This is a genomic window from Arenibacter antarcticus (assembly GCF_041320605.1).
Classification (GTDB): domain Bacteria; phylum Bacteroidota; class Bacteroidia; order Flavobacteriales; family Flavobacteriaceae; genus Arenibacter; species Arenibacter antarcticus.
Genome location: NZ_CP166679.1, coordinates 2,972,058 through 3,433,430, shown reverse-complemented (window position 1 = coordinate 3,433,430; position 461,373 = coordinate 2,972,058). Strand labels below are relative to the sequence as shown.

At 38.6% G+C, this 461,373-nt stretch carries 378 protein-coding genes, 4 tRNA genes, 1 other RNA gene, 2 pseudogenes and 1 CRISPR repeat array (2 of these 386 running past the window's edge); of the genes and pseudogenes, 187 read left to right on the top strand and 198 right to left on the bottom strand.

Features of this window, described 5'->3' with window-relative positions; genetic code table 11:
• A protein-coding gene (locus KCTC52924_RS14215) for a polysaccharide deacetylase family protein (RefSeq protein WP_251806729.1) crosses the window boundary here: on the bottom strand, positions 1-980 show its 5' portion. 40 nt of this gene lie to the left of the window's left edge; 980 of the gene's 1,020 nt are visible here — the first part of the coding sequence; the start codon lies at positions 978-980; its stop codon lies beyond the left edge, outside the window.
• Between the two features lie 141 nt (positions 981-1,121).
• Between KCTC52924_RS14215 and KCTC52924_RS14210 the strand changes: the two genes are divergently transcribed.
• The 3 genes from KCTC52924_RS14210 to KCTC52924_RS14200 all read left to right on the top strand — a co-directional run bounded on the left by KCTC52924_RS14210 (position 1,122) and on the right by KCTC52924_RS14200 (position 5,033).
• Positions 1,122-2,267: a glycosyltransferase family 4 protein gene (locus KCTC52924_RS14210; protein WP_251806728.1), complete on the top strand. Its 1,146-nt coding sequence runs from the start codon at positions 1,122-1,124 to the stop codon at positions 2,265-2,267.
• A gap of 728 nt (positions 2,268-2,995) precedes the next feature.
• Positions 2,996-3,628, top strand: coding sequence for a sugar transferase (locus tag KCTC52924_RS14205; RefSeq protein ID WP_251806727.1), 633 nt, complete (start codon positions 2,996-2,998; stop codon positions 3,626-3,628).
• 298 nt (positions 3,629-3,926) lie between these two features.
• Entirely contained in the window at positions 3,927-5,033 is a 1,107-nt protein-coding gene (locus KCTC52924_RS14200) for a DegT/DnrJ/EryC1/StrS aminotransferase family protein (protein WP_251806726.1), read from the top strand.
• Between the two features lie 291 nt (positions 5,034-5,324).
• On the opposite strand, the gene KCTC52924_RS14195 is transcribed toward KCTC52924_RS14200, so the two are convergent.
• From KCTC52924_RS14195 to KCTC52924_RS14185, 3 genes are read right to left on the bottom strand one after another with little or no spacing between them, the layout of a single operon-like run.
• A complete protein-coding gene (locus KCTC52924_RS14195) occupies positions 5,325-5,945 on the bottom strand; it encodes a sugar transferase (protein WP_251806725.1) in 621 nt (206 codons plus the stop codon).
• On the bottom strand, positions 5,926-7,149 hold the full coding sequence (locus KCTC52924_RS14190) for a DegT/DnrJ/EryC1/StrS aminotransferase family protein (RefSeq protein ID WP_251806724.1): 1,224 nt from the start codon (positions 7,147-7,149) through the stop codon (positions 5,926-5,928). Before KCTC52924_RS14190 ends, KCTC52924_RS14195 begins: the two co-directional genes overlap by 20 nt.
• Positions 7,146-8,234 carry a glycosyltransferase family 4 protein gene (locus KCTC52924_RS14185; protein WP_251806723.1) on the bottom strand — a complete coding sequence of 363 codons (1,089 nt, stop codon included), beginning with the start codon at positions 8,232-8,234 and terminating at the stop codon, positions 7,146-7,148. The genes KCTC52924_RS14190 and KCTC52924_RS14185 overlap by 4 nt, the downstream gene beginning before the upstream one ends.
• Positions 8,235-8,628: 394 nt before the next feature.
• On the opposite strand from KCTC52924_RS14185, the gene KCTC52924_RS14180 reads away from it, so the two are divergent.
• From KCTC52924_RS14180 to KCTC52924_RS14135, 10 genes are all read left to right on the top strand, one after another.
• A complete protein-coding gene (locus KCTC52924_RS14180) occupies positions 8,629-8,877 on the top strand; it encodes an acyl carrier protein (protein ID WP_251806722.1) in 249 nt (82 codons plus the stop codon).
• 27 nt (positions 8,878-8,904) lie between these two features.
• Positions 8,905-10,884: an asparagine synthase (glutamine-hydrolyzing) gene (gene asnB / locus KCTC52924_RS14175; RefSeq protein ID WP_251806721.1), complete on the top strand. Its 1,980-nt coding sequence runs from the start codon at positions 8,905-8,907 to the stop codon at positions 10,882-10,884.
• A 20-nt stretch (positions 10,885-10,904) separates the two neighbouring features.
• Positions 10,905-11,870, top strand: coding sequence for an NAD(+) synthase (gene nadE / locus KCTC52924_RS14170; RefSeq protein WP_251806720.1), 966 nt, complete (start codon positions 10,905-10,907; stop codon positions 11,868-11,870).
• A 17-nt stretch (positions 11,871-11,887) separates the two neighbouring features.
• Positions 11,888-13,348: a class I adenylate-forming enzyme family protein gene (locus KCTC52924_RS14165; RefSeq protein WP_251806719.1), complete on the top strand. Its 1,461-nt coding sequence runs from the start codon at positions 11,888-11,890 to the stop codon at positions 13,346-13,348.
• Between the two features lie 178 nt (positions 13,349-13,526).
• On the top strand, positions 13,527-14,579 hold the full coding sequence (locus tag KCTC52924_RS14160; protein WP_251806718.1) for a peptidoglycan bridge formation glycyltransferase FemA/FemB family protein: 1,053 nt from the start codon (positions 13,527-13,529) through the stop codon (positions 14,577-14,579).
• A gap of 13 nt (positions 14,580-14,592) precedes the next feature.
• Positions 14,593-15,843, top strand: coding sequence for a GNAT family N-acetyltransferase (locus KCTC52924_RS14155; protein ID WP_251806717.1), 1,251 nt, complete (start codon positions 14,593-14,595; stop codon positions 15,841-15,843).
• A 36-nt stretch (positions 15,844-15,879) separates the two neighbouring features.
• Complete coding sequence (locus KCTC52924_RS14150) at positions 15,880-16,671, top strand: formyl transferase (protein WP_251806716.1); 792 nt, start codon at positions 15,880-15,882, stop codon at positions 16,669-16,671.
• 240 nt (positions 16,672-16,911) lie between these two features.
• A complete protein-coding gene (locus KCTC52924_RS14145) occupies positions 16,912-20,292 on the top strand; it encodes a PQQ-dependent sugar dehydrogenase (protein ID WP_251806715.1) in 3,381 nt (1,126 codons plus the stop codon).
• A complete protein-coding gene (locus tag KCTC52924_RS14140) occupies positions 20,289-20,978 on the top strand; it encodes a hypothetical protein (RefSeq protein ID WP_251806714.1) in 690 nt (229 codons plus the stop codon). Before KCTC52924_RS14145 ends, KCTC52924_RS14140 begins: the two co-directional genes overlap by 4 nt.
• A 270-nt stretch (positions 20,979-21,248) precedes the next feature.
• A complete protein-coding gene (locus tag KCTC52924_RS14135) occupies positions 21,249-21,434 on the top strand; it encodes a hypothetical protein (RefSeq protein ID WP_251806713.1) in 186 nt (61 codons plus the stop codon).
• A gap of 361 nt (positions 21,435-21,795) precedes the next feature.
• On the opposite strand, the gene KCTC52924_RS14130 is transcribed toward KCTC52924_RS14135, so the two are convergent.
• The 9 genes from KCTC52924_RS14130 to KCTC52924_RS14090 all read right to left on the bottom strand — a co-directional run bounded on the left by KCTC52924_RS14130 (position 21,796) and on the right by KCTC52924_RS14090 (position 33,248).
• Positions 21,796-22,968: an OmpA family protein gene (locus KCTC52924_RS14130; protein ID WP_251806712.1), complete on the bottom strand. Its 1,173-nt coding sequence runs from the start codon at positions 22,966-22,968 to the stop codon at positions 21,796-21,798.
• A 294-nt stretch (positions 22,969-23,262) separates the two neighbouring features.
• Complete coding sequence (locus KCTC52924_RS14125) at positions 23,263-23,730, bottom strand: hypothetical protein (protein WP_251806711.1); 468 nt, start codon at positions 23,728-23,730, stop codon at positions 23,263-23,265.
• Complete coding sequence (bshA, locus tag KCTC52924_RS14120) at positions 23,730-24,878, bottom strand: N-acetyl-alpha-D-glucosaminyl L-malate synthase BshA (RefSeq protein ID WP_251806710.1); 1,149 nt, start codon at positions 24,876-24,878, stop codon at positions 23,730-23,732. The genes KCTC52924_RS14125 and bshA overlap by 1 nt, the downstream gene beginning before the upstream one ends.
• A 307-nt stretch (positions 24,879-25,185) precedes the next feature.
• Positions 25,186-28,098 carry a glycoside hydrolase family 3 N-terminal domain-containing protein gene (locus KCTC52924_RS14115; RefSeq protein ID WP_251806795.1) on the bottom strand — a complete coding sequence of 971 codons (2,913 nt, stop codon included), beginning with the start codon at positions 28,096-28,098 and terminating at the stop codon, positions 25,186-25,188.
• Positions 28,099-28,195: 97 nt separating this feature from the next.
• Positions 28,196-28,678 (bottom strand): ABC transporter ATPase, encoded by a 483-nt coding sequence (locus KCTC52924_RS14110; protein WP_251806709.1) that lies wholly within the window; start codon positions 28,676-28,678, stop codon positions 28,196-28,198.
• Between the two features lie 154 nt (positions 28,679-28,832).
• Entirely contained in the window at positions 28,833-29,624 is a 792-nt protein-coding gene (locus tag KCTC52924_RS14105; protein WP_251806708.1) for a (Fe-S)-binding protein, read from the bottom strand.
• A 16-nt stretch (positions 29,625-29,640) separates the two neighbouring features.
• Entirely contained in the window at positions 29,641-30,966 is a 1,326-nt protein-coding gene (locus tag KCTC52924_RS14100; protein WP_251806707.1) for a (Fe-S)-binding protein, read from the bottom strand.
• Positions 30,967-30,969: 3 nt separating this feature from the next.
• Positions 30,970-31,935, bottom strand: coding sequence for an MlaD family protein (locus KCTC52924_RS14095; RefSeq protein WP_251806706.1), 966 nt, complete (start codon positions 31,933-31,935; stop codon positions 30,970-30,972).
• Between the two features lie 56 nt (positions 31,936-31,991).
• Entirely contained in the window at positions 31,992-33,248 is a 1,257-nt protein-coding gene (locus KCTC52924_RS14090; RefSeq protein WP_370671474.1) for an N-acetylmuramoyl-L-alanine amidase, read from the bottom strand.
• Between the two features lie 129 nt (positions 33,249-33,377).
• Here KCTC52924_RS14090 and KCTC52924_RS14085 point away from each other — a divergent pair, with 129 nt between their 5' ends.
• Together KCTC52924_RS14085 and KCTC52924_RS14080 are read left to right on the top strand one after the other, a co-directional pair.
• Entirely contained in the window at positions 33,378-36,083 is a 2,706-nt protein-coding gene (locus KCTC52924_RS14085; RefSeq protein ID WP_251806705.1) for a putative LPS assembly protein LptD, read from the top strand.
• A gap of 119 nt (positions 36,084-36,202) precedes the next feature.
• Positions 36,203-36,583, top strand: a complete 381-nt coding sequence (locus KCTC52924_RS14080) for a RidA family protein (protein WP_251806704.1) — start codon at positions 36,203-36,205, stop codon at positions 36,581-36,583.
• On the opposite strand, the gene KCTC52924_RS14075 is transcribed toward KCTC52924_RS14080, so the two are convergent.
• From KCTC52924_RS14075 to KCTC52924_RS14060, 4 genes are all read right to left on the bottom strand, one after another.
• Positions 36,576-37,427, bottom strand: a complete 852-nt coding sequence (locus KCTC52924_RS14075) for an N-acetylglucosamine kinase (RefSeq protein WP_251806703.1) — start codon at positions 37,425-37,427, stop codon at positions 36,576-36,578. The two genes, KCTC52924_RS14080 and KCTC52924_RS14075, sit on opposite strands and share 8 nt — an antisense overlap.
• Before the next feature lie 85 nt (positions 37,428-37,512).
• Positions 37,513-38,514, bottom strand: a complete 1,002-nt coding sequence (gap, locus tag KCTC52924_RS14070) for a type I glyceraldehyde-3-phosphate dehydrogenase (protein ID WP_251806702.1) — start codon at positions 38,512-38,514, stop codon at positions 37,513-37,515.
• A 22-nt stretch (positions 38,515-38,536) separates the two neighbouring features.
• The gene (gene pfkA / locus KCTC52924_RS14065; protein WP_251806701.1) at positions 38,537-39,523 is read right to left on the bottom strand and encodes a 6-phosphofructokinase; all 987 of its coding nucleotides are present in this window, start codon (positions 39,521-39,523) and stop codon (positions 38,537-38,539) included.
• A 199-nt stretch (positions 39,524-39,722) separates the two neighbouring features.
• Positions 39,723-44,117, bottom strand: a complete 4,395-nt coding sequence (locus KCTC52924_RS14060) for a translocation/assembly module TamB domain-containing protein (protein ID WP_353057469.1) — start codon at positions 44,115-44,117, stop codon at positions 39,723-39,725.
• A gap of 28 nt (positions 44,118-44,145) precedes the next feature.
• Here KCTC52924_RS14060 and tsaD point away from each other — a divergent pair, with 28 nt between their 5' ends.
• The 5 genes from tsaD (at position 44,146) to KCTC52924_RS14035 (ending at position 49,060) form a co-directional block, all read left to right on the top strand.
• Positions 44,146-45,168: a tRNA (adenosine(37)-N6)-threonylcarbamoyltransferase complex transferase subunit TsaD gene (gene tsaD / locus KCTC52924_RS14055; protein WP_251806700.1), complete on the top strand. Its 1,023-nt coding sequence runs from the start codon at positions 44,146-44,148 to the stop codon at positions 45,166-45,168.
• 70 nt (positions 45,169-45,238) lie between these two features.
• On the top strand, positions 45,239-45,949 hold the full coding sequence (locus KCTC52924_RS14050; protein WP_251806699.1) for a 16S rRNA (uracil(1498)-N(3))-methyltransferase: 711 nt from the start codon (positions 45,239-45,241) through the stop codon (positions 45,947-45,949).
• A 170-nt stretch (positions 45,950-46,119) separates the two neighbouring features.
• On the top strand, positions 46,120-46,770 hold the full coding sequence (locus KCTC52924_RS14045) for a DUF4159 domain-containing protein (protein WP_251806698.1): 651 nt from the start codon (positions 46,120-46,122) through the stop codon (positions 46,768-46,770).
• Positions 46,771-46,773: 3 nt separating this feature from the next.
• Positions 46,774-47,874, top strand: a complete 1,101-nt coding sequence (locus KCTC52924_RS14040) for an AI-2E family transporter (protein WP_251806697.1) — start codon at positions 46,774-46,776, stop codon at positions 47,872-47,874.
• A 73-nt stretch (positions 47,875-47,947) separates the two neighbouring features.
• Positions 47,948-49,060, top strand: a complete 1,113-nt coding sequence (locus KCTC52924_RS14035) for a class I SAM-dependent methyltransferase (protein ID WP_353057467.1) — start codon at positions 47,948-47,950, stop codon at positions 49,058-49,060.
• Positions 49,061-49,194: 134 nt separating this feature from the next.
• Here KCTC52924_RS14035 and KCTC52924_RS14030 read toward each other — a convergent pair whose 3' ends face one another.
• The 11 genes from KCTC52924_RS14030 to KCTC52924_RS13980 all read right to left on the bottom strand — a co-directional run bounded on the left by KCTC52924_RS14030 (position 49,195) and on the right by KCTC52924_RS13980 (position 63,974).
• On the bottom strand, positions 49,195-49,947 hold the full coding sequence (locus KCTC52924_RS14030; RefSeq protein ID WP_251806695.1) for a M15 family metallopeptidase: 753 nt from the start codon (positions 49,945-49,947) through the stop codon (positions 49,195-49,197).
• Positions 49,948-50,075: 128 nt separating this feature from the next.
• Positions 50,076-50,498, bottom strand: coding sequence for a hypothetical protein (locus KCTC52924_RS14025; RefSeq protein ID WP_251806694.1), 423 nt, complete (start codon positions 50,496-50,498; stop codon positions 50,076-50,078).
• Between the two features lie 13 nt (positions 50,499-50,511).
• On the bottom strand, positions 50,512-50,823 hold the full coding sequence (locus tag KCTC52924_RS14020; protein ID WP_251806693.1) for a TFIIB-type zinc ribbon-containing protein: 312 nt from the start codon (positions 50,821-50,823) through the stop codon (positions 50,512-50,514).
• A 422-nt stretch (positions 50,824-51,245) separates the two neighbouring features.
• Positions 51,246-51,962 carry a gluconate 2-dehydrogenase subunit 3 family protein gene (locus tag KCTC52924_RS14015; RefSeq protein WP_251806692.1) on the bottom strand — a complete coding sequence of 239 codons (717 nt, stop codon included), beginning with the start codon at positions 51,960-51,962 and terminating at the stop codon, positions 51,246-51,248.
• 3 nt (positions 51,963-51,965) lie between these two features.
• Complete coding sequence (locus tag KCTC52924_RS14010; RefSeq protein WP_251806691.1) at positions 51,966-53,687, bottom strand: GMC family oxidoreductase; 1,722 nt, start codon at positions 53,685-53,687, stop codon at positions 51,966-51,968.
• 368 nt (positions 53,688-54,055) lie between these two features.
• Positions 54,056-55,633, bottom strand: coding sequence for a RagB/SusD family nutrient uptake outer membrane protein (locus KCTC52924_RS14005; RefSeq protein ID WP_251806690.1), 1,578 nt, complete (start codon positions 55,631-55,633; stop codon positions 54,056-54,058).
• Between the two features lie 24 nt (positions 55,634-55,657).
• The gene (locus KCTC52924_RS14000; protein ID WP_251806689.1) at positions 55,658-59,035 is read right to left on the bottom strand and encodes a SusC/RagA family TonB-linked outer membrane protein; all 3,378 of its coding nucleotides are present in this window, start codon (positions 59,033-59,035) and stop codon (positions 55,658-55,660) included.
• 133 nt (positions 59,036-59,168) lie between these two features.
• Complete coding sequence (locus KCTC52924_RS13995; RefSeq protein WP_251806688.1) at positions 59,169-60,326, bottom strand: FecR family protein; 1,158 nt, start codon at positions 60,324-60,326, stop codon at positions 59,169-59,171.
• 107 nt (positions 60,327-60,433) lie between these two features.
• Entirely contained in the window at positions 60,434-60,982 is a 549-nt protein-coding gene (locus tag KCTC52924_RS13990; protein ID WP_251806687.1) for an RNA polymerase sigma-70 factor, read from the bottom strand.
• Positions 60,983-61,044: 62 nt separating this feature from the next.
• Positions 61,045-63,138, bottom strand: coding sequence for a thioredoxin domain-containing protein (locus tag KCTC52924_RS13985; protein ID WP_251806686.1), 2,094 nt, complete (start codon positions 63,136-63,138; stop codon positions 61,045-61,047).
• Between the two features lie 116 nt (positions 63,139-63,254).
• Complete coding sequence (locus tag KCTC52924_RS13980) at positions 63,255-63,974, bottom strand: prolyl oligopeptidase family serine peptidase (RefSeq protein WP_251806685.1); 720 nt, start codon at positions 63,972-63,974, stop codon at positions 63,255-63,257.
• Between the two features lie 241 nt (positions 63,975-64,215).
• Between KCTC52924_RS13980 and KCTC52924_RS13975 the strand changes: the two genes are divergently transcribed.
• Both KCTC52924_RS13975 and KCTC52924_RS13970 read left to right on the top strand, forming a co-directional pair.
• Entirely contained in the window at positions 64,216-65,238 is a 1,023-nt protein-coding gene (locus KCTC52924_RS13975; protein WP_251806684.1) for a sugar kinase, read from the top strand.
• Between the two features lie 16 nt (positions 65,239-65,254).
• Positions 65,255-65,926, top strand: a complete 672-nt coding sequence (locus KCTC52924_RS13970) for a bifunctional 4-hydroxy-2-oxoglutarate aldolase/2-dehydro-3-deoxy-phosphogluconate aldolase (protein ID WP_251806683.1) — start codon at positions 65,255-65,257, stop codon at positions 65,924-65,926.
• A gap of 48 nt (positions 65,927-65,974) precedes the next feature.
• Here the strand turns inward: KCTC52924_RS13970 and uxuA are convergent, their stop codons facing one another.
• Entirely contained in the window at positions 65,975-67,156 is a 1,182-nt protein-coding gene (gene uxuA / locus KCTC52924_RS13965) for a mannonate dehydratase (protein WP_251806792.1), read from the bottom strand.
• 481 nt (positions 67,157-67,637) lie between these two features.
• Here uxuA and nagB point away from each other — a divergent pair, with 481 nt between their 5' ends.
• Positions 67,638-69,569: a glucosamine-6-phosphate deaminase gene (gene nagB, locus KCTC52924_RS13960; protein ID WP_353057472.1), complete on the top strand. Its 1,932-nt coding sequence runs from the start codon at positions 67,638-67,640 to the stop codon at positions 69,567-69,569.
• Between the two features lie 99 nt (positions 69,570-69,668).
• On the opposite strand, the gene KCTC52924_RS13955 is transcribed toward nagB, so the two are convergent.
• From KCTC52924_RS13955 to KCTC52924_RS13945, 3 genes are all read right to left on the bottom strand, one after another.
• Positions 69,669-70,526 carry a hypothetical protein gene (locus tag KCTC52924_RS13955; RefSeq protein ID WP_251806681.1) on the bottom strand — a complete coding sequence of 286 codons (858 nt, stop codon included), beginning with the start codon at positions 70,524-70,526 and terminating at the stop codon, positions 69,669-69,671.
• 28 nt (positions 70,527-70,554) lie between these two features.
• Positions 70,555-72,618, bottom strand: a complete 2,064-nt coding sequence (locus KCTC52924_RS13950; protein WP_251806680.1) for a TonB-dependent receptor — start codon at positions 72,616-72,618, stop codon at positions 70,555-70,557.
• 86 nt (positions 72,619-72,704) lie between these two features.
• Positions 72,705-73,079, bottom strand: a complete 375-nt coding sequence (locus tag KCTC52924_RS13945) for a hypothetical protein (RefSeq protein WP_251806679.1) — start codon at positions 73,077-73,079, stop codon at positions 72,705-72,707.
• A gap of 654 nt (positions 73,080-73,733) precedes the next feature.
• On the opposite strand from KCTC52924_RS13945, the gene KCTC52924_RS13940 reads away from it, so the two are divergent.
• From KCTC52924_RS13940 to KCTC52924_RS13865, 16 genes are all read left to right on the top strand, one after another.
• Entirely contained in the window at positions 73,734-74,168 is a 435-nt protein-coding gene (locus tag KCTC52924_RS13940) for an Rrf2 family transcriptional regulator (protein WP_251806678.1), read from the top strand.
• Positions 74,169-74,247: 79 nt separating this feature from the next.
• The gene (locus KCTC52924_RS13935) at positions 74,248-76,056 is read left to right on the top strand and encodes a cbb3-type cytochrome c oxidase subunit I (protein WP_251806677.1); all 1,809 of its coding nucleotides are present in this window, start codon (positions 74,248-74,250) and stop codon (positions 76,054-76,056) included.
• Between the two features lie 11 nt (positions 76,057-76,067).
• Positions 76,068-77,081, top strand: coding sequence for a cbb3-type cytochrome c oxidase subunit II (locus KCTC52924_RS13930; protein WP_251806676.1), 1,014 nt, complete (start codon positions 76,068-76,070; stop codon positions 77,079-77,081).
• 44 nt (positions 77,082-77,125) lie between these two features.
• Positions 77,126-77,353: a hexameric tyrosine-coordinated heme protein gene (locus KCTC52924_RS13925; protein WP_251806675.1), complete on the top strand. Its 228-nt coding sequence runs from the start codon at positions 77,126-77,128 to the stop codon at positions 77,351-77,353.
• Entirely contained in the window at positions 77,350-77,634 is a 285-nt protein-coding gene (locus KCTC52924_RS13920) for a hypothetical protein (protein ID WP_251806674.1), read from the top strand. The genes KCTC52924_RS13925 and KCTC52924_RS13920 overlap by 4 nt, the downstream gene beginning before the upstream one ends.
• A complete protein-coding gene (locus tag KCTC52924_RS13915; protein WP_251806673.1) occupies positions 77,621-78,043 on the top strand; it encodes a cytochrome C in 423 nt (140 codons plus the stop codon). The genes KCTC52924_RS13920 and KCTC52924_RS13915 overlap by 14 nt, the downstream gene beginning before the upstream one ends.
• Positions 78,043-78,432, top strand: coding sequence for a group III truncated hemoglobin (locus tag KCTC52924_RS13910; protein ID WP_251806672.1), 390 nt, complete (start codon positions 78,043-78,045; stop codon positions 78,430-78,432). Before KCTC52924_RS13915 ends, KCTC52924_RS13910 begins: the two co-directional genes overlap by 1 nt.
• Positions 78,429-78,866 carry a hypothetical protein gene (locus tag KCTC52924_RS13905; protein WP_251806671.1) on the top strand — a complete coding sequence of 146 codons (438 nt, stop codon included), beginning with the start codon at positions 78,429-78,431 and terminating at the stop codon, positions 78,864-78,866. Before KCTC52924_RS13910 ends, KCTC52924_RS13905 begins: the two co-directional genes overlap by 4 nt.
• A 3-nt stretch (positions 78,867-78,869) precedes the next feature.
• Positions 78,870-79,802: a tryptophan 2,3-dioxygenase family protein gene (locus tag KCTC52924_RS13900; RefSeq protein WP_251806670.1), complete on the top strand. Its 933-nt coding sequence runs from the start codon at positions 78,870-78,872 to the stop codon at positions 79,800-79,802.
• On the top strand, positions 79,786-80,082 hold the full coding sequence (locus KCTC52924_RS13895) for a cupin domain-containing protein (RefSeq protein ID WP_251806669.1): 297 nt from the start codon (positions 79,786-79,788) through the stop codon (positions 80,080-80,082). Before KCTC52924_RS13900 ends, KCTC52924_RS13895 begins: the two co-directional genes overlap by 17 nt.
• Positions 80,083-80,100: 18 nt before the next feature.
• Positions 80,101-80,826, top strand: a complete 726-nt coding sequence (gene ric, locus KCTC52924_RS13890; protein ID WP_251806668.1) for an iron-sulfur cluster repair di-iron protein — start codon at positions 80,101-80,103, stop codon at positions 80,824-80,826.
• Positions 80,827-81,198: 372 nt separating this feature from the next.
• Positions 81,199-81,552 carry a DUF488 domain-containing protein gene (locus tag KCTC52924_RS13885; RefSeq protein ID WP_251806667.1) on the top strand — a complete coding sequence of 118 codons (354 nt, stop codon included), beginning with the start codon at positions 81,199-81,201 and terminating at the stop codon, positions 81,550-81,552.
• Positions 81,553-81,629: 77 nt separating this feature from the next.
• The gene (locus tag KCTC52924_RS13880) at positions 81,630-82,094 is read left to right on the top strand and encodes a hemerythrin domain-containing protein (protein ID WP_251806666.1); all 465 of its coding nucleotides are present in this window, start codon (positions 81,630-81,632) and stop codon (positions 82,092-82,094) included.
• A 20-nt stretch (positions 82,095-82,114) separates the two neighbouring features.
• Positions 82,115-82,399, top strand: a complete 285-nt coding sequence (locus tag KCTC52924_RS13875; RefSeq protein WP_251806665.1) for a hypothetical protein — start codon at positions 82,115-82,117, stop codon at positions 82,397-82,399.
• Between the two features lie 57 nt (positions 82,400-82,456).
• Entirely contained in the window at positions 82,457-82,780 is a 324-nt protein-coding gene (locus KCTC52924_RS13870; protein WP_251806664.1) for a 2Fe-2S iron-sulfur cluster-binding protein, read from the top strand.
• Between the two features lie 185 nt (positions 82,781-82,965).
• Positions 82,966-83,361 carry a group III truncated hemoglobin gene (locus KCTC52924_RS13865; protein WP_251806663.1) on the top strand — a complete coding sequence of 132 codons (396 nt, stop codon included), beginning with the start codon at positions 82,966-82,968 and terminating at the stop codon, positions 83,359-83,361.
• 63 nt (positions 83,362-83,424) lie between these two features.
• Here the strand turns inward: KCTC52924_RS13865 and KCTC52924_RS13860 are convergent, their stop codons facing one another.
• The 9 genes from KCTC52924_RS13860 to KCTC52924_RS13820 all read right to left on the bottom strand — a co-directional run bounded on the left by KCTC52924_RS13860 (position 83,425) and on the right by KCTC52924_RS13820 (position 91,979).
• Positions 83,425-84,645: a hypothetical protein gene (locus KCTC52924_RS13860; RefSeq protein ID WP_251806662.1), complete on the bottom strand. Its 1,221-nt coding sequence runs from the start codon at positions 84,643-84,645 to the stop codon at positions 83,425-83,427.
• An 84-nt stretch (positions 84,646-84,729) separates the two neighbouring features.
• Entirely contained in the window at positions 84,730-85,512 is a 783-nt protein-coding gene (locus KCTC52924_RS13855; RefSeq protein ID WP_251806661.1) for an ABC transporter permease, read from the bottom strand.
• Positions 85,505-86,215, bottom strand: a complete 711-nt coding sequence (locus KCTC52924_RS13850; protein WP_251806660.1) for an ABC transporter ATP-binding protein — start codon at positions 86,213-86,215, stop codon at positions 85,505-85,507. The genes KCTC52924_RS13855 and KCTC52924_RS13850 overlap by 8 nt, the downstream gene beginning before the upstream one ends.
• On the bottom strand, positions 86,212-87,450 hold the full coding sequence (locus KCTC52924_RS13845) for a nitrous oxide reductase family maturation protein NosD (protein ID WP_251806659.1): 1,239 nt from the start codon (positions 87,448-87,450) through the stop codon (positions 86,212-86,214). The genes KCTC52924_RS13850 and KCTC52924_RS13845 overlap by 4 nt, the downstream gene beginning before the upstream one ends.
• 209 nt (positions 87,451-87,659) lie before the next feature.
• Positions 87,660-88,091, bottom strand: coding sequence for a nitrous oxide reductase accessory protein NosL (locus KCTC52924_RS13840; protein ID WP_251806658.1), 432 nt, complete (start codon positions 88,089-88,091; stop codon positions 87,660-87,662).
• 16 nt (positions 88,092-88,107) lie between these two features.
• Complete coding sequence (locus KCTC52924_RS13835; RefSeq protein WP_251806657.1) at positions 88,108-88,752, bottom strand: hypothetical protein; 645 nt, start codon at positions 88,750-88,752, stop codon at positions 88,108-88,110.
• Between the two features lie 129 nt (positions 88,753-88,881).
• Positions 88,882-90,843 carry a Sec-dependent nitrous-oxide reductase gene (gene nosZ, locus KCTC52924_RS13830; protein WP_251806656.1) on the bottom strand — a complete coding sequence of 654 codons (1,962 nt, stop codon included), beginning with the start codon at positions 90,841-90,843 and terminating at the stop codon, positions 88,882-88,884.
• A 34-nt stretch (positions 90,844-90,877) separates the two neighbouring features.
• Positions 90,878-91,459, bottom strand: coding sequence for a fasciclin domain-containing protein (locus KCTC52924_RS13825; protein WP_251806655.1), 582 nt, complete (start codon positions 91,457-91,459; stop codon positions 90,878-90,880).
• 16 nt (positions 91,460-91,475) lie between these two features.
• The gene (locus KCTC52924_RS13820) at positions 91,476-91,979 is read right to left on the bottom strand and encodes a cytochrome c (RefSeq protein WP_251806654.1); all 504 of its coding nucleotides are present in this window, start codon (positions 91,977-91,979) and stop codon (positions 91,476-91,478) included.
• Positions 91,980-92,366: 387 nt separating this feature from the next.
• On the opposite strand from KCTC52924_RS13820, the gene KCTC52924_RS13815 reads away from it, so the two are divergent.
• From KCTC52924_RS13815 to KCTC52924_RS13780, 8 genes are all read left to right on the top strand, one after another.
• Positions 92,367-92,846 (top strand): acetyl-CoA carboxylase biotin carboxyl carrier protein subunit, encoded by a 480-nt coding sequence (locus KCTC52924_RS13815; protein ID WP_251806653.1) that lies wholly within the window; start codon positions 92,367-92,369, stop codon positions 92,844-92,846.
• A gap of 18 nt (positions 92,847-92,864) precedes the next feature.
• On the top strand, positions 92,865-94,343 hold the full coding sequence (gene accC, locus KCTC52924_RS13810; protein ID WP_251806652.1) for an acetyl-CoA carboxylase biotin carboxylase subunit: 1,479 nt from the start codon (positions 92,865-92,867) through the stop codon (positions 94,341-94,343).
• A gap of 152 nt (positions 94,344-94,495) precedes the next feature.
• On the top strand, positions 94,496-96,037 hold the full coding sequence (locus KCTC52924_RS13805) for an acyl-CoA carboxylase subunit beta (protein WP_251806651.1): 1,542 nt from the start codon (positions 94,496-94,498) through the stop codon (positions 96,035-96,037).
• Between the two features lie 41 nt (positions 96,038-96,078).
• The gene (locus KCTC52924_RS13800; RefSeq protein WP_251806650.1) at positions 96,079-96,939 is read left to right on the top strand and encodes an acyl-CoA thioesterase II; all 861 of its coding nucleotides are present in this window, start codon (positions 96,079-96,081) and stop codon (positions 96,937-96,939) included.
• A gap of 360 nt (positions 96,940-97,299) precedes the next feature.
• The gene (locus KCTC52924_RS13795) at positions 97,300-97,407 is read left to right on the top strand and encodes a DUF6747 family protein (RefSeq protein ID WP_353057466.1); all 108 of its coding nucleotides are present in this window, start codon (positions 97,300-97,302) and stop codon (positions 97,405-97,407) included.
• Between the two features lie 399 nt (positions 97,408-97,806).
• The gene (gene dinB, locus KCTC52924_RS13790) at positions 97,807-99,021 is read left to right on the top strand and encodes a DNA polymerase IV (protein WP_251806649.1); all 1,215 of its coding nucleotides are present in this window, start codon (positions 97,807-97,809) and stop codon (positions 99,019-99,021) included.
• Positions 99,022-99,340: 319 nt separating this feature from the next.
• Entirely contained in the window at positions 99,341-99,931 is a 591-nt protein-coding gene (locus KCTC52924_RS13785; RefSeq protein WP_251806648.1) for a DUF4202 domain-containing protein, read from the top strand.
• 144 nt (positions 99,932-100,075) lie between these two features.
• The gene (locus tag KCTC52924_RS13780; RefSeq protein WP_251806647.1) at positions 100,076-101,038 is read left to right on the top strand and encodes a D-2-hydroxyacid dehydrogenase; all 963 of its coding nucleotides are present in this window, start codon (positions 100,076-100,078) and stop codon (positions 101,036-101,038) included.
• A 638-nt stretch (positions 101,039-101,676) separates the two neighbouring features.
• Here KCTC52924_RS13780 and KCTC52924_RS13775 read toward each other — a convergent pair.
• From KCTC52924_RS13775 to KCTC52924_RS13750, 6 genes are all read right to left on the bottom strand, one after another.
• Positions 101,677-102,570, bottom strand: coding sequence for a sugar phosphate isomerase/epimerase (locus tag KCTC52924_RS13775; RefSeq protein ID WP_251806646.1), 894 nt, complete (start codon positions 102,568-102,570; stop codon positions 101,677-101,679).
• Between the two features lie 256 nt (positions 102,571-102,826).
• Entirely contained in the window at positions 102,827-103,618 is a 792-nt protein-coding gene (locus KCTC52924_RS13770; RefSeq protein ID WP_251806645.1) for an SDR family NAD(P)-dependent oxidoreductase, read from the bottom strand.
• The gene (locus KCTC52924_RS13765; RefSeq protein ID WP_251806644.1) at positions 103,619-104,644 is read right to left on the bottom strand and encodes a zinc-binding dehydrogenase; all 1,026 of its coding nucleotides are present in this window, start codon (positions 104,642-104,644) and stop codon (positions 103,619-103,621) included. It lies immediately after the preceding gene.
• Positions 104,645-104,770: 126 nt separating this feature from the next.
• Positions 104,771-105,469, bottom strand: coding sequence for an orotidine 5'-phosphate decarboxylase / HUMPS family protein (locus KCTC52924_RS13760; protein ID WP_251806643.1), 699 nt, complete (start codon positions 105,467-105,469; stop codon positions 104,771-104,773).
• 282 nt (positions 105,470-105,751) lie between these two features.
• Positions 105,752-106,894 (bottom strand): saccharopine dehydrogenase family protein, encoded by a 1,143-nt coding sequence (locus tag KCTC52924_RS13755; RefSeq protein ID WP_251806642.1) that lies wholly within the window; start codon positions 106,892-106,894, stop codon positions 105,752-105,754.
• Between the two features lie 722 nt (positions 106,895-107,616).
• Complete coding sequence (locus KCTC52924_RS13750) at positions 107,617-109,500, bottom strand: TonB-dependent siderophore receptor (RefSeq protein WP_251806641.1); 1,884 nt, start codon at positions 109,498-109,500, stop codon at positions 107,617-107,619.
• A 156-nt stretch (positions 109,501-109,656) separates the two neighbouring features.
• Here KCTC52924_RS13750 and KCTC52924_RS13745 point away from each other — a divergent pair, with 156 nt between their 5' ends.
• The 12 genes from KCTC52924_RS13745 to KCTC52924_RS13690 all read left to right on the top strand — a co-directional run bounded on the left by KCTC52924_RS13745 (position 109,657) and on the right by KCTC52924_RS13690 (position 129,772).
• Positions 109,657-111,060 carry a PLP-dependent aminotransferase family protein gene (locus KCTC52924_RS13745; protein WP_370671473.1) on the top strand — a complete coding sequence of 468 codons (1,404 nt, stop codon included), beginning with the start codon at positions 109,657-109,659 and terminating at the stop codon, positions 111,058-111,060.
• 159 nt (positions 111,061-111,219) lie between these two features.
• The gene (locus KCTC52924_RS13740) at positions 111,220-111,480 is read left to right on the top strand and encodes a LytTR family DNA-binding domain-containing protein (protein WP_251806639.1); all 261 of its coding nucleotides are present in this window, start codon (positions 111,220-111,222) and stop codon (positions 111,478-111,480) included.
• Positions 111,481-111,981: 501 nt separating this feature from the next.
• Positions 111,982-112,989, top strand: a complete 1,008-nt coding sequence (locus KCTC52924_RS13735; RefSeq protein ID WP_251806638.1) for a zinc-binding alcohol dehydrogenase family protein — start codon at positions 111,982-111,984, stop codon at positions 112,987-112,989.
• Positions 112,990-113,000: 11 nt separating this feature from the next.
• Positions 113,001-114,653: a UxaA family hydrolase gene (locus KCTC52924_RS13730; RefSeq protein ID WP_251806637.1), complete on the top strand. Its 1,653-nt coding sequence runs from the start codon at positions 113,001-113,003 to the stop codon at positions 114,651-114,653.
• A 348-nt stretch (positions 114,654-115,001) separates the two neighbouring features.
• Positions 115,002-116,459 carry a tagaturonate reductase gene (locus KCTC52924_RS13725; protein ID WP_251806636.1) on the top strand — a complete coding sequence of 486 codons (1,458 nt, stop codon included), beginning with the start codon at positions 115,002-115,004 and terminating at the stop codon, positions 116,457-116,459.
• Positions 116,460-117,223: 764 nt separating this feature from the next.
• Positions 117,224-120,196, top strand: coding sequence for a DNA polymerase III subunit alpha (locus KCTC52924_RS13720; protein ID WP_251806635.1), 2,973 nt, complete (start codon positions 117,224-117,226; stop codon positions 120,194-120,196).
• Positions 120,197-120,362: 166 nt separating this feature from the next.
• Positions 120,363-121,211 (top strand): LytTR family DNA-binding domain-containing protein, encoded by an 849-nt coding sequence (locus KCTC52924_RS13715; RefSeq protein ID WP_251806634.1) that lies wholly within the window; start codon positions 120,363-120,365, stop codon positions 121,209-121,211.
• A 227-nt stretch (positions 121,212-121,438) separates the two neighbouring features.
• Complete coding sequence (locus tag KCTC52924_RS13710) at positions 121,439-122,635, top strand: cytochrome c peroxidase (protein WP_251806633.1); 1,197 nt, start codon at positions 121,439-121,441, stop codon at positions 122,633-122,635.
• Positions 122,636-122,649: 14 nt separating this feature from the next.
• Positions 122,650-124,158 (top strand): parallel beta-helix domain-containing protein, encoded by a 1,509-nt coding sequence (locus KCTC52924_RS13705; protein ID WP_251806632.1) that lies wholly within the window; start codon positions 122,650-122,652, stop codon positions 124,156-124,158.
• 76 nt (positions 124,159-124,234) lie between these two features.
• Positions 124,235-127,321, top strand: coding sequence for a SusC/RagA family TonB-linked outer membrane protein (locus KCTC52924_RS13700; RefSeq protein ID WP_251806631.1), 3,087 nt, complete (start codon positions 124,235-124,237; stop codon positions 127,319-127,321).
• Between the two features lie 11 nt (positions 127,322-127,332).
• Positions 127,333-128,805, top strand: coding sequence for a SusD/RagB family nutrient-binding outer membrane lipoprotein (locus KCTC52924_RS13695; protein ID WP_251806630.1), 1,473 nt, complete (start codon positions 127,333-127,335; stop codon positions 128,803-128,805).
• Positions 128,806-128,884: 79 nt separating this feature from the next.
• On the top strand, positions 128,885-129,772 hold the full coding sequence (locus KCTC52924_RS13690; RefSeq protein WP_251806629.1) for a PKD domain-containing protein: 888 nt from the start codon (positions 128,885-128,887) through the stop codon (positions 129,770-129,772).
• 240 nt (positions 129,773-130,012) lie between these two features.
• Here the strand turns inward: KCTC52924_RS13690 and KCTC52924_RS13685 are convergent, their stop codons facing one another.
• The 7 genes from KCTC52924_RS13685 to KCTC52924_RS13655 all read right to left on the bottom strand — a co-directional run bounded on the left by KCTC52924_RS13685 (position 130,013) and on the right by KCTC52924_RS13655 (position 139,318).
• Positions 130,013-130,228, bottom strand: coding sequence for a hypothetical protein (locus tag KCTC52924_RS13685; protein ID WP_251806628.1), 216 nt, complete (start codon positions 130,226-130,228; stop codon positions 130,013-130,015).
• A 303-nt stretch (positions 130,229-130,531) separates the two neighbouring features.
• Positions 130,532-133,702, bottom strand: coding sequence for a PVC-type heme-binding CxxCH protein (locus KCTC52924_RS13680; protein WP_251806627.1), 3,171 nt, complete (start codon positions 133,700-133,702; stop codon positions 130,532-130,534).
• A 28-nt stretch (positions 133,703-133,730) separates the two neighbouring features.
• Complete coding sequence (locus KCTC52924_RS13675) at positions 133,731-134,702, bottom strand: Gfo/Idh/MocA family protein (protein WP_251806626.1); 972 nt, start codon at positions 134,700-134,702, stop codon at positions 133,731-133,733.
• Entirely contained in the window at positions 134,699-135,718 is a 1,020-nt protein-coding gene (locus tag KCTC52924_RS13670) for an NAD(P)-dependent oxidoreductase (protein WP_251806625.1), read from the bottom strand. The genes KCTC52924_RS13675 and KCTC52924_RS13670 overlap by 4 nt, the downstream gene beginning before the upstream one ends.
• 16 nt (positions 135,719-135,734) lie before the next feature.
• Positions 135,735-136,847: a zinc-binding dehydrogenase gene (locus KCTC52924_RS13665; RefSeq protein WP_251806624.1), complete on the bottom strand. Its 1,113-nt coding sequence runs from the start codon at positions 136,845-136,847 to the stop codon at positions 135,735-135,737.
• Between the two features lie 193 nt (positions 136,848-137,040).
• Entirely contained in the window at positions 137,041-138,201 is a 1,161-nt protein-coding gene (locus KCTC52924_RS13660; protein WP_251806623.1) for a Gfo/Idh/MocA family protein, read from the bottom strand.
• A gap of 67 nt (positions 138,202-138,268) precedes the next feature.
• Positions 138,269-139,318, bottom strand: coding sequence for a sugar phosphate isomerase/epimerase (locus KCTC52924_RS13655; protein WP_251806622.1), 1,050 nt, complete (start codon positions 139,316-139,318; stop codon positions 138,269-138,271).
• Positions 139,319-139,594: 276 nt separating this feature from the next.
• Between KCTC52924_RS13655 and KCTC52924_RS13650 the strand changes: the two genes are divergently transcribed.
• The 11 genes from KCTC52924_RS13650 to KCTC52924_RS13600 all read left to right on the top strand — a co-directional run bounded on the left by KCTC52924_RS13650 (position 139,595) and on the right by KCTC52924_RS13600 (position 154,932).
• A complete protein-coding gene (locus KCTC52924_RS13650; protein ID WP_370671472.1) occupies positions 139,595-140,479 on the top strand; it encodes an AraC family transcriptional regulator in 885 nt (294 codons plus the stop codon).
• A 450-nt stretch (positions 140,480-140,929) separates the two neighbouring features.
• Complete coding sequence (locus KCTC52924_RS13645) at positions 140,930-142,228, top strand: sugar MFS transporter (protein WP_251806620.1); 1,299 nt, start codon at positions 140,930-140,932, stop codon at positions 142,226-142,228.
• 97 nt (positions 142,229-142,325) lie between these two features.
• Positions 142,326-143,165, top strand: a complete 840-nt coding sequence (locus KCTC52924_RS13640) for a sugar phosphate isomerase/epimerase (protein WP_251806619.1) — start codon at positions 142,326-142,328, stop codon at positions 143,163-143,165.
• A gap of 88 nt (positions 143,166-143,253) precedes the next feature.
• On the top strand, positions 143,254-144,366 hold the full coding sequence (locus KCTC52924_RS13635) for a ThuA domain-containing protein (RefSeq protein ID WP_251806618.1): 1,113 nt from the start codon (positions 143,254-143,256) through the stop codon (positions 144,364-144,366).
• A gap of 831 nt (positions 144,367-145,197) precedes the next feature.
• Positions 145,198-148,716 carry a PAS domain S-box protein gene (locus KCTC52924_RS13630; protein WP_251806617.1) on the top strand — a complete coding sequence of 1,173 codons (3,519 nt, stop codon included), beginning with the start codon at positions 145,198-145,200 and terminating at the stop codon, positions 148,714-148,716.
• Positions 148,717-148,777: 61 nt separating this feature from the next.
• On the top strand, positions 148,778-149,497 hold the full coding sequence (locus KCTC52924_RS13625; RefSeq protein WP_251806616.1) for an Hpt domain-containing protein: 720 nt from the start codon (positions 148,778-148,780) through the stop codon (positions 149,495-149,497).
• A 1-nt stretch (position 149,498) separates the two neighbouring features.
• On the top strand, positions 149,499-149,885 hold the full coding sequence (locus tag KCTC52924_RS13620; RefSeq protein ID WP_251806615.1) for a response regulator transcription factor: 387 nt from the start codon (positions 149,499-149,501) through the stop codon (positions 149,883-149,885).
• An 87-nt stretch (positions 149,886-149,972) separates the two neighbouring features.
• Entirely contained in the window at positions 149,973-150,974 is a 1,002-nt protein-coding gene (locus tag KCTC52924_RS13615) for a HEAT repeat domain-containing protein (RefSeq protein ID WP_251806614.1), read from the top strand.
• Between the two features lie 74 nt (positions 150,975-151,048).
• Positions 151,049-152,488 carry a glycosyltransferase gene (locus KCTC52924_RS13610; protein WP_251806613.1) on the top strand — a complete coding sequence of 480 codons (1,440 nt, stop codon included), beginning with the start codon at positions 151,049-151,051 and terminating at the stop codon, positions 152,486-152,488.
• A 23-nt stretch (positions 152,489-152,511) separates the two neighbouring features.
• Complete coding sequence (locus tag KCTC52924_RS13605; RefSeq protein WP_251806612.1) at positions 152,512-153,765, top strand: YaiO family outer membrane beta-barrel protein; 1,254 nt, start codon at positions 152,512-152,514, stop codon at positions 153,763-153,765.
• 3 nt (positions 153,766-153,768) lie between these two features.
• Positions 153,769-154,932 carry a hypothetical protein gene (locus tag KCTC52924_RS13600; protein WP_251806611.1) on the top strand — a complete coding sequence of 388 codons (1,164 nt, stop codon included), beginning with the start codon at positions 153,769-153,771 and terminating at the stop codon, positions 154,930-154,932.
• On the opposite strand, the gene KCTC52924_RS13595 is transcribed toward KCTC52924_RS13600, so the two are convergent.
• Both KCTC52924_RS13595 and KCTC52924_RS13590 read right to left on the bottom strand, forming a co-directional pair.
• A complete protein-coding gene (locus KCTC52924_RS13595) occupies positions 154,929-156,962 on the bottom strand; it encodes a sulfatase-like hydrolase/transferase (protein WP_370671471.1) in 2,034 nt (677 codons plus the stop codon). The two genes, KCTC52924_RS13600 and KCTC52924_RS13595, sit on opposite strands and share 4 nt — an antisense overlap.
• Positions 156,963-157,264: 302 nt before the next feature.
• Entirely contained in the window at positions 157,265-157,954 is a 690-nt protein-coding gene (locus KCTC52924_RS13590; RefSeq protein ID WP_251806609.1) for an RNA polymerase sigma factor, read from the bottom strand.
• A 200-nt stretch (positions 157,955-158,154) separates the two neighbouring features.
• Between KCTC52924_RS13590 and KCTC52924_RS13585 the strand changes: the two genes are divergently transcribed.
• From KCTC52924_RS13585 to KCTC52924_RS13560, 6 genes are all read left to right on the top strand, one after another.
• Complete coding sequence (locus tag KCTC52924_RS13585; RefSeq protein WP_251806608.1) at positions 158,155-158,820, top strand: flavodoxin reductase; 666 nt, start codon at positions 158,155-158,157, stop codon at positions 158,818-158,820.
• Between the two features lie 179 nt (positions 158,821-158,999).
• Complete coding sequence (folE, locus tag KCTC52924_RS13580) at positions 159,000-159,635, top strand: GTP cyclohydrolase I FolE (protein ID WP_251806607.1); 636 nt, start codon at positions 159,000-159,002, stop codon at positions 159,633-159,635.
• 64 nt (positions 159,636-159,699) lie between these two features.
• Positions 159,700-160,245 carry a DUF4142 domain-containing protein gene (locus KCTC52924_RS13575; protein WP_251806606.1) on the top strand — a complete coding sequence of 182 codons (546 nt, stop codon included), beginning with the start codon at positions 159,700-159,702 and terminating at the stop codon, positions 160,243-160,245.
• Positions 160,242-160,592, top strand: a complete 351-nt coding sequence (locus KCTC52924_RS13570; RefSeq protein WP_251806605.1) for a plastocyanin/azurin family copper-binding protein — start codon at positions 160,242-160,244, stop codon at positions 160,590-160,592. Before KCTC52924_RS13575 ends, KCTC52924_RS13570 begins: the two co-directional genes overlap by 4 nt.
• Before the next feature lie 210 nt (positions 160,593-160,802).
• Positions 160,803-162,167: a hypothetical protein gene (locus KCTC52924_RS13565; RefSeq protein ID WP_251806604.1), complete on the top strand. Its 1,365-nt coding sequence runs from the start codon at positions 160,803-160,805 to the stop codon at positions 162,165-162,167.
• 366 nt (positions 162,168-162,533) lie between these two features.
• The gene (locus tag KCTC52924_RS13560; RefSeq protein ID WP_251806603.1) at positions 162,534-163,337 is read left to right on the top strand and encodes an SDR family oxidoreductase; all 804 of its coding nucleotides are present in this window, start codon (positions 162,534-162,536) and stop codon (positions 163,335-163,337) included.
• A gap of 85 nt (positions 163,338-163,422) precedes the next feature.
• Here KCTC52924_RS13560 and KCTC52924_RS13555 read toward each other — a convergent pair whose 3' ends face one another.
• A complete protein-coding gene (locus KCTC52924_RS13555) occupies positions 163,423-164,793 on the bottom strand; it encodes an exonuclease domain-containing protein (RefSeq protein WP_251806602.1) in 1,371 nt (456 codons plus the stop codon).
• Between the two features lie 462 nt (positions 164,794-165,255).
• Between KCTC52924_RS13555 and KCTC52924_RS13550 the strand changes: the two genes are divergently transcribed.
• From KCTC52924_RS13550 to KCTC52924_RS13535, 4 genes are all read left to right on the top strand, one after another.
• The gene (locus KCTC52924_RS13550) at positions 165,256-172,788 is read left to right on the top strand and encodes a PKD domain-containing protein (protein WP_251806601.1); all 7,533 of its coding nucleotides are present in this window, start codon (positions 165,256-165,258) and stop codon (positions 172,786-172,788) included.
• A gap of 2 nt (positions 172,789-172,790) precedes the next feature.
• The gene (locus tag KCTC52924_RS13545; protein WP_251806600.1) at positions 172,791-173,789 is read left to right on the top strand and encodes a PorP/SprF family type IX secretion system membrane protein; all 999 of its coding nucleotides are present in this window, start codon (positions 172,791-172,793) and stop codon (positions 173,787-173,789) included.
• A gap of 221 nt (positions 173,790-174,010) precedes the next feature.
• Positions 174,011-174,529 carry a TlpA disulfide reductase family protein gene (locus KCTC52924_RS13540; protein ID WP_251806599.1) on the top strand — a complete coding sequence of 173 codons (519 nt, stop codon included), beginning with the start codon at positions 174,011-174,013 and terminating at the stop codon, positions 174,527-174,529.
• Positions 174,530-175,774: a hypothetical protein gene (locus tag KCTC52924_RS13535; RefSeq protein WP_251806598.1), complete on the top strand. Its 1,245-nt coding sequence runs from the start codon at positions 174,530-174,532 to the stop codon at positions 175,772-175,774.
• Positions 175,775-176,144: 370 nt separating this feature from the next.
• On the opposite strand, the gene KCTC52924_RS13530 is transcribed toward KCTC52924_RS13535, so the two are convergent.
• A complete protein-coding gene (locus KCTC52924_RS13530) occupies positions 176,145-176,402 on the bottom strand; it encodes a hypothetical protein (protein ID WP_251806597.1) in 258 nt (85 codons plus the stop codon).
• A 106-nt stretch (positions 176,403-176,508) separates the two neighbouring features.
• On the opposite strand from KCTC52924_RS13530, the gene KCTC52924_RS13525 reads away from it, so the two are divergent.
• Positions 176,509-177,252: an SOS response-associated peptidase gene (locus KCTC52924_RS13525; RefSeq protein WP_251806596.1), complete on the top strand. Its 744-nt coding sequence runs from the start codon at positions 176,509-176,511 to the stop codon at positions 177,250-177,252.
• A 46-nt stretch (positions 177,253-177,298) separates the two neighbouring features.
• On the opposite strand, the gene KCTC52924_RS13520 is transcribed toward KCTC52924_RS13525, so the two are convergent.
• Complete coding sequence (locus KCTC52924_RS13520; RefSeq protein WP_251806595.1) at positions 177,299-177,811, bottom strand: VOC family protein; 513 nt, start codon at positions 177,809-177,811, stop codon at positions 177,299-177,301.
• Positions 177,812-177,968: 157 nt separating this feature from the next.
• Between KCTC52924_RS13520 and KCTC52924_RS13515 the strand changes: the two genes are divergently transcribed.
• Positions 177,969-178,244 carry a helix-turn-helix domain-containing protein gene (locus KCTC52924_RS13515; RefSeq protein ID WP_251806594.1) on the top strand — a complete coding sequence of 92 codons (276 nt, stop codon included), beginning with the start codon at positions 177,969-177,971 and terminating at the stop codon, positions 178,242-178,244.
• Positions 178,245-178,390: 146 nt separating this feature from the next.
• On the opposite strand, the gene KCTC52924_RS13510 is transcribed toward KCTC52924_RS13515, so the two are convergent.
• From KCTC52924_RS13510 to KCTC52924_RS13470, 9 genes are all read right to left on the bottom strand, one after another.
• On the bottom strand, positions 178,391-179,059 hold the full coding sequence (locus KCTC52924_RS13510; RefSeq protein WP_251806593.1) for a hypothetical protein: 669 nt from the start codon (positions 179,057-179,059) through the stop codon (positions 178,391-178,393).
• A gap of 18 nt (positions 179,060-179,077) precedes the next feature.
• The gene (locus KCTC52924_RS13505) at positions 179,078-179,890 is read right to left on the bottom strand and encodes a DUF6503 family protein (protein ID WP_251806592.1); all 813 of its coding nucleotides are present in this window, start codon (positions 179,888-179,890) and stop codon (positions 179,078-179,080) included.
• 31 nt (positions 179,891-179,921) lie between these two features.
• Positions 179,922-180,611 carry a haloacid dehalogenase type II gene (locus KCTC52924_RS13500; protein ID WP_285903362.1) on the bottom strand — a complete coding sequence of 230 codons (690 nt, stop codon included), beginning with the start codon at positions 180,609-180,611 and terminating at the stop codon, positions 179,922-179,924.
• A gap of 168 nt (positions 180,612-180,779) precedes the next feature.
• Positions 180,780-182,021 (bottom strand): beta-ketoacyl-ACP synthase II, encoded by a 1,242-nt coding sequence (gene fabF / locus KCTC52924_RS13495; protein ID WP_251806590.1) that lies wholly within the window; start codon positions 182,019-182,021, stop codon positions 180,780-180,782.
• 184 nt (positions 182,022-182,205) lie between these two features.
• The gene (locus KCTC52924_RS13490) at positions 182,206-182,355 is read right to left on the bottom strand and encodes a hypothetical protein (RefSeq protein WP_251806589.1); all 150 of its coding nucleotides are present in this window, start codon (positions 182,353-182,355) and stop codon (positions 182,206-182,208) included.
• Positions 182,356-182,460: 105 nt separating this feature from the next.
• On the bottom strand, positions 182,461-183,024 hold the full coding sequence (locus tag KCTC52924_RS13485; protein WP_251806588.1) for a carboxymuconolactone decarboxylase family protein: 564 nt from the start codon (positions 183,022-183,024) through the stop codon (positions 182,461-182,463).
• A gap of 73 nt (positions 183,025-183,097) precedes the next feature.
• Complete coding sequence (locus tag KCTC52924_RS13480; RefSeq protein ID WP_251806587.1) at positions 183,098-183,661, bottom strand: TetR/AcrR family transcriptional regulator; 564 nt, start codon at positions 183,659-183,661, stop codon at positions 183,098-183,100.
• Between the two features lie 112 nt (positions 183,662-183,773).
• Positions 183,774-186,239, bottom strand: a complete 2,466-nt coding sequence (locus KCTC52924_RS13475; protein WP_251806586.1) for an alpha-glucuronidase family glycosyl hydrolase — start codon at positions 186,237-186,239, stop codon at positions 183,774-183,776.
• 57 nt (positions 186,240-186,296) lie between these two features.
• Positions 186,297-187,109, bottom strand: coding sequence for an HpcH/HpaI aldolase/citrate lyase family protein (locus KCTC52924_RS13470; RefSeq protein ID WP_251806585.1), 813 nt, complete (start codon positions 187,107-187,109; stop codon positions 186,297-186,299).
• Positions 187,110-187,991: 882 nt separating this feature from the next.
• Between KCTC52924_RS13470 and KCTC52924_RS13465 the strand changes: the two genes are divergently transcribed.
• From KCTC52924_RS13465 to KCTC52924_RS13445, 5 genes are all read left to right on the top strand, one after another.
• Positions 187,992-188,957, top strand: coding sequence for a nuclear transport factor 2 family protein (locus KCTC52924_RS13465; protein WP_251806584.1), 966 nt, complete (start codon positions 187,992-187,994; stop codon positions 188,955-188,957).
• A 179-nt stretch (positions 188,958-189,136) separates the two neighbouring features.
• Positions 189,137-190,174, top strand: coding sequence for an acetylserotonin O-methyltransferase (locus tag KCTC52924_RS13460; protein WP_251806583.1), 1,038 nt, complete (start codon positions 189,137-189,139; stop codon positions 190,172-190,174).
• 155 nt (positions 190,175-190,329) lie between these two features.
• Positions 190,330-190,599 (top strand): hypothetical protein, encoded by a 270-nt coding sequence (locus KCTC52924_RS13455; RefSeq protein WP_251806582.1) that lies wholly within the window; start codon positions 190,330-190,332, stop codon positions 190,597-190,599.
• A gap of 214 nt (positions 190,600-190,813) precedes the next feature.
• Positions 190,814-191,422 carry a c-type cytochrome gene (locus KCTC52924_RS13450; RefSeq protein WP_251806581.1) on the top strand — a complete coding sequence of 203 codons (609 nt, stop codon included), beginning with the start codon at positions 190,814-190,816 and terminating at the stop codon, positions 191,420-191,422.
• Positions 191,419-192,348, top strand: a complete 930-nt coding sequence (locus tag KCTC52924_RS13445; protein WP_251806580.1) for a sensor histidine kinase — start codon at positions 191,419-191,421, stop codon at positions 192,346-192,348. Before KCTC52924_RS13450 ends, KCTC52924_RS13445 begins: the two co-directional genes overlap by 4 nt.
• Here the strand turns inward: KCTC52924_RS13445 and KCTC52924_RS13440 are convergent.
• The 6 genes from KCTC52924_RS13440 to KCTC52924_RS13415 all read right to left on the bottom strand — a co-directional run bounded on the left by KCTC52924_RS13440 (position 192,280) and on the right by KCTC52924_RS13415 (position 199,691).
• Positions 192,280-192,594, bottom strand: a complete 315-nt coding sequence (locus tag KCTC52924_RS13440; protein ID WP_370671547.1) for a two-component regulator propeller domain-containing protein — start codon at positions 192,592-192,594, stop codon at positions 192,280-192,282. The two genes, KCTC52924_RS13445 and KCTC52924_RS13440, sit on opposite strands and share 69 nt — an antisense overlap.
• A 250-nt stretch (positions 192,595-192,844) precedes the next feature.
• Positions 192,845-193,354 (bottom strand): hypothetical protein, encoded by a 510-nt coding sequence (locus KCTC52924_RS13435; RefSeq protein WP_251806578.1) that lies wholly within the window; start codon positions 193,352-193,354, stop codon positions 192,845-192,847.
• Positions 193,354-194,985 carry a class I SAM-dependent DNA methyltransferase gene (locus KCTC52924_RS13430; RefSeq protein WP_251806577.1) on the bottom strand — a complete coding sequence of 544 codons (1,632 nt, stop codon included), beginning with the start codon at positions 194,983-194,985 and terminating at the stop codon, positions 193,354-193,356. The genes KCTC52924_RS13435 and KCTC52924_RS13430 overlap by 1 nt, the downstream gene beginning before the upstream one ends.
• 21 nt (positions 194,986-195,006) lie before the next feature.
• Entirely contained in the window at positions 195,007-195,984 is a 978-nt protein-coding gene (gene rhuM, locus KCTC52924_RS13425) for a virulence protein RhuM/Fic/DOC family protein (protein ID WP_251806576.1), read from the bottom strand.
• Between the two features lie 55 nt (positions 195,985-196,039).
• Positions 196,040-199,111 (bottom strand): type I restriction endonuclease subunit R, encoded by a 3,072-nt coding sequence (locus tag KCTC52924_RS13420; RefSeq protein ID WP_251806575.1) that lies wholly within the window; start codon positions 199,109-199,111, stop codon positions 196,040-196,042.
• Between the two features lie 286 nt (positions 199,112-199,397).
• Positions 199,398-199,691 carry an AlpA family transcriptional regulator gene (locus KCTC52924_RS13415; protein WP_251806574.1) on the bottom strand — a complete coding sequence of 98 codons (294 nt, stop codon included), beginning with the start codon at positions 199,689-199,691 and terminating at the stop codon, positions 199,398-199,400.
• 961 nt (positions 199,692-200,652) lie between these two features.
• Between KCTC52924_RS13415 and KCTC52924_RS13410 the strand changes: the two genes are divergently transcribed.
• The 12 genes from KCTC52924_RS13410 to KCTC52924_RS13355 all read left to right on the top strand — a co-directional run bounded on the left by KCTC52924_RS13410 (position 200,653) and on the right by KCTC52924_RS13355 (position 211,577).
• Positions 200,653-201,090, top strand: a complete 438-nt coding sequence (locus KCTC52924_RS13410) for a hypothetical protein (protein ID WP_251806573.1) — start codon at positions 200,653-200,655, stop codon at positions 201,088-201,090.
• A gap of 96 nt (positions 201,091-201,186) precedes the next feature.
• Positions 201,187-202,371, top strand: coding sequence for a TolC family protein (locus KCTC52924_RS13405; protein WP_251806572.1), 1,185 nt, complete (start codon positions 201,187-201,189; stop codon positions 202,369-202,371).
• A gap of 19 nt (positions 202,372-202,390) precedes the next feature.
• The gene (locus tag KCTC52924_RS13400; protein ID WP_251806571.1) at positions 202,391-202,633 is read left to right on the top strand and encodes a hypothetical protein; all 243 of its coding nucleotides are present in this window, start codon (positions 202,391-202,393) and stop codon (positions 202,631-202,633) included.
• A 20-nt stretch (positions 202,634-202,653) separates the two neighbouring features.
• Complete coding sequence (locus KCTC52924_RS13395; RefSeq protein ID WP_251806570.1) at positions 202,654-204,156, top strand: efflux RND transporter periplasmic adaptor subunit; 1,503 nt, start codon at positions 202,654-202,656, stop codon at positions 204,154-204,156.
• Between the two features lie 14 nt (positions 204,157-204,170).
• Positions 204,171-207,281, top strand: a complete 3,111-nt coding sequence (locus KCTC52924_RS13390; RefSeq protein ID WP_251806569.1) for an efflux RND transporter permease subunit — start codon at positions 204,171-204,173, stop codon at positions 207,279-207,281.
• Between the two features lie 540 nt (positions 207,282-207,821).
• Positions 207,822-208,193 carry a metalloregulator ArsR/SmtB family transcription factor gene (locus KCTC52924_RS13385; protein ID WP_251806568.1) on the top strand — a complete coding sequence of 124 codons (372 nt, stop codon included), beginning with the start codon at positions 207,822-207,824 and terminating at the stop codon, positions 208,191-208,193.
• 1 nt (position 208,194) lies between these two features.
• Entirely contained in the window at positions 208,195-208,803 is a 609-nt protein-coding gene (merTP, locus tag KCTC52924_RS13380) for a mercuric transport protein MerTP (RefSeq protein ID WP_251806567.1), read from the top strand.
• Positions 208,803-209,012: a GDCCVxC domain-containing (seleno)protein gene (locus KCTC52924_RS13375; RefSeq protein WP_251806566.1), complete on the top strand. Its 210-nt coding sequence runs from the start codon at positions 208,803-208,805 to the stop codon at positions 209,010-209,012. The genes merTP and KCTC52924_RS13375 overlap by 1 nt, the downstream gene beginning before the upstream one ends.
• A gap of 374 nt (positions 209,013-209,386) precedes the next feature.
• Entirely contained in the window at positions 209,387-209,677 is a 291-nt protein-coding gene (locus KCTC52924_RS13370; protein WP_251806565.1) for an AlpA family transcriptional regulator, read from the top strand.
• 10 nt (positions 209,678-209,687) lie between these two features.
• On the top strand, positions 209,688-210,146 hold the full coding sequence (locus KCTC52924_RS13365) for a helix-turn-helix domain-containing protein (RefSeq protein WP_251806564.1): 459 nt from the start codon (positions 209,688-209,690) through the stop codon (positions 210,144-210,146).
• A 5-nt stretch (positions 210,147-210,151) separates the two neighbouring features.
• Complete coding sequence (locus tag KCTC52924_RS13360; protein WP_251806563.1) at positions 210,152-210,814, top strand: hypothetical protein; 663 nt, start codon at positions 210,152-210,154, stop codon at positions 210,812-210,814.
• 247 nt (positions 210,815-211,061) lie between these two features.
• Positions 211,062-211,577 carry a BfmA/BtgA family mobilization protein gene (locus tag KCTC52924_RS13355; protein WP_251806562.1) on the top strand — a complete coding sequence of 172 codons (516 nt, stop codon included), beginning with the start codon at positions 211,062-211,064 and terminating at the stop codon, positions 211,575-211,577.
• A gap of 360 nt (positions 211,578-211,937) precedes the next feature.
• Here the strand turns inward: KCTC52924_RS13355 and KCTC52924_RS13350 are convergent, their stop codons facing one another.
• The 4 genes from KCTC52924_RS13350 to KCTC52924_RS13335 form a co-directional block, all read right to left on the bottom strand.
• Positions 211,938-213,245 carry a site-specific integrase gene (locus KCTC52924_RS13350; RefSeq protein ID WP_251806561.1) on the bottom strand — a complete coding sequence of 436 codons (1,308 nt, stop codon included), beginning with the start codon at positions 213,243-213,245 and terminating at the stop codon, positions 211,938-211,940.
• A gap of 144 nt (positions 213,246-213,389) precedes the next feature.
• Positions 213,390-213,463: transfer RNA gene (locus tag KCTC52924_RS13345), tRNA-Pro, on the bottom strand.
• A gap of 1,021 nt (positions 213,464-214,484) precedes the next feature.
• On the bottom strand, positions 214,485-214,700 hold the full coding sequence (locus KCTC52924_RS13340; RefSeq protein WP_251806560.1) for a hypothetical protein: 216 nt from the start codon (positions 214,698-214,700) through the stop codon (positions 214,485-214,487).
• A 339-nt stretch (positions 214,701-215,039) separates the two neighbouring features.
• Entirely contained in the window at positions 215,040-216,461 is a 1,422-nt protein-coding gene (locus KCTC52924_RS13335; RefSeq protein ID WP_251806559.1) for an SDR family oxidoreductase, read from the bottom strand.
• Between the two features lie 529 nt (positions 216,462-216,990).
• Between KCTC52924_RS13335 and KCTC52924_RS13330 the strand changes: the two genes are divergently transcribed.
• The 5 genes from KCTC52924_RS13330 (at position 216,991) to KCTC52924_RS13310 (ending at position 219,453) form a co-directional block, all read left to right on the top strand.
• The gene (locus KCTC52924_RS13330) at positions 216,991-217,389 is read left to right on the top strand and encodes a hypothetical protein (RefSeq protein ID WP_251806558.1); all 399 of its coding nucleotides are present in this window, start codon (positions 216,991-216,993) and stop codon (positions 217,387-217,389) included.
• Positions 217,390-217,506: 117 nt separating this feature from the next.
• Complete coding sequence (locus KCTC52924_RS13325; protein ID WP_251806557.1) at positions 217,507-217,917, top strand: DoxX family membrane protein; 411 nt, start codon at positions 217,507-217,509, stop codon at positions 217,915-217,917.
• On the top strand, positions 217,914-218,330 hold the full coding sequence (locus tag KCTC52924_RS13320) for a sulfur reduction protein DsrE (RefSeq protein WP_251806556.1): 417 nt from the start codon (positions 217,914-217,916) through the stop codon (positions 218,328-218,330). The genes KCTC52924_RS13325 and KCTC52924_RS13320 overlap by 4 nt, the downstream gene beginning before the upstream one ends.
• A 65-nt stretch (positions 218,331-218,395) precedes the next feature.
• Positions 218,396-218,812, top strand: a complete 417-nt coding sequence (locus tag KCTC52924_RS13315) for a sulfur reduction protein DsrE (RefSeq protein WP_251806555.1) — start codon at positions 218,396-218,398, stop codon at positions 218,810-218,812.
• A 47-nt stretch (positions 218,813-218,859) separates the two neighbouring features.
• Positions 218,860-219,453 (top strand): TlpA disulfide reductase family protein, encoded by a 594-nt coding sequence (locus KCTC52924_RS13310; RefSeq protein ID WP_251806554.1) that lies wholly within the window; start codon positions 218,860-218,862, stop codon positions 219,451-219,453.
• 123 nt (positions 219,454-219,576) lie between these two features.
• Here the strand turns inward: KCTC52924_RS13310 and KCTC52924_RS13305 are convergent, their stop codons facing one another.
• The gene (locus KCTC52924_RS13305; protein ID WP_251806553.1) at positions 219,577-220,476 is read right to left on the bottom strand and encodes a DMT family transporter; all 900 of its coding nucleotides are present in this window, start codon (positions 220,474-220,476) and stop codon (positions 219,577-219,579) included.
• A gap of 328 nt (positions 220,477-220,804) precedes the next feature.
• Positions 220,805-221,791 carry a bile acid:sodium symporter family protein gene (locus KCTC52924_RS13300; protein ID WP_251806552.1) on the bottom strand — a complete coding sequence of 329 codons (987 nt, stop codon included), beginning with the start codon at positions 221,789-221,791 and terminating at the stop codon, positions 220,805-220,807.
• A 423-nt stretch (positions 221,792-222,214) separates the two neighbouring features.
• Between KCTC52924_RS13300 and KCTC52924_RS13295 the strand changes: the two genes are divergently transcribed.
• On the top strand, positions 222,215-222,979 hold the full coding sequence (locus KCTC52924_RS13295; RefSeq protein WP_251806551.1) for an exodeoxyribonuclease III: 765 nt from the start codon (positions 222,215-222,217) through the stop codon (positions 222,977-222,979).
• 75 nt (positions 222,980-223,054) lie between these two features.
• Here the strand turns inward: KCTC52924_RS13295 and KCTC52924_RS13290 are convergent, their stop codons facing one another.
• The gene (locus KCTC52924_RS13290) at positions 223,055-223,450 is read right to left on the bottom strand and encodes a hypothetical protein (protein WP_251806550.1); all 396 of its coding nucleotides are present in this window, start codon (positions 223,448-223,450) and stop codon (positions 223,055-223,057) included.
• Positions 223,451-223,569: 119 nt separating this feature from the next.
• Positions 223,570-224,658, bottom strand: coding sequence for a site-2 protease family protein (locus tag KCTC52924_RS13285; RefSeq protein WP_251806549.1), 1,089 nt, complete (start codon positions 224,656-224,658; stop codon positions 223,570-223,572).
• 289 nt (positions 224,659-224,947) lie between these two features.
• Between KCTC52924_RS13285 and KCTC52924_RS13280 the strand changes: the two genes are divergently transcribed.
• The 3 genes from KCTC52924_RS13280 (at position 224,948) to KCTC52924_RS13270 (ending at position 228,454) form a co-directional block, all read left to right on the top strand.
• Positions 224,948-226,468 carry a PAS domain-containing sensor histidine kinase gene (locus tag KCTC52924_RS13280; RefSeq protein WP_251806548.1) on the top strand — a complete coding sequence of 507 codons (1,521 nt, stop codon included), beginning with the start codon at positions 224,948-224,950 and terminating at the stop codon, positions 226,466-226,468.
• The gene (locus tag KCTC52924_RS13275) at positions 226,465-227,517 is read left to right on the top strand and encodes a response regulator (RefSeq protein ID WP_251806547.1); all 1,053 of its coding nucleotides are present in this window, start codon (positions 226,465-226,467) and stop codon (positions 227,515-227,517) included. Before KCTC52924_RS13280 ends, KCTC52924_RS13275 begins: the two co-directional genes overlap by 4 nt.
• A 94-nt stretch (positions 227,518-227,611) precedes the next feature.
• The gene (locus KCTC52924_RS13270; protein WP_251806546.1) at positions 227,612-228,454 is read left to right on the top strand and encodes a universal stress protein; all 843 of its coding nucleotides are present in this window, start codon (positions 227,612-227,614) and stop codon (positions 228,452-228,454) included.
• A gap of 225 nt (positions 228,455-228,679) precedes the next feature.
• On the opposite strand, the gene hxlA is transcribed toward KCTC52924_RS13270, so the two are convergent.
• On the bottom strand, positions 228,680-229,309 hold the full coding sequence (gene hxlA / locus KCTC52924_RS13265) for a 3-hexulose-6-phosphate synthase (RefSeq protein WP_251806545.1): 630 nt from the start codon (positions 229,307-229,309) through the stop codon (positions 228,680-228,682).
• 48 nt (positions 229,310-229,357) lie between these two features.
• Complete coding sequence (gene hxlB / locus KCTC52924_RS13260; protein WP_251806544.1) at positions 229,358-229,951, bottom strand: 6-phospho-3-hexuloisomerase; 594 nt, start codon at positions 229,949-229,951, stop codon at positions 229,358-229,360.
• Between the two features lie 229 nt (positions 229,952-230,180).
• Between hxlB and KCTC52924_RS13255 the strand changes: the two genes are divergently transcribed.
• The 4 genes from KCTC52924_RS13255 to KCTC52924_RS13240 all read left to right on the top strand — a co-directional run bounded on the left by KCTC52924_RS13255 (position 230,181) and on the right by KCTC52924_RS13240 (position 234,296).
• A complete protein-coding gene (locus tag KCTC52924_RS13255; RefSeq protein ID WP_251806543.1) occupies positions 230,181-231,023 on the top strand; it encodes an AraC family transcriptional regulator in 843 nt (280 codons plus the stop codon).
• Between the two features lie 472 nt (positions 231,024-231,495).
• Positions 231,496-232,596, top strand: coding sequence for a Re/Si-specific NAD(P)(+) transhydrogenase subunit alpha (locus KCTC52924_RS13250; protein WP_251806542.1), 1,101 nt, complete (start codon positions 231,496-231,498; stop codon positions 232,594-232,596).
• A 12-nt stretch (positions 232,597-232,608) separates the two neighbouring features.
• Positions 232,609-232,917 (top strand): NAD(P) transhydrogenase subunit alpha, encoded by a 309-nt coding sequence (locus KCTC52924_RS13245; protein WP_353057471.1) that lies wholly within the window; start codon positions 232,609-232,611, stop codon positions 232,915-232,917.
• On the top strand, positions 232,917-234,296 hold the full coding sequence (locus KCTC52924_RS13240) for an NAD(P)(+) transhydrogenase (Re/Si-specific) subunit beta (protein WP_251806540.1): 1,380 nt from the start codon (positions 232,917-232,919) through the stop codon (positions 234,294-234,296). The genes KCTC52924_RS13245 and KCTC52924_RS13240 overlap by 1 nt, the downstream gene beginning before the upstream one ends.
• Positions 234,297-234,454: 158 nt before the next feature.
• Here the strand turns inward: KCTC52924_RS13240 and KCTC52924_RS13235 are convergent, their stop codons facing one another.
• Positions 234,455-235,708 (bottom strand): sialidase family protein, encoded by a 1,254-nt coding sequence (locus tag KCTC52924_RS13235; RefSeq protein ID WP_251806539.1) that lies wholly within the window; start codon positions 235,706-235,708, stop codon positions 234,455-234,457.
• A gap of 306 nt (positions 235,709-236,014) precedes the next feature.
• Here KCTC52924_RS13235 and KCTC52924_RS13230 point away from each other — a divergent pair, with 306 nt between their 5' ends.
• On the top strand, positions 236,015-236,248 hold the full coding sequence (locus KCTC52924_RS13230; protein ID WP_376787800.1) for an NrtR DNA-binding winged helix domain-containing protein: 234 nt from the start codon (positions 236,015-236,017) through the stop codon (positions 236,246-236,248).
• 68 nt (positions 236,249-236,316) lie between these two features.
• Positions 236,317-237,234, top strand: a complete 918-nt coding sequence (locus tag KCTC52924_RS13225; protein WP_251806538.1) for a sugar phosphate isomerase/epimerase — start codon at positions 236,317-236,319, stop codon at positions 237,232-237,234.
• A 120-nt stretch (positions 237,235-237,354) separates the two neighbouring features.
• On the opposite strand, the gene KCTC52924_RS13220 is transcribed toward KCTC52924_RS13225, so the two are convergent.
• The 17 genes from KCTC52924_RS13220 to KCTC52924_RS13140 form a co-directional block, all read right to left on the bottom strand.
• Positions 237,355-238,974, bottom strand: a complete 1,620-nt coding sequence (locus KCTC52924_RS13220; RefSeq protein WP_251806537.1) for a sulfatase — start codon at positions 238,972-238,974, stop codon at positions 237,355-237,357.
• A gap of 437 nt (positions 238,975-239,411) precedes the next feature.
• On the bottom strand, positions 239,412-240,224 hold the full coding sequence (locus tag KCTC52924_RS13215; RefSeq protein WP_251806536.1) for a sialate O-acetylesterase: 813 nt from the start codon (positions 240,222-240,224) through the stop codon (positions 239,412-239,414).
• Positions 240,225-240,504: 280 nt separating this feature from the next.
• A complete protein-coding gene (locus KCTC52924_RS13210; protein WP_251806535.1) occupies positions 240,505-241,890 on the bottom strand; it encodes a hypothetical protein in 1,386 nt (461 codons plus the stop codon).
• Between the two features lie 11 nt (positions 241,891-241,901).
• Complete coding sequence (locus KCTC52924_RS13205) at positions 241,902-243,350, bottom strand: alkaline phosphatase (protein ID WP_251806534.1); 1,449 nt, start codon at positions 243,348-243,350, stop codon at positions 241,902-241,904.
• 136 nt (positions 243,351-243,486) lie between these two features.
• Positions 243,487-244,872 carry a DUF1080 domain-containing protein gene (locus KCTC52924_RS13200; RefSeq protein WP_251806533.1) on the bottom strand — a complete coding sequence of 462 codons (1,386 nt, stop codon included), beginning with the start codon at positions 244,870-244,872 and terminating at the stop codon, positions 243,487-243,489.
• A 32-nt stretch (positions 244,873-244,904) separates the two neighbouring features.
• Complete coding sequence (locus KCTC52924_RS13195) at positions 244,905-247,304, bottom strand: GH92 family glycosyl hydrolase (protein ID WP_251806532.1); 2,400 nt, start codon at positions 247,302-247,304, stop codon at positions 244,905-244,907.
• Positions 247,305-247,444: 140 nt separating this feature from the next.
• On the bottom strand, positions 247,445-249,034 hold the full coding sequence (locus tag KCTC52924_RS13190) for a sulfatase-like hydrolase/transferase (protein WP_251806531.1): 1,590 nt from the start codon (positions 249,032-249,034) through the stop codon (positions 247,445-247,447).
• 9 nt (positions 249,035-249,043) lie between these two features.
• Positions 249,044-250,420, bottom strand: coding sequence for a sulfatase (locus tag KCTC52924_RS13185; protein ID WP_251806530.1), 1,377 nt, complete (start codon positions 250,418-250,420; stop codon positions 249,044-249,046).
• 131 nt (positions 250,421-250,551) lie between these two features.
• Positions 250,552-252,138: an arylsulfatase gene (locus tag KCTC52924_RS13180; protein ID WP_251806529.1), complete on the bottom strand. Its 1,587-nt coding sequence runs from the start codon at positions 252,136-252,138 to the stop codon at positions 250,552-250,554.
• On the bottom strand, positions 252,135-252,773 hold the full coding sequence (locus KCTC52924_RS13175; RefSeq protein ID WP_370671470.1) for a DUF1080 domain-containing protein: 639 nt from the start codon (positions 252,771-252,773) through the stop codon (positions 252,135-252,137). Before KCTC52924_RS13175 ends, KCTC52924_RS13180 begins: the two co-directional genes overlap by 4 nt.
• A gap of 79 nt (positions 252,774-252,852) precedes the next feature.
• Positions 252,853-255,513 carry a c-type cytochrome gene (locus tag KCTC52924_RS13170; protein ID WP_251806527.1) on the bottom strand — a complete coding sequence of 887 codons (2,661 nt, stop codon included), beginning with the start codon at positions 255,511-255,513 and terminating at the stop codon, positions 252,853-252,855.
• Positions 255,514-255,568: 55 nt separating this feature from the next.
• Positions 255,569-257,098: an arylsulfatase gene (locus tag KCTC52924_RS13165; protein WP_251806526.1), complete on the bottom strand. Its 1,530-nt coding sequence runs from the start codon at positions 257,096-257,098 to the stop codon at positions 255,569-255,571.
• Between the two features lie 85 nt (positions 257,099-257,183).
• Positions 257,184-258,770 carry a glycoside hydrolase family 28 protein gene (locus tag KCTC52924_RS13160; protein ID WP_251806525.1) on the bottom strand — a complete coding sequence of 529 codons (1,587 nt, stop codon included), beginning with the start codon at positions 258,768-258,770 and terminating at the stop codon, positions 257,184-257,186.
• Positions 258,771-258,775: 5 nt separating this feature from the next.
• Positions 258,776-260,191: a Gfo/Idh/MocA family protein gene (locus KCTC52924_RS13155; RefSeq protein WP_251806524.1), complete on the bottom strand. Its 1,416-nt coding sequence runs from the start codon at positions 260,189-260,191 to the stop codon at positions 258,776-258,778.
• A gap of 281 nt (positions 260,192-260,472) precedes the next feature.
• Positions 260,473-262,305, bottom strand: a complete 1,833-nt coding sequence (locus KCTC52924_RS13150) for a RagB/SusD family nutrient uptake outer membrane protein (RefSeq protein WP_251806523.1) — start codon at positions 262,303-262,305, stop codon at positions 260,473-260,475.
• Between the two features lie 52 nt (positions 262,306-262,357).
• Positions 262,358-265,696 carry a TonB-dependent receptor gene (locus KCTC52924_RS13145; RefSeq protein WP_251806522.1) on the bottom strand — a complete coding sequence of 1,113 codons (3,339 nt, stop codon included), beginning with the start codon at positions 265,694-265,696 and terminating at the stop codon, positions 262,358-262,360.
• 107 nt (positions 265,697-265,803) lie between these two features.
• Positions 265,804-266,973: a FecR family protein gene (locus KCTC52924_RS13140; protein WP_370671469.1), complete on the bottom strand. Its 1,170-nt coding sequence runs from the start codon at positions 266,971-266,973 to the stop codon at positions 265,804-265,806.
• Positions 266,974-267,086: 113 nt separating this feature from the next.
• Between KCTC52924_RS13140 and KCTC52924_RS13135 the strand changes: the two genes are divergently transcribed.
• Positions 267,087-267,698 carry an RNA polymerase sigma factor gene (locus tag KCTC52924_RS13135; RefSeq protein WP_251806520.1) on the top strand — a complete coding sequence of 204 codons (612 nt, stop codon included), beginning with the start codon at positions 267,087-267,089 and terminating at the stop codon, positions 267,696-267,698.
• Positions 267,699-267,958: 260 nt separating this feature from the next.
• On the opposite strand, the gene KCTC52924_RS13130 is transcribed toward KCTC52924_RS13135, so the two are convergent.
• From KCTC52924_RS13130 to KCTC52924_RS13075, 12 genes are all read right to left on the bottom strand, one after another.
• Positions 267,959-268,093, bottom strand: a complete 135-nt coding sequence (locus KCTC52924_RS13130) for a DUF5712 family protein (RefSeq protein WP_353057470.1) — start codon at positions 268,091-268,093, stop codon at positions 267,959-267,961.
• A gap of 203 nt (positions 268,094-268,296) precedes the next feature.
• Complete coding sequence (locus KCTC52924_RS13125; RefSeq protein ID WP_251806519.1) at positions 268,297-269,046, bottom strand: endonuclease/exonuclease/phosphatase family protein; 750 nt, start codon at positions 269,044-269,046, stop codon at positions 268,297-268,299.
• 117 nt (positions 269,047-269,163) lie between these two features.
• Positions 269,164-270,249: a Gfo/Idh/MocA family protein gene (locus KCTC52924_RS13120; protein ID WP_251806518.1), complete on the bottom strand. Its 1,086-nt coding sequence runs from the start codon at positions 270,247-270,249 to the stop codon at positions 269,164-269,166.
• A 5-nt stretch (positions 270,250-270,254) separates the two neighbouring features.
• Positions 270,255-271,499, bottom strand: a complete 1,245-nt coding sequence (locus tag KCTC52924_RS13115; protein WP_353057463.1) for a nucleoside permease — start codon at positions 271,497-271,499, stop codon at positions 270,255-270,257.
• 31 nt (positions 271,500-271,530) lie between these two features.
• The gene (locus tag KCTC52924_RS13110) at positions 271,531-274,611 is read right to left on the bottom strand and encodes a PQQ-dependent sugar dehydrogenase (protein WP_251806517.1); all 3,081 of its coding nucleotides are present in this window, start codon (positions 274,609-274,611) and stop codon (positions 271,531-271,533) included.
• 16 nt (positions 274,612-274,627) lie between these two features.
• Positions 274,628-275,647 carry a Gfo/Idh/MocA family protein gene (locus KCTC52924_RS13105; protein ID WP_251806516.1) on the bottom strand — a complete coding sequence of 340 codons (1,020 nt, stop codon included), beginning with the start codon at positions 275,645-275,647 and terminating at the stop codon, positions 274,628-274,630.
• A 168-nt stretch (positions 275,648-275,815) separates the two neighbouring features.
• Positions 275,816-277,351: an ADP-ribosylglycohydrolase family protein gene (locus KCTC52924_RS13100; RefSeq protein WP_251806515.1), complete on the bottom strand. Its 1,536-nt coding sequence runs from the start codon at positions 277,349-277,351 to the stop codon at positions 275,816-275,818.
• 73 nt (positions 277,352-277,424) lie between these two features.
• Complete coding sequence (locus tag KCTC52924_RS13095) at positions 277,425-278,882, bottom strand: hypothetical protein (protein WP_251806514.1); 1,458 nt, start codon at positions 278,880-278,882, stop codon at positions 277,425-277,427.
• 141 nt (positions 278,883-279,023) lie between these two features.
• A complete protein-coding gene (locus KCTC52924_RS13090) occupies positions 279,024-280,430 on the bottom strand; it encodes a DUF5018 domain-containing protein (RefSeq protein ID WP_251806513.1) in 1,407 nt (468 codons plus the stop codon).
• Between the two features lie 12 nt (positions 280,431-280,442).
• A complete protein-coding gene (locus tag KCTC52924_RS13085; protein WP_251806512.1) occupies positions 280,443-282,029 on the bottom strand; it encodes a RagB/SusD family nutrient uptake outer membrane protein in 1,587 nt (528 codons plus the stop codon).
• Positions 282,030-282,047: 18 nt separating this feature from the next.
• Positions 282,048-285,497 carry a TonB-dependent receptor gene (locus KCTC52924_RS13080; RefSeq protein WP_251806511.1) on the bottom strand — a complete coding sequence of 1,150 codons (3,450 nt, stop codon included), beginning with the start codon at positions 285,495-285,497 and terminating at the stop codon, positions 282,048-282,050.
• Between the two features lie 166 nt (positions 285,498-285,663).
• Positions 285,664-286,824 carry a FecR family protein gene (locus KCTC52924_RS13075; protein ID WP_251806510.1) on the bottom strand — a complete coding sequence of 387 codons (1,161 nt, stop codon included), beginning with the start codon at positions 286,822-286,824 and terminating at the stop codon, positions 285,664-285,666.
• Positions 286,825-286,942: 118 nt separating this feature from the next.
• Here KCTC52924_RS13075 and KCTC52924_RS13070 point away from each other — a divergent pair, with 118 nt between their 5' ends.
• Complete coding sequence (locus KCTC52924_RS13070; RefSeq protein WP_251806509.1) at positions 286,943-287,539, top strand: RNA polymerase sigma factor; 597 nt, start codon at positions 286,943-286,945, stop codon at positions 287,537-287,539.
• A 94-nt stretch (positions 287,540-287,633) separates the two neighbouring features.
• Here the strand turns inward: KCTC52924_RS13070 and KCTC52924_RS13065 are convergent, their stop codons facing one another.
• From KCTC52924_RS13065 to KCTC52924_RS13045, 5 genes are all read right to left on the bottom strand, one after another.
• Positions 287,634-287,858, bottom strand: a complete 225-nt coding sequence (locus KCTC52924_RS13065) for a phospholipase D-like domain-containing protein (RefSeq protein WP_251806508.1) — start codon at positions 287,856-287,858, stop codon at positions 287,634-287,636.
• 208 nt (positions 287,859-288,066) lie between these two features.
• Positions 288,067-289,674: a sodium:solute symporter family protein gene (locus tag KCTC52924_RS13060; RefSeq protein ID WP_251806507.1), complete on the bottom strand. Its 1,608-nt coding sequence runs from the start codon at positions 289,672-289,674 to the stop codon at positions 288,067-288,069.
• 43 nt (positions 289,675-289,717) lie between these two features.
• Complete coding sequence (gene betA / locus KCTC52924_RS13055) at positions 289,718-291,337, bottom strand: choline dehydrogenase (RefSeq protein WP_251806506.1); 1,620 nt, start codon at positions 291,335-291,337, stop codon at positions 289,718-289,720.
• 206 nt (positions 291,338-291,543) lie between these two features.
• A complete protein-coding gene (betB, locus tag KCTC52924_RS13050; RefSeq protein WP_251806505.1) occupies positions 291,544-293,004 on the bottom strand; it encodes a betaine-aldehyde dehydrogenase in 1,461 nt (486 codons plus the stop codon).
• A 137-nt stretch (positions 293,005-293,141) separates the two neighbouring features.
• Entirely contained in the window at positions 293,142-293,765 is a 624-nt protein-coding gene (locus KCTC52924_RS13045; RefSeq protein WP_251806504.1) for a TetR family transcriptional regulator, read from the bottom strand.
• Positions 293,766-294,211: 446 nt separating this feature from the next.
• On the opposite strand from KCTC52924_RS13045, the gene KCTC52924_RS13040 reads away from it, so the two are divergent.
• Entirely contained in the window at positions 294,212-295,447 is a 1,236-nt protein-coding gene (locus KCTC52924_RS13040; protein ID WP_251806503.1) for an alkaline phosphatase family protein, read from the top strand.
• A gap of 348 nt (positions 295,448-295,795) precedes the next feature.
• On the opposite strand, the gene KCTC52924_RS13035 is transcribed toward KCTC52924_RS13040, so the two are convergent.
• The 8 genes and pseudogenes from KCTC52924_RS13035 to KCTC52924_RS13000 form a co-directional block, all read right to left on the bottom strand.
• A complete protein-coding gene (locus tag KCTC52924_RS13035) occupies positions 295,796-296,722 on the bottom strand; it encodes an endonuclease/exonuclease/phosphatase family protein (protein ID WP_251806502.1) in 927 nt (308 codons plus the stop codon).
• A gap of 37 nt (positions 296,723-296,759) precedes the next feature.
• On the bottom strand, positions 296,760-297,869 hold the full coding sequence (locus KCTC52924_RS13030; protein WP_251806501.1) for an endonuclease/exonuclease/phosphatase family protein: 1,110 nt from the start codon (positions 297,867-297,869) through the stop codon (positions 296,760-296,762).
• A gap of 87 nt (positions 297,870-297,956) precedes the next feature.
• Positions 297,957-298,802, bottom strand: a complete 846-nt coding sequence (locus KCTC52924_RS13025; protein WP_251806500.1) for a Calx-beta domain-containing protein — start codon at positions 298,800-298,802, stop codon at positions 297,957-297,959.
• A 105-nt stretch (positions 298,803-298,907) separates the two neighbouring features.
• The gene (locus KCTC52924_RS13020) at positions 298,908-300,368 is read right to left on the bottom strand and encodes a SusD/RagB family nutrient-binding outer membrane lipoprotein (RefSeq protein WP_251806499.1); all 1,461 of its coding nucleotides are present in this window, start codon (positions 300,366-300,368) and stop codon (positions 298,908-298,910) included.
• 38 nt (positions 300,369-300,406) lie between these two features.
• Positions 300,407-303,556 (bottom strand): SusC/RagA family TonB-linked outer membrane protein, encoded by a 3,150-nt coding sequence (locus KCTC52924_RS13015; protein ID WP_251806498.1) that lies wholly within the window; start codon positions 303,554-303,556, stop codon positions 300,407-300,409.
• 365 nt (positions 303,557-303,921) lie between these two features.
• Positions 303,922-304,083: an alpha-N-acetylglucosaminidase TIM-barrel domain-containing protein gene (locus tag KCTC52924_RS13010; RefSeq protein WP_285903364.1), complete on the bottom strand. Its 162-nt coding sequence runs from the start codon at positions 304,081-304,083 to the stop codon at positions 303,922-303,924.
• A gap of 6 nt (positions 304,084-304,089) precedes the next feature.
• Positions 304,090-304,176 (bottom strand): annotated as a pseudogene (locus KCTC52924_RS13005) (hypothetical protein); the annotation flags it as partial.
• 311 nt (positions 304,177-304,487) lie between these two features.
• Positions 304,488-304,808, bottom strand: coding sequence for a hypothetical protein (locus KCTC52924_RS13000; protein ID WP_251806496.1), 321 nt, complete (start codon positions 304,806-304,808; stop codon positions 304,488-304,490).
• Positions 304,809-304,862: 54 nt separating this feature from the next.
• Between KCTC52924_RS13000 and KCTC52924_RS12995 the strand changes: the two genes are divergently transcribed.
• The 3 genes from KCTC52924_RS12995 to KCTC52924_RS12985 all read left to right on the top strand — a co-directional run bounded on the left by KCTC52924_RS12995 (position 304,863) and on the right by KCTC52924_RS12985 (position 306,974).
• Entirely contained in the window at positions 304,863-306,077 is a 1,215-nt protein-coding gene (locus tag KCTC52924_RS12995; protein WP_251806495.1) for a site-specific integrase, read from the top strand.
• Between the two features lie 385 nt (positions 306,078-306,462).
• Positions 306,463-306,690 (top strand): hypothetical protein, encoded by a 228-nt coding sequence (locus tag KCTC52924_RS12990; RefSeq protein ID WP_251806494.1) that lies wholly within the window; start codon positions 306,463-306,465, stop codon positions 306,688-306,690.
• Positions 306,681-306,974 carry a type II toxin-antitoxin system RelE/ParE family toxin gene (locus KCTC52924_RS12985; RefSeq protein ID WP_251806493.1) on the top strand — a complete coding sequence of 98 codons (294 nt, stop codon included), beginning with the start codon at positions 306,681-306,683 and terminating at the stop codon, positions 306,972-306,974. Before KCTC52924_RS12990 ends, KCTC52924_RS12985 begins: the two co-directional genes overlap by 10 nt.
• Positions 306,975-307,085: 111 nt before the next feature.
• Here the strand turns inward: KCTC52924_RS12985 and KCTC52924_RS12980 are convergent, their stop codons facing one another.
• From KCTC52924_RS12980 to KCTC52924_RS12970, 3 genes are all read right to left on the bottom strand, one after another.
• The gene (locus tag KCTC52924_RS12980; RefSeq protein WP_251806492.1) at positions 307,086-309,371 is read right to left on the bottom strand and encodes a relaxase/mobilization nuclease domain-containing protein; all 2,286 of its coding nucleotides are present in this window, start codon (positions 309,369-309,371) and stop codon (positions 307,086-307,088) included.
• The gene (locus KCTC52924_RS12975) at positions 309,368-309,757 is read right to left on the bottom strand and encodes a hypothetical protein (protein ID WP_251806491.1); all 390 of its coding nucleotides are present in this window, start codon (positions 309,755-309,757) and stop codon (positions 309,368-309,370) included. The genes KCTC52924_RS12980 and KCTC52924_RS12975 overlap by 4 nt, the downstream gene beginning before the upstream one ends.
• 800 nt (positions 309,758-310,557) lie before the next feature.
• On the bottom strand, positions 310,558-311,457 hold the full coding sequence (locus KCTC52924_RS12970; RefSeq protein WP_026814830.1) for a DMT family transporter: 900 nt from the start codon (positions 311,455-311,457) through the stop codon (positions 310,558-310,560).
• A gap of 408 nt (positions 311,458-311,865) precedes the next feature.
• On the opposite strand from KCTC52924_RS12970, the gene KCTC52924_RS12965 reads away from it, so the two are divergent.
• The gene (locus KCTC52924_RS12965; RefSeq protein WP_034236094.1) at positions 311,866-312,141 is read left to right on the top strand and encodes a type II toxin-antitoxin system ParD family antitoxin; all 276 of its coding nucleotides are present in this window, start codon (positions 311,866-311,868) and stop codon (positions 312,139-312,141) included.
• Entirely contained in the window at positions 312,134-312,424 is a 291-nt protein-coding gene (locus KCTC52924_RS12960) for a type II toxin-antitoxin system RelE/ParE family toxin (protein WP_026814832.1), read from the top strand. The genes KCTC52924_RS12965 and KCTC52924_RS12960 overlap by 8 nt, the downstream gene beginning before the upstream one ends.
• Before the next feature lie 288 nt (positions 312,425-312,712).
• On the opposite strand, the gene KCTC52924_RS12955 is transcribed toward KCTC52924_RS12960, so the two are convergent.
• The 7 genes from KCTC52924_RS12955 to KCTC52924_RS12925 all read right to left on the bottom strand — a co-directional run bounded on the left by KCTC52924_RS12955 (position 312,713) and on the right by KCTC52924_RS12925 (position 322,117).
• A complete protein-coding gene (locus tag KCTC52924_RS12955) occupies positions 312,713-314,671 on the bottom strand; it encodes a heavy metal translocating P-type ATPase (protein WP_251806490.1) in 1,959 nt (652 codons plus the stop codon).
• A gap of 1 nt (position 314,672) precedes the next feature.
• Positions 314,673-315,029 (bottom strand): DUF3703 domain-containing protein, encoded by a 357-nt coding sequence (locus tag KCTC52924_RS12950; protein ID WP_251806489.1) that lies wholly within the window; start codon positions 315,027-315,029, stop codon positions 314,673-314,675.
• 52 nt (positions 315,030-315,081) lie between these two features.
• Positions 315,082-315,498 carry a Fur family transcriptional regulator gene (locus KCTC52924_RS12945; protein ID WP_251806488.1) on the bottom strand — a complete coding sequence of 139 codons (417 nt, stop codon included), beginning with the start codon at positions 315,496-315,498 and terminating at the stop codon, positions 315,082-315,084.
• A 4-nt stretch (positions 315,499-315,502) separates the two neighbouring features.
• The gene (locus KCTC52924_RS12940; RefSeq protein WP_251806487.1) at positions 315,503-315,841 is read right to left on the bottom strand and encodes a P-II family nitrogen regulator; all 339 of its coding nucleotides are present in this window, start codon (positions 315,839-315,841) and stop codon (positions 315,503-315,505) included.
• A gap of 115 nt (positions 315,842-315,956) precedes the next feature.
• On the bottom strand, positions 315,957-317,171 hold the full coding sequence (locus tag KCTC52924_RS12935; protein ID WP_251806486.1) for an efflux RND transporter periplasmic adaptor subunit: 1,215 nt from the start codon (positions 317,169-317,171) through the stop codon (positions 315,957-315,959).
• A gap of 18 nt (positions 317,172-317,189) precedes the next feature.
• Positions 317,190-321,605: a CusA/CzcA family heavy metal efflux RND transporter gene (locus KCTC52924_RS12930; protein WP_251806485.1), complete on the bottom strand. Its 4,416-nt coding sequence runs from the start codon at positions 321,603-321,605 to the stop codon at positions 317,190-317,192.
• A gap of 116 nt (positions 321,606-321,721) precedes the next feature.
• Positions 321,722-322,117 (bottom strand): hypothetical protein, encoded by a 396-nt coding sequence (locus KCTC52924_RS12925; RefSeq protein WP_251806484.1) that lies wholly within the window; start codon positions 322,115-322,117, stop codon positions 321,722-321,724.
• A gap of 308 nt (positions 322,118-322,425) precedes the next feature.
• Here KCTC52924_RS12925 and KCTC52924_RS12920 point away from each other — a divergent pair, with 308 nt between their 5' ends.
• Complete coding sequence (locus KCTC52924_RS12920; RefSeq protein ID WP_251806483.1) at positions 322,426-323,280, top strand: recombinase family protein; 855 nt, start codon at positions 322,426-322,428, stop codon at positions 323,278-323,280.
• 330 nt (positions 323,281-323,610) lie between these two features.
• Here KCTC52924_RS12920 and KCTC52924_RS12915 read toward each other — a convergent pair.
• Positions 323,611-323,687, bottom strand: a tRNA-Arg gene (locus KCTC52924_RS12915).
• Between the two features lie 339 nt (positions 323,688-324,026).
• Between KCTC52924_RS12915 and KCTC52924_RS12910 the strand changes: the two genes are divergently transcribed.
• The 14 genes from KCTC52924_RS12910 (at position 324,027) to KCTC52924_RS12845 (ending at position 339,150) form a co-directional block, all read left to right on the top strand.
• Positions 324,027-327,977: a hybrid sensor histidine kinase/response regulator transcription factor gene (locus KCTC52924_RS12910; RefSeq protein WP_251808535.1), complete on the top strand. Its 3,951-nt coding sequence runs from the start codon at positions 324,027-324,029 to the stop codon at positions 327,975-327,977.
• Positions 327,978-328,124: 147 nt separating this feature from the next.
• Complete coding sequence (locus tag KCTC52924_RS12905; protein ID WP_251808534.1) at positions 328,125-329,456, top strand: OmpA family protein; 1,332 nt, start codon at positions 328,125-328,127, stop codon at positions 329,454-329,456.
• Positions 329,457-329,459: 3 nt separating this feature from the next.
• Complete coding sequence (locus KCTC52924_RS12900) at positions 329,460-330,323, top strand: hypothetical protein (RefSeq protein WP_251808533.1); 864 nt, start codon at positions 329,460-329,462, stop codon at positions 330,321-330,323.
• A 13-nt stretch (positions 330,324-330,336) separates the two neighbouring features.
• The gene (locus KCTC52924_RS12895; RefSeq protein WP_251808532.1) at positions 330,337-332,403 is read left to right on the top strand and encodes a hypothetical protein; all 2,067 of its coding nucleotides are present in this window, start codon (positions 330,337-330,339) and stop codon (positions 332,401-332,403) included.
• Positions 332,404-332,667: 264 nt separating this feature from the next.
• A complete protein-coding gene (locus KCTC52924_RS12890; protein WP_251808531.1) occupies positions 332,668-333,066 on the top strand; it encodes a hypothetical protein in 399 nt (132 codons plus the stop codon).
• 12 nt (positions 333,067-333,078) lie between these two features.
• A complete protein-coding gene (locus tag KCTC52924_RS12885) occupies positions 333,079-333,684 on the top strand; it encodes a hypothetical protein (RefSeq protein WP_251808530.1) in 606 nt (201 codons plus the stop codon).
• A 25-nt stretch (positions 333,685-333,709) separates the two neighbouring features.
• On the top strand, positions 333,710-334,210 hold the full coding sequence (locus tag KCTC52924_RS12880) for a hypothetical protein (protein ID WP_251808529.1): 501 nt from the start codon (positions 333,710-333,712) through the stop codon (positions 334,208-334,210).
• A 5-nt stretch (positions 334,211-334,215) separates the two neighbouring features.
• The gene (locus KCTC52924_RS12875; protein WP_251808528.1) at positions 334,216-334,575 is read left to right on the top strand and encodes a twin-arginine translocation signal domain-containing protein; all 360 of its coding nucleotides are present in this window, start codon (positions 334,216-334,218) and stop codon (positions 334,573-334,575) included.
• 2 nt (positions 334,576-334,577) lie between these two features.
• Positions 334,578-335,267, top strand: a complete 690-nt coding sequence (locus tag KCTC52924_RS12870) for a YkgJ family cysteine cluster protein (protein WP_251808527.1) — start codon at positions 334,578-334,580, stop codon at positions 335,265-335,267.
• Between the two features lie 65 nt (positions 335,268-335,332).
• Positions 335,333-335,968, top strand: coding sequence for a hypothetical protein (locus KCTC52924_RS12865; protein WP_251808526.1), 636 nt, complete (start codon positions 335,333-335,335; stop codon positions 335,966-335,968).
• Between the two features lie 11 nt (positions 335,969-335,979).
• Positions 335,980-336,465: a DUF3592 domain-containing protein gene (locus KCTC52924_RS12860; RefSeq protein ID WP_251808525.1), complete on the top strand. Its 486-nt coding sequence runs from the start codon at positions 335,980-335,982 to the stop codon at positions 336,463-336,465.
• A 12-nt stretch (positions 336,466-336,477) separates the two neighbouring features.
• Positions 336,478-337,200, top strand: a complete 723-nt coding sequence (locus tag KCTC52924_RS12855; protein ID WP_251808524.1) for a hypothetical protein — start codon at positions 336,478-336,480, stop codon at positions 337,198-337,200.
• A 12-nt stretch (positions 337,201-337,212) separates the two neighbouring features.
• Positions 337,213-338,151 (top strand): hypothetical protein, encoded by a 939-nt coding sequence (locus tag KCTC52924_RS12850; RefSeq protein ID WP_251808523.1) that lies wholly within the window; start codon positions 337,213-337,215, stop codon positions 338,149-338,151.
• Between the two features lie 216 nt (positions 338,152-338,367).
• Complete coding sequence (locus tag KCTC52924_RS12845) at positions 338,368-339,150, top strand: hypothetical protein (RefSeq protein ID WP_251808522.1); 783 nt, start codon at positions 338,368-338,370, stop codon at positions 339,148-339,150.
• Positions 339,151-339,764: 614 nt separating this feature from the next.
• On the opposite strand, the gene KCTC52924_RS12840 is transcribed toward KCTC52924_RS12845, so the two are convergent.
• The 7 genes from KCTC52924_RS12840 to KCTC52924_RS12810 form a co-directional block, all read right to left on the bottom strand.
• A complete protein-coding gene (locus KCTC52924_RS12840; protein ID WP_251808521.1) occupies positions 339,765-340,115 on the bottom strand; it encodes a hypothetical protein in 351 nt (116 codons plus the stop codon).
• 332 nt (positions 340,116-340,447) lie between these two features.
• A complete protein-coding gene (locus tag KCTC52924_RS12835) occupies positions 340,448-341,806 on the bottom strand; it encodes an ATP-binding protein (protein ID WP_251808520.1) in 1,359 nt (452 codons plus the stop codon).
• A gap of 480 nt (positions 341,807-342,286) precedes the next feature.
• Positions 342,287-342,754 (bottom strand): DUF6730 family protein, encoded by a 468-nt coding sequence (locus tag KCTC52924_RS12830; protein WP_251808519.1) that lies wholly within the window; start codon positions 342,752-342,754, stop codon positions 342,287-342,289.
• Positions 342,755-342,758: 4 nt separating this feature from the next.
• The gene (locus KCTC52924_RS12825; RefSeq protein ID WP_251808518.1) at positions 342,759-343,628 is read right to left on the bottom strand and encodes a relaxase/mobilization nuclease domain-containing protein; all 870 of its coding nucleotides are present in this window, start codon (positions 343,626-343,628) and stop codon (positions 342,759-342,761) included.
• Positions 343,625-343,921 (bottom strand): mobilization protein MbpA, encoded by a 297-nt coding sequence (mbpA, locus tag KCTC52924_RS12820; RefSeq protein ID WP_251808517.1) that lies wholly within the window; start codon positions 343,919-343,921, stop codon positions 343,625-343,627. Before mbpA ends, KCTC52924_RS12825 begins: the two co-directional genes overlap by 4 nt.
• A 260-nt stretch (positions 343,922-344,181) precedes the next feature.
• Positions 344,182-344,472, bottom strand: coding sequence for an AlpA family transcriptional regulator (locus KCTC52924_RS12815; protein WP_251808516.1), 291 nt, complete (start codon positions 344,470-344,472; stop codon positions 344,182-344,184).
• Positions 344,473-344,593: 121 nt separating this feature from the next.
• Entirely contained in the window at positions 344,594-345,265 is a 672-nt protein-coding gene (locus KCTC52924_RS12810; RefSeq protein ID WP_251808515.1) for a hypothetical protein, read from the bottom strand.
• A 488-nt stretch (positions 345,266-345,753) separates the two neighbouring features.
• Here KCTC52924_RS12810 and KCTC52924_RS12805 point away from each other — a divergent pair, with 488 nt between their 5' ends.
• The 8 genes from KCTC52924_RS12805 (at position 345,754) to cas2 (ending at position 355,286) form a co-directional block, all read left to right on the top strand.
• The gene (locus KCTC52924_RS12805; RefSeq protein WP_370671468.1) at positions 345,754-346,581 is read left to right on the top strand and encodes a CRISPR-associated endoribonuclease Cas6; all 828 of its coding nucleotides are present in this window, start codon (positions 345,754-345,756) and stop codon (positions 346,579-346,581) included.
• Between the two features lie 212 nt (positions 346,582-346,793).
• Positions 346,794-348,746: a hypothetical protein gene (locus KCTC52924_RS12800; RefSeq protein WP_251808513.1), complete on the top strand. Its 1,953-nt coding sequence runs from the start codon at positions 346,794-346,796 to the stop codon at positions 348,744-348,746.
• 2 nt (positions 348,747-348,748) lie between these two features.
• Positions 348,749-349,660 (top strand): type I CRISPR-associated protein Cas7, encoded by a 912-nt coding sequence (locus KCTC52924_RS12795; protein WP_251808512.1) that lies wholly within the window; start codon positions 348,749-348,751, stop codon positions 349,658-349,660.
• Positions 349,661-349,668: 8 nt separating this feature from the next.
• Positions 349,669-350,442 carry a type I-B CRISPR-associated protein Cas5b gene (cas5b, locus tag KCTC52924_RS12790; protein ID WP_251808511.1) on the top strand — a complete coding sequence of 258 codons (774 nt, stop codon included), beginning with the start codon at positions 349,669-349,671 and terminating at the stop codon, positions 350,440-350,442.
• Positions 350,426-353,206, top strand: a complete 2,781-nt coding sequence (cas3, locus tag KCTC52924_RS12785) for a CRISPR-associated helicase Cas3' (RefSeq protein WP_251808510.1) — start codon at positions 350,426-350,428, stop codon at positions 353,204-353,206. The genes cas5b and cas3 overlap by 17 nt, the downstream gene beginning before the upstream one ends.
• 195 nt (positions 353,207-353,401) lie before the next feature.
• The gene (cas4, locus tag KCTC52924_RS12780) at positions 353,402-353,935 is read left to right on the top strand and encodes a CRISPR-associated protein Cas4 (RefSeq protein ID WP_251808509.1); all 534 of its coding nucleotides are present in this window, start codon (positions 353,402-353,404) and stop codon (positions 353,933-353,935) included.
• 81 nt (positions 353,936-354,016) lie between these two features.
• Positions 354,017-355,021, top strand: coding sequence for a type I-B CRISPR-associated endonuclease Cas1b (cas1b, locus tag KCTC52924_RS12775; RefSeq protein ID WP_251808508.1), 1,005 nt, complete (start codon positions 354,017-354,019; stop codon positions 355,019-355,021).
• Position 355,022: 1 nt separating this feature from the next.
• On the top strand, positions 355,023-355,286 hold the full coding sequence (gene cas2, locus KCTC52924_RS12770) for a CRISPR-associated endonuclease Cas2 (RefSeq protein WP_251808507.1): 264 nt from the start codon (positions 355,023-355,025) through the stop codon (positions 355,284-355,286).
• A 205-nt stretch (positions 355,287-355,491) separates the two neighbouring features.
• Positions 355,492-357,957: a CRISPR direct-repeat array (repeat unit 30 nt; unit sequence CTTTTAATCGACCCATTTAGGAATTGAAAC).
• Between the two features lie 92 nt (positions 357,958-358,049).
• Here the strand turns inward: cas2 and KCTC52924_RS12765 are convergent.
• From KCTC52924_RS12765 to KCTC52924_RS12750, 4 genes are all read right to left on the bottom strand, one after another.
• Entirely contained in the window at positions 358,050-359,306 is a 1,257-nt protein-coding gene (locus tag KCTC52924_RS12765; protein ID WP_251808506.1) for a site-specific integrase, read from the bottom strand.
• A 226-nt stretch (positions 359,307-359,532) separates the two neighbouring features.
• Positions 359,533-359,607: transfer RNA gene (locus tag KCTC52924_RS12760), tRNA-Pro, on the bottom strand.
• 34 nt (positions 359,608-359,641) lie between these two features.
• Positions 359,642-359,725 (bottom strand) — tRNA-Ser (locus KCTC52924_RS12755).
• A gap of 95 nt (positions 359,726-359,820) precedes the next feature.
• On the bottom strand, positions 359,821-361,869 hold the full coding sequence (locus KCTC52924_RS12750) for an HD family phosphohydrolase (protein WP_251808505.1): 2,049 nt from the start codon (positions 361,867-361,869) through the stop codon (positions 359,821-359,823).
• A gap of 237 nt (positions 361,870-362,106) precedes the next feature.
• On the opposite strand from KCTC52924_RS12750, the gene KCTC52924_RS12745 reads away from it, so the two are divergent.
• Together KCTC52924_RS12745 and KCTC52924_RS12740 are read left to right on the top strand one after the other, a co-directional pair.
• On the top strand, positions 362,107-363,282 hold the full coding sequence (locus KCTC52924_RS12745) for an acetyl-CoA C-acyltransferase (RefSeq protein WP_251808504.1): 1,176 nt from the start codon (positions 362,107-362,109) through the stop codon (positions 363,280-363,282).
• A gap of 22 nt (positions 363,283-363,304) precedes the next feature.
• Positions 363,305-364,057: a C40 family peptidase gene (locus KCTC52924_RS12740; protein WP_251808503.1), complete on the top strand. Its 753-nt coding sequence runs from the start codon at positions 363,305-363,307 to the stop codon at positions 364,055-364,057.
• A 57-nt stretch (positions 364,058-364,114) separates the two neighbouring features.
• On the opposite strand, the gene KCTC52924_RS12735 is transcribed toward KCTC52924_RS12740, so the two are convergent.
• Together KCTC52924_RS12735 and gyrA are read right to left on the bottom strand one after the other, a co-directional pair.
• Positions 364,115-365,377, bottom strand: coding sequence for a tetratricopeptide repeat protein (locus KCTC52924_RS12735; RefSeq protein WP_251808502.1), 1,263 nt, complete (start codon positions 365,375-365,377; stop codon positions 364,115-364,117).
• 32 nt (positions 365,378-365,409) lie between these two features.
• The gene (gene gyrA / locus KCTC52924_RS12730) at positions 365,410-367,941 is read right to left on the bottom strand and encodes a DNA gyrase subunit A (protein ID WP_251808501.1); all 2,532 of its coding nucleotides are present in this window, start codon (positions 367,939-367,941) and stop codon (positions 365,410-365,412) included.
• A gap of 256 nt (positions 367,942-368,197) precedes the next feature.
• Between gyrA and KCTC52924_RS12725 the strand changes: the two genes are divergently transcribed.
• On the top strand, positions 368,198-370,744 hold the full coding sequence (locus KCTC52924_RS12725) for an ATP-dependent Clp protease ATP-binding subunit (RefSeq protein ID WP_251808500.1): 2,547 nt from the start codon (positions 368,198-368,200) through the stop codon (positions 370,742-370,744).
• Positions 370,745-371,029: 285 nt separating this feature from the next.
• The gene (locus KCTC52924_RS12720) at positions 371,030-371,440 is read left to right on the top strand and encodes an STAS/SEC14 domain-containing protein (RefSeq protein ID WP_251808499.1); all 411 of its coding nucleotides are present in this window, start codon (positions 371,030-371,032) and stop codon (positions 371,438-371,440) included.
• Between the two features lie 32 nt (positions 371,441-371,472).
• On the opposite strand, the gene KCTC52924_RS12715 is transcribed toward KCTC52924_RS12720, so the two are convergent.
• On the bottom strand, positions 371,473-373,011 hold the full coding sequence (locus KCTC52924_RS12715; protein ID WP_251808498.1) for an NAD(P)H-hydrate dehydratase: 1,539 nt from the start codon (positions 373,009-373,011) through the stop codon (positions 371,473-371,475).
• A 93-nt stretch (positions 373,012-373,104) separates the two neighbouring features.
• Positions 373,105-373,230: a hypothetical protein gene (locus KCTC52924_RS12710; RefSeq protein ID WP_285903398.1), complete on the bottom strand. Its 126-nt coding sequence runs from the start codon at positions 373,228-373,230 to the stop codon at positions 373,105-373,107.
• A gap of 48 nt (positions 373,231-373,278) precedes the next feature.
• Here KCTC52924_RS12710 and thrA point away from each other — a divergent pair, with 48 nt between their 5' ends.
• From thrA to KCTC52924_RS12675, 7 genes are all read left to right on the top strand, one after another.
• Positions 373,279-375,723, top strand: a complete 2,445-nt coding sequence (thrA, locus tag KCTC52924_RS12705) for a bifunctional aspartate kinase/homoserine dehydrogenase I (RefSeq protein WP_251808497.1) — start codon at positions 373,279-373,281, stop codon at positions 375,721-375,723.
• A gap of 122 nt (positions 375,724-375,845) precedes the next feature.
• Positions 375,846-376,772: a homoserine kinase gene (locus KCTC52924_RS12700; RefSeq protein ID WP_251808496.1), complete on the top strand. Its 927-nt coding sequence runs from the start codon at positions 375,846-375,848 to the stop codon at positions 376,770-376,772.
• Positions 376,773-376,807: 35 nt separating this feature from the next.
• Entirely contained in the window at positions 376,808-378,103 is a 1,296-nt protein-coding gene (thrC, locus tag KCTC52924_RS12695; protein ID WP_251808495.1) for a threonine synthase, read from the top strand.
• 386 nt (positions 378,104-378,489) lie between these two features.
• Entirely contained in the window at positions 378,490-379,575 is a 1,086-nt protein-coding gene (gene gcvT, locus KCTC52924_RS12690; RefSeq protein WP_251808494.1) for a glycine cleavage system aminomethyltransferase GcvT, read from the top strand.
• A 39-nt stretch (positions 379,576-379,614) separates the two neighbouring features.
• A complete protein-coding gene (locus tag KCTC52924_RS12685; protein ID WP_251808545.1) occupies positions 379,615-380,430 on the top strand; it encodes a sugar nucleotide-binding protein in 816 nt (271 codons plus the stop codon).
• A 50-nt stretch (positions 380,431-380,480) separates the two neighbouring features.
• Positions 380,481-380,768, top strand: coding sequence for a 4a-hydroxytetrahydrobiopterin dehydratase (locus tag KCTC52924_RS12680; protein WP_251808493.1), 288 nt, complete (start codon positions 380,481-380,483; stop codon positions 380,766-380,768).
• Between the two features lie 66 nt (positions 380,769-380,834).
• The gene (locus KCTC52924_RS12675) at positions 380,835-381,545 is read left to right on the top strand and encodes a YebC/PmpR family DNA-binding transcriptional regulator (protein WP_251808492.1); all 711 of its coding nucleotides are present in this window, start codon (positions 380,835-380,837) and stop codon (positions 381,543-381,545) included.
• 2 nt (positions 381,546-381,547) lie between these two features.
• On the opposite strand, the gene KCTC52924_RS12670 is transcribed toward KCTC52924_RS12675, so the two are convergent.
• The 6 genes from KCTC52924_RS12670 to KCTC52924_RS12645 all read right to left on the bottom strand — a co-directional run bounded on the left by KCTC52924_RS12670 (position 381,548) and on the right by KCTC52924_RS12645 (position 387,152).
• Entirely contained in the window at positions 381,548-382,087 is a 540-nt protein-coding gene (locus tag KCTC52924_RS12670; RefSeq protein ID WP_251808491.1) for a 1-acyl-sn-glycerol-3-phosphate acyltransferase, read from the bottom strand.
• A gap of 101 nt (positions 382,088-382,188) precedes the next feature.
• Positions 382,189-383,265 carry an iron-containing alcohol dehydrogenase family protein gene (locus KCTC52924_RS12665; RefSeq protein ID WP_251808544.1) on the bottom strand — a complete coding sequence of 359 codons (1,077 nt, stop codon included), beginning with the start codon at positions 383,263-383,265 and terminating at the stop codon, positions 382,189-382,191.
• 46 nt (positions 383,266-383,311) lie between these two features.
• Positions 383,312-384,022 carry an HAD family hydrolase gene (locus KCTC52924_RS12660; protein ID WP_251808490.1) on the bottom strand — a complete coding sequence of 237 codons (711 nt, stop codon included), beginning with the start codon at positions 384,020-384,022 and terminating at the stop codon, positions 383,312-383,314.
• Positions 384,013-384,741 (bottom strand): 3-deoxy-manno-octulosonate cytidylyltransferase, encoded by a 729-nt coding sequence (gene kdsB, locus KCTC52924_RS12655; RefSeq protein WP_251808489.1) that lies wholly within the window; start codon positions 384,739-384,741, stop codon positions 384,013-384,015. The genes KCTC52924_RS12660 and kdsB overlap by 10 nt, the downstream gene beginning before the upstream one ends.
• A gap of 371 nt (positions 384,742-385,112) precedes the next feature.
• Complete coding sequence (locus tag KCTC52924_RS12650) at positions 385,113-385,685, bottom strand: DUF4126 domain-containing protein (RefSeq protein ID WP_251808488.1); 573 nt, start codon at positions 385,683-385,685, stop codon at positions 385,113-385,115.
• A gap of 27 nt (positions 385,686-385,712) precedes the next feature.
• Entirely contained in the window at positions 385,713-387,152 is a 1,440-nt protein-coding gene (locus tag KCTC52924_RS12645; protein WP_251808487.1) for an ATP-dependent RecD-like DNA helicase, read from the bottom strand.
• Between the two features lie 100 nt (positions 387,153-387,252).
• Here KCTC52924_RS12645 and KCTC52924_RS12640 point away from each other — a divergent pair, with 100 nt between their 5' ends.
• From KCTC52924_RS12640 to KCTC52924_RS12630, 3 genes are read left to right on the top strand one after another with little or no spacing between them, the layout of a single operon-like run.
• The gene (locus KCTC52924_RS12640) at positions 387,253-387,903 is read left to right on the top strand and encodes a hypothetical protein (RefSeq protein WP_251808486.1); all 651 of its coding nucleotides are present in this window, start codon (positions 387,253-387,255) and stop codon (positions 387,901-387,903) included.
• Positions 387,881-388,717, top strand: a complete 837-nt coding sequence (locus tag KCTC52924_RS12635) for a DUF3822 family protein (RefSeq protein WP_251808485.1) — start codon at positions 387,881-387,883, stop codon at positions 388,715-388,717. Before KCTC52924_RS12640 ends, KCTC52924_RS12635 begins: the two co-directional genes overlap by 23 nt.
• A 3-nt stretch (positions 388,718-388,720) precedes the next feature.
• Entirely contained in the window at positions 388,721-389,284 is a 564-nt protein-coding gene (locus KCTC52924_RS12630) for an RsmD family RNA methyltransferase (protein WP_251808484.1), read from the top strand.
• 302 nt (positions 389,285-389,586) lie between these two features.
• On the opposite strand, the gene rnpB is transcribed toward KCTC52924_RS12630, so the two are convergent.
• Positions 389,587-389,905: RNase P RNA component class A (gene rnpB / locus KCTC52924_RS12625), an RNA gene on the bottom strand.
• A 135-nt stretch (positions 389,906-390,040) separates the two neighbouring features.
• Here rnpB and KCTC52924_RS12620 point away from each other — a divergent pair.
• A complete protein-coding gene (locus KCTC52924_RS12620; protein ID WP_251808483.1) occupies positions 390,041-391,879 on the top strand; it encodes a DNA polymerase III subunit gamma/tau in 1,839 nt (612 codons plus the stop codon).
• Here the strand turns inward: KCTC52924_RS12620 and KCTC52924_RS12615 are convergent.
• Genes KCTC52924_RS12615 through KCTC52924_RS12590 form a run of 6 tightly spaced genes read right to left on the bottom strand, consistent with a single transcriptional unit; the run spans position 391,876 to position 397,813 of the window.
• Positions 391,876-392,229 carry a transmembrane 220 family protein gene (locus KCTC52924_RS12615; RefSeq protein ID WP_251808482.1) on the bottom strand — a complete coding sequence of 118 codons (354 nt, stop codon included), beginning with the start codon at positions 392,227-392,229 and terminating at the stop codon, positions 391,876-391,878. The genes KCTC52924_RS12620 and KCTC52924_RS12615 overlap by 4 nt on opposite strands.
• Position 392,230: 1 nt before the next feature.
• Positions 392,231-393,610 (bottom strand): alkaline phosphatase family protein, encoded by a 1,380-nt coding sequence (locus tag KCTC52924_RS12610; protein WP_251808481.1) that lies wholly within the window; start codon positions 393,608-393,610, stop codon positions 392,231-392,233.
• Positions 393,611-394,816, bottom strand: coding sequence for a metabolite traffic protein EboE (gene eboE, locus KCTC52924_RS12605; protein WP_251808480.1), 1,206 nt, complete (start codon positions 394,814-394,816; stop codon positions 393,611-393,613). It abuts the gene before it with no gap.
• 2 nt (positions 394,817-394,818) lie between these two features.
• On the bottom strand, positions 394,819-395,991 hold the full coding sequence (locus KCTC52924_RS12600; RefSeq protein ID WP_251808479.1) for a 3-dehydroquinate synthase: 1,173 nt from the start codon (positions 395,989-395,991) through the stop codon (positions 394,819-394,821).
• A gap of 11 nt (positions 395,992-396,002) precedes the next feature.
• Positions 396,003-396,905 carry a UbiA-like protein EboC gene (eboC, locus tag KCTC52924_RS12595; RefSeq protein WP_251808478.1) on the bottom strand — a complete coding sequence of 301 codons (903 nt, stop codon included), beginning with the start codon at positions 396,903-396,905 and terminating at the stop codon, positions 396,003-396,005.
• Positions 396,905-397,813, bottom strand: a complete 909-nt coding sequence (locus tag KCTC52924_RS12590) for a TatD family hydrolase (RefSeq protein ID WP_251808477.1) — start codon at positions 397,811-397,813, stop codon at positions 396,905-396,907. The genes eboC and KCTC52924_RS12590 overlap by 1 nt, the downstream gene beginning before the upstream one ends.
• Before the next feature lie 430 nt (positions 397,814-398,243).
• Here KCTC52924_RS12590 and KCTC52924_RS12585 point away from each other — a divergent pair.
• A pseudogene (locus KCTC52924_RS12585) lies at positions 398,244-399,068 on the top strand (DUF1080 domain-containing protein).
• Between the two features lie 23 nt (positions 399,069-399,091).
• Here the strand turns inward: KCTC52924_RS12585 and KCTC52924_RS12580 are convergent.
• Positions 399,092-399,949 carry an EboA domain-containing protein gene (locus tag KCTC52924_RS12580; protein WP_251808476.1) on the bottom strand — a complete coding sequence of 286 codons (858 nt, stop codon included), beginning with the start codon at positions 399,947-399,949 and terminating at the stop codon, positions 399,092-399,094.
• A 178-nt stretch (positions 399,950-400,127) separates the two neighbouring features.
• Here KCTC52924_RS12580 and KCTC52924_RS12575 point away from each other — a divergent pair, with 178 nt between their 5' ends.
• Positions 400,128-400,709 (top strand): tRNA-(ms[2]io[6]A)-hydroxylase, encoded by a 582-nt coding sequence (locus KCTC52924_RS12575; protein WP_251808475.1) that lies wholly within the window; start codon positions 400,128-400,130, stop codon positions 400,707-400,709.
• 56 nt (positions 400,710-400,765) lie between these two features.
• On the opposite strand, the gene KCTC52924_RS12570 is transcribed toward KCTC52924_RS12575, so the two are convergent.
• The 9 genes from KCTC52924_RS12570 to rpsA form a co-directional block, all read right to left on the bottom strand.
• Positions 400,766-401,653: a Ppx/GppA phosphatase family protein gene (locus KCTC52924_RS12570; RefSeq protein ID WP_251808474.1), complete on the bottom strand. Its 888-nt coding sequence runs from the start codon at positions 401,651-401,653 to the stop codon at positions 400,766-400,768.
• 12 nt (positions 401,654-401,665) lie between these two features.
• On the bottom strand, positions 401,666-403,744 hold the full coding sequence (ppk1, locus tag KCTC52924_RS12565; RefSeq protein WP_251808473.1) for a polyphosphate kinase 1: 2,079 nt from the start codon (positions 403,742-403,744) through the stop codon (positions 401,666-401,668).
• A complete protein-coding gene (locus tag KCTC52924_RS12560) occupies positions 403,741-404,229 on the bottom strand; it encodes a histidine phosphatase family protein (RefSeq protein WP_251808472.1) in 489 nt (162 codons plus the stop codon). The genes ppk1 and KCTC52924_RS12560 overlap by 4 nt, the downstream gene beginning before the upstream one ends.
• A gap of 63 nt (positions 404,230-404,292) precedes the next feature.
• Positions 404,293-404,940: a pyridoxamine 5'-phosphate oxidase gene (gene pdxH / locus KCTC52924_RS12555; protein ID WP_251808471.1), complete on the bottom strand. Its 648-nt coding sequence runs from the start codon at positions 404,938-404,940 to the stop codon at positions 404,293-404,295.
• Positions 404,941-405,189: 249 nt separating this feature from the next.
• The gene (locus KCTC52924_RS12550; RefSeq protein WP_251808470.1) at positions 405,190-406,095 is read right to left on the bottom strand and encodes a ribonuclease Z; all 906 of its coding nucleotides are present in this window, start codon (positions 406,093-406,095) and stop codon (positions 405,190-405,192) included.
• Positions 406,096-406,499: 404 nt separating this feature from the next.
• A complete protein-coding gene (locus KCTC52924_RS12545) occupies positions 406,500-406,832 on the bottom strand; it encodes a ribonuclease Z (RefSeq protein WP_251808469.1) in 333 nt (110 codons plus the stop codon).
• Between the two features lie 7 nt (positions 406,833-406,839).
• Entirely contained in the window at positions 406,840-407,766 is a 927-nt protein-coding gene (locus KCTC52924_RS12540) for an aspartate carbamoyltransferase catalytic subunit (protein ID WP_251808468.1), read from the bottom strand.
• A 4-nt stretch (positions 407,767-407,770) separates the two neighbouring features.
• Positions 407,771-408,310, bottom strand: coding sequence for a bifunctional pyr operon transcriptional regulator/uracil phosphoribosyltransferase PyrR (gene pyrR, locus KCTC52924_RS12535; RefSeq protein WP_251808467.1), 540 nt, complete (start codon positions 408,308-408,310; stop codon positions 407,771-407,773).
• Positions 408,311-408,495: 185 nt separating this feature from the next.
• The gene (gene rpsA, locus KCTC52924_RS12530) at positions 408,496-410,337 is read right to left on the bottom strand and encodes a 30S ribosomal protein S1 (protein WP_251808466.1); all 1,842 of its coding nucleotides are present in this window, start codon (positions 410,335-410,337) and stop codon (positions 408,496-408,498) included.
• 265 nt (positions 410,338-410,602) lie between these two features.
• Here rpsA and KCTC52924_RS12525 point away from each other — a divergent pair, with 265 nt between their 5' ends.
• Entirely contained in the window at positions 410,603-410,980 is a 378-nt protein-coding gene (locus KCTC52924_RS12525; RefSeq protein WP_251808465.1) for a LysM peptidoglycan-binding domain-containing protein, read from the top strand.
• An 83-nt stretch (positions 410,981-411,063) separates the two neighbouring features.
• Here KCTC52924_RS12525 and cmk read toward each other — a convergent pair whose 3' ends face one another.
• Together cmk and lon are read right to left on the bottom strand one after the other, a co-directional pair.
• On the bottom strand, positions 411,064-411,762 hold the full coding sequence (gene cmk / locus KCTC52924_RS12520; RefSeq protein ID WP_251808464.1) for a (d)CMP kinase: 699 nt from the start codon (positions 411,760-411,762) through the stop codon (positions 411,064-411,066).
• A gap of 186 nt (positions 411,763-411,948) precedes the next feature.
• Positions 411,949-414,399, bottom strand: a complete 2,451-nt coding sequence (gene lon / locus KCTC52924_RS12515; protein WP_251808463.1) for an endopeptidase La — start codon at positions 414,397-414,399, stop codon at positions 411,949-411,951.
• A gap of 220 nt (positions 414,400-414,619) precedes the next feature.
• Between lon and KCTC52924_RS12510 the strand changes: the two genes are divergently transcribed.
• Genes KCTC52924_RS12510 through KCTC52924_RS12500 form a run of 3 tightly spaced genes read left to right on the top strand, consistent with a single transcriptional unit; the run spans position 414,620 to position 416,806 of the window.
• Positions 414,620-415,174 carry an RNA polymerase sigma factor gene (locus KCTC52924_RS12510; protein ID WP_251808462.1) on the top strand — a complete coding sequence of 185 codons (555 nt, stop codon included), beginning with the start codon at positions 414,620-414,622 and terminating at the stop codon, positions 415,172-415,174.
• A complete protein-coding gene (locus KCTC52924_RS12505) occupies positions 415,174-415,734 on the top strand; it encodes a hypothetical protein (RefSeq protein ID WP_251808461.1) in 561 nt (186 codons plus the stop codon). The genes KCTC52924_RS12510 and KCTC52924_RS12505 overlap by 1 nt, the downstream gene beginning before the upstream one ends.
• Entirely contained in the window at positions 415,715-416,806 is a 1,092-nt protein-coding gene (locus KCTC52924_RS12500) for a hypothetical protein (RefSeq protein ID WP_251808460.1), read from the top strand. Before KCTC52924_RS12505 ends, KCTC52924_RS12500 begins: the two co-directional genes overlap by 20 nt.
• Here the strand turns inward: KCTC52924_RS12500 and KCTC52924_RS12495 are convergent, their stop codons facing one another.
• The 4 genes from KCTC52924_RS12495 to glgB all read right to left on the bottom strand — a co-directional run bounded on the left by KCTC52924_RS12495 (position 416,807) and on the right by glgB (position 423,451).
• Positions 416,807-418,135 (bottom strand): MFS transporter, encoded by a 1,329-nt coding sequence (locus tag KCTC52924_RS12495; RefSeq protein WP_251808459.1) that lies wholly within the window; start codon positions 418,133-418,135, stop codon positions 416,807-416,809. It abuts the gene before it with no gap.
• 76 nt (positions 418,136-418,211) lie between these two features.
• Positions 418,212-419,021, bottom strand: a complete 810-nt coding sequence (locus tag KCTC52924_RS12490) for a M48 family metallopeptidase (RefSeq protein ID WP_251808458.1) — start codon at positions 419,019-419,021, stop codon at positions 418,212-418,214.
• A gap of 39 nt (positions 419,022-419,060) precedes the next feature.
• Positions 419,061-421,457: a glycoside hydrolase family 31 protein gene (locus KCTC52924_RS12485; protein ID WP_251808457.1), complete on the bottom strand. Its 2,397-nt coding sequence runs from the start codon at positions 421,455-421,457 to the stop codon at positions 419,061-419,063.
• 95 nt (positions 421,458-421,552) lie between these two features.
• On the bottom strand, positions 421,553-423,451 hold the full coding sequence (glgB, locus tag KCTC52924_RS12480) for a 1,4-alpha-glucan branching protein GlgB (RefSeq protein ID WP_251808456.1): 1,899 nt from the start codon (positions 423,449-423,451) through the stop codon (positions 421,553-421,555).
• Positions 423,452-423,628: 177 nt separating this feature from the next.
• On the opposite strand from glgB, the gene KCTC52924_RS12475 reads away from it, so the two are divergent.
• The 4 genes from KCTC52924_RS12475 (at position 423,629) to KCTC52924_RS12460 (ending at position 426,811) form a co-directional block, all read left to right on the top strand.
• Positions 423,629-424,183 carry a collagen-like protein gene (locus KCTC52924_RS12475; protein ID WP_251808455.1) on the top strand — a complete coding sequence of 185 codons (555 nt, stop codon included), beginning with the start codon at positions 423,629-423,631 and terminating at the stop codon, positions 424,181-424,183.
• Between the two features lie 155 nt (positions 424,184-424,338).
• The gene (gene msrB / locus KCTC52924_RS12470; RefSeq protein ID WP_251808454.1) at positions 424,339-424,836 is read left to right on the top strand and encodes a peptide-methionine (R)-S-oxide reductase MsrB; all 498 of its coding nucleotides are present in this window, start codon (positions 424,339-424,341) and stop codon (positions 424,834-424,836) included.
• A gap of 171 nt (positions 424,837-425,007) precedes the next feature.
• A complete protein-coding gene (gene lpdA, locus KCTC52924_RS12465) occupies positions 425,008-426,399 on the top strand; it encodes a dihydrolipoyl dehydrogenase (RefSeq protein WP_251808453.1) in 1,392 nt (463 codons plus the stop codon).
• Positions 426,400-426,520: 121 nt separating this feature from the next.
• The gene (locus KCTC52924_RS12460; RefSeq protein ID WP_251808452.1) at positions 426,521-426,811 is read left to right on the top strand and encodes a DUF3817 domain-containing protein; all 291 of its coding nucleotides are present in this window, start codon (positions 426,521-426,523) and stop codon (positions 426,809-426,811) included.
• A 625-nt stretch (positions 426,812-427,436) separates the two neighbouring features.
• Here the strand turns inward: KCTC52924_RS12460 and aroQ are convergent.
• A complete protein-coding gene (gene aroQ / locus KCTC52924_RS12455) occupies positions 427,437-427,859 on the bottom strand; it encodes a type II 3-dehydroquinate dehydratase (protein ID WP_251808451.1) in 423 nt (140 codons plus the stop codon).
• Positions 427,860-427,943: 84 nt separating this feature from the next.
• A complete protein-coding gene (locus KCTC52924_RS12450) occupies positions 427,944-428,426 on the bottom strand; it encodes an outer membrane beta-barrel protein (protein ID WP_251808450.1) in 483 nt (160 codons plus the stop codon).
• Positions 428,427-428,584: 158 nt separating this feature from the next.
• On the opposite strand from KCTC52924_RS12450, the gene xerD reads away from it, so the two are divergent.
• Positions 428,585-429,508, top strand: coding sequence for a site-specific tyrosine recombinase XerD (gene xerD / locus KCTC52924_RS12445; RefSeq protein ID WP_251808449.1), 924 nt, complete (start codon positions 428,585-428,587; stop codon positions 429,506-429,508).
• Positions 429,509-429,523: 15 nt separating this feature from the next.
• Here xerD and KCTC52924_RS12440 read toward each other — a convergent pair whose 3' ends face one another.
• On the bottom strand, positions 429,524-430,816 hold the full coding sequence (locus KCTC52924_RS12440; protein WP_251808448.1) for an NAD(P)/FAD-dependent oxidoreductase: 1,293 nt from the start codon (positions 430,814-430,816) through the stop codon (positions 429,524-429,526).
• 106 nt (positions 430,817-430,922) lie between these two features.
• Between KCTC52924_RS12440 and KCTC52924_RS12435 the strand changes: the two genes are divergently transcribed.
• From KCTC52924_RS12435 to KCTC52924_RS12425, 3 genes are all read left to right on the top strand, one after another.
• On the top strand, positions 430,923-432,350 hold the full coding sequence (locus KCTC52924_RS12435) for an amidohydrolase (protein ID WP_251808447.1): 1,428 nt from the start codon (positions 430,923-430,925) through the stop codon (positions 432,348-432,350).
• 113 nt (positions 432,351-432,463) lie between these two features.
• Positions 432,464-432,958: a sigma-70 family RNA polymerase sigma factor gene (locus KCTC52924_RS12430; protein ID WP_251808446.1), complete on the top strand. Its 495-nt coding sequence runs from the start codon at positions 432,464-432,466 to the stop codon at positions 432,956-432,958.
• Between the two features lie 5 nt (positions 432,959-432,963).
• Positions 432,964-433,608, top strand: a complete 645-nt coding sequence (locus KCTC52924_RS12425) for a hypothetical protein (RefSeq protein ID WP_251808445.1) — start codon at positions 432,964-432,966, stop codon at positions 433,606-433,608.
• Here KCTC52924_RS12425 and KCTC52924_RS12420 read toward each other — a convergent pair.
• Together KCTC52924_RS12420 and KCTC52924_RS12415 are read right to left on the bottom strand one after the other, a co-directional pair.
• On the bottom strand, positions 433,605-434,408 hold the full coding sequence (locus KCTC52924_RS12420) for a 1-acyl-sn-glycerol-3-phosphate acyltransferase (RefSeq protein WP_251808444.1): 804 nt from the start codon (positions 434,406-434,408) through the stop codon (positions 433,605-433,607). The two genes, KCTC52924_RS12425 and KCTC52924_RS12420, sit on opposite strands and share 4 nt — an antisense overlap.
• A gap of 38 nt (positions 434,409-434,446) precedes the next feature.
• Entirely contained in the window at positions 434,447-435,088 is a 642-nt protein-coding gene (locus tag KCTC52924_RS12415; protein WP_251808543.1) for a CoA pyrophosphatase, read from the bottom strand.
• Between the two features lie 85 nt (positions 435,089-435,173).
• On the opposite strand from KCTC52924_RS12415, the gene KCTC52924_RS12410 reads away from it, so the two are divergent.
• The gene (locus KCTC52924_RS12410; RefSeq protein WP_251808443.1) at positions 435,174-435,893 is read left to right on the top strand and encodes a peptidylprolyl isomerase; all 720 of its coding nucleotides are present in this window, start codon (positions 435,174-435,176) and stop codon (positions 435,891-435,893) included.
• A 70-nt stretch (positions 435,894-435,963) separates the two neighbouring features.
• On the opposite strand, the gene KCTC52924_RS12405 is transcribed toward KCTC52924_RS12410, so the two are convergent.
• Positions 435,964-436,584, bottom strand: coding sequence for a trimeric intracellular cation channel family protein (locus KCTC52924_RS12405; RefSeq protein WP_251808442.1), 621 nt, complete (start codon positions 436,582-436,584; stop codon positions 435,964-435,966).
• Positions 436,585-436,586: 2 nt separating this feature from the next.
• A complete protein-coding gene (locus KCTC52924_RS12400; RefSeq protein WP_251808441.1) occupies positions 436,587-437,312 on the bottom strand; it encodes an RDD family protein in 726 nt (241 codons plus the stop codon).
• Positions 437,313-437,350: 38 nt separating this feature from the next.
• Here KCTC52924_RS12400 and KCTC52924_RS12395 point away from each other — a divergent pair, with 38 nt between their 5' ends.
• The 10 genes from KCTC52924_RS12395 to KCTC52924_RS12350 all read left to right on the top strand — a co-directional run bounded on the left by KCTC52924_RS12395 (position 437,351) and on the right by KCTC52924_RS12350 (position 447,865).
• A complete protein-coding gene (locus tag KCTC52924_RS12395) occupies positions 437,351-438,328 on the top strand; it encodes a stage II sporulation protein M (protein ID WP_251808440.1) in 978 nt (325 codons plus the stop codon).
• Positions 438,300-439,247, top strand: coding sequence for a hypothetical protein (locus tag KCTC52924_RS12390; protein ID WP_251808439.1), 948 nt, complete (start codon positions 438,300-438,302; stop codon positions 439,245-439,247). The genes KCTC52924_RS12395 and KCTC52924_RS12390 overlap by 29 nt, the downstream gene beginning before the upstream one ends.
• A complete protein-coding gene (locus KCTC52924_RS12385) occupies positions 439,244-439,972 on the top strand; it encodes a hypothetical protein (RefSeq protein WP_251808438.1) in 729 nt (242 codons plus the stop codon). The genes KCTC52924_RS12390 and KCTC52924_RS12385 overlap by 4 nt, the downstream gene beginning before the upstream one ends.
• Entirely contained in the window at positions 439,965-441,176 is a 1,212-nt protein-coding gene (locus KCTC52924_RS12380; protein ID WP_251808437.1) for a DUF4350 domain-containing protein, read from the top strand. Before KCTC52924_RS12385 ends, KCTC52924_RS12380 begins: the two co-directional genes overlap by 8 nt.
• Before the next feature lie 2 nt (positions 441,177-441,178).
• Entirely contained in the window at positions 441,179-442,183 is a 1,005-nt protein-coding gene (locus KCTC52924_RS12375; RefSeq protein WP_251808436.1) for a MoxR family ATPase, read from the top strand.
• Between the two features lie 40 nt (positions 442,184-442,223).
• Positions 442,224-443,558, top strand: coding sequence for a DUF58 domain-containing protein (locus KCTC52924_RS12370; RefSeq protein WP_251808435.1), 1,335 nt, complete (start codon positions 442,224-442,226; stop codon positions 443,556-443,558).
• A 655-nt stretch (positions 443,559-444,213) separates the two neighbouring features.
• Positions 444,214-445,959: a tetratricopeptide repeat protein gene (locus KCTC52924_RS12365; protein ID WP_251808434.1), complete on the top strand. Its 1,746-nt coding sequence runs from the start codon at positions 444,214-444,216 to the stop codon at positions 445,957-445,959.
• Positions 445,960-446,009: 50 nt separating this feature from the next.
• Positions 446,010-446,666, top strand: coding sequence for an SCO family protein (locus tag KCTC52924_RS12360; protein WP_251808433.1), 657 nt, complete (start codon positions 446,010-446,012; stop codon positions 446,664-446,666).
• 441 nt (positions 446,667-447,107) lie between these two features.
• Positions 447,108-447,347 carry a DUF2007 domain-containing protein gene (locus tag KCTC52924_RS12355; protein WP_251808432.1) on the top strand — a complete coding sequence of 80 codons (240 nt, stop codon included), beginning with the start codon at positions 447,108-447,110 and terminating at the stop codon, positions 447,345-447,347.
• Between the two features lie 2 nt (positions 447,348-447,349).
• Positions 447,350-447,865: a DinB family protein gene (locus KCTC52924_RS12350; protein ID WP_251808431.1), complete on the top strand. Its 516-nt coding sequence runs from the start codon at positions 447,350-447,352 to the stop codon at positions 447,863-447,865.
• A 26-nt stretch (positions 447,866-447,891) separates the two neighbouring features.
• Here KCTC52924_RS12350 and KCTC52924_RS12345 read toward each other — a convergent pair whose 3' ends face one another.
• The 5 genes from KCTC52924_RS12345 to KCTC52924_RS12325 form a co-directional block, all read right to left on the bottom strand.
• Positions 447,892-448,833: a nitronate monooxygenase family protein gene (locus tag KCTC52924_RS12345; RefSeq protein WP_251808430.1), complete on the bottom strand. Its 942-nt coding sequence runs from the start codon at positions 448,831-448,833 to the stop codon at positions 447,892-447,894.
• Between the two features lie 128 nt (positions 448,834-448,961).
• Positions 448,962-450,152: a tRNA 2-thiouridine(34) synthase MnmA gene (gene mnmA, locus KCTC52924_RS12340; RefSeq protein WP_251808429.1), complete on the bottom strand. Its 1,191-nt coding sequence runs from the start codon at positions 450,150-450,152 to the stop codon at positions 448,962-448,964.
• A 266-nt stretch (positions 450,153-450,418) separates the two neighbouring features.
• Complete coding sequence (yidC, locus tag KCTC52924_RS12335) at positions 450,419-452,275, bottom strand: membrane protein insertase YidC (protein ID WP_251808428.1); 1,857 nt, start codon at positions 452,273-452,275, stop codon at positions 450,419-450,421.
• 125 nt (positions 452,276-452,400) lie between these two features.
• A complete protein-coding gene (locus tag KCTC52924_RS12330) occupies positions 452,401-454,017 on the bottom strand; it encodes a CTP synthase (RefSeq protein WP_251808427.1) in 1,617 nt (538 codons plus the stop codon).
• 60 nt (positions 454,018-454,077) lie between these two features.
• The gene (locus tag KCTC52924_RS12325; protein WP_251808542.1) at positions 454,078-454,314 is read right to left on the bottom strand and encodes a DUF3820 family protein; all 237 of its coding nucleotides are present in this window, start codon (positions 454,312-454,314) and stop codon (positions 454,078-454,080) included.
• 403 nt (positions 454,315-454,717) lie between these two features.
• Here KCTC52924_RS12325 and KCTC52924_RS12320 point away from each other — a divergent pair, with 403 nt between their 5' ends.
• Positions 454,718-455,587, top strand: coding sequence for a hydroxypyruvate isomerase family protein (locus tag KCTC52924_RS12320; protein WP_251808426.1), 870 nt, complete (start codon positions 454,718-454,720; stop codon positions 455,585-455,587).
• Between the two features lie 66 nt (positions 455,588-455,653).
• Here KCTC52924_RS12320 and KCTC52924_RS12315 read toward each other — a convergent pair whose 3' ends face one another.
• The 4 genes from KCTC52924_RS12315 to guaA all read right to left on the bottom strand — a co-directional run bounded on the left by KCTC52924_RS12315 (position 455,654) and on the right by guaA (position 460,417).
• Positions 455,654-456,184: a DUF922 domain-containing protein gene (locus KCTC52924_RS12315; protein WP_251808425.1), complete on the bottom strand. Its 531-nt coding sequence runs from the start codon at positions 456,182-456,184 to the stop codon at positions 455,654-455,656.
• Positions 456,172-456,576, bottom strand: coding sequence for an OsmC family protein (locus tag KCTC52924_RS12310; RefSeq protein ID WP_251808424.1), 405 nt, complete (start codon positions 456,574-456,576; stop codon positions 456,172-456,174). Before KCTC52924_RS12310 ends, KCTC52924_RS12315 begins: the two co-directional genes overlap by 13 nt.
• Positions 456,577-456,581: 5 nt before the next feature.
• On the bottom strand, positions 456,582-458,756 hold the full coding sequence (locus KCTC52924_RS12305) for a LysM peptidoglycan-binding domain-containing protein (protein ID WP_251808423.1): 2,175 nt from the start codon (positions 458,754-458,756) through the stop codon (positions 456,582-456,584).
• Between the two features lie 128 nt (positions 458,757-458,884).
• Entirely contained in the window at positions 458,885-460,417 is a 1,533-nt protein-coding gene (gene guaA / locus KCTC52924_RS12300) for a glutamine-hydrolyzing GMP synthase (protein WP_251808422.1), read from the bottom strand.
• 469 nt (positions 460,418-460,886) lie between these two features.
• Here guaA and KCTC52924_RS12295 point away from each other — a divergent pair, with 469 nt between their 5' ends.
• Positions 460,887-461,373, top strand: the 5' portion of a protein-coding gene (locus KCTC52924_RS12295) for a pyridoxamine 5'-phosphate oxidase family protein (RefSeq protein ID WP_251808421.1). 59 nt of this gene lie beyond the right edge of the window; only the first 487 of its 546 coding nucleotides appear in the window; it begins with the start codon at positions 460,887-460,889; its stop codon lies off the right edge, out of view.

Sequence of the window (461,373 nt, the reverse complement as noted above, 5' to 3'; positions counted from 1 at the left end):
TCAATTAGAGTTGCACAATCCTTCATGCTTACACTCTTAAATCCATACTGCAGCTGCAATTTTTTATAATGCTCCAAAACAGATTTTAGGGTTTCCATGTTTTGCTCTGTATGTTGCCCAAAATTATGCGGATGCCACCATAGGTGATACATTGAATTATTTTTGGCGGCATGTGTCATACTTTCTTTTATCCTCTTTAGCTTTAGGTACTCCACCAGCCTGCCCCCTTTAGCCGCATATGGCCTAAAAAAACGACTTGAAGGAATGTTATAAGGCAGCTGAGACTTCAATTTACTTAACGTATAGCAGTTGTGTCCAGAAATATTTACATAACAATCCAAAGTCCTGTATATCTTTTTCTTTAAGGTGGTCCCTTCTTTGCTGTCTGGCGCATAGTACCATGCTTTCTCATTGCCCCTATAGGTCCAAATGCCCATTTCCCTGCATACTGCTAAATACTCAGGATTATATTGATTTCGTGGAAAAACCAAACTGTGCAACTCCATTCCCTTTGCTTTTGCTATTTCTATCGCAGCAGTCAAATCTGCCTTAAAATCTATTACGGTCTGCCCCACCTCCTGACAATAATAATGGGAAAAAGTATGGGTCCCAATTTCATGCTCAGGATAATTATCCCTGATCATTTCTATTAAAGGCAGTGCAAAATGATAAGGATCTTCATCGGCATTGCTTTTTACCAATTTAAAACCATCCGTGTAGGGCGACAAATTAGAATCCCTATATTGGGGTTTAACAGAAGGAGAAAACGATGTCATTTCCATTCTATCCTTTGCAAACAATAATCCAACCGTTGCAAATGTTGCTTTTATCTCATACTCCCTAAACAATTCTAATATATTGGGTACTATTTCATGCACCTTTTCCATTGCAGATCCATAATCCTCAATTCTTCGTTTATCGCGAACCCCCCAAAAGAGTTCAAAATCTAACGATATTACAAACTGACCTGCAGTGCCCATAAATTAAAAAATAAGAATGTTGTTTAGGTTAAAAGTAAATATATCTGTGTAATATTGATGATTAAAAAGTTATTCGGATAGTAATTAAGGATGAACCGCTAATTTTCATTATTAAATATACTTAACATACTGAATATTTAAATGACACGGAAAGCCCCTACTAGAATTTTGATATTGTGTTCCTTAGACAAATCCCTAATCAGTTTTAGAGGGGATATGATGAACACCCTTATTGAGAACGGATACCGGGTTTTTGCAGCAGCTCCCGATTTAGATCAATCCACTGCCCACGAATTAACCAATATGGGGGTAGTTCCCATAGCATATAAACTTCAAAGGACAGGTCTTAACCCTTGGAAAGATTTATTATCTATTCTTTCTATAAAAAATATAATCACAGAAAACAACATTGAGATTATTTTTCCATATACTATTAAACCAGTCATTTACGGATCTCTTGCTGCTCGCATCACCCAAACTCCGGTTATTTCACTTATCACCGGCCTTGGTTTCACTTTTAGCAAAGGCTCTAAGAATGCCCGAATCTTACAAAAGATAAGTGAATTCCTCTATAGGATAGCGCTTCGGAAAAACAGGACGGTGATTTTCCAAAATGAAGACGATTTGGCACTTTTTAGGGATAAAAAAATTATATCTCCATCCCAAAATACCACTATTGTGGATGGCTCGGGAATTCACCTAGAGCGATATCCTTTTAGACGGAACAACAACTCCTCCCAAAAGATTAAATTTATATTCGTTGCCCGTTTGATACGGGAAAAAGGTACCGAGTTATTCATGAATTCGGCAAAAATCCTTAAAGCAGAATTCCCACAAGCTGAATTTCATATCATTGGTAATCCTGATACTTCCCCTTCATCCATCAGTATAAAGGAGCTAGAACAACTGCACCATCAAAACATTATTCATTATCACGGATTTCAAAAAGATGTACTCTCTCTTTTAAGTGAGGCCGATGTTTTTGTACTGCCCACCTATTATCGGGAAGGCATCCCTAGATCTATTTTAGAAGCCCTGTCCATAGGACTACCTATAATCACAACTGATACTCCAGGCTGCAAAGAGACTGTTTACAGAGGGTTAAACGGAATATTAATAAAACCCCTCCACTTAGACTCCTTAACAACTGCAATGCGCTATTTCCTAGAAAATTCAGGTAAAATAGAAGACATGGGAATAGAAAGTCGGAAATTAGCAGAACGGAGATTTAATGTTGACCTAATCAACCATAATATTTTGAAAATAATAAATCAAGGTCTATCGTAGCCAAATCCTTATCTACCAGAATTTTATATTTTTTTGTAATTAATACCAGTAGAGTGGTTAAAAGTCGGACCTAAAACACCATGTACCATATAATAAACACTTCCAACAACTTAGTTTATAAATCCGTTAAAATTTGGTTGGTTGCCACTCCCTTATTAGAACTTATACAAACAAGCATATAAATCATAATAAATAATGCATATAACATTTCTCTTGATTCTCGATTGGAGGTTTAAATTCGGATGGGGAAATCATAATTAGGGACAACGAGAATACAAATACAATTAACATTATAGTATTATATTTATCCTTAAAAGGATAATTTGAATTAAAATGTACACAAATCATTAGTTGGTTATTTTTCAACTGTGATTAATGAATTTCATCTCCATCAACCATTTTCATATGTAGATATGTATGTATTGATTTTTGAAGGTCATATGCGAGCCTGCCTGACGGCAGTCAGGTTCACATATCTTCATTCGTATTTGCAACCAGATTTCGGTCATGCTCATTTCATAGGTAGATATATATTGGTTTTTAATTGTCATAGCACAAAGTTACTTACTCCGTAGGTAAGACTAAAAGATCTGAAACGAACTGCTGTTGGTCGAGGCATGCTAACTGATAAATTAACCCATAAAATCTTCTGGAATCATTTCTGTATATTTATAAGGTTAGAATATAAAATATCTATCTTAGAACTTAGCCTAAATTAATTCTTTAAGATGTATTCGAAAATTTTAAAACCTGTCCTAGATTTTTGTATTTCAATTATGATTTTAGTGGTATTAAGTCCCTTAATTATCGCGCTCATTCTAGTACTCGCCATAGTTAATAATGGAAAGCCCTTTTTCTTTCAAGAAAGACCGGGAAGGAATGGTGAGATATTTACTATTTTAAAATTTAAAACAATGAACGATCGGAAAGATCACTTAAATCGTTTGTTGCCAGATACAGAGCGTATCACCAAAATAGGTCAACTAATGCGGGATACCTCTTTGGATGAAATTCTTCAATTGATCAATGTACTTAAAGGGGAAATGTCTTTGGTAGGACCTAGACCTCTTCTAATCCAATACCTCGACCTATATAACAATAGACAGGCTAGGCGCCATGATGTTAGACCAGGGATTACTGGATGGGCACAAGTTAATGGTAGAAATGCCATTAGCTGGGAACAAAAATTTGAGTACGATGTATGGTATGTAGATAATATCAGCCTTGCAACAGACCTCATAATAGTGGCCAAAACGTTTAAAAAAATAGTAAATAAGGAAGGGGTTTCCGCAAGCAAAACTGAAACCATGGAGGCTTTTAAGGGCACCGAGAACAATGCCTCTAAAAAAAACCCCCTTTAACTATCGCATCCCCCTACCCCATATTACAAGGATTTTTGATCATTATTAGTCAATAGGTGTTTTCTACTAAGCTTCTGATTTCTAATGTTTGTAACAAAAGATAACCTAGAACAGCCTAAATTGTTTAACATAACGAATTAATAACGATTACATCGATTTTCGTGTAATCGTAAAAAAAATTAAATCAATTTAAACTATCTTTACCTAGCTTGACGCATGAAGTAATCACTTTTAAATTTAATCTTAAATTTAATCTATTTTGGTTCCCCCGAAAAAAATATACTTATCGCCACCGCATATGTGCGGATCAGAGCAAGATTATATTACACAAGCCTTCGATAAAAATTGGATAGCGCCAGTTGGAAATAATATTGATGTTTTTGAAAATTTACTTTGTAATTTTATCAAGGAAGATACCCATGTAGCTGCTTTAAATTCTGGGACTGCTGCAATACATTTAGGGTTATTATTACTTGGAGTATCTAAAGGGGATGAAGTAATATGCCAATCCTTGACCTTCGCAGCATCTGCCAACCCTATTTTATATCTTGGTGCCACGCCAATATTTGTGGATAGCGAAAGAGACACATGGAACCTTTCCCCTGACTTGCTAGAAATAGCAATTAAAGACAGAATAGCCAAGGGCAAAAAACCAAAGGCCATTATAGCAGTACACCTTTATGGTATGCCATATAAGGTTAATAAAATCAGAAATCTTGCGGATAAATATAACATTCCTATTTTGGAAGATAGTGCGGAGGCACTTGGCAGCAAATATAAAGGGGATAAATGTGGAAGCTTTGGTGATTTGGGTGTATTTTCCTTTAACGGCAATAAAATAATAACTACTTCTGCAGGTGGAGCCTTGGTTGCCAAAAATCTGGAAACAAAGAACAGGGCTATTTATTTGGCTACACAAGCTCGTGATATGGCTCCTTATTACCAACATTCAGAAGTTGGTTATAACTATAGGATGAGTAACATACTTGCCGGAATTGGAAGGGGGCAAATGGAAGTCCTAGAAAACCGAGTTCAGTCTAGGAGAGACATCTACGACTATTATAAAGACAGACTTCAAAATATTCCAGAAATCGAATTTCTAGATGAGCCAAAAGATTATTTTTCCAACAGGTGGCTATCTTGTATTTTAACCTCTTCCTTTGAGATCAGAGAACGAATACGCCTCGCTTTAGAAAAAGAGAATATTGATTCTAGAACTTTGTGGAAGCCGCTTCATCTTCAACCTATATTTCAAGAATCTCCATCCTTTTTAGACGGCACTTCGGAAGACATCTTTCAACGTGGACTTTGTTTGCCAAGCGGATCAAACCTTACCGAAGAAGAGCAGGAACGAGTTATTTCAATTATCTCTTACGTTACCGAAAAAGTGCTTAAATTGGCTTGAAAAAATAATTTTGTATCCCCCAGATATAGCCAAATAATTCTTCAAAAAAACTAATTGCCAGCCATCATTAATTTAATAATGTATTTTTCCTAAATCACAACAGCTCTTTTGGTGATTCAATTACTGTTATTTATAAAGTGCATCTGATAACAAGAGGTGGCGGTCAAAATAATAGGTTAGTCAATAGACCAAAAATATTCAAAAAAGGAAAATAACATCAATTTCTTATTAAATATAAAACTCCCCAATTTATCTTGTATTTCTATGGATTATACGTTAATATTGTTGGTATTACCTCTCTAAAACTTCGCTATCTTCATCTTTTTTAAATATAGATGTAATAGTTAAAAAAATAATTTTTATATCGGTCCATATCCCCATTTCCGCTATATATTTTTTATTTAATTCCAATTTTCTTGGTAAAACATCCTCTATATATTTCCTTTCGGGATCACTGGACGATTTTAAAATCTCATTTTCGTTCCTAAAATAAATGGAAGCATAATCTGTTATTCCAGGTTTAATGGAGAGAACAATTCTATCCTCTGCAGCATACAGGTCCACATACTTGGACACCTCGGGCCTGGGCCCTACCATGCTCATTTCCCCAATAAAAACATTAAATAATTGCGGTAATTCATCTAATTTAAATTTTCTTAGATAATACCCCGTAGGTGTCACCCGTGGGTCCCTATCACCAACAGTTAATAGGCCTTGTTTATCCGCTCCCGTATACATGGTCCTAAATTTCAGAATATTGAAAATCTTTCCATCTAGACCAACCCTGCTTTGCCTGTAAAATATCCCCCCTTTTGAAGAGGCTGCAATAGCAATGGATACCATGCCTAATATGGGGGATATAACTAGTAAACCCACTCCAGAACTTAAAATATCAAAGCTTCTCTTGAGCATATAGTACTTGTTCTACCGATTCACATACAGCCTTTACAATATAAGTAATTTCCTCATCTGTTAATTGCGGGTATATAGGAAGGGATATTTCATTGGAATATTGTTTATAGGAAATTGGAAAATCAGCAATTGAATACCCCATTTCCTTAAATAATGAAAGTAAGGGCAATGGTTTAAAATGCACGTTTACCGCCACATCATACGTTGAGATCAAAGTAATAATTTGATCTCGTTGCTCTTCGTTTATACCACTTACCCTTAAGGCGTAAATGTGACAAGAAGATTGTTTTTTATTTGACTTATATTTTGGTAAAATTGCCCATTCCCGTTGCGATAAATATTCGTTGTATGCTTCAAAAATACGTATTCGTTCGGGAAGTGTTTTGCAGATATATTCTTCCATCTGGCCTATTCCTATAGCTGCCAATACATCGGGCATATTAATTTTTAATCCAGGAAAAATAATATCGTAACTCCATGCTCCAGCCTTACTCTTTGTAAAAGCGTCCTTAGTTTGTCCGTTTAACGAATAGCACCGTAAGGTATTATATAGTTCCTCATTATCGAATGGAGCAGGCATATTTAAACATATTGCCCCCCCCTCAGCAGTAGTTACATTTTTTACAGCATGTAAAGAAAAAATGGTCACATCGGTCAAAACTCCCGTCTGCTTACCCTCATAGGCCGCGCCTATAGAGTGGGCGGCATCTGAAATAACCAGAATTCTTCCCAACATTTCCTGAATTTCATTGTCGGGTTTAAATAATCCTTTTTTATGTATAACCAATTGGTTTATCTCCGGATAGTCGCATGGCCATCCAGCGATATCTACAGGAATTATTGCTTTGGTTTTATTGGTAATTGCCTTTTCAATCGCCTTCAATGATATATTAAAATCTTCGTTCACATCTACCATAACAGGTTTTGCATGGGCATGAATCACTGCCAAGGCAGTAGCAGAATAGGTGTAAGCTGGTAAAATTACTTCGTCATCAGGCTGTACTCCAAACCACTTTAACATCAGTATTGCCCCCGAAGTCCACGAGTTAACACATAGCACTTGGGGAGCTTTGGTCAACGCAGCTATCTGACTTTCTAACTTTTTAACTTTGGGTCCAGTGGTAATCCATCCGGATTCCAATGAATCCATAACTTCATTCTTAACTGAATCGTTAATATAAGGTGGTGAAAACGGTATCTTCATATTGCTTTTTTATATAACTCTATATACTTGCCACTAATAACGTTCAAACTAAATTGTTTTACATGTAATTTAGCTTTATCTCCCATCTGTTTGGCCAGCGGTCTATCCATTGCCAAACGTATCATGGCATTCGCCAAGTCCTCGGAATTGTCCACTTCAACATGAAGACCTTCTTTTAAATGTCTTATTATTTCATTTGTCCCAGGAACATTTGTTGTAATACTAGGCAACCCTAAAGCGGAGGCTTCCAACAAAACCCTGGAAAATCCTTCTCTAAAGGTTGGTAGAACAAAGGCATCAGCGCTAAGCATTAACTCCTTTATATCTGCTCTAGGACCCAACCAATCTACAACCTTACTGTATTTCTCAAGAATTTCTAAATTTAATCGTTTAGAGGCCTCTTCCAACGGTCCAACTAATAAAAATTTGAATTCATAATTATTCTCTTTACAGATTTTTGCAGCTTCTAGATAATTAATTATCCCTTTTTCATATACCAATCTAGAGACACATATAAAAGTAAAAACGTCGTTTGTTTCTTTTGTCCTATTGGTTAAATTGGAGAGGTCTATCCCACTGCCAAAAATTAGTGAACTATTGGATAAATCTACCAACTTATTTTCTAAAAAGTATCCTCTGTCATCCTCGTTTTGGAAAGTAGTATGAGTAACTCTCCTTCTAATTGCGAAATGGGCTATAGTATGAAATATTCTATAGACCTTAAACTTAAGTTCATTAGACATAAAGATAGTACCCATACCTGTAATTGTCCTAATTATTTTCGTATTCAATCCAATAGCTGCAAATGGAAGAATAAAAGCTGGTTTGGTATCAAAGGTTTGAACGATATCGAAATTGTTTTTTTTTAGAATATTTCTATATTCCATTATCGTCTTTACATCGGATATAGGATTAAATTTTCTATTTAAACTATATCCGATATATTGTATATCCTCGGGGTAATCGTATTCCTTTGTACCCAATATGGTTACCTCAAAATTATCTCGCATAAGGCATTGTGCCAAACCAATTCTTTTATGGGCATCTTCGCTCCCTACCAGACATATGCTAATTTTTTTGTACATTTAGGTATAAATTTGCCTTGTATCTATAAATCAAAGAAACAGCTAAGTTTTTTTTATTTTATTAATCGTAGTTAAAACTACCATTTAAAACGATAAATAGTAAATTTTACATTTAATATAGGATGTAAAAGTCGATTATCTCGAAATTTGGATTTGAATTGCCTATTGACATGCTAGCTTCAATCTAGAATCCAATTTTTAAATTGACCTCATTCTAATTTAGTTGTGTAATATCTAAACTACTCCCCACCAGTATCCCCTTAAATTTACATTTGACCCGTTGTAATTTGCCTTCTAGCGAATTATAACCTTATTATTCTATCATTTTGAGAATAACAATTATGTTTACATAAAACGGTGCATGGAACCAAGAATAACTTTAATAAATTAAGCTATGATTACGCAAGTTGAAACCAAAAGCAGAGTGAAGGAGTACATTGTTAGCGCCACCCTATCCGACACTAAAGATGTGGCCGATGACACCTTAATTTTTGAAACTGGTCTCTTGGATTCGATGGGATTATTATTCCTTATTGAATTCTTGAAGGAGGAGTTTAATGTAGAGGTGACCGATGAGGAACTTTTACCAGAAAATTTTGAATCAGTAAACAACATTATTAAATTCATAGACAGCAAATTATAATTTTATACACAACTTTTATCACTAATTATGTGCGGGATAGCTGGTTTTAATAACTTCTCTACCGATAGGCTACAACAAACCACTGTTCTTCGTCGTATGCTTACGAGGATTAAACACAGGGGACCAGACCAGAGTGGGATTTACCTGAGTGACAACCTTGGCTTAGGGAGCGTAAGATTAAGTATAGTGGACCTTAGCTGCGGTACTATGCCCATCTCTAACGGGGATGACTCGCTGTGGATTGTTTTTAACGGTGAAGTTTACAATCATATTGAGTTACGAGAAGAGCTAGAAGCTAAAAACCACCTATTTAAGACCCATAGTGATACCGAAGTAATAGTCCATCTATATGAAGAATATGGACCAGAATTCGTTCACAAATTAAATGGTCAATTTGCAATTGCCATTTGGGATAAAAATAAACAAGAACTTTTTTTGGCTCGAGACCGTGTAGGCATTCGCCCACTTTACTATACAGAGATAGGAGAAACTTTTATTTTTGCATCGGAGATTAAGAGTTTGTTAGAATTTCCTAACTTTAAACCAAAAATTTCCCCAAAGGCTATTTCAGAATATTTTACGTTTTGGACCTCCTTATCGCCTGGGACCGCTTTTGAAGGGGTTTATGAAGTTCCTCCCGGAACCTATATAACGATCAACAAACATTCTAAAAACAGTGTTACCTATTGGGAATTGCCTTTATACAAACCCAATGAGTATAAGTACACCAACGTAGAAGAGGCTGCAAAGGATTTTGAAACCATTTTCTCCGATTCCGTCAAGCTAAGGCTTCGGGCAGACGTACAGGTTGCAGCATATCTTAGTGGTGGTATAGATTCTAGTGTAACCACATCGTTTATTAAAAGTATATCCCCAGACAATCTTAGGACATTTTCTATTGGGTTTACAGAAAAAGATTATGACGAATCTCACTACCAAAACATAGCATCCGATTATTTTAAAACAGAACATTCTAGTGTTATCTGCGGGCCAAATGAAATTGCAGAGAACTTTAAATCGGTAGTCTGGCATGCAGAGGCTCCCTTGTTGCGCACTGCCCCTACTCCAATGGGCTTGTTGGCCAAGAGTGTTAAAGACCAAAACATAAAAGTTGTGATTACCGGGGAGGGAGCAGATGAACTTTTGGGAGGTTACAATATTTTCAAGGAAACCAAAATTAGGCGATTTTGGGCGAAGGATCCAACATCCAAATTTAGACCCCTTCTGTTAAAAAAATTATACCCCTATTTACCTCAAATGACCAATGCCAATAATAATGTTCTGAAAATGTTTTTTGGCTATAAACTTAAAGAAACCGATTCCCCAGTCTATTCTCATCTCTTGAGGTGGAACAATACCTCCCGAATAAATAATTATTTAACTAAAGAATACCGAGATGCCATTGGTGACTACGACCCCATTACATGTATTGAACAAAAATTTGCAAAAAAACTCAATGGCTTAGATTCTTTGACCAAGGCACAGTGGATAGAATTAAACCTATTTATGTCTGGTTATCTTTTATCCTCACAAGGCGATAGGATGGGTATGGCACATTCCATAGAGGGAAGATATCCCTTTCTAGATCACAGGGTTATAGAATTTTGTATGAGCCTACACCCAGATTTAAAGCTTAACGGACTGAAAGAGAAGTATTTGTTGAAAAAATTAATGAAAGGAAGATTGCCTGATGTAATTTTAAATAGACCGAAGCAGGCCTATAGAGCCCCTATTCGAAGCACCTTTATATCCGATAGTTTACCTATATACCTTAAGAATATGCTTTCAGAAGAAGCAATTGTACAATCTGGTATTTTTAATCCAGATCATGTCAAAAGGTTACTTGACAAAATGAGAGGTGAAAATCAAGTTTCCGAAATAGATAACATGGCCTTAACAGCCATATTGTCTACTCAAATTTTAAATGATTTGTTTATCAATAGATCGTTTCCAGATCTTAAAGAAGATGAACTTATTCAACTTGATAAAACCATAATTGATTATTAATTCTAAACAAATACAATCCTATGAAACCATTTTCAAAAGATATCCTATTTCTTGAAAACATAGATGAAGTTTGCAATAACATCATCACCAAATTAAAAAATGATGTCTATCAAAAATTGCAACGCAGAGGTGCTGTTATAGGTATAAGCGGTGGTATTGATTCTTCCGTATGTATGGCCCTGTCCGCCAAGGCCTTTGGTCCCGAAAAAGTGACAGCAATTATGTTACCAGAACAAGACTCCAGTGACGACAGTAAAAATCTAGCTTTAAAACTTGCAAATAAATTTGATGTTAATACATTGGAAGAAAACATCACTCAAGCTTTAGATGGATTTGGATGCTATAATAGAAGAGATGAAGCCATTGGAAGGGTAATTACAGGTTTTGATCCTAAAGTGGATAAAGCAAAAATTGAGATTAAACAAAACATCAATAAAAACATACCTGCAATTTTCTCCATTACCGTTATAAAACCTAACGGAAAGGTTTATAGTAAATTACTGCCTGCCAAAGAATACCTACAAATAGTGGCCTCTACCAATTTTAAACAACGCAGTAGAATGTCCATGTTGTACTACCATGCCGAAAGACTACATTATGCGGTTATTGGAACCCCTAATAAGCATGAGGTGGAGCAAGGCTTTTTTGTGAAGCACGGTGATGGCGCCGCAGATGTAATGCCTATTGGACATTTGTATAAAACACAGGTTTACCAATTAGCAGCACATCTGGGAGTCCCTCAAGAAATAATTGACCGGACCCCAACAACCGACACCTATACCGCAGAACAAACTCAAGAAGACTTTTTCTATCAGATGCCCTTTAAGGAAATGGATTTAACTTGGTACGGTTGGGAGAATAATTATGAGGCCGAAGAGGTTGGGAAAGTAATGGGTAAAACAACCCAAGAAATTGAAAACATTTATAAGAGTTTTGAAAGAAAGAAAAAAACTACTGAATATTTGAGAATGAGACCCATATTCTAATCGATAATTTAAAAAAAATGAATGTTTTTGATTATTTATTCGACACAACACAAAGTCTTGAAAAAGATTTTGTATTAGGACCCAAAGAAACAATTTCATTTAAAAAACTACATGAAAATAGTTTAAAAGTTGCTTCTTATTTAAAGGTTCATGTGGGCGAAGATCAAAACATTGCATTAGTAAGTCCCAATTCTGTCTTTTTCATTACTGTGTATTTGGGCATACTTAAATCTGGGAATGTTTGTGTACCATTAAATTTTACTATTGAACAGGAGAATTTAGATTTTATACTTGAAACTACAGCTTGCCAAACTGTTTTTATGTCTAAAAACCAACAGTCCAAGCAACTAATTGGGAACGGGATACTGCATTTAGACGAAGTAATTCTTCAAGAAATCTTAGAACATCAGAAAATAGAGAAGCTCCCTACAGACTGTTCCGGAAACAAATTGGCAGAAATTATATTTACTTCCGGCTCTACCGGTTCCCCCAAAGGGGTGATGATAAGTCATCATAACATTATTGCCAATACCGGGTCCATAATCGAATATTTAAACTTGACCGGTTACGACATAATAGCTGTGGTATTGCCATTTTTTTACTGCTATGGGCTTTCTTTATTGCACACCCATTTAAGAGTAGGTGGATCCATGGTGCTAAATAATAGCTTTATTTTTCTAGGATCTGTAATTAATGATTTAAAAAAATATAAATGCACAGGATTTGCAGGTGTTCCTAGCCATTATCAAATTTTGCTTAAAAAATCTCAAAATTTTAAAACCACCCATTTTCCGGACCTAAGATATGTTACCCAGGCGGGTGGTAAGCTACACAATGTTTTTGTAGATGAATTTACACAGGCCTTTCCCGAGATAGATTTTTTTATTATGTATGGGCAAACAGAAGCCACTGCCCGTTTATCTTATCTACCTCCCAATATGGTGTCAAAAAAGGTAGGCTCAATAGGAAAGGGGATACCTGGTGTATCCTTGAAAATTGTAGATAATCAGGGAGATGAAGTAAAGGTTGGAGAAGAAGGCGAACTTGTAGCAAAGGGAGAGAATATAATGCTGGGATATTTTAAAGAACCTGTGGAAACAGAAAAAACCATCAAGAATGGCTGGTTATATACAGGTGACATTGCTGTTGCGGACAAGGAAAATTTTCTATATTTAAAGGCCCGAAAAAAAGAAATTATAAAGGTGGGGGGAAAACGGGTAAGTCCAAAAGAAATAGAAGAAGTTATCTTATCTGTACCCGAGGTTGTAGATTGTACTATTACAGGAGTGGAAGATGACATATTAGGGGAATCAATTTTAGCTACTATAGTCTTGAACAACCCTAAAAATCAAATACATATGAAGGAAGTAATTCTTTCTAAATGTGTTGAAAAACTCTCACTTTATAAAATACCACAACAAATGGTTTTCGAAAATAGTATTTCCATAAGCGCTACCGGAAAGAAAATTAAGAAATAGAGTTTATTCTCTTTTAATAATCTGTGGATAACCCTAGTACATTCCATTTAAAAAACTTAAAAATTTCTTTTGATCAGCTTTTTAAAAAAAGCTGAAGGTTGAAATTCTATTTCACTATTTACGATAATATGAAATATCCTTATCACCCATTTATTATACTACTTTTAGTTAATTGCTTATGACAAATATTGTAATACTGGATAAAAAGCGGGAATGGGACAATGTAATTGAGTCCTGTGATTATTCCGATTTTTACCATACTTATGAATACCATTGTATTGCAAGAAATGAAAGTGACCAGCCTATCCTTATAAAATACAGCGAAAATGATAAGGTAATAGCACTTCCACTATTGCTTCGTAAAATAAAAGGCACCAAATACCAAGATGCCACCTCTGTATATGGATATTCTGGTCCGGTAACCAAAAATATATATCCCAGTTTTAATAATAGTCAATATACAAAAGCCCTACAGGAGTTATTTCTAGAGTTAAACATCATTTCAGTCTTCTCAAGATTAAATCCTTTTATTCCAAATCAAAAAATTGTTTTAAATAGATTAGGTGAAGTTTCTTTTAGTGGAAATGTAGTCTACATTGACCTAAAGCAGGATTTAGAAACCCAAAAGAGGAACTATAACAGAAGACTTAAATCCTATATCAATAAATCTAGAAAGGAGTATACCGTTAAAGTTTGTACCAAAACCAGTGAATTGGAGGCATTTATTGAGCTATATTATGAAAATATGAAGCGTGTTAATGCGAGCAAAAGTTATTTTTTTAGCAAAGATTATTTTTTTAGTCTTTTTAATTCCCAAGATTTTAAAACGGAGGTTTTAATAGCTATACAGAATGCGTCTAAAAAAATAATTGCTGGTGCCATGTTCGTGAAAAAGAATACTATTATTCAATACCATCTCTCAGGCTCAAGTGAGGAATTCCTATACTTAAACCCAGTTAAAATGTTAATAGATGAGATGAGAATTAAGGGAACCAAGGAAAATTATCAATATTATAATTTAGGTGGAGGCCTGGGCGGCGTTGAAGATTCTTTATTTAGGTTTAAATCTGGATTTTCCAAAGATTTAAAGGAATTTGAATTATGGAAATATATAATAAATCAGGCTGCGTATGATCAATTATATGCTATAAACCAACAAAGGGAGGGGAACAATAATCTAGACAATTTAAATAGTTATTTTCCCGCATATCGATGGAAAAACAAGGATTAATGAAAATAAACAAATGAAAAACAATCCGTTTACATCCAATACTTTTACACGGATTTGGTTGAAGCATTTTGGTAAGGTAAAGGCTTTTTACTCTTTCAACTTTATCGGTGATCTGTCTTTTTATAAACCTGGTCGCCTTCCTATCTATTATAACCTCGGCAAGAATTTAACCAAAGGTATTTCCTATACGTTGTTGCCGATCCAGACTAAGGAGTTTAGGAAAAACGTTTTTATAATATACGATGTGCCCTCTTATTTTGATATAAAGTTGGAAAATTCCAGTGATCAATTAGGACTTATCAAAACTAAACAGTACCCCGGTTTTTTAGTAGATCTAAATAGTTATACGGATTTTAACCAATACTTCTCTTCCACTTTTAGCAAAAGCTCTAGATACAAACTAAATAAATACAAAAAACGATTGGAAAATTGTTTCGACATTTCATACCAAATGTATTATGGGGAAATGGACCGAGAAGTTTACGATTCCACCTTCAATCATTTTAAACAACTGTTAAGGAAGAGATTTGATGATAAGGGCATCACAAATAACAATCTAGACCCTAAAGAATGGAACTTTTATCATGAAGTGGCCTTCCCTATGATTTTAGAAAAAAAAGCTTCCTTATTCGTTATTTACAATGACCATACTCCCATCGGCGTAACCCTTAACTATTTTTCTGACCATAGTGTTTTCGACGCAATAACCGTTTTTGATATTAGTTATGAAAAGTTTCATTTAGGATCGGTTACAATTATGAAACTTATTGAATGGAGTATTGACCAAAGATACCAATATTTCGATTTTTCAAAGGGATATTTCGACTATAAAAAACGCTGGTCTACACGAATTTACAATTTTGAATATCACCTTTATTACGACAAGTCCTCACCTGTATCAACTTTCTTAGCCAAGGGGATTGCTATTTATTTCAACTTTAAGCAGTTGCTAAGAGAGAAGGATATAAATACCAAGTTCCATAGCCTAACCTATAAATTAAAAAATAGGAAACCCAAGAATGACGAGAAAATAGAATACCTTTTTACTCCCATAGAAGATGAAGCACTTCTGACTAATTATGAAGAAATAAATAGAGATAGTGAAGAATGGGTCGATTTAATGTCCGCAATTTTCGAATATTTATATTTAAACAATGAATCTTATAAACTATTAAAGATTAAAAAAAACAGTAATGAGGACCATAAATTTACCTTTGAAGGCCGTGACAAAAAAATGATGCTCACCATTTCAGTTGCCCATTAACGGATGTGGAAAATATTACTGTCTAAAAAATAATACATGGATATAAACAAATCTCCAAAAAAAATTGTCATGATCACCGGTGAGGGGGAATATCCAGTAATGGTATACAACTATTTAAATGAAAATAACATAGCTATAGGTCACTTAATTATTGAAGATCCCATTGAAACTCAAATCTTTCTAAAACGAAGAATCAAAAAGCTGGGAGTTATTAAGGTATTTGGACAAATCCTCCATCGTCTGGTCATTGTTCCAATTCTTAAAGTAACTTCGACTGAAAGAATCCAAAAAATTAAGGAGATAGGTCGGTTAAATTCCATTCTTCCCAATAATGTTATCATCTCAAAAGTTCCGTCGGTAAACTCAAAAAAATGCATTGATCTCCTCCAAGAATTAGATCCAATGCTAGTCGTAATCGTAAATACACGGATATTAAATAAAACAACACTATCTTCTATCTCTGGGAAATTCATCAATATCCACGCAGGAATTACGCCTTATTACAGAGGATGGCACGGCGGTTATTGGGCGCTTGTACGCAAGGATACCAAAAATTGTGGTGTCACCATCCATGTGGTAGACGATGGTATAGATACTGGAAAAATAGTGTATCAAGGAATAATTCAAATTTCAAAAAGGGATAATTATTATACCTATCCCTTCCTTCAACTTTTAATCGGTCTCCCTTTACTGAAAAGCGCGATAGAAGACCTAAGAGACCATAAAATAAACAATTACAAGACCGATGATGTAGAAATAGGTACTCTTTTTTATCATCCTACCATCTGGGAATACCTTTATAATAGAATCGTCAAAAAAGTTAAATAAGTGCACCCATCTCTCGTTATAATCTAGGTTCTATCTCTATCAATATTTCAGTATTATAAAGAACTTCTTAATTAATTCCGTTAATTTTCCCTCAATACCGAATGAGATAGCGCAATTAAGTTAATTATTTTACCTAAAGTGTTAAAAATCAACAAAATTACCCCTATCTTTATGTAATACATCCATCCCGATATAATACTCCCCTAAACTTAAATAATAATCATGATTTAGGAAATTACTATGAAACTTCGAAGCCAACCTTTCGCCTCCTTCATTGTCCTTTTCATAATATCGGCGCTATGTAGTGCCCAAATAAGTTACCAAGATGCCTTTCCCAATCTCAGTTTTGAATATCCGACCGAGATACAACCGGCTAATGATGGTTCAGACAGATTGTTCGTGCTGGAACAGCCTGGTAGGATAAAGGTCTTCCAGAATGACGAAAACACCCAGATAGCCGAGACCTTTTTGGACCTCACCACAACGGTAAGCTTTTCCTCGGGACAAGAAATAGGCCTCTTAGGACTGGCCTTCCACCCCAATTACCGCAATAATAGATATTTCTATGTTTACCATACACGCCAGAGTTCACTCTCGGGCGTCTATGTGGAAATAGTACTAGCAAGGTACACTGTGAGCGCCGATGACCCAAATAGAGCGGATCCGGACAGTGGCCTAGAGATCTTTAGTTTCGACAAGAACCAGGGCAATTCTAACCACAACGGAGGGAAGATTGCCTTTGGACCAGACGGGTACCTCTACATCTCCATTGGAGACGGTGGCGGGGGTAGTGATCCAAATAAGAATGCACAGAACCTGGACAATGTCTTTGGAAGTATTTTAAGGGTAGACGTGGACCTAGATGGCAACAATCCCCTTGAGAGCAATCCCGATCTACCCAACGGAAATTACGAGATCCCCTCAGACAATCCTAGGGTAGGTTTAAGCGGACTGGACGAACTATATGCCTGGGGATTGAGAAACACCTGGAAGTTCTCCTTTGACGGTCCAACCGGACTACTATGGGGAGCAGATGTGGGACAGGGCGACAGGGAAGAAATCAACATTATCCAAAGAGGTGGCAACTACGGATGGAACAGGTTTGAGGGGAATACCGTAGAGGACGCCTCCACCGTCTTGACCACCACCCCAGACATCAAGCCCATTTTTGAATATGGCCGAAGTAATGGAGATATCTCCGTAACCGGGGGATACCTGTACAGGGGTCCGGACAATGACCCCAAGATTAAAGACAAATACATCTATGGCGACTATAGTTCCGGAAGGGTTTGGGCACTGGATTACGATGCCACCAACGGGACAGCTAACTCAGAACTGCTATTCAGGACCGATGGACAGTACATATCCTCCTTTGGAATGGACAGTGCAGGTAGGCTCTATTTTAGCGATTATGGGACCCAGGCTAAAATATACAAGATTTCAGGAAGTAAGGGGGAGCCACAGACAGTCGCCGTAAACGGTGTGGGCCATTGGACTACCTTAGGAGCCGGCACCAACGGCGAAGTGGAGGCCATAGCCTCGGATGCAGACGGCAAGGTCTATATAGGAGGACAGTTCTCCATGGCAGGAGGCAAAGCCGCCAACAACTTGGCGCTGTACGATCCCAGTACTGGATGGAGCACTATAGGCGACGGACCCAATGGCAAGGTGATGTCCATTGCAATAGCAACCAACGGGAACCTATACGTTGGGGGCGATTTTTCCCAGATCGGGGGGATAGCGGCCAACAACATCGCTGTATGGAACGGTATCCAATGGGCCGCCATGGGAACAGGGACCAATGGGCCAGTAGCGGCCATAAACCTTACTGCCGATGGAAAGACTTATATAGGGGGTACCTTCGAGACAGCAGACAACAGCACTGTAAACAATATTGCGGTATGGACAAGCGGGGCATGGGTCCCATTACAGGACACAACAACTGGAATAGCTGGAACCAACAATGAAATACGCGCCATTTCTATAGATCAAAATGGCGATGTCTACATAGGAGGTAATTTTGATGCCGCAGGAGGTAATAATGCACCAAGGATAGCCGTATGGAACGGGACCCATTGGTCTAGCCTAGGAGCCGGCACAAGCGGCTTTGTACAGGCTATAAACATTACACCTACCCATATCTATGCCGGGGGGAACTTCGCCATAGCAGGAGGCGCCACCGTCAACAGAATTGCCCGATGGAACCGTAACTCCTTACAATGGGAGGCCATGGGAACAGGACTCAGCGGTAACGTCAACGCCATGCAGCATGACGACACCTACCTCTATGCAGCCGGGAATTTCCAGACCGCTTCAGACAACGGGAATATTGACAAAATAATGAACGGCATGGCAAGATGGAGTGTTGGCCAAGGCTGGGAGGCAATGGGAGAAGGGACTGCCGTGGGAGTGGACAACCAAGTAAACGCTCTGGCCTTCAACACGGAAAAATCCCAACTCTACACAGCAGGTAATTTCAATAGCGCAGGATCTATAGATACCAAGAACTTGGCACTTTGGGGAGTCGAAATAAATTGTATCATCAACAGTTTTGAGCCAGTATATACCGTTGATGGGATACTACAAACAGGGGAGCAGGAAATTACTGTTCAAGAAGGAGCGGAACTTATTTTAAGTGTTTCGCCAAATATAACTTTCTCCATTCAGCTAGTTGATAATACTGTAGTATCTGGTAACCACACTATTTCAAATATTGCTATTTCACAAGCAGGAATTTACACATTCACTTCTGAAGAAGGCTGTATAAAAACGTTACAAATTAATGTAGCTCCATTAATTGAGGATACAGATAACGATGGTGTTCCCGATGATATTGACGAATGCCCCAACACTCCACCCGCTACTGTTGTGGATGATAAGGGTTGTACAATTTCAACTATTCCGACTATTCCAATGGATAATTATATTATTTCCGCTACTGGGCTCAGCTGTATAAGCTCCGATAACGGATCAATATCCATTTTATCCAAGGACTCTGAAATAGCGACTACCGTCAACCTTATTGGTAATGACATCAATAACAACTATAACTTTAAGGAAAATCTAGAGATAGATAATCTAAAAGCAGGCGGATACAAAGTTTGCTTATCAGCAGAAGCTTACCCTGATTTTCAACTATGTTCCCAGATTACAATTACCAAACCCGAAAACCTGTTGGTAACCTCCACCCTAGATAAAAGAAATAACGTACTTACCTTAAAAATGAGTGGCGGCCAACAATACAATATTATCCATAATGGCCAAAAAGTCATTACAGAAGAAAACCTGTATCAATTGAGAATGACGGGAAGTTTAAATGTTGTCCAAGTATCTACCGATAATTACTGCCAGGGTACTTTTGAGAAAACTTTTTCAGCAAACAGTTCCTATGTATATCCAAATCCATTTAGGGATGATATAACAATAAACTCCATAGATGACACCTCCAATGTGGTGAAAACATCCATATATTCTTCCATGGGAGTATTAATCTTATCTGATACGTCCCACTATCTTAATGAAAAAGTACATATTCAAACTTCATATCTTCCTTCAGGAGTTTATTATTTATTTGTAGATAATGGAAAAACAATCGTTTCTCATAAAATAATAAAGCAATGAAATCACTAATAATTCCAATAGTATTTATTCTCTTGATTATTTCATGTGATAGCAACAACGATGAAATTACCAATATAGAACCTACACCGGGTAAAGCTCAACTGATTTTTCCAGAAAATGCTTCCGAATGTATAGAAGGGGAAATACTATCTGAAACGCAAAGTGAAGTCCTTTTTCAGTGGACCGAATCAGAAAACACAAACGGGTACCAAGTTAACCTTACCAATATAATTACAAAAAATACTAAAGAATATTCCACGGAAAACAATAAACTTTCTATCCAAATTGAAAGGGGTACCCCCTATTCATGGCAAGTGATTTCTAAAAGTAATTCCATGAGTACTAAAAGTGAAACTTGGTCTTTTTATAATGCGGGAAACAATATTAAATATTATATTCCCTTTCCAGCGGAGAATATCTCACCTATCAACGCTGCCAAATTACCCTCCAATCAAACAACTATTAATTTGGAATGGAATGCTAGTGATCTGGATTCTGACATTGTAGAATACGATATTAACTTTGGTGAAAGTAATTCTCCTGCTATTTATAAAGCTCAAATTAAGGAGACCACACTTAACAATGTACCTGTTTCCACAGGAAAAGCCTATTACTGGAGCATCACTACTAGGGATGCGGTAGGCAACGAATCGTTGTCTGGTACATTTATGTTTCAAGTAGAGTAAAATACCTAATTCTTTTGCCTGCATTTATAGCACCTATTTACAATTTAATTAAGTACACCTAACCATATTTATGTCGGGGGGAATATGCCATAACAGGAGGCGCCCCCGTCAACAGAATCGCCCGACGGAACTGTAACTCCTTGCTATAGGCCGCCATGGGAACAGGACTCAGCGGTAACGTCAACGCCATGCAACATAACGGTGCGCGGGGAATTTCGAGACCGCTTTAAACAACGGGAATATTGACAAAATAATGAACGGAATGGCACGATGAAGCGATGGCCAAGACTGGGAGTCATTGGGAGAAGGGACTGCCATGGGAGTGGACAACCAAGTAAACGCTCTGGCCTTCAATCCCAACTCTACACAGCAGCTAATTTCAATAGCGCAGGATCTATAAATACCAATAACGTAGGACTTTGGTCCGAAGCAATTATCATTTCCCCAAACACTTAAAAGATTCAATTTTATTCTATCCCAATCCATATGTAGATAGTGTAAATATCATCTTAGAAAATTACTCCGCTATTACTGGTCGAGCTTCATTGTATACCTATTCTGGGGTGTTGGTCAGTTCAGATGAATATCTGATACAGAACAATATTAGTACCTTGTACTAGCCTGAACTATTTAGTGGGAAATCCGCATTAAAATTATTATTGAACTTGCACTGGAAGATTTAAAGTCAACTTACCGTTTGTTGTACGAGAACTATAAAATCCCTTCAATAGAAATTTAAAACGATATAGAAAAAAAATCAAAAAAAAATGTCCTTGGCATACGCCAAGGACATTTTTTAAACTGTTAAGAATGGTTATTAGAAATTCTTAACATTAAACTCAGACCTTCTATTTACACTATGTTTGGATTCTGGACAATACTTAGTACCATCACAATCGTTTAGCAAATGTGCTTTTCCAAAGCCTTCTCCAGATAACCTGCTAGCATCAATCCCTTTCTTGCTAACTAAATAATCTATAGTATTTTTTACTCTTTTCTCGGTTAAGATCAAATTGTAAGCCTGCGATCCTCTTGCATCAGCATGTGAACCAACATTTAAGGTAACGTTAGGATTTGCTTCCATTATTACAGCAATCTTATCCAATCTATCTTTTTCTCCTGAGCTCAAGGCTGAAGTATTAAATCCAAACTGAACATGACCAACAGCTTTCACTTGATTCTCAATGTCTAATCTTCTTTGTTTTTCGGCATCGTTTCTAGCCTGCTCTTCAGCAGCCAAACGAGCTTGCTCTTTCTCTCTAGCCAATCTCTCTGCTAGAAGTCGAGCTTCTTCCTCCGCTCTTTTCGCAGCAACTATAGAATCTGTAATTCTTTCCTGTTCCTGAATCAACCCAAGTTTTATCATTCCCTTTTTAGAAAGTCCCTTTTCCATACCGAAACGGTAAACTACTCCGGCAGAATGTTGTAAATGGTTGTCAGCATCTCCTCCCATGCCCCATTTTCCTGAACTACTGAAATCCAAACCAACACGATCAGAAAACCAAGTTCTAAAACCAACAACAGCGTTATAGGTACCCATAGATTCACCTTGTGCTCTTGTATATCCAAGACCAGCCCCTACATAAGGATCAAAAAAACCAGTTTCCCCGATAATTTTGTTCAAATCATAACTCAATCTAGCATCTAATCCAAGGTATTTAGATTCTGAGGTGTTTACAGCACCATCAACAATTTTCCCTAACTTATATTTATTGTAGGTTCCAATACCTTCAATTCCAAGACCACTTTTAAAATACCTTCCAATACTTACTCTAGAAGGATAAGCCAATGAATTCCAATTGTTATCAATATCAAATTTACCTTTGAGACTAGTACCAGAACCGGAATCATCTACAAAATTATAACCTAATCCAACCATCCAAGAGCTTTTTACTATACTGTCCTTTTCGGTCAATTGCAAATCCTGTGCAAAAGAAAAATTAAAGGCACTAACAAGTAAAAAAACCAAAACAAATCTACATATTCTCATTTGTAAAATAAATTTAAATTTTTAAAATATTCAACGCCAAAAATAAGGCTTATTTTAATATTAAACTATTAAAAAATTACTAATGTCTGACAAATTGCAATATTATTCGACATACAACTGTTCTAGATTCTGTCACATGTCTTTTCTATTTTCCTAATTTATTTTACCCGAAAAATTAGCGCACACTTCTTCATTGTTGAAAATGCAACAATACGCTCACTAAATTAAAATAACCCCAATGTAGCCTACTGATTCTTAAAAATATATGAACAATAAAAAACGTCGTTACTAGGTTTAATCGTTGTCCCCTACCCAAACAATTTCTTTATTAGTCCGCAGTATGGAATACATACAAAATGGAGTAGTATTTGTAAGAAATGCTATTTTAGCAGATGTAGGTGAATTCTTCACATCAATCTTGATGCTATCATAAGATTCTTCCCATACAAATAGCTCAAAACTCCTAACCCCATCTGTTATTCCAGCAGCATAAAACAGTAAAGCCTCTTTGGTAAAATCTACCTTTGGGATCGAGATACCAGGTTTTCTGGTCCTATTAATCTGTAGGAAAACCTTTTTTAAAGCTTTTTCATCGGTAATCACCTTAAAAATTGGGGTTTCTACATTGCTATACAATTCCTGCATGACTAGGCGCAGCTTCGTGGAATCGGAAATGACGAAATCTCCTTTCTTCGAACTCGCCTTTTTTTGACCGGAGCACGATATTCCAATAATCAATATTAACCATAGAATTGATCGCATCAGTTTTGTTCCGAACTTTGATGTCGTGAAGAAAGCGCCTTTTCATATATAGCTTCATACAATGGCAATACTTTTAAAATATCAAAATCCAAAGCTGCATTGGCCGCATTGGTCTTAAATTTTTCCAAGGTTACATCATCACTTAATATTTTCAAGGCATTCTCTGCCATTTCATCCACATTACCAACATCGCTCAAATATCCGGTTACCCCGTGACGGTTTACTTCCGGTATCCCTCCAGTATTACTGGATATTACAGCTACATGGTTAATCATGGCCTCCAAAGCAGCTAACCCAAAGCTCTCCGTCTCGGATGGCAATAAGAATAGGTCTGAAAAACAAAGAATTCTATCGATCTCATTACTATTACCTAAAAAAATCACTTTATTGCTAATTCCAAGATCAATACACAATTGCTCTGCCTCTTCTTTCTCGGGCCCCTCTCCCACCATTACCAATTTGGCCGGAATTTTATTTTGCACCTTATGGAAGATATGTATAACGTCCATGATGCGCTTTACCTTCCTGAAATTACTAATATGCGTAATGATTCTTTCTTCATCAGTTGCCATTAACGAGCGTTGACAATCCGTGAACTGCATGCCGTATTTTCGCTTATCGATAAAATTAGGCACCACTTCAATTTCCTTTTTAATATCGAACAACTCTAAGGTACTCTGTTTTAAATTTTCTGATACCGAAGTAACCACATCAGATTTATTGATGCTAAATGTTACTGCCGGCTTGTAAAATGGATGTTTTCCCACCAAGGTGATATCGGTACCGTGCAAGGTGGTGACCATAGGAACATAAATTCCTTCCTCTTCCAACATCTTCTTTGCCATATACCCTGCATAGGCATGTGGAATGGCATAGTGTACATGTAATAATTCTATCCCATATAGTTTTATGGTATCCACTAATTTACTAGACAGCGCCAGTTCGTAGGGCTGATAATGAAATAGCGGATATTCTGGAACGTTTACCTCATGAAAGTGTATTTTATTGCTCAACTGTTCCAGACGGACAGGTTGCCTATAGGTGATAAAATGGATTTCATGTCCCCTATTGGCTAGTGCAATTCCCAATTCTGTGGCCACTACCCCACTTCCTCCAAATGTTGGATAACATACTATAGCTATTTTCACTCGTTCTTATTTTAACTAATTACATGACACTAAATCACTTAAAAAATTTAGAATCGATTTACACTCCCTATGTTACCAGAAGAATGCCCTAAAACCTTAAGTTCTATAAATGTATTTAAAAATTTAAAGTGTAGTGGCATGTTTTTAAATTAATGGACCGTTGCCCCACTTAAAAATAAGAAAGCAACGCTTCCACGCCCCTACGCAACCTCAAAAACAACATTAGTCGATTTAGAACAAAGGAAATTTCAGAAAATGTAAAAAATATGAATTATTTGGCGCACCAAACAAGTTAAGAAACTAAAAGTTAATTCAATATCGCTTCATAAATAACCTTTTGGATCCTTGTCCTAAGTCCAGATTTCACCAAAAGAGTATTGGTTGCCGTAGGAAAGGTCCTGTTAGACAGAAAAACATATACCAAATCCTCCTCTGGATCGGCCCAAGTATAGGTGCCGGTAAATCCACTATGACCAAAACTTTTTCTGGAGACAAGTTCACTGGCAGGACCTCCTCCATTTGGTTCGGGTTTATCAAAGCCCACACCCCTTCTAACATTTTTATCACAAAAGAAACAGGTATTGAATTTTTTCACCGTTCTACTCTCCAAAAATTGCTGTCCTCCATAATACCCATTTTGAAGATACATCTGCATGATTTTTGCAATATCATTGGCATTGCTAAAAAGTCCAGCGTGGCCACCTATACCTCCTTGCATTGCCGCCCCCATATCGTGTACATAACCCTGAACCCTTTGATACCTGTAGTAATTATCATCCTCCGATGGGGCAATATCTCCCTTTAAGAATTTACCTAGGGGATTGTATCCTGTATGTGTTGCTCCAATGGGTTTATATAAAAAATCATCCGCCAATTGATCTAACCCTTCCTTATAAGTATCCTCTATATATTTCTTCATCACATAATAGGCTACATCACTATAACGATACCTATTGGCCTTAAGGGTCTGCCTCCCTATCCTATTATATATAGAGTCTTTATATTGATCCGTAATATACAAATGGTCCGCAACCTTTACAGAAAAGCCATCGGTTAATTGATGGCGATAGAATTCTTTAGACGGTTTTCGCTTCTCATCCAATGTACTAAGGTAAAATGCGATCCAGGCGGGCAATCTTCCGTAATGCGACAAAGCTTTTAAAACAGTTACGTCCTTTAATTCTGAATCCGAAAAAGATGGAATAAGCTCCTGAAAAGTACTATTAAGAGCTACTTTCCCTTCTTCTTCCATCTTCATTATCATTGGTAAGGTGGCTAATATTTTGGTCAGCGAGGCAAGATCATAGATAGTATTTGGGGTGATTTTTACTTCTGAATCATAGGTAGGTTTTCCAAATCCCTTGTTGTACACAATTTTCCCTTTCCGTGCCACGAGCACTTGCGCACCAGGAAACATTAAGGAATCTAAGCCGTCCTGAACCAGCTTGTCTACTTGTGCCAGTTTACGGGAACTTAACCCTACACGCTCCGGAATACTATATCCTAATCGCATCAAGGATTCTAACGATATTGAGGTATTTACAGGAAACTCTGGATGTGAACTTACTGGCAACACGCCTTTTGCTGGTAAGGCCCCAAAGATGATTTGTGCCGTTTTCTCTTGTGCGATCTTGCTATTTTGATACCCTACTACTACTGCATCAATATTTTGGAAAGAAGGAACATCTAACAAAGCATACGGTTTAACAAAAAGAGCCAGTATTAAATTTGAGGTCCGTTCCCTTCCTATTTCTTCTAACCAATTTAATTCCGTCCTAGTAAATTTATAAGATTTCCATGGGTTTGCATTGCTTTTATGGAGTCCTATGACTATTAAATTATAATCTTTTAACTTGCTCTTTAAAGTAGCGATATCATTACCGTTAACTTGGGTGACCTCTGCATACTTATTGAGCTCCTCCAAAAAAGGATCACTGTTATCGTCCCCAAATTTCACATAGGCGATCTTTTTGTTCTCTAGTTTTTTTATGGCCAATAAGGAAACATTATTTTTCACTACCGTAATAGCGTTCTCTATGGCCTCTTCGTATAGCACATCATCTTCCAAGGAATTAAGATCCTGATATAAGTTTTCAACTTTAATAGGACTATACCTATTTAACCCTACCTTATACTTGGCCAACAATATTTTTTTAACGGAATAAGCCAACCTGTTTTCTGTAATTCGACCTTTATTATAGGATTCCAAAAGCTTCGCTTTAGCTTTTGGCACATCCAACGGCATTAGGAGAATATCATTACCAGCTATAAATGCAGATAGTTCCACCTCTCCTTCCTTCGCGAAATTGGAAACTCCTTGCATATTAAGAGCGTCGGTAAAGACCAATCCCTTAAAACCTAACTGCTCCTGCAGCACTTCCCCTATAATCTGTTCGGACAAGGATGAAGGGTGACCTTCCTTTATTTCTAGGGCGGGAACACTGAGGTGGGCCACCATTACACTACTTAACCCTTCTTTAATCAGCTTTCTGTAGGGATAAAGCTCTATACTGTCTAGCCGCTGTCTATTAAAATCGATAACTGGCAACGCCTTATGCGAATCCACCTCCGTATCCCCATGTCCCGGAAAATGCTTGCCACTAGACAATACACCCGCACTTTCCATCCCTTTCATAAAAGCGATTCCCTTTTGGGCTACATTTTCCCTATCCTCTCCAAAAGATCGGTTCCCTATTATAGGATTTTTAGGATTGATGTTTATATCTATGTCTGGGGCAAAATTTATGTGTACTCCCAGTCTTTTGGCATGCTTCCCAATTTGATGGCCCACTTTTTCTACCACGGAATTATCCGTAATGGCTCCCAAGGTCATATTCCAGGGAAAAGCATAAGTAGAATCTAACCGCATCGCCAATCCCCATTCCGCGTCCATCCCTATCATCAGTGGGATTTTTGAGTTTTTCTGATATTCATTGGTCAATTGAGCCTGTCTAACAGGTCCTCCTGTGGAAAAGATTAACCCTCCAAGATGCTGGTCTCTAATCAATTTCTTAGTCCTTTCAACGCTGGCCTTACTTTGGTCCGAGGTTACCATTACCATAAAAAGCTGCCCTAATCTTTCATCAAGGGACATTTTCTCATAGGTAGCATTAACCCAATCTCGCTGCTGTAAACTATCCTTTGTAATTAAAGGATTGCCCTGGCCATGGATATAAGAAATTGAGATAAAAAAGAAACATAAAAAATAATTGATGCGCATAAAGAAACTTATGAAATTGTAATAGGGCATTATTCCCCCAATACTAATTGTTGGGGTACAACCAAAAAACGAGCCAAAAGTGGTATCCTGAAAAATATTACATAAAACGGGAATGCCAACTTTCAGATGCGGGAACCTCCCAATGGTTTTCATATTCCATTTTGTTGTTCACCAAATTGTTGAAAACAATAGTATTTTTGGAAACCGCCTTTTGCTTCGCCATCTTTTTAAAGTCGACCAAGGTTTTGTAGGCTACAAAATCGCCTTGTTTATAGGAGACATTCATTTTGTCTAACAAACCGATATTGTATTTCTTTTCTAGTTGTAATATAAAGTTTACAGAGGCATCTATAGAGCAGCCCGATGCGGGATTGATGGACTGATCTAGGGCAAGTACAATAAATCTATTGTACCTAATCTCACAACCCGCGCGCAATTCGCTACCATGGGCCGTCCAGTCCTCAATAAATTCGTTTAATAGTAATTTTACCTCCCCAAGTTCCTCTTGCGAAAAACTTCTACTGGCTTGATAGATCCAAACCCTTGCTTCATCTGGTAATGTATTGAACTCTACTAGCATTTTTATAATTTTATTGTTTTCCCAAAAGATTTTTTGGGGTTTAAATTTTGAATATTCAAAGAACCTATCCCTTGCTACCAAGTGTTAGGTATGGCTGTCTAAAGCGACTGCAGTTTTAATAGTATTTCCCTTCTCCTGTTGGCCTGGAATTGAACTACAGATCCTCTGCCGTAGCGATCAATTCGGCTATATCCATTACGGCAATTGAAGTCTCTTTATCTTTGGTTTTAACTCCGTCCGTCATCATAGTGTTACAAAACGGACAACCTGCCGCAATAATATCGGGCTTCACCTCTATAGCTTGTTCCGTCCGTTCTACATTAATATCCTTATTCCCTTTTTCGGGTTCTTTCCACATTTGGGCTCCTCCTGCGCCACAGCATAATCCGCGCGACTTACAGCTTTTCATTTCTACCAGTTCAGCATCCAACTTTCTAATTAGATCTCGCGGGGCTTCATAAACATTATTGGCACGCCCTAAATAGCAGGGATCATGAAAAGTAATTCTTTTGCCCTTAAATTGTCCGCCTTCCATGGAAATCTTTCCAGATTCCAACAAATGCTTTAAAAATTGCGTATGGTGCACTACCTCGTAATTACCACCAAGCCCAGGGTATTCATTTTTTATGGTGTTGAAACAATGGGGGCATGCAGTAACTATTTTTTTTACCTCATAGGCATTCATCACTTCTATATTGGTAACGGCCTGCATCTGAAACAAAAATTCGTTCCCTGCTCTTTTAGCCGGATCGCCTGTACAGCTTTCCTCTGTTCCCAAGACTGCAAAATTAATCTTTGCCTTGTTTAATATTTTTATAAAGGCCTTTGTTATTTTTTTTGCTCTATCATCAAAACTTCCTGCACAGCCTACCCAGAACAACACTTCTGGCTGTTGACCTGCTGCAAAAAGTTCGGCCATGGTAGGCACTTTTAATTCATTTCCCATTTCAACCTATCTTACATTATGATTCCTTGGACCAATTAAGCCTATCCATCTGATTAAATGGCCATGGTGCCCCGTTGTTTTCAATATTACCCATCATATTATTCAGATCGGATGGGGCTGCGGACTGTTCCATTACCAAATATTGCCTCATATCCATTATAATGGATAAGGGATCTATACTCACCGGGCAAGCCTCTACACAGGCATTACAAGTGGTACATGCCCAAAGCTCCTCATGGCTGATATAATCTCCCAATAATTGTTTTCCATCAGGAACAAACACACCTTTATTGGCGTCCATGTTCTTCCCCACTTCTTCCAACCTATCCCTGGTATCCATCATGATCTTTCTTGGGGACAATTTCTTACCGGTCAGGTTTGCGGGACATTCGCTGGTACAGCGACCACATTCTGTACAGGTATACGCATTTAATAATTGTACCCATTCAAGGTCCATTACATCTGAAGCGCCAAATTTTTCAGGTGGAGCAGCATTTTCATCGGGTGCGGCAAAGGGATCCGCTGTGGGATCCATCATCAACTTTACTTCTTTGGTCACAGAATCCAAATTATTAAACTGACCTTTTGGTCTTACCTTCCCAAAATACGTATTGGGGAAAGCTAAGAGTATATGTAAATGTTTGGAATAGTACAGATAGTTAAGAAACATTAAGATTCCTGTTATATGCAACCACCACGCCGTTCGTTCCAGTACAATTATTGAGGATATTGACATTTCTTGGAACAAGGGAGCAATAAACTGACTCACAGGGAAGGCTCCTGCCTTGGTATAATGAGCCACATCCATTTGTTGCAACTGGTAATCTGCCGCATTCATGGTTAAAAAAAGAACCATCAATACAAATTCTATATACAAAATTAGATTCCCATCCTTTTTGGGCCAACCGGCCATTTCTGGATTTAAAAATCGTTTTAATTTAATAATGTTCCTACGCACCCAAAATAAGAATACCGCAACAATCACCAATAAGGCTAGAATTTCGAAAGAAGCGATCAAAAAACTATAAAATCCCCCTAAAAAAGAAAATATCCTATGGGTGCCCAACAAACCGTCCAAAACTATTTCTAGGACTTCAATATTAATAATAATAAATCCCACATACACAATAATATGTAGTATCCCCGGAATAGGCCTCACTACCATCTTAGTCTGTCCCAATGCAATTCTTGCCATATTTCTCCATCGCTGGGAAGTATGGTCACTAGTATCTACTGGTTTCCCCAATTTAATGTTGCGGATAAGTTTCTTTACATTTTTGGCGAAAAATGCAATTCCGGCAATAAGAAGGATTGCAAAAAGAATATTGGGAATATAGTCCATGGTCTAATCGGTTATTTCTTTGGCCGGATCATCGGAGGGAACGGCATAATCTATTTGTTTTTTCCCAAATACCGAAACATTGACATAGCGTTTCGGGTTTAAGCGGAAATCTTGAAGAAGCAAGTCCAATTGTTGGGAGGCGTCTGTTAGATTGTTGTACAAGGTTTGGTCGTTGACCAATTTCCCAAGGGTCCCATCACCATTTTCTATTTTGGCCAACACTACGTTTAGATCGCCAAGAGTGGTCTGTAGGCCTTTAATCGTTTCTCCCAGTCCAGCATTAGCCAAGGAGTCCGATAACTTGCTAAAGTTGTCCGTGATAGTACTTAAGTTGCTTATGGAATTATTTAAATTCTCCTTATTGCCGTTTAATATGGCGTTTAGTGCATCTGCACTCCCTTGAAAGCTTTTTACCATAGCACTAAGTCCGGCTATACTTTCCCTTAAATCCTTTTTTGCTTTTGGATCTAAGACTTCATTCACATTCATCAACAGGGTATCCGCATTGGATATTGCACCTTCTACCTTCAATTGCAAGGGAGCTAACCGTTGTTGTACCAAATCTGTTAATCCGGGTCTGGTCGCCGAAGACAAAGTATCTCCGGATATGGCCATTTCAGCCCCGTCAAATACTGGTTTTATTTGAATGCCCTTACCTCCTATGATACCTGTATCATAGAGTTCGGCCTTACTGTTCTTTGAAAAGGAAAAGTTATTGCTCACTGTAAAGGTGACCAAAAGGCTACCGGAAGCATCCTTAAACCTAATATCATTCACTTTTCCTACAGAAAATCCATTTATGGTCACCTGTGTCCCCGATTGTAATCCTCCCACATGTTGGTAGACTGCGTAGAATGTCTTGCTATTGTCGAAGAGCGGTGTGGACTTTAAATAACTAAACCCCAAAATGAACAACAGAATACCGCCAATAACAATAATTCCTGTTTTTACTTCCCTAGATATTTTCAAAAGATTTTATTTTCAGTTGCTAACAAAATTAGAAATAATTTTTAGAAGAGTGGCTATTATTCCGAAAGGTATTTAAGAGCCTTTGTTACGGAGATCCGTTCCCCATCCATATAGGCAACTATATAGGAGGTATCGTACCCCTTAGCATCGGCATTACTCTTTAGCAAAGTGGCCTGAAAATGGTCGTCCGTATTCCCATACATATACCTATACATATTGCTATATTTCTCCTTAGATAGGGTATTTAGTCCTTTAAAATTTTCAGAATGCAATGGGATATTCTTGGCACTTGCAAAAATTTGCACTTTAAAGATAATATTAGCGGATTTCTTGACAGGATTTGTAGCATCGTCATTAGCTTCGTTGACCACTATTTTAGGTGCTTTAGCCGACTCGTCCTTTATTACCAACTTGGGTCTATTCTCCGATTGCGTATCTTTAGAAGTAACCCCTCCCGTCTTTTTTATTGCCGACTGAGTTTTATTAGCATCTACCACTACCAGTGTGTTTTTGGAAACTACAGGCTCCTCAAATGCAATCATTCCCTTTTTATAAGTAAGGATAGCATCTGCGATGGCCCCAGCCATCTCATCGTGACCTTTTCTGGAATTTAAATAAGCCCCCTCGTTCTTGTTGGTCAAAAAACCAGTTTCAACCAATACACTGGGCATAAACGTTTGGTGTAGCACAATAAATCCCGCCTGTTTTACCTTACGATCATTTCTTTTTAGTTTTTTGGAGAAATTATCCTGCATCAATTTAGCCAGATTAATACTTTGGTCCAGAAATTCCTCCTGCATAATGGTAAGTCCAATAACGGACTCAGGAGAAGTAATGTCGTAAGCCGCATACCTACTCTCATAATTATCTTCCAAATAGATTACCGAGTTTTCCTTTTTGGCGATTTCAAAATTTTGCTTATTGGCATGCAAACCCAAGACAAAGGTTCCAGCGCCATGGGCATCCGAGGTGTGGGAATCACAATGCACAGAAACAAACAGGTCTGCATTGGCTTTATTGGCAATTTCCCCCCGCTTGTACAAGTCCACAAAAGAATCATCTTTTCTTGTGTAGATCACTTTAATATTGGGGTTTTTCTCCAAAATCTTTCCAACACCTAAAACTATTTTTAGCGCTATATTTTTTTCTAGATACCCATTCCCTAAATTCCCAGGATCATGGCCGCCATGGCCAGCATCAAGCACCACAATAAACTTTCCTTCAGTATCCGCCTTATTTATTTTTTCTCCAAAAGAAACCATAAAGAAAGCCAAAAGTATAAATGATATAAGGGAAATCCGTTTTTTATTCATATCGCGAGTTGTAATTTGATCATTATATTAGGTTAAATTTATTGCAATACCCTACATACACAACAAAAATTATATGTAAGTTTGGACCCGAATTGTTGCCAAACCGTTACAAAAATAGGATATCTAGCTTTGCAATCAAATAAACATCATGTACTTTTCCTATTGCTCCTTTTATTTGGCGCCTTTACAACTACGGCCCAAGAAGACCAAATTATACCATTGCCCATTGCTGCGCATAAGGACACCATAGTTGCACCCCTTTTTCCAGATCCAAAATTAGCGGTATTAGGCGACTCCACAAAAATTGATTCTATAGGTGGAAAGCAAGCCTTTCTTCTGGATAAAATCAAATACAAGGCCAAGGATTACGTAAAAATGAGCCAAAAAGATCAGAAAATTTATCTGTATAACGAGGCAGAACTATACTATCAGGATACGGAGTTAAAGGCCGGTATAATTATAATGGACTACACTAAAAATGAGGTCTCCGCCGGGCGTATTAAGGATTCGCTGGGAAATTATACCCAGTTACCCTATTTTAAACAGGGTACCAATATAGTGATCCCAGATTCCATTAGATTTAATTTCAACACTCAAAAGGCCATTATTTGGAACTCTAGAACAGAGCAACAGGCCGGGTTGGGACAGTTGGGAAGCGATGCCATGAAGGTTTATGCTGAAATCACTAAAAAAGAAAACGATTCCGTTTATTTCTTAAGTCAAGGCAAGCTTACCACCTCCAAGGATACGGTTAATCCCGATTATTACATCAAAATAAATAAGGCCAAATTTGTACCCAAGAAAAAAGTAATTGCCGGTTTTAGCAATTTATATATTGCCGATGTACCCACTCCTATAGCTCTTCCGTTTGCTTATTTCCCATTAACGGTAGGAAGGACTGCAGGCCTAATGATGCCCACCTTTGGAAGTGACCCCAATAGAGGCTACTTTTTGCAGAATGGAGGGTATTACCTGCCCATAAACGATTATGTGGACCTTACGCTTACCGGAGATCTCTATACCAACGGTAGTTATGGCCTTAGAACACAATCTATTTACACCAAGAGATATAAATATAGAGGAAATATAAATTTTAGATATGAAAACCTGATCACAAGCCAGAAAGGGTTTAGTGATTATAGCAGGACCACTATATACAATATACAGGTGTCACATTCCCAAGACCCCAAGAATAACCCAAATTCCAGATTCCAAGCTTCCGTAAACCTAGGGAGTAGTTCTTACTACCGGAATTCGCTTTTACAGCAAAACCTGCCCAACACCCAGGTAAACAACTTATCATCATCTATTTCCTATTCCAAAACCTTTCCGGCATATCCGTCGGTAAACACGAGCCTTACGGCCACACATAACCAAAACACCAATACCGGAACGGTAGATGTTACCTTGCCTACGTTGCAGACAAGTATGGAACGTATATACCCATTCGCCCCTAGAGAAGGCATAAAAAAGGGTATCATTCAAAATGTAAACTTCCAATACAACCTTAATGCTAGAAATAGCATCAGGACTACTGAGGAGGACTTTCTGACCAGTAGAATGTTTAAGGAATCAAAATTTGGAGCAAGACACTCCATACCCTTAAGCACGAACTTTAAGGTCGCCAAGCATTTTAGCGTTAGTGTAGGGGGTTCTTATGAAGATGTTTGGGCCATTGAAACCTATAAACGCGATTATGATCTGGATACTAAAAGAGAGGTGATTACCGACACCATTAGCGGATTTGACCGCTATAACAAATACAATTTTAGCTCCAGTATTGGAACTACAATGTATGGAACCTTCAACTTTGGCGAGGACAAGAAAATACAAGCCATAAGGCACGTCATGAGGCCCTCCTTAAGTTACGGCTACACCCCTTCTTTTGATCAATTTTACGACAGCTATATAGGAGCCAACAACGAAGAGGAACTGTACAGCAGGTTTGAAGGCACCTTAAACGGAGCACCAGGCTTAAATAAGTCGAGCTCCATGAGTTTCTCCTTGGGAAACCAACTGGAAGCCAAAGTACGAAGCAAGGATTCTACCGCCACGGAAGCCAAAAAGATTTCCCTCCTGAGCAATCTAAACTTATCGGCCGGCTATAATTTTGAGGCCGACTCTCTAAAACTGAGTCCGTTGAACATAAACGGAGGGACCAATATATTGAACAATAAAATGTCTATTAACTTTGGCGCCAGTTTAGACCCATATGCCATTGACAATAATGGAACCAGAATAAACACCTTTAACATAGACAATGGAGGAAGTCTTTTTAGACTTACTTCAGCAAGGGGAAACGTAAGTTATTCCATAAGCAGCGAAACCTTTGGAAAGAAAACTGATGACAAGAAAGACAGTAAGGACGAGTATGATTATGTTGCCTCTAGTGGCGGTAGGGACGATGATCTTTTTGGAAAAGCAGAGGATTTTAACCAAAACAGGCCTGGGGAAGATGGAGACAAGGGCTCCGAAGATGTAGAGAACCCCTTTTACGGCACAAAGTTGCCTTGGGACCTACGTATGTCCTACGCCGTTAATTACTCCAATTCCAATAGGCAAAACGCCGTTGGGAGTCACGCCTTAATGTTTTCCGGAAACATTCAATTGTCTCCTAGGTGGAAGGTAGGTGGATCCTCTGGATATGATTTTAAAAACAAGGGCTTTACCCTTACCCAATTGAGATTTGAAAGAGATCTAAAGAGTTTTAGAATGAATTTCAACTGGACCCCATTTGGAACCTATAAGCGGTGGTATTTCTTTATCGGGATCAAGAGTTCTATCTTGCAAGACCTTAAGTGGGAAAATCGCAGTCAGCCTAGCCGAAGAAGATAACCCCAACTTAAATAGACTGATTAAAAAAAAAGAAGTGGTTTGGGCCAATTTCCCGAACGATTATTGTGCATAACAAAGATCCACTCAGAAACACTATAACATAATAAATAACAGAGGATATGAAAACAATTATCAACACCACAAACGCTCCAGCGCCTATAGGCCCGTACAATCAGGCTGTATTGACAGGGAACACCTTGTACATTTCTGGACAGATACCCCTAGACCCAAAGACCGGGGAATTGGTTGCGGGCGACATAAAAAAGGAAACGCAACAATCCATGGAAAACTTAAAAGCCATTCTTACCGAGGCAAGAATGACTTTTGAAAATGTTGTTAAATCGTCGATATTCGTAAAAGACATGCATCAGTTCTCACTGATAAATGAGGTTTACGGAGCTTATTTTAATGCTGAAACAGCCCCAGCTAGGGAAACTGTAGAAGTAGCCAACCTCCCTAAATTTGTGAATGTTGAAATTTCTATGATCGCTATTAAATAGCAGCCCTATGAAATTCAACAAGTCCTTCTATAGGTCTTTGTCTAATAACCCCTAGTACCAGATCGTTTCTTTCGATTACCGCAGTCAACTCATCGCGTAGATAATGCGCAATACTGCCAACAAAACTAACTGGAACCTTGGTGGCCAATTCAAATTGCATGATGTAATTGTTTACAAATTGCTGAAAGCCTTTATCGATCACCCCTCTACTGTAGGGGTGGTTTTTATTTTCCACAATAAACCTTGCAAAGGTAGCTAGATAGGTATTTGGATTGGGCTGTTTGTACAGGTTTTCCTTAATAACATCTGCATCAAGATTGTACTCCTTTTCAAACTTGGTAGCCAAATCCTTTGGCATTTTATTAAAGTAATAATCACGGATCAATTTTCTACCGAAAAAGTTACCACTACCATCATCCATCGGAATATACCCTAAGGAAGCAACTTTTTGATGTAATATTTCACCATCATAATAGCTACAATTAGATCCTGTACCCAAAATACATACTATGCCGTGATGCCCCACTTTTGTGGTTGCATAAATAGCAGCATAAGTATCTTCTTTAACCTCCGCTTTCGCATTGGGAAAAAATTCTTTAAAGATTTCGCCCAAGAAATTTCTCATCCTATCGGTACCACAGCCTGCACCGTAAAAATACAAATGCGAAACTCTTTCCCTATTCTTGGAAAGTTCAAAATTATCGGCCAAACGATCTTCAATAACAGGTCTTGTCAATACCTCTGGGCTAAGTCCAAGGGTTTGTGTCATGAACAACTGGTCTCCTTTTTCATCCAAAGCAATCCAATCGGATTTTGTAGCGCCACTATCAACTATCAATATCATAAAACAATTTTATTAAGTAAAAATCCTGAAAACAAACACAAATATGTTCACTTTCAGGATTTCATTAATTAGTAATGCACTTAGATTATAGTGTATGAATGTACTGAGCCAAGTCTACCAATTTATGAGAGTATCCAGTCTCGTTATCATACCAAGATATCACTTTGAAAAACTTAGAATTCAACTCGATTCCAGCACCTGCATCAAAAATACTAGTTCTTGGATCTCCGATAAAATCTTGTGAAACTACTGCTTCCTCTGTATATCCTAAAATTCCTTTCAACTCACCTTCGGAAGCTTTCTTAAATGCTTTCTTAATTTCATCGTAAGAAGTTTCCTTTTCCAATCTAACCGTTAGATCCACTACAGAAACATCTGCAGTTGGAACCCTAAATGCCATCCCGGTAAGTTTTCCCTTTAACGAAGGAATAACCTTAGTTACCGCTTTTGCAGCTCCTGTAGATGCTGGAATAATATTTAGAAGCGCACTTCTTCCACCTCTCCAATCCTTTCTAGAAGGACCATCAACCGTCATTTGTGTAGCTGTGGTAGCATGAACCGTAGTCATCAAAGCTTCCTCTATCCCAAAACTATCATTCAATACCTTTGCCATAGGCGCAAGGCAATTTGTAGTACAAGATGCATTGGAAACAATAGTATCCGATCCTTTAGCATCCTTATGGTTAACTCCCATTACAAACATCGGCGCATTGCTCGATGGTGCAGAGATTACTACTTTTTTGGCACCTCCGTCAATATGGTACTGAGCTGTTTCCAAGGTAGTGAATATTCCGGTACATTCCGCAACAATCTCAGCCCCTACTTCATCCCACTTTAAATTTTTTGGGTCTTTTTCGGCAGTAATACGTACCGTTTTACCGTTTACAATCAGATTACCGTCCTTTACTTCAACGGTACCATCAAATTTTCCGTGTACAGAATCGTACTTCAACATATAAGCCATATGCTCTACATCCAACAAATCATTGATTGCAACTACATCTACATTATCTCTTTTTACGGTTGCCCTGAAGACTAATCTTCCAATTCTTCCAAAACCGTTAATCCCAATTTTTAAATTTGACATTTTATTGTGTTTTAATTTTTATTTATGTTGTCATGATTTCCGAAACCCTTAAGAGCTCTTTATCAATCTTAGTATGTCCTTTAATTGCCTTACTGATCGGTGTTAAGGTAATTGTATTGTCCTGAATACCTACCATAAGGTTGGTCTTTCCTTCCAATAAAGCTTCTACTGCCTTTACTCCCATTCTACTTGCCAAAACACGGTCGAAACAGGATGGTGACCCACCGCGTTGCATATGTCCCAGTACCGATACACGCACATCGTAGATAGGTAAATGTTCTTCCACGTATTCTTTAAGTTCAAATACGTTTTTCCCCGTCTTATCCCCTTCGGCCACCACCACGATGCTAGACGATTTTCCAGATAGTTTACTGCGTTTCAGCGATTCCAATAACCTTTCTAATCCAAGATTCTCTTCTGGGATCAAAATTTCCTCGGCTCCGGCTCCAACGCCAGCGTTTAATGCGATATGACCAACGTCCCTACCCATAACCTCTACAAAAAAGAGTCTGTTATGGGAACTTGCGGTATCCCTAATCTTATCTATACACTCCACAGCCGTATTTAAAGCAGTGTCAAAACCCAACGTATAGGTAGTACCAAAGATATCGTTGTCTATAGTTCCTGGTATACCGATAACAGGAAAGTTAAATTCCTTATTAAAGGTTAAGGCTCCTGTAAAACTACCATCACCACCAATTACCACAAAAGCATCTATCCCAGCTGCCGTTAGTTGATCATAGGCTAGTTGACGTCCTTCTTTTGTCCTAAATGGCAAGCAACGAGCCGATTTAAGTATAGTCCCTCCTTTATTGATTATATTATTTACACTACGCGCATCCATGACCTTAAAATCACCTTCCATCATGCCTTCGAATCCTCTATAGATTCCAACACATTCTATCTTTAAATACGCACATGTCCGAACTACTGCCCTTATAGCAGCGTTCATCCCCGGGGAATCCCCTCCTGATGTAAAAACACCTATTTTTTTTATTGTTGAACCCATTAAAATTTTAAAAAAGCAAAATTAGCAAACTTATTCCAATAATTACCCGACTTTGGCTTTAATTTGACAATAATGTAGCACTAAAACGTTTTCGTTAAGTAATTTCTTCCAATTTGTTAAATTCATAATCATTACTGTACAAAAAGTGATTATTTACAATTTATGTGAAATTCCTTTTCATGTGTTGAAAAAGCATTTTTTATTTCCCTAAAATCTTCAACAACAAGGCTTTAAAGCTTTCAAAATCTACCTGATAGGAAAGCCCAACTCCCTGAGTATATCCCTGACGATCCGCCAAAAATTGTTGGATTTCATTTTCCCTATTGAATATTTTGGCACTAAGAGTCCCCTCCTCATTCAAAAGAATCTGCACCTCAACATCCCCAGCAACCACTGTTTCGGACACTCCACCTACAGGAACCCCTACCCTACCGTTCAGCAAAATCCTATCGCTTATTTGAGTCGACAAGGTTACTCCAATCCTATTTTCGGTCTGAATATCAGTACTTCTATCCAATATTCCCTGTTCGTAGGATAGCCCAAGGTTTAGTTTGTCATTATCTCCCGCCAAAACGGAATTCAACAATCCCGAGGCCGACTGCAAGAGGTTACCGGTCACTGCTTGCTGATTAATTCCTGTCTGTTCATTTACAAACGAACCTTGCGCCAATAAAAATATTGCGTTTCGTTCGGCTATGGTGGGATCTTGCAATCTGTACTCCAATTCCGATTTTATTATGGAATTGGTTCCAGGAAAGTCTATTCTCCAATCTACGACGGGGCTTTCCAATTCCCCTGTCAGATGAACCACAACATCTGTAGGTATACGTCTGGTGTAGCCTGGGTTGTCTAACAAGGGAGCGGGATTGGCATTTAGGGAGTATATGGCCTCCATGTTTAATTGCGCTGCTAGAGGCTCTCTTTCCCAAGTAATATTTCCTCCAGGTTTCACCCTAAAAGATTTATCAATAATACCCCCAAATTTATAATGGAATTCACCTGTTACTACCACAAAATCCCCGTACATATTAAACTTGCCGTTGGTGTTAATTTCAATAAACAAAATCCCAACCCCAGTACCCTTTAGGGAGCTTCCGGTCTTAGTGTCTAACACTATCTCTACCTCCGCATCGGGCGTAACATCCAAGTTAAATGCCAACTCTAGACCCTCCACTTCTTTTAGCACACGTTGCGGAGTATCTACTCCTTCCTGTTTTTTACTTACAAAATTAATAAAGGAAAAATCGCCCACACTGGCTACATCGCTAATAGGGATTTTTAGGGTGGTACCCCTTGCAGTCTCCCCATCTACCTCAATGGTCAGCGCATTGGTTAGACCAAAAATTCTCCCCTTCCCATTTAAATAACCCGTTCCATAATAGAGCACTTCTTCCTTAAACGGGGTATTCAATATTAAAAATCGGTTATCGTTCGTATCTACATTCAGGTCCAGACTCCAGTCCCTAAAGAAATCATGGGTAATAGTACCGTCCAAGGTGGCATTGGTCTTCATGGCGATATCTGTTAATTTTACCTTTTGAAAGTTAAAGGTATGCTCGGACAACATGACTTTTGAATAGGGTGCGAAACTGTAATCGACGTTTAAATACGGCACTGCTAGTCCCGCCTTATCCAAACTCAACAAACCGCTCATGGTAGGGTTACTCAAAGGACCTTTTAATTGCGCGCTTCCCCTTATCAGCCCCCTGATGTTTGTAATAACCCCTTCTCCCAGCGGACTAAAAGGCTCCAGGTTAAAGTCGTTAAAATCTACTATTAGATTTGCTTGAGGCTCCTCATCTACCTTATCAATGATATTCCCCACCACACTTAACCTCTCTTTCCCATTTTCTATCAAAGTAGAGTTTACCACAAAGCTCGTTAAGTCCTTGTTACCGACTATTCCAATACTTAGATTTCCTAAAGGAATATTATTAATTCCTAATTTAGATATCATTAAATTGGAGGAGGGTAAATATATATTGTCTTTTTGAAGGAGGTTTAAAGTTCCATTGACCACTCCCTTTAATTTAAGACTATCTATCTCTGGGGTAATCTTTTCTAGGGATACCGCACTGAACTGGAGCTCAACGTCTTTAAAAGTAGAATCTGCAAGTTGCCCCCTAAGCCTTATCTGTTCATTGTCATTGTGATTCATCACTATCTCTTGAATGACGATACTATCCAATGTGTTATTGAGAATCACTTTATTTTTACTATTACCTTCTTTGTTTAATATCCATTTATTGCCCTTAAAATTAATATCAGAGGTTTTAAGTCCTATAACAGATTTCTTCTCCTTATTAAATGTATGGTAGAAGTTTAAATTATAACTGTCGTTAAAATTACTGCCTCCCCTAAATTCGGTTCTAAAGAATAAGGTATCCTTTAGAGTGGTATTTATTAAATTGAAATCTTTAACATCATAATAGGCCGTGGACATATCCCCTACGGAAATATAGGTATTAAACAAGGGGTTTTTATTATCAATTTTAACATCTATACTATCTAGTTCATTGCCATAGGCCATTATACTGGGAGACTTAAAGTTTAGTTTAAAATCGCCTTCATCAGCAACAATATTCCCCCTAATAAAGGTGTTTGGATCAAACTTTACCTGTGGAAAAAACACGTCCACTATTTTGTTATATATTTTAAAGTTAAAGGCCAGTCGTTGGTTTTTGGATATTTTATGCGGCTTATAGTTGGTATAGATACTCCCGAGAGAATTTTGAACCAACTGCCCCAACTCCTTTACTTTAAAATTCCCTTTGAGATACCCAGTAATAATATCGGGAGAATTTATATCTATAATTCTAGTGGTGTCATTTTCGAAAGTTGAGGATATTTTAAAATCATCAAAATAATAGGTGTCATTTATATTTTGGTAGTTTGTTTTACTAAAATTAAGGTCCCCCACAATATTATCCAAAGAGTTACCTGAAATATCCATTGTAATATCCCCCTTAAAAATAGCGACACTATCTTTTATGAAATTCAGTTTTTTAAGATCTGCATAATCTACAGAGGCAATAAAGTTGAAATTATTCCTGTTTTCCGCAAAGTCTGCCAATCCTTTAAAGGTGAATTTAACATTCTCATCGTTACTCAACAGAAAACCGTCAAAAAGCTGTTCCTTTAATATTCCCGATACCTTTAAATTCTGATAATTGTATCCATTAAAATACAGGGAATATACCTCTCCGATCACTTCGGTATTCAAATTTTCTCGAACAAACCCCTTGCCCTCTACATTAAAATCTAGATTGGTCACACCTACTTCATCACTTTCAATTAAATTCCCAAGATCAAAATCCATCAATGCAATAAAACCTTTGTAGGACGCATTATCTATTCGGTTAATATCTGTCAACTCTAGATCCACGTAGCTACTTCCAATCAGGGTGTTAATATTAGCCTTGGTCTTTATAGAAGATTGAGTGATAATTGCATCTCCACGAATGGTAAACTGCCCCAGTTTCTCTATAGACGAAGGCAGCACATCCCCTAGAATATTAGGCAACAATGCCCTAAGTTCGTAATAACTGGAGGTGACATTTTTCATATCCGCGGCAAGGGAGAAGTTGCCGTCTGGATTAAATAGATTTTTAAAATTAAAATCGCCCCGAATTCCGGTTTCCTCCATATTGAGGAACATATCCGTGGTATTTAAATCGTTTAGAACACCGCTCGCCTTGGTGGAAAAGAGCACGGTTTTATCACTTCCAAATTGATCATAGAGGAGGTTAATTTCATTTAAGGCAACGGTAGATTCCACAAATTCGGCCTCTATATTCACCTTGTTGATAAAATCGGCAAAATCTTCACGGCGGTAATTAAACACTACATTCCCTATTAATTGGGATTGAGGGGTTTTTATTCCAAGGGAATCAAACCGCATTTGCTCTTTGGTATATCTAAATTGGGTATTTAATTTTTCTACTATGATCCCCCTATCACTTTTAAAGGACATTGCATTGATACTGGAAACCACTTCTGGGCCTATAATGTTAAATTTAGCAGCAGAAATATTCAGCCCCCTAAAATTCAACATTTCGGTAGTCTCCCTATTCTCATCTATAAGTTTAAAATGGCTTTCGGTTATTTCCACATCGGAGGAGGAAAGGAAGAACGGTGGAGACCCCGGTTCCCTAGGTTTCTTATCATCCAACTTATCAATAAAGACTTCTAAATTGGTGATGCTGTCCCCCTTATATGTTTTAAGTTTAAAATTCAACCCCCTCATATCAATATCCCCGAACTCCAATTTTCCATTAACCAGATTGCCCATGTTTAGAATGGAGGTTCTTAAATGATCTACGTAGAACAAGGTATCCTTTTTATAATCCTCTATATAGATCCCATTGAGGGAAGTATTCCACGTAATTAGCGATACTCGTAAGCGATTTATGCTAATATTGGTCCCAAACTGGTTATTTATTGCCGCAGCAGCATACCTGGCAAAACCGGTCTGAACAATGGGCAAGGAGAGCATTAAACTACCCAAGACGCAAATAAGAAGGAGTACCAAAAATACTCTGACCAGAATTTTTCTTAATTTTTTGATAGGGCTTAATGTTTTACCTTTGTACATTCAATTTTTATTCCAAACTCCAAACCAAGTGGAAAATAAAACTATTTATATTCTTGCCATAGAATCTTCCTGTGATGACACCTCAGCTGCTGTGATGTGCAACAATAAAACTTTAAGCAATATTGTGGCCACGCAAAAAATCCATGAGGAGTACGGCGGGGTCGTTCCGGAACTTGCCTCAAGGGCGCACCAGCAAAATATTGTCCCCGTGGTACACCAAGCCTTAGCCAAGGCAAATATCGATAAAAAACAGTTATCCGCCATAGCTTTTACTCGTGGACCAGGACTTATGGGATCTTTATTGGTTGGCACCTCCTTTGCCAAGTCGTTGGCCCTTGGACTAAACATCCCCTTAATTGAGGTAAATCATATGCAAGCCCATATTTTATCGCACTTTATAGAGGAGGATAATTACAAAACACCTTCCTTTCCTTTTTTGGCATTGACCATTAGCGGAGGGCATACCCAAATTGTTTTAGTGAAAAATTATTTTGACATGGAGGTTTTAGGGGAATCTCTAGATGATGCTGTAGGCGAAGCTTACGATAAAAGTGCGAAAATATTGGGACTTCCTTATCCAGGTGGTCCTTTGGTGGACCAATATGCGCAATTGGGCAATGCTAAGGCATTTCCTTTTCCAAAACCTAAAGTAGATGGGCTGAATTTTAGTTTTAGTGGATTAAAGACCAGTATTCTATACTTTATTCAACGGGAAACTAAAAAGAACCCCAATTTTATCACAGAAAATCGAAACGATATTTGCGCCTCCATCCAATACACCATCGTCAATATTTTAATGGATAAATTAAAGAAAGCCGTGAAACAGACTGGCATTAAGCAAATTGCAATTGGGGGAGGGGTATCCGCAAATTCGGGTATTAGACTAGCATTAACGGAAGCGGAAAGCAACTGGGGGTGGACTACCTACATCCCGAAATTTGAATATTGCACGGATAATGCCGCTATGATCGGAATTGTAGGTTATTTAAAATACAAGGAACAAGATTTTTCGGATCAACATATCACGGCCAAGGCACGCTATGTTATTTAGACACTAAAACGAAAACACCAACAATCTACATCACTAAAGCCAACAACAACTAAAAATCCCATATTCCTATATGCAGCTGTTTTTCCATCCCGATTTAAATGATGCCACCAATGAATTTTCATTTCCTACCGATGAAAGCAAGCACATTGCCAAAGTATTGCGAAAAAAAACGGGCGATATCCTTTGGATCACCAATGGCAACGGCATTTTATTCGAAGCTGAGATCACCAACCCTAACCCTAAAAAATGCGAGGGAAAGGTGATTTCTAAAGTTACCAATCCCCCTAAGCCTTATAGATTGCATATGGTAGTGGCACCAACTAAACTGAACGATAGATTTGAGTGGTTTTTGGAAAAGGCCACTGAAATAGGTGTCCACGAGATTACTCCGGTCATATGTGATCATTCGGAACGCAAAATCATTAAAAAGGAACGCATGGAAAAGGTGCTACAAGCAGCAATGAAACAATCCCTGCAAACCTACCTTCCCAAATTAAATGATGCCATATCGCTTAGTGAGTTTTTAAAAACTCCTACTAGTGGCGAACTGTTTATTGCGCACTGTGAGGACCAAATAAAAAAGGAATTATTCCATAGTTTAACACCACATAAAAACACTACAATCTTAATTGGTCCGGAGGGGGACTTTTCCTCTGCAGAGATAAAATTGGCACTAGCTAATGCTTATAACCCAATAGCACTCGGAGAAACCAGATTGCGGACAGAAACTGCCGCAGTAGTTGCCTGCACCACAGTGGCCATGGTTAACTTAATACGCTAACAGCCAAACTCCGGTTTACAATTGTAGAGGTCAACAAATGCAATTTGGATCTTTTGCTTAACCGGTGGTTTATTAGCCTACTAGCGAATAACAATTTTAGTCATTATCCCTCTTCGGAAGCAGTTTGGATTAATAGTATTAAATTTGAAATTATAAAATCCTAGGGCCTAATGAAACAACGTATTGCAATTGTATTTCTAATTTATGTATTCACTTGCCCCTTAGTATTCGGTCAAGAAATTGCCATTTTAAAATACAGTGGCGGTGGCGATTGGTATGCCAATCCTACTTCACTCCCCAACTTGATCAGTTTTTGTAACCAAAACATAAACACCAAGATAAATCCCAAGCCAGCAACCGTAGAGACTGGCAGTTCAAATATTTTCCAATATCCATTTTTACATATGACCGGGCATGGCAATGTTTACTTTTCAGAAGAGGATGCTGAAAATCTCAGCACCTATCTTCTTGGAGGCGGATTTCTTCATATAGATGATAATTACGGTATGGAACCCTACCTAAAAAAAGAACTCACGAAAGTATTCCCTGACAAGGAACTGATTGAATTAGCTGCAGATCATCCAATTTTTAAACAACAGTATCATTTTCCAAAAGGACTGCCCAAAATACACGAACACGATGGGAAACGACCACAAGCCTTTGGCATCTTCCATGAAAATAGGCTAGTACTCCTGTTTACTTTTGAAAGTGATCTCGGGAATGGCTGGGAAGATTCAGAAGTTCATAACGACCCACTAGATATAAGGACCAAAGCCCTTGAAATGGGGGCAAACATAATCTCCTACGTTTTTAAAAACTAAACTATGAAATCAAAGACGATTGCCAATGGCATCCTCAGAGCAGTTGGCGTTATTACAGGAATAGTCCTCTTAGCATATTTTCTATATCAAATACAATCGGTAATTGCCTACACCATTATTGCGGCTGTAGTAGCCTTAATAGGCAGGCCAATTGTATTTTTCCTAAAAAGAAAACTGAAGTTCCCCAACATCATGGCCGTTATAGCCGCCTTGCTGTTTATCATTGGGATATTTGTAGCCGTAGTGGCACTTTTTGTACCCCTGATCACGGAACAAGGCAAAAATCTAGCCTTGTTGAATTTAGACCAACTACTAGAGAGTTTAAATTCCGTTTACAGCAAAATAATAAATTACTTGGTTGGCCAAAGCGGGGGAACCCAACAAATGATTAATAAAACCGATATCGAAAAAAATATTCAAGAAGAACTATCAACGGGTCTGATTCCAAATTTCCTAAATGCCTTAATGACGTTTTTAAGCGATATTGGAATAGGGATATTTTCGGTATTATTTATATCCTTCTTTTTCCTAAAAGACAGTAATCTTTTGCAAAACGGATTACTGATATTGGTCCCCAAAACCAAAGAAGAAAAAGTGATTAATTCCATGGAAAAAATTAAAAATCTTTTGTCTCGATATTTCGTCGGGCTACTCCTTCAGATCTTTATTCTCTTCTCAATTTACAGTATTCTACTCTTACTAGTTGGACTGGAAAATGCAATTGTAATTGCCTTTTTTTGTGCCCTTTTCAATATCATTCCTTACGTTGGTCCGATCATAGGCGGAGTACTTATGATTGCCCTCACGATGACTAGCAATATGGATGCCGATTTCATCAACGAAGTACTCCCTAAAACCGGCTATGTTTTAATAGGTTTGGCAATAGGTCAGTTGGTCGATAACTTCATTTCACAGCCGATAATTTTCTCCAACAGCGTGAAGTCGCATCCCTTGGAAATTTTCTTGGTAATCATTATTGCCGGCTTGTTGTTTGGAGTGATGGGAATGATCATAGCTGTACCGGGATACACCGCTATAAAGGTCATTTTAAAGGAGTTTTTATCCGATAATAAAATTGTAAAATACCTCACTGAAGACTTATAGCTATACTTTGAATAATAATATACTAAACACTGGTGTACAATCTTTTATAGATTCTAATTTGACAACTGACATCGTGTCAGTACTACTTAAAGAGCATCGATTTATAGGGGTAAGCTCCAAGGAGGTTGCACAACAGATCGAAGCTAAGAATAAATGTAAGGAAAAGCTCCCAACATGGTTTGAAACACCACTTATCTACTACCCTAGAAAACTAAATATAGAACAAACTTCCTCTGAAATTACAGCCAGATACAAGTCGGAAATTGCCGTTGGTAAATCACTCTTGGACCTTACTGGAGGACTGGGGGTGGACAGCTATTATTTCAGCAAGGAAATAGGCCGTATTCTACACTGTGAAATAGCCCCAGAAGTAGCCGAAATTGCAGCCTATAATTTTAAGATATTAGGCAGAAATAACATTGAGACTCTCGCTGTTGATGGCTTGGAATTTTTGAAAAAATCGGACTCCCAATTTGATTGGATCTATGTGGATCCCTCTAGACGAAACGACGCCAAAGGGAAAGTATTTTTGCTAGCGGATTGCCTACCCAATGTTCCTGGAAATTTGGATATTCTTTTTGGAAGTGCACAAAATATCATGATCAAAACCGCTCCCCTTTTGGATATTTCCGCCGGTATAAAAGAACTGCGTTATGTAAAGGAAATTCACATTATTGCCGTTAAAAATGAAGTCAAAGAATTGCTATGGATTTTAGAAAATGGACATAATGGCGAGGTAATAATCAAGACTGTCAACCTCATCGGTTCTACCAGAGAAGTATTCAACTTTGCCTTTTCTAGTGAACAGACAGCATCTCCCTCCTTCTCTAAGCCGCTTAACTATCTTTATGAACCAAATTCAGCTATTTTAAAATCAGGGGCATTTAAAACAGTGGCAGAAAGGTTTGACATAAACAAATTACATGAACATTCCCATTTATATACCCACGACCAACTGCTGGATTTCCCGGGGAGACGCTTTAAAATAGAAGGAATTCTTCCCTATAATAAAAAATCGGTGCAAGCCTTGGGGATAAACAAAGCTAATATCACCACTAGGAACTTTCCCGTCTCCGTGAGCGAAATACGAAAAAAATTCAAAATTAAGGATGGAGGAGATCTGTATTTATTCTTCACCACCAATGAAGAAGGGAATAAAATTATCTTAAGTTGCTCCAAGGCATAAGGGAAATTTACGGCGCTAGGTTTTAATGAAAGGAAAGAATTATATCCGTAAAGCTAGCGCTATCCATAAGACTGATTTTATAGCTTACCGCCCCTACTTCTACCGGTTCCTATATCGGTAATAGGGAAAACAATTTACGAAGGACAGTCCCACTTAAAATTGGCCACCTTATCATTGGTACCAGCTGAAAGGTTATAGTGCCACCATTCCGTCCTAATAGACCAAAATCCGTGTTTTTCCATGGTTTCTTTTAATAACAGTCGGTTCTCCAAAATTAATTGAGGTAAATCCACGTTATCATGATAGGCTCTCTTTCCAAAAAAATCGAAATCGGTGCCCATATCCAATTCCTCACCCGCTAAAGTAACCAATGTGATATCAACTGCTCCGCCTTTATTGTGAATGGAGCCTTTTACAGGATTGGCAACATATTGAGGATTGGGTACAATGGCCCACATTTTATACTGTACGGAATTGGGGCGGTAGCAGTCAAAGAATTTTATTTTATATCCCTTTTCAATAAACTCCTTATTTGCTTTCAACAGTGCCTTTGCCGTTTTAACCCGAGTGTAACACTCCGCACAATCATATACCTTGGCCTTTAAGAAATTATTTTCGGTGGCATACCTCATATCATAAACAAAGTCGTCGCTATAGTCGGCCAATCTAATAAAGGTAGTGTCCGAAAGACCTTCCAACGTTTTTAGAAGGATTTTCTCTACCTTGGCAGGCAACGTTTTGTCTGGCATAGTCATCGAATTCTGGGGCACCATCACTTGAGGGGCATCCTTTTTAATATCATCGGCTTTTCTCTGCTCCCCACAACCTATCATGACTAAAAATATCACGGTTCCCAAACACTTTAAAAAAATTCTAGCACTACTCATCCCTATTGTTTCATGTTACACTTCAACTGCTAAAATTAGGGGAATCTTCTAACAAGACCAACCCTAATAGACTATTGCTCATCAAGCAAGCTTAGTTCAACAAAACTAAATTCCTTTTTCCTTCCCAGTTAACGATAAATTACTTTGGATTCTTTTGTCTCCACAGTCATTTTTTCCACCAGATAAAAAAATGCGGCGCCCAAAAAGTACAGGACAACATCCATTAGGTCTGCCGTATATCGAACGTTGACCATAGGGAGATAAACTTCAAAGTAAAGAGAATAAAACAGGGTCAATGAAAGAATTGGCCGTAATGTCAGCTTTAGTCGTTTATTAGATTTAAGCCTTCGTACAGCTAACTGGCATATATATAAAACAATAGGCATACATAAAAAATCATTCACATAATAAATCACCCAAGATGGCAGTATTCCGCCACTCCCCCATCTTTGAATGGTATATATACCTACTCCAAGAATACTAAATAATGGAAAATACATCCGTTTAATCCAAAACAATCCTTCACCTAACTTGTTAAATTGAAATCTCATAGCAATACGGGATTTATGCGGCTATATAGCTAAACAGGAAAGCGATAAAAGCACCAATCGACATGACCACTACCCAAATGGAATAAAACACTTTAGCGGGAATTTTTATCAATAGATTGGGATGTTCTAACGCCTTTTTAAAGAATACGGTAACCGCATTTGGTTTTTTGGCCGATTTTTCCTCTTGCTTTTTAACTTCAAGTGCTTCTCTAGCCAATTTTCGCTTAAGATTAATATTGATCAACTCACCGCAGTTTTCACAATAATCGCTATCTAAATTAACAGTACCACAATTAGAACATTTTCTGTAGGCTACCTTCCCCATACGGTTATTTTTAAAAGATTTATTTACTCAAATGCCATGGAACCAGTTAAAAATTTACATTGTGGTTGGGTTAACAGGTCCAACCTACAAAGGTCGGCAGAAAACGGTACATTCAAAAACTTTTATCGGTGTATAAGGAGGAAGCTCCTAGATTTTGGTGAAAGTCAGCTTGAGGTTTTTAGGCTATCCTTATGATAAATTATGGCGCAAGTAAATTCATTATGTTGCGGGTGATATTGGTTCCTTAATGGTTAACAGAAAAGAGTTTGAAGTTCCAGGAACTAACCGAGTTAGAAATGACCCGTTTTAAAGGCCTATTGCTACTGCATTGTTTTTCTCCATACACAAATCTCACTAATGATTAAAAAAACAAAAACCCCGAGGCATAGCCGTCGGGGTTACTATATATTGAAATATTAACTTTAGGTCAACAAATTCCCATTGTCATCCCATTCGGCAATAACGCCACGCTTGCTTTGATCAACACATTTGGCAATCCATACTGGATCATAGGCCACTCCGTGCTGGGCCAGCACATCCTCTGGAACTCCGTCCCAGACATTGGGCATATTGCCCTTATATCCCAAATCGGCGATTCCTACCTTAGAGGTGTAATATCCGGTAAGGGTAAGTCCGCGGAACATATGAAAAAACTGAATCTCCAAGGGTTGTCTTTTTAAGGAAACCTCTGGATCATGATAGCATATAGTATCACAAATTTGTTTTTGCTGTTCTAGTGTGGCCGACTTAAATTCAACGCCAAACTCGGTATTACTTTTATGGTCCAGCCACATTAAGCCACCCAACAATGTCATTTGCATATTAGGCATATCCTTTCCTATAAACTCAATAAATTGAGGTACTTCGGCTTCTATAGGACCGCCATGTGGTTCTTTAGGAGGTAGAATTACGGTACTTAGTACGGCAATGGTCTCCATTTCGTGTTCATTAAAGAGCTCTTCGGCGTATAATTCAGCATCACGTTCCAATTCTTCGGGTGTTCTTCCGTAGAAATTTTCCGCTCCCTTAATTATTTCTTCCTCAGAAGATGCCTTTGTTTCTGGGGTACATCCGTGCAATGCCAAACCAGCAGCACCGGCGCCCAAAATCATTGTCTGTATACTTTTTCTCCTATCCATTTTCTAGATATTTTGCTGTTTCAATTGTTCGATAATATAATCCGATGCTCTCCATGACAACGCTAAGATTGTCCAAGTACAGTTTTTATCTGCTTGAGATACAAAAGGTCCTGCATCCACTATAAATACATTGTCTACATCGTGTAACTGGTTAAACTTGTTGGTCACTGAGGTCTTTGGATCGTTCCCCATTCTTGTAGTTCCTACTTCATGGATAATTCTCCCTGGTGCTTCCAGTCCGTAATCATTTTCTGCCCCAGGTTTATTACCCAACGGCTCACCACCCATATTATGGATCAGCTCCTCAAAGGTATCCTGCATATGTTTTGCCTGATTCACTTCAAAATTGGACCATTTATAATTAAACTTCAGCACTGGAATACCATATTTATCCACTGTAGTAGGGTCAATTTCACAGTAATTATCCTTCCTAGCAATACCTTCTCCTCTTCCTCCAAAACCTATGACGGATCCGTAGTACTTCTTAACATCGTCCCTGAGGACATCCCCATATCCACCTTGTTTTAATCCAAAAAACTTATTAAACTCATTTGGATTATATCCAAAACCATAGTTTGGCATTCCCATACCGCCCCATACTTCTATATGATATCCTCGGGGAAAATCGAGCTTAGTATTATCTCCCCACCATGGTGAATATACATGCATTCCCCCTACACCATCTTCATTATAGGAAGTTTTTCTGTTCATAAGTCCGGGGATAAATCCAGCTCTACTGGCTCCCGTTGAATCGTGGAGGTATTTCCCGATAAGATTACTACTGTTACCTAATCCGTTGGGATGTTGTTTACTCTTCGAGTTGAGAAGAATCCTTGCAGAGCTACAGGCAGAAGCAGCCATGATAACAATTTTACCCTTTAATTTGTACTCTTTACGGTCGTCCTTACTAATGTAGGATACTCCTGTAGCCTTTCCTTCTTCGTTAGTGGTTACTTCACGCACTACCGAATTTACATATATTCTAATTTTCCCCCCGCTCTTTTGAGCAGGAAAGATTAAACAGCTTCCCGAGGAGAAATCCGCATATACAGAACAAGATCTGGAACATTGTCCGCAATAAAAACAGACTCCCCTATCATTGTTTATTTTTTTGGTTAGCATGGACAGTCTTCCCGGAATAACGGGGATGCCCGATTTTTTTGCTCCATCAATATAAAAAAGTTCATGGAGCCTAGGTTTTGGAGGCGGAAGAAAAAATCCGTCCGGATCATTTTCCAAGCCTTCGTTGGTTCCAAAAACCCCAATAAGTTTATCAACCTTATCATAATAGGGTTTTACATCATCATAACCAATTGGCCAATCCTCACCATGACCATCCCTAGTTTTTCCTTTAAAATCTTTAGGTCCAAATCGAAGCGAAATACGCCCCCAGTGGTTGGTTCTCCCCCCAAGCATGTGAGATCTAAACCAATCGAATTTTGTTCCTGGTTCTCGCGTATAGGGTTCTCCTTCTATTTCCCATCCGCCATAGGCCATATCAAATTCTCCAAAGGCACGGGTAGACCCGGCACCTCTACGTGGCGAATCGTAAGGCCATTTTAACTGAGTCATTTGCTCCGGATTCTTGGGATCGAAAAAAGGTCCGGCCTCTACAACGGCTACATTAAGTCCGGCATCTGCCAGCTGCTTTGTAGCCATACCACCGCCAGCACCTGAACCGACTATAATCACGTCATATACTTCTGAGGATTCTTTGATTTGCATAATAAAAATTTAATTTTCGTTCAATATAGGTTTAAAATGATATTAAATTTAATATTTTTCTACGAATAACCTCGGATCCCACCATAATTGACACAAAACTATCAATAAATGATAAAATTTAATCACAAATAATTTATTGGAATAGTAGCTATACCTTATTATTTACGGCATTACCCAAAATTTAGATTTTATACTAGTCGCGAACTAGGGAGTGCTTTAAAACTTAAACCTAGTTATTTTACCAATAATTTAATAATTAAAATTCACTTATTAAAAACAGAGCTCCCAATACCTTTTAGTGGTAAAAGGAGCTTGTCCTAAAAGTTCGATCTCAATTCTGAATAGACAGAGGAAATCATTAAAAAATATTAATACCCGTTGTTTTCAGTTCCCAAACTTGGGTTTCGTTGGATTTCTGGCTCTGGAAGCGGTAACAACATATGCTTTTCCTCAATTTGTTTCCCTTGATCCGTAATGTGCCCAACGGCATTTACAAAATTAACCACCCCTGGGCTACTGGCCACTGGGAATTTTCTAGTACGAACAATATCGAACCAGTTTTGAAATTCAAAAACCAATTCCTTGTGTCGCTCCAGCCATACCTCTTCCACAAACCTATCAACACTTAAACCGGTCAAAGTCTGATTTATAGTCACAATATCTGTATCCCAGTAGGCTCTCCCGCGAACTTGAGCAAGATAATTCACCGCATCCGATGTTACTCCTGAAGACTTTGCTATGGCCTCTGCGGCAATTAACAAGACATCTGCATAACTCATCATAGCCTGATCTTTTCCAGAAAGGGCGGTATTGAACATCGCCTCGTCATCATGCCACATATATGGTGAAGTTGGAAAGGTCTTATTCGTTCCTTCCAAGGTGGTATGAAAGTATTGCTTTTCTTGGGCTCTTAAATCCTTAATGGGATCATATAAATCCAAAAAACTACCCGATGGCTGATACGCACCGTTGGCAATATCATATAATACATCTTGGGAAAATCCTGTAGGATAAGAGTATCTAGGGAAAGTAGAAGTGGCAATTGCCGCATCGAACTCCTTAATATAAATATGTTCCTCGGCAGATGCATCGGATTTTCTTATCTTATTATAGGCTGAATTCTCAAAATCCAATTCTCCAGTGTTCAATTCATCATGCTGAACCAAACTGTACGAACCATAGGCTCCGTTGATTATAGCTTGGGCCAAGCTAGCTGCATCTCCATAACGATCCGCATTTAGTGGAGCTCCACTCATAGTCAGATATACCTCGGACAACAATGTTGCCACTGTTCCAGCCGTGATTCGTTTTCCGTTGTTCACCATAGACATAGTGGATAACCCACCCTTATCAAGAGCATCCTTTAAATCTGCCTCGATTAAAACATAAACATCAGCTATTGAGCTTCGCTCTAAATACAGGTTCTCCAAGGAATCATAAGGCTCCGTAGTTAAGGGAACCGGACCAAAAAATCGTACTAAGTAATAATAGGAATAGGCTCTAAAAAATTTAGCCTCTGCAGTCAACTGATTGCGCTCTTCATCTGAAAGCCCTGGAGTTTCAGGAATATATTTTATGGCATTATTGGCCCTAGAGATCCCAAGGTACAACTCTCTCCATCTTCCCTGTAGATAATCACCTATATTATCTCCATTCAGCGTCAATTGCTGGGCATTACTAACATGTAATTCTTGCCCTGCATATTCGTTAGAAAAAAACCCGGACATATAAGCCCCCAACATTAAAGGCATTCCACTATAGACCCCTCCATCTGTCATGTTAGGCGCACCGGTTCTATAAAGTGCATTAACGGCACTATAAGCCTGATCTGGTTCTTTAAAAAATTGATCAGAAGCTAACTCGCTTAACGGCTCCTCCTCCAAAAAATCGGAACAAGCACTAAAACAAACTACTACAAGTAGTAATAAAATATATTTAATTTTCATGATATACACTCTTTATAATTAGATTTAAAACTTAAGGCTACATCCCAAGGTAAAGGTTCTTGGTTTAGGGTATTGGAAGAAAAAGATGTTTTGACCCCATTGGTTCCCTCCCCATGAAGTTGCTTCAGGATCGTATCCTTGAAAGTCATCCGAGTGGATTACAAAGGCGTTCTCCAAACTGGCATACACCCTTAATCTGTTTAGCCCTAATTTGTCCAACATAGTTTCGGTAAAGCTATATCCCAGAGAAAATAGATTCCCTCTGATATAGGAACCATTTACAACCCAGTGACTATCCACTTGACTATTTTGTCCGGCATATGACTGGTTCCTTATCTCTTGAACCATCGTATTTTGGTTTTGTTCGGTCCAACCTTTATACAATATTGAAGCAAGCCCGTTAGCAATCCCGGACCTGTCCTCCGTAGAATGGTAAAACTGCTGCATAATGTCCACACCACCTACAAATTGTATGTCTGCAGTAAAATCAAAATTCTTATAATTAAAGGTATTGGTAAAACTACCTGTAAAATCTGGCAATCCCTTACCCAATATCTTCTTATCTTCTGAACGCTTGGCTTCACCTGGTACAGCACCTACCAATGCAGCTTCAGCAACCTCATCAGTTCCCCAAGTGCCTAAACGCTCATATCCCCAAAAGGAACTTAAGGATTTTCCGACCCTTAAAATTGTCTGACTTCCCGAAACCCAGTTTGGACCAGGTAGGATATCCTCATCATTTTCTCCTAAACTTTGAATGGTATTTTTGTTGAAATTGATATTGAATGAGGTTTCCCAATTAAAATCTGGCCTAGTTATATTCTGCGTTACCAACATGGCTTCTATTCCTTCGTTAGAAACAGCTCCAATATTATCTCGTACAGAAACAAATCCTGAGGCGTATGGTACTGGCCTATCCAATAAAAGATCTGTGGTTTCTTTATAATAATAATCGAACTCAAATCGAATTCTATTATTATAAGCTCCAAAATCCAATCCTATATCAAACTGACTTGTTTTTTCCCATTCCAGATCTGGGTTGGACAATCTGTTTACTGAGCTGGAAGCAACCCTGGTTCCATTTAACAATATGGTTCCAGACGAAACGGTTGCCAAGGAACTATAGGCTGGAATTTCAGTGTTTCCTGTTATACCGTAACTCGCCCTTAGCTTAAGTCGATTAATTTTATCACTGTCTGCGAGAAAACTCTCTTCAGATAGCATCCACCCCAATCCTGCTGAAGGGAAAAAACCGTATTTATTGTTGGCGCCAAACCTAGAAGAACCATCTACCCTACCGGTAAGGGTTAGCATATACTTATCCTGAAGAGTGTATCCCGCCCTTAAGAAATAGGAATTCAATGCCCATTTATTATAATTGGATACTGGTGCGCTCGGGTTATTCGCAGATCCAATATTGTTGTATTTAAAGAAATCATCGCTAAACCCTCTCGCCTGAATATCTGAAGATTCAAACGTATTTTCCTGCCAGCTCAATCCCAACATTCCATTAAATCTATGATCGTCCACTTCCTTTTTATAGGTTAGGTAATTTTCTTGTTGCCAATAGGTGCTTTTAGAATTATAAATTCTAGCAAAACCATTTGGTGCAGAAATGTTTACTAAATCCCTAGGGGAGTATTCCTGCTTAACATTTATTCGCTTATCAAAACCAAATTGTGTCCTAAATTCCAATCCTGGAAGGATATTAAATTTGGCAAATACATTTCCAAAGATTTGATTGCGTTCCCACAGCCTCTCTTGAGTTTCCAAAACGTGTACTGGGTTAGCCATTGCCTCAATATTGTAAGCGTCTTCAATATCAAAACTATTACTATAAGTACCATCTGGAAACTTTACAGGGAATATTGATGGCATTTCTATCATGGTACGTCTTGGCACCTGACCGCCACCATCTTCTTCAAATTCCTTTTCCTTAACATTGTTTACCAAAAGATTAAGGCCAAAGGACAACCAATCTTTAGGGCTAACATCGTAGGCTATTTTACCGCTAATCCTATCCACATCATTGTTTAACATTATTCCTTCCATATGAGAGTAATTCAAGAAGGCACCTATTGAAGAATTCTCATTGCCACTCTGAATGCTCAACTGATGATTATTAGAATAAGCTGTTCTTGTAGCCTCATCTTGCCAGTCGGTATCGTACAAGGGTTTTCCGCTGGAGTCGAATAACCTTGGATCGTTGGTTGTGAAAGTAGGAGCTGGAGCCCCAGGTCTATACTTAGGTGTGTTTTCCATGCCAATCCTAACTACGTCTAACCACTCCTCCGAGTTTAAAAGATCCATTTTATTCTGCATCTGTCCAACACTTAGGAAACCGTCGTACCCAACAATCATTTTACCACCCTTAGCACCTCTTTTAGTTGTTATCAAAACAACTCCATTAGCTCCTCGGGCTCCGTAAATAGAGGCTGAAGAGGCATCTTTCAAAACCTCCATACGCTCTATATCATTGGGGTTTAAATATTGAATATCATCCATGGCAACCCCGTCTACCACATATAGCGGACTTGAGGACGAATTAATAGTTCCTACTCCCCTGATAACAATTTTAGGTGCCCCGGATGGAGATCCCGAATTTAGGAACACATTTACACCGGCCACCTTACCTTGCAACCCTTGAAGTGAGTTGTTTACTGGCGCCTTAAGAAGATCTTCACTGCTCAGAACCCCTACAGCCCCCGTTAAATCTGATTTCCTTTGTGTACCATACCCAACTATGACCACCTCTTCCAGTGAAGATGCCTCGGCCTGCATCACAATATCAATATTCTTTTTGTTCCCTACCGCAACTTCATAAGTAGCAAATCCAATTGAAGAAAACACCAAAATGTCACTAGAACTAGCCTCTATGGTAAACAATCCATCGAAATCGGTCGCAACACCCCTTACTGTACCTTGTATTACAACACTAACTCCAGGTATAGGAGTGCCCTCAGCATCGACCACGGTTCCTGAAATTTTATCTTGTATTTGTTTGGAATTTACTGGAGCAGCCTTCTCTAGTATCTTTTCTGACAATGGCATTAACAAAATCTGCCTATTGTCGTAAATATTATAGGTGGTCCTAGAATTTTTGAATAGTTCATTCAATACCTGTTCTATACTTTTCTTGGATACGTTTATGGATACCTTCCTTTCTAATTCTATATTTATGTCGCGGTATAAAAACCTAAATTCGGTATCCGCTTCAATTTTATCCAAAGCTTCCTTAAGGCTTACGTTTTCAAGGGTCAAGGAAATCGAAGAATTTAAATCGTAATTTTTTGCTTCAGCTTTTAAAAATGAAACCAACAGTAATAAGACCGTAAGTTTTATGCTTAAGTTAATTTTAAAAGGACAAGTTAATACTATCCAATTAGGATTATTTTTTTCCATATTGTTGATTAATTATATAGGTTTAAAAATTAATGTTCGATGATTTTTTGAACACGGGAATGGTCGTATATCTCCCGATTTTTTAAGCTAAATGATACATAACATTTACTTTTGGGTCATTTTATAAAGGTTTTTAAGGGTTGATAATTATTTTATTGTTGTTAATGGTATAGGTAAACGGGCGCTCCAATTTGATATAATCCAATAATTGTTCTATACTTTCTAGATCTACATGAAAGGACGCGGTGAATATTTCCTTGTTCAATTTCTCATCATTATTGATGATTTCCACATTATAACTCCTTTCTAATTTTTCCACAATTCTTTCAAAAGACATACTTTTAAATACTAATTCCCCTTCTATCCATCCAGTATAGAGACTAACATCTACTTCAGAGATAGAGATACTTTTACCCTCACGGTTCCAAGAAGCCATATGACCCGGCGTTAACAAAGATCCCTTCATAGGGTCCTTTACTTCGTATAACTGAACCGAACCTTCACTTAATACCGTTGAAATATCTAGGTCCTCAGGATAGGAAGAAATATTAAACTTGGTACCCAACACCTTAACTCCCAACTCCCCAGTAAAAACAGAGAAGGGGTTTAATGAATCTTTAGCCACACTAAAAAAGGCTTCTCCTTTTAAAAACACTTCACGGGGAGTACCCTGGATAAAGTTGACAGGATATTTCAAGGTGCTGCCAGAATTAAGGTTTACTAGCGTCCCATCAGAAAGGATCACAGAATATCTTTTTCCGTAGGGAACATAGAGTTCATTGTAGGACAATTCATTCAAATCCTTGTTTTGATCATATTTTAGAGCTCCCGGTCTTTGCTTTACGATAATATTCCCATAAGGGTCAATAACACCAGTACTTTCATCAGGGTCTATCTCCATAATGCTACCGTCCTCGAGCCGCAAGGAAATCACATCGCTCTTTAAGCTCTCCTTTTCATTGGGTATTGCTACCGATTTCACATAGAAAAAATAGGAAAGACCTAAAACCCCTATAAAAACAGCTGCTACTTTTTGAATAGCACCAAATCTTATTCTTCTTCTACGGGTGCCAGTCATTTTTCTATACTGTAACGCCTTGGCCCTATCGAGTTCCTTACGTAACTCCCTACGCCTTTCACCTATTTTTTTATCCGTAAGGTTTTTAATTATATAATCTTGGTCATTTTTGTTGAGTTCGGATTTTAAATCCATCAACGCCTCCTTATCGCCATTTATAATGGATAAAGCCAACTTCTTTGACAACTTAAAAATCCTTTCCAAACCTACCATCTAAAAAATTTATAAAACGAGAATTACTAAACCTCTCTCCCTAAGACGAGAAGAATAAGAAAGTGGGTGAAGAAATTGTAAAAAAATTGTAAAAAAAAACAACTATTTCACAAAATCAATAGCATTACAATCCGAAATACATCGTTTTTCAGCAACAAACGCAACTTACTATAGGCTAGTTTTTTTTGAGATTTAATGGTATTTACAGAGACTTGGAGATGCTCTGCAATTTGTTCGTTGGACAATCCGTCCATACCTAATCTAATTATCCTTTTATGTTTTTTTGGCAATGAGTTTAGCGCTTTATCAATAATTTCAGTTGTTTCTACTAGCAAAACCTCCCTAGCAAAAAAAGCATCCCCTTCTAGCTGCTTAATATCCAACCCTATACGCTGTTCTTTTTTTTGTGAGTAGCTACTCTTAAGAAAATCTAAGCATTTATTTCTAACAGCAGTGTACAAATATGATTTGGCTGCAGATTTGTCCTTGATTATTATTTTTTTCTGCCAAATTTTAAGAAATACATCCTGTACCACATCCTTGGAATCATCAATATCTTCCAAATACTTATGCGCAAATAAACACAAGGGAGAATATAGCGTATCAAATAAATGTTTGAATTCCTTGGGGGTTATAGATAGATCCTTACTAGACAATTTAAAGGGAATTTTTAATCATAAAAAAAACAAAAAGTTTTAAAGGCTGGATCAAGATAGTGTCAAAAATTATTCAACTGTTCCAAAGCCAACTGAACCGAAGTTACTGGCAGTTTGCACGTATGGTCTTGACACACATAGATATAAGTGCCCTCATTATCATAGCGCCCTTTAAACAATGGTTGCTCACTGTCCTTTACACTACCAATGATCAGTGTATTGGGGAGGTATTCCCTGTGCATTTCGACCATTATCGCATTTGCCTGATCTCCCACCACGGCAATCTCATAAAAGGGATAAACCGATTTCAGCAGTATCGAATTCCATTTGGCATAATTATAGGCGTTTTCCTCAATTACAGGAACCATAGAAGACAACATTGATTTGGCCTGGTTAGTGGCCTTTTTATCGTAATCTATATGCCCTAAAATCAATAAGTTTTCTGCCATTACGGAATTAGGGGAAGGCAACACCCCATCATCGGTCTTAATTATTTTCGAAATAAGTTCCTCGTCAGCATTATAACTGTACATTCCGGAAGCCTCATCATTAAATTTTGTCTGAGCAATTTGAGTCAGTTTTTTGGCGAAATCCAGATACTTGTCAGACATTGTGGCGCTGTAAAGCTTTAATGACGCATTAGCCAAAAACGCATAATCTTCCAAAAATCCATGGTCTGTCTTACTTCCTTTTTTATAGGAATGAACCAGGTGATCGCCCTTTAGACCATTTTGTTGAAGAAAATTGAACACCTCTTCCGCTTTTTCTAAATACGAAACTTCCCCAAAAGCATGGTAAGCATCTACCAATCCATTGATCAAAAGGGCATTCCATGAAATTATAATTTTATCGTCTATATGTGGCCGTACCCTTTGGCTTCTTGCTCTAAGTAACCTTTCTTTCCAAACCTTCCTATGGTTATCCAATTCTTTCTGGGTGATATCATTTTTTTCAATAAAATCACCATCGTGTAAGGTCCGAGAAAGTACGTAGGCATTCTTTTCCCAAATATTGGAACGTTTTACTCCGAAATATTCCGAAAACAAAGGGAATTCATCTCCTAAAACGGATTTCAATTCCTCCTCTGTCCACACATAGAATTTCCCTTCCTCCCCTTCACTATCCGCATCAATGGCCGCATAATATCCACCTTCGGGATTTTTCATTTCCCGATCTAAGAAGGCTATAGTTTCCTTAACGGTATTTTTAAATAAGGGGGATTTGAACACTTTATATCCTTTGGAATAAAGACTAAGCAATTGGGCATTATCGTATAACATTTTTTCGAAATGGGGTATTTCCCACTTAGAATCAGTGCTATACCTATAAAAACCTCCAGCTATATGGTCATAAACCCCGCCCAATGCAATTTTATTCATGGTAAGGCCTACAAATTCCTTGGCATTACTATCGGCTGTCAGAAAGGAATAGTCCAGTAGAAAATCAAGATTCACTGGAATCATAAATTTCTGAACTCCCTTATTACCGCCCCAGTGTAAGTCCCAATTGGGCTTCCAATTCTCCACACTTTTTTTAAGTACTTCTTGGGTCAGCACCCCTAGATCTGAGGTAGGTGAAATGAGGTTTACCTCCTGTATCCCTTTGGCCACCATATCAGCATACTCGTTCGCCTTTTCAGGGTTATCTTTATACAACTTACTGACCTGTGTGAGCACCTTACCCCATTGCTCCTTAGTATGGTAGGTTCCGCCATAAATTGGCTTGCCATTGGGAAGTGTAATTACATTTAAAGGCCATCCTCCGTTGCCTTTAATTAACTGCAAAGCGGTCATATACACATGATCTACATCTGGCCTCTCTTCCCTATCTACCTTTATATTTATAAAATTCTCATTCATTAATCTGGCCACTTCCTCGTCTTCAAAAGTTTCCTCCTCCATAACATGGCACCAATGGCATGAGGAATAACCAACACTCACCAATACCAATTTATTCTCCTTCTTGGCCTGTTCAAGCGCAGCGGGACTCCAGGGTTTCCAATTTACAGGATTGTGGGCATGCTGTAATAAATAGGGACTAGTTTCATGAATAAGGTCATTAGTGAACTTATGGTCGCTTTTCTGACCCTTAGTGTCGGAGCAAGAAAAAAATATAAAAACCATAAATACAATTAAATTATTTGTTGAAAATCTCATGTTTTACTTAAATATCATCTAAAATAAGGTTGTAGAATGTCGAAAAATACAATATTTGACAACACCATCTAAGGTTTTGTATAAACTTATTGGTGGGGAAGGCAATTTGATTTCTTTCAATTTAACTTTTCCTGTTCCATAAACCAATCGTATAAAGTTTCGTTCTCATAGGCCTTTTCCCATGCATTGTGTCCCACCCCTTTATATATGGTAAACTGTACACGGTACCCCATTTCCCTTAATTTGGCTACCATGTTTACAGATTCCGAAATAGGGATTGAGTTGTCCTGATCCCCATGAAAGACCCAAATAGGCAACTTTTTATTTATCCAAGAAGCATAAGGTAATGGCGCCATCCCGCATACTACGGCAAGAGCAGCAAATTTATCGGGATACTGTACTGCCATTTCCCATGCGGCACCTCCACCCCTACTTAAGCCGGTAAGGTATATTCTATTGGGATCTACTTTGTTCTCAGCAATAACAGTTTCTAACAACTGATTTACTGCCCTCGTATTCCACCACATCTTCTCGTTCGGGTTCTGGGGTGCCAAAATTAAAAAGGGAAATTTTTTCCCTCCGGTCAGTAATTTTGGCGGACCATTCCGTTTTACCGCATCCAAACTTCCTCCAGATTCGCCCCCACCGTGCAAAAAAAGCAAAAGGGGGAACTTTTCATCCCCACTACTCTTATAATTTTCAGGATAATAAAGATAGTATTTTAAAGTTTCGGTCGTGGTCACCTCCATTTTCGAATTTGTTAATTCCGGAGAGGATTGCGAGGCACAACCGGTTAAGACAAAGAGGCTAAAGAAAATAAATATATTCAATTTCATACATTCATTGGTTTAATGATCAACTTATACCGTAGACAACATACCATTTGGGAAATGGCTTCATTTAAAATATAAATTGACGAATTTTAAATGGAACATTTATTTTTTAATCACCTATTTAACATTTATGCAATTGCTTTAAACAAAATTAGAATACATCGTTATAAAAAAGAAAAACAAACTATTTTTCAATTTTAGGATTTACCTTAGTATTTTTATCCTTTACACTTATATTCCAACCATGAAGAAAGTAGTCACCTTTGGAGAAATACTCCTAAGATTATCCACGGAAAGACATTTACGATTTTCACAAGCGACCAATTTTAATGCTACCTATGGTGGAGGTGAATTCAATGTAGCCGTTTCCCTAGCTAATTTTGGGATCGACGCTGAATTTGTAACCCGACTGCCCAAGAATGATATTGGTGATTGCGCTCTAAAGGAAATCCTTAAATATAAGGTAGCAGCAGATCATGTTCAATTTGGGGGGGACCGTTTAGGAATTTATTTCTTGGAAACTGGAGCTGGGACGCGTGGTAGCAAAGTAATTTATGACAGGGAAAATAGCGCTATCGCCAATATAGAAATAGACACCATTGATTGGGAATCCGTTTTTGGGGATGCGCAGTGGTTCCATTGGAGTGGAGTTACTCCAGCGATATCCAGCAATGCCGCAGCCGTTTGTCTTGAGGCGGTTAAAATGGCTCATAAAATGGGCCTTACCATTTCCTCGGATTTAAATTACCGTTCCAAACTATGGAAATATGGGAAGGAACCAAAAGAGGTCATGCCAGAACTATTACAATATAGCCATGTAATCCTCGGGGATCTGGATACCGCATTTTTTATGACTGGGAAAGAAAAAAAAGAGCCCGACTACCAAAACACGGCTTCATTACCAACGTTATATGATGACCTTTTCGATAGCTGCCCCGATTTAAAGTTTGTGGCCACTACCCTTCGATATTCCGTAAATGCTTCTCATCAAAAAATTGGAGGTATCCTATATGATGGTAAAACCATTTATAATGCAGAGATCAGGGAGGTTACACCCGTAGTGGATCGTGTTGGGAGTGGTGATGCGTTTATGGGTGGATTAATATACAGTTTGTTGCAAGATTCACAGGACAAACAACAGGCAATTAATTTTGCCGCAGCCGCATGTTGCCTAAAACATACCATTTCAGGCGACTTTAATTTGGCAACCCTAGAGGAAATATCACAATTGGCCGCTGGCGATTCTTCCGGCAAAGTAAGTAGATAATTTAAAAAACATTAACATGTCACAATTTTCCAGAATAGAAATTGCTTCCTTAATGAAAGAAACAGGGCTTGTTCCCTTGTTTTATCATCCTGACACCAACTTAGGGAAGAACATATTAAAAGCCTGCTATGATGGCGGCGCAAGGTTGATCGAATTTACAGCACGTGGAGATTTTGCCCATGAAGTTTTTTCCGAACTCAATAAGTATATCATTCAGGAACTTCCAGGGATGGCGATGGGCGTAGGTTCTATAACGGATGCCGCTGCCGCTTCGCTCTACATGCAAATGGGAGCCAATTTTATTGTAACCCCTTCTTTAAGGGAGGATATTGCCATAGTTTGTAACCGAAGAAAGGTATTGTGGAGTCCCGGATGTGGTTCCGTAACGGAAATCAATAAAGCAGAAGAAATGGGCTGCGAAATCATAAAATTGTTCCCAGGAGCCAATTTTGGGCCCGATTTTATAAAGGCAATTAAAGGGCCTCAACCTTGGACCAGCGTAATGCCCACTGGTGGGGTTACCCTGGAAGAATCCAACCTAAAGGCATGGTTTGGTGCCGGGGCAACCTGCGTAGGCATGGGCTCCAATCTAATTAGTAAATCTGTCTTGGAAAATAAAGATTATAGCGGTTTGGAAGATACAGTAAGAAAAACTTTGGCGCTTATAAAAAAAGTACGGGGTTTTTAACGTGCTCTATAAATAACTAATCTTAGCACGCCAAGAGCCCCCTACTATTTAGGAGGGGAGCGACTTCCTTATCCCTAGTTCCAAGCCACGCAGTTCTGCCAACCCTCTTAACCGACCAATGGCCGAGTATCCGGGGTTGGTTTTTTTATTTAGGTCGTCTAGCATCTTATGACCGTGATCTGGGCGAAAAGGCATTCTTAAATCCTTCCTTCCTAAGCTATTTCGCTTTTGCTGCTCTTCTACCAATGCCTTCATCACGCCAAACATATCCACATCTCCGAGCAAATGATCTGCCTCGTGAAAATTCCCATTTTCATCGCGTTCCGTACTCCTTAAATGCATAAAATGTATCCGATGCCCCAACCGTTTTACCATACCTACTAGATCATTGTCCTTCCTTACCCCAAAAGAACCCGTACAAAAGGTGAGTCCATTACTCGGACTGTCCACGGCCTCGTAGAGATCCAAAATATCCTGTTCGGTACTTACTACTCTAGGCAATCCTAAAATAGGATACGGTGGATCGTCTGGATGAATACACATTTTTACTTCATTGGCCTCTGCAATGGGAATAATGTGTTTCAAAAATGAGAAAAGATGCTGCTTTAATTCCTTTGGGCCAATCTGATTGTAGGTAGCAAGGATTTCGTTGAATTCTTTTAAGGTATACCCCTCTTCCGCACCTGGGAGACCTGCAATAATATTTTGGATCAATTTCTTTTTGTCCTTTTCGGATATGCCCTCATAATACTCTTTAGCGGCATCCTGTTCTATCTGAGAATAATCGCTATCGGCACCAACGCGTTTTAGCAAAAACAGTTCAAAAGCAGCAAAGGCATTTTTTTCAAAACGCAATGCTGTAGATCCGTCCTTTAATTTATACTCTAGGTCGGTCCTTGTCCAATCCAAAACCGGCATAAAATTATAACAGATTGTATCTATCCCGGAAACAGCCAAATTAACGATGGTAGTCTTATAATTCTCTACATACTTCATGAAATCTCCCCGCTGCGTCTTAATGTCCTCGTGTATGGGAACACTTTCCACCACGGACCAACTTAGACCAACTGCCTCTATCATTTTTTTCCGAGCCTGTATTTCCGCTGCTGGCCAAACGGCCCCATTAGGGATATGGTGTAGTGCACTTACTACACCAGTAGCTCCTGCTTGTTTAATATCCAATAGGGATACGGGATCGTTTGGCCCATACCATCTCCAAGTTTTTTCCAAGGTTAATTTCATAATTAAATCGCAATATTATTACAAAGGCATCTTAAGTTTTTTTTACACTGGTGTTTCTAGTGCTATATTAAGCCAAAAGTATGCTATAATTCAATACGTCTTTTACTGCATATCGTCGATAAAAAATAAGCTCATCCCGCACGTTCGGGATGTTTTTATTTTTGGAATTAATCCGTCGTAAAATACACGATTGACTTATACCCCAATTTTGTTTTAACCTAACAATAGGTGCCTCTTTCTGGGCTACAAGATACAGTTTTAGTCGACTTTCACAAAGTTAGTTTAGGGAAATGATAACAGATGTTTTAATTACAAAAATTGCAATTTAAGCTATATCTATAACTAAAAAGTATCAAATCCTGATTTCTGCCTTGTTTTGGTCAAAAACAGGCGACAATTTTTATTCATTTCAATAGTTTGCAGTACTTTTATACATTAAACCAATAATGAACAAAATAAATCGAGCATTATAATGATTAAGAGTAAAATCGATAAGGCAACCAGTTTTGAAAAACGGTTTGAGAAAATAAATACGGTCATTTTTGAATCTTCCGAAGTTGCTTCCAAGGCAGCGGCCGCAGAAATTGCCACCTTGATTCGAAAGAAGCAGGATGCCAAAGAAATGTGTGTGCTTGGACTTGCTACAGGTTCTTCGCCGAAAAGATTATATGCAGAGCTGGTTCGCTTGCATAGGGAAGAGGGTCTAAGTTTTAAAAATGTAATTACGTTTAACTTAGACGAATACTATCCGATGGAACCGGATGCCATACAGAGTTATGTGCGTTTTATGAAGGAGCTCCTTTTCAATCATATAGACATCGACCCAAAAAATTACCATATTCCGGACGGAATGCTTTCCAAAGAAGATATCGCCGATTACTGTAAGAAATTTGAGGCCAAGATAGATGCATTGGGAGGAATAGACCTTCAGATTTTGGGTATTGGTGGCAATGGGCATATCGGGTTTAACGAATCCGGTTCCCTACCTAATTCCAAGACCAGATTGGTTACTTTGGATCATATTACTAGAGTTGCGGCAAGTAAAGATTTTCAGGGCTTGTACAGCACTCCAAAAACGGCGATCACCATTGGTATCAAACAGATCATGGAAGCCAAACAGGTTATCTTATTCGCTTGGGGTGAAGGAAAATCAAACATCATCAATCAAGCGGTGGAAGGACCTATTACCCAACAGGTACCTGCATCTTATCTTCAGGACCACCCTAATGCTGTCTTTGTAACGGATAAGGGCGCATCGTCCTTACTGACACGAGTAAATGCACCATGGGCGGTTGAGAAAGTGAGTTGGGATGCCCAATTGATCAAGAAAGCAGTAGTTGGTCTGGCCTCTAAACTGGAAAAACCAGTACTCATGTTAACTGAGGCAGATTATATTGAAAATGGTATGAGCGACCTATTGACAGAGGTAGGAGACGCATATGATATCAATATTCGTATATTTAATAAGTTGCAACACACTATTACTGGTTGGCCAGGTGGTAAGCCCAATGCAGATGATAGCAATAGGCCAGAGCGTGCCAATCCTGCCAAAAAGCGAGTACTTATATTTAGTCCACACCCCGATGATGATATCATTAGTATGGGAGGGACCTTTATGAGACTTCAAAACCAGGGGCATGAGGTGCATGTAGCATATCAAACCTCCGGAAATATCGCCGTAGCGGATGATGAGGCCTTAAGATTCTCTAATTTTGTGGTAGATTATAACCGTTCTTTTGGGTTGGACAATGAGAAGTCCCTCGATATCTATAAAAAAGCGAACAAGTTTATAAAAAACAAAAAGACCAGCGAGATCGATATTCCTGAGGTGAGGAACATTAAAGGAATGATCCGAAGAAGTGAAGCCAAGGCTACTAGTTATTATGTTGGTCTTACCGATGAGCAGATCCACTTTAACAATCTTCCGTTTTACGAAACTGGAACCATAGAAAAAAATCCATGGGGAGAAGAAGATATTAAAATAACTATGGATCTGATCAAAGAGATTAAACCTCATCAAATCTATGCAGCAGGTGATTTAGCCGATCCACACGGAACCCACAAGGTCTGTTTGGATATTATCTTTGAATCTTTAAAGCGATTAAAATCTGAACCCTATATGGACGACTGTTGGGTATGGTTGTACAGGGGAGCATGGCAAGAGTGGGAAATAGAGGATATTGAAATGGCCGTTCCCATGAGTCCAAGTCAGGTTTTGGCGAAGCGATATGGAATTTTCAAACACCAATCCCAAAAGGATGGCGTGGTATTCCAAGGGTCGGATTCCAGAGAATTCTGGCAACGTGCCGAGGACAGAAACAGAGAAACTGCTATGAAGTACGATGAATTAGGATTAGCGCATTATGCTGCCATGGAGGCATTTGTGCGATATGAATTTTAAACAATCCTATTTATAGTTTTTGATATAAAAAAGAGGCTGTCCCATAAGACAGCCTCTTTTTCTTTAAACAAATCGGATTAGCTTCACTAATCCATACCATTAAAACTCCAATTCAAAGTACAAGCTGCTCGCTTCTTGTTCCTCGGTAACCACCTCTCCTTTTAACAACTCATCATCAGTATTAAAAAGGGTCATATTAATTCTCCAATACCCTGTCATGGTCAATGATAACCTTCCGTTATAGCTCTTGGTGGCTGTATTATAAATAAGGTCTTTATTGTTTGGCGAACTATGGTTCCCCATTCCCGGCATCCGAGGATCTAAAACTACCTTATAACCTTCTACTGGCGAGAAACTCATCATGTTTTTCATCTCAAATAATACGGCCTCAATATCGTTTACCGCAACTTCTGGAGTCTTGGGAGACACCATAGCTAAGATATATTTAGTTTCATCACTTCCCACAAAGGTGGCAACCCTTTGTTTTTCATTCAGAGGGGCCTTAACATCAATAGCTTTAGTCGTTATAAATTCTTGCCCTTCAATCTTATAGGCAAAGGTAATGTCCCAAAATTCATCCGAATTTCCGGGCATTTGAAATACCAGATATCCTTTGGAAATGGTATTATTTTCAGTGATAACGGTCAGATCCGATTTCGGACAGGAATGCGCTTTATGTATCATATGCATCATAGGCTCCCATGAAATTACTGGATTGGAAAAATATTCCCCACTGGTCACATCCTTAATACGGATAAATATCTCATTATATCCTGTTTCAAAATATTTGTTAACCGAATACAGCTCTATGCTATGCCCGTTACCCTCCATTTTACTGAGTAAATTAAATTCCGTCATAGGATCAATTTCCAAAATTGGATCAACATTGTCAGAAGTACAAGCGGTAAGACCGACAGTTAGCACCAAAAAAATCAGGATAAATTTTATGTTTTTCATTTCTTATTGTTTTAAAGTTTATGTTTTATTAATTTATTGCATATGAAATTGTTACGAAAAAATTCCGCCCCATCCGGGGGATATTTTTCCAATCGGAATAGGTAGAATACCGTTTATCCAGAATATTCTCCACGCCTACTTTTGTGTACATTAAATCGTTATTAAAAATAAAGGTCTTCCCTAAGGATAAGGAGAAAATAGTATATGCCATGGTTTGATCTTCCCCGAAGTTGGGGTTATAGTTCACTTGTTTTCCAGCGCCAGACATCCCAATAGAACCGGAAATCGAGCCCTTGTGATAGCTAAGACTGGAACGATAGGAGAATGGACTTATAAACGGTAAGTTTTCGCGGTCTTGATCTACCCCTCGATGGTATGCAATTAAACCGTTCCATTTAAATTGTGGTATCGGTGCATATTCCAAATCCAAGGAGGTGTTGTACATATTGGCATATTCCAGATTCTTGTAAACCTTTACACCCTCTGCCCCAATAGTCATAACACTAAGAGAAGGATCCACTGCTCCTATGATATAGTCTGTAATGTGAAACACATTTGCTTCGGCACTGATCTTAAAGTTTGATTTTTCCCAGGAAATTTTGGCATTGGCTTCCATAGATTTTTCATTGATAAGTTCTGGATCCCCAATATAGTCGTGGTTATCAAAACTGTTGAACAAGTAAAATCCAAATGCTTCGGAGACCGAAGGCGCCCTATCTCCATAGGACAGTCCTACATTTAAATGCCAAGGCATCCACATCTTATGCCATTGTCCTGAGATACTCTTAAGGAAACGAGTTTTGGATTTTTCCATTTCCGGATAAAATATCCTTAAACTGTTCAATCCCAACTCGTCTGCTACCTCCTGATTTTGCACTGCCATTCTAGTGGCGATTTTTAGGATACTACCATTGATACTAAGTTCGTCTTCAAAATAAACTCCCCCGTTGGTAGTACGAACGTCGGGCCAGGTAAGCATAAACATGGGCAACTCATTGGGATTATTGGGATACATGGTCATTTCTGCCAACGATCTATTATAAAAACCATCCAATTTGAAAAATAATCGATGATTTTTAAGTCCTAAGCGAGCTTCCGTAAAAAATCCATAGGTATCACTCCATCCCGGCATGTCCATATGAATGGGCACATTGGGCCGTTTAGTATCATCCATTATGTGGGTAATGGTATTAAAATACAACTTGGAGTTCCAGTCAGTAAACTTACGGAGCAGGGAATCCTGTTCAAAACCAACAGAGGTAATTATCCCTTGGGCCAGGGATACATCCATGGGTAGCGCAGGATAGCCTACATCCCTAGCTTCATCAAAGATAAAACTAGCGGTAATCAATTTTCCTTGGGACACTTTATAGCCTGAATTTACCGCAAGGTTGTATTTTTCGAATTGTGAAAAAGAAATCTCTTCATCCCCTCCGGCATAGTAATTCCCTGCCTTCCTATAGCTCAGATTCGTATCCATATAAAAGTTGGATCCGGAGTAATCCAGTTTGGCGCCCCATACATTCATTTCATTATTACTTTCATACCCAGTTTCCAATCCTCCTTGCAGTCCAGTATCCTTAAAATTACCTTTTTCCAATTCCAGGTCTATGGCTCCACCAATGGTAGTACCATGTTTGGCTCCCTGTTGCCCTGAGGTTACATGGGCCTTTGCTAAATTGGAAACCTCCACATAGGAAGTTATGGGATCCATCTTATCCGTACAGGCACCAAAGATTTTCATCCCATCTATGGTTACCGAAAGCCTTTCAGAGAACATATTGTTCAATGTAGGTTCCCAAGCATATGCCCCCCGCTTTACCATATCAACTTTTTTGGAGGATTCCAAAAATTCATCCAAGCTGGAGAGTGGTTTGGGCTGACGGTGATAATTCAGTGAATTCCTGGTGGAAATCAGGATTACTTCATCCAAATTGATTGTAATAATGGAATCTTGGGTCAGTACTAGTTCCTGTGCATTACTATTCGTTATGAATAATAATAACAACAACAGGGACGCCCAATGTAAAATAGGTTTGGACCATACCATATGTATTTCGCATACTTTATGGGTATAATTAATGCTTGTCATGTGACTTTTTTTAGATAAGACAATTTATTCTGAAAACTTGGTCGACATTTGGATAACTACCAAAACAGACCAAGGCGATAATTGAATTATCCCAGCTCTGGTGGCTGTGCGATATCTGAAGTAAATAATCTGGAAATCATAGCCTGACCTCCCTTAAAGTTATTTTGCACCGAAATGATGCCGAATGCCACATCTGCCCTAACTGAAACTGGATCAATTGAAGCCAAAAACTGTATTTCTGTTTGGGAGCGTTTGCCCTCAAAAGGATTTTCTTTACCGTTGTCCGACTCTTTGGCCAACTGTTTTGCCAAATAACATTGACCGTTACAATTTAAAGATGGGGTATCTCTGTTTTTACATAAATTCTCCACAATGTAATCGTAATTTACCGCGTATTCTGCCAACGGCCAAAATGGCTTGATAAGCATGATAATCGCAACAAACAAGACTATTTGTTTCATTAATTTAGTTTTACAATTAGGATCCCTTTTTAAATCCAAGGTTTACGTTCAATGAATATAGCTCAAAGGTAGTGCATTAAAAAAATACTATAAAATGACAATCGTCAGTTATTGCCTCTAAATTTTATTCAAAATTTTCATAAAACCCCATTGCTACTTTAGCATTCAGGTTCGCCCGTTTTGGTCTTGGGAAGGATCTAAAAAAATTGCATATAGGTAACTATTTAAATTACGAAAGACCAAAGAAACAGAAGCCACAGTCGTTTGGGAACCTGTGATTAGAGGGATACGTTAAATTGGAAATATGCATAGAAAGAAAAATAGAAAAGGTAGCAATAGATCGGTAATTGGCACTTCACAATGAATAACAATGTCACACTTAACTGAACATAACCAATAGACACATGGACCCATTTTCACATGAACACATGGTAACATTACATTAATATAGCGGTGATTTCGTTTTTGATTTTTATATTTACCCCCTAGAAGTTCTTTAAGGGAAAAATGGATGCCACCTATATAGAGAGCAGTAATTTACTGCCCCTGAATTCTTTAAATAACAAAAAATTAGGTGAAATCAATTATTTAGGATAAATTTGTCCGAAATAAGAATTTGACTTATATTTGTACTAAATTAATATAAGATAGACTATGTTTTCCAAAGCTTGTGAATACGGAATAAAAGCAACAATATTTATTGCAGTAAGGTCCTTGCACAACAATCGTGTTAGTCTAAAAGAAATTGCAAAGGAAATAGATTCCCCCGAAGCTTTTACGGCGAAGATACTACAGTCCCTTGCCAAAAACGGTTTGGTAGATTCCCATAAGGGTCCCACGGGAGGATTTCAGATGGAACGAACCAAGATGGATACCATAAATTTGTACGATATCGTAAATGCCATAGATGGGGACAGTATTTTTCATGGATGCGGATTGGGTTTAAAACAGTGTGATTCTCGAAAGCCATGTCCGGTACACCATAAATTTGTGGTGGTACGAGAAAACCTTACGCATATGCTTCAAAATACCACCATGTACGAATTAGCCACTGGATTGGATATTGGGTTGACCCATTTAAAACGGTAAATTAATTTTTAAATAGTACTTTAAATCAGATTACATTTTATAAATTAGATAAAAGATAAAAAGGTATTAATATCTCAATATGAATAGCAAAACAACTACCATAATACCACTCCTTCTGTTTTTACCACTGCTATTATTTCCACAAAATAGTAGCACTATAAACACGGATAATTGGATAAGCAGCCCTGGAATAATAGGAACTTTCGTGTTGCTCTTTATTGTTCTCATTGTCGCTGTCATTATACTAATGGCCAAACTCAATTCTTATATAGATTCTTTTAAAAGAAAGCAATTACATAAGAAAGATTTGGCATTCTCCGAAGAATTGATAGGTATGGACGAGAATGAAATAGACCTAATTTTAGAGCGGCGAAAGAAAGCCCTCACTTATAAGTTATCCGGAAAGGAATTGGGAAGCGACCAACAGGTAATAGATCGTAAAGGTCTCGTCAATAAGGTAACACATGAGCCCGAAAACCCCATGTTTGATGAGAAAAAAAATACTCCCCTCAGTATAGACACCCCGGAACCACTTAAAAAAATTGTAATTTATTACTTGGGTGCCGCTGTTTTCTGGTTGGTTTTTGGAACACTTGTAGGGCAGTATGTAGGTATGAAATTCATATGGCCAGAAATGGACAGCCAATCCTGGCTTTCTTTTGGTCGTCTCCGACCAGTACATACGAATGCCGTTTTTTGGGGATGGGCCTCCTTATCTATGATTGGTCTGGGTTATTTTGTGATAGCCCGTACTTCAAATACCGCCATACATAGTTATAAAAGTGCTTGGTATTCATGGATACTGATCAACCTAACCCTCCTTTTGGGTACTCTTTCATTAATGGCCGGCATCAACAATGGAGGTGGGGAATATCGGGAGTATATATGGCCTGTCATGCTACTTTTCGCAATCGCCCTCGTGATTACCTTTTGGAATTTCTACAAAACTGTTGCCAACCGAAAAATAAAGGATATCTACGTGTCCAACTGGTATATACTGGCTGCACTTATCTGGACAACTGTATTGGCCATCATTGGGTATTTGCCCTATTTTCAAGACGGGCTGGGTGAGACCATAATACAGGGTTATTATATGCATCAGGGAGTAGGCATGTGGTTTATGACATTTACCTTGGGATTGATATATTATTATCTTCCCTCTTCACTTAACAAACCCATTTACTCCTATTCCTTGGGGGTGTTGGCCTTTTGGACACAAATGTTGTTCTATACTATGATAGGAACCCATCATTTTGTGTTCAGTCCCCTACCCTGGTGGCTACAGACCACCGCCATAGTATTTAGTGCGGGCATGTTTATTCCGGTAGTTGCCGGTACTACCAATTTCCTTATGACCATGAAGGGGAGCTGGAACCATATTTCTAAAAGTTATGTCCTACCATTCTTTTTGGTAGGTGTCATATTTTACTTTGTAGGCTCAACACAAGGTAGCTTACAAGCCTTCAGATTTACCAATTATGTATGGCATTTTACCGATTTTAACGTAGCTCACTCCCATATGACCATGTACGGGATCATAACATTTATTCTTTGGGCCTGCATATATACTATTCTGCCAAAATTAACGGGTAAGGAACCACCACAAATTTTTGTGGGTGCCCATTTTTGGATGGCGTTCATAGGTCTCTTCGCTTATATGATGTCACTAATGGCCGGTGGTACGCTGAAAGGACTTAGCTGGATCGATGGAAATCCTTTTTTAGAGTCTGTAATCTTAATGAAACCGTATTGGGTATGGCGTGCCATAGGTGGCTCGTTAATGTTTGTCTCACATCTGGTTTTTGCATATAACTTTTATTATATGGTAAATAATAAAAAATTAGTAAAAACATTGGACGCTCCATTACTGGAACGCGTGAACAATTAAAATAAAACGAAATGTTCGACTTTCATAAGAACCATAAAATACTTGTCCTTGCTGCCCTTATTGGCTTTGTATCCTTGAGTTTTCTAATTGCGGTATTTCCCGCCTACCAGATGCAGGATGTAGAGCCCTTACCTGGCCAGTCTAACATGACCAACAGTGAAAGACAAGGCCTACACGTCTATATCAGCGAAGGTTGTGTGGCTTGCCATACCCAACAGGTCCGTAATATAGAGATGGATAAAACATGGGGGGATCGCCCTTCTATTCCATCCGACTATTATTACAGTAAGGAACGCATGGATATATGGCGACAATCGCCTTCCCTTTTGGGAAGTGAACGAACGGGCCCTGACCTTACCGATATAGGTCGAAGACAATCCAGTAAGGATTGGCATTTGCTCCACTTGTTTAATCCTCGTAGCGTGGTGGGCGAGTCTGTAATGCCCTCCTACCCTTGGTTATTTCAAATGATAGACAGCGGTTCGGTAAAACAGAAGGACGTGGTGGTCAACCTTCCTGAAGCATTTGCCCCTCCATCGGGAACTACGGTCATAGCCAAGGAGGAAGCACTACAACTGGTAGCCTACCTACAATCCTTAAAGCAAGTAAAGCTCCCAGACGGACAGGTCGAGGAATTTATTCCTGCATTAAAGCAGATACAGACCGGAGAAATGCGGGGTGAACAAGAAAGCGCTGCCCTAAACGGGGCACAACTATACAAACAGACTTGTGCTGTATGCCATCAAGATAATGGAAAAGGGGTTTCAGGAGCATTTCCACCTTTGGCGGGAAGTCCGATCGTAAACGACGATGACCCTGAACTGATGATCAGGATCATCTTACAAGGCTACGATGCCCGAAGCGAATACGCCTCTATGCAACCCTTCTCTGATCAACTTTCCGATGCCGAAATAGCGGCTATTGCAAACCACGAACGCAGTAGTTGGGGCAATAGTGCATCAGAGGTAAAGGAAGAGGATGTAAAAAAATTTAGGGCTTTTATTGAAAATCAGGCCAACCAATAACCGATAAGAATAGATAAAAAATAAAATAATTTAAAATGGAAGGAATGGAGAACTATTTAACCAGTTTAATTACAGAAACCCCTTTTCAGGGCAGGCAATTGGCAATTACCTTGGCAAGAAAATCCATTGCCGAGATCCAAACCGACCCAGAAACGCGGAAAAAGCTACGTTCGGACTATGCGACCGACACCCAGCAGTTAATAGCCTCGGCACAGATAATCGCCTTGGAGTTCCAAACGATTGCCGCAGCAAACGATTATTGGAGAAAATGAAAAAGTATTTAATCATATTGCTACTGTTCTTCGCCTACCAACCAATGATGATGGCCTGTGACCTCTGTAAAGAGAATCAGCCAAAAGGCTTGGAAGACATTACACATGGCCGAGGACCAACTGGCTACGTAGATTATATCATAACATGGTCTGCCCTTATATTGGTTGCTATAACCTTGTTCTTCAGTATAAAATTTCTAGTACGGCCCAAAGAGAACGGTCCAGACCATATCAAGAATATTGTTTGGGACAAAAATTTTAAAGCAGATGGAGGACAATAGAATTATAAAGGTATATCTAGATGAGGAGCAGCAACCTTTTGCAGAGTTTGCGCCACCGGTAAAGTTTGTGTTGGACACGACCAAGATACCCGATGGCAAACATATTCTAAAGATTGTAGCAAGGTCATCCAATAATGTGGAAGGAATTAGGACCATTCCGTTTGAAGTCCGCAACGGTCCCTCTATTTCTGTGGTGGGACTTAAAAATAATGAGGTAGTGGACACCCAAATTCCAATTACCATTAACGCCTATGGGAGTGAAACCAAGGATTCGTTCGTAATACGGGGATCTGAGACCCCAAAAGCCATCCCAGCTTGGGTGTGGGCCCTGATTATATCATTCGTAGGCTTTGCCATGTTCTATATAATTATGTACTGGAACCCAGAACTATATAAGTCGTTTTTCTAATGAAACATTCAATACAACATATAGGTGACATTCAACTCTTGGTAGATGCCTTTTATTACAAAGTAAGGAAAGACAGTATGTTGGCACCTCTTTTTAACGAAGTAATCAAAGATAATTGGGAAGGGCATTTAAAAAAAATGTGCACGTTTTGGGGTACGGTATTACTGGGTACAAGTTCCTACTACGGAAATCCATTTATGCCCCATGTTAACCTAGCCGTTGAAAAGGATCATTTTGAGCGATGGGTATTTTTATTCGATCAAACCCTGAACGAGAATTTTGAAGGAGAAAAGGCAGAGGAAGCCCAATGGAGGGCAAATAAAATGGCAGAAATGTTCCATTTAAAAATTAAATCCTTCAACACCAACAACAGAAAGACACTGATATGAAAATAGCAACAAAATACCCCATAATACCCGCCTCCGTTTTTATATGGATAGGTTTTGTAGGGGCCATAAGCTTTATGGAGGCGTGGCTAAAATTCCAAGTTGCCGAACTCTCCCTGCCCTTGGGATTAAAAATAGGGAAATTGGTATTTCACGCATTAAATAAAGTAGAATGGGCATTGGCTTTGATCATAATGATCCAAATTTATAGAACAGCCGGAAAAATTATTAGATGGAGCAATCTATACCTACTTATTCCCATATCTATCTTAGTAATCCAGACCCTTGTTCTATTGCCAATTTTAGACATAAGGGCCGATGCCGTTATTGAAAATAAAATAGTACCAATCTCACACGCCCACATTTATTTTGTGGGAATGGAAGTCGTAAAAGTCGCTGCCCTTTTTATATATGGACTTAATTATCATAAAAAGTAAACCATGGACAATACCATTGATAAAATTTCCGAAAAATACGTTGCGCTAGGAGAAAATCCTGAGACCTACTTAAAAGGGCTTTTACATGCCAAACCCATTACTTATTGGGATTATATAGAGGTAGACACCTTACTTTCCCTCCAAAAGCCTAGGACTAATTTCAAGGACGAATCCATTTTTATCATGTACCACCAAGTCACGGAGCTATTTTTAAAAATGATGCTCCATGAACTAGAACAGGTTGTGGCCGAAAAGGAGATTACTACTGATTTTTTGATGGTGAAATTAGAGCGACTAATAAAATATACCTCCATGTTGATCAGCTCTTTCGATATAATGAGGACTGGGATGAATTATGATGATTACAACACCTTCCGATCTACCCTTACGCCTGCAAGCGGTTTTCAATGTGCTCAATTTCGAATGATTGAACTCCATTGTACCTCCTTGGTGAATTTAATCAGCAATAACTATAAAAATCAACTTTCAAATAACCCAGATTTGCGGGAGTGTTTTGATAAAATTTATTGGAAAGATGCGGGTACCAACCCAAAAACCGGTAAAAAATCATTGACACTACAGTTGTTCGAAGATAAATACTTAAAGAAATTTATAGCTACGGCCAACGGCTTGTTGGGCAATACCTTGGAAGATAAGTTAGAACGACTCCCCTATATACCGGATGCCCTTAGGCATAAGCTCCGCAGCTTTGACAAGCTTTATAATGTAGAATGGCCGTTGATTCATTTGAACACCGCTGAACATTATTTAAATAGTAAGGGTGAAAACAAAGAAGCAACGGGCGGATCCGAATGGAAGAAATATTTACATCCAAAATATCAGCAACGAAAATTTTTCCCTTCGTTGTGGTCCAAGGATGAAATTGAACACTGGGGAACAAACCATAAAATTTTAGATCATGGTAATATCAAATAGACCTGAATTGACACATTTAGAAGTAGGTGATTCTCTAAAAATATTACAAATAAATGCTTTGGCTGGTACAGAAATGCCACTACACCACAGCACTAAAGAGGCGGTAATCGTAGTACAGGAAGGGGAAGCTTTTCTCAATGCAGAAGGGAAGGAATACTTTTTAGAAAAAGGATCCACCTTATTGATTCCAGCAAACATGGAACACAGTCTTAAAATATTAGAAAATTTTAAGGCCGTTGCCATAATGGCAAAAGATTCTACTATACATTTTAATATTTAATAATTAATAATTAATAATATGGAAAATTTAATGACGAAAAACATTGGTGAAATTGTAGCCGAAAATTATCGTACCGCACAAGTTTTTAAAAATCATAAAATAGATTTTTGCTGTAAGGGAAATAGGAGCATTGTAGAAGTCGCCGAAAAAAACAAAATAGATGCAAACCTACTTTTAAAGGAAATTGAATCGGTACAGGATCAAAAAAACGATGATACTATTGATTTTAAGACTTGGCCCCTAGATCTGCTTGCCGATTATATAGAAAAAACACACCATAGGTATGTTGAGGCACAAATCCCGATTTTAAATCAATACTTGGCCAAACTATGTCGAGTTCATGGGGAACGACACCCAGAGCTATTGGAAATAACTCAACATTTTAATAAATGTGCTGGGGAATTGGCCATGCATATGAAAAAAGAAGAGTTAATTCTCTTCCCGGCTGTTCGCAAAATGATAAAAGCCAAACAAACAGGGACTCTCTTGGAGAAACCTCATTTTGGTACCATTCAAAATCCAATTCAGATGATGATGCAAGAGCACGAGAACGAAGGAGATCGCTTTAGATTGATAGACGAATTAAGTGATAATTATACCCCTCCGGCTGATGCATGTAATACCTATAGGGTAACTTTTTCTTTGCTTCAGGAGTTCGAGGAGGATTTACACAGACATATCCATTTGGAAAATAATATTCTTTTTCCAAAATCGGAGGCCCTAGAAAAGGAATTAAATGATTAAATTAAGTCTTAATATACAACTATAAAGTAATAGTAATCTGACTGTTATATGGCGCGGTTAAGAAACAGTGTATTCCACGAATAAGTTTTAAGACCGTGCCCATACAGTAGGCCAAAATGTTCCCTATGATTGCGCTATTGGTTTCTAATGATGGCCACATAGCCAAAGGATAATTCGGGTTTCCAATTAAAATGCACCCTAACGGAAGATGATTTTTCATAGTCAAACACCTCAATACAAGACAATTAGACATCGTACAGAAACTTTCGATAACACTTCGACGCCCGCCTGAACGGAACGGGTAGGCAAGCGTTAGAGCATTCAAATCTCAACTAGTGAGTAAAAACAGCTTCGGAATAATAACAGATTCAGATGAATAAAACGCAGATAAAACGAATCTATGACGACCCAGCGCAGAGCGATGGGTATAGGATCTTGGTTGATCGGATCTGGCCAAGGGGAATAAGCAAGGAAAGGGCCATGCTAGATGATTGGATAAAGGATATTGCACCCTCCAACAAACTGAGAAAATGGTTTGATCACGATCCAGAGAAATTTGAAGAATTTGAGAAGAAATACCGAATAGAATTGAAGGAAAAGGAGAAAGAACTGAAAGAGCTTCGCGAAAAAGCAAAGGAGAAAACCCTTAGCCTACTTTATGGTGCAAAGGATACGACGCATAATCAGGCAATAGTACTACAGAAAGTTTTAGAGGAATGCCACTAAAGGAATCCCCACTTTGGAAAGCCCAAATAGTGGAGCATAAAAAACGGAAGTTGATCTAGTATAAAAAGATACCATAAATGGAACAAAAAAAACCAATTAAAAGACACAAGGCAATGCAGCCTATAAGCAGGGAGCATCACCAAGGATTATTGTTATCGTGGAAAATACGGACAGGTTTTTCAAAAGGAATATCCATGGAACGGATGAAAACCTATATGGACTGGTTTTATGCCACACATTTGGTGCCCCATTTTGAAGTAGAAGAGAAATATATTTTTCCAATATTGGGCAATGACCATGAGTTGGTGAAAAAGGCCATTGCACAACACAGAAGGTTAGAGCGACTATTTAATACTTCCACAGAGCTTAAGAAAATTATAAGTCTAATAGAGGAAGAGCTAGAAAACCATATTAGGTTTGAGGAAAGGATCCTTTTTAACGAAATTCAAAAAGTTGCAACGGAAGAACAAATGAATACCATATCAGAATTACATCCCGAAACCAAGTTCGTGGATAATACCAAGGATTTGTTTTGGGAATAGAAAACTAAAATATGAATCTCATGAAAATTTACAATGAATTACTTAGGGAATTTAAAAAGGGACAGACAGGATATTCCACCATAGCAATTATTGGTCAAAGCTGTATTGGTTCTGTTGCTGTGATGTTGGCTCTAAAAAACGAAATGCCCATTGCATTAAGGTTTTTCCTAGTTTTGATGGTCACCATCCTATGTATGGCCTATAACGCAGCTGTGTTGGCACATTTAAAGGCAAAAATAACTTTCAACCTATTAATAATGAGTGTGGTGTTTAGTGTTATCACCATTGCCGCAAACCTCATTTAAAGCCTGTTTATAGTCCATTTAAAAACCTATGCTAACAAATCAACTTTATATCCCTATATGTACACCTTAACCTATTTTGATGAATTTGGGGACAAATGTACCGCAGATTTTAAAACTCACGAATACCATAGTCTTATGGAACTACTATTTGATAAATATTTGGAGGAATGGGGCGATTGTAAGGGGCGGGCATGGTGCGGAACCTGTCATATCCAAATTTTGGAGGGGGTAATCAATGAAAAAATGGAGGATGAGGAAAGACATACGCTGTCCAAGATTAATGGAGCGACAAAGGAGAGCCGTCTGGCATGCCAAATCCCTTTAAACGCACGATTAAACAATGTGGTTTTTAAGATTGTCTCCGAGAATCAATACGATTAATAATGCTACCATGCTCTACTTATTAGGCTGTTAAATAAGGGCAGACAAACGGACGGGTAAAATTTTCACGCTCCAGCAGTTACCAAATTGCCATTTAAAGATAATAGATTTGATCGCCATTACTATTTTATAACCCCACCTTTACCCAGTATCTTTGCAATGATAAATATTAATTATTTAAGTACATGACGACAAAATCCGAAATTAAAGAGAGAAAGGATGTTAACCTACTAGTGTTGAGTTTTTATGCCAAAATAAGGAAGCATGAAGTCCTAGGACCTATTTTCAACGGCATTATAACAGATTGGGATAGTCATCTGGAATTGTTGACCGATTTTTGGGAGAGCCACCTCCTGCTCCAACGAAAATATATGGGCAACCCAATTGTGGCCCATCAAGAAGTAGATGACAAAATGGGCCATACTATTACACAGGAACATTTTGGACTTTGGTTAAACGAATGGTTTGCCACTATTGATGAGCTTTTTGAAGGTGAGGTGGCATGGATAGCCAAAAACAAGGCCCGGAAAATATCGACCATGCTATTTTTACATATATTTCAGCACAGAAGTAAGGTGTAATAACATCTCTAACTCCGTATAAATCCAATACAATATATTAAAATATCTTACGATGGGATGCTTCTACACAATTCCCTTTACCCTAGTATTAGACCTCCACAGGATTAATAAAATGGCTATAGGAATTAAGACGCTTCCATAAGCCAAATACATTAAATATCCATCAACCAATGGCCATCTTTGCCAAGCTGCCATTCCTTTGTAAAAAATAAGTACTTCTGTAAACACAAATCCCAACAAGTACATAAGATTGGATAATTTAGTGAGTTTAATTAATTTATAATATTCTAAAAAAAAGAATACCCCAACACTAATCACTCCCAAAAAGGTCCAATGTAAATAACCTATGGTGAAATCCATAATAGTAGCGGCCAAATTCGCGAAATAGGGCAAGGAACTAAGCAATTGTAACAGCATTTTAGATAATAAAAGTACACTTACCACTACCAAAACACCATATTGAAGTGTAGTTAATTCGGATTTTAACAAACTGCGGTTTACATAACAAAACCTGATCAATATCAATAGTCCAACCAACTGCAAGATAGCTCCCATTCCACCCAAAAGAAAGAATGCAAGGCCTGGTCCCGTCCATAGGGCAGAGAGAAATGAACTAAGTATAATGCCAACCCCCGAACTCCAAAAAAATACCTTAAAGGTTATTGGTGACATCATGATTCGATGTTGTTCCAAGAAATAGATTAATAGGCCGATAAGTGCAAAAACCATCCAGCCGTTATATTGAAAATGCAAGTAAAAATATATCGCCAATCGATACCAAATAGATTCTGGTCCCAAAAGGGTCATAATAGGACCCATAGCCCATGGTCCAACGCTAGAACCTACCATAAACCATAAAGCCACTTTAAGGCAACGGTAGGCGTTGGTTCCCTTCAACAGTTTGGGTACATTTTTTATAAAAAACCCGGTAAACCAATAGGATGCCACTAAAAATAAAGTGGAGAAAACTATGGAAAATAGGGCGTAACCTTGGAATGGAAAAGATAACAACATCCCCACCAAACAGAGTTGGGTAAACCAAAATATTCTACCATACTTCCTATGTAAACCCTGTTTACTTAAAAACAGATGGTACAACAGGCTTGTAAGTGCTATATATACCCATCCTAACAAGGCAATATGTGAATGGGTATGAACTATAAATCGATAATTGATCGGTATCGGCATTGGAGAAACCACGAAGGTCCGCAAGAGAACACCTAGTAGGGCTGCCATTAAAAAATAGCCCAGGGATACGTTGATATGAGATTTAATTGAAATCAATAATTAGGGGCTAAGGGATTAAGGTACTCATTAAATTTAAAGATATTAAAGCAATCCCGACTAATACCAGCGGGGAAGATAACCTTAAAAATCCTTTCTCCTAGATTTATATCCCAATCGCCAAACTGGTATGATCGTCCATAGCGCAAGCATAACCACAGACATTATTAGACCTAAATTAGTTCCGAAAAACTGTTTAAATATTGCTCCTGTATACCCTAATAGTGCCGAGATATCCAATTTTAATAGAATAAGGGTCCTAGAAAGATCTATAGGATTGAACATAGTAGCGATCAAAGAAAAGCTATCTAATGGGTATTGTTCAAAGATAATCAAAGACATTAGAAACAGACCGTCATAGATTACTGCTAGAAACAACCAGACCAATACAGCATATCCAAATCCCTTAATTTTATTTTCATTGGAAAGAGCAATATTAAAAGCAAGTGCCGTAAATATCATTGTTAAAAATGCCCCAGTAATAAGCAATAATGAAAAATCCCAAATGGCATTACTTTCAAATAACCCGTATAAAACAAAGGGAATCCCAAGCCCCAACACCAAACTCATGGTAAGGGAACCGGCAACACCTAGATATTGCCCGAAAAATATGGAGGAGCGTTTTATGGGTTGAGCCAATAGTAGTTCGGTAAATTCCTTGGAGTTATAATAGTACATCACTCCAAAAATTGTCCCGATTAAAGGTACCAAAACAATAATGACGTTCATCAGTGTAATTACAGCCTTAGACAGCTCGCTGTTTAAAAACAACAGTACAAAGCCCAACAGCAGATAAAACAAGAAATATACGTAGCTCCAGCGACTGCGCATAAGATCGTAAAAACTATATTTTAATATTTTAATCATGATCGTTCTGTGTAGATATTGCCGCAATGGCATGTTCAAAATTAGATTGTCCCGTTTTCGTCTTCAGGGCACTTATACTACCTTTAAAATATATTTTACCCTCGAGAAGATAGACCACCTCATCGGTTACTTCCTCAACAAACTGCATAATATGGGAGGTAATTAAAAAAGTCTTTCCTTTGGCCTTTTCCTCAAATATCAACTCTTTTAATCTGATCAGTGCCACTGGATCCAATCCGGTAGTAGGCTCATCCAATATAATTAGAGGACAATCGAACATAAAGGTCAGTACAATATTTACTTTTTGTTTGGTTCCCCCGGACAGATTACTCAGTTTCTTGTCCAAAAAAGGCTCCAAACCAAATCGGGTGATAAGTTTTTCCTCCTCACTGGGAATTTGCCGTATATCCTTAATCATTTCAATCAATTCCTTGACTCTAAGGTTACCCGGAAAATTGGCAATCTGGGGCAAATAGTTAATTTGCTGTCGGTATTTCCATTTATTTTTAATGGCAGTATCCATAACGGAGATGGTCCCCTTGTCTGGAATTACCATTCCCAGTATAGTTTTAATCAAGGTTGTTTTCCCAGAGCCATTGGGACCTAGGACAGCAAATATATCGCCCCCATGGATGTTAAGATCCAGTCCGGTCAGTACCGGATTTGTTCCGAATTTTTTATGTAGGTTTTCTACCTGTATCATTTATTTTTTTTCATTAATGGTTTTGCATCAACTAAATTGTCCGGAGTAAAGACCGGAGATACTTTTTCTGAAAAATCTATTATATCCATAAACAGACTTCGCAAGAGAATAATAGTTTCTGGCGTCCTATTTACAATATATGAGAATAATTTTACGGGTCTGAAGGGCACATCCCCTATACCGTCCCGATTTAGATCATAGCCAGTATAACTACTCCAATAATTCCCTTCAAAAATATTATCATTCAAATTACTGTTGTAGGCCAGATCAAATGAATTGTAAAGAAAATTATTATTGGTAATGGTATTGGCATAACAGGCACCACGCACTTTTATGGCCCATCCGTTTCTTATAAAATCGTTGTTTTTGTAATCTATTCGGTTAGAACCCTCTATACTAATCCCTACAGTATTCTCCTCAAAGGTGTTTCCATAAATTTCAGCATCGTTGATCTCTTTTAATAACATTCCAAAAGAAGCTGTACCCCAGTTTTTTCTAAAGGTATTCCCCAGCATTTTTATTCTTTTGGAAAACATCACCGCTACCCCTGCCCCATTATTCTCAAAAGTATTCCCTTTGTAGATATCATCATTGGAAAACATAAAATGTAAACCGTAACGCAGATTATTGGCGCTATAGTTATTCTCGATTAGTATATCGTCCGAAAATTCCAAATAAATGCCATCTCTAACCCGCTGTACAGAATTATTGGCTACTATGATGTTTTGCGAATGCCATAGTTGAATGCCATTTCCTGAATTGTATTCATCTTTCGCATCTCCGACAATTTTATTGTTAAGCACCTTCCCATTTTTTGATTTTTCCAGATAGATGCCAAAAAACAACTTTTCCAATTTTACATTCTGTATCAGAAAATCTTCGCTTCTTATAACGCGGATAGCTGCATAGTCTGAAGTGTAGCTTGTGCCCACATTTTTAATAAATACCCCTTCAATTGTAACGTTATTGGCTGCTATCTGAATAATCTCACCTTGCTCCTGCCCATCAATAATAGGATAGTCCTCCCCTATTAAGGTCAAGGGTTTGGTAATCCGAATATTGAATTCATGATACGTTCCTTTTTTGATTAAAATAGTGTCAAAATCCGCCGCCCGGGCTATTCCCTCCTTAATGGTCTTTATGGGACAGGTTTTGCAGACCGTAATAGTAGAGGCCCACATTTTAGTTCCAAGCAAGAGCAAAATCACATACAATACAACATGTTTACGCTCCATTATCTAACATTCAAGAATTTATAATTTTCTTCCACAGAAACCAGGTGAATAATCGCTTTCTGCCCTTGCAATTGCTTGTATTTTTGATCTTTTATTTGTTTATTTATGTTGTACATCATTTATTCAATTCTCAATATTTTGTTCAACAAATAGTACGTACCAGGCAGAGCACCAAATTATGGTCGACTAGTACTTTTATGAAATATTCCTTAATACTCAAATCTCAATTTAAGCTGCTCCCAGTTTAGTTGATCTCCCTCATGGATCAACATGGCTTCCTCTACTCCTTCCTTTGCTCCGAAAGCCGTTAAGTATTCTCCCATGGGACTTGGTATTCCCTCACTGATCAAATAAAAAGCCTTGGTAGCATTTATCAATACTCCCGGGTTGGAATAGTCATTTACTAAGAAAAGGGCTATTTCGTTACTATTGATATCATTTAAATGGTTCATCATACATTCCGTGGCATCAAACTTAAACGCTTTGCCCTTTTCGGTCACTATTTGGGCAGCGTGTTGCCTATCAACAATAGTCATGCTACAATAGTAGCACGCATCCGACCCGTAATCTATAGGTTGCGGTTTAATACTACAAGAAGTCAGTATTAACAATAAAATAGTAGGGATAAAATACTTTTTCATTCTATATATCTTAAAATTATGTGGCTGTCGTTTCATTGGATTCGCTGTTTAATTTGGGTTTACTGCTTTTCCATCCTAAATAGGAAGCCACAACAGTAAGCAGCATTCCTAAAAATAGAAGATAACCTCCTAAACCAGGTATTGAAATAACATTAAAATTCAGGATTTTCGCATTTCCCAATAATGGCGGTTTATAGGTCATAGGTGTACCATCTGGATGGGTAAGTTTCATAATGGCACGGGGATTTAGATCGGTACCATAATCGGTCATCCAAGCATTAAAATCGTACATCCCCAAAAGTCCCAGAATGGACATCAACACAAACCAACCAATAAACCATTTATAGGTTACCTTGTTTAAAAATCCAAGAAGCCCTATCAATACCCCAAGAAACACCATTCCTCCAATTACCAATGGAAAAGCACTAAATTCCCACATCTCTTCTGCTTTAGGTAAGGTTTTCATCCCAATATAGTGATTTAAGCCATCTATATTTTGAATGTCAAATTCCTCAACCCCCCTAATTCCATCTATATGAATATTCATTCCCAACGGTTCCGGATATTGCGGAGCCCCCAGCATAATATTCCATAATGGAAAAACAAAGAGTCCCAGTAATAACAGTGAGCCAATAATCATTAATATACTTGCTTTTTTCATGTCTTTTCTTGTTAATACAATTACGAATTGAAAAGTGTTTTGGTAGGATGTTGCATAGTGCTATTTGTTAAAAAAGCGGGCAGTTCTTAAACATCGCCCGCTTTCCTAAAAAACTAAAAATAAGTAAAATCAATCTTCACCTAGGGACCAACTTAGTTCCAAATCGGAATTTGCTGGCGAAACCCTAACATACCCCTGCATTTCTTGGTGAAGTGCAGAACAGAAATCCGTACAATAGAATGGCCAGACACCTACTTTTTTCGGTTCCCATAATAGGGTTTTGGTCTGGCCTGGAGCAATTAATAATTCCGCATTTGTTGCACCGATCATAGCAAAGCCGTGAGGTACATCAAAATCTTGTTCTTGATTGGTCACATGGAAATATACCTTATCCCCTACTTTAATACCCTCTATATTATCCGGGGTAAAGTGGCTACGAATAGTAGACATATACACATGCACAACTTTTCCGTCCCTTACCAGTTTGGTGTCGTTAGGAGTTATGGCCGCATAGGGATGTTTATTTTCCGATAATTTAAAGATCTTCTTAACTTTTGGCATTAGGATCTCGGCAGGAATAGCTGCTGCGTAATGTGGTTCCCCATGCGTTGGGAAGTCCAAAAGCAACTCCATTTTATCTCCTGAAATATCGTATAACTGTGCGGAGTGCTCCATTTCTGGACCTACTGGTAGATACCTATCCTTGGTAATCTTATTCATTGAAACAAAATATTTACCAAATGGTTTTTGGGAATTACCTCCAGGAATCATTCCATGTCCTACGGAGTAATATGAAGGCTGTCTATCCAAAACTTCCCAAGTCCCTAGTTTCCATTTTACCACTTCAGAAGATATAAAGAAAGTGGTGTAGGCATTGCCCTTTCCATCAAATTCTGTATGTAATGGTCCAAGTCCAGGTTGTGAAACTACTCCTGCAAGAACATCCTCGAACTTTAAAATGGGAATACCATAAGCTTCTCCATCAAATTTTTCGTTCTCAATGGCGGCCAACATTTTGGTAAAGGAGTGTACTGTTAAATCTGCAGATAATTTACCGTTACCTACAATATACTCTCCTGAAGGATCAACATCACAACCGTGTGGGGATTTTGGGGTAGGCAAGAAATAAACCGCTCCAGGAACTTTGGTAGGGTCTACAGTCAGCACCTCTTTCTTCATTGTGGAGGTAGCCATATGAGTATCATCGTCATAAACATTATGGGCATACTCGGCGGGCATCATGGTTCCCCCTCCATTGTTTACATATTCTTCTATTTTCTTCCAGTTTACGGCAGCGATAAAATCCTTATCGTTTTGGGAAGCGTTTACTTCCAATAAGGTACTGGCCTCCTCGGTGTTATAGGTAGTGAAGAAAAACCAACCATGGGATTTCCCTCTTCCTGGATGCGACAGGTCATAATTGAACCCAGGCATCATTAATTGAAATTTGATGTCCATACGACCCGTTTCAGGGGCTACACTAATAAAGGACAAGGCACCTTTAAAATTCCCTTTATAATCCTTTATAGGCATATCTCGCTGTGGAACAGGAACGGCGAATCTTGTACCCGCTACCACATATTCCGTATTTTCTGTAATAAACGAAGAACTGTGGTTCCCAGCACTGTTTGGCACTTCAATAATTTCTGCAGTCTCAAAAGTTGTAAGGTCGATTCTAGCAATCCTTGGGGTATTGTTCCCATTGATGAAAATCCATCTCCCGTCTAATTCCCCATTGGTCTGGGAAATATCAGGGTGATGGGAATCGTCCCAAGGCACAAATCCAAAAGAGGTGTTCAACATGGGTTTGGTTTCTTCGGAATAGCCATAACCATTTGTGGGAAACTGCGAAAAAACAGGGATTTCCTTAAACATCCTTCCAGAAGGCAATCCGTAAACGGTAAGGTTACCAGTATATCCTCCAGAAAAGAAGGCATAGAACTCGTCATACTCTCCCGGACCAACGTATACCCGATCTGCGGCATTTGATCCCAAGGCTCCTCCGGAACTGGATTTTCCTTGGTTGTTACAGCTGGTCATCAGCGCGAAAACACCCAGCAATCCTAAAAACAAATTTTTATATTTTCTCATTTCAACTATTTAATTGTTTATTCTTTATTTAGTATTATTCTGTAGGAGGCAACATTACCTTATCCACCACATGTACAATTCCATTGCCGCCAGGGATACTGGCAATTATTTTTGCACCGCCAACATAGACATCCTCCCCTTTTACCTCAACGGGAACACTCTGGTTGTTTGCCTGTCCCAATTTTTTAAATTTCTTTATAAAATCCTTGCTGTAATTGCCGGGGGTTACATGGAACTTTAAAATATTAGCCAAGGCCTCCTTGTTTTCCGGTTTCAATAGATCTTCCACTGTACCTTCGGGCAAGGCGTCAAATGCCTCATTGGTAGGCGCAAAAACCATAAGAGGTCCCGCATTTACCAACACATTTTCCAAACTTGCTGCCTGCACGGCCGCTACCAAAGTGGTATGATCTGGCGAGCCTATAGCAATATTTAGCACATTAGGCGTAGAACCATCATCCTCTATGAAGGCCTGGCCCTGATTTGCATTAATTCCAGTTTCCGTAGAATTGGAGGTATCCGTCGTTGCGGTTTTGCCCTCATTTTTACAACTGAATACTAGACCCAGTATAAAAAATGATGCGAGACATGATTTTAAGTTAATGATTGGCTTCATATAAGGGTGTTTTATATTATAAGGTTCTAAAGTATTCCACGACTGCCCTGGCCTGTTCTTCTGTAAGTCCTTGATTGGCCATAGGAGATCCGTTAAACTCCATAAATAGCGCTTTCGCCAAAGGATCTTCTTTTACCATCCCTTCAGGATTCAGTATCATATTCATTACCCATTCCGGCGTACGTCTTTCCATTACACCATCCGGGGCCGGGCCTATAAATTTCTTACCTACCCTATGACAGGCCAAACACATTTGATCATATACTTCTTTTCCTGTTTTAGCCATGTCCTGGTCTATGTCTGCACCCAAAGTAATTGAGGTAATTGGACCAATTCCCTTATTAGTGAGATCAACTGTTTCGGATGCCTTCACTTCAGAAGCCGCTGGAGTAGCAGGCTTTTCAGTTTTGGTCTTAGCCCTATCAACACTAAAGCCCTCCTTTTTCTTTTCTTCCTTTCCCCCACAGCTCATGATCAAAGCTGAAAAAAGGATTGCAGCACTCTTAAAAATTATTTTCATCTGTTTTCTGTTTTAATAGTTATGGTCAATCTTTTTCTATTAGTAATCCTTAGATTTATCAATACTTTTTTGGCTTTTAATTCATCTCCGTTGAGTTTTAACTTATTATTAGGACAAAATTAGGATGCATAACAATAATATAACATGATAAAAATCATAATTCGGACAATTTCATCCTATTTCTTTTATCAAGAAGACCCTGCCCCCTTTCCTATATCAAAAAACTAACTAATAGATTAGCTTACAACAAGATATAGTACACCCATTTTTCATATGGAACCTCGATATAATTTTAAAATTAGGCAGTTAACCTTGCAAAATAGCTGCGTAGGTTTTTTAAATCTTTTACATATCTTAGTCCCAAGCAGCAGAAGAAAACCACATAACATGAACAATTACCTCATAAGTATCCAAGAAGATAGTTTTACATTCAACCAAGAAGATTTGGAAGCATTGGATATTATTTCCATTGGTGATTCACAATATCATTCCTTGTCCGACTTAAAATCATATGATATTAAAGTGATTCAAGCTGATTTTCCCAACAAGCTGATCACCGTTGAGGTAAATGGTAATACTTATCCCCTAAAGCTACAGGACCAGTACGACCAAATGGTAGATAAATTGGGAATGCTCGCAGCCAAATCACAGCAAATAAACAAAGTAAAGGCACCCATGCCAGGGCTTATAATAGACATTATGGCCACTGTTGGTCAAGAAGTTTCTAAAGGCACACCCCTACTGGTTTTATCAGCAATGAAAATGGAGAATATCATAACTTCCCCCGGACAGGGCGTTATTAAACGAATAGAGGTGAAGATCGACGATGCCGTGGTAAAGGGTCAGATTTTAATAGAAATGGAATAAGCTTAGATCACTACGAATATGAAAAAAATACTGATAGCCAATAGAGGAGAAATTGCATTGAGAATAATGCGGACTGTCCAAAAAATGGGTATAAAGACCGTTGCGGTATATTCGGATGCGGACAGGGAGTCCCCCCATGTGCGGTTTGCGGATGAAGCGGTGTATATTGGGAATTCCCCTTCCTCCGAGTCCTATTTAAATATGGAGAAGCTCCTGAAGGCGGTCCAAGACACCCATTCCGATGCAGTACATCCTGGATACGGATTTTTAAGTGAAAATGCCGTTTTTGCACAACTTTTGACAGAAAACGGGATTACTTTTATAGGTCCTAAACCTCATGCGATAAGAGTTATGGGCGATAAATTAGCTGCTAAGGAGACGGTAAAAGATTATAATATTCCCATGGTGCCCGGTATAGATAAAGCCATAACCGATATAGTCTTGGCCAAGACCATTGCCAATCAAATTGGTTATCCCATACTAATTAAGGCGGCGGCCGGAGGCGGCGGTAAAGGAATGAGGGTGGTCCAACAAGCCGATGAATTGGAGGAACAAATGCATCGCGCAATCAGCGAGGCTATAGCCGCTTTTGGAAGTGGGGCCGTGTTTCTGGAAAAATACATTGACTCCCCAAGGCATATAGAGATACAGATATTGGCCGATAATCACGGGAATACAGTACATTTATTTGAGCGAGAATGCAGTGTACAAAGGAGACATCAAAAGGTAATTGAGGAAGCTCCATCTGCGGTACTTACCCCAAAAATAAGAACCGCAATGGGTGAAGCAGCAATTATGGTAGCCAAAGCTTGTAATTATGTTGGTGCCGGAACCGTAGAGTTTTTACTGGATACGGACAATAATTTTTATTTTTTGGAAATGAATACCCGATTGCAAGTAGAACATCCTGTCACGGAGATGATTACAGGGATAGATTTAGTGGAACAACAGATCAAGATTGCAAGGAACCAAGTATTGGAACTATCCCAAGAGGAACTATCCATCAAAGGACACGCAGTTGAACTAAGAGTGTATGCAGAAGACCCCTTTAATGATTTTTTGCCCAGTATTGGCACACTAGAAACATACCAACGCCCCCATGGTCCTGGAATACGGTTGGACGATGGTTTTGAGGAAGGCATGACCATCCCAATTTACTATGACCCTATGCTGTCCAAATTGATTGCATATGGAAAAGATCGCCAAGAAGCCATACAGCGTATGCTTCAGGCTATAGCTAACTACAAGATAGCAGGTCTGGAGACAACACTGCCATTTGGTAAATTTGTCTTTGAACACCCCGCCTTTACCTCTGGTAATTTTGACACCCACTTTGTAAAGAAACATTTTACTACCGAAGCCTTGCAAGTACAATATGAGCAGGAGCGAAAAATTGCCGCTTTGGTGGGACTTAAACTTTATTTGGAACACAAGGCACAACTAAAAATTCCCGATCGGGAAAAGTCTAGCTGGTCATTAAAAAGAACTAATAAATAAAAAATTTATAAAAATTTTTTATTTTACACACCCAGAACTGTCCAAAATGACAGTTCTGACCTCTCCCAAGGAGAGGTGAATAGAAAACCCCGACCCAAGGGTCTAAGAATTTTTAGATTAAGATCCATAATTATTATAAAGCCTATTATTTAATGAAGGAGAAAGTAAAAACAGTGGCGGAAAAAATTGCACTTTCCAAATTGGGAGGCGGAAAAAAACGGATGGATGCCCAACACGCCAAAGGTAAATTAACGGCCCGTGAACGAATTCATTTTTTATTAGACGAGGGCTCCTTCGAAGAAATGGGCGCTTTGGTTACCCATAGGACCACGGATTTTGGAATGGACAAACAGATTTTTTATGGTGATGGGGTGGTCACTGGATTTGGAACGATCCACGGACGGGAAGTGTGTGTTTTTGCTCAAGATTTTACGGTATTTGGAGGTTCTCTTTCCGAAACGAATGCCGAGAAAATTTGTAAAATAATGGATATGGCCATGAAAATTGGTGTTCCTATTATAGGACTTAACGATAGTGGAGGCGCAAGAATACAGGAGGGGGTTCGCTCTTTGGGCGGTTACGCTGATATTTTTCATAGAAATGTTATGGCATCTGGGGTAATCCCCCAAATATCCGCCATTATGGGGCCCTGTGCCGGAGGGGCAGTGTACTCCCCTGCTATGACTGACTTTACCCTAATGGTAGAAAATACCAGTTATATGTTTGTTACCGGCCCTAATGTGGTAAAGACTGTTACCAATGAGGAGGTAACTTCCGAAGAGCTGGGCGGGGCCATCACCCACGCTACCAAGTCTGGAGTCACCCATTTTACAGCTATGAACGACATGGAATGTATAGCCCAGATAAAACAATTAATCAGTTATTTCCCCCAAAATTGTGAAGATATACCAAGTTCGCTCCCCTATTCATTACAAACGGAAATCAGGGAGGATCTGGAAACCATTATTCCTGAAAACGCCAATCAGCCTTATGATATGCGACATGTCATCCAAGAATTAATAGATACGGACACTTTCTTTGAGGTACATAAACTTTATGCAGAAAATATTGTGGTAGGATTCGCCCGTTTGGCAGGCAAAAGTATCGGGATAGTTGCTAATCAGCCTATGAGTTTAGCTGGGGTGCTAGACGTGGACAGCTCCAAAAAAGCTGCCAGATTTACCCGCTTTTGTGATTGTTTTAATATTCCCTTATTAGTATTGGTAGATGTTCCTGGATTTCTACCCGGCACGGATCAAGAATGGAACGGTATTATTACTAATGGCGCCAAATTACTGTATGCCCTTAGTGAGGCCACTGTCCCCAAAATTACGGTCATTACCAGAAAAGCCTATGGTGGGGCCTATGATGTAATGAACTCTAAACACATTGGGGCCGACCTAAATTACGCTTGGCCCACTGCCGAAATTGCCGTAATGGGCGCCAAAGGGGCAAGCGAAATCATCTTTAGAAAGGAGATCATGGACGCCAAGGACCCAGAAAGCAAACTAAGGGAAAAGGAACAAGAATACGCAGAAAAGTTTGCCAATCCCTTTAGTGCAGCAGAAAGAGGATTTATAGATGAGGTTATCCTCCCCAAGGATACCCGTAGAAAATTAATTAAGGGGTTTTCAATATTGGAAAAAAAGGTAGTTAATCTGCCCAAGAAGAAGCATGGAAACATACCTTTGTAAAAGAACATTTTCCAAATAAAAAAAGCCTTGGCTATCAAAATATGAACAGTATAGAAGACTTAATAGAATTACTTAGCTTAGAACGTATAGGCGATACTACTTTTATCGGACAGAATTATCAGGCTCCATGGGGCAGGGTATTTGGAGGACAAGTGTTGGCACAATCCCTGCATGCGGCCTATCAAACGGTACCAGACAATAAGATTGCCCATTCCATGCACGCTTATTTTATTTTAGGGGGAGACCTTAGTATTCCCATAACCTACGAAGTGGAAAATATTAGGGACGGAGGTAGTTTTGCAACAAGACGAGTAGTGGCCAAACAAAATGGTAAGGCTATTTTTAATATGGCCGCTTCCTTTCAAGTAAAGGAAGAGGGAGTAGATCACCAGATTTCCATACCTAATGTAATAACCCCTAAAAAACTATTGAACAGTTTGGATCAGCTAGAGGAGATGGAGCAAATAGACCCCTATACCTATAAATTTATCCAACTTACACACCCCAAAATATTCGATTTTAAACCAGTGGAACGGCTTAGCGCCCTACTTACAAAAAATGGGCCGCCTTTTAACCATATGTGGATGCGTTCCGCAACACCAATAACGGCCAGCTTGCCGTTACAACATCAGTTGTTGGCCTATATGTCCGATTACAATATCCTTACTACCGCCTCCCTTCCCCACAGGGAACAGCTGAGAGCGGATAAAACATTTTATGCAAGTATTGACCATGCCATTTGGTTTCATCGCGATTTTAATATTGCCGACTGGCTTTTATATACTATGGATAGTCCAAGTGCCTCCAATGCCAGAGGTTTTTCTAGGGGAAGTATTTTCAACCGACAGGGAACACTAATTGCCTCGGTAGCCCAAGAAGGTTTGATGCGAAAAATGAAGTGAACTAAACACCTGTCGTTCAACGATTTGTAAAGGACTACGAGCCCTACCCAGATTCCACCTTGAAAAAAAAATGTTTATTCAAAGAAGTACTATGGCCATCCTATATAAGTAATCTGGGATTGCATTTTTAGCTTGACCCTCCATATAGTCCGTTTGTGGCCTATTACAGGAAAATTACACTTCCTTCCACCTGCCATAATACCGCTCACCCTTTAACCCTTTTTTCTCCTTTTCATCAACTTAATTTTTGTGTGGACCATGTTTAACCGTGATTTGTAATAAAGTGATATCTCATAAAGTTGATGACAAATTAATCAGTAAAGAAATCTATTCTGAGGGGTTTAAATAGCTGGGAATATCGTGGTCAGGAGTTATTTGAAAGCGTTCTGTTGGTTTAGTCTAAACATCACCGCCATAGTTCTTTACACTTTTAATTCTAGGATCAGTACCGGATTTGCGTTCGATTAAGAAAATAAAACCTCGAGGCATTGACATCGAATAATTTTTAAATTTAATTTATGAAAGGCATCCGGTATTTAAAGGAATTATTTTCGGGAAAAGGAAAGGAAATAAAAGGCACCATAACACTTAAGTTTTTCTTGACTTTAGTGTTATTCTGTTTTTTCATGGCGTTCTTATCGCTCTTGTTATACTTCTTTTAAAAAAAGATAGTGCCATTTATTAATTCTTTCAATAATCCTTACAAGAAACAATTTCTTTTTTGATGCCCTCATAAATTGGTCACACTTTTCTTCACATAAAAAAAATTACAATTACCCTAAATAAAGTCTATTTCAAAATGCGGTGTGGATTAATTCCATAATATTGGAAATATTCCATAATTTAGCATACCTTTTTTGGAATGCTATGAACAAAACAATACTCCATTTAGATTTGGATACTTTTTATGTATCCGTAGAGCGACTTCAGGACAGTAGGCTTAACAATAGGCCTATATTGGTTGGAGGCACCAGTGATAGAGGTGTTGTAGCTGCTTGTAGTTACGAGACCCGAGGCTTTGGGGTGCATTCCGGAATGCCCATGAAAATGGCCAAGGAACTTTGTCCAGAAGCGGTAATCATAAAAGGAAACGCAGGAAACTACAGCAAGCAATCGGATATTGTAACCGATATCATCAAGGAACAGGTACCCTTGTTCGAAAAATCCAGTATCGATGAATTTTATGCCGACCTTACGGGAATGGATCGTTTTTTTGGTGCCTACCAATACTCTTCGGAACTCCGCCATAAGATCATCAAAGAAACAGGGCTTCCTATTTCCTTTGGATTATCCGTAAACAAAGTGGTATCAAAAATAGCAACCGGTGAAGCCAAACCCAACAATCAATTAAAAATAGATTATGGGGATGAAAAACCGTTTTTAGCGCCCTTGTCTATACGGAAAATACCCATGGTAGGTGACAAGACCTACCAAACACTCCGCAATTTGGGACTGCGCCAAATAAAGACCATCCAAGAGATGCCTATGGATGTGATGCAACGGGTATTGGGAGCCAACGGCGGACTAATATGGAAACGCGCAAACGGGATGGACAATACCCCTGTAATTCCTTATTCGGAACGGAAATCTATTTCTACCGAACGTACCTTTGACAAAGACACCATAGATGTGATAAAACTCCGTGGCATTCTTATTGCCATGACGGAAAACCTGGCCTATCAACTCCGGAGAGGGGAAAAACTGACCGCCTGTATTTCTGTAAAGATCCGTTACTCGGATTTTAACACCTATTCCAAGCAATTAAAAATTCCATATACCAGTGCAGACCATATTCTGATCCCCCAGATTCTAGGTCTGTTCAATACGCTCTACAATAAAAGGCTATTGGTCCGTTTAATCGGTATCCGTTTCAGTCACTTAGTACATGGGAATTATCAGATCAACCTATTTGAAGATACCGAAGAAGCACTAAATCTATATGCCGCTTTAGATAAAATAAGGGAACGTTTTGGGGATAAAAGTGTTATAAGGGCATCCGGATTGGGCGCCAAGACCATAGGTAGAATGCAAAACCCCTTTAATGGGCAGCCCCCTGTGGTATTGGCACATAGGAAGCAGTAAATAGTATTGAGATGTGAGTATTGAGATATAAGTACGTCTCTTCTTAGCTTTTTTAACTTTTTAACTGGATAACAGCATAACTGGATAACTCCATCACATGGGTGAATAGAATTGAGATATGAGTATTGAAATGCGCTTTTTCACCTTGAAATACGCTACAAAGAAAAAACAAAAGCTCCTCCTTTAAGGATTATCCTATTTCCGGTACGTTTTCAAATTATCACATTACTTCATTAACCCATCTGTATATTTTCACATTGTTACATTGATCCATTGGTTTTATTCCTATTTCTGAATAACTTTGGGTAAAACCTAAAATATGGCAGTAGAAAATAAATTTGAAAATGCAATTGAGCGGTTTGACGCTGCCAATAAAGAAGATCCCAATACCGAACTATGGCAAGGCAAAACCTACCCAAAAGAGCTGCTGTACGCCATTAGGATGACAGATAAATTAAAGAGCTTTGCTCCAAATGCCTCCGAAGCTCTGCAATTAACGGCTCGCTCCCAGCATATTCAAAGATGGGAGATTCCGAGGGATACCTTCGAGATGGGGAGAAAAGGCTATCTTAAATGGCGACAGACCCTACAAAAATTTCATGTAGAAAAAGCTTCATTCATTTTAAAAGAGGTAGGGTATGAGCAGGAAATCATCGATCAAGTAGCCTTTTTGTTGCAAAAAAAACAATTGCAAAAAAATGTGGAAACCCAGACTCTGGAGGATGTAATCTGTTTGGTATTCCTAGAATACTATTTTGAGGATTTTTCAGCAAAACATCCAGAGGAAAAGCAATTGGATGTACTGCAAAAAACCTGGCGAAAAATGTCTCCTAAAGGACATGAAGCGGCACTACAACTCCCATTGTCCCATCAAGCGAAAAATACAATAACAAAAGCCATAAAAGGGTAATGCCAATCTTTAGGAATACGCTAAAAACAAGGTGATTATTTCTAAAGACCGGGTAATTCCAATATGTACTATATTTGTAAATCAGCCTATTTATTTGTAGTTAACCGCACTCTAGAAATATTTCTAATTTAATATCAATTATATATGAAGATCGTTATTTTGGATGGATACACCCTTAACCCCGGTGATTTAAGCTGGGAAGGTTTAGAAGCTTTGGGATCCCTGACCGTTTATGATAGAACTCCCTATGATTCCGCTAAAATTGTGGAAGCCATTGGCGATGCAACTATTGTCTTTACCAATAAGACCCCCTTGCCTAAAGAGGTGTTGGAGAAAGTGCCTGCCGTAAAATATATTGGCGTTTTGGCCACGGGATTCAATATAGTGGATATAGCTGCTGCAAAATCTCTGGGAATGAAAGTTACCAATGTACCAACCTACGGAACTACCGGGGTGGCACAAATGACTATGGCGCTATTGTTGGAAATGTGCCATCATGTTGGAGAACACAATCGTGCTGTAAAGGACGGACAATGGACCAACAGCAAGGATTTTTGTTTTTGGAATTACCCATTAATCGCATTGGAAGGCAAAACCATGGGAATTATTGGCTTTGGAAGTATCGGCCGTGCCACCGCAAAATTGGCCGAGGCTTTTGGTATGAAGATCCTTACTTCGGGAAGTCGAAAACGACCAGAACTTGAAAATAAAAATATTAAACAGGTAGAAATGGAGGAGCTTTTGAGTCAATCCGACGTAATAAGCCTTCACTGCCCCTTGACTCCCGAAACAGAAGGTATTATCAATACTGCCAACATTTCCAAAATGAAGGATGGCGTGATGTTGATAAACACCTCTCGCGGACCATTAATTGTGGAAGAGGACTTAAAAACGGCCTTGGACAGTGGGAAAATAGCGTTTGCGGCAGTGGATGTAGTCTCCCAAGAGCCGATTAACGCAGACAATCCTTTGCTCCAGGCAGAAAACTGCATTATTACCCCCCATATTGCATGGGCCCCGTTAGATTCTAGAAGAAATCTTATGAATTCTGCAGTAGAAAATTTGGAAGCATTTATTAAGGGTAGTCCTCAGAACGTAGTAAATTAAATATTTTTACTTGTTTTCTAAAAGAAGTTAAACACCTTCTCTTGACGCCAAGGGAGGGTGTTTTTATTTTACATTCCCAACTATCCTAGGGTTACAAACATTTGAAATGTATATACAAATAACGTAACTTAAATATTTTTCCAATAAATAAAATTTTCCATAAATATTTAACTGAGTCTTACCCAAATATCTTTTTTCATTTTCTTTGCTTGTCCAAAGAAAACGAAACAAAAGAAAAGACACCTTATCTAGATAAATTTTTTAGATCTGATCTAAAAACCGGTTCAAAAACTCCGCGCTTTTTAAGAAAAATAAAAAGCTGAATCTCGGAGCTTTTTAAACCTATTTTACAGATAAGGGATACTTAGCAAGTAACTTTCATCCTAGTTTATTTGGCCTACTTTATCCATTATTAGTAAATCAAATATTTTTCAAAAGTAGAATAATGTCACAAGGACAGTACCAGTTAATTACCCTAAATCTCGATTTTGAAATTAACCCTAATTTACCACTTTCTTTAGGTTAGGCTAGCACCCACACAACCTACCAACCTGTAAAACAATTTATTACATCAACTTCTAGGTCGTCGTTGGATAATAAACTTTGCCTCGCTAATTCTTAAACTCGTACTACAACCCCTATTCAAAATCGGGCCAATATTCCTTTATTTTTCTTCTTACAAAAGTCACGCTGCGTTCTAATTGGTCCATACCATCCACACCGTCTTCTATACTGATCCAACCATCGAATCCCACTCTTTTCAATTCTTTAAAAATGGCATCATAATCGTTCAATCCCTTTCCTATTTCCCCATGACTCAATCTTTTGGCATAACCTGTGGCCCCACCTTCTTCCTTGCGTAGATCTTCTATAGTCCCTTCTTTTAGGTAGCGATCACTGGCGTGCATGGTCACCACTCGGTCCGAAACGCGGTATAGTAGTTCCAACGGATCCTCACCAGCCAAAAAGGTATTACTAGGATCGTAGTTAACTCCAAAATTCGGATGATCTATACGCGATACCAAATCGCAAAAAACATCCATTTGCTGAGCAAACTCGGGATATTCCCAGAAATCGTCCTTATAATGGTTCTCCAGAATCAGGGTTATCCCAAGCTTTTCAGCATGGGGCAGACATTGCTTTATGCAGTCGGCAGCATAAGCAACCCCCTCTTCCATGGTTAATTCCGGTCTACGTTGGCCAGACAATACTCGACAATAAGACCCCCCTAAGGTATGGGTCATTTCTATCCAATGGATCTGTTTCTTTATTTCTGCTTCCCTAAAGGTGGCATCTGGATGGGTGAAATCTGGAGAGCAGCACAGCATTGGAATTACTTTCCCGTTACGTTCTACCTGTTCCCTGAAAATGGGCCAGTTGGATTGATCTTCCATTTCCAAGAACCCGGCATACCATTCCAATCCATCAATATCCAGCTTAACGGCCAGGTCGATCCATTGTGAAACCTTCATGGTTCCATCCTTACAAAGTTCTTGCATAAATGCTTTTGGGAATACAGCTAATTTTGGCAAAATAAAATGATTTTAATTATTATTACTAGAGATATTATTGCTTTTTATTATGGTCTCGACTGCGCTACCAGACAGATTTTGATACTGTTCACTGATCGCTTTTCACTGAACCCTCTCAATACTTACTCATATCTCAATACTCACTACTTAATACTTAATACTCGTATCTCAATACTAATTCTCAATACTCACTACTCATATCTCTATACTAACTACTTAATACTTTGTACTTTGTACTTAATACTTAATACTCCCCTCAATGCGACCCTTCCCAGCTTTTGGGCAGATTCCGTCCTATTACAGGAAATTGTTCCAAATCCATGACCTGTGCACTTACCGGCCCACATTCGTCCGAAAGCCAATACAGACAAGCGGTTGCAATTTCCTCCGGAGTAAAAATTCGGCCTGCAGGTGCAAAAATACTGGGGATATCCTTGTACCAATCGCTTTTCATTCCCTGCTGCTCCTTATTCAAAATTTCCTTTTCCGTAAGCACCCATCCAGGGTTGATCTGATTCACCCGTACTCCATATTCCCGAAACAGGCTATCTCCCAAATTTCTAGTCATGGTCATCAACGCTCCTTTAGAAATACTATAGCCCAATAAATTAGGTTCCCCTCCCCAAGCGTTAATAGAGCCAATATTCAGCACACATCCGTGCACTTTGGATAAGTGGGGCAAAGCAGCCTGAATAATGCTTAATGGAGCAATGGTATTCACCGCAAACATTCGCTCCAAAAGAGGAATGTCTGTAGTATTTATATTAGAAGACCCAATAAACGCGGCATTATTAACCACTGCGTCCAGCTTGCCATAGGTTCTAAGGGTTTCTGCTACCAATTTCTGCGGAGCTTGGGGATTGGTAATATCTATGGTGAATGCGCTGGCGTTTTCCGCTCCCAGTTCTTCCACAAGGCTCTTTCCGCGATCTTCCTCTAGACCGTTTACCATCACCTTGGCACCTTCTGCTACACAGCGTCTTGCTATAGCGCGACCAATACCTGTGTAACCACCTGTTATCAATATAATTTTAGAACTTAATCTCATTTAATTAGGTCTTAAAACACTTTTAACTACTTTACCACTATGCATTTGTTCAAATGCCTCTCTCCAATCGCTCATTTCCCAGACTCCACCAATTATAGGTTTAACATCCAGTTGGCCTGAGGCCAAAAGCGAGAGTACTTTTTCCCAAATAGGCCAATTATGGCTAAAACTTCCCTGAAGCGTCACATTTTTCTGTACTAGGGGATCCAAGGAAAAGTTTAAAGGTTGTGGCCCCCACCCTACTTTGGTAATATGACCATTAGGCCTAACCAATTCTAAGGCAATTTTTAAAGTAGCACTTGCCCCTGCAGCGTCAATTATACAGTCGGCTCCCAAACCATCTTTTTTATGGGCCCATTCCGTTGCGTCCCCAACAATGCCTTCACAACCATATTGTTTGGCAATTTCCAACCTTCCTCGATCGGATTCCAATCCTATTAAAGCTACTTCTGCACCGCATAACCGGGCCATAGCAGCACATAGGATACCAATGGTCCCTGGACCCAAGACAATTACCCGGTCCCCAGGCTTAATAGGGGAATTCACTACTACCGCATTATAGGCCACGGAACAGGGTTCTGTAAGACAAGCTTGTTCAAAGGGAAGGTGATCTGGTACTTTGTGAAGACAACGCGCAGGCACCTTTACAAAGCGCGTCATAGCCCCATTTACTCCATATCCAAACCCTTTTCTAGTGGGATCTAAGTTATAAAGCCCTTGTTTGCTCATCGGGTTATTAAGGTCTATAACTGCTGCGGTCTCGCTAACTACCCTATCTCCTTCTTTCCAATCCTTTACCCTACTGCCTAGTTCTACAATATGTCCCCCAAATTCATGACCCAACACTACGGGATAATTTACGGGCCAACTATGATCTGCCGTCCATTGATGCAAATCGCTACCACAAACTCCTACGTTGGCCACTTCCAACAGCACATCTTCTTCTCCAATTTCTGGTCTGGCGACTTCCCTTATTTCTACACTGCCCTTTTCAGGGGCATAGTTTACAACTCCAATCGACTTCATAATGGTTTTTTTTTAAAATTTGGTTAATGGTTATATTTTAATGTTCGTCCTACTTCGATTTCTTCCCAAACAATACCTTAGCGGTTTCAACTATGGATAGTTACAAAGCAGACCTCTATTTATTAGTTATTTTGAGACATTCCCATAGGCATGGATTCTCTCGCATATTAATCGCAATGAACTTTCCAGATCTCCATCGGCTGTTTTAAAAGAGTCGGCATCAATAGTCAACGGGGCTCCTAAAACCACCATGGGTGCGCCGTATTCTGGACAACGTATCGCCTGCTCTAAACTAAGTCCGCCTACCGCTTGCACCGGAATATTTACTGCATTTACCACCTCTCTTAATTGATCTAATGGACTGGGCATTTTTAATCCTTGTGCGGCAATTCCTCTGCGTTCATCATATCCAATATGGTGAATAACATAATCGCACCCCAAATCTTCCAGCAATCTTGCACCTTGAATCATGTCTGGACACCCCAGGTTGTCCCCCATTACTTTTACGCCATAATCTTTACCAGCCTGTACTACAACCTTGATGGTCTCTATATGCGCCCTAGCCATAACTACAACATGTGTAGCACCAGCCTTAGCCATCATTTCCGCTTCCAAATAACCTCCGTCCATAGTTTTTAGATCGGCTACAATCGGAATACCCGGAAAGGCTTCCCTTAATTTTCTAACTCCGTGAAGGCCTTCGGCCAAAATAAGTGGAGTGCCCGCCTCCAGCCAATCCACTCCGGCCCTTAATGCCATGGCGGCAGTTTCTAAAGCTTCATCGATATTGGTAAGGTCTAGGGAAATTTGTACAATGGGTTTCATGCTGGTTTTATAATTGGTTACTATAGATTATTATTTTTTAAATCTCAGTTCCTTTCTACTTTCTAATTGTTATCACCAAAAAAATATTGATAGCATCAATATTATGTGCCAATTTAAACGCTCTACTTTGTAAAGCCATTATTAGAACTATAGGAACTTTGTTGGTCATAAAGGTAATTGATCAAAGTATACATATATGATCAATTATATAGTCAATATTACCCTTTTTAGACCCTATTCTTCAAAAATAATGGCGGCTTATGTTGATTTTCGGAATCTCGTTCATTTTTTAATTTCCCCATAAACAGGAGTTACAAATTTCCCGTTCAGAAAGGGTAATGGGTCAAGCTGACTTTGTAAGATCAATCCTTTTGAATTAGAGGTTAACAAATGATAAGCAGCTTGTATCATAGGTACTGCGGTGGTTGTCTGTATTGCTTTTAGTGTATGTTTCCCTATTTTTTGAGGGTAGATTTTATTGGCTATTTCCTTTCTTCTAAGAGTTCCTTTAGCATCTTTCCCTTCTACTGCGGCATAGAGTACAATTTGATCGTCCTCCATATGTGGAATTACAGCACCCATTATCCGTTGTAAGGCCCCTATAGTATCATCGTCCTTTTCCATTCCTTTAATCTGTTGGTCTACCCACGCATAATGGCCCGGATGTCTCAAGGTTTTATAATCTAAGCTCCCCACCTTTCCTTCCAAGGCATGGGGCAGATCGGCTGCACCACCGGAAGTTAGGTCTTCCTCATAGGCAATTCCGTCTATAATAATGGTGGCCCTTTCCGATAGGGATGGACGCTGTTTTATTTTATAATTCCGCAATGTTTCGGCATCTTTAATATATTCTGTAGCCACGCCAACCGGACTCCAGGTAAAGCCATAATAATGTGGTGCTACGGCATGGTGCGTTAAGGCACCTACCTTAAACTCTAAGGAACCGACCTTATCTACGCCGTTTTCCTTACAAAATTCCAAAAACAGATGATGCGCCAATAAATCGATATACCCTGGTGCCAAACCAGATTGAAGAACAAAACCAGTTTCAGCATCCTTGGCCAATGCCATAATCTCCTTGGTTTCAGCCACGTATTCCGTTAGGTTAACGTAATGAAGGCCATACTCTTTGGCATAACCCGCCATTCTAGGGGCCAAACTCCCCGGCAGACAATCGAGCAAAATATCTGCCTGACTAAAAACCGACGCCATCTCACTAGTCGTATCATTTTCTGAAAGAAGGAAGGCCTTCACCTCGCAGGATTTCGTGACCCCATCTTTAATCCATTGGGCAACCCCTTGCGCTTTGTCCAAGGTTCGGTTTCCAATAAAAAGCTGTGGAGAATCTTCACCCCACTCCGCTATAATAAGTGCAACGGCACTAGCAATCCCACCAGCGCCAGCAATAACTATTTTGTGTCCCATTTTAGTTGATGTTTAGTATAGAAAGATACCAATTTTATTTTGGGCGTTCCCCTATCGGGGCGCTCTTTCCGCTTAATCTTTTTTGACTATGGTTTAGCAAGGTTATGGCTTACCTTTTTTGTGATCATCAACTAGACCTACAAGGTTTGAAAAACCTCGCAGGTCTTAGGATAATTATGAAACTCAAGCCAAAAAAGGATATCGCTGCAATAGCTAACGCAAAAATCAGTAGTGAGTACAAAGTATTGAGTAGTGAGATGGGGTCAGTAATCGGTGATCAGTAACCAGTTCTCGATACAAAATTCCTCCGGAATTTCACGAACTGACGGCTACATTTTTCTCTCCATAACTTCATAACCTTATAACTTCGTAACTAAAATACAACTACACCATAAATTTAGGTTACTCTCCAGATAGGTATCGGGACGTTGCGAAAAGCAACTCATATCGAAATGACTTTTTACAACTAACAATAACCAATTAGCAATAAACAGTTGTGTAGGCCCTGGATTAACTAAGGGATGAATAAAATCTACAAAGTGGGTTTAGTCAAAAACAATAGCTGAATGTTATGCTAATACCACCAATCCTCCGCTAGCGCGAGCAATTTGCTCGTGCCAGCAAGAGGATGGAGATATAGCTTACGTAGGATATGAACGTAACGCTTGCCCGACAGCATAGGCGGGCACGTACCAACTAGGGAATCAAATTCTGGTCCGTCTTTAACCCTGTCCCCATTGATATGTAACGCCCAATCCAAACCAACGCGTGGGCATAGGAACGGCACCCGCTTCTTTGTACGTGGCATTGAATAGGTTAGTTATCTCGGTGTATAAAAGGAAGTTTTGAACTTTGTAATTTAAGCGAACATCGGCTACGTTATAGGCATTGGCAAGTTCTCGCTGTAACCATCTGTTTTTAATTTGAAATGAAAAGTCGTTGATACTATAATGAACACCTGCCACTAACTGATGCTTCAAAGACTCTAAAATATATTTCGATTGGATTTCCGTTGAAGTCTCAACGGAAGGGCGCAAATAATTATAGCTCACCTGATATCCAAAGGATTGCTTCCCTGCCAATTCAAAATCCTGCTGCATTCTTCCGTAAATGCCGTGCATTGTATTTTTTCCCAAATTAATTGGAGAATAAGGTGTTGAGGGATCCTCTCTAACCCAATCGATAAATTCAGAAATCTGGCGATAAAAATAACCGGTTTTCAACTGTAGGTTTCCATTTTGGTACTGAATATTTCCCTCATAGTTCCATGCGTTTTCGGGTTGAAGCAAGGCATTTCCAATATTTCCAGGTCGCTGATCAAGGTATAAGTCCGTGAACGAAGGGATGCGCTGCCCAGAACCGATACTCGCAGCTATTTTCCAGTGATGATTGATACGGTAAGCCAAATCTAACCCTGGATACATCTGATAGCCAAAATCCGTGTTATAGTTGCCATATAGACCGATAGTTCCTCTTAGTTTTTCACTTAGAAAGCTTTTTAATTCTGCATATACACCGTGATTATCGCGCTCATGTTCACCAATATTTGAACTGTTAATTTTTTCTAATCGGGACTCCCAACCAAAACCAAAAGTTCCTATTCCTGTTTTAAGGCTACTATTCAATTCAAGCATCAACGCGTTGGTATAGTGTATAGACCGTCCTCTACTTATATCCTCTTTAAAATAACGGTAGTCATCTTCCCCATAGCGATCACTGATTCTAGGAGAAAGAGTAAAATCACCCCAAGTATGCTTAGAGGACAGACTAAAAACAGATGACTTTACATGTTCTTCCGAATTAATATCACCTGGAGCAGCATAAAACCCGTTGGCACCAAAGTGGCTTTGAGCGTAGCCTGCCATTGCCTGAATGCTGTTATTTGAATTAAAATCATAATTTCCGCTATAAAAAAGACGCGTATTTTTTGAGGCCGAATTGTAGCGCTGTCCGTTAGAGTTGCTTTGGGCCAATGAAAAAAGCTGACTCTGGGTATCAGATCCGTAAACTCCTGTAACCTCAGCTGCTCCGCCTCCGTAAATTCCTCCACCGTCACCGTCATCCTTGCCTTTAAAAGAACTTCCGGCCCTTATATCTACAGATACAGTTGAGAGTTTGCTCTTTTTGGTAACAATATTAATAGCTCCAGTAAGGGCATTGATCCCATAAACCCGAGCTGCAGCACCTCTAATGACTTCAATATGATCTATAGCACTCAAAGGAACTGGAATATTCATCATGTTGTGGGCAGTTTGAGAGTCTAACATTTTTACCCCATTAATCAGCACCAAAGTTTGCTCTGAAGTTCCACCATCAATAGAAATATCAGTCTGTGTTCCAAACGGACCACGCTGCCGAATGTCCACACCACTTATAAAAGATAAAACCTCGTTGAGTGATTTCGCAGGAAGGGCCTGAATTTGTTTCTGGGTAATGACCTGAATATCTCGTGTGGACTCACTAAAAGGAGTTTGCAATCGGTTTCCTTGAATAATAACTTCATCCAACTCGTTAATTTCCAGGTCTGGATCGGGAAGCGTATTATTTTGTTGCGAGAAGCTAGGTATGGCAGCTAATAGAATTAATGTCGCTAATAGTTTTTTCATAAATTATTCTTTAACCGTAGTATTTAAAATTGATGGCAAAGATTTGGATTAAAATAGTATTTTTGGTAGTCCGAAATGTAAATAATGAGTAGTCCGGTTATAGTTCCTTTTAATTCCTTCATAAAAATAGATCGCCGCAAAAAAGAGGCGATCTATATGCAAATTGTTTATCAGTTTATTAATGCCGTAAAAAGTAACCTTTTAGAAGATGATAACCGACTTCCTGGCAGTAGGAAAATTTCCGAAGAGCTTCAAGTACACAGAAAGACAATTGTAGCCGCTTTGTCAGAACTACAAGAACAAGGGTGGATAGAAACGCTACCAAACATTGGCTCTATCGTTAGAAATCCTGAGCTTTCCCCCACTCAATCCAAAAATTCCAAAGCTTTTCAGCATCCTCCAGAAAAGGCTGCGTTTCATTTCAAAAAGGATTTTATATTAGATACACCGATAGAAAAAAAACAAGAAAAATTATTTTTCACTGATGGCACACCAGATTATCGCATTATTAAATCGGAGGAACTAGTTCGTTTTTACACTTCGGTAATTCGAAGAAAAAAACAATCAGGTCCTTTCTTAAATACCATTGATGACAGTCTGTTATTTAGGGACCAACTCAGTTATTATCTAAATTTAACCCGAGGCTTTCATCTTTCTAGGGATTTTTTGCTGCCCGTAGCTGGATTGGAGCAGGTTCATTCCATTTTATCGCGTTTACTGATCAATACAGGCGATATTGTTTTGGTTGAAGAGCTCAGTTACTTTTTACCCAATATGATTTATAATCAAGCGGGTGCCAAAATGAAAACAATTCCGGTGGATGCGGACGGAATGAACATTGATTATATTCAAAACCATTATAAACCCGGCGAGATACGATTGGTTTACATCAACAGCACATGCCAATATCCCACCACCGTTCGTCTTTCCAAAAGGCGGAAAAAGCAATTGCTAGATTTGGCAGAAGCATACAATTTCATTGTAATTGAAGATGATAGTGATTTTGAATTTTCTATGATAAAAAACAAAAAAGAATCTCTATTTAGAATAAACGGCGGCAATCGCATCATTTATGTTGGCACTTTCGGACGGTTTTTAAATCCAGGTTTTCAAATGAATTTTTTAATAGCTCCGAAAGACCTTTTGCAGGAAGCAGCAAAATATCTGAATATCTTTGGTAAACCAGATACAATGATGGAAAAAGCTTTGAGAGAGCTCATTCACCAAGGAGACATTCATCGATACCAAAGAAAGTCCAAAAAAGTAATCGCTGAGCGGAAAGAAATGTTTGCCGAACTACTCAACACGCATTTTAATAACAACATTCTATTTAATATACCGCAAGCTGGTTTAGCTTTTTGGATTCGGTTTAATACCTCATTTTCCTTGACGCAATTGCAAAAAAATGCAGGAGAAAAAGGACTCTTTATTCCAAGTGTTTGCCTCTATCAAAATCGATCGATAACCGCTCTAAGACTGGGATTTGCACATTTTAATCAGCAGGAAATGGAAGAAGCCGTGAAAGTGCTAGATGAGGCTTATTGGGAAGTGGTTGAGTAGCTATTAGTTAGGCATACAAAAAGTCTATAATTCAACAAGCTATATTACTTAAAACGAAATAACTTCCTAGATTAAGTTAATAGACCCCATAACACATTACGGTATACGTATGTGTTCGTTCCATAACAGCACTGACAAACACGCCTTGCCAACGGGCCAATGGAAGGGGCCAAATATGTAAGCATTTATACCAATTCTGGCAACCATTTAACGGAGCAGTCTTTGGCCCAGTTAGAAGAAAAATTACCAGATTATTTCTTACGGGTTCATAGAAGTATAATCATTAACACCAATTACGTAGAAAATGCACAGAAATACTTTAACAGCAGGTATATCATCACCTTAAAAACCAAAACAAAATCGTCCATAACCACGGGTAGAAGCTATATCTCGCAAGTTAAAAGCTGGTTGAATGTGTAGTTAAAAAGGTTCGGTTCAGTTAGCAGTATTCAGTGGCCAGTTTTATTCAATTATCAATTAGATTTGAGTGGTAAGATAAGACTGTTGAAACTCTCACTCAATCGGGTAAAAAAGTATTTACAAATTCTTTTAGGTTTCTACACTTGGTGGCTGAACTTGCCTACTGATAGGCTTGGGCGGTCGAAGCCCCAATCCCAAATAATTACTAGAGATAAGCATTGGCGATAAGCAATCGGTCGACTCCAATTAGGGAAGTTAAAGTTTTAATGAACGATAGTGAAGAGAACTCGCACAAGTGGTTAACTCAAAAATCACAAGTGAGTAATGAGTAAGCAGCGTACAAATCTCAATACCCACTACAAAAACATCACTACTATAATCTCATTTCTTTTGGTTAATTTAGATTCCCTAAATTACATCAAATTAAAAAGAACCGTTTTAACCAATTGATTACTTGGAAGGCTTCCAAATTATCGACCAAGAAATGACCAAATAGAATACATGAAATACATTGTTTGTGAAGAACCCGGTAACTTTCAACTAAAAGAGAAAGAATCACCAATAAGAAAGCCTGGAGAGGCCCTATTAAAAATAAACAAAGTAGGGATTTGTGGTACTGATTTACACGCCTATAGTGGTAACCAAGCCTTTTTTACCTATCCTAGAATCCTGGGGCATGAACTGGCTACTGAAGTCCTGGAAATAGAGGACAATGAGAAGGGCATAAAGGTTGGCGACAAAGTGGTGGTAATGCCCTATCTTAGTTGTGGCCATTGTATTGCTTGTAGAAACGGGAAAACCAACTGCTGTACCCAAATCCAGGTTCTGGGGATTCATACTGATGGAGGAATGCAAGAGCAAATCTCAGTTCCTATATCCATTTTACTGCCCGCCAATAATTTATCCGACAATCAGATGGCTATTGTAGAACCTTTGGCCATTGGTGCTCATGCTATTAAGAGGGCTCAACTATCAAAAGGGGAAACCATTGTGGTAGTGGGATGTGGTCCCATAGGAATAGGAATTATGAAATTGGCACAGCTAGAAGGTGCCAAAGTAATTGCGGTGGACATGAATGAGGAGCGACTCCAATATGCCAAGGAAAAAATAGGGGTCGATTATATTGTGAATGCCAATAACAATTCCATAAAACTGATCTCTGAAATTACAAAGGGCGAACTGGCTACCGTAGTCTTTGATGCCACTGGCCATAAAGGAGCCTTGGAAATGGGGCCCTCCTATATGGCACATGGAGGACGGTATGTGTTAGTGGGACTCTCCAAAGGTGAGCTCACCTTTAAACATCCTGAAATTCACGCTAAAGAAACCACCATACTTTGTAGTAGAAATGCCTCGGTGGCCGATTTTGAATACGTAATCTCCATTATAGACCAATTCCCTACCGATTCCTTCATTACCCACAGTGTACATTTTTCAGAAATGAAAGAGCACTTTAACAAATGGCTAGATCCTGCCACAGGAGTTATCAAAGCAACAGTCGAATTTTGAAATTAACCACTATGTCCATAAAATTTCTACAAATACATCCAGAAGACAATATCTTTGTCGCGTTACAAGAGTTGCCGCAGGGTTACCCAATTACTTTTAATGGCGATACTTTTCCGCTAACCTCCAAAATCTCTGCCAAACATAAATTCGCGCAAAAGGATTTTAAACCTGAGGACCCCATTTTAATGTATGGGAATTTAATTGGAAAAGCTACCAAGTCCATCGAAAAAGGGGAAACCATCACCATAGAAAATGTGGTACATGCCTCTTCCGACTATAGCGTAGGAAAACAACAATCAGATTGGATTGCTCCCGATATCAGCAAATGGAAAGACCGCACTTTTAACGGCTACCACCGCGCTGATGGCAGTGTAGGTACGGCCAACCATTGGTTGGTAATTCCCATGGTGTTTTGCGAGAACAGAAACGTAAATGTATTGCGGGAAGCCTTATTGAATGCACTGGGCTATAGCACCGCCAAAGAGTATATGGTAGATGCAGAAGTCCTAGTTTCCAAATACAAGGCAGGCGCCAGCAAGGAAGAACTAATGGCCGCTTCAATTATTAAAACCCCTGAAGACATTATAGAAAACCGCACCTTTCCCAATGTAGACGGAATAAAATTTTTAACCCATGACGGGGGATGTGGTTGTGACCGTGGCGATTCGGATACCCTTTGCAACTTATTGGCAGGTTATATTACCAATCCGAACGTGGCGGGGGCTACCATTCTTAGTTTGGGATGCCAAAACGCACAGGTGAAAATTCTAACCGATGCCATTGCAAAACGCGACCCCAACTTTTCCAAACCCCTGAAAGTACTGGAACAACAAAAAAGTAAAAGCGAACGCCACTTTATTGAGGATGCCGTGAAACAGACCTTTTTAGGACTTATAGAAGCGGATAAGGTAAAGCGCCAACCCGCTCCTTTAAGTGAGTTGGTCCTAGGATTGGAATGTGGAGGTTCGGATGGATTTTCTGGTATCTCCGCCAATCCCGCCCTTGGTTATACGTCGGATCTTTTAGTAGCTCTAGGTGGCGCTACAGTTCTTTCCGAATTTCCGGAATTGAACGGGGTGGAACAAGAACTTATCAATCGATGTGAAACAGCAGAAAATGCGGATAAATTCGCCACGCTCATGCGTGCCTATTCAGACAGGGCTGTGGCCCTAGGCTCCGGGTTTGAAAATAATCCATCTCCTGGAAATATTAAGGACGGACTCATTACAGACGCCATGAAATCGGCCGGAGCTGCCAAAAAGGGGGGTACTTCCCTTGTCAAGGATGTTTTGGAATACACAGAACCGGTCACCCAAAAAGGTTTAAATCTCCTTTGTACCCCTGGGAACGATGTGGAAAGTACTACCGGGTTGGCAGGTTCAGGCTGCAATGTCATCGCCTTTACCACCGGCTTGGGCACCCCCACTGGAAACCCAGTCACCCCTACCATTAAAATATCTAGTAACAACACTTTAAGTGAACGCATGAAAGATATCATCGATTTTAATGCTGGAACCATTATTACAGGGGAAGAGACCATCCAATCTAAAGGAGAAGAATTACTGGAATATATTATAGAAGTCGCCAGTGGTAACATTGTCCCGGCCGCAGTGCGATTGGACCAAAACGATTTTATTCCATGGAAACGGGGAATTTCTTTGTGAAATTCAGGAAACTTTTGGTGGCTGAGCGTAGCCGAAGTCACACCTAATTTGTGAATAAAACCCAAGTAAGCAGTGGCAGTTCTCAGTAGTCAAAATAAAAAAATCCCTTGCAATTAACAATGGGATAGATGTGAGTATTGAGAATTAGTATTGAGATATGAGTAGTGAGTATTGAGATTTTTTGTTTTTAATCCTTTGCCTATGCCTACTAATAAAACCTGTCGACTCTAATAAGGGAAGTTCACATTATCATATTAACCCATTTCCAAATCAATAAATTGCTACATTGGTACATTGATCCATTTCCAAATTAGCTAATTTTTAAATCAACAAATTAATAACCAACCAATGCAGAAACTGAATAAAAACACCATTACAAACCCAACCGCTCCCCTACCCACTAAAATACTTCAGTTTGGAGGCGGAAATTTTCTTAGGGCCTTTGTAGACTGGATGGTACAGATCCTAAACGAGAAGGCGGATTTTAACGCAGGTATAGCCATTGTTAAGCCAACTGAATACGGAGATTATCAAAATTTAAAGGATCAGGACGGACTCTTCACAGTGATTTTGGACGGCATCAAGAACGGACAACAGATACAGGAAATAAAACGGGTAGATTGTATCAATTCCATCATCAACCCCTACACCGAATGGGAACGCTATTTGGAACTTTCCAAAGATCCCAATCTGCGGTTTGTAATTTCCAATACCACCGAAGCCGGTATAAAATTTAATTCCGAAGACGGTTTTAATACTACTCCTCCCAAAGAATTCCCTGCGAAACTGACTCTGTTTCTATACCAACGATTCCAGTTTTTTAATCAAGATCCATCCAAAGGAATGATTCTATTGCCTTGCGAGCTAATCGAAAATAATGGATTGGCACTTCAAAAAGCAGTACTGGAATATGCCAAGCATTGGAGGTTGGAGTCTGAATTTACCTCTTGGATCCTAACTGCCAATCATTTTTGCAGCAGCTTGGTAGATAGAATCGTATCGGGGTATCCTAAAGAGCGTGCCAAGGACATTGAAGCAAAATTGGGATACAGGGATCCCATGATGGTGGCCGGGGAATACTACCACAGTTGGGTAATTCAGGCCTCTGGCTCAGTCCATAAGGAACTTCCATTTGATCAGACTGACCTTAATGTGCAGTTTGTAGATGACCTAGTCCCCTACCGTGACATGAAAGTGCGAATTTTAAACGGTGCCCATACCGCCCTCGTACCAACAGCTTATTTAGCAGGAACCAGATTGGTAGATGAAGCCTTGGAACAACCTGAAATTAGCCGTTTTATAAACGAGCTCTTGATGGAAGAGACCATCCTTACATTAAACTTCCCACAGGAAGTAAAACAACAGTTTGTTGCCGATGTGTTAGATCGATTTAGAAATCCATTACTAAAACATCAACTGATCAGTATAGCGCTTAATAGCACCTCCAAATTTGTTGCCCGTTTGTTGCCCACCCTCAAAGATTACCTAGCCTTGGAGAACACATTACCTAAAAGGATTGTCTTTGGATTGGCTGCCCTACTCTATTTTTACAGAGGGAACTATAATGGGGAGAGAATCGATTTAAAAGACGACCCAACTGTACTCTCCTTTTTTAAGGAAAGCTGGGATCAGTATGATCAAGAAAAAACCTCTCTTGAAGATACCATCAACCAAATTCTGGCAAATACGGGTATCTGGGGCGAAAATTTAAACGAGATTCCGAGCCTGACCAAAATGCTCGTTAACAATGTAACGTCCATAAAAAAACAAGGTGTCTTGGGTAGCTTAAGGTTTAGTAGTGAGTAGTTTTCAGTATGCAGGAATCGGTGAACAGCTGTTTCAATAAACAATAAAATAGATATGAGTACAAAGTATTGAGTAGTGAGAATTAGTATTGAGATGTGAGTAGTGAGTATTGAGATGCTTACATGGGCCTGCCAAAGATTACAAACTTTAGATAACCTAAATTTGTGTGATTTTATGGAAATCAGAACTTATAAGATGAAGGTTTGCATTTAATAACCTTCACTGTAATGCCACAAAAGTCCTTACCCCCTGCCCTAAAGGGTGGACTTTTTCTTGCATAATACGATGATGAATTTTCGCTCCCTTTAGGGTCGGGGTTAACGAAAATTCGGCGTAATTTAACGATCATTTTCATGATAATTGGAGTACGTGTTGATTATTAGCCATGATTAATGTTACTTGATAATCAGAACGTTGAGAAAAGAGTTAGATGATAATAGGGAGATTTTTTGCTTTCGCCAACTAATGATAACTATCAACTCTAGTAAGAGAAGTTCACATTTCCAAATTAGCTAATTTACAATTCCCCAAATTAACTCTATTGCTACATTTTCACATTAAAGAAGTGATACATTAATACCTACCCCGTCATTTAGTGATCCGACAGAAGAAGGATTTTGTCGAGAAGGACTCGAACCAACGATATCAAAAAGCACCAACACCCTCATTGAACATTGCCCAATATGTGGCAGTGATCCAACAAAATCTCCCACATAAAGAATCAATCCTTTAACTTTGGGTCTAAAACCTGAAGCAAATCCCTAATGTATCTAAACTGCCATACCTACTACAGCCTGCGTTTTGGAACTATTTCCGAAACGGATCTTTTGGAATTGGCGCAAGATATGCAGGTGACGCAACTGGCACTAACCGATATCAACAACACCTCGGGCTGCCTAAATTTTGTGAGGAAGGCTCAGGAAGTTAATATTAAGCCCATTTTGGGAATAGATTTCAGGAATGGAGTGGATGAATGCTTTGTAGCCCTAGCCAAAAATAACGAGGGGTACCGTGAATTGAACTGTTTCCTCTCCCAACATCTTCACGAAGAAAAGGAAATTCCGCCAATAGCCCCGCCTTTTAAAGAGGCCTATATAATTTATCCTTTTCAAAAAGTACTACTCAATGAGCAACACACTTTTTTGGAGCATGAGTATATCGGTATTTCTATTGCAGCTCTTAGACGACTGCCCTTTACCAAGCTTGTAGAACTCAAAGATAAGTTAGTAGTACAGCAAGCTGTTACTTTCCGTAACAAGCGCGACTTTAATGCGCACCGTTTACTGCGCGCCATAGATAACAATGTATTGTTGAGCAAATTGCCGAAAACCGAGGAATCTGATCCCGAGGAAAAGATGATTCCCTTACAGGAATTGACCTCAGCTTTTTCGGAATATACCTTTATCCTGGAAAATACAGAGCGTATCATGAATTCCTGCTCCGTATTCTTCGACTTCTCTGAAAACCGAAAGCCCCAAAACTTAAAAACCTATTTGGGAAATACCGCTGAAGACGAAGCGCTATTAGAAAAACTATGTGAAGAAGGCCTGCCATATAGGTACCTAAAAACCGATACGGTAATATTGGAACGACTCCAGAAAGAAATGGATCTCATAAAAAAAATGGGGTTTGTCTCCTATTTCCTTATCAATTGGGATATTGTTTCCCATGCCCGAAAACAAGGATTTTTTTATGTAGGACGTGGTAGCGGAGCCAATAGTATAGTAGCCTATCTTCTCCGAATTACTGATGTTGACCCCATTGAACTGGACCTGTATTTTGAACGGTTTATTAATCTTTATCGGGTAAATCCACCCGACTTTGATATCGATTTTTCATGGAAAGATAGAGAAGCGATGACCCAGTATATCTTTGATCGTTTTCCCCATGTTTCCCTCTTAGGCACTTATGTTACCTTTCAGGAGAAAGGAGCTGTACGGGAACTGGGAAAAGTGTTTGGACTCCCCAAAGAGGAGATAGATGTGCTGTGTAATAAGGATTATCAAGTTTCCCAATTGGACGATATTTCCAAATTAGTGCTTAAATACAGTCAATTTATAAAAGGAATGCCCAATTATCTCAGCATTCATGCAGGTGGTATTCTTATTACTGAAAAATCTATCGAATACTTCTCAGCTACCCACCTACCCCCAAAAGGCTATCCCACTACGCAGTTCGATATGGTAATTGCCGAAGATGTAGGGCTATTTAAGTTTGATATCCTTTCCCAACGGGGATTGGCAAAAATTGCAGAGACCTTAGAGATTATCGCCTATAACCAACCCAAGGAAATCAGGACCTTAGACATTCACGATATTGGAAAATTTAAAACAGATCCTCAAATAAATTCTATCCTAAAAAGTGCACAGTGTATGGGCTGTTTTTATATAGAATCCCCCGCCATGCGGATGCTATTAAAAAAATTGGAGGTAGATACCTATTTAGGCTTGGTGGCAGCAAGTTCTATAATACGTCCTGGAGTAGCCAAAAGTGGGATGATGCGCGAATATATTTTACGACATAGGGATCCGGAACGGGCCACGAAAAATGCACACCCCGTTATGTTGTCCATTATGCCAGAAACCTATGGGGTCATGGTATACCAAGAAGATGTGATAAAAGTAGCCCATTACTTTGCCGATCTAACACTGGGAGAGGCGGATGTGCTTAGACGAGGAATGAGCGGTAAATTCCGATCTAGGGAAGAGTTTCAAAAGGTAAAGGACAAATTTGTGGACAATTGTCGAAAAAAAGGAATTGATGAAACCCTTATTCTTGAAATCTGGAACCAAGTAGCCAGTTTTGCCGGTTATGCCTTTGCCAAAGGACATTCTGCATCCTATGCCGTAGAAAGCTATCAAACCTTATTTCTAAAGGCCTACTACCCATTGGAATATATGGTAGCGGTACTCAATAATGGAGGTGGTTTCTACAGTGCAGAATTCTACATACACGAAGCCAGAATGCTTGGCGCAAACGTGCACTCTCTCTGTATCAACAACAGTTTTATGGTCAACCATATATACGGAAAAGAGCTGTATTTGGGATTGATGTACCTAAGGGAACTGGAAGAAAAAGTTGCAGGTCGCATCCTAATAGAAAGACTGAACAAGGGTGCTTTTTTATCGATGACAGATTTTATGGACAGAGTCCCAATTTCCATTGATCAATTGAGTATTTTGATTCGGATAGATGCTTTCCGATTTACGGGTGTAAATAAGCACGAACTCCTATGGCAGGCACATTTGTCGCTTTCCAAAAACACAAAACTGGAACACCCCAAGCTATTTCCCGCAAATCAGCATAATTTCCAAATTCCCACCCTATATACCACGGATCTGGAAATGGCCTTCACCCAATTGGAACTGTTAGGGTTTCCCCTATGTAGTCCGTTTAATTTGTTAGCGGAGGTCCCCCAGAATGGGAATGGGAAAAAGGACCTGCAAGGCTACCTTGGAAAATTTATAGATATTTATGGGTATCTCGTGACCGTAAAAAACACCAAGACCCATAAGGGTACCCGGATGAACTTTGCAACCTTGGTAGATCAACATGGAGAGGTTTTTGACACGGTACTGTTCCCTCCCATTGCCGCACAATACTTTTTTCGCGGAAAAGGTATTTATAGGTTTTACGGAAAAGTAGTAAGCGAATTTGGATTTTTAAGTATAGAGGTCACTAAAATGCAAAAACAAGATTATATACAAGATCCCCGGTATGCTGACAAAAAACCATAACTGCTGTCCAACTGTAAGACATGTCTTATTCTAGCTTGGGAAAATTTTTAATTCAGGACCTCTATCAAAACTATTTTCACTAGATTCGATAGATAAAAGGATACAAAAACCCCTTAGTACGTATAATTGATTATTAGGCCTCCTAAATGGCACAACCAACTATAAAATGAAACGCATAACCAAGCTGTTAACTGAAGATATCCCATATTTGGATACGACTAGAAACAAGCTTTTCTTAATTGGCTTTATCAGTCTATATTCCTTTATTTTCATCAAGATCTACGATCCCTATGATATTAATGAATGGGGCAAGAACTATTATTTGGAATTTATTTTGATAGGCTTGGGTGTTTTTTTGATAAGCCATTTTATACTCCGCCCCCTTTTTAAAATCAAAAGATTTAAAATCTACAGTTTAGTGCTATGGGGCCTTATGGAAATGCTGATGATCGCATTAGTCTTTGAAATTGTTTACAGTCCACCAATAGCTAGTTTTCAAGAGAAAATCATAGAATATTTTATTACTTTCAAACAAATCGGCTTTGTAATTGTAGTCCCCTATACCTTGTTTTTATGGTATACCCAAATTCAACAAAAATTATCGTCCTACAGACAGGTCCAGTTTAATACCGTAGAATCCAATATGGATAAGGGCAATGAACTGTTAATAATTAGCGGGGAGAACAACAAGGTTATCCTTGCTATTAAGTACCCCAAACTATTATACATAAAATCTGCCGGAAATTATTTGGAAATGTTTTATCTAAAAGGCGAAAAGCTCACCAAAGAATTAATAAGAATGAGCTTTAAGGAACTAGAAGGTAAGATCAACGACCCAAACGTTATCCGTATCCACCGATCCTATATGATAAACGCTATTCATATTTCATCTATAAAAAAGACCAAAAAAGGGTATGCCCTTCATATGCAAAATAGCCCTGAAGAAGTAATCCCTGTTTCTTCGGGATACAAGGAAGCTTTCGAGAAAAGCTTAGGCCAAAGAATGTCCCATTAGTCCCTAATAGGGGTTTTCTATCACAAAACCAACAAGATATGATAGGTTGAAAGCAAACTACCATTAATTTGGTACTAAGCACAACCCACAAAAAATAACTTCTGATCTTGGATAAGTCAAGGTCCTATTTCTTAGTTAAATTTAGCAAGATGTCCAAGATGGCTCTGTAGGACTAAAACAGAATAGGTTATAATAAGGTTGCGAATCACAAATTAATTCTAAGTAGTGTGAGTAAAAACAGCATTCTATTTAAGGTTATAATTTTGGGCCTTTTTATTGGGGTAATTGCCCTAGTTCAGGGTTCAGGGGAAGAATCCCCATCCTATTTTGATGTTCCAAAATTGAACAGTACTTGTCCCCCTGGGTTTAAATTAAACGAGCAAAACGAGTGTATTTCCCAAAATTTATACAAACAATATACCACAGGCAACGATCCTGGTGTAGGTGGGTTAAAAACTGCATTGCCCGAGGTAAGGGACGGATTTTCCCCACAGGAAATAGACTTGGGAAGATATCTGTTCTTTGATCCCGCCCTTTCAGGAAACGGCACCATATCCTGCGCTACTTGCCACGATCCTAACAAGGGATTTAGCGATGGCCTACCCACCAGTAAGGGAATGGATGATTATAGCTTAAATCGCGCCGCTCCCACTTTATGGAACGTGGCTTATTTAAAAAGTTTTTTTTGGGACGGACGAGCAAATACCTTAGAAGAGCAAATGGAGGGTCCTTTATTTGCTGAGGAAGAAATGGCAAATACCCCTGAAAATTTAATAAACACCTTGAATTCTATTGATAATTATAAATTTTTATTTGCCGAAGCTTACCCAGATCGAAATAAAAAGGATTCCATTTCCTTAAATGAAATCTACCGATCCATTGTAGCCTTTCAGTCTTCCTTGATTTCCCTAAACAGTAAATACGATCAATATGCCCACGGATATCATAAGGCATTAAACCAAAAGGAAATAGAAGGGCTTAATATATTTCGATCTTTTGTGGCGAGATGTGCGGAATGTCATACCCCACCCTTGTTTACCAATCAGCAGATCGCGGTATTGGGTGCTCCGGAACCCAATAATCTTCCCTTTGATCCCGGAGCTGAAATTCCGTTTAAGGACAAAACTTTAAGAGGGGGCTTTAAGGTGCCTAGCCTTAGAAATATTGAAAAAACAGCTCCCTATATGCACTCGGGCATGTTTCCAACGCTTAGGGAAACGGTACAGTTTTATACCGATGGACGTGGACATGCAGTTCCCGAAAACGAAGATTTGATCTTACATTGGCATATCTGGGAGCCCAACTTAACGGATTATGAGTTGGATAGGTTGGTAGATTTTCTAAAAACCTTGACAGACGAATCCTTTATTCCTAAAATCCCGGATGTAGTGCCCTCTGGCTTAACAACAATGAACTCCAAATAACTAAAACCAAACAAATGAAAACAAAGTCTGCACTCTTTAAAATAATCGGTATGATCCTAACGCTTGCCGTTGGAATATTTATAGGCAAGACTTTCTTTGCCAGTGGTCCCGTGGAAACCGTCCCCATGCCAACCACCATGAAATACAGAAATGTGGGACTTACCAAAGACACGACACAGATCGCAATGAATGAAGAATTTACTGGAGAGATTATTCTGGTAAAAAAGGGGCAATCCATACAAAAGGCCGTAGAAACCGCAAAACCAGGGGATTTAATCCAAGTTTACCCAGGTACCTATTTTGAAACTGTTTATATAGACAAGGACAATATTAGTGTGCAAGGTGTAATCGTAAAGGGGGAATGGCCCACCTTGGATGGGAAAAAAGAACTAAATGATGCGTTTTTATATTCAGGAAATGGGATACATATAGAAAACTTTAAAATCATGAATTATAAAGGCAACGGCATAATGGGTCAGGCTGGAAATAATTTTGTCCTTAGGAATAACTGGATCATGGATGCCGGAGTTTATGGGATATTTCCTCAATACGGTAAAAATGGATTGATAGAGCACAATGTTCTCAGTGGAATAGAAGACGCTGCAATTTATGTGGGAATGTGCGATAATATTGATGTACTCCACAATGAGGTTTTTAACAGTGTCGCCGGAATAGAAATTGAAAACTCCAGACATGCCTTGGTGGAAAATAATTACGCCCATAATAATACAGGAGGTATCTTGGCTTTTGTCACCCCAGGATTACCCATTAAAACTGCATTCGACATAATTATTCGCAATAATTTTATCGTTAACAACAATCACGAGAATTTTGGTGCTCCTGGCTCCATTGTAGCAGGCATACCCCCAGGAACGGGAATTTTAGTAATGGCTGCCGATGATGTTATTATTGAAAACAATATTATAAGCGGAAATGACAATGCAGGAATTACCATAGTAGACCTCGCCACAGGTGGCAGCACCTCCAATGATCGAAATTCCGAGCCTAACCCGGACCGTGTCGTAATCCTAGACAACTTTATGCATAACAACGGGAACAATCCCACCGGGGAAATAAAAGCCTTGATGCTGACGCAATTATCTACCAAAGGTCCAGATATCCTTGCCATGGGCGGTGGAGTAGGCAGCACTATAAGGGACAAAAATAGATATCGCACTTTTGGTCTGGATAAATTTGGGCCAGCACAAATCACCGATACCAAAGATTTAACAACATTTCTGTTGGATGCACCCGTAGCACCAAGATCGGTTTCCAAAGAAGAAGTTGGAGAACTCACCTACTATGGGGTATGTGCGGGATGCCATACATGGGATACGCGACTGATTGGCCCCCCTACCCAGATCATACAGGCCATACACTACAATAATCCGCAAGGCATTGTAGACTACATAACCAAACCAAAAAATCTAAGGGAAGATTATCCCGAAATGCCACCACAGGACTACCTATCCGACGAGGCTAAAATGGCCGTAGCAGAATACATCCTAGCCATGAAGGAATAAGTCTGACCGAATTCATCGCATTTCAAATAATACCATAAATACACCAACAATACCTAAACCAACAAACTGAAATTATATGAACCAACTATTCTATTTACTGGTTGTAATGGGTTTTTCCCTTTCTGCAACAGCGCAACGATCGATATCTGGTCAGGTACTTGAAAAAGATACTAATATCCCGTTAATAGGGGTAACCATAATAGTAAAAGGCACCAATAAAGGTACCACCTCCGATTTCGATGGCAATTATACTCTTCAGGAAATTAATGATAACACAGTAGTGGTATATTCCTTTTTAGGATATACCACCCAAGAGATTGTGGTCGGAAATAATAATACGCTCAATGTATCCTTAGACATTAATACCCAACAGATGGATGAAGTGGTGGTGACCGCACTAAACATTCAAAGGGATAAGGAATCCTTGGGCTATTCCATTACCCAAATCGCAGCGGAAGACATTAACGTCGCCCGGGAAAATAACGTAATGAACTCACTTTCGGGAAAGGTTTCCGGGCTCCAGATTACCCAATCCAATACAGGGGTAGATGGTTCAAGCAGGGTTTTGCTTAGAGGTATAACCACTATCAATGGCTCTAACAGGCCACTGGTGGTAGTAGATGGAATTCCAATCAACAATGGAGGTGGAGGAGGCTCTTCTTGGGGAGGCGTAGACCGTGGGGATGCATTATCGGACATAAATCCAGACGATGTAGCCTCTATCAGTGTCCTTAAGGGAGCAGGTGCGGCAGCGGCCTATGGCTCTTTGGGGATGAACGGGGTTATTCTAATTATCACCAAATCGGGGGTCAAAAAAAAGGGCGTAGGTATTTCATTTAATTCTAATTTTTCCTTTACTGATGTAGCCTTAACCCCAGATCTACAGAACGAATATGGTACCGGCGCCTTTGGTGGCATTGCTCCTATGGCAGGAAACGGAAGACCAATATTAGACTATCCGTTTTCTTGGAGTTGGGGCCCAAAAATGGAAGGACAGGCCTTTACGGACTGGTTGGGCCGTCCGGGAGTATATACTCCAAATCCCAATAAAAATCCTTACAAGGAATTTTATTCTACCGGATACTCACTTGCTAATTCCGTGTCCTTTGATGGAGTGAACGAGAAGGGTTCCTTAAGGATTTCCATCACCGATGAGGACGGACAGGGAATCATCAGCAACAATACCATATCCAAACAAACACTAAACCTAAGAGGATCTACCAAGTTAACCGATAAGTTTAGTGTAGATGGAAAAATGACCTATATTACCTCTCAGATAAAGAATAGGCCCGAACTGGCTGAAGGCAGTGCCAATACCGCCCTACAACTCTCGCTAATGCCACGGGACATTAGGCTCTCTGACGTAAGAAACAACATAGTAAACGCCGATGGTGAGGAAATTAAATGGAACCTAGACAATACCTTCAACAACCCATATTGGTCCCAGGAATTTGTTAAAAACATGGATGAAAAAGACCGTTTCCAAGGCTTTATTTCTGCCAACTGGGACATAAACAGTCATTTTAATATTACTGGAAAAACAGGTATGGATTATAGTGTTTACGACTATATCTCCTATGGAGCAAGAGGAGCGCAGGCCATAAGCAACGGACTTGGATCTTACTCACACCAGAGTGGCAAAGGCAATATCTGGAACTCGGATATATTGGCAACCTATACCACTGATATTTCAGCTTTTAAAATAACCGCAAGTTTGGGTGCTAGTTATAGAAATGAATACAGTAGCTACAATAATATTTCGGGTAACGACAGTAAGGTTCCCCATTTTTATCAGATCAGTAATTACAAAAATTCATTTAGTTCGGAAGGTATTTCAGAAAAAGGAATTTACTCCTATTACGGATTGGGACAAATCAGTTACGGCGGATTTTTATATCTCGATGCTACCTTGAGAAATGATAATTCCTCTACCCTGCCCCAAGAAAACAATTCTTATTGGTACCACTCCGAAAACATGAGTCTTCTATTTTCCAAGCTTTTAGGGATAAACGACAATATTCTAAGTATGGGCAAGATAAGGGGCTCTTATGCAAAGGTAGGTAACGACACCAGTCCTTATCGTACACAAGCAGTATATAACGTAGACCAGACTGTTACCTTACCCTATACCGTTGGGTCTATCCCTGGTAGTCTCCCTTCGTTCGACCTTAGACCGGAAACTTCAAAATCCTGGGAAGTAGGCTCTGAACTCGGGTTCTTCAATAATCGAATACAGTTGGATTTCACCTATTACGAAACCGAGACTACAGACCAGATTATGGCAGTACCCTTATCAGGTGCCACTGCCTATTCTAGCAAAGTGATTAATGCAGGAAGTATTGAGAATAAAGGGTACGAATTACAATTTAATGCAATTCCGTTTGAATCCGATAATTTTGAATGGAATCTAGGGTTCAATTTCACTAAGAGCAATTCCAAAGTTATTGCCTTAAACGAAGGCTTGGAAAGTATCACTCTAAATACACTTTGGTCCGTTTCCGTTGAGGCAAGACCTGGGGAAGAATTTGGGAGCCTTTATGGCAACGATTTCTTAAGGGATAATTTTGGTCGTAAATTAATCACCAATGATGGTTATGCCCAAAGAGGGGATCGCGTAAAACTAGGAAATATCAATCCAGATTGGTTTGGCGGCATCACCTCCAACATACGCTATAAAAACCTATCTCTAAGCACCTTGATCAGTATTCAACAAGGAGGGGAGTTTTACTCCTACGGACGTGCCTATAGAATGTTCTTCGGTACCGATGAACGCAGTTTAGCCGGTAGGGAAACCGGAATTATTGAAGAGGGTATAAATGAGAGTACAGGTTTTGACAATACGGCTCCTGCCAATGCCATGTTAAAACAATTCTCGGATGTCTTTACCAACGAAATTGCCACAGACCAAATATTGGATGCCAGTAATGTAAAGCTTAGGGAGGTGGCACTCACCTTCGACTTTCCTAGTTCCATGTTGGACAATACTTTTATCCAATCGGCCAGTTTATCGGCAATAGGTAGAAATCTCTTCTTTTTCTATAATGCTTCAGGAGATATTGACCCGGAATCCAGTTATAGCAGTGGTCCCGCAGGATCTGCCTTTGAACATTCCTCGCTTCCCTCTACCAGAAGCTATGGCCTTAATCTAAAAATTAATTTTTAATCCGGACAATTATGAAAAACATACAAAACACCATAGTAACAGCAGTTGTTGTCATAATGATAGGATTGGGTTTCTTTTCATGTGAAAAACACTTAGACGATCTTAGGGACAATCCCAATGCCGTTACACAAATAGATGATGCGGCCTTATTCACCAAAGCGGTCAGAAGTCTTTTCCAAGGGACCACCGATCAATCAGTTTCCCGATTTGCAGGCCAATACGCTCACTATTTTGTAGCGGGCAGTACGGCGAGACCACCTGACCAGTACGGAGATGGCTTTGATGAAAACTACAACAGTATGTTTACCGGTATGTACGGAGGTACCATTAGGCATATTGAAGAGGTATTGGAAATTACAACCGCCGTAGAAACCAAAAATGAAGTGAGGCATGCCATGGCCGAAGTTATAGCTGTTTTAGGTTATGCCCGAATTACAGATGCCTTTGGCGACATTCCATACACAGAAGGGGGGAAAGGTAAATCTGAAGGTATATTACAGCCCAAATACGACACTCAACAATCCATATATCAAAATATGATGCAACGTTTAGGGAGCAGTATCAACCTACTTAAAAACGCAGATCCCGCAATGGGATACCCCAATTCGGACCCCATCTTTAACAACGATCTAGAAAAATGGGTGCGTTTTGCCAATAGCGTTCGGTTACGATTAGCAATGCGTATACGGTATGCAGACAATAGTCTGTCCAAGCAAACTGTAAGCCTATGTTTGGCCAACCCTTTAATGGAAGATAACAGCCATAATGCAACACTAGTAGAGACGGAAGGAAATGGGAATACGTGGTTTGGGAACCGTACAGGACACCCATCTATTAAAATGTCCACAAAACTTATCGATCAATTACAAGGGTCGGACGATCCCAGATTATCAGTTTATGTCAGTAAAGATCAACAAGGAAATTATTCCGGTATGATCAATGGTCTTGGCGATGTGGCTTTTGGAAATTCCAATTTCGCTGCCAAATCGGATATGGGACTTGCCCTCTCCTCCAAAGATAGTGAGCTCTATTTAATAAACGCCGCTGAAGTATGGCTCTTGCGAGCTGAAGCTGCCTTAGCTTACGATAACGATCCTATAACGGCCAATATCCTTTTCAGAAAAGGTATTGAGACCTCCATGTTGCAATGGGATGTGGAAAGTGCCGATATTACTGATTTTCTCTCCACCCCTACCGCCAATCTATCAGGAAGTAATAGTGAAGAACAAATAGGAACACAAATGTGGCTTGCTCTTACCCCCAACTTTTTTGAAGCTTGGAACTATATCCGTCGAACTGGATTTCCGATAATCGCAGAAAGAACAGACTCCAATTTAAGCAGGGGAGTAACCAACGGTATTATGCCAAAACGGTTTCTATATTCTTCCTTCGAACTTAGTTCCAATAACGATAATGTTACGCAAGCTATAGACAACCAGGGAGGCAATAAAATAGATGTACCAGTTTGGTGGGATAAAAATTAAGAGACAGAAAAAAAATATTGTCACACTTATTTGGCCCATGGGCAATCAGATAAATCACAAAAATTAAAAGTATAAACATATGAAGATCACAAAAATAATTAGCCTGTTCCTGCTTCCCCTCTTACTGGTAAATTGCAGCGATGACGCGCCAGCTACTCCCTTAGCTGATTTTCAGTTCTTGGTAGAAGGCACCCAAGTTACATTTAACGGAACTATAGCCAATGCCAATACCATTTCATGGGATTTTGGTGATGGTGCAAGCAGCACGGAAGAAGACCCTATTTATGCCTATTCTAACATAGGAACTTTTAATGTTACAATGACCGTTACCGGTGAAAATGGAAGTTTTTCCGAGACCAAGAAAGTAACCATCCTCCCTTCCACAGAAATTTTATTGACCGGTGGACAAGCTAGAACGGAGGGTAAATCATGGCGATTAAAAAAAGCCTATACTTCTGGAAAGGAAGGAGCAGGAATGGTAGAGAATGAAATGGGACTTTTGCTGCCCTCTCAGAAAAACCTACTAGAGCTAGTGGGATTAGGTGCCTCCTATGAGGATACCTTCACCTTTTTTCATGATGGAAAATATGTGGTGAACAATATGGACGGACAGAGTTTAATGGGGTTGGTCTATGCTAGTATTTTTCACGGTGCGGAAATTACAGCTGTCTCCTATGATGTTAACAATGTGCCTTTGGCACATGTGCTCTATACTCCTGCAACAGATACTACCTGGGAGATCATGAAAGGTGACTTTATAGTTGATGGGGCTGCAGGGCCAGTGAATTTCACCAATAAAACTCAACTTATCCTTGGTGAATACCTAGGGTTTAAGGATAGTAAAGTTCTGGTAATACTTAAGGAAATTACGGAGACTACTATGAATGTGGCTTTGGGGATCCACACAGAACCCACTGTTTATGATAAGCCTACACTATTGTTTCATTTATCCTTTGAATCCCTTTAGGGAGGCCATCTTAAAAAAATACACTTTCCATTAACAATAAGCCCAGTTTTCTAAAGGAGAAAACTGGGCTTATTAATTCTAATTAAAGCAGCTATCCCACATAGGTAATTGGCCCTTTACATCCCATAAATAAGGTAGGAGCGCTAATAAATCTGCCACAAAATCAGGAAAAGTATAGAGCCACGAAAAACCCCATCCGTAATTAGGACAGGGTTATATTATTAAGAATTATGCTGTGGATTAAACTGCCACATTAACAACTTTACCGTTTTTCATTTCTCCCAAAACGGTTACATCCTTACTTTTTTTATACTCTTCATAGGCATACATCATTTGTTCTTCTGTATCCCTTCTGATTTTTATTCCTCCTGATTTCTGATTCTTGTTCCGAACTTCGATATAATAACCATCTTTCAATTCTGTCGGTCTCGTTGCAGGTCTTCCTAATCTAGCCATAAATAACATCTATTTTTTATAGTTCAACATTATTATTTTCCGTAATAAATCTCATTAGTCGTATAAACATAATAAAACTTAATCTCAGAATTTAGCATTATATCCCTAATTTTACATAAATCCTAAATTTTCTTAGGATTTAACAAAAACTTAGCACAAATATCAACAAAAAACAACTCAATGTTGTACAATCCGAATTAAATGTAACATTTTACCATAATATAAACTTAGGCATAAAATTTCAAAATAGATAATCTATTGAATAAAATCAACGAAATATGAAGTGCTAATCTAGCTGTAAATTTATTCCTTTGGATGCTCCTTCAATAATTCTTCCGCGGTATAAAATCCTTTTTTATCCTTAATTTCCTCTCGGACCTGCTTTACTTTAGCAGGATCAATAACTGAAGCTTTGTTTCCAAATGTATTTCGCACATAAGTGAGTACCGCAGCTATTTCGTCATCGTTCAGCATACCACCAAAGGGGGTCATGGGAACCTGCCCGGGATATGTTTTCCCTAGTACTTCTATAGGGCCCATCATTCCATTTATAGTCAATTTTATGAGTCGATCCTCACTGCCTGTAACCCAATGGGAGCCTGCAAGCGGTGGAAATCCTGAACTCTCCAATCCTTTACCATTTGGTTGATGGCAAGTGATACAAAATCCTTCTCTGGCGTAGATCGCTGCCCCTTTAATATAGACTTCCCGTTCTTTACCCTTTAGCTGGGTATTAATTTTATTGGCTTCGGGATCCTCTCCCAACTTATGTCCGTTTAAATGAGCGGTTGCAGCTTCGTAAGGTTTTTGCATCCAACTATCCAAGGGCTTCTCCCCCACTTTTTTCACTATGGGCAATCCAACTTCTTTTGTTAACCAAGAGGCGGCCACCATGGCTTCCAAACGTACCCGGGGATGTTCGTCTTGTGCTCCCTTCATCAATATTTCGGCTTGATCAGCCAATTGATGCCCACCATATCTTGCTACTCTTACAGCTGCGGCACGGGCTCTAAAATCTTTAGAATTTAACACCTGCGCTAATATTTTTTCATCAATCTCATTTAATCCCCAACTTACCCATAATCCTTCCAAAACATGGTGCTCGTACTTGGGATCGTTTTTATCCAAGGTTTTCACCCATTCTGTTAATGAGGTCAACACTTCATTGGCATCCCTTCCCCTTAACTCCCTTCTAGTCCTATATCTGGTACGAAATTCGGGTAATTTTAAGTTATCCAATAATTCAGATACACTGGCATCTACAATTTTTGCTGGTTCAACTAATGGCTTGGAGGGATAGGTGATTCTATACACCCTACCATGGACGTGATCTCTAAGGGGATCTCTTGCATTGTGTTGCATATGTCCGATCAAAACATTGTGCCAATCCAGAAAATATAGAGACCCATCGGGTGCAAATTCCATATCTACAGGGCGGAAATTAGGATCGGTAGAGGTCACTAAATCCAGCTTATGTTTACTAAGGTATCCCGCGGATTCCGGGTCATCTTCCATAGAATGTTGTTTGGTCCCTAAAAATCCGATGGTATTGTTTATTATGAAGTCCCCTTGTACATTATCAGGAAAATGCCTACTAGATACAAACTCCAATCCAGAGGTAGGCCTTACCCTATGGGCGTCCTCTATTAAATTTTCAGGCAAAGGATTTGCCACCCCGTAGCGCGATTTAATGCTCCCGGGCATCATCCAAGTCATATCAGGACCGGAGGTATGTGCAAAGAAATTTTGTCCCCATTCATCAAAGGCAATTCCCCATGGATTGGGAATGGAGAGTTGTGCGGTACGTTCCAAATGGTGCCGTTGTGGACTATACCTATAAAATCCACCATTAGTGCCTCTTACCGGACCATAGGCAGTTTCCACATTGGTATGTAGAAAAACACCTTCGCCCATGTAAATGGCCCCAGAAGGGTCGGCAGCAAAGGCACTGATAGCGTGATGGGTATCATGATCATCAAAACCACTTAGTATTATTTCCTTTACATCGGCCTTATCGTCCCCATCGGTATCTTTTAGGAGCACTAGATTGGTTCCTTGGGATACATAAACGCCCTCAGGAGCAAACTCGAATCCTATGGTCAAGTGCAGGCCATCGGCAAATACGGTTTGTTTATCCGCCTTGCCATCATTATTTGTATCTTCTAAAATAAGTAGTTTATCATTTGGCTTACTATCTCCAGGTCTGTAATGAGGATAACTTGGCATTACCCCTACCCATAACCGACCTTTATTATCAAAGGACATTTGCACAGGATTTGCCAGGTCTTTAAATTCTTCTTCGGATGCGAACAATTCCAATTTATAACCCTCAGGTACGGTGATTTTTTCTAGGGCGTCTTGCCCATATAAGTACTCTGGACTCCCATTTTTATTACTAGGCAGGTAATTTGTTTCTACAGGAGGGAGTTTTTTGGTTTTGGCATCAGCTGCTGCAAGGTCCAAAGTTTGCCCTTTAGCCGCCTGCCAAATTGCCGTATCCCGAATTGCGGTCATCTCCCTAATTTTTTCCACCTCATAGGGATAGTTGTTGGGCCCAAAAGGATCATAGCGTCTTCCATAAGCATGCACCCCGTTTGGAATTTTAATGTCATTATGCCAGAACCAGTTTTTTTCCATTACGGCATCATGCACCAAATTACGGTTTCCTTCTGCTACAGCTTTTTCCTTTCCAAATATGCCATCGGCTAGTAAAGTGGCAAACTTTTGATATCCAAAATCGTTCAATTGAAATCCGTCTGCCGTCAGATTATCTTTCTCGGTACCGTACCATTTTTTAGTGGGTGTAAAAGCATCTAAAAAAAGCACCTTATTCTCAGCAGCCACCTCGCGCATCGCCTCGGTATACATAGAGAGGTTTTCATTCTCTTTGATCCCGTTCGGTAAATCCATTTCCGCTGAAAGGTCTTCAAAGGCAATTGGGGACACAATGGCCAATTTAGGAGCCTCCATTCCATTATAGTTCTGTCTTAGCGTATGCTGAATGAAGGCATTCAGTTCCTCCTTATAGTTTTCCAATCCCTCTTTTCCCTGAAAGGATTCGCTATACCCAAAAAAGGCTATAACTACGTCCGCTTTTAATCTGGACAGCCACTCATCTTCGGTGTCAAAGTGACCAATACTTCCCGAATTTTGTGCCAATTCGGTTTGAAAAACTTCTGCCCCAGGAAATGCCCAAGGCGAATTCCGGGAAGAATGTGGCCTAAATCCGGGAGTATTGCCCCCATCGGCCATATTTCTGATAAATAACAAACTGTCTGGATATCGCAGCTGCATCTCTGTTTCAAAATGTCCAAAATTCATCATCCTAGAGCTTAGGTTATTACCTATCAGCACTATACTTGATTCCTTCTGTAGGGGTATAGTATTACTCCTATCCTTACAACTACTTACTGCAATTGTAATTAAGATCACTAGACTGATTTTTCCAAGGATCCACTTTTTATTTAAGTTCATAAGGTTGGTTGTTTCTCTAATTCAAATTTTAATTAAAATTGACGTGAATTCCCTCTTTTACCGATTTTTCACAGGCCTCAATAATTTTTTGACAACTGATGGCATCTTCTAAATTAGAAAGCGGTTCTTCATTATTACGCAATACTTTATCCACAAAATGTGTTGTGGTGTTTTTTATGGATTCTGGATAGCATTCATAGGTTTGTGAATGAGCGCCGTGACGGGCATTAATCACCCAATCCCTGTAACTATAACGGGTACTTCCCTTGGTTCCAATTACTTTTATAATACAGGTCCATGGATCTCCAGAATGATCATCATTGGCAAAACTGGCCGATAAATGACTCAATGACCCATTCTGCATCTGGATATTTGCCATGGCCACGTTTTCCTGTGGGGCAAGAGTGGAATCTACTGTGTGTTTTATACAGGAAATGGTTTTCGGCATTCCTGCCAAATACAGCATGGTATAGCTGTGATGTGTAAGTATTTGGCGGATTACCCCAGGGTATCTCGCCCTAATATCGTCCGCATGATGGATATTGTACATCATGTAAAATTGGGTAATATCTCCCAATCGCCCTTCTTGGATCATTTTTTTGGTCCTTTGGATTCCGTCTTCGTAGATATAGTTGTGTACGGGCATACATTTTACTCCCGCTTTTTCCACCGCAGCTTTCATTTTTTCCAGCTCCGAAATACTTGAAGCTGCTGGTTTTTCAACCAAAATATGTTTCCCAGCTTGAGCGGCCCTTATGGTATAATCACAATGTGTTTCCATATTTGTCAATATAAAAACCGCATCTATTTCTGGATCCTGTAGGAGTTCCTCTTCCGTTTTATAAGTCCTACAACCGTATTTTTCAGCTTTTAGAACACCCTTTTCCGCTGTTCTGTTCCAGAGACCCACCAATTCCGCACCGTCCATAGAATTTATTGCCTCGGCATGTAAATCGGCAATGTCCCCCGCCCCAAGCAATCCAATTTTTACGGTTTTCATGAGCCTTGGACTGAATAGTTTAATATTCCTTTTTCCGCCATATCCTTAAATTCCTTAAGTGATTTACGGACTCCTTCCCCTATTGGCGTTAATGGTAATCCATTAAAAGTACGGTCAATTTTTTCATGACTAAGGTCCGATACAAAGAGGTTGGGCTCTGCCCCTTCCAATATGGAAAGTTGCGCAAATTTCCCAATCCCCAATGCCGTAGCCTCTTGCCTTACTATTTCTAAAAAATCTTCTATAGCTATGGTCTCTCCCTTGATATTAAAAGCACCAAATCCAGTAAAATCCGATAACGCACACGCTGCAAAATGAGCACCTACATCCTCCACAAAATGATAATTTTCACGTCCTTGGTAGGGCATTTCAAAAGGGAGTACTTCCCCCTTAACCGCTCCCATAGCAATAGCTTTCAAAGCATTTGTAGGAGCAGAGGTCTTTCCTTTATCTCTCCCCTTCCCGTAGGTGGTATTGATCCTTAGGCAAACTGTGGGCACTTTGGTGTTATTATGAAATAATCTTGCCAAATGTTCTCCCGCCAATTTCCAAATTCCGTAGTGATTGGGAGGCGCTAATTGCGCGTCTTCGGTAATACCCGGGTTTGGGTACATAGCACGCATTCCATATACAGCAGCCGAACTTGCGAATACAAATCGCTTTAAATTACGTAGTTTTTCTGCTACATCAAAAAGGGCCATGGTACCACCGGTATTAATTTCCATACCTTTTATATGGTATTGGGAACAATCAGGACTTTGATAGGCTCCCAAATGAATAATATGAGTAGGATTTATGCGTATCAGCACTTCTTCCATTGCCTTATAATCGGCCACATCCAAGGTTTCAAATTCCAGCCTAGGATCTAAATCCTCCCCTAACCATAATTTTAAGGAATCCGTATTATTGGCACGCGAAGCCACAATAATTTTAGAAACCTCCTCGGATTCCAATAATTTGTAAATCGTTGCCGATCCTATACAACCTGTACCGCCAGTTATAAATATTTTATGCATTGTCTTTCTTCTGTTATCAGTTCATTTTTACGACCGCCTTCACATTGGTGGCTTTTATAGAGTCTTCAAAAGCTTGAGTAATATCCTTAAAATCATAGAAATCCGAATAGTGTTCCGCCGGGAATGCCCCGGTGACCATCAGTTTTTGGGCTATCATATAATCTACCCTACAGGATCCCATAGACCCTCTCATATTTAGAGAGGTCCGTGTAAGATGGGTGGCATTGATCTCTACTTCTTTGCCATAGGTGGCTATAACACAAATATCACCTTCTGGCCGAACTACGGAAATGGCTTCGGACAAAACTTGGGGTACCCCCGAACATTCTATCAGTAGATCTACTTTCCCCTTATTGCCAAAGGCTACTCCGTTGGCATCAGTAATTCCTTCTTGCAATTGGCTGGCTAAGGGATTTTCCGGGGATACTTCTATTGTAATAAAGCCCCTTTCCCTAGCTTTTTTTAATCGGATATCCCGATCATGGGCTATTCCAGTAATAGCTACCCTCGCTCCTGCGGCACGCGCCACTTCTGCAGACATCAGGCCGATAATGCCACAACCAGTCACTACCACATCCTGACCAGGTTTAATAGCGCACTTATTATATAGCGCATTAACTACTACGGATAATGGCTCTACCAAGGCGCCTTGCTGCGGACTTAATCCGTCCATTAATACTACTGCCCGATCGGATTCCAATACTACCCTTTGACCAAAACCACCGTTTCTATGGAAGCCTATGATTTGTTTGGACGAACATAGGTTCCATTTAGATACGCTACAAGCGGGACATTCCTCATCCTGACAGCCCAACATGGCCAATGGTGTAAAAACATCACCAACCTTGAGGTCGCCATGCTCTCCAGGCCCCAATTCTAGGACCTCTGCGCTAAACTCGTGACCAATGACCCTTGGGCGCTCTACCCAGTCAAAATTAGATTTTCCCAAAGCGGCACTATTGTCGGAGCCACAAATTCCCGTAAACAAGGTCTTTGCTAAAATTTCCCCTTCTTTTAATTTGGGGATATCCATATCCACAACTGAGGTATTTCTCGTCACAGATCCCTCCGAATTGGGTGTTATTTTCTCTCTTCCGTGAAGACAAAAACCTTTTATTTTTTCACTCATTTTTAATTTGTTTATTTAAAAACGGCAACAAGTTATAGCACCTTTAGTAAGCACTACAAGCCTTGTGAAAACCGCTATGCATAAGCTGACTTTGACTTTGGAATCTCCAATAAAGGGAACAATTTTCCCCAAAACATTCTTGGATTACAAAATAGGCTCGCTAATGTTCATTGTAGTTATCGTAAAATTCCTCCTACTTCTGCCAATTGACGTCAGTATCTTTCCACCGTCTTTCTTTGGCCGATTCTAAAACGGCCTCACACACTTTTTGGGTTTCCTGAGCTTCTTTAAAGGTAGGGGAACAAACTGAATCGTCCTCCAAACTTTTAAAGAAATCCGCTGCCTGATGCACAAATGTATGTTCGTATCCCACACTTAGCCCGGGCACCCACCATTTATCCATATAAGGTTGATCTCCGTCCGTAACATGTATGGAGCGCCAGCCACGTGTTATAGATTCATCCCTATGGTCAAAATACTCCAATCGGTTCAAGTCGTGTAAGTCCCATTTTATGGAAGCGTGTTCCCCATTTATCTCGAAAGTTTTGGCGGCTTTATGTCCGCGGGCATACCGTGTAGACTCGAACACTCCCAAGGAGCCGTTATCAAAATGGCAATGAAAAATACAGGCATCATCTATATCCACCTTTTGTACCTCCCCGGTTCCGGTATGCATACGTTCCTTAATAAAGGTTTCCGTTACTGCCGATACATCCTTAATACCCCCGTTCAACCACATGGCTGTATCTATACAATGCGCCAATAGATCTCCTGTAACTCCTGATCCTGCGGCTTCGTTATCTAGTCGCCAAGTACCTTCCCCACCTTGGGGCAACTCTGGACTAATGGTCCAATCCTGTAAAAAATTTGCGCGATAATGAAAAATTTTACCCAATTTCCCCGCATCTATAAGTTGTTTGGCAAGTGTAACCGCAGGGACCCTACGGTAGTTATACCATACCGTATTCTTAACTCCCGCTTTTTCAACCGCATCTACCATAGGTTGAGCCTCTGCCACCGTTCGGGCCAATGGCTTTTCACATAGCACCATTTTTCCCGCCTTAGCAGCGGCAATAGCAATTTCTGCATGCATATTGTTGGGTGTGCAAATATCTATAGCATCTATATCGTCCCTGGCAATCAATTTCCTCCAATCAGTTTCTATAGATTCGTACCCCCATTGATCAGCAAAAGCTTGTAAGCGTTCCTTGTTTCGGGCACATACCGCCTTAAGTACGGGACGGTATTTTAGTTCTGGAAAGAAATTTTCCAATCTATTATAGGCATTGGAATGGGTACGCCCCATAAATCCGTATCCTACCAACCCAATTCTGATTATTTTTTTATCCGACATTCTTAATTTTCTTTAATTAAATTGTAAGCTTTTTCCATGTACTTGTTCCCAAATTAGGGAGTCCTATCTATTTGGCTTCATACCAACCGTGCTGTTGCCTTACCTTGATCATTACCGCAAGGATATCGTTCCAGGTTTTAGGCTTCATCATCACCTCATTCGGGAACATACAGCCATCCCAACAAATATGTTTGAATTTCTTGGTGAGATCGCCATTGTCATCACGCAACCAAAATCCGGCATCGGCTACTATATCCAATTTTCCATTGGGATCAGAAGCCAAGCAATGCCGTCCTGTTTTATCGTGGGAACCTGCACCAAAGACTGTCCCATCATTTTGAGCCACATGAAAATCAATGGTCCATGGCCTTAAGGCAGCGGTTAACGTCTTTAATCCATCTGTGAGGGCTTCCCTATCTTCCCATTTAAAATCTACTGGTAAAATTCGTTCGTCAGATTTATTATATCCCAATAGGTACAATAAGGTATGGGCCATATCGGCCTGAAATCCAATATTAGGCCTATCTACAGCTTCCAGCGTATTGATCATGGTTTTCCATCCCTGCATTCCTCCCCAACAAATCTCACCTTCTGCCGCCAAAGATTCCCCGTAATCTGCCGCAATATCACAGGCTTCCCTAAAGGTTTGTGCTATCAGCTTGGTATTGCCTACGGGATCCGCAGACCAACTAGCAGGATCTACTGAAGAATCGATTCGGATTACACCATGAGGTCTAATCCCGGTATCACGAAGCTTTTTTCCGATAATACATGCCTTTTTTACTTGGGTCACAAACTGATTCCGTTCTGCTTTAGAACCCATTGCCGATCCCCCGCCTGTTCCTGTCCATACAGGAGCAACAAGACTTCCTATTTCTAAGTTCTTTGCCCTAGCCTTATCGGCCATTCTTTTAATCCCGTCATCCGTAGAATCGATGTCCATATGTGGATCGGAAAGGAAAAGATCAAATCCATCAAACTTCACTCCATCTACCTCTGCATTTGCTGTGAGGTCAATAATAGTGTCTAATGAGATTGGTGGCTCCGAATCGGGTCCTTTTCCCACCACGCCTGGCCACGAAGCGTTGTGAAGTTTAGGGAAATTGTTTTCTTGCATATGTATTGATTTTTATGGAATGACGACAGCAGATTACCAGAATGGTAAATAATGCTGACAACTTAATTTACAATGACTTAAATCCAATTTAATGAATAAATTCACAAACTGGGAACTTTCATAGAATCAACATTAAATATATCGATAAATTTTGACCGTAACATTCGGTATCTACAAATCTAGAGTACATTGTTACTACATATTCCCTTTATTTTACTAAATATTGACACTTTTTTGCCTTAATTTAGGCTTTATTAAAAAAAATGAGGGAAATTTATGAGTATGCCAAGTATTGAAAAGACATTAACCAATAAACAAACTTTTATTTTTAAAGATTTGGTGGGGCCCTATTTTAACCCCAACTGGCATTTTCATCCGGAATTCCAGATTTCGTTTATCGCCGAGGGTAAGGGCACACGCTTTGTAGGCGACCATGTACAGTCTTTTGAAAGGGGCGATCTGGTAATTACAGGGCCTAATCTTCCCCATTTATGGCGTAGTGACGATGTATATTTTGAAAAAAACCGCCCACTTACAACCCGGGGGTTAGTCATCTATTTTGACCATGAACTATTAAGTGAGTCCCTTTTGGAAAAAGAGGAATTTTACAACATTAATAAGTTGGTAGAAAATTCGGTCAGGGGAATGGAATTTTTTGGGGATACCAAAAATAAGATCAACCAACTAATGCCTAAATTAGCCGATGAAAAAGGGTTTAGCAGAATCATGAAATTATTGGAAATAATTGACCTACTTGCCAATTCCGAGGAATACACTCTACTAGCGAGTCCGGGTTACGTAAATACCTTTAAAGGTGACGATGCCGAAAAAATGCAAATAGTATACGACTATGTAATGAGCAACTTTAAGACCAAAATTTCCTTGGAGGAAATGGCCAGCTTGTTAAACATGACTACCACCTCCTTTTGCAGGTATTTTAAACCTCGCGCCAATAAAACCTTTACTCGGTTTGTCAATGAAATACGTATTGGCCATGCAAGAAAACTGCTGTTGGAAGATAATTTTAATATCTCTCAAATTAGTTACGAATGTGGGTTTAATGCCCTGTCTAATTTCAATAGGCAATTTAAATCCATTGTCAATATGAGTCCTCATGAATTTAGAAAGTTGTTTTTAAACATTAAGACCAGTATCTCATAAAATTGCAGTACTACCTATTGAGATGCTCTAATTGATTAAAAAATGATAGGACGTATATATTAAATCAACATTCTATACCCAGTATTGGGACAACAACATTTCATTTTTACTACCAAAACTATTCGGCGAATGTTTCTTACTAAATAAGTTTTAAATACCTGAAATTTCAATAAACTGGAGCATAAAAGACAAAATAGTACTGTTCTTTAACAAGAAAAAGGAAGCATGCGACTGCTTTAAAGTTTAGATTTGTTCGGATTAAATCTTGGCACCTAATTTAAAATACATCGTTTTTAGGTATTTTGGGTCGCGGAATCGGTATAAAAGTGCCCCTTCCCAATAAGTTATGGGGACAGCCATCATAAAAAATTATGATTATTGCAAAAAAGTGATTAATCTTATAACTTCAAAAAATAATTAACCAAACATTAAAAATAAACTATTAGCTCGATGGAAAACACAACATCTACCTTATCCCCTAATGCGAACAGACTCTTTTATGGTAGTTGCTTCGCTTTAATCACTACCGCTTTTTCTTTTAGCATAAGGGCGGGTATTCTACCGCAACTAGGTGCAGAACTCAGTTTAAGCGGAGAGCAACTGGGCTTTATCAATTCTATGTGGTTTTTAGGTTTCCCGATCTCTATGGTTATAGGGGGCTTAATCTACCATAAAGTAGGAGGAAAAGCCATTATGCAATTTGCCTTTTTTGCACATATGATCGGTATTATAATGACTGTTTATTCTGGCAGCTATACCGGCCTACTAATATCAACCTTACTTATTGGTTTAGGTAATGGTTGTACTGAAGCAGCTTGTAATCCAATGATCGCTGATGCCTACCAAGGGGTTAGGATGAGTAAGATGATGAACCGATTTCATATGTGGTTCCCAGGTGGAATTGCTATAGGTAGTGTTATCTCTACCTTTATGACGGATGGTTTCAATATTTCAGGCGGTTTACTTGGTGGAGGTATGCAATGGGAGAGTCAGATTTGGATTATCCTTATTCCTACCTTAATCTATGGTTATATTTTCCTTGGTCAAAAATGGCCAGAAGCCAAAGTGCACGAAGCGGCTACCATTGGTGGGAACCTAAAGGCAATGGCATCTCCGTTATTTATTTTTATGATTATATGTATGGCATTGACCGCAATTTCTGAATTTGGTCCCCAACAGTGGTCAAGTCTTATTTTAGAAAAAAGTGGTGCTAACCCCATGCTTATATTAGCGTTGGTAACTGGTTTAATGGCGGTTGCCCGATATTTTGGTGGAAGTGTTGTTAAGAAATTTGACCAGACCGGAGTTTTATTGGGGTCAGCAATTATCGCGACCATAGGGATATTCCTATTTAGTACCCAAACAGGGGCTATGGCTTATGTAGCAGCTATATTCTTCGCTTTGGGAGTTGCCTATTTTTGGCCAAATATGATTGGCTTTATTGCAGATAAGATTCCGAAAAGCGGCGCCTTGGGAATGTCTATTATTGGTGCGGTAGGTATGTTCTCCACATCAATTTTCCAACCTATTATAGGGGGGTGGATCGATTCTGACAAAGCTGTAGCTGCTGCAGCAGGATTAACTGGGGATGAGCTAGAGTTGGTCGCCGGACAAGCTACTTTAAGAACCATGGTCACGTTTCCTGCTATTTTAATTATCCTCTTTATCATCTTGTGGTTCTGGATGAAAAAACGCAATCAAACCTCAGCAGCGGAAGCCACTATTGGACAACCCGCTACAGAGCTGTAAACCTTAAAAATCTGTGCCAATTAGGTCCATAGCCTTTTATCTTTCTTGTATTAAGAAGGACGGAAGGCTATGCAGAACCTTTAAAACAATAGTATTTATGAAAATTGGAATGAATATGTTGCTTTGGACCAACCATGTCACAGCGCAACATTACCCTATAGTTGAAAAAATTAAGTTGGCCGGATATGATGGCATAGAGTTGTTTTTAGGCGAAGGGGATGTAAGTCATTACACAAAGCTTGGCACCTATTTTAAGTCGCTAAACCTAGGAGTAACGGCCGTTGCAAGTTTAGCACCAGAGGAAAATATTGCTAGTCCAGATGCCAAAACTAGGGAAGCCGGATTAGATAAGCTTAAATGGTCTATAGATGTTGGTGCAGCATCAAATGTAGAAGTCATCTGCGGTCCTTTTCATTCTAGCTTTGCCTATTTTACCCGCCAGCCCCCTACTCTATTGGAGAGGGAAAGGAGTGTTGAAATGCTGCAAAAAGCTGCTGAATATGCGGCTACGGCAGGGATTATTCTTGCTCCAGAGGCCTTAAATAGGTTTGAATGCTATTTATACAATACTATGGCCGATCTAAAAACATTGGTCGAACAAGTAAATCATCCTAATTTGGGTGCCATGTACGATAGCCATCACTCCCATATAGAAGAAAAAAGTCAGGCAAACGCCATAAATACCATTGCGCCCTTTCTTAAGCACGTTCATATTAGTGAAAATGATCGTGGAACACCTGGTAGTGGTCAAGTACACTGGAAGGAAGTTTTTAGCAGCTTAAAGGAAATAGATTATGATGGTTGGCTAACCATTGAGGCCTTTAGTACCGAGATTCCCGAATTTGCGAATGCCATTAATGTATGGAGGGATTTTTCCCCTTCGGAGGAAATATATACCAAAGGCTTAGACTTTATTAAACAAGGGATGCAAAAGTAAACTGAGGAATTAAGCGAATTATTTGTGTATGATCCCTGTACCATCGGACCCTACATTATTGAAACAACACGCTTTAAAGCAATACATTATGAAAAATTACTTTTACCTATTAATCTGTATTTTCATCGTTTCCTGTTACGGCAAAAAAACTGCTCAACAAGAAACTAAAACTACTAATGATGAGCCTATACAGTGGTTAACTTTTAATGAAAAGGACAAGAACGCCAAACACATTGTATTCATCTCAGGGGATGAGGAATACCGATCCGAGGAGGCATTGACTCAATTAGCGAAAATTTTAACAACCCACCATGGTTTTAAGGCTACCGTTCTGTATGCCCAAAATCCAGAAAAACCAGGTATAATCAATGCCAATTATGGTAAAAACATCCCAGGTCTAGAGGCTTTGGCTACAGCAGATATGATGGTTATGTTTACAAGGTTTCGCGCTCTTCCAGACCATCAAATGAAGCATATAGATGCCTATTTAAAATCGGGCAAGCCGGTCATGGGAATCAGAACCGCTACCCATGCCTTTAATTTTAAAGCCGATTCCACTTCCAGCTATAAACATTACGGTAATTACTACAATGGCGAAAAAACGGAATGGAAGGATGGATTTGGACGATTTATACTAGGGGAGAACTGGATTAATCACCATGGGCATCACAAACATCAGAGCACTAGGGGCATCATTGCAGAAGGAGCCAGATCACACCCAATCACCAATGGATTGGAGGATGGAGACGTATGGGGGCCTTCCGATGTATACGGTGTACGACTACCACTTCCTGGCGATTCACAGCCAATAATTTTGGGACAAGTTGTAAATAGATCCGGGGAATTTGATGAAAAGGATATTTTCTATGGAATGAAGCCAACCGACAATGATGTGGCAAAGACCAACGATAAAGGAGTTGATCTAAACAACCCTATGATGCCAATAGCCTGGACCAAGAGCTACAAGCTAGTAGACGGCAAAACGGGAAAGGTAGTGACATCTACCATCGGAGCGGCCAATGACCTATTGATGGAAGGCACACGAAGACTCTTGGTAAACGGGGTATACTGGGCAATGGAACTTCCGGTACCCGCCAAAGCTGATGTTTCCTTAGTGGGGGATTATAATCCTACCACCTTCCAGTTTAGAAAAGATGAATATTGGGAACAAAAGCAACTGAAGGTCATAGATCTTAAATAAAGAAAAATTGTACTTTACACCTATCCATATCTAACCTTTTAATCATATAAACACTATGATCCTTTCCTGCCTTGTGAAAACTATTTCCCTTCGCAGGAAAGCTTTTGTAGCGCGATCCAGATAGTAGGTTTCACAAAATTGTAATCCACTACTCTAATATTCTTTCTTCATTATTTTATTTTGTTCGGAATAGAAACAAAACCAATTCTTTTACCCTCCCTAAAATTCCAGACTCCTATTAAAGGAATACCTTTCTATTACTCCAGTTGGTCAGGACTTTAAGGATCTCATATTATGCGCTACATTCCTAAAATAAATCTAGCTAGCAAAATATGAACGGTAATTAGTGAAACAGAAATCACCATTACCTCTATGGCATTGTTAACCCAAGGTATCTATGTTTTGTTTGAAAATAATTACCCTAGTTAAAAGAATATGTCGCCGTTATAAATAACACAGTTCCTATTAAATATTGACATTTAAAATGCATTTTTAGTCCACTTTACTTCTGCAGAATAACTACCAATCACCTTAGCTACAATCAATTACATAGTATCAAATTGAATTTTAGAAACATCCTGATCAAAATTAGCTACCAAACACTATTGTAATAAAATTATTCAGGGACAATAATTTATAAGATACCATTTCCTCTAAACGGTTTAAAAAAGTCATTTTCAATCGTTTAAAATCCAATTTATTCGACGAATGGAAAGAATTCCGTATTTTCGCAGCTGTTTCACAACTTTATTGTTTATGTCAGAATCTTCTTATTTAACAAGTAAACTACAAAATTTACTTCAAATTAATCCTACTATTTTTAGTTGGATTATGGAAGAACCAATAGATGGTTTATGGTTTTTTGAAAAAAACACTAATGATAGTTTTTGGGTGAGTCAATCTTTTTGGAAGAGTTTACAATTTGACTTATCTGAATCTGATTTTAACATTTCAGTTTTAAAAGAAAAACTTGGAGCTAAAACTATTGAAGATCTTCAAATTTTCATTAAATCCTTAGGTAAAGATAATTTAGAAAATTCCTCCGTACAGCTTTTTGTTAAGGATGCTTTGGGCAACCAACAGAATTTAAACGTAGAGGCATACCCAATACAAGACAAGCAACATACTCTGTTTTATTTGTTGCGGTTTATTACATCTAAAAATGGATTTGAACAAGAACGAATTGACCTTAACGCACATATAGATATTTATGAGCAAACAAATGAAATTGCACATATTGGCGGCTGGGAAGTTGATTTACTAAAACAAAAAGTATACTGGACCAAGACTACAAAAGACATCCATGAAGTAGATAGCGATTACGAACCTGGATTTGAAAAGTCCATTCACTTTTTTAAAGAAGGCTGGAGTAGAGAACTTATAATCAACTCATTTAATGATTGTATTACCAATGGCACCTCCTACGATGTTGAAAGTAAAGTAATCACGGCAAAGGGCAAGGAAATTTGGGTCCGAGCATTTGGAAAACCAGAATTTAAATTTGGAAAATGTATCCGAGTTTACGGTGCCTTTCAGGATATAGACGACGAAAAGAAACGAGAAGTTGAATACAAAGAAACTAGGGACCGGTTTGAAAAAATATTTGCAAACTCCCCTATTGGGATTCTTTTGGTTAATAAGGACAATAAAGTAATTGATATTAACCTAGCCAGTATACAGATTTTTGGCTTTGAAAACCTTTCCAAAGAGGAAGTATTACAGCTCACCTTTAGAGATGTCATTCACCCCGACGATCTTGCTACTGCCATTGATTTTCGAAATAGATTAATAGCTGGAGAAATAAACAGTTACAAATTAGAGGTAAAATGCCTACACTCCACTGGAAAGATAATTTGTTGTAAAATAAACACCTCCATAGTTCCAGGGTTAGGCAATCATGAAGATCTTGTGATCACTCAAATTGAAGAAATTTCGGAGCAAAAAGAGTTACAGCGTGTGGCCAAGGAAAACGCTGATAAATTTAAAAAGGCCTTTGACAACTCTCCTAACGGAATGGGCGTTATAGGTCTTGACCGCAATTGGGTGTTGTTCAACAACAAGTTAGCACAAATGATTGGCTATTCTAAAAAGGAGTTTCGCGAACTTAGATTTAAGGACATTACCTACCCAAAGGATTATAAAAATGATAACCATTTAATTGAAAAGCTTCTTAAGGGGAAAATTGAAAACTATACTATTGAAAAAAGATATATTCATAAAAAAGGACATTTAGTCCACTGTCATTTTCATGTTGGGGGTATTTATGATGAAGGAGGAAATGTAACTTCCCTTATCGGTGAGGTCGTAGACATGACAGAGTCTATATTGAGCCAGCAGGCATTGCAACGTAGTTTAAACGAATTAAAGGCCTTGCTAGACGCTACCACCCAAATATCTATTGTAGAGACAGACCTTAACCTCTCTATTAGAAAATTTAACAAAGGGGCAGAAAACCTATTGGGATACTCTTCCGATGAAGTGGTAGAAAAAACCACTGCGGCCATTTTTCATGTAGAGGAAGAGATTACCGACTACGTTAAAGAACTTTCTGAAAAATATGGACATCCTGTAGCCCGGGAGGCTGCCTTTACTTATGAGGTGGAACACGGCAAAATAGAACCTAAAGAATGGTCCTATATCAGAAAAGACGGCAGTATATTTCCCGTTCAGCTTGTAGTTACCCCTATACGGGATAGCGACGGAAATACAACCGGATATTTAGGAGTTGGAGCCGATATTTCTGAGCTAAAGGCAATGGAAGAATCACTAATCACGGCCAAGGAAAAGGCCGAAATGGCTAGTAAATCCAAGTCGGATTTTCTAGCGAATATGAGTCATGAGATTAGAACACCATTGAATGGCATCATTGGTTTCACGGATCTTTTAATGAAAACAACACTTTCGGACAGTCAACAAAATTATATGAAGACCGTTCATATCTCTGCTATATCCTTATTAAATTTAATTAACGACGTTTTAGATTTCTCTAAAATTGAGGCAGAAAAATTAGAGTTAAATATAGAAAAAGCCGATTTGGTGCAACTTTGTGGTGAGGCCATCGACCTCATTAAACACCAAGCTCATGACAAAGAATTAGAGGTATTACTAAACATTTCCCCACAAATAAAGCGTTTCCTTTACGCCGATACCGTACGTCTAAAGCAAATTATCATAAACCTCTTAGGGAATGCTGTGAAATTTACACTTCAAGGAGAAGTAGAATTGAAAGTAGAGGCTAAATCAATAGGAACAGAAGAGGGTGAAATGTTGTATAAGTTTTCTATACGAGATACCGGAATTGGTATTGCCCCAGAAAATATGGACAAAATATTTCATGCCTTTGATCAAGAAGATGCATCTACCACCAGGAAATTTGGTGGGTCTGGACTTGGCTTAACTATTAGCAACCGCATATTGGAACTTATGGGGAGTAAGCTTCAAGTAAAAAGCACCCCAGATGTGGGCAGTGTATTTTATTTTGAAGTAACTTTTAAAACAGAACTGGAACAAAAAAGAGATCAGGCACTTACCCGCAACGTAAAAAATGTATTGGTGGTAGATGATAATTCTAACAACCGTACTATACTGAAAGACATGCTAGCCGTAGACCAAATCAATACCACCCTACTGTCTAATGGAATTGAAACCATAAATACTTTACAAAAAGGTGAAACATTTGATTTGGCTATTATCGATTACCACATGCCGTATCTAAATGGGCTAGACCTCATTAAACACATTAGAACCGTACTTAAAATTTCCGAAGACAAACTTCCTATTATCCTTTTGCACAGTTCTGGGGACGACAATAAGGTGCGGCAAAAATGCGCTGAATATCAGGTACAATTTAATGTGGTAAAACCCATACAAATGAATGCTCTTTTTAAACTTATTGAGCAAGTACAAAATCCGGATATTCAGAACTCTATAGACTCATTAAATACAGAGGATTTAAATATCTCCGACTACAAATTTAGGATTATGGTTGCGGAAGATAATATGATAAATAAACATTTAACGCGAACAATTCTTAAAAAATTGCTCCCCAAAGTAGTGCTGATAGAGGTGGATAATGGTGAAGAGGCTGTAGAAGCTTATAAAAATAATAAAATCGATTTAATATTAATGGATATACAGATGCCACTATTAAGCGGTTTTGATGCTTCTAAAGAGATAAGAAAACTAGAAAATAATGAAACTCGCATTCCTATTATCGCATTAACCGCAAGAACGGTGGCAGGAGAACGCCAAAAGTGTCTTGATAATGGCATGGATGAATACGTGACAAAGCCTGTAGTGATGGATACAATTAAAAAAGTCATTATCGACTTTTTAATCGTATCCAATTAACTTTAGTTATATATGCTAAGGCACAACTCAGAAAATATAAACTAACACCCTAAAATACCAAGTGCATAATAATAAAATCATAATAATAGAACGTGAAGACCAGGAGCGTGCCAATCTAAAAAAGATGCTCAACAACAGTTCGTTTGAGGTCATCGAATTAAGCGACAGCATGGCTGCCATACAGTGGGTCATGGAGCACGGCAATCCAAAACTTCTCATTTTAGAAGAAGCAACGACTCCGCTAAACGGATGGCAAACCATGGATTATATGCGGAGCGAGCTTAAAAAGGAACATCCAACACTAATTGTATTAGATTCTGACACAGAAATAACAACCAAGAAGCTACAGGGCTTTTTAAGGAAACCATATACGGAGAAAACCCTTGTCGATGTAGAGGAATTTTTAAATAAGATTGAAATTACGAGTGAAATCGAGGAAATGCCAAAACCTTATTCGCTTACGTATTTGGATGAATTGTCAGATGGTAGTATGGAATTTATAATGGAATCTCTTGCTCTTTTTAACACTACTATTTCCAAAAAACTAATACAACTCCAAGAAGCCTTGGACCAACAACAATTGGCAGAAATTCGTTCAATTGCACATAACATAAAACCTTCTTTTCAAATGATTTTAAATCATGTTGGAAAGGAACTTTGTCAAACTATGGAGCATTCCACCAGCCATGAAGAATTAGCCGTATTAATTAAAGAATTGAATCAAGAATATAATCTAATAAAAAATCAAATTGAATTAGATTTCCCAACAGCATACGATTAAGATGAAAAAAAAGATATTAGTAATAGAGGACAACCCTATGGTTGTTAAATCTCTTGAGTTTAAGCTTTTAAAAGAAGGCTACGATGTTTCTATTGCTATAGACGGAAGAAGTGCAATGGAACAATTAGAGGCAAATAAATTTGACTTAATCCTAACCGATTTAATGTTGCCTTTTGTTTCTGGAAGTCAACTAATAGAACACATAAAGAAAAATCACCCTAATATCCCCATCATTGTGCTGTCTACAGCAACCCAAGAAGATATAATCACCGAAGCATTTACGATGGGCGTCGATGATTTTATAACAAAACCTTTTAGTCCAAATGAATTGGCTTTGCGCGTTAAACGAAGTATAGGCTCCTTTAAAAATCAATTCACCCATAAATAAAATGTACCCCTAGGGTCCTCCAGTTTCCTTTTCATGAATCTACCCGCTTACATATTTGAATTGCCTACCATTCTTGAAATAAACCTGGTGATGACTTTGATATTCTTTACTCTCGCACTTTTATTAATCAGCCTTATACTATATCTGCGGGTCCATAAGAATATTCAAAATCGAAGAAAAGAAAAATTAGATATCTTATTAATCGATTTTATCAACAACTATTTGTTCAATGAAGATTTTAATAAGTCTACCGAAATCGAAGTCTTTAAAACAAAGCATCTTAAAACTCCCCTTGACAACCAAATAGCCACACATCAAATTCTAGTTTTTGCTGAAAATTTAAAAGGTGAATCTTCGGCTGTTATAAAGGAAATATTTCATGGTTTTGGATTATATCAAATTCTAATCTCGGATTTAAAGAAAAAGGCTTGGTATAAACAAGCCAAGGCGCTATACGTTTCGTATCAATTAGACCTAGAAATCCCCATCCCCTTAGTTGATTCATTGATCAATGCCAAAAATAATGACCTTAGACAGCAAGCGTTTTTATACTTTCTTCATAGGTCTACCGACAAACCTTTAGAATTTTTAGACAAAGTAAAAACACCCCTAACCCTGTGGCAACAGATTCATATAGAAAATGGCCTTAAGAGTTTTGAAGGAGAAACCCCAGATTTCTCTAGATGGCTATATCATGAAATAACTACTGTGGTGATGTTTTGCATGAAAATGGTAGCAGAATACAACCAGTATCAGCACATCCCAATTTTATTGCAATTTTTAAACCACGAAAACCACGAAATTCGTCAGCAGGCCATTATTTCTTTACGAAAAATGGAAGTTCCCAAAATGATGTCAATTTTAATTGAGAATTTCCCAGAAGAAAGCATTCAAATAAAACAAGAAATCTTAATAACAATAGGTGAAATTGGTACTGAAGAACACCTTAAATCTGTTGCTCCCTTTATCCAACAAGAGGAGTCGATCCTTAAAGTGGAATACCTGAAAATGGTGCGTTATTTTAACCCGAATACCTTTAAGAAACACAAAGGTGACTTCGAGAATATTATACATGATAAGTATGTTTAGATTTACTGGAAACAACTGGGCTCTATATTTATAAATTAATTTGTTTAATAACAACATTTAAATCGTAGGTACACTTGGATTTTAACTTTTTTGAATTTATAGACATTGCAAGTTTGCTGTTTTTGGCCTATGGTTTAATTATCATTACAGGTTATATTTTTTTGGCGCTATTTTCTTTATTTGAACTTCGCGATTATAAGCGCAAGCACAATTTTAAAGATGAAGTTGCCTTGTTACAATCTTCTCATCTACCCAAAATATCAGTTCTAGCCCCCGCTTATAATGAAGAAGCAAATGTCATTGAAAATGTAAGATCCTTACTCACACTCGATTACCCTTCTTTTGAAATCGTAATTATTAATGACGGGAGTTCCGATAATACGCTGCAAAGTTTAATAAGCACATTTGATCTTTACCTAGATGAAGTCCTGTATTTTTCTCATATCAACACAAAGAACGTTAGAGGTATATATTCTTCCAAACATCAGGCATATAAGAATCTAAAAGTTGTAGATAAGGAAAATGGTGGGAAGGCGGATGCTTTAAATACGGGGGTTAATTGCTGTAGCCACGATATTATCTGCTGTATAGATGTCGATTGTATTTTGGAGAGGGATGCACTCTTAAAACTGGTAAAACCATTCTTAAACAACGATAAAAAAGTAATTGCCTCTGGAGGTATTATCCGTGTTGCCAATTCCTGTATAATAGAAGACGGTAGGATTATAAAGGTTCGTTTACCCGACACCTTTCTTGCCCGTGCACAGATTCTAGAATATTTCAGAGCATTTTTAATGGGCAGAATGGCATGGTCCCGTGTAGATGGTTTGCTGCTCATTTCAGGAGCATTTGGAATGTTCGACAAGAATACCGTCATTGAATCGGGTGGATATAATCCAAATACGGTAGGTGAGGATATGGAGCTGCTAGTCCGTATGCGACGCTTAATGCGGGATAAAAACATACCATACACCGTAAGTTTTGTCCCCGATCCATTGTGTTGGACTGAAGTGCCCCAAAGTTGGAAGGTTTTATACAGGCAAAGAAACCGTTGGACACGGGGAACCATAGAAACTTTAAGCTTGCACAAAAAGCTGCTTTTTAACCCAAAATACGGGGTATTAGGCATGCTCAGTACTCCCTACTGGATGTTTTTTGAATGGTTTGCACCAATTATCGAATTTATTGGAATCATATTTTTATTTTTTATGTTCATTTTCGGTCAGTTAAATGGGCAAGTCTTCCTTATATTTTTCGGAGTAGTGTATACCTTTTCTATTTTATTTTCCACAACGGCCTTATTTTTTGAAGAATATTCTTTTCAACAATATAAAAAGCCCAAATACATGATTCGCTTACTTCGCACTGCTCTGCTAGAGCCTATTTTGTATCACCCTTTTGTAATGTGGGCTGCGGTGAAGGGAAATATCGATTTAATACTAGGGAAAACATCTTGGGGACAGATGACACGTACTGGCTTGTCTAACCCATCAAAAACGAAAACGAAAAACTAATAACGCTTTTTTTATTATTGAATATGTCAAAACATACATTTAAACCGCTTTTTCTATTTCTTCTGATCTTGCACTTCATACCCCTTTCTGCTCAAACAGAATTGTCTACAGATGAATTATACACCCATGCCAGAACGGCCGCCTTTGAGGAAGACAATTACGAAAAAGCTATCGTCTTGCTTAAAAAAGCATTGGTAAAAAGTCCCAATTATTTAGAGGTAAGCGTCTTTTTAGGCCGATTATATACTTATACCGACAGCCTACCAAAAGCCAGAATAGTTTTTGAGGAAGTTTTACAAAAAGAAACAGGTCACGAAGAAGCATCACTGGCATACGCCAACCTTGAATATTGGAATTCAGATTCCGAGAAAAGCTTATCCATTGTCAACTTGGGCTTGGACCAACATCCAAACTCCGAAAAACTAGGACTGTTAAAGGCGAAAATTTTAAAGGATTTAAAACGCTTTGAAGAATCTCGAACGGTTATAGACCAGTTGCTGAAAAATAATCATGAATTCAGCGAAGCTAGAAGTCTCTTGGGTAGCGTTAATAGTTCAGCTGCGAAAAACAGCATTGGACTAAGCTACGACTTCATATACTTTGATAAACGATTTGACGACCCATGGCATATAGCAAGTATAGACTATAGTAGACAAACCAAATTAGGTTCTGTAATTGCCCGTTTTAATTATGCCAATAGATTTACAACCAATGGAGCACAATTTGAAATAGATGCATACCCAAGGATTTCAAAGCTTTTTTACGCCTATGTAAGTGGTGGAATTTCAGAAAACAAAGGCATCTTCCCCCGATACCGAGCTGGCTTTTCCTTATATGCAAACCTTCCAGCATCCTTTGAAGCAGACGCCGGATTTCGTTTTCTAGCCTTTTCTGGTAATACTTGGATCTATACCGTTGGTGTAGGTAAATATTATAAAAGTTATTGGTTTAATTTACGAACCTACCTTACCCCTTCCACCAATTCTATCTCCCATTCCTACTCCTTAACGACAAGATATTATTTTGGAGGCGCAGACGACTACCTCAGTTTTAAAATTGGAACCGGTATATCCCCAGACGATAATGTAAACACCGTAGCCTTTGACCCTGAAAACATTTATAAACTGAAATCTATAAATATGGCGATAGGCTATAGAAAATTACTCTGGGACACCAATGTATTTAGTATTAAGGCCTCTTTAGAAAATCAGGAATACGCACCAGAAACCAAGGGAAACCAACTTTCCCTAAGTATTGGATATAGTAAACGATTTTAAATTATGGCAAAAAAAATCTTTGGCTTGTTACTTATTCTTGTTATCGGAATTCCCATCACCATGTGGGTAAGCTGGTTGGTTACACCTAAAAAAAAGTTAGTAATAGCTTTGGTAGACAAAACCGTTCTAACCTCTGAAGGACAAGAGCATATTTCATTAGGGTGGATATTAAACCAAAACCGATACACCAAAACTACTGATAAACCTTACAAAATAAGTGAAGATTATTTTGGATTTTTCCCCTTAAAAGATGAAGCGTTTCAATTAAAAGGTCTGGAAAGATTTACCCATGACCAATTAAGAAAATTAAGTGCCGATGCCGATATGGCCTATTTTACAGACACTTATGGGATATATAATAATGAATGGTATAAGAAGGGTGATATTGGCGCTCAATCGGGCATGCTATATGGAGGTTTAAGCAATGAAGACCTAATCTTATTAAAGGCCATGAAAGAACGAAACAAACTCATTATTACCGAGTTTAATACCATAGGTTCCCCTACCCGTTCACAAAATCGCAAGAAATTTGAAGAGTTGTTCCAACTGAAATGGACAGGGTGGACAGGCCGTTACTTTGATACTCTAGACCCCAATAAAAACTTAGAAATCCCTCACTGGCTTATTGCAAATTATAAAAGATCCCATAGCGGTGCTTGGCCTTTTACCCGCGCTGGTCTCGTTTTCGTAAATGATAGCGACCAAGTAGTTATTTTGGAGGAAGGTCTACATATAGACAATGCCTTGCCCTATATACACGCTACTCCCGAGGGACAAAGCAATTGGAATTTGCCCGAGAAAACGAAATATCCCTTTTGGTTCGATGTTATGGTGCCCAATTTAGAGGTGAATACTGTTGATGCTTCTTTTAAATTAAGTCTTTTACCAGAAGGGAAAAAAGAATTGGCAAAATATAATATTCCAGAAACCTTTCCAGCAGTTACGCGCCATCTAGGGGAAGACTATCGCTTTTTTTACTTTTCGGGCGACTTTAGCGATAATCCCATTAGGCTAAACAGCTCCTATTTTAAAGGAATCGGATTTTTTAAAGGTTTCTTTTATGATGACCGTGATCCCTTAGAGCGCGGTAGTTTCTTTTGGAAATTTTACAAACCCATGGTCACCCAGATTTTGAAAACCGAAATGCAATTGATAAATCAGGATTAATAATTAGGAGTATACGCTCTATAAATCGAATCTGGGACTAACTTAGCGCCTTCCATTATTTCGCCATTACGCCTTTTAAAGGCCTCAAAAGCCGCTTGTAATTCCTTCTTTTTTTCAGAATTTTCTATTAAAACCTCCCCCATATTCTCATCCAACTGATACAAGCTGTTTCCGTTAAGATGATAGTTCCCCATTACAAAATCGACCAAATCGGTTTTAGTCTGCATCAATGGGGTTTGATGGATATTCCTAAATTTACGGACCGTATCCAAACCAGTACCCACAAAACTCACCTGACTAGGAACTTGTAGTTGGTGGTTATTCTCCAAATAATTCAGTAAGCTCGGCGCAATATCAAAATGACTAGAAACCGATGCAATATCAGCAGTCCGTGTCAACATAGGTGAATAGATCAGCAAAGGTACGTGATAGCGATCTATCTTAGTACTCATTGGGATCTCCGGAATACGGTGGTCACCAGTGATCAGGAAAATAGTGTTTTCATAATCACCCCGTTTCTTATATGCTTCCATAAATGTTTTAATAGCGTCGTCTGCATAGAGTATGGTAGCATACTGATTGGCATAGCCAGCATAGTCCTTCCTTTTCTCACTATCAAAACCTAACGCTTCTAAATGCTGTTCAAATTTCTTCTTATAATAGGTATTGTCATGCAATAAAAACGGGCTATGTGTAGTAATGGTAAGTAAAATATTGAGTTTAGGTTTTGCTAGAGTATCTTCTGCTTGGTTATTTAAATAATAGCGATATAATTCATCATCACCGTAACCCCATGTGAAATTATTATTAGCAGGTAGTTTCTTATAGGTGCTGGGAAATGACCCCTCATCAAAGATATGATCTATCCCGTTTTTTTTAAGATAGCCTTTCATGCCATCAAAACTAGCATCCCCACCATAATAGAAGGTAGTTTCATACCCATTGTTCTTTAAAACACTTAAAAGTGAGTTTTCATTGGGCATCTTATCTTCAAGTGCTAGAAATCCGTTCTCGGCAAAGGGAAGTGAACCTACTATTGAAGGCAATACCGCAAAGGTTCTCCCTCCGTTACTCAAGAAGTTTTTCCAATATAGACTTTTTTGAGACAAAGAATCTAAATAGGGGGTGAAGTTTCCTAAATAGGCGCCTTCATTAGTAAAGGCCCTACCCAAACCTTCCACTACAATAAAAACAACATTAGGAGCCTTCTGCTTCGGTTTAAAAAACGGAGAAAGCACGTCGTCCTTAGAATTAGTACGTAAAAAAGGATATGCATCATCTATATAATCTATAGATTTTAAACCGACCAATTGCATAGCTCCAGGACCTCCCAAATAGTCATCGGCATAAATATCTACCTCATATCCATTGTTGAAAAAGTAAGTCGCTGCTTCACTATAAAAATGTTCAGATTTATTAATTACCAAGTTGTTTGCAAAGTCTGTGCTTAATTTGGGCTTAGCCACTCCTTTAGCGATCCCAGTAGTATAAATAAGTAATGAAACAACAGGTAAAGCAATAGCTGCGACTTTAGGAGCTTTCCATTTTCTTGGAATAAAATAAAGCGCCAATAAAAGTGGGATTAAGACTAAGAGTAAACCCATTACGGAAAAGAACGACACGCCTCCAGATGCCCCTACAGTCTGTTTAATATCTTGAATAGAATACCCGAATAGGTCGGCGCCTAGTAAAACTAGAGACGTATTATAGTAACTTATTAAACTTAGATGGATCGCAAATAAGAGTACCAATAGTACTCCAAATAGTATCTTGGCAAATCTTTGATTTAGAAAATAAATAAAGACAAAAGCAATACAAGGAATAAAAATCCATTGCACCCAAAATACGGTATCGATAAACATACTGGACTTCAGTAAGCTAAAGTAACCCATTGGTAAAAAGTGACTCCCCTTATATACAAAGAGTTCCAAGGCACTTATACCCCATAGGTAAAACAAGGCAATAAGCGCATAGATACTAAAGAATTGTACAGCTTTAAGCAGGGTTGATTTTAAAATATTTGGGGTCATAGGGAACTTCATATAATAAACTTTATCTACTTGGGTCTCTTATTTTGACTTCGAAATTAACAAATTATAGCATGGTTAATAATCAATAGCACCCTAAACTTATCTTTTGACAAATATAAGTTTGTATTCTTAGAATATCTTCACGCCCATCACTTTAGTTTCATAAGAGGAGCACTACAATCTTCCTAATTTCTATTAATAAAAACAGTAAACTCTTGAATTCTGATTTTTGATTCTACAACGGGAACAATATCCCTAATGGTGGTACATTTCTAATCTGATTACCGAAGGGTGATATAAAGTTAGTTCTCCGTTAGTCCCTGAATTTTAACCATGACTTGTTGAACCAGTAGATCACATTTGGAATTTCCAAATTCAAAGGCATTTTTAGAATTGGTGAATTTTAGGATAGATTCTTTCATCATATTCCTGGCTCTGTGCAACCTCACCTTAACATTGCTGGTACTTAACCCAAGGCTCAACGAGATTTCAGAAATATCCAGGTCTTGGACCTCCTTTAACATAAAAACGACCTTATACTTTTCGGGTAATTGGTCTATCGCTTTTTCCACTATTAGAACTGATTCTGAGTGCATTGTTTTTCTCTCTGGATTCATTATGGACGTATCGGCAATTTGTATCACTCCTTTTTCATTGTTTATATCCACTGTTCTATTCCGATTGGATTTTCGTTTCCGTTGCAATGCCTCATTAATTCCGATACGTATCAACCAAGTTGAGAATAGGGCATCGTTTTTAAATTGATATAACTTTTGGAACGCCTTGATATAGGTGTCCTGCATCACATCATCTATATCTGATGGCCTATCAATATAACTTCTTATCGTTCTAAACAATAATTGGTTATACCGTCTTAACAAAATTTCGAATAATTCTGTTTCACCTTCCAATACTTTTTCTACCACTACAAAATCGGGCAATGTTGCGTAGGGCGAGGTGTTTAATTTTTTTACGGGTCTACAGTCGTTCATTTCCAATATTTTACCATTTGATGCACTACTAGCAAAAAGGTTACAAAATTTTGTAACCAAAGGAACTTTATTTCATCCAAAGCTATGGAGAGTCTATCAGCAGACAATCAATAGCATCATAAAAAACACAAAATCAACTCATTACAAATTACTAAAAAGAAACATCAAATCATATTTTAATCCCTTAAACATATTGTATTTTGAACTATACCGTAAAAATTTTAGACAAAACCTGGTTAACACACAATGTGATGCAATTAGAGTTTGAAAAACCCAAAGGGTTTTCACACACTATAGGCCAGGCTGTAGAACTTACCCTTAACCAACCTGAATTTAAAACTAAGTTTGCACCCTTTACTCTGGTTTCTGAACCGGGAGAAGCACATCTTAAACTTATTATAAAGGTGTATTTAGACCACCATGGTCTTACCCAAGCATTATCCAAAGCCAAGATCTCTGACACCCTAATCATTACCGAAGCTTGGGATTCTTATGATTATAAGGGGAAAGGGACTTTTATTGCCGCCGGTTCGGGAATTACACCATTTATACCCATGTTCAGGAACTTACAACAAAACGACCAATTGGAAAATCATACCCTGATTTATGCCAACCGGACACAAAATGATATTATAATTAAGGAAGAGCTTACCCAACAGTTTAAGAAACAGTTTTATAATATTCTGAGTGATGAGCAGGTGGCACCCTACGATTATGGCAAAATAGACCAAACTTATTTGGCCACTAAAATACCGGCATTCGATGTTCATTTTTATGTCTGTGGCCCTGATGGTTTTATGCAGAGTGTAAAGAAAGCCCTTATCCGTAATGGCGCAAGGGAAGAAAATATTCAGACCGGATATTAAGAATACATATTTTAAATATTCTAAAAATAATTTTCCCTCTTTTTCTTATAACTAGATGAAAGTACGAGTTATACACTTGTAAACAGTCTGGCGGCCTAGAGCTGCCTAGCGGTTTCCCAAGATTTTAGGACAGCGGCAATCAGTACAACCACAACAATAGAATTTTAATCCCATTAAATATGAAAATAAATGGAACAACTAAGGACACCCAGGAGTCACCTTTACTAACTCCCCATGTAACTACCACTAGCAAAGCACAAAAAATAGCAAGTATTGCCCACCATTTTAAAAAGATAATGGAGACCATGGGTTTAGATCTTAGTGACCCTAGCTTAAGCGAGACACCACAAAGGGTAGCCAAAATGTATATAAATGAAGTCTTTAGGGGGCTAGATGCCTCCAACTTCCCCAAAGTGTCCTTCTTTGAAAACACTTATGGGTATGACAATATGATATTAGTGAAGGATATCACCTTTTTCTCCTACTGTGAACATCATTTTGTACCGTTTTTTGGAAAGGTAAGCGTTGCCTATTACCCAAATAAAAGTGTTATTGGCCTATCTAAGATTAATAGAATAGTACAATTTATAGCAAGCAAACCCCAAGTACAAGAAAAATTTACAGTAGCTGTGGGTAAGGTGTTGATGGAATTGCTTGCGACTCAAGATATTGCCGTAGTAGCGGAAGCCAAACATTTATGTGTCGCATCACGTGGCGTAAACGACCCAAATAGCCTTACTAAAACAAGCTTTTTGTCGGGGAAATTCAGAAAAAAGAAAGTCCAAAATCAATTCCTAACCGCCTTAACTCCTTGATTTTAAATATTTGTAACCTTTTCCTTTTTTGCGCATCCAATGGGAAACAAATACACACAATAAGATGAAAAATTATGCAAATCACATCAAAGTATTTGGGTTTTTATCATTGTTATTATTGGTAATCCCATTACAGGCTCAAGAGTCGCCCAAACTTACCGATCCCGAAATAGCATCGGTTGCGGTAGTAGCAAATCAGATTGATATTGACTTTGCCAAGATCGCATTGCAAAAATCTAAAAATAAAGAGGTGCAGGATTTTGCCAATCGTATGATAGAAGACCATACTGCGGTTATAGAGCAAGCGGTAGCACTAGTGACAAAATTAAAGGTAACCCCTATAGACAACGCCGTTAGTCAATCATTATTGAAACAAGCGGAAGATACCAAAGTCAACTTGGAAAAAGCTAAGAAAAACGATTTTGACAAGTACTATGTAGACAATGAGGTAGCTTATCACAAACAAGTAATTGGTGCGGTGAACGACCTTTTGATTCCCGAAACTAAAAATCAAGAGCTTAAGGAACTGTTGGAGACTGTAGTTCCTGCATTGGAAACGCACTTGGGACATGCTCAGATGTTACAAAATAAATTGACCTCAAAAAAATGAAACCTTTTTTAAAACATTATCACTTTCAGACCGTAATACTGGTATCCATTATACTACTATGGGGATTTGGACTTAAGGAGAATACTACCCAAGAACCCCAAGTACATACGGTAGAGATTATAAAAATGAAGTTTGTTCCGCAAAACCTAATCGTAAAAAAAGGGGATAAGGTAATCTGGATCAATAAGGATTTTATTCTGCACGACGTTACCGATGAAAAAAATGATAAATGGACCTCTAAACCCTTTGGCAAAAATGAAAGTTGGAGCAAGGTAATCACACAAGACGAGGCGTATTTCTGCAGTCTGCACAAAGTGATGAAAGGGACCATAAAAATTGAATCTTAGGTTGATTCTTAGTAGGTGTTTACAGGGTTGAAAAGAACTAGCCTAAAGCATTTTAGGCTAGTTCTTAACGTATAGGCAAGCCCATGGTATAGACACCCCTAAATACCACTTCCCCCCTTAGAAAAATAATTTCCTCCTCATCCAATGCCCGATTGACATTGAGAATAGAGTTAGGTCAATAATCTCATGAATAAAAACAAATAATGAATTATGAAAGCAGCTAATCCATTGAAATTGTTCGGTACACTGTTGATCGTCAGTATGATTTTTATTTTCAGTTGTACCAAGACTAGGACCATTACCGAAACCATAACAGAAATAGTAAATGATACTATAATTGAAACGGTCACAGATACCCTTACCTTACATTTAGATCCTGCCCTAGTTGCTGAGGGCAAAGAAATCTTTAGATATGACACCTTTGGTGATGAAGCCTTTTGGAGCGATATCTTACATATAGATAAGGCCATTTTGGGTGATGCTTTGGATGGATACGGAGATGGAGTGAGTCCAGCTACTGCCTTGGCGGTAGGTTTGAAGGTGGATGCCGAAGCGATACCTTTGGAAGTAGCAGCCGCTATTCAGGCTGGAGAAGTAGACCTCAACGATCCGGCGACTACTATTGCGCTCTTAAAAATGAACGCCGTTGTAGGTGTTACCGGAACCTTTAACGAAGAAGGTAATATGACCGCGGTCGGTATAAATTGCGCCCTTTGTCACTCCTCAGTAGACAACTCTTTTGCTGACGGCATAGGGAGACGTTTGGATGGATACCCCAATAGAGATCTTAATGTAGGTGCCATTATTAACCTGACCGATAACAAGAAATTTTTAGCAGACCTGCTACATGTAGATGAACCTACGGTAGAAGCAGTGCTTACAGGCTGGGGAGCAGGAAAATTCAATGCCGGTTTAATGGTCGATGGTATCGCTCTTAAACCCGATGGTAGTATTGCTGCCAATTTATTGCCGGCAGCATATGGATTACAAGGGGTAAATTTAGCTACCTATACCGGATGGGGAGATATTGTTTATTGGAATGCCTTTGTGGCCAATTTGGAAATGCACGGTCAGGGCTCCTTTACCGATTCGCGTTTAAACGACGCCGCTCAGTTTCCTATTGCTGCAGAAAACAATTTTGGAAATATTACCAATGATCCAGATCTGATTACCCCAAAACTTCCGGGGTTACAAGCGTACCAATTATCGTTACACGCCCCCACTCCCCCCGAAGGAAGCTATGATATGGCAGCTGCAACACGTGGTAAAACCTTATTCAACGGAAGTGCCCTCTGTGCAACCTGCCATATAGCTCCTATGTATACCGATGCTGGGTATAACCTGCACAGTGCAGAGGAAATAGGGATAGACGACTTTGAGGCGAAAAGATCTCCCACAGGGATGTATAGGACAACTCCCTTGAGAGGACTATTTGCTAGAATGAAGGGAGGATTCTATCACGATGGAAGATTTGCTACCCTTAACGATGTTATAAACCATTATGACAACCATTTTGGTCTAGAATTGAATGCCCAAGACAAAATAGATCTGGAAGAATATTTAAAATCGATTTAACAACAGTCGTAATTTGTGTTTATTGGTTGAAGCGGAAGTACCCGGGGGCCTTGGAATGTATCTCAGATCCCGGGTATTTTTTTAGATAGAAATCTACTAACATGGTTCAAAGTCGGGAGACTTTGCGCAACAGACTTCGTGCAGCAGCTTTGTGTAACATGGCTCAAAGTCGGGAGACTTTGCGCAACAGACCTTGCGCAACAGACCTTGCGCAGCGGACTGACTTTTATCATGGTAAACATCTAAACAAGATGTTACCTTCGGCAGGCAAGGGGAACGACAGAATTATTTTAATCTAAAGACTGAATGTTTATAAAGGATTTCATTTTCCAGACAACATAATAGCATAAATAAATAGCAGTAAACATGAAAAAAACAATTGTAATTACCGGTGCTGGCGGGGGAATAGGAATGGCTTGCGGAGAAGTTTTAAAAGATTATAAATTGGTGATGACCGATTATTCCGAATCAATAGTAAAGAAGGTTACTGACCAATTTACGCAACAAGGCTTTGATGTAGTGGGGATTGCATGTGACATTAGCAAGAAATCGGATGTAGAGAAGCTCAAAAAATTCGTTTTAAAACAAGGTGATTTTGGTGGATTGGTGCATACCGCTGGGGTAAGTGGCAGCGGGCAAAATCCAAAAATAGTTTTTGATATAGATTTGGTAGGCACCGATATTATTATTGATGCCTTTTATGAGGTGGCCAAAGAAGGTTCAGCATTGATCCTTTTCTCTTCCATTATGGGTCATATGGTACCTCCAAATATAGAATATGACGAGGCCTTGCGAAATCCGCAACAAGAAGGCTCCTACAAAACCGTGTTATCCTTTGTGGATAACAATGCGGACATTATGTACAACTTTGTCAAAAGAGGGGTGCAATTACTCTGCAAGGACAACGCTTTTCGCTATGGAGAAAATGGGGCTCGTATTATCTCCATATCCCCAGGTGTTATTATGACCCCTATGGCCATTAAGGCTTCGGAAGAACATCCAGAAGAAATGAACAGAATGAAGAAAATAACCCCCTTAAGGCGAAATGGGACCCCTGAAGATATTGCTGATGTAGTTCAATTTTTGCTCAGTAATAAGGCAAAGTTCATTACCGGAAGTGATATTCTTGTGGATGGCGGCATCCTTCCTGGGTTAATGAAATCGACCTAAAGGCCAAAATGATCTCATAAAATATTGGAGAAAATCTAATAGGTTTTCCGTTTAAGAAAATGAAAAGACCTAGTGGTAAATAAAACTATTTTTGTTCGAGGATGATACTTTTATTTACCTCCTGGCTTAAATATCTTCTCAATATTTTATGTACATCAATATTGTCTTGCATGCGCGTTATGAGCTGGGCATATTCCTCAAAATCTACTATTTTATTTTTTTTAGGAATATATCCAAAACCTTTATAGACCCCGTTTTCCACTACCACAATAGCACTTTCATCTTTGTGCCTTCCCACTTCTTTAATTATATACGTGGTGTTGGGCGATATACTTTGTGCTAGGGCTTTTTCTACCCTTCCGTTATAAGTTTCAACCGACTCCTCCTCTTGACATATCCCCTTACAAATTTTAAGATGGTAATGGAAACAGGCACCGGATATGTTCTGTAGTTTACAATACCTAGGACACAGTTGATGATCATTGCATAACTGATCTAAAAAAACACGACATTCATTTTGGTTGTAAAAGCTGAGAATAGGCGTTTTTAAATTACTTAATCGATCATATTTGAGGTTGGTAATCCCATTTTTGTCGATATAAGTACCAATACCGTATCGGTAGCGGGTCCTTTTTTGGGCTCGGTTGTATTTTGGGAAGTGTTTTTTTATTTCGTCCGACTCTAACAACAAGGCCAACAACTCGCTCCCCGTTGCCGTATACGTTATTTGTGTTGTTTCAAAGCACAGCCGTAGTTCTTTATGGTCCTTGCTATAACTATGGCTAAGTACACGTTGTTTTATGTCCTTAGCCTTACCAACATAAATAATTTGCCCCTCAGAATTTTTAAAATAATACACGCCTGTTGCATTGGGTAGATCGGTTACCGCTGATTTTGGCCATAATGGGGGGGCAAGCACCTTTTCGGAACGCGACCTTGACAAGAGTTGGAACACCCCTGCCATATCTAGCTCCCATAATTTTTCCAGTAATTCAAGGGTCGCCTCAGCACTTGCCTTGACGCTTTGCCGTTTGGAAAGCTTAACTCCCATATGGTTACACATTGCCCCTAAGCTATAACTCAGTTGCCCAGGGATCAATTTTCGTGATAGTCGAGCTGTGCAAATTTTATGACGTTTATATTCCCCGCCAAGAGATATCAGCTCGTTTCTTATACCTTGATAGTGGAAATTTACAAAGTGAGAAATAATAATACAATTCTTCGTTAACTCCACTACCTGCTTGGCAATTTCATAAAACTTTGGGGCAGAATACACCATCTCTTCCGTAACATCCAAATTACCGGATATACTATAGCCTAAGGGGATTTCAGGATTTACCAACGAATAAAATCGCTTTACGATCTTTGTCCCGTCGTGGATCAAAATGCAGATTTCTGTCATCTTATTGTTCTCCCCCTGCAGACCTGTAGTAGCTATGTGAATTATGGCGTACACCGAATTATTCTGATTTTTAAAACATGTTTAATTTTGAAAAAGTGAAGCAAGTTACTAGATAAAATATTAAAATTTTAAAAATTTTAATATTTTATCTACCCCAAAAGAGAGGTGTGTTCAAAAGTTTTTACTACCTTCTAAGCTGTTGGTAACAGGATGGAATCGCAGCGCTATATAAGAATTATATTTTCAATGATTCATAGAGAATCCTCTATAAAAGCAAAGCAACCATATATATTGGTACTCCACCTATAAACAATGAAAATCCAAGAATTTAACATCCGTTAAAATTGATAGTTCACCACACTAATTTACCATTTCACAACAAAACAAAGTAAGCGGGTAATAATACTAAAAATACTAGCAATATACTCACCAACACTACCGTTATAAATACTCTTCCTACGGTTGGGAAAAACAGTACTTTTGTAGCGCAATTATACTATAAATGGGACCATAAACATGATAACAAAATCTATACAACAAGCCCTATCCATAATAGTTATTTTTTTTTATGCATGGTTTGGCAATGCGCAGATTACCTCTAGCATTCAAAATTCTAGTTTTAATACCTGCGGCAACACCCTGCCCAAATCCGAATTAAATCTTGGAAGCCTTGTGCTTACAGAAGCCTTAGCAACAGATATAGGCATCGGTACCTATAAATTTTATATTGGCGCGCCTTCCAACTTTAACATTACAGCCAACTCCGCTGCAACAACGGGAAGCGATCTTACATCGGTCTCCGTAATCCAAGACCCGGCTAATGCCTCTAGATTAGAAATAACTCTTACCACTAATGCCCAAACCTCTTTGGACGTAATTACCATAGAAAATGTTAGAATTATATTAATTCCCACGGCAACCGCTACAGATGGAAATTTAAAATATATATTGTATGGTAATACCAATACTATAAATGGTCTAACGGATGGCGCTGCCATTGCAACGGTTTCCTTTGCTCCACTATCTGGGGGAACCGGAGTAAATCAGCAAGTATGTTCCCTATCCGAGTTACAAGCTATCGGTATTACGGGGTCTAATATCACCCAAAACAGAAATTTTACTTGGGAAAAAGAAATAAACGGGACATGGACCGCTATTTCAAATTCCGATTTCGAGGCATTGCCTATTAACCGGTCCAATATTTCCAATGGAATAAGTAAGTACAGAAGGTTAACCTCCATTGATCTAAATGGGCAGAGTTGTACTCAAGTTAGTACCCCCGCAACTATCACCGTAAACGAAATTAACCCTGGACGCATTACAGAGGGTAGCTCCCAAAATGTCTGCTCAGGGGAAATACCCCAACAAATAAGCACTGCTGGGGATGTAGCGGTTACTCCGGGTGGCGAAGATACCTATCAATGGTATAAATATGAATCGGGATCTTGGCAGCCAATTTCAGGTGCCACAGAAAATTTTTATCAACCCCAAGCCTTAGAGAAATCTACCGCGTTCAAAAGAAGAATTACCAACATATTAAACGGCCTTAGTTGTTTTAAGGAAACGCCTGCAGCTACCATTAATGTGAATTCCACTGTATTAGGAGGTACCGCAACCGATCAAAATATATGCACCCTAAACGAGTTGCAATTGTTAACTATAAATAATGGGGAGAACAATGGTAGTTATCAATGGCAAAAACGCAATGAGAACAATTGGGAAGACATTAACGGTGCGACCCAAAGTAACTATAATGCCACTGGAAATCTAATTCCTGGCGTACAGGAATTTAGACGGATTACCACAATTTCTGGGGCAAGCTGCCAAGGCACAAGTACCGTAGCTACTATCACCAATACCAATTTTATTGTAGGAAGTATAGCAGGTTCCGAAACCATTTGTTACAATCAAGTTCCTAATAATTTGACGTCCAACACCTATGCAACAGGATCGGGAAGTATCTCCTACCAATGGGAACGATTTGACGGTAGTGCATGGACGGTTATTTCAGGAGCCAACAATGCAGAATATCAACCTACCGCCCTAACTCAAACCACAAGATACAGAAGACAAGACAACATACAATTAAACGGACATAGCTGTTACGATTATACTAATGAAATTGAAATTGTCGTTCTCCAAGAAATCCAAGGAGGAAATACCAGTACAGACCAAACCATTTGTCAAGGCGAAGTTCCTGGGTCAATTACCGTTAGCAATGGTACCCCGGATGGACCTAACATTACCTATCAATGGCAATCTAGAACCACAGGAAGTTTTACCAATATAAACGGGGAGACCAACGCTATCCTTAACTTTACCAGCGCTCCAACTACTAACACAAAATATAGAAGGCAGACCATAATAAGTAATAATGCAAACGTTTGTTACCAAAACTCAACGGAAAGCACGGTTCTTTTAAACAGTATAAGTATTGGAACCATCGGTAACAATCAAGATGTCTGTGAGGGACAGCAACCAGGTACCATTATTGCCTTGAGCAATTCAACAACCCCCGGAACTCTAACCTATGCATGGGAAGCTTCTACGGATAACGGTATTAGCTGGACTTCCCTTCCCGCTGCTACTGGCACTACCTATACGCCCGGAATCCTCACAGCTTCCACTAGATTTAGGCGACTGGATTCCAGTATATTAAACGGAAAGCAGTGTACAGCATATACCAATAAGGTCACTATTAACGTAGCTGGGACAATCTCTGGCGGAGAAGGGTCTGCTAACCAAGTAGTGTGTGAAGGTGAGAATCCTAGCAGTATAACTGTTGCTAATGGCACTCCTGTGGGAACTGGAATAAACTTCCAATGGTATTCCTCTACCGATGATAGTAATTATTCAATAATTAATGGTGAAACCGGGGAAAACCTAAATTTTTCCAATGGTATATCCACTTCTACCTATTTTAAAAGACATATAACCAATACCAACGGCGGGTTTGCATGCGAGGCATCTAGTACCCCCACATTAGTAAGCTTACTTACTTTAACAGCTGGGACGATAGCACAAACACAGACAGTATGTGGAAGTGGAAACATTCCCCCACTTACCAGTACCACAGATGCAACTTCAAATGGAACCATAAGTTATGCTTGGCAAAGCTCCGCTGACAAGGTGATTTGGAATGATATCGTCAATGAAAATCAATCAACCTATACCCCTAACAATTCTGGGGAATTGCAAACCTATTACAGAAGAATAGCAACCAGTATCTTGGAGACAGCCTCTTGTGAGGCTATAACCACCCCTATTCTAGTTTATTTAAACAAGTTTGAAAATCCGGGTGATCATAGAATAACGTTTTCTACTGGGGCAACTGGAGCCACAACCGTTTGTAACGGTGGTGACCCACAACCTTTTGGCGCCAATTTTAAACTCATTGCTTCCGGGGAATTAAGCTATCAATGGCAAATCTCTAATGATAACATAAATTTTACCGATATATCCGGAGCCACCAGTAGGTCTTACGATCCGCCGGCCGTAACCCAGGATAATTACTACAAAAGAATTACTACCTCTACCTTAAATGGAATAGCATGCAGTGTTACCAGTAACCCACTGCACATCAAAAACGGTGGAAATGCCACAGGGGGAACAATTGGAACTACTAACAATAATGGTACCAATGGCACCAATGAAGAAGTGATATGCAAAGGGGACATTCCTAGTGAAATTGAGGAATTGGCAGCATCCACTGGGGATGATACCTTAACCTATCAATGGTTTGCCAATGGCAGCTTGATACTAGGAGCAACTAATGTAAACTACATTCCCACTAATGCGGTAAACAGTACTACCACCTACATAAGATCTACTACCAATACAGCTTCTAATGGATTAGAGTGTAATGTAAATAGTAATCCTGTAACCGTATTGGTTCCCCAAGCAAACCGATTAGGGCCAGATATCACTATTTGTTCCAATGACATGGTTCCAACTCTGGGCAATCCAAGCGCCATAGAAGGGCTTCCGTATTTAAATTTCAAGTGGTTCGAATCCGATAATGGCACCGATTTTTTAGAAATAAATGGAGTAACTGCTGCAACCTATACCCCTACTACAGCCTTAACTACCGATAAATATTACCGTCGTGAGTACCAGGCAACGGTAGACGGGAATGTATGTAATCCACCGAATTATTCTAAAAGTAATATCCTTAGAGTCTACGTAAATAATGTGGATGGAGGTACTATTTCAGGAGATCAAAAAATATGCTTCGGAGATAATCCAGGTATTCTAGGGAATACCACTATCGGAATTGCAGACGGAGTTTTAAGATACCAGTGGTTTTCATCAGAAAACAATAGCGATTGGGCCATTATTAATGGTGCAGTAAATAGCACCTATGATCCCCAAGCAGGTCGCTTCCCCACCACCTATTTTAAAAGAAAGGCTATCTCAACTTTAAATGGAGTAGTTTGTTCGAACGATAGTAATACTATTGTAGTACAAGTAGCAGACGAAATTTTACCAGGAGTGCTCACCAGCGATCAAACCATTTGTGAAGGAGCTACTCCAAGCACATTAACCATTTCCGGTGCAAGCACCTTTGTAGACCAAAGCTATAAGTGGTTAGTTTCCATAGATGGTAATACCTGGACCGATACTGGTGAAACTACCGCAACCTATACCCCACCAATACCTACGGAAACCAAATTCTATAAGAGAACAATTACTAGGACTTCCTTAGTAGAACAAACCTGTACCGTAGAATCTAATCCCGTAAAAATCACCTATAATGTAGCTTATGCCGGGATAATAACTGATAACCAATCGGTTTGTGAAGGTGACCAGCCCTTAGCCATCGTAGAACTTGTATCGGCTTCAGGAGCGGGCAATTTGTCCTATCAGTGGTGGTCCTCAGAAGACAACCAGACCTATAATCCGGTTGCAAATGCCAATCAACAGAATTACACTCCCCCGACTACGTTAACAAAATCGACCTACTATAAAAGGCGAGTAACCAGTACTATAAACGGAGTCTCCTGTAGCGACGAAACATCGCCTAGGCTAGTAACGGTAATCCCCTACCCTATTATTAACAATGAGCTTATTTTGGCCAATGACATAACTAATGTAAGTTGCTTTGGTGGAAATGATGGTAGCATTGTAATTCCAAATAACAGGATTACAGGAGGAAATACTGCCCAAAAACAAATCAATACCATTTCACTTTTTGGAACTCCGATTTTAGCCAATACGTACAGTTTGATAATAAACAGCATTGTTTATGAGCATCAGGTGACCTTAAATAGTAGTAACCAGCCTCAGAACAATAATGAAGTTGCCGCTGCTCTTGCACAAAAAGTTAACAGTGCCAGGGGTGCCAACCTTAGCGCGGTAATTGCAACCACCAATTTCAATGAAATTATCCTGACCGCAAAAGTAGAAGGCATCAGTTTCACAATCTATGCTAGTACAGGCAGCGACTCCAATGTAAGCGCATCCAATGTTCTGACCCAAGCGAACGGGGTTGCAAATACCTATGTGTGGACTAAAATTGGGAATACCAGTTTTTCCGCCACTACCCTTAGTATTAACAACCTAACTGCAGGAGTGTATCAATTAACAGTTTACAACGAAAACTGTCCAACTACTTCCTTGCCCTTCCTAGTGTCGGAACCAGAGGAACTGACCTTAACTATTGGAGATACTTGTAATACGGTAATTACGGCGAATAGCACCGGCGGTAATGCTCCCTTTACCTTTACACTGAATAGACCTAACGGCACTACTTTGGTACAGACGTCCAACAACCCGAAGGTCACCTATACCAACCTAACTGGAGGTGCAAATTATACTATAACTGTTCAAGATGCTTCTTGTTCTATTCCGGTATCTGAATCTATTACTTTGCCCATTGGCTTGCAATTTAATCAGGCTTCCGTGGTGGTAAAAAATACAACATGTTTTGGTCAAAATGATGGTGCTATAAGTTTTAACAATGGCACTACCACGGTAACTGGTGGATTCCCTCCCTATAATTTTAGCTGGAAAGGGCCCAATAATAATATCTATGCCACAGAAAATATAAGCAATTTGGCGCCGGGAGTCTATGTGCTTTCTGTTACTGACCAAATTGGATGCTCTACCACCTATACGGCCAACATTGCTTCCAAAGCAGCAATGGAATTCAGTAATATGCAGGTGGTAAACGAACAATTACAGTGTGCTGGGGATACCAACGCTGAAATAAATATTCAGTTAAAATCTGACCCAAGCAGTCAATTGCAAATAAGCTGGTACAAAAATGGAACCAGCTATGCCACCAATACGACCAGCCTTACCAATCTAGGCGGTGGAACCTATGAGATTGTGGTAACCGATACCAATAGTGATCCAAATGCACCATGTACTATCCGTCAAGCTTTTGTTATAAATGCCCCTGAGGTTTTCAGTGCTACCAAAGTAGATACTCAAAGCGCAAGTTGTTTCGACCCTAATTCGGGAAGGTCTTTTACCGTAGCCGTTCAGGGTGGTACTGCTCCCTATCAATATAAATTAGATAACAGAACAGCAGTATTATTTACCACAATGGAAACTACCATCAACGGACTAAATAGCGATAGCCATGTTATTACTGTAACGGATGCTAATCAATGTACGGTACAAACCTTTAATATTAATGCTTATCAAGCCTTAGCATATGCCGGTACCAAAAACTATACCTTGGCCCCATGTGAAGTGGAGTATGACTTTGTGCTAGACACCAATATGGTTATGGGTGGAACTCCATTTTTGGATGCCAATAACAACTCGTATTACTTATACGATTGGAGCGGCCCCAACAACTTTTTAGCGCAGGACATTACCAGCTTTACGGCGGTACCGGGAACCTATACATTAACCATTTCCGATAGTAAGGATTGTACTTCACAACAAATTCAATTTACCTTTGGAACCACCTATACCCCTATAGTGGTAGACAAGAACATAACCCCTGTCAGCTGTGGTTCTACTACTGATGGCGCTATTTCTATCGCTGTTAGGGGTGGATTAAGACCTTATTCTATAGTTTGGGAAAAAGAGGTAGCTGGAACAACAAACAACCCAAACCCCCAATTTGCTCCTTTGGGACAAAACATAACCCAACTTAATAATCTCGAAGAAGGAAGGTACAGGCTTACAGTAACCAGTACTATAAGTGGATGTACAAATGCTAGTCCCTCCTATTACTACCGAGAAATCATCCATTTAAAGAAGACGGAATCCCTACAACTATTGGCCGGACCCTATTTAGATGAGTCCTTATGTCTTGGTAGCTCGGGAAGTATTTCGGTATCGATCTTTAACACCCAAGGAGGCGATTTAAGCTTCTATTATGATAATGCATTGATGCCATCTGTAAAAACTAGTACAGACACCTATTCCATACAAATTGCAAATCCGATTGAGAATTCTTCTCTAAACGTGGTAAACGATCAGGGATGTGGGTTTACTCTTCCAATAAGTTCTGGAGTACCAGAGCCTGCCTTTGGCTACAGTTCCGCCGAATATGAAATAACCGGTCTATTATTGGCCAAAGAAGACATTAGGTTCAGCATTATCAGTGAAGGCTTTTCTAGGGCTAGTTGGGATTTTGGTGACGGTACTCCCGTTGTTGACCTAGACCCCAACATTGAAGGCTTATTAGCTTCTCACAAGTATAACTACCCTGGTCAGTTTACCACTACCCTAACCCTATTCAATGAACAGGGATGTAGTAAGACGGTACAGCAGACCTTACAGATAGGCAAGGGGTATGATGTAATGTTTCCCAATGTATTCTCTGCCAATGCAGATGGAATAAACGATTATTTCCAAGGGGAATTTACAGGAATATCGTCCTTTACCTTTCAAATCTATGATATGTGGGGTGGCCTAGTCTACAGTGTGGCCTATGATTTTGGCAATACGCCGGTAAACTGGGGCTGGAACGGTAATTACAGTTCAGGGAAACCCTATAAAAATAAATCATTCCGATACTTGTTTGTTGGAACGACCAAGGAAAATAATCAAATCACGAAAACTGGCGAAGCCTCCATACTAAGATAGAGATGAAAAAAAATAATCTTTTAACCCTTCTGTTTATTGTTTTTTCGCTGGGGACTTATGCGCAGGAAAAATTTGTACACAATCTCAGTAAGGTACCCGCCTCTTTAAATCCTAGTTTTCATGCTTTTAAAGATAAGACCAGAGTTGGGGTCTTGGCAGAATTTGCCAGTCAGAACCAAGGCTCCCAATCTCAGCATAAATATGCTTTTGCATCCACCGCTTTTGAAGAGTACAACTTTCAATTGGGGGTAGATTTGTTCAATAACAACCTTAACAGCGAAGGATTTAATTATACCTCGGCGGCCATTAGCTATATGTACCGATTGAGACTACCAAACGATTGGCTGTTCTATCCAGGTATTACAGCAGGCTATAGCAACTATAGGTACGATTTTAACAACCTTACCTTTCAGGATCAGCTCAATATATTTACGGGACAGATCAGTGCCAACACCATTGACCCCATTACGGCGTCGGAAAATATTGGTTATTTGGATATGGGCGCTTCAATTTTAATGCATAACGATATTAATATGCTCTTTGGACTTTCGTTAAAGCATTTAAATCAGCCGAAAATATCCTCAAAACAAAGCGAAAACAACGTCAATTTAAATACGCTTGTCTCCGGGCAATTTGGGTACGAGTTAGACATCAATAAATATGGACAATCCAAATTACCTGAATTTTCTTACCTCTACCTTTTTAATGCGGTTTCCGTTCAAGGCCCCAATACTAGGCTTGATTTTTATCAAGATATAACCTTGGGCAATTTCAGTATCGGCATCAATGAACATTTTAATTTTATGGAGAATGTATCCTTTACGGAAGTAGGATTTGCCACTAGTTTAACCTTGGAGACGTTTGAGTTTGGGTTGAACTACAGATTGCCTTTTGGGGCAGAAGCCAAACAATTTATACCCAATTCGTTGGAATTGTTTTTGGTATTCGATATTTCTCGATTCAAAGAACGAAGAAGATCTAATTACAGTAAGTTTTATTAATTTAAAGGATTGAATCGTTTTCGATAGATCAACTATCATCAATTTGAGAATTTTCCATAGTCCAATCAAATTAAACATAACGGAAAACCTATTGTTGAATGGCGTGAACTTTAACTTGTTCTCCAAAACCTTTATTTAGCCATAAATTCTAAATCCCCTGCATTTAATTATTGGTACGTTTATTTTCATAACTTTGATTGTTCCAGAACTTCAGAATAAGGATGAAAAAAACCGTTTATTTTTTAATGATCAGTATTATGTTTGCCACTTCGTGCAAGCAGTCACCAAAACAGAGTAAAAATCTAAAACCTACTACTACTACTACGGTTACTTTAGAAGCTTCTACCCCTACTTCACTTTATGAAGATTTAGAAGGCAATCCCATATCGTTATCCGATTATAAAGGAAAGAATATACTACTCAACTTTTGGGCTACTTGGTGCAGACCTTGTTTAGAGGAAATGCCGTCATTATTAAGGTCCAAGGCCATTTTGGAAAAGGAGAACTATATATTCCTTCTTGTATCCGATCAATCGGTCAAAAAAATAAGTGATTTCAAAGATAAAAACGATTACGATTTTAATTTCATCAGGACTACCGCTGCGCTTTCCCAGTTAAATATCTACGCCCTACCCACCACTTTTATATACAATAAAAAAGGGGAAAAAGTAGATGAAATAACCGGAGCCGTAGAATGGGATTCGGAACCAATCATTACCAAACTAAAAAGTGTCCAATAAATGTGCTGTACTAAATTAACTACTTTCCTAGCCCTAATTATTCTATCTGCTTCTTGCAACTTCGGTGATAAGAAAATAAAGCAACCTACAGCGGAGAAAAAGGAATTGGTACATTACATTACTTCTCCGGCGGGTACGGAAAGTTCTTTACCCTCTTTATTTACGGACAAGGACAAGGCAATTCTATCCTGGGTAGACAAGGTTAATGACTCTATGGCACGATTAAATTATTCCCACCTCATCGATGGCGTTTGGCAGCAGCCAAAAGAAATAATCCAGGGCGCAGATTGGTTTGTAAATTGGGCCGATTTCCCTATGATTACAGAAAGCAACGGGAATTTATTATCGCATATTTTAAAGAAGTCGACCAAGGGTACATATTCCTATGATATTAAAATGAACGTGCTACCAAAAGGAGAATTGCAATGGAGCAGGGACCTACCCTTACACACCGATGGCACCGAGTCCGAACACGGTTTTGTTACCGCAATGCCCTACAGGGAAAGTTCATTTTTTATTACTTGGCTAGATGGTAGGAATACTGGGGGAGCTGGGCACGGAAATGAACATGGAGGAGCTATGAGCCTAAGAGCCGCTGAAGTAGCTCCCGATGGTACGGTAAGCCATGAGGTTATGTTGGACGATCGCAGTTGCGATTGCTGCCAGACGACCGCTGCCATAACTAATAATGGCCCAGTGGTACTCTATAGGGATAGGTCCGATGATGAAATAAGGGATATTTCCATCACACGAATGGTAAATGGAGAATGGACTTCCCCTGAATCTATTTATGATGACGGATGGAAAATTAAGGGATGTCCTGTTAATGGTCCCAAAGCGGATGTAATGGGCAATGTACTTGGCGTAACTTGGTTTACAGCGGCAAATAACGAACCTAAGGTAAAAATAGCTTTTTCTTCCGATGGCGGAGCGCATTTTGATGCACCTATACTGATAAGTGATCAAGGCCCTCTAGGTAGGGTAGATATAGTAATGGTCGATACCGACAATGCCATTGTAAGCTGGATGGAAGCTACTAAAAATGATGCCCGGTTGTTGGCGATGAAGGTAACTAAATCTGGTAAAATATCGGCACCTATAGTAGTTGACAGTTTGGGTGCTTCCAGAAGATCCGGTTTTCCTCAAATGGGTCTGGTAAAAAATAAAGTACATTTTGCTTGGACCGACGTAACGGACGAAGTAACACGAATTAAGACGGCATATATAATGCTGGAAAGTTTCTGAAGCTCAAGAGTGATGCTAACATAATTTGGTGAATTTTTTTTCACATCTTCCAAGGGTACGCCATTACAGCATCAAGCAGATATTGTAAAAACGATCAAAATCTACTAACCCTTGATTATCAGGTGATTAATACATACTCAGAATTAGTCCCCACCAATGGAATGTTAAAAAATGAATCGGAAGCGTTAAAAGTTTTCAGGGTCTCTTTTTGTTAGATAGTTTTGTAGGTCATAGTTTGCTGTTTTACAGTGAATAATGAAAGAAGCAAAAAGAGGGCGTGCAATTTCGGGAGCGCCCTTTTTTTTTACAATATTTCTGCGCTATTTTCTCTAAAAGCTCCATTGGAAACGGACCATTTAATAGGCTTTTATTATTCTAGGATTACCCTTTCCCACCCTGCTTCGGGAAGCTCGTACCGATCTAATTTCATTACTTTTCTTTCGCCTTCATAGTATTTATATACCAGATAAACACAGGCATCTGTGCTCTCTATATAGAACAGACCCAACCTTTTTGGGAATGGTAGACGCATCTGCTCACATTCCTTGGTCAATTGATGTGCCCCTATTTCCATAAGGAGTCGCTTTATGGCATAGCGATCATGATTTCGGTATACAATATTCTTCATTTTTGGATATAATCCTTATTTATGGATATTTTCCAAAATTACTGATTTTATGTCTTGGGTGTTCCCTATAAAAGTTAAATTCTTAAATTCGACAAAAACTATTGTTATGTGTTTTGGCACTAGGGTAACTTCCTCCGTAAAAGAACTGCAAAAATTCTATAATGTCTCCAAGTTGATTGGCAAAACAGCTGTTAACAATAATTTGGTATATCATCATGCCAATGGTTGGGCCCATCCCCTAATGTGGATTATCCCCCAAGAAAGCAGCAAGCATATTACCCCTTCTATGTGGGGTATTATGCCCCCTACCGACATGGGCGCCGATTATCAAAATTATTATAAGGAGGCCGCAAGGTTTGGAGCGGGATTAAATGCACGGTCTGAAAAACTCTTTGATCATTATATCTATAAGAACAGTGCCTTTACCAAACGCTGTATCATTCCAGTTGATGGATTCTTTGAACCCCATACCGCTCCAAAAAATTTTAAGATTCCATTTTACTTCGAACGAAAGAACAAGACCCTAATTAGTTTGGCCGGACTCTACACCACGACAAGGGACGGATTTAACACCTTTACCATTCTTACCAAAGAGGCTACTCCCCTCTTTAAAAAAATACACAATACCAAAAATAGAAGACCTGTAATCTTAAATGATGAGGATGTGGAGGTTTGGTTGAGTTCTGATCTTTCTCAGAATGACATTCTAAGCGTAATGCATGAGGATATGGACGATGCCGTACTCCATGCCTACCCCATCAGTAAGGATCTATACAGTCCCAAGGTAGATTCTAACAGACCCGATATTATAGACGAGGTGCCTTACAGAGAATTGGAGATTGAATATTGATTGTTAGGATAATAGCATCTCTTATGAGAATGCTACTCACTGAGTTTTACTTTGAATAAGCCCCCGAAGAATAGGTCAATTCATAACTATGCGTGTAGATCTCGAAAACAATTCCGAAGGGATCTTCCACATAGCACATTTTAAAAGGCTTATCATTTGGGTAATATTCCCTAATAGGCATTCTTTGTTTTCCTCCGTAGGACACAATTTTATCAATGAGTTCTTCAATATTTGGGTCTTGTATACAAAAATGAAAAAGACCTGTATTGAATGGATTAAATTCAGGGGCTTCTTTAATACCGTGTGGAAAAGAAAATAATTCAATTCCAATTCCGTCTGAAGTTGCTAAATGAGCAATTTCAAATTCGTTCCAATCATTTCCGAAAACGTCAATGCACATCTGACCAATAGCAGTTTCCTTTTCTTTTTTCACTGTGGATGGTTCCATAATTATATACCAACCCATAACTTCTGAATAGAACTTTACAGCTTCCTTTATATTAGGCACTGTAATTCCAATATGTGAAAATGATTTTGGATAATTTTTACTTGTAGACATACGAATTAATTTAGAATGCGAAATTAATTTATATTTGCGGTATAGGCAATAACTTACCAAAAAGTGGCATAGTTACCCAAACGAGTATAAAGATGATTATCAATACTATATAATTATAATTTTGAAAAAAAATAGTACCTGTCCATTAAATTACACGATGAATTTAATAGGAACAAAATGGAAGCCTTTAATTCTATTTCATTTATTGGAAGGCAGTATGCGTTCAGGAATATTGCAAAAGAAAATTCCTGGCATATCAAATAAAATGTTTACCCAAACTGTAAGAGAGTTAGAAAAAGATGGTCTTATTTCTAGAAAAATTTTCCCCGTAGTTCCTCCTAAAGTGGAATACACACTAAGCGACAGGGGAAAATCACTTGAGAAAATATTAAGAAGTTTAGATCAATGGGGTTTAAACGATTGTCAAAATTGATTATATAGTTTCGATTAAAATCCTACAAATAGAAAAGTGTTGGAGGTGATGGCAGCGGAATGCCTAAGAATTCTTCTGCCAATTCTATAGGGGAAAGCCTTACTTGCTGCTGCTATTACTTTTTGTATACGGGTAGTAATGATATCCTATTTACTTATAACGTCAGTGATTAAAAATTCCTCTTCGTTTCTTCCTTCTTCATTGACTTCATCCTCAGGCACCAAATTTATGAGCATCGAGTTAACTATCCTATCCTTGTTTAAGTCCGGTTCAAAAATCCGTGCTTTATGAAAGACACCTAGCGTTTCTTGTCCAGACATTGGCTTGCTATTATTGATCAAAACAATTTTGTAGGTATCGTTTTTAAATGGTTTTACCTTGGTAGTATAAGGTTCAAGTAATGATTCCCCGTCTTCAAATATTGGAGTAAACTTTTTAAGATAATCTTTGGGAGCAGTAGCACTATCATTTGCATACTTCACATAATCTGCTAAGTACAACTCACTTTTTATTTCACTAGGTTCGTATCCTAACATCAAAAATGATTGGTCTCCAGCATTATCTAAATGATAGGGGGTATCAACTTGTTGGTTAAAACGGACAAGCCAATGATAGGATAATTTTTTATTGAATTGTTCAAGTGTGAATTTTGATAGTTCTTTTTTTAGGGCTACCATAATGGTCCTAAGTTGATAGGAATCTATATTTTTCCCAAAATCTAGATGGACAAAACCCGGCTTATTGGTTTTTGTCCTAAATACATTTTCTATACAAAATTGCGCGATATCCTTTATGTTAATCTCTTTTATTTCCATTTTTATTTAAACGATATTCTATTTTTTAAAATCTTCTTTTGCTAGGCTGTTACGAAATTTAATATTGGACCAAGTCACCTTTATCCAGGGCTCATTGGTTACTTCAGCATTCCAAGTAGATATTTTATATTTTCGTTTTGTCGGTAATAAAAGCCCATCTATACTTTCGTATTCGAGTTTCATCAAATAAGGATTTTCAATGACATCAAAATCAGCTACGGTAAAAAGAAATTGATCTACTAATGCTGTCTCCTTGTTTATGTACAGCTGATACGTATCTGAGGTTTTCTTTCCCGCTATATCAAAGGTCACTTTTACAATGTCATATTCAATACCTTCTATCTTTTTATCACCTAAATACTCGTATTTTAAACCTTTATCCAATAGCTTTTGCATCATGGCAAACCAATAGAAGTTAGTGGGTCTATTAAAGACTACCCCTTTTAAAAGGTTTTCATCATTTAAGATTTTTCCATTGTGCTTTAGCCAGAATTCACTACCGTCAAAACCTTGCTCAATTAAACCTTGAAGTTGGGGAAGGGTTCTCTCATGTGTATGATATGCACCATAAGAAAGCTCCCCTTTAAAAAGGTACTTTTCTGTAACTACATCCTTTTTTCCATCTGGGGTTTCGTACGTGTAGGTATATACAACATCTTTTTTGCCCATAAGTTTACTGTAATTCCCTACTTTCTGCGCCATGTCATACACCAACTGATGGCCTTTATTTTGGAATTCCGGGGCGGCCTCATTTTGCGATTGCTTTTTGTCATTACTGCCACAGGACACTAACGATAAACTTAGAATAATAGCGAATAAATTAATTTTCATATAAGTTTTTTAAATAAGTGGGTACTATGGTTTATTTATAAGTTATTAAAATGTCTGCTACTTGTTTTAAATCGGGTACTGAAATTTCTGTTTTTGGTGCTAGCGGAAAAATTTGTTGTCCTAGTCTGCTAACAAATGCAGCACGCCAACCAGCCCAAAGTGCGCCGGCAACATCCCAACCATGAGCTGCAATAAGCATACATTCTTGGGGTTTTACTTTCATTTTACGAGCTCCCCAATCATAGGTTTCCCTAAATGGTTTAAATTTCCCAACATCTTCTACACTTAATCGTTCCTCAAAATATGTTGTCAGGCCAGCACTTTCAAACTGTTTTTCAACTCCTTCGTTGGATGAATTTGTAAAAGCGACTAATTTATAACCAGCCTCTCTTAATGAGGATAAAGCAGGTTTTACATCGGGATGAGCTAGCAAACCTCCTAAAGATTCATCAATGGTTTTTCGTGCCTCTTGCTCAGGAATGGTAATCCCATTATTTGCTGCTACCATTTGTAGCGTAGCTGCTCCAATAGCACCAAAATGTTCGTATTGTCCACTAGCAGAGGCAACTAAAGAATACTGCAGCATGGTTGTAAACCATAAGGATAATAGATCTTCTCTTCCGCCTAATACGTCACCTATTTTTTTTTTCATAGGAGTTAGGTCTAGAAGTGTTTCATTTACGTCAAAGAACAAAACTTTGGGCCTGATTATAGTTTCCATTTGAAAGTGATTTTTTTAATTCACGTTAACTCCTACCTAAACGTCGTTATAGGCTATAAATACTGGTAGTTTATACTCCACTGGTACTAATCCCGCTGGAATATTAGCATGAAGAAGGGTAGCAACGGTAAGCTACATCCATTTTAAAATAGTACAGTTCAACATTTTTTAGATACCCTTAAAAATTACTGTTGCGTTATGCCCGCCAAAACCAAAGGTGTTGCTCATGGCAACATTAACTTTACTCTCAACTGCATCTTTAATAACTATAGGCATTGATTTGGGAATTTCGGAATCAATTTTAACGGTGTTGATGGTTGGGGGGATTATATTGTTTTCTATCGCCTTAATCGACAGAATTGCTTCAATAGCCCCTGCAGCCCCCATTAAATGTCCCGTCATTGATTTTGTTGCACTAATCTTAAGGTTATTGAAGTTATTTTTAAATGCTTTCTCCACGGCTTTCATCTCGCTTAAATCCCCCACATTAGTAGAGGTAGCATGGGCGTTTAAATAGTTGACCTCTTCTGGATTCAATTTTGCTTCTTCCATCGCCAATTCCATCGCTTTTATTGCACCAATACCTTCAGGGTGCGTTGTGGAGATGTGGTAGGCATCGTCGGTCATTGCAGCACCTACTATTTCGGCATAGATTTTTGCGCCACGTTTTTTGGCATGTTCATATTCTTCAAGGACCAAAGTGCCCGCTCCTTCTCCCATTACAAATCCGTCCCTGTCCACGTCAAAAGGTCTAGAGGCCTGTTGTGGATCGTTATTTCTGGTCGATAACGCTTTCATGGCATTAAAACCTCCAATAGAAGCTTCGGTAATGGGAGCTTCCGACCCTCCAGTAATCATTACTTTTGCTTTGTTTAAACGTATGTAATTAAAAGCATCCATAATCGCTGAGTTTGAAGAGGCACAAGCGGATACTGCCGTATAGTTGATTCCCATCAATCCAAATTTCATAGCGATCATTCCCGAAGCCATATTCACAAGCATCTTTGGAATAAAAAATGGATTGAAACGTGGCTGCTTCCCCTCCAGAGTATAGTTCATCACCTCATTTTCAAAGGTCTGCATTCCTCCTTGACCTGATCCCCAAATAACACCGATATCAAAGGGAGAAAGGGTCTTTATATCTAGGCCGCTATCATCGATTGCTTCAGTTGCAGAATAGAGGGCATATTGCGTAAAGCGATCACTTCGTTTTATCTCGTTCCGAACAAGGTGTTTTTCAGGGGTAAAATCCTTTAACTCACCTGCAAAAGTTGTTTTGAACAATGATGGGTCGAACTTGGTGATTTTGGACACACCGCTTTTGCCACTAATAGCACTTTTCCATAATTCATCTACTGAATTTCCTATTGGAGTCAACGCTCCCAAACCTGTTATTACTACTCTTTTCATATGTAGATATTTATTGTTTTTTAACGGTCATATGTAATTCACATATCTTCATTCGTGTTTGCGACCAGTTTTCGGTCATGCTCATTTCATAGGTTCTATTTCTTAATTGGAACCGTTAATGCTAATTTCAACTCACTTTAACCCCTCTTATCCCTATTATACAAAAACTTCAGTAAGTATCTGTTTAAATACAAGCTGCAGCTTGTTCAGGACTTACACCAGATGAAACAATAGCCTCGCCCAACAAAGCTGTGAGTAATTGTCTGGGGTGCCCTGTATCATAGTTATTATAAACTAAAAAATTTTGGTAAGCACCTTCACTTTGTTTAGTCATGTATACTGGGAATAAATGAAAATCTCTAGCTTTTAATGAACTTACAATACCTTCCGTAATAACAAATGTAGATGAACCATTATAAAAACCTGCGATTTTTAGAAATTAAGAAACCTCATTCCCTTTAGTCCAAGCGAATTTTTTAAATGCCGCATCCACCGGGGTATTGGCAATATGATTAACATAATTACTCATTATTTTTTGAGACAGACCTAAAATAATCTCCAATACCTGTCTTTCGTCATATCCAACAGCATAAAATGTCTCTAAGTCTTCCTGTGTTACATGCCCACGATTACGAACAATAGTTAATGTCAAAGTACGTAACGCCTCCAATTTAGAATTCTCCAGAGGAGTTTCGTTGCGTAAAGCTTCTGTTATAGTATCATCTACCTTCATCATTTTTGCAATACCAGTGTGTGCGGGCACGCAGTAATGACAAGCGTTTTCTACGTTTATAGTTTGCCAAACCACTGTTAATTCTTCATTATTGAATGATGAGTTAACAAATAACCCATGTATTGTTTGATACGCTTCAAGAATTCCTGGTGCTCCTGCCAATACACCGTGTAATCCAGGTATTGCACCATATGCTTTTTGAGAATTTTCCAATAATGCTTTGCTGTCTTCAGGGGCAGTTTCCATATTGTGTACTTTCAATGTTGTCATAATTTCTGTTTTTAAATATATAAGTATTATTAAATAACTAAATAATAGTTTAGTTATTTAATAAAAAAAAGTTTTATATGTTTCTGAATGTCAATTCAATATAATCTTCAATTTCCTCTTTACTGTTAACTCTTGCTGCCGCTGCTAAACCATGCTTTGCCAACAACAAAAAATTAGCTTGTTTTAGTATCGTTTCTTCATCCTTTGCTGTGTCCATTTTTAATTTTTCTATAAACAAACCCTTCAGGTTCCTCATAAATGAAGCCATTTCTTCTTTTATAAGTTTGTCCTCACTTTCAGAAAACTCATTATAGGTATTGGTTACTAAACAGCCTTTATAATTTCCTTCAAGAGCACTAATAGCAATTGAATCATAGAAAAATTTCTTAATGTCCTCAACTCCATTAGAAGCATTCTTAAATTCTTCAAACATAAAATTCACCTTCGCTTTGTAGGCTTTTAAACTCCTTATAAAAACGCCATGTTTACTTCCAAAACTGGAATAGATAGAAAACTTATTGATACCCATTTCTTTCTCCAGCATATTCATCGACGTATTTTCGTAGCCATTTTGCCAAAACAAATGCATTGCTTTATCAATAACTTCTTCTTCTATATATTCTTTTTTTCGTGCCATTATTTATAGTTACAAGACAAAACTAAACTATCGGTTAGTTATGTGCTAATATTTAACATTTTTTAAGTTTTAAAAACTGAAATTATAAAAATATTTGGTTTTCTAAAGTTCGTTAAGGCTTTTGCCTCAAGGACTCCTCTTTTTTTAATTCATCTTGGTTAACGATCCATATTTCGGATACCTGAGCTCCCCGTTCTCCTTCGCCACATGTCCATTCCAGCTCCAGCACACCATCCTGCAATGCAGCAGTTGGAATTTTAAACTCATAAATAGGTTGAACTCCGGTCGTTATAAAGTCGTGCACAAGCGTATTCTCCGCGGTCAATTTTATTTTTGAAAGAAAGCGTCCCGTATACGCCACTTTAATGATATAGGAACCTTTAGGGTCCAAATTATTGTAGACCATCTTCAAAGGCTCATCATATAAGGAGGTTACCTGATTCATCCACGATAATGGTGTTGTATGTCCGTCAAAGCCTATGGCCGTAATTTCATGTACCCATTCCTCTCCTTTTAAACCTACACCAAAACTGACTCTGGGCGATTTCAATCCACCTGGGTCCTCCTTATAACTATAATTGGAAACTACCCTATTCCAACTCCTTGGCGTTCCAAAATTATCATAGTACCCCCCCGGTCCAGGATTATTTCGCTCCAATAATTGGTTTATAGCGACCAATTTATCCGTTTCGCTTCCATTTTCCTCAATGGTTGCAAGTTGATCTATCAACCACATCCCATCATTCAATGGCACATCTATATTATCAATAAAATTTCCACGGCCCCCGGCAGCGAAATGTTTTTCTACGGTCAGCTGGGCACCAATACTGTTAAACAAATCATCGGCCAAGGAAAGGCATTTATATTTCCATTGGGGCATAATAGGTTCTTGTTTGGCCAAATACAAGATCTCCTTTGCTTTTTCTATAGCGTTAATTGGGCCTATAGACTTTGCCGAAGACAATATTTCTCGTGCCTGCTGCTCCAATTCGGTCTCATAAAGCAACCTTCTATATTGATAAGCATCAAAATAGGCCCTAATAAGCCCCATTTGAAAACGAAAATTACCTAGTACTTCCTCAGAGGCCTGTTTTTCCATATCCTGCCATTGCTGCAGGGTTCTAATTACACCATCGTTATTGAGTAGTGGACCTTGTAAATTGTTTTCCAGTGCCATTAATCCTTGGGATACGGTTTCGGTATATTTGGATCCAATAAAATAGCGCGTATAATCGCGCAATGTTTCCATAACCGGAGTTTCTGGATCCCAATCCTGATCACTCCAAATTATTTTATTTACGTCATCGTTAGTTCCTTCGGAATAACTAATGCTTCCCTGTCCAAATTGGTCAAAGGCATTATGTATTAATTTCTGGTCTTGTGGTCGTGGGTTGATCGATTCTCTCCCCAGGGTAATTGCATAAGCTAAATCCCAATGGGGGATAGGGTATTGACTGCTTAAATTATGGGTGATATCGGGATATCGCCTTATAGGAATACCAGGATTAATACGATCTGCGATTTCTTTAATAGGAGTTTTTATCCAAGGACCGAAGACAACCCCTCCAAGCCAAGAGTACTCTTTGTTTATATGCTCATAAAAGGCGTCAAACCAAGCTTTGGTAGGTCTGAAAACCTGTGGGGAAACCCATATTTTGGCATTGGGATGGTATTCGTTTAGCACTTCTGCTTGAATTTTTAACCAATTAAACAATTCATCCGGCTCCAAATCCCCGGGATCTCCCCCAGGAACAAAGAGAGCGTCCAAACGGGGAATGACTTTAAATACCTGGCGTCGCTCTTCAATTTCTACTTTTAGGGAGTCTGGATGGGTATAATCCGAACCCATATTGGGATACCACATCCACACGTCCATGCCATAACGATCGCAGATCTTTGATTGTTCCACAATCATTTCAATGGCCGGGATTTTCATGTGTACATTCGTGAAATCATCATCGGTACGAGGAGGCACTATTTCAATGCTATTGGCGCCAAAAATGGCCATATCACGGATGTAGTCGTCAAATTGCTGCACCGAAAAAGCATCATAAGCATTAGTTTTAGGTCTGTAGCCCATTTGATGACCCCTAATAGGAAATTTAGGGGTAGATGCGATATGTACATCGTCGGACAGTAAAATTTGTCCCGGATAAACTTCCAATTTCCTTAATAGTTTTCCAATGCCGTATAACACTCCCCTTGAATCGTGGCCTACCACCAGAACTACATTTTCTTTGGGTATCACTGCTATTTTATATCCCTCAGCTTTTATTACGGGCATTGATGCAATCAGCTGCTGATACTCCATTGGGAATTTATTTAACCTTCCTTCTAGCCCTACAACTATAGTACTATGAAGTTGTTTTGGAAATTTGCTTCCCTTGTTTAATATAATACCACTTCTTTTACCTATTTCTTCCTGTAAAACAGAAATAGCGTTCAATACAAGCGGATCTTTTTTTTCTAGACAGATAATTTTCGATTTACTCAAATCTATCATCTGCCCAAATAAGGTGGTTGGATTTAGCCCGATCATGCAAAGTAATATCAAAAACGGTTTAAGGATGGTATTCATATGAAGTCTTTAAATTGCTTAGTAATCAATTGATCTCGTGTAGGACTCTAACTCTTGTCATATAGCCAGTGTATTTCCATCGGATATATCATGACCATCTCCCACGGCATTTTTTATAGTATTCATGTCCTCGGAGAGTTTTTTACTGAAAAGTTGCAAGTCCGAACTGTGCAATACTATATTAGCGCCTTCCTTAATCCATTTAATCTGATAATTTGGATGGGCCGGAAAATGTATTCCAGCAGCAATCCCCTTACTTCTCGCCTTGTTTATGATTTGCTTGACCGTCCTTTCAAAATCAGGATCATCATATTGCTCTGGCAATCCCATATTAATGGATAAATCATGGGGACCTATCACAATACCATCTAATCCAGGAATACTAAGGAGTTCGTCCAAACGCTCCACCGCAACGGTACTTTCAATATTTATTAAACACAAACTGTCCAAATTGAACTGCTCCAAATAGGTTTTCATTTCAACAGATAACGCTTCCTTCCCTGTTAGTATATTTTGTAATCGATCGCCTTTCAATGGCCTGTATTTGGTGGCTCCCACCATTTGTTGAATTTGAGATACGCTCTCAATATAGGGTGCCAATACTCCCACAGCACCAGCATCCTTGGCCATACACGCTGCATAAGGATCGGGGCTAGGTATACGGACAATTGGAGACAGACCATGAGCACTATACACTTGGCACAAAAAAGTGAGTTCCGTTCTGTCCATAGGAATGTGTTCCGTATCCAAAAAAACGAAATCCAATCCGCTGCCTTTTACAACCTTAGACCATATAGGGGAGGTAGATAGTATACATGTCCCGTAAATAATTTGATTGTTACGTAGTTTCTGCTTAAGGCTGATTGTCATTGGTTATTGTTTAGTGTGAAATTTTATGTATCCAACACATTAATCGAGTACCTTTTTTAAGAAAGCTACCAAATTATTGGGTCTCTATGGGGGTAACTCGACCATTACTACTAAATTAAAAATGGACTGATTTGAAATTAAATACAGTTTTGTATTCCTTCTCTTTCTGCAACTTTTTCACTTCATTAATCAAAGAAACCTAATCCAATTTTCATTGGAGGATAAGGTGCTCTTTACAAATATAGCGTATATCATAAGTGATATATAGCCTATATTTTACCGAATACAGATTATATATTGACCCTCATAAATTGTATATTCTTTAAAATGATTATTTCCTATATACCATTCTTTTGGATGTTTAATTCAGATAACCCATGAACAAGGGAGTTCATCTTTTTTAAGCTATGTAAAGACCATCTAGCCTCCCATGGATTTTATGCTTACAAAATTCACTAACAAGAAAATACCCAGTTAGGTCTTAATAACCTTTCCTATTTGTAAATAGTCAACTGGCAGCTAGTATTCACAAAGACATTGCTGCTGCGAAATCATATAGGATAAAGCCATATTGGTCCTTGAATTTGCCACTCGAATTCTAATTTTTATTGGATAAAAAAAAATATGTCTTCGGACAGTTAAACCATTCATTCGTCCTGATTGGAATTTAAGTTAGATAGGAAATCATTTCCTTTCACACTAGTTCCCCCAAACGCATTCCCCCCCCACAATTCTAAAATAGGCCTAATGTTTTACGGTTACCAAGCCATGGTAATGATATTCTAATTTACCTGAAGTGTAACATTGCTTGGGTTGAATACCAAAAGTAAGAAACAACCAATAAAATTATACTTGTAGGAAACCAATAAATAGATAAATACGATGAAAACAAAAACCACACTCTTTGTACTCGCTTTTTTAAGCATAACGGCCACATTTGGACAAAAGAAAACAAACGGAAATGTCTATATAGAACATCCAGCCATACAGGTAGTAGACGAATTTGTTAAAGCCTCAGTGGCGGGCGACTCTATTAAAATGGCAAGTTATTTGACCGACGATTTTAAAGGCTATTCGGGCACCTCAAACGAACCAAAGAATCAGGGATTGGACAAAACCGGATTTCTTGGAAACCAAATGATTTATTTTAATCGGTTGGATTATTACTCCGTAACTCCTTTTCCTGGTGCTTATCCTGATGCCATTGAGTACAAGAAAGATAATGACAAGGGGGAAGTCTGGGTACAGACCTGGGTAGAGTTAAAAGGAGTGGACAAAGGTTCAGGAGTTAAAATAGACGCTGCTGCCCACCGATTATATACGCTTACCAAAGACAATAAAATTAAAACCATAATTAACTACAGTAATGGGAGCGTAATAGATGAGATACGAGCCAGTTTTGTAGATAGGACAAACGGCACCATCTATAACCATCATGAGAATATAAACACGGTCAGAAAAATGATCTATGCCCTAGAAAATGGAGATATGGAAAAAGCCTATAGTTTTTATGATGAAGACGTTACGTTTGGTGACCTCAACTCGTTTAAAACCCGAGGGATTTCTTTGGCGGACCAAAAGGACCAGGACAAGGCATTTTTAGAAAAATATGAGGTGGTCAATATCGAGATGTCCGGCTATCCAGATTATTTAGAATATGAGATGGGTAATGGACGTGTGGTTCAATCGTGGTGGAACTTTCACTTAATTCGAAAATCAGATAAAATGGCGGTAGTGCTTCCCGTTTTTTTTATCGATGATTTTAACGAGGAGGGAAAGATTGTCCGGGAGGCCGCTTATTATAACGAAAGCTTATTGGAGCAACCATCAAAATTAGCCAGTAACTAACCTCACAAGCCTAAGCTGTTATCTTACCTATCGTAGATTTGATATTCACATGAAGGACAGGCTGTTGCAGCTGACCTGACCAACTTTTCCACAGGGGGAGCAACACTTATGTCTAGGGGAAGTCTAGTAATAAAAGAAATCAGGATAAATTTAATTTACATCTTTAAATACAACTAGTAATGGAAACAACCTCAACAACGCAAGTAGATCCCGCCAAGATTATGCAGGTCGGAACGGGATTTTTTGCCACTAAAACCTTGCTCACAGCAGTCAATATGGGGCTATTTACCCTCTTGGGACAAGGCCAGCATTCCGGCGAGGATATAAAAGAGAAACTGGGACTTCATCCTAGAAGCCTTTACGATTTTCTAGATGCCTTGGTAGCACTAGGGTTTTTAAATCGGACTGGGATCAAGAAAACATCGGTCTATAGCAATGCAGCGGACAGCGACCTATTCCTAGACAAAAATAAGCCTAGTTATATGGGCGGAATCTTGGAAATGGCAAACAACCGCCTATATCCCTTTTGGAATAATCTGGAAGTAGGCCTAAAAACAGGCTTGCCACAAAATGAGACCAAAAATAATGGCAAATCCCCTTTTGATGCCATCTATGCCGATCCTGCGAGACTTCGAGAATTTATAAGAGCCATGACGGGCGTTCAAATGGGAAATTTTATAGCCTTTGGGAAACAATTCGATTTCTCCAACTATAAAACGCTCTGTGATATTGGAGGTTCGGGGGGGATCCTATCGGCCCAAGTGGTGATTAACAACCCACATATGGAATGCACCACCTTTGATCTGCCCGCAGTGTCACCCATCGCCCAAGAAAATATGGATGTCATGGGGCTGGGCGAAAAGGTTAAAGTGGCAGCCGGCGACTTTTTTACCGATGATTTTCCAAAGGCAGATGTGATTACCATGGGCAACATATTGCACGATTGGGGAACAGCTAATAAGAAAATGCTGATCAAAAAGGCATATGACGCTTTACCAAAAGGGGGTGCATTCGTGGTTATTGAAAATATTATTGATGCAGGTCGAAAAAAGAATGCCTTTGGCCTGCTGATGTCCCTTAACATGCTGATAGAAACCCCAGAGGGTTATGATTTTTCAATATCAGATTTTGAAGAACTAACCAAAGAAGTGGGTTTTGGGCAAATTTCAATTATGCCACTTACAGGCCCAACAAGTGCCGCACTTGCAATAAAGTGAGTAAGCAGTAAAACTTTTCTCCCTAGGTCAATTAAAAGATGATTGAAAGTTCAATCGCCTAAGTATTTAGACCGCGGTTGGATGGAAAGTAAGGTTATAAGGGAAATAAACTAAGTTCAATTCCTTTAACAACTATTAATCTAAAAATAAATATCATGAAAAAAACAATCATTACGAGACACAAAGTAGGGGATTTTAACACGTGGATCAAAGGTCATCAGGACCGGCTCGATTTATTTGGTCCAGCAATGTCAGACCTTAAAACCTTTCAGGATGCCGATGATCCAAATTCTGTGGTCATGATCATTGAAGTGACCGATATGGAGAAATTTGAAGCTATTATAAATGATCCCTCGAACAAGGATATAAAAACCAAACATACCGTACTTGACCCCATTACAGTATCCATGCAAATAAATCCTTAGGTATAGGGTAGAGTAATTATTTCAGGTATTTATAGTGCATTTAGCAACAAAAAAATTGGAGTATTGTTAAAAATGAAGACTCCTCATTATGGTCTTTACTCAACTCATGCGCCAATTTCCTCAATTCAAACATTAGAATATTGTTTTTTGATTATTCTCAAAATAAATTGGATCAACTTTTAACTCCATTATTAATCTTTAAACTCTGTCAATTATGCGTAACTCCACTCTATCTTTATTGGCCGTGTCAATTTTAACTGCCTTTAGTGTCGCTGCTTGTAAACATGCCTCTGCAAAATCCCATGAGAATTTTGCTACAGTAATTCCGACCAAATACCTGGATTCCAATGCATTGGTAAAGCGTGGGGAATACTTGGTCAACTCCATTGGTTGTGCAGATTGTCACTCACCCAAACGTATGGGACCCCAAGGCCCAGAAATAATACCGGAACTTCATTTATCCGGATTCCCTCAAAATGGGCAGGTACCCCCTATTAATACCTCTGTCTTAAAAAATGGTTGGGTGCTGTTTGCGTCAGATCTAACGACTTCTATCGGTCCCTGGGGCCAGTCCTTCTCGGCAAATATCACCAGTGACCCTTCGGGAATCGGAAATTGGAGCGAAGAAAATTTTATGCGGGCCATTCGAGAAGGAAAATACAAAGGACTGGAAAACTCCCGAAACATATTGCCCCCCATGCCTTGGGAGGTGTATAAAAATTTGAACGATGAAGATATTAAATCTCTCTATTATTTTTTAAAAACCACAACCCCTGTAAACAATATTGTGCCTGCTCCAAAACCTTTATCAGACTTGGAATGAATACTGTACCCTATCCCAGTGAGAGAAAAGAGGAGCAAACAACTGATTACAGATTATTTGGAAGCCAAATGCGAGTAGATTTGCCACAATATAATGGGTTGGACAATAAGGTGATGCTGATTGTTACACCTATATTTATATTTTTTCTCAATTGTATTATTTTCGGTACTCAATATTTTTCAGGATTTTGGTTTTTTATATCTGTTAGCTTGCTTACGTTTTTTTGGTTCTGTCCTGTTTTTATTAGCTGCGGAGTCATTGCGGTTTTGTTAAAGCAAAGATTTCCATCGGAAGCTGAATTGGCCAAACGATTGTCGTTCATGATAGTCGCATTACTCATAACCACCGGATTATTCCTATCCGCACTATTCAACATATTCGAGTCAATAGCATATTTTGAATACCGCTTCAACGAGAAGGCCTTTGCTTGGAGTTATCTAGTATTAGGTATCATTAGTATTTTTATCACCTTTTTAATGGAGGGAATTTCCCGGTACAAAGAATGGCAGTTAAACCGACAAGCAACCGAAAAACTGAACCAGGTCTATAAAAAAAGCCAGCTACAAGGTCTAAAGAGTCAGGTAAATCCCCATTTTCTGTTTAACAGTCTAAATTCACTATCCAGTTTAATACAATGCGATAAAGAAATGGCAGAAAGATTTTTGGATGAAATGAGTAAGGTATATTGCTATATGTTGAGCAGTGATGAAGTACAATTGGTGACACTGGATACGGAATTAAAATTTGCCGATTCCTATATGTTTTTGCTGAAAGCGAGGTTTGGCAATGGGTTACAGTTAAAAATGACGGCGTCAGAGGAAGATAAAACCAAATTACTGGCACCACTTACCCTTCAATTACTCATTGAAAGTAAACTTTTTAGTGTTGAATATTCCCACTTTCCCCTCTCTGGTAAGTATCCATAAATTTTTGTTCTTATCAATCAGCAATTGTAATATACTTTTGGATGGGATTGACGTGGAATCGTTGTGTACATGACCAAAACTTTTGTAGCGCAACCCATCATAACGCTGAAGACCCTCGTTTGTAGCGATCCAAATGTATCCATCATCATCTTGGACGGTAGCGTTAACCTGATACGAGTTTAGTCCTGACTCTTCTGTATAATGCGCAAAATTGTACCGCTTTGGTCCGGGAGCCTGCGCAGCCACAACCAATGCATAAACAGAAATCGATATATATAATATTATCGCTTTCAATTGGACTAATTTGGTATATCTAAATTACTAAACTCTATCCGAAATTCAACTCAAAACATACCGCATTCAGTACAGTTCATGTAGGGTTTTATTTAAGGTCGTGCACAACACGTAAAAAGAAAAATTATGTATATAAATTCAACGGATACAGAAACAAAATAAACTAGGTGTTGACAAGAAATCTAGAAGGAAAAAATAGTCTCTAAGTCGGAGGACTTTGCGAAACAGAGCAAAAATAAAAATTCAAAAATAAATCACTTATTAACAGCAATACACAATCGTTTTCGCAAGTATTATTTACTGTAGCACCGACAATTAAATTTTGGGAGACAGTTTGTTTCCATTCGGAGCTTCCAAAATAATATAAAAGAAAACTTGGATTAACTTTTAATGTATTCAAACGAAGTAAAGCCATTCTCCTTCCTAAACAACACTTTAAATCAGCTGGGATTAAGGCATACCTGTCTAAGGTTGCTTCATAAATAAAAACTAAATCATCTTTTTGGGGTAAAACCCTTTTTGTCCATTTAGCAAAGTCTTCTTCTGAAATATGTCTTATTTCTGATAAATCTATACGATTGTCCTCAGAAATATTCCTAATCCCTAAAAATACAGGTCCAGAATTAGAGGATTTAGGCGTAGCATGTGGTCCATCAAATAAATCATGTATTATTTCCTCAACACTATATTTTTTCCATTCCTTCCTTAACATTAATTTTCAAATTTTAAGGTTAAAAAATTCTTCTGAACATCCCTTTCTAATCTTTTAGATTCAGAAAATAGGTCTTCTAAATTGCTTTCAAAGTTTCTCAATTTAGCATCAAACTCCTGTGCAGTAATATCAACATAGTCAATCTTTACCTCAAAATATTGCCCAGCACTAAGGCTATAGTTTTTAGCTTTAATATCGGCATAAGACACCACAACCGATAATTCGTCTTTAGCTTCCTTGACGTTAAAAATGTCTATTATTTGCTGCTCTTCGGTATCGCTTAATACCGTTTTTTGGTTCTTGCCCTCTTTTACTTTGGTACCCAAATTGGAGGCATCAATCAAAATCAAATCCCCTTTATTTGCCTTGTCCAAGAACAAAATACTAACATTGGTACCCGTAGTGGCGAAAATGTTAGATGGCATACTAACTACTCCTGCCAACATTTTACTATCCACCAATTTTTCCCTAATCTTTTTATCTATGCCGCTTTGTGCCGTAATAAAACCAGTGGGAACTACAATGGCAGCCTTCCCTGTTTTATCCCTTAAAGAGTGCATGATATGCTGTATGAACAGCAAATAAATGGCCATTGACTCCTTCTTTTTGGCCGGTACTTTTGGTATGCCCGCAAAAAAGCGTTCTTTATTGGCCTTGCTGTCCAAATCTGCACTATAATCACTAAAATCCAATTTAAACGGCGGGTTGGAAACGATATAATCAAACTGCTCCAATTGTCCGTTCTCCTGCTTATGGTAGGGCGTTAAAATGGTATTTCCCTGAATAATATTCTGTATGGAGTGTACCAGATTGTTCAATATAAGATTCAAACGCAACAAGGCAGATGACTTTTGGGAGATGTCCTGGGAGTAAATGGTACACTTGTCTTCGCCAATGGCGTGGGCCAAATTCATCAATAAGGTACCCGATCCCGCACCCGGATCATAACAGGTTACGTTGTTTACATTTTCATCCGTGACCAAACAGGCGGCCATGATTTTGGCAACGGCATGTGGTGTAAAATACTCCGCATATTTACCACCGCTATTGGAGTTGTAGTCTTTTATCAAATACTCAAATATGGTAGCGAAGAAGTCGAACTTTTGGGTGAAAATATGCTCAAAACTAAAACCCACAAGTTTATTCACTAGTGCCTTGCAAAACGCATCCCTATTATCGGAAACATATTTACTTATGTTTTCAAACAAGACTATTTTTTCACCTCCTTGGGTAAGCACTGAGAAAATATCACTGTTAGCCTTGGCCACATCCATCAACGTCTGGTCAAAAATATCGGCAAACTTTGGTTGATTTTGTTGTTCGAATAAACGAGACAAAAAGTTTTGGGGTGCAATACGGGCCGTATTCTCGTTTATCTGCATGCTCAACAGCTCCAATTCATCATCGGAATACTTCTTTAAGGCGGCGTCAAAGTCTTCTGCTTTGGCTAGAGCTGGCTCTAACTGTTTTAGTTCATAAACATATTTATCGTTCAAGAACTTATATAAAAATACCTGGGTAATGATTTTAAATTCATTTCCGTCATTTCCCAAACCGTAGTTGGCACAAACGCTTTTAAGGTCGTCTATTAGTGCTTTGGTCTGGGTTTCAAATTTTGCTGTGCTTGTCATTATTTTATTTTCCCTGTTTTTTTATTTACTATTATTTCTGTTTAACACGCTAATTACTAAACGGGTTACGGTTTGCATTTCTTCTGGTTTACTTGAAGCAATGAACAACGTTAAACTCGCTAAAGTATCGTTGCTTATAATAGGTTGTTGTTGACTATTGAAAAGCATGTCGTTCTGTTGTAAAAATTTAAGAAAACATGCTGCTGCTATTCGTTTGTTTCCATCTACAAAAGAATGGTTCTTTACCACTAGATATAAGAGCATGGCTGCTTTTTCCTCTAGTGTTGGGTAAAAATCAGCTTCTCCAAATCCTTTTCCAATTTGAGCAATTGAGCTTTGAAAGCTTTTATCTTTTTCCTTACCAAAAACATCCGAATCAAACTCGCTTAACATTTGGTTGATGAGTTCTTGATAATCTGTTAAACTTGGGTAATCTACTTTCTTTATAGTTAATCCTTTGGTGTCTAATTGTTCATGATCATAATCATCTAATAAACTTAAGCCCTTAGTGAAAACTGTAAGCCATTGATTGTCTTCAATTTTTTCTTCAATAGCCCTACTTAAAATATGAATACCATCTTTTAATAACTTTACTTCTTGTTCTTTTTGTTCTAAACGTTTTTGGTTTACCGCATAACCCTGAACCAAATAATCTTTTAATACTTGATTCGCCCATATACGGAATTGTGTACCTCTTTTTGAGTTTACACGATAACCAACAGAAATTATGACATCTAAATTATAATGAACTCTATTTCTAGTTACTGTTCTTTCACCTTCTTGTTGAACTGTTCGGAATTTCCGAACAGTTGCCGTTTCCGTTAATTCACCAGATAAAAAAATATTTTTTATATGCTCACTAATATTAGCTTTACTAGAATTAAAAACTTCTACAATTTGAGCCTGTGTTAACCAAATAGTATCATCTTGAAGATTAACTTGAAGTTGGGTTGCTCCATCATCAGACTGATATATTACGATTTGGTTTTGTTCTTTCATTTTAAATTTTACTTTTCAACTAACGCCAATTTTGCGACAGTTGCTTATTTGGTCCTTACGCAACGTAACCGTTGTATTCGTTCATATATTCTCTAACTATTATACTATTAATGCGTTTTACATCGGTTGTATTGATGTCTATATGTTGTTCTTTTTTAAACTGGTTCACCACCAGGCGCATTACCATTCGTTCCACATAACTCTCATTCTCCAATATTTTAGAGTTTTGCATAATTTCCTTATCTACCGCAGTTTTTAAACCCATTAAGGCATCAAACAATTTACGCTCACTTTCGGTCAAAGGATCCTTTTCGATTAGGCGTTTATGAATGCGGGCATATTTGGCGTCATAATCATATTTCGCTTTTAGCAATTGGTTTTCTCGCTCCAGTTTTTTGGCCTTATCATAAATATCGTTTAAGGCCTTAATATTGGCTTCCATTTCTTCTTTGGTTACCTCACTTAAATTTTTCTTTTTGAACAGTCGTTCCAACTCTTCTTTTAAAGACACAAAAACAGGGTCCTTCTGGTCAAAGTTACCACCCAACATTTCTCTAGTACGCTGCAAGGTGTTTTTTAACTCGTCCGCCAAGACCATTTCTTCTTCCTTCACCTTTGTGAAAGCAAAAATAACATCTTCTAAGGCGGTGTTTAAAATATTATCTGTCCCTACATTATTCTCTAAGGCAATTTTGGTATTGATAAGTGCCAACCTATCATTGGTTAGTCTGGAAAGTACCGATAATTTTCTGAAATCCAGTTTTTCCAGCAATTCAAAATTACCGGAAAGACGAATAAGATTGTATAGTTCTTTCGCATTGTTTAAAGCTTTGGCTATAAGCCGTATTTCGGTACGCTCGTTTATTTCAGAAATCTGCTCCCCGAAAACGGTGGCATTAACGGTATTGAATTTGAAAAGAATATCCTTTATTTCTTCTATCTCCTCCTTTATTTCTTCCGGAGATTTGAAGAGGTTGGAATAATGCTGCATTTCATCCCCTAGTTCCGATTGCAGCTCGTTAAAGTAATCCTGATTGGTCTTATCGAACTCTTTTTGAATATCTGCAAAGTCCACCACAAAACCGTATTTATGATTCTTGTAAGTTCTGTTGACACGGGTAAGGGTTTGCAGCAAATTGTGCGACTTTATTTTACGCCCTATGTAGAGCTTCTTTAGCCGTTTCGCATCAAAACCGGTTAAGAGCATGTTATACACAAACAGGAGATCCAATTTACCGACCTTAAAGTCGGACACCCAGTCTTTACGCTCTTGTTTGGTGCCAATATCATGCAGAATAACCTTAGCAGTTTTAACGTCGCTGGCTTCTTTCTTTTTAGTGGTGTAGGTAATGGGTTCCTCGGCGGCCAGATTCAAATTCGGTTCAGTCTTATCAGCGTAATTCTCCAGAAAGATGTCATACATCATCTTGGCTTGATCCGAAGAGTCACAGACCACCATACCTCCAATGCTATTGTCGTTCATAGCGATTCTTGCTTGCTCCATATCTTTTACAATATAGTCTAGCATGGGTTCCACAAACTTATAGTGGGCAAAGACCTTCTTTTTGTCTGTATTACCCTGGAGTATTTTAATCTCTTCCAAGGTTTTCTGCAGGGCAAGCTTATAATTGGTCTCTATTTCTTCTCGAATCAACCGTAAGGTATAGCCATCCTTTATGGAAAGGTTGTAGTAGTATTTATGGATATAGTCACCAAATAAGGTTTTGGAATTGTATTCCGTTCCCAAAAGGGGGGTGCCGGTTAGTCCAATCTTTATGGAATGGGTATCGGCCAGTTCCAGATTTGCTAAAAAACTGCCTTTAGGGTTATAACTGCGATGCACTTCATCCAAAAAGAATATCCGCTGTACACTTAAGTTGTAATCGTTATTTTTTATAACATCAGGGTCGTCCTTAAACTTCTGAATGTTAACTACGGTAATTTCTGCCTTACCCGAACTATTATGGATTACCTCGGTAGATTTAATGTCTTTAGTAAATGCCTCCCTTGAATCTATTTTATGCACCACAAGTCCACGAGCTGTAAATTCCTTTGCTGCTTGAGTTAATAAATCCAGACGGTCTACTATAAAATAAAACTTAGGGATGATGTTCTTCTTCTGATAATAATCCGTAAGATATTTTACATTGAAAAAAGCCAATGCCGTTTTACCGGAACCTTGGGTGTGCCAAATTATTCCTTTTTTAACTCCTTTCTCTAGCTTTTTTTCGATTGCCTTGGTTGCAAAAAGTTGTGGATAACGCATCACATGCTTTTCCAAACCTTTTTCTTCCTCTACATAAGCAAAAGCATATTGTAAAATGAATTTTAAACGCTCTTTTTGGAATAGGGAAGTGGAAATAGAGTTGGTCGGTGTATTCGGATGTTTATTGGATATATACTCTTGTGAGTTCTTTATGCTCAATAAGTTGGTATCCTTTAGAACAAAGTTCTCCTCGTTCTCTGTGATAGGCTGAAGGATAGCATGTAAGTCAAAAGTTTCTTCTTCCCTGAAATAGTTGAAGCTGGGTTTATAATAGTTGGTGGTACTATAAAAGGCTCCTTCCAACATTTGGGAATCATCGTCACTATACTTCATGTTGTTGGAAAACACCATGAGTTGGGTAAGGTTGATGAACTTTAGGAACTTTTTATTTTGGAAACGCGTTTTCATGCGTCTATGTTCGTCCTGAACTCCATTTCTATTGTTCGGCTTTTTAACTTCTAAAAAAACCAACGGCATACCATTAATCAATAGTATAATATCCGGCCTAAAAGTCTCATCATCTTTTTGATAGGGCAATTCAGTTACTACATGAAAGGAGTTATTCTCCTCAAAGTTTTCGAAGTCGATTAATTTAATTCCCGATTGGTCTATAAGTTTGTTGTAAAAAGCACGACCTAAATCTTCATTTTCCAATGACAAAGTAACTTCATCATATACTTTTTTGATATCGGTCGGAGTTATGCCGAAGTTAATTGCAGCAATTTGCTTTTGAAATATTTCAGTGAATATATTGGTTCCCGCATCCCAGGCACTATCCTTTAAGGACAAGTACTTATACCCCAATTGCATTAAGTGTAAAATGGAAGGGATTTTTACTCTTGAATCTTCGTTAAAAATCATTAGCTAATTTTGGTCGGTATGGAACAGCTAAAGTTAGCACAAATTTTGAATTGAAGGTGAAATCAAACGCCCTTCATTATATACAGCCTATTAAACCCTAGCCCGTTTAAGAAACCCTAAACCTCCAACCAAACCATATCAAACACCATCATTTATTCCATTGCGAAGATCACCCTCTACTCCCATCGGCCGTGAATCTGCAAAAAAGGCTGCCATATCGGTACACTCTGAGCACAAATAGTAGGCTTTTGGTAATCAAACCCTAGGAACATCACACTCATCAACCTCACCTCTTCCGGTTCTTTAACAATTGTTGATTAAAACGGTGTTCCAAAGTCTCATCTGAAAGATCAGGTTCACCCAATAGCCAGGCATCAATCGCATCTTTGTCAAAGAATTTCTGGCGGATGTGGGGATTATTGCCAGTGGGAATGAGCTTAAATTGAGTAAGCTTATAGATTTTGCTCTTGGACAGACCTGTATATAATGCCAAGTCATCTATGTTCATTGTTTTCTTGTTGTGGGCAAGTAACCCCTTAATATCTGATAAAAGGTCTACCACTTTTTCTTGCTCTTCCATAATAGTTATTTTAAGGTTTCCTTCAATTTATGGAAGGAAAAAACCCAAAAAGGAACAATCGAAAACTTTAACTAATAAAATTAAAATTGTTTGTGGAATCAATAAGAATTCGTTGAAATTGGCTAAAATACCGCAATAGTTAATTTTCATCAGTTCCCCTATGGTAGAAAATAAAAGGGCAATTTGTTGTACGTATGTTGTACGGATGAAAAAACAAAAGGCTTCCAATCTCTTGAAAGCCCCGTGTTTACTGGTCGGGATGACAGCATCCGCTAAGCAAGTTCAAGTAATTGATTATCAATATTTTACATTATTTTAATTAATGTAAAATCCCGTTATTGACATGTTAATCAAAAAAGTAACCAGTGAGCTTATAATTATACTCGGTTTTACTACCTCTAAGTTACAAAGAAAATTCAATCTAAAATTAAAAGAATATTATATCATTAAAAAAGGGAGAAAAATTCTGATTAAAATATGGAATTTTTTATAGTTCTCACTGTAGAGTAAAAACTTTAGGCTTTGCCTTCCAAGTAATTTTTAGATAGGAAATAAACGACAGGACAAATGACTATTCGTTGGGCACTATAGTATTTGAGCGACACATATATAGGAGCCTAAAATGAGGTTTGCATATGCTGTCCAAACAATTTTTAACGCCATTTATCAAAACGATTCATGACAGTCTCATTAGCTGTATAAATGTATAATAGGGTCGTTGAGATATACTTTGTAAGTTCCGTAAAAGGTGAATTACCGGAACTATTAAGAGGAAAGACCTATGAAAATCGGAACAAATATTCTTCCAAGATATTTAAATAGTCCCATAAAATAACGTTTTCGGGGACTACTGCAGTTTTAATTTTCAATAGGTGAAAATCTTTTTTCTAACCAATGGCGATTGGCTAACTATTGGAAGAACTATAGCATAGGTAGTTAATAATTAATATATTTACGCCAGATGCAGAAGTACAATCACATAAAAGCATTTTTCTTTTTAGGCCTGTTCAGCTTTATGATGCTGCATCAAGCCTTTCCTCATCTGCATCATCAGCACGAGGATTCTCATTCACATTCAGATATTGCACATACGGGTGGGCACGACCATAACGATGATCATTCCCAAGAAAACACAAATTCACCTCTTGGTTTATTTGGATCCTTTATGGATATGCACGTACACTCCTCGGTGTCAATTGATATTGAAATATTTAAAAGGGATATCGTTGAGGAACAGACCAATATTGGCAAAGAGATTGCCAATGCTGCTTCTGACTATCAAAGGTTTTTAATTGATTATGGGCGATATACCGTACCGCCTATTTATCGTCCACCGAATACTTATTTTAACCCCTATCTCTCACTCCTCGAATCACGAGGCCCCCCATCTTTAGGTTAATCGTTTAGGAATATTTGCCAGAATGGCGCAATAGTCCTTTTTAAAACTTCAGATCTGTCTACCGACAGGCATGATTAAACCTAAAATTCACGAAAAATGTATAAACAAATCGTATTCGCAATTTGCGGATGCCTGTTTTTTGTTGGTGGTTTTTCTCAAACCAAAAATTTGGAGAGATTGCTCAATGAAATAGAACAGAACAATACCGAGTTAAAAGGCTATCAATCCTATATTGAAAGTCAACAGCTCGAAAACAAGAGCGCTAACAATTTGCCGGACCCCCAGCTCACTGGATATTATTTACCATTTGGAGATAATATAACAGACACCTATTCGGAATATCAAATAGCACAATCCTTTGAATTCCCAACAGTATATGCTGCACGTAGTAAATGGAACGATATAAAATCGGTGCAACTCCAATCTGCATATGCCAAGAGGAGACAGGCAATACTATTGAATGCAAAGGAGTTCCTAATAGAACTGGCTTACTTCCAGAGACAAAAAGCCATTGAATCCGAAAGAAGATCCCAAGGTAAACAGGTATATGATCAGATCCAAGAGCTCTATAATAAAGAGCAGGTGGGTATTTTAGATCTGAATAAAGCCAAGATTGCCTGGATTCAGGAACAATTTGTGGTGGAACAGATCGAAAATGATATCCAAATTCTGGTATCCAAACTTAAAACCTTAAATGGCGACAATCCTTTGGATGGACTTTCAACGCAAATCGATTTGCCCGTAGAAATTGGAAGCAAGGACGACCTCTGGCTGGAAAAACTGGCCGAAGACCCTTCCTTACAGGAATTAAAGACAAATGAGGCTGCTTCCTTGCAAAAAATGAAATTGGAGCAAAACAAGGTCTTTCCAAACGTTTCACTGGGCTACAACCATCAGGGTGTTAAAGGGAATTTTAATTCAGGATTTTTTGGTGGACTTACTATCCCATTGTGGAGCAGTAAGAATAAAGTAAAAGCCGCACAGGTAAACCATGAGTATCAGCAATCCAATACCCAAGTAATTACCACTGCCATTAATACGCGATTTGAAGAAGTATTTACACGCTACCAATTAATGCGTTCCAAGTACAGTGAGTATCAAATTACGATGGGCAATTTGGAAAGTGAGAAATTACTTTTTAAAGCATATATGTTGGGCGAATATTCATTTATGGATTATTACGTAGAGCTCCAGTTTTACCGAAATGCATCCGATAAAATGCTGCAAATGGAAAAAGAGTTGCATTTGCTTCAGGCACAATTATTAAGACATCAATTATAAATATTAAGACAAAAACATTATGAAAATTTCTAAAATAGTATTCGCAGTAGCTTTAATTTCAACAGTTGCCCTAACTTCTTGTAGAGACACAAAATCAAAGACAGAAAGTACAGAAGAGCACGGTCATGAACACGATGCAGATGGAGGTCATATGCACGAGGAAACTATAGAGCAGGAAGAGTTCCATGTCGATCAGGACTCTATGGAAAATAAACCTGAAACCCATAAACATGATGATGGTGCTGAACACCACAATCATTAAAATATAAATAATTATAACAAATGAAATATATAATTATAGTGCTTGCCTTTTTGGCTATGTCTTGTAATAACAAGGCAGAAGATGCACATGCACATAATGCCGATGGTAGTCACGTTGGGGAAGAAATTCCCCGCTTGGACCATACGATTTGGACGGACAAAACAGAATTATTTGTTGAGTTTCCGGCACTAATAGTGGGCCAAGGAAGTAGATTCGCCGCTCATTTTACCGAAATGGACAAACACCAGCCTGTTAGGGAAGGTTCGGTAACCGTAAGCTTAATAAAAGATGGGAAGGGCATCAGGAATACGGCAGATGCACCTTCATCACCTGGGATATTTTCACCTGCCATCCAACCCAAAGAAGCAGGGAACTATCAGTTGGTTTTTGAATTAACTACGCCCGGATATTCAGATAAGATCACAATTGATGATGTTACTGTATATGCAAATGTAGATGAAGCCATAAAAGCTTTAGGTACGGCCCAGGATGACGGCAGCATATCGTTTTTAAAAGAACAGGCTTGGAAAATCGACTTTCAGACAGCAGCTGCGGTCAATGGTGAAGTCTATGATATCATCAATTCATCAGGTGTTTGGATGCCTTCTCCAAGCTCGGTAAAGACGCTGGTAGCCAAATCTAACGGTGTCGTGAATTTAGCAGTTGGCAATCTCACGGAAGGTATGCCTGTGAAACGGGGCCAGTTATTGATCGATGTAAGCAGTCAAGGTTTGGCTTCCAATAATTTGAGTACAGAAATTGCCAAGGCACGTTCCAATTTTGAACAAGCAAAGGCAGAATATGAGCGGAAAAAGCAATTGTTCGAATCGAAAATTGTTCCTAAAGCAGAGTTTGAAAAAGTAGAAAGCAATTTCAATATCGCACGATCCAATTATCAAGGCCTTACGGCTGGAGTCTCAGGTGGAGGGAAGCAAATACGGGCACCTTTTGATGGTTACATCACGGCGATAAATGTTGCCAATGGGGATTATGTGGACCAAGGTGCTGCAATGGTAACGGTAGGAACGCATCGATCCAGAATATTAAAATCACAAATTGCGCCTTCTTATGGTCTTACCATGGAGAACGCACAAAGCATTTGGTATCAAACCAAGGAAGGGCTATGGCGAAATGTGGCATCGTCTGGAGGTTCGATCCTCTCCATTGCTAAAGATGTAGATAACAACAGACCGCTAATTTCAGTATTTGCCCAGGTCAATGACGATATTGAAATGCCGGAAGGGAGCTTGACCCAGGTTCAAATTGCAATGGGCAACGCAACCCAAAACACCATGATCCCTATAAATGCTTTGTTGGAAGATTATGGTAGTTATTCCGTTATGGTACAACTTTCGGGAGAAAGTTTTGAAAGACGACCTGTAAAAATTGGTAAGCGCAACGGGGAAAATGTAGAAATACTCCAAGGTCTGGAAATTGGCGAAGTGGTAGTTACCACAGGAGCATATCAGGTTAAAATGGCTTCAATGTCCGGTTCAACACCTGCACACGGTCACGAACATTAAAAAATCGAAGAGAAATGTTAAACAAAATATTATCAATTTCACTTCAAAATAGATTACTCATTCTGTTGGGAGCGGTTGCATTGAGCGTGTTGGGTATTTATTACGCCCGGACAATGAACGTCGATGTATTCCCAGATCTTACGGCACCTACGGTAACGATACTTACCGAGGCGCATGGAATGGAATCTGAAGAAATCGAAAAATTAGTAAGCTATCAGCTGGAGACAGCCTTGAACGGCTCGCCAAATGTTCGAAGAATCCGTTCTTCATCGGCAGCAGGCATATCCATTGTTTGGGTAGAATTTGATTGGGGAACCGATATTTATCGCGCACGCCAAATTGTGAGTGAACGGATCCCAATGGTAAGAGAGAATTTACCTGAAGGAATTGGTGCGCCGACTATGGCTCCTATTTCATCCATTATGGGCGAAATAATGCTTTTGGGCGTCACCTCGGATACTTTGTCCCCAATGGAATTACGGACCCTTTCCGATTGGACGATACGCCCACGGATTAAAGCTATTGGCGGCATTGCCAACGTGGTGGTTATTGGTGGCGATTATAAGCAATACCAAATATTTGCGAATCCTGAAAAGTTGAAACATTATGATGTGAGCCTTTCTGAACTGGTAGAGAAGGTGAAGGAAGCGAACATAAATGCACCGGGTGGTGTAATCAACCAATATGGCAATCAATACATCATCAAAGGAAGTGGTAGAGCGTATGCTCTGGAGGATTTAAAAGAAGCGGTATTAAAACAGGTCAATGGTCAAACTTTAAAAATTAAGGATGTGGCCACGGTACAAATTGGAGCTGCAGATAAGATTGGCGATGGATCATTAAATGCTAAGCCAGCCGTTATTTTAACCATTGCAAAACAACCTGATGTCAACACATTGGAACTGACAGAAAGATTGGATGAAGCAATTGCTGATCTGGAAAAAACTTTGCCAAAAGGGGTAAACATCAAAAGTCAAATCTTTAGACAGTCTGATTTTATCGATGCTTCCATCAGCAATTTGAATCAGACCTTGTTGGAAGGTGCATTTTTTGTAATGATTATCCTTTTCATATTTTTAATGAATTGGAGAACCACTTTAATATCCTTGTTGGCCATTCCTATTTCCTTATTGGTGTCCATAATCATCCTAAAATGGCTGGGGTATACCATTAATACAATGAGCTTGGGCGGGATGGCAATCGCTATTGGCGCCTTGGTGGATGATGCCATTATTGATGTAGAGAATGTCTATAAACGCTTGCGTGAAAATATCAGAAAACCAAAGGCCGAACGCGAGTCTACCTTGACCGTAGTGCGTGTAGCATCGGTAGAAATTAGGAGTTCTATCGTTATTGCAACCTTGATTATCATCGTATCATTTATACCGCTGTTCTTTTTGAGCGGGATGGAAGGTCGTTTATTGCAACCGCTGGGAATAGCTTTTGTAACATCTGTTTTAACTTCATTGATCGTTGCTGTAACGGTAACCCCAATATTATGTTCCTACTTGTTGGATAACGAAAAGCTTTTAACCAAACAAGCAGAGGGCACACGGGTGGAACGTTGGTTACAGAAACATTATGGAAATATATTGGAACGTGCCACAAAAGTTCCAAAAACTGTTATTGGCATAACGGTCATTGCCTTTATGGTTAGTCTTTTAGTTTTAACGCAATTGGGAAGAAGTTTTCTTCCAGAATTCAATGAAGGTTCCTTAGTCATTAGTGTGGTAGGACCACCGGGAATGTCCTTGGAAGAGAGCAACAAAACAGGAAAACTGATAGAGACGGTATTATTGGAGCTGCCCGAAGTTGAAGTAGTTACCCGAAGACAAGGGAGAGCAGAACTGGATGAACATGCACAAGGTGTAAATGCTTCAGAAATTGATGTGCCTTTTGTTCTCGACGGAAAAACCAAGGAAGAATTTTTTGAAGAAGTCCGTACCAAATTAAGCATTGCCCCAGGGGTAAATATTACCTTGGGGCAACCCATCGCGCACCGTATAGACCATATGCTATCAGGTACACGTGCCAATATCGCCATCAAAATTTTTGGTCCGGATCTGCAACGCTTGTTTGAAGTAGGCAAGAGCGTAGAGCAGAACATCAAAGATATTGAAGGCTTGGTAGATGTAGCGGTAGACCAGCAAGTCGAAGTTCCGCAGATACGCATCAAACCTAAACGTCAAATTTTGGCGGCCTATGGAATGACGGTCGGAAATTTGATGGAGCAGGTAGATATTGCTTTTGCCGGTGAAGAGGCGGGTGAAATTTATGAAGGACAACAATATTTCGATCTGGTTGTGCGCTACGAAAAACCATATAGGAACGACATTGAGAACATCAACAAAACGTTGGTAAGCCTTCCAAATGGCGGACACACAATATTGGGAGAATTGGCAACCGTTCAATCCGTGAGCAGTCCGAACACCATTAATCGTGAAGATGTACAACGTAAAATTGTAGTCGCCGCCAATGTACAAGGCAGGGATTTGCGAAGTGCCGTAAATGAAATAAAGGAAGTTGTCGCCAATAATGTAATTATGCCGGAAGGCTACCGGGTGGAATATGGCGGACAGTTTGAAAGCGAGTCCAAAGCATCACAATTACTTATGTTCACTGCAATCATCGCAATAGCTATCATTTTCCTATTATTGTATTATGAATTTAAAGAGGTGAAACTGGCATTTGTAGTATTGATCAATCTGCCTTTGGCCTTAATCGGTGGTATATTGATCGTGTACTTCACTTCCGGAATTATCAGTATCGCAGTGACCATAGGTTTTATTAGCCTTTTCGGTATCGCAACCCGAAATGGAATCCTATTGGTATCCAGATATGAGGATTTGCGAAAGGAAGGTATCCAAGGTTTTGAGCTCATCAAAACAGGGGCATTGGATAGGTTGAACCCTATCTTGATGACGGCTTTTACAACAGGCTTGGCATTAATACCATTGGCCCTTAAAGGAGGCGAACCAGGGAGTGAAATACAAAGCCCCATGGCAGTGGTTATTTTGGGGGGATTGTTATCTGCGACCATTTTAAATTTGGTCGTTATCCCTTGTGTGTATCAGTTGGTATTGAAAAGACCGCCAACGGTTCCCGATACCCCGGAAGTAATATAAATGAAATTAAAAATTTTCTTGGATCAAATACCTGAACCATATCAGACCTTGCGCAACAAATTGTTTGCCAAGGTCTATTTGGCTCGGAGTATTGGCCTAATTTAAGAATCACTGTAGACATTGCATTGATCCAATTAAAATTTTTGGACTTATAACCTTTCTAAGATCAAAACGAAGGTTTTACGGTGGAACAAAACACCTCACCTTTATGGTTTACTTAACCCCGGATTTATTTAGACTTTCGAATAATTTCCAAATCGTTTACTTCAAGGGTCGTTTAAATATACTTTTAAGTTCCGAAAGCCGGCTTTATTACTGAACAAAATCTATCTTAACAAATATTTATATTTAAGTATTTGCTTAATTACGTAAGGTGATATTTTATTGGCCGACAAAAACCTTACTATGAAATGAGTAAAACCGAAAACTGCTCGCAATTCCGAATGAAGATATGTGAACCTGACTGCCGTCAGGCTAGTTTACCTGCCGTAGGCAGGTGCAGCCGAAGTATGACCGTTAAAAAGCAATAAATAGCTACATATGAAACTAGAAATATCCTGTACCCGTAAAGAGGCTGACCATAAGCAGCTCACAAGATGTAAAGAAACCATACAAAACTCATCCTCCGGTTTTCAGGAGATAAGCAGAATATTTGCATTGGCGGGAAGTGAGGTGCGCTTGAAAATTCTTTTCCTTTTAAATATGGAAGAAGAGCTTTGCCCTTGTGATATTGCGGATATACTAGAAATGAGCGCTCCTGCGGTTTCCCAGCATATCCGTAAGATGAAAGATGCAGGGGTCATCCGAATGAGGCGTGATGGCCAAACACTTTATTACTCTTTGGTCAAGGAAAACACCACTGTGTTGAATAATGCCCTCTCAACAATTGACAGCAATCGAAAAATAGCATAATATGGAAACAGGAAAAACTTCGAACAGGGCAGCTTACGCTGGAATATTTACGGCCATAGCTGCATCAATATGTTGTATCACCCCAGTTCTGGCATTGATAGCAGGAACAAGCGGCATTGCATCCACCTTTTCTTGGGTGGAACCGTATCGGCCTTATCTATTCGGCCTAACAATCGTTGTATTGGTTTTTGCCTGGTATCAGAAACTTCGACCAAAAACCCAGGAGGAAATCGACTGTGCTTGTGAGGATGATGCAAAACCATCTTTTTGGCAATCCAAATCCTTCCTATTTATAATTACGGTATTTGCGGGGTTGATGTTAACATTTCCATCCTATTCCCATATTTTTTATTTCAGTCCAGATTCTAGTAAGGAAATCTTATACACGGATCAATCGAAGGTTAAAGAAATAAGGGTAACCATAGCAGGAATGACCTGTGAAGGTTGCGAAGCACATATTGAAAGTGAAGTTAGCAAACTTGATGGAATACTCCATGTTAAGGCAGATTATGAGGCAGCTAATACAATCGTAAAATACGATGAAACCAAGGTGAACCTTGAAGAAATAGAAACCGCCATCCTGAGCACAGGATACAAAATAATTAAATAATGGAAATAAAGTTAGAATCCACAATCACCTGCCCTAAGTGCGGTCATCGAGCAACAGAGAAGATGCCCACAACTGCCTGCCAGTTCTTCTACGAATGTAAAAATTGTAAAACATTGCTAAAGCCAAAAGAAGGCGATTGTTGTGTTTATTGCTCCTATGGAACTGTTGCTTGTCCACCAATTCAGGAAGGGTCAGGTTGCTGTAATTAGCTAAGGAAACTAATCTAACGGTAGTCCCATAAAAGTTTCGTTTTATGGGACAAAATTCCGATCCTCTAAAGTTTATTTAACCCCACGTTCAATTAGACTTTCAAAAAATCCCCAATCGTTTACTTCAAGGGTTGTTTAGATAAGTTATTGGTGCCGCCTCAATGGGAATACTTAAATCTTGCTTCAATTAATAATAAGCCCTTTCTTCCATCAAACAGTATCACATGACAATTGCGTGTTGCGTTATTCGAACCGATTTTTAAAAATCGTTGTCAATCCCTCAAAAACCATCGTTTTTATTAGTTAAAGTTTTACCCAGTTTCTTTTGGGGCTGTTTCCTTCTCTAATTTGAAGGAAACCATAAAGCAAATATCATGGAAGAACAAGAAAAAGTGGTGGACCTCTTAACGGATATCAAGGGCCTACTTTCCCACAACAAGAAAACAATGAACGTGGAAGACCTGGCACTGTATACAGGACTCTCCAAAAGCAAGATCTACAAACTGACCCAACTAAAGTTGATCCCCATGGGCAACAATCCCCATATCCGTCAGAAATTCTTTGACAAAGATGCCATTGACGCTTGGCTATTGGGGGAACCCCATCTTTCTGATGAGACCTTGGAGCACCAGTTCAATGAGTCCCTGTTGAAGAACAGGAAATAATTGAATCCCCATGGTTACGGAAAAATCAGATAGAAATTTTAAAGGAATCTGGATACCGAGATCGATCTACTTGAATTCGGAGGCAAACTGGTATGCAAAGATCTTGTTTTTGGAGATACACAGCTTCACCGAAAATGGGAGGGAATGCTATATGTCTAACAAGCACATCGCTTCATTTCTGCATATTTCCGAACGTCAGGTCAGCAGGTACATATCCGAGCTAAAGAATTTGGGCTGGATAGAAGAAACCTCCTTTAATGGCAGGAAGCGCTATCTGAAAAGTTTGCTGCGTTTCAGTGTCAATACTGGCGAGCCTGACAGGACAAAAGTGTCTGGACAGCCTAGACGTTTCTGTCGGGGCAGCATCGACAAAAGTGTCCAACATAATAAACAAGTTAAAAAACAAGAAACAAAACAATTTACCTTTTTAAAAGAAGAGAAAGAAAATAGAAGTCCAATCTTAGAATAAGCGATATGGAAAAGGGATGGTTAGATCAATTATCGGAAAAACAAACAGCCCGCAAACCGCTATGCAACCTAGAGCTCTTTAAAAAAGTTTTTTTTAAGTCGGCAGTAGAGTTTTACGCCCTTATGGAGCTCCATTTCGAGGTAGACGCTACCAATAAGAACTTCTTAGGGCATTTCTGTAAGTATTGGAACGGTGATCCCAAATTCGAAGTTCTGGATAACATATCGCTTAGAAAAGGATTGTTGGTCTTTGGATCCTACGGAACAGGCAAGACATCGAGCTTTAAGATCATCCAGAACATGTCCAAACAATATCGGATACCTGAATTGTGGTTTCCCATCATCGGGGCACAAGAGGTGGTTGCGAAATACAATGCCGTAAGAAACAAGGACGAGGTAATTGATTATTATTCCAAGGGGACATTTCTCTTCGATGACCTGGGAACTGAAACCGTGGGAAACAATGTGTACCAGTACGGAAAGGAGGAAATATTTGTCCGGATCCTATTGAACCGTTATCGCAACTTTGAAAGTTTGGGCACAAAGACACATGTAACAACCAACCTGAGTTTTGCCCAGATAGAAAACCGGTACGGAACACAAATTTCGGATCGGTTTATCAGAATGTTCAACCAGTTAAAATTGGACGGTCCTAGTCGAAGAAAATAGCTGGTCAAAGAAAAGGAATATTCAATTGGATCAATGTTTTGGTTCTAACAAAGGTATTCCAGACCGAGATGAAACAAAGAAGGGGGAATAGCAAGAGGGTAACGCGCTAAAGCGACGTTACTATGATATTTTGCTTCGCAAGGCCTTTGTTTATAGGGATTGGGTGAGTTTTTAATTTTTATAAGAATCCTGTTCAATGGGTCAAAACCATCGATAGCCCCTAAGAACATTGAAAAAATATGACCCAATGGATAATTTTTATACGATACGGTTTAGACGGAATACCGCCCAACGGTTCAAACGTTTTTCCAAAAAAGTGTCCAACTCCTATTCGGAGTCGATGGAGATGGTCATTAACTTTTTTGAATGGCACGGATTTTTACCATCGGAAAAATTTGAAAAGAGTATTAGCAAGGAAATCCTAAAGAATAGGAGACGAACGGAAGCGGTAATAGCCATTATCCGTGAGATCGAAAAAAATCAGACCAAGCCCACAAAATCAATGCTCGAACTTCTCTTTGAACATTCGCACCAAAAGAAGCCGGAACAAGCACCCTTGCTGATCGGGAGTCATGATCATGACCCGGAAATGGATGTGTTTTATAAAAAGGTAGATCAAGCCTTGATCCTGGAGCGGGAGAACACCAATCTTAAGCGTGGCCTAAAACAAAATAGGGCAGAATTAAAAGCCCTGCTAAACAAGGTGCAATTGGATATAGACCCTAAAGATTTTGAAAAGCTTAAAATTAAGATAGAAAAATAAGTGCACTAGGATAACGCTATTGGATGATATCGAAAAATAAATCCAGTCCCTGCGGAAGTTGAAAAATCGCTGGATTTTTAAACCTCCTCAGGACCACTCATAAAAGCATGGAGCGTAGAAAAAACGCCCAAGCCATTATCCTTGCCAGCGCACAGTTAATTACCATGGACATAAAGAGATATTGTCCCAAATAAACGTAAGCAAATGCGCCCTGCTCGATTTTTGCTTTACCCTTATCTTCCCGAACGCTATAAAAATCGAACAGGATCCAGGCGCAAAGTTCTTGGGTAAGATTTGGGGGGTTAATTTATCCTACCACATGCTACTTACATTTATTCTTTTTTCAATAGCACTTTGATTCTACCTCTCCTTTAAACGCACCATCAAATTCTGCATATCCTCTCCTATCTTCTTTTCGAGTACCCTTGCGTAAATTTGGGTGGTAGACAGTTTGGAATGCCCCAAAAGTTTAGAAACCGTTTCAAGGGGTACTCCATTGGATAGTGTAATTGCAGTGGCAAAGGTGTGCCGTGCAACATGAAATGTCAAGTTTTTTCGAATACCACAGGCCTTGGCAATATCTTTCAAAGTCCGATTGATCATATGATTACTATAAATAGGTAGCAGTTGACCATTGGCCTTAATGTCAGGAATCTCCTTATACTTTTCTATAATTTTCTTTGCTATTGGCAGCAAGGGGATTTTTAAAGGTTCATCGGTCTTCTCCCTTTTGGTAAATAACCAGTCTCCCCCATCACGACCAATGACCAAATGATTTGTCTTCAGTTCCTTTACATCAATATAGGAGAGCCCCGTATAACAGGCAAAAACAAAAAGGTCCTTGATCATCTCATAGCTAGGCTCCTTAAAAGTGGTTTCTTGGATTAGTTTTATCTCCCGTTCTGTTAGAAAATGGCGTTCTGTTTTATTAAATTTAAGTTTAAAGTTGATGAATGGATCCTTGTCCAACCATTCCAATCGTACCCCCAGCCTCGACATCTTTTTCAATCGCTCCATATGCTTCATGGCTCCGTTATTAGCACAGCCCATGCGTGTAGCAGGTTTATATTCCCGTACATACTGCTCAAAATCCACAATAAAACGATAATTCAATTTTTTAAGCGGAATGTCTTCCATCCGATATTCGTCCTCAAGGAATTTTTTTATACACCGCTCCGTACTATAATAATTTTTCATGGTCCCCGGCTTTAGGGAAGTATGCATAGTGGAGTTATGATAGGTAATCAAATCGAGCAAGGTTTTTCCCTCCTCCTCCTCTTCCCCATAATACCTGGCCTTTACCAAGGCAGAAGAAATAACCTTGCCTTCATCTAAAAGTTGACGATGCGCCTCATATAATCCGGCGAAAATCTGATCTAAATAATTGTTCAGTGACAGCACATATTTAGAAAATCCCTTCCCTCTTTTCCGGTTATTATCCCATAAACTGGCTTTTAAATCCCGATTTAAACTGTATTCACACCGTGTTCCACCTACTGTTACACGTGCATATAATTTTAATTTATCGCTTTCTCTATTGTGTTTTCTAGTGAAGAACAAAACATATAATCTACTGTTTTCCAACATGATAGGTAGCTTTAGATTAGTGAAATTAGAAAGTAAAAACACGCAGTAAATACCCTCAGAAGCTACTTCAAGATACGACATTTAGGAGGTATAAAAAATCCCGTATTCAACACGTTTCGGTAGTTTTTAGGTGGTTTCATGTGATTTCTCATGATACCCCTGAAAACGCAAAAAGCTGCTAATCAGTCGATTAACAGCTTAATGCAATTACATGAAAATGTAAAGTCGGGATGACAGGATTTGAACCTGCGACCCCACGCCCCCCAGGCGTGTACGCTACCGGGCTGCGCTACATCCCGAAAATCCGACTGCAAAAATAACAAAGTTCAATGATAATTACCAGAGAATCTGAGGAAAAATTAAGCTTTCTATTGTAACCGACTCAATTTCAACACAAACAATTAAAATAAACCTTGAATATCTTCTCTATTAAAGGCTTATCAGATTCTCTTAAAATCCTAAAATAACCCCTCCTAACCGCCAATTGAATAAAAATACCCAGTTTAAACAATAAACAGAAAATCAAAATTGAAAGGTATTATTTCCCCCTACTATCCTTTTTTATCTTGAAACACACAAGGTTAAGGCAGTCAGGAACAACGAATTAGACTAAATCATAAAGACACCATACAAACTACGGACCTAGCCGCTACCCTATTTATGGGCAAATCAGATTCTAAAGGATTACGACTTGGACAGTGACATAGAAATCAAGGCCCTTTACGGACGAGTTTATTTACGAAACAAATTTTTTGAGAATATAACTGGAAATGAATCCCTTAACCCCATTTTGAATAAACCCATAGAAATTGAGGATGGGATACATAATATTTAAGTTTTCTAAATGAAAGGAGAACCGAATGTCTTGAGATCGAGCATCGATTGAGGAAATTCGAGTATATCTGTCTAACCGGTATCTATATTGCTTCAGAAAAACTAGACAAATACAAAGAGCGATTTAACCATTGGAAATAGGTGTATAATGCTGACGATAGGGATGAAGACCTTATAGTTAGTATAAGCAGTTGAAAAGAATACGGATGGGAATAATGCCTTTAAGGATATGGGGTACTGGTCCAATTGAGATCTATGTGGCTATCTTCATTTATTTCTAATGAGGACGTAATGCGTGAATAAAGAGAAAATATTAGCCTACATTCAACCAATAGACCTCTAGCAGAATCCCAGTTCTAATATGTCCGACTTTGATTGGGACGGTGACCTAGATTTCATTTACCTAAGAGAAAATATCGGGATTTGTCACGAAGTGTCGAGCTTGTCTCTTTATCGCCCACAACTCCCGATATATCCTTTTAGTACTTACATTCTAATTTTTAAACGCTTTTCTATTTTTCGTTTTATAACCGTCAACCGCTTCATAATATCCATTATTCTAGCGTCCTTTTCTTTCTTGTAAATCTCATTTAATCCCAAAATCAATTCTTTAGCCTCTCGAGACAAGGCCACACGATCGCTTGTAGAAAGGGATCTCATTTTTCTTTGTTCAAACTCTAGTGCTCTATCAATTAATTCCATACTATCACAATTTAAATAATTCAGTAATCTTTTATTTTTTGTTTAATTCCATTTGTCGATAAAAAAACTCCATAGGAAGCCAAAATCTATATAACTTGTTCAACTCATTGAATCTCCTTGGCAGTTTATCAATATTTCTAAATTGGAACTCATTATCCCTATTTACCTAAGAATGTAGGAAATACATTTCCTAAAACCCCCAAATTTACAATTGGTTTTGCATCTCTATGTAGTAATTAATTATAATTTAACATAATATCCTATCAATCTAAGTTAAAAATAACTTATATGTCAACTTTTAGGAATTTCAAAAGCCCTCTATTTTAATTAGCTGCCGTTTTAAGATGCCAATCGTTCTATCATCCCTTTAAAAATAAATCCGTGGAATGGTAATACACTATACCAATAGAATCTACCAGCCAAACCCCTTGGTCTAAAAGTTGCGGTCTGTTTTAGAATATTATCTTCAATTTTAAATTCGAGCCAGGCCTCTCCTGGTAATTTCATTTCGGCATATAAAAGCAATTTCCTTTGCGCTCTATCAGCAAAAATAACCCGCCAAAAATCCAAGGCATCTCCTACTTCCAAATCGGTTTCACTTGTTCTTCCTCTACGTAGGCCAATTCCACCCACAAGTTTATCTATATACCCACGAATTTTCCATAAAAAAGTACCATAATACCAGCCTGTAGACCCTCCTATAGCCCATATTTTATCGGTTGTTTTCAGCACATCGGATACTTTTCGTTCTTTATAATCAGTAAAGCAGCCATATTTTGGGACGTTTACATATTTATGGGAATGACCTTTTAATCGGCCACTGCTCACAAATGAATCTTTCCAACTAGAAATAATACTATTCTGTTCTATTTTTTCAAAAGCTAAGGCAACGGCCTCCTTATAAGTCATTGGTGCTACCTTTAATAGTTCATTGATATTACTAGGGCTTCCAACAATCTGTACCCCCATACTATCAACCAAATTAGAAGCCAATTTGTAAGAAGTAGAGGTTACAAAATACAACCAGTAAGAGGACAGCTTGGGGGTCATCACTGGAACCGTTAGTATATAGCGTTTTAATTTCCTCACCTCCGCAAACTGTAATAACATTTGCTTATAGGTTAATATCTCGGGACCAAAAATATCATAGGTCTCATTAAATAATTGCTTATTACCGACAGCTTTGGATAAAAAAGACAAGACATCCCTAACTGCCAAGGGTTGGGTTTTGGTATTCAACCATTTTGGCGCAATCATTACCGGTAATTTTTCTACCAAATCCCTAATAATTTCAAAGGATGAGCTTCCGGAACCCACAATTATTCCAGCTTTAAAAATAGTAAGACCGTAGTGGGGAGAGCTTAAGGAATCCTCAACATTTTTTCTAGACCGAAGGTGTTTGGAAAGCTGTTTTTCGTTGGTAATTCCGCTTAAATACACCACCTGTTTCACCTGTGTACCTTCAATTCTCGCTTTAAAATTAAGTGCACATTCTTCCTCAAGCTTTTCAAAATCACTGGAGGCATTGGACATGGAATGGATTAAATAATAGGCAACCTCAATATCATTGGGAATATTGCTAAGCGTTTCCGGTTTAAGAAAATCAGATTCAATAACCTCAACATGCTCCTCGTCACGAAAACTACTCACACCTCGCAGTTTATCCCGAACTGCACAAACCACATGATGCCCATCCTGCACCAATAACGGAATTAATCGTTTTCCAATATAACCTGTTGCACCTGTAACGAGTATTTTCATGTAAATTTCACTATTCCCTTTATTTAGATATGCTGATGGGCCATTATTACAAGATGAGATAATCTAAAAATCCTGTATACTGGCCCAATACAAGTTCTTGGCGAAATAATAGAAATTAAATATATACAAACCTTAAAGAAACCCATGGCAAAATCACCATTTTTGTTAACCCATACACTCTTTTTTGTAACGCAATTGATTTACACCCAACACTTTCACCTACTTTTATTGTTTTTTGTTTAAAATAGAAAAATGTATATTGTTCTAAAAACGAATCCACCATATACCACAATTAAAGTCATTTTCACAAAAACAAGATTCCTATAATTCCACAATTGGTATTGTCCCTTAGTTTTAAATTTCCCTGCGAACAAGTATTAAAAAGCAAGTACTTGTAGAATTTTATTTCTGAAGGGGTCACAGTGGTAGCTGTTAAAAGTTACCGCTATAAACTTAATAAAGCGCTGCCACACCCCCAGATACGTTAGCAAAATCATAAAGTTTTAAGGATTACCCGTATAAGTAACAAATGTTGCAATTAGGATCTATTGTTTTCGCTATTTTTGATTCTTCAATGAAAATAAACCAATACATATCTGTTTTTCTCCTGATGCTGTTCCTGACAAAATTTCTTGTTGTGGATGCTAAAATGCTTTCCATGATAGCGGAAAATGACCAGGTAGTATACGTGAATCCATTTTGCGAAAAAAATAAACATTTAAATTTCGATTCAGCTGAGTTGATTATAGCCTCATCAATATCCGAAGTCATATATTTGGTGGCCCCATGTGTTACCGCTTTTCAATTTAAGACTTCCCATTGGGCACCAGTAGTATATGAGCCACTCTCTACCGTATTAAATTTTGGTATACCTTTAATTGAAGGTCTTTATCATGGCCAAAATTACCCTCCTCCAAGAGTTGCCTAAAAACATACATTAAATTTCTGGAATCATATTTAGAAATATCCCTATTGGCCATTGATCACAAAATCTATCAAACAATACGGTACACAACTCTATTTTATCACTTTTATTAAAAACTAAATGAAACATAAGATTGAAGTCGATTATCGCTCTATTCAGCTATTGCGAATAACTGTAAGCGGAATATTTTTAATCGCTGGCCTCAACCACCTACTACAGACTGATAAGGTGGTAAACCGAATAGCCTTAGCGAGCTCTAAAAACTTCGCCTATTTTTTTGGCGACCCTACCCTATTGGTCCTATTGTCAGGAATAGTAATGATTCTTGCAGGTGCTGTCTTCCTTATCGGTTACAAGACCAAATGGGCGGCAATACTACTTATTGCCATTCTAATTCCCATTACAATAACGGTTCAAATTGGTCAGACCAGTACTTTAGGCCCCTTATTTAAGAACATAACCATTTTTGGTGGCTTGCTTTTTTTTATTCTTAACGACACCAATAAATTCAATAAAAAAATAAAATTATGAAGATAAAATCCCTGTTGATACTTGTCTGTTTATTTCTAATACTACCCTTGCAAGTAAAGGGCCAGCACAAATTGCCTAATACAAATTATACGGCATTGATAAAAAATAGCAAATCCCTAACGGGCGCGTTAGAAACCGCAGAGGAGCTAATGATCGCTGACCCACAAAATTTCGGAGAATTTCAGATCGTTTTCTGTGGTAAATCTATCCACGAAATTACCGAGGCCAACATCATGGACCCCATTTTAAAACGCATTGGATCTAAGCCCATAAAAGTGATTGCCTGTGGATTTTCTCTTAACAAATTTAAAGTAGACCGCACTAAAATTCCTCAGGAAATCACTACCGTAGAAAACGGAATCTTACATCAGTTCCAACTTTTAAAGAAAGGCTATTTAAACCTAGACCTATAAATTTATTAATCCATAATTATCTAATGTCTCGCATAAAATTGCACGCGAATAAAAAACAAAAACAAATGAAAGCAACATTCTTAAAAACATCATTAATAGTCCTTACCTTAATTTTTAGTGGCACTGTAAACGCTCAAGAAAACAAAGCGAATGACTATGCTGTATTGACTACGAAAATTCAACAATTAAAGCCCATTACCCTTGCTGCTGCCTCCTTGCTAAAGGAAGATGGGAATTTATTCGGGAGTTTCGAAACTATTATCTACGGCAAAGAGGTAGTATCCTTAACTGATAAAAAGTTGATGAAATCCTATTTAATGGAGGCCAAGAAGGCAAATGTTACCCTAGTGGTCTGTAAAATGGCACTGGATCATTATAATGTATCTGTAAAGGATATCCCAAAAGAGTTTAAAGTTGTTCCCAACGCTTTCACCTATTATTTACAACTTCAGAAAAAAGGAGTTATGGGATTAAGCCTTTAATTGAAGTAATACATTACTAAAAGCGCATAATAGCTAAATAAGAAAACATGAACAAAAAAATTAAAAAGGAAATATTGCAATGGGTCGGAATAATTGCAGTGGGTCTTATTCTATATACTACAGGGCTACATACTGAAGTTATTGGATTTGCACAACGCGGAATTTTAGCTACGGGAATAATGAATCCTAATGTGGATAAAAAGGATTTAGCCTCGAACGATACGTCCTACCCGAGTGCAGATTTCGGTTTAAATTTGGTGAATAGCAAAGGAGAATCCTTATCCTTGGAGAAATTTCGAGGAAAAGCCATATTTATCAATGTATGGGCCACTTGGTGTCCGCCATGTATTGCAGAGATGCCCAATATAAATGAATTGTATAATGAGCTTAAGGATGACAATGTTGAGTTTATCATGTTATCTGTTGACGATAGTTTTGAAAAAGCAAAATCCTTTAGCGAAAGGAAAGGATACGATTTTGAAATTTATACGCCAAATGGCCCTCTTCCTCAAATGTACCACTCCAACAGTATCCCCACCACTTATATAATTGATGCCAAGGGAAATTTGGTGTTGACCCATAAAGGAATGGGTAATTATAGCACGAAAAAGTTCACAGAGTTTATGCGCGATTTACAGTAAGCTCGAATTAAAATTAATACGGGAAGTTTGTAAAAAGCTTCCCGTACTAATTTCAACATTATACTTGAATTTGTTTCAACTATTACCGCTCGCAGTTTACCCTAAAAAGGGGAACAACCTTATTTAATGTTTAATGGAATAGGCGCCTTTAATCGCCCTTTTTTTGGAGAGCAATTGTTTCTGATAAAAAGTAATCCGAATACCAAATAACAAAAAGAAACCTCCAACAATCATTTGCAAGGATATGGATTCCTCTAAAAATAACCATGCCAATAGGGATGCAATGACTGCTTGTCCCAATAGACTTACAGAAACCCTAGTTGCCCGCATATATTTGGTGGCATAACTAATTAGCAACCATGCTAAAAGCTGGCAGACTACTCCTTGCACCACCAATACCAACCATCCAGCATTGGAAAAACCTCCAAAAGGTTCCCCAATAAGGTAGCTTAAAACTCCTAATCCAACAGCAGATGACACTACGCTGATGGTTAAAAAAGTGACTACATCCACTTCATTTAAAATCTTTTTACTCAATAACATATAAACAGCGTATAGCATCCCCGATAAAATGGCCAAACAAAAGGCCAGGTCAAAGTCCAAATTAATAAAGGTATTTAGTCCAACCAACAGAATCATTCCGATAATAGCCACAACAGTTCCGATCCAAAAATTGGAAGTTGGCTTGTCCTTTAAAAAGAAAAATGCCCCAATCCCAACCCAAACAGGGGATAAATTGGTAAGGAGTGTTGCTTGTGTAGCTGTAGATTCTTGAATTGCAACGTTCCAAACTGCAACATCGGCCCCAAAAATAACTCCACATAAAATAGCAGAGAACAACAGCTTTTTGGAAGGCATATTAAACTTTTTGGAGATAAGCACATAAGGTACTATGAGCGAAGAAGCTATTGCCATTCTATAAAACGCAGAAATCACCCCTGGGGTAAGGTTCAATTTTACTAAAATGGGGAAAATGGAAATACAGATCACCCCTATCGCCAATGCAATCCTCGCTTTGTTCATCTCTTACTAATAATTGTTTTTATTCGGGCAAAACCTCGGTCTTAAAGAAAACCCTCCGAATCACTATCACATAACATCTGGGCCTTATCGACTCCATTCTATAACATCTACAATATCGACTAAAAAATAATTGACAAAATTAGCGCAATTAGTAGTATCTATATATGCAATTATTTGTTAAATATTCTCCATTTCTTACCAACTTAAATTATTAGATTTCGCTAAAAATAATATTGATTATTAGTTGTTATGGAAGCTAAGCATTTTCTAATTCAAATTTTCTGCTTACCAAAGAAGTGTAAACCATACCAAATCGGTGTACATGAACTCATCCCATATTTTTAGGTTCCACCACTCCCCTATTTGCCAACTTTGATGCAATAACACTTAGTATCAAAATTTGAAGGGCATGGTATAGCATTAACGGCAACAAGATTACTCCCATAGACGTCATATGCCCAAATAAAATTTTAGAAAAAACAGTGCCGTGTACCAAGGATTTTTTGGTGCCACAGAATTGAGCGGCAATTTGATCTTCCTTATTAAATCCAAGTTTTATAGCAGCAAAACCAGTAAGGAAATATACAATAATGAACAATACCAGTACCGCTAGAGAAATAAGCAATAAATCCAATACAGTTACCGATCCAAAAACATTATCCTCAAACGATGCTGCAAAACTTTTATAGATGATTAGCAAAATAATGGCTTTATCAAATAAAGTGAGCTTGCTATTATATTTTTGGGCCCAGTGTCCCCAAAATCGCTGTAAAAAAAGCCCAATAACAACCGGTAGAATGATCTGAAGAATAAGTTTGGCATATATTTCGGTGAAATCAAAATCTACTTGGGTGTCTTGTATAAAAAGCCCCATCCAAAACGGAGTAAGGACTATGCCAATGATTCCGGAAATACTGGCATTAAAAATTGCAGCAGGAACATTTCCCTTGGCCATGGAAACCATTACTACAGAAGATGAAACGGTTGACGGTAAGGCCGCTAAAAAAAAGAATGCCAGCCACAATAATTCTTGCTCCTCAGTTTGCAACATGGGTCTAAAAACCAATACCAATAACGGAAAAAGCAAAAAAGTAGAAACATGTACCAGCACGTGCAACTTCCAATTCTTTAACCCCGCCTTTAATTTATCTGGACTCAATTTTAATCCATAAAAAAAGAAAATCAGGGAGATACCGATATTACTTATGGTATCTATGGGAATTTTACTTTCTTGCGCGCCCCATTGTGGAAAAAAATAGGCAATCCCAACCACCGCCATAATGGACAGGACAAACTTATCGATCTTAATTTTCATGTGTAAATGCCAGTGTTTCTAATGGATATTCCAATTTCACCTTTCAAACCCATCCAAGTGTCGTTAATTTTTAACCTCCATATTTTAAGGGACGATAAAAACCATGGAATTTTTAGGTTACCAATAGTTATCTTTTAAGCTGTCAAAGTTAATAGAAAACAACATAGTAAAATCAATAGTTAGCAAAGGGATGATGTTTCCCTCAAAAATTCGGAACTAATTATTCCTACCCCATACTCTCGATTATACTCCCACTAATGTCCATCCCTATAAAATAAGTAGCCTCCTAATATTTTTTAAAACCCTAGCAAATCCGTAATTTCATCGCGTTATATTCTGAATAAGAAAGCACTGATTAATGGATTTTGTGAAGTATAAAATCGATCTCTGCCCAAATATTAAATAAATACAAATTTCAATTTTATGAATATTATAACATGGAACGTTAACGGTATTAGGGCCGCGGTTAAAAAGGATTTTTTTGAGTCGATTTCTAACCTCGACCCAGACATTCTCTGTTTACAAGAAACCAAAGCTCAGGACCAAGAGGTAGCGGAGGCATTATTACCACTGACTAACTATCAGATAAATATTAATTCTGGGGTAAAAAAAGGATATTCGGGAACAGCATTACTATCCAAGACAACATCTATTAACACGACCCAAGATATGGGTATTGAGGAACACGATATGGAAGGAAGGGTTCAATGTGCAGAATATCCCGATTTCTATGTGGTGAATGTATATGTACCCAATTCAGGGCAAAAATTGGACCGATTGGATTATCGTAAACAGTGGGATGCCGATTTCCTGGCCTATTTAAAGAATTTAGAAAAGACCAAACCGGTAATTGCCTGTGGGGATTTTAATGTGGCCCATAAACCCATCGATTTAAAGAATGACAAGGCTAACTACAACAAAACAGCTGGATATACTCAAGTTGAAATAGACGGTATGGACAATTTCCTAAATTCTGGGTTTCTGGATTCTTTTCGTCTCTTACATCCCGATACGGTTGCCTACACCTATTGGAGTTATAGATTTAAAGCTAGGGAACGAAATACCGGATGGCGAATAGATTACTTTTTGGTAAGCAAGTCTTTAAAAGAAAAAATTAAATCGGTGAAAATATATGGTGAAATATTGGGGTCCGACCATTGTCCAGTAGGTTTGGAGATTGATCTTTAATTAAATACATTGGCCCCATAACAAAATATGGGACCATTTAGAAACTATTCAGAAATAGGTTTTATGTCGTTATTGTTATTCCTTGGCATAGGTAAAGATCATTTTTTTGAATTCCTTGAAATCCATTGTAAACAGATGAATTTGTTCGCGTAAATCCGTGTGTTTTTCAACATATTCTCCCGTAGTGATTCCTTTTTCACCCTTAACCAATCTTGACAAATGTTTTTCATGAGCCATAATATCCTCGGCCAAATAATGAAAAAGAGCATTGTGAACCTTATCTAAATATAGGAGCATTTGTGTTTTTTCAGAATCTTTTCGCTCCTTTTTATCCAATAGATCTGCGAAAAACCTCGACTCGTCATTCCAAAAAGCAATAATATTTAGCCATTCCTTACTTTCTTGGTGAAGGATATCCAAACCTCCCCCAAATATGGAATTGGTCATCTCGTTAACTTCTGTACTTGACATAGAAACTGTATTAAAAGATTAGAATTCTTAATATATCAATATAATTAAAAACTGGGAAAGACACCTTTAACTTAGGAAGCGCATTGCCTTAATATATTCCCCTCCCTTAAATTTAGTGATTAATTTAAAGTAGCCGACTTTAATAGTATAAACTCGCTGATGTTGACTCTATCAATGGCTCCAATAAGTTTTTTTTCTTCAACGACAGGGTAAAAGCCTATTTTCTCCCTACCAATCTGTTCCAACACTTCGGTCATGCTTGTAGAAGCATCCACAGTTTTAAAGCTTTTCTGCATTATTTCCTTCACCAACATAGAGGGGGTATTGGCATATTTAATAATATCTTTATAAGCAACAATTCCCACGATTTCTCCTTTATCCACCACTACAAAGTCCTTTTCCGTACCTGCCAATAAGATATCTACCACTTCCTGTACACAGTTTACCGGACTTAACAAAGTAATGTTGGTAAGGGTGGCTTCCTTTACCAAGTGGTCCTTTAATAAGTAGATTTGTTTCACCATTTGATTCTCCGCATATGCCCCAAAGAAAATAAAGAGCGCAATCAATATTAAGAACGGATTGTAGAAAAGTCCAAGTACAAAAAACATCACAGCAAGGCCCTGACCAATGCCCGAAGCAATTCTAGTAGCCTCCACACGTCCCAATTTATAGGACAACAAAGCCCTTAATACTCGACCGCCATCCATCGGAAACGCGGGAATTAGATTAAAGAACGCCAACATTATATTAGCTATAAAAAGATAAAATAGAAAGTTTTGAAGTGAAGGCTTATAGAGCAATTCCTCTAAAACCGTGGCATTAAGGCTAAAATAATGATTAAGCGGAATTACAAGCGCCAATAAGAAGGCTATAACTATATTTACCGCTGGCCCAGCAAGCGCTACTAGTAATTCTTGCCCCGGTTTTTCGGGCATTTTCTCCAAACTAGCTACACCGCCTATAGGCAATAACAAAATTTTCCTGGTTTTGATATTAAATTTTTTAGCAGTGAGTGCATGACCCAATTCATGGAGTACCACACACCCAAACAAGACCACGATCAGAGCCTCATTAAGGAATATCCTTCCGATATCGGCACCGGCTTGAATCTCGATAAAGGCCACCCATACCAATAAAAGGGTAAATGTCCAATGTACCTCGATTTTAATACCGGAAACAGTTCCTAATTTTAAAGTACCCTTCATCACAAATCACTTTTCCACGAAGATATTTTGAAAGAACATAATTAGCAATGATCTTTGTCATATTTGGTAACGGACCATTTTAAAATCAAAAGGACTCAGGCACAGCACTCTACAACCAATATCACAAAACACCACGCAACCTTAATCCCAGAGCTTTGTTGCCTACCAAGGGCACCTGAATAATATATTTCCGTTCCATTTTTGAAATTAGTCATTTTTTGCAACCCATAGTTGGCATAAGAAACGATTTATATGACAAAAATCATTTTAAAATTTATATTTTTGGCTTATGCAATTCTTTCTCCCTAACAGCAGTATTTTTAATTTGATATCGGAAGGGATTTCCGAGGGTATTATCGTCGTAAATAAAGAGCAGGTTATTGTTGCGGCCAATTCCGCAACAGAAGAAATGTTCTTATATAAAAAGGATCACCTTATAGGGCAATCCTTGGATTTATTAATTCCCCGCAGGTATCATAAAGGCCATGACCAACATGTCACCGAATTTGCACGTCAAAGTAAAAAGCGTCAAATGGGCCGCGGACGGGATCTACATGGTATTCGTAAAAACGGGCAGGAGTTCCCAGTAGAGGTAGGTCTTAATCCGTTTGAAATGAACGGAGAAACCTTCGTCATGGCCCTAATCATAGATATTACCGAACGAAAAATAAAAGAAAAAGAATTAAGTCATTGGTTCCGAATATTTGATGAATCCTTAAACGAAATATATGTTTTCAATGCCCAGTCATTTAATTTTATCAATGTAAACAAAGAGGCACAGCGCAATTTGGGGTATTCCTTAGAGGAATTACAAACCATGACTCCGATTGATATAAAACCGGAGATGGATCGAACCGAATTTTTACAATTGATTGATCCCATACTGTTAGACAAAAACTCGAAGATTAAATTTGAGACCACCCACCAGAGAAAGAATAGAACCATTTACCCTGTAGAAGTAAATCTTCAATTATCCGCAAAGGGTGAAACTGAGGTTTTTGTAGCCATAATCCTTGATATCACAGAACAGAAAAGTTATACAGAAAAACTAGAAAAGAAAGTAGATGAGCGCACCAAACAGCTAACTGAAGCATTAGCCAAAGAAAAAGAACTAAATGAACTAAAAACCAGGTTTCTATCCTTGGTTTCCCACGAATTTAAAACACCTTTGAGCAGTATTCTTACGTCTATCACTTTATTAGGCAAATACACGCAGACAGAACAACAGGAAAAACGGGACAAGCATGTAACCACTATCCGAAATAAAGTAAAATACCTGGATGCAATTCTCAATGACTTCCTTTCCGTGGAAAGATTGGAGTCGGGTAATGAAAATTATAAGTTAGAAACTTTTCCGTTGAGCAAAGTAGTCAACGAAGTGGTATATGACGCCAATATGCTACTTAAAACAGGTCAAAAAATAAATTACCCCGAAGACATTGATGATCTTATTGTCCAATTTGACCCAAAAACCCTAGAATTGGCCTTGTCCAATTTGGTGAACAATGCCATTAAATATTCTCCTGAAAATACGAGCATAGACCTAAAGATCAAGAAGGTAGACAACAATATAGTCATCAATATCATGGATAAGGGTATTGGAATTCCAAAGGAGGAACAAAAGCACATTTTTAATCGTTATTTCAGGGCAGAAAATGCACTATTAACCCAAGGTACTGGGATTGGGCTTAATATAGCTAAACAACATTTAGAAAATTTAGGAGCAAGTCTCGAATTCTCTAGTGAAGAAAACAAGGGATCCAACTTTACCGTAACTATCCCAAAAACACCTATTACCACTATCCAATGAAAAGAATCTTACTAATTGAAGACGACAATGCGCTTCGTGAAAATACCGAAGAATTATTAACACTAGCTGACTATTCCGTCATTACGGCATGTAACGGAAGAATAGGAATCGCAAAGGCCAAGGAGCAACTTCCGGATATTGTTGTTTGTGATATAATGATGCCAGAAATTGACGGGTACGGGGTGTTACAAGAACTATCTTCCGATGAAAATACCAAACAAATTCCTTTTATCTTTCTATCGGCAAAAACCGAAATCAAAGAAATACGCAAAGGGATGGCCATGGGTGCTGATGACTATTTAACAAAACCCTTTGAGGAAGAAGACCTAATTAGCGCCATAGAGAGCAGATTGGCCAAGGTATCACTATTGCAGCGTTCTTCTGAAGTTGGGGTCCTGGCTAAAGATGAGAATAAACCTGAGATACAAACCTTGCCCCAACTTAGAGCCTATTTTCTGGAAAATGGAATATCTGGAACCTCTCTTCCCGGCGAAATTATATATGAAGAGGGAGATAGATCTAATTTTATTTACCTTATCGTAGACGGTGTTGTAAAGTGCCATAGCATGGATCAAGATGGCAAGGAACTAATTACCTCACTATATAGGTCTGATGACTTTTTAGGCATTACTTCGTTTTCAGAGAACGTTTCCTACTTGGAATCGGCAACTGCTATGGAAACAGTAAAAATGATAAGCATATCTAAAAAAGATCTTAAAGCCATCTTGGAAAACAATATGGATATGTCCTTGCAATTTGTAGAACTATTGACTGGAAACATTACCGAAATAAAGGCACAACTGCTACAAATGGCTTATAGTTCCGTGCGAAAAAAAACGGCTCAAACCCTGCTTCAGTTTGCAGAAATAATGGATAAAAATACTGGTGATCCCATTAAAATATCCAGGAACGACCTAGCAAGTGTGGCGGGTATCGCAACTGAAAGCCTAATACGAACACTTTCTGGTTTTAAAAAAGAAGGTCTCATTGCTATTGAAGGACGTAATATTCGAATCAAGGAATTAAAAGCATTACAATTCATTAATTAATTGGGCGGCACTTTTGTAAGGAATTACGCGATATGATGAATATCATAATTCAGGAATCTCCGTATGTATACTTTTATCGCGAAGTATACTTTCAATGAAAAATATTCTAATACCTACAGACTTCTCGGAAAACTCATGGAACGCCTTAAACTATACTATAGAGTTGTTTAAACACGAGACAGTCAATTTCTATTTGCTACATATAGGAGATATTAATCAAACCGATGTAGTTGGAAATTCTTTTGAATTAACCAATAACAAAATTAAAATCGCTACTATTAAGTTAAAACTTAATGGGCTAATGAATCGTATTGATAATTTGCCTAAACGCCAAAAACATCACTTTTTTGCCATGCAAGAGTATGGGAATTTCATTTCCAATATCAGAAAAATAGTAGCAAAAAAAAAAATAGACCTTATTGCCGTTGGTACAAAAGGAGCTTCTGGTCTAAAAACTTCCATTGTAGGCAGTAATACAGGGGAAATCATTACTAAAATAGTATGCAATATATTGGCGGTTCCAGAGAAAGCAAGCATTTGCGTTCCTAAGCACCTAGTATTCCCCACGGATTACAATATTTTCTTCTCCCATCCCATTTTAGAATCCATTACAGGGGTTCTCCAGCTATCCAAATCCAAATTACAAGTACTAAATGTTGTTAGAAACAACGTTAATCTCACCCCTGACCAAGAGTATAATAAGAATTATTTTAAGGAATATTTGGAGGAAACCTTTGAAAATGCATATAGTTTCCATAACACAGCGGACAGCAATATTAAAACTGGCATACAGAAATTTGTCACCGCCAACAAAGCGGATATGGTGGTCATGGTCGCTAAAAATCTAAATTTCCTTCAAAACCTCCTCTTTCATTCTACCATAAAGCAAGTAAGCCTACACACTACCGTTCCCCTATTGATCCTACATGAGAAATAGGATTTAAAATGGTTATAGGTGCTGACGATGGGATATCTTCAGAAGTTAAGTATAGAACGCCTATAAAGTATTTAAACCAATATGGGAATCCTATTACCCCGCACGGCAGATAATAAAAGGATCCTAAAATAACTAATCCCCTAGACTATAAAATGACAGATCCCCATAAAAATTAATTTATGAGGATCTGTATGTATTTACAAATGCTTGTAACCTTAAAGTTACTTAGGCATTCAATAGGTCCTTTAACTCTTTAGCCGCTTTAGCAGGATCTGCCGCTCCGTATATAGCTGCTCCTGCAACTGCTACTATGGCACCAGATTGCTTTACTGCAGTAATACTACCACTATTAACTCCACCAGCAATAGATACTGGTACACCAGCTCTTGCAGCATCATCAATCAATACTTGTATTGAATATCCTTCTTCTGCTTGTTCATCCAAACCTGAATGTAATTCAACAAACTCGGCACCTAATGCGATTGCTTCTTGGGCACGTTTTACTTTGTCTTTTACACCAATTGTATCTACAACAACACCTTTACCATGTTCTTTTGCAGCTTTTACCGCTCCAATAATGGTTGAATCACCTGAAGTTCCCAAAATGGTAACATAATCAGCACCTGCTCCAAAAGCCATATTAGCCTCTAATTCCCCTGCATCAGCAGTTTTAAAATCGGCTAGAACCAATTTATCTGGGAAGGCATCTTTCATCTTTCTAATTCCAGCTAAACCTTCACTTTTAATAAGTGGGGTCCCCAATTCAATAATGTCTATATAAGGAGCCACTTTTGTTGCCAATGCAATTGCATCCTCTATTTTTAAAAAATCGATTGCTACTTGTAATTTTACCATAATATTTATATTTAAATTGTTCTATTTTAATTACTCTTTTGTTATTGATTATTCCATATTGGCATGTCGCTTCCATAATTCTGAAGCTGTACTGCCATCCAATTCCCAAAGGGCTTGTATCAGAGCATCAAAGCTCAATAAAAGCGATTGCTCAAAAAGACTCCCAGCATATTGCTTAGAAACATCTTCGTCTCGTGCCTCTTTTTGTGCTGCAGGTATGGTAACCGTATAATCTGCCAAGGTTGCCAATGGTGAAGCCATACTTGTTGTAAAACAAATGACGCTTGCTCCGATTTTCTTAGCCGATTCTGCAGCCCTTACAATTCCACCGGTTGTACCAGATCCTGATCCTGCTATTAACAAATCACCCTCGATGATAGCTGGAGTTGTAGTTTCACCTACCACATAAACCTTATACCCTAAATGCATTAAACGCATGGCCGAAGCTTTCATCATGAGACCGGTACGTCCTGCACCCATTAAAAAAATAGTATTGGCCTTGTTTATTGCTGGTATCAAAGCAGCAATTTCATTGGATTTAATACTAGCCATCAACTTATGATGCTCATTCATAATGGTTTGCATTGCTGTTGCTACTAATCGCGTCCCCTCTGTTGCTTCAATTGTAAATGTGTTTTCCATAACTTTTTAATTTGAAATCTTTATGACAATCAAACTACGATGCAAAGATACAGCAAGCATCCCCTTCTCTAATTACACAATTTGATAGTTGTGTAGTACAATTTGCCCATTTCTCCAAAAGTGCTGGTATTATTTCCTATTTTTGTGGTACATTTTGGAAACCATCTCTTTTTTAGTCGACTTAAGACCTAAAAAATGACTTCTGTTTTTCAGTTAAAAAACGGTTCTTATGCTTAGTGATAAGGTTTTATATATTAAAAATTTAGGCAATTGTCCACCTGCTTATTTAAATGATCCTGCTAGAAGGGATTTTTATGAAATTGTTTGGTTACGGAACGAGGATGCTCTTCATGTGCCTCAACACGATTTTCAAACCTTAAAAGGAGATTGGATATACTTGATACCTCCCTATCGGGTTCATCAATTAAACAAAGCAGGTAAAAACGGAGTTCTTATTTCCTTTAAACAAGATTTATTGGAAGGAGACTTAAAGGAATTTTTATTAGATGTCTTTAGAATGTTTAATGTCCAAGGAGAGTTCTCATGTATGCAAGTAAATGAAGAGACCTCCAAAGGACTGGAAGATGTATATCAGTTATTGGAAGAGGAATACAATAAGGAGACCATCAATTTAATTATGCTAAAAGCGCTCTTAAAAGTATTTTTATTGAAATTGATACAGTTAAAGGAACAACATTTCACTTTACAGGATATCAATGAAAAGCGAGTATATGAGTTTATGCTGTTACTTGAGGACAATTATCAGGAAAAACGAAATGCTGACTTTTATGCAGAACTACTAGGTATTAGTGCCAAGCGCTTAAACCAAATACTGAAGGATAAATTAGATAAAACAGCTGTTCAAATAATTCATGATCGATTAATACAAGAAGCTAAAAGACAAATTATACATAGCGAAAACACTATTAAAGAAATAGCTTATAACTTAGGGTTTAATGACCACTCTTATTTTAGTCGGTTTTTTAAAACCCATTCCGATCAAACCCCACAAGAATTTCAAAACAACGTGAAAAAGCATGTAATTTCACATGACAACACCTTATATAGTTAAGCTAATTTTATTTAGAGGATTATTTTTTGGTTTGCAAACTTCATAAACACACGGTTAAAACAAAAAATTCGATCACAATTGTGATCGGATTTTTTGTTTTAGGGCTAGTCACCCTTAAAGCCAGTTGACCTTCTACACCTTCAGCCAGCGCAATATCTAGGCTAGACCTGACTATGGAAACGGCAAAAATTTATTTCATAGCCCTATAGCTAAATGTCGGACCGTACAGGATCGCATAAATCTATATCATTTCTAATATTGAGGTATTTAATAGACACAAGGGATACTCATTAAAAAAGCGGAACATAAAATCATACTAAGAAGGAGAAAGCGTATAGCAAAATCACCTTGTTGCAAATTATCACACAATTAAGATGAAAATTGTATTCTTTCTTACAACAGACCTTAAATATTTTAACTATTCGTTAGTTTTGAGGCTTTTTAATAATTTTTAACCAAACGATTAACCAAAATGAAAATAGGTATATTAAAAGAAACTTTGGATGGTGAAAGACGGGTTGCCATTACACCAAACATTGCTAAACAATTAATTGCCTCAGGATTTGAAATTCTTGTGGAGGAAGGTGCGGGTGAGTACTCTTCCTTTAAAGATTCGGATTATACCAATGTTGAGGTAGCTGTAGAAAAGAGAGGAGTCGTTTTCCATGAAGCCGATATACTACTAAAAATCAACCCATTTGACGAGGAAGATTTAAAGTTGGTAGATAAAGGGCAGATTTTAATCAGCAAATTGTACCATAAGTCGAACCCCGAACTTATCCAGGCCATTGCCAATAAAGGCGTCACGGCTTTTTCCATGGATGCCATTCCAAGGATTTCCAGGGCTCAGGATATGGATGTGTTGAGTTCGCAAAACAATCTTGCGGGTTATAAAGCCGTGATTTTGGGAGCCTTTGAAATGACCAAGATCTTCCCTTTAATGATGACATCAGCAGGAACCATAGCCCCCGCAAGAGTATTGATCTACGGTATTGGAGTTGCTGGTTTGCAAGCTATTGCAACTGCCAAGCGCCTAGGGGCTGTAGTAGAAGCCACGGACATAAGATCCGAAACCAAGGAGCAAGCAGAATCCCTTGGGGCAAAATTTATCTCGGTAGACAATGAGGGCGAGGAATCAGAAGGAGGTTATGCCAAGGAAGCCTCAACAGACTACCTGAAAAGACAAAAAGAAGCGGTAAACAAATCCTTGTTCCAAGCAGACTTAGTCATTACCACAGCTAATATTCCCGGTAGAAAAGCACCAATTTTAATTACAGAAGAACAGGTATTGCAAATGAAAAATGGTGCAGTAATCATAGATCTGGCAGCTGCTCAGGGAGGAAACTGTGAAGTTAGTCAGATAAATAAGACCATTGTCAAAAATGGAGTAAAGGTGATTGGCACCAGTATTGATCCACGAAGCGTTTCCACAAATGCCAGTGATTTATATGCGAAAAATATCTACAACTATATTAAACATTTAACCGAAGGGACCAATTTTAAATGGGATTTGGATGAAGAAATTACGGATGAGACCCTGATCGTTCAAAATGGAACTATTAGAAAAAATTAAAATAAATACATGATGAATGAGCTTTGGGAATTTATAGAGAACAATCTACAGATTACGTATATCCTTATCCTAGCGATATTTGTTGGGATAGAGGTAATAAAAAGCATTCCGGCAGTTTTGCATACACCATTGATGTCTGGCGCAAATGCCTTGAGCGGCGTTGTAATAGTGGGAGCTATTTTAGTGATGTTGCATGCAGACCCAACCGATTATGTAGCATTGTCATTGGGCTTCGTTGCAGTGGTCTTAGGAGTCGTAAATGTAGTAGGTGGGTTTGCGGTTACCGATAGAATGTTACAAATGTTTAAAAGAAAAAAATAATGGAGATTTTATTGAATATTATATATCTAATCGCTACCGTTACATTTATAGTTGGTCTAAAAATGTTGGGACACCCAGAAACGGCAAAAAAAGGAAACTTAATTGCCGCCTCCGGTATGGGATTGGCCATTATAGGAACCGTATTTGTTCATGGACAGCAGGTATCGCCTTTAATTTATATCCTTATTGGGGTGGCAATTCTCATCGGCTCCATAATTGGCTGGCTAATCGCAATAAAGGTAGAAATGACGAAAATGCCTGAACTGGTCTCTTTGTTCAATGGTTTTGGTGGTGCCAGTGCAGCACTGATCGGATTGGTGGAATACGGTAAAAATGTAAACCACGCTACTCAGTCTACAACTATAATTTCTGCAATTATAATTGGGGCCATTACTTTTTCCGGTAGTTTAATTGCCTGGGGCAAACTGAATGGTTCACTTAAAAGTGTGGTAAGGATACCCTACTACAACATCATAAACAACATTATAATTATTGGAATTGTCATATTTTCGGCATTTATGGTCACCACTGGCGTAGATAGTCAGCTATTGTTGTATGCCCTATTGGGCTCAGGCCTGATCTATGGAATTCTATTTGTGCTTCCCATTGGCGGCGCAGATATGCCAGTAGTAATCTCTTTATTGAACTCTTTGACGGGTATTGCCGCCGCCATAACAGGGATTTTATATACTAATATGGTGATGCTCGTAGGGGGTATATTAGTCGGTTCTGCTGGTATTATTCTTACGGTAGCCATGTGCAAGGCCATGAATAGGACCTTGGGTTCCGTTATTTTTGGCGCTTTTGGTGGAGCAGCTTTAACTGCAGGTGAGAATAAGGCCTTAGGGTCTATAAAGAGTACCAACCCCAGCGATGCAGCTATAATGATGAATTACTCGAAAAATGTGGTTATTGTTCCTGGATATGGGTTGGCAGTTGCTCAGGCACAACATGTAATTCATGAGCTGGAAGAGTTGCTGACAAAAAAGGGAGTAAATGTAAAATATGCCATCCATCCTGTTGCAGGGCGTATGCCGGGTCATATGAATGTGTTATTGGCCGAATCCAATGTGGAATACAATATGCTGGTTGAAATGGAAGATATTAATCCCCAGTTTAGCAATACCGATATAGTATTGGTTGTTGGAGCGAATGATGTTGTTAACCCAGCAGCACACAACAATCCAGAAAGTCCCATTTACGGTATGCCAATTTTAGATGTGGAAAATGCCAAACATATCATCGTAAACAAACGCGGTATGAACGCAGGTTATGCTGGGATAGAGAATGAATTATTCTATAATTCCAAAACCTCCATGCTTTTCGGCGACGCTAAGGCAGCGTTGACAGATTTGGTGGCCGAATTGAAAAACATGTAATTACAAATCACAACCCCTCTTACTTTAGCCCTCAATAGGTTCAGAATGCTATTTTTAATGTCAAGTTGTGTATCGTTGAAATCCTGAACGTGCAGCTCAATCTTATTCCTCGATAGTTGTTGAATACAATATGTCTAGAAACCCCGTCAGCTATTATTCTATTTAGGTTGTATGTCCAAAATAGTGCCAGCAATATGGCGGGTGCCATTTTCTTGATTAAAATAGTAAACTACTAATACACGGCCATCTTCTAATTGGGTTGGCCATGTATAACCTATATCTGTAGTACCACCATCATCTCGAAGTACAATCTCAGGAGCTGTTGCAAAATCCGTACATTCCGCATTTAGAATTCGGGCACGGATCCCATATGGTTTATGGCGGTATCCATAGGTCAGCAAAACTCTATTATCCTTTAGTCGGAATGCATTTAAAGGATGTCCTTGGAAACCCATGGATTCCCATATAAATGTTTTACCACCATCTGTTGAACGAGAGATGACCGCTTGATCATCAAAATTAGCTGTTCTTAAAAAACCTACAAGATCGCCTTTAGGTGTTTCAATTATAGATGCCTCATTAAATGTTACAATGCTGTCTTTTGCTACTGGAGAAATATAATCCCAGGTAAATCCTTTATCTTTTGAGGCAATAAGATGATTTGAGGTTTTAGTGGGAGTATCATGAGCAGCAACTATCCATAAAATCCTACCATCGTTAGCCTCATATAATGCTCCTCTATTATATGCTGCCAACGGAGCGCCAAATGCATCATTAAATATTTCTGGTTCTATATGTGGTGGATAAATAACATCGCCCCATGTTTTTCCACCATCAGAGGAACGAACCAAATAGCCTCCTAAAAAAGTGACTCCTGAACTAATAACTAATTTAGGTTGCTTTACATTTGAAATACCATCTGGTCTAACAAAAGCCCATCCATAACTTGCACAAAGAAGCGTTCCGTCCTTCAATTGTAACAAACAGGGATCTTGGGACCCTCCAAAAGGATGGGAGTAAATTAATTCGGGATTTTTCGTCCATGATTCCCCATTGTCACTAGAGGTAACCATTACCAAATAACTATTAGGATCTACATGGTTGGATCCAGATTCTCCAAATATTTTACGATCCGGTGCTCGCCGAAAGGACACTAGTACTTCTCCGTCCGGTCGTGTTATTACCGATGGAAATGTCGAGAAAAACAAAGAATCTTTATAGATGACAATATCCTTAATTTTTCGAATACCTAGAGTACTATCTCCCAAAAATTGAGGCTTTTCATTTATTGCAATTAAAGTGCTTTCTGTTTTTACTACTGGACTTGATTTGGTTGAATTCCTATCTGTACATTGCACGGCAAGAACAAATATTAAGCCTAATAAACTGAATGTTAATATTTTATGATGCATAATAATTGTTTATCGAATTTAGTAGTGTCCTAAAAGAGTGGCGCCTACAGTTAGTGTTATTTTAAAACGGTTTTAGTCGTATTTTTCTTGATAAAAAGATATGTTAAATTTGGACACAAACATGGGGAATTACGCTTTATGTTCAAAAAAATCACTCATAACCAATTCATTAGCAAAACCCTATCTAGGTAGCGATAGAAAATTAGTAAATATAACTGCGAGGATCAGTAAGCTGAAAACATCAAAAAAAATGGAAAGGGAGAATCTGCTAAAAAACGCTATTTAACCTTTTATAAAATCAAGTGTTTGAAATTTGAAAGGCATGAAACTACTACCTCAAAAAATCACAATAAAAAATTGCGAAAATTATATGAAGCCGTACTAGACGAAAAATTGAGTCGCACTAATTTTCAGCAAAAAATGCTGTCCAAGGAAATTCTTATCCGGGGTGAAAAATTATTTTGCGAAGGGGCACACAAAGTGCCTTATCTTTATGGTTTCAAGTCAAAAACAGTCGAACTACATACAGAAAAGTTATAATTATTTTCTATTCTTGTTAATGAAAAATCAGTAGCGACAACTTTAATGAAATTTTAAACTAAATAACCATGAAGAAATTAATTCCAATTACAATTTTAGCACTAGCACTTAGTTTGTTTCTTTCTTGTAAAGAAGGGACAAGTAAAGCAAAAGCGGTTACAGAAACAACCGAAAATGAAGTTAAAGAGGTCCAGAATTACGGTGGTTTGGCGCTCTATACGGTTCGAAATGAAATGGGAACAGATGCAAAATCGACCCTCAAAGCTGTTGCAGCTGCAGGTTACAAGAATATAGAATCCGCTGGGTACGCCGATGGAAAGTTCTACAATATGTCTCCTGCGGATTTTAAAAGCTACTTAGCAGAATTGGGCCTAAGCCCTATCAGTGCCCATCAAGGTTCCGTAACCCTAGAAAATGCAGAATCGATGATGGCCGATGTCAAGGCCGCTGGATTTGAATATTTTGTAATTCCGGTACCACCAATGGGACTTTTTAAATTCGATCAAGCAACAAGGAGTATGAGTATGAGCGGTGGGGCAGCCAATTTGGCCAAAATTCTCGACATTTTGGGTGAAAAAGCAAATGCATCGGGTCTGAAATTATTGTACCACAACCACGATTTTGAATTCAAAAAAGACGTGGACGGCATCGTAACTATCGACTATTTATTAGAACATTGCAATCCCGAATTTGTCAACTTTCAGATGGACCTGTATTGGGTAACCAAAGCTGGGGCGGATCCAATCGCTTATTTTGAAAAATATCCGGGACGCTTTAAAATATGGCATGTTAAGGATATGGACGATCAAGGCCGATTTGCTCCTGTTGGAAAAGGTAATATCGATTTTAAACGTATTCTCAATAAAAAAGAATTGTCGGGAATGGAATATTATATGGTGGAGCAGGATATGACCTTTGACGGACTAGAACCTCTTAAGGCCATCAAAATAAGCCATGAAGGTTTGAAGGAAATCGGATTTAAATAGTCCTTTCCAATCCTACACCATTAATTTGTCTTTTGTTAACTTTAGTTTTCCATTTTATATGGTTTGGGATGATTAATTTTTAGTTTTTCCTTTATGGATAACTAATTGCGTGGAATATTCTTATTCTATTTTTACTTGTCCCTCTTGGATGTAATCCAGATTATATTCCCCCCGTTCGTTAAATCCGTCAAATTGGCGCATGATCGACATACGGGGGTAACTATCAAATATATTTCCATACCCCAATACCCTTGGGTCGCCTTGCCGCTTCAGTTCTATTTCAAGTTTCGTTTTTAAGTCCATTCTTATTTCTTCGTACTCAGGTTCTTGGGCAACATTGTTCACACAACCCGGATCTTTTCTAATATCGTATAATTGTTCCGAAGGCCGCTTATCATAGGCTAAATTATAGTGCCTAGGATATTCGGATTGTTGCTCCATTAAAAAAAGTTTTGAAGGGGAGTCATCCACGTCATGAAATCCTGGCCACAATGGCTTAAATCCTTGGGTTGTTGCCTGTGTTTTTTGAGTAAAAGGTACAGGGTCTCCTGCTGGCCAAAGATGAGGCTTAAAATTTCGTACATAAAGGTAGTCCTGGGTTCTAATGGCACGTGCAGGATACCCCAAATTATCCGGTCTGGCATGGGTATGTCTTTCACGACCTGTCAAGACAAATTCACGATGTTTTTTGGGCTGAACGTCAGGAACTGGAATCAATAGTTTTGAAAGGCTTTTACCTGTCATTTCAGGTACTTTTACAACCTTGGCAAGTTCCAAAAAAGTAGGTGCCATATCTATAAGCGCAACCAAGTCTTCCACTACCCTATTCCCTTTCATTTTAGAGGGCCAACAAATGGCCAACGGCACATGGGTACCGTATTCCTGTAAATTGGCCTTTGCAGAAGGGAAAGGCATTCCGTTATCCGCGGTCACTACAATAATCGTATTTTCGAGTTCTCCTTGTTCTTCCAAGAACTGTATCATTTTCCCCAAATGGGCGTCAAACCATTCTATTTCCAAAACATAATCGGCAACATCACTTCTAATCAATTCATGGTCGGGAAGAAATGCTGGCACAGCTGATTCCTCTAAAATCTTTCCGGCCTTTACTCCTGACCCCTCTTCATAAGCCCGATGTGGCTCATGCCCGCCATACCAAAAAAAGAAAGGTTGTCCTTTTTCCTTTTGTCGAAAGAAATCGACGAAGTTTCCATAGTAATCTTTTAAGGCCATACCATTTGCAGGTACAGAACTCATCATCTTTTCATTGAATTCTTGTCCCACAGGGTTTTGTAACCAACCTGCATCTTTCCAGTTACCTGGTCCCCATGGTTTTCCAGTGAATCCAGTTTTATAACCTACACCTGCCAACAAATCCGTAAACACAGGGTGTTTTTTAGGGAAATAGCTGCCATGTGTACCCGCTTCCTCAATTTGCCAAATATTTTTCCCCGTTAGGATAGCCGCTCTGGAGGGGCTGCATTGCGGTGCAGCAACAAATGCATTTGTAAATAAAACACCGTCTTTAGCGACCTTATCAAAAGAAGGTGTTTTTATACCGCTGGTGCCATAGGCCGAAGCATAAGGAAAGGATTGGTCATCGGCTATGGCAAAAAGGATATTTGGCCGATGTTCCTGTTCAGACTCAATTTCCTTTTGGGTTTTGCAACTTATGAATGATATTAAAACAAAAATCAAATATCTTGAAATAGTTACCCCTTGGTTAGTATAGTTTTTCATTTTTGAGTTTTTTATTCTTTAATCCCTGTTTAATTGATTGTTCGGCTCGTTGTTTTTCAAAGTAGGTATTTACGGAATTATTTTTTCCAATTAGGGTCCAAAATGCATTGCGTTTGGGCAGCATTTACCTGAGCATTTGAATACTCAAATTGTAAACCAATTTGAAATAGTTCATAGGATAGTATAACTCCTCGAACCCATTTTCATACCGAATAAACCTGAATTACTCCAATATTACAGTTTAATTATTTCTGCCTTAGGTGGTTATCCTGAAATATTTGTCTATTTGTAACACCATTAAAATACAAATCTACCGGTCCCTCAACATCGGCACCTATTATTATAACCTAGACTTAAATTAGTGCTTGAAAACTCATATATAACTATAAACCTTCCTAATAGTAGCTCTTTTAAAAGATTTAATGGAGGTAGTCCCACTACTTCGATTTTATTTCCAATTGTAATTTTTTCATTTCAGCGGCATATCTATGTCCCATAATAACGATACTTTCAGAATCAAAATGGGTACCATCTTTGGTATTTGTACCTTTTGAACTCACAACTCCTGTTCCTTTTATAAAATCAGGTAATTGCAATATCATTTCATTAAAAGCATGTCTGTCTTCATTTTCATAAAGCTGTCCTGCAATAAATGGGATAGTGGGATCATCAAATTCTTCACGAATTGCATTTATGAGTATTTCGAGACGCCCCAGATACATGTCAAGCCGGAGTGGATCGGAGTCTCCTTCTCCTTGATGCCAGATAACTCCTTTTAACTTTCCATATTTCAGAGATTTATGAGTTTGTTTAATTGCCTCCAGATATAATTTAGTTCCCGGCAACCACTGAACTATTTTTGTTCCCCCTCTTGCATTCATTACAAGCCCAATTTCATTTTTAGGATAATCTGCCGCCATGGATTGTACAAATGAAAAGGCAGGACTTAAACCTTGCATTTTAATATCCTTCCGTACCGTTGAATAGCGATTTAGCGGATTTGATGTGGTACTCCAAGGAATTGTGTCATCTCCCTTAAATAGATAACTATGTTCAATAATAACCTTGTCTTTTTTTCTGATCGTAGCCCTACCTGCCATATTGGATTGACCGATTACTAGATAAATATCCAGATTTTTAGGTGTTTGAGCTGGAATACTATCCCTTTCATATACATCAATCTGAGCAGTTACAAATTGATTTATCTGGAGTAATAATAAAAACAATAGGGTGTTTCTAAAAACGTTCATACGGGTAGGTATTTACTTGAGTTGGCAGTGCCCTTTAATTCTGTTATTTTAATGATTCTTTACATTCCGTTTTTACTGGAGCCTCCATTATCCAATCGGTCATTTGTTTTTTCAAACCCTTAGGGTTTTCATAATTAAAATCCACCCTCTCAATTTTCGCCTTCGAATCCTGACCTTGAACAGGTATTGGCCCTACTAACAGCAGTGCACATATGTTAAACTTTAAGAAATATCTGCTCAGTGTTGTGTGTTTGGTTACTTGATACCTACTCTATATCTTTTAGATAATAGTATTCAAATCAGCAATAAATACTTGTCTTTTGCCTTCTGGAGCACCATTGAAACAGACCTTTTTATAGTTATGGCTCCACACGGGATGGGGGTCTAACTTGTAATGACTACCCGTTTCTCCCTTTTTATAGGCATTGCCGTTATTGCCCACATTCGTGGACACGGAACAAATCATCTGTTCTTCATCTGTATTAAGATCTAACAATCGAATAGGAACCTCATCTTTGGGGGAAGGAATCCATTTTTGTTTGGGATAAGTATCGGCCAGCAAATAAGTTGAATCCGAATTCACACTTGGATGTCCACTACCCATATGCATTTCTGAAAGCACTTTGAAATCGGACCCATCGTATTTAAATTGACAAAACAACATATCTTCGTAGCCCATCCATCGAGGGATACAGTTCATAATAATATGTTCTCCATCTGGATGCCAATTTGGATGGTTGCCTCCTCCTCCAAAACGGGCCTTTTGATTCCATTGGTCTCTAGTAAGGCATTGTTTCAGGTTACTGCCATCAATGTTCAAGGAAAATAGCGATGCATCTCTTCCTTTATCATCCATTAGCCCCCTATAAACCTGTAATATTCGTGTATTCTGCTTGTTGAATTTAGAGTGAAAAAGATACGGAATACTTTTTCTGTAATAGGAACGGTCTTCTTCTGGTCCTTCAACTCTATCAAGAAATTTATCAAAGCCTACCAGTAGTTTTGTTTTATTGGTATCTAAATCAGTCTGCCATAATCCTTCGGTTAGAATATCCGCTTTAGTGAATGTAGCTGGTTTTCCAAATACCTGATCTGGAAGGCCATATCCGTATTGGTGGATATTCATAGTGAGTAGGTTGGGACTTATTATTGATTTTTCATCGGTAGAAATATCGTATTTAGCTCCAGAAAAAGCTTTGGCAGCACCTGTTTCCAAGTCAATACGAACACAGACTGGCTTATTATCAACAAGGTCGTTGCAATAAAGATACCTATCGGATGTTGCTCCCCATTGTACATTGGCACCCAATTGAAAGGACCAAGCCTTGGTCTCATAGACCGTCTGAATAGTCTCGTTTTCAAGATCGATTACACAAACTTCGGCAGTATCTCCCCAAACCGGGGTTCTCCCTTGGTAGGGTAATTTTGTAACCGTTAAAAATCTTTGGCTGGAACTCCATGGCACAACATCATAAAAAGTATGGACATAAAAGCCATCATCAGGTGTTACACAAGTTATGGGAGCTAAGAAACGACCCGGCCTGTACGACTCAAACTTATAGGAGCGTTTAATTCCCTTTTTAGGAACAAAAGACCACAGTCCAGAAGCTAACATAACAGTTGCAAATCCGGCAGAGGTTGTTTTTATAAAGGTACTTCGATTCATGTTTTTCGATTTTACTCTTTTATTTTATATTCATTTAAAATATTTCCGTCAGGATTATAATGTCGAAAAACCAAGGTAGGTTTTCCGTTGATGCGTGAAACCGTTCCTTCTAAAAATCCCCCTACCACATTTAGATAAATATGTTCAGGAAGAAAATTCTCTTGTTCCCAACCGCCAGCATGTGCATCACTTGCTGGACCACAACTAAATTCAAGGACTTCTGTATTAACATCTTTGGATACGTATTGCCAGTGACGATCACCACAAACAGTAACCATATTTTTTTGTTCACCTATAAATTTTCTTAATGCCTCTCCTTCATCCTGAAAACCGATATTCGCATGATTATCCTTTTTGGTTCCCCGATCGGGACCAACAATTGGTGTAGGGCTAATTACAACTTTAAAAGTAGCATCCGATTCAATGACCGTTCTTTTAAACCATTCCATTTGTTCCTTTCCCCATATCGTTTTATCTGGGCCGTCTGGTATAGTATTTTTACTTCTAAAATCGCGCCCCTCAGGCAACCAGATCTGCAAGTCTTTACCCCACCGGATTGTACGATAGGTCTTTTCTCCCATAGGAACCTCATCAAGAAATATTTGTGTGCCTTGGGCATAGGTAAAGTCACCCATAAATTTTGTTCTCATCCCTGGGAAGGCATCATTCATCCAGGTATCATGGTCATCTTTTATAAAATAACTAGATACTTGTCTATGGAATTCAATATTGTTGGGGTAACTATACATTCTTTCCCAGTGCCAACGTGCTAAGTCTTCTGTTTTCCCTAAATCATCGTAGTACACTATATCCCCTGTATGAACAAAAAATTCAGGATCTAATTTCAATGAACTTGGATAAATTTTATATCCAGTATCGCTATCTACATCAGAATATGCCGTACCTGTGGTCACTATAAAATTCACATTGGCAGCAACGTTTTTCGCTGGGGCAGTAGTAAATCCCCCCTCCATTGAGGCACTAATTTTGCTCCCTTCCAACGAACTGGCTTCCACCAACAATTCATATTCCTTTCCAGCAGAAAGATTGGACAAACCAAATTGTGTTGAAAATGAAGCTTTTGGATTCACCGATTGCCACGCCGTTTGCTTCCACTCCCCTACTCCTTTTACCTTATATTTTAAGCGAGCTTTCCCTTGTTTTCCAGGTGTTGCCCCTTGAATTGTTTTTATATTGTATCCTTCTGGAAAATTCACCACTGGGGTGATATCTGGCCTCCCTTTCCGCTCTAGCATTGCCCCTGTTTCTGGATCCTTGTATTTAACACTCGGCATAGGGGCGTTATTTCCAACCCTCGAGGGCGCTTCAGTCAATCGAACCCAAACAATAGCTTCTGATTGAGTGACCTCACCAATTTTTATTCCCGTTCCAAAATAAGGTCCCTTTGATACGTTAGATTGACAAGAGGCCAGGGCCACGAATAATAGTACTATTTTCATCGATTGTTTATAATACATATCCTTGTTTTATGGTCAATTTCGAATTCTATTACAAATTGAAATGACGATTTTCTAAACTTCATTTCATCTCTAAAATACCTTAGGTCCATTTCAGATGCCATGTGTCTGCTGTCTGTTAATTTTCTCTAATTTTTATGCTTCTAAATGAAACTGTATTACCATGGTCTTGTAAGAGTATTCTACCTTCCGGTGCCTGCCCAAACCCTTCATATTTTGAATATTTACTATAAGCGACCAAAGCATTGAACATCTGCGAATGCCTGTCGTATTCCACAACCTTAATGTTATTTAAATAATGTTCAACATGACCATCATGTACAATAATTCGGGCCTTATACCATTTTTCAGGGCTTACGGGACGTTTCTCATTATTCGGTTCGGAATAACTATTTGCTGTTATTAAATCGTAAAGAGAACCTACAGTTCTATTGCCATGAACCCCTTTCTTGGCGTCAGGGTGCAATTTGTCATCAAGGATCTGAAATTCGCAACCTATAGATGAACCTTCGCCTTTATTAAGTGCTGTATCCACAAAATACTTGATCCCACTATTGGCTCCAGGAGTAATTCTAAATTCGAGCTCCAATTCGAAATTCTCGAACCTATCTCTTGTAACGATGTCCCCCCCGTTTCTTGCTTCACCACCTCCGGACTCGAGAACAGAAAGAATGCCATCCTTCATTTCCCAGCCAGACGCAGGAAAATCACTTAATTTAGCACCTTTCCATCCATTGGTAGTCTTGCCGTCCCATAACAAGCGCCAACCCTTTCTGGTCTCGTTTAGGGTCAATTCATTTTTTAAATAACTTATTTCAGTGGCCTGTACAACGACAGGCCATCTTTCATTTTCGACATTTTCCGTCAATATACGGGCACCTCTCCATCTAATTTTTAAGCCTTCTTGTTTCTTATTTTTTATCTTATGAATTTGAAAGGCTACAAAGCCTTCCGCGGTCATATCATCTACCAAGTTTGCCACTTGCACCCCATTTATCCAAGTACGGATGGTGTTTCCAATAGCCTCTATTCGATACGAATTCCATGCACCGTTTTTAAATGCCTCCCGTCCGGGCTCGTTCATGGTAACAGGATAAACCCATCCTCTTCTTGATTGGTCGAAAATACCTCCACTCCATTTGCGATCCGAAGCGTCTATTTCCGCTTGATAACCATATACTTCCCCGTTTACATGGGAATTGCTTCTAAACTGAATTCCCGAATTTAAGCCTACCTCAATTTTAACATCTACTTCTAGAATAAAATCACCATAGGATTTTTTAGTACACAGGTAAGAACTTTCGGTTCCCAGTTTTGAATATCCGATTATTTCATTCCCATCTACCTTATATTCCGCGGAACCTTGCTTGATTTCCCAACCCTCCAAGTTTTTCCCGTTGAACATATTAGTCCAATTTTGTGCATGTATAGAAGCGGCCGAAAAAATCATAGCCAGCAGTAACACCTTGGTTCTCAAATTTTTAGTTATTATTTGTTTAGCCATAATTCTTAAATTATAATGGTTGATTAAAATTTTTAGTTATTCTCTTTAGACATGGATTTTGGAAGTTGTTCGGGTTCACTCCCCCATTTTTTATTGGGTGTATTCCCCATATTCAAATAGAGTTTGCCACCTTTTATCAATTCATCGTGATAAAACCAAGCCTTGTCCAATGATTTACCGTTTAAGGTTGCTGATTGAATGTATCTGTTTTGTGAGGAGTTGTCTTTGGTTTCAATCACAAACTCACCTCCAGGAAAATACTTTTTATTGAGCTTGATGGTTATTTTATCAAAAATTGGACTTCCAATATCGTAACTGGGCCTTAATGCTGCACCGCCCCTCATCTCGAACAATCCTATTTTCATTAAAACGGATAGAGCTCCCATCAAACCTTGGTCTTCATCACCATTATATCCATTTTGGGGGTCAAGATCGCTGAATATTCTTTCCACGACTTCCCGAGTCCAGTACTGTGTTAACCATGGTTTTCCTGCATAATTGAATATAAAACCTACTTGCATTGAAGGTTGGTTGGCATAATTGAGATAGGTATTGTGTAGCGCTTGGTTAACAAAGCGGTCTTTCCTAAATGTTCTTGAAATAAAATCATGAGTATTTCCAATCTCAAATTGCTGATCTAATTTCAGGGCCGCTTTTTCCCTACCACCCATCAAATCAAAAAGACCTTGCATATCATGAGGCACGAACCAAGTAGATTGTGCGGCGGTACTTTCCACAAAACCATGGTGGCTCAAAATAGGATTGAAAGGTTCGATCCAACTACCGTCCAATTCTTTTGGCCTCATCCAACCTGTCTCTTTATCCCATATATTTTTATAATTTTCAGCTCTTTCTGCAAAAATGGTGGCATCATCATTTTTCCCCAAGGCCTTTGCCATTTGGGACAGACACCAATCTTGATAGGCGTATTCTAGGGTTTGGCCCGCTCCCTGATTGTGATAGCCGTCATTCTTATCTGGGTTGGGAAACGGAACATATCCATTGTTAATATAATAGGAGAGACCGCCGCCCAATTCGGTATGGTGTTCATAACCGGCTTTCCCCATAATACCCCCCGGAAGAGCGTTTTTCCGAATCCCCTCATAAGCCTTGTTGACCTCAAATCCACGAATGCCTTTCATATAAGCACTAACAATAAAGGGGGTAGAGGATGCCCCAGTCATTACATAGGTGTAATTCCCTCCGGAAGGACCCCGTGGAATAAGTCCACCGTCATCGTACATCATCAACATAGAGTTCACAAAGCCCTCTGAAACTTCAGGATACACCAAATGCCACAAGGTATTAATGGTCCATTGTGCTCCCCAAAAAGCATCAGAATTATAATGATTGAACTTTGGTTGTCCATTTTTATTCAAGGGTATTTGCCCAATGCGTGGGGATTCTCCGGTCATATCACTATATTTTCCATTAAAATCGCTGATGATTCTCCGCCCCTGCAGAGCGTGCCAAAGATCTGTATAGAAACGGGACTGTTGTTTTTCGGTACCCCCCTCAATTTCGATACGACTCAGCCAACTATTCCATTCATTGAACGCATCGCTCGCAACCTTGTCAAAATCCCAGTGTGGAAGTTCGCTTTGCATATTAAGCCCAGCCTGTTCCGTACTGACATACGATATTGCCACCTTCATTTGCACAGTCTGAGCTTCCTTGCCCTTAAAATTGACATATACCCCACCCTCACTGCCTTCAAACTTTTTCGTATTACCCAAAAGATTGCCGTTCTTCCATGCCTGCATAGTTTCAAAAGGAGTATCAAACAAGATGGTATAATATACATAGGTCGCTCTCGGCCTTCTTCTGGTAGCTCCCATTAATGCATACCCTACAATCTCATTTTTCCCAACTTGTTTGGCAAAACCCATTTCAGTACCGCTTGGCCCTAATAGGGTTCCCAAATCGAGGAGAACATACTTTTCTTTTCCCTCGGGATAGGTATACCTATGAAAACCAACTCGTGTGGTAGCCGTCAGTTCTGCTTTTATTCCATAAGTTTCAAGATCTACGGAATGATATCCCGCCCTGACAACCTCGTTTTCGTGAGAATAACGCGATCCATATTTTTCGGCCCCTAAATGCCCCTTAAAATCACCGGTAACAGGAAGTACTGGAATACCCGACAATTGCCAGGCGTGGATATGGCTAAAAAAGTTTATAGTATCCCTATTGTATCGGTATCCCGAATCCCAGGCACCTCCGACTCCCATATCCGGGCTAAGATTTACCATTCCAAAGGGCCTAGTTGCCGATGAGAAGTAAAACCAGCGTGAATTTGCCGCGTCTAGAAGTGGATATACCAAATCTGCAGGTTGTTTCTTTGTTTGAGCATTCATCTGCACAAAAGCGGCACCAATTACAAGTACCAAAACCATTATTCTTATCTGATATTTCACTTTAGTAATAGTCATCCTAATTATGTTTTATTGTATTTGCACTTAAATTCCCTCCCTATAGTAAATCTATTTGGCAATACTACTGCCCTTGTTTTTAGTTTCGTTTCATTGATAATCATGTCTATCGAAGACATCCTTCAACAATCAAAATTCTATTATTCACTATCCCATCTTTCCTCTTCGGGGGTTTTCCCCAAATCATCCATTAAGCGATAGTATGGTCCCTTAACTTTTTGATTACCCGTTTCCGCATTTGTAGTGTCCAAAAACTTATTTAGTTCAAGTTCCAGTTCCTTTGCTATTTCGGAATGCATTTCAATAATATTCATAGTTTCTCCCAAATCTTCCGCAATATGGAACAGCTCTATTGTAGGTCTATTTTCCTGATCAGTTTTCGAAGGCCAATATTTGACAAGTTTGTATTTATCGTTTTGTATAGCGCTGCGCGGTGGACGGTGGGATCCCTGATGAAATATTAAATATTTGCTGTTCCGCACTACTTTTTCCTCACTTTCATTTAGAAGTAGTGGTGCCATTGTTCCACCATCGATCTCCTTCGGCATTTCTACATCTCCGCCGGCCAGATCGGTGAACGTAGGCAAAAGGTCCAATCCGGTTACGGGTGTCCTACTAACTCTGTTTGCATTGATTCCTGGACCAGAAGCGATGAACGGCACCCTTAAACCACCCTCATAGAAGGAGTGTTTCCCATTTCGCAACGGAATATTTCTTTCATTTTGCGTTGAATAATACGCTTCTACCAATTCTTTATTATGGTCAATTTTAGCTATTTGATTTAACGATAATCGCCCTCCATTGTCTCCCATTAAAAAGATGTAGGTATTGTCCTCAATACCCATAGACTTTACAAAATCCATGATCCTACCAACACCGGTATCCAAATCTTTAAGCATGGCGGCAAATTCAGGATTGGTATGCCGTTCTCCACGTTTTTTGTTCTTGAAATATTCATACGTCTCCTTCCGCGAAACCAAGGAAAGATGAACAGCATAATGAGATAGCTGCACATAAAAAGGTTTTCCCTCTGCAATACTCCCTTTCATAAATGCTTCTGCACGATCCGTAATTCCAAAAATATCCTTAGCATTTTCATCGTTCCAATGGCCACTTGGTTTACCGGCCCTTCTCATATTTGTAGGGTTTTGGATATTATTAGCCTCCAGGTACTCGTCGGATACTTTTGTAAATTCCTTTATATTTATAAATCCATCTTCAAAGATTTCACCGCCATTATTAGACGTCATTCCATCATCATAATCAAAACCGGCAACCTTTGGCTCCATGGCAATATGCCATTTGCCAAAATGGGCGGTTTTATATTTCGGATTTGCCTTTTTAATGGCTCTTGGAATCGTAAGCCAATCCGACGTTTTTTTATACCAATCCAAATCCTTGTTATAAATGTGTCTGGCTGCATTTTGCCCTAACATGATACTATGTCGGCTCGGGGAACAGATTGGATTGGGCGCATAACCTTCTGTAAACAAGATTCCAGATTTCGCAAGCTTATCCATATTCGGAGTCTCATAATAGTCACTTTCCGATTCCGGTATATTTGGGTCTGCCCTGTGCGACCTATGTGTCCACCCCTGATCATCGGTTAGAATGAAAATGATATTGGGACTTTTTTGTTTTACTTTTTTCGATCGGTTTATTCCGTTACATGAACCAAAAAGAAAGATAATAGCCAATACCAGTAGGTATCTTTTTTTAAACATTTCCATAACGCTATCTTATTTCTGGTTTAGTTTGTTATAAATTCCTTTCGTTGGCTGGGTGGCATTTTTCGGGATAAAGGTTTTAAGCCTTTCCTTTATTGCCGAATAATGTATATCGTCCGCAACATTTATCCATTCCTGTGGATCTGTTTCATGGTCATACAATTCCTCTTCCCCGTTTCCGTAGGAAGTATATCTAAACCGATTATCTCTTATAGAATGAAAAGATGGAGTTAAACTTGAAATAGCTGGACTGGTTTTTTTAGCTTTGGGATCGATTAATAGGGGAACCAAGCTCTCGCCTTCCAGTTTGTCAATTTGAGGCAAACCGCACAGTTCAATCAAGGTGGGATAAATATCTATTAGACTAACTGCTTGTTCGCATTCGTCTTTTGCCGCATTTTTAGGATCATAAATGATTAGTGGAACCCTAGTTACCTCCTCCCATAATGTGGCCTTTCGCCAATGTTCCTTTTCCCCTAAATGCCACCCGTGATCGCTCCATAGCACCACAATGGTGTTATCGGCATATTGGCTATTCTCCAACTCATCGAGCAATCGACCAAATTGTGCATCGGCATAACTTACGGCGGCGAGGTATGCCCGCACTGCATCTGGCCATTGATCTCGTTTTTTGATGGTCTCATGCTCGCTATTTACACTTGTATTATGTAGGTCGTTGTCATCACCAAAATTGGTTGTTGAGTAGGCTATATTCTTAGCGGACAATGGAACATCGTCTAGATCATTTTCTTTTATCAAAGGAAGATTTACTTCCTCCAAGGGATGTAGCTCAAAATACTTTTCGGGTACAAACCATGGAATATGCGGGCGGTAAATACCACAGGCCAGAAAGAATGGCTTGTCATGGTTACGATTAATTCTTTCCCTGACCCAATCCACAGTTTTGCCATCGAAGGTCAAGGAATCGGGTGAAGAAAAAGGACCCCATGCTAGGCTTCCGCTCACCTTAGTTATATTTCTCTTTTCCGGATTCTCTGCTTTTCCTACAATACTTTTGTCTTTATAATTGTCTGCAAATTCGTCCCAATCGTTTTCCTCATAGTGAAACTTGTGCAAAATCTTACCTGCACCGGCCACAAAATATCCGTTCTCCTTAAAATGTTTATTGAGGGTTCTTTCGCTTTTATAAAGATCTAGAGGGGTGTCCGTATTTTTGTAGACTCCAGTTCTACTAGGCCTTAACCCTGTTATTACCGAAGTTCGTGACGGGCAGCACATGGTGCCTGCACTATGTGCATTGCTAAACAAAATACCTTTCGCAGCTAACCTGTCGATATTCGGGGTAATACTCTGGGGATGTCCGAACATACTGCCTTCCCAATCATTTAGATCATCAAAGACGACAAATAAGACGTTTGGTCTTGCCATATCTTTTTGATTAGAGGAACAGTTACTCAATAGAAATCCTAAGCAAATCGTCAAGACTAAAAGTAGTCCCTTTGCTTTTGACACATCGTTTGTCTTCATTTTGGATACTATCACCTTGACTTTTTTAAATATCATTTAACTCCTACTTCTATTGCCCATTCCTGATAGGAATTTTTCATAGCCTCTACCATCCCAGGTTTTTCAGCACTTAAATCGCTTAATTCATGGGGATCATTCTCCAAATTGTACAGTTCCCAATCGGTAGTAGTTCCCTTTACCAATTTCATATCTCCGGACCTCATTGCCTTTGCCCCGGCAAATTCCCAATAAAAGGGCTTATCCCTAGTTATTGTCCGATTATTGAGAACTGGTAAAATACTCTGCCCTTTCAAGGGAATCAATAATTGGCCATTGGAAACTTCGCTATAATCCACTCCTGCCACTTCCAAAAACGTAGGCATAATATCCAATATGTGACCGAACTGATTTGATTCTATTCTAGATTCCTTTATTTCTTTTGCCCAGTATACTATACATGGAGATGCTATTCCTCCTTCATACATATCGTTTTTATACTGTCTATAAGGAGTATTTGATGCATTGGCCCATGGTTCCTTATAGGCTTTATAGGAGCCCTTTTCACCAATGACACTCCCGTCGATATCTAGATTCCGGCTTTCCACATTTTCGGCGCTACCACCATTGTCCGAAATAAAAACAATAAGGGTATTATCTAATTCCCCGGCCTTTTCTAATTGTTTTATTACTTTGCCAATGCCCTGATCCATTCGATCTACCATTGCTGCATATACCTGCATTCGGAAAGCCCAATCCTCTTTATTCTCTACAGAATCCCAAGAAGGTATGGTCAACGTTCGTGAAGATAAAATTGAGTTGCTTTTCACAATGCCTAACTCCAGTTGTTTTGCAAATCTGTTTTTTCGGATCTCATCCCAGCCTATAGTATACTTACCTTCATATTTAGCAATATCTTCGGGCAAAGCATGCAAAGGCCAATGGGGAGCGTTGTAGGCTAGATATAAGAAAAAGGGTTGGTCTGAATCTTTTGTTTCATGCTCCGAAATAAATGATATGGCCTTGTCAGTAAAAGCATCTGTCATATAAAAACCTTCGGACGGAGGATGCCATGATTCTCCATTATAGGCCATGACCCGCTTTCTTTCTTTTTGATCCAATAACTCATAGTAGCTACTTGCACCGCTTATCAAACCAAAATATTGGTCAAAACCTCTTTTGGTCGGCCAATGTTCCTTGCGCTCGCCTACATGCCATTTTCCGGACATATAGGTAGCATATCCTGCCCTTTTTAGCCCTTCTGCAAGGGTTATGGTTTGGTTGTTTAAAAATCCTTGATAGGGTCCGGGTTTTATCTCCTTTCCAGATTCGGATACCATACGCCCCATACCGGCTTCATGATGATACACTCCCGTCAAGAGCGATGCCCTTGTAGGGCAACATTTGGCTGCGTTATAGAAATTAGTAAACCGAACACCTTTGGCAGCCAGAAAATCGAGGTTAGGGGTGGCAATTTCACCTCCGTAACAGCCAATATCAGAATAGCCCATATCATCTGCCATGATCAGTACAATATTCGGACGCTTATCCTTAGGTTTTTCAACAGAACAGGAGCTAAGTGAAACCGCTAGCACCACTGTTCCTACATATAAAATAATTTTAATTATATTTTTTATAATCATGGCTTTTTCCCTATCATAATATCCTTATAATAAACCTCCATATTGGGTCCTTTGTGCACTTGCAATGCGATTATGCCCGAATCGGATTTCTTTTCTATTTCTTTATCTATAACATCAATAGTTTTATGCCCGTTAATAAAGTGCTGCAAATGATTACCATGGGCAACAATTCTATAGGCATTCCATTGTTCACTCTTTATATTTTCCTGAATGCTTTCACTATTTGCAAATTGATCTACAGATTTTTGTCCTTTTTCATCCACAACAACTGCTTCGCCTCTTTTTGCCAAAATACCCCTACCCTTTTCTTCATATAAAATTCCCGAATGTTGGGTTCCCGCTTCCATATCTGCCTGATACCCCCCTACAATAAACAAATCTTCATCAAGGACCTTTGATCGGTACTGTACCCCACTATTACCTCCAATGATTTTGTATTTAAACCTAAGTTCAAAATCGGAAAATGGAGTTTCAAAAATTAAAAAGGTGTTCCTTTCAATCTGATTTTCATCGGTTGTCCGCCCAACGATACAACCATTTTCTACAGACCAAATACGCGAATCTCCTGTCCATTTATCCAGATTTTCCCCGTTGAAGAGTGAAATTATTTCCACTTGTTCTTTGGATGTTTTCATTGGTGTCTTACAGGCAAAAAATAAAAGACATAGTGCTAAAGCGAAAAAGTTGATTTGCATAAAGTATGTTTTGGAGTTACTATTTCGATTCATGGTAAATTTTATGGTTTTTATCCCCTCCTGAAATTAAAAATGCCAGAAGATCGCTGAGCTCTTTCTCGTTTAACCGATTAATCAAACCAGGGGGCATAGCCGAAATGGGCGACTCGTCCTGTTTGATAATATCTTTCTTTTTAATAATCGTTGTCAAACTCGGGGAAAATGCGTTGGTACTTATTTCTAATTCACTTTTCGTCTCTTTTAGTACTTTACCAGTTACCACTCTTCCTTCTGGCAAATGATATTCGGTAAAACGATATCGGTCAGAAATACTACTCGATGGATCAATGATTGCTTCCGCCATATCGGAAATTGTAAACCGGGTACCTAATTGAGTTAATTCAGGGCCTGAATTGCCGCCAACCCCCTTTACGCTATGACAACTAACACATAATGATGCCTTGAAATAATTCTGCCCATTTTCATAATTCACCTTATTCTTATTATTTGCATATGCAGATTTCATAGTTGCAACGGTCCAGTTTTGCCCAGGCCCTTTGGGTTGCACTACGCCCTGCATCAAATTATTAGATTCCCGAACAGCCTCGGTAGCCAAAGCTTCAAAATATTGACGTTCAGCTATAGGAACATTGGTTAAAGCCCTTTCCTGAATTTTCCTGATATATTGGGCATAAGATTTACCTCCAGATTTCTTTAAAGCCCTGTTGTACCAATTAAAATACCTTTCCCTTAATTCGTTTGTCCAACCCCTTTTCAGAGTACTAAGACTTTTTGCGTAGCTTATATGTTGGGCATTCGGCATGTTTTGAAGCATTTCTTCGACTTGACTTCCATATTGCTCGTTTCTCCCGGAAATATCTCCTGATAAATAGTTGGCTTTTTGCTTCGCTGTGATTACAGTGTCCCGTTCCATCATTTTCAGTGTAGGCTCTATAATTGCGGGTATCTGTAAAAAGCTTAATGTTTTACATAGTTCTCTGTTGATGATATCTGTACTCTTGGGATATGCGGGAATCAACACATCCGTCAACCGTTTTATTACAGCCTCGGGTAATTTTTCTTCTGTTCTGATTAATAGTAATTCAATAGCTCTAATGAAATCTACCTGCTGTGACTCAGGCAGTGATGACCAATTAATTTCCAACAATTTATCTAGTACCCGAAATCTGTCCACATCAGTGCCATGCCGGGCAATGGATATAGCAAGTACAATTGTTTTTAAAGGAGATTTGCTGTTGTATATTTCGTTCTTCCAAATACTGTAATCCTGATTTTCCATGGCAATCCGGGCCGCAAATCTTGTAAACCGATCTGGGTGATCCAAATTCTCTATAATAAAATCGATTTTATCAGCAGCCTTTTGCTCATGAAGCACCTCCAACTCCCTCCGTAAATTCCTCTCGGCCGCCCCTTGGATGTTTTCAGTCAAGTTGCGAATCTCAGTCGACTCCTCGCCAGTGTATGTTAACTTGTACAAAGCAGATTCCAATCTTCTACCTCCGGTGAGAAAATACATGGAACCATCATGGCCCACAATACCGTTGGTCAATGGCAAGGGTACCCCGGACAAAAACTCCTCTATTTCGACGGAATAGCTACTCCCTTTTGGAGTAAGACTCGCGAAATACATTGTGCCATAACTCCAGTCAAAAAGATACAATCCATTTTGATAGTAGGACGGAAACCTTAATCCTTCCCCATTCATCAGGCCGGTAGGTGAACCCTGTCCTAGATTAGCTATTCCGGGAAGGTTGTCGGGATATTCCTCCGGAAATTTTCCAGTTCCTTTGCGCCAACCAAACTCACTGCCACTCGTAAGGTGACAAAGACGTATAGGCCGATACCAAGGCATCCCCAAATCCAATTCCATGTCAGAGTCAAAACCGAAAAGTTCACCGTCCTGATTGAAGGCAATATCATAGGTATTCCGCATTCCTACGTTATGAACCGTCCATTCTTCACTTTCTAAATCAATTTTTGCTACCCATCCGCCAGGTGCCATTATTTCATTGGCATGACCACTGGGGTCTGTTATTACGGGTAATATATTGTCTTCACCCCAGACTTTCGGCACATAACTGTCCAATCCATCTGGAATTACTATTCGATTACCTAGCACGACATACAACGAATTTTTATCGGGAGACAATTCTATATTATGGGGGCCATGTTCCCCAAAACTACCTTTAAAAACTCTTAGGGTATCTACCTTATCCAAATTCCCATCTCCGCTAGCGTCTGTGATTTTATATAACCCGCTATGAATAAGCAAATCACGGTTGACATTTGAATTAACCAATGCGTAGAGCACATCTTTATGCCAAAGCAAACCTTGTGCAAGGCCAATCTCTACATCTAGTCTTTTAACTGCTAGGCTATCTAGTTTATTGGTCTCACTGGGTAGTGTTATCTGATACAAATAACCAAACTGATCCGAAGTATACAGCCTGCCAAGATCATCTTGCGTTATACTTACCCAAGAGCCCTGTTGGTGCTCCTCGGGACTATACATTTTCTCAATAACAAATCCTTTGGGAATACTAATGTTATCCATTAAAATACGCTCGTTTATTGCCCCATCCGTTTCAGACTTACAGGATAATAAGATAAGCAGCATGCTCGTTAACAGGTAGCGAGCGATAGCGATTTTTTTATATGGAATGATCGGTTGTAATTTCACACAGATGATCTTTAAACTGTTAAAACTATATATGTTAGTGTATTTAACTTTGGGATCAATGATTTCTGATACTGTCCAATTCCGACAATAGTTCCCTAACCAATTCGGGTTTTTTATTGTATAAATTGTTGGTTTCAGAAGGATCCTCTACCATGTTGTAGAGCTGACCTACTGGTTCCCCAGCCTTTGGTTCAACAACAATGGGTATCGAAAATCCTCCAGATCCTCTTTTCTCAATGAGTTTCCAATCCCCTTTCCTAAGGGCAAAATAACCCATGGATGAGTGGTGAACAATTGGCCTTGCTTCAGCTTTCTTTTCATCATCCTCCAATAAAATGGGATAGATACTCTGACTATCCTCCCCGGTTCTATCGTTTAACTGTATACCAACTATATCGCCACAAGTTGCAATCAAATTCGTCAGCGTCGTTTTGAAATTACTTACCGATCCCGCTTTCACCTTCCCCGGCCATCGCACTATAAATGGTATTCTGTGACCACCTTCATATATATCCGCTTTCATACCACGATATTTATAGGCAGCCTTATGATTAAATTGTGCTATAAAATCTGGCTTCCAGAACGGACCATTATCGCTTGCGAAAATCACGATCGTATTTTCTGATAACTTGTTTTCATCCAAACTTTTTAGGAAACTTCCCACTTGGGCATCCACCATTTGCACAAAATCGCCATATTGACCAGCTCCTGAAGCGCCTTCATAATCTTTTTTTGGCACCCAGGGTGAATGAGGGGCAGCCAAAGGCAAGTACAGAAAGAATGGTTTTTTGCTCTGTGATTGGGATTTAACAAATTCTTTAGCCTTATCTATAAAACGTGGTAAAACATCATAAAAATCAAAGTCTTTGGCTATGCGTCCCGGTCTCCAAAAAGCTCCAGTAGCATAAGACCCCGTATCCAGATCGTTTCCTGGCGTATAGTCGTTTGGCAAGGCAGTTAAAACATCATTTTCCAAATAGCAATAGGGGTCCATATCTAATGATGCGGGCAAAATGTAACTGTAATCAAATCCGTGGTTCAAGGGCCCATCTGTAGGTTTTTTTGTGAAATCGATCCAATCTCCGTTCATTTCAGTAATCAGCCCAAATTCGTTGATGTAGGCAGTTTTACTGTTTATGGAGTCTTTATAGCCTTCTTTTAAGACCCAATCCAGTCCCAAATGCCATTTTCCGATTACCCCGGTGGTATACCCATTTTCTTTTAATAATGAAGCCGCGGTAATCCTATCTTTTTCCAGCAGTGCCTGACCATAACCTCGCAGCACTCCTGTAGGCAACTGGGACCGCCAGGAATATCTCCCTGTTAAAATTCCATACCTGGTAGGCGTGCAAACCGCTGAAGGCGAGTGCGCATCTGTAAACCTCATCCCTTCCGATGCCAATCGATCAATGTTCGGGGTTTTAATCTGAGACTCCGAGTTGTAAATGGATACATCTCCATACCCCATATCATCGGCTAAAATATAGATGATATTAGGAGGTTTTATGGTTTCCATTTTTTCGGAACAACTTAACAAAACCAATAATCCCATAAATAAATAAACTGTACTATTTTTGATTTTCATACGATAAAAAGTTTCTTTTACTTAGTGGGTTACACGTATTTCTATAGTCAATGTCCTAGCTTAAATTCTAAATAGCATTGCTTTTTTATTTAAATTGTTCCACTCCTGATATTTCAGAATTTGCACCATAGGAAGTCACTTTTTTTAATGCCTGGCCATCCACTGAAAGTTGGCTCACATTAAAGCTCTTGACGTCCTTAATTACTAATTGTCCATTTTCCGAGAGCGATGTAATGCTCCCACCTTCAATTTTCAGACCTTTTACATCATCAAAAACATATGCGGGACGAAAATCTTGTTCACGAACACTTAACCTTACATTTTTCATTTCCAAACCAGACACATGTCTTACATAAAAACCCCATGAAGGGAGTTCTCCGAACATGGAGAATTCAGGGTAAGAAGAAGCTTTTTCTGGGACGGTATTAAGACGCCAGGTAGGCATATAGGCATACCCTTTATCTCCACGTCCGGGATAGGATATGGAGACATTTTCTAAAGTGATATCTTCCACATCATAACCTGGCAATCCAGAAATTGAGGCGGGAAATACATTGTGAAAAAACCGTGGTTCTGGTCCTCTTATAGTGTATTTAAGATCGGGCTTGGAAAACGGGATATGCACGTTTAAATTTTTAATTTTCACATTTCTAATGGCGCCTATTTTTCCATCTACATTTCTATGTCCTAGCTTAATAAAAAGGGCGTTTCCAGTAGTGGTCGCAGACACATTAGTTACAACTACATTTTCTATGGTTCCACCATCAACTGCTTCAAACGCAAGCGCAGATCGAAAGGTGTCGAAAATTGTGATGTTCTCTATAATGATGTTCTTAAACCCCCCAACGGAAGCTGTACCAAACTTTATGGCACTAGCACTGGATCTAATGGTGCAATTAGCGATATAGATATTTTGGTTAAGGAAGCCTTTTGTATGGGATTTGAGACATATCCCGTCATCAGCGGCGTTTACATAACTATTGGTAATGCGAACATTTGTGCAGTCACTAATGTCGATGCCATCATTATTCCAGTAAACATCACTATCCACCCGGATATTATCGATAACCAGGTCTGTACACTTGTCATACGTCTGTACCCAACTCGCCGCATTCTTCAGCGTAACACCAGAAACCTCAATTTGGCTACAATTAACTATTTCAATAAGTTGAGGTCGCAAAACTTCGCTAGGTCTATTTCTATGAAGGTTGTAATGGATACTATCGAGTTTTCCCACATAAAAAAGACTATCCAACTGTAACGCCAACTTTTGGCCCTGACCATCAATAATGCCTTCTCCGGTAATTGCAATTTTATTTTGTCCGTCAGCCAAAACAAGGGACTTCCACCGGTTTAATCCCTTATAATCATAGGGATTGGTGCTTCCCAACAGTATGGCTTCTTTCTTCAAATGCAGTTCAACTCCCGATTTAAGAATGATACTTCCCGTAAGAAAAACGCCTTCTGACACAATTACCCTACCTCCACCGTTTTTATGGGCAGTATCTATAGCCGATTGAATTGCGGTAGAGGACAAAGTTTTTCCATCATTCTTGGCTCCGAAGTCCGTTATGGCATACTCTTGTGCCAGAATGCCGCTAGAGACAGATAAAACGAGAATGCTGGTTAATAATTTCGATAAAATAATGCGGTACATAATTCTTGAAATCATAATTTTCACAGTTTATAATATTCCTCCCAACCCTTCCTTGGCTGTGCTCCTGTGAGCATCATATTTGCAAGGGGATTATTGGTAACCTGTTTCGTTTCGCGGTCAAAAATCAATTTCGTATTTAACCTTTGCGCCAAAACACCCAAATTGAAAACTTGACTCAATGGTCCTGCAATATCAAATGATGACCGGCATTTCTCCTCCCCTTTACAAGAAAGTAAAAAGTTTTCAAAGTGATTTGATGGACTTTCGGGTACCAATGGTAGACTTGACTCCATTTCCTTCGCCTTTTTTGCTGGGATAATTGATAATGGACTACTGTGTGAGCCTCCCTTAAAAATCAAATCTTTTCCGTAAATAATTTTCCCAGGCCTTAATTTTGTAGGCTCCAATTTTCCATCACTTGGTGGGGGAATATCTGAATCCGTAGTTGAAACACCATAGCCTTTTGGAAGTGGTGGTTGATTGTTCACCCCATCATACCATGTGATATCTAGCGCCGGCATATTCCCCCTTTCAGGAAATTTAAATACAAGAGTTGATGACATAGGAAAGAAAAAAGGATTGTGCCCTTCCAGCATAACTGGATCTACTTCATACGGTAGTCCAAGTTCAAGAAACTCATGTGCTGTATCCATTATATGTGCACCCCAATCCCCAAGTGCACCCATACCAAAATCGTACCAACAGCGCCATTGTCCGTTTACAAAATCCTTGTTGTAATCGTGCTCTGAGGCAGTACTGAGCCAAGTATCCCAATCCAATGTTGTAGGTATAGCTTCTTTTGCGGGATATTTGGTCATATTTACATTAAAACTATGCCAACGTCTTCGACCATTCATATGGGCCGTTATAGCCGTAATATCTTTGATAATACCCGCTTCCTTCCATGCCTTGAACTGAAAATAATTCTCACCAGAATGCCCTTGATTTCCCATCTGGGTCACCACATTATGCCTCTCAGCACAACTCATCATCAATGCTACTTCATTAAAAGTTCTTGCCATAGGTTTTTCAACATATACATGAATGCCTAAGGACATGGCGAGCATCGTAATTGGAAAGTGCGAGAAATCGGGTGTTCCCACACTAACTGCTTCAATTTTATTTCCCATTGCATCGAACATTTCCCTAAAATCCTTAAAATGGGGGATATCGGGAAACATCTCCATAACTTCCAGCGTATGTGGCGCTCCCATATCCACATCACATAATGCAACAATATTGGCTAGACCAGTTGCATGCAGGGATTTAATTATTCCACCACCTCTATTACCAATTCCACAACACGCTAAATTTACTTTGTCACTTGGGGCAATATGGCCAAAAGTTTGTCCCAAAACAGTTGAGGGTATTATAGAGAAGCCGGCAATACCTACTAAAGCGGAGGCACTAGTTTTTACAAAATTTCTTCTTTCCATTAGTTGAATTTATTAGGAGTATGTATAAAAAATTAATGGATTAAAGGACGGAATTAGACATATTTCAATCTTTGCAAAGACATTAAATACCTCAATGCTTCCGCTTTTTAATATCCAAATATTAAACGTTTCTCTTATTGTAGACTAAATAAGTTCGTCTAAAAATCGTTGTTGAACCATATGGTTTATGGCAATTTCTGTGTATGAACCGATCCTTTTAGGTATAGACAGGCCAATATGACCTGTCCATACTAAAAAACCAACTAAACAAACATTTTGCTTTAATAGCCTGGGTTCTGGCCCAAATTATTTGAAGACAAATCGATCTCCTGTTGCGGAATAGGACGCAATAAATGGTGGGCATCCAAACTTCCACTGGCAGCGGTCCAAGGGTTGTATTTTGTAGCTCTTTCGATTAACTTTCCAGTACGCTTTAAATCATACCATCTAACATACTCTCCCATCAATTCCCTTGCGCGCTCATCTAGAATCATATCGATATCAATAGTGGCTGCTGTGGCCCTATAAGACTTTGAAGTTAAAGAGGAAACATCTTCTGGATTAGATGCCTGCAATGGATCAGCTCCTGCGTTAGCGCCCAAAGCACGGTCTACAATTGCATTGTAATATACATCAGCCGATCCTAAGTTTCCACCTGAAGCACCTTTAACAAGTGCTTCAGCAGCAATCAAATAAGCCTCAGCTGATCGGAATAACGCAAAATCGAACGTACCCAATGCATCACCGTATGGTATGCCGGGTTCCCAAAACTTCCACATCATTGGAGCCTTATAGGAGTCGTGGTATTTTGAAACCGTTATTCTGCCAAATTGGTCTGTATTGATTACAGCGTAGGGTAGTGTCCCCCCAACATCGAGGCCTCTTTCTGCCAAACTTGTAGCCGGATTATTCCAAGGTCTGAACTCTACCACTACATCCCCCTTATTAATATCTATTGGATCGGAACTATTGGTAGGTTTAAATCCAGAAACTTTTTTTAACGCATATAATTTACCTAAAAAGTTATGATTGTAACGGGTATCAATTTCTGGATCGAACAAGCGGTAAATCCCCGGGGTTGTATTAAAGTGGGATTGATATCGGTTATACGCACTTGAACGAGCTATGGAACCAGGAACATCGTCTGCCCCCCCTCCAAATATAGAGTGATAATCATTACCGATTACCGCATTACTATTAGTGTCATCACCGCCATTGGTAAGGTCGTCCGTGTTAAACTGAATTGCAAATACTATTTCATTATTTTCAGCATTCTGGGTACTTGGATTTTCGGTTTCCATCAACGGATTTTCATTTCGTTTTGGAAAAAGATCACTATAGTTTGTAGCTAAGGGGTAATTTGCAATAACTTTGTCCGCAAAATCTAGCGCCATATCAAAATCAGCATTACTACCTCCTAAAGAATTGTTGAAATTCCATCCACGGGTTAGATATACCCTTGCCAATATAAATTGGGCAGTACCCTTTGTAACCCTGCCATAATCAGAAGCTTTTGCAGGTAAAATACTTTCAGCCTCAGTCAAATCAGTAATTATCTGTGTATATACCTGAGCTGCAGCTATTTTGACCACTTCCTTATTAGAAGCTTTAGTCTCATTTAATGGCATGGGAATATCTCCCCATTGTTGAACAGCATAGAAGAGGGCAAGTGAACGCAAAACCTTTGCTTCCGCCACTCTAACGGCCTTTAATCCATCCTCCATCCCTTGTACATTTTCGGAACGATCCACTACAGTATTGGCCCTATTAATTTCCCTATACAAAAGGTTCCACAACAATTCCAGCGGTTCGTACCCAGCGCCAAAATTTATATCATATGAATCCACTGGAGGTCCCTGGGTTATAGTCGCTTCGTCCCACTTTCCTTCACTGAACATATCGGTACCTCTAAGAACCAAGGATCGCTCTTGAATTATATCTCGCCAAAGTGGGTATATTGATCTTACTAGATCTTCAAAGCCATCTTGGGATATATAATAATTATCAGCGGTCTGAAGTGAAATTGGATCCTCATCCAATAAATCACTGCAGGAAACCACAGAAAAGACCAAAGCAATTAGGGTCAACACTTGCCATTTTTTATATTTTTTCATTTTATCTTTATTTTTTGTGAAACATTCAAACTTTTTAACTTAACCGACTAACTCAAAAAGTTATATTTAATCCCAATGCATACATCGCGAACGGTACGTCATCGCTGTTAATTCCCGAATTGTATTCGGGACTAAACCCTTTCGTGTTCGTAAACAAGAACGGATTTGTGGCCTGCGCATAAATTCGTAAGTGACCTATATTCAAACGATTTATTAAGTCATGGGGTAAAGTGTAGCCCAAAGTGATATCCGAAATCCGAACAAAATTGGCATCTACAATGGAAAATGAATCTTTAGGAGCTTTTCCTGAACCTCCAGCTCCTTCCAATCCAAAGTAATTATTGGTTGGGTTGGTACTTGTCCAGAAGTCAAGCGTTGCATCCACGTTATAACGATCACCATCCACCTCGCCAAACGTTCCTGTTAGGTAGCTACTCTTCCATTTCACACCTTGCCGGGTATAGATGAAGAATGAAAAATCGAAGTCTTTATAATTAAATTGATTCCGAATACCCATAATGTAATCAGGGGTCTCTGATCCGACGATTACCCGATCATCATCTTCTGTAATTTTGCCATCACCATTTTGATCTATAAACTTTACATTACCAGGTTTATATCCAAATGTTGCGGCTTCGTCAGCTTCGCTGGTTTGCCAAATTCCTGCCACTTCATAGTAATAAAGTGGTTGCACGGACTCTCCCACAAACCTGTTGTTTCCTATGTCTCTGGAAATACCTCCCGCTAATTTGGTAACCTCATTCTCATTTTTGGTGAAATTTATGGACGTAGACCATCTAAAATCTTCATTATATATATTGACGGTATTCAAAAGAATCTCTATCCCCTTATTCCTTATTTCGCCAACATTGTCCACTATATCGGAAAACCCCGTTGAATTCGGTATTTTATCCCCTAAGATCAAGTCTACGGTTTTTCTATCATAAACTTCTATCGCGGTCGATATTCTATTGTTGAAAAGACCCATATTTAGGCCAAAATTAAATTCCTTACTTCGCTCCCAAACCAAGTTTTTATTTGCGAGGTTGTTGATAGCAAACCCATATGCCGGAGAACCGCCAAAATCGTACTGTGTTTGGGATACCGTAGACTGGGTCTCATAAGGATTTATTGAGGTTGCATTACCCACTTCCCCATAACTAGCCCTCAATTTCAAATCTGAGAACAGGTTTGCATTTTTGATGAAATCTTCATCACCCAGTTGCCATGCTAAGGCCACTGACGGAAAAAATTGCCATTTGTTACCTTCGGACAATACAGATGCCCCGTCAGTTCGGCCAGTTAGAGTCAATAAATATTTATCTTTAAAACTATAATTAACCCTACCCATATAGGAAATCAAGGCTTTCTCGGTCAAACTAGATTCATTCAAAGTAACCTCGCCATCGCCAAGGGAATACCATAGGGATCTAAACGGCAGATCTTTTACATCTATCCTCGAGAATTGCCCTCTTTCATGAAAAATACTATGCAAGCCTGTTATGGTTAAATTGTGAGAACCAGAATTTAAATTGTAGGTTATAGTATTGTCTAAGGTATAGGAAGATATATCAGTTGTCTGAAGATTGACTTTAGGCAAGAGCGTGGTTTTTTGGGACTTGGTATATGTGCCTCTATAATCACCTTCCCTTTGGTTAGATACTGCGGTAGAGAGCGAAGATCTGAATGACAACCCTTTAACAGGTGTAAAATCCACATAAGCGTTAGCCAATAAAGATGAACGACGGGTTTCAAGGACAAAATTTTCAGGATCAATCTCGACCAATGGGTGTATTACCTGATTGTCATTAATTCCCATAAAAACCGCATACCCATTCCAATCTTTGTCTTGAGCCTGATCTTGTGGCAATAAATCGTCATAAAAATTGGTTCCTGTCGGTCTTGCCCGATAAGCTGACCGCAGCGCCTCGGTCCCTGCGAGATTTTGTTTACTATAGGTGTAGTACGTCGACATACCTACTTTTAATTTATCATTTAAAATACTTTGTATTCCTCCTTTTACGGTATATCTTTTAAATCCCGTTTCCAAAGTATTCCCCTCTTCGTTTAAATATCCTGCTGAAAAGTCGTAGGTAGTTTTATCCGAGCCACCGGATAGCGAAATGTCATGGGTACTTTGCAATGCCGCACCTGTAACCAAATCGAGCCAATCGACTGTTCTTCCATTTTGGACATTGGCCAATTCACTGTCGGTTATATTACGCGGCTGTTTTCCAGTTTCTTGTGGTCGTAATACATAGTTCTTGTTATAAAATTGTTGTGCGTTCATCATATTGGGGAGGTGAGTGGGCACTTTTATACCTGTATAATTTTTATAGGTCACTTTCGGCTTACCTGATACCCCTTTCTTGGTTGTGATTATAATAACACCATTGGCGCCACGTGAACCATAAATAGCCGTAGATGATGCATCTTTTAATACATCCATTGCCGCAATATCATTGGGGTTAATTACATTTATATCACCCCCAACAACCCCATCAATTACCACAAGGGGCGCACTTGACTCACTATCACCGAAACTACTGAGCCCTCGGATATCTATGGTAAAACCATCTCCCGGTCTACCTTTTACTTTATTGATATTAATACCCGTTACCTGACCTTGCAGTGCTGCGGCGGCTTGCACGGGGTTTGATCTAACAATATCTTGAGTGCTGATAGAGGATACCGCTCCAGTTAAATCCCTTCTTTTCTGGGTCCCGTAACCAACCACAACAACCTCTTCTAGACCAGCTGCATCAATGGCAAGAGTTACGGTTATATTCTTTTGCCCATTGACCGAGATTTCTTTGGTTTCAAAACCAATATAAGATATCTGAATGGTAGCTTTTTCATCGGTAACCGAAAGCGAAAAACTTCCATCAAAATCGCTTTGGGTACCATTAGTGGTACCTTTCTCGATAATGCTCGCACCTGGCAATGGCACACCTACTTCGTCTAATACCATACCCGAGATTTCAAATTGCTGCTGTAGAAACACTTTGGAAGGCTGGCCAGATGCATTCCGCTCATGGATTACAATGCGATTTTTTTGGGAGAGTTCAAATTCTACCTCACTATGGGATAAACTTTGTTTTAAGAGCTCATCTACTCCAATTTCTCCTTTCTTCAATTGTACCTTAGGAGCGTTGGCAAACAAATCGGCAGGATATAAAAATCGATACTTTGTTTGGTCCTGAATAATTTCAAAGACCTCATCTACAGAAACTACCTTGTCAACGTCAATAGAAATTTTTACTTGAGAAAATGATTTTTCAGTAGTAAATCCAAAAACGGTTGTGCACAATAAGAAGATAAAGGCTTTCATAATCAAAAATAGCACCCGAATTCTGACGAATGACCGCGACTTAATTAATTTAATTTTCATAAATTTACATGGTATTGGTTGGACATTAGTTTAGGTAATACACTCTAAAGGGACGAAGTTGATGCACCGCTAAATGTTCTCCTTCGTTCCCTTTTTCTTTAATAGAATTATTTTAAGAGAATTGTTTTATTAATAATTTCATAATCCTTTATGATCCCGAAATTTTTAATTGTATTCAATATATCTTCTATATTTTGATCTCTCCCTAGGGCTCCGTTAAATAGCGCTTTTTCCAGTTCAGGCACCTCAAAATTAACATCGATATCATACCAGCGCGATAACACTTTCATAATCTCCCCCAGAGGTTTTCTACGAAAACTAAAATCACCGTTTTTCCAGGAAATCTCACTATCAACATTAACGGTAGCAATGTCTATGCTATCATCATTAAGATTAAGGTTTGCTTGCTGCGAGGGCTCCAACACTATTTTGGTCGTTACCGTACTCACAGAAACCTTACCCTCCACTAAAGTTGTATATATATTTTTTTCGTTCTTATACGCCTTTATATTAAATTCTGTACCCAATACTTCTATTTCTTGAAATTGATTGGATACAATAAATTTTGAGCCTTCCTGTTCAGTGCTTGGGGAAACAACAAAGTACCCTTCACCATATACAAGTTCAACTTTACGAGTATCTCCTTTGATGAAGTTTACTGGATACTTAAGCTGTGACTCGGAATTTAACCACACTTCTGTTTTATCAGCAAGAACCAGGTGAAACATTCCTCCTCGAGGTATGGTTAATATATTGTTTGCCAATTTCGTTTTATTACCCTCCTCTGCTATATACTCAATTTTTTCACCATTGCTTTTGGCATTATGCATTTGATAAGAAGTACCCTTTTCCAAATTAATTTGGGAGCCGTCTTCCAAGGTTAAAGTTGCTTTATTGGAACCAACCTCAATGTTATTATTAACTATTCTAGGAGTTGTTTCAATGTTCTTATTGAAAATATCATCTTTAAGGAAATAGCCCGTGACTAATAAACCTGCAAAAACTGCTGCAGCGGCATAACTTATAACTTGACGCCATTTTTTGAGTCTTATAGTCGTTTTTTCTTCGACCATTAATTCTTGTAGATTTCTTTTTAAATCATTAGCTTCGAATTGCCTCATTTCGAATTCGACTGCATAATTTGTTTGGACATAAGAATTGAACAAATGTTCATTTTTAGGATCCTGCAACCAAATCTCTAACTCATCCAAATCCGCTATGGAGGCTTGGTGTGTCAAGAATTTGGTTATTAGATGCTTTGCTTTTTGATTATTCATTGGAATAGTACTATTTACACCTATTACGTGTAAAAATTACTCAACCCTAACTTTTTTGACATTTATTTTTATATATTACTTAAATATCACACTAATTATTACCATATTACTAAATGCTTAACACCTATTCGGATAACTCAGAATTTATTAATGCTTTGAAATCTGGTGACTCCAAAGCCTATACTTTACTTGTTGATATGTACCATCATAGGCTTTGCCTTTATGCCTATAGTCTCATAAAAAATCAAAAATCGGCAGAAGATATTGTACAAAATGTTATTATCCGTACTTGGAAGAAACGAAACCTATTAAATTGTGATTTTGAAATTAGAAGTTTTTTGTATAAATCGGTTCATAATGAATTTATCGATGAACATCGCAAACAAAAATTGGTTGTTCCCCTTGAAGAAAAATATATTAAAGCGCTTACAACTATTATTGAAGATGAAGATGAGTGCGCTTTGGAACGTAAAATAGAATTAGTAAAACGAGAAATTCAAAATCTACCTCCCAAATGTAAAGAAATATTCATTCTCAGTAAACAGGATGGACTTACTAACCTAGAAATTTCAGAGTATAAAAATGTTTCCGTAAAATCGGTTGAAGCCCATATAACTAAGGCCTTTACTATTCTCAGAAAATCAATTGGAGATGAAGTAGATATCGTTATGTTTCTATTAGTTCGAAAACTCAACAGTAATCTGCGCCAAATTAGAAAGGAATAACTCCACTGACGGCTTCAGAAGTGCGAAAGTGACCATACAGGTCTGTAAATTCGAATTAACAACTGTCCTATTTTTGAGGAAGCCTACACACCCATTGCCTTTTTCAATTGTTTAAAGATCCAGAGAGCAGCTTCCACCTTGTTTGTTGGGATTTTAAGCTTGGGGATATTAACCTTGGCAGCACTTCATTCATTGGTGGGTAGCCCCATGAGGTAGGTGAAATAGAATTTCAGATTATTTATTAAATTCTTATGAGCCTCCTAGTTCACTACAAAATTTCTATTGTATTTAAACATGGCATCAACTCTTTTTTCGGTACTTTTATAGAATTGGTCACGACTAAATCTCCGTTTGACCACCTTTCCGTTAAAAGTCGATTCCGACCCCCTATATATACTCTAGGGAGAAAAGCTGTATCGGCTGGAAACGTCCTTTCGGCTTCAGATCGCATTTTCTGATTAATGGTTATCATTGGAATTTCGCGAGAGCTATATCCATGCCCAAAAGTAGCGTATAAAACTTATAACCGTGAAATCATTTAGCTAATGAGAATCTGTTGTCACCCTGTTCTAGGAGGCAAGATACGCTATATAGTTGGCTATTCTTCAAATATGAATTCACCGATTAGTGGTAAATGATCGGAGGCATAATCTTCCTTTACTGTATAGTAATTTAATAATTTTAAACTTTTTGTTGCCATATCGTTTACCATTATGTAATCTATGGTAGTGTTTGGATTTATTTGTGGAAAGGTCAGGGGACAAAAGGTACATCCCGTCATTTCATTTCTTATTTCATCCATTACTTTGTTGTCCGGCTCCATATTGAAATCAGCCCCAACTATAACTGGATAATCCTTATGCAAACTTAGGACCTCCATCATTTTTTCTGTCTGTAACAATCTATTCTTATCAGATAAATGATCAAAGTGTGTCGACATAAAAACGACATCCATATTATTGACTTCCACAATAATTAAGGCCAATCCGCGAATCTCCCCATCGGAACCTGGAGACACCGGTAAGCGATATGCTTTACTTTCTTTTATAGGAAATCGGGAAAGTATGGCCACCCCATAGTCTCCTTCCGAACGATCTACCGCTTTCGCAAAAAAGTATTCCATATTTGTCAGTTTTCCAAGTTCCATTGCTTGATTTGAATCCAATCCAGACCTTTTCGTATACACATCTACTTCCTGCAATGCTACAATATCGGGTTTATTTCTGTTGATGACATCTGCAATAGCGGCAAGATCAGTCCCTCCCCAATTGGAGGAAGGAGGACTTGCAATTCTCATATTGTAGCTCATTACTTTTATAGAAGGGGCCTCATCCAATTTAGGATCCATTCCAGCACTCTGAGCCCATATTGATGCGAAACAAATGAGTGATAAGCTTATTGTGAAAAGTAAGCTCTTTATACTATTATGATTAAAATAATTGTGTTTAAACATGTCGAATAAAGTTTATAATGATATTTTAACAGGGTTTCCAGTTTTAACGGATTCATCACATGCAAGTGCGATTCGCAAGCTATTAATAGCATCGTTAACAGAGTCGGTTAGGTCAAGGTCTTCCTGGATCGCCTTAAGGAAAAAACCTTGTTCCCTGTTACATAGTTCTTGATGATCTGGCTCATCTTCTAGATCGATCCACTTATCCTCTTTTAGAAACTGATTGTTTTCATCCAGTTCGGCGTAATGACAACGTAGAGATTCCGTTTTAGTATGGGAGTCCACCGAATCTGATTTACCCGTAGCACTGGCATTTTTGGCCACAATGGATACTGACCCATTTGGCCCAATGACATCTTTTACAAAAAACGCTGTTTCACTAATCATTGGTCCCCATCCTGCCTCATACCAGCCTATAGAACCGTCCTCAAAGTGAAGCTGCAATTGACCATAGTTATAGTTATCTTTAGGAATATCATTGGTCAACCTAGCTCCAATGGCCGACACCTGTACTGGTTTTGAACGGGCCATTTGACACATAACATCTATATAATGAACTCCACAGTCTACAATGGGGCTAAGGCTTTCCATTAGATTTCGGTGAACGTCCCACATTCTCCCATGGCTTTGTTGATTTAAGTTCATCCGCATTACCAAAGGTTTTCCTAAATCATGACTTAATTCTATAAATCGCTCCCAAGAGGGGTGGTATCTCAAAATATAGCCGACCACTAATTTTTTATTATACTTTTTTGCGGCCTCTGCCACTCGGACCGAACCTTCTATGGTATCCGCCAAAGGCTTTTCTACAAAAACATGGCATCCCATTTCCATAGCTTTTATGGCGTATTTTTCATGGGTATCCGGATAGGTAGAAATACAGACGGCATCTGCTTGGGCCTCCGTCAAAGCAGTTTCAAAATCATCGTACAGCTCATATTTACCTCCCAATTTCGCGTTTAATTCCACTTTGCTTTCGCCTCTCGATACCAGACCACATATTTCGAAACCATCTGAGAGGTGATAGGACATCGCATGAGATGCACCCATATTGCCACATCCAACTACTAGGACGCGAATTTTATTGCTTTTTTTCATACATTTTAGATTAAGGGTTCTTTTAATAAAATCTTATCGGTTACAGGTAACTCTTTAGTTTTATTCTGCTTGAAGAACAGTGTGAATAATAAAAGGATCAGAACGGAAATAATGCAGGGAACAATCCACACCATATTCCAGTCATAACTAAAACTGCTGGTGGATGGCGCCACAAACTCCTCGGTCAATATCCCTGATAAATAGGAACCGATGAGCATCCCCACCCCATAGGTGGCAAAGGTCAACATTCCCTGCGCTGAACTTTTGATGAATTTCCCCGCCTTTTTATCCGTATAGATCTGTCCAGTAACAAAAAAGAAGTCGTAACAAATCCCATGCAATGCGATACCCATATAAAGCATCCATACATTGGCCCCAATATTTCCGAACGCGAACATTAAATAACGAAGGATCCAAGCCAAGATCCCGATCATAATTATCTTCTTGACACCTAATTTTCGGAACAGTAAAGGGATCAACAACATAAAGGCAAATTCAGATATCTGGCCAAGGGTCATTTTGGCAGCCGAATTCTCCATCCCAATATCGTTGAGGAAGGGGTTGGCAAAACTATAGTAAAATGAAAGCGGGATACAGACGGCAATAGAAGCTAAAAAGAAAACTACAAATGATCTGCTTTTAAATAAAACTAAGGCATCCAGACCTAAAATCGATGATAGACTGGTATTTACTTTCTCCTTTACTGGGGTTCTTGGCAATAAGAAACTAAAAACTCCCAATATTAAGGACCCAATCGCGGCTATCTGAAAAGTAAGTACAGAGCTTTCAAGTCCGGTAAAGCCTATGAGCAAACCTGCGGCAATCCATCCCAAAGTGCCAAACACCCTGATCATTGGAAACTCTTTGCCCCCATCTTTTATCTGATGAAAGGAAATGGAGTTCGCCAGGGCCATGGTGGGCATATAAAGAATCGTGTACAACAAGATCAACCACCAAAATTCATTAAAATCCGTGACAGTACTTACGTAATACAGAACTATAGCCCCTGCAATATGCAGTACTCCTATTATTTTTTGGGCCTCAAAATAGCGATCGGCAATCAATCCCACGAAAAAAGGGGAGATAATTGCAGCTATGGCCAAATTTGCATAGGAAGATCCGACCTGAACTGCACTTGCATCCAAATTGGCAAACAAATAGGTGCCCATTGTAACGTACCAGGCCCCCCAGATAAAATACTCCATAAACATTAAGAAGGACAACTTGAGACGAACAGATTTTTGCATCATTATTTAGTAGTTATAAGGTTGGTTGTGGTATTTATTTATTGAAAAATCGGATCCAATCCAAATGGAATAAGTTAGCTCCACTTCCCTTGAATACAAAATATAGATCTTGCTCCCCTTCGGATTCCTTCAGAGGCATTTCTAATGTGGTCCATTTTACATCCGTAGCACCTTTTTTTCGTGCTGGAACGTCAACTTTGCCTAACAGATCACCATCTATTTTGCCGGACCTTAATTCTATTACACCACCGAGCCCAATGGCCTGAATGTTGCATACCAATTTTTTGATATGGGTAAGATCTATGGAATTGAATTTGATGTATTTTCCATCTGAAATATTGCTTATATAGCTCTGAAATGCTGTGGTATTGGTTCGAATGGAGACATTGCCCTGGTCAAAATCCTCTGCTTGGACCAGTGAGTTTTTCAACAAGATGTAGCTGTTCCCTTGAAGCGGTTCTATACCGTTGGCCCCATTATCTTTATAAGAAACATTTAATAAATATGCTCCTTCAATACCTTTACCAAGATGCTCATTTAATAAAACCGTATCCTGGGAGGGTTTTCTCTTTTGTTCCTCTCCAAGACTTAAAATATAGTTAACCATATCTTCAACATCTTTAGCAGCTAGAGCTGGGTGAGGCGACATAGCCCGTTCCCCCCAATTACCACTTCCTCCTGCTATGATCTTCTGAGACAAATAACTGAGTGCCTCCTTCTCCTCCCTGTATCGTTCAGCCACCTCTAAGTAAGTAGGCCCTACCGATTCCTTGTCCAAGGAATGGCAAGATTTGCAATCCAAACTGTTCACCAGCTGCTTTCCTTGAATATGGGCAAAGTTGTCAACGTCTTTATCTGTAGAAAGAATTGTCGCTACATCGTTGCCACGAGCAATATACCCGAAAGCGATATGTATTCTTTTTGGATCGATTTCCTCCTCCTTATCTATTATCTCAATATCATAATTAAACTGAGTATCATCCCAATAAAAGCTTCTATTGGAATTGGTGTGGATGGTGATCTCTGGCATTGAATTGCCTACATAGATATTACCAGAAGCCTTACCTACAGCTCCAGTTTTATCAATAACATTTAATTGCACCTCAAAGACTCCGTTCTTTTTAAAGGTATAATCAATACTGTGACCTTCTAAGGTTTGCCCATCTATAGACCATATATACTGATAAGCTTCCGTCTCTTGATCCTTACTACTTTCTGCGGACAATTTAATGTTCATAGGAGCTGCGCCGTATTGCTTATCCATTTGCATACTGGCGATCGGGTTCTTATTTCCTTCCATATATCTTAAACGCACCAATTTTGCATTGGTGTTCTTTGAAAACCAATTGGTGCCATATTCCAATATATAAATAGAACCATCTGGCGCGAATTGCATATCTACGGGTGCATCAAATTTTAAATGATCAAGGAACGGCTCCATACGTTGATAGTTTCCTTCCTCATCAAATGTTACCGCCATGATCCAACCTCTTATCCATTCATAGATAAATAACTTGCCATCATAATAATCGGAGAGCTTATAAGGTGCTTCATTATAGTTTTCATTATAAAAGACCGGACCTGCCATTAGACTTGCACCTCCACTTCCTACTAAAGGGAATTTTGCCGATCTACCTTTTCCGTACCAAATCATGGCCGGTGTTGCCGCGGGTAATTCTCGTTCGCCTGTATTGTTTGGTGAAGCATTGATCGGTTTTGAAGGGTCCTTGCCTGGTGTCAATTCCTTTGTGTCAAAATCATATTTAGGGAATATTTCGTTGTTCCCCAAAAAATAAGGCCAACCAAAGAAACCGGGTTCCCTAACTTGGTTGATTTCATCGAAGCTCATAAACTCTCCCGTAGAGGCAATGGCCTTGGTGTCTGGTCCAACATCTCCAAAATATAGGTATCCGTTTTTGGGATCTATACTATATCTATAGGGGTTTCTCGCTCCCATTACATAGATCTCCGGTCTGCCCGATAAGCCATCTTTTGGAAAAAGATTGCCTTCCGGGATTTCGTATCCCCCTTCTGGCAAGGGTTTTATCCTAAGAATATTTCCTCTTAGGTCATCAGTGTTTGCAGCTGTGGCCTGGTCGTCGGATAGATGTCGGCCTGGTCTTTCGTCCACCGGTGTATAACCTTCCGTTTCCTCTGCATTGGTATTATCCCCGGTTGATAGATACAAGGATCCATCCTTATCAAAGGCCAGATAACCTGCAGAATGGCAACAGTATTTACGTTGGGTAGGGATTTCTAATACAATACTTTCCGAATCAAGGATTAAATCTTCCCCTTTAAGTTGGAACCTGGATAAGCGATTTACAGCTTTGTCACCCGCAACGGCATAGTACAAATAAATATAATTGTTTTCTGCGAATTTCGGATCCAACACCATACCCAAAAGGCCGTCCTCTATACCACTAAAAACATTTATATGGGCTATTTGCTTTACTTCTCCATGGTCCTGTCCGTAATATTTTATAGCTCCCTTTCTCTCTACAAAAAGCACATCCCCATTCGGTAAAATGGCCAATTGCATTGGTTCATCAAGGCTTTCGGCGAGAACCTCCCTTTGATATAACTCTTTATCAGGAACTAGGAGGGTAGTAGCTTTTTTAAAATTTGGTTTATAGTTGGCACCAATGGCGTATTCCAGGGCCTCTACTAACTGATCAGTCGAATGATCACTACCTAGCAGCGCCAGCCTTCCGGCATCCTGTTTTAACCTAGAGTCATCCGTACCCTCCAAAAAGTTCTTGATCCAAGAATGGCCATTATCTATATATACGGTATCTCTTACAATAACAATACCACCACCACCGGCTTCTAGATATCGCTTCAGTCGTGGAAATGCTTTATAATCAAGAGCATTTATATCCTTTACACCCATTACTATAGCACTACTATTTGTAGGAAATTCTTCTGAAAGAAGGGACCCCCCATCGGTATCCATAAAGTCCCATTGGTCAGATTTTGGATTTGTTTTGATCATGTCGATCGCAATGCTCTGCTTAGCTCCTTCCAACAAAAGTATCCTCGTTTCTTTACGTACGGGTTGACAACCAACAAAAGTTAGGACCGAAATTATTAGGCTACAGATATATTTCATCATACTTTATATAAAATTATTATGTCAGTTTAATGGTTTTCCCATTCCTTTTCCTACTTAGATCGGCAGCATGCATAAATTTGAATATTTCCAATGTTTCTAATTCAGATACAGGAGGTATGCCCGAGTTAAAAAAAGTAATTATACTTTCTACCAAGGGAACATAGGAACTAAACGGACCTAAGGGAGAAATTCCCTTTTCACCAAAAGCGGTCCCTGCAATATTGGAAGCTCCCGCCCTGATTCCTCGGACCGTACCAATACGGCCATCGTCCCAAACCCCTGTTACTAGATCGGTACCCTCTCTATAGACTCTGCTTACTTCTTTGCATCCTGGGCCCATAACGGTGAAAAGCATCTCTACCCCATGAATACCATACCAAGCAAGGTCCATGTGATGGGGTTCTATTACCGCTGGGGTATATACATCCGCACCGGTGACCTTTCCGATAGCTCCATTAACCACTTCTTGGACTTTTTGATCGTATCGCAGTGCCGAGGAACTGAAAATTGGGGATTTATATTTTCTAGAGGCCGCATAGATTTTTTCGGCATCCGCAAGGTCGGCAGCTAAGGGCTTGTCAATAAACATTGGCTTCCCTGATTTAAGAACGGGAAGTGCCTGCTCATAATGTGGCCTGCCATCTATGGTTTCAAGTAGCACTACATCTACCTTTTCCAAAAGGGTTTCTATAGAATCAACGATCTCCACGCCCATGGCCATAACGGCTTTGGTAATACCTGGCTTCATCTTCAAGGCCTCAGGTATGTCCGCACTTCCATGAGGGTAGGCCGCTACTACCTTGTAACCTCCAGATACTTCGCCAGAGTTGATCATCCTAGTAAACACCTCACTATGAGAGGTATCCAGACCGATTATTCCCACACGTTTTCCCTTAAGGGGGGCAATTTCCAAATCCTTAGGTGATACAAAACTGTTAATAGGGATCGGAGCAAAGGAATAGGAAGCAACTCCAAGTGAGGCAAGACCGGTCATCTGGACAAAGGAACGTCGTCCTATATTTTTATTTTTTTTCATAATGATATTTTAATTCATACAAACATTTAATATTTTCAACTTTAACAAACAGGCTTTATTAAAAAGTACTTTTTCATTGTTTACAGAAGGTATAGTTCAGGAGCATTAGGCTTATTTAGCCATTAGAAACTCAATGATTAAAAAACTGTTTCACTATTTAGTAGTAAATTAGTTTGAATAAATAAGTGCTGAAGTAAAGTTTACTTGATATCCAGAAGGTATATCAGAACTCACTAGTTTAATGGTGTTATTTTTATTTTTCAGCTGATAGTTCCAATAAATATCTGTTTTTCGAACCAGGGTTTCTGTTGGAATTGACAAGGTTTCAGTAAATTCGTTATTAACATAGACCTCAATTTTCAAATTATGATTTGGTGAATTATAGATTGCTTTTGATGGATAGCCACTAATCACAATTCCAGCTCCCTCGAATTCTATCTCATACTCATCTTCCTCATTATCAATCATCTTCCCATCAAAGGGCCATTGATAACTAATTATTTCCTTTGGTTGCAAACCTGCGAACGATTCTTCAAACCTTACCGGGATTACTTTTTGATATCTTATTTCCACCGAATCCCTCAATATTTTTCCTCCGTGTTTGGCAATCATTTTTTCAGCATGATTATAGCTTATATCATAGGCATCCAACAAAGACATATCGATATAACTAAAATTTACGTTTTCAACTTTATCTAGCCCTTGTTTCCAGTATTTTGGAATATTGTCATATCCAATCATAGTTCCAAGTATCCCTGCTGCATTTGAAGGGTTACAGTCTGAATCTTGCCCAGCACGTGTGCTTATATCTATCGTCTTTCCATAATCAGCTTCCCCATAGAGCAGCCCAAGGACAATATATGTGGCATTTAAACTTGCTTCTATATTTAATGGTTTAAATACTCCATCAGGGCATCCGTGCTCAAATGACCATTTTTGTTGAATTTCAAACCAAGTTCTTTTCCAATCTTCTGGATAAAGTTTATGCCATTCAATTACATCAGAAATCATTTTATAAAATTGACTTTCTAGAGGGATAGCCTTAAGGGCTTCTCTGACAATGAAGTTTATATCATTACTAACAAAAGCTTGGGAGTACATAGCTGCTATAAATACGCCACCATACCACCCATCACCATAAGTCATAATGTGCCCGATTTCATCACAAATCTTCGAGGAAGAATTAATCATACCAGGTGACATAAGTCCTGCAAAATCTGCTTCTATTTGAAAATCAATATCATTGGCATGAGGATTGTTGTAATAATGTCCGGATTCTGGAGCCTCAATGCCATTTAAGATATTGTATCTAGCTGCTTGGTTTCCATGCCAAAGCGTATATCCCGCATTTGCAAACGCTTCGGCATGTAATTTTGTAGGGGCATCCAAGCCATGTTTTTCAAAGACTGAAACAAAGGTTAAGTCCATGTAAACATCATCATAAAGCCCTGGGAACTGATCATACCAAAATTTCATTTGATTTTCATCCCAAGGAATAGGAACTTTGTCATTTATCATTGACCCTAACCACTTAAACTCTGTTGGCCCTCCATAAGTACAACCAATTACCTGTCCGGCCCATCCTCCTTTTACCTTGTCTTTTAAGTCCTTTTTAGATAATACTATTTTCTCTTGATCACTAAACGCTATGTTTTTTTGGGGTTCATTGTCCAATTGGCAACCAGTTAAAATAATCAGTTGCATCCATATTATGGTGAAATTTAGATGTCTCATTTAGATGTGATGTTGCATTTTTGATTTGTACAATGTGGCTATACTAGTTTACAAGAACCTCTGATCCAGAACTAATCTTATTGGCATTAAATCCGCTATGCAACCACAATTCAGGAGTATCTTCTATATTTTCAACTTTTATAAGGTAGGATCCTTTTAGGTTTTCCTTTAGATATAATCGAATTTGGTTTCCATCTAATTCTACCTTATATAATTCAGGATCAATTTCTTCGTTATTTTGAATAAACTTAAAGTTCTTTTTCCACTCTGTTCCGAGAATTGTTACTCGTTTATTAAATGATAATTGAACACAATCCTCACCTAGGCGGGTTGCCTTTAATACTTTCGGAGGCAATTGATACATATGTCCTCCAATATGATATTCGTAGGCGGTAAATGTAGAAAAGCCATTGTTCTTAGCGCTTTCAGCAAATTCATTAAGCCATTCCTCCGATTTTATCATCTCCTTTATTGAACCAATATCGGCCTGAATCCCAACTGGAAGGTCCAAATCGACTTCTTTAATTTCACGCAGAAAATTAATATAGTCATTATGATAATTTGGTGGCAACGCTTGCTCATTTTTAATCCAATCTGGCCAATGAGTTTGAATATAATGTAAGTCTGGCTTAACCAATTTGATCATAGCTTTCACGTCCAATCCTTGATTTTCAGTTAATTGATAACTTGATTTATTACCTGCATTAATGCCCAGACTCCAAGTGGCTACCTTTATGTCTGGACGAACTTCCCGTACGCCGCCATTCCCATTATAGATCTCGTTTAGGAACTCATTAATGCCTGTAACCCTAAACTCTATCCATTTATAGTAAACACTGGGAACCTTAGTATAATAGTTTGAAGCGGATGTATTCTTAAAATCCGGCATTTCCAATCCGTAAGCTTCTTTAAACGCTTTAGCTGCATTTGGCCCTATATCCCCATAATTGGGATTAGCTGGCCCATTCCACGCTGGGAAATAGGCCTCAGCTAGTTCAATCCCATCAAATGAATACTTTGTAACTATCTCAGCTAATTTTTTTTTCTTCCACTGAACAAAATCCTTATTGAATGGAGATAAAAAAGTGAAACCTGAGGCTCCATTGTTTGTTTCTTTTAAGGACATTTTCCATTCTTGCCATCCTGCAGGATAATTTGATGTGGAATAAGTACCATTCCCCAAGGTCATTAACCAAACTTCCACCTTTGCATTACGCAACTCATCTATAAATTCTTTGTTAATAAAATTCTCGTTGGTAACAAAATAATGTACAATTTGGTAGCCATTTATCACCAATTCATCTACAATACTCTTGATTGATCGATTCTGGTAGTAAGAAAACCCCAAATCAACTTGTATCGATGGCTTAATGGCTGTAACTTTTGGGATGACAATCTCCTCTTGCTTAGTTTCCTGTTCAGCAACCTTATTAGGCTCTTCTTCTTTTCCGCAACGTATACCTAAAGAACAGATTGCTAAAACTACTAAAGCGTATTTCATTATTTTGAGATAATTAAAATTATACACCGCCATTTGAGATATTCATTTTTTAATTAAATTATTAGACATTTGTCAAACAAAACTGCATAAAGACGAAAGTGACTTCTCATTGGGAATCCAGGATGTCCTTTTATTCCGCTTTTATTCCTTGTTATACTTCATCTTATAAGCCCAAATACCGGATGTTGCACTTTCATTTGTTGGAAAGGTTGCGTAAATAAAAGCTTCATCTCCAACAATGTCTACATCAATATCTCCCCATCTATTATAATTAACCCCTCCATAAATATCTGATTCAAAAATCAGGAAATCTTCATATCCTTGATCCCCAGGTTGGATCTCTAAAGTATTATGGTCTGTTATTTCAAAAACCTTAACACTAAAAGCATCCCAAGGTAAAAACCCTTGTTCAAGAATAGCTAAGAAGCGATCTTCCTGAATATTAAATACTTTAAAGTCCAGAATTTTGTAGCTATGATTAGCATAATTCAACCGCTGGATATCAAATCCAGATGTTAAAATATCAAAGCGACTTCCTTGTTCACGATTTGGGTCAGAACCATCCGTTTGGAAAAATGTTAAATAATGATCTGAATCATCTTCCAAACTTGCCCTCTGAATGGAGGCGAATAGCCAATCACCACCAGCACTTGCATACTTCATTGATGTTGGAATCACGTTAACTGGTATCCCATTATTAAATTCCCAATAATAAAAAGTGTCATTGCTTTCGGTAGTTGCATATACATATGCCTTGCCACTTTTTAAATTTCCAATAACACTAATTTTTCTTCCTAGCCCTACGGGACATCCCATGGCCTCAGAATAGTTTAAAAGCAACTCAGGCTCACTATCAATTGTATCATACAAATAGAGCATAAAACCTGCACCATAAATATTATAACGATTAACTAGAACATGACCAGCTTCATCAATACATACTTGACTTGTAAAAGTTGTTGGTGCAGGTATAATTTTTTCTAATGACCCGGATAGTTTGTTATACACTCTCACCCCACTGGTATTATCACCTGCATCCCATACATTAAAGTCGGCCACAAACAAATGGTCATTGTGCACTGCCATACCAGAAATATTTGTACGCACTATGCCTAAATCAGTAGCATTTTTAAACCAAATATGTTTAAATACCGTTTTAGGCAAAACAGGAATTACTTTAATATGATAATTATAAGGTACTTTATCTCCATCTAATACTGTGATTTTCACAACATCAGTAAAATCCATTTCTCCTTGAATGTTAGGTGTAACTACTGCATTATGGGCTAAGCTGGCGTATGCATTTAAGCGACTTAGATCTACAGGGTCTTCATCGGTAGTTGGGATTTTTATGTATAAAGTATCACCGTCGTTAAATGAAGCGTCCTGAAGGCTTCGGTATTCAGATGATTCTCCAATTTTTTTAACTATAAAGTTCAACAAAGGAGATTCTTGAATATTATCAAATTCCTGATATTGAGCTGTTTCACAAGATGTTATTAAACACACAGCCAATATCAATAGGTATAATAATTTTATATCTTTCATATTATAGATTTTCTATTCCCATTCTGGGAATTGTTTTATTAAAGGATTTCGTTGCAATTCAACAGTTGGGATGGGGAAACGATTGTAGCGATCTGGAAAATTATGATTTCTGCCATTATCAATGTTTAAAACCTCGTACTCAAAATTTGAATCATCAATTTTAGTAATTTTAGTGCCTTCCCATTGCAAATTACCCAGTATATCACTGGCTAAACCCCATCGTCTTAAATCCCAATATCGGTGACCTTCGAAGGCTAGTTCAATTTTACGCTCATGATGAAGGAGGTCCATAAATCCCTTCTTTGTGGAAGCATCAACCAGTTGTGTAAATCCAGCACGTTCACGCACTTCGTTTAAAGCTTTCAGTGCTTCTACTAGATTGTCTTGTTGTGCCATAGCTTCCCCATAGATTAAGAGAATTTCTGCGTATCGCATATAGTAATAGGTCAATTCACCTGGTTCAAAACCTACATCTTGGGTTTTTACACTTCCATCGAAAAGCTTTCTCATGTAATAACCTGTACTAGTAGTTCCTCCTCCAACGGCAAAACCATCGACACCATTTACAAAGGTTTCAATATTTCTCCCTTTCCATTCGGATCCATTATACAATATCGACGCATAAAACCGTTCTTCTCGGTTTGCATAAGGGCTATCCTTATGTGCTGGATTATCCCAATCAAAGCTGGATCCATCTGCCATTTGGTATGAAGAAACCAAATTCTCAGTTGGACTAACCTGTGAGTATCCCTGATCTCCGGGAGGAGTGTAGAAATAGTCAAAGCTATATCCAAAATCTGGGGAAGTAAATCCAAACTCTACGATACTTTCTGGATTATTAATATTAGCGGATCTTCTTAACTTAAATAAATCTGCATAACTAGGATATAATCCGTATTGCCCCATATCCATAACTTCTTTTGCCGCATCTGAAGCTTTTTTCCAGCGCTCTGCATAAAGCATAACCCTTGCCTTTAAACCATATGCTGCACCTTTAGTTAACTTCCCTAATGGAACTTCTCCCTTATTAGGTAGATTAAGAGCAGCGAAGTCAAGGTCCTTTTCGATAAAGCTCCAGGTCACTTCGGAAGTGGATAATGGATGATGTTCTTCTTTTGGTAAATCATCAAATAGTATCGCCTGGCCACCATATCGTTTTGCTAACTCAAAATAAACATGAGCCCTAAACCAGCGCACTTCGCCTTCCGCTCGTTTTACAATTAGTGGGTCCAATTTATCTCCGTTTTTTTTAAGACCATCCAGAAATTCATTACACGTACGAATCCAGCTATATCCCCAATTCCAATTTCCAAGAGGATTACTTGCAGAGGTAATTTCGATACTCCCATAAGCCATAAGATTTTGATAATCTGTAGGGGAATTCATTTTTAAAATATCGGTATTTGCATCCAGCCCTACAGCTGGAGAGTAGTAGCTTTGGCCAATTAATGGATAAAATGTATTGAGATACAACTCTAAGTTTTCTTCACTACTCCATGCAACCTCATCACTATAAGAATCTGTTATTTCAGGTTCGATATCACAACTCCAAAATAAAAAACTCAATATTAATGCGGCAATTTTAATCTTATATTTCATAGTTTATAATTTTTATGATTAAAATGTAAGTCTAAGTCCTAATTCGTAGAATTTTTGTTGTGGGTAATAACCTTGATTCACATCAGGCATTTCGGGATCAAAATGTTTTAAATAATCAAGAGTGAATAGATTGCTTCCAGACACATATATACGCGCTTTGAGGTTGTCATTTTGAAATTGAGGTATGGTATATCCAACCTGAAGACTTTTTAACCTAGCATAAGATCCATTCACCACCCACCAGTCCGAAAACTTTCCTCCAGATTGTCGATTTTCTATTCCAAGCCGAGGATACTTAGCATTAGTATTTTCAGGAGTCCAAGCTCCTTCTACCGCAAACAACGGTGTATTGCCATCATTCCAAAAAGGTTTAGAGTAAAAGGTGTCATCATGAAATCCACGATCGGAATAATAACCTGCTAAAGCAACATCAGATAACGCTGCACCCTGAATAAATATGTTAAAATCGAAGTTACTGTAATTTGCCTGCAAATTCAATCCAAACATTAACTCGGGCTCTGTGCTTCGCCCTATTATGCTCCAATCTTGGTCAAAAGTTATACGACCATCACCATTAATGTCCACAAGTTTAACATCTCCTGGAAGTGTTGGGCCATATAAGGCACTTTGACGAATTTCTTCTTCTGATTGAAAAAGTCCAGTCGACTTGAATCCATATTTTTGACCAATAGGCTTACCAGTAAGAAGGCGATCTTTAGGCACATTGGGGTTTTCTGTTGTTCTAATCACCTTATTTCGTGCCCATGAAATATTACCTTTTATATTATATTGGAAATCTTTAATTTGATCTTTATATGTCAAATCAATTTCAAAACCTCGATTATCTACAATCCCATCATTAATTGTCGCCGGGAAGTAACCGCCAATTGATGGTGGTTTTAAACCACTTTGGGACTGCAATATATCGGTAGTTACCATGTAAAATACATTTGCATCTATGCCAAACTTGTTATTGAAAAATGCACTTTCAAAACCCGCATTATATGAGGTTGTTTTCTCCCAGCTAATTCTCTCGTTAGGAACTCTATCCACAGTCAGTGGCCTCGACAATCTATCTCCTAACAGAGCTATAGGGTCTTTTCCCAAACTCATTGTTCGCATATATGAATAGCGACCTATGGCATCATTTCCTAATTTACCGACAGATGCTTTTAATTTTAAATCATTGAAAAAAGATATCTGATTCTGCCAGAAAGATTCATCAGATAATCGCCATCCGAGACTTACGGCTGGAAAGAACCCCCAGCGATTACTCTCGGCAAAGTTTGGAGATCCATCTAATCTACCAGTAAATTCAACTAGGTATTTATTATCATAGGAATATGTCAAACGGTTCACATAACCAGCACGCCTAAATGAGTCATGACCTCCTTTAACCAGATTATCAATTACCTCCTCTCCATAACTTAGATCCATGATATCTTGGATAGGAAATCCTTTTCTTCCCCCAGAAAGACCAGTACCACCATTTTCAATATATTCATATAGGAACAACCCGCCTACACTATGCTTATCAAAATCTCGATTATAGTTTACCGAAGACTGAATTGTTGAAGTCCATGCATCAGCGAACCATTGATTAATCACAGCTTCACCACTGAGGCTATGTCGAGCATAACCTTCATTATAGGAATCTGTACCAAGATTATACATCATCAATTTGTAAGGTAAAAGGGTAGCCTTTATCACGCTATATCCCTTATCATGAGCTGCATTAACTTTAAAACTTAATCCTTGAATAGCGGGTAGATTGTACTTTAATGAAATACTCCCCTCAAATTTGTTCGCATGGGTTGTATTTGATCCGGATAGATCTCTAGCAGTAATTGGATTTTGATTCCCATTACCTGGATTCATACTTCCTACTGGCTTGCCTTCAGGAGTATATGCAGCCAAATAAGGATACGACATTATAGCTTGAGAAAAAATTGAAGCATATGAATTTCCGATTCCAGCAGTCAAACCAGGTTGCTTGGTGTCAGAAGTACCAGCTCCAATTTTAAATCCAATTTCAAAATTATTTGAAACTTTGGCATCTATATTAGCGCGTAGGTTATACCGGTCATAAGAAGTTCGACTTATAATTCCTTCTTGATTGTAAGAGCCTAATGAAATAAAATATTTAACAGATTCAGTACCACCTCGAAGGGAAATGTTTTTTGTATAACTCGGAGCAGAGTTATTAAATAACAAATTAAACCAGTCTGTATTCGCGAAGACCCCTTGTGGATCACCATTCTGAATACGGTCCATCTGTTCTGGTGTAAATCGCCTTCCTGGTTCTGGAACCCCATCCATTTCTTGTGCTTTATTAAACCAATAAGCGTATTCTGGGCCATTTAAAAAACGTGGAAACCGCGTGTTTGAACTAATTGATACTGCCGAATTAAAAGTCACTTCAGGTTTTTGCTCAATCCCTTTTTTAGTGGTAATTTCTATAACACCATTAGAAGCCCTAACCCCATAGACAGCTGCAGAAGCAGCATCTTTCAATACGGTTATGGACTCAATTTCATCAGGATTAACTGAGGGGAAAGGTCTAGGTATACCATCTACCACTACTAATGGAGTATTGCTTCCTAAAGTACTTAATCCTCTTACTTTAAATGAAGCTCCATCTTTACCAGGCTGACCACTTTGTTGTTTGGTTATTACACCTGACAATTTTCCTTGCAACATAGACGAAAGATTCATGTTAGGACTAGTTATTAGGTCTTTGGAAGTTATTTGTGATACAGAACCTAAAATATCAGCTTTCTTCTGTGTTCCATAGCCCACTACAACAACCTCATCTAAACCTGCAGCACTTTCCTCCAAAATAACATTGAGAACAATCTGACCGCCTACAAGAACTTCCTTGGTGGAAAAACCAATATAAGAAACTACCAATGTAGCATTGGCATCCGTTAAGTCAAGAGTGAATTTCCCATCAAAATCGGATTGAACACCATTAGTTGTTCCTTTTTCAACTATGCTTGCACCTGGCAATGGCATACCTTCTGAGTCTGAAATGGTTCCAGAAACTTGAAACTGTACATTACTCGAAACTGTAGGAGATTTGATTGATTTCCCAATTTTCTTAATCTCCTTTTCCTTAAGTAAAATTTTCCTATCATCCAATTCATAAGAAACATCCATTTCCTTAAAAAGCAACTCCAATATTCTCTCTACAGATGCCTTCTTAACTTTTATGGATACCTTCCTGTTTAAATCTATTGTTTTCGTATTAAAAATAAACTTGAACTCGGTCTTCGTCTCAATTTCGTCTAAAACAGTTTCAACAGTTGCAATTCCTAGATCCAAAGAAATTTTAGTCTTCTGTGAATAGGTCGAATTTGCCTGCATTACAAATGACACGGTTAGCAAAAACAGAAGTGATAACTTCATTTTTAAATTAAATTTTAAGCACCAAGGGAAAAGTTCCCCTGAGTTTGGCGGTTTTTTCATAAGTTTGAATGTTTATTAGTGGTTATACTTACTTTAGGTTTAATCACATTACCAAATCGGGGGATGTTACAGCATTTCCCGATTTCTTCTTTGAAAGTTTGAAACTTCATTAAATAGGTAACATGATTTACTTTACTTCATTGGAGTTAAGTCATGATGGAAATGTTTAATTTATTATTATTTTATTTTCAACTATTTGATATTCTATTTGATATACCTTATTAAAGTAATTCAGGACCTGTTCCATGGTCTCATGCTGCGTTTCAATAGTGGCATTAAAGGTTTCATTAGCCAAGGTTTTATTGTTGTTGATTATGATCACATTATAATGTCGTTCTAGCTTTTGAATAATTTTTTCAAATGAAAGGTCTCTAAATACCAAGTTTCCGTTTCTCCATGAGGTGTAAATAGAAGTGTTTACCTTTTCTTTGTCTATAGTTCTAGCTTCCTTATTATAACTTCCTTTAAATCCAGGGTCTAGGAAAAACTCATTATTTGAAATATCTAGATTTGAGTTATGCATAAGACTTACTGAACCTTCAAGAAGTACTACCTCCGTGGACTCCTCCTCTGGATAATTAGAAACATTAAAAGTGGTCCCGTACACCTTGATATCCAACTGTTGCGTATTTACAATAAAAGGAGATTTGTTATTATGAGCTACTTCAAAATATGCCTCCCCTGTTAAAAAGACTTTTCGTCCTTCATTTGGCAAAAAGGTTGTTGGATATCTTAAAGAACTCTCCGCGTTTAAAAAGACTTTAGTCCCATCGTACAATTCAATAGAAAATTGCTTTCCCTTAGGTACACTTAGTGTGTTATAACTTAATTTTATCTCTGAGGTATTTTTATCATACACCAATTTCTTACCCTTTTGCACACCAACCACCTTTCCTTCAGTATTTACTAACTCTGAAGTGGCATCATCGGCAATAATCTCAACTTCCCCATTGCCAAACTCCAAGGTTACCGCATCAACCTTAGGTGAAATTCTTTCTATTTGGATATTATCTAATAGTGTTTGTTGAAGGTAATACCCAAATCCCACGAAAAATAGAGCGATTGCGGCATATTTATAAACCGATTTAAGCCTGATCTTCTTTTCACTAGTGCCTTTTCTTATCTCCTTCAGTAACTTCAATCTAATTTGCTCTGTATCTGGATCGTTCATAGCTAATGTAATGGCGAAATGGGTTTTAACATAATCCTTAAAAATAACCTCATTCCCTGGATATTGAATCCATGTATTTAATCTATCCAATTCTTCAGCATTTGCTGATTGAAAAAGATACTTTGTAATAAGATGTTCAATTTCTTGGGTAATCATTTTATACTGTACATTTATAGTAATACAGAGCAGATTTAGAATACCCTACCTTTTTAGTTGAAATTTTTTTTATTTCTAAATTATACATAGTTTTAGATGCAAATTCAATAAAGCTTGTATGGAAGTCTATAACAATGAAGAATTAACTGAGCAACTTATACATGGAAATGAAAAAGCTTATATGATCTTGTTGGATACCTACCACAGAAGGCTATATGCTTATGCACTGACTTTGTCAGGCAATCCAGATGCTGCAAAGGATATTGTTCAAAATGTGTTTTTAAATACCTGGAGATTTAGAAAAACATTGAACCCCAATTTATCGATCCAAAGTTTCCTATTCAAATCTGTGTACAATGCCTTTGTGAATCATTACCAACAGCAGAAAGCTACTATGGTATTGCAAAATAGATATGTGGAGGCCTTAAAGGTGGTGGTTGAGGAATCACATGAAAATGATTTAGAGCGAATGATTAAGGTGATGAATACCGAAATTGATAACCTACCCCCTAAATGTAGAGAGATTTTTATTTTGAGCAAAAAAGAGGGTCTCACCAATCGAGAAATATCGGAGCATTTAAATATAACAATAAAAGCAGTGGAAGCTCAAGTCACTAAAGCTTTTGGGATTCTAAGGCTAAAATTAGGGGAGAAATACAAGATGATATTATACGCATTTATGGGGTTGACCTCAGAAAAATTGACCTCAGATTGAGATCATTACCAATTCTTCTTCTTCCATTTTACAACACCGTAATAGACATACAATTTTCATTTAATTATAATTCAAAATCCCCTTATCCCTCGGCTCAACATACCGTTCCCTCCTCCCCTTCGATCAGCTCCTTTTCCAAGTAGTCTTCATTATGGAATAGTGCATCAAATTCAGTGACCAGTTCCTTGATGGCTTTTCTGTCCGAAATACGGATCCGAGTTTCGTAGTTATTTCTAGTACCATTACCTGTGAAGTTCAAGGATCTCAAATTAGTGATCTTATTGTCAATAAAGTTTATCCTCCCTCCTAGTTGCCTCAAATTTGCACTATTTATTTCTATAGAATTCTCAATATCGTCATGGGTTTTTACCAAACTTGCAATTCGCTATTGTAAGATCGTAGGAACTTAAACCTACCACCATTCTGTAGATTAATCACCCAAAAAACACAACGCGTTGATTCTTTTTTAAGAGAATGGGAGAATAAGGCCTACTCTGCATTACCTTTAAACCCTTCACATGGGTAATTTACGTTACGATTTTTAAAGGTTTTGGAGGGTACCATTTTTGCGTAATCAAGGAAACTACAAAGATAGTAATCATCCCTGAGGCCATTGCAAAGGTTCTAAACGGAAATAGCACTTCTCCACCCTGCGTCATGGGGTAGTCTAGAAGTATGGGAATACCCAAAGTAGCATCTCCGCCACCAAAGCGCAAAATAAAGCTGACTATAAATCCAGCCAAGGATCCGATGAAATTTGCCTTCTTAAAAAACAATGCGGTAACCAGTTGTGGGAACAGTAATACATAGACAAAATCACTACATAGGAACCACAATGCGTAAACACTGGTAATGTTGAGTGCCAATAAGGTAGCTGCAATTCCAATGATCCAGATACACCGTTTAATCACCTTTGCTAGACCTTCGTTCGACACCTTTGGTTTAAAAATTGGTCGGTAAACGTTCCAACTGGTCATAGAGGATGCTGAGAGTATAGAGGAATCCACGGAGGACATTACAGCGGCGGCAATGGCACCGAGACCAATAGTGGCTACAACACTTGGCGTTAGATAGCGTACTACATATGGAAGTATCAATGCGGAGTTTTCTGGAGGACCTGGCGCTCCAAATGCCTCCCATGACTCAACCGACTGGCCGATCATTCCGATCATTACAGGCGGTATAGCTGCAAGGATACAGACAAAGCCTGCAATAATGGACAACCGCATGGCAGTCTTTTCATTTTTGGAAGATAAGACCCGCTGAAAGTAAACCTGCCACGGAATACCTCCAAAAACAAGGAGAAGGGCAAAATCCCACCAATTATAATAATAATCACCCAACGCTTCCTTTGTGGGCAGGAAATGTGCCATATCACCCATATTTGATTGGTACTTACTCCAGACAAGATCCCATCCTCCTACTTGATCGAGTGCAAACGGGATTACCATTATCAATCCAAAAATTAGCAGACAAAGTTGCACTACATCCGTCAATGCCACCGCCCACATTCCTCCAATGGCCGTATAAGCGATCGCTATCAGGGAAGACATTACAATGGCTGTTCGTATATCCAGACCGAGAATAGTGGCAAATGTTGCTCCTAAAGCGGTTAATATGGCAGCGGTCCAGAATATTTCACCCAACAAAGCTGGAAAATAGAGAAGTACCGTCATTTTTTTGCCATACCGTTGTGATAGTGGATCGAGTATGGTCTTGAAACGAAATCGTCGCATTTTCCTAGCAAAGAACAGGCCACCAATTATGAGGCTTAGTCCATAGCCCCATGGTGCCTGCACCCACATTAGGCCATAATTACTGTCGTATGTATATTCGGCGGCCCCGTTGATGTAACCACCGCCCACCCATGTGGCGCTCATCGTAAAGATTCCTATCCATAGGGGAATACTCCTCCCCGCCAACAAGATATCGTCTGCCCCACTTCCAGATTGCCGCATAGTGGCCGCATACGTCCCCATATAAAAAATTAGCCCGTAAAAAAATATCATGGCTATAAAGCCGGGCCAAAAAACGGGAGAATCCGTAAATAGATAAAGATATGCACCGGCCAAAGTCAATGCCAGAATGAGGTATAGTGTAGGTAGTAACGTCTTTATCGTTTTATGGTCAAACATAGGGGATTGGCTTTATTAGTTATTTTGTGGAGTTTATAGTTTTTCATACTCCTGTTTCGGGAGGCAAGGTGGGATGCCCAAGAATGAGGTCGGCCGCTTTTTCAGCGATCATCATAACGGGAGCATAGATATTGCCATTGGTAATAGAAGGCATAACGGACGCATCTACCACTCTAAGATTTTGCACCCCGTGAACCCTAAGCTCGTCATCTACTACTGCCATATCATCTAGTCCCATCTTACAGGTACAACTGGGGTGGTATGCACTTTCCCCTTCCCGTGCAACCCAATCCAAGATCTCTTCTTCGGTCTGTACCGATTTTCCAGGCGATATTTCCTTGCCTCTGTATTTTTCCATAGCGGAAGTTTCTATCAACTCTCTGGTCTTTCTAACGGCAGCAACCCAATCCTCCCGTTCCTGTTGGGTAGATAAGTAATTGAACAGGATGGATGGCGCTTCGTAAGGATCAGAGGACTTAATCTTTACATGCCCACTGACATCTGTATTCATCGGACCCACGTGCAACTGAAAGCCGTGGCCTTCAGACGGGGCGGAGCCATCGTACCGGATGGCTAACGGTAAAAAGTGGTATTGAAGGTCTGGATAGGGTTTTTCCTTTCTACTTTTGATAAACCCTCCTGCCTCAAAGTGATTAGTGGCGCCCGGACCTTTACGTCGAAAAAGCCAATCTAGCCCAATTTTTGGAGCTCGCCAGGGGCTAAGATTGGGGTACTCGCTTATAGGTTCCTTGCAGGCCCATTGCATATAGACCTCCAAATGGTCTTGCAGGTTTGCGCCAACGCCTGGCAAATTTTGGACAACTGGAATGCCGTGGTGCTTTAATTCATCCGCATCTCCTATCCCCGAGAGTTGAAGCAATTGTGGCGAATTAATGGCCCCTCCACATAAAATCACCTCACTTGAGGCCTCGGCCTTAAACATTTTTCCGCCCTTTTTGTATTCCACGCCTACGGCCTTTTTTCCATCAAAAAGAATCCTGTGGACCATTGCCTTGGTATGTACCGTTAGGTTGGGTCTGTTTTTTACGGGATGTAGATAGGAACGCGCGGCGCTACGCCGTCTTCCCTGGTATATTGTTTGGTCGAACTTACCAAAGCCTTCTTGCTGAGCCCCGTTAACATCATCGGTCAAAGGATATCCGGCTTCTTGGACCGATTCGAAAAACGCCTTGAACAACGGATTTTCGTTTTTTGGGGTTGTGAGTTTTAAAGGGCCTTTATCCCCATGGTATTTGTCTGGACCTACAAGCCGTGTCTCCAATTTTTTAAAATAAGGCAGCACATGCGCATAGTCCCAATGGCCTAATCCCTTTTCCTTTGCCCATTTATTGTAATCCCCCTTATTACCTCGGATCCAGATCATTCCGTTTATGGAACTGGAGCCCCCCAACACCTTGCCCCTGGGCTGAGCGATTCTACGTTGGTTCATAAAAGGCTCTGGATCGGAGGAATATCCCCAATTATAGAACGTCCCTGTTAATAAATAACTAAGTGCGGCAGGCATGTGGATTCGAAAGTCGAACCGATAATCAGGCCTACCTGCTTCTAGGACCAGAACTAGGTTGGTTGGGTCTTTACTTAGCCTATTGGCAAGTACAGATCCTGCAGAACCCCCGCCAATTATTATATAATCGTAATTCATACGTTTAGATTTTTGTCATTATTTGATGATAAACTAATTAAAATCCTGCCTTAAGGGCTGGTTGGGCAGGCTGAGAACGTGTATAACTATCTTGTTCTCGAATAAAAATTTTTGAACATCCCCTTTTTAAGAATTGATTCCCAAAATTGGTTAATGCTCATTTATGCTAGGTTAGTTTATTGAAATTTATTTGTTCAATTTGGGATTTAATAAGGACTATCGATCTTATCCATTTCCACATAAATTGTTTTTAACTGGCTGTAAGCATTCAAGGTGGCAAGACCATTCTCTTTGCCCATCCCGGATTGCTTATAAGGTCCAAAAGGTATTTCTACCGGAGTGATGTTGTAATTATTGATCCAGCACATCCCAGCCTCTAATTGATGTACTACTCGGTGTGCCCTTGCCAAGTCACGGGTAAATACTCCGGCTGCCAAACCATAGATAGTGTCATTGGCACGTTGCACAACTTCCTTTTCCTCTTTAAACGTCAAAACCGTCATTACCGGACCAAAAATTTCCTCCTGAACAATACTGGCCGATTCCTCATTGGCTTCAAAAATAGCAGGAGTTACAAAATAACCACCATAACACCCCTCAACATCAGTACGACGATCTCCGCCTATAATTAGTTTAGCCTCCTTTTTCCCCTGTTCAATATAATTAAGGACTTTTTTCAAATGCCCCTCACTGATCAAAGCACCAACCTGCGTGTCCATCTCGATGGGATCACCCAGTTTTAATTGCTTGGTCTTGGCTACCAACTTTTCCAAAAAACTCGCTTTCACGGATTCAGCCACATAAACACGGGTCCCATTGGAGCAGATTTCTCCTTGAGTATAAAAATTGGCCAACATCGCACCATTTACGGCCTCATCCAAATCTGCATCGTCAAATATGATCAAGGGTGACTTGCCTCCTAGTTCCAAGGTGACATGTTTCAGAGTAGCAGCGGCATCGGCCATTACTTTTTTACCGGTTCCCACTTCTCCTGTCAGGGAGACCTTACGTATTTTGGGATGGCGGGTTAACATCTGGCCAACTTCGGCCTCGCCCTGTACCACGTTGAACACTCCGTCTGGCAGACCGGCCTCTGTAAATACTTCAGCTAGCAATACCGCAGAGCGGGGGGTGAGTTCCGCAGGCTTAAAGATCATAGCATTACCGCAGGCCAAGGCAGGAGCAGATTTCCAGCATGCAATCTGCACCGGATAGTTCCATGCCCCTATCCCTGCACATATCCCCAAAGGCTCCCTTCGGGTGTAAGCAAAGCTTCCACCTAAATCGTAATGTTCCCCATGGAGGGAAGCGGCAATTCCTCCATAATATTCCAAGGCATCGGCTCCCGAATGGATATCCACCGAAATAGCCTCTGAAAGTGGCTTCCCTGTATCCTCTACTTCAATTTTGGCGATTTCTTCGTTTCTGGAGCGTAATATCTCGGCTGCTTTTCGAAGAATGCGGCCACGTTCCGTTGGCGACATGGCAGACCAAACTTGAAACCCGGATGCTGCGGACCTCACCGCCGCTTCTACGTCATCAGCAGAGGCAGACCGTATTGTATGGGTCAACTTTCCTGTAGCCGGATTAATATTGTCAAAATACCGGTCGGATGTTGCCTCACGTTTCGCCCCATCATAATATAAAAATGAATTTTGCTCTACCATCGATTCTCCTTTAATTTTAATATACTATTTCAATAATTATATCACTTCCAAGTGCCCGCGAGAATTTTTTCCAATCCCGTTTAATTACCTAACACTTGACTACAATAGTGTCTATTTTATCCGCCTTACAAATCCCTTTATTCGATTTGAGGTGCGACACTATCTAGATCCTCGAATTTTAGGATATCCATAGCGGCATGCTTATATCGGTTCTGTTTTTTGCAATACTCTTCCCCCTTATCGTACATGGAGAGATAGTAATACGAACCTTCCACCAAAATAAAAATAAGGTCTGCCGCACTCTCAGGGTTGTCTACTTGCACCTCCCCGTTTTGTTTAGCCTCCTCAATGGCCTCTGTAAGCCATGCTCTCAAATGTTCGTGCAATTCTTTGTATGCAGCCTTAATATTCTTATCGCGGAATACCAAGGTAAAGCAGTCATAAAATACCTCATCATCTATCAAATTGTTCCATTCCCTAGAGAATAGGTTGTCAATAATATTTTTCAGCCGAGATCCATACTCCGCCTCCACATACTCTAAAGTGTAAAAATTCTTATAGGATTCAAGTATAAATTTTATAAGCCCAAAAATCAAGGCATTCTTGGATCCGAAATAATGGGATACCAAACTGGAATTAATCCCCATTTCCCTTGCCACCTTAGCCATCGAAGCGTGTATTAGACCCTCCCTACGTGCCACCTTATAAAAAGCTTCGACAATCTCCTTTTGCCGAACATCCTTCAAACTTTTTCTTCCCATACTATGGATATAAATAATATACTTTTACAATATTAATAAAATAGAATTTAAATTGATTGGTCATTCAATCAAAATATTTTATTAATTTAGGCGTCGGTCGATTAACATCCCTTCAACCGTCAGGAAATAACCTTGTGATTTTTAAACTCACGGACTATTTTGCAGAGGAAACTCAAGGAATACTTCTCGATGTGCAGAAGAACTCCGAAGTTATATTGGGTTTAGTCCTGAAGTTGTTTTTAGTCAGCGCGTCATACGTAGGATATCGCAGCAAAATAAAAATGATCGAAGAAGCGAAAAGAACTGAAACCAAATTATATAAACTCTGGCAAAGGTTAAACACTAGTAGTATTAAGAAAAGATTAGAGAGGTCCAAAATTTTCGGAATCTTTTTTCGACCAAAAAAAAAATAAAGTTAAATTGTTTAGTTTAAATTCGAAATAAAAATGAAAAACACAATCAAATACCTGATTATCTGTCTGTTGGCGTTCAATTTGACATCTGCCCAAAAGAAAGGCACAAAAGTATTGTTCGCTATCGTTGATGGTATTTCAGCCGATGTACTAGAGAAAATACATACTCCCAACTTAGACGCCATTGCGCACAAAGGAGGCTATACCCGTTCATATATGGGGGGCGAAAAAGACGGCTACTCGGAAACTCCAACCATTTCAGCAGTGGGATACAATAGTTTGCTTACGGCTACCTGGGCCAATAAACACAATGTATGGGGCAACGGGATAAAAAATCCTAATTATAACTATTGGTCCATCTTTCGTTTTGCGAAGGAAAACCGTCCAGAACTAAAAACAGCCATCTTTTCTACTTGGTTAGACAATAGGACGAAATTAGTAGGGGAAGAACTGCCAGCCACGGGAAACTTAAAATTGGACTACCATTTTGACGGATTTGAGCTAGATACGATTGCTTTCCCCCACGGCAAGGATCGCCAATATATCCACAAGATAGACGAACATGTAACCAACGAAGCTGCCAAATACATTCAGGCAGAAGGCCCAGAACTTTCTTGGATATATCTTCAATTCACTGACGATATGGGCCACATGTACGGGGACAGCGAACAGTTCTACGATGCTATAAAAACAATGGACGACCAAATAGGTCGGCTATGGGATGCTATTGAATACCGGAACAAAAATTATGATGAGGATTGGCAACTGTGGATCACAACAGACCATGGGAGAAACGTAAAAGACGGAAAAGGTCACGGTGGTCAGAGCGACAGAGAACGCAGCACTTGGATCGTCACCAATGCAAAAGACCTGAACCCCTATTTTAAACAAGACAACCCTGGAATCGTAGATATCGTGCCCACAATGTTACGAGCCCTAGACATCCAACCGAAAAAGGAACAGTTGTGGGAAATAGATGGCGTTCCGCTCATCGGAAAAATTTCCGTAGCCCATGCCAAGGCAACCTTAAGGGAAAATAAACTAGAGCTCACATGGAAGGCTATGGGGCCAAGTGAGAATCTCGAAATCTGGATCACTACCACCAACAATTTTGGAAAAGGCGAGGTGGATAGCTATGATCTTTTGGAAAAAGTGAAGTCAGGTAAAGAAAAAATAACCATCGACGTATCTAAAATTCCATCAGATTTTTACAAGATTGTCCTTAAAGGCAAACACAATGCCACCAATACATGGGCGATTAAAAAATGATGCAAATTGATAAAACATTAGCTTATTAGAAGTTGCCAGAGCTACCAAAGTTCATTGGACGCTTTTTATATAGGTATATATTAGGTTTGGCTACGAATTTAAAAAACACAGTAATATACTCCTATAGTATTAAAAGAGGCTGCCTGATCAGAGGCACGGCAATAGCAAGCGAGGAAATATATAGTACCGTGCTTCCAGCCCTATAATCCTGAAAAACAGGTTGAATAACCAGATGCATCAAGAATAAAGTAATGGAAAACTACGAAGCCTGTTTTTAATGGGAGATAATCTAGGAGACTTCAGTAACATTTTTTGTTAGAAAACTAGAAACCGTCCTATCTAGGTTTACTATCTTAAATCCAAAAGCTGAAATGTAGTGACCACAAATCCATGATCGGAAGGATAGGGAATTGTCTTTCCGTTAATGACCAATGGGGCATTTAAAAAAGCCTGGTGAGACTCCGATTTAATGGCCCTTAATTTGGGACCTTTGAAAAATATATAGTCTATCCTGTGGCTATCCGTTTTTCCCTTCGTATTCCATGTAATGCCTGGAGAAGCAATCGGGTCTGGGTTTAACATTCTATAGGAATCCAAAAGGCCTACATCTTCCAAAACCTTGGTACTGTACCACGGAACCTCTAAACCGTTATGTATATCTTTAGTCTCACTTCCCCAATCCAAATGGGAGGGTGTATTTAAATCGCCACCAAAGATCATGGGTATGGAATCTGTTTCAGTTGAATACTTTTTGATATATGGAAGCACTTTTTGAATCATTTCATATTTGGCTCCCGTTTTTTCCCATACCAACAATTCCTCAGCAGTCTTGCCCATTCCCTCTGGCTCATCGCTCCAAGGCAGGTAATGGAACCAATTGGAAAAAAATCTAATTTTATGACCTCGCACAAAAATTTCTCTACCTCCTAAATAAAATGGATATTCCGTATCGATTCGTTCCCCGAACGGAAATCTGGAAAAAATGGATAAATTAACTCCCTTATCATCTAAAGCAGTACCCTTAGCAGCTATTAGATGAAAATTATATCCAAGAGAATCGGCAATCCTTTTCCCAGAGCCATAGGTTTCTACCATTAAAATTACATCTGGATTTATTTCCTTAATAATCTCAATTGCATTCTGTGGCCCATTTTCAATATCGTTGGCACCATGAAGAATATTCCATGCCATTACCTTAAATATTACGGGGCGCTCTTGTGATCTTCCACAGAAAACAACTAACAAGAGGCCAACAATAATAGGAATACGTTTCATTTTAATGGGTGGTTTTTAGTTTCTAGATCGACTTATTTCAAAATGTTTTTATCTTAAAAGTAGCAAAAACACCTTTATGATCGGAGGGCCAAACACCTTTCGGCTCCAGAAATTTATCTTGACCAGGATTGGTGGTTATCCTTTTCCCATAAGCTATACCACCTATAGGCCCCACCAAAATTACATCCATTAATTCCAGTCTTTCATCTGGGTAGAAGTATATAAAATCTATCCGATCTCTATCGTCTGCTTTTGGGGTCCATGCCAATTTATCTATTGGTACATCGGTGTTGTTGGCGGCCCATGTTAATCCGGGATGGGAAACGGGGTCAGGATATTTTAGGCGATAGGCATCTAAAAAACCCTTATTCTGCATAACTATACTGTTATGCCATGGTACTACAGTTCCATTGTGGTCGAACAGGTCCTTGGACTCCTCACCCCAATCTAAATGTGAAGGTTCATTAAAATCCCCTCCTAACAGCACTAAATTACCGTTATCTTTTTCTTTTAAAGCATCATTAACAAAAATGGCAATAGTTTCATCCCGCTCCGAAGCCAAGTTCTGTTCCAATATTTTATCGACCTCCAACATGGGCGCAGCTAATTTTTCCCAGGTAATCCCGTCATAGCCCCGTGGTAAATAACAGGCATAATGGGTATAGTCTAGATGGGTACTGTAGAATGCGATTTGTATGCCAGCAACTTTAATAATTGCTTTTGTTATGGTACCACGATCATTTTTCAATGGATACAAGACTTCTTGGGAAATAATCGGGAATTTTGAAAGAATTCCTGAATCCTCGCTTCGCTTGGAATAGTAGGTATGCCCTTTATTGGCAAGTGCATCGACCAAACGTTTTGCAAGGCTTTCATTGTTATAATTCCTTACCTCGCTCAAGGCTACTAAATCAGCATTGGCCTGGATTACCTCATCAACAATGGCGTTAAACCCTCCAGGAACAATAGTTCCCTCTTGCCAGATATTAAATTGAAGCACAGTAAACGAACCATCAAAATGCATTTCCGCTCCCAGATCGGATTCCGTTAAATTCACAACCATTTCCTTGTCCTTTTTAAAAGTATTGCACCCTATAAAGACTAGAAAAACAGAAAGAACTATCGAGAAGGATAGAAGTCGTTTCATTCGTATACAATTTAATGGAACATTAAAAAGGAAGGAAGATAACCTCCCCCTTCCTTCTATAATAAAAAATACACCAAACTACAATTTTTATGGAATGGTTATAATATTATTGGAAGCATACCAAAACACCCACGAACCTCCATCTTCATAGTATACGTTAAAACTTATAGTAATCTCGCCCGAACAGACGTCATAAGCTCCTTCCCCCGTTTGTCTAAATTGGTATTCATACCCATCATTATCGGTTCCTGCTCCGAAATCTTCAAATGTGGCACTACCTTTCGTAGCACCAGTACTTATGGGTGTTAGAACTATATCTAGAGTTGCATTTGGGAAAGCACCATAGGTTATCAGGTCACCCTTTAAGGTCATCTTATCACCACTTACCGTCCCTGTTATGGTGTGAGTACCAAACTCAGTAATATTTGTTAAGTTCCCTGAATTAAACACAGCGGTGGTTTCTGTACACTCATCGTCCGCTATGATCACTTTTAAGGATGCTTTTTTAGGATTTGCAATACCCAAACCAATTTTGATATCGGGGTTACTTACACTTTCGATATTAATTTCAAAACTGCGTTCTTCATCAGCCCCAATGCTATTGTCTATGGTACTGACATACACGGTATCGGAAACAAAGCTTCCTTTCTTAAATACCACCGATTTGGAAGATAGGTTATAATCTGTTCCTTCCTGCACATTGGTATCAACAACTCCTAAGGTGACTGTAACATCCTCGGAGGTTTCATAACTTAAGAGAGAAAGAACCACCGGCACGGGCTTTATACTGGCACCATTTTCGTTTACTGTCATTGTTTCGTTCTGAAACGAAACAAATTCAAATATAGGATCCGAGATGGCCGAATCATCATCGCTGCATGACAAGCACAAGATAGATACCGCAAGAGCTATCAAAAATTTATAATTTTTCATTTATTTATTTTTATTGATTTCTAAATGTCAATACTAATCCCGATCAACCATCTGACAGTCATTATGATAACTATTATCGTTCTACTAGGGGTTAAGGGTTTAGGCTCACTCCGTTTTTAGCAACCACATTTCACCGTTAACGTTATCTCCTTCAGGAAATTGCTGGGATATTGCAGCCTGTAGGCTCTCATTATTATAAATTATTTCACTTTCAGGATACATCCATCGCTTTGGGATTTGGCCTCCATTAAGAATTCCGCCCCCATCTGTAGCAAATTCAGGGAAACCTGTTCTACGCTGATTATAGAATAGCTCCCAACCCGAATTCATAAAAAATGAGATATATTTTTGTGTGATGATCATCTCCACACCTTGTTGAGGAAGGTACTGCACTTGGTTTTTTTGCAGATATGCGTCGATAGTGGCCTGATTAAAATCATAAAATAACATGGATGCCACAATTCCTTTTTTGTAATGGTCTTCAGGATCATTACCGATCCATCCACGTGCAGCTGCTTCAGCCAAAGTAAATTCGATTTCTGCATAACCCAAACCAATTGCCGGTTCATTTTCAGGGTCGTCATAGTACCTACTGTCTATTGGTGACCCCTCTCCATTGGAAAGACGACCAGTATTGTCAGACAACAGATCACTTCCACCCAGACCACCATAGGCATTAAAATCATCTTCAGGAAGATCTTTGCCATTGAATTCGCGATCGGCAAAAGTAAATAACCTCGGATCCTCCAAACCTTTTAGCATATTTACAAATGACTCTTCAAAATAATAGGCCGTTTTAATACTATTACTATTAAAATAGGGGTATTCATTACCATCAATTTCATAGTACGGCAAGGCAAAACTATCGGCATTTGAGGTAAATATTGGATATTGCGCCGGACTCCCAACAATCTCTTGAAATCTATTTATTACCCCGATCTTTGTGTTTCCTTCTTTTCTTGATAGGGAGATTAGGGTCCTTAAACTTAAAGAGTTGATCGCCTTTTTCCATTTTTCCAGATCACCGCCGTAGATCACATCGCCATTTACAATACCATTGTCGGCACTTATCATATTATTGGCCTCTTTAAGGTCGTTCAAAATAGCCAAGTAAATATCTTCCTGTCGGTCATAAGCAGGCGTAAAAGCATCCAATTCTCCCTGCAATGCCTTACTGTATGGGACATCTCCAAAGGTATTGGTAAGGGATAAAAAGAGCCATGCCCTAAAAAATTTACCCAAGGCCAAATAGTTGGTATTGTCTATAAGCTTGGCCTCTTCCTCCATTTTAAGAACCTGCCTAAGCATATTGTAATTTCCAAAACCTGCACGTTGCCATCCATAATATTGATTGTTATCAGAGCCATCGGTATTTACCATTTGCCTAGAAGACATTGCCGCACTTAAGGTTACCATTCCACTTACACTGACCTGGATATTAGTGAGTAACAACCCGGGATCCCCTTCTGTGGTTCTATTGGGATCCGATTGATAATCATCATACTTCTTACAGCCGCCTAAAGAGGATATTAGGAGAATACTCAAAATTATTTTTAATGTTTTCATCGATTTTTTTTTAGTTTTTCTCTTTATGCAATTTTAATTTAGAACGTCAGATTTACATTAAACCCAATATTTCTTGTAGAGGGGGTCTGTAAATTGTCGAACCCTGAATCGGGATCTACGTTTGGCAAATTGGACCACAATGCCAAATTTCTACCAACCAAGGAGAAAGAAGCACTCTGACATCCTAATTTCTCAGTAATAGTATTAGGAAAGTCATAGGTTAAAACTACTTCCCTCAGTTTAACAAAGGTCTGATCGTAATAATGGTCCAACAACGCATTACTAGTATCCTGGTTCCAGGAAATGTAGTTGACCTTGGTGGTATTAGGGGCATAAACCCTAGTGTCGTTCACTATGGTTCCTTGATCGTCATATTTAACCTCACCTTCCACAATGACCACCCCAGGTCCTATATAGGTAGCTTCTCCATTGTTAGCCGCATCCCTGTGTTCGTTAACCGTACCGGGATGCATGCCACCCCACCACATTTTCTGATTGGTAGAGGAATAGATAAGTCCTCCCAATCTACCATCCAAAGAAGCACTTAAACTAATATTGTGATACTTAAAATTATTTTGAAATCCAAAGTTCCAATCGGATTCAGAATGACCCCGTTTTCTAGAAAAGGTATCATTTAAAGGAAGGCCATTTTGACCGTAGATCAACTGTCCATTGGGCGTTTTAAGGTACGGTGTTTGGTATATTTGATCGAGTCTTGTTCCGACTCTAATATTTCCAATTCGGTCTGACCCATCAAAAGTACTTTGCAACCTTCTGTGGCTGTTACTCCAGTTGGTTATCAGATCCCACGAAAAATTATCGGTTTTAATTGGTTTTGCAGTCAGTACAATTTCTACACCCTCCCTAACAAATTCATTTCCATTAATCAGTTTAGCGTTATAGCCCGAACTAATAGAAACTGGGACATTTACAATATTATTCGTATCCGTAATGGTGTAATAAGCGACATCAAGACCCAATCGATTTCCAAAAAAACGCATGTCCAATCCATATTCAAAAGTGTCGGAATTTGCTGGTTGCAAACCTGTATTGGGTAAAATCCCAGGATAGGATAGTGAACCTTGATTGTTCCAGCTAGTGCCAGAACTATAGGCGGGCAGATGATTATAGGTAGTTACTCCGCTCCCAGGAAACCTTCCATCCCCAACATTTGCCCATGAACTCCTCAATTTTACAAAAGGGGCCGATCTATCGAACTCCAAAAGATCGGAGAGGATGACGGACATAGATAATGAAGGATAGAAAAAAGAATTATTCTCCAAGGGTAAGGTAGATACCCAGTCATTTCTACCTGTAATGGTTAGGTATATGGAATTCAACATTTCCAAATCCAAAGTAGCATAAACACTGTTTACCTGTTCCTCCCCGTTCCAGTTGGAGCCGCTCAATGGGTTTATGGAATTACTTAAATTGTAAAATCCTGGTAGCGTAAGCCCATCACTATTAGTAGACAAGGATCTATTGGTCCAATACCTGTTTGAAGCTCCTGCCGTAGCACTAATCCCAAAATCCTTACCAATTTCCTTAGAATAAGTTGCTAAAATATCGGTATTGATACTAAATGTATTGGAATTACTCAAGAAAAAATCCCCTTTGGAAACATCGCCATATCCAATAAAACTTTTGGGTCTTTTCCAATCCCGGTTTAGATTAGAGGAATTGAATCCAGATCTTAAGCTAAAGGTCAGATCATCAAGGGCATCATAATTAAGGCTTATCTGTCCATAAGTATTATCCTTATAATAACTTTGGAGTGCTTCATGGGCAATAAAATAGGGATTGTTGTACCAGGATGTATTGAAATGGCGCTGCTGAATGCCTTCCTTACCTTCTTCCCAATAATTCCTAAGATCCCTTACATCAATATCTGTTCCTGTCCAAAGCACCAAATTATAGAGATAATTATATGGGCCGTATCCTACTTCCGGAAAATTTCTGGTATACTGTCGGTTGTAGGTAAGTGAAGCATCCACTTTTAAATTATCAGTAATGTTATAACCACCTGACACTCCAAAGGAAGCATTTTTCAGATCCGTATTTGGAACGACACCCTTTTGATACACGTGGGATGCGGACACCCGAAAATTTCCCTTATCGTTGCCTCCACTTACGGCAATGTTATTCGTGACAATCATTCCCGTATCAAAGAAATTTTTCACATTATCCCTTCCCCTTGAGGTAAAAGGTATAGGAATCCTTTCTCCTGTTATGGGGTCAATTGGGCTATTGTATTGTGGGGTTTCCCATAAACCACTTGGGGTACTTGAGTCTGGTTGGTCCAACTTGGGTCCCCATATCCATCCTGCGCCTTCGGTTCCAGAACCCGAACCGTTTACATATTCATAGGTTCCACGGTTTCCGTTACCATAGGTGGTTTGGACCTTTGGGATTCGGATAAAATTAGGCTGAAACATTACACTCACGTTATAATCCACAGCCACCTTACCTTCGGCACCTCTTTTAGTCGTAATCATTAATGCACCTCCCCTACCTATGGAACCGTAGAGAGCAGCGGCTGTAGCTCCTTTCAGGACACTAATTCCCTCTATGTCATCAGCATTCAATTTCCAAAAATCACTATCAGTACTAGGTATTCCATCAATAACTACTAGAGGGGAACGCCCTCTTAGAGTGATACCAGGGTCTTGGAACAGATCCGAACTGTTCTTTATCGTTAGTCCAGCTACTTTTCCTGTCAACGAGTTTACAACGTTTGGCTCTCTGGCCTTTACTAAGGATTCTCCCTTTACCTCTTGTACGGCATAACCAAGAGCTTTGGTTTCCTTTTTGATTCCCAAAGCAGTAACAATTACTTCGGATAAGGCACTGGCCTCTTCCTCCATTGGAATGCGTAAAGTAGTTTTACTACCCACTTGAATTTCAAAAGTCTTAAAACCTACATAAGAGAATACCAATATAGATTGGGGAGATGGGGCGGTAATACTAAAATTCCCATCAAAATCAGCAACCACACCTGTGGTGGTCCCTTTCACAACAACACTTGCTCCAGGCAAGGGTAGCTTGTTTATTGCGTCTACTATGGTCCCAGTAATATTTTTTTCCTGTGCCCATCCTAAATGGCCAACGAACAGGAGGAGAACAAGCCCCCTTAGGAGTATCTTGTTTCGTCCTTGAGAAGGGGTTCGGTTTTTAGCTTCTTTTTTCATAAATATAAATTATTTTATTGTGATACGAGATTGGAGATAAACACTGTATTGTTAACGATTTCTTAAATTTTTACGAAAATATAAAAATATTTTGATTGAACAGTCAATCAATCTATATATTATATTTTAATTTCGTTTAAATCCATTGGTTATATCTCTTTTGTATGGAAAAAAAAGGAAGTCCTCGGAAACACCTCACTTGTCAAAGTAGCCAAAGCGATACGTGTTAACACCAGCTTAGTGCTTCACAACTTTGGCATTATCCTCATAAAACTGATTTGAGGAGTTCCCCTAAATTTCATATTACATCAGTCGAGTTTTTAATACAATAGTATACATGAATCCTATCAAAGTTCAGCTGTAAATCATATGATAAATGACCCATATATTATGTCTACCGCTAACCAATCAATTTTATCTTCCCACCTTTCCCAATTACAGTAAGGTGTAGAATAACCAAATGCACTTTCACCTAAGAAAAACCTGTTCTGGTATGGGGAGGTAGCCCTTAATGCTACTTCTGGCAATTCTGCCGGAATATTAATATATTTTCCAGACCAAGTAATCATGGACTTTATAGCGCTTTTTAAATAGTCATAGGCCCCGCTGGTAAATTTTGTTGTAGAAGTACACTTACCACTACTATCTAGTTTTCAACATTTGATATATAGCTATCCTAGGAGTCCTTCTCCCTATTATTAAGGGTGAATTTAGAATCCACTTCAAGACCCAAAGTCCCATAATGATTGGCAAAACCCTTCAGAGTACGATTAATAACAATTGGTCATGATCCCACAATAAGCTAAATAAAGGTAGTTTTTGAGTGCAAAGTAAGTGCAAATTGGAAACCATGCAGCTATCGCACAAAGTATGCACATTTTGGGAATTTAGCTGTTTTTGAATCTGCTTAAAAAAGAAAAATCCCTAGTGTTTACTGGGGGTTTCGGGTGGTGATAGCGGAAGGATTACCTTCGGTGTTCCTTATAAAATTAATACTGCAAATTGGAAACCATGCAGCTATCGCCGCCGTTTCTTTTAATTTATTCCAAAACACAAACAAGGTTTGGCTTTTCCATAAATTAAAAAACCACGCCGTTGGGCGTGGTTTCCAGAGTGTGGTGATGGCAGAAGGATTCGAACCTTCGACCGCCTGCTTAGAAGAAGATGTTTTATTGAATCCACCTGCCTTTAAAAACACATAAAATGCTGTTTTACAGATATATACATTTTGCATTAATTCATATAAAACCATATAAAACCTCTTTTTGAGTGCAAATTGAGTGCAAATTTTTCATATCTTTAAAATATGAGGACAAACATTACTCTTTCCATAGACGCTAGGCGCAAAAGAAAGGATGGCACCTGTCCGATTATTTTTAGATTGAGCCATCATCGAAAAACGATTACCATCTCAACTGGGTTTGTCATTCCCTTCGAATACTGGAATGAAAAAAATCGTGAGGTGAAAAAAACTTATAAGGGGGTGTCTTCAGTTTCGAGATTAAATAATCTTCTTTCAAAGAAAAAAACAGAATTAAGGGATGGCATTAATGCGTTGGAGGAAAGTGGTCGATTAGAAAGCCTGAGCATAACCGATCTTAAATACTCCTTAACCAGACCAATATCCACGATTTCCGTATTTGATTTCACCCAACAATTGATAGGTGAAATGGAAGAAGCAAATCGATTCGGTAACGCAAAAGCCTATAGATCTTCCCTTGGTGCTTTAAAGAAATTCAACAAAAAGGAGTTTCTACGTTTTGAAGAGATGACCTACACCTATCTTAAACGGTTTGAAACTGCACATTTAAAAAAAGGAAATAGTATCAATGGGTTATCCATGTATATGAGAACATTTAGGGCCATTTATAACAAAGCCATCAATCAAGGGATTGTGCCAGCGGATTCCTATCCCTTTAAGAAATATAAGATTAAATCCGAACCAACGGCAAAACGGGCCATTAGCATAGAAAAAATAAGACGGATCCTTAATTTGGAATTAGAACCTGATAACCCATTATTCAACGCTAGGAACTATTTTTTGTGCTCTTACCTTATGAACGGTATTTCATTTATTGATATGGCCTTTTTAAAAGTGGAGAATATCCTTGATGGGCGCATCCAGTACCGCAGACAAAAAACCGCCAGACATTACGATATTAAGGTAACTCCACAGTTATCCTCTATTATGGATCACTATTTAAAAGGCAAGGACAAAACCGCCCATATTTTTCCAATTGTAAAGCGCAAGGGAATCCATGATCAATTTAAGGACATCCAATGGGAAAGAAGACGATATAACAAACGTCTAAAAGAGATTGCCCATCTTTGTGGTATTGAGGAGCGATTAACAAGCTATGTAAGTCGTCATTCTATGGCAACCAATCTTATTCTCAATGATGTTCCCATAAACGCACTGAGCAAGATGCTTGGGCACAGTGATATTAGCACCACGGAAATATATATCAAAAACCTCCCCACCCACATAATGGACGAATATCAGGAAAGATTGGAAATATAAGATATGACTCCGAACTTATATAGGACTAAAGAGGCTACCGTATTTTAATATTAACTAGCCACGTTAGAACCGGACAGTTAAGGATTATATTTAAAGAAATGAATCAACCAATTGTAACCCATAAAACTCTCAGAATAAATACAGATGTAATCTGAAATTAAATCTGCACAGTTTTTGTTAATTAAGAATACACAGAAGATGGCAACATGAATGCACAATTTGGGACATGCGCCAAATGGTCTAAAAGCAAAAATAAAAGAAACAAAATGACATTACCAGAAGATATCACCGTCCGTAGGATATACAGAGGGGAACTTCCGTCTGTTAAGTTAGAATCAGAATTAGCAGATAAAAAGGTATCTTTGTTAGTATAAAAGTTACGATCATGAATATAGAAGCCAAAAAATTAGAGCTGATGCATCTTTTACTGCAAACGCAGAAAGAAAGCTTATTGGCGAAGCTTAAAAAGGTTTTTGACGAAGAGCAGGTAGACTGGTGGAATGAAATGACTAAAGAAGAACAGGAAGAAATTAATACAGGCTTAAAACAGGCGGATAAAGGCGAGTATGTTGCCAGTGAAACCGTCATGAAGCGTTTTGATAAATGGCATTAAAAATTGTTTGGACACCACAGGCCGAAAGAGGCCTTGATAATGTCATTGAATATCTTGAAGAAGAATGGACGGTAAAGGAAATCCACAATCTTGAACAGAACCTGCAAGACCTTTTAATCCGTATAAGTAAATATCCGAAAATCTACCCGGAAACAGGAAAATATAAAAATCTCCATAAAGGACTGGTCGATAAGAATAACTACATTATCTACAGAATACGACCTCAAAAGGGACTTATTGAAATTGTCAACTTTAGAGGGACAAGACAAGAGCCGATAGAATAAGTTACCACACAAAATGATCCCCGACAGATTTTCGACTATAATGACTTCACTCATAAAATTTCATAACTTCAATGAAGGTAAAATCCATTATTGAATAGATGCTATAGAAACCTACATCGACAGCCAATTACATTTATACTTGGAGTAATCCGTAAACTCATTCTTAAATCCATTATAGGCTTCTTCCTCTTTGGGAGTGGTACTCCCCAATAACGCATCTAAGACGTACATTCCACCTCGCAATAGGCGTGCTTGATTGCCATTGACCTGTTCTTTGGAAACAGCCACCAGCGCTTCCTTAAATCCGTTTTCCATGTGGTGTTCTACTATTTCTAATGGTAGATTGGGCCTCACCCTGTCCAATACATACATATAAGCGGCCTTCTTATACTGTCCCTTCTCCATTAAATATGCCGACCAGAGACTTTTCAAATTGTCCCGGCCATCCATTCTGATATCATCCAAGATTTTCACTTGATTATCCAAAGCTTTGTTCAGATCACTGGACGATATCAAATAAGCTTGAATTTTCGGTGGAAGCGCAGCAGTTACCGGATACTTGGAATACATAGATCCAACCAATAGCTTTTCTTCCCTTCTTTCAAAATAAAAGCCTTGGGTATTGAAAAACGCGATATAGTCCTTGGGCGATTTCTCAAATGAGCCCTGCATGCGTTCGGCGTATCGATGGTAGGCTTTCAGGGACAAGGTATCGAACCGCTCCCTAAAGGGCCGGTCCATTGCATTATAGAGCTGCGGGAATACCATGGGAAGGAATATGGCGATCGGGCCAGACCTGATCTCCTTGGCCGTTGTACTGTTCAACAGCCCTTCCAAGAGCTTTTCATTTTCCCTTACAAAACTAGGAGGTATATAACTATTCCTGGGGGTTAATAACAGCCTATATCCTAAATCTACTTTTAGTTTATGCAGATTAGAATTCGCATAGGTCAGTACGCCGCTGTCGTACTTAACACCTAGGCTTTGAATTAGCTCACAAAGGACTTCCCTTTGTTCAGGGAGATTATTAAACAGTTGATGTTTGGCCCGTTGAATAAGACTGACTTTCTTTATCAACTGCCGTTCTTCTTTGTTAAAGGTGGAATTAAACAATTTATCCCTTGAAGAATGGAACCGCGACTGTATTAGTTTGCCCAAGGTTTCGGTATCGGTATGCAAGTATTTTTTTAGAAATAGAAAACGCTCCGATTTAATCATCTCGGCTACCAAGGTATTCATGGAGGCAAGTAGGATATGTTCCGAAAACAGGCTTTTTTTCGATGAACTCGCATAGCTACTCCTATAGGCTTCTTGGATGCAACGCTGAAGTTCTACGAGTAACTGTTCATTCTCCGCGTACATCTGGGTATATTCAGTCCCGAACAAATCGGGATTATTCCTTATTCCAATACCGCTCGCTATTTCCACGCTCTTGAGCACGTAGCCCGTTTTATCATAAATTCTGAAATCGACCACCTGTCCCTGTGCATCGTACGCTAGCCTGCAATCCAGATTTTGATGGGAACGTAGAATATTCGGGAGATGCTCGGGGTTGATGGTCCTGAAAAGTTTGTAGGTGGTTCGCAACTGCTTTTCCAGCCGTTTCTTTACCATGGGCAACAGTTTTGAACTTTGATTGCGATCAAAAACCTGTTGCAATTTTGGTCCTGACAGCTGTGGATGTACGGTATATCCATTGATGAACCTTGACCTGTACCCTTCCATAATGGCAATGCCATAGGATACCCCTACCCTGCCAGCATGGTGTACGGTTTTTACTTGGATATGGTGTTTCCCCAATAGATTGGCAAGTTCATCAAAACCCCTCACCATATACTTCTGCAAAGTGTTGTGTATGATATCCTGCATATAATAGCGGACACCGTGGATGTCCTCATGCCTAAACTGGGGGTTTGCGCTTAAGGGAGGTTTCCTCTCTGCTCTTTTTTCTGGAGAGGGAGAAAGCCCAAACTGTTTCTCCAGGTATTTTTGGGTGGCCATGCTCCTTCTAAAATCGTGGGAAAGGTTTATTTGCAGACAATCCTCTTTAATGGTAGTCGAGATGATATGGACATGTTCGTGCTTGGTATCGTGATGGCGGACCACCATATAAGGCTGCTCTCCATACCCCATGTGATTCATATATGCTTTGGACAGTTCGAAAAAATCAGCGTTGTCCAATTGTTCGCCTCGGGGAAGATTGAGGGTGGCATGTACGTACCGTTTTTCGGAATCATGCCGGTTGCCCAAATAATGAAGAACCCTTCCAAAAAACTTGGTATTGGTATCGGTATCAGAATAGGTGTTCTGGAAGCCCAGTATGGTGTTAGCGGTCTTGCCCAAGACATAGTTCAGCACCCCTTGTACATTGTTTCGATATAGTATCCTTGCTATCATCTTAAATCCTTGGCATTAATGCTTTCTATCAGCTCGATTATCAGCAGGTTGGCCTTTTGCATCTCCAGGTCTAGGTTTGAATTTGGGCTTCGCATGTTCTTATAGTTTACCATCTTGACCAGTTGGTTGATGTTGGTGCCTATTTTGTTCAATTGGTAACTGAGGTTCGATATACTACTTGGAACCCGCTTATCATTGATCGTTTCCCTGTTAAGAACAAGCTTCCTTAGGAAAGGGCCAACTGTTCCTCTTTTCCGAAAATCAAGATCATAGGATTCTAAAAGCATCTTTACCTTTTCCAGTTCCATGCTATTGAAACGAAGTGTAATGGAATATTCCCGTTTCCTCTCTCCCAGACGTTTTCTACCGACTTTACTGATAGTCATTGATCTTCTTTTTATTTTAACTGCCGAAGGCAGGCTTTTCACTTCGCTAGAAGTAGGTGTTTTGCGTTGCGCAAAACATAACTTGCTATCCGTCAAAACGGATAATTATAGTTAAATATAAAGAATCCAAATACATGATAAAAGCCTAGTTTACAATATTTTATACGTCAAAACCACATTAATTCATATGGGATCATATGGGTACAGCAAATCATTTTAACTGGTCTAATAATTTATTTGAAATGATGAGAAAACTCTTGGAAAATGAACAAGTTTTGTAGCTAGGGCAAAAAAAGCTCTAACGACTTTTTCGTCGTTAGAGCTTTTGCGCGGCTCCGAGGCGGTCGGGAAAGACCGCAATTAAAAACCTCCCCTGGGGATAGGAATCAGTGTGGGTAGGGATAAAAATATTATCGGTAGGATGGCCCGACTTCCGCGGGGACTCAGGACAACCAATTAAAAAAGATTCTTCAGAAAGTCTAATTATACCTGGGGTTTTGTAACCTCTGTATAATTAAATAAAAATGGGTTTATTTGAACCTTCTACGGTTAATTTTCTTAAAAACTATATTTTCCTCAGCTGGGATATTGTGCATAAAACATGAACCACACAAATGTCTACGCTATGATAAGTATGCTAGAAAGGAAACGTTTTGTTTTCGACTACAAACTAGCAATAGCGTTTTGCTAATAATAATTTTTTACTCCGATTGGCCAAATTAAAAGATCTGACGGACTTTTAAAACCTGTAAAAGATTATGTATTAAATACTTAACGTCCCATTAATTATAAAAAAATATCTATTCATTTTCCTGTATTTTATTTTTCCTTTCTCGAATTAAATACACGCTAATTAAAATAAACATTCCACCGATTGCATACCAAACTGTAAATTTTTCGTTGTCCAATATGCCCCAAACTACTGAAACGACTGGTATTAAAAGTGAAATCGTACTGGCAAAAACAGCAGAGGTATCTTGAACAAGTTTGAAGAATAAAAACATTACCAAAGTGGTGCTAATGACGGTTAAAAAGACTAGATAGCCTAATGCAGTTAAGGTTTCGTTTTGGCTGTAATCAATGTCTGTAAAAAAACCTGAAAATCCTAAAATCAAAAGAGACGGTACCATCCAAATTGAATAAATACCCGTTGATATATCGGTCGATTTTATATGATACAATTTTTTTTCAATAATGAGAGCTGCAACCGCATATAAAGCTGAACCTATAATTAATAGAATCGTATAATAAAGATGACTTTCACCATTTCCTGAATTAGACGAGTAAACTAAAATAATAGCACCTACAAATCCAATTACCGCTCCCGTATATTGTATAATCTTATTTTTAATACCAAACAAAACAGCGCCTAGGATAAGTGTGAAAATAGGGTCTAATGCATTTATGATACCTGCCAAAGAGCTGCTGACACCTTGTTGTGCAATTGGAAAAATAAAGACTACCAAAAAGTTGCCAAATAAACCGGATAGGGCAATCCAAAAGACATCCTTTTTAGACATTTTTTTCAAGGCAGGGAATCCGATAAATGATAAAAGAAGTCCTGATAATCCAGCCCTAAAAGCTCCGATTTGATATGGGTCAAAAACGGGTAAAGTTTTTTTAATAAGAATAAAAGAAGAGCCCCAAGTTATTGCAATAATGATCAGTAAAAAATATTTATTTTGAATGTATTGCCTCATAAATTGGTTATATTCCTGTTAGGTCGGCAAATTTAATCTTTTGATTCAGATAAAGTCATTTAATTGAATGTATCCAACGGCACAGCTATAAATAGTCCGGTAGTTAGTATAGTATACCTAGTTTATCCGATTAACCTCTAGCAAAAGCTTTTCTCAATCATCGTTTTCAATTCCCTTTAACATTCCTTTAAATAATTCCGGTAATCCACCTTTTAGGGAACAAACAAAGTATATTTAAAAAACCTTTGAAATAAACGCCATGGAGGTTTTTTCAAAGTCTAATTGAATGTGGGGTTAATTGCAGCTACTTACAGCCCCTTCAAACCTATTTTTTAACAATGATTTATTAAATCGCAAGTCAATAATATGTTATTTTGCGTATATTGTATGTAAATAATGCTTAAAATTATGGCAACAATTAGAAAGTCATTGACTATTACCACTTCTCAAGAGATATGGATAAAGCTGCAAATTGAAAATGGTGGTTTCGCCAATGACAGCGAATATATGCGACATCTAATACGTTTAGATGAGGAACGCAACAGGGAGTTTTTAATGACCAAAGCAGCAATACAAGAAGGCTATGATAGCGGTGTGAGCTCTAAAAATAGGTCTGTTGAAGAAATTGTTGAGGCGGCCAAAAATCGCAAAAACAACAGAATTCAAAGCACGAAGAATGTCTAGCTATAATTTATCGTCGAAGGCTGATAGCGATATCGACGATATAGTAGATTATACTCTAGAGACTTGGGGCGAATCACAGACACATGTTTATGTTACCGAATTATTACAGTTCTTACAGACTCTTGCCGACAGTTCCGAAATAGGGCTTAGTGCATCTGAATATGCACCATTACTAAAAAAATATAATTTCAAAGCGCATACAATATTTTATGAACCGACCAAAAACGGCATATTCGTCGTTCGCATTTTAGGACAGCGGCAGGACTTTAAGAAACACCTTTAAACTTTAATTTACCGTTTGGAAAGTCTAAATAGAAGTGGGGTTTAGTAAACTGTAACCATTTATTTTATGTGATCAGTAATAATCTTTACAATTCAATGTTTTATTAGTTGAAAAGAAGGTAAAAAAAGTAAAAAACAACCTCATAAAAGAATATGGCAAGAACAGCGATGAAGACGGTTACCATAGTTATAATACCTAATGTTTTATCTTTTTTGTAGTTGATATTTACGGTAGTTTTTCCTTTTTTATTCTTTACTCTTCTATTTCTACGATTTTGCGACATCATCCTTATTTCCACTTCATATTCTGCAACCTAACAGCATTCAGAATTGCCAATAAAGCCACTCCAACGTCAGCAAAAACTGCCTCCCACATCGTAGCAACGCCACCAGCGCCCAAAATCAGAACCACTGCTTTCACCCCAAATGCCAAACCAATGTTTTGCCAAACTATGCGCCGTGTGGAACGGCCAATTTTAACAGCTTTTGCAAATTTACTGGGTTGGTCCGTTTGAATAATAACGTCTGCTGTTTCAATAGCTACATCGCTGCCCAATCCGCCCATTGCAACACCTACATCACTTACAGCTAACACCGGCGCATCATTTATACCATCACCCATAAAGGCCAACTTATTGTTTTTTGCAGACATCAATTTTTCGACTTCGTTCAATTTATCTTCCGGAAGCAGACCACCTTTCGCCCAATCCATTCCCAATTCTTTGGCAACTTGTTGGGTAATGGAATCCTTGTCCCCTGAAAGCATTATGATTTTTGAAATTCCCGACTCTCTAATTTGCTTAATGGCCTGGTGCGCATCGTCCTTCAACTCGTCCGCAATGGTTACATATCCGGCCAATTTCCCTTCAATGGAAATCATTACGATCGACTCTACGATGTTGTCGGTCTCAACTGGCACTTCCAAATTGTTTGAGGTCATCAATGCCTTATTCCCGACCAAAACCGTTTTGCCGTTTACTGTTCCTTTCAATCCTTTTCCTGCTATTTCACTTACTTCGGAAGCTTGAAAACTGTCGCCATCGGCTTTATATTCCATAATGGCCCTGGCAATGGGATGGGTGGATTGTTCTTCCATAGCCATTAAGTATTTCATCATTTCGGGTTCGCTCAATGACCCACTGCTTATAACGACATCTTTAATTTTAAAAACACCTTTGGTCACGGTGCCGGTCTTGTCCATCACTACGGTGGTTACCCTTGTCATTTCATCTAAAAAGGACGCCCCTTTAAAAAGGATCCCATTTTTTGAAGCTGCCCCCAAACCGCCAAAATAGCCCAACGGGATTGAGATTACTAGAGCACAGGGACAGGAAATGACCAAGAAGATCAATGCTCTGTACAACCATTCGCGAAAAACATAATCGGATACAAAAAAGTAGGGCAAAATAGTCAATGCAATTGCCAAGAATACTACGATGGGGGTATAGATCCTTGCAAACTTTCTGATAAACAATTCGGTTTTTGATTTACGTGCGGTGGCGTTTTGGACCATATCCAGAATTCGGGCAATCGAACTATCCTTAAATTCTTTGGTGGTCTCGATTTCAATTACGCCATCCAGGTTGATGCTTCCTGAAAATACTTTTTCGCCCTTCACAATCGTATCGGGTTTGCTTTCCCCTGTTAATGCTGCAGTATTAAATGAACCTTTTTCAGATAGTAAAATACCGTCCAAAGGGATTTTTTCGCCAACGCGTACCTGTACTTTTTCGCCAATAGCAACGGTCTCCGGACTTACTGAAATATAGTCGTTATTCCGATATACCCGAGCTTCATTGGGTCGTACATCGAGCAATGCTTTTATATTGCCTTTGGCACGATTGACCGCGGCATTTTGGAAGAGCTCGCCAACCGCATAAAAAAGCATTACTGCCACACCTTCAGGATATTCGCCAATGGCGAATGCACCTATGGTGGCAATGGACATCAATAAAAACTCAGTAAACACATCTCCTTTTTTGATGCTTTCCCATCCTGCTTTTACTACTGGAAGACCAACTGGCAAATAAGCAATTCCATACCAAGTAATGCGAATCCAATCCTTGAAAAAGGTAACATCAAAATAGTCTAACCCAATACCAATAATTAGCATTGTAAAACTTATGATTGCTGGAATATAGGCTTTGATTTGACTTGAATTGCCACTATGATCTTGAGCACCATCCTGACTCTGTGGCTCTTTTGAATTTGGTTTTAGATCCCTTAAATTGACTTTCTTTTTTTTCATTTTACTTGAATAAATTTTTAATATCAATTGGAATAGGCATCGCTTTTAATGGTGGTACATTTGCACCTCCAGTATTGCCAAGTGGGACGTGATTTATAAAAGATTTCCAACCACCATCAACTAACCTTATTATTAGTCCAAATACCTCTTTGTTGTCTTTTTGCATTAAACCAAACTTTAGCATTAACCAATGCGAACAGGTGTGCTTGATTGGGTAAGATTGACCTATAATATGGCTTCTTTCTAAATGATACCAAGCATCGCTATACTGCTTTTTACTTAAATAATAGCGGTAGTGCCCCAATTCTTTACTATATGCCTGTTTAAGATGTTTAGGTGTTTTTATATAAAACTTCATATCCATTAATTTTGGAGAAAATAGTTTAATAGTTAGTGCAATGGAAGTGCATTTATCGTCCATTGCATTTATCGCAAATGCCCTTTACCACCAAATTCACATTCTCTGCCTTAAAACCTTCGGGCAAATTGATGTGTGGGATTTTATGCTCTGTTAAACAAACTGTTTCATTACAATTTGCACAATGAAAATGCAGGTGTAGATCAGTATCCACTTCACAATTGCAATTCTCTTCACAAATAGCATATTTGGTACTACCGGTACCATCATCTATTTGATGGGCGACACCATTTTCAACAAAGGATTTTAGGGTGCGGTACAATGTTGACCTATCCGAATTATGAAAGTGCGCTTCAATATCGATCAAACTGACCGTTACTTTTTTGCTTAGGAGATATTGTAGGACCAACAAACGCATTGCAGTGGGTCTTACGTTATTATTCTCCAGTATTTGCTCTAAATCAGACATTTTGTTATAAATCAAAGCGTTTTAAAGAATCTCCCGTTTTAATCTGAAAGGCGTCTTCAATATCCGACAAATAAATAATGCCGTCAGCAGGTTCTTCGGTTTTGCCATTTGTTACAATTATATCAATTGCCGATTGGGCTTCTTCATTTTGACATACCAACTCAATTTTTATTACTGGACTATTGGTAATATAAAAATCTAAGGATGGTCTTGCTCCTTTAGCCTTAAAAGCCCCAGTGCCTTCTGCTTGTGAAAGGGTCATACTTTTAAACCCATTATCTGTAAGGGCCTCAATAATTTTTTGTATCCTGTTTGGTTTTACAAATGCTTTTATTTCTTTCATAATTATGAATCTTTAAAATGTTAATCGATTTTGAACCGAGCCTGTTCTTTAATTTTTAACTAACTAATTAAGACGATAAACAAACTTGGAATCAAAATCTTTGCTAATTATTGAATTAATGGTCGTGTTCCAATTCCTCTTTAATCATTTCTGAAGATAGGTTATAAGCTCCTTTGATAACTACTTTAGCATCTTTTGAAACTTCGGTAGGAAGATTCACTCCAACAAAGCCTAAATCAGTAATACCAACCGTTACGGGTATCATTTTGAATCTCATTTTGTTTGCTTCCATTTTTTCATCTTCATCGAGAATAAAAATAAAGGAATGCTCGCCTTCTTTTATAATGGCAGCTTCGGGTATGGCAAAACCTTTTTTCTCGCCCTGGACTATGCGCCCTTGCACGTACATACCCGGCAATAGATTTTTATCCTTGTTTTGGATATCTGCCAGAACTTCTAAAGCTTTTGGCTCGGTGTTAAAGGTCTGTCCAATAGAGCGAACGGATGCCTTAAACAATTCATCTGGACGGGAAGCGGTTGAAAAATGTATCTGTTGCCCTTTTTCGATTTGCCTTATGTCCTTCTCATATACCTTCAGATTGACATAAATCTTCGAGTTATCGCTTATTGAGAACATTCTGGATTGTGGTGCCACATAATCGCCAAGGCTAATCAGTACTTCATCCACGTAGCCACTTATAGGTGTGGTAATGGGAGCCGCGGAATATATTTGGCCTTCAGCCACTTTGTTGGGATTAATGCCCAACAGTTTTAACTGGGACCGCAAACCATTGACACTGGATGATGTGGAACGATATTTTGACTGCGCCATCTGAAATTCCTTCCCTGAAGACACGCCTTTATCATAAAGGGTCTGCTTGCGCTCAAAATCCTGTTTCAAAAAGACCAGTTCGTCTATTTTCTCCTGATACTCCTGTTGCATTGCAATGATATCCGGGTGTTCTATAAATGCCAATACCTGACCTTTATTTACGTTATCCCCGGGTATTACTTTTATGGAACTCACATTTCCGCCAACAAACGGACTGATGTTCGCCTTGTCCTGTGGAAAAAGCTCCAGCGTTCCTGTTACTTTAATGTTGTTCCCTAAATTCCGTTCCTCTAAAGGATTCATTTCCAATCCGATGGTTTCGGCCTGTTGCGTCGTAAGTTCGACAACGCCTTCTTTCTTATCCTGTCCTTCTTCGGCCTTCGCCAGTTCCGTAGCGGTGCCTTTCTCCTTATTATCGGACCCTGAACCTACTTTATTATTACAACCTATCAATAAAGAGGTTACAAACACTAAACTAATTATAGATATATATTTCATTATTTGTTTCATTTTGAATTATAGGTTGCCCAATTGATATTGCATATCGATGGTCTGCTGGTTATACTGATTGATATATTGTAAATGATTTTGTTTAATACGGATGGCGCTGTTGAGAATCGTTATGTAAGTGATATAGTCTATTTCACCTTCTTCTGATGCCAATTGTGCGGTGGCTATTTGTTCCTCTGCCAAAAGCAATGCGCCTTCTTGATAATATTGCAATACCTTTCGAGTTTTCTCAAGTGATTTTAGCAATTGCGACACCCTGCTTTCAGTTGTTGCCTTTTGCTCCAGATATTGGTTCTCTGCTACCATTGCATCGGCCTTGGCTGCCTTGATCCTCGACTTCTGCGGAAAAAACCATAACGGGATACTAATACCTGCCTGATAGGTGTTAAATCCAGGGACATCCTCCACATCCTGTCTGCCGTACGACAAACTGAATTTCGGCAGGAACTGGGATTTCTCTACACCCACATTTGCTTTACTTACTTCGGCGTTTTGCAACGCATATTGCAACATTGGGTTATTGGCCACCGAAGATGCATCCAATGTGGCCATAAAATCCAATGCCCCGTACGGTCCATCTACCGTTTCGATGCTTTCAACCGTTCCCAAATATTGTATTAGGGCACGTTTGGCAATTTCAATATCATCAATAACCTGTTGCCTTAAGACCTGAATCTGTTGAAATTCGGAAGAGGCCGCAATAAACTCCAACTTACCTGTTTCACCCGTCTCGTACCGAAGTTGGGCGGTGGCCTGAAAATTGGCATAAACACTGTCCAATTGGTCTGCAAAGCGCAACTGGGCCTTGAAATAATTAATCTGGTCATACGCCTGCATCACATTGCGCACCAATTGTTGTTCATTGGCCACATAAAATTTTTCTCCCAAAGCGATACGCTCTTTGTAAAATTTAGATTTTGAAAATCCGGAAAGCAAATCGATTTCACCTTGTTGCACGCCAATGGTTGTTTTTATTCCGGGAAGATTATTGCCGTATTCTTCTTTGCCCGTGAAAACTTGGGTGCTACCAAGGTCAAAACTTGTTCCCTTTAGGGCCTTTTCCCGTTCAATGAACGCCTGACTTTCCTTAAGCGATGGATAATTCTGTTTTGCAATAGCAATGGCCTCATCTACCGTCAAGGTTGTTGGAGTTGTGCCATCTTGATCGGTATCTTGGGCAAAAGCAGTTCCAGAAACCATCAAACCGCCAACCATCAGCAATACGGTTACAATGTTCGTTGATTTGTTGACATAGCTTACACCTCCATCAGTGTTATTACGGTCCTTTCTTGATTCCAGCCAATAATAAAGAATAGGTAGAACCACCAAGGTCAAGAATGTTGCCGTAAGCATTCCTCCAATCACTACTGTTGCCAATGGTCGTTGTACTTCTGCACCACCAGAGGTGGAAACCGCCATCGGGATAAAACCCATAATTGTTGTAATGGCTGTCAATAAAATTGGACGTAATCGTTCGTGCGTAGCTTCGTATATACGTTTTTTTATATCTGTCATTCCACTGTCTTTTAGTTCATTGAATTTGTTTATAAGTATCAAGCCGTTTAATACGGCAACTCCGAAGAGTACGATAAACCCCACTCCCGCCGAAATACTGAAAGGCATTCCACGGATCAACAAAACGAAAACGCCACCAATGGCCGCCAAAGGAACCGCTATATAGATCATCATGGCCTGTGAAAATGAATTCAAAGCAAAGTAAAGCAGAACAAATATTGTTATTAAAACGATTGGGACTACAATCATCAATCGGTCTGACGCACGTTGCAGGTTTTCAAATGACCCTCCGTAAGTAACATAATATCCCGGTGGCAGTTTCACTTCTGTTTCCAGTTTTTGCTGAATCTCCTCAACCATCGATTTTACATCGCGCCCACGAACATTGACCCCTACCGAAATACGCCGCGAGGTATTGTCCCTTGAAATTTGCATTGGTCCGGGTTTGTAGCTAATATCTGCTACTTCCTTTAGTGGAACTTGTGCACCGTTTGGTAGGTCTATATAAAGATTTTTTAAGCTATTGATATCCTGTCTAAAACCTTCTGCCAAACGTATGACCACATCAAAACGCTTTTCGCCTTCAAATATGACCCCTGCTTTTTCTCCAGCAAATGCAGCACTTACATAATCATTCAATTTATTGATGGTAACACCGTATTGCGCCATTTTAGCACGGTTATACACCACGGTCATTTGTGGCAGACCGCTTGTAGCCTCCACGTTGAGGTCTGCTGCACCCGGAACTTTCCGTATTACCGCTGCAATTTCCTGAACCTTGTCTGCCAACACGTTTAGGTCTTCTCCATATAATTTGATGGCCACGTCCTCACGAACACCGGTCAACAATTCATTAAAACGAAGTTCCACAGGTTGTGTAAACACGAAGTTTACTCCGGGCACAACTGAAATTTTTTCTTGTATTTTTTCTATGAGTTCTTCTTTGCTATCTGCGGAAGTCCACTTGCTCTTATCTTTTTCAAGAATGATATAGCTATCGGCAATATCCATAGGCATTGGGTCTGTTGGGATTTCGGCCACACCAATCCTTGAAACCACCGTTTTTACTTCAGGAAATTCATTAATTAAATTCTGAAGTTTTTCTGAAGCCTCAATGGATTCTGTCAGACTGCTCCCTGGTTTTATCAAGGCCTGAAAGGCAATATCTCCTTCATCAAATTTAGGGACAAATTCTGCTCCCATATTACTGAAAACAAATCCGGCAATCAAGAATAGTGCAACTGCGCCGATAATGACTCCTGCTTTAAACCGAAGTGCAAAATTCAACAGGGGCAGATAGGCACGATTCAAAGCACCCATAATTTTATCACTTATCCTATCAATCTTGTTTTCAAATTTGGCAAACCAACTATTTTGATTTTTAGCTGGTTTTAAAAATAAGGACGACATCATCGGCACGTAGGTAAGACAAAGGATAATCGCTCCTAAAACAGCAAAACCAAAAGTGAATGCCATTGGCCGGAACATTTTTCCTTCTATACCTGTCAAAAACAGAATCGGTGTAAAAACAATAAGCACAATTAGCTGTCCAAAAAAAGCGGAATTCATCATTTTACTTGAAGAATCGTAAGCTATTTCATCCATCTCGGTTTGTCCTATAATGGCATTGGATTTTTTCATCCGTTGATGAATGTGGAAAACCGTACCCTCCACTATAATTACCGCCCCGTCAACAATAATCCCAAAATCAATTGCCCCCAACGACATCAGGTTTGCCCAAATGCCAAATTGTTTCATTAAAATAAATGCAAATAATAGGCATAAGGGAATGATTGAAGCAGCTATCAAACCGCCACGAAAGCTTCCCAAAAGAAGTACCAAAACGAATATGACGATAAGCGCCCCTTCCATTAGGTTGGTTTTTACGGTACTTGTGGTTCTTTCAATAAGCTCGCTTTGGCTTAAAAATGTATCTATATAAACCCCTTCCGGCAAGGATTTTTGAATTTCGGTTATACGCTTTTCAACATTGTCTATAACGGTGCTCGGGCTTTGTCCTTTTAACATCAATATTTGTCCCCCTACAGTTTCGTGGCCATCCTGTGTAAAAGCACCATAACGCACCTGGCTCCCATAGCCAACCTTTTCGGCCACATCACGGATTAGAATAGGGTTACCATTTTGTGTAGTGACCACTGTATTTTCCAAATCTGAAATGCTACGTGCCAAGCCTTCGCCACGTATAAAATTGGCCTGATGGTTTTTTTCAATATACGCCCCTCCCGTGTTTGCGTTATTTTCGCTTAATGCTTCAAAGACCTGGCTCATAGTAAGGCCAAAGCTTTTAAGTTTATCGGGGTTTAGAGCAACCTCATATTGTTTTACATATCCACCAAAAGCGTTTACTTCCACAACTCCTGGGACTAATGCCATTTGACGTTTAACGATCCAATCCTGGATGGTACGAAGCTCTGTTGCATCGTATTTATCTTCATAGCCTTCTTTTACTTTTAGGGTGTATTGGTAGATTTCGCCCAGACCTGTGGTTATGGGTGCCATAAATGGCGTACCAAAACCTTCAGGAATTTCTCCCTTCACTTCGGCTAATTTTTCTTGTACCAATTGCCGGGGAAGGTAGGTCCCCGCTTGATCTTTAAAGACAATGGTTACTACGGACAGACCAAACCGAGAGATCGAACGCAGCTCGATAACATCAGGAAGGTTTGCCATTGCCAATTCTACGGGAAAGGTTACAAATTGCTCAATGTCCTCAGTACCTAAATTTGGTGCAACGGTAATAACCTGTACTTGGTTGTTGGTAATATCGGGTACAGAACCCAAGTTTATAGTGGCCATAGACCAAATGCCCGTACCGACAAGCACTACTATAAAGAGCCCAATAATAAATTTATTATTAATGGAAAAAGAAATGATCTTGTTAATCATAAATAAGTATTAATTCAATTGAAAACTTACGATGCGAACAGATGCCTCGTATTTATAAAGCGATGCCTATATTGAAAAGCATCACGTTAGGATATAGCTATCCTTAAAAAACTGAATTATACTTTAGGGGGTTGGAAAAGCGATTCCAGATATCTGGAAGTGAAGTTTACTTTATGTAAGTTAAACTGTTTTTTCTCTTCAAACTTTAATTGATTGGTTAAAGCCGAATTGTTGTTAGCAATAATTAATACTAAAGGGTGACAACATTGATTATGGGAATGGACTGGTGTATTCTCCCTATCCGGATTATTATGATGCCCTTCATTTTTTGCATCGTGGTCAATGTAATCTTCAACAACATATTCAAGGAAAGAGTCGCCATAAACTTTATGGTCTTGATAATGGTTAATAATGCTTGAAATTTCTTTAATTGGCCCACAAAAGTCCATATCTAGGCTAATTCCTTGAAAAAGGAATAAAATAGACATTGATATTGAAACCAGTGTTTTCATAAAGTTTTACAAATTTACGGATTAATGAGTGCAACTGTATTGCAAAGGGAGGAATATCTTAGTCCCCTAAAAGTCCGTTTTGGAGTACTGTTCAGATGTCATATGAGAAATTCTGTTCCCTCTTCCATTTGTTATTCTTTTTAGTAGTTTCTATTAATTCCCCTTTTACGTAATTAGGAAAGTATATTTAAACGACCATATGATCTACAGTAATAAAAGTCAAGTACTTTTCTGATGCTCAGAATAAACATAGTTTATTTTTCCCGTATCTTTAATTAGTTTACACTTTTAACCTTTAAATGCCCAAGATGGATTTTGGATATGTAAGAGTTAGTTCCAAAACACAAAAATTGGATTTACAAGTTGATGCTCTATTAAAAGCGAAGGTTCTCCGTAAGAATATTTTCTCAGATATAGTTTCAGGAGTAAAGGCCGAGAGAAAAGGTCTTGATGAATTACTACCAAGATTAAGAGAGGGAGATACTTTAATTGTCTGGAAAATGGATCGCGTGGCCAGAAGTCTTACCCATCTAATAAAGTTAATGGAAGACTTTAATGATAAGGGCATCAATTTTAAAAGTATTCAGGAGCCTTTTATTGATACAAAGTCCCCTCATGGGAAATTTATATTTGCCATATTTGCTGCCTTTGCACAATTTGAACGGGATCTTATCATTGAGAGAACTAGGGCAGGGCTTGAAAGTTCAAGACGGAAGGGTATTAGACTAGGAAGAAAACCGGGACTTGGCGATGAAGCAATAAACAAGGCTATACTTGCTGAAAATTATTACCGGAAATACGATTTATCGGTTGAGGATATCATGAAATTAATTGAAGTGCGCTCCAAACGGACCCTATATAAATATTTAGCATATAGAGGCCGAAGGAATTGTGCCATCTGCAGAAGTATCCTATGGGACCAAAAGCAACCAGTTGATGGTGCCTTTTGTAAAACTCACAACAAAAAGGTTTTCAAGTTTATTAATGACCGTTGTAAATTGGATACACCAATTGGAGATTTAGCAAGGGAAATGGTAAGTGATGGAAAGTTTCCTACTAAATCCGAAAAAGAGATTTTCAAATACTTAGAAATAAAAAGTATCGCTGGAAGAATCCACCCTCTTTTTTTAGAATTTAAAAACGAATACAAAAGGTTTAAATAAGAATACGATTCTTTCAGGATACAGACCGGGCCCTTCTCATATGCTGATCAATACTTGTATTTTTTTGGAAAAAAATTACAGCTTTTTCCTAATGCATTGAATAGCCCTACTTTTTGCATAGTATTTAAAACTCCAGAAATTGTATTTGATCCAAATTCTACCTGTTTAGGTTAACTCAATTAATTCCATAAATATTCAAATACCCAGAATTTAGGCTTGATCCTCATCAAATCAAACCACAATTAGCCATATAAAGACAGTTTTTGAGTGCAAATTGAGTGCAAATGAAAAAGCTTCAAAGATTAAAAATCTCTGAAGCCTTTATTTTACTGGTGATGGCAGAAGGATTCGAACCTTCGACCGCCTGCTTAGAAGGCAGGTGCTCTATCCAGCTGAGCTATGCCACCATTCGCATTTGATAACTAGTCATCTTTAGCGGCTGCAAATATACAACTATCATTAATTACTGAGCAAATTAATTCATAAAAAATAAAGTCTATTTTTTATGAATTAATTCTGACCGGTATTTAGCCACTATTTACTACATAAAAATAAACTGAATCCTTTGCTGTAAATAGTGACCGATACACGACTTCGCCCTTCTCTTTCACCACCAAACTCATATTATTCAATTACATAATTTATTTCCATATTTATATTTTAATGGTTTTTTCTTTATAAATTAACATTTTCTTTGCTAATGAACAATGAAAGTGAAAAATATCCGGTAATAAAGCAGTCATCTCATGATTACAAAATACTTCAGAGTTTTTGCATACTACGTACTTCTTATTTCCTGCCTTTCCGTCCATTCCCAAAAACAAGTTTCATTTCGACAATTATCTGTCAAGGATGGCTTATCCCAAAATTCAGCAATTTCAATTACTCAAGACCATGCAGGATTTTTATGGATTGCCACCCAAGATGGATTGAATAAATACGATGGAAGAAGTTTCGAGAAACACCAACAGTACTTCAAGGATATAACCAACCCAACCTATAGTAAATTAGGAAAGGTGTTTGTGGATAGCCAAGACGAATTATGGATCCTACCCATAACACAAATCCCACATAAATTAAATAAGAGCACCAACAGTTTTGAACCACTTTTAGATATAGTGGATGCTAGCGCAATCTTTGAAGACCACCAAAAGAACCTTTGGTTCGGAAGTTATTCTACAGGGCTCTATAGACTCTCGTACGAAACCAAAAAAATTAAGCATATCATTGGCCCTGATAAAGTTAATACTATAAATGCCATTACTCAGGACCAATTGGGTAATCTATGGCTCAGTTGTGAAAAATATATTATAAAAATAGACCCCACACAGCCAGAAAATATATTTTATTATTATCCCGATGGAAATAAAAATTCCAATTCCAATTATAGTTTTATTCTTTTCGACCAAGAAAACAATCAATGGATTGGGACTTTTGGTGATGGAGTTTGGTACAAAGAGTCTAAGGAGTCCAATTTCAAAAGACCGGATATTTTTATTGAAGATCTAGAAAATAGCCTTAATTCAATTTATGTCATCACCATGTTACTCGATTCTAAAAATCAGTTGTGGATAGGCACATATGGGGATGGACTTTTTAAAATTGACCTAGCACAAAGTCAATTAAACCAATACCTGCCTGAAAAACACAATCCAAAAGCCATTCAGTATAAGGATATTCTCAGTATTTATGAAGACTATACTGGAACCCTTTGGTTTGGAACCGATGGTGCAGGGCTAAATTATTACGATGCCCTATTGGAAAAATTCAATTCCGTAATTAATTTTCAAACTCCTGAGAATATCAATATAGATGTGGTAAGATCTATCACATTGGATGCACAAAATAATGTATGGATAGGTACTAGTGGTAAAGGCTTATCGAGGTTTTCACCGAAAAAAAATGAATGGACCACCTATCAGACGGATAATAAAAAAGGACTTAGGTCCAATAGAATCATGAGCTTACTCAGTGCTAATGATGGAGATTTATGGATTGGAACACAGGAGGGAGGGCTACATATCATGGATATGGAGGAACAAATAATTGAATATCCCAACCTAAAAAGTCTCGAAAATTTGACCGTTTGGTGCATGCTAAATGATACTGATGAAGATAAATGGATAGGTACAAGAGAGGGTGGACTCCTTAAGGTAAATAAACATAAAGGGATTCTAAAAAAATTTATAAAAAGCGATAGTACTAATGGACTTCCCTCCAACAACATTAGGGCAATTGCTCAAGAAGCCGGTCAATTTCTCTGGGTAGGCACCCAAGACAATGGAATTAGTAAAATAGATTTGAAAACCAATACTATCAGATCTTATGCTCATGAACCTGGCAACAAAAACTCCCTAACAAGCAACCAGATAAAATCTTTGCACTATGACAATAAAGGCATCCTGTGGATCGGCACCAATGGCAGTGGTCTATGTGCTCTTGATATTGTAAATAACCAGTTTTACAATTACACGACAAAAGATGGCTTGGCCAATGATGTGGTATATGCCATATTACCCGATGAACAAAATAACTTATGGTTAAGTTCCAACAGGGGGATAACCAAGTTTTATGTTCCCGACAATCTCAGTTCAAAACCCAAAATTGTCAATTATACCAATTATGATGGCCTTGCTACGGAATTCAATACAGGCGCCTATTATAAGGCAAGAAATGGGAACTTGTATTTTGGGGGATTGGAAGGTTATTATTGGTTTAACCCATCGGACATAGAAATCAGTAAAGTGCTTCCTAAAACGGTAATTACTAAGTTTGAAATATATAACACAACCAAACCCCTAATACCCGACTTAAAACTCAACTATAAACAAAATACCGTTGCTTTTTCATTTGCAAGTCTACAGTTCTCCCTACCCGTTAAAAATCAATATCAATTTCAACTAGTTGGACACGATACCGATTGGATTCAATCCGGCAATGAGAATAGTGCACGATATACCAATCTACCTCCAGGTAACTACACTTTTAAAGTCAAATCTAGCAATTATGACGGCGTTTGGAACGCGGAGAAGGCCTCCTATAGCTTTATTATTGATAATCCCTGGTACCTGACCAATAGCGCTATTCTAATGTATCTTCTTTTGGTAATTATTACTCTCTATTTAATTTATAGATATTTTAAATGGAGGTGGAATATGAAAATGCAATTAAAATTTGAAAGACAAGAAACGGAAAGATTTAAGGAACTAAACGATTTTAAAGCAAAACTATATTCCAATATTTCCCACGAGTTCAGAACCCCATTGACCTTAATAAATGGACCTATTAAAAAACAGTTGGGCAACAATCCAAATGCCAGTTTAAAAAAGGACCTCAACTTGGTAGATAAAAATACCAAAAGACTTTTAGATCTAGTCAATCAAATGCTAGAATTAAACAAATTGGATACGGGTTCCCTAAAGGTAAACCCAGAAAAAGTTCATTTGGGAGGTTTCATACAGTCCCTATTGGAGCCCTTTGAATATCTTGCTAAAAACAGAAATCTGGTCTTCTCTCATAAGCTGGGTCCTGTTCCAATGACGTTATTTGATACCGATATTATGGAAAAAATAATTGGTAACCTATTGGGAAATGCCATAAAATATACCCCAACAGCTGGGTGTATTGACTTCCAAGCCGAAGTAAAAGACACCAATATATTAACCATTTGTATCGCCAATGATATCGATGAAATTGTAGAAAAGGATACCCATAAATTTTTTGAAAGATTTTATCAATCAAACCCCACCAATGAAGGGGCAGGAATCGGTCTTTCCTTAGTAAAGGAATTGGTGGAACATCTTCAAGGAACAGTCAATGCATCGTACTCCCTTGACCAAAAGAAAATATCCTTTACTATAGAAATCCCCATACATTTGATAGATGACCATGAAATTAATGAAGGGATAGTCACTAAAATAAATGGACATCGAGCAACAACTAAAAAAACGAATCAGGTCCTACCGTTGCTATTGCTGGTTGAAGACAATATATCTCTTTTAAATTTTATGATTTCGCTTTTGGAGGATAAATACAAGATCATAACGTCAAAAGATGGCGAGGAAGGCATTAATATGGCACTAAAAAAGATTCCGGATCTAATTATCACAGATCTTATGATGCCAAAATTAAATGGAATAGAATTATGTAATCAGCTAAAGAACGATGAAAAAACATCCCATATCCCAATTATTATGCTCACCGGAAAAACAGGTCCGGAAAACGAAATTGCAGGCTTGAAAAGTGGTGTGGAAGAATACATGATAAAACCATTTAATCCAAAGACCTTTCAGATAAGAATAGAAAACATCTTAACCACTAGAAAAAAACTCAGGGCCCATTACAATAAGGAAAATATTTTTAAGCCAAAGGACATTGCCTTTACCTCCACCGACGAAAAATTTCTATTAAAAGTTGAAGACATCTTAAATAATTACTTACAGGATTCAGATTTTTCCGCGGAAAAATTTAGCCAACTTCTAGGAATGAGCCGAATGCAGCTACATAGAAAACTAATTGCCCTAACAGGATACAACACTACAGCATTCATTCGCCTAGAAAGGTTAAAACAAGCGCAAAAACTTCTTAAAAAACCAGGAATAACTGTTGCGGAGGTGGCCTACACGACCGGATTTAATACACCTTCATATTTTATAAAATGCTATAAAAAAACATTCGGAAAAACGCCGATGTCCTAAATACTAAATTCATAGCGTTGTAACACCAAAAAAAGTTACATCAGTACCATCTTCTGTTACATACAACCAACTGTTTCTCATACACATACTAGAAATTTGATTCAACAAATAATCGATCAAATATTAATCTTCTAAAAAGAGTATGAAATGAAAACAATAATGCTAGGTACACGGTTAGCCATTTTTCTATTCCTTTTTTGTTTTGGCACTGGAATATGCCATGCCCAATTCCTTAAAAAGTTGGGACAACGTGTAGAAGATGCTGCACAGGAAGCTGTAATTAGAAAAACAGAAGAGAAGGTAAATAGAGAAACCGAAAAAGCCATGGATACCATCTTAGATGGTAATAAGGGCAATAAGAAGAAGAAAAACAAAAAAAATAAATCTTCGAGACAAGGAAACCATCAGAGTGATGAAATAAATAAAAACAATGACATTCCAAATGAAGAACACGAACAAAGTGATTTTGGCGTGTATAGCAATTTCACCTTTATACCAGGAAACAAGTTGTTGTTTTATGACGACTTTGCAGCGGATGCCTTAGGCGATTTCCCTGCCAATTGGGAAACTGGAGGCTCTGGGGAAGTAGTAACAACTTCTAGTTCCGAAAGCAAATGGCTTTCCATTGTTAGACGTTCTGGATATATGCCTACCATGAAGAACACACTCCCCGAAAATTATACCATAGAATTTGATTTGGTCAATAACGGATACGGGTCAGGAAAACCAACTAGTAAGATATTCTTTGCATTCTTATCTAAAAAGTCATATGCCATGGGGAGCGGCGGCACATTGGCAGATGTAGAAATTTTACTCTCTACCAATAGTTTTGATGTACGGACTGTAGAAAATTTTGGTGGAGAAGTTGAAGTGAAAATTGGCAATCGAATTGATAGGGAAATGCCCGAGTACCTCAATAATAGCGTTCATATTTCTATTGCTGTTAACAAAAAAAGGCTAAGAATGTGGGTAAACGAAGAAAAAATGGTGGATTCCCCAAATTTAATTCAGGCCAATATTGGCAAGTATTTTATCATAGAAGCGATGGATGTATTGCCTGATAAAGGGCATTTTGTAGGTATCACCAATTTCAAAATCGCAGCGTCTACCGAAGATTTGCGTTCCCTCCTACTTAAAAATGGAAAATTCAGCACTACAGGGATCTATTTTGATACCGCTGCATCCACCGTTAAAAAGGAATCCTATGGAATACTATTGGACATCGCCAATATGCTGCGCGATAATGATCATATCAACTTACAAATAATTGGTCATACCGATAATAAAGGCGAAGAAGGCTACAACCAAACATTATCTGAAAGTAGAGCTGCAGCTGTAAAGCAAATTCTTATTGAAGAATTTGGGATAGGTGAAAGCCGATTACAATTTATGGGCAAAGGTGAAACAGATGCTGTAGATGATAATTCCACCGAGAAAGGCAGGGCAAATAATAGAAGGGTAGAATTTATAAAACTTTAAAATATGAAAAAATCTACAACATCATTAACCGCAGTGGGGATTCTATTCCTAATGTCATTTTCCATACAAGCACAAAGCAATGATTGGACCGGAAAATGGAATACAACGTTTCTAGGAAACAATTCATGGGCTTTAAACATTACAAAGTCGGGAACTAGTTATACTGGCACCTTTCCAAGTGGGAAACTAGTTGGCAAGTATCAGAACGGCAATTTAACTGGCACCTATACAAGGACTGTAAATAGTTTCGACAGAACGGGAATGGGAAACATGGGGGAATTCACCTTCATTATGCATGCCGATAAAAAATCATTTGAAGGCGAATATAAGCCTGAAGGTAAAGATTGGCAAGCTGATAATTGGAACGGTACAAGGCCAGTTTCAAAATATGGAAACCTACTCGAAGAACAAGTAGCAAAAAAAGAAATTACCCAAAGAGATCAAGTCCTAAAAGAGTATGCTAACAAGGATAAGCCTGCACCGATTAAACAATGGACCGGCACTTGGGAAACAGATGTAATGGGCAAATTAAAGATTCATGAAAAAAATATTGCCAATGTCCTAGGAAAATACCGCTTTCAGGTAAACAACAAATTTACGAATGGAGACATCACAGGAAAAGTAATAGAAAATAATCGCAATAAATTTGAAGGCCATTTTAAGGATAGTGAAGGCAAATCGGGTCTAATTAAAATTTCATATTCCAATTTAATTAGGGCAACTCCAGGTTATGATTTCACAGGTGTATTAATCTATGATTTTACCCCTGAACAGAAAAAAATGAATATTCCTTTAACCAAAAAAGTAGTATCCATAAAAGGTCATAGAGTATCCTCATTAGAACCCAATATGGTTAACTATAACTGAAAATCCAGAAACTATGCGCCTCCTACACCTATTTTCTTTATTGTTGGTTTTGTTTTCATGCAATGAAAGCAAAAAAGATAAGGCCAGCGCAACTAATGAAGTTTTGGAAGATTTCTCCAAAATGCCGGATTCTGTAATCCTAAAAGGCTTTGCCATTCTAGATACCATCCAACTAAAACCGGTAGTGCAAATGGTAAAGGAACTTAGGCAAATCCCAGAACTGCAAGAAATTGGTGTAGGCGACGAATTGTTGAGCTTTAGGCTAAAAAATGGCCCTATAATGTTGCTTAAGCTCAAGGAATTTTCACCCCAAACAAAAGGAGGTACTGCAAGTATGGCAACAACGCCGATCATGGCTCTGAACATTACCAATGCCGACGAAAACTCCGCCAATGTGGTAGGCGCACAACGAGGCGAAAATAGGCAAAACAAAAAAGCATTTGTGTTAGCCCCTTATCTTTGGTATTTTAAAAATGATGATGATGCAAAAGTTCCTTATTCAAAACTTAAAAATCATAGAAATTATAAAGGCAATGTTAATTACAAATCAAATAAAACTGAAGATTCCCAAACTATAACCATAGATGATTACTTATCATTTAATGATTATGACATGGTATATTTAAGTTCTCATGGTTCCCAAATATGTAAATGGTGGTGGGAAGACGTAATAGAAACAACAAGCAATTGCCGCTCTCATATTTCTTCAGGAATAAAATTCACTAAAAACAATCTTCAAGCATTGCTTAATTTGCTTAAAAGTAAAAATGTTAAAGGTGTGGCATTGGCTTATGATGAACTTTATTTTTTGCCAGAATTCTTTGCTTATACGTATCCAGAAATAAATAACAAGCTTTTTATTTTCAGTGCCTGTCAATTGGGTCAACGAGGAGATGTAGAGACCACTTTCAACAGTATTTTACAAAACGGACAGCTTTTTTATTGGCATAATAGTGTTTTTCCAGAGGATGCGTCAAAAGCATTTTCGTACATGTATGACAGAATGTTACAATATGGAGAAACAGCACCTTTAGCTTTTAAAAATACCCCATACGAACTTAAAGAAAATTTAAAAACTTTCGCAAGCGAAGAAAAAAGGGGTAATTCCGTTGAAGTTTATACCTATTTAAAAATGGCCAACAAAGGCAATGCCATGCATCTTATAGAACCCATAAGTTTTATAGATGAAAAAACAAAGAAAGAATTACAAGAAGGCGTAGTGTATCCATTTGAAGGCATCCTAGAAGATGACCAACCGGAAGAGGCTAGTTTTACTTTGGAATTTTTGGGATACACCGTACAAGAAATGGAAGACAAAGGCATGAGCCTTTCATTAAAAGTAGATGGCAATGCGGTACTGGATCATATTTCCTTTGTTCCCGATACCGACCCCTATGATAACATAGAAGTAAAAGTAGGCGAAAATGAAAAAACCACCCTAGTCACCTTTAAAGGGGTTAAACTAAAAAAAGACCTGAAAAAAAACAGCTCGGTAAAATTGGAGGCCTTTTTTCATTTTAGCGAGGAAAATTATGGGTACCAAATGATCCATGTATCCACTGGGAGTTCGGATATGCGGATTGTCATGAACGCACCGGACGGGACGATCAATATGTTTTTTGATGCGGACAACTACGGTCTTAAAATGACCCACCCCGTCGAAAACAAGACCTTATATTCAGACGAAGAAGGTTACATATATATAAACGCTCCAGGCAAAGGTTGGATGAAAACCAAATTGATTCAAATGTTTGGCGCGGTGGCACAATTTGCTCCTATAGATATGGATTTTATGGCCTTAGAGATGAACAAAGGTTCTGTAATGCACAAAATTGCCGCTTTCGCTGGAGATATCACCATTGCCAAATTGGAAAACGAACCTAGGGCTAAAAAAATTAGTGGCGGTATTGGAACGGAAAAGACAGTTTTTAATGTTGATGGGCGTGTTACAATAACATTTGACGGAAAAAAAAGATTGGAATCCATGGTGGAAGGACCATCCAGTATACATTATTATTACGAAGAACAGCAGATAACAATGCCGTCGGCACAAATTTTCTCAATGCCTTCATTTAAATAGATAAAGAAAGGATTTGAAATGGGCTGCTACACTGTGATATAATTTGCGTTCGCCCCAATTATAAAGTGGATTAAACTGAAATATAAGATTCATTAATTCTATTGAGAACCAATAAATAAAAACTGATGAAACGAGCAGTAAGAAATTTTAAGAACAACTTCACAAAAGGTGGATTTTAAAATTTTTGATGCGAGAGCGTAGCGGTTACATACGTTCTCAATTTTTAATTAATTTATTTCCAAGTAATTAAAAAGATCTAAACGTATGAAAAAGCAAGTTGTACTTCTACTAGCTGTCCTACTGTTTTCCTTGAACATTAATGGGCAAATGAATTTTACAAACAATGACCCCGAAGGGAGTTTTCCCAAAATCGAGATCAACAATACGAGCACTACCCTATTCGCCAAAATAGGCGAAAATAGTAAGCCTTGGTTACATTGGAACGAAGTGCCCAAAAACATTGAAACCGGTAATGGGCGTTCCAAATTTAAAATGACCGTATTCAACAACGATGGCATAGCCAACAGAACTTTTGAAATATTATACACCATATCCTATGGTCAATCCAATACCGATCCCACGGCCTACATTAAGGCTACCTATATATACAGGGACAAAAGACCCAATAAGATATTGGAAGAACATTTTAAATTAATACAATAATCATTTATACGTATGAAAACTAATGTATTTTATGTACTGATCATTCTATTTGCAGCTGCCTGTCAAGATAGCCCTAAAACAGATAAAAAAGAAGATGCGGACATAATGGTCACTTCTGCTACCGAAAAAGAAAGTCCATCTAAGAATCAATACCAGGATTCAGAAAGTCAAAAGGCGCTTTATAAAGCTTTAAAAAAGAAAACACCTTTAACGGGTGAACAATTATTACCCATAATACCCGAACATATTAACGGGAATACTAAAATAGGCGAACATAGGTTCGAGGCCAGTAATCAGGTTGCAAATGGAATGTATGGTTCTTATGATAGTCCATATAATTTCTGGATCGAAGACGGGTCGGGTTCAAGGGCTATAGTTCGAAACTTTTTTGACAGCTTAAAGTTCAAGAATCAGGGTCCTGAAGGTACAGAATACGTGTACCAAGAACAAGATGGTTACAAAACCATTGCTTTTTTACAGCCAAAGATTAAAAGAAACCAAATTTCTTTTATCTACAATAATAGATTCCGAATTTCTTTAGAAGGATCCGACTCCCAAGATGCCTTATGGTCATACATCGACTTTGAAAATTTAAAAAAACTAGATCAATTCAAATAATTAAATATAAACTAAACCAAAAATTATGAAAACACATTTTAAACTACTTATAGTAGCCTTTATTTTATGCTCTACCAATTCCAATGCACAATCGGTCGAGGGCAAACTGGCATTAAAAGGATTATCAAGAAGCAACACCATTAAACAGAAAACACCGGTAGATTTATTTAAAGCATTTAAGGAGGGTATTTATACCATAAATTTCAATTTCAAAACCACCAATGTAAAATCAGATCAAATTATTCTTTTTGATATGAAAACTACGGTAAAACACAATGGAAAAACTATTTCAGAAACTTCTCGTGGAGGGTGGCCTTGGATACCAGGTGATATGTTTGTGCCCATAGAGGCTTTTGATGCTATTCCAGCAATACAAAAACTTGCTGAAAAAGGACTTCCAATAAGCATACCTGGCGATATAAAATCAGGTAATTATGAAATCATATTCCAAATTATACCGTCAGAAGGGCAAAAAATAAAAGGGGGTATAAGCCCTGCGACCATGCAATTCACCATTAACAAATAATCCACATGAAAGAAAAAAATAACATAGGTAAAGAGAACCCCAAAAGAAGAGACTTTTTAGCAAACCTGACAATGGCTGCAGCTGCCTTGACCCTTAACAGTGCTTTTGGATTTCCTCTGGAAACTGAGCAGGGTAAAGGTAAATTATTTATTAAAATTGATATAGCCCATGGTATTTCCGAAGGCAGAAATGGTATTCATCAATTTTCGGGTGACGATTTGGAAAAATTGAAAAGTGGTAAAATGGAATCGCTAACCATAAAATTGGACATTAGTAATGACCAACGCACATGGAAAACATTGGAAACAAGCATTACAGACCGTAATTTCATGAAACAGCTTACGGAAATTGCCAAAAAAGCCTAGCTATGAGATTAACTTTAAAGGACACCACAAAAACCCGTGATTCTGTATTCGCTTACCAATGCCATGCTTGTAATAAGTGCTGTCACGGAAAAGGAATTCAAGTAAACCCTTATGAAACCATGCGTCTATCAAGCAATCTGGGAATAATAACTACGGAATTCAGACTCAAATACCTGAATGGACAATTGTTGAAACATAAACAAAATTCGAATGCTTGTATTTTTTTGGGCGAAAATGGTTGCACGGTTCATGAAGATCGACCACTAGTTTGCAGATTGTATCCATTAGGTAGATTACGGATGGCTGACGGTGAAGTATCTTTCACAGAACTTACACCTCATCCCAATTCAGCTGGTGAATACGGAACCAATTCCACTGTAGATAGTTATTTAAGCACTCAAGAGGTACAACCGTATCTGGATGCCGAACAAAACTATATGAAATTAATACAACAAATGGCTAAATCCGCCATGAGTAAATTACCACCAAAGTCAAAAAAGGCACATAACTATGACATAGCAACCAAACTTAATTATACCGAATGGATACTTGACCCCGACCCGGTTATAGTCAAGTATTGCAATTGGAGAAATATCGAATTTCCAGCAAAAACAGAGCAACAACTGATACTGCATATAGAAGCACTTAAAGCTTGGGCCGATGGGGAATGGGATCCTTTTGCAAATGCATAATAGAAATATATCGACTTTAAAAACCTTAAAAAATCAAACCAAATAAACCTTAAAATCGAACTAAAATGAAAAAATTGCTAAAACTTACCCTGGTTGTATTGCTTTTGGTTTCCTGTAAAGAATCTCGAAAATCATCAGACCCTGCATCATCCAAGATTTTAGAAGGCGTAATGGATGAAGTAACTGGTAAAAATGTTGACGTAAACGAAGAATATGCCCTATTACTGGTAGAATTGGGCACTAAATCGCCATTGACCAATGACCAATTAATGGACGCATTCCCAAAAAAATTGAGCAATTTAAGTCTGGACCCATCGGAGCAAAATATTATTGAACCTAAAATTTCAGGCGGTCAACTTGTTTCCGGACGTTTTGGCGATGATACTGTGAGAATGGAAATATTGGATGCCGCCGGCCAAAAAGCTGTTGGTGCCATTTTACCACTGAAAATGCTACATCTAAACAAGGTCACTTCAGAAAATAATAATACCATTAGATATTCAAAAAAAGAGCGCAATGGAATATTAACCTTTGGCACTGATCGAGATAAAAATACGAAAGCCGATTTTCAATCCGAACTTAGGTTCCTCTACGACAATAGATTTTATGTTACACTGGAAGGCAAAGGGATGGATGTCGACGCTCTGTGGAAAGCCATGGGAATTGAAAATTTGAGTCGTTTTAAAGATTTTAATAAATAATCTATCTAATTATGGAGTTTTTTGAGTCACTTAGTCAGTTTCAACTAGCGGGAATAATTCTACAATTGGTAATATTACCCTTTATATTTATGACACTGCGGCGTTTATGGTGGGCAAAACAATCCCATCATTGGCCCAAAGTTAACGGAATAGTAGTAAAAGGCCTCGATTTTCCCCTTTCACGTGTAATCGCATTTTTATACACTTATAAAATTAATGGCACCACTTATCAAGGTGACAAACCTTTTTTTGCCAATTCATTTAAAAACTGTCCTAAAAGGAAAGCTTCGAATTTAATGGACACCTATACCATAGGAAGGCAATTAAAGGTTTTCTATAATCCATCAAACCCAAACATTTCCACCTTGGAACCAGGCAGAAAAGATGGAGTATTAGGCGCTTTGGCCCTATTGGCCTTACTTTTTATATTAGGAGCCATATCCCTTTATCGCCCTTCCCTAATAGTGGAAATCATAGATTACTTTTCTAACCTGTAAAACACCTTAAACATGAAAAAGTCAATACTATTTTTGATGCTTATTGTCCTTCAAATTGGGATATCACAAACGCAACCGCAAATAAAGGACTATCCATTAAAGGCTATGGATTTAGTGCTATTTTCCTTTGGCATGGAGCAACCAATAACAATAGGATCTACCTCTGATCTGGGAGAAATACATTTAAATTTTCCTAATGATTTAAATTTTATAAGTGATGAAGTAAAAGCAAATTTTATGTCGGACACGGCTTTTACCTTGTTTTCTAAATGCGATAATAGTTATGACATACTTTCAGAGGCTGAAAATGGCAAAGCAGTCAATGCTGGTTACATATCATTAAGCTCAAAAAATAATCCGTATTCAGGCATGCTTTATATGGTTACCGATGAGATTTTACTGCCATGGTTAGAAGATACTTATTCCAATAATGCCGTAGCAGGATCCTACTTTGAACTGGTCTATGTGATTTCCGACTTTAACTACCAGGGACAATGTACCTCAACAGTCTCCAACACAGAGAATGACACCATTGAAACCACCTACAACTACGATTTGCAACTAAAAGCCGGATTTAATTTTATTGAATATAAAATTGAAAGTGTAGCTGAGCATGAAGTGCCAAGCATGTATGATGAAAATGTATTTGACAAAATAATGAAACCAAGTAAAATAACCGTTACCTCATCACAATCAACGCCACCAACAACGATGTGGATTGGAAAATATTTTTAAAATAAAGAAAACATGAAAACAATACATCGATTTTTTCCAATACTTATATTTTTTATGGGATGTGCAGTTTTCCCCCAAACACCGGAGCAGCAAAAAATGATTGACAAAGCACTAAAAATGCGCGATAGCATTATGGAGTGCATGGGCCTTGAAGACGTGATGCAGAAGGCAGATCAACAGCAGAAAGAACTCGAAACAGACAAGAAAAAAAACACCAAACCGATCCCTATCCTCAAAGCCACAAATTATGAGGATAAATATTGGAAAAACACCCTTGCCAGCGATAAGAATAATAAATTGATAAATTGGAAGAAGGGAGCGGCCGATCTAGTTTTTAACTATAACTATGATCCAAGAAAAGATAAAGTAGCATATGTTAAAGTTGGTTTGATTAAAGCAGATGGTACAATCGAATTGAATCCATCAAACAAAATCCCTGTTTTAAAACCCTTGACCAACTACAAAAACGCTAACACTTTTTTTGATATCCATAATCCAGATTCTTATCAATACACTAACGAAAATACAGGTTTTAAGCTCAACTCATATTTATCAGTGTACCAAAATGAGCAGCAGATTGGAATTTTAACACTTGGAAATTCCGTAAAGGTAACCCATAACCTATTGACCCCAGGAGATCTTTATTTTGGAGATGAAGGATATATGTTGTCATGGGTTTATGTAGAGGAAGCGTGTGCTTTAAAGGCAAATGAAAATTGGAGTGGGGATTTAAGCAATACCGGAACTCCTTTATTGGTTGAAACCAATGTTGTTTATGACCTGAGTTTTAAACCAGGCTGGAATTTGGTGAAGACCGATGTTATAGGGGAATACCAATTTCCAAATGCACCTGAAGGAGATAGGTCACGATATAAAAAACATGAACATACTGTAGTTAGTTCCATACCCACAGATGCGACCTATTACTTCAGGTCAGCGGTACAATACTAAAATTTAAAATTCACGATATAAAACAGTGATTAAACTCTCAAATATAATACTGGAAAAACCTAAATAATCTGTAGCAGACCAAATCGGAACAATATTATAACATATAACACGATCAGTATATGGAGTTTAATATTTTACCTCAAAGTATTTTGATTTTACGGTAGGGTATTTTCCATTTAAATTGTTACACTATTAAACCACTTAAATATATTTATTATGAATACAGAAAATCGGAGTGTTTTAACGAAGGTAAAAACAACCCTATTATGTTTGGGTATCGGAATTCTTGGGATGCTAACTGTAGTAAGTTGCGATAAAGACAACACTTCTAACAAGCAAGGTAAATTAGCAATCAATGCCAAAGCAAAGTTCATGGATGATAGTGCTAAATCCTCTAAACCGGCAAAGGAAGTCGGCCCCAACCTTGTGATCAGCGATTTTTTGATCAACCTGAAGGAATTTGAACTGGAATTTGACCTTGATTATGACGATGATGAGAATGAGCAATGGGATGACGATGGATTCTTTGACTACGAGGATGAAATTGAATTGGAAGGTCCGTTTGAATTAGATCTTATAAAAGGAGAAATCTCTTTTATAAATGCTAATATTCCCATGGGTAACTATGAGGAAATAGAGTTCAAAATTGATAAAAGCAAGGATGTAACGAGCGACCTGTTTGGAAAATCTATTTTGATAAAAGGTACAATTGAAAATGTTCCATTTATTTTTTGGCACGATTTTGATGATGAAATTGAAATAGATTTTGAAGATCCCAAAATGGATATTGTGATTGTGGAAAATCAAACGAATTTAACCATACAATTTGACCTTACCCAACTTCTAAACGGTGTTGGCGGAGTAGACCTTTCCCAAGCCGCTGATGGAAATGAGGACGGAATTATTGAAATAAGCCCAGAGGATCAAGATGGCAACAATGCCATAGCGACACAATTGAAGGAAAAGATTAAAGATATTATAGATTTGTTGGACGATTAATTCTTCTTCCACTAAAGATCCATTTAGTATAAAAACAAAAAATCCGATCACAAATGTGATCGGATTTTTTTGGTCGGGGTGGCAGCATGCCACGTATCGCTACAAATAATTGATTATCAATATTTTAAATACACTTACCTCGTGTTTATGCCCTTTATGGACACTAGGCTTCAAAAGTGGCTAAAGAACGTAGTTTTTTCGTGTGATTTACAAGATAAAATTACAAAGAAAATCAATACGATGCAATGTACTTCAAATCTTATCCTATGATGCCTCTGCCATTGTCATTTTCAACAAATTAAAAGAAGAAATGTTCAAATCATCGTCCTTTAAAATGTTCATTTTACAGGACTCCAATGCAAATCAAGATTATCCCCAAGTTAAACTTTGTTAATGATTTATTCTCGACAATAATTAGTCTATCCTTTTTAGACTTGATGAAAAACATTTAAAGCAAAGATGGATCTCTTTTTACCAAATCCGTTTCCAATCGAAAAAGTATTGGTTTGCCACATTTATTTAAGCTTTTATGAATTTCCCCTCTTCTCATATTTTATTCAATATCTATTATCATAATGAATTTAGGAAGAATAACATCAAAGAAGTTTTACAGTTCACTTCAAATATTTCTTCAGGAACGCAATCACTTTTGTTCGAATAGTATCCACATCGAACATGTCACCGAAGTTGGGCGAATTGGGGACAATAATCAATTCATTTACCACCCCTGTAGAGGTAAACCATCCGCTTAGAAGTTTTGATTGCCTGTTCCGGACAAGGTCATCTTTTTCACGATGTATAATCAAAAAAGGTGGGTCATTTTTATCAATATAGGTCACAGGGCTAGCAATCTTGGCTAAATCCGCTCGAGCTATCGGCGATGCCCCCAATAAGATCGCCTCAGGTGCTTTAGGGTCTTCGCTGCTTTTCAACGAGGTCAATTCCGATGGTCCGTAAAAATCCACAACGGTTTCAAAATATATAGTTTAGTATGGTAAATCACTGAACAATATGCTAATTTGAACATAGCCTATTTAGTTTAAACTAATTAAAGAATCCTAATTCGGCAACGTAAAAGCCATAATTGAGCCTGATAGGTTTCCCGGCTTACCCTCTACGGAAGCCGTAACATATTGTTTGCCGTTCGCCCAATACGTATTTGGTGTGGCATTGGCCATTGCTGGTAGTACCGTTTCCCAAACAAGCTTGCCAGTTGCTTTTTCAAAAGCACTGAATTCATTGTCATTCGCTCCGGTAATAAATTGATTCTCTTTAAAAAAGGCATTACCAATTTCTATTATAAAGAATAATTGCTTACAAAAAACTCGATGTATTTAGGCAGTTGAGTTCCTAAATAATAGGGCAAGTTCATTAACAAAAAAGGAGTTCCTTCTATGGTAGTTGAATTTTCAATTTTAAATTCTCCCGCATAAATTCTAATCGCATACGGATGGGCTGCTTTATCCATGAACTGATGCAGGGATTTTAAGGTTCCTGTCGCACCGGACTTTATTTCAATGGGAATGATCTTATCGGTATACGGATACACCAAATCTACTTCAGATGAAGACTGTTTTTTTTCGCGGATCCAGAAATTAGGTTTGGTATTGGTTATAGTATTCAATGATATGACCTCTTGGGCAATCAAGTGTGGTATTATGGCTCCTTTGAACGCATTGCTCAAATCTTCCATTCCTAAAAGTTGCGCCTGTATTCCTAGGGTATAGTTTACCAAGCCGGTATCCAAAAACTGTAACCTTGGCGATTTTTTGATATCGGGTTTAATAGGTGGTTCGATATCCGTTGTAGGATAAATGAGCTGTATGATTTTGGCCGCATCTAAATTGCGCATGGCCTCCCCTACTTCCCTAGACCTATAATTGGAATTTCCGAAGTTTTGGAATTTGATTCGCTGGTCTATGTAGAGATGGGCAGTTTCCATAATATGTTTGATAACCCGTCTTTCACTTGCACCCGAAGCATACTTTTCAACGTCATTTTTATAGGCACCCCAAATACCTTCGTAAACCTTGGGCAGTTCTGCCAAATTATTGTTTTCAATATCCCTTTTCACGATTTCCGGCATACCTCCCACAATGGCATATCTATGGAACAGATCCAACAAAGTTTTATGGGCTACTGGTTTGGCAGGGATAGTATTCAACTGCTCCAAAGCTGCCGTATGTTGAATGGCTTTCAAATACTCTTGAAAATTTAAAGGATAGAGATATAAATATTCGATGCGACCCACGGGGAAACTTTCCACATTTTTCATGGCAAATTCCAATAAGGACCCTGCTGCTATGACATTCAAATCGGGAATCTCCTCAAAAAAATAGCGTAAGGATTGAATGGCTTTGGGCAATTCCTGTATTTCGTCAATAAAGAGTAAGGTATTCCCCTGTTCTTTCGGACTAATGTTATTGGATAGAAATAAGGCCTCCACAAGTGTTCCGACATCATCATAGGTCTCAAAAATTGCTGCGTCCGCTGATTTTTCTAAATTCAGGAAAATATGATGTTTGTAGCTTTTGGCAAATTCCTTTACCAAAGTTGTTTTTCCTACCTGCCTTGCCCCTCTTAATATGAGCGGTTTCCTATTGTTACTGGACTTCCAGCTCTCAAGATTCTTAAGCGCATGTCTATTGAAATTCATATCTTAATCTATTTTGTAACAAAGTAAGGGTGAATTTTTCATTTTATTGTAACAAAGTAAGGGTAAATTTTCATATTATTTGTAACAAAGTAAGGGTAAATGTCGTGCCATAATTATGTTAGTGTGCTGTACCAAAATTATGGCTGCATGTAAAATAGTATAAATTGTACCTAAATCGAACGTTCCCTGAAGCTCAAGAATTCCTCAATACTGTCCTAATATAACGGCAGTGTCAAAGGCTATATATGAATAACCGATTGTCACATTTTTCTTCCTTCCCCTACCTACAAAAAATGTCCTTTAAAGCACTAATACCTGCCAATCAAAATTATTGTTAAAGTTAACTGCGAATGACTACTACCCTTACAATGATATGATGCACGTCCCAAATCTTACCCAAAAACTTTGCGCGTGGAACCTGTTGGAATTCTTTAGCGTTCGGGCGGATAAGCGTAAGGAAGAAATCCAACAGGGCGCACCCTACTTCCGATCTGAGACGGTATCCTGTTTTTTGGTCCATTTCTCAAAATCTTTATAGATTATTGGATGGTCATCAAAATAATCCCCTGCTTTACCCAAGCCTTCTTTTTTGCCTTTCAAAACTGCCGCTTCCTTTTTCTGTTCATATTGGATAAAATAATAGCCCAGATAACTGAACGCAATCGTGTTTAGGCACATGACGATATATAGCACAACCATCTCCCATTTTGGGGTCCATCTGGATTTGTCTATTTTTTTAAGAACGTCATCCATCCGATGCTCATAGGAATCTACAGTTTCTTTTTGTGTCATTAAAAAATCCTTTAGAAGAAATTCTAAACTTGAGGTGTCCGTTTTTATTTTTAGGTTGTCGAACTTGTCGGAAAGTTCTTCCAGTTTGTCTATGGAATGGTTGAACCCGGTTATTTCTTGGGTAAGCACTTCCATAATTTCGTCCAGTTTTGCCATGATGTTATATTTCCATTCCGAGGCCAATTGATTTTTTAACGGCTAATTGGATAGCCTTCCTTGCAATGGTGACCGCTAAGTTCGGCGATATTGCTACTGTTTTTCCAAGTAGACCCAATGTATTTTCCTTTGTGATTTTTTGGGCAACCGATTTATCAAATCCGATTCGTTCGGCTATCCTACCCATCGACATGGAACGATGTACGTCACTTCCTTTCAGATTGTGGCCTTTGAATTCAAAACGGAAACCCTGTAACCGATTAGATTTGTCAATGCTCGGAATAACCGCTACATCTCTTTGTTTCATGTATTTGATATACTGGTCAAAATCCTTCGCCCTTAATTCCGTGATCACCTTTTCATGGATTTGCTTTATTTTCGCTCTTACATCCTTGACCCTATCCAACTTTTGTTGTTGAACTTCCCTAACGGTAGTCAGGCCCATTTTCTGGGCTACTTTTTCCGCAGCTTGTTGGCTTCGTTTTCCAACATAATTATCTTTATATGCTTTTCCATCAAAACCGATACGGTTCACATATAAATGGATATGCAGATGATTTTTATCTCGATGCACGAAAGCAATGGCCTGTCGTTCTTGCAATTTCATTTCTTTGACAAACCTTTCCGTAATTTCTTTTAGTTCTTTATCTTTTAATTTCCGACCATCTTCTATGGTCGGGCTAAGCACAAAACTCAAAGTGTTCTTTTTGCATTTGTGGTTTTGAGATTGTATGACCTTGAATTCCTGGGTAATCTCCATGGGATTGTCTCCGGATAAATGTTCTCGATATACGACCTTGGCATCTTTCTCCTGATCCCATCCATATCCCATGGAAGCTCCGGTATGCGATATGGATTTTCCCAAACCTATCATTTTCTGAAATTTAATAGATGTTTGCGTATTTCGTTTGCCAATTGTACCACTTCATCGGCCAATTTGGGGTTCCGTTTCCGGTACATATTTCCGATGCGCTTAAAGTTGATCTGGTACTTTACCAGCATCTTGTACATTTCTATTTGCTCTTGGGTCAATCGCTCGATTATTCGATCATCAAAAGCTGCACGGCGACAATATTCGCTGATGGAAAGTCCGCTCTTATTGGCCTTGACCCTAAGCAATTTCTTTTCATAAATTGAACATCGAAACTGTACGAACTCCTTTTTCACTTTAATTGATTCATGTAATAAGACATTATACTACTATGAGTGCAAGTAATTTCTAAATTCCATATCGATAATTCGATTAACAAGGCCTACCCTTTTGCGACCCATCGGGAGCAAAAGCGAGATTTGTCATGACAATGACACATCTCGAATTCTCACTCAGACTTAATTTATTGGGTATTGATTTTGTTTTTCATTTTCTATATCCATATACTTTTCTTAATCATCTTTTCGAATAAAAATTCAGATCCAGTATTGAAATATTACTCCTTATTTCGGGAAAGCTGTTGGTCGAATTCCCTATCCAAATAGTCGTCCGAAAGATTCGGTTCCCCCAACAGCCAGGCATCGATAATATCCTTGTCAAAGAATTTCTGGCGGATATGTTTGTTACCGCCCATGGGAATCAATCTCAATTGGGTCAGCTTGTAGATTTTGCTTTTTGAGAGTCCCGTATAGGCAACCAAATCGTCTACGTTCATCACTTTCTTTTGATAGGAAAGAAGCCCCTTGATATCCTTTAGGAGTTCTACCATATTGTTTTCCACTTCCATAATTATATGCTTTAGAGGATAGTCAAAAATCGGACTACCTGTGTTACAAATGTTCGAAGCAAAGAAAAGAGATGCAAGCGGTTGAAAAGAGGAAAAGGGGGAAACCTACCCCTTAAAATATTTAAATATCCCCCAAGAAATCGAAGAAAGTGTCTATCCGGTATTCAAATTCGTGGTCTGGAGGAAACTCATTGTACTTTTTTGAGAGTATTTCGGCGGATATCAAATTTCCTTTGTGATAAATTTTTTGGGATCGCTCAAAGGATTTTAAGCTTATCCCTTTCTTAAGTTGTTTGAACTTATCCAGAATATATTTTAATTGGGGTTGGGTACAGTTAAAGTACAAAACTGATTCATGGTCATGAAAATCCAGAACCATAACTTCATAGAAATTGGAGAAACCGGTCAGGTTTTCGTCCAGATATTCATACTGGGTCAATGAACTATAGATCCTTCTAAGGATACGTTCATTGAAATCCATATTGAAACCTACCAGTTTCATGCGATGACTTCGACTACGCTGTTTTAATTTGTCTCTGTAAGAGTCAGATACTAAAACTACAAATATGACAATGGCAAAGAAGCCTATCGGAAGCAATGCCAACCAAAGGATCTCGTACGCTTCATATAGGTCAAACGAAAAATACGCTATAAATATCCCGAAAAAACTAAATCCAACAATCTGGGCATTATTGCCTCTTTTTATAAAAGCGGTAATGCTTCGTTCGAAATGGTCTCTCCTCTGTTTTAGGGCGACCAACCAATTGGCGATATTATCGATTATCTTTTTCAATTCTCCTAAAAGCTGATTTCAAGATAGTTAAAAGAAACTAGACCCCTTTACAATTTCGATGTTATGAATTATAAATTGGATGGAAGTATGCCATATTTTTGTGGATAGGGGGAAGAAAGGTCATGCGGCCCTTCGCCGCTTGTGCTTTCGCGCTGTTCCGAGGAGGTCGGGAAAACCGGAATGCAAAGACTTCCCAACGGACCGGCGGAGCGTGTCCACATGGGGAGGGTTGAAGTGTAGGTTTGCCCAACTTCCGCAGGGGCTTGGGGTTACCTTCTTTAAGTATATTTAGGCTCCTTCAATTTCTTAAAAGGCACTTTCAACGAACCTATATACCGTTTAAGAATTACTTCCGGTACAAATTGCAAAAGTTGTAAGTTTTATTAATCAGTATGCTTACAAAGCAATAAATAACAAAATCCCCCTTTTAGCCTGTTTTAGTATTAAAAGAAGTCGTATTTTTCAACTTGAACACTGACGAGAATCAAATGCGCTTTTCCATTATCCTGATACCAACCTCCAATGATGCGGTTATTCCGATCAATTACCAATACCCCTTAAGTGCAGCAATTTATAAGGTATTGGCGGAAGCTGATGCTGAATATGCCACGTTTTTGCACGAAGAAGGCCATAAAGTGGATAATGGACTTAAAAACTTCAAGCTATTTACCTTTTCTGACCTCAGGGCAAAATTCAAGTTGGCCGGCGATCGTATGAAACTGTCCTCTCCGGCAGAAGTGCTAGTGTCATTCCATTTGCCTGAAACGGCCCAAAATTTTGTAAAAGGACTTTTTAAGGACAGGCAGATAACCTTAGCCGACAAAAAAAGCAAAGCTACCTTTTTGGTGGAACAAATTACCGCATTACCACCTTTTAATTTGCCCGAGGGAGCAATTTCAGCAGTCTGTTTTGGACTTAGCTCGATGCTGATCTGCGGAAAAAAAGATACTAAGGGAAATTACGAATTTCTTTCGCCCGAGCACCGCGATTGGGATGCCCTAATGTTACATAACTGGAAAGAAAAATGCAAAGCGGCCAAGCTACAGCAAACCCAAAAAGAGCAAGATAGTATGAGTATCACCCCCATTTTTAAAACAGAAAAACCAAAGAGCCGTTTAATCGTTGTCAAGGCGAACACCAAAGCGCAGACAAGGATTAAAGGTTATTATGGCTTTGAAATAGGTGCAACGGGGAGCGAAATGGCATTGCAACTACTCCACAATGCAGGTTGTGGGGTGTACAACAGCCTAGGGTGCGGCTTCTTGGAAGTTGTAGAAAAAGAAAAAAGTACAGAACATAAAACTGACGCTCTTTAAACTATGGCATTTATTTTTAAAATAAAACTCGAGGGTTCTGCGAAACCGCAGATATGGTAAAAATTAAAGATGAACTAATCATCGTCGTTTTTGGATTTGCTTTGGGTGATACAAGGGTTTTTTGGTTGGCATAGTGCGCACCTCTTTCAATTCTCGCCCAAGAAATGAGAAAATGAGTAAGGAAATTATGGAAATGAAAAATAGATTTTTACATGCTTAAAGATTTAATAAATTTTACCAACAGCCTGCCCGACAACTTTAAAAGTCTCGGAGCGATCCCAAAAGAAGGACTTCATATTCTTTTACAAGTCGATGATAAAGGAAATTTGAATACAAAATCCGATAATATTCAATTCGGCTTTTACTCGAAAAAGTTAAAGGATGAATTGAGTGACGTTCTTGAAAAGTGCAAACGACTTCAAGAAAATGCGTGGTGTGTGAACACCAACAAATGTTTTGATTTACCCATGAAAGCAATCCAATCTTGTTCTCCTATCTGCGTTGCATTTAAAAAGGAACACATACAAGGTGGGGTTAAATATGAGGCAAATTCGGAAAAAGGAAAACCTCAAATACAAGAACGCTTTAGTGACTATTTTGACAAGGCAGAAAGCATGTTGACCGAAGATGAGATCCTCAAAAAAGTCTTTTTGAACTTCAAAGCCTTTTTCGAGAACAAATCCTGGGAAGTTGTTTTGAACGATATTGAAAATCAAAGAGATGCTCAATTTCAGATTTTATCGAATAAGGCAGAAGCACTAAAAGAACGCCAGAAGAGTGTGAGTGATAAAACAGAAAAGGAGTCGTTAAAACAGCAAATAACCGATTCTCAAACCCAAATGGCCAGCTTCCAGCCTTTAACCGATAGTGACTATATATTGTTCTATTTGGATTTTCCTCTTGAAACCTATAAAACCACCCATGGTAAATATTTGGGCGATAAACTTTTCAACACAGATAAGTACAACACCGATCCAAATGAAGAGGGGCTGATTTATGGTACCAATGACTTTCAGAACGGGTACAACGCCAATATGCCATTTTTGATGCACCAGACCGCGACCTTTGATATCACGGGGCGCATCTCCAACTTAGAGGCGAAAGCACTATTTGAATTTAGCAATGTACTGCCTAGAAAAAACTTGCCCAACCCTCTGCCCATCTTTATTTATAATGAAGAATTCAAAGAAAAAGTGATTGCCGTGTATTCGGAAAAGCGTATTTCATTTACTGAAATTGTTAAAGAATTATACAATGTATATAAAGATGATTTTAGAAATTACTACCTCCTAAATTGGTCAAATACCCAAAACGGCATCGTATTCAACGATTTTGATTTTGTCTCCCAATTTCAATTTGAAGTGGGCGGCACAAACAACGGGCTTCAAATTGAAAACCTTTTCAATTTATATGAAGATGGCAAACCAAAACACTATCCTATTAACACGAATATTTTTCAATTAGAAGAAAAAGTCCTAAAATACCTAGTGCAGAATAAATACCATAGGGTCGATTATTTTTCGGATTTCAAAAAGGAAGATTATGAAAGCCGCGATTTTACCTTTCTCTCTTTTTGCAAGTACCGAAAAGCGATTTATGACTATGTCTATAAATCCAATAGAGCTACAATTCACGGAAAGCAGTTTGACGAACTTGTTTTTAATGGTATTAAAGATGACTTACATAACTCAAGCGAATACGGCATAAAACATAAATTAAATATATGGTACAGCCTGCACAAATATTTTCATAAGTCCAACACTAAAACAAACGATAACATGGCAAATAAATTAAAAGAGCATCAAAATTTTGTTGCACAACTCATCGAAGAAACAGCAGAAACGGCATTGGCAACCGATAATGATTTCGCCTTTGCCGCTGGGCAGGTTATCTATTATCTGATGAACAAAAGCAAATCTGAAGACAATAGCCTACGATTACTGGAACCATATATGCAAAAAAGCAATTGCAGAGAGTTACAACTAACGATTACAAAAGATTTGGAGCGCTATAAACATGAAAATTTTTCTAGAAACTTTAGTAAGGTCGTGGCTTTTGTATTGGCGCACAATACCGAAGAAAACGTAAAGAATTTACATCCAGAATTATTATCCGGTCTTTTTTCAGACAATCAATTATATTCTAACCATAATAAAAACGATTAAAAATGGCACAACAATTCAATAACCGCGTTTACGGATTTGCAATGATAAAATCCATCAATTCCAACTACAATGCAGACTTTTCGGGTCAACCGAGAAAGTTGCCGAACGGCAAGGTTTACGCAACAGATAAGGCACTTAAATATTCCATTCGTTACTATTGGAAACATGCTTTACAGGAGAACGTATTTTACTTCAAATCGTTGACCGATGATATGTCGCCAAGAACGTTGGACGAAACTTATGAAAAGAATTTTGGAAAAATCACAAAGAAAGGCAACGAGTTAAGAAAAGAACTTCTTAAAAACATTCTTTCCGTATTGGACGTGAAATTGTTCGGAGGAACCTACGCTGGTGCCACTAATGTTTCCATTCATGGATCTTGTCAAATAACCCATGGGTTAAATCGTTTTCCCGAAGATGTTATTTATTCCGAACAAATTATGTCCCCATTTAGAAATCCTGGCGAAAAGAGCAAAGAGAGTACCATGACCACCCTTGGCACACAGTCCAAACTAGAAGAGGGTCATTATGTACACCATTTATCCCTCAACCCAAAAAACATTGAGGAAGATGTAGAAAGAGTTGGTGCGGAGGGCCTTACGCAATCGAATATAGATAAACTAAAGGAAGGTCTTAGAAAAGGTGCAAGTTTTTACGATAGTGCCGCTAAGGCAGGAACGGAAAACGAAATGCTTTTTTGGGTCAAACTAAAGGAAGGCTCAAAACTTGTAATGCCTTCGTTTATTGAATTTGTAGACGTAGCCAAGAATGGCACCATAGATTTGCGAAAGATTGCGACATACCTAAAAGATGATGCTGTAAAGCAAGAGATCGAGACCTTGGAAATTTATTATAACAAAGCAGTTACCAATGTTATCAACCTGCCAGAAAATGTAAACTTCCAAACTATTTGAAAAAATCTATGCAACTTATATCATTTGATTTACAAAGTAATTTCGGCTTTTTTAGAAAACCCGAAACTAACAATACCCTGAATGTATCGTATAATATGATACATAAACCTGCCTTGTTAGGTATTTTAGGTGCAATTATTGGACTTGCAGGGTATCGGAAAAAGGGAGAGTTACCGGAGTATTATGAGAAACTGGCAGACTTGAAAATTGGTATTGCGCCGTTAGATCATGATAATGGTAATTTTTCAAAAACACCTATTAAATATTCCAATACGGTGGGCTATGCCAATAAAGGCACAAATTTTTTGACCGAAGAACTTACTTTGATTTCACCGAAATATCGGGTATATCTCTTATTAGATGAAGCCATCGAAACACAGCGTCGTTTGTTGGATAATTTGGAAAGAGGAAACTCTGAGTTCATACCGTATTTTGGTAAAAACGAATTTACGGCGTGGTGGGACAAACAATCGGTTATAAAGCACAACTATACCCTTGCCGCGTTAAATGAAAATGAAAGTGTTCCTATCCTTTCTCTTTTCGCAAAAAATCAAAACATCACAAAAAATAGTGAATTGGCCGAAGTTAATTTTCTAGGGGCATGGGAATCTGATGAAAATCCGTTTATGTATTTTGAGCGTTTGCCCGTCGGCTTTAATCTAAACTTGATGCAATACCAATTGGAAGAAATGGTTTTTAGTAATTACGAGATAATGAACGCCCACACTTTGCCAAACCTATACCACCTGTTAACCGAAAATCGTTATGTACAACTTCATTGATAGTATTTCGAACATATTAGCGGATTATAAGGAAAACGAAAGTGTTGTTAAGCAATTAATAAATGCGGAGGTCTATTTGGCACACACCCCAAACGGAGATTTGTCGAAACCATCAGAGACGTTGGCGGAGCATTTGGACTTGGTACAAGATTATTTTGAAGCCTTGGTAAAAATTCATGGTCTGGACGAGCCGATAGACGGCTTGATTTTTGATTATTTGGCATCGTACGATGTTGATTCCGTTCAACTGGCCGCCTATTTAAAGAAAGTATTCGTTCACAGTATTTGCTACCACGACCACGGGAAGGTAAACGAGAATTTTCAGGCGAGTCCTGAAAAGATGAACAATCCTTTTTTTCGGGGTAAGGAAAATTCCGGGAATACCATTGGAAAACAGCACTCCACCTTGAGTTCGTTTATTTTTCTTAGTCATAAAATCGATGAAGCCTTGAATTTGTTCAAGGGGAAAGAACAGGTCATTGCGATGTCTTATATTTTGATGTTTTCTTATCCCATCTACAAACATCATGGTAAATATTTAGACGATGATTTTCTATCGAAATTGGTCAGGGAAAATCTATTGGCAGATAAATTGGAGGTTTATCTTTCTCTTTTCAAAAAAAAATGTAATTCAAAAATAGTATCACGAATTTTGCTCGGGCTTGAAAAAGCACTTCCAAGAATTGCATTTAGCGATTACGCCAGGTCATTTCATTTGTACCAATTGATACGATTGAATTTTTCCCTTTTGACCGCCTCGGATTATTTGGCTACCAACGAATATATGAACAAATCGTCCACTACAGATTTTGGAGTATTGAGCAAAGAGCGAATCGACGAAATTTTTGTAAAAGTAAGCACAAACGTTTGGCTTGATAAACAGGAAACAAAACGAAACTTCAACGAAAAAACATATCAGCAGCTAGCCGTTCTCAGTTTGAAAAAACCGACCGAAAAAAGCAACGAAAACCTTAACCTTCTGCGCCAGCAAATGGCGACCGAAGCAATACGAAACATACGGTTGAATCATAAAGAAAAGCTATTTTATATCGAGGCACCTACGGGAGGTGGCAAAACGAACATTTCTATGCTGGTCACATTGGAATTACTGAAGCTAAACCCTGATTTGAACAAAGTTTATTACGTTTTTCCATTTACCACCTTAATCGACCAAACCTACAAAAGCATAAAACAAAACCTTGGATTGGGAGATGACGAAATTGTCGCATTACATTCAAAAGCTGCCTTTGGAAAAGAGGAAGATGAAGATGACGATTATGGTCAAAACCGTAAAAACTACATCAACCATTTGTTTTTGAACTATCCGTTCAGTTTGCTATCTCACATCAAGTTTTTTGAGATTTTGAAGACAAATGCCAAAGAACAAAATTACATATTGCACCGATTGGCTAATTCTGTCGTGGTTATTGATGAATTACAGACATATGCCCCACAACATTGGGACAAGGTTATTTATTTGGTTCAAAAGTATGCCCAATCATACAACATCAGTTTTGTGATCATGTCGGCTACTTTGCCAAAACTGCATCGGCTTAATATTGAAGTAGATACGGCTAACTTTGTTTATCTGTTGCAAAATGCCCGTACAGATTATTTCCAAAACACCAACTTTAAGGATAGGGTCTCCTTCAATTTTGAACTTGCGGAAAAAAAGATTCATTTGACCGAATTAGCCGAAAAATTACTCAACGAATCCAAAAAATATTCATTACTTGACTATGGGCAGGTAAAACCAAAAGATAGCGTTTACACCATCATAGAATTCATTTTTAAAAAATCTTCCACCGAATTTTATAACGAAATCCAAAAAATAAATGATGGTTTTTTCGAAGAGGTTTTTGTGCTATCAGGCACTATATTGGAACATCGCCGACGGCATATCATCAACTTTTTAAAACGAAAGGAGAATCGCAAAAAAAGAATTTTGTTGATTACAACACAGGTGGTGGAAGCAGGCGTAGATATTGATATGGATCTGGGTTTTAAGGACAAATCACTTTTGGACAGCGATGAACAATTGGCAGGAAGGATCAACCGTAACGTGGGCAAAGAAAACTGCCAACTGTTTCTGTTCAATTACAACAAAGAAGCACTAATCTACGGGGAGGACTATCGTTTACAAGTGACGAGAAATCTTTCAAAAAAGGAGCAACAACATATTTTGGAAAGCAAAGATTTCGATTTGCTCTATGATAAGGTTATCGCATACAAAAATTGTTTAAACCTTGATGAACATAGAAAAGGATTCAATGATTATCTTCTATACATCAATAAGTTAAAATTTGAATCAGTACAGAAACAATTCAAGCTTATTGAACAGGAGAATTTGGGTTGTTTTATTCCAATGAAAATTCCCATAGCTGTAAAGGGCGAAACAATCGATAACAATGAAGAAATCTTTACAACAAGCGATTTGCGGTTTTTATCCTCTTTTGAAGTTTTGCCAGATGTGGATTATAAGATATGTGGTGAAGAGGTATTTGACTTGTATATTGATTTGATAAATGGCAAAAATGGATTTTTGGAAAAAAGAATACAACTCAAACAAATACAGTCCATACTCTCGAAATTTGTATTCTCATTGTTTAAAACCAACGCTATAGAGAGCCAATTAATTCATTTTTCAGATATGGAAAAAAGCATCTATGGCTATTATTATGTGGAAAATTGGAACGGGTTTTATAAAGAGGCTTTTGGAATTGATGATAAGGAGTTTAAAAGTGTTGAGACCCAATTCCTATAGGTTTGGGCATGAAAAAAGGATAATAATAATAATAATAATATCCATTTTGCACATTCGAATGTGTAATAAATAATCAAAATTGCACATCTAGATGTGCAAAAAAGGCTAAAAAGTGTCTTTTGGACAAGACAAAAATATAATAAAAGTGTCGATAGAAGAAGACAAAAAGCAAATTCTAGATAATATCTTGGTAAATTGAAAGTAAACGCAACCCTCATAAATCTATATACAGTATGCCCTCGCGAATGTTGGCTGCATGCCAATGGAATCAATATGGAACATACTTCGGAAATAGTATACGACGGCAAGCTCCTCCACGAAACGAGTTATCCACAGCGGGCGGACAAGTATTCCGAAATAGAACTTTCCGCCGAACTTAACGGTACCGTCTTAACGGGTAAAATAGATTTCTACGATGCTAAGGAAAAGGTGATCCACGAGACCAAGCGGGGCAAGTCCGTTGAAGAGGCACATAATTGGCAGGTAAAATTCTATATCTGGCTCTTGGAGCTAAACGGTGTGGAAGGCGCTAGCGGAAAGATAGAATACCCAAGGTTGCGTAAGACATCCGAAGTTTTGCTTTCCGAAACTGATCGCGACTTTTTAGCGGAATCCGTCCTAAAGATCAAACGGTTGATCGGGCAAAAAGAATGTCCGCCCACGATCAATGCCAAAATCTGTAAAAAATGTTCATATTATGAACTGTGCTATATCGATGAAATCGAATAATCATTTGGGCCCAAAATCAAAAGATATCGGAATTGTTATGGGTGTAGAGCAACTATGGTCTAATTTTCAACACCAGACTTTATGAAAAAATCATATTACCTTTTTAACCCCGGCAGATTGAGCCGTAAGGACAATACCCTCAAATTTGTACCAGTAAACGAAGACGGGGTTGACGGAAAACCAAAATACCTTCCTGTCGAGGGTGTCAAGAACCTATACTGTTTTGGAAGTTTGGATACCAATAGTGCCCTGTACAATTTTTTGGGAAAAAACCAGATTGGAGTACACTTCTTTGATTATTATGAACATTATACTGGCAGTTTTATGCCCAAGGACTATCTGTTGAGCGGCAAGGTCATCGTTAACCAAGTGGAACATTACAGTTCACAAAAAAAAAGAATGATCATTGCCCGACAATTTATTGAAGGGGCATCGTTCAACATGCTCAAAAACCTCAAGTACTACTCAAAGCGCGACAAGGATCTTTCAAAGCAAATCCTTCAAATAGAACAACTTTCAAAATTGATAGCCGATACTCAGGCCATAGACGAACTAATGGGCATCGAGGGAAATATCCGTTCGGCCTATTACAGCGGGTTTGGCACAATCATCAACGATTTTGAGATGAACAACCGTACCAAACAACCGCCCAACAACGAGGTAAATGCCATGATATCTTTCGTGAACATGATCTGCTATACGGCCTGTTTAGACCAAATATATCACACACAATTAAACCCGACCTTAAGTTTTTTGCACGAACCTGGGTTTCGTAGGTATTCGTTGGCCTTGGATCTAGCGGAAGTGTTCAAGCCACTATTGGCAGATCGGCTGATTTTTTCGTTGCTGAACAAAAAAATGGTCCAAAAAGGCGATTTCGACCAAAAATTGAACAGTTGCCTTTTAAAGGAATCGGGCAGAAAGACTGTTATGCGCGCCTGGGACGAAAAACTCAACGAGACCATTAAGCACCGTACCTTGGATCAGAGCGTAAGCTACAAAAGGCTTGTTAGGCTGGAATGTTATAAACTGGTAAAGCATGTCATGGGCATGCAAGAATACAAACCCTTTAAAACTTGGTGGTAGGATGTATGTGATTTTAGTTTATGATATGGACAAACGAAGGGTGGTCAAAATGTTGAAATTGTGCCGCCAATACGTGAACTGGATACAGAACAGCGTTTTTGAAGGCGAGATTACAGAGGTAAAACTAAAGGAACTGTTAGCGTCCGCTAAATTGATCATGGACGAAGAAACAGATAGTTTGATTATCTTTAAGAGTCGACAGGAAAGTTGGCTCGAAAAAGTGGTCATCGGCAAGGAAAAGAACGAACTTGACAATCTAATATAAGCGTCCATCAAAGAAAAACAAGCCAAAAAAATTAGGTTCTTTGACATTTTGATACTTAATAACCTAAAAAACAAGACGTTGCCAAGTTGTCGAACCCCAAGGTAAATTATATCATTAGTAGTTGACGCTTTTTTTGTCTTATATTTACCCTGTAGGTAATTTCAAACACTTAAGAACCAAGCTGTTGATTTTATAAAATCGACGGCTTTTAATCGACCCATTTAGGAATTGAAACTATGTAGGCTCGTCAATATCACCATCAGCATCAAAACTTTTAATCGACCCATTTAGGAATTGAAACTCTCTATCTTCTTTTTACCTGGACTACTGGTGCTATCTTTTAATCGACCCATTTAGGAATTGAAACTGGTTGTTTTTTTTATGTTTTAATCTATGGTTAAAACTTTTAATCGACCCATTTAGGAATTGAAACAGTGCTGAGGCAGTTATGCAAGCTTACACAAGTGGACTTTTAATCGACCCATTTAGGAATTGAAACTTGATCTTTCAGGCCTCTACACCTACGGCCGAGCTTCTTTTAATCGACCCATTTAGGAATTGAAACTATTTATCGAAATTGGCCGCGCAACGGAACATTGTACTTTTAATCGACCCATTTAGGAATTGAAACTAAACTAACAAAGGGGAAATATTCCAGCAATCCAACTTTTAATCGACCCATTTAGGAATTGAAACTGAGATACCGATGTTGTTGCGCTCAATGCGTGTCCACTTTTAATCGACCCATTTAGGAATTGAAACCATAAAAACAATATACAGTCTATTCTTGACATGTACTTTTAATCGACCCATTTAGGAATTGAAACGAAGCTAGTGTAACTTCTAGCGGAACACCTGATAATCTTTTAATCGACCCATTTAGGAATTGAAACGAAGGTCTAGCAAGATTTATCCAACCAGGTTTATTCTTTTAATCGACCCATTTAGGAATTGAAACAGCATTAGGTAACCTGCAATTCTGACTACAGAAGCATCTTTTAATCGACCCATTTAGGAATTGAAACGGAATGGAAAGGATAGCTCTCTGAATAGCATTTATACTTTTAATCGACCCATTTAGGAATTGAAACATAGCTTATATCCGTCCAGCTGTTCAAAAAGCTGTTCCTTTTAATCGACCCATTTAGGAATTGAAACGGCGCATCCAATACAATGATGGAATTTAGTAGGGTCTTTTAATCGACCCATTTAGGAATTGAAACGGAAGAGGTCTTTGAATTATGGTCCAATGACACTACTTTTAATCGACCCATTTAGGAATTGAAACGATGTTCAAGTAGGAGACATTTTTGAAGCTGTTGTACTTTTAATCGACCCATTTAGGAATTGAAACTCGAACGCCCTTAAAGCTTCGACCGCTGCATCCATTCTTTTAATCGACCCATTTAGGAATTGAAACTGGATAGGCTGCAATGAATCGAGAGTAGCTGGTAAACTTTTAATCGACCCATTTAGGAATTGAAACGGAGTAAGAACAATTTCGTTATTGCCTTCAAAAGCCTTTTAATCGACCCATTTAGGAATTGAAACTTTAATTGCTTCAAAGATTTAGCTGCATCTTTATTCTTTTAATCGACCCATTTAGGAATTGAAACTTAATTTGCAGGGCTTCGATTGTATCGTTCCATTCGCTTTTAATCGACCCATTTAGGAATTGAAACATGATTAATAAGACTATAGAGTTAGAAGAGGCGCAGTCTTTTAATCGACCCATTTAGGAATTGAAACTATTACATATAGTTACGCAACTACGGATTGCAACCACTTTTAATCGACCCATTTAGGAATTGAAACTCAAAAAAAGGACAAGCATCCAAAGCCTTTTCTTTACTTTTAATCGACCCATTTAGGAATTGAAACATTAGTAGCATCCTTCAAAACCTATTTTTAGAAGAGCTTTTAATCGACCCATTTAGGAATTGAAACATACAGGAACAGGTGTGAGAGTTGATTTCGGCATTCCTTTTAATCGACCCATTTAGGAATTGAAACATTAGAGGGATTACGGTACAAAGTGAGGCGTATATCCTTTTAATCGACCCATTTAGGAATTGAAACGCAAACAAACAAAAGCTCTCTATTGACATCGGGGTGCTTTTAATCGACCCATTTAGGAATTGAAACATAGGAACTGCTCCTACTCCTGCATAACTCAACCATCTTTTAATCGACCCATTTAGGAATTGAAACGCGTCAATAAATTCGTGGTTATCTTCCAGTTCTGCACTTTTAATCGACCCATTTAGGAATTGAAACAGAGCAAACACGGGATTAAATAAGTTAATCTCTTACCTTTTAATCGACCCATTTAGGAATTGAAACTCAGTGGTATGTGTGGTGGTCTTTTAGAAATCCTACCTTTTAATCGACCCATTTAGGAATTGAAACTTTTTGATGCGGAACACATAAGATGAATTTGTCTTTACTTTTAATCGACCCATTTAGGAATTGAAACTGAACAACGCCCAGGTGAAGGCCACCGCCGAATTTACTTTTAATCGACCCATTTAGGAATTGAAACTACACTTTGGATACATCCGTTCCGTACCACACTACTTTTAATCGACCCATTTAGGAATTGAAACGGATTGAGGAGCGTATCGCTTTGCCAATCTTTTACCTTTTAATCGACCCATTCAGGAATTGAAACTATAGTAGATTTCTCCCTTTCCATGGAGCTTGTCCCTTAATTACTTATCCAATTAGAAACTAGGTTTAATATCTAAATTTGTTAAGAACTGCTTATAGACTGCTATCTAGGTCTTGGGACTTTTTTGACCGAAGATTTAGTGTCTGCATCAAATTCTGCATATCCTCCCCTACTTTCTTTTCAACTACCCTAGCATAAATTTGCGTAGTCGAAAGCTTGGTATGCCCTAAAAGCTTTGATACGGTTTCAATAGGCACCCCATTTGAAAGTGTAATCGCAGTTGCGAAGGTATGTCGTGCCACATGAAAGGTTATCTTTTTAGGAATACCACAGGCTTTGGCAATATCCTTTAAAGTCCGGTTAATCATGGGGTTGCTATACATTGGTAGCAATCGACCCTTTTCAATTAAATAAGGCTCTTCCTTATACTTGTCTATAATTTCCTTAGCTTTTGGCAACAGGGGAATCTTTAAAGGTTCATCGGTCTTCGCCCGTTTGGTGTAGAGCCAATGGTTTCCGTCCATACCTTTTACCAAATGGTCAGCTTTCAATTCCTGTACATCTATAAAGGACAGCCCAGTATAACAGGCAAAAATGAACAAGTCTTTAATATGTTGTGTACTTGATACTTTAAACGTAGTTTCTTCAATAAGTTGCAGTTCTCGTTCCGTTAAGAACTGTCGCTCGGTTTTTTCAAATCGCAGTTTGAAATTTATAAATGGGTCTTTTTCCAACCATTCCAATTTTACCGCCAACCTTGATATCTTTTTTAGTCGTTCCATGTGTTTCATGGTTCCGTTGTTGGCACAGCCCATTCTTGTAGCAGGTTTGTACTTTCTAATGTATTGCTCAAAATCAACAATAAAACCATAGTTCAATTTTTTAAGGGGTATGTCTTCAACATTCTTTTCCTCTTTCAAAAATTCTTTAATGCAGCGTTCAGTACTATAATAATTTTTCATCGTACCTTTTCTAAGTACGGTGAGCATAGCAGTATTGTGATAGGTTATCAAATCGAGTAGAGTCTTCCCTTTTTCATCTTCGCCTAAATACCGAGCCTTTATTCCGGCCGAAGTAATGTCAACATCTTCTTGCAATAATTGCCGATGCGCTTCATGTAGTCCCGTAAAAACTTGGTCTAAATATTTGTTTACAGAGATGACATACTTGGAAAATCCCTTGCCTCTTTTGCTTTTATTGTCCCATAAAGAGGATTTCAATTCCCGATTTAAGCTAAATTCGGCTCTTTTCCCATCTACGGTGATACGCGCATAGAGCTTTAGGTTTTCAGTTTCCCTTTCGAGTTTCCTGGTAATGAATACGACCGATAATCTGCTGTTTTCTAACATGTTACATAGCTTTAAATTAATACATAGAATGGTAAAAAACACAGGGTCAAATACCTTCAAAAGCTACTTCAATGTACAAAAAATACGATGGAAACCAATTCCCGATTTGGACACCAGTGTGGTGTTTTTATGTGGTTTCAAGAGGTTTCATTTGATACCCCTAAAAACATAAAACGTTGCAAATCAGGTGATTTGCAACGTCATGCAACTATATAAAATAGTTAAGTCGGGGTGGCAGGATTCGAACCTGCGACCTCCTGCTCCCAAAGCAGGCGCGATAACCGGGCTACGCTACACCCCGAAATGGTTACCCATTATAATTGCTTAAAAAAAAGCGGAGAGACAGGGACTCGAACCCTGGCGACAGTTACCCGTCGACAGATTAGCAATCTGCTCCGTTACCACTCCGGCACCTCTCCAATAATCTTCAAGATCATGCATCAAAATGCGGTTGCAAATGTAGTAGTTCATTTAGAACTAAACAACTATTTCACAATGTTTTTTCAGATATTATTTACTCGGGATATTCAACCCTTAAGTGATAGATATTTACAAGCTTCTGTTTCAGTATTTTCTTTATGATTTCTATCTCCTTAAACGTAATATTCGCATTCAAAAATTGATTCTCCTTAATCTGTCCGTTAATGATTCTTTCCACAAATTCATCTATAACTAAAAATGTGGGCTCCTTAAGACTCTTGGATGCCGCTTCTACAGAATCGGACATCATTAAAATTGCGGTTTCCTTAGAAAAGGGAATGGGCCCTGGATATCTAAATTCCGCTTCATCCACCTTTCCCCCCAAAGCTTTTTGTTTTTTGTAAAAATAATATACCAGAGAGGTCCCGTGGTGGGTTCGTATAAAATCGATTACCCGATCAGGGAGTTTATTTTTACGTGCAATCTCAATTCCTTGAATAACATGATCAATTATGATCCTACTAGATTCTATTGGCTCCAAATCGTCGTGAGGATTAACATTGGAAATCTGGTTTTCCGTAAAAAAGGTGGGATTGTTCATCTTACCAATATCATGATAGAGGGCCCCTACTCGTACCAACATAGCGTTTGCCCCTATTTCATTAGCCGCAGCTTCCGCCAAATTAGCAACCTGTAGCGAATGGTGAAAAGTCCCCGGTGCCCTATTGGACAATTCCTTTAGCAATTTGGAATTAGTATCCGATAATTCCAACAAGGATACATCTGAGACTAATCCAAATATCTTTTCATATATGTATATCAACGGCTGTACAAACAAGGTAATCATTCCGTTTAATAAGAAAAATCCGAATGTCATCCATTGTATATCATCCATATTACCCTCATGGATCATATGGAAGGCAAAATACCCTATAATATAGATCAGGGTAATTTGACCAACGGAAATAAACAAATTGGCCCTTTTGTACAATTCAGATACCGATAAAATAGTCACAATACCCGCTAAGGTCTGTAGAAATATATATTCGAAACTATTGGGTACCACAAACCCTAGGATTAAAACAGTAAGTACATGTACAAATAGCCCCAATCTTGCATCAAAAAAGGTCTTTAGGATCAATGGCATAATGCACAAGGGCACTACAAAAACCAACTCTTCATTGTATTTAACCACAATAGTGGTCACAATAACCATCAACAGTACGTTAGACACGATAAATGTTATCTTGGTATTGTCTCGAAAAACCTCCTGACGATACCTTTTCAAGAACAAGAACAGCATGGTCAACACCATGGCAACCAAAACGGTATATCCGAACAATACATAGTACTGATTGTTTTTTCCCCAAGATTTGGATTCGTATTCATTTTTAAGGGATTCCAACACCCTTAAATCCTCCTCATCCACTGGCTCTCCTTTGGCTATGATCAGTTTTCCCTCATCTACATTCCCCAGGGTATAGGAAATCTTGGAAAATTCAGCCTCCAACTCCGTGTTGGAAAGATCTTCATCAAAACTTAGGTTAGGTTTTACCGCATTAAAAAATAGTTGCTGGAATTCGGGTTCGTATTCAGACAACCTATTTTTAGCCAAGATAATCTCCACTACTTGGCTTAGATCAGATAACTTATAAACAGCGTTGAACTTTAATTTTTTTGCTTCATTGTTCTTTATTAAATAAAGGCTATTCTTATTCCCAGGACGCCCCACTTTGGAAATAATCCCATTAGTGTACAACTCTTCTACTATTTCCGCTGCAACCTTATGGAATCTGTTTATTTGATTTTTAGAAAAATCTGTGATATCAAAAACCTGGGTAATGCCTACTTGAATAGTACTATCTACCTCCTTTGCAATTTCAGTATCGAAATTATAGTAGTCAATTCTACTCGACTTAATCTTTTCCTTTTGACTATTAATATCAGCTTCGCTCTTATTAATCGAAAAATCAAAGGGTGCATAAAAGTTATCATATTGCCATGGCTTTCCTTTTTGGAACTCGTACTTAAATTTACCCCCACGAGGAAAAAAAAACACGATAACAAAAACAGCAAAAAAATAAAGAAAGTACTTATAAACCAGAGATTGGTTTTTATAAAGCCGGTCTAGAAAATTGCGCATACAAAAAGTATATATCGTCAAAAATAGAAAATATAAACTAAAAACTAGACTATACTAGGATTACTCCATTTGGAATTGGGATTACACATCGCATTGTAACTCAAAAGGTGTACATTAAACGGATCTCCAAATTCCGCTATACCCTATAAATCATAAAAATTAGGATAAATGCATGTATGCCCATCTCGTTGCACATAATTTTATTAATTTCGCATATAACAGGAAAAGCTGAATTCAATGAAAGATGTTGTGATTGTTTCTATGGCCAGAACCCCGATCGGAAGTTTTATGGGGGCATTATCCACTATACCAGCTCCAAGACTTGGAGCAGTTGCCATAAAAGGTGCTCTAGACAAAATTAAGCTAGACCCCTCTTTGGTAGATGAGGTACTTATGGGCAACGTTGTCCAGGCTGGCAACGGTCAGGCACCGGCCAGACAAGCCGCAATATTTGCAGGTATTCCAGATACGGTACCCTGCACTACAATAAATAAAGTATGCGCATCAGGAATGAAAGCTGTTATGCAAGCAGCCCAATCCATAGCCCTAGGAGACAGTTCTATTATTGTAGCTGGCGGTTTGGAAAACATGAGCCTTATCCCACATTATGTTTATTTGAGAACCGGACATAAATTTGGTCCATCCAGTCTAATTGACGGACTACAAAAGGATGGCTTGGTAGATGCTTATGACCAACAGGCAATGGGTACCTGTGCAGATGCATGTGCTACGGAATATAAATTTAGCCGGGAAGACCAAGACAATTTTGCCATACAATCTTACCAAAGATCAGCAGCTGCTTGGGCAAATGGAAAATTCGCCAATGAAGTAGTTCCCGTAGAAGTACCCCAAAGAAGAGGTGAACCACTTCTTGTGACCGAAGATGAAGAATACAAAAACGTTAAACTAGATAAAATACCGGAATTACGACCCGCCTTTTCAAAAGACGGAACGGTTACCGCTGCCAATGCCTCCACGATTAACGATGGTGCTGCAGCCTTGGTGTTGATGAGTGCGGATAAAGCAAAAGAATTGGGGATAACGCCCTTGGCTACCATTAAAGCCTATGCTGATGCCGCACACGAACCAAATTGGTTCACCACCGCACCCGCAAAAGCACTTCCAAAGGCAATAACAAAAGCAGGCATTACCTTAAAAGATATAGATTTCTTTGAATTTAACGAAGCTTTTTCTGTGGTTGGACTTGCAAACATGAAGATATTGGGACTTACCGATAAGAATGTGAACATCAACGGCGGAGCAGTATCGCTAGGACACCCCCTTGGCTGCTCCGGCGCCAGGATCATCATAACCTTACTGAGTGTTTTGGAACAAAATAACGGAAAAATAGGAGCTGCGGCCATTTGTAATGGAGGTGGTGGTGCGTCTGCGATAATCTTAGAGAAAAATTAATAAGTTCTTGTAAAGCACGCTCATGCAATACGGTATTTGCCACCTCAGCCTTGTTCCTGTTCGATCCATTGCGGACGATACTGGTGAAATGATAACTCAATTGTTGTACGGAGAACATTTTAAAGTTCTGGAACGACGAAAGATTTGGAGCAGGATCCGAATAGCTTTTGATCAATACGAAGGTTGGGTCAATAATCAGCAGTTTGCTCTTATCAGTGAGGATCTTTATTTAAAAATAGATACTAATGTTGAGCCCATGGTCTCTTCAGATCTTATTTCCTTTATTGAAACCGAACAAAATGTTTTATTGCCTATTGTTTTGGGATCCTCCATATTGCAAAGTTCAGTATTAAACCACTATTTCGAAGGCTCGTTCACCTCCGGACGCCAAGAAAAGAGGGAATTGATAGAAACAGCATTGCTATATTTAAACGCACCTTACTTGTGGGGCGGGAAAAGCGTTTTTGGAATAGATAGTTCCGGATTTACCCAAATGGTGTATAAAATAAATGGCCACCAACTATTAAGGGATGCCAAACAACAATCTACACAAGGAGAAGCTCTGAGTTTTATTGAAGAGAGCGAACCTGGAGATCTGGCATTTTTTGACAACAATGAAGGGGTCATAGACCATGTTGGCATTATCATGGACAACAATTATATTATCCATTCCTACGGAAAAGTAAGGTTGGATAGGTTAGACCATTCTGGTATTTTTAGCACAGAAACAAATACCTACACCCATAGCCTTAGGGTCATTAAAAAAATCATTTAACAAAAATGGCCGTCATTATATGACGGCCATTTTTGTTTATTATAGTGTTTGCTGTAATTACTCGCCCAAAAGCTTTTTTACACGCATGAAGTTTTCATTATCTCCCAATGCCCCATATATATTCTTAAGCTGGGTTAATAATCCTTGATTATCTGGATTTTGCTTTACCGCATCTTCCAAAATAATAGCACCGTCACGAAACAAACTGTCCTTTTGCTCTTTTAGTTCATCATATCTAGTGATGTCCTTTTTAGAATTCCCCAACGTATTCATCTCATCAATTAGTCCGTTGCCCTCGTTAACATAGGTAGTAGACAGATTTAATTGAGCATTTACATACCCAGGGTTGATTTCGATGGCTCTTTTGTAAGCATCTCTAGCTTCCTCTATATTACCCTGCTCCATATTGATTACACCTATATTGTAAAAAAGATCTGGATTGTCCGGCGCTACTTCTGCAGCCTCGGCCATTAAGGTTTTAAACTTATCCTTATCATCCATTTTGTAATAAAGATTAGCCTGGTTCAAGATCAAATTTACATCCTTTGGATCTTTGGCCCTTGCATCCTTATATGCTTCTAAAGCCTTGTCATCTTGACCTAATTGAGTATAGATCAACGCAACATTCTTAACGATCTCAGTCGTTTTTGAGGCTGTTTTCTCATCTATCGGATCTTTGTAAGCTCCAGACTTTACCATTAATTCACGTTGGGTTTTTTCCATTTCCTCAACCTCTCCAGTCTCCACATTGGTAGCCTTATACACTATTCCACTACCATCGTAATTAAGATCCTTTAATTCGTTGTAGTAGTCAAGAGCAAGCTCATAATGTCCACCATTTACCGCACTGCTTGCAGCATAGTAAAGATATATGGTGTCCTTAGGGCTCAATTGGTACCCCAAATGGAGTTTTTCGGCACCTTCCTTAAACCGCTTATTATTGTTGTCCTCTACAGCTGAGTTCACAAGATCAACGGTCATAGAAGAAAGATTCCCAGTAGCTTCCGAGCTATATTTGGATTTACCACTTACCTTCTCAACCTCGACTACCTTTCTAAAGGCAGAAATAGCTTCGTCAAAAGCATCTGAAGTACCTTTTTTCGCCAGTTCCGAATATGCCTTGCCTTTTAAAAAGTAATATTGGGCCTGCATTTTTTCGTCTGCCGCATCAATTAGTGATGAAGCACTTTCCAAGCTTGATTTTGCAGCCATGGCATCACCGGATTTTAAGGCTTTTTCCGCAGCCTTAATTTCGCTTTTTTGAGAAAATCCAACTATGCTGCAAAACATAGCGGATAATATTAGAATATTTGTCTTCATTTCAAAAGTGTATTAATAATTAGTGTTTATGGTTATTCTTTGTTTTCGTCTCCAGTATTATCAAGAGTCGTGCCGTTTTCATCATTAAGGTCTACATCCAAGTTCTCAATATCTTCCAACTCTTCTTCGTCCTTCATCACTTTGGCTACTGCTGCGATGGAATCGTTCCCCTTAATACTAATGAGTCGAACCCCCTGAGTGGCGCGCCCCATTACCCTTAAATCCTCTACACTCATCCTAATGGCAATACCGGATTTATTGATAATCATAAGGTCATCAGAATCGGAAACGTTTTTAATGGCAACCAATCCTCCCGTTTTCTCGGTAATGGAAATGGTCTTTACTCCTTTTCCTCCCCTATTCGTAATCCTATAATCCTCGATACTGGAACGTTTCCCATAACCGTTTGCGGAAACCACTAATATCTCCTCATCAAAATCGTGTACTGCTACCATACCAATCACCTCATCCTCTTCATGGGCTAAGGTTATTCCACGAACCCCTGAAGCATTTCTACCCATAGGTCTAGTCTTGCTTTCCTCGAACCTAATCGCCTTTCCAGATTTTAATCCTAAAAATATTTGACTGGCACCTGTAGTAAGTTTTGCTTCCAATAACTCATCATCTTCACGGATACCAATAGCATTGATGCCATTTTGTCTTGGCCTAGAATATTGCTCCAAAGAGGTCTTTTTCACAATTCCCTTTTTGGTAGCCATAATTACAAAATGGTTGTTCACATATTCTTCATCCTTTAAATCTTGCGTACAAATGAATGCTTTTACCGTATCATCATTTTCTATATTGATAAGGTTTTGGATGGCACGTCCTTTAGAAGTTTTGGTCCCTTCAGGAATTTCGTACACCCGCATCCAAAAGCATTTACCTTTCTGCGTAAAGAATAACATATACTGGTGGTTGGTACCTACAAAAAGATACTCTAAGAAATCTTCGTTTCGTGTTGAGGAAGCTTTCTGACCTACCCCGCCCCTATTTTGTGTCTTGTAGTCGGACAAGGGGGTCCGCTTAATATATCCTGCATGTGAGATAGTAATAACTACCTGCTCATCCGGAATCATATCTTCCATGCTTAGGTCCCCACCTGCAATATTTATTTCAGAACGCCTTCTATCCCCGTATTTATCCTTTACCTCTAGAAGCTCTTCCTTAATAATATCCATTCTACGCTCCTTCCGGGCCAAAATATCCTTTAAGTCCTCTATGAGTAGCATTATTTCCTCATATTCCGTTCTTAACTTATCCTGTTCCAATCCAGTCAACTGACGTAGCCTCATTTCCACGATAGCCTTTGCCTGAACTTCGCTCAGTTTAAAGCGCTCCATCAATTTCTCCCTAGCTTCGTCTGCATTAGAAGAGGCCCTAATAATGGCAATTACCTCATCTATATTATCCGAAGCAATGATCAGACCCTCTAATATATGAGCCCTATCCTCTGCTTTTTTCAATTCAAACTCGGTACGCCTTACGACTACCTCATGGCGATGTTCCACAAAATAATGGATCATCTCCTTAACATTGAGCAATTGTGGCCTTCCTTTTACAAGGGCAATATTGTTCACGCTAAACGAAGATTGTAGCGCTGTATACTTATATAAGGTATTTAGTACAATATTAGGTATAGCGTCTCTTTTTAGAATATAAACGATCCGCATCCCGTTCCTATCAGACTCATCCCTGATAGAGGCAATACCTTCTATCTTTTTATCATTCACCAAATCTGCGGTCTTCTTTATCATATCCGCCTTGTTCACCTGATAAGGAATTTCTGTAACTATAATACATTCCCTCCCCTGAACCTCTTCAAATTCGGCCTTCGCCCTCATCATCACTCGGCCACGGCCGGTATGAAACGCTTCCTTAACACCATCATATCCATAAATGATACCTCCTGTTGGAAAATCTGGTGCCTTTATATGGGTGATGATCTCATCTATAGTAATGTCGTGGTTATCAATATAAGCAATGGTTCCATCCACCACTTCAGATAGATTGTGAGGTGGCATATTGGTAGCCATTCCCACTGCAATTCCTGAAGCACCGTTAACCAGTAGATTTGGAATCCTAGTAGGCAATACTGTTGGTTCCTTTAAAGAATCATCAAAGTTTAGCTGATGATCTACAGTATCTTTTTCTATATCGATCAACATATCATCTGCAATCTTCCGCATACGGGCCTCCGTATAACGCATCGCTGCTGGACTATCGCCATCAATTGAACCAAAGTTACCCTGGCCATCTACCAACATATAGCGCAAACTCCACTCCTGTGCCATACGTACCATGGCATCATAAACCGAGGTATCACCATGTGGGTGATACTTACCCAATACCTCCCCAACAATACGCGCCGATTTCTTATGGGCACTACCAGACCTAACACCTAACTCGTGCATTCCGAACAAAACCCTTCTATGCACAGGCTTTAGACCGTCCCTGACATCAGGTAGGGCACGTGACACAATGACGGACATTGAATAATCAATGTACGCAGATTTCATTTCATCATCAATGTTAACCGGAATTAATTTTTCTCCTTCTGCCATTTAAAATCTTCTTATTAATTTAGTTAAAAAAGCACGACAATATACATAAATTCGGCACTACGCCTGTAATAAAGTTATACTTTTGTAAAGAATTTATCAACACCTTTTGACAAAGGTACGATTAACAAATTCTAAGTTATAATTTTTGCAAATAATGGTGTTTTTTTATCAATTAAACCACTTTATTAAATATTAGGTATAGTATTTGCCTTAGATTAGTATAGATTTACTATTTTTAAACTTGAAAGGATATTTTATGGATGATAATTTTTCCCCTAGAGTAAAAGACGTTATTGCTTACAGTAAGGAAGAGGCCCTTAGATTGGGGCACGACTTTATTGGAACTGAGCATTTAATGCTAGGACTACTTAGGGATGGCAACGGGAAAGCCATCAGCATTTTAGATGCATTGGACGTAGACTTGGACCACCTCAGGAGAAAAGTGGAAATTCTAAGTCCAGCTAATCCCACTTCTGGTAATGTGCAAAAGGACAAAAAAAACCTACACCTTACTAGGCAAGCAGAACGTGCGTTAAAAACAACTTTTTTGGAGGCTAAACTATTTCAAAGTTCCTCTATTAATACCGCACATTTACTACTATGTATTTTACGCAATGAAAATGACCCCACCACTAAACTACTTCATAAATTAAAAGTAGATTACGACGGGGTAAAAGATCAATTTAAATCAATGATTACAAGTGACGACGATTATATAGACTCCCCAACTGCGGAATCGTTCCCAAGTGATTCGGATGATTCCAGTGAGGAGAAAGAAGGTACTTTTGGACCCTCTGGACAGAAAGGAAGCAAGAAATCTAAAACTCCGGTTTTGGATAATTTCGGACGCGACCTGACCAAAATGGCCGAGGAGAACAAACTGGATCCCGTAGTGGGCCGAGAGAAAGAAATTGAAAGGGTATCACAAATATTAAGCAGAAGAAAAAAGAACAACCCATTATTGATAGGAGAGCCCGGAGTAGGCAAAAGTGCCATCGCGGAAGGGTTGGCCCTTAGGATAATCAATAAAAAAGTATCCCGAATACTCTACAATAAAAGGGTAGTCACCTTGGATTTGGCATCTTTGGTGGCAGGAACAAAATATCGTGGCCAATTTGAAGAGCGCATGAAAGCGGTGATGAACGAATTGGAAAAAAATGACGATGTAATTCTTTTTATCGATGAGATCCATACCATTGTTGGCGCTGGTGGGGCAACGGGAAGCTTGGATGCTTCCAATATGTTCAAACCTGCTTTGGCTAGGGGGGAAATCCAATGTATTGGTGCTACTACCTTAGATGAATACCGCCAATATATTGAGAAAGATGGCGCCTTGGAAAGACGATTTCAAAAGGTTATCGTAGAACCTACTTCCGTAGAGGAAACCATAGAAATACTCAAGAACATTAAAGGAAAATACGAAGAGCACCACAATGTGCTCTATACTGACGAAGCTATTATTGCCTGTGTAAAACTTACGAACAGGTATATGACGGACAGATTTCTTCCTGACAAGGCTATAGATGCCTTGGACGAATCAGGTTCTAGGGTACATATCGTTAATATGGACGTCCCTAAACAGATTTTGGAACTGGAAAAGCAACTGGAAGATGTTCGCGAACTGAAAAACACAGTCGTTAAGAAACAAAAATACGAAGAAGCTGCAAAGCTTAGAGACGACGAGAAACGGATCGAGAAAGATTTAGCCATTGCCCAAGAACGCTGGGAAGAAGATAGTAAACTTCATAAAGAAACAGTTTCAGAGGACAATGTGGCCGATGTGGTATCCATGATGAGCGGTATCCCCGTAAACAGGATAGCGCAGACCGAAAGCAACAAACTGGCCAAATTACCTCAGTTGATTAAAGGCAATGTAATAGGACAGGATGAAGCGGTGGCCAAGGTTGCAAAAGCCATTCAACGGAACCGTGCCGGATTGAAAGACCCTAATAAACCTATTGGTTCCTTTATTTTCTTGGGACAGACAGGTGTGGGAAAAACACAACTCGCCAAAGTACTTGCCAAAGAGCTATTCGATTCAGAAGATGCTTTGATACGGGTAGATATGAGTGAATATATGGAGAAATTTGCCATCTCTAGATTGGTTGGTGCACCTCCGGGATATGTTGGATATGAGGAAGGTGGACAATTGACAGAAAAAGTTCGTCGCAAACCGTATTCGGTTATCCTATTGGATGAGATAGAAAAGGCGCACCCTGATGTATTTAATATGTTATTGCAAGTTTTGGACGACGGATATCTGACCGATAGTTTGGGCAGAAAGATCGATTTTAGAAATACGATCATTATTATGACATCTAACATTGGCGCTAGACAACTCAAGGATTTCGGTCAAGGAGTTGGCTTTGGAACATCAGCAAAAAAAGCCCAAGCAGATACCTATCAAAAGAGTGTTATTGAAAATGCCCTTAAAAAAGCTTTCGCTCCAGAATTCCTAAATAGAATAGATGACGTAGTGGTATTTAATGCTTTGGAAAGGGAACATATCCATAAGATTATTGATATTGAACTACGGAAATTATTTGCTAGGATTAAGGATATTGGCTATAATCTTACCCTTACAGAAAAAGCGAAGGATTATATAGCCGAAAAAGGTTTTGACAGACAATATGGAGCTAGACCTTTAAAACGGGCCATTCAAAAATATATTGAAGATGCCCTAGCAGAGGAAATTGTAAACTCTAAGTTGGAAGAAGGCGATACTATCCTAATGGATTTAGATGAGCCCAAGCAAGAGCTCACCATTAAAATTAATAAGGCAGAAAAGTCTTCTAAGACCTAGATTTTAAATTCATGTCGAGCATAAAAAAAAGGGGTAACACATTTGTGTTACCCCTTTAACTTTACCCCACCCCCGAACTAGCATCAAACAACTCTACACTCACCTCTATTTGGTTAGTTTACTGCAGGTAACGGAGTATCTTACCATCTATTAAGTAGGAGTTAACATACATAAAATCCCTTTAGTTCCCATATAAACGATAAATAGGCCTTTAATCTAATAATTTTCAAAATAGAGGACTATAATTCTACTTTCGCTAACGAGACACTATATAAATTACGAAAAATGAAAGTCGGAAGACCTAGCAAGACTATAATCGTTAAGGAATATCAATTGGAGATCGGAAAAGTACAGGTATTTGAGGATTATATGGTTTCTATCTTTGATGAAGGAACTACAATTACTCAGGAAGGATTATTTCAAATCCTAGGCATAATCGAAATTCATTTTAGAAATAAAAATTTTGGGTTTATCAGTTTACGAAAGCACTCCTACGCCATTGACCCCATGACCTACATTCAGCTCAGGGAAATAAGTAATTTAAAAGCACTTGCTGTTGTCTCTATTAAGGAGATAGACATGCATAATTTCAATATAGAAAAGCTTTTCTACAAAAAAACAATGAAATTTTTTATAAATATCGACAATGCATTAATTTGGATCAAACGCCGCGTTAGATCCACCAAAGCAGCATAACATTTAGACGTACACAGATAAAACACACAACACTAGGCTTGCTCATCCTGAAGACTATTCACCTGATCTACAAACAGGTCCAAATAGGCCTTCCCCAAATGGGCTATTATATCCGTAGCCACCAACGCCTGAAATCCACATTCCCTAATTGCTATATCGGCAGCCCTACCGTGCAGATAAACTCCAAAAACAGCAGCCTCTAAAGTCGCGTATCCTTGGGCCAATAATCCTGTAATTACCCCGGTGAGCACATCACCACTTCCTCCTGTAGCCATCCCTGGATTTCCTGTAGAATTTACATATCCTTTATCACCATAGACTGTTATGGTATGCGCCCCTTTTATAACCACTATACAATCGTGTTTTTTGGAGAATTCCTTCGTTTTTATCAACTTATCAAAGTCGTTCTTCCATTTCCCCAACATTCGCTCTAATTCTTTGGGATGTGGTGTTAGCACCGTTTGTGGCGGTAAGTCCGAAAATAGATCAGGATTCTTCGCTAGAATATTCAACCCATCAGCATCTATGACCAAAGGGGTTTTGTTATTTTTTAAAAATAAGGAAAAGGCTTTAACGGCATTAGTACCAGTACCCATTCCTACTCCAATCCCGATCACTGTTGGTGTAAAATTAAAATCGATATTAGTAATTTCGGTTTCGTTGATATCGGTTAGCACCATCAACTCTGGAAATGCACTTTGAAGCGGTACAAGTCCACATTTAGGTACAAATGCCGTAACCAACCCGCTTCCTGCATATAAACTCCCCTTGGCCGCCATAAGTACAGCACCAATTTTACCGTAACTCCCTCCAATGATCAGCACATGTCCATAAGTTCCTTTATGAGTATATTTTGTCCTTGGGCGATAAAAGGGGAGTACTTCTGCTTTACCAATTAGCTCATAGTCCGAGGGTGCGTGCATAAGAAAATCCGTATCCAAACCAATATCCAAAAGCTCCCATTGATCCAAAAACAGCCCGGTATCTGGTAGAAAAAATATAAGTTTCGGCACTTGAAAACTCAGTAGATAACTAGATTTTACAGCCTCATCGTTATTCGGAACTTTATGATCCATAAATAATCCAGAAGGAATATCTATGGACAATACAAACGCATTGGACTTATTTATTTCACGAAAAACTTCTAGAACCCAAGGAGCAACAGCTCTTTTCAGGCCAATGCCAAAAATAGCGTCTACAATTATAGCTTCTTTTTCTAATTGCGGGATAATGGAACTTTCGCCTAAAAATTTGGGCCAAACTTTGGCTTCCTTTAAGCGGTCTAAGTTAATCAAAAACTCCTTTGACCTATGCTCATTAAAGTTTACGACACAGACCGTTACCCTATACCCATGCTGCACTAAATGTCTTGCAAGCACTAGCCCATCTCCCCCATTATTGCCTACACCACAGAATATATATATTTGGGTCTGATCCCCGTTTAATCTGGTATGCATCCAGTTAAAAATCTGAACGGCAGCCTTTTCCATTAGATCTTCAGCACTAATTTGCTGCCTTTCTAATGTGAATTTATCAGCTTCGTATATTTCTTTGGTATTAAAAATCTTCATTCAACAAAAATATTTGATAAAATTTATCGATTTCACAAAAATTCACTTAAGGATTTGATAGGGCAATCAAAAATACTACATTTGATTCTTTAATTATATTATGCCTGTGATTAAATCGGACAACAACATGGATAATTCGCCATACATCAATAGCTTTACTGCTGCTACCGTTATCGGCACCACTACCCCATTGGGGTAAACTACTACATATACGTCCATTTTTCATTTCTCGCACAAATCAGTTTTATCATCTAATCCATTTGAACCATGAAAGTTCTAAAATTCGGCGGCACTTCTGTTGCCAATGCCAACAATATAAGTTTAGTAAAAAATATAATCGCCAATCAGCAGTCGGACAAAACCATTGTTGTTGTCTCTGCACTTGGAGGTATAACCGATCTTTTACTTAGAACGGCTGCTTTGGCCTCTATTCAGGATATCTCTTATAAAACTTTTTTGAAAGAAATTGAAGATCGGCATTTAACCACAATCAAAGAGTTGATACCGATCCATTCCCAGAGTAAAATACTCAGCAAAGTTAAAAGTGAGCTAAACACCTTGGAAACATTGTTGGAAGGTGCTTTCTTGATTGGCGAGATAACCCCTAAACTATCAGATAAAATAGTTAGTTATGGCGAATTGCTCTCCTCTTATATCATAAGTGAGTACTTTATAGCTGAGGGAATAGATGCCGCTTATGTGGATAGTAGACAATTAATCAAGACCAATTCGATACATGGAAAAGCAACGGTAAATTTTCAACTTACCAACAGCAATTGTAATACCGCTGTAAAGGAACACAACCAAAAGGTTCTTGTTATGGGTGGTTTTATCGCATCGTCCGTTTCGGGGATTTCCACCACATTGGGACGCGGGGGATCGGATTATACCGCTGCCATCGTTGCCAATGCCGTAGACGCCGAAATTCTGGAAATCTGGACAGATGTGAGCGGAATGTACACCGCCAATCCTAAATTAGTAAAACAAGCGATGTCCATACCTCATATCTCCTATGAGGAGGCCATGGAACTCTCTCATTTTGGAGCAAAAGTATTGTACCCTCCCACTATTCAGCCAGTGTTGTCCAAAGGCATTTCCATTGTCATCAAAAACACCTTTAAACCTGAAGATCCAGGCACTCTGATTACTAAAAATAAAAATGGAAAAGGGAAAACCGTAAGGGGAATAAGCCATGTGGAAGATATTGCCCTCTTGTCTTTGGAAGGCCCAGGTATGGTAGGTATCCCAGGAATATCAAAACGATTTTTTGAAGTGCTTTCCAACGCTGACATCAGCGTGGTCCTTATTACCCAGGCCTCTTCGGAACACTCCATCTGTGTGGGAATTTCCAATCAGGATACAGAACTAGCGATAGCGATTATTAACGAGGCATTCGATTTTGAAATATCTAGGGGCAAGATAAAATCGGTCATAGCCGAAAAAGACCTCACCATTATTGCCTTGATTGGAGACAATATGAAAAGCCACCAAGGCCTGAGCGGGAAAATGTTCAGCACCTTGGGAAGGAACAATGTAAATATTCGCGCTATTGCTCAAGGTGCTTCCGAACGGAACATATCGGCAGTAATCTTAAAATCAGATGTAAAAAAAGCACTCAACACCTTACATGAAGAATTCTTTGAAGAGAATATAAAACAGCTGAACCTTTTTGTGATGGGGGTTGGTAACGTAGGAGCCAAATTTTTAGATCAGATCCAACAGCAGAAAAAGTATTTAAAAGAGAAATTAAAACTCAACATCCGCGTCATTGGCATGTCTAACTCCAGGACCATGATCTTTGATGAGGACGGTATATCCCTAAAAAATTGGGTAGATACGCTTGCATCGGGAGAAAAAGCCGATAAAGCCTTGTTTTACGATAAGGTGATGAAGCTAAACTATAGGAACAGTATTTTTGTGGACAATACTGCCAGCGAAATAGTATCCAATACCTATCATTCCTATTTGCAAAATAGTATCTCCGTGGTAACCTGTAATAAAATAGCCTGCTCCTCTAAATTCAGCAATTATCAGGAATTAAAAGATTTGGCAAGAAAATACAATGCGCCCTTCCTATTTGAAACCAACGTTGGGGCAGGTCTCCCAATCATAGACACCCTAAAGCATTTGGTTGCCTCAGGTGATAAAATATTGAAAATACAGGCCGTGCTCTCTGGAAGTCTAAACTTTGTTTTTAACAATTTCAACGACAGCACTACCTTTCACGATGTCGTAAAACAGGCGCAACAGGAAGGCTACACTGAACCAGATCCGAAAATTGACCTAAGTGGCGTAGATGTTATGAGAAAAATTCTAATCCTGGCTCGCGAAAGTGGAAATGTTTTGGATATAGAGGATATTGAGAACCATTCTTTCCTACCTGAGGCGAGTTTACAAACGGATAATAACGAGGATTTCTTCCGCAGCCTTCAAGATTACGAAGCTTCCTTCCAAGAAATGTATCAAAAAGCAGTTGCTGAGAATAGTAAACTGAAGTATGTGGCACAGTTTGAAGACGGGAAAGCAAGCGTAGGGCTTCAACGTATTCCAAAGGGACATGATTTTTACAATCTTGAGGGCAGTGATAATATTGTGTTGTTTTATACCGAAAGATACCCAAATCAACCTATGATCATAAAGGGAGCAGGAGCTGGCGCCGATGTTACGGCTTCTGGTATATTTGCTGATATTATCCGAATCGGTAATTTTTAGGGTACCCCTAAATTTTCCTTTCCATCCATCTGATATTTTAGATTTAAAACAAGATCTAAATACGAATAGGACCGAAATGTTTTACCTTTTAAAATAGTACAATTCAGAAGATTAATAAGATCATGGACAGTAACGAAATAAGAATATTTTCTCCAGCCACAATCGCTAATGTTTCCTGCGGATTTGACGTACTAGGACTTGCCTTGGATGCCGTAGGCGATGAAATGATAATTAGAAAAACCTCAAAGAAAGGTATAACCATCACCAAACTTACGGGGCAAGACCTACCCACCGAAACCCTGCACAATGTAGCTGGAGTAGCCGGGTTGGCCCTGTTGGCAGAGAGCGAATACATGGGAGGTTTTGAAATTGAAATTTATAAAAAGATAAAGGCAGGCAGCGGAATAGGAAGTAGCGCTGCCAGTTCGGCTGGAGCAGTGTGGGCAATGAACGCCCTTCTAGATTACCCCTTTTCCAATTTGGAATTGGTGAAATTCGCCATGGAAGGAGAGCGATTGGCAAGCGGGGTGGCCCATGCAGACAATGTAGCCCCTGCCCTATTTGGTGGTTTTACCTTGGTTCGGAGCTACCATCCATTAGATATTATTAAGATTCCAACTCCAGAAGCACTTTATGCCACGGTAATCCATCCACAAATTGAAGTCAAGACGTCAGATTCTAGGCGTATATTGAAAACTTCCATATCGCTGGAAGACGGCATTAAGCAATGGGGGAATGTAGGTGGACTTATCGCAGGGCTTTACACCAATGATTACGAGCTAATTGGCAGATCTTTGGTAGACCATATTGTAGAACCCATACGATCTATTCTTATTCCAGGTTTTGATAAAGTAAAAGAGAATGCCTTGGAAGCAGGGGCCTTGGGATGTGGAATTTCAGGATCTGGACCCTCCATTTTCGCCTTGAGCAAAGGGGAGGAAAATGCCAGATTGGTTGCCGATGCCATGAAGAATGTCTATCAAAAGATAGGAGTGGACTACGACGTTCACATTTCAAAAATAAATACTGAAGGGATTAAAATTATATAAAATTCTATAGATTTAAGAACAAAATAAATTGACAAATGAACTTTTATAGTCTAAATAAAAAAGCCCCCAATGTCTCTTTTAAGGAGGCCGTTATAAAAGGTATAGCTCCAGATAGGGGATTGTATTTCCCAGAAGAGATACACCCTTTGGCTCCCTCATTTTTTGACAGTTTGGAAACCTTTTCAAATCAAGAAATTGCTTATTTAGCAATCCAACAATTTGTAGGGGATGAAATTCCCGAAGCAGCATTAAAGGAAATATTGAAAGAGGTATTAGACTTTGATTTCCCTGTTGTTCCCATAGAGGAAAATATTGCCACCCTAGAACTTTTTCATGGCCCTACTATGGCATTCAAGGATGTAGGTGCCAGATTTATGGCACGCTGTCTAGGACATTTTTCCAACGAAAAAAGCAATGCTATTACCGTGCTGGTTGCTACCTCTGGCGATACCGGTGGAGCCGTAGCCAATGGTTTCTTAGATGTCCCTGGGGTTAAAGTGGTTATTCTTTATCCAAGTGGCAAAGTGAGCGATATTCAAGAAAAGCAACTGACCACCTTAGGTAAAAATATTACTGCCCTAGAAGTGGATGGCACTTTTGATGATTGTCAGGAAATGGTGAAATCGGCTTTTCTAGATAAAGAACTTACTGAAAACATGCAATTGACCTCCGCCAATAGCATCAATGTAGCCCGTTGGCTTCCACAAATGTTCTATTTCCTTTTCGCCTACAAACAAGCAAAATCTTTAGGTAAGGAAATTGTCTTTTCCGTTCCTAGTGGGAATTTCGGAAATATATGCGCAGGTATCATGGCACAAAAACTAGGAATGCCATGCAAGCATTTTATAGCAGCCACCAACGTTAATGATATTGTTCCCAATTTCATGGCAACGGGCACCTATAGCCCAAAAACTTCTATCGCCACTATTTCCAATGCAATGGATGTGGGCGACCCTAGTAATTTTATTCGAATCAGACATTTGTACAAGGACAATTTTAAAGAACTGTCCAACAACCTTAGCTCCTATTCATTTACGGATAAAGAAACCAAAAAAGCCATGCTCAGTCTCTACAATGATTATAACTATGTAGCAGATCCTCATGGAGCTGTTGGCTATCTAGGAATAAAAAAATACCAAGCCCAACATCCCGAATGTTATGGCATATTTTTAGAAACGGCCCATCCTGTAAAATTTTTGGATGTCGTGGAGGACACTATTCGTGAAAACATAGATCTTCCAGATAAAATTGCCAAACTGTTGAACAAAAAGAAAAAATCCATTAACATCTCTAATTACGAGGATTTAAAGGCCTTTTTAAAGCGGGAATAAACCATTCCAATGTTATTAACAGATTGATAATTGGGAGTCCTGCAGCATAGGTGATTTATCAAGACAGGCAACAAAGGGGTTAAACAGCTTTTACCAAAACATACATACCGAAGGTTATTTGCAGCCAAATTTTCAACTTGGATTGTAGGTCTGTGCCGTTATAAAATATAGCCACGAGTGAACTAAGGAAGGTGAAGTGCCCAATTTTAATTGCATTGGAGACCAAATAAATAGTAAGTAGCGACATCTATGAGGATACATCTAGATCCTGTAGATGTAATAGATGGAGTTCTCCTTTTGCTTTAACGTTAAATTATGAAAACAAAAATCGGCATGCATTTTCCCAACGATTAATTTTCAATACTTTTACCTTTTAAATCGATTCAATGAAAAACACAGCCTTATCAAAGACCCATGAGGCATTAGGAGCTAAAATGGTACCTTTTGCAGGATATAATATGCCTGTTTCCTATGAAGGAGTTAACATAGAGCATGAAACGGTCCGCACCGGAGTAGGCGTATTTGATGTATCCCATATGGGAGAATTTTTAATCGGTGGTCCAAAAGCGTTGGATCTGATCCAAAAAGTTTGCTCCAATGATGCTTCTAAAATAGCCATAGGTAAGGCACAATACAGCTGTCTTCCCAATGAAACAGGTGGTATTGTGGACGACCTTATTATTTACAAAATAAAAGAGGAACAGTATTTACTAGTGGTAAATGCGGACAATATAGATAAGGATTGGGAACACATAAGTAAATACAATGAGGAGTTTGGAGCAGAGATGCGCAATATTTCCGGTGACTATTCACTATTGGCCATTCAGGGTCCAAAAGCGGTAGAGGCAATGCAAAAGCTAACCTCTGTAGACTTATCGGCCTTAAAACTTTACACCTTTGAGGTATCGGATTTTGCTGGAATACCACATGTCATTATTTCCGCGACAGGATACACTGGATCTGGGGGATTTGAAATTTATTGCAAGAACGAAGAGGTACAGCAGATATGGGATAAGGTTTTTGAAGCCGGTGCCGATTTTGGAATAAAACCTATTGGCTTGGCGGCTAGGGATACTTTGAGATTGGAAATGGGCTATTGCCTATACGGAAATGATATAGATGATACTACATCACCTTTGGAAACAGGTTTGGGATGGATTACAAAATTCACCAAGGATTTTGTAAATAGTGAAGCTTTGGCGAAACAAAAGGAAGCCGGACCGAAACGAAAATTAATCGCCTTTGAATTGACGGAAAAAGGTATTCCGCGACAGGGATATGCAATTGTAGATAAGGATGGTAACACCATAGGCAATGTAACTTCCGGAACCATGTCCCCATCCCTTTCAAAAGGAATAGGCCTTGGATTTGTCCCTATCGAAATTTCGGATGCTGGTACCGCTATTTTTATTCAGATCAGAAAAAATGCAGTTCCAGCAACCATTGTCAAACTCCCTTTTTATAAAGGATAACCTTATTAATATTTGAGCTGCGGAAAAGGAGATGATCGGATGAACAAAATACTCATATTAGGAGCCAGTGGCTTTATCGGTAATGCTATTTACCGAGAATTAAATTCCTATTTTGATACCTATGGAACCTATTATTCTTCGAGAAAAAACTTCGAGGATAACAATCAATTCCATAGGTATGATTTGGAGGAGGATGATATTGTCCAAATTCTCGATAAGATAAAACCCGATCTTATTATTTCCGCACTTAGGGGCAATTTTCAGGCTCAGGTGATTGCACACCAACATATGGTAGAATATATATTGAAAAATAATTGTAAATTATATTTCATTTCCTCCGCAAACGTTTTTGATGCCTATATCAAATTTCCTTCCTATGAAAATGATAAAACCCTATCTGAAAGCATCTATGGCAGATTAAAAATAAAAATCGAGAATATGCTATTAAGGATCCCTAAATCTAAAATGGCCATCTTAAGAGTTCCCATGGTCTTTGGCAATAATTCCCCTAGAATAAAGGAAATAAAAGCTTCGCTCGATCTAAATGAGCCGTTGGAAGTCTTCCCTAATTTGATAATGAACGTCACTAGTGATGACAAACTTACCCTACAGATCCATTATTTAATAAATCGTGATAAATCCGGAATATTTCATTTAGGATCCGAAGACCTGACCCATCATGAGGATTTTATAGAGGAAATTATAAAACGAATGGGAAATTACCATCCAATTTTAAAACGGGTATACACAACCAACGAAGATCGATATCTAGCAGTATTACCCAAAACCAATAGGCTACCCACAGACCTACAGTTTAATTGTCAGGACATTATAGACCAGCATATATTTACCTAGAAGCCCATTAAAAGGAGAGGTATTTTATTAACTTTACCAAAAACAACATTATGAGCACATTATCCAAAGAAGAAATAGAAAGAAGATTGGAACAATTGGACGGTTGGGAATATGTGGATGGAGCCTTGGAAACATCATTTGAGTTTAAAGATTTTAAGGACGCATTTTCGGTTATGACCAGAATTGCCTTTGAATGTGAGGCTCAAAACCATCATCCTGATTGGAGCAACGTTTATAATTCTTTAAATATTCGCCTAAATACTCACGATGCAAACGGGGTAACCGAAAAGGATTTCAAATTAGCCAAATCAATCGAAGAAATAATTGAAAGTGAATAAACCTAACGCTTGTTGCAGTATTAAAATTTGTTAAATTTGCTTCAATAATCCAAATAAAACCAAATAATGGGAAGAGCTTTTGAATTTAGAAAAGCACGTAAGATGAAAAGATGGTCTGCAATGTCGAAAGCCTTCACCAGAATTGGCAAAGATATTGTAATGGCCGTAAAGGAAGGCGGCCCGGATCCGGGGTCTAATTCTAGGTTAAGAGCGGTTATCCAAAATGCTAAGGCTGTAAATATGCCTAAGGACAATGTGGAAAGGGCCATAAAGAAAGCCTCCGATAAAAGTTTAGGCGATTATAAAGAGGTACTTTTTGAAGGCTATGCGCCCCATGGTATTGCTATTTTAGTAGAAACTGCAACGGACAATAATACTAGGACTGTAGCTAACATCAGAAGTTATTTTAACAAATGTAACGGTAGTTTGGGAACTTCAGGTTCTGTAGAATTTATGTTCGACCATACCTGTAATTTTAGGATCCCCGTGGAAGGGATAGACCCCGAGGAATTGGAACTAGAAATGATCGACTTTGGAGCCGAGGAGGTTTTCGCCGATGACGATGGAATCTTGATATATGCTCCCTTTGAAAGTTTTGGGGCCATACAAAAGGAATTGGAAAACCGCGAGATAGAGATTCTTTCCTCAGGTTTTGAACGTATTCCACAGGTGACCAAGGAATTGTCGGAAGAGGAAGCTGCAGATGTGGAGAAACTATTGGAAAAGATTGAAGAGGATGATGATGTACAGAACGTATATCATACCATGCAGGAGTAATCCTAAAAACTATTTTCAGGAACTTTTCCTAAAACGCCCTTATAGAATGATTTATAAGTAATAAAGTCTTGTTCTTTATTATCTGTTGGGAAATGGGGTTCCGAGATTTTTATCTGTTTTTCACCAAAATCAAACGCTACCAATACAATAGGTACGTTGGCGGCTTTTGCGATATAATAGAACCCAGTTTTCCACTCGGTCACCTTTTTCCGCGTACCTTCCGGGGATAAGGCAAGCCTAAATTGTTGCTTTTCTTGAAATAATTTTGCTGTAGCGCTGACCGTATCCATATTCTTGGTCCGATCTATGGGAGTCCCTCCCATCCAACGAAAGTACCAACCAAATGGAGGCTTAAATAGTCCTTTCTTCCCTATATAATTAATTTCTTCATTCAAAACCCTACGCACCAAGAGTCCCATAAAAAAATCTACCCAACTGGTATGGGGTACTACTATAATAACACATTTCTTCACTTCCGGGAAGGAACCAATAAGTCTCCAGCCCATAATTTTAAAATAAATAAATTTTGCCAGAGTATGCATATATAAAAAATTATAAAAATTCGATCAATCTTAAGAAGGCTTTCACTCCTACAATTTCGTGAGCATTTATGTTCTGAGATGCAATCGCCCCAGATGAATACTTATATTTTCTGATAAATCGATTTTAACTTCTCTGGGCTAATTAGCTTTCGCCATTCCTTTCCCAAGGCATTTTCCCAAAGCGGTTCTAAGCTAAGGGCTACATTGATCATTATTTCAAAATCATTCTCGGTTAACGCACCACATATCCCTGTTGGCAATGCTATTTGATGCTTTTCTTTCATTATGTTGAACATAGCCACTCCTTCAGGATAAAACTCCTCCAAATGCTGAAAAACCAAACAATTCCCAATTCCATGTCTTACTCCCAATAAATAGGAAAGCCCGTAACTCATAGCATGGGCAACCCCTACCTGTGAATATGCAATGCTCATCCCCCCATGCCAGGAAGCCATCATTAATTTATCCCTGGAATCTGAAGGGTCCAATTCCTCCAAATAAACCTCCTTGCAAAGTTCTAGGGCCTTTTCCCCATAACTCTGACTAAAGGCATTTAAAAAGGTACCGTTTAACGACTCGATACAATGAATAAAACAATCCATTCCTGTATAAAACCACTGTTCCTTGGAAACGCCTTTGGTAAGATCTGGATCTAAAAGAACTTGGTTAAAAGTAGTATAATCGGAATTGATGCCCAATTTTTTTTCGGGTCCCAATAAAACCGTAGTCCTAGATACTTCGGCACCGGTACCACTAATCGTTGGAATACCCACGTGATAGATAGACGGTTTTCTCACTAGGTCCCAGCCTTGATATTGATACGATTTACCTTTATTATTCAACATAATCGCCACCGCCTTTGCCAAATCCAACAAGGTACCACCCCCTATCCCCACAATACCGGAGGGAAGTTCATTAAAATGATCCCGTATCCTATCAGCCAAAAGATCTACCTGATCGGTTTTAGGCTCTTCATCTGCCGAGATAAATATAATCTGGTCGTTACAGATCAATGGAATTCTAGAAATAAGTTGGGTTCCCTCAAAAATATCATCGACCAAAAAAATCATCGGGGCATCCGAACTTTTTCTTTGTGGCAACAAAATATCTCCCAGCTGATCAAAACTACCGTTGCCAAATACAACCCTTGGAACCATAGGTAAATTCCTATAGTTCATCTTAAGATCAGTACTTATAGACTCCTTATTCTCTTTATTACTTATTTTAATTGCCATAGTTAAGATATTTTAACAAGTCAGAAATGGTGTTCAGGGTAAGATGACCATTCTGATGTTCTTTCAATTTCACTTCCTCGTGCTGCCAAGTGGTATGAAATGGGATATGCACCGCTTTAGCTCCAATATTCACAATGGGTAACACATCCGATTTTAAAGAATTCCCCACCATTAAAAATTCCGATACTGGAATTCGTAAGTGCTCCAAGAGGTTTGTATAATTTATTTCCTTTTTATCGCTCAGTACTTCCACATGGTGAAAATATTTGGATAGGCCCGATTTTTCCAATTTACGCTCCTGGTCTAACAAATCACCTTTGGTCAAAACAATCAAACGATAATGATCCTTTAGCTTTCTCAATACTTCTTCCACTCCATCCAACAATTCTACGGGTTGGGACAACATTTCTTTCCCTAGATTAAGGATATCCCCAATGGTTGCTTGTGATATTTTATTATTTGACAGATCGAGCGCAGATTCTATCATGGATAACGTAAACCCCTTTACCCCATAACCATAAATCGCCAAGTTATTTATCTCTGTTTTAAAGAGTTCTTGGTCAATTTTGTTTTTGGTTTCGTATTTATCTAAAAGGTTTGCAAACTTTTCCTCTGTATCCCTAAAATAGGTTTCATTAACCCATAAGGTATCATCAGCATCAAATCCGACCACTTTTATATTGCTATAATCTATTTCCATACACTTTTGGCCTTTTCCAGATCCTCTGGGGTATCTATTTCAATCCCTGAGACATTAGTCTCTACCATTTTAATCTTTTTCCCATATTCCAAATATCTAATAGCTTCTATTTTTTCGGTAGCCTCCAAAATTTGCATGGGCAATCTCTGGAAATCCATTAATGCCCTTTTTCTAAAGGCATAAATTCCTTTGTGCTTATAGTACGGGATATCCAATTCCCTTGCCCTTGGATAAGGGATAGGAGCCCTTGAAAAATAAAGTGCAAAATTCTGATTGTCCACTATTACTTTTACCGTATTAGGGTCGTTGATCTCTACCCAATCCTTTATCCTAGTCATTAAGGATGCAAGATCTATTTCTTGTTGATGGTCATCCTTAAAAACTTCTATGACACTGGCCAAGCTTTCACGATCTGTAAAAGGTTCATCTCCCTGCACGTTAACAATAATATCTACTTCCATCGACTCCACGGCCTCGGCGATACGATCACTTCCGCATTCGTGTTCCTTTTTGCTCATTATGGCCTTACCTCCTATTTTGGCTATTGTTTCGAAAATAACGGGACTATCCGTTACCACATAAACTTCCTGAAATAGACCTGTGTTGATGGCTGCTTCATAGGTTCTTTGTATAACTGGTTTCCCTTGTAGGTCCTGCATAAGCTTTCCAGGAAATCTAGAAGCTGCATAACGAGCCGGGATCATTGCGATAATTTTCATATGTAGATATTTATTGTTTTTTAACGGTCATATGCGATTCGCATATCTTCATTCGTATTTGCAACCAGATTTCGGTCATGCTCATTTCATATGCAGATATTTATTGTTTTTTAACGGTCATATGCGATTCGCATATCTTCATTCGTATTTGCAACCAGATTTCGGTCATGCTCATTTCATATGTAGATATTTATTGTTTTTTAACGGTCATACTTCGGCTGCGCCTACCTACGATAGGTAAATTCCAGTTCAGGTATGCAAACCTACCTACGGCAGGTAAACTTGTCTGACGGCAGTCAGGTACGCATATCTTCATTCGTATTTGCGACCAGCTTTGGGTCATCCTCATTTCACAGGAAAATTATTTAATATTAATTAGGATTAGGTTTAGATCTCAGTTTCTTATAAAGTTTAAAAAGGACAAACAATATAACAACGACAAGGATTACGGCAAGTAGAGGTACAAAAATAGCCAAAGCAGTCATCACCACAGCTACAACTGTTTCCACTAAGCCAATTAATGGGTTGGCCAATCCACCTGTAGTGGCCGAAGACGCAAGCCTTCCTGTGGCATTGGTGCTTTTAATGGCGGTTGCCGTACCACCCCCAGCAATTATGGCTAAAGTCCATGTTACAATAGGATCCAAATCCGCAACTGTGGAAACCATTACGGCTGTCCCGGCAATTGCAGCCAAAGGTACTGCAACACTATCCAGCAAATTATCGACCCACGGAATAAAATATGCGAAAATTTCTACAACAGTAGCTACCCCTAAGGTAATTAAAGCTGTTAGACTCCCTATCCATTCCCAATTATCATTTAATTCCCATACATTAAAGTAGGCAGATAAACTTAAGGCAAACAGGGGTAAAAAAATTCTAAAACCTACCGAAGTGGCAAGCCCGATTCCCAAAAAAATGCTTAAAACGGTCTCAAAGGCCATTTGCTTTTAGTTTAATGCGAAATTAGGCTATTCCGAATCAACAAAAAAATCGTTCTTAAACCCAATCAGGTACAACTTTTCCTTAGCCCTGGTAATGGCCGTATACAACCACCTTAAGTATTCCTTGTCTATACCATTGGGCAGGTATGGCTGCTCTACAAAAACCGTATTCCATTGTCCTCCTTGGGATTTATGACAGGTAATGGCATAAGAAAATTTAACCTGAAGGGCATTGAAATAATTATTGTTCTTTACCGCCAAAAACTTTTTGTACTTGGATTTCTCATCGGCATAATCCCGCATTACCTCCTGATACAATCGGTTGCCCTCCTCATAAGACAAAGATGGGGTTTCTGCCATAATAGTATCCAATAAAAGCACCGTTTCAAAGGGCTTTTGATCGGGATAATCCACCATCTTCACCTTTACTTCTGCAAATTTAAATCCGTATAATTCCTTAATCGCAAAAATCTCCAAAACTTCCATAATATCCCCGTTAGCAATAAAACCTGCTTCCGAACTGGGCTTAAGCCAAAAATAGTTGTTTTTGACCACCATCATATAATCTCCTACCGCCAACTCGTTTTCCAAATACAGGATTCTATTCCTTATATTATCATTATACAGATTGGCCCTTTTGTTGGAGCGGACAATAATAGCCGTTTCCTCTTTGCCATTTTGCGAATAGGATTCATCTATAGCCTCTTGGATATCATGACCATCAATTAAACGGACAATATCCTTATATTGGGAAACGGAGAATTTAAAATTATCATAAAACTCACTTTGCAATTGTTCTCTTAAATAAGTGGCATTGGCCAATATCCCAGAGTCTTCTGCTTGTCTTACCACTTCATCCAATTCCAACTCAACTACCTCCTTATTATAATTCAGCGATAATTGGCCCTCATCCAGTGCAGGACTGATATTTAAATGTACGGGAGGTAACTGGGCGGTATCGCCTATAAGTATAAGTTTGCAGTTATGTCCAGAATAAACATACGTCATAAGGTCATCCAACAAGGAGCCATTCTCCAATAGTTTGGAATCTGCAGGGCTATCAGAAATCATGGACGCCTCATCTACAATAAATAGGGTATTCCTATGTTTGTTGGGCGCTAGTACAAATTGCACCCCACCACCACTTTGCTTTTTAGGAAAATAAATTTTCCTGTGAATGGTAAAGGCTTGGGTCCCGGAGTAATTAGACATCACCTTGGCCGCCCTTCCAGTAGGTGCCATTAATACCGCCTTCATGGTAGTTTTCCACAAATTGGTCACAATGGTACCCACTATCGTGGTTTTTCCCGTTCCAGCGAATCCTTTCAGCAAGAAGACTAGGTCTTTTTCTTTAGAAAGGGTAAATGTTGCAAGTTGCTGTAATGCAACCGACTGTTTGGCCGTTGCAACATGTGGGAATTTGTCTTTTAGTAAGTTATAAAAATTGGTATCTGATATAGAATTCATAGGTCTTCAAAGATAATCAGTATTTTTAAGGCCAAATACTTTTGGCATTAAAAAAAAATTGTAGATTTGTGATAACCACTAAAATAATAACACTTAAGAAATGAAGACCATTTTACAAATTTTTCTTTGGCTGGTAAGTATCGGATTAGGATTTATGATCTACAATTCTGTCAATGGCCCTATTAAGTTTAACAAAGTTAAACAAGAGCGTTTTTCCAAGGTAATATCCAGTCTAAAGGATATCAGAAATTCCCAAGAGGCATATAAGACTGCGAATGGAAGATATGCAAAGGATTTCAATACCTTGATCAGTTTTGTGGATACTGGAAATTATATCATCACACAACAAAGAGATTCTTCATTTTTGGAGTATGACAAGCATTTTGGGATCGACATGCTACGGGAAGTAAGAATTATAGATACCCTTGGTACAGTATCCGTTAAGGATTCCCTATTTAAAAAAGACGATCGCTTTAAGAGTATGATGAATGTTCCTTTTGCTGCAAATGGAGAGAAATTTGAAATGAAGGCAGCTATTATTGAAAAAGCAGGATACAAGGCCCCTGTATTTGAAGCAAAAATAGGTAAGGATGTTGTTCTACATGACCAACCCAAAGCCTTATTGGCAAGGGAAAATTCACAAATCAACGTTGATGAAGTTAATGGTAATGTAATCAAAGTTGGATCTTTGACCGAGGTAAGCACCAGTGGAAATTGGCCATCTATCTATGACAAACGAAACGACCTATAGTATTTTAGAAGATTCTAAATCGGAATATCATAAATTGTCCATTCAAGTTAGCTTGAATGGACTTTCTTTTTGTGTTTTGGACACACTTTCCAACACCGTGATCGCTTCGGAGAAAATTAAGTTCGAAAACGAACTGACCCCCTATGCCGTACAAAAGGAAATAAAACAACTTTTCGACAAAAATGAAATTCAAAAAATTCAATTTTCAGAAGTTGTTGTTATTCACAGAAACAACCTTTTCTGCCTAGTACCAAAAGCTCTTTTCAACAAGGACGAATTGGCCAATTACCTGAAATTCAACGCCAAAATTTTGGCGAATGACCACTTGGAATACGATGAAATAGACAATTTGGAAATGGTAAATGTTTATGTGCCCTTCGTGAACATAAACAACTATATCTACGATCTTTTTGGTGATTTCGATTTTATGCACAATGGCACGGTGCAGATAAAAAGTCTAATTAATAGTCATGGCAATACCAATGAGCCCATTTGCTATGTGCATTTGATAGAAGGACATATGGACATCACGATTATCCAAAATAAAAAGTTACTGCTTTACAATAACTTTAGATTTACGGCCAATGAAGATTTTATTTACTACCTGCTCTTTACCTTAGAGCAATTAAAATTGGATACAGCGACTACAAAACTTAAGCTTTTTGGCGCTATTGAAGAGGACGATGCCCTTTACCAACTCTGTCACACCTACATTCAGAATATTTCTATTTTTGTACCCTCCACTACCACCCTCTATCATTTTGGGGAGCTGGAGCAAGAATCCATCGATTTCACACTTTTAAATTCCCATTAATCAATGCGCATTATATCTGGTAAAAATAAAGGGCAACGTTTAACTGCTCCAAAGAAACTCCCCGTTCGCCCTACTACGGATATGGCAAAGGAAGCCTTATTCAATATTCTTAACAATCAATATCACTTTAACGATATAAAGGTACTTGACCTTTTTGCAGGTACTGGAAATATTGGTTATGAATTTGCTTCTAGAGGTTCCGAACAGATTACCGCTGTAGATGCCGATCCAGGATGCGTAAAATTCATTATTGAAACATCCGAGAAACTAGAATTCCCTATCCAAGTTATTAAAAGTGATGTTTATGACTATTTGGAACGCAATCCAGTAAAGGCGCATATCATATTTGCCGATCCACCATATGATCTTCCACTGGAAGACTTTTTTAAAATTGCAGAATTGGTCTTTAAAAAGGAACTCCTTTTAGAGAATGGAGTTTTAATTATAGAGCACCCTAAGAATACCGATCTTTCCAAAACGGAGCATTACACCAATGAAAGAAGATATGGGGGAAGTGTATTTAGTTTTTTTGAATGGACTGGGGATAATGAAATTCCCAAACAATAATCTCGTTTAGGATTCCTTAATTCCTACTTCACCATAGGAGCAATAATATAAAACTGGCCGTTAAAACAGATATCCAATTATAGGCTACTGCCAGAAATCTGTGATAATTCCTATTGATGGGATACACTTTCTACGATGGCAGTAATACAAAAGGATACAGCATACTGCATTGGTTAACTCTAGAGAATACCGCATACGGTGGTATTAATTCGAATACGTATTTTCTCTGAAAATACTGTCGCTATACCGCCTGTGGCGGCATTAATTCGAATACGTATTTTCTCTGAAAATACTGTCTCATTAAAAAAAGCAGGTCATAAGCCGGATTCTGTAGTCCCAAAATTAATTTCGTGACTCCTTATCATTTATCTAGGCCATTGGTTGCCCAATAACTCGAACCGCCTACCCTTCAGCTCAGGCGTGCAGCCCTCAAACACTGATTTACATGGCGTTGCACCGTATAGAGTTTACCTGGTTTCACTACAGCATTACCTGTACATTCTTTCTGTTGCACTTGTCCTCGCCTTACGACGGACGGGCATTACCCGCTATACTGCACTATGGTGTCCGGACTTTCCTCTGTCCAAATTGAATTGAAACAGCGATAAGGCGACCTGCTTTGTGCAAAGGTAGACGAATTGTTCATAAATAAAACGCTAAACTTCATTAAATAGCCCCTATAATACAAAGCTATTTTTATATTTGTACTCAAACAATCATACCCCCGAATTGAGGGTTAATTATAAGCATAACTTTTTGGAACCTTTTATAGTATCTGCTCGAAAATATAGACCTAAAACATTTAAAGATGTTGTTGGGCAGCAGGCTATCACCAATACTTTGACCAACGCCATTGAAAATAATCATTTGGCGCAGGCATTATTGTTCACTGGTCCAAGAGGAGTAGGAAAAACCACCTGCGCCCGTATCTTGGCCAAACAGATCAATCAGCAAGGGGAAGCATCAGATGACGAGGATTTTGCCTTTAATATATTTGAACTCGATGCAGCATCTAACAACTCTGTAGATGATATTAGGGAGCTTACAAGTCAGGTACGAATTCCTCCTCAAGTGGGGAAGTACAAGGTATATATTATTGATGAGGTACACATGCTGTCACAAGCGGCCTTCAACGCCTTTTTAAAGACTTTGGAAGAACCGCCTGCACATGCCATATTTATTCTCGCCACTACGGAAAAACACAAGATTATTCCCACCATCTTGTCCCGTTGCCAAATTTTCGATTTTAAACGAATCACCGTAAAGGATACAGCAGAATACCTAAAATACATTGCTGAGAACCAAAAAATTGAAGCGGAAGACGATGCCTTGCATATCATTGCCCAAAAGGCAGATGGCGCTATGCGGGACGCGCTCTCCATATTTGACAGGGTAGTTAGTTTTTCTGGAAAAAAATTGACAAGAAAAGCAGTAACCGAGAATTTAAACGTCTTGGATTACGATACTTACTTTAAAGCGACTGACCTTATTTTGGGTCGGAATATTCCTGGACTATTAGTCTTATTTAACGAAACCCTAGCACAGGGATTTGACGGCCATCACTTTATTATTGGTCTAGCCTCACATTTTAGGGATTTAATGGTGTGCAAGCACCAAGATACCATTCCCCTCTTAGAGGTTGGCGAGGATGCAAAAAAGCAATACTTAGAGCAATCCAAAAAACCTTCGGGACCATTTCTATTAGAAGCAATAGATATTGCCAATGACTGCGACATAAAATATAAGTCGAGCAAACATCAGCGACTACTTGTAGAACTTACCCTAATGAAATTAGCCTCCATCGACTTTGATGGAGAAAAAAAAAAGTCTAGATTCCTAGGAATTGGGCGTAACCGTCCAGATTTCATAATTCCGGCTTCATTTTATAAAATCGATTCCGGAGTTACCAAGCCTAATCCCTCAACCATCCAGAAGCCTGTCGAGGAACATTCAGGCAACAATCCTCCCACAACAAAGGGAAATCAAAAAAACGAACAAACAGAGGGGAATTCTACATCGGCTACCAAGCCGACAGAAGTTGCACAACAGAATGTAAAAAGCAATACAACTGCTCCTCAACCTTCCAAAGGTTCAGGGATTTCTAGCACTAAAATCGACCTTAAGTCCACCAAAAAACGAGTTTCAGGCCTCTCCCTATCAAGCTTAAAGGCAAAGAAAGAACATCAGCTCAACAAAAAAGAAGCGGTTATAGATGAAAATAGCCTCCCTAAATCGGATTTTACCGAAGAGGAACTACAAAAACATTGGGCCGATTTTGTAGAAATAATAGATAAGGATGGACGTAAAATATTAGCATCCAATCTACATGCTGATACCCCTAAGCTTAAGAGCGACTTTGTAATTTGGATTGAATTGCCAAATGATACCATGAAAAAAGAAGTGGAGCGGGAAAAGTATGACCTAATGGAATACTTAAAGCTAAAGCTGCACAACCATTTTATCACTCTAGAAATATCGGTAAACGAAACTACCGCCACAAAATTTGCGTTTACCCCAGAAGAAAAATACCTTAAATTGAGAGAGAAAAATCCGGTGATCGACCTACTTCGTAAAGAGTTCGATTTAGATTTCTAAGCCTTTCTAGAGAATCGGATTCGCCAAGAGTAGAAAAACATCACCATCGCATTTATCAAAAGCCCCAAGGACTCCCTGGCATGTTCTATTTTATATATATCCCCGCCATTTAATGAAATCCCCTCATAATGCTCTGGCCAAAAAATATAACTTCCTATCAGATATAGAAAGGAGAGTAGCACCGCAATAGATAGTCGTAATTTATCAAATATAAAAATTAATGAAGCCAGTGCCGAACTTCCATATATTACATACCACAACAAAGAATCCGGATCGTTGTATTGCAATATGCCCGCCCAAATAAATAAAACGGCAAATACGGAAGCAAATATCTTAGCGAAAAGTTTCATATTATGTATCTAAGATATGATTTTCTATCACACCAAAGACATCTGTGGCCAATAAAGAATCCGCAATATCCTTCCCAGCTCTATTGCTGATAAGGATAGGGAGATCATTACTGTCTTCTGGAATTCTTCCATGGGATCCTTTTACCAAGGTGGCATCCAAGGGTATAATATCTAAAACGGTCCTAAAGCCTAATTTCTTTTTTAATAATTTCCACACCACTTTGGGCATCAACAGCTTATCCTTTGGATCTGTCAACATCTCCACAGGATCATACCCTGGCTTTTTATGAATGTCTACCATCCTAGCATAATCAGGTGCTTTCTTATCGTCTAACCAAAAATAATAGGTAAACCAAGAATCCCTATCGGCCACGACAACCAAATCCCCACTGCGTTCGTGATTTAATTGAATACTTTTTATTTCGTCCCCGGACAATACCCGCTCTACCCCCTTCACCTTTTTAAGGAGACTTTTAATGTTGTCAATATTCTCGATATCTTTTACATAAACATGTGCCAACTGGTGGTCGGCCACTGCAAAAGCATCACTGGCACCCGCATCAAGTAGTTCCAGTCCACGCTCTATCCTTATGTTTAAATAGCCTTCTTTTCGCAATACTCTATTAATATGTATTGGATTATTCACATTGGTGATACCGTATTCGGAAAGCAATATTATATTGGCGGACTTACTTTCGAAATGGGTCACCAATTGTTGGACCACCGCATCTATCTCGCGTAAATCCGTGCCTATTTTTGAAAAGTCGATGCCGTGACGCTGCATATTATAATCCAAGTGAGGCAAATACACCAAGCTTAGGGTAGGATTGTGCATAATATCGGTTTTTATAGCCGCATCTGCTATCCACTGACTTGATTTTATGGAGGTTTTTGGGCCCCAAAAATGAAAAAGGGGAAAATCTCCCAATTCCTCCCGAAGGTTGTCCCGTAATTCTGCAGGATATGAATAAAAATCAGGGATTTTTCTACCATCAGCCAAATAATTAGGCCTGGGAGTAGCACTGAAATCGGCCTTAGAATACATATTATACCACCAGAAAAGATTAGCGCAGGTAAAATTTGGATTCTTTTTTTTCAACTTGTCCCATATCTTATCCGCTTGAATAAGGGTATTGGATTGTCGCCAAAATTTTATCTCATGTTCTTCCTTAAAATACCAACCGTTGGCCACTACTCCATGTTCTGCTGGTGTTTTACCTGTTAAATAAGTAGCTTGTGCCGCACAAGTAACTGCAGGTAATTGTGGGGTAATGGCCCCCCAACTCCCTTTATCCAGGAAGGATTTAATAAATGGGGTATGTTCTCCAATTAAACCTCTGGTCAATCCTACAACATTTATAACAACCGTCTTCTTCATCATTTACAACTTATTCTTTAACCATTCTATCTCGCGAACTATAGACTGTGATAGTTCCATTTTCAAATCTTCAGGCAATACATCCCAAGTATAAGTTTCTATTTCCAAATGATCAGAAAATTGATTTTTCTTAAGCAATTCTAACACCTTTAAAATTTGGTCTTGGGTGGAGAATAGCGATTCGTATTGCTCCAAAAATATAGGCACATGAAAATGTGCCCGTAACTCGGTAAAATCTCCCCTTTTATTCAATAGTTCGGGCAGATCCCTATAGGTGATTACCTTATCCCCTAATTTTTGGGTAACCTGATGTAAATAAGTGGGTTCGTCAAACCTTTCCAAGGAACGCCATATCGCTTCATTATCCCCTTCATTATCCCCTTCATTAAAACGTATTTTCAAGGCAGAACTCACTTGAATCTTTCCTACTTTTATTCCTGCATTGATAAATTTATTCAAACTAACTTCAGGTTCTTCATAGGCAAGGGAGAAATGGCACACATCATAACAGATCATAATGTGCCGAAGAATTAATTCCTTGGCCTCTGTGTTAGAACACCCCAATTTATCTATCAAAACTTTGGTTCCGATAGGTATTAAATACCTATCAAAAAACGCCAAAACCTCATTACTATTTTCCAACATCCCATCCGGTTCCGGCTCAATATCCAAATGAAGATGCTTTCCTGTATTATTTTCTATCGCCATCAACTGCAATACCACTGCTATCATGTTGGTTGCCCCGTCAATAAAAGCCTTGTCGGTAGCATCTTCAGAATTATGCCAAAACTTGTAACTGATTGGAGAAGTAGAAATACCTCCCGACAGTCCCTTGGGCAATAAAAAAGCTAGTTGTCTGAATAGTCTTTGGGTATACTCCAACCTTTCCGTTGTGGTCCAATCTGGCGCATGCACCATATCTTTTACCCGTTCATTATGAAAATTTCCATAGGGAAATCCGTTCATAGTAAAGACGTACAAATTATTGTTATCTAACCATTCTTTAAATTCTAGCAATCGCTTTCCCTCCTGCAATTCCATGCTAGCTACATTGGACAAGCGTAAACCAACTCCGAATGGCTGGTCTTTTGAAACCTCTTCCTTAACTTTTGGAAGGTATTCTTTTAGACTTACCAAGGTTTGTTCCCAATTGCCCCCAGGGTGAATATTGGTGCAATAACTAAGATGAAATTTATTATTGATCAGCACTTTTAAATGGATATTTTAGGTTGAAATTTATTGTTTAACCACATTACAGCGCTCTTCATGACACTTCTATCAATAGAATGCACATCGTGTTTTGCGCCTATCTTTGAGATTAGGGTTACGGTAAGCTCACCTCCCAAATGCTCCCTAAATTCTTCTATACCGTTCAACAATTCATCTATCTCACTTTCTTCCGCCAAGGGTATAGTCAAGCTAAAGCCAATACTTATTAGCACGTTCAAAATTCGCTCTAGGGTAGTGTTATCAATCAAGCCAATACGTTGGGCATAGGTAAGGTCCAATGCCATACCGATAGCTACAGCTTCCCCGTGGCGCAATTGGTAATTGGTCATAAACTCCAATTTATGGGCCGCCCAATGCCCAAAATCTAACGGTCTGGAAGATCCACTCTCAAAGGGATCACCGCCTTGTGCAATATGTTCCATATGCATTTCTGCACATCTGAAGATTAGATACTGCATGGCCGGCATATTCCGTTCTTTTAGCTTGATACCATTTTCTTCAATAAAGCTGAAAAAGGATTCATCTTTGATCAGGGCCACTTTAATAGCTTCCGAAATACCCGATATCCAGTCTCGCTGCTCTAAAGTAGTTAAGAAAAAATGGTCGTTTATTATGGCGTATGGCGGAGCAAAAGTGCCTAAGAAATTTTTCTTCCCTAGAATATTGAAACTATTCTTTACACCTACTGCAGAATCGTTCTGAGACAAAACGGTAGTTGGGATACGAATTAATTTTACACCCCTATGGGCAATTGCGGAGGCATATCCTACCATATCTATAACTGCACCACCACCAATGGCCACCACAAAAGAATGCCTACAGATACGGTTATCATTAACCGCTTGTAGAATCTGCTCTATATTGTCATAATCATTTTTACACTGCTCCCCACCTTGAACGATAATTTGTTGGGTGGCATTGATCTCAGCCTTGTATTTCTGGCAATAAGCTGTTATTTGATCGGATAAATCAGGGTGGCAATCCAGCACCCCGCTATCAATGACAAAAAGCACCTTTACATTTCCCTTAGGATTGTAATCCGCAATCAAATCCTTAAACAAAATATTGCTTAGCTCAAAAATATACTCCGTAAAATGAAGCTTATATTCATATGGCACACTGAAGGATTGTGATATTGTTTTGTATTGTTGCATTCGTTATAAAGTTAAGTAACTGCGAACAGTTTGGATAATAAAATAGATATAGGTAATAAAAGTAAGGTAATTGCCCCAACCCACCAATATGAAAAACCTACCGCAAAGACGGCATCTAAAACAATAATTGAAATAACGCCTGCCTTCACCGCCATTTTTATATTATGAGGCGAGTTTTTCTTATATGCCTTGAGCAATGGCCTAAAAATTAACACAGCGAAAAGGAATACAAAGGGTAGGGATACCAAAATGTTTTGATCGGAGTATAAAAGGATAATCGTCATGGTTGTTACCACTATAGCATAGAGTAAGGCAGCCAACAGAATATGCTTTTTATTATCACCGTGTACCTCTCCCCTACTAATCAAGGTGATTGCGGCTATATATACAATTGGGATAATAGCATACTCCCAATGAGTAAGATCGCCCAAGATAGAAATCCCGAGCAACAGGTTTAACCCTCTGCAAAGCCCCATATTTAAGGGGCCAAAAAACGCGTGGTGTTTCCCTAAAGCATCGTACAAAAGAATAGAAAGTCCTAATGAAAGCGCAACGACCCCAGTAGTTAAACCAATCCAAAATGCGGCCAAAAAACCCAAAGCCATTAATGATCCACCAAAAATAGCTGCTGATTTCAAGGACACCAAGCCAGAGGGAATAGGTCTTTCTGGACGTTCCTTTTGATCTAATCGATAATCAAAAACATCGTTAAGGACCACACCAGCGGCATACAAAAACACCGTGGAACAAACTAAGATAACCACTTCTATAAACGCTGACCAATCTAAAGTCTCGCCTAGGTTGGTAGTTAAAAAAAAGCCAGAGATAGCAATACCAGCCAAAATATCGGCAGCTGCTGTTGGTAAATTGGCCGGTCTTGTTAGCTGTAGATATCCTTTTATCACAGGATTCATTATACTATTTTATCGGTATTTACTTTGGGTTGCTGCCCCCTTAAAACGCTGTTATCATTGTATAATTTAGTCTGATTGACTCCTTCTGGACTTAACCAATCAGATTCCTTCATTTTTCCATTTTTTCCAAAAATATCCAATGCATTCTGGTAACAAGTCTTAATTACATCGGCCTTAGCTATCCCTCTTTTAAGCATTAATGAGGCCGTTTTTGGAACTGCCAAGGGATCACTTACACCCCAATCTGCCGAACTATCTACAATAATCCCATTACTACCAAAGTTTCTAACCACCTCTACCATTCTTTCATTACCCATTTTAGTTTTGGGATAAATTGTAAATGCGGCCCAGAATCCCCTATCGAGCACCTCTTTTACCGTTTCTTCATTGTTATGATCTATAACTACCATAGCGGGATCTAAGCCGTGTTCCAAACAAACTTCCATACTTCTAATAGTCCCGGATTTCTTATCCCTATGCGGGGTATGCACCTGTACAGGTAAGTTGAGCTCTTTGGCCAATTCTAGTTGTAACCTAAAGTATTTGTCCTCGGCCGGAGTTTGATCGTCATAACCAATTTCACCAATAGCCACAACATTTTCCTTGTGCACATACAGTGGCAATAATTCGATTACCTGTTCAGCCAAGGCTTCATTATTAGCCTCCTTAGAATTTAAACCGATGGTGCAATAATGCTTAATTCCAAATTGACTGGCCCTAAACGGCTCCCAACCCACCAAACTACTATAATAATCCTGGAAAGAACCCACTTGGGTTCTAGGCTGTCCTAACCAAAAAGATGGCTCTATAATAGCCACAACTCCCGCTTCCGCCATGGCCTCATAATCGTCTGTAGTTCTAGAGGTCATATGTACATGCGGGTCTATAATCATCATTTTCTCTTCCATAACATTATTTACTGCTTTAATAAATTAACAATCGACACCATAGCATGCCCTTGCGCATCATAGGTAGCTCTAGAATAATAAGAATAAATTCTGAAAAATTAGGTTTACCTACAACGCATAAATCTACTGAAATATTAGCATGTCCAAGGAACATTTACCCATTTTTAAACTGGTTTTAACAAAAAAGGTTGTGAGTAGGTATATTTTATCGGTTTAAGGGGCGTTTTATACTCCTTCAAATTTTAAAATGTTCGTCAACATCTCGAAATCCGATCCAAATTTATAATAACATTTTCCTGAGTGCTTTCATTTTTAAATTCCAAATTAACAATAAGTACCCACTATAGATCGTTATTTACATTTTAACCCATCTTGTATGAACTACTAATTAATAGAACAACCTCTGCTAAGCAATTAAATTGCATTATTTATGACCATTAAAATTAACATAATACCCATACCAAAAATGAAGATCAATATATTTATCTTAATGCTCCTTTGCGGAACTATTAGTTTCGCCCAGGAAAAGTTTTCTTTAATCAACTTAAACGACTTCTTGGTACAGGCTGGAAACTGGGAAATTGAAGGGGATGTGGTTGCTGATCCAAACATTGCGGTACACACCCATCAGGATGCAGTGCCGGAAAATTTGAGCAAGAGGCAAAGAAGAAAACTAGAGAAAACATTGGATCATAAAAATCCAATAACTATAACTCCAGGCACTGGAGTTTTGTACAACAACTACAGTTTTACGAAAAAGGATCATTTAATTACCCAATGGGAACATAGGGATTTAAAATTGGAGATGGAGGTCCTAATTCCCAAAGCATCTAATTCTGGCATTTATTTACAGGGCCGGTACGAGTTACAGATTAAGGACAGCTATGGTGTTACCAACCCTACCTCCAGTGATTTTGGGGGCATCCATAGGAATTGAGAAACAGAACCTTCCAAAGTCTTCATGGGGATCACACCTACCTCCAGTCCTTATAAGGCACCTGGAGAATGGCAAAAAATAAAAATACATTTCCTAGCACCCACATTTAACGATGCAGGAGAAAAAATCGCCAATGCCAAGTTTGTTTTAGTCGAATTAAATGGGGAGATAATCCATGAAAATGTAGAAGTTCCCATGCCTACGGGGGGCTCTATCTCCTCACAGGAATCAGCTACAGGCCCCTTAATGATCCAAGGAGACCACGGGCCTATGGCTTTTAAAAACATATCCTATGAATTTTTAGAAAGGGAAAATTAATTTGTAAAACCGGATTTATCAACCTATTCCGCCAAGCTTTCCCAGCCTAATGTCCCGGATGCTATTTCGTTCATAAATTCGGGATGTTTGGCCAATAGGTTTTTGGCCTGTTCGGATTTAGAGGTATAACAGCAAAGAGAAGCTGCCTTTCTCTCCAATATATTCTCGCTATTGAGCAATCTTCCCATATCCAGAAGTAGTCCTTCCTCTATGAACCCGGCAGTAGGTCGCCAAAAGTAGGGATCTATTTCTCTGGATGCAGCCCAACGTTCATGGGCATAATCTGAAATAATTCTTGACAAATCTTTATTGGCTCTTTCGTCTATCGATAAGATACCCGACAGATCCTGTTGCATGAATACTGCCTTTAAATACATCTGATTCCATTGTTGATCATTAAAATACAAGGCCGGATACGGATTATGCATGGTTATGGCATTAAATACCGTTGCAATATTGGTTCTTAAAGCTTCAACTGCCTGATGTTTAAATTCCGAAGGATTGGGTAAAAGCACTAAAAACTTTAAAAACGTTTCCAATTCGCTGGTATCAGCGACTTGGATAATGTTGGCAACTTTGATGGTAAAGTAATTAGCATTTTCCTCCAGCACGCGCACAAGTAGATATATCCTTGCTATTTGCTGAATACTGGCATGTTGTAATTCCAAATACTCTTTAAGTTCATTATTCGGAATTTCTATTGATATGTTTTTGGTCGATTTAATCTTTGAAGGAATTAAACTATAGGTCAAATACAAGTCTTTGGTAGACTCCTCAATAGTGATTTTTTCCAATTTTGACAACAGCCATTCCATTTCAATCTCTTGCGTATTGTTTTCCAATATGGTCAAGAAATGTTCACTAACTTTTTTAAACAACATAGCACATTTTATAATTAATGTTTCCGTTTCAAACGAGCTTCCATAACAGCCTGAAAGGGGGCCCTATACTATAATGTATTAAATTACATACGATCCCAAGATTAAAGATAAAACTATCTATGAATATAATATGGGGGATTACACTATTCTTTCTATTTTTGGTTTAGAATTTAAAGATATGCTAGGTTTAAAATTACCAACGGACCCACGATGGGTGAATATTGTCGAAAAAAATATAGACGAAATATTAACGGACCATGCCTACTGTGAACAAAAAGCAGCCAGCACGGCCATTTCATTAATTGTAGGTTTCCCAGAATACACCGAACTCATCCAAGAAATGATTGCGCTTTCGCGGGAGGAAATGGGACATTTCAAAATGGTACACGACCGCATTCTGGCACGAGGTAATACCCTGGGAAGGGATAGAAAGGACGACTATGTACTTGCATTGATTAAATTTTTCCCAAAAGGAGGTAGCAGAACCACCCAGTTGGTACACAGATTGCTTTATGCGGCATTAATTGAGGCTAGAAGCTGCGAACGATTTCGATTACTATCAGAACAACTGGAAGATAGGGAGCTAGCAGAATTTTATCACAAATTAATGATAAGTGAAGCGGGACATTACACCATGTTCTTGAAATTTGCAAGGCAATATGGCGATCGTAAGGAAGTAGACCAAAAGTGGGAAGAACTACTTACCTATGAAGCCGGTATAATGAAGGATTTGGGGAATAAGGAAACCGTACACGGATAAATTTGTATTCCGACCCCATAGGAACATCAATAATCTGGTATTAACACCAAGAACTCTTACTTTTCGGCGTAGTATAGGGTTTTTATAATTCCATCGGACAGCCCTATTTTTGGAACATGAATTTTTTTGGCTCCAATCCACTTGGCAGAAGAAACAAAAATTTGTGTCGCAGGAATTATTACATCCGCTCTATCTGGATTTAGCCCCAATTCAGAGACCCGTTCCTCAAAAGTTAGACTGGTCAGAAAATGATATTGTGCCTTTAACCAAATATAGGACAGGGGCTCCCCTTCCTTTCTACCAGACATTTTATGTAATTTATTAATGTTTCCTCCAGAACCAATAATGGACAAATTGGGCAATCCCTTAACGTTTTTCTTCAACCAATTCTCCAATTCTTTCCACAAATCCTCATGCACCAAATCATTTAGTAGCCTAACAGTTCCGATCTTAAAGGATTCCGAAAGTATTATTTTGCCTTCGGAGAAAATAGTAAATTCAGTACTTCCACCACCAACATCTACATATAGGTAAGTCTCCTCTTTCCGAATTAAATTCTTCAAGTCTGTGGAGGCTATAATAGAGGCCTCTTTTTCCCCATCTATAATCTGAATCTTAATACCTGTTGCGTCTTCAATACGCTGTATTACTTCTGCACCATTATCTGCTTCACGCATTGCAGAAGTAGCACAGGCCATGTACTTTTCTACCCCATGAACCTCCATCAATAATTGGAACGCCTTTAAGGCATTTATAAGTCGGTCTTCATTTCGCTCAGAAATACGTCCTTTACCAAAAACATCTTCTCCCAACCTAACAGGTAACCTTACCAGCGCACTTTTTCTAAAGAGTGTTTCCTTATCCTTCTCTTCAATAACGTTATGGGTCAGCAAGCGTATTGCATTAGATCCAATATCAATGGCTGCATATTTACGTACTTTCAATTCCCGTAGTTATTAATCGTTTAATTTATTTAGGTAATAATCATATGTGGCAAATTGTGATCTTACCTTGGTGTTATCATTTTTTCTATAGGCATTGTCATGCTTTTCTGAAAAAACGCGTGCCTTAACATTGTCTTGCCAAGAAATTTCAAAGGTATCCAATATCTCTTGCTTAACGTCCATATCGTATATAGGGACCCCAACTTCCACTCGGTAATCCAAGTTTCTAGTCATCCAATCCGCTGAGGAAATATAGACTTTAGGATGGCCATCATTCCCAAATATAAACACCCTTGGATGTTCTAAAAATTTATCGACCACGCTTATGGCTTCAATGTTTTCGCTCATTCCCTTTACCCCAGGTATCAAACAACATATTCCACGGATAACAAGCTGAATTTTCACTCCTGCCCTACTTGCCTCGTACAGTTTATCTACCATTTTATAGGAAGTGAAACTGTTCATTTTTATTTTGATATACGCTTCTTTTCCCACCTTTGCGTTTTGAATTTCCTTATCGATCAGTTTTTTGAAAACATTTTTGGTATAGTGCGGCGATACTATAAGGTGCTTGTATTTATTGATCTTATAAGTAGTTTCAAAAAAATCGAAAACCTTGTTCAACTCCTTCAAAATTCCCTCATGGGCTGTAAATAAGGTGTAATCGGTATAGATCCGAGCCGTAGATTCACTAAAATTCCCGGTACTGACAAATCCATATCGCTTAATATGGCCTTTATCTTCCCGCTCCACCACACAGATTTTACTATGCACTTTTAGTCCGCGAACCCCAAAAATTAATTTTACGCCTTCTGCCTGTAATTGCTCAGCATATTCAATATTGGCCTGTTCGTCAAATCTGGCCTGCAATTCTATTTGTACCGTAACATGTTTTCCATTCTTAACAGCATTGATCAAAGATGCCGCTACTTGGGAGTTATTGGCCAATCTGTAAACGGTAATCTTAATATTCTTTACTTTTGGATCTAGGGCTGCTTCCCTTAGAAATTTAATGATATAGGAAAAGGTTTGGTAAGGGGTATATTGCAAAAAGTCCTTTTCTGCAATCCTTTCAAAAAGGCTTCCTTCCATAGAAATTCCTTTCACTAGCAAGGGAGTGATACGCTTGTACATCAAATCCTTTCTTCCCAAACTAGGAAAACTCATATAATCCCTTCTATTGTGATACCTCCCTCCTGGGATCACGCTATCCGTGTCCTCAATATCCATTTTTTCCTTTAGGAAATTTAGGGTGTCACTACCAATTTGCTTATCGTATACAAACCGGACGGGATCACTGATTTTACGGTGCTCCACACTAGAGGAAATCTTCTCAATAAAGCTTTTACTCAGGTCATTATCCATATCCAATTCGGCATCCCTAGTGATTTTGATCATATGGGCAGAAATGGATTCGTAGTCGAACATATTAAAAATACTACCTAGGCAGTATCTAATAAGATCGTCTAGAATAATGATATAACTTTTTTCGCCTTCTTTAGGCAAAACCACAAAGCGATCTATTCCTTTTGGGATCTCGATTAAAGCATAGCGATTCTTCTTTGCCTGGCTTGTACAACCCGGTTGGTTTTTAAGTATCATTTTAACTGCCAAATAGGCTGCTGTATCCTTTAGCATAGGAAAGCCGATCATATCATTTAAAATGATGGTCATTAGGACGGGACTTACCTTTTCAATAAAATAATTCTTGATAAAACAGGCCTGATGTTCAGTGATTTCAGACTCATTGATCAAAAAAATATCCTTGGTTTCCAATTCCTTTTCTATATCCCCTAATATCTCAAGACTTTGGGTCTGTTGTTTAATGACAATTTCGGTGATTTCTTCTAGGAGATCTTTTGCTCTTTCCCCACCCAAAACACTTTTTCCGGTTTTTCCAGCATCCACGATCCGTTTAACAGTAGCATATCTAACCTTGAAAAACTCATCCAGATTATTTGAAAATATACCTAAAAAACGGAGTCGCTCTATGAGGGGAACATTTATATCAGCACTCTCTTGTAAAACTCTTTCATTAAAACTTAACCAGCTAATTTCACGGTTAATATATTGATTTTTAGTTTTGATCATTCTTTTAATAATTTTGGAAATAGCGTTCGCCCTGTTGTTCCTTTTACAACGGTTTTCCAGTCGTTAGTGTCAAATTTTAATTCCACCAATCCGCTTGTGGGAACGTTGTCAATATACACGTTTCCCAAAGAATTGGCTATGTGGGTAAAGGCCTCGTTATGGCCAAAAAGCAATACAGTATCTTCAGAATTGTCCAAGGATTTGATAAACATATATACCTCATCCCCTGTGAAATCGTACAAGGTATTGGACAGGGTAAATTTTTCTAATGGAAAACTAATTGTCCTTAAAAATATAATGGCCGTATGCATTGCCCTATTAGCAGGACTTGAATAGGCTGCATCTATTCTTATATTGTTCTTTAGAAATCCCTTTGCCACTTTAGCAGCATCAATTATCCCTCTTTCCTTTAGCGGTCTGTCCCTATCCGAAACACTATAGTCCCAAGAAGATTTTCCGTGCCGTACCAAGATTATCGTTTTCATTTTATCAATTTGAAATGTCCGTTAAATTTACTCCATGGAACCCATGGTATTCCTTATACATACCTAAGGTGCCAGTCGCTCCATATTCCAATCGTAATCGGCTTGCATGGTATAGCGTATCCTGTCGTGCAACCGATTTGGTCTACCCTGCCAAAACTCCATAGAAACTGGCTTTACAATAAAGCCGCCCCAATAGCCGGGTCGTTCAATTTCCTTGGCTGCATAGTCTTTTTCCAAATTTTTTAATTTGGATTCCAAATATTCTCTATTGGGAATTACTTCACTTTGGGGAGATACAATGGCTCCCAATTTACTCCCATCAGGCCTTGATTCAAAATATCCATCGGATAAATTTTCGGCAATCTTTTCAGCATTCCCCTTAATTATCACCTGTCTTTCCATGATTGGCCAAAAAAAAGACACACATACCTTAGGATTTGACATTATTGCCCTGCCTTTTTCGCTTTCATAGTTCGTATAGAAAATAAATCCCTCAAAAGTATATTTTTTCAATAACACTACCCTACTTTTTGGATATCCATCCATACCAATGGTAGAAACGGTCATAGCATTAGGCTCATCTACCCCTTCACTGGCCTCCACCTCATAAAACCACTTTTGGAATAGTTCCATGGGATTTTTAGAAATACTGGCTTCTGTAAGCTCGCTTTTTTCGTAGGATTTTCTATAACTGCCTAAATCTTGTTGCATATGGACGAATTCAAATTGGGGAAGAGAAACCTCTAGTACTAAGTTAATTTAAAAAAACACATTGCCCTATATGCCCTTTAAGTTACCTGGTGATTTGTTGCAAATTTGCACAAAACAATCCTAAATACGAAAGCTAAGTTCGGTTATTTTATGGTAGGTTATTTGTTTCATCTGCTTTTCTACTCCAAGTTACAAATCGAAGAAAGCAAGAATTTTAAGTCACAAATAATCTTCAGACCATAATTAAAATCAAAACTCGAACCCTTTGCCATCATCCGCCAATTCTACATTCGGAAAGATTGTTTCGGCCTCCTCCTTAAATAGGTCGATAGATCCGTACCGGGTAGAATAATGTCCTAAAATCAGCTTTCCAACCTTGGCTTTTTTTGCGATGGTAGCTGCCTCTTTAGCCGTTGAATGTTTTGTCTTTGGCGCCAAGGCCCTTTCCGATTCCAAAAATGTGGCTTCGTGGTACAGCACATCTACCTCACTAATCAAAGGGATAATTTGTTCTGTATATTGGGTATCACTACAAAAGGCATAGCTTTGTGGCGGAGGTGGATCAAAACTAAGCAAACGGTTATCAATGTTCTGACCATTGTCCAATACCACATCCTTACCACTCTTAATATTTTGAAAATAACATTTATCCACACCATATTTAGCAACGGCGGCAACATCTAATTTACGTTCCCCTATTTGCTCCTCAAACAAAAAACCATTAGTATAAATCCTATGCTCTAAAGGAATGGTACTAACCCGAACATTATCATCCTGGAAAATAACCTCCGACTCCATGGAGTCCAGTTCGTGAAACAAGAGGGGATAATTGGTCCAAGAATCTCCCAATTTCAGAAATAAGGTGATTGCCTCTTTTATTCCCTTAGGACCATAAACATGAAGTTCTGTTTTACGGCCTAACAACCGAAAGGTAGATATAAGTCCTGGCAGGCCAAAAAAATGGTCTCCGTGCAAGTGGGATATAAAAATATGGCTAATTCTAGAGAATTTAATTTTTTGTTTTCTCAATTGTACCTGGGTACCTTCTCCACAATCGATCAAAAACAAATTGCTTTTTATCTCAAGTACCTGAGAAGTCGGATTGTTCAATGATCTTGGCGTAGCCGCATAACAACCCAAAATGGTTAATTTCATAAACATAAATGATTAAAAATGGAATCTGTTGTTCCACCTGTTTGGTTTAAGGGGATGGATGATTGCCCACAATAATCTAGATCCATTGCAATTACTAACAAGGACACCAGTATAGAATATTTTAATTACATAATGGGATATATAATCGAACCCCAACAGCACTTACAGCAGTAGCCTTCTGCAACCCAATTTCTCTTTTATCTACAAAAATAGTTTTAGCCTTCCCTAGGTATTCTTCCTTTATGATCTTCCATTGAAGTCACCTGGACTAGGAACACTGCTAGAATGGGCCGCCTATTAAATAACCTCACGTCACTTTATGGGTGAAATCTATTTATCCTAGAGCAAACCTCAAGTGTTCTTCTAGGGAGATACCTTCTTTAGGGTTTATTTTTTACAATAAACTACAGTTCCAATTCCCGCTCTATTTCCTCCATTTCTATAATATCTTTAGCTTCTTGAATTGTTGGAACTATGCAGATACGTTCAGGGACCTCATCATAAGCCACTTTATCAGTTACCAAAATAAATGATTTATTTGATTTTTTATGGGTGTCCGCCAAATCCAGAAACTCCAGCACATCGCCAGAAGTAAGTTTTTTGAAGGTAAAGAGGTTTAGAATAATATGATCGTTCTTAATTTTGGGATAGACTTCCTTTAAGTTAGCTATAAATGCAACTAAGGATATATTTTCCTGTAGCACAATAGTTACGTTTCCTTCTTTATCTAAAATCATACGTATATTATTTAATTTTTGAAGCTAATAAATAAATTACTGCCATTCTAATGGCTACCCCATTCTCCACCTGATTTAGGATAATGGATTGTTTGGAATCGGCTACATCACTGGTAATCTCCACACCACGATTAATAGGGCCTGGGTGCATTATCACGATTTCCTTGTCCAAGCTGTTTAAGAGCGCTTTGTTTACCCCATATTGTTGGGTATACTCCCTAGTTGTAGGGAAGTAACTGATATCTAGACGTTCGTTCTGTATGCGCAACATATTGGCAACATCGCACCAATTTAAGGCCTTGCGTAAATTGGATTCGACACCCACTCCAAGGGACTCTATATGCTTGGGAATTAATGTCTTAGGCCCACATACTTTAACATTGGCACCTTGCAATTTTAGGGCGAATATATTGGATAATGCTACTCTAGAATGAAGAATATCACCCACGATCAGTACATTTTTACCACTTACGTCCCCCAGCCGCTCCCTTATGGAAAAGGAGTCTAACAAAGCTTGTGTTGGATGTTCATGGGCGCCATCGCCAGCATTGACGATTGCCGCTTTAACGTGATTGGATAAAAATATTCCAGCCCCAGGATTGGGATGTCGCATCACTACCATATCTACCTTCATGGATAGGATATTATTAACGGTATCGATCAAGGTTTCGCCTTTCTTTACTGAGGATTGTCCAGAAGAGAAATTCACCACATCCGCAGAGAGTCGCTTTTCCGCCAATTCAAAGGAAAGTCTTGTCCTTGTACTGTTCTCAAAAAAGATATTAGCGATGGTAATATCGCGAAGCGAAGGAACCTTTTTTATAGATCGGCTTAAAACTTCCTTAAAATGATCTGCAGTTTCAAAAATGAGCTGAATATCCGTTTCTTTCAGATACTTTATCCCCAACAAGTGATTTACACTCAATTCACTCATGCGCTTATGTCTTTACTAAATATATAACATCTTCCCCGTCATTCTCCTTCCACATTACTTTCACTTTTTCCCCATTTATGGCATCTACTTGGCGACCCCTATAATTTGGCTGAATAGGCAAATGCCTACTAAAGCGTCGGTCGATCAATGTCAGCAATTCAATTTCTTTAGGTCTTCCAAAGGATTGTATGGCCGTTAATGCGGCCCTGATGCTGCGCCCTGTATAGAGTACATCATCTATAAACACCACATTCTTGTCTTCTATAGGGAAGTCTATTTTGGTCTTGTTAGCTTCCAACGGCTTATCGCCACGTCTAAAATCGTCCCTGTAGAAGGTGATATCCAAGAAGCCTAGATCAATTGGTCCCACTCCGTATTCTTCCTTTAAGATCTTGGCTAAGCGGACCGCCAAAAATATCCCTCTTGGCTGTATTCCAATAAGAACCGTATCCTTAAAGTTCAGGTGATTTTCTAACAATTGACAAGCCAAACGATGTAGGATAATATTTATTTCTTTTGAAGAAAGTAATACTTTTTGACTCATAGATAATTTGTCCAATACCATTGAATTACAAAAGTAGGGATTTCTATCTAATATAATGGAATGTTATGAAATTAGTGTTTTGTCAAAAAACGGAATAGTTGTCAATTACCGTAGTATATTTAAAAAATGGGCATAAAAAAAGCCCCGACGATTGCCGGGGCTTTTCTATACTGATAAATAGTTGCTTACTTATTTTTCTTGTCGTTAGCTTCCATTTTATCTTTCAACGCTTGCAAAGCTTCGTTAGCATCACCTAAAGTAGGTTTCGCCTCGTCTACAGATGTTGCAGCTTTCTTAACTGCAGCCTTAACAATACGCTGCTCTTCTTCTCTAAAGATAGCGGTATGACTTGCAACCACTCTTTTGAATTCTTTATTGAACTCAATGATCTTAAATTCAGCTTCCTCACCTTTTACCAATTTCTTGCCATCTTCTTTTTCTAAATGACGAGTAGGTACGAAGGCAACGATATCCTCATTAAACTCAATAGTAGCACCTTTGTCTACTATTTCGGCAATAGCTCCTTTATGAACTGTACCTAGAGCGAACTCGGTTTCGTATTTATCCCAAGGATTATCGGTAGTCTGTTTGTGACCTAAACTTAATTTACGTCCTTCAACATCCAATTCCAAAACTTCCACTTCCAAAGTATCACCAACGGTTACAAACTCTGATGGGTGCTTAATTTTCTTGGTCCAAGAAAGGTCAGAGATATAGATCAATCCGTCTATTCCTTCTTCCAATTCTACAAATACACCAAAGTTGGTGAAGTTACGTACAATTCCTTTGTGCTTAGAAGCAGCAGGATATTTGGTAGTGATATCAGTCCATGGGTCTGGCGTCAATTGCTTGATACCAAGAGACATCTTACGATCTTCCCTATCCAAAGTTAATACTACTGCATCTACTACATCCCCTACTTTTACGAAATCCTGAGCCGAACGCAAATGCGTAGACCAAGACATTTCAGAAACGTGAATCAATCCTTCAACACCTTCAGCAACTTCGATAAATGCACCGTAGTCTGCAATAACAACTACTTTACCTTTAACTTGGTCACCAATTTTAATGTCTTCGCTCAAGGCATCCCATGGATGTTTCTCCAATTGCTTAAGACCTAATTGAATTCTAGACTTGTTCTCATCGAAGTCAAGAATTACAACGTTTAATTTCTGATCAAGTTCAACCACTTCATTTGGATGGTTGATCCTGCTCCAAGAAAGATCGGTAATATGTACCAATCCATCAACACCACCAAGGTCAATAAATACACCGTAAGAAGTAATGTTTTTAACAACACCTTCCAACACTTGTCCTTTTTCTAATTGACTGATGATCTCTTTTTTCTGCTCTTCAATATCAGCCTCGATCAACGCTTTATGCGAAACAACTACGTTTTTAAATTCGTGGTTAATCTTAACCACCTTAAATTCCATAGTTTTGTTTACATACTGATCGTAATCACGAATCGGCTTAACATCTATTTGAGAACCTGGCAAGAATGCCTCAATTCCAAAAACATCTACGATCATACCACCTTTGGTTCTGCATTTTACAAAACCACTAACGATTTCCTCGTTGTCATGAGCAGCATTAACCCTATCCCACGCCATGATTGTCCTGGCTTTTCTATGGGAAAGTACCAATTGTCCACTTTTATCCTCACGGATATCGATCAACACCTCTACTTTATCACCAACCTTTAAATCGGGATTGTAACGGAATTCATTCAGTGATATTACTCCTTCAGATTTGGCATTGATATCAATAATAGCCTCACGTTCGGTAAGGTATACTACTGTTCCTTGTACCACTTCTGCGTCTGCAGTATCCACAAAGTTCTCAGCTACCATTTCTTCGAATTCCTTTAACTTGGATTCGTCAACGCGCTCAATACCTTGTTCATACTTGTCCCAGTCAAAGTTTTCCAAAAATTCTTTCGGATCTTGAGCAGGAGTTTCTACTTTTGTTTCTTGGGTAGCGTCGGTAGTTTCTTCTACCTCTGCCGTTGTTTTGTCTTCAGCCATTTGCTGATTTTTTAATTTGTATTCCCAGTGGAGTCACAAGAGTTAAACAATATCCAGGGAAGCTGTTATATTTATTTTTTGTTTTTCCCTTTTCTCTCTTGATGTCTTGTTGAAAAAGGAGTGCAAAAATACAATAAATTATTGGCTTTAACAACACAAAAACAACTTGGCGCCCAACAACTTAACATTTTAATATGAATTGCGCCATTTCAGACCTAAAAATCTTATATTGTATCTATAAATTTTAACCATTAAAATCAGTTATATGAGTGTAAAATCAAAGTATCAAGAGGTGCTAAGCCTAGGCGAGAAACTAGGGGTTAAGAATGGCGATGTTACTGAAGAAGGCGGAATCCTAAAAATTAAAGGAGAGACAAATACTCAGTACGAAAAAAATCTACTTTGGGACAAAATAAAGGAAATAGGCGGTGAAAATCCTTCAGATATTAAGGCCAATATTACCGTTTCAGATGAAAGTGTTTACCACAGGCATACGGTGAAAAGCGGGGAATCTTTAAGTAAAATCGCCAAAAAATACTATGGAGATCCAATGAAATACAAGAAAATATTTGAAGCCAATACCAACATCCTAAAAAATCCGGATGTAATTCATCCCGATCAGGTTTTGGTCATTCCAAATTAAAAACTGCGATCTTAGAACAACCATAAAGGCGGGAACAATGAATATTGATCCCGCCTTTCCATTTCTTAAGATATAGTAGAAAATTATTTTATAACCTCTTCTATTTTACGAAGGGCAAAATTATGAATACGCTCCAATTGCTCCTTTAATCCCATATCACTATTGTCAAACTCAATAGCGTTATCAGCCTTTTTTAGAGGGGAAAACTCCCTGTGGGAGTCTATATAATCCCTAGATTGAACATTTTTCAAAACCTCGTCATAGGTAACCTCCTCACCTCTATCCAATAATTCCTTATAGCGTCTAAATGCCCTTGTTTCTGGGGAGGCAGTCATAAATATTTTAAATTCGGCATCAGGAAAAACTACCGTCCCAATATCCCTTCCGTCCATTACAATGCCTTTTTCCTTTCCCATTTCTTGTTGCATGGCCACCAATTTTATCCGTACCGCTTCAAGAGTTGCAATTTTACTTACCAGTCTAGATACTGGCAATGCCCTAATCTCCTTCTCCACATTTTCTCCATTCAGGTACATCTCAGAAAACCCTAGAGATTCATTATAGACGAACTTTATCGACAAATTGGGCAGGTCAGCAATTAACTTGTCCATATTCTCTTCCTTTCCGCCAATATATCCCTGTCGCATAGCATAAAGGGTCACCGCCCTATACATGGCTCCCGTGTCTACATATACATATCCAAGTGATTTTGCCAGCTGCTTGGCTATTGTACTTTTTCCAGTTGATGAGTAGCCATCAATAGCTATGGTAATTTTTCCCATGAGATTAAAAATAATAAGATTTAGTCAATTTCACCTTAAGGAAACCGACTATGTTAAAAACACTGATAATTCACAAAGATAAATGGAGCATTTTATACACTATATTAAAAGTGTCCCTCCTTGGTCAAGAGGGACACCTTACTATTGTACACCAAAACATCAATTCAATAAAAATGCTTTAAAAACCTATAGTTCCTTAGCATTCTTCACTTTCTGATCCGTAATGGCGATATCAATGACTTCTTGCATATCGGTCACATAATGGAAATTAAGTCCCTTTAAATATTCTTCTTTTATCTCCAGAATATCCCTTCTGTTATCCTCGCACAAAATAATTTCTTTGATCCTAGCGCGTTTTGCTGCCAGAATTTTTTCTTTTATACCACCTACTGGCAATACCTTGCCCCTTAAAGTTATTTCCCCTGTCATTGCTAGACTCTTCTTTATTTTTTTCTGGGTAAATAAGGAAACCAAGGAGGTCAACATTGTAATTCCCGCACTTGGACCGTCTTTTGGCGTGGCTCCTTCCGGCACATGTATATGCACATTGTACTTGTCGAACACATCTGGATTTATTCCAAATCTATCGCTATTGGACTTTATATACTCCATGGCAATAGTCGCAGATTCTTTCATTACCGTACCTAAGTTTCCGGTAATATTCAGTGTCCCCTTTCCTTTGGAGAGGATAGATTCTATAAAAAGAATATCTCCACCCACACTTGTCCAAGCCAAACCAGTAACTACTCCCGCCACCTCGTTGTTCTCGTACTTATCCCTTTCCATTCTTGCAGGCCCCAATACTCTCTCAACAACTTCATTGCTCACCTTAATGGTATATTCCTCCTCCATGGCAATGGATTTGGCCGCATATCGCACCATTTTTGCAATTTGCTTCTCCAAGGACCTCACTCCCGATTCCCGGGTATAACCCTCTACTATTTTCTCTAGTTGGGCCTTTCCAATTTTAAGATGCTTCACGGTAAGTCCGTGCTCTTTCAGTTGTTTCGGCAATAAATGCCTCCTAGCAATCTCTACTTTTTCCTCAATGGTATAGCCAGTTACATTTATGACTTCCATACGATCCCGGAGAGCGGGTTGAATCTCGGATAAATTATTGGCTGTAGCAATGAACATCACACGGGAAAGGTCGTATCCCATTTCCAAAAAGTTATCGTGGAACTCGTTATTTTGTTCTGGATCCAAAACCTCCAACATGGCAGAAGAAGGATCTCCCTGATGACTATTTGACATTTTGTCTATTTCGTCCAATATAAATACTGGATTGGATTTACCAGCTTTTTTTAAACTTTGTACAATCCTTCCGGGCATGGCTCCAATATAGGTTTTTCTATGTCCACGGATTTCCGCTTCATCCCTTAGTCCACCCAAACTAATACGCACATACTCTCTACCTAAAGCTTCTGCCACAGATTTACCCAAAGATGTTTTTCCCACCCCAGGAGGTCCGTAAAGACAAAGTATAGGCGATTTCATATCGTTCCGCAGTTTGAGGACCGCTAAGTATTCTATGATCCTTCTCTTTACATCTTCCAACCCATAATGGTCCCTGTCCAATATTTTCTGAGCCCTTTTTAAATCGAATTTATCCTTGGAAAATTCGTTCCAAGGAAGGTCAAGAAAAAGGTCTAGATAATTACGCTGGATAGAATATTCCGACACTTGGGGATTCATGCGTTGCAATTTAGAAACCTCCTTTTCAAAATGCTCTGCAACATTTTCGGTCCATTTTTTCTTTTTCGCTCTTGCCCTCATCTCATCAACCTCCTCCTCATAGGAAATTCCTCCGAGTTCCTCCTGTATGGTCTTCATTTGTTGATGAAGATAATACTCTCGCTGTTGTTGATCCATATCACTTCTCACCTTGGACTGAATATCATTTTTCAATTCCAATTTCTGAAGCTCTACGTTCATATATTTTAAGGTAGCCAAGGCCCTTTCCTGTAAATTTCCAATTTCCAGGAGTTCCTGCTTGTCCTTAACGCTTAAATTAAGGTTAGAAGAGACAAAATTAATCAAAAACGAATCGCTCTGTATGTTTTTGATAGCAAAGGAAGCTTCACTAGGGATGTTTGGATTATCCCTAATAATCTGAAGGGAAAGCTCTTTTATAGAATCTATAATGGCTCTAAACTCCTTGTTGTCCTTTTCTGGTCTAATTTCCTCTGTTTCACGTACAGTTGCGGTCATATACGGCTTTTCAGTAAGCACTTCAGCCACCTCAAATCGCTTTTTACCCTGAATAATAACCGTAGTATTACCATCGGGCATTTGCAACACCCTTAATATTCTGGCAACAGTACCCAAAGTATTAATATCCTTAACTCCAGGATTTTCCGTTTCCTCATCCTTTTGGGAAACTACCCCAATTACTTTGGAGCCATTGTTGGCATCCTTAATAAGATTGATAGAAGAGTCCCTCCCGGCAGTAATAGGTATTACCACGCCTGGAAACAAAACTGTATTCCTCAGAGGCAGAATAGGCAAGGTATTAGGTAGCTTTTCATTGTTTATCTCCTCCTCGTCCTCTGCTGTCATTAACGGAATTAATTCTGCTTCTTCATCCATCCCCTGCAATGACATAGTGTCAAATTTTATATTCTTCAAATTACCCATATTTTTATTTCGGTCATTCTGTCACTCAACTTAAAACAGAATTACAATTTATATTAAATGCTATATATCCGCTTAATCCCTACAAAATAAAGGAATATAGAGGATTCTTCAAATCAGATTCACTCTTATTTAGGCAATTCTTGTGCCAACTAGTTAAATCTTTATAAATAACTGTAACATTTGCTAAATTACTTCATCTATTAAGAAAACCGATTCCTTTTTGAGCCAAGAAAAGAAACATATTGATCCATTAATACAGTTGTGTTTAACCGGGGACCGCGCTGCCCAATTGGAAATTTACAATCGCTATTACAAAGGCATGTACAATATTTCCAAGAGAATCGTTAAAGACAGTGCGGTTGCTGAGGATGTAATGCAGGAATCACTTTTAACCGCATTCACAAAATTGGACACTTTTAAGGGAGAGGTAAGTTTTGGGGCATGGTTAAAACGAATAGTAATTAATAACAGTATTCAGCACTATAGAAAGCAAATAAAAAGGCACGAAATAGGGATTAACAATGTATTGTATAAGGTCGAAGATAATGAAGGATATGTCGCAGATGATGGTATAGATGAACTGAAGGCTCAGAAAGTAATCGAAACCATGAAACTGTTAAAGGACAATTACAGAATTTCTTTGACCTTATATTTAATTGAGGGCTATGATTATGAGGAGATCAGCGAAATAATGCAAATAACCTATGCCAATTGCAGGACTATGATCTCTAGGGCCAAAAACAGTCTAAGGCAAAAATTAATTACCGTATTATAATGGACAAAGACAATTTAGAACAACTATTTGTGCAGCTTAAAGGCACTTATGACACGGAGGAACCAGCAGCTGGCCACCGGGATCGATTTATGGCGAAGCTAGAGGCTGCCCCTAAAAAACGACCTAATAAAAGAATTAAAATAGTATGGTGGAAACCCCTATCCATTGCCGCTGCCTTATTACTATTGTTCTCATTGGCTTTCACATTAAAAAACCTTACCCCTACTATGGAACAACAGGTTTCTCAAATTTCACCGGAGATAGCCAACACCCAATACTACTTTGCCAGTCTAATCGAGGAACAGGTAAAGAGCCTACAAAATGAGCGCAGTCCAGAAACAGATAAAATTATTTCGGATACCATGATCCAACTCAGGACCTTGGAAAACGATTATAAAAAAATGGAACAAGACCTCATAAACGGGGGAAACAGCAAATTAATACTACGTGCCATAATCGGAAATTTTCACACGAGGATAGAATTGGTTAATGAGGTATTAAAACAAATAGAAGAAGTTAAAACTTTAAAAGAATACAAAAATGAAAACAATATTACATAAAAATCTTATAGCTTTCTTACTAGCCATTCCAATACTAACCTTCGCTACAGACGGAATACAGGGTGGAAAATATACCAAGGAAAAAACGATTAAAAAAGAGTACGTTGTAAACTATGACGCCCTGCTAAAAGTAAAGAACAGTTATGGCAATTTAAAAATCACTTCTTGGAACGAAAACCGTGTTCTGATTGAAGTCCACATAAAGACCACGGGAGACAATGAGGAAAAGGTTCAGCGTAAATTAGATGATATTTATATAGATTTTGAGGCTACGAACGCTATGGTAGCCGCTACAACCGTATTCAACAAATCCAAAAATAGCTGGGGCTGGAGCTGGGGCAGCAATAACAACGTAAATATGCAGGTAAATTATACTATAAAAATCCCAATAAAGAACAGCGTTAACCTCAGCAATGACTACGGGAGCATTATTTTGGATCGAATAGACGGTCATGCAAAAATCAGTTGCGACTACGGCCGGTTGGATATAGGGGAACTGCATGGCAAAAACAATCAATTGTCCTTTGATTATTCCTCGCGGTCCACAATTGGTTATATAAACAGTGGGAGCATTGATGCCGATTACTCGGGATTCACTATAGAAAAGGCTGGTAATTTAAGTATTGTGGCAGACTACACCAATTCTAAGATAGATAAAATGGGGCATCTCACCTATGCTTGTGATTATGGGAAGTTGGAAGTTGGAAATGTAGACAACGTACAAGGAAATGGCGATTATATTAATGTTGATTTTGGAAGTGTCCACGGAAACCTAGACATAAGGTCTAGTTACGGATCGGTAAAAATAAAGGAAATGGCATCAGATGCTGGAAACCTGCAATTGAGAACAGATTATACTGGTATTAAGATTGGCTATGCCCCTGATTATCATTTTAACTTTGAAATACACACCTCCTATGCAGGAGTAAGTGGAAAGGATAATTTCACGTTAGACATCAGTAAAGAGAAATCCAGCGAGAATTATTACAAGGGCTACTACGGAAGCCAGGTCACTGGAAAATCTGTTACTATTAATAGTGAATACGGAGGGATATCCTTTTACAAGAATTGATTAAACCTCCCTCACCTTATTTACCCTAGTCAAGAGAAGTGCTCCAATGAGAAAGAAAACACCTAAAAACACAATCGCATTCCTCATACTTCCTGTAGCCTGGGCTATATATCCGTACATAAAGGTCCCAATTACGATCCCAATTTTTTCAGCCACATCATAAAAACTAAAAAAGGAAGTTGTATCGGTAGTTTCTGGCAAAAATTTAGAGTAGGTAGAACGGGACAATGCTTGTATTCCTCCCATTACCAATCCCACAAATCCGGCAGTAATATAGAAATCATTAGGGGTGACCACAAAATAAGCATAAATACAAATCACCAACCAAAGGAGATTTATAATAGTCAGCGTCTTTATGTTCCCCAACCATCCGGACAACCTAGCGGTTACCGTAGCACCAACAATGGCCACCAATTGTATCACTAGTATACTTAGGATTAATCCAGTTGTACGTTCACTATCTCCACCCCAAGCTATCTCTTCTTCCCCAAAATAGGTTGCAATCAGTATCACCGTTTGCACCGCCATGCTATACACAAAAAAAGCAGCCAAATAACGCTTCAATCTTATTTGATCCCCCAACTCTTGCCATACCCCTTTAAGTTCCCTAAAACCATTGAGCACTATATTCCGTCTTTCACCTTCCTTCCTATATCCCTTGGGAAGAAAATAGAAGGTGTACTGGGCAAAACCTACCCACCAAATTCCTACTGTCAGGAAGGAATAGCGCATCGCTTTAACCTCTGCAACACCACTTGCATCAGATTCTATTCCAAAAAGATCTGGCTTCATCACCATCGTCAAATTGAAGAGCAACAGGAGAACACTGCCTAAATATCCCAAAGAAAAACCTTTAGCACTAATTTTATCCTGTTGCTCGGGGAATGCCACATCTGGTAAATAGGAGTTATTAAAAGCCAGACTAACCCAAAATCCCACTAATCCAAAGAAATAGCAGGTTAAACTAATATATATATGCTCTAGGGAAAACCAATACAAGCCAATGCAGGACAGGGCTCCCAAGTAGCAGAAGAATTTCATAAAAAGCCTTTTATTGCCTAAATAATCTGCAATACCGGATATAAAGGGAGTCAGGATTGCTATAAACAAAAAAGCAGCGGAGGTCACATAACTAATTAAAGGAGCCCTAGCTATCTCCCCGCCAAAAACAGTTACCTTTTCTACATCTGCCATTCGGAACAATGCCCCATAAAAAATGGGGAAAATTGCCGAGGTAATTACAAGGCTATAGACCGAATTTGCCCAGTCATAAAATGCCCAGGCGTTCAACAATTTCTTACTTCCTTTAGCTGGGTGTTGTTTTACCATTTATAGCATAAAAAAGAGCCGTCCTTTAGAACGGCTCCCATATTATTGTGTGGTCTATACTTCAATTTAATCTTTATTACTGAAAGCTTGTAACCCCAAATTTAGCGGCTTCTTGCTTGGCCAACGGGGCCCATTGAGACAGATTTTCAATTCTGGTTTCATTGGAAGGGTGGGTACTTAAAAATTCTGGTGGCGCTCCTCCTCCACTTTGAGCCTTCATCCTCCTCCAAAGCTCTGCAGCTTCATCGGGATTATAGCCAGCAATGGCCATTATTTGAAGGCCTATCCGGTCGGCTTCGGTCTCATGACTCCTACTAAAAGGAAGCATTATCCCCACCTGCGAACCAACTCCATAGGCTTGATTGAAGATGTCTCTTTTTTCGGGATCTTGAATGGCTACATTCCCCGCTACGGCCCCTAATTGCTGTAAGGTACCTGCACTCATACGTTGGGCACCGTGATCGGCTAGCGCATGGGCTACTTCGTGACCCATCACTACGGCTACACCAGTTTCACCATTACAAATAGGAAGGATTCCGGTATAGAATACAATTTTCCCACCCGGCATACACCAGGCATTGACGGTTTTATCTTCTACCAGATTATATTCCCACTTATAATCTTTGAGATAACCTGGATACCCATTTGCAGAAAGCCAACGCTCTGCAGCAGCGGCAATCCTCTGACCAGTTTTGGTAATCATTCTTGCATCCGCCGTTCCACTAATTACCTTATGCTCTCCCAAAAATTGGTCGTATTGTGCGAAAGCGGTTGGAAAAATCTGACTGTTCCCATAAAAATTCAGGACCTTTTGTCCGGTAAAAGGATTGGTCTTACAAGCCAAAACCCCAATAAAAATCGCTATTATTAATATTATTTTTTTCATCACATAGAGTGTTAATTAACGAAAATTACAAAAAAATTACTATCCAATTAGATGCAATACAGTAAATTCTTTGCTGATATGAATATTATTATTTCCGTTTAGCTTAACGTCCTTTAGCTCAACTATTTCATTATCTACCCTCACTTCCTTTATTTTGAAGGGCAGACCATGGAAATTCATTTTAAAGGTTCCATAGGAGGTGATAAAAGTTCCTTCTTTAAACTGCTGAATGATCAACTCGTTCTCCTTGCCCCTAAAACTAAAGTTCCGAAGACTGAACCTTCCTTTCTTGTAATCATACCCATCTTGAGCATCCTCGTAGACCGTAGAGTTTTCTACTCCTTTCTTATAATATACTTCCAAAAGAAGTTCCTTAATTTCCAATTCCCCTACATATTGCTGTACCGGAAACTTTGGAATAATGGCTCCCTCCTTTACAAAAAGAGGTATTTTATCTATATCGGCTACAATCCATTTCTCCATTCCTCCAGGCACCACCTCATCGGTCCAATAATCATACCAGGTCCCTCTAGGAATGTACATTCTACGACCTTGCGCATTGGGTTCCTGAACTGGACATACTAGGATCTGTTCCCCAAAAATAAACTCATCCGTTCTAAAATGGGTCTGGGGATCCTTTTGATCAAAATAGACCAAAGGTTTTATCATAGGTGTTCCTTCTTTTGAATATCTGTAGAACATAGTGTACAGATAAGGGAGCAATTGATAGCGAAGTTCAATAAATTTACGCACAATATCGGTCACCTCATCATCAAAAGACCAGGGCTCTTGATCGCCGTGATCTCCACTGGAATGCACCCTACAAAATGGATGGAAAACTCCCAATTGGATCCACCTTGCAAATAATTCCCCACTTGGTTGTTCTGCAAAGCCCCCAATATCTGAGCCCACAAAGGAATAACCGCTCATACACATCCTTTGAACTTGAACGTTGGCGATCCATAAATGTTCCCAGGTGGCTACGTTATCCCCTGTCCAAGTCGAGGAATACCGCTGTGTACCTGCATAGGCTGCTCTTGTGATCACAAAAGGTCGCTTAGGGTAAACATACTTCTTTATCCCCTCATAGGTAGCCCTTACCATTTGCATACCATAAACATTATGTGCCTTTCGGTGTGAGCAGGGATGGCCGTCAAAATTATGTCGGGTATCCAAAGGCGCTGTCTTGGTAGGCACTTCCATTACTGCGGGTTCGTTCATATCGTTCCACACGGCATGCACACCTATATCGGTAAACATTTCCTTATAAAGTTCTGCCCACCATTCCCTTACCACAGGATTAGTGAAATCGGGAAAATAACATTCCCCGGGCCATACTTTTCCTTTCATAAAAGCACCATCGGCACGTTTACAGAAATAATCGTTCTCTATGGCTTCCTGATAGACCGAATAATCCTTATCGATCTTTATTCCAGGATCGATCATAACTACGGTCTTAAATCCGTCCTTCTCCAAATCAGAGATCATTTTTTTGGGATTCGGAAAGTGGTTTTTATCCCAAGTAAAACATCTAAATCCGTCCATATAATCTATGTCCAAATAAAGACCATCACAGGGAATCCTTAATTTTCTAAATGTTGCAGCCAGTTCGCGAACATTGCTTTCCGGAAAATAACTCCACTTGGATTGATGGTATCCCATTGCCCACATAGGTGGCAATTCTGGTGTACCGGTAAAATTGGTATAGTCTTTTACTACTTGACCAAATGAAGGACCATAGAAAAAATAGTAGTTCATTTCTCCCCCATCTGCCCAAAAACTGGTTACATTCCTACGTTCATGAGCAAAATCGAACTGCGATTTAAAGGTATTGTCAAAGAAAATTCCATATGCCTGCTCATTGTGTAGTCCAATAAAAAATGGAATGGCTTTATAAAGTGGGTCTTGATCCTTGCCATATGCATATTGATCCGTTACCCAGTTACTTACTCGTTTACCTTTAAGATTACTATGTGTTGCTTTATCTCCCAAGCCGTAAAAGCTCTCTGTATTTTGGGTGATTTTGCTCATTTTCACAGTGTTCCCCCCATATTCATAATTCTCCTCCCAATGAAACCCCAGTTCGTCCTCACAAACAATAAAGCCCGTTAGATCCGAAACCTGTGTCCTTAACGTTTGTTTATCTACTAGTATTGTAAGTTTAGCGGTACGTATTAAGTATTCCGTCGCCGTCTCCTCTACCTCTAGTTGATTATATCCAAGAATAGCATTTTCACTTATGGCATAGGAAAAGTCGGCCTCAAAGATATTTTCAGTGGCATATCTAAATCTAAAAATACTATCACGCAAAATGGTGATTTCTAGAATTACCCCATTTAGGGTAGTGAAATACAATTTATCAGTATCCCTTTTAAAATCAATAATTGAATTGGGATATAGATTTCCTTTATATTCTAGCTCGGTATTGGTAATCATGGATATGTGATTTTGGAGGTGCAAAAAAAGTACATTCCGATCTATTTACGAAATGTTATATTAAAATAGCCCCATAATAGCGCAACATTCAATTTTTATTGAGTAAACACTACCATCCCAAGTGGTGGGATCGTAATTTCCACAGAACTTTCATAACCATGCCATGGGGTCTTTGTCGTTTTTAAAATCCCATTTTCTAATCCAGAACCTCCGTATTCCTTAGCATCGCTGTTAAAAATTTCTTTTAGCGACCCAGTAATTGGAACCCCCATCCTGTATTTATTCTTGGGGTTAGGAGTAAAATTACAGGCAACGTAAAGGTCTTTTTTAGTATCGTTCCCTTTTCTGATATAGGTCAGTACCGAATTTTCATGATCTCCATAATCGATCCATTGAAATCCTTCGGCACTAAATTGTAATTCATACAATGCCGGATAATCGCGATAAAGTAAATTTAGATCCCGCACCAAGTTTTGTATGCCTTTATGGAAATCGTATTGCAACAGATCCCATTCTAGGCCTTTTTGAAAATTCCATTCCGAAGATTGGCCAAATTCACCACCCATAAAAATTAAATTGGCCCCTGGGTGCGTGTACATGTATCCAAATAGCAATCTCAGATTCGCAAAACGTTGCCATTCATCTCCCGGCATTCTATATAAAAGCGATTGTTTCCCATAGACCACCTCATCATGTGAAAATGGGAGCATAAAATTCTCCGTAAAGGCATAGGTGGCACTAAAGGTTAGATCGTTTTGATGAAATTTCCTGTATAAAGGATCTTTTTTAAAGTATTCCAAAGTATCGTGCATCCATCCCATCATCCATTTCATCCCAAAACCTAGTCCGCCCATATTCACAGGCTTGGAGACCATAGAAAAGGAAGTAGACTCCTCGGCAATCATCTGAATGCCCTCAAAGTTGGAATACACGGTTTCATTTAGTTCCCTGATAAAGGATATGGCTTCCAAATTTTCATTATTTCCATAAATATTGGGTTCCCATTCCCCTTCTTCTCTGGAGTAATCCAAGTAAATCATGGAGGCTACAGCATCAACCCTAAGGGCATCCACATGATAATGATCTAACCAATACATGGCATTACTTATCAGAAAGGCCCGTACTTCATTGCGACCGTAATTAAAAATTAAGCTCTTCCAATCTGGATGATATCCCCTTCTACTATCAGGGTGTTCGTAAAGATGTGATCCATCAAAAAATCCTAATCCATGAGGATCTTCAGGAAAGTGGGAGGGTACCCAATCCAAAATCACCCCTATATTATTTTGGTGCAAGGTATCTACCAAAAATTTAAAATCCTCTGCCTTTCCAAATCGAGAGGTAGGCGCAAAATATCCGGTTAATTGATATCCCCAAGAGGGATCATACGGATATTCCATAATCGGCATAAATTCTATATGCGTAAAATTCATCTCCTTCACATACGCTACCAAATCCACTGCCAACTCCCTATAGGTCATAAACTGGTTGTCCGACTTCCTTTTCCAGGACCCCAAATGCACTTCATAGACTGCAAAAGGACTATCCAGGGAATTCTTTTCCTTCCTAGACCCCATCCATTCCTTATCTTTCCAACTGTGGGAGGCATCCCAAACCACAGAAGCGGTTCTTGGAGGGTGCTCACAACTTTTGGCAAAGGGATCGGCCTTTTCGGTTACCACCCCATGGTTATTAGAATGGATCCTGTATTTATATAAAGTACCTTCTCCTAGATCCGGAATAAATCCTTCCCAAATTCCACTGCCATCCCAACGCACATTAAGTTGGTGTTCGGATTCATACCAATCATTAAAATCTCCAACAACGGAAACCGATCTTGCGGATGGAGCCCAAACTGCAAAATAGGTACCTTTAACACCATCTACCTCTATAAGGTGGGAACCCAATTTTTCGTAAAGCTTAAAATGCTTCCCTGATTTAAACAGATCAATATCAAATTCGGAAAATAAACTATGGGATATTACCTTGGTCATTATTGCGTTATTTAGTTCAAATATAAGTAACTTAAGCAAGCACATTCTATAATGGCGCCCACTTATTACAAATTACTAACTTTACAAGTATAAAAATAAAAAGTGGAACGATTCTTGAAACTATTATAAAAATACAACGGCAATCATTTATTTCACTAAATCAAAAATATTATAATTATGAAAAAATTCGGCATCCTTTTAGGAACATTTGTAGCATTATTTTTTATGGCCTGCGAAGGGCCTGCTGGGCCTCCCGGTTTTGACGGTTTTGATGGTGAAGACGGAATTGACGGTTCTATATTTGAGGCGATTGTCTTTGAAGTAGATATCGACTTAACTTTAAATCCTGCATCTAACACTTACTCGTTTAATGAACCTTTCTCCGCCCATAGTATTGAACTCTTCCCTGATGATGCAATATTGGTATACAGATTGGAAGAAGTGGATAATGATCTAGACGTGTGGCGACAACTCCCTCAACCTTTCTTCACCGATCTAGGGGTTCTTTATTACAACTTCGACTTCACCAAAAATGATTATACAATCTATCTTGAACCAGATTTCGATGCTTCAATGGTGGACCAGAGCCTTGTATCAAATCAAATATTTCGAGTATTTGTAGTTCCTGCAAATTTGGGTTTATCATCAAAAATGGACAAATCCAATATCAAGGCAGTAATGAATGCCCTTGGGGTTGCCGAAAAGGATGTACAGCGATTTACAATAAAATAAATAGCATTACTACTTTTTTACTATAGGTCCTTGATTCCATCGAATTCAAGGACCTATAGTTTTAAAAACAAAACACTTACGCCAGAATATTCCACAAATACCGTTTGAAAGGAAGTGCCAATTGCTTCGTCTAAACCATTAAAAATTGTAGTTCCATGAAAAGAATATTATTAGCTTTTTGCCTAATTTTTATTGGATGTAAGGGAACCTCCCAAGAAAAGGAAGCGTCCAAAGCGGAAACAGCCCCAAAACAGGAAAACTTTAAGGTCACCAAGTCCGAAACCGAATGGCGGGAACAACTTACCGATATGGAGTTTTATGTACTGCGAAAGGCAGGTACCGAAAATGCTGGATCTAGTGAATTGTTGCACATCAAGCAAAAAGGAGTCTACGCCTGTGCGGCATGCGGCACCGAACTTTTTAAAAGTGAATATAAATTTGATTCAGGAACCGGATGGCCCAGCTTTGATCGGGAAATTAAGGGAAATGTAGCCTTTAATGTAGACTACAAAATTGGTTTTAAACGTACCGAAGAACACTGCGCTACCTGTGGTGGTCATTTAGGCCACGTCTTTGACGATGGTCCTAATGAAACGACAGGCAAACGACATTGTGTAAACGGCGCCGCCCTTAAATTTATACCTGCCAAATAACTTCTTCTTGCACCCTATTTCAACACCGCCCCTAATTAAAGACTAGGTTTAATTTTGGTGCCTAAAAAAACTATATCAATTTTCCCATTAATTTAAAATGTCATCCGTGGGAATTCGGTATGGTTTTGTAACTTTGGCACTTTAATATATAGTTATCAAAAAATAGATAGGATGAGCAATTTCGATATTATTGTATTAGGTAGTGGCCCTGGTGGTTATGTAACCGCTATTAGAGCTTCCCAATTAGGATTTAAGACTGCCATTATAGAAAAGGAAAACCTAGGCGGTGTATGTTTAAATTGGGGATGTATCCCTACCAAGGCGCTATTGAAATCGGCTCAGGTTTTTGAGTACCTACAGCACGCAAGTGATTATGGACTAAAAGCTGAAGGAGTTGACAAGGATTTTGATGCTGTTGTGAAAAGGAGTCGCAATGTCGCTGACGGCATGAGCAAGGGAGTCCAGTTTTTGATGAAAAAGAACAAAATTGAGGTCATCAACGGTTTCGGCACCCTGAAACCGGGAAAAAAAGTTAGTGTTAAGTCCGCCGATGGAAAAGAGACGGAATATTCCGCCAGCAATATAATCATCGCCACTGGTGCAAGAAGTAGGGAACTTCCCAGTTTGCCACAGGACGGTAAAAAAATAATTGGTTATCGTGAAGCCATGACCTTGGACCACCAGCCCAAAAAAATGTTAGTAGTAGGTAGCGGTGCCATAGGAATAGAATTTGCCTATTTCTACAATGCTATGGGAAGCGATGTTACCGTGGTAGAGTTCCTTCCTAATGTGGTTCCCGTAGAAGATGAGGAAGTGTCCAAGCAATTGGAGCGCAGCCTTAAAAAAGCAGGTATCAAAATCATGACTTCTGCTGAAGTTACTAAAGTGGACACTTCCGGTGATGGTGTAAAAGCGACAGTGAAAACCGCAAAAGGAGAAGAAATATTGGAAGCGGATATCGTTCTTTCCGCTGTTGGAATTAAATCCAATATAGAAAACATTGGCTTGGAAGAAGTAGGGATTGCTATCGATAAGGATAAAATCCTTGTCAACGACTACTACCAGACCAACATCCCAGGCTACTACGCCATTGGAGATATTGTCCCAGGACAGGCTTTGGCACATGTTGCTTCTGCTGAAGGAATTCTTTGTGTGGAGAAATTAGCGGATTTAAATGTAGCGCCTTTGGACTACGGAAATATCCCCGGATGCACCTATTGTTCCCCAGAGATTGCCTCTGTTGGCCTTACAGAAAAACAGGCCATTGAAAAAGGATACGAAATTAAGGTTGGTAAATTTCCTTTCTCCGCTAGTGGAAAAGCTGCCGCCATAGGAGCAAAGGACGGATTTGTAAAAGTAATTTTCGATGCAAAATACGGGGAATGGCTGGGATGTCATATGATCGGTGCCGGGGTAACGGATATGATCGCCGAAGCAGTAGTGGCTAGAAAATTAGAAACCACAGGGCATGAGATCTTAAAATCTGTACACCCCCACCCTACCATGAGTGAAGCCGTTATGGAAGCAGTAGCCGATGCTTACGGAGAAGTTATCCATTTATAAAAATCATCGCGAAGGAATAGTTTTCTTAAGCATATTGGACCTGTCAACTTATTTATAAGCTGACAGGTCTATTTATAAAACACCATCAATAAGACCTTAAAGGTTTAAAAAAATACTACTTATGTTAAAAGCTTTTCGTATTACTGCAATTCTTGAAGGAGTTTCCTATCTGATGCTATTTGGCCTGGGAATGCCATTAAAATATTTGGCACAAATGCCAGAACCCAATATTTATATTGGTTATGCCCATGGATTCCTCTTTATCGCCTATGTAGCTTTGGCTGCACTATTGACTTTAGAACGCAAATGGGGCTTCAAAATGTTCACCATTCTTTTCATCGCCTCCTTACTTCCTTTTGGTACTTTCTACATAGATAAGAAATACTTAAAGCCAATGATGGCTGTGGGGTAGCATTGAGTACAGCGTAGTGAGAAGTGTGAGGTGTGTACATTGAGATTTTTAGTTAATACAAACTGTACGTCACTAATATAGGTTAACCACTTTAAAGTGGAAAACTATGAAAGCAATTGGCAATAATTATTTTGGCGTTCCCCTATCGGGTCGCTCTTTCCACTATATCTTTTTTGACTGTTTCCCTCCACCGTAATCTTTGCTTATTTCGGGCGTTATTCACCATTCCTGCAAGGTTTACAAAACCAAAAAAGGATGCCGCTGTAAGAGCTAACGCAGTGGGATAGTAATTAGTTTTAGATTTGAGTCCTTCACTCGGCAGGGTCAAGGATCCTTATTTTGTCAAAAGTACAGAAAAGTGAGTAGTGAGATTTTTAGTTAGTACAAGCCTCCACCTTAGACCTGTGCTGAACGGAGTCGATGTAAAAGAAGGTGGACCGAGACCTGATACCTGAAAGTACTCATTGTTATCGTGAAGGCAGACCACAGAATAATTGCAACATTACAGAAAAAAGGCCTCTTCCGTCATTTGCTCCCCAAAAAGGGGAATAAAAGCCAATATGTGAACATTATATTCAATTAACACAAGGGTACATTTTCACATAGACACACTTCCAACTCCAGGTTACTTCTCCAAAAAGCTCCTTATGGCCAAATCGTAACTTTTTAGGCCAAAACCCAGGACTACACCCTTAGCTACTGGCGAAATATAAGATACATGCCTAAATTTTTCGCGTGCGAAAGTATTGCTGATGTGCACCTCAACGACTGGAGTGTTAATTCCCTTAATTGCATCCCCAATACCTATTGAAGTGTGTGTATAAGCCCCTGCATTGAGAACAATACCTTCATAGTCCTCAAAACCACAATCGTGCAACTTGGAAATAATATCGCCCTCCGAATTGGATTGAAAATACTCCAGCTGAACTTCCTGAAATTTAAACTGTAAATCGGCAAAATAATCCTCAAAAGTTGTTTTGCCATAAACCTCTGGCTCCCTTTTTCCCAAAAGGTTAAGATTGGGACCGTTTATTATTATAATCTTCATGGGATAAATGTAGTAAAATGTAAACCATAAAAAAAGAGGACTAAAAAGTATTCTTTAGTCCTCTTGATTAAAAGTTAGATTTTATTAAAGAGTAAACAAGACACCTAGATTAATTGTGGACCATGATCCTCCATCCAAGCTAATTCCAGTATAAGAAACATTTAGTTCCATATCCGATCCAACCCTGTACCCCACCAAAGGTCGGTAGTAGAATCCACCGTCATTTCCGTCGTTGATACCAATAGCATATCCAAGGTCGGCACCAAGAGAAAAGTCTTCTCCAGCTGCAATGCGTCCTGATGCAGCTACTGGTAGGAATTGAATATCATCAAACTTAATACCAGCAATTTCCTTGCTTATCGCGTTGGTAAACCCAGAGGCTATACCAGCAACAAAAGTATCGGAAACTTCCCAATGATAAACGACATCTAAACCAATACTAAAGCTAGAAAGATCTGCTGCATCACCTACCGGTAATCCAATATTTGCTCCTGCCTTAAAACCTTCTTGGGCGTGTACATTAAATCCAAACAATGCCAAAACGATAACCACAAAAATTCTTTTCATAAATAGAGATTTAAATTAAGTTAGAATACTAAAATAGACCAATACTATTCAAATCCAAAATAAAATCACGCAATAGATAAGCTCATTATTATAATTATATCTAAAACAAATGGCGTGATAAGCTCAAAGAGATTAAAAATCCGTTTTATCTTTAGCCTATGAATTGGGAACATGCATTAAAAGACTACCAGCACTACTTAAATATAGAACGGGGATTGTCCAAGAACTCTATTAAAAGTTATGTTTTGGATTTGGAAAAACTTGTACATTTTTTGAACTCTAAGAACCTAACCGACAGCCCCATAGCGATATCAAAGGGCACCGTACAGCGATTTATCTATGAACTGGCGCAGCAGGTAAATCCCAGGTCACAGGCCCGTACCATCTCGGGGCTAAAAAGTTTCTTCAACTACTTGATCTTTGAGGACTACAGGCAAGACAATCCCATGGAACTTATAGAATCACCAAAAGTGGGCCGAAAATTACCGGATACCCTTTCAGAAACGGAAATTAACAACTTAATTGGGGCCATAGACCTTTCTAAACCGGAGGGGGAGCGCAATAGGGCTATCCTGGAAACCCTTTATGGCTGTGGATTACGGGTTTCGGAACTATTGGACCTAACGTTATCCGATCTTTATTTTGAGGAAGATTTTATAAAAGTAACTGGAAAAGGAGACAAACAGCGCTTTGTTCCCATTAGTAAAATCAATAAAAAATACATCGATATTTACCGAAAGGAAATACGGGTTCACATGCCTATCCAAAAGGGTTCGGAAGACATTTTATTTTTAAATAGACGGGGGAGGAAGTTAACTCGCGCCATGATATTCACTATAATTAAACAACTGGCAGAAAAGATATCGTTAAAAAAAACCATTAGTCCACACACCTTTAGACATTCCTTTGCCACGCATTTGTTGCAGAATGGGGCCGATTTAAGGGCCATACAACAGATGTTGGGGCACGAAAGTATAACTACCACGGAAGTGTACATGCACATAGACAGGGTGCATTTAGGAGAGGTAATGCAGAAATACCACCCCCGTAAAATAGATCCAGAAGAACAGAGTCCCCAATAACCTCTTTAAGATTCCTTAATTTTTAAAGGCATCATAATTCCTTTTAAATGGCCGGATAATCAATCGCGCTTCCCTATCAAAGCGTATATAATTATATACCCAGTTTACAAATACCACGATTCTATTTCTAAATCCGATTAGAAAGAACAGGTGTACGTACATCCACACAAACCAGGCGAAAACACCTTGAAATTTAAATTTCTTCAGATCAACTACTGCCTTGTTCCGCCCAATAGTAGCCATACTTCCTTTGTCTTTATAAACAAACGGATTTAAAGGTTTGTTTTCCAACAAACGCACCAAGTTTTCACCAAGATTTTCTCCTTGTTGAATGGCAGGTTGTGCCATCATAGGGTGTCCATTTGGCAAGTCTTTCAACTGCATGCTGGCAATATCGCCTATGGCGAAAATATTATCATACCCTTTAACCTGATTGTATTGGTTCACTATTATCCTATTCCCTCCTGCAAGCAACTCTTTGGCATCTAGCCCTTTCATTTTAACCCCTTTAACCCCTGCCGCCCAGACCAGGGTAGCCGCTTCAAAGATTTCTTCTGTATTGGTAGTTACCGTTTTCCCATCATAGCCAGTAACCCTCATATTTTTCCAAATATGGACGCCAAGCTCTTCCAAAAATTCCTCTGCCTTTTCCGATGCCTCTTCGCTCATCTCCTTTAAAACTCGACTGTTAGATTGTATGAGGTTAATTTGAACCCTCCTCGTATCTAAATCGGGATAATCCTTGGGTAAAATTCCTTTCTTTATCTCTGCTAAGGCTCCAGCCAGTTCCACCCCCGTAGGGCCAGCACCTACAATCATAAAGTTCATTAGGGCATTCCTTTCGTGGTAATTATCGGTCAGTAATGCTTGCTCAAAATTCTCCAATATTAAACTTCTCAGGTTAAGGGATTGAGGAATGGATTTCATCGCCATACTATTGACTGCAATTTCTTTATTGCCATAGTAATTGGTTTTAGAACCAGCAGCGATCACCAAATAATCATATTCGAGAATTCCAATGTTGGTATTAATGATATTTTCCGAAGTCAAAATTTCAGTGACCTTAGCAAGTCTAAAAATAAAATTAGGGAAGTCCTTCAAGACCTTTCTTATGGGATAGGCAATGGAATCTGGCTCCAAACCTCCCGTTGAAACCTGATATAACAAAGGTTGAAAAGTATGGTAGTTATGCTTGTCTATTAACACCACCTGCACCTCTTTTTTACTTAATTTTTTGGCTAGTGCAATTCCAGCGAATCCACCACCAACAATAATAATTCTGGGAAAACTTGACTTTGGAATATTCATATTATCAAATATGCGAAAAATAAAACTTTCATGAAATACCTTGGAATAAGAACTTTGGATTTAACTATATTTAGAACAAACTTAAGACACAAAAACTAATAGTCATATGCAAAAACAAGGTTTCGCCCTAATCCTTTTACTCCTTTCCTTTCTTAGTTTGGAGGCGCAAGTATATAAGAATGATGTCATTAAACAGTTAGATAAAAAGAGCGACTCCTATGGAGGTATCGCACAAGAAATCTGGAATCTCGCCGAAATGGGATATTTGGAAGAAAAGAGTTCAGCATTACTTCAAAAAACGCTATCGGACGAGGGATTTACCATACAACAAGGCGTTGCGGGAATTCCCACTGCTTTTATTGCGGAATATGGTTCCGGAAAACCAATTATTGCAGTACTTGGGGAGTATGATGCCTTACCGGGACTTTCCCAACAAGCAATACCAGAAAAAAAATTGGCGAATAAGGAGGCAGGACATGCCTGTGGACACCATTTATTTGGCACTGCCTCAGCCGCAGCAGCCATAGAGGCCAAGAACTGGCTGGAGAAGAACAAGAGCAAGGGCACCATTCGTTTTTATGGATGTCCAGCTGAGGAAGGCGGGTCTGGAAAGGTCTATATGGTACGCGAAGGCCTATTTAATGATGTAGATATTGCCTTGCATTGGCATCCCAGCGCACAAAATTCGGCAAGCGCCGGAGCTGCCTTGGCCAACAAATCGGCAAAATTCCGCTTTTACGGGATCTCTTCCCATGCTGCGGCGGCACCCGAGAAAGGAAGATCGGCCCTAGATGGTGTAGAAGCCATGAACTATATGGTAAATATGATGCGGGAGCATGTACCAGAGCAAGCTAGGATCCATTATGTGATTACAGAAGGCGGTAAGGCCCCTAATGTAGTTCCGGATTATGCAGAAGTATACTACTATGCACGTCATACTAAAAGAGATGTAGTTATCGATATTTTTGAACGAATCCGTAAAGCTGCAGAAGGAGCTGCCCTAGGTACGGGAACAACAATGGATTTTGAAATGATAGGGGGCACTCACGAACTACTCCCGAATTTAACCCTACAAAAATTGATGTATGATAATTTAACTCAGGTAGGCGGATTTAACTATGACACAGCGGAAAGTATTTTTGCTGATAAAATTTCCAAAACATTAGGGAACAACACCACCAACTTGGCAACCGTAAAAAATATTAAACCCTACAAAACTGAAGCAGTAGCATTTGGTTCCACAGATGTTGGTGATGTTAGTTTTACAGTCCCTACTGTGGGAATGAGAGCAGCAACATGGGTACCCGGAACTTCCGCACACAGTTGGCAGGCAGTAGCAGCCGGAGGAACCAGTATAGGTAACAAAGGGATGATGGTGGCAGCAAAAACCCTAGCACTGACGGCAATTGACCTGTTTAAAAATAAAGATCTTATTGAGAAGGCCAAATTAGAATTTCTAGAAAAAAGAGGTCCTAATTTTAAATATACTCCCCTCTTGGGAGACCGGTCCCCGGCACTGGACTATAGAAAATAGGAGCCCATAAAAAATCGGATTCGAAAATATAGAAAATTACTAATTTTTGTAGCTATTTGTTGTAACAAAACCCCATTTTGTACTACTAATAGTCAACGAACCAATAGCGCGAAGTGACCAAAGACCTGGAGCATCAATTTGTAACAGAATTACAACACAATCAGAATATTGTGCACAAAGTATGCACTTTGTACACGAATGATCGGGATTCCCATAACGATTTGTTTCAAGAAATAACGATTCAATTATGGAAAGCCTATCCAAAGTTTAGGGGAGACTCCAAGTTTAGCACTTGGATGTACAGGGTGGCGCTAAACACTGCGATCACCCTGTATAGAAAATCAAAAAAAAGTATTCCTACTCAGGACTATGAATCGGTCATTTTTAAAATTAGTGCGGACGAATACGACCCAAGAGAAGAGCAGCAGCTAAAATTACTGTACAATGCGGTAAAAGAACTGGGAGATATAGATAAAGCTCTGGTATTCCTTTATTTGGAGGATAAAAACTATACCGAAATTGCGGAAACATTAGGTATTTCCGAAGTAAATGCACGTGTGAAAATGAATAGAATAAAAAATAAATTGCGAACAATTTTAAATCCCTAATTGCAATGGATGAACTAGAACTATTAAAAAGGGATTGGAAGAAAAGAGAAGATCAGATGCCCAAACTGGGCTTCGATGAAATTTATAAAATGATTTGGAAAAGGTCTTCCTCCATCGTGAAATGGATCTTTCTCATTAGTATTTTAGAATTCTTGCTTCCCCACTTATTATACCTCTTGCCCTCTATGTCTAAAAATTTGGCTGTCTGGAGGGATTTGGGGCTGGGTAATTTTTTATTGATCTCCACTATTATTCAATATTCTGTAGTGCTCTTCTTTATTTTTCAGTTTTACAAGAGATATAAAGAAATCTCCTCCATGGACAATGCTAGACAACTATTATCCAACATTTTAAAAACAAGAAAGACTGTTAAATATTATGTCCTATTTTGTTTATCCTTAATCTTTATTTCCTTTTTAGTGATGGCTGCAGGTATTTATCTAAACGATGACCCTATATCCGCTATGGGTTATAAGTATAATCTAGATAACGTAGATCCAGCAAAATTAAAGACCACTATGATGGCCACTGTGCTAATATTAGGGGTCATAGTTACCACCGTTATGGGATGTATTTATTTTCTGCTCTATGGAATTCTGTTGAAAAAACTAAACAAGAACTATAAGGAACTAAAAGAAATGGAGTTTTAGACTCTAAATTTCCGCTGTTTGTTTTCTTCTTCAAGGGCCATTAAATCCTTCTTGGAAATCACCTTTAAGAATGAAGGATGTTGCTCAATGGCGTATTCCAATTTTTCTATGATGGAGTCGAATGATTCATTGTCATAATCAATATCCAAAGGTTCCTTAATCACCATAGACTGTAGAATTCCCTTCTTTTTTATACGAAGTCCTTTCTTGTCAAACGATCTTCTAAACCCGTCAATAACCACAGGAACAACAATTGGCCTGTATTTTTTTATGATATGGGAAGTCCCTTTTCTCAATGGCTTCCATGGGGTGGTAGTCCCTTGTGGAAAGGTTATTACCCAACCATCGTTTAAGGCTTTTCCAATATTGGAAATATCGCTCATCTTAACTTGCCGGTTTACCTCTTGTCCTTCTGATTTCCAGGTACGTTCCACACTGACTGAGCCGGCATAGGCCATCACCTTGGTCAATAGGTTCTTTTTCATGGTCTCCGCGGCCGCCACATAATACATATTAAGTTTAGGCTGCCAGATATACCCCAAATTTTTTATGGAATCTTCCCTGCCACTTAAACTGGCATTAAATACGTGGAACATGGCCACAACATCCGCAAAATAGGTCTGGTGGTTACTTACAAAAAGCACATTTTGATCCGGCAAATTCCTGAGTATTTCGGAACCTTCAATTTCTAGGGTATTAAAACCCCGATACCGTTTGTGCGTTATTACCGCCAAGATACGGATAAGCCATTTTTTAATGAACAAAATATGTCCAAAAGGATTTTTCTTAAACAAGCCCATAGTTTCTGTTTAACGTTCAAAATTACAAAATTAGTGTCTTATAACACTTGTTTAAATAGCTCCTTAATTTCATTGAGCATCATAGCTGTAGCCCCCCATACTGTGTAACCATTTAATTTAAAGGCAGGTACCTCCACGTTTTCTGCATAAGAAGTAGTTAATTTTTGATAAATTATTTTCTTATCATCCATAAAATCCGACAAAGACACTTCTACTAATGCGGCTACCTCCTTTGCCTGAGCTACAAATGGGCGCTCTTTTTGGTACAACCCCAAATAAGGGGTTACCTCAAAATTGCTAGGGGGTATAAATATATTGGTCAAGGGTCGTAACACCTTAATCCGGTCTGGGACCGCACCCACCTCTTCGTAGGTTTCCCTTAATGCAGTCGCCAGCAAATTAGAATCCACTTTTTCAATTTTCCCTCCTGGAAGGCCAATCTGATTACTGTGAACACCCTTGTACGTATTCCTTAAAATTAACAAGAGGTTGGTGTTATAGCTCATATCAGGATAAAACAAGGCCATAACGGCAGCTTTCCTAGGATTTTTAGTTGCCAATTTATTTGCGGACAATTCTTGGATCCTGAACAAAGGGGCCATTTTAAAATGGGATTCACTTCCCGGAAGTTCAAGATTTTCTATTTTTGATATTCTATTCGAGAAATCGTCAAAATTCACAAATTCATTTTTTTGTAATTTACGGCCAATTTGACTAAAATAGGGTATTCCCATTTGATAACCTATCAAAAATAATTTGAAGTATATGACATTTAAAACGCTTTCCAATTTTTCTTTATCCCTCCTAGTACTGGTTGGGAGCTGTAAGGACCAACCCTCCGATAAAAATAAGCACGTCCCAAAGGCCGAAATCAAATTGGATACCTTGGATTCCCTCAAGCCCACCTTAAAAGAGAAAGAAGAGGAAGCGCCTTTTGTACTTACCGAGGACAATGCGATCGAATTTTTCTTTAATTACAGTAAGAAGTTAACGGAAGATACTGTAAAGTTGACTACTAATTTTGGGGAGATAACTATTCAATTGTATGACAACGTACCCTATCACAAGGCCAACTTTATATACCTGACCAAGAAAGGCTATTTCAACAACACCTATTTTCATAGGGTGGTAAAAAACTTTATTATCCAAGGGGGAAATGCCGATAATTTAGAAACTGCGGAAAAACGAGGTGAGATCGGCAAGTACCTTTTACCACCAGATACCAGAAAAGGTCATAAGCACCATAGAGGCACTATTTCTATGCCCAGCAGTGAAATAGATAACCCACATATGTTGGCTTCTCCCTTCGAGTTTTTTATAGTGGTCACCAAACCGGGATCCTATCACCTAGATGGCAATTATACCCCTTTTGGAAAGGTTATTAATGGGATGGATGTTGTGGATGAAATTAACCACCAACCAGTGGATAATGGAGATTGGCCTTCCCAGAATATTAGGATCCTAAAAGCAGAAGTGATTAAATAATAAACATCATTATATACTTTTAAAATTCCCCTTGTAATTTCCTCAATTAGGTTTACCGGATTTCTCTGTGTTATTCTGAAGCATTGAAACTGCGGTAAATGTTGGGTAGCGATATTTTATATTTTACTGCCCATAAGCGAATCCCAATTACAATAAGAATAGTTGCAATATCGGCATACAATTCGTTGATCGGTAGTTCTCGTATCAAGAAAAAGCTTACCCCTCCCATGATGCATGCGGTTGCATAAATTTCCTTCCTAAATATCACTGGGATCTCATTACAAAGAATATCGCGAATAACCCCACCAAAACTAGCTGTAATAGTTCCTAATGCTATGCACATAACTGGAGACAACCCTACACTAAGCCCCTTGGCGATACCTAAAAGTGTATAAAATCCTATTCCAATACTATCGAATAAAAATAATGAGGTACGCACATATTTTTTCTTACTTCTCAGCAGGATGGAAAGAATAACGGTACCCGTAATAATATTCAGGTAGGTATGATCTTGCAACCATAATACTGGAGTGCTGCCAATTAACAGATCCCTTAAAGTACCCCCACCTACAGCAGTTACAAAAGCGATAATAAAAACCCCGAAAAGATCTAGTTTTTTATCCATAGCCACCATTACTCCGGAGATCACGAAAGCAATTGTGCCCATTACGTCAAAAATAAAATGCATCATAACTAGCTATTTTGGGTGTAAAAATTATAATCCTTTAAAACGGTATCCAAGTATTGTGTGTCGTAAAGTGCGGAATTGCTACTGAGTAGCTTTTCTACTTTAACGCGAAGTACCTTCATGGTCTTATAGTCTCCGCTCCTTGCCGCAATATGATACGTTTCCTTAATAAGCCTAATATCCCTATCGGTCAATAAGGTCACGTTTAAAAATGTGGGGATATAGGTTTCCTCAACTTCCTCTAAAATGGTGTGGGATATCTTTACATTATTTTTTGTGCTAATCACAACAGTACCTGCTGCAACATCGCCCAATCTTTGTTTTTTGTGGGTAAACAAGATAGCTAATATCCCTACCGACCCAAAAAACAACCAAATATCCACAAATCGCAGTATCCATCGCACCAATAAATTAGACCAGTGAACCGGGGTACCATCTACCCGTACCACCCGGATCTTCAAAAGCATTTTACCCACAGTACGCCCATTGAACAAACTGTGCATTAACAAACTATAAAACATAGCTGGCAAGAAAATTAGACTCACCAAGCCAATTTGGGTCCAACTATCATCAAACACATAGCCAATGGTAGTGCCAATAACCTGCACCAACATCGCATAGAGGTATAATAGGAAGGCATCTATTAAAAATGCCATTATCCTTTCTCCAATTCCTACAATTTTATAATCAAGATTAACATTTTGCGTTGTATTGATTTGAAGGTTGGACATATTAGTACTATTTTTAATTTTATAACAACAATACCACTATGCGTGAAGCTGCTTTTGTGAAGCAAAATAAAGAAAAATGGATAGCATTTGAAAAGGCAATCAGTTTTAATGCTCAAATTAGTCCAGATCAACTTGCCGACGGCTATATACAGCTTACCAATGACCTTGCCTATGCACAGACCTATTACGCTGACAGCAAGACGTTACTGTATTTAAACTCCCTTGCATCGCAAGCGCATCAAAAAATTTACAAAAATAAAAAAGAACACCGAAATAGGATCATAGATTTCTGGAAAACGGAATTCCCCACATTTTTTAAACAATACCACCCCACACTGGGCATTGCTTTTATCATATTTATATTGGCCGCAGCAATTGGCAGTATCTCTACTATACATGACGATTCCTTTGTACGATTGATCCTTGGAGATGCTTATGTAAATGAAACCCTCAACAATATTGCCAAGGGAGATCCTACCGCCATTTATAAGGGTGGTAGTGAAATTGGTTCGTTTTTGGGAATTACCATTAACAATATAAAAGTAGCTTTTTTAGCCTTTGCCTTTGGGGTTTTTACCAGTATTGGCACCGTTTATATTTTATTCAGCAATGGTGTTATGCTAGGGGCATTTATCACTTTTTTCCATACCCAACAGGTCTTTTTTGAGGCCAACAAACAAATATGGTTGCACGGTACCATAGAAATATCGGTAATTGTGGTTGCGGGTTGCGCCGGACTCATTATGGGCAATAGTATTCTATTTCCCAAAACATTTTCTAGACGGGTATCTTTTATGAAAGGTGCCAAAGACGGACTAAAAGTTGTGGTCAGCACCATTCCATTCTTTATCTTAGCAGGATTTATAGAGGGGTTTATAACCCGTTACTCCAATATGTCGTCTTGGCTGGCATTTATGATTATCGGCGCATCACTACTACTAATTATCCATTATTATATTATTTACCCAATCTTACTAAACCGTAAACATGAGCGAGAAGGAAAAAAACTTTATTGAACTTAAGATAGATCGGGATTTTGGCGATATCATCTCGTTGTATTTTGATTTTTTTAAAACAAACATTCGAAAATTTACCAATATCTTCTTAAGTTATAACGGCATATTTCTTATAGGCCTATTGATCGTAAGCTATTTGATGGTATCTGGGGTTTTAGCACTTATAAGCAATGAGCAAAATTTGTTGGATAGCAATTTAGCAGCCACGGATCAGAAATATATTTCCTATTTTATTTTTGGTGGAATCCTGTTCTTTCTAATCTTTGTTACAGTGGCCATACTCAACTATAGTCTTAGTACCGCCTATATGATCCAATACGAGGAAAAAGAAGGTCAGCACTTTGAGAAAATTGAGGTATGGGACACAGTAAAAGGTAATCTGAGTAAAATTATTGTATTTATGTTGATCATGATGTTGGCCTTTTTCGGGTTTATGATCCTCGCGGTTATTTTGGCTTTTATTCCACTGGTTGGAATGATTGCCCAATATGTGATCCAATACTTTTTTATGGCTTGGGTAGGAGTTTCTTTTTTTGTGATGCTTAAGGAAAATCAGAGATTTATGGAAGCCCTTACTGAAGGCTGGAATTTGGTCTATAATAACTTTTGGAGGGCAGTAGGGGTGAATTTTATCCTTGGATTTCTAATCGGACTATTGTTTTTGATAGTCCTTATGATCCCAGGTATCCTACTGGGGATCTACACTTTTCACGTGGTGCAGAACAACGTAGATCTAACAGCTACCATTGTCCCTACAATAGTGTATACACTAGGCACCAGTATGCTACTAATACTTATGGTATATTCGCAATGTCTGTCCCAGTTTGTAAATGGCATTCTATACTATTCCTTACACGAAAAGACCTATAACCTACATACCAGAAATAAAATAGATCAAATAGGAAGCCCTGACCTTTGATAAAAATTAAACGTACTCTTTGCGCTTTATTTCTTTTTTCCCTAGGATACTCACAAGGGAACAGGGATACCCTTGCCCTGAACGAAGACCACAACACGCCAATATCCATTAGGGAATTTACTACTGATTTAAATGACAAGTACAACGGAAGTGACTTTAACTACAAAATTGGTGATGGGGAATCCCAAAATCTATTATCCCGTTCTTTCATTTGGTTGACAGATTGGTTAAAAACAATGCTTGGGATAGACCTGCCTCCAGGAACCGCACAAATATTAGAAATCATCGTCTATATCCTAATGGGCTTATTGGCCATCTATCTCTTAGTACGGTTTTTAACAGGGGAACGCGCTTCTGCAATTTTCAATAAAAAGGCAATCTCCTTTGGCAACCTAGATTTATCCGAAGAACATATAGAAAATATAGATCTGGACTCCTTATTGGCAAATGCGCTATCCCAGAATAATTATAGGTCGGCAATTCGCTACCAATATCTAAAAGCGTTAAAAACCCTATCCGTACAACAAGTCATTGTTTGGAAGTACGAAAAAACAAATCAGGATTACGAAAACGAAATTAGCACCCCCTCCATTAAATCAGTATTTAAAGAGGTTTCGTATTTATACGATCATGTATGGTATGGGGAAAAAGAGATCGATGAATTAAAATATAGGGCTGCTCAACTTAAATTCGACCTTATAAACAACCATAGCAGCAATGGATAAACGATCTAAAGTAATTATAGGGGTATTTATTTCAGTGCTGTTAGGCATTATTGTAACAGAAATAGTGCGTCCCAAACCTGTTAATTGGAAACCCTCCTACACCTCAGAAGATAAGATTCCGTTTGGATGTTTCGTGCTTTATGAGGAACTGCCTCAATTATTTCCGGCCCAAGAGCTTATTCCCGTAAATGAAAGTTTGTACAACACACTTTCTATAGCAGATTCCACCATAAACTCTAATTATCTTTTAATCAACAATAATTTGGAATTAGATAAGCAGGAAGCCAACCAGCTTCTTTCTTATGTGCACGCTGGCAACGATGCTTTTATTGCCGCCAGCAGTTTTGGCGACTATCTTTCGGATACCTTAAATTTAAAGGTCGAGTCTTTATATACCATAGGTGAGGATACCACTTACCTTAAGCTTACAAATCCTAGTTTTCAAGAAATGGATTACGCGATGACCCGCGGTCTGTACAATAGTCATTTCACCTCTGTAGACACCTTAAAAACAACAGTTTTAGGACATATCACCTTCCTTGAAAAAGTGGGGATTATGGAAGTCTTCACCACAAAAAAGTTGAAGCGTCCCAATTTTATCAGGCTTCAATTTGGGAAAGGTTATTTTTATCTCAATACTACCCCACAAGCCTTCACCAATTATTATATGCTTGGCGGTAATATGGATTATGTTGGAAATTCGCTTTCCTATTTAAAAAATGTGGCTGTTTATTGGGACAATTATAAAAAGTCAGGACGGGTAGTCATAGATTCCCCCATGCGATTTGTACTTAACCAACCCCCTTTAAAATGGGCCTATTATTTGGGGATCAGCGGAATTTTGATATTCGTATTGTTTAAAATAAAACGGGAGCAACGAATCATTCCAGTGGCACAACCCCTTGAAAATTCTTCTATTGATTTTGCTAGAACGGTAGCAGGACTCTATTTTGAACATAAGGACTACAGCGATCTAATTGCAAAAAAAACGAACTACTTTTTAGAATATTTAAGGAGTAATTTCCATATAAATACACAAGAAATAAATCAAAAAACAGTAAGCGATTTATCCGCAAAGTCGGGAAAATCAATGTCCGAAACCAAGGCTATACTAGACATACTGATCCACTTACAAAACAAAAATCAACATACCGAGCAGGATCTTATCAACCTGAGTAAAAAAATAGATCAATTTAAAAAATAAGCATGGAAGAAATAACACAAGATGGGGACAACAATCCTTTGGAGTTTAAAAATAGAATCGACCTAAGTGAATTACAGACCTCCGTGGCACAGATCAAGTCCGAACTAGGGAAAGTCATTATTGGGCAACAGGAAATGATACAACTTTTAATAATATCTATCTTGGCAAACGGACATTCCCTGATTGAAGGTGTTCCCGGTGTGGCAAAAACGGTTACGGCAAAGCTCTTGGCAAAGACAATGAACGTAGGTTTTAGTAGAATTCAGTTTACGCCAGATCTCATGCCAAGTGATATCCTTGGAACCTCCATCTTTAATGTAAAAACTGCGGAATTTGAGTTTAAGAAAGGTCCTATATTTTCCAATATTATTTTGATCGATGAAATAAATAGGGCCCCAGCGAAAACCCAGGCCGCCTTATTTGAGGCAATGGCCGAACGACAAATCACCATGGACGGAACAGAATACAAAATGCAAGCCCCATTTTTAGTTTTTGCCACCCAAAACCCCATAGAGCAAGAGGGCACCTATAGATTACCGGAGGCACAGTTGGACCGATTCCTTTTTAAAATAAAGGTCAATTATCCTTCCTTGGAAGAAGAGATCCAGATTCTGGAAAACAAGCACCAGCAAAAAAATAAGGCCGTAGAAGATCTAATAAAACCCATACTTACTGCTAAACAAATTGCCGCACATCAGGATACGATCAAGGAAATTATTATTGAACAAAATTTGATGAAATATATAGCTGGCATCGTAAACAGTACACGGGTAAATGCCAATCTCTATCTTGGTGCTTCCCCTAGGGCATCTATCGCCATTATGGATGCCTCCAAAGCAATGGCTGCTATAAACGGGCGCGACTTTGTAACTCCAGATGATATAAAAAAGGTGGCGGTCGCCATTTTAGGGCACCGGATCATATTGACGCCAGAACGAGAAATGGAAGGACTTACCCCAGAAAAGGTGGTAACGCAAATTATTGAAACCATGGAAGTTCCAAGGTAAAAAAGCATCAGTAAATAATATTTCATTAACAGATATCGATTTGAAAAGCATTTTTAGCAACACCTATTTAGAAAAGCGGTTTTTTATCGTTTTAAGCGGAATTGTAATAGGATTTCTGTTATCCTATATATTTCCAAATCTTATGGGTGCGATTAAACTGCTATTTTTTATTTTTGTTTTGGCTTTTGTGGTCGACTTTCTACTCTTATTTGCTTCCAAAGGGATGCTAGTGGGTCAACGTAACGTTCCTGAAAAATTATCTAACGGGGATGACAATGAAATTGAGATCAGCATATCAAATTCCTATCTATTCACTGTCAGCATCAAAATTTTGGATGAGATTCCCCACCAATTCCAGAAACGGGATTTCAATATTATTGCTTCCCTTGCCAAGGGGGATGAAAAACGATTCACCTATCACCTACGCCCAACGGAACGTGGCGTTTATGTTTTTGGGAATTTAAATGTTTTTGCCAAGTCTCCTCTTAGTTTGGTTGCTAAAAAATACACCTTTTGCAACCAACAGGAAGTTTCCGTTTATCCCTCTTTTTTACAACTTCGGAAATACAATCTAATGGCCTTTACCAATCGACTGTTCGAATATGGCCTAAAGAAAATACGGAGAATAGGCCATACTATGGAGTTTGAGCAGATAAAAGACTACGTACAAGGGGATGACATCCGCAATATTAATTGGAAAGCAACCGCCAAAAGGGGGCAATTGATGGTCAACCAGTTTCAGGACGAAAGGTCCCAACCCATTTATTCCATTATAGACAAGGGACGGGTTATGAAAATGCCCTTTGACGGCCTCAGTTTGTTAGATTATGCAGTAAATTCTAGCTTGGTGATTTCAAATATCGCCTTAAAAAAACAAGATAAGGCAGGAATGTTTTCCTTCAGCAATAAGATAGAAAATAGGGTGGTGGCAGAAAAGCGAAGTTCGCAAATGAACCTTATTCTAGAAACCCTATACAACATAAAAACCAATTTTGTAGAAAGCGATTTCAGTTTGCTGTACGCCGATATCAAAAGAAATATCAACCATAGGAGTTTGCTGTTGCTGTATACTAATTTTGAAACCATGGATGCCTTGGATAGGCAACTCCCCTACTTACAAGCCATTGCAAAACATCACTTGTTAGTGGTTATTTTCTTTGAGAATACCGAGCTTAATCGCTTTGTAACAGAAAAGGCACAGACTACTCACCAAATTTTTGAAAAGACTATTGCCGAGAAATTTGTATATGAAAAAAAGCTCATTGTTAACGAGCTTCGAAAACACGGAATACAGACCATCCTTACCAAACCAGAGGACCTGACCATTAATACCATAAATAAGTATTTGGAAATAAAAGCACGGGGATTGCTATAGTTCCCCAAAAGCTGATCAACCTCAGAAATGGCAAAGGATGACCGTTATTCCTGAGTCATATTCCCGTGTTAATTGATAATTTTCAGTATTTTAAACACTAAAAACAACCCGACTACACCTTTAATTTATAAGCCTCCTATTTTACTGCATGAATTATTTATTTGAGTGAAAACATCTTCGCCTCACAGTGCTGTCTTTCAATATTTTAAAACATTTTTCTTGTTGATAAAATCAAAATAAACTATCTTTAAAGTAACGTGATACCAGGTTTTTATCGGTTTTCACACTGGAACCTACCCCTCGACAACAAGTATTAGCCCCCTTACTTCGAATTTCAAAAAAGTTAAAATAGCCCCTTAACTTGCCTTTGTACGGATATTAATTAAAAATGACTGGTTGTTTAACTCAGTCCATATTTAGCAATTCGCGTATTACTAATAAGGCCATTTTAGAGTGCCTCTTTCCCCTATTAAAGATTTTGATCGATAGTGCTAAGCAACAAAGAATAGTAGTGTTATATAAAACTCAAAATTTTGACACAGACAAATGATTTTAGATGGAACACAATGGTTTAAAGCCTCTTATACAACAGGATTTGAGCTGTTTACATCTACATTATGCAATTCTGGTTCATTAATCGCAAAAACGCAATCCGATGAAAACAAAATCTGTCCAAGTATTATTTACGCTCGTACTACTAATGGTTCTTTTCCATTTAATTTCCACCCCCGAAAAAAGTATTGACAGCGATGAACTGATCGCTAAGCCTCAACAAGCCTCCTTAAATTTCATGAAATGTACGGTTGCCAAATTTATGTTGAGCAATGTGGATACCACCCAACAAATATCACCCTTGTTTGAAAATCTAGGTAATCACCACTTTAAAATAAGCACCAAAAATGATACGTCACAAACCTTTTTTGATCAGGGATTAAAACTTGCTTACGCCTTTAACCATGCAGAGGCGCACCGGTCATTTATGGAAGCTAGCAGACTTGATCCCAAATCGGCCATCACTTACTGGGGTCAGGCCTATGTACTAGGCCCTAACATAAATGATCATTTTCCGGATGATGAGCGCAAAACAAAATCGTACGAAGCACTATTGAAAGCCAAAAATCTAGCTGCTGATGCTTCTCCCAAAGAACAGGCGCTAATAGAAGCATTGACCCATAGATACAGTAATGATTTATCTGCCGATATCGCAGAACTCAACATAGCCTATATGAATGCTATGGCAGCGGTGGCGGGGAAATTCCCGGAGGATGCAGATGTACAGACTATGTATGCTGAAGCAATCATGAATACCACACCATGGAATTATTGGGACAGTGAAGGAAATCCTGCTACCAACACCCTAAAGGGAAAAGCAGCCTTAGAACGTGCTATGCAACTCAATCCGGACCATCCTGGCGCACACCATTATTATATCCATATGGTGGAACTTCCCCACCCAGATCTAGCTGTTCCTAGTGCGGACAAATTGGGATCCTTAATGCCCGCTGCTGGACATATTGTACACATGCCATCTCATATTTATATTCGCGTTGGCAGGTATAAGGATGCGGTAGATGTCAACAAGGCTGCTATATTAGCAGATGAAGATTATATTTCACAGTGTTATTCACAAGGAATGTACCCCTTGGGTTACTATCCACATAACCTTCACTTTTTATGGTCGGCCGCCAGCCTGCTAGGAGATAGCGATACTGCAATTGACGCGGCCAAAAAAACGGCGGAAAAAGTACCCATTGGGGAATTGGAAAATTTGCCCTTTTTACAGGATTTTGCTTCATCCCCACTTTTGGCCTATACGCGATTTGGGAAATGGAACGAAATCTTGACCACCCCATATCCGGGAGATCAATACCTACATCTTAAACTGATTTGGCATTATTCAAGGGGAATTGCGTTTATCAGAAAAAACAATTTAAAAGAATCGAGGGAAGAGCTCGATGCACTGAATAAGATGCAAAATAATCCCGCACTCGAAAGTATAGTTGCCAACAGCTCCAATCCCTCCTCTATTATCGCCAAAGTAGCCTACGAAGTTGTGGCTGGTGAACTTGCCGCTGCGGAAGGGAATCTTACAAAAGCTCAGGAACACCTGAATAAAGCTGTCAGTTTTGAGGAAAAAATAGTTTATAGCGAACCGGCAGCTTGGCATATCCCCGTAAGGCAAAGCTTGGGTGCGGTCCTATTAAAAGCAGAAAAATATGAGGAAGCTGAAATGCGTTTTAAAGAAGATCTGGAAGTACTCCGTCAAAATGGATGGTCCCTAATGGGGCTGTATCATAGTTTAAAGGCACAGAACAAAATAGAAGAAGCTAATGAGATAAAAAAAGAATTTGATGCAGCATGGCAGTATGCGGACATAGCAATTAACAATTCCGTTCTTTAATTATGACTATTACAATGAAAGGTTAGTACATACCGTATTAAATAAAAAGCATGGGATATAGAGGGAACATAGGTATTTTAATGATTATACTTTTTATTGCTATAGTCATTTTTATAAATCGATTTATTAACATTGAACATAATGACCTACCGATATATAATCCCATTGACTTTAATCCTGAATTGGTGGACTTCAGTAAGCAGGGGCAACATACTGATCATACCGTGGCCTATTTTAGCCTAATCAACCAGAATGGGGATACTGTTACCAATTTGGACTATCGAGATAAAATTTATGTTGCAGATTTCTTCTTTACCCGTTGTCCCAGTATCTGTCCGATTATGACCAACAATATGAACAAATTACAAGGTCTCTTTATGAACGATAAGGAGATAAAATTACTATCACTTTCGGTAACACCAGAAATGGACAGTGTACCTATTTTACAGGAATATGCTAGTAAAAATGGGGCGGTCCAATCCAAATGGAATATTACCACAGGTGACAAAAAACATATTTATGAGTTGGCAAGAAAGAGTTTTTTTGCTGCTGTTGATGAGGGAGATGGCGGATTTCAAGATTTTATTCATACCCCCAACTTTGTACTTGTAGACAAACGAAAACAGATAAGGGGGATCTATAATGGCACCCTTGATGAAGAGATAAAGAGATTGATACGGGATATTAAAACTTTAAAAGCAGAATAATTAGACCGTTTCAGATGCTGTCTCCTAATACTATTACCAAAGCTATCCACAACCTAACAAGGACAATATCAATATAAAATTAGGGTGAAGTGGTCAAAAAAGTCAAAAATAATTGGCTAAGGCCTCCCTGTGTTTAAAACTATAACCTCCACATCAACCTGCCCGTCCAGAAGGCGGCTGTGGAGAGAATTGAAATAGGTTCCCTAATTACTCACCATTTAAGAACAATAAATCATCCATATTCTTTATACTATGGCCTAGGGTTTGGGTTCATCTTAATTTTGCTATACGCTATTCTGAGGAGGGGCATAAGCTTTCCAAAAAAGATAATAAACCCCTAGATTATATAGTCAAGAGTAGTCTATACCTTCGTAATATTAAGCGTCCATATAAGTTTTCTGTTCCCTATTTTTTATTAACTTTAAAACTTAATGCGAAACCATGGTCAAGGATTACATCAAAATATTTTCCGGCAATCTTATCATTGCAGGGAGGATTAAAGAAGAATTAAGGCTGATCGGAATAATGCCAGTAGTAAGGGATGAATCGGAATCGGGGCGTTTAGCCGGATTTGCTTCTCCAATGCAGGGAGTTCAAGAAATTTATGTCCAACCTACTGAAGTCGATAAAGCTAAACCCATTGTAGACCAGTTACTAGCAAGCTTTAATGCTGAATTATAACTATGGGCGAAGAACTTACTTCCACTGCACCTGAATTCTGGCTGAGAGGTCCTATTAAAGGCATTTCACCCCTATTGCAGCCTGCGGCCCATGCATTGTCCCAGTCCAGATTGGAATTAACCCTATACACGGACCATTTTCCTGACAAGCTTCTCTGGGAGAGGCCATCGGGCTGTGCTTCGGTAGGCTTTCATATGCAGCATATTACTGGGGTATTGGATAGGATCATGACCTATGCCCAGGACAGCTCGTTATCCGAAGAACAATTTCAATATTTAAAGCAAGAAGGGCAACGCAATCCAAATATTTCAGTTTCCGACTTGGTAGGTAACTTTAACCGAAAGGTAGATGAAGCACTTTTATTGTTTAAGCAATTACCGGAGTCCGAATTGACCAAAGCCCGAGCAGTGGGTCGTAAAAAATTGCCCTCTACGGTACTTGGTCTCTTGTTTCATGCTGCAGAACACAGTCAGCGCCACATAGGCCAGATGCTTGTTACCATTCGGGTATTGCAGTAATTATTCACCGAAATAATTACTACTTTCTAAAACTTAGCTACCTCTTTTTGTGCCTCTTTAAACTCTTCCATCATATCTTGGACAATGGTAGCCGCGGGTCTAATATCGTGAATGATGGCAGCAACCTGACCAATTTCTAGTTCACCTTCCTCCAAATCCCCTTCAAACATGCCGCGTTTTGCCCTAGCGCGTCCCAACAGAGTCTTAAGATCCGCTACACTTGCTCCCTTGGCGTAAGCTTCCTGCACATCTTGAAAGAATTTATTTTTAAGCATTCGCACTGGTGCAAGTTCTTTTAAGGTTAATTGTGTAGCACCCTCTCCTGCCTCCACTACCTTTTGCTTGAATGCGGCATGGGAAGAAGCCTCATTACTCGCTACAAATCTACTTCCTACCTGCACTCCATCCGCACCTAAAACCATGGCTGCCAACATGGCCTTTCCTGTGGCAATTCCACCAGCAGCTATTAACGGAATGTTTATTATTTCCTTAACAGCGGGTATCAGCGTCAATGTGGTAGTTTCATCCCTACCATTATGACCGCCAGCTTCAAATCCCTCTGCTACTATAGCATCTACCCCTGCAGCCTCTGCTTTTTGGGCAAATTTAACGCTACTCACCACATGTACTACGGTAATGCCCTTTTCCTTTAAATAGGAGGTCCAGGTTTTTGGATTTCCAGCAGAAGTAAAGACAATTTCCACCCCTAACTCCACAATGATAGCCATGTGTTTATCGATATCGGGATACAACATAGGTACGTTTACCCCAAAAGGTTTGTCCGTAGCTTGTTTGCATTTTAGGATATGTTCCCTGAGCACTTCTGGGTACATAGATCCAGCACCTATGATTCCCAATCCCCCTGCATTAGAAACCGCCGAGGCCAAACGCCAACCGCTGGCCCAGATCATGCCTGCCTGAATTATGGGATAGGAAATATTAAATAGAGTTGTGATTCTGTTTTGCATTGATTATCCAACTTTTGGGTTTACCACATCAGCTATATAGGTCCGTAAAGTTCGGATAACATCTAGATACTCTGTGTATATATAAAAGTAGCCAATACGACCAATTTATGGAATCGGGAATTGGGGTGTTATGATATTACCCCCGAACCTACTAATTCTTCTCCGATATACCAAGCCACAAATTGCCCTTCAGTAATTGCAGATTGTTTATCCTCGAAATCCACGTATAGACCAGCATCAACCCTATATAAAGTAGCTTTTTGCAACGGTTGGCGATAGCGTATCCTCGCCATAACCTGCATGGTTTCATCCACAGCAAGTGCCAAATCTGTACGCACCCAATGCAGTTCGTCCAGAGTTACAAATAAGGTTCGTCTATACAATCCAGGGTGACTCTTTCCTTGCCCAGTATAAATTACGTTTTCCACAACATCGGTTTCCAATACAAACAAGGGCTCTTTTGTACCACCTACATCAAGACCCTTTCGTTGTCCTTTTGTAAAATAATGCGCCCCTTGATGCTCCCCTACTACCTTACCATCAGCAATCTGATAGCTAGGTTTTTCGGCATAAAATGATAATTCCTCTAATTTGGAATTAAAATTTGGGGTTTTATTATTAAGTTGTGGCAATGCGGAGGGCACCTCTACGATTACTCCCTTTTTTGGTCTTAATTTTTGTTGTAGAAATTCTGGCAATCGCACTTTTCCAATAAAACAGAGTCCTTGGGAATCTTTTTTATCAGCGGTAATCAATTCATTTTCGGCTGCAATACGTCTTACTTCAGGCTTAAGCAATTCCCCAATTGGAAAAAGAGTTTTTGCAAGCTGTTCCTGTGAAAGTTGACATAAAAAGTAGGATTGATCCTTATTTGCATCGGCCCCTGCCAATAACTGATAGGTTTCGGAGCCGTCCTTATTAATTATGGTTCCCTTTCTACAATAATGACCCGTAGCAACATAGTCTGCCCCTAGTTGCAAGGCAATTTTCATAAATACATCAAATTTTATTTCCCTATTGCACAGGACGTCCGGATTTGGGGTCCTTCCCAGTTCATATTCACGGAACATATAATCTACAATACGCTCCTGATACTGTGCACTTAGGTCGACAGTTTGAAAAGGGATTCCTAATTTTTCTGCCACGATAAGTGCATCATTACTATCCTCTAACCAAGGGCATTCCTTGGAAATAGTAACCGAATCATCGTGCCAGTTTTTCATGAAAAGACCTATCACCTCATATCCCTGCTCTTTTAAGAGATATGCGGTTACGCTGGAATCTACTCCACCTGAAAGTCCTACAACTACCTTTTTCATTACCTAGAATTAATATGCAAAAGTACAAAATTGCAAATTGGATGCCACATTATATAATTTTAAAGATTTCCCGAAAATTTGGCTAAACATCAAAAGCACCTTGGTTAGCATACAAAAAGAATCCGTTTACAACTTTTAGTTTGTAAAACTGTAAAGATTCCCAATCTTTGAAGTCCTAAATCTTACCAAACCAAACCAAAAAAGCTCTCAGAAACCAATATTACATCGGTTAATGAGAGCTTTTGCTTTTTAAGAGTATGGGGAGTTTATTTCTTCCCTAACTTTTTTTGTTCTTCGGCCTGTTCCATCATTTCTCTCATCTTTTTCTGGAACTTATTTTCCTTTTTAGGCTTCTTTTTGTTCTCCTGAATTTGAGCGTGAATCTTATCCTCATCTAAAATAAACTTCTTGATGGCCAACATTATTAGAATGGTAATAAGGTTGGATACAAAATAGTACAAACTTAATCCACTAGCATAGTTGTTAAAAAAGAACAACATCATTAAAGGCGATAGATATAAGATAAATTTCATATTAGGCATTCCCGGTTGGGTTGGCATATTTTGTCCAGTAGTCATCATCATATAAAAGAAGATGGCAACGGAAGCCAAAATTGGGAACAAACTTACGTGATCACCATAGAACGGAATGGTGAACGGTAATTGCGCAATAGCATCATAAGACGAAAGGTCATCTGCCCATAGGAACGACTTTTGCCTCATGGCAAACGAAGTTGGGAAGAACATAAAAAGGGCGTAAAAAATTGGCATCTGTAATAGCGCCGGTACACAACCGCTCATAGGACTTACCCCAGCTTTGTTATAAAGCTTCATAGTTTCCTGTTGCTTCTTCATGGCGTTATCCTTGTACTTCTCACCTAACTCTGTAATTTCAGGCTTTAATACCTTCATCTTAGCCTGTGATAAATAAGACTTATAGGTCACAGGCGACATCGCCAAGCGCACTAAAATAGTCATGACCACAATAGCGATTCCATAGGGGAAAAATCCGCTTAAAAAGGTATATATTGGTGTAAACATATAACGGTTGATCCATCCAAAGATCCCCCATCCGAAGGGAATTGAATCTTCAAGACCCAATTCTTTATATTGCGCCAACACTTTAACATCTGTTGGTCCGTAATACCAATTTAAATTATAAGAAAGCTCCCCACCTTCCAATTTTAAGGGTACTTCTGCAGCAAATTCCTTGGTAAAGCCTTGAGTGCGACTTTCCTCTTCCACCAAATTGATAGAACTTAAATTAGCAGTCTCAAAATGATCTGAATTGGTTAATATGGAACTGAAAAAATGTTGTCTGTAGGATAACCATTTCACATCTTTTTCTAACTCCTCGTCAGAACTTCCTTCAGACAGCTTACTTATTTTACCATCTTCATAGTTATAGGTAAGTCTAGTATATCTATTTTCATATTGGACACTTTTGGAATGCCTTATACCCTTTAATTTCCAATCCAAATTAATAGGGTTACTATTGTTTATAACCCCATTTAATCCCTGTGAACGCAAAGTAAATCCAACCAAATACTCATCTGGTTTCATTTCATACCTATATTCTAGATACTTATCCTCTGCAACCTTGGCTTTCATAGATAGCACCTGAGTGTCACCAGAGGTAGTAAGAGAAGGCTCAAAAAACAAGTCTTTGGTGTGTAGTACTCTATTGTCTGAGGTAGAAAAAGTTAATCCAAAACTGGCATTATTATCCTTTACCAGATAAACTGGGATAGAATCATAGGTAACGTATTTCTTCATGGTAGCCTCTACAATCTGGCCACCTTTATTACTGATTTCCAAATAAACCAAATCATTCTCCAAAACAGTGGTCCCTTCTTTAGGGGCCGTATATCCAAAAGCACCAATGGCATTTTTGTAAATGGCTACTGCGATAGAATCATTGGCATCTATTGGTTTTGGTGCTGCAACAGCAGATTGACTTGCTTCTGGTTGAGCCTCTTTGGTAATCTCTAGTTGCTCTTGCTGGGCTTTTTTCGCTTCCAACTCCTCAGGGGTCGGTTGGTTTTGCCAAAACATAAAAACAAGAATACCAAAAATCAGCACAAAGCCAATAATGGTGTTAATATCCAATTTCTTTTCTTCCATCTAACGTATTATTATTTTACTTGATCTTTTGACTATTCCAGAAACCATTTCCATCCTTTAAATCGAAATTATTCCGTTTGCAAATATATGCCCAATTGCACATAATATATCAAAGTGGCTTCTGCTTATTTGCTCTGGTGTTTTAGTGCCGCTTTTATAAATGCAACAAATAACGGGTGCGGATTGGCTACCGTGCTTTTGTATTCTGGATGGTACTGTACCCCTACAAACCATGGATGCGACGGAAGCTCAATAATTTCGACCAAACCAGTTTTTTTGTTTATTCCCGAAGCTATAAGTCCAGCTGCTTCCAACTCTTCTTTGTATTTGTTGTTAAACTCGTATCTATGTCTATGACGTTCGGAAATGACCTCTGCACCATTGTAAATTTTTTGCGCCAAACTTCCTTTGGTCAACTCACAATCCCAAGAGCCTAAACGCATAGTCCCTCCTTTATTTACAATATTTTTTTGTTCTTCCATGATACTAATTACCGGGTCTGGCGTAGTTTCATCCATCTCAGTAGAATTCGCATTCTCCAAATTCAGTACATTTCTAGAATATTCTATAACAGCCATTTGCATTCCAAGGCAAATTCCCAAAAACGGAATATTATTGACCCGTGCAAATTGAACAGCTCTGATCTTACCTTCTATACCCCGTTCCCCAAAACCTGGTGCAACCAAGATACCATCCAAGCCTTCCAATTTCTTCTCTAAGGCTTTTCCCTTAAGATGTTCGGAGTGAATGGATTTAACCGTTACCTTAACATGATTTACAGAACCTGCATGTATAAACGACTCCAAAATGGATTTATAGGAGTCCTGTAATTCCACATATTTACCAATTAAACCAACAGTAACCTCATTTTTTGGATTTTTGTGCCATTCCAGAAATTGTTTCCAATGGGTTAGATCGGGAACAACATCATCGGCCAAGTTCAATTTCTTTAAGGTTACCGTATCCAAACCTTCTTGTTGCATTAGGATCGGCACATCATAAATGGTAGATGCGTCTATAGATTGAATAACTGCCTCCCTTTTTACATTGCAAAAAAGCGCCAGTTTATCCTTTAATTCATCTGGAATTTCATGTTCGGTCCTACACACCAAAATATCTGCCTTAATACCACTTTCCATCAAGGTCTTTACGGAATGTTGGGTAGGTTTTGTTTTTAACTCCCCTGCCGCTGAAAGATAGGGCACCAAAGTTAGGTGAATTACAATTGCATTATTATCCCCCAACTCCCAAAGCAACTGACGTACAGCTTCAATATAAGGCAAGGACTCTATATCGCCAACGGTACCACCAATTTCGGTAATAACGATATCATAATCGCCACTTTTTCCTAAAAGCTGAATACGTTCCTTGATTTCATTGGTAATGTGCGGCACCACCTGAACGGTCTTGCCAAGAAATTCACCCCTTCTCTCCTTTTCTATAACACTTTGATAGATTCTACCAGTAGTAACGTTATTAGCTTGGGAGGTACGAACATTGAGGAATCTTTCATAATGACCAAGATCAAGATCTGTTTCTGCACCGTCATCGGTTACATAACATTCTCCATGTTCATATGGATTTAGTGTACCAGGGTCCACATTTATATATGGATCTAATTTTTGAATAGTAGTTCTATAACCTCTTGCCTGCAATAATTTGGCAAGAGAGGCCGCTATTATCCCTTTCCCAAGGGATGAAGTAACCCCACCGGTTACAAAAATATACTTAGTTTCTGACATGAAGCGTTAGGTTGAATTCTTAACGCGAGCAAAAGTACAAATTGCATTCACAATTTCGAGTTAATACTTGGGAAAATCTTTTTGAATTTTGCGAATTAGCCCTTCCAAACCGTTTATTTTTATTTCTAGCATAGATCTAAGCAAATTTCCAAGTTTACCATCGGGAAATCCACGTTGCTGAAACCATATCAAATAAGGTTCGGGAAGATCAACTAAATACCTTCCCTTAAATTTTCCAAATGGCATCCGATAATGTGCCAATTCAATCAAATGTCTTTTATCTGGAACTATATTCATAGGTAACAATCTAGCGTATCGTGAAGCCAAAGTTATCACAGAATCGACCACTGCCTTATACGCCATTTCAGCCTTAACTTAACACTTGCCAAATATACCATCTTCCTATTGGCCTACCAATATTTTGATGAAAATGAAGAATCGATTTTATTAGTGGGGATTTCCGAAACATTAGGCGCCTCTTTTAAGTATCTTTAAACCAAATCACCTATATTTATATATGTAATATTTGCGTTTATCAGCAAACTCCAATTCGTTTTAGGGCATTAAAAGAGTTAGATCCTATTGCCGTAATCCACATAGGCAGTTAGCCACCTATAGTTTTATAATAATTTAATAACATTGCTACCCACGTTTTACTTAGGGACAAGCATGTGGCCTCAAAAGTTAAAAAAGTAATTAGATGAAACGAAGAACATTTATAGGAACCTCAGCGGCGGCATCTGTTGGGATGCTGACCTACAATACAGGACATGCAATGGAACCGGACACTGCAAAAGAGGACAAACTAAAAAACAACATTAATCACAGTGTTTGCTACTGGTGTTACGGAAATATTCCTCTGGAAGACTTCTTAAAATCCTTAAACAATTTAGGCGTAAAGGCAATTGACCTAATGGGTCCAAAAGATTGGCCACTGCTCAAGAAATATAATATCCACTCCTCTATGTGCAACGGGGCAGAAATTAGTCTTACCGAAGGATGGAACGACCCCAAGTACCACGAAATATTGATTAAAAATTACACTGAAATGATTCCCAAAGTTGCCGAGGCCGGATACACCAATCTGATATGTTTTAGCGGTAATCGCAGGGGCCTGGATAACGAACAAGGACTAAAGAATTGCGTGGAAGGTTTAAAACAGATTTTGCCCTTGGCAAGGCAACATGGAGTAATCATCCTAATGGAACTATTAAACGCTAAAGTGGACCACGAAGATTATATGTGCGATAACTCTGAATGGGGAGTAGCATTGTGCAAAGCACTGGATTCCAATAATTTTAAGCTACTATATGATATTTACCACATGCAAATAATGGAAGGTGATATAATTAGGACCATCAAAAAATACCATCCCTATTTTGGCCATTATCACACTGGGGGAAACCCGGGAAGGAATGAGATAAATGAAACTCAAGAGCTATACTATCCGGCCATAATGAAAAGTATTTTGGAAACAGGTTATAAAGGGTTTGTAGCGCAAGAGTTTATACCTACTTGGGACGATAAGATTGCCGCCCTTAAGGAAGGTATTACTATTTGTGATGTGTAATTAAAACCTGATGGTAGTATAGAAGGAGACTGTAGTTCTAATTAAACAGGAAGTTTTATTACCTATTTATTGACCTAAGGCCAATTTTATCCTTTTGTTCCACTCCATTTGTTTTTCTTGATTACGGGAAAAATTGGTTTCCTTATCATACCTATTTTGATAATTGCTAAGTTCCTTTAGAATTTGGCGATAAATACCCCTTACCTCAGACTTTGTATTCTTGGTAAAGGTGGCTTTCGCAAATTCACGACGCAATTTTCTGGTATAGATTTCGGTGATATCAAAATGCAGTTGCTCATGATTCAATATCGCAGTATTGGGAGTGGTACTCCTGACCCATGAATTTTCTGGATAAAAGTGGGCATCAACTTTAAAATCGACTTCAATTTTTCCGTTTTTATTCAAAGATGAAAAACTATAGGTAATACCACTGGCCGTAACCGCAGCAGCGTTAGAGGTGAGCGACGGTTTCCCCTTAAAATCAGACCATTTTAATCGATTCCCCTGTTGCCATAACACACCACCTTCTTGTTGTCCAAAGCCTATTTCCACCACAAGGAAAAGAGCGAGGACCAACCAAAGGTTTAAAGTTCCCAATGGAATGAAATATTCCTGACAATATCAGGGTGAAGACTGAATTGCACGGGACAAGTACGCGCAGTATGCTCCAATATTTTCCTATTTTTATCAGAAACGTTTTTAGGCATATAAAATGCTACATCTATTCTTACTATCCGCCTCGGATCAGCCTCCATGAATTTAGTAACCTCCGCGGTAGAATCCACAAGATTTACTTCCAATCCTTTTGCTTTTATCCCCATCACGGAAAACATACAACTTGCCAAACCTGTGGCTATCGTATCCGTTGGTGAAAAGGCCTGTCCCAGCCCGTGGTTATCCAATGGGGCATCGGTTACAAAACTGTTCCCCGATAGTAAATGCACGCAATTTGTTCTCAGGTTGCCTAAATAAGTTACTTTGGAAGTCATTGTTATTATTCTTTTAATTCCACAACTTCCATATTTTGGAAGCTCATGATATAAGAGGCCCTATTAAAGTAGCCAGAGGTAGGGTTTTTGGCGAAATTAAATTTATTACCAGTATATTCTGTAACACCAATTAACTTGGATGCATCTATCAGATTATTTTTATAAGCAAGTTTCAATAGTAAATCATAGGCAATATCAAAACCCCGTACCGCATAGGCATCGGGTTCCGCACCAAACTTTTCACTATACGCCCTTGTAAACCCATCGTTGCCTACTTCTCGCGAAGGAGATGCATAGGTAAACCTAAGATTAGACATATGTGAATATGACACCAATTCGTTTTCAAAGGCCCTATTTTTATCCGTTGTAAACAGTCTGATATTTTTCACCTTGTTGTTCATGGAATTGAGCAAGGAGGCCACATGGTAAACCACATTAGCCTGGTCAGTTTCCAAAAACACCCAATTCTCTGTTGTTGCGGATAGCATAGCGCTTATCTCATTTATATTTACGGACCTATCTTCTTTAAGGCCTACGATTTTGGCTCCGGGAAATTTCTTTAATAAGATCGCTTGTGTGGGTTTATTCTTTTCATCGGCAATGACAATAATTTTTTGATCCGACCTTACCTCGCTTACATAGTCTAAAATTTGTTCCTGCAATACTTTTTTAGATGGCATCGCAAAAAACACATTCCCAAGGCTTAAATTACTACCCTCTGTCATTGGGGCAACTACGGGCAAGTTATATTGCGATGCCTGGAGTGCCACTTCCTTAAGCGACTCTGGATCTAAAGGCCCAAAAATAGCCGATACCCCATTTAGATTCTCCCGCTGTAAAATGGATCTGGTACGCACCATACTCAACTCCGTATCAAAGGTTCTTACATCTACTGATATCCCTAATTTCGCCACGGAATCGATTGCCACCATAGCACCTGAATACAAGCCAAGGCTATACTTTACATCCTTTCTTTTTTCAATGGAGGTTGTTGTGGCTTCAATGTCATCTAGATTAAGCCTGTCTAACCTAAAGGGCAATAGAAACAGAAGTTTAGGTTTGTACAGTGGATTTATACTATCCACTAAATTAATTCTATCAAGAATAAGGGCATTCTTCACCTCAAAATTCCCTGTTTGATCTTTTGGGATTTTCAATACCATTCCCGCCTTCAAACCATCTTTTAAATCAGGATTCAGATCCAACAACTCCCTATAGGTAACCCCTAATTTACGGGTAAGGGAAAATTCTGTTTGCTTAGGATTCACTTCATAAAAATTGTAGTTCTCCGTGTTCACCACTCCGGCATTAATGGTCCTAACGGGAATTTGAAGTACCATTCCTTCTTTAAGTCCACCCCGCTCCTTAATTTGGGGATTTAAAGCGATAAGTTCTTCGGAACTAAGCCCAAATTTTTTCTCCAAGCTATAAAAAGTCTGTTTTGGAGGCACCGTGTAGGAAGTAAACAATTGGGTCTTTTGGTTCTTAATGACGCCACTCAACAGTTTCGGAAGTAATAATTCCTGACCAGTAGCCAAATGATCTGTTGTTTTGGACAGGTCCGGATTTAGAATTAAAAGGCTATCCACTGTAATACCGTATTTATGAGCAATACTCCATCTAGTCTCCTTAGGCTGAACGGCATAAACCAAGTAATTCTCTTCCGAGTAGCCAGTTTCAACCTCCTTTTCCCTTTTATATTTAGGAATCTTTAAGGTCATCCCTTTTTTTAATTGCACTGAATACAATTCTCTATTGTAGCGTTTTATATCATCCTCGGTGATATGGAATTGTTTGGCGATCCCGTACAAGGTTTCCTTTCTCCTTGTCCTATGTGATGTAAATCCAACTGGCTTCGCCCTTTCCAAAGCCATTTCTGATCCTTGTAATTTATCCAATAAAGCATCTACACCTCCCACCTTATCTTGCTTTACTACCGGGGTAAAAGTTTTATCACCTACTGGAATAACAAGAATGGTGTTAGCCTTAACGGGTTGCCCTTTCTTTACTTCCTTATTATAGTTTAATATCCCTTGTTCAGAAACCTTGTATTGTTTTGCAATACTTTCCAAAGTCTCGCCTGCCTTTACGGAATGGGTGGCGAATTTCTGGGCAATAGCGCTAACCCCAACAAATAAAAGTAGGATTGTCGCTAATATTGCTTTCTTATTTAATTTCACTATCCTGGATTTTTAAGGTTAAAGAATTATTAACGCATTACTATTTGGAAAACGTATTTTACGGCTACTTATTCTATCTATAGAAAATACCACCAAAGCCTTCTAAATATAACGTTATTCTTTTAATTTTATTCCCACTCTATGGTTGCTGGCGGTTTGGAGCTAATATCGTACACAACTCTATTAACGCCACGCACTTTATTGATAATATCGTTAGAGGTTTTTTGTAAAAACTCATAGGGCAGATTTACCCAATCTGCTGTCATACCATCCGTACTCTCCACAGCCCTAAGTGCTACGCATTTTTCATAGGTACGCTCATCTCCCATTACCCCAACACTATTGACGGGTAAGAGTATAGCTCCTGCCTGCCAGACCTTATCGTAAAGCCCCCACTCCTTTAATCCATTGATGAAAATAGCATCTACCTCTTGTAAAATCGCTACCTTTTCCCGGGTGATGTCCCCTAAGATACGGATTGCCAATCCTGGACCTGGAAAGGGATGTCTTCCCAATAATTCCTTATCGATACCTAAACTGGCCCCTACCCTTCTCACTTCATCTTTAAAGAGCATGCGCAAGGGCTCTACCACCTTCAATTTCATATAATCGGGCAAGCCTCCCACGTTATGGTGACTTTTGATAGTTGCGGATGGACCACCAGTGGCAGAAACAGATTCGATTACATCTGGATAAATTGTTCCTTGGGCCAACCATTGAGCATCATCTACCTTATGGGACTCGTCGTCAAAAACCTCAACAAAAACCCTTCCAATGGTTTTCCTTTTGGTCTCTGGATCACTTTCCCCTTCCAAGTTATCCAAAAAGCGTGCCGAAGCGTCTACTCCTTTCACATTTAATCCCATGCCGTGGTACTGATCTAGTACTGCTTGGTATTCATTTTTACGGAGCAAGCCGTTATTTACAAAAATACAGTGTAGATGTGGCCCTATTGCTTTGTGCAAAAGCACGGCAGCTACAGTAGAATCTACCCCTCCAGAAAGTCCAAGGATCACCTTTTCGTTCCCTATTTTTCTCTTAAGTTCGGCCACGGTTGTTTCCACAAAGGAATCCGGGGTCCATGTTTGCGCCACTCCGGCTATATGCACTAAGAAATTTTCCAATAATTGCTTTCCGTCTGTGGTGTGGTACACCTCTGGATGAAATTGGATGGCATACGTCTCTTCTCCATCTATTTTATACGCAGCATTTTCCACGTCGTGGGTACTGGCTAATTTAATTCCTCCCGTAGGTAATTCACTTATGGTATCGCTATGGCTCATCCACACCTGGCTGCCTTCAGAAATCCCACTAAAGAAAGGTTCGTTATGATCTATAAACGAAAGTTTGGCCCTACCGTATTCACGCGTACTTGAGGGGGCTACTTTTCCGCCTTTAAAATGAGCTAAATATTGGGCTCCATAACAAACTGCCAATAGCGGTTTCTTCCCTTTTATCTGGGACAGATCTGGATGCGGAGCATCTTCGGCCCTAACAGAAAACGGCGATCCGGAAAGAATCACTGCCTTGTATTCCGAAAGGTCTTCGGGCAAGTTGTTGTATGGTTTAATTTCGCAGAAAATATTAAGCTCCCTAACCCTTCTTGCAATGAGTTGTGTATACTGGGAACCGAAATCTAAAATGAGGACGTTATTTTGCATGGACAAAAATAGTAAATTGAAAATTTTAGAAAAACATCTTTAGTAGATATTTATGATAGGTTGATAAATTCGGGCCAAAAATACCTAATTAATTTATATCTATCCTGTTAACTAGGGACATTGTGAAGATGAAATTCTAGAGTCTCACTTAACTATTATTTCAGAAAAAGGTTGTACAAGATTACTTTTCTTTAAGTGGAGCTTTTATTGACACTAACGTTACTCCACTCAAAAAGAACTGCTTACCTCTAAAGTACAATTAATATCCACGAGAATACTAAAAAGCAAAAGCCCGGGAACCAGCCGGGCTTTCTAAATCAAAACCAATAACTAATCAACTAAACTTATTTAAATTTTATTTTAAGGAACAGTATTTTTCTAAAAGCAATTCATAGTTATAACATCACAAAAAAGAAATACCCTACCTCAGCAATTCTTTTTATCTTTATTTTAACAAACACTATATATAATGGGTAAGGTTTATTTTGAACAAATTAGGCAAGAATTACAAAAAGGTCCCACAGAAAAGGACCATCCTTTTAGATATTTCACTTTTGCAACCGTTGGCCTAGACCATGTAGCCCGATTGCGGACGGTGGTAATGCGTGCCATTGACGAAGATTTAAAAATTGTCTTTTACACGGACAAGCGCTCTAAAAAAATAACCCATATCAAAGAAAATAAGAATGTAAGCCTGTTGTTATACCACCCTGAAAAATTACTGCAAATAAAAATAGAGGGAATTGCCATGTATAAGAATGATAAGGCAACAAAGCAAGTATTTTGGGATTCAATACCCGATAGTTCAAAAAAAGCCTACACCACTAGTAGGTCGCCCGGAACCGCAATTAGCAATCCTGACAACTTGGAATATCTCTCCGATGAAAATCATTTTTGTGTTGTAGAAATCACCCCTTATAAAATAGAATATCTAAAATTAGAGCAACCCAACCATA

What these genes read in the sequence shown, in the direction of transcription:
- KCTC52924_RS14210 (WP_251806728.1), top strand. Translation starts at nt 1,122, where the DNA reads ATGACACGGAAAGCCCCTACTAGAATTTTGATATTGTGTTCCTTAGAC.
- KCTC52924_RS14205 (WP_251806727.1), top strand. Translation starts at nt 2,996, where the DNA reads ATGTATTCGAAAATTTTAAAACCTGTCCTAGATTTTTGTATTTCAATT.
- KCTC52924_RS14200 (WP_251806726.1), top strand. Translation starts at nt 3,927, where the DNA reads ATGTGCGGATCAGAGCAAGATTATATTACACAAGCCTTCGATAAAAAT.
- KCTC52924_RS14195 (WP_251806725.1), bottom strand. Translation starts at nt 5,945, where the DNA reads ATGCTCAAGAGAAGCTTTGATATTTTAAGTTCTGGAGTGGGTTTACTA.
- KCTC52924_RS14190 (WP_251806724.1), bottom strand. Translation starts at nt 7,149, where the DNA reads ATGAAGATACCGTTTTCACCACCTTATATTAACGATTCAGTTAAGAAT.
- KCTC52924_RS14185 (WP_251806723.1), bottom strand. Translation starts at nt 8,234, where the DNA reads ATGTACAAAAAAATTAGCATATGTCTGGTAGGGAGCGAAGATGCCCAT.
- KCTC52924_RS14180 (WP_251806722.1), top strand. Translation starts at nt 8,629, where the DNA reads ATGATTACGCAAGTTGAAACCAAAAGCAGAGTGAAGGAGTACATTGTT.
- asnB (WP_251806721.1), top strand. Translation starts at nt 8,905, where the DNA reads ATGTGCGGGATAGCTGGTTTTAATAACTTCTCTACCGATAGGCTACAA.
- nadE (WP_251806720.1), top strand. Translation starts at nt 10,905, where the DNA reads ATGAAACCATTTTCAAAAGATATCCTATTTCTTGAAAACATAGATGAA.
- KCTC52924_RS14165 (WP_251806719.1), top strand. Translation starts at nt 11,888, where the DNA reads ATGAATGTTTTTGATTATTTATTCGACACAACACAAAGTCTTGAAAAA.
- KCTC52924_RS14160 (WP_251806718.1), top strand. Translation starts at nt 13,527, where the DNA reads ATGACAAATATTGTAATACTGGATAAAAAGCGGGAATGGGACAATGTA.
- KCTC52924_RS14155 (WP_251806717.1), top strand. Translation starts at nt 14,593, where the DNA reads ATGAAAAACAATCCGTTTACATCCAATACTTTTACACGGATTTGGTTG.
- KCTC52924_RS14150 (WP_251806716.1), top strand. Translation starts at nt 15,880, where the DNA reads ATGGATATAAACAAATCTCCAAAAAAAATTGTCATGATCACCGGTGAG.
- KCTC52924_RS14145 (WP_251806715.1), top strand. Translation starts at nt 16,912, where the DNA reads ATGAAACTTCGAAGCCAACCTTTCGCCTCCTTCATTGTCCTTTTCATA.
- KCTC52924_RS14140 (WP_251806714.1), top strand. Translation starts at nt 20,289, where the DNA reads ATGAAATCACTAATAATTCCAATAGTATTTATTCTCTTGATTATTTCA.
- KCTC52924_RS14135 (WP_251806713.1), top strand. Translation starts at nt 21,249, where the DNA reads ATGAAGCGATGGCCAAGACTGGGAGTCATTGGGAGAAGGGACTGCCAT.
- KCTC52924_RS14130 (WP_251806712.1), bottom strand. Translation starts at nt 22,968, where the DNA reads ATGAGAATATGTAGATTTGTTTTGGTTTTTTTACTTGTTAGTGCCTTT.
- KCTC52924_RS14125 (WP_251806711.1), bottom strand. Translation starts at nt 23,730, where the DNA reads ATGCGATCAATTCTATGGTTAATATTGATTATTGGAATATCGTGCTCC.
- KCTC52924_RS14115 (WP_251806795.1), bottom strand. Translation starts at nt 28,098, where the DNA reads ATGCGCATCAATTATTTTTTATGTTTCTTTTTTATCTCAATTTCTTAT.
- KCTC52924_RS14110 (WP_251806709.1), bottom strand. Translation starts at nt 28,678, where the DNA reads ATGCTAGTAGAGTTCAATACATTACCAGATGAAGCAAGGGTTTGGATC.
- KCTC52924_RS14105 (WP_251806708.1), bottom strand. Translation starts at nt 29,624, where the DNA reads ATGGGAAATGAATTAAAAGTGCCTACCATGGCCGAACTTTTTGCAGCA.
- KCTC52924_RS14100 (WP_251806707.1), bottom strand. Translation starts at nt 30,966, where the DNA reads ATGGACTATATTCCCAATATTCTTTTTGCAATCCTTCTTATTGCCGGA.
- KCTC52924_RS14090 (WP_370671474.1), bottom strand. Translation starts at nt 33,248, where the DNA reads ATGAATAAAAAACGGATTTCCCTTATATCATTTATACTTTTGGCTTTC.
- KCTC52924_RS14080 (WP_251806704.1), top strand. Translation starts at nt 36,203, where the DNA reads ATGAAAACAATTATCAACACCACAAACGCTCCAGCGCCTATAGGCCCG.
- KCTC52924_RS14075 (WP_251806703.1), bottom strand. Translation starts at nt 37,427, where the DNA reads ATGATATTGATAGTTGATAGTGGCGCTACAAAATCCGATTGGATTGCT.
- gap (WP_251806702.1), bottom strand. Translation starts at nt 38,514, where the DNA reads ATGTCAAATTTAAAAATTGGGATTAACGGTTTTGGAAGAATTGGAAGA.
- pfkA (WP_251806701.1), bottom strand. Translation starts at nt 39,523, where the DNA reads ATGGGTTCAACAATAAAAAAAATAGGTGTTTTTACATCAGGAGGGGAT.
- KCTC52924_RS14060 (WP_353057469.1), bottom strand. Translation starts at nt 44,117, where the DNA reads ATGTACAAAGGTAAAACATTAAGCCCTATCAAAAAATTAAGAAAAATT.
- KCTC52924_RS14050 (WP_251806699.1), top strand. Translation starts at nt 45,239, where the DNA reads ATGCAGCTGTTTTTCCATCCCGATTTAAATGATGCCACCAATGAATTT.
- KCTC52924_RS14045 (WP_251806698.1), top strand. Translation starts at nt 46,120, where the DNA reads ATGAAACAACGTATTGCAATTGTATTTCTAATTTATGTATTCACTTGC.
- KCTC52924_RS14040 (WP_251806697.1), top strand. Translation starts at nt 46,774, where the DNA reads ATGAAATCAAAGACGATTGCCAATGGCATCCTCAGAGCAGTTGGCGTT.
- KCTC52924_RS14030 (WP_251806695.1), bottom strand. Translation starts at nt 49,947, where the DNA reads ATGAGTAGTGCTAGAATTTTTTTAAAGTGTTTGGGAACCGTGATATTT.
- KCTC52924_RS14025 (WP_251806694.1), bottom strand. Translation starts at nt 50,498, where the DNA reads ATGAGATTTCAATTTAACAAGTTAGGTGAAGGATTGTTTTGGATTAAA.
- KCTC52924_RS14020 (WP_251806693.1), bottom strand. Translation starts at nt 50,823, where the DNA reads ATGGGGAAGGTAGCCTACAGAAAATGTTCTAATTGTGGTACTGTTAAT.
- KCTC52924_RS14015 (WP_251806692.1), bottom strand. Translation starts at nt 51,962, where the DNA reads ATGGATAGGAGAAAAAGTATACAGACAATGATTTTGGGCGCCGGTGCT.
- KCTC52924_RS14010 (WP_251806691.1), bottom strand. Translation starts at nt 53,687, where the DNA reads ATGCAAATCAAAGAATCCTCAGAAGTATATGACGTGATTATAGTCGGT.
- KCTC52924_RS14005 (WP_251806690.1), bottom strand. Translation starts at nt 55,633, where the DNA reads ATGAAAATTAAATATATTTTATTACTACTTGTAGTAGTTTGTTTTAGT.
- KCTC52924_RS14000 (WP_251806689.1), bottom strand. Translation starts at nt 59,035, where the DNA reads ATGGAAAAAAATAATCCTAATTGGATAGTATTAACTTGTCCTTTTAAA.
- KCTC52924_RS13995 (WP_251806688.1), bottom strand. Translation starts at nt 60,326, where the DNA reads ATGGTAGGTTTGGAAAGGATTTTTAAGTTGTCAAAGAAGTTGGCTTTA.
- KCTC52924_RS13985 (WP_251806686.1), bottom strand. Translation starts at nt 63,138, where the DNA reads ATGAGATTTTCAACAAATAATTTAATTGTATTTATGGTTTTTATATTT.
- KCTC52924_RS13980 (WP_251806685.1), bottom strand. Translation starts at nt 63,974, where the DNA reads ATGAAATTGAATATATTTATTTTCTTTAGCCTCTTTGTCTTAACCGGT.
- KCTC52924_RS13975 (WP_251806684.1), top strand. Translation starts at nt 64,216, where the DNA reads ATGAAGAAAGTAGTCACCTTTGGAGAAATACTCCTAAGATTATCCACG.
- KCTC52924_RS13970 (WP_251806683.1), top strand. Translation starts at nt 65,255, where the DNA reads ATGTCACAATTTTCCAGAATAGAAATTGCTTCCTTAATGAAAGAAACA.
- KCTC52924_RS13955 (WP_251806681.1), bottom strand. Translation starts at nt 70,526, where the DNA reads ATGAAAAACATAAAATTTATCCTGATTTTTTTGGTGCTAACTGTCGGT.
- KCTC52924_RS13950 (WP_251806680.1), bottom strand. Translation starts at nt 72,618, where the DNA reads ATGACAAGCATTAATTATACCCATAAAGTATGCGAAATACATATGGTA.
- KCTC52924_RS13945 (WP_251806679.1), bottom strand. Translation starts at nt 73,079, where the DNA reads ATGAAACAAATAGTCTTGTTTGTTGCGATTATCATGCTTATCAAGCCA.
- KCTC52924_RS13940 (WP_251806678.1), top strand. Translation starts at nt 73,734, where the DNA reads ATGTTTTCCAAAGCTTGTGAATACGGAATAAAAGCAACAATATTTATT.
- KCTC52924_RS13935 (WP_251806677.1), top strand. Translation starts at nt 74,248, where the DNA reads ATGAATAGCAAAACAACTACCATAATACCACTCCTTCTGTTTTTACCA.
- KCTC52924_RS13930 (WP_251806676.1), top strand. Translation starts at nt 76,068, where the DNA reads ATGTTCGACTTTCATAAGAACCATAAAATACTTGTCCTTGCTGCCCTT.
- KCTC52924_RS13925 (WP_251806675.1), top strand. Translation starts at nt 77,126, where the DNA reads ATGGAGAACTATTTAACCAGTTTAATTACAGAAACCCCTTTTCAGGGC.
- KCTC52924_RS13920 (WP_251806674.1), top strand. Translation starts at nt 77,350, where the DNA reads ATGAAAAAGTATTTAATCATATTGCTACTGTTCTTCGCCTACCAACCA.
- KCTC52924_RS13915 (WP_251806673.1), top strand. Translation starts at nt 77,621, where the DNA reads ATGGAGGACAATAGAATTATAAAGGTATATCTAGATGAGGAGCAGCAA.
- KCTC52924_RS13910 (WP_251806672.1), top strand. Translation starts at nt 78,043, where the DNA reads ATGAAACATTCAATACAACATATAGGTGACATTCAACTCTTGGTAGAT.
- KCTC52924_RS13905 (WP_251806671.1), top strand. Translation starts at nt 78,429, where the DNA reads ATGAAAATAGCAACAAAATACCCCATAATACCCGCCTCCGTTTTTATA.
- KCTC52924_RS13900 (WP_251806670.1), top strand. Translation starts at nt 78,870, where the DNA reads ATGGACAATACCATTGATAAAATTTCCGAAAAATACGTTGCGCTAGGA.
- KCTC52924_RS13895 (WP_251806669.1), top strand. Translation starts at nt 79,786, where the DNA reads ATGGTAATATCAAATAGACCTGAATTGACACATTTAGAAGTAGGTGAT.
- ric (WP_251806668.1), top strand. Translation starts at nt 80,101, where the DNA reads ATGGAAAATTTAATGACGAAAAACATTGGTGAAATTGTAGCCGAAAAT.
- KCTC52924_RS13885 (WP_251806667.1), top strand. Translation starts at nt 81,199, where the DNA reads ATGAATAAAACGCAGATAAAACGAATCTATGACGACCCAGCGCAGAGC.
- KCTC52924_RS13880 (WP_251806666.1), top strand. Translation starts at nt 81,630, where the DNA reads ATGGAACAAAAAAAACCAATTAAAAGACACAAGGCAATGCAGCCTATA.
- KCTC52924_RS13875 (WP_251806665.1), top strand. Translation starts at nt 82,115, where the DNA reads ATGAAAATTTACAATGAATTACTTAGGGAATTTAAAAAGGGACAGACA.
- KCTC52924_RS13870 (WP_251806664.1), top strand. Translation starts at nt 82,457, where the DNA reads ATGTACACCTTAACCTATTTTGATGAATTTGGGGACAAATGTACCGCA.
- KCTC52924_RS13865 (WP_251806663.1), top strand. Translation starts at nt 82,966, where the DNA reads ATGACGACAAAATCCGAAATTAAAGAGAGAAAGGATGTTAACCTACTA.
- KCTC52924_RS13855 (WP_251806661.1), bottom strand. Translation starts at nt 85,512, where the DNA reads ATGATTAAAATATTAAAATATAGTTTTTACGATCTTATGCGCAGTCGC.
- KCTC52924_RS13850 (WP_251806660.1), bottom strand. Translation starts at nt 86,215, where the DNA reads ATGATACAGGTAGAAAACCTACATAAAAAATTCGGAACAAATCCGGTA.
- KCTC52924_RS13845 (WP_251806659.1), bottom strand. Translation starts at nt 87,450, where the DNA reads ATGGAGCGTAAACATGTTGTATTGTATGTGATTTTGCTCTTGCTTGGA.
- KCTC52924_RS13840 (WP_251806658.1), bottom strand. Translation starts at nt 88,091, where the DNA reads ATGAAAAAGTATTTTATCCCTACTATTTTATTGTTAATACTGACTTCT.
- KCTC52924_RS13835 (WP_251806657.1), bottom strand. Translation starts at nt 88,752, where the DNA reads ATGAAAAAAGCAAGTATATTAATGATTATTGGCTCACTGTTATTACTG.
- nosZ (WP_251806656.1), bottom strand. Translation starts at nt 90,843, where the DNA reads ATGAGAAAATATAAAAATTTGTTTTTAGGATTGCTGGGTGTTTTCGCG.
- KCTC52924_RS13825 (WP_251806655.1), bottom strand. Translation starts at nt 91,459, where the DNA reads ATGAAGCCAATCATTAACTTAAAATCATGTCTCGCATCATTTTTTATA.
- KCTC52924_RS13820 (WP_251806654.1), bottom strand. Translation starts at nt 91,979, where the DNA reads ATGAAAATAATTTTTAAGAGTGCTGCAATCCTTTTTTCAGCTTTGATC.
- KCTC52924_RS13815 (WP_251806653.1), top strand. Translation starts at nt 92,367, where the DNA reads ATGAACAATTACCTCATAAGTATCCAAGAAGATAGTTTTACATTCAAC.
- accC (WP_251806652.1), top strand. Translation starts at nt 92,865, where the DNA reads ATGAAAAAAATACTGATAGCCAATAGAGGAGAAATTGCATTGAGAATA.
- KCTC52924_RS13805 (WP_251806651.1), top strand. Translation starts at nt 94,496, where the DNA reads ATGAAGGAGAAAGTAAAAACAGTGGCGGAAAAAATTGCACTTTCCAAA.
- KCTC52924_RS13800 (WP_251806650.1), top strand. Translation starts at nt 96,079, where the DNA reads ATGAACAGTATAGAAGACTTAATAGAATTACTTAGCTTAGAACGTATA.
- dinB (WP_251806649.1), top strand. Translation starts at nt 97,807, where the DNA reads ATGAACAAAACAATACTCCATTTAGATTTGGATACTTTTTATGTATCC.
- KCTC52924_RS13785 (WP_251806648.1), top strand. Translation starts at nt 99,341, where the DNA reads ATGGCAGTAGAAAATAAATTTGAAAATGCAATTGAGCGGTTTGACGCT.
- KCTC52924_RS13780 (WP_251806647.1), top strand. Translation starts at nt 100,076, where the DNA reads ATGAAGATCGTTATTTTGGATGGATACACCCTTAACCCCGGTGATTTA.
- KCTC52924_RS13770 (WP_251806645.1), bottom strand. Translation starts at nt 103,618, where the DNA reads ATGAGATTAAGTTCTAAAATTATATTGATAACAGGTGGTTACACAGGT.
- KCTC52924_RS13765 (WP_251806644.1), bottom strand. Translation starts at nt 104,644, where the DNA reads ATGAAGTCGATTGGAGTTGTAAACTATGCCCCTGAAAAGGGCAGTGTA.
- KCTC52924_RS13760 (WP_251806643.1), bottom strand. Translation starts at nt 105,469, where the DNA reads ATGAAACCCATTGTACAAATTTCCCTAGACCTTACCAATATCGATGAA.
- KCTC52924_RS13755 (WP_251806642.1), bottom strand. Translation starts at nt 106,894, where the DNA reads ATGGGACACAAAATAGTTATTGCTGGCGCTGGTGGGATTGCTAGTGCC.
- KCTC52924_RS13750 (WP_251806641.1), bottom strand. Translation starts at nt 109,500, where the DNA reads ATGAAAAAACTATTAGCGACATTAATTCTATTAGCTGCCATACCTAGC.
- KCTC52924_RS13745 (WP_370671473.1), top strand. Translation starts at nt 109,657, where the DNA reads ATGCAAATTGTTTATCAGTTTATTAATGCCGTAAAAAGTAACCTTTTA.
- KCTC52924_RS13740 (WP_251806639.1), top strand. Translation starts at nt 111,220, where the DNA reads ATGGAAGGGGCCAAATATGTAAGCATTTATACCAATTCTGGCAACCAT.
- KCTC52924_RS13735 (WP_251806638.1), top strand. Translation starts at nt 111,982, where the DNA reads ATGAAATACATTGTTTGTGAAGAACCCGGTAACTTTCAACTAAAAGAG.
- KCTC52924_RS13730 (WP_251806637.1), top strand. Translation starts at nt 113,001, where the DNA reads ATGTCCATAAAATTTCTACAAATACATCCAGAAGACAATATCTTTGTC.
- KCTC52924_RS13725 (WP_251806636.1), top strand. Translation starts at nt 115,002, where the DNA reads ATGCAGAAACTGAATAAAAACACCATTACAAACCCAACCGCTCCCCTA.
- KCTC52924_RS13720 (WP_251806635.1), top strand. Translation starts at nt 117,224, where the DNA reads ATGTATCTAAACTGCCATACCTACTACAGCCTGCGTTTTGGAACTATT.
- KCTC52924_RS13715 (WP_251806634.1), top strand. Translation starts at nt 120,363, where the DNA reads ATGAAACGCATAACCAAGCTGTTAACTGAAGATATCCCATATTTGGAT.
- KCTC52924_RS13705 (WP_251806632.1), top strand. Translation starts at nt 122,650, where the DNA reads ATGAAAACAAAGTCTGCACTCTTTAAAATAATCGGTATGATCCTAACG.
- KCTC52924_RS13700 (WP_251806631.1), top strand. Translation starts at nt 124,235, where the DNA reads ATGAACCAACTATTCTATTTACTGGTTGTAATGGGTTTTTCCCTTTCT.
- KCTC52924_RS13695 (WP_251806630.1), top strand. Translation starts at nt 127,333, where the DNA reads ATGAAAAACATACAAAACACCATAGTAACAGCAGTTGTTGTCATAATG.
- KCTC52924_RS13690 (WP_251806629.1), top strand. Translation starts at nt 128,885, where the DNA reads ATGAAGATCACAAAAATAATTAGCCTGTTCCTGCTTCCCCTCTTACTG.
- KCTC52924_RS13685 (WP_251806628.1), bottom strand. Translation starts at nt 130,228, where the DNA reads ATGGCTAGATTAGGAAGACCTGCAACGAGACCGACAGAATTGAAAGAT.
- KCTC52924_RS13680 (WP_251806627.1), bottom strand. Translation starts at nt 133,702, where the DNA reads ATGAACTTAAATAAAAAGTGGATCCTTGGAAAAATCAGTCTAGTGATC.
- KCTC52924_RS13675 (WP_251806626.1), bottom strand. Translation starts at nt 134,702, where the DNA reads ATGAAAACCGTAAAAATTGGATTGCTTGGGGCGGGGGACATTGCCGAT.
- KCTC52924_RS13670 (WP_251806625.1), bottom strand. Translation starts at nt 135,718, where the DNA reads ATGCATAAAATATTTATAACTGGCGGTACAGGTTGTATAGGATCGGCA.
- KCTC52924_RS13665 (WP_251806624.1), bottom strand. Translation starts at nt 136,847, where the DNA reads ATGAGTGAAAAAATAAAAGGTTTTTGTCTTCACGGAAGAGAGAAAATA.
- KCTC52924_RS13660 (WP_251806623.1), bottom strand. Translation starts at nt 138,201, where the DNA reads ATGTCGGATAAAAAAATAATCAGAATTGGGTTGGTAGGATACGGATTT.
- KCTC52924_RS13655 (WP_251806622.1), bottom strand. Translation starts at nt 139,318, where the DNA reads ATGCAAGAAAACAATTTCCCTAAACTTCACAACGCTTCGTGGCCAGGC.
- KCTC52924_RS13650 (WP_370671472.1), top strand. Translation starts at nt 139,595, where the DNA reads ATGAGTATGCCAAGTATTGAAAAGACATTAACCAATAAACAAACTTTT.
- KCTC52924_RS13645 (WP_251806620.1), top strand. Translation starts at nt 140,930, where the DNA reads ATGGAAAACACAACATCTACCTTATCCCCTAATGCGAACAGACTCTTT.
- KCTC52924_RS13640 (WP_251806619.1), top strand. Translation starts at nt 142,326, where the DNA reads ATGAAAATTGGAATGAATATGTTGCTTTGGACCAACCATGTCACAGCG.
- KCTC52924_RS13635 (WP_251806618.1), top strand. Translation starts at nt 143,254, where the DNA reads ATGAAAAATTACTTTTACCTATTAATCTGTATTTTCATCGTTTCCTGT.
- KCTC52924_RS13630 (WP_251806617.1), top strand. Translation starts at nt 145,198, where the DNA reads ATGGAAGAACCAATAGATGGTTTATGGTTTTTTGAAAAAAACACTAAT.
- KCTC52924_RS13620 (WP_251806615.1), top strand. Translation starts at nt 149,499, where the DNA reads ATGAAAAAAAAGATATTAGTAATAGAGGACAACCCTATGGTTGTTAAA.
- KCTC52924_RS13605 (WP_251806612.1), top strand. Translation starts at nt 152,512, where the DNA reads ATGTCAAAACATACATTTAAACCGCTTTTTCTATTTCTTCTGATCTTG.
- KCTC52924_RS13600 (WP_251806611.1), top strand. Translation starts at nt 153,769, where the DNA reads ATGGCAAAAAAAATCTTTGGCTTGTTACTTATTCTTGTTATCGGAATT.
- KCTC52924_RS13595 (WP_370671471.1), bottom strand. Translation starts at nt 156,962, where the DNA reads ATGACCCCAAATATTTTAAAATCAACCCTGCTTAAAGCTGTACAATTC.
- KCTC52924_RS13590 (WP_251806609.1), bottom strand. Translation starts at nt 157,954, where the DNA reads ATGAACGACTGTAGACCCGTAAAAAAATTAAACACCTCGCCCTACGCA.
- folE (WP_251806607.1), top strand. Translation starts at nt 159,000, where the DNA reads ATGAAAATAAATGGAACAACTAAGGACACCCAGGAGTCACCTTTACTA.
- KCTC52924_RS13575 (WP_251806606.1), top strand. Translation starts at nt 159,700, where the DNA reads ATGAAAAATTATGCAAATCACATCAAAGTATTTGGGTTTTTATCATTG.
- KCTC52924_RS13570 (WP_251806605.1), top strand. Translation starts at nt 160,242, where the DNA reads ATGAAACCTTTTTTAAAACATTATCACTTTCAGACCGTAATACTGGTA.
- KCTC52924_RS13565 (WP_251806604.1), top strand. Translation starts at nt 160,803, where the DNA reads ATGAAAGCAGCTAATCCATTGAAATTGTTCGGTACACTGTTGATCGTC.
- KCTC52924_RS13560 (WP_251806603.1), top strand. Translation starts at nt 162,534, where the DNA reads ATGAAAAAAACAATTGTAATTACCGGTGCTGGCGGGGGAATAGGAATG.
- KCTC52924_RS13550 (WP_251806601.1), top strand. Translation starts at nt 165,256, where the DNA reads ATGATAACAAAATCTATACAACAAGCCCTATCCATAATAGTTATTTTT.
- KCTC52924_RS13545 (WP_251806600.1), top strand. Translation starts at nt 172,791, where the DNA reads ATGAAAAAAAATAATCTTTTAACCCTTCTGTTTATTGTTTTTTCGCTG.
- KCTC52924_RS13540 (WP_251806599.1), top strand. Translation starts at nt 174,011, where the DNA reads ATGAAAAAAACCGTTTATTTTTTAATGATCAGTATTATGTTTGCCACT.
- KCTC52924_RS13535 (WP_251806598.1), top strand. Translation starts at nt 174,530, where the DNA reads ATGTGCTGTACTAAATTAACTACTTTCCTAGCCCTAATTATTCTATCT.
- KCTC52924_RS13530 (WP_251806597.1), bottom strand. Translation starts at nt 176,402, where the DNA reads ATGAAGAATATTGTATACCGAAATCATGATCGCTATGCCATAAAGCGA.
- KCTC52924_RS13525 (WP_251806596.1), top strand. Translation starts at nt 176,509, where the DNA reads ATGTGTTTTGGCACTAGGGTAACTTCCTCCGTAAAAGAACTGCAAAAA.
- KCTC52924_RS13520 (WP_251806595.1), bottom strand. Translation starts at nt 177,811, where the DNA reads ATGTCTACAAGTAAAAATTATCCAAAATCATTTTCACATATTGGAATT.
- KCTC52924_RS13515 (WP_251806594.1), top strand. Translation starts at nt 177,969, where the DNA reads ATGAATTTAATAGGAACAAAATGGAAGCCTTTAATTCTATTTCATTTA.
- KCTC52924_RS13510 (WP_251806593.1), bottom strand. Translation starts at nt 179,059, where the DNA reads ATGGAAATAAAAGAGATTAACATAAAGGATATCGCGCAATTTTGTATA.
- KCTC52924_RS13505 (WP_251806592.1), bottom strand. Translation starts at nt 179,890, where the DNA reads ATGAAAATTAATTTATTCGCTATTATTCTAAGTTTATCGTTAGTGTCC.
- KCTC52924_RS13500 (WP_285903362.1), bottom strand. Translation starts at nt 180,611, where the DNA reads ATGGAAACTATAATCAGGCCCAAAGTTTTGTTCTTTGACGTAAATGAA.
- fabF (WP_251806590.1), bottom strand. Translation starts at nt 182,021, where the DNA reads ATGAAAAGAGTAGTAATAACAGGTTTGGGAGCGTTGACTCCAATAGGA.
- KCTC52924_RS13490 (WP_251806589.1), bottom strand. Translation starts at nt 182,355, where the DNA reads ATGACTAAACAAAGTGAAGGTGCTTACCAAAATTTTTTAGTTTATAAT.
- KCTC52924_RS13485 (WP_251806588.1), bottom strand. Translation starts at nt 183,024, where the DNA reads ATGACAACATTGAAAGTACACAATATGGAAACTGCCCCTGAAGACAGC.
- KCTC52924_RS13480 (WP_251806587.1), bottom strand. Translation starts at nt 183,661, where the DNA reads ATGGCACGAAAAAAAGAATATATAGAAGAAGAAGTTATTGATAAAGCA.
- KCTC52924_RS13475 (WP_251806586.1), bottom strand. Translation starts at nt 186,239, where the DNA reads ATGAATACCATCCTTAAACCGTTTTTGATATTACTTTGCATGATCGGG.
- KCTC52924_RS13470 (WP_251806585.1), bottom strand. Translation starts at nt 187,109, where the DNA reads ATGACAATCAGCCTTAAGCAGAAACTACGTAACAATCAAATTATTTAC.
- KCTC52924_RS13465 (WP_251806584.1), top strand. Translation starts at nt 187,992, where the DNA reads ATGAAAACAAAAACCACACTCTTTGTACTCGCTTTTTTAAGCATAACG.
- KCTC52924_RS13460 (WP_251806583.1), top strand. Translation starts at nt 189,137, where the DNA reads ATGGAAACAACCTCAACAACGCAAGTAGATCCCGCCAAGATTATGCAG.
- KCTC52924_RS13455 (WP_251806582.1), top strand. Translation starts at nt 190,330, where the DNA reads ATGAAAAAAACAATCATTACGAGACACAAAGTAGGGGATTTTAACACG.
- KCTC52924_RS13450 (WP_251806581.1), top strand. Translation starts at nt 190,814, where the DNA reads ATGCGTAACTCCACTCTATCTTTATTGGCCGTGTCAATTTTAACTGCC.
- KCTC52924_RS13445 (WP_251806580.1), top strand. Translation starts at nt 191,419, where the DNA reads ATGAATACTGTACCCTATCCCAGTGAGAGAAAAGAGGAGCAAACAACT.
- KCTC52924_RS13435 (WP_251806578.1), bottom strand. Translation starts at nt 193,354, where the DNA reads ATGTTAAGGAAGGAATGGAAAAAATATAGTGTTGAGGAAATAATACAT.
- KCTC52924_RS13430 (WP_251806577.1), bottom strand. Translation starts at nt 194,985, where the DNA reads ATGACAAGCACAGCAAAATTTGAAACCCAGACCAAAGCACTAATAGAC.
- rhuM (WP_251806576.1), bottom strand. Translation starts at nt 195,984, where the DNA reads ATGAAAGAACAAAACCAAATCGTAATATATCAGTCTGATGATGGAGCA.
- KCTC52924_RS13420 (WP_251806575.1), bottom strand. Translation starts at nt 199,111, where the DNA reads ATGATTTTTAACGAAGATTCAAGAGTAAAAATCCCTTCCATTTTACAC.
- KCTC52924_RS13415 (WP_251806574.1), bottom strand. Translation starts at nt 199,691, where the DNA reads ATGGAAGAGCAAGAAAAAGTGGTAGACCTTTTATCAGATATTAAGGGG.
- KCTC52924_RS13410 (WP_251806573.1), top strand. Translation starts at nt 200,653, where the DNA reads ATGCAGAAGTACAATCACATAAAAGCATTTTTCTTTTTAGGCCTGTTC.
- KCTC52924_RS13405 (WP_251806572.1), top strand. Translation starts at nt 201,187, where the DNA reads ATGTATAAACAAATCGTATTCGCAATTTGCGGATGCCTGTTTTTTGTT.
- KCTC52924_RS13400 (WP_251806571.1), top strand. Translation starts at nt 202,391, where the DNA reads ATGAAAATTTCTAAAATAGTATTCGCAGTAGCTTTAATTTCAACAGTT.
- KCTC52924_RS13395 (WP_251806570.1), top strand. Translation starts at nt 202,654, where the DNA reads ATGAAATATATAATTATAGTGCTTGCCTTTTTGGCTATGTCTTGTAAT.
- KCTC52924_RS13390 (WP_251806569.1), top strand. Translation starts at nt 204,171, where the DNA reads ATGTTAAACAAAATATTATCAATTTCACTTCAAAATAGATTACTCATT.
- KCTC52924_RS13385 (WP_251806568.1), top strand. Translation starts at nt 207,822, where the DNA reads ATGAAACTAGAAATATCCTGTACCCGTAAAGAGGCTGACCATAAGCAG.
- merTP (WP_251806567.1), top strand. Translation starts at nt 208,195, where the DNA reads ATGGAAACAGGAAAAACTTCGAACAGGGCAGCTTACGCTGGAATATTT.
- KCTC52924_RS13375 (WP_251806566.1), top strand. Translation starts at nt 208,803, where the DNA reads ATGGAAATAAAGTTAGAATCCACAATCACCTGCCCTAAGTGCGGTCAT.
- KCTC52924_RS13370 (WP_251806565.1), top strand. Translation starts at nt 209,387, where the DNA reads ATGGAAGAACAAGAAAAAGTGGTGGACCTCTTAACGGATATCAAGGGC.
- KCTC52924_RS13365 (WP_251806564.1), top strand. Translation starts at nt 209,688, where the DNA reads ATGGTTACGGAAAAATCAGATAGAAATTTTAAAGGAATCTGGATACCG.
- KCTC52924_RS13360 (WP_251806563.1), top strand. Translation starts at nt 210,152, where the DNA reads ATGGAAAAGGGATGGTTAGATCAATTATCGGAAAAACAAACAGCCCGC.
- KCTC52924_RS13355 (WP_251806562.1), top strand. Translation starts at nt 211,062, where the DNA reads ATGGATAATTTTTATACGATACGGTTTAGACGGAATACCGCCCAACGG.
- KCTC52924_RS13350 (WP_251806561.1), bottom strand. Translation starts at nt 213,245, where the DNA reads ATGTCGTATCTTGAAGTAGCTTCTGAGGGTATTTACTGCGTGTTTTTA.
- KCTC52924_RS13340 (WP_251806560.1), bottom strand. Translation starts at nt 214,700, where the DNA reads ATGGAATTAATTGATAGAGCACTAGAGTTTGAACAAAGAAAAATGAGA.
- KCTC52924_RS13335 (WP_251806559.1), bottom strand. Translation starts at nt 216,461, where the DNA reads ATGAAAATACTCGTTACAGGTGCAACAGGTTATATTGGAAAACGATTA.
- KCTC52924_RS13330 (WP_251806558.1), top strand. Translation starts at nt 216,991, where the DNA reads ATGTTGCAATTAGGATCTATTGTTTTCGCTATTTTTGATTCTTCAATG.
- KCTC52924_RS13325 (WP_251806557.1), top strand. Translation starts at nt 217,507, where the DNA reads ATGAAACATAAGATTGAAGTCGATTATCGCTCTATTCAGCTATTGCGA.
- KCTC52924_RS13320 (WP_251806556.1), top strand. Translation starts at nt 217,914, where the DNA reads ATGAAGATAAAATCCCTGTTGATACTTGTCTGTTTATTTCTAATACTA.
- KCTC52924_RS13315 (WP_251806555.1), top strand. Translation starts at nt 218,396, where the DNA reads ATGAAAGCAACATTCTTAAAAACATCATTAATAGTCCTTACCTTAATT.
- KCTC52924_RS13310 (WP_251806554.1), top strand. Translation starts at nt 218,860, where the DNA reads ATGAACAAAAAAATTAAAAAGGAAATATTGCAATGGGTCGGAATAATT.
- KCTC52924_RS13305 (WP_251806553.1), bottom strand. Translation starts at nt 220,476, where the DNA reads ATGAACAAAGCGAGGATTGCATTGGCGATAGGGGTGATCTGTATTTCC.
- KCTC52924_RS13300 (WP_251806552.1), bottom strand. Translation starts at nt 221,791, where the DNA reads ATGAAAATTAAGATCGATAAGTTTGTCCTGTCCATTATGGCGGTGGTT.
- KCTC52924_RS13295 (WP_251806551.1), top strand. Translation starts at nt 222,215, where the DNA reads ATGAATATTATAACATGGAACGTTAACGGTATTAGGGCCGCGGTTAAA.
- KCTC52924_RS13290 (WP_251806550.1), bottom strand. Translation starts at nt 223,450, where the DNA reads ATGTCAAGTACAGAAGTTAACGAGATGACCAATTCCATATTTGGGGGA.
- KCTC52924_RS13285 (WP_251806549.1), bottom strand. Translation starts at nt 224,658, where the DNA reads ATGAAGGGTACTTTAAAATTAGGAACTGTTTCCGGTATTAAAATCGAG.
- KCTC52924_RS13280 (WP_251806548.1), top strand. Translation starts at nt 224,948, where the DNA reads ATGCAATTCTTTCTCCCTAACAGCAGTATTTTTAATTTGATATCGGAA.
- KCTC52924_RS13275 (WP_251806547.1), top strand. Translation starts at nt 226,465, where the DNA reads ATGAAAAGAATCTTACTAATTGAAGACGACAATGCGCTTCGTGAAAAT.
- KCTC52924_RS13270 (WP_251806546.1), top strand. Translation starts at nt 227,612, where the DNA reads ATGAAAAATATTCTAATACCTACAGACTTCTCGGAAAACTCATGGAAC.
- hxlA (WP_251806545.1), bottom strand. Translation starts at nt 229,309, where the DNA reads ATGGTAAAATTACAAGTAGCAATCGATTTTTTAAAAATAGAGGATGCA.
- hxlB (WP_251806544.1), bottom strand. Translation starts at nt 229,951, where the DNA reads ATGGAAAACACATTTACAATTGAAGCAACAGAGGGGACGCGATTAGTA.
- KCTC52924_RS13255 (WP_251806543.1), top strand. Translation starts at nt 230,181, where the DNA reads ATGCTTAGTGATAAGGTTTTATATATTAAAAATTTAGGCAATTGTCCA.
- KCTC52924_RS13250 (WP_251806542.1), top strand. Translation starts at nt 231,496, where the DNA reads ATGAAAATAGGTATATTAAAAGAAACTTTGGATGGTGAAAGACGGGTT.
- KCTC52924_RS13245 (WP_353057471.1), top strand. Translation starts at nt 232,609, where the DNA reads ATGAATGAGCTTTGGGAATTTATAGAGAACAATCTACAGATTACGTAT.
- KCTC52924_RS13240 (WP_251806540.1), top strand. Translation starts at nt 232,917, where the DNA reads ATGGAGATTTTATTGAATATTATATATCTAATCGCTACCGTTACATTT.
- KCTC52924_RS13235 (WP_251806539.1), bottom strand. Translation starts at nt 235,708, where the DNA reads ATGCATCATAAAATATTAACATTCAGTTTATTAGGCTTAATATTTGTT.
- KCTC52924_RS13225 (WP_251806538.1), top strand. Translation starts at nt 236,317, where the DNA reads ATGAAGAAATTAATTCCAATTACAATTTTAGCACTAGCACTTAGTTTG.
- KCTC52924_RS13220 (WP_251806537.1), bottom strand. Translation starts at nt 238,974, where the DNA reads ATGAAAAACTATACTAACCAAGGGGTAACTATTTCAAGATATTTGATT.
- KCTC52924_RS13215 (WP_251806536.1), bottom strand. Translation starts at nt 240,224, where the DNA reads ATGAACGTTTTTAGAAACACCCTATTGTTTTTATTATTACTCCAGATA.
- KCTC52924_RS13210 (WP_251806535.1), bottom strand. Translation starts at nt 241,890, where the DNA reads ATGAATCGAAGTACCTTTATAAAAACAACCTCTGCCGGATTTGCAACT.
- KCTC52924_RS13205 (WP_251806534.1), bottom strand. Translation starts at nt 243,350, where the DNA reads ATGAAAATAGTACTATTATTCGTGGCCCTGGCCTCTTGTCAATCTAAC.
- KCTC52924_RS13200 (WP_251806533.1), bottom strand. Translation starts at nt 244,872, where the DNA reads ATGGCTAAACAAATAATAACTAAAAATTTGAGAACCAAGGTGTTACTG.
- KCTC52924_RS13195 (WP_251806532.1), bottom strand. Translation starts at nt 247,304, where the DNA reads ATGACTATTACTAAAGTGAAATATCAGATAAGAATAATGGTTTTGGTA.
- KCTC52924_RS13190 (WP_251806531.1), bottom strand. Translation starts at nt 249,034, where the DNA reads ATGGAAATGTTTAAAAAAAGATACCTACTGGTATTGGCTATTATCTTT.
- KCTC52924_RS13185 (WP_251806530.1), bottom strand. Translation starts at nt 250,420, where the DNA reads ATGGCAAGACCAAACGTCTTATTTGTCGTCTTTGATGATCTAAATGAT.
- KCTC52924_RS13180 (WP_251806529.1), bottom strand. Translation starts at nt 252,138, where the DNA reads ATGATTATAAAAAATATAATTAAAATTATTTTATATGTAGGAACAGTG.
- KCTC52924_RS13175 (WP_370671470.1), bottom strand. Translation starts at nt 252,773, where the DNA reads ATGAAAACATCCAAAGAACAAGTGGAAATAATTTCACTCTTCAACGGG.
- KCTC52924_RS13165 (WP_251806526.1), bottom strand. Translation starts at nt 257,098, where the DNA reads ATGAAAATCAAAAATAGTACAGTTTATTTATTTATGGGATTATTGGTT.
- KCTC52924_RS13160 (WP_251806525.1), bottom strand. Translation starts at nt 258,770, where the DNA reads ATGATTTCAAGAATTATGTACCGCATTATTTTATCGAAATTATTAACC.
- KCTC52924_RS13155 (WP_251806524.1), bottom strand. Translation starts at nt 260,191, where the DNA reads ATGGAAAGAAGAAATTTTGTAAAAACTAGTGCCTCCGCTTTAGTAGGT.
- KCTC52924_RS13150 (WP_251806523.1), bottom strand. Translation starts at nt 262,305, where the DNA reads ATGAAAAAATATAAAAAATGGCAAGTGTTGACCCTAATTGCTTTGGTC.
- KCTC52924_RS13145 (WP_251806522.1), bottom strand. Translation starts at nt 265,696, where the DNA reads ATGAAAATTAAATTAATTAAGTCGCGGTCATTCGTCAGAATTCGGGTG.
- KCTC52924_RS13140 (WP_370671469.1), bottom strand. Translation starts at nt 266,973, where the DNA reads ATGAATAATCAAAAAGCAAAGCATCTAATAACCAAATTCTTGACACAC.
- KCTC52924_RS13135 (WP_251806520.1), top strand. Translation starts at nt 267,087, where the DNA reads ATGCTTAACACCTATTCGGATAACTCAGAATTTATTAATGCTTTGAAA.
- KCTC52924_RS13125 (WP_251806519.1), bottom strand. Translation starts at nt 269,046, where the DNA reads ATGGATCCTAAATTGGATGAGGCCCCTTCTATAAAAGTAATGAGCTAC.
- KCTC52924_RS13120 (WP_251806518.1), bottom strand. Translation starts at nt 270,249, where the DNA reads ATGAAAAAAAGCAATAAAATTCGCGTCCTAGTAGTTGGATGTGGCAAT.
- KCTC52924_RS13115 (WP_353057463.1), bottom strand. Translation starts at nt 271,499, where the DNA reads ATGATGCAAAAATCTGTTCGTCTCAAGTTGTCCTTCTTAATGTTTATG.
- KCTC52924_RS13110 (WP_251806517.1), bottom strand. Translation starts at nt 274,611, where the DNA reads ATGATGAAATATATCTGTAGCCTAATAATTTCGGTCCTAACTTTTGTT.
- KCTC52924_RS13105 (WP_251806516.1), bottom strand. Translation starts at nt 275,647, where the DNA reads ATGAAAAAAAATAAAAATATAGGACGACGTTCCTTTGTCCAGATGACC.
- KCTC52924_RS13100 (WP_251806515.1), bottom strand. Translation starts at nt 277,351, where the DNA reads ATGCAACTGATTATTTTAACTGGTTGCCAATTGGACAATGAACCCCAA.
- KCTC52924_RS13095 (WP_251806514.1), bottom strand. Translation starts at nt 278,882, where the DNA reads ATGAAATACGCTTTAGTAGTTTTAGCAATCTGTTCTTTAGGTATACGT.
- KCTC52924_RS13090 (WP_251806513.1), bottom strand. Translation starts at nt 280,430, where the DNA reads ATGAAAGATATAAAATTATTATACCTATTGATATTGGCTGTGTGTTTA.
- KCTC52924_RS13085 (WP_251806512.1), bottom strand. Translation starts at nt 282,029, where the DNA reads ATGAAATATAAGATTAAAATTGCCGCATTAATATTGAGTTTTTTATTT.
- KCTC52924_RS13080 (WP_251806511.1), bottom strand. Translation starts at nt 285,497, where the DNA reads ATGAAAAAACCGCCAAACTCAGGGGAACTTTTCCCTTGGTGCTTAAAA.
- KCTC52924_RS13075 (WP_251806510.1), bottom strand. Translation starts at nt 286,824, where the DNA reads ATGATTACCCAAGAAATTGAACATCTTATTACAAAGTATCTTTTTCAA.
- KCTC52924_RS13070 (WP_251806509.1), top strand. Translation starts at nt 286,943, where the DNA reads ATGGAAGTCTATAACAATGAAGAATTAACTGAGCAACTTATACATGGA.
- KCTC52924_RS13060 (WP_251806507.1), bottom strand. Translation starts at nt 289,674, where the DNA reads ATGTTTGACCATAAAACGATAAAGACGTTACTACCTACACTATACCTC.
- betA (WP_251806506.1), bottom strand. Translation starts at nt 291,337, where the DNA reads ATGAATTACGATTATATAATAATTGGCGGGGGTTCTGCAGGATCTGTA.
- betB (WP_251806505.1), bottom strand. Translation starts at nt 293,004, where the DNA reads ATGGTAGAGCAAAATTCATTTTTATATTATGATGGGGCGAAACGTGAG.
- KCTC52924_RS13045 (WP_251806504.1), bottom strand. Translation starts at nt 293,765, where the DNA reads ATGGGAAGAAAAAGTTTGAAGGATGTTCGGCAAAAGGAGATTGTCGAA.
- KCTC52924_RS13040 (WP_251806503.1), top strand. Translation starts at nt 294,212, where the DNA reads ATGAAAAACACAATCAAATACCTGATTATCTGTCTGTTGGCGTTCAAT.
- KCTC52924_RS13035 (WP_251806502.1), bottom strand. Translation starts at nt 296,722, where the DNA reads ATGAAACGTATTCCTATTATTGTTGGCCTCTTGTTAGTTGTTTTCTGT.
- KCTC52924_RS13030 (WP_251806501.1), bottom strand. Translation starts at nt 297,869, where the DNA reads ATGAAACGACTTCTATCCTTCTCGATAGTTCTTTCTGTTTTTCTAGTC.
- KCTC52924_RS13025 (WP_251806500.1), bottom strand. Translation starts at nt 298,802, where the DNA reads ATGAAAAATTATAAATTTTTGATAGCTCTTGCGGTATCTATCTTGTGC.
- KCTC52924_RS13020 (WP_251806499.1), bottom strand. Translation starts at nt 300,368, where the DNA reads ATGAAAACATTAAAAATAATTTTGAGTATTCTCCTAATATCCTCTTTA.
- KCTC52924_RS13015 (WP_251806498.1), bottom strand. Translation starts at nt 303,556, where the DNA reads ATGAAAAAAGAAGCTAAAAACCGAACCCCTTCTCAAGGACGAAACAAG.
- KCTC52924_RS13000 (WP_251806496.1), bottom strand. Translation starts at nt 304,808, where the DNA reads ATGGTTTTATATGAATTAATGCAAAATGTATATATCTGTAAAACAGCA.
- KCTC52924_RS12995 (WP_251806495.1), top strand. Translation starts at nt 304,863, where the DNA reads ATGAGGACAAACATTACTCTTTCCATAGACGCTAGGCGCAAAAGAAAG.
- KCTC52924_RS12990 (WP_251806494.1), top strand. Translation starts at nt 306,463, where the DNA reads ATGAATATAGAAGCCAAAAAATTAGAGCTGATGCATCTTTTACTGCAA.
- KCTC52924_RS12985 (WP_251806493.1), top strand. Translation starts at nt 306,681, where the DNA reads ATGGCATTAAAAATTGTTTGGACACCACAGGCCGAAAGAGGCCTTGAT.
- KCTC52924_RS12980 (WP_251806492.1), bottom strand. Translation starts at nt 309,371, where the DNA reads ATGATAGCAAGGATACTATATCGAAACAATGTACAAGGGGTGCTGAAC.
- KCTC52924_RS12975 (WP_251806491.1), bottom strand. Translation starts at nt 309,757, where the DNA reads ATGACTATCAGTAAAGTCGGTAGAAAACGTCTGGGAGAGAGGAAACGG.
- KCTC52924_RS12970 (WP_026814830.1), bottom strand. Translation starts at nt 311,457, where the DNA reads ATGAGGCAATACATTCAAAATAAATATTTTTTACTGATCATTATTGCA.
- KCTC52924_RS12965 (WP_034236094.1), top strand. Translation starts at nt 311,866, where the DNA reads ATGGCAACAATTAGAAAGTCATTGACTATTACCACTTCTCAAGAGATA.
- KCTC52924_RS12960 (WP_026814832.1), top strand. Translation starts at nt 312,134, where the DNA reads ATGTCTAGCTATAATTTATCGTCGAAGGCTGATAGCGATATCGACGAT.
- KCTC52924_RS12955 (WP_251806490.1), bottom strand. Translation starts at nt 314,671, where the DNA reads ATGAAAAAAAAGAAAGTCAATTTAAGGGATCTAAAACCAAATTCAAAA.
- KCTC52924_RS12950 (WP_251806489.1), bottom strand. Translation starts at nt 315,029, where the DNA reads ATGAAGTTTTATATAAAAACACCTAAACATCTTAAACAGGCATATAGT.
- KCTC52924_RS12945 (WP_251806488.1), bottom strand. Translation starts at nt 315,498, where the DNA reads ATGTCTGATTTAGAGCAAATACTGGAGAATAATAACGTAAGACCCACT.
- KCTC52924_RS12940 (WP_251806487.1), bottom strand. Translation starts at nt 315,841, where the DNA reads ATGAAAGAAATAAAAGCATTTGTAAAACCAAACAGGATACAAAAAATT.
- KCTC52924_RS12935 (WP_251806486.1), bottom strand. Translation starts at nt 317,171, where the DNA reads ATGAAATATATATCTATAATTAGTTTAGTGTTTGTAACCTCTTTATTG.
- KCTC52924_RS12930 (WP_251806485.1), bottom strand. Translation starts at nt 321,605, where the DNA reads ATGATTAACAAGATCATTTCTTTTTCCATTAATAATAAATTTATTATT.
- KCTC52924_RS12925 (WP_251806484.1), bottom strand. Translation starts at nt 322,117, where the DNA reads ATGAAAACACTGGTTTCAATATCAATGTCTATTTTATTCCTTTTTCAA.
- KCTC52924_RS12920 (WP_251806483.1), top strand. Translation starts at nt 322,426, where the DNA reads ATGGATTTTGGATATGTAAGAGTTAGTTCCAAAACACAAAAATTGGAT.
- KCTC52924_RS12910 (WP_251808535.1), top strand. Translation starts at nt 324,027, where the DNA reads ATGATTACAAAATACTTCAGAGTTTTTGCATACTACGTACTTCTTATT.
- KCTC52924_RS12905 (WP_251808534.1), top strand. Translation starts at nt 328,125, where the DNA reads ATGAAAACAATAATGCTAGGTACACGGTTAGCCATTTTTCTATTCCTT.
- KCTC52924_RS12900 (WP_251808533.1), top strand. Translation starts at nt 329,460, where the DNA reads ATGAAAAAATCTACAACATCATTAACCGCAGTGGGGATTCTATTCCTA.
- KCTC52924_RS12895 (WP_251808532.1), top strand. Translation starts at nt 330,337, where the DNA reads ATGCGCCTCCTACACCTATTTTCTTTATTGTTGGTTTTGTTTTCATGC.
- KCTC52924_RS12890 (WP_251808531.1), top strand. Translation starts at nt 332,668, where the DNA reads ATGAAAAAGCAAGTTGTACTTCTACTAGCTGTCCTACTGTTTTCCTTG.
- KCTC52924_RS12885 (WP_251808530.1), top strand. Translation starts at nt 333,079, where the DNA reads ATGAAAACTAATGTATTTTATGTACTGATCATTCTATTTGCAGCTGCC.
- KCTC52924_RS12880 (WP_251808529.1), top strand. Translation starts at nt 333,710, where the DNA reads ATGAAAACACATTTTAAACTACTTATAGTAGCCTTTATTTTATGCTCT.
- KCTC52924_RS12875 (WP_251808528.1), top strand. Translation starts at nt 334,216, where the DNA reads ATGAAAGAAAAAAATAACATAGGTAAAGAGAACCCCAAAAGAAGAGAC.
- KCTC52924_RS12870 (WP_251808527.1), top strand. Translation starts at nt 334,578, where the DNA reads ATGAGATTAACTTTAAAGGACACCACAAAAACCCGTGATTCTGTATTC.
- KCTC52924_RS12865 (WP_251808526.1), top strand. Translation starts at nt 335,333, where the DNA reads ATGAAAAAATTGCTAAAACTTACCCTGGTTGTATTGCTTTTGGTTTCC.
- KCTC52924_RS12860 (WP_251808525.1), top strand. Translation starts at nt 335,980, where the DNA reads ATGGAGTTTTTTGAGTCACTTAGTCAGTTTCAACTAGCGGGAATAATT.
- KCTC52924_RS12855 (WP_251808524.1), top strand. Translation starts at nt 336,478, where the DNA reads ATGAAAAAGTCAATACTATTTTTGATGCTTATTGTCCTTCAAATTGGG.
- KCTC52924_RS12850 (WP_251808523.1), top strand. Translation starts at nt 337,213, where the DNA reads ATGAAAACAATACATCGATTTTTTCCAATACTTATATTTTTTATGGGA.
- KCTC52924_RS12845 (WP_251808522.1), top strand. Translation starts at nt 338,368, where the DNA reads ATGAATACAGAAAATCGGAGTGTTTTAACGAAGGTAAAAACAACCCTA.
- KCTC52924_RS12835 (WP_251808520.1), bottom strand. Translation starts at nt 341,806, where the DNA reads ATGAATTTCAATAGACATGCGCTTAAGAATCTTGAGAGCTGGAAGTCC.
- KCTC52924_RS12830 (WP_251808519.1), bottom strand. Translation starts at nt 342,754, where the DNA reads ATGGCAAAACTGGACGAAATTATGGAAGTGCTTACCCAAGAAATAACC.
- KCTC52924_RS12825 (WP_251808518.1), bottom strand. Translation starts at nt 343,628, where the DNA reads ATGATAGGTTTGGGAAAATCCATATCGCATACCGGAGCTTCCATGGGA.
- KCTC52924_RS12815 (WP_251808516.1), bottom strand. Translation starts at nt 344,472, where the DNA reads ATGGAAGTGGAAAACAATATGGTAGAACTCCTAAAGGATATCAAGGGG.
- KCTC52924_RS12805 (WP_370671468.1), top strand. Translation starts at nt 345,754, where the DNA reads ATGCGCTTTTCCATTATCCTGATACCAACCTCCAATGATGCGGTTATT.
- KCTC52924_RS12800 (WP_251808513.1), top strand. Translation starts at nt 346,794, where the DNA reads ATGCTTAAAGATTTAATAAATTTTACCAACAGCCTGCCCGACAACTTT.
- KCTC52924_RS12795 (WP_251808512.1), top strand. Translation starts at nt 348,749, where the DNA reads ATGGCACAACAATTCAATAACCGCGTTTACGGATTTGCAATGATAAAA.
- cas5b (WP_251808511.1), top strand. Translation starts at nt 349,669, where the DNA reads ATGCAACTTATATCATTTGATTTACAAAGTAATTTCGGCTTTTTTAGA.
- cas3 (WP_251808510.1), top strand. Translation starts at nt 350,426, where the DNA reads ATGTACAACTTCATTGATAGTATTTCGAACATATTAGCGGATTATAAG.
- cas1b (WP_251808508.1), top strand. Translation starts at nt 354,017, where the DNA reads ATGAAAAAATCATATTACCTTTTTAACCCCGGCAGATTGAGCCGTAAG.
- cas2 (WP_251808507.1), top strand. Translation starts at nt 355,023, where the DNA reads ATGTATGTGATTTTAGTTTATGATATGGACAAACGAAGGGTGGTCAAA.
- KCTC52924_RS12765 (WP_251808506.1), bottom strand. Translation starts at nt 359,306, where the DNA reads ATGTTAGAAAACAGCAGATTATCGGTCGTATTCATTACCAGGAAACTC.
- KCTC52924_RS12750 (WP_251808505.1), bottom strand. Translation starts at nt 361,869, where the DNA reads ATGCGCAATTTTCTAGACCGGCTTTATAAAAACCAATCTCTGGTTTAT.
- KCTC52924_RS12745 (WP_251808504.1), top strand. Translation starts at nt 362,107, where the DNA reads ATGAAAGATGTTGTGATTGTTTCTATGGCCAGAACCCCGATCGGAAGT.
- KCTC52924_RS12740 (WP_251808503.1), top strand. Translation starts at nt 363,305, where the DNA reads ATGCAATACGGTATTTGCCACCTCAGCCTTGTTCCTGTTCGATCCATT.
- KCTC52924_RS12735 (WP_251808502.1), bottom strand. Translation starts at nt 365,377, where the DNA reads ATGAAGACAAATATTCTAATATTATCCGCTATGTTTTGCAGCATAGTT.
- gyrA (WP_251808501.1), bottom strand. Translation starts at nt 367,941, where the DNA reads ATGGCAGAAGGAGAAAAATTAATTCCGGTTAACATTGATGATGAAATG.
- KCTC52924_RS12725 (WP_251808500.1), top strand. Translation starts at nt 368,198, where the DNA reads ATGGATGATAATTTTTCCCCTAGAGTAAAAGACGTTATTGCTTACAGT.
- KCTC52924_RS12720 (WP_251808499.1), top strand. Translation starts at nt 371,030, where the DNA reads ATGAAAGTCGGAAGACCTAGCAAGACTATAATCGTTAAGGAATATCAA.
- KCTC52924_RS12715 (WP_251808498.1), bottom strand. Translation starts at nt 373,011, where the DNA reads ATGAAGATTTTTAATACCAAAGAAATATACGAAGCTGATAAATTCACA.
- KCTC52924_RS12710 (WP_285903398.1), bottom strand. Translation starts at nt 373,230, where the DNA reads ATGGACGTATATGTAGTAGTTTACCCCAATGGGGTAGTGGTGCCGATA.
- thrA (WP_251808497.1), top strand. Translation starts at nt 373,279, where the DNA reads ATGAAAGTTCTAAAATTCGGCGGCACTTCTGTTGCCAATGCCAACAAT.
- KCTC52924_RS12700 (WP_251808496.1), top strand. Translation starts at nt 375,846, where the DNA reads ATGGACAGTAACGAAATAAGAATATTTTCTCCAGCCACAATCGCTAAT.
- thrC (WP_251808495.1), top strand. Translation starts at nt 376,808, where the DNA reads ATGAACTTTTATAGTCTAAATAAAAAAGCCCCCAATGTCTCTTTTAAG.
- gcvT (WP_251808494.1), top strand. Translation starts at nt 378,490, where the DNA reads ATGAAAAACACAGCCTTATCAAAGACCCATGAGGCATTAGGAGCTAAA.
- KCTC52924_RS12685 (WP_251808545.1), top strand. Translation starts at nt 379,615, where the DNA reads ATGAACAAAATACTCATATTAGGAGCCAGTGGCTTTATCGGTAATGCT.
- KCTC52924_RS12680 (WP_251808493.1), top strand. Translation starts at nt 380,481, where the DNA reads ATGAGCACATTATCCAAAGAAGAAATAGAAAGAAGATTGGAACAATTG.
- KCTC52924_RS12675 (WP_251808492.1), top strand. Translation starts at nt 380,835, where the DNA reads ATGGGAAGAGCTTTTGAATTTAGAAAAGCACGTAAGATGAAAAGATGG.
- KCTC52924_RS12670 (WP_251808491.1), bottom strand. Translation starts at nt 382,087, where the DNA reads ATGCATACTCTGGCAAAATTTATTTATTTTAAAATTATGGGCTGGAGA.
- KCTC52924_RS12665 (WP_251808544.1), bottom strand. Translation starts at nt 383,265, where the DNA reads ATGAACTATAGGAATTTACCTATGGTTCCAAGGGTTGTATTTGGCAAC.
- KCTC52924_RS12660 (WP_251808490.1), bottom strand. Translation starts at nt 384,022, where the DNA reads ATGGAAATAGATTATAGCAATATAAAAGTGGTCGGATTTGATGCTGAT.
- kdsB (WP_251808489.1), bottom strand. Translation starts at nt 384,741, where the DNA reads ATGAAAATTATCGCAATGATCCCGGCTCGTTATGCAGCTTCTAGATTT.
- KCTC52924_RS12650 (WP_251808488.1), bottom strand. Translation starts at nt 385,685, where the DNA reads ATGGCCTTTGAGACCGTTTTAAGCATTTTTTTGGGAATCGGGCTTGCC.
- KCTC52924_RS12645 (WP_251808487.1), bottom strand. Translation starts at nt 387,152, where the DNA reads ATGAATTCTATATCAGATACCAATTTTTATAACTTACTAAAAGACAAA.
- KCTC52924_RS12640 (WP_251808486.1), top strand. Translation starts at nt 387,253, where the DNA reads ATGAAGACCATTTTACAAATTTTTCTTTGGCTGGTAAGTATCGGATTA.
- KCTC52924_RS12635 (WP_251808485.1), top strand. Translation starts at nt 387,881, where the DNA reads ATGACAAACGAAACGACCTATAGTATTTTAGAAGATTCTAAATCGGAA.
- KCTC52924_RS12630 (WP_251808484.1), top strand. Translation starts at nt 388,721, where the DNA reads ATGCGCATTATATCTGGTAAAAATAAAGGGCAACGTTTAACTGCTCCA.
- KCTC52924_RS12615 (WP_251808482.1), bottom strand. Translation starts at nt 392,229, where the DNA reads ATGAAACTTTTCGCTAAGATATTTGCTTCCGTATTTGCCGTTTTATTT.
- KCTC52924_RS12610 (WP_251808481.1), bottom strand. Translation starts at nt 393,610, where the DNA reads ATGATGAAGAAGACGGTTGTTATAAATGTTGTAGGATTGACCAGAGGT.
- KCTC52924_RS12600 (WP_251808479.1), bottom strand. Translation starts at nt 395,991, where the DNA reads ATGCAACAATACAAAACAATATCACAATCCTTCAGTGTGCCATATGAA.
- eboC (WP_251808478.1), bottom strand. Translation starts at nt 396,905, where the DNA reads ATGAATCCTGTGATAAAAGGATATCTACAGCTAACAAGACCGGCCAAT.
- KCTC52924_RS12590 (WP_251808477.1), bottom strand. Translation starts at nt 397,813, where the DNA reads ATGGAAGAGAAAATGATGATTATAGACCCGCATGTACATATGACCTCT.
- KCTC52924_RS12580 (WP_251808476.1), bottom strand. Translation starts at nt 399,949, where the DNA reads ATGTTGTTTAAAAAAGTTAGTGAACATTTCTTGACCATATTGGAAAAC.
- KCTC52924_RS12575 (WP_251808475.1), top strand. Translation starts at nt 400,128, where the DNA reads ATGCTAGGTTTAAAATTACCAACGGACCCACGATGGGTGAATATTGTC.
- ppk1 (WP_251808473.1), bottom strand. Translation starts at nt 403,744, where the DNA reads ATGATCAAAACTAAAAATCAATATATTAACCGTGAAATTAGCTGGTTA.
- KCTC52924_RS12560 (WP_251808472.1), bottom strand. Translation starts at nt 404,229, where the DNA reads ATGAAAACGATAATCTTGGTACGGCACGGAAAATCTTCTTGGGACTAT.
- pdxH (WP_251808471.1), bottom strand. Translation starts at nt 404,940, where the DNA reads ATGCAACAAGATTTAGGCAGTTATAGAAAATCCTACGAAAAAAGCGAG.
- KCTC52924_RS12550 (WP_251808470.1), bottom strand. Translation starts at nt 406,095, where the DNA reads ATGAAATTAACCATTTTGGGTTGTTATGCGGCTACGCCAAGATCATTG.
- KCTC52924_RS12545 (WP_251808469.1), bottom strand. Translation starts at nt 406,832, where the DNA reads ATGATTTTAGATAAAGAAGGAAACGTAACTATTGTGCTACAGGAAAAT.
- KCTC52924_RS12540 (WP_251808468.1), bottom strand. Translation starts at nt 407,766, where the DNA reads ATGAGTGAATTGAGTGTAAATCACTTGTTGGGGATAAAGTATCTGAAA.
- pyrR (WP_251808467.1), bottom strand. Translation starts at nt 408,310, where the DNA reads ATGAGTCAAAAAGTATTACTTTCTTCAAAAGAAATAAATATTATCCTA.
- rpsA (WP_251808466.1), bottom strand. Translation starts at nt 410,337, where the DNA reads ATGGCTGAAGACAAAACAACGGCAGAGGTAGAAGAAACTACCGACGCT.
- KCTC52924_RS12525 (WP_251808465.1), top strand. Translation starts at nt 410,603, where the DNA reads ATGAGTGTAAAATCAAAGTATCAAGAGGTGCTAAGCCTAGGCGAGAAA.
- cmk (WP_251808464.1), bottom strand. Translation starts at nt 411,762, where the DNA reads ATGGGAAAAATTACCATAGCTATTGATGGCTACTCATCAACTGGAAAA.
- lon (WP_251808463.1), bottom strand. Translation starts at nt 414,399, where the DNA reads ATGGGTAATTTGAAGAATATAAAATTTGACACTATGTCATTGCAGGGG.
- KCTC52924_RS12505 (WP_251808461.1), top strand. Translation starts at nt 415,174, where the DNA reads ATGGACAAAGACAATTTAGAACAACTATTTGTGCAGCTTAAAGGCACT.
- KCTC52924_RS12500 (WP_251808460.1), top strand. Translation starts at nt 415,715, where the DNA reads ATGAAAACAATATTACATAAAAATCTTATAGCTTTCTTACTAGCCATT.
- KCTC52924_RS12495 (WP_251808459.1), bottom strand. Translation starts at nt 418,135, where the DNA reads ATGGTAAAACAACACCCAGCTAAAGGAAGTAAGAAATTGTTGAACGCC.
- KCTC52924_RS12490 (WP_251808458.1), bottom strand. Translation starts at nt 419,021, where the DNA reads ATGAAAAAAATAATATTAATAATAGCGATTTTTATTGGGGTTTTGGCT.
- KCTC52924_RS12485 (WP_251808457.1), bottom strand. Translation starts at nt 421,457, where the DNA reads ATGATTACCAATACCGAGCTAGAATATAAAGGAAATCTATATCCCAAT.
- glgB (WP_251808456.1), bottom strand. Translation starts at nt 423,451, where the DNA reads ATGACCAAGGTAATATCCCATAGTTTATTTTCCGAATTTGATATTGAT.
- KCTC52924_RS12475 (WP_251808455.1), top strand. Translation starts at nt 423,629, where the DNA reads ATGAAAAAATTCGGCATCCTTTTAGGAACATTTGTAGCATTATTTTTT.
- msrB (WP_251808454.1), top strand. Translation starts at nt 424,339, where the DNA reads ATGAAAAGAATATTATTAGCTTTTTGCCTAATTTTTATTGGATGTAAG.
- lpdA (WP_251808453.1), top strand. Translation starts at nt 425,008, where the DNA reads ATGAGCAATTTCGATATTATTGTATTAGGTAGTGGCCCTGGTGGTTAT.
- KCTC52924_RS12460 (WP_251808452.1), top strand. Translation starts at nt 426,521, where the DNA reads ATGTTAAAAGCTTTTCGTATTACTGCAATTCTTGAAGGAGTTTCCTAT.
- aroQ (WP_251808451.1), bottom strand. Translation starts at nt 427,859, where the DNA reads ATGAAGATTATAATAATAAACGGTCCCAATCTTAACCTTTTGGGAAAA.
- KCTC52924_RS12450 (WP_251808450.1), bottom strand. Translation starts at nt 428,426, where the DNA reads ATGAAAAGAATTTTTGTGGTTATCGTTTTGGCATTGTTTGGATTTAAT.
- xerD (WP_251808449.1), top strand. Translation starts at nt 428,585, where the DNA reads ATGAATTGGGAACATGCATTAAAAGACTACCAGCACTACTTAAATATA.
- KCTC52924_RS12440 (WP_251808448.1), bottom strand. Translation starts at nt 430,816, where the DNA reads ATGAATATTCCAAAGTCAAGTTTTCCCAGAATTATTATTGTTGGTGGT.
- KCTC52924_RS12435 (WP_251808447.1), top strand. Translation starts at nt 430,923, where the DNA reads ATGCAAAAACAAGGTTTCGCCCTAATCCTTTTACTCCTTTCCTTTCTT.
- KCTC52924_RS12425 (WP_251808445.1), top strand. Translation starts at nt 432,964, where the DNA reads ATGGATGAACTAGAACTATTAAAAAGGGATTGGAAGAAAAGAGAAGAT.
- KCTC52924_RS12420 (WP_251808444.1), bottom strand. Translation starts at nt 434,408, where the DNA reads ATGGGCTTGTTTAAGAAAAATCCTTTTGGACATATTTTGTTCATTAAA.
- KCTC52924_RS12410 (WP_251808443.1), top strand. Translation starts at nt 435,174, where the DNA reads ATGACATTTAAAACGCTTTCCAATTTTTCTTTATCCCTCCTAGTACTG.
- KCTC52924_RS12405 (WP_251808442.1), bottom strand. Translation starts at nt 436,584, where the DNA reads ATGATGCATTTTATTTTTGACGTAATGGGCACAATTGCTTTCGTGATC.
- KCTC52924_RS12400 (WP_251808441.1), bottom strand. Translation starts at nt 437,312, where the DNA reads ATGTCCAACCTTCAAATCAATACAACGCAAAATGTTAATCTTGATTAT.
- KCTC52924_RS12395 (WP_251808440.1), top strand. Translation starts at nt 437,351, where the DNA reads ATGCGTGAAGCTGCTTTTGTGAAGCAAAATAAAGAAAAATGGATAGCA.
- KCTC52924_RS12390 (WP_251808439.1), top strand. Translation starts at nt 438,300, where the DNA reads ATGAGCGAGAAGGAAAAAAACTTTATTGAACTTAAGATAGATCGGGAT.
- KCTC52924_RS12380 (WP_251808437.1), top strand. Translation starts at nt 439,965, where the DNA reads ATGGATAAACGATCTAAAGTAATTATAGGGGTATTTATTTCAGTGCTG.
- KCTC52924_RS12375 (WP_251808436.1), top strand. Translation starts at nt 441,179, where the DNA reads ATGGAAGAAATAACACAAGATGGGGACAACAATCCTTTGGAGTTTAAA.
- KCTC52924_RS12365 (WP_251808434.1), top strand. Translation starts at nt 444,214, where the DNA reads ATGAAAACAAAATCTGTCCAAGTATTATTTACGCTCGTACTACTAATG.
- KCTC52924_RS12360 (WP_251808433.1), top strand. Translation starts at nt 446,010, where the DNA reads ATGGGATATAGAGGGAACATAGGTATTTTAATGATTATACTTTTTATT.
- KCTC52924_RS12355 (WP_251808432.1), top strand. Translation starts at nt 447,108, where the DNA reads ATGGTCAAGGATTACATCAAAATATTTTCCGGCAATCTTATCATTGCA.
- KCTC52924_RS12350 (WP_251808431.1), top strand. Translation starts at nt 447,350, where the DNA reads ATGGGCGAAGAACTTACTTCCACTGCACCTGAATTCTGGCTGAGAGGT.
- KCTC52924_RS12345 (WP_251808430.1), bottom strand. Translation starts at nt 448,833, where the DNA reads ATGCAAAACAGAATCACAACTCTATTTAATATTTCCTATCCCATAATT.
- mnmA (WP_251808429.1), bottom strand. Translation starts at nt 450,152, where the DNA reads ATGAAAAAGGTAGTTGTAGGACTTTCAGGTGGAGTAGATTCCAGCGTA.
- yidC (WP_251808428.1), bottom strand. Translation starts at nt 452,275, where the DNA reads ATGGAAGAAAAGAAATTGGATATTAACACCATTATTGGCTTTGTGCTG.
- KCTC52924_RS12330 (WP_251808427.1), bottom strand. Translation starts at nt 454,017, where the DNA reads ATGTCAGAAACTAAGTATATTTTTGTAACCGGTGGGGTTACTTCATCC.
- KCTC52924_RS12325 (WP_251808542.1), bottom strand. Translation starts at nt 454,314, where the DNA reads ATGAATATAGTTCCAGATAAAAGACATTTGATTGAATTGGCACATTAT.
- KCTC52924_RS12320 (WP_251808426.1), top strand. Translation starts at nt 454,718, where the DNA reads ATGAAACGAAGAACATTTATAGGAACCTCAGCGGCGGCATCTGTTGGG.
- KCTC52924_RS12310 (WP_251808424.1), bottom strand. Translation starts at nt 456,576, where the DNA reads ATGACTTCCAAAGTAACTTATTTAGGCAACCTGAGAACAAATTGCGTG.
- guaA (WP_251808422.1), bottom strand. Translation starts at nt 460,417, where the DNA reads ATGCAAAATAACGTCCTCATTTTAGATTTCGGTTCCCAGTATACACAA.